The 461,373-nt window shown below is 33.8% G+C and carries 418 protein-coding genes, 6 tRNA genes, 1 pseudogene and 1 riboswitch (2 of these 426 running past the window's edge); of the genes and pseudogenes, 146 read left to right on the top strand and 279 right to left on the bottom strand.

The window, feature by feature from the left end:
- The 6 genes from cobT to ACNC7R_RS04765 all read left to right on the top strand — a co-directional run.
- On the top strand, positions 1-733 hold the 3' portion of the coding sequence (gene cobT / locus ACNC7R_RS04790) for a nicotinate-nucleotide--dimethylbenzimidazole phosphoribosyltransferase (protein WP_417939833.1). The gene continues 947 nt to the left of window position 1, outside the view; the window shows 733 of its 1,680 coding nt (coding positions 948-1,680); its start codon lies beyond the left edge, outside the window; its stop codon occupies positions 731-733.
- A gap of 136 nt (positions 734-869) precedes the next feature.
- The gene (locus ACNC7R_RS04785; protein ID WP_417939832.1) at positions 870-1,214 is read left to right on the top strand and encodes a transposase; all 345 of its coding nucleotides are present in this window, start codon (positions 870-872) and stop codon (positions 1,212-1,214) included.
- Between the two features lie 248 nt (positions 1,215-1,462).
- Positions 1,463-2,248, top strand: coding sequence for an adenosylcobinamide-GDP ribazoletransferase (locus ACNC7R_RS04780; RefSeq protein ID WP_417939831.1), 786 nt, complete (start codon positions 1,463-1,465; stop codon positions 2,246-2,248).
- Entirely contained in the window at positions 2,233-2,769 is a 537-nt protein-coding gene (gene cobC / locus ACNC7R_RS04775; protein ID WP_417939830.1) for an alpha-ribazole phosphatase, read from the top strand. Before ACNC7R_RS04780 ends, cobC begins: the two co-directional genes overlap by 16 nt.
- Positions 2,770-2,835: 66 nt before the next feature.
- Positions 2,836-3,068: riboswitch (cobalamin riboswitch) on the top strand.
- A 102-nt stretch (positions 3,069-3,170) separates the two neighbouring features.
- Positions 3,171-4,958 carry a TonB-dependent receptor plug domain-containing protein gene (locus ACNC7R_RS04770; protein ID WP_417939829.1) on the top strand — a complete coding sequence of 596 codons (1,788 nt, stop codon included), beginning with the start codon at positions 3,171-3,173 and terminating at the stop codon, positions 4,956-4,958.
- A gap of 4 nt (positions 4,959-4,962) precedes the next feature.
- Positions 4,963-6,033: a YncE family protein gene (locus ACNC7R_RS04765; protein ID WP_417939828.1), complete on the top strand. Its 1,071-nt coding sequence runs from the start codon at positions 4,963-4,965 to the stop codon at positions 6,031-6,033.
- A gap of 192 nt (positions 6,034-6,225) precedes the next feature.
- Here the strand turns inward: ACNC7R_RS04765 and ACNC7R_RS04760 are convergent, their stop codons facing one another.
- Complete coding sequence (locus ACNC7R_RS04760; RefSeq protein ID WP_417939827.1) at positions 6,226-6,534, bottom strand: GNAT family N-acetyltransferase; 309 nt, start codon at positions 6,532-6,534, stop codon at positions 6,226-6,228.
- A gap of 256 nt (positions 6,535-6,790) precedes the next feature.
- On the opposite strand from ACNC7R_RS04760, the gene ACNC7R_RS04755 reads away from it, so the two are divergent.
- Entirely contained in the window at positions 6,791-7,450 is a 660-nt protein-coding gene (locus ACNC7R_RS04755) for an alpha/beta hydrolase (RefSeq protein ID WP_417939826.1), read from the top strand.
- An 84-nt stretch (positions 7,451-7,534) separates the two neighbouring features.
- Here the strand turns inward: ACNC7R_RS04755 and ACNC7R_RS04750 are convergent, their stop codons facing one another.
- Positions 7,535-8,050: a DUF2892 domain-containing protein gene (locus ACNC7R_RS04750; protein WP_163398961.1), complete on the bottom strand. Its 516-nt coding sequence runs from the start codon at positions 8,048-8,050 to the stop codon at positions 7,535-7,537.
- A gap of 167 nt (positions 8,051-8,217) precedes the next feature.
- Here ACNC7R_RS04750 and rpmH point away from each other — a divergent pair, with 167 nt between their 5' ends.
- Both rpmH and carB read left to right on the top strand, forming a co-directional pair.
- On the top strand, positions 8,218-8,379 hold the full coding sequence (gene rpmH, locus ACNC7R_RS04745) for a 50S ribosomal protein L34 (RefSeq protein ID WP_008464848.1): 162 nt from the start codon (positions 8,218-8,220) through the stop codon (positions 8,377-8,379).
- 145 nt (positions 8,380-8,524) lie between these two features.
- Positions 8,525-11,380, top strand: coding sequence for a carbamoyl-phosphate synthase large subunit (gene carB / locus ACNC7R_RS04740; RefSeq protein WP_417939825.1), 2,856 nt, complete (start codon positions 8,525-8,527; stop codon positions 11,378-11,380).
- Between the two features lie 147 nt (positions 11,381-11,527).
- Here carB and ACNC7R_RS04735 read toward each other — a convergent pair whose 3' ends face one another.
- From ACNC7R_RS04735 to ACNC7R_RS04715, 5 genes are all read right to left on the bottom strand, one after another.
- Positions 11,528-11,785, bottom strand: coding sequence for a YiaA/YiaB family inner membrane protein (locus tag ACNC7R_RS04735; RefSeq protein ID WP_417943138.1), 258 nt, complete (start codon positions 11,783-11,785; stop codon positions 11,528-11,530).
- Between the two features lie 103 nt (positions 11,786-11,888).
- Positions 11,889-12,428, bottom strand: coding sequence for a DUF4252 domain-containing protein (locus ACNC7R_RS04730; protein WP_417939824.1), 540 nt, complete (start codon positions 12,426-12,428; stop codon positions 11,889-11,891).
- Positions 12,429-12,440: 12 nt separating this feature from the next.
- On the bottom strand, positions 12,441-12,968 hold the full coding sequence (locus ACNC7R_RS04725; protein WP_417943137.1) for a DUF4252 domain-containing protein: 528 nt from the start codon (positions 12,966-12,968) through the stop codon (positions 12,441-12,443).
- Positions 12,969-13,031: 63 nt separating this feature from the next.
- Positions 13,032-13,490: a hypothetical protein gene (locus tag ACNC7R_RS04720; protein WP_417939823.1), complete on the bottom strand. Its 459-nt coding sequence runs from the start codon at positions 13,488-13,490 to the stop codon at positions 13,032-13,034.
- The gene (locus ACNC7R_RS04715) at positions 13,477-13,986 is read right to left on the bottom strand and encodes an RNA polymerase sigma factor (RefSeq protein WP_417939822.1); all 510 of its coding nucleotides are present in this window, start codon (positions 13,984-13,986) and stop codon (positions 13,477-13,479) included. Before ACNC7R_RS04715 ends, ACNC7R_RS04720 begins: the two co-directional genes overlap by 14 nt.
- Positions 13,987-14,213: 227 nt before the next feature.
- On the opposite strand from ACNC7R_RS04715, the gene ACNC7R_RS04710 reads away from it, so the two are divergent.
- On the top strand, positions 14,214-15,677 hold the full coding sequence (locus tag ACNC7R_RS04710; RefSeq protein ID WP_417939821.1) for a S41 family peptidase: 1,464 nt from the start codon (positions 14,214-14,216) through the stop codon (positions 15,675-15,677).
- 76 nt (positions 15,678-15,753) lie between these two features.
- On the opposite strand, the gene ACNC7R_RS04705 is transcribed toward ACNC7R_RS04710, so the two are convergent.
- The 3 genes from ACNC7R_RS04705 to ACNC7R_RS04695 all read right to left on the bottom strand — a co-directional run bounded on the left by ACNC7R_RS04705 (position 15,754) and on the right by ACNC7R_RS04695 (position 19,394).
- Positions 15,754-17,388, bottom strand: a complete 1,635-nt coding sequence (locus ACNC7R_RS04705) for an ABC-F family ATP-binding cassette domain-containing protein (protein ID WP_417939820.1) — start codon at positions 17,386-17,388, stop codon at positions 15,754-15,756.
- 295 nt (positions 17,389-17,683) lie between these two features.
- Positions 17,684-18,859 carry a GlmU family protein gene (locus ACNC7R_RS04700; RefSeq protein ID WP_417939819.1) on the bottom strand — a complete coding sequence of 392 codons (1,176 nt, stop codon included), beginning with the start codon at positions 18,857-18,859 and terminating at the stop codon, positions 17,684-17,686.
- 280 nt (positions 18,860-19,139) lie between these two features.
- Positions 19,140-19,394 carry a type B 50S ribosomal protein L31 gene (locus ACNC7R_RS04695; protein WP_011921626.1) on the bottom strand — a complete coding sequence of 85 codons (255 nt, stop codon included), beginning with the start codon at positions 19,392-19,394 and terminating at the stop codon, positions 19,140-19,142.
- A 248-nt stretch (positions 19,395-19,642) separates the two neighbouring features.
- Between ACNC7R_RS04695 and ACNC7R_RS04690 the strand changes: the two genes are divergently transcribed.
- The 5 genes from ACNC7R_RS04690 to ACNC7R_RS04670 all read left to right on the top strand — a co-directional run bounded on the left by ACNC7R_RS04690 (position 19,643) and on the right by ACNC7R_RS04670 (position 25,832).
- A complete protein-coding gene (locus ACNC7R_RS04690; protein ID WP_417939818.1) occupies positions 19,643-20,158 on the top strand; it encodes a DUF4199 domain-containing protein in 516 nt (171 codons plus the stop codon).
- 2 nt (positions 20,159-20,160) lie between these two features.
- Positions 20,161-21,117: a glycosyltransferase family 2 protein gene (locus ACNC7R_RS04685; protein WP_417939817.1), complete on the top strand. Its 957-nt coding sequence runs from the start codon at positions 20,161-20,163 to the stop codon at positions 21,115-21,117.
- A 131-nt stretch (positions 21,118-21,248) separates the two neighbouring features.
- The gene (locus ACNC7R_RS04680; RefSeq protein ID WP_417939816.1) at positions 21,249-22,976 is read left to right on the top strand and encodes a phospho-sugar mutase; all 1,728 of its coding nucleotides are present in this window, start codon (positions 21,249-21,251) and stop codon (positions 22,974-22,976) included.
- 193 nt (positions 22,977-23,169) lie between these two features.
- Positions 23,170-24,999 carry an ABC transporter ATP-binding protein gene (locus tag ACNC7R_RS04675; RefSeq protein ID WP_417939815.1) on the top strand — a complete coding sequence of 610 codons (1,830 nt, stop codon included), beginning with the start codon at positions 23,170-23,172 and terminating at the stop codon, positions 24,997-24,999.
- A gap of 131 nt (positions 25,000-25,130) precedes the next feature.
- Positions 25,131-25,832, top strand: a complete 702-nt coding sequence (locus ACNC7R_RS04670; RefSeq protein WP_417939814.1) for a hypothetical protein — start codon at positions 25,131-25,133, stop codon at positions 25,830-25,832.
- Between the two features lie 156 nt (positions 25,833-25,988).
- On the opposite strand, the gene ACNC7R_RS04665 is transcribed toward ACNC7R_RS04670, so the two are convergent.
- From ACNC7R_RS04665 to ACNC7R_RS04650, 4 genes are read right to left on the bottom strand one after another with little or no spacing between them, the layout of a single operon-like run.
- Positions 25,989-26,708 (bottom strand): hypothetical protein, encoded by a 720-nt coding sequence (locus tag ACNC7R_RS04665; RefSeq protein ID WP_417939813.1) that lies wholly within the window; start codon positions 26,706-26,708, stop codon positions 25,989-25,991.
- A 30-nt stretch (positions 26,709-26,738) separates the two neighbouring features.
- Complete coding sequence (locus ACNC7R_RS04660) at positions 26,739-27,383, bottom strand: hypothetical protein (RefSeq protein ID WP_417939812.1); 645 nt, start codon at positions 27,381-27,383, stop codon at positions 26,739-26,741.
- Positions 27,380-29,845: a TonB-dependent receptor gene (locus ACNC7R_RS04655; protein ID WP_417939811.1), complete on the bottom strand. Its 2,466-nt coding sequence runs from the start codon at positions 29,843-29,845 to the stop codon at positions 27,380-27,382. The genes ACNC7R_RS04660 and ACNC7R_RS04655 overlap by 4 nt, the downstream gene beginning before the upstream one ends.
- 11 nt (positions 29,846-29,856) lie before the next feature.
- The gene (locus ACNC7R_RS04650; RefSeq protein ID WP_417939810.1) at positions 29,857-31,551 is read right to left on the bottom strand and encodes a M23 family metallopeptidase; all 1,695 of its coding nucleotides are present in this window, start codon (positions 31,549-31,551) and stop codon (positions 29,857-29,859) included.
- Between the two features lie 179 nt (positions 31,552-31,730).
- Between ACNC7R_RS04650 and ACNC7R_RS04645 the strand changes: the two genes are divergently transcribed.
- The 3 genes from ACNC7R_RS04645 (at position 31,731) to rny (ending at position 34,089) form a co-directional block, all read left to right on the top strand.
- On the top strand, positions 31,731-32,021 hold the full coding sequence (locus tag ACNC7R_RS04645) for a hypothetical protein (protein ID WP_417939809.1): 291 nt from the start codon (positions 31,731-31,733) through the stop codon (positions 32,019-32,021).
- A 5-nt stretch (positions 32,022-32,026) separates the two neighbouring features.
- Positions 32,027-32,320 (top strand): cell division protein ZapA, encoded by a 294-nt coding sequence (locus ACNC7R_RS04640; RefSeq protein WP_269237326.1) that lies wholly within the window; start codon positions 32,027-32,029, stop codon positions 32,318-32,320.
- A gap of 209 nt (positions 32,321-32,529) precedes the next feature.
- Positions 32,530-34,089 carry a ribonuclease Y gene (gene rny, locus ACNC7R_RS04635; RefSeq protein ID WP_417939808.1) on the top strand — a complete coding sequence of 520 codons (1,560 nt, stop codon included), beginning with the start codon at positions 32,530-32,532 and terminating at the stop codon, positions 34,087-34,089.
- Positions 34,090-34,179: 90 nt separating this feature from the next.
- Here rny and xerD read toward each other — a convergent pair whose 3' ends face one another.
- Both xerD and ACNC7R_RS04625 read right to left on the bottom strand, forming a co-directional pair.
- Positions 34,180-35,076: a site-specific tyrosine recombinase XerD gene (gene xerD, locus ACNC7R_RS04630; protein ID WP_417939807.1), complete on the bottom strand. Its 897-nt coding sequence runs from the start codon at positions 35,074-35,076 to the stop codon at positions 34,180-34,182.
- An 80-nt stretch (positions 35,077-35,156) separates the two neighbouring features.
- A complete protein-coding gene (locus tag ACNC7R_RS04625) occupies positions 35,157-35,663 on the bottom strand; it encodes a hypothetical protein (RefSeq protein WP_417939806.1) in 507 nt (168 codons plus the stop codon).
- 350 nt (positions 35,664-36,013) lie between these two features.
- On the opposite strand from ACNC7R_RS04625, the gene ACNC7R_RS04620 reads away from it, so the two are divergent.
- From ACNC7R_RS04620 to ACNC7R_RS04605, 4 genes are all read left to right on the top strand, one after another.
- Positions 36,014-36,571 carry a porin family protein gene (locus ACNC7R_RS04620; protein WP_417939805.1) on the top strand — a complete coding sequence of 186 codons (558 nt, stop codon included), beginning with the start codon at positions 36,014-36,016 and terminating at the stop codon, positions 36,569-36,571.
- A 130-nt stretch (positions 36,572-36,701) separates the two neighbouring features.
- The gene (gene aroQ, locus ACNC7R_RS04615) at positions 36,702-37,115 is read left to right on the top strand and encodes a type II 3-dehydroquinate dehydratase (RefSeq protein WP_269237330.1); all 414 of its coding nucleotides are present in this window, start codon (positions 36,702-36,704) and stop codon (positions 37,113-37,115) included.
- 71 nt (positions 37,116-37,186) lie between these two features.
- Positions 37,187-39,676, top strand: a complete 2,490-nt coding sequence (locus ACNC7R_RS04610) for a DUF5686 and carboxypeptidase regulatory-like domain-containing protein (RefSeq protein ID WP_417939804.1) — start codon at positions 37,187-37,189, stop codon at positions 39,674-39,676.
- Positions 39,677-39,856: 180 nt separating this feature from the next.
- Positions 39,857-40,132: a GIY-YIG nuclease family protein gene (locus ACNC7R_RS04605; protein ID WP_417943136.1), complete on the top strand. Its 276-nt coding sequence runs from the start codon at positions 39,857-39,859 to the stop codon at positions 40,130-40,132.
- A gap of 91 nt (positions 40,133-40,223) precedes the next feature.
- On the opposite strand, the gene ACNC7R_RS04600 is transcribed toward ACNC7R_RS04605, so the two are convergent.
- The 4 genes from ACNC7R_RS04600 to ACNC7R_RS04585 all read right to left on the bottom strand — a co-directional run bounded on the left by ACNC7R_RS04600 (position 40,224) and on the right by ACNC7R_RS04585 (position 43,624).
- On the bottom strand, positions 40,224-41,099 hold the full coding sequence (locus tag ACNC7R_RS04600; protein WP_417939803.1) for a cation diffusion facilitator family transporter: 876 nt from the start codon (positions 41,097-41,099) through the stop codon (positions 40,224-40,226).
- Between the two features lie 107 nt (positions 41,100-41,206).
- On the bottom strand, positions 41,207-42,520 hold the full coding sequence (gene murA, locus ACNC7R_RS04595) for a UDP-N-acetylglucosamine 1-carboxyvinyltransferase (protein WP_417939802.1): 1,314 nt from the start codon (positions 42,518-42,520) through the stop codon (positions 41,207-41,209).
- Between the two features lie 89 nt (positions 42,521-42,609).
- The gene (locus ACNC7R_RS04590) at positions 42,610-43,326 is read right to left on the bottom strand and encodes a DUF4290 domain-containing protein (protein WP_269237332.1); all 717 of its coding nucleotides are present in this window, start codon (positions 43,324-43,326) and stop codon (positions 42,610-42,612) included.
- Between the two features lies 1 nt (position 43,327).
- Positions 43,328-43,624 carry a DUF493 family protein gene (locus ACNC7R_RS04585; RefSeq protein WP_417939801.1) on the bottom strand — a complete coding sequence of 99 codons (297 nt, stop codon included), beginning with the start codon at positions 43,622-43,624 and terminating at the stop codon, positions 43,328-43,330.
- A gap of 321 nt (positions 43,625-43,945) precedes the next feature.
- Between ACNC7R_RS04585 and ACNC7R_RS04580 the strand changes: the two genes are divergently transcribed.
- The 5 genes from ACNC7R_RS04580 to ACNC7R_RS04560 all read left to right on the top strand — a co-directional run bounded on the left by ACNC7R_RS04580 (position 43,946) and on the right by ACNC7R_RS04560 (position 48,528).
- The gene (locus tag ACNC7R_RS04580; protein WP_417939800.1) at positions 43,946-44,479 is read left to right on the top strand and encodes an AAA family ATPase; all 534 of its coding nucleotides are present in this window, start codon (positions 43,946-43,948) and stop codon (positions 44,477-44,479) included.
- Positions 44,480-44,544: 65 nt separating this feature from the next.
- Positions 44,545-46,440, top strand: coding sequence for a RecQ family ATP-dependent DNA helicase (locus tag ACNC7R_RS04575; protein WP_417939799.1), 1,896 nt, complete (start codon positions 44,545-44,547; stop codon positions 46,438-46,440).
- Positions 46,440-47,387 carry a methionyl-tRNA formyltransferase gene (gene fmt / locus ACNC7R_RS04570; RefSeq protein ID WP_417939798.1) on the top strand — a complete coding sequence of 316 codons (948 nt, stop codon included), beginning with the start codon at positions 46,440-46,442 and terminating at the stop codon, positions 47,385-47,387. Before ACNC7R_RS04575 ends, fmt begins: the two co-directional genes overlap by 1 nt.
- A gap of 181 nt (positions 47,388-47,568) precedes the next feature.
- On the top strand, positions 47,569-47,841 hold the full coding sequence (locus tag ACNC7R_RS04565) for an HU family DNA-binding protein (protein WP_223681873.1): 273 nt from the start codon (positions 47,569-47,571) through the stop codon (positions 47,839-47,841).
- 126 nt (positions 47,842-47,967) lie between these two features.
- A complete protein-coding gene (locus tag ACNC7R_RS04560) occupies positions 47,968-48,528 on the top strand; it encodes a YqgE/AlgH family protein (RefSeq protein WP_223681871.1) in 561 nt (186 codons plus the stop codon).
- Here ACNC7R_RS04560 and ACNC7R_RS04555 read toward each other — a convergent pair.
- Both ACNC7R_RS04555 and ACNC7R_RS04550 read right to left on the bottom strand, forming a co-directional pair.
- Complete coding sequence (locus tag ACNC7R_RS04555; RefSeq protein WP_417939797.1) at positions 48,525-49,361, bottom strand: aminotransferase class IV; 837 nt, start codon at positions 49,359-49,361, stop codon at positions 48,525-48,527. The genes ACNC7R_RS04560 and ACNC7R_RS04555 overlap by 4 nt on opposite strands.
- 55 nt (positions 49,362-49,416) lie before the next feature.
- Positions 49,417-49,809, bottom strand: coding sequence for an START-like domain-containing protein (locus ACNC7R_RS04550; RefSeq protein WP_417939796.1), 393 nt, complete (start codon positions 49,807-49,809; stop codon positions 49,417-49,419).
- 153 nt (positions 49,810-49,962) lie between these two features.
- Here ACNC7R_RS04550 and ACNC7R_RS04545 point away from each other — a divergent pair.
- Both ACNC7R_RS04545 and ACNC7R_RS04540 read left to right on the top strand, forming a co-directional pair.
- Positions 49,963-50,036, top strand: a tRNA-Met gene (locus tag ACNC7R_RS04545).
- Positions 50,037-50,232: 196 nt separating this feature from the next.
- Positions 50,233-50,490: a hypothetical protein gene (locus tag ACNC7R_RS04540; protein ID WP_417939795.1), complete on the top strand. Its 258-nt coding sequence runs from the start codon at positions 50,233-50,235 to the stop codon at positions 50,488-50,490.
- 161 nt (positions 50,491-50,651) lie between these two features.
- Here ACNC7R_RS04540 and ACNC7R_RS04535 read toward each other — a convergent pair whose 3' ends face one another.
- From ACNC7R_RS04535 to ACNC7R_RS04485, 11 genes are all read right to left on the bottom strand, one after another.
- Positions 50,652-51,521: a substrate-binding domain-containing protein gene (locus tag ACNC7R_RS04535; protein WP_417939794.1), complete on the bottom strand. Its 870-nt coding sequence runs from the start codon at positions 51,519-51,521 to the stop codon at positions 50,652-50,654.
- A gap of 309 nt (positions 51,522-51,830) precedes the next feature.
- The gene (locus tag ACNC7R_RS04530) at positions 51,831-52,730 is read right to left on the bottom strand and encodes a carbohydrate kinase family protein (protein WP_417939793.1); all 900 of its coding nucleotides are present in this window, start codon (positions 52,728-52,730) and stop codon (positions 51,831-51,833) included.
- 131 nt (positions 52,731-52,861) lie between these two features.
- A complete protein-coding gene (locus ACNC7R_RS04525) occupies positions 52,862-53,686 on the bottom strand; it encodes a T9SS type A sorting domain-containing protein (RefSeq protein ID WP_417939792.1) in 825 nt (274 codons plus the stop codon).
- Between the two features lie 249 nt (positions 53,687-53,935).
- The gene (locus ACNC7R_RS04520) at positions 53,936-57,187 is read right to left on the bottom strand and encodes a hypothetical protein (RefSeq protein ID WP_417939791.1); all 3,252 of its coding nucleotides are present in this window, start codon (positions 57,185-57,187) and stop codon (positions 53,936-53,938) included.
- A 58-nt stretch (positions 57,188-57,245) separates the two neighbouring features.
- Positions 57,246-58,409 (bottom strand): IS4 family transposase, encoded by a 1,164-nt coding sequence (locus ACNC7R_RS04515; protein WP_417939790.1) that lies wholly within the window; start codon positions 58,407-58,409, stop codon positions 57,246-57,248.
- A 202-nt stretch (positions 58,410-58,611) separates the two neighbouring features.
- Positions 58,612-60,072 carry a right-handed parallel beta-helix repeat-containing protein gene (locus ACNC7R_RS04510; RefSeq protein ID WP_417939789.1) on the bottom strand — a complete coding sequence of 487 codons (1,461 nt, stop codon included), beginning with the start codon at positions 60,070-60,072 and terminating at the stop codon, positions 58,612-58,614.
- A 111-nt stretch (positions 60,073-60,183) separates the two neighbouring features.
- Complete coding sequence (locus ACNC7R_RS04505; RefSeq protein WP_417939788.1) at positions 60,184-61,779, bottom strand: DUF5123 domain-containing protein; 1,596 nt, start codon at positions 61,777-61,779, stop codon at positions 60,184-60,186.
- 34 nt (positions 61,780-61,813) lie between these two features.
- Positions 61,814-63,655 (bottom strand): RagB/SusD family nutrient uptake outer membrane protein, encoded by a 1,842-nt coding sequence (locus tag ACNC7R_RS04500; protein ID WP_417939787.1) that lies wholly within the window; start codon positions 63,653-63,655, stop codon positions 61,814-61,816.
- 17 nt (positions 63,656-63,672) lie between these two features.
- Positions 63,673-66,882 carry a SusC/RagA family TonB-linked outer membrane protein gene (locus tag ACNC7R_RS04495; protein ID WP_417939786.1) on the bottom strand — a complete coding sequence of 1,070 codons (3,210 nt, stop codon included), beginning with the start codon at positions 66,880-66,882 and terminating at the stop codon, positions 63,673-63,675.
- Positions 66,883-67,714: 832 nt separating this feature from the next.
- Positions 67,715-68,008 carry a hypothetical protein gene (locus tag ACNC7R_RS04490; protein WP_417939785.1) on the bottom strand — a complete coding sequence of 98 codons (294 nt, stop codon included), beginning with the start codon at positions 68,006-68,008 and terminating at the stop codon, positions 67,715-67,717.
- A 262-nt stretch (positions 68,009-68,270) separates the two neighbouring features.
- The gene (locus ACNC7R_RS04485; RefSeq protein ID WP_417939784.1) at positions 68,271-68,552 is read right to left on the bottom strand and encodes an MFS transporter; all 282 of its coding nucleotides are present in this window, start codon (positions 68,550-68,552) and stop codon (positions 68,271-68,273) included.
- A gap of 266 nt (positions 68,553-68,818) precedes the next feature.
- Here ACNC7R_RS04485 and ACNC7R_RS04480 point away from each other — a divergent pair, with 266 nt between their 5' ends.
- The 3 genes from ACNC7R_RS04480 (at position 68,819) to ACNC7R_RS04470 (ending at position 72,519) form a co-directional block, all read left to right on the top strand.
- Positions 68,819-69,379 carry a helix-turn-helix domain-containing protein gene (locus ACNC7R_RS04480; RefSeq protein ID WP_417939783.1) on the top strand — a complete coding sequence of 187 codons (561 nt, stop codon included), beginning with the start codon at positions 68,819-68,821 and terminating at the stop codon, positions 69,377-69,379.
- A 349-nt stretch (positions 69,380-69,728) separates the two neighbouring features.
- Positions 69,729-72,263, top strand: a complete 2,535-nt coding sequence (locus tag ACNC7R_RS04475) for a heavy metal translocating P-type ATPase (RefSeq protein ID WP_417939782.1) — start codon at positions 69,729-69,731, stop codon at positions 72,261-72,263.
- A 106-nt stretch (positions 72,264-72,369) separates the two neighbouring features.
- Positions 72,370-72,519, top strand: a complete 150-nt coding sequence (locus tag ACNC7R_RS04470; protein ID WP_417939781.1) for a hypothetical protein — start codon at positions 72,370-72,372, stop codon at positions 72,517-72,519.
- Positions 72,520-72,587: 68 nt separating this feature from the next.
- On the opposite strand, the gene ACNC7R_RS04465 is transcribed toward ACNC7R_RS04470, so the two are convergent.
- Positions 72,588-73,040, bottom strand: a complete 453-nt coding sequence (locus ACNC7R_RS04465) for a DUF4442 domain-containing protein (RefSeq protein ID WP_417939780.1) — start codon at positions 73,038-73,040, stop codon at positions 72,588-72,590.
- 230 nt (positions 73,041-73,270) lie between these two features.
- Between ACNC7R_RS04465 and ACNC7R_RS04460 the strand changes: the two genes are divergently transcribed.
- From ACNC7R_RS04460 to ACNC7R_RS04440, 5 genes are all read left to right on the top strand, one after another.
- On the top strand, positions 73,271-73,750 hold the full coding sequence (locus ACNC7R_RS04460) for a DUF4870 domain-containing protein (protein WP_417939779.1): 480 nt from the start codon (positions 73,271-73,273) through the stop codon (positions 73,748-73,750).
- A gap of 192 nt (positions 73,751-73,942) precedes the next feature.
- Positions 73,943-74,275: a PadR family transcriptional regulator gene (locus ACNC7R_RS04455; protein WP_417939778.1), complete on the top strand. Its 333-nt coding sequence runs from the start codon at positions 73,943-73,945 to the stop codon at positions 74,273-74,275.
- Positions 74,276-74,278: 3 nt separating this feature from the next.
- Positions 74,279-75,997 (top strand): PspC domain-containing protein, encoded by a 1,719-nt coding sequence (locus ACNC7R_RS04450; protein ID WP_417939777.1) that lies wholly within the window; start codon positions 74,279-74,281, stop codon positions 75,995-75,997.
- Between the two features lie 8 nt (positions 75,998-76,005).
- Positions 76,006-76,737 (top strand): head GIN domain-containing protein, encoded by a 732-nt coding sequence (locus ACNC7R_RS04445; RefSeq protein WP_417939776.1) that lies wholly within the window; start codon positions 76,006-76,008, stop codon positions 76,735-76,737.
- 86 nt (positions 76,738-76,823) lie between these two features.
- Positions 76,824-77,657 (top strand): GIN domain-containing protein, encoded by an 834-nt coding sequence (locus ACNC7R_RS04440; protein WP_417939775.1) that lies wholly within the window; start codon positions 76,824-76,826, stop codon positions 77,655-77,657.
- Positions 77,658-77,788: 131 nt separating this feature from the next.
- Here the strand turns inward: ACNC7R_RS04440 and trxB are convergent, their stop codons facing one another.
- The 8 genes from trxB to ACNC7R_RS04400 all read right to left on the bottom strand — a co-directional run bounded on the left by trxB (position 77,789) and on the right by ACNC7R_RS04400 (position 88,243).
- Positions 77,789-78,736: a thioredoxin-disulfide reductase gene (gene trxB, locus ACNC7R_RS04435; protein ID WP_417939774.1), complete on the bottom strand. Its 948-nt coding sequence runs from the start codon at positions 78,734-78,736 to the stop codon at positions 77,789-77,791.
- A 201-nt stretch (positions 78,737-78,937) separates the two neighbouring features.
- Positions 78,938-80,113, bottom strand: a complete 1,176-nt coding sequence (locus ACNC7R_RS04430; RefSeq protein ID WP_417939773.1) for a cation:proton antiporter — start codon at positions 80,111-80,113, stop codon at positions 78,938-78,940.
- A gap of 77 nt (positions 80,114-80,190) precedes the next feature.
- Positions 80,191-80,643, bottom strand: coding sequence for an Hsp20/alpha crystallin family protein (locus tag ACNC7R_RS04425; protein WP_417939772.1), 453 nt, complete (start codon positions 80,641-80,643; stop codon positions 80,191-80,193).
- 1,001 nt (positions 80,644-81,644) lie between these two features.
- Entirely contained in the window at positions 81,645-84,704 is a 3,060-nt protein-coding gene (locus ACNC7R_RS04420) for an efflux RND transporter permease subunit (RefSeq protein ID WP_417939771.1), read from the bottom strand.
- Between the two features lie 6 nt (positions 84,705-84,710).
- Positions 84,711-85,751 carry an efflux RND transporter periplasmic adaptor subunit gene (locus ACNC7R_RS04415; RefSeq protein WP_417939770.1) on the bottom strand — a complete coding sequence of 347 codons (1,041 nt, stop codon included), beginning with the start codon at positions 85,749-85,751 and terminating at the stop codon, positions 84,711-84,713.
- Between the two features lie 13 nt (positions 85,752-85,764).
- Positions 85,765-87,099 carry a TolC family protein gene (locus tag ACNC7R_RS04410; protein ID WP_417939769.1) on the bottom strand — a complete coding sequence of 445 codons (1,335 nt, stop codon included), beginning with the start codon at positions 87,097-87,099 and terminating at the stop codon, positions 85,765-85,767.
- A gap of 56 nt (positions 87,100-87,155) precedes the next feature.
- Positions 87,156-87,773, bottom strand: a complete 618-nt coding sequence (locus tag ACNC7R_RS04405; RefSeq protein WP_417939768.1) for a TetR/AcrR family transcriptional regulator — start codon at positions 87,771-87,773, stop codon at positions 87,156-87,158.
- A gap of 137 nt (positions 87,774-87,910) precedes the next feature.
- On the bottom strand, positions 87,911-88,243 hold the full coding sequence (locus ACNC7R_RS04400) for a winged helix-turn-helix transcriptional regulator (RefSeq protein WP_417939767.1): 333 nt from the start codon (positions 88,241-88,243) through the stop codon (positions 87,911-87,913).
- A 139-nt stretch (positions 88,244-88,382) separates the two neighbouring features.
- On the opposite strand from ACNC7R_RS04400, the gene ACNC7R_RS04395 reads away from it, so the two are divergent.
- Positions 88,383-89,282: an NmrA family NAD(P)-binding protein gene (locus ACNC7R_RS04395; protein ID WP_417939766.1), complete on the top strand. Its 900-nt coding sequence runs from the start codon at positions 88,383-88,385 to the stop codon at positions 89,280-89,282.
- 196 nt (positions 89,283-89,478) lie between these two features.
- Here ACNC7R_RS04395 and ACNC7R_RS04390 read toward each other — a convergent pair whose 3' ends face one another.
- The 5 genes from ACNC7R_RS04390 to ACNC7R_RS04370 form a co-directional block, all read right to left on the bottom strand.
- Complete coding sequence (locus tag ACNC7R_RS04390; protein WP_417939765.1) at positions 89,479-90,651, bottom strand: acetyl-CoA C-acyltransferase; 1,173 nt, start codon at positions 90,649-90,651, stop codon at positions 89,479-89,481.
- A gap of 4 nt (positions 90,652-90,655) precedes the next feature.
- Entirely contained in the window at positions 90,656-91,090 is a 435-nt protein-coding gene (locus ACNC7R_RS04385) for a PaaI family thioesterase (RefSeq protein WP_417939764.1), read from the bottom strand.
- A gap of 91 nt (positions 91,091-91,181) precedes the next feature.
- Complete coding sequence (locus ACNC7R_RS04380) at positions 91,182-91,985, bottom strand: SDR family NAD(P)-dependent oxidoreductase (protein WP_417939763.1); 804 nt, start codon at positions 91,983-91,985, stop codon at positions 91,182-91,184.
- A gap of 62 nt (positions 91,986-92,047) precedes the next feature.
- Positions 92,048-92,863 (bottom strand): SDR family NAD(P)-dependent oxidoreductase, encoded by an 816-nt coding sequence (locus ACNC7R_RS04375; RefSeq protein ID WP_417939762.1) that lies wholly within the window; start codon positions 92,861-92,863, stop codon positions 92,048-92,050.
- Between the two features lie 23 nt (positions 92,864-92,886).
- Entirely contained in the window at positions 92,887-93,843 is a 957-nt protein-coding gene (locus ACNC7R_RS04370; protein WP_417939761.1) for an alpha/beta fold hydrolase, read from the bottom strand.
- 103 nt (positions 93,844-93,946) lie between these two features.
- Between ACNC7R_RS04370 and ACNC7R_RS04365 the strand changes: the two genes are divergently transcribed.
- Positions 93,947-94,357: a winged helix-turn-helix transcriptional regulator gene (locus ACNC7R_RS04365; protein ID WP_417939760.1), complete on the top strand. Its 411-nt coding sequence runs from the start codon at positions 93,947-93,949 to the stop codon at positions 94,355-94,357.
- A gap of 91 nt (positions 94,358-94,448) precedes the next feature.
- Here the strand turns inward: ACNC7R_RS04365 and ACNC7R_RS04360 are convergent, their stop codons facing one another.
- From ACNC7R_RS04360 to ACNC7R_RS04290, 15 genes are all read right to left on the bottom strand, one after another.
- Positions 94,449-96,029, bottom strand: a complete 1,581-nt coding sequence (locus ACNC7R_RS04360; protein ID WP_417939759.1) for an NADP-dependent glyceraldehyde-3-phosphate dehydrogenase — start codon at positions 96,027-96,029, stop codon at positions 94,449-94,451.
- Between the two features lie 63 nt (positions 96,030-96,092).
- Entirely contained in the window at positions 96,093-96,860 is a 768-nt protein-coding gene (locus tag ACNC7R_RS04355) for an SDR family NAD(P)-dependent oxidoreductase (RefSeq protein ID WP_417939758.1), read from the bottom strand.
- A gap of 93 nt (positions 96,861-96,953) precedes the next feature.
- The gene (locus ACNC7R_RS04350; protein ID WP_417939757.1) at positions 96,954-97,883 is read right to left on the bottom strand and encodes a helix-turn-helix domain-containing protein; all 930 of its coding nucleotides are present in this window, start codon (positions 97,881-97,883) and stop codon (positions 96,954-96,956) included.
- A 150-nt stretch (positions 97,884-98,033) separates the two neighbouring features.
- Positions 98,034-99,092, bottom strand: a complete 1,059-nt coding sequence (locus tag ACNC7R_RS04345; protein ID WP_417939756.1) for an NAD(P)-dependent alcohol dehydrogenase — start codon at positions 99,090-99,092, stop codon at positions 98,034-98,036.
- 11 nt (positions 99,093-99,103) lie between these two features.
- Positions 99,104-100,264 (bottom strand): cupin domain-containing carboxymuconolactone decarboxylase family protein, encoded by a 1,161-nt coding sequence (locus ACNC7R_RS04340; RefSeq protein ID WP_417939755.1) that lies wholly within the window; start codon positions 100,262-100,264, stop codon positions 99,104-99,106.
- 116 nt (positions 100,265-100,380) lie between these two features.
- Positions 100,381-101,514: an NAD(P)-dependent alcohol dehydrogenase gene (locus ACNC7R_RS04335; protein ID WP_417939754.1), complete on the bottom strand. Its 1,134-nt coding sequence runs from the start codon at positions 101,512-101,514 to the stop codon at positions 100,381-100,383.
- A 481-nt stretch (positions 101,515-101,995) separates the two neighbouring features.
- On the bottom strand, positions 101,996-103,093 hold the full coding sequence (locus ACNC7R_RS04330) for an IS4 family transposase (protein ID WP_417939753.1): 1,098 nt from the start codon (positions 103,091-103,093) through the stop codon (positions 101,996-101,998).
- A gap of 103 nt (positions 103,094-103,196) precedes the next feature.
- Positions 103,197-103,427 (bottom strand): TMEM175 family protein, encoded by a 231-nt coding sequence (locus ACNC7R_RS04325; RefSeq protein ID WP_417939752.1) that lies wholly within the window; start codon positions 103,425-103,427, stop codon positions 103,197-103,199.
- Positions 103,428-103,436: 9 nt separating this feature from the next.
- Positions 103,437-104,003 (bottom strand): NAD(P)H-binding protein, encoded by a 567-nt coding sequence (locus ACNC7R_RS04320; RefSeq protein WP_417939751.1) that lies wholly within the window; start codon positions 104,001-104,003, stop codon positions 103,437-103,439.
- 72 nt (positions 104,004-104,075) lie between these two features.
- Entirely contained in the window at positions 104,076-104,489 is a 414-nt protein-coding gene (locus ACNC7R_RS04315) for a nuclear transport factor 2 family protein (RefSeq protein WP_417939750.1), read from the bottom strand.
- An 84-nt stretch (positions 104,490-104,573) separates the two neighbouring features.
- A complete protein-coding gene (locus ACNC7R_RS04310) occupies positions 104,574-106,394 on the bottom strand; it encodes a CocE/NonD family hydrolase (RefSeq protein WP_417939749.1) in 1,821 nt (606 codons plus the stop codon).
- A gap of 72 nt (positions 106,395-106,466) precedes the next feature.
- Positions 106,467-107,402 (bottom strand): aldo/keto reductase, encoded by a 936-nt coding sequence (locus tag ACNC7R_RS04305; protein ID WP_417943134.1) that lies wholly within the window; start codon positions 107,400-107,402, stop codon positions 106,467-106,469.
- 216 nt (positions 107,403-107,618) lie between these two features.
- Complete coding sequence (locus ACNC7R_RS04300) at positions 107,619-108,446, bottom strand: SDR family oxidoreductase (RefSeq protein WP_417939748.1); 828 nt, start codon at positions 108,444-108,446, stop codon at positions 107,619-107,621.
- Between the two features lie 30 nt (positions 108,447-108,476).
- On the bottom strand, positions 108,477-108,851 hold the full coding sequence (locus ACNC7R_RS04295; protein ID WP_417939747.1) for a nuclear transport factor 2 family protein: 375 nt from the start codon (positions 108,849-108,851) through the stop codon (positions 108,477-108,479).
- A gap of 77 nt (positions 108,852-108,928) precedes the next feature.
- Positions 108,929-109,912 (bottom strand): aldo/keto reductase, encoded by a 984-nt coding sequence (locus ACNC7R_RS04290; RefSeq protein WP_417939746.1) that lies wholly within the window; start codon positions 109,910-109,912, stop codon positions 108,929-108,931.
- Positions 109,913-110,207: 295 nt separating this feature from the next.
- Between ACNC7R_RS04290 and ACNC7R_RS04285 the strand changes: the two genes are divergently transcribed.
- Complete coding sequence (locus ACNC7R_RS04285) at positions 110,208-111,101, top strand: helix-turn-helix domain-containing protein (RefSeq protein ID WP_417943133.1); 894 nt, start codon at positions 110,208-110,210, stop codon at positions 111,099-111,101.
- Between the two features lie 173 nt (positions 111,102-111,274).
- Positions 111,275-112,003 (top strand): IS5 family transposase, encoded by a 729-nt coding sequence (locus tag ACNC7R_RS04280; RefSeq protein ID WP_417939745.1) that lies wholly within the window; start codon positions 111,275-111,277, stop codon positions 112,001-112,003.
- A gap of 315 nt (positions 112,004-112,318) precedes the next feature.
- Here ACNC7R_RS04280 and ACNC7R_RS04275 read toward each other — a convergent pair whose 3' ends face one another.
- The gene (locus ACNC7R_RS04275; protein WP_417939744.1) at positions 112,319-112,663 is read right to left on the bottom strand and encodes a phage integrase SAM-like domain-containing protein; all 345 of its coding nucleotides are present in this window, start codon (positions 112,661-112,663) and stop codon (positions 112,319-112,321) included.
- 33 nt (positions 112,664-112,696) lie between these two features.
- Positions 112,697-112,858 (bottom strand): Arm DNA-binding domain-containing protein, encoded by a 162-nt coding sequence (locus ACNC7R_RS04270; protein ID WP_417943132.1) that lies wholly within the window; start codon positions 112,856-112,858, stop codon positions 112,697-112,699.
- Positions 112,859-113,198: 340 nt separating this feature from the next.
- Here ACNC7R_RS04270 and ACNC7R_RS04265 point away from each other — a divergent pair, with 340 nt between their 5' ends.
- The 4 genes from ACNC7R_RS04265 to ACNC7R_RS04250 all read left to right on the top strand — a co-directional run bounded on the left by ACNC7R_RS04265 (position 113,199) and on the right by ACNC7R_RS04250 (position 115,966).
- A complete protein-coding gene (locus ACNC7R_RS04265; RefSeq protein WP_417939511.1) occupies positions 113,199-113,564 on the top strand; it encodes a transposase in 366 nt (121 codons plus the stop codon).
- Positions 113,545-114,528 (top strand): ISL3 family transposase, encoded by a 984-nt coding sequence (locus ACNC7R_RS04260; protein ID WP_417943131.1) that lies wholly within the window; start codon positions 113,545-113,547, stop codon positions 114,526-114,528. The genes ACNC7R_RS04265 and ACNC7R_RS04260 overlap by 20 nt, the downstream gene beginning before the upstream one ends.
- Before the next feature lie 108 nt (positions 114,529-114,636).
- The gene (locus tag ACNC7R_RS04255; protein ID WP_417939511.1) at positions 114,637-115,002 is read left to right on the top strand and encodes a transposase; all 366 of its coding nucleotides are present in this window, start codon (positions 114,637-114,639) and stop codon (positions 115,000-115,002) included.
- The gene (locus ACNC7R_RS04250) at positions 114,983-115,966 is read left to right on the top strand and encodes an ISL3 family transposase (protein WP_417943130.1); all 984 of its coding nucleotides are present in this window, start codon (positions 114,983-114,985) and stop codon (positions 115,964-115,966) included. Before ACNC7R_RS04255 ends, ACNC7R_RS04250 begins: the two co-directional genes overlap by 20 nt.
- Before the next feature lie 127 nt (positions 115,967-116,093).
- On the opposite strand, the gene ACNC7R_RS04245 is transcribed toward ACNC7R_RS04250, so the two are convergent.
- Positions 116,094-116,168 (bottom strand) — tRNA-Pro (locus ACNC7R_RS04245).
- Positions 116,169-116,466: 298 nt separating this feature from the next.
- On the opposite strand from ACNC7R_RS04245, the gene ACNC7R_RS04240 reads away from it, so the two are divergent.
- The 6 genes from ACNC7R_RS04240 (at position 116,467) to ACNC7R_RS04215 (ending at position 121,775) form a co-directional block, all read left to right on the top strand.
- Complete coding sequence (locus tag ACNC7R_RS04240; RefSeq protein ID WP_025571958.1) at positions 116,467-117,234, top strand: ParA family protein; 768 nt, start codon at positions 116,467-116,469, stop codon at positions 117,232-117,234.
- Positions 117,235-117,239: 5 nt separating this feature from the next.
- The gene (locus ACNC7R_RS04235) at positions 117,240-118,142 is read left to right on the top strand and encodes a ParB/RepB/Spo0J family partition protein (protein ID WP_417939743.1); all 903 of its coding nucleotides are present in this window, start codon (positions 117,240-117,242) and stop codon (positions 118,140-118,142) included.
- Complete coding sequence (locus ACNC7R_RS04230) at positions 118,142-118,705, top strand: DUF5683 domain-containing protein (RefSeq protein ID WP_417939742.1); 564 nt, start codon at positions 118,142-118,144, stop codon at positions 118,703-118,705. Before ACNC7R_RS04235 ends, ACNC7R_RS04230 begins: the two co-directional genes overlap by 1 nt.
- A 43-nt stretch (positions 118,706-118,748) precedes the next feature.
- Positions 118,749-119,456 (top strand): 4-hydroxy-tetrahydrodipicolinate reductase, encoded by a 708-nt coding sequence (dapB, locus tag ACNC7R_RS04225; RefSeq protein WP_417939741.1) that lies wholly within the window; start codon positions 118,749-118,751, stop codon positions 119,454-119,456.
- Between the two features lie 47 nt (positions 119,457-119,503).
- Positions 119,504-121,066 carry a signal peptidase I gene (gene lepB / locus ACNC7R_RS04220; protein WP_417939740.1) on the top strand — a complete coding sequence of 521 codons (1,563 nt, stop codon included), beginning with the start codon at positions 119,504-119,506 and terminating at the stop codon, positions 121,064-121,066.
- Positions 121,067-121,160: 94 nt separating this feature from the next.
- Positions 121,161-121,775: a WbqC family protein gene (locus ACNC7R_RS04215; protein ID WP_417939739.1), complete on the top strand. Its 615-nt coding sequence runs from the start codon at positions 121,161-121,163 to the stop codon at positions 121,773-121,775.
- 46 nt (positions 121,776-121,821) lie between these two features.
- Here ACNC7R_RS04215 and ACNC7R_RS04210 read toward each other — a convergent pair whose 3' ends face one another.
- The 6 genes from ACNC7R_RS04210 to ACNC7R_RS04185 all read right to left on the bottom strand — a co-directional run bounded on the left by ACNC7R_RS04210 (position 121,822) and on the right by ACNC7R_RS04185 (position 128,075).
- Positions 121,822-122,838: an endonuclease/exonuclease/phosphatase family protein gene (locus ACNC7R_RS04210; protein WP_417943129.1), complete on the bottom strand. Its 1,017-nt coding sequence runs from the start codon at positions 122,836-122,838 to the stop codon at positions 121,822-121,824.
- Positions 122,839-122,884: 46 nt separating this feature from the next.
- The gene (locus ACNC7R_RS04205) at positions 122,885-123,748 is read right to left on the bottom strand and encodes a rhomboid family intramembrane serine protease (protein WP_417939738.1); all 864 of its coding nucleotides are present in this window, start codon (positions 123,746-123,748) and stop codon (positions 122,885-122,887) included.
- 40 nt (positions 123,749-123,788) lie between these two features.
- Entirely contained in the window at positions 123,789-124,538 is a 750-nt protein-coding gene (locus tag ACNC7R_RS04200) for a rhomboid family intramembrane serine protease (RefSeq protein WP_417939737.1), read from the bottom strand.
- Positions 124,535-126,463 carry a DNA mismatch repair endonuclease MutL gene (gene mutL, locus ACNC7R_RS04195; RefSeq protein WP_417939736.1) on the bottom strand — a complete coding sequence of 643 codons (1,929 nt, stop codon included), beginning with the start codon at positions 126,461-126,463 and terminating at the stop codon, positions 124,535-124,537. The genes ACNC7R_RS04200 and mutL overlap by 4 nt, the downstream gene beginning before the upstream one ends.
- 180 nt (positions 126,464-126,643) lie before the next feature.
- Complete coding sequence (ribH, locus tag ACNC7R_RS04190) at positions 126,644-127,216, bottom strand: 6,7-dimethyl-8-ribityllumazine synthase (RefSeq protein WP_417939735.1); 573 nt, start codon at positions 127,214-127,216, stop codon at positions 126,644-126,646.
- A gap of 79 nt (positions 127,217-127,295) precedes the next feature.
- Entirely contained in the window at positions 127,296-128,075 is a 780-nt protein-coding gene (locus tag ACNC7R_RS04185) for a tetratricopeptide repeat protein (RefSeq protein WP_417939734.1), read from the bottom strand.
- A 244-nt stretch (positions 128,076-128,319) separates the two neighbouring features.
- On the opposite strand from ACNC7R_RS04185, the gene recF reads away from it, so the two are divergent.
- The 10 genes and pseudogenes from recF to ACNC7R_RS04135 all read left to right on the top strand — a co-directional run bounded on the left by recF (position 128,320) and on the right by ACNC7R_RS04135 (position 137,303).
- Positions 128,320-129,399, top strand: a complete 1,080-nt coding sequence (gene recF, locus ACNC7R_RS04180; protein ID WP_417939733.1) for a DNA replication/repair protein RecF — start codon at positions 128,320-128,322, stop codon at positions 129,397-129,399.
- Between the two features lie 45 nt (positions 129,400-129,444).
- On the top strand, positions 129,445-130,119 hold the full coding sequence (locus ACNC7R_RS04175) for a DUF2461 domain-containing protein (protein ID WP_417939732.1): 675 nt from the start codon (positions 129,445-129,447) through the stop codon (positions 130,117-130,119).
- A gap of 87 nt (positions 130,120-130,206) precedes the next feature.
- Positions 130,207-131,241: pseudogene (locus ACNC7R_RS04170) on the top strand (glycosyltransferase); the annotation flags it as partial.
- 644 nt (positions 131,242-131,885) lie between these two features.
- Positions 131,886-132,899 carry a UDP-N-acetylmuramate dehydrogenase gene (gene murB, locus ACNC7R_RS04165; RefSeq protein WP_417939731.1) on the top strand — a complete coding sequence of 338 codons (1,014 nt, stop codon included), beginning with the start codon at positions 131,886-131,888 and terminating at the stop codon, positions 132,897-132,899.
- Positions 132,900-132,943: 44 nt separating this feature from the next.
- Positions 132,944-133,402, top strand: a complete 459-nt coding sequence (locus ACNC7R_RS04160) for a GNAT family N-acetyltransferase (RefSeq protein ID WP_417939730.1) — start codon at positions 132,944-132,946, stop codon at positions 133,400-133,402.
- Between the two features lie 12 nt (positions 133,403-133,414).
- Complete coding sequence (locus ACNC7R_RS04155; protein WP_417939729.1) at positions 133,415-134,029, top strand: FMN-binding negative transcriptional regulator; 615 nt, start codon at positions 133,415-133,417, stop codon at positions 134,027-134,029.
- 82 nt (positions 134,030-134,111) lie between these two features.
- Positions 134,112-135,218: a glycosyltransferase gene (locus ACNC7R_RS04150; protein WP_417939728.1), complete on the top strand. Its 1,107-nt coding sequence runs from the start codon at positions 134,112-134,114 to the stop codon at positions 135,216-135,218.
- Positions 135,209-135,760: an RNA polymerase sigma factor gene (locus ACNC7R_RS04145; RefSeq protein WP_417939727.1), complete on the top strand. Its 552-nt coding sequence runs from the start codon at positions 135,209-135,211 to the stop codon at positions 135,758-135,760. The genes ACNC7R_RS04150 and ACNC7R_RS04145 overlap by 10 nt, the downstream gene beginning before the upstream one ends.
- 157 nt (positions 135,761-135,917) lie before the next feature.
- On the top strand, positions 135,918-136,751 hold the full coding sequence (locus tag ACNC7R_RS04140; RefSeq protein ID WP_417939726.1) for an energy transducer TonB: 834 nt from the start codon (positions 135,918-135,920) through the stop codon (positions 136,749-136,751).
- A gap of 171 nt (positions 136,752-136,922) precedes the next feature.
- Positions 136,923-137,303, top strand: coding sequence for a PH domain-containing protein (locus tag ACNC7R_RS04135; RefSeq protein ID WP_163407681.1), 381 nt, complete (start codon positions 136,923-136,925; stop codon positions 137,301-137,303).
- A 59-nt stretch (positions 137,304-137,362) separates the two neighbouring features.
- Here the strand turns inward: ACNC7R_RS04135 and ACNC7R_RS04130 are convergent, their stop codons facing one another.
- Positions 137,363-138,235, bottom strand: a complete 873-nt coding sequence (locus ACNC7R_RS04130; protein ID WP_417939725.1) for a M48 family metalloprotease — start codon at positions 138,233-138,235, stop codon at positions 137,363-137,365.
- A gap of 239 nt (positions 138,236-138,474) precedes the next feature.
- Here ACNC7R_RS04130 and lipA point away from each other — a divergent pair, with 239 nt between their 5' ends.
- From lipA to ACNC7R_RS04115, 3 genes are all read left to right on the top strand, one after another.
- Complete coding sequence (gene lipA / locus ACNC7R_RS04125; RefSeq protein ID WP_417939724.1) at positions 138,475-139,341, top strand: lipoyl synthase; 867 nt, start codon at positions 138,475-138,477, stop codon at positions 139,339-139,341.
- 61 nt (positions 139,342-139,402) lie between these two features.
- Positions 139,403-140,401: a type I glyceraldehyde-3-phosphate dehydrogenase gene (gap, locus tag ACNC7R_RS04120; RefSeq protein WP_417939723.1), complete on the top strand. Its 999-nt coding sequence runs from the start codon at positions 139,403-139,405 to the stop codon at positions 140,399-140,401.
- A gap of 26 nt (positions 140,402-140,427) precedes the next feature.
- Entirely contained in the window at positions 140,428-142,305 is a 1,878-nt protein-coding gene (locus tag ACNC7R_RS04115; protein ID WP_417939722.1) for an ATP-binding protein, read from the top strand.
- A 14-nt stretch (positions 142,306-142,319) separates the two neighbouring features.
- On the opposite strand, the gene lpxK is transcribed toward ACNC7R_RS04115, so the two are convergent.
- A complete protein-coding gene (gene lpxK / locus ACNC7R_RS04110; protein WP_417939721.1) occupies positions 142,320-143,330 on the bottom strand; it encodes a tetraacyldisaccharide 4'-kinase in 1,011 nt (336 codons plus the stop codon).
- Between the two features lie 65 nt (positions 143,331-143,395).
- Here lpxK and ACNC7R_RS04105 point away from each other — a divergent pair, with 65 nt between their 5' ends.
- The 4 genes from ACNC7R_RS04105 (at position 143,396) to rluF (ending at position 147,185) form a co-directional block, all read left to right on the top strand.
- Entirely contained in the window at positions 143,396-144,490 is a 1,095-nt protein-coding gene (locus ACNC7R_RS04105; RefSeq protein WP_417939720.1) for a Nif3-like dinuclear metal center hexameric protein, read from the top strand.
- Between the two features lie 3 nt (positions 144,491-144,493).
- Complete coding sequence (locus ACNC7R_RS04100) at positions 144,494-145,273, top strand: zinc ribbon domain-containing protein (protein WP_417939719.1); 780 nt, start codon at positions 144,494-144,496, stop codon at positions 145,271-145,273.
- 55 nt (positions 145,274-145,328) lie between these two features.
- A complete protein-coding gene (locus tag ACNC7R_RS04095) occupies positions 145,329-146,192 on the top strand; it encodes an alpha/beta fold hydrolase (RefSeq protein ID WP_417939718.1) in 864 nt (287 codons plus the stop codon).
- Positions 146,193-146,372: 180 nt separating this feature from the next.
- A complete protein-coding gene (gene rluF / locus ACNC7R_RS04090; RefSeq protein WP_417939717.1) occupies positions 146,373-147,185 on the top strand; it encodes a 23S rRNA pseudouridine(2604) synthase RluF in 813 nt (270 codons plus the stop codon).
- Between the two features lie 72 nt (positions 147,186-147,257).
- On the opposite strand, the gene ACNC7R_RS04085 is transcribed toward rluF, so the two are convergent.
- From ACNC7R_RS04085 to ACNC7R_RS04030, 12 genes are all read right to left on the bottom strand, one after another.
- The gene (locus ACNC7R_RS04085; RefSeq protein ID WP_417939716.1) at positions 147,258-148,004 is read right to left on the bottom strand and encodes a LytR/AlgR family response regulator transcription factor; all 747 of its coding nucleotides are present in this window, start codon (positions 148,002-148,004) and stop codon (positions 147,258-147,260) included.
- Positions 147,997-149,733 carry an ATP-binding protein gene (locus ACNC7R_RS04080; RefSeq protein WP_417939715.1) on the bottom strand — a complete coding sequence of 579 codons (1,737 nt, stop codon included), beginning with the start codon at positions 149,731-149,733 and terminating at the stop codon, positions 147,997-147,999. Before ACNC7R_RS04080 ends, ACNC7R_RS04085 begins: the two co-directional genes overlap by 8 nt.
- Before the next feature lie 26 nt (positions 149,734-149,759).
- Positions 149,760-150,239 (bottom strand): hypothetical protein, encoded by a 480-nt coding sequence (locus ACNC7R_RS04075; RefSeq protein WP_417939714.1) that lies wholly within the window; start codon positions 150,237-150,239, stop codon positions 149,760-149,762.
- Between the two features lie 255 nt (positions 150,240-150,494).
- A complete protein-coding gene (locus ACNC7R_RS04070) occupies positions 150,495-151,877 on the bottom strand; it encodes a DUF4173 domain-containing protein (protein WP_417939713.1) in 1,383 nt (460 codons plus the stop codon).
- Between the two features lie 143 nt (positions 151,878-152,020).
- Positions 152,021-152,311 (bottom strand): winged helix-turn-helix domain-containing protein, encoded by a 291-nt coding sequence (locus tag ACNC7R_RS04065; RefSeq protein ID WP_223679845.1) that lies wholly within the window; start codon positions 152,309-152,311, stop codon positions 152,021-152,023.
- 3 nt (positions 152,312-152,314) lie between these two features.
- Positions 152,315-152,929: a hypothetical protein gene (locus tag ACNC7R_RS04060; RefSeq protein WP_417939712.1), complete on the bottom strand. Its 615-nt coding sequence runs from the start codon at positions 152,927-152,929 to the stop codon at positions 152,315-152,317.
- A 305-nt stretch (positions 152,930-153,234) separates the two neighbouring features.
- Positions 153,235-154,116: a bifunctional 5,10-methylenetetrahydrofolate dehydrogenase/5,10-methenyltetrahydrofolate cyclohydrolase gene (locus ACNC7R_RS04055; protein ID WP_417939711.1), complete on the bottom strand. Its 882-nt coding sequence runs from the start codon at positions 154,114-154,116 to the stop codon at positions 153,235-153,237.
- Positions 154,117-154,245: 129 nt separating this feature from the next.
- Positions 154,246-155,598 carry a signal recognition particle protein gene (gene ffh / locus ACNC7R_RS04050; protein ID WP_417939710.1) on the bottom strand — a complete coding sequence of 451 codons (1,353 nt, stop codon included), beginning with the start codon at positions 155,596-155,598 and terminating at the stop codon, positions 154,246-154,248.
- A 329-nt stretch (positions 155,599-155,927) separates the two neighbouring features.
- Positions 155,928-157,610 (bottom strand): MBOAT family O-acyltransferase, encoded by a 1,683-nt coding sequence (locus tag ACNC7R_RS04045; protein WP_417939709.1) that lies wholly within the window; start codon positions 157,608-157,610, stop codon positions 155,928-155,930.
- Position 157,611: 1 nt separating this feature from the next.
- Entirely contained in the window at positions 157,612-158,943 is a 1,332-nt protein-coding gene (locus ACNC7R_RS04040; protein WP_417939708.1) for a GDSL-type esterase/lipase family protein, read from the bottom strand.
- Between the two features lie 82 nt (positions 158,944-159,025).
- A complete protein-coding gene (locus ACNC7R_RS04035; protein WP_417939707.1) occupies positions 159,026-160,498 on the bottom strand; it encodes an SGNH/GDSL hydrolase family protein in 1,473 nt (490 codons plus the stop codon).
- Between the two features lie 209 nt (positions 160,499-160,707).
- Positions 160,708-161,730, bottom strand: coding sequence for a hypothetical protein (locus ACNC7R_RS04030; protein ID WP_417939706.1), 1,023 nt, complete (start codon positions 161,728-161,730; stop codon positions 160,708-160,710).
- A 277-nt stretch (positions 161,731-162,007) separates the two neighbouring features.
- Here ACNC7R_RS04030 and ACNC7R_RS04025 point away from each other — a divergent pair, with 277 nt between their 5' ends.
- From ACNC7R_RS04025 to ACNC7R_RS03985, 9 genes are all read left to right on the top strand, one after another.
- The gene (locus tag ACNC7R_RS04025) at positions 162,008-162,523 is read left to right on the top strand and encodes an RNA polymerase sigma factor (protein WP_417939705.1); all 516 of its coding nucleotides are present in this window, start codon (positions 162,008-162,010) and stop codon (positions 162,521-162,523) included.
- A gap of 51 nt (positions 162,524-162,574) precedes the next feature.
- Positions 162,575-163,474 (top strand): FecR family protein, encoded by a 900-nt coding sequence (locus tag ACNC7R_RS04020; protein ID WP_417939704.1) that lies wholly within the window; start codon positions 162,575-162,577, stop codon positions 163,472-163,474.
- Positions 163,475-166,009 (top strand): TonB-dependent receptor, encoded by a 2,535-nt coding sequence (locus ACNC7R_RS04015; RefSeq protein WP_417939703.1) that lies wholly within the window; start codon positions 163,475-163,477, stop codon positions 166,007-166,009. It abuts the gene before it with no gap.
- Positions 166,010-166,138: 129 nt separating this feature from the next.
- Positions 166,139-166,528 carry an OB-fold protein gene (locus ACNC7R_RS04010; protein ID WP_417939702.1) on the top strand — a complete coding sequence of 130 codons (390 nt, stop codon included), beginning with the start codon at positions 166,139-166,141 and terminating at the stop codon, positions 166,526-166,528.
- 10 nt (positions 166,529-166,538) lie between these two features.
- On the top strand, positions 166,539-167,402 hold the full coding sequence (locus ACNC7R_RS04005) for a DUF5777 family beta-barrel protein (RefSeq protein WP_417939701.1): 864 nt from the start codon (positions 166,539-166,541) through the stop codon (positions 167,400-167,402).
- A gap of 35 nt (positions 167,403-167,437) precedes the next feature.
- Positions 167,438-167,788, top strand: a complete 351-nt coding sequence (locus ACNC7R_RS04000) for a hypothetical protein (RefSeq protein WP_417939700.1) — start codon at positions 167,438-167,440, stop codon at positions 167,786-167,788.
- 13 nt (positions 167,789-167,801) lie between these two features.
- Entirely contained in the window at positions 167,802-168,347 is a 546-nt protein-coding gene (locus tag ACNC7R_RS03995; RefSeq protein ID WP_417939699.1) for a YceI family protein, read from the top strand.
- 20 nt (positions 168,348-168,367) lie between these two features.
- Positions 168,368-168,883, top strand: a complete 516-nt coding sequence (locus ACNC7R_RS03990) for an ankyrin repeat domain-containing protein (protein ID WP_417939698.1) — start codon at positions 168,368-168,370, stop codon at positions 168,881-168,883.
- Positions 168,884-168,889: 6 nt separating this feature from the next.
- Positions 168,890-169,669: a T9SS type A sorting domain-containing protein gene (locus ACNC7R_RS03985; protein ID WP_417939697.1), complete on the top strand. Its 780-nt coding sequence runs from the start codon at positions 168,890-168,892 to the stop codon at positions 169,667-169,669.
- A gap of 104 nt (positions 169,670-169,773) precedes the next feature.
- Here the strand turns inward: ACNC7R_RS03985 and ACNC7R_RS03980 are convergent, their stop codons facing one another.
- The 3 genes from ACNC7R_RS03980 to ACNC7R_RS03970 all read right to left on the bottom strand — a co-directional run bounded on the left by ACNC7R_RS03980 (position 169,774) and on the right by ACNC7R_RS03970 (position 175,095).
- The gene (locus ACNC7R_RS03980; RefSeq protein ID WP_417939696.1) at positions 169,774-171,252 is read right to left on the bottom strand and encodes a hypothetical protein; all 1,479 of its coding nucleotides are present in this window, start codon (positions 171,250-171,252) and stop codon (positions 169,774-169,776) included.
- 268 nt (positions 171,253-171,520) lie between these two features.
- A complete protein-coding gene (locus ACNC7R_RS03975; protein WP_417939695.1) occupies positions 171,521-172,927 on the bottom strand; it encodes an HmuY family protein in 1,407 nt (468 codons plus the stop codon).
- A gap of 14 nt (positions 172,928-172,941) precedes the next feature.
- The gene (locus tag ACNC7R_RS03970; RefSeq protein WP_417939694.1) at positions 172,942-175,095 is read right to left on the bottom strand and encodes a TonB-dependent receptor plug domain-containing protein; all 2,154 of its coding nucleotides are present in this window, start codon (positions 175,093-175,095) and stop codon (positions 172,942-172,944) included.
- A 107-nt stretch (positions 175,096-175,202) separates the two neighbouring features.
- Here ACNC7R_RS03970 and ACNC7R_RS03965 point away from each other — a divergent pair, with 107 nt between their 5' ends.
- The gene (locus ACNC7R_RS03965) at positions 175,203-176,105 is read left to right on the top strand and encodes a DUF6607 family protein (RefSeq protein WP_417939693.1); all 903 of its coding nucleotides are present in this window, start codon (positions 175,203-175,205) and stop codon (positions 176,103-176,105) included.
- A gap of 85 nt (positions 176,106-176,190) precedes the next feature.
- On the opposite strand, the gene argS is transcribed toward ACNC7R_RS03965, so the two are convergent.
- A complete protein-coding gene (argS, locus tag ACNC7R_RS03960) occupies positions 176,191-177,969 on the bottom strand; it encodes an arginine--tRNA ligase (protein WP_417939692.1) in 1,779 nt (592 codons plus the stop codon).
- A 275-nt stretch (positions 177,970-178,244) separates the two neighbouring features.
- Here argS and ACNC7R_RS03955 point away from each other — a divergent pair, with 275 nt between their 5' ends.
- Entirely contained in the window at positions 178,245-180,650 is a 2,406-nt protein-coding gene (locus tag ACNC7R_RS03955; protein WP_417939691.1) for a TonB-dependent receptor domain-containing protein, read from the top strand.
- A gap of 84 nt (positions 180,651-180,734) precedes the next feature.
- Here ACNC7R_RS03955 and ACNC7R_RS03950 read toward each other — a convergent pair whose 3' ends face one another.
- From ACNC7R_RS03950 to ACNC7R_RS03930, 5 genes are all read right to left on the bottom strand, one after another.
- Positions 180,735-181,406 carry a copper homeostasis protein CutC gene (locus tag ACNC7R_RS03950; protein WP_417939690.1) on the bottom strand — a complete coding sequence of 224 codons (672 nt, stop codon included), beginning with the start codon at positions 181,404-181,406 and terminating at the stop codon, positions 180,735-180,737.
- Positions 181,407-181,489: 83 nt separating this feature from the next.
- On the bottom strand, positions 181,490-182,497 hold the full coding sequence (locus ACNC7R_RS03945; protein ID WP_417939689.1) for a 3-oxoacyl-ACP synthase III family protein: 1,008 nt from the start codon (positions 182,495-182,497) through the stop codon (positions 181,490-181,492).
- Positions 182,498-182,717: 220 nt separating this feature from the next.
- Positions 182,718-184,571, bottom strand: a complete 1,854-nt coding sequence (locus tag ACNC7R_RS03940; RefSeq protein ID WP_417939688.1) for a peptidase M61 — start codon at positions 184,569-184,571, stop codon at positions 182,718-182,720.
- A 97-nt stretch (positions 184,572-184,668) separates the two neighbouring features.
- Complete coding sequence (locus ACNC7R_RS03935; RefSeq protein ID WP_417939686.1) at positions 184,669-184,947, bottom strand: DUF2805 domain-containing protein; 279 nt, start codon at positions 184,945-184,947, stop codon at positions 184,669-184,671.
- 202 nt (positions 184,948-185,149) lie between these two features.
- On the bottom strand, positions 185,150-186,046 hold the full coding sequence (locus ACNC7R_RS03930) for an EamA family transporter (protein ID WP_417939685.1): 897 nt from the start codon (positions 186,044-186,046) through the stop codon (positions 185,150-185,152).
- Positions 186,047-186,226: 180 nt separating this feature from the next.
- Here ACNC7R_RS03930 and ACNC7R_RS03925 point away from each other — a divergent pair, with 180 nt between their 5' ends.
- Positions 186,227-186,946 (top strand): DUF4369 domain-containing protein, encoded by a 720-nt coding sequence (locus ACNC7R_RS03925; protein WP_417939684.1) that lies wholly within the window; start codon positions 186,227-186,229, stop codon positions 186,944-186,946.
- Between the two features lie 145 nt (positions 186,947-187,091).
- Here ACNC7R_RS03925 and polA read toward each other — a convergent pair whose 3' ends face one another.
- Entirely contained in the window at positions 187,092-189,941 is a 2,850-nt protein-coding gene (gene polA, locus ACNC7R_RS03920) for a DNA polymerase I (protein ID WP_417939683.1), read from the bottom strand.
- Between the two features lie 280 nt (positions 189,942-190,221).
- On the opposite strand from polA, the gene ACNC7R_RS03915 reads away from it, so the two are divergent.
- The 6 genes from ACNC7R_RS03915 (at position 190,222) to ACNC7R_RS03890 (ending at position 194,718) form a co-directional block, all read left to right on the top strand.
- Positions 190,222-190,431, top strand: coding sequence for a hypothetical protein (locus tag ACNC7R_RS03915; protein WP_417939682.1), 210 nt, complete (start codon positions 190,222-190,224; stop codon positions 190,429-190,431).
- 185 nt (positions 190,432-190,616) lie between these two features.
- Positions 190,617-191,291: a response regulator transcription factor gene (locus ACNC7R_RS03910; RefSeq protein WP_417939681.1), complete on the top strand. Its 675-nt coding sequence runs from the start codon at positions 190,617-190,619 to the stop codon at positions 191,289-191,291.
- 10 nt (positions 191,292-191,301) lie between these two features.
- Positions 191,302-192,618, top strand: coding sequence for a sensor histidine kinase (locus tag ACNC7R_RS03905; RefSeq protein ID WP_417939680.1), 1,317 nt, complete (start codon positions 191,302-191,304; stop codon positions 192,616-192,618).
- 112 nt (positions 192,619-192,730) lie between these two features.
- Positions 192,731-192,931: a hypothetical protein gene (locus ACNC7R_RS03900; RefSeq protein ID WP_417939679.1), complete on the top strand. Its 201-nt coding sequence runs from the start codon at positions 192,731-192,733 to the stop codon at positions 192,929-192,931.
- A 176-nt stretch (positions 192,932-193,107) separates the two neighbouring features.
- Positions 193,108-194,343 carry a metallophosphoesterase gene (locus tag ACNC7R_RS03895; protein ID WP_417939678.1) on the top strand — a complete coding sequence of 412 codons (1,236 nt, stop codon included), beginning with the start codon at positions 193,108-193,110 and terminating at the stop codon, positions 194,341-194,343.
- A 72-nt stretch (positions 194,344-194,415) separates the two neighbouring features.
- Positions 194,416-194,718: a thioredoxin family protein gene (locus ACNC7R_RS03890; protein ID WP_278011068.1), complete on the top strand. Its 303-nt coding sequence runs from the start codon at positions 194,416-194,418 to the stop codon at positions 194,716-194,718.
- Positions 194,719-194,736: 18 nt separating this feature from the next.
- On the opposite strand, the gene ACNC7R_RS03885 is transcribed toward ACNC7R_RS03890, so the two are convergent.
- Positions 194,737-195,372, bottom strand: a complete 636-nt coding sequence (locus ACNC7R_RS03885) for a polysaccharide deacetylase family protein (RefSeq protein ID WP_417939676.1) — start codon at positions 195,370-195,372, stop codon at positions 194,737-194,739.
- Positions 195,373-195,465: 93 nt separating this feature from the next.
- Positions 195,466-198,744 carry a DUF2723 domain-containing protein gene (locus tag ACNC7R_RS03880; RefSeq protein WP_417939675.1) on the bottom strand — a complete coding sequence of 1,093 codons (3,279 nt, stop codon included), beginning with the start codon at positions 198,742-198,744 and terminating at the stop codon, positions 195,466-195,468.
- A gap of 249 nt (positions 198,745-198,993) precedes the next feature.
- Here ACNC7R_RS03880 and ACNC7R_RS03875 point away from each other — a divergent pair.
- From ACNC7R_RS03875 to ACNC7R_RS03855, 5 genes are all read left to right on the top strand, one after another.
- Positions 198,994-199,064, top strand: a tRNA-Gln gene (locus tag ACNC7R_RS03875).
- Between the two features lie 168 nt (positions 199,065-199,232).
- Entirely contained in the window at positions 199,233-199,598 is a 366-nt protein-coding gene (locus ACNC7R_RS03870; RefSeq protein WP_417939674.1) for a transposase, read from the top strand.
- Positions 199,579-200,562, top strand: a complete 984-nt coding sequence (locus tag ACNC7R_RS03865) for an ISL3 family transposase (RefSeq protein ID WP_417943128.1) — start codon at positions 199,579-199,581, stop codon at positions 200,560-200,562. Before ACNC7R_RS03870 ends, ACNC7R_RS03865 begins: the two co-directional genes overlap by 20 nt.
- 92 nt (positions 200,563-200,654) lie before the next feature.
- On the top strand, positions 200,655-201,020 hold the full coding sequence (locus ACNC7R_RS03860) for a transposase (RefSeq protein WP_417939673.1): 366 nt from the start codon (positions 200,655-200,657) through the stop codon (positions 201,018-201,020).
- A complete protein-coding gene (locus ACNC7R_RS03855) occupies positions 201,001-201,984 on the top strand; it encodes an ISL3 family transposase (RefSeq protein ID WP_417943127.1) in 984 nt (327 codons plus the stop codon). Before ACNC7R_RS03860 ends, ACNC7R_RS03855 begins: the two co-directional genes overlap by 20 nt.
- A gap of 128 nt (positions 201,985-202,112) precedes the next feature.
- Here ACNC7R_RS03855 and ACNC7R_RS03850 read toward each other — a convergent pair.
- The 7 genes from ACNC7R_RS03850 to idi form a co-directional block, all read right to left on the bottom strand.
- Positions 202,113-202,186: transfer RNA gene (locus ACNC7R_RS03850), tRNA-Thr, on the bottom strand.
- A 107-nt stretch (positions 202,187-202,293) separates the two neighbouring features.
- Positions 202,294-202,367: transfer RNA gene (locus ACNC7R_RS03845), tRNA-Thr, on the bottom strand.
- Positions 202,368-202,443: 76 nt separating this feature from the next.
- Entirely contained in the window at positions 202,444-202,710 is a 267-nt protein-coding gene (locus tag ACNC7R_RS03840) for a hypothetical protein (protein WP_417939672.1), read from the bottom strand.
- 57 nt (positions 202,711-202,767) lie between these two features.
- Positions 202,768-203,736 carry a type I phosphomannose isomerase catalytic subunit gene (locus tag ACNC7R_RS03835; protein WP_417939671.1) on the bottom strand — a complete coding sequence of 323 codons (969 nt, stop codon included), beginning with the start codon at positions 203,734-203,736 and terminating at the stop codon, positions 202,768-202,770.
- A 57-nt stretch (positions 203,737-203,793) separates the two neighbouring features.
- Positions 203,794-204,252, bottom strand: a complete 459-nt coding sequence (locus tag ACNC7R_RS03830) for a peroxiredoxin (RefSeq protein ID WP_417939670.1) — start codon at positions 204,250-204,252, stop codon at positions 203,794-203,796.
- A gap of 3 nt (positions 204,253-204,255) precedes the next feature.
- Positions 204,256-204,666, bottom strand: coding sequence for a 6-pyruvoyl trahydropterin synthase family protein (locus ACNC7R_RS03825; protein ID WP_417939669.1), 411 nt, complete (start codon positions 204,664-204,666; stop codon positions 204,256-204,258).
- A gap of 20 nt (positions 204,667-204,686) precedes the next feature.
- Complete coding sequence (gene idi / locus ACNC7R_RS03820) at positions 204,687-205,214, bottom strand: isopentenyl-diphosphate Delta-isomerase (protein WP_417939667.1); 528 nt, start codon at positions 205,212-205,214, stop codon at positions 204,687-204,689.
- Positions 205,215-205,505: 291 nt separating this feature from the next.
- Here idi and msrB point away from each other — a divergent pair, with 291 nt between their 5' ends.
- Together msrB and msrA are read left to right on the top strand one after the other, a co-directional pair.
- The gene (msrB, locus tag ACNC7R_RS03815) at positions 205,506-206,066 is read left to right on the top strand and encodes a peptide-methionine (R)-S-oxide reductase MsrB (protein WP_417939666.1); all 561 of its coding nucleotides are present in this window, start codon (positions 205,506-205,508) and stop codon (positions 206,064-206,066) included.
- Positions 206,067-206,079: 13 nt separating this feature from the next.
- Positions 206,080-206,688: a peptide-methionine (S)-S-oxide reductase MsrA gene (gene msrA / locus ACNC7R_RS03810; protein WP_417939665.1), complete on the top strand. Its 609-nt coding sequence runs from the start codon at positions 206,080-206,082 to the stop codon at positions 206,686-206,688.
- Between the two features lie 77 nt (positions 206,689-206,765).
- Here msrA and ACNC7R_RS03805 read toward each other — a convergent pair whose 3' ends face one another.
- On the bottom strand, positions 206,766-207,575 hold the full coding sequence (locus tag ACNC7R_RS03805) for a polysaccharide lyase family 7 protein (protein WP_417939664.1): 810 nt from the start codon (positions 207,573-207,575) through the stop codon (positions 206,766-206,768).
- A 658-nt stretch (positions 207,576-208,233) separates the two neighbouring features.
- Complete coding sequence (locus ACNC7R_RS03800; protein WP_417939663.1) at positions 208,234-209,793, bottom strand: NAD(P)/FAD-dependent oxidoreductase; 1,560 nt, start codon at positions 209,791-209,793, stop codon at positions 208,234-208,236.
- Between the two features lie 110 nt (positions 209,794-209,903).
- On the opposite strand from ACNC7R_RS03800, the gene ACNC7R_RS03795 reads away from it, so the two are divergent.
- Entirely contained in the window at positions 209,904-210,143 is a 240-nt protein-coding gene (locus tag ACNC7R_RS03795; protein ID WP_417939662.1) for a hypothetical protein, read from the top strand.
- Between the two features lie 95 nt (positions 210,144-210,238).
- Here ACNC7R_RS03795 and recQ read toward each other — a convergent pair whose 3' ends face one another.
- The gene (gene recQ, locus ACNC7R_RS03790) at positions 210,239-212,431 is read right to left on the bottom strand and encodes a DNA helicase RecQ (protein ID WP_417939661.1); all 2,193 of its coding nucleotides are present in this window, start codon (positions 212,429-212,431) and stop codon (positions 210,239-210,241) included.
- 87 nt (positions 212,432-212,518) lie between these two features.
- Between recQ and ACNC7R_RS03785 the strand changes: the two genes are divergently transcribed.
- The 4 genes from ACNC7R_RS03785 to lptB all read left to right on the top strand — a co-directional run bounded on the left by ACNC7R_RS03785 (position 212,519) and on the right by lptB (position 215,526).
- Complete coding sequence (locus tag ACNC7R_RS03785; RefSeq protein WP_417939660.1) at positions 212,519-213,484, top strand: KpsF/GutQ family sugar-phosphate isomerase; 966 nt, start codon at positions 212,519-212,521, stop codon at positions 213,482-213,484.
- Positions 213,484-214,299, top strand: a complete 816-nt coding sequence (gene tatC, locus ACNC7R_RS03780) for a twin-arginine translocase subunit TatC (RefSeq protein ID WP_417939659.1) — start codon at positions 213,484-213,486, stop codon at positions 214,297-214,299. Before ACNC7R_RS03785 ends, tatC begins: the two co-directional genes overlap by 1 nt.
- Positions 214,292-214,642, top strand: coding sequence for a carboxymuconolactone decarboxylase family protein (locus tag ACNC7R_RS03775; protein WP_417939658.1), 351 nt, complete (start codon positions 214,292-214,294; stop codon positions 214,640-214,642). Before tatC ends, ACNC7R_RS03775 begins: the two co-directional genes overlap by 8 nt.
- Positions 214,643-214,785: 143 nt before the next feature.
- A complete protein-coding gene (gene lptB / locus ACNC7R_RS03770) occupies positions 214,786-215,526 on the top strand; it encodes an LPS export ABC transporter ATP-binding protein (RefSeq protein WP_012022391.1) in 741 nt (246 codons plus the stop codon).
- 75 nt (positions 215,527-215,601) lie between these two features.
- Here lptB and ACNC7R_RS03765 read toward each other — a convergent pair whose 3' ends face one another.
- On the bottom strand, positions 215,602-216,453 hold the full coding sequence (locus ACNC7R_RS03765) for a glycoside hydrolase family 25 protein (protein ID WP_417939655.1): 852 nt from the start codon (positions 216,451-216,453) through the stop codon (positions 215,602-215,604).
- Positions 216,454-216,462: 9 nt separating this feature from the next.
- Entirely contained in the window at positions 216,463-217,179 is a 717-nt protein-coding gene (locus ACNC7R_RS03760) for a CDP-alcohol phosphatidyltransferase family protein (protein ID WP_417939654.1), read from the bottom strand.
- Positions 217,180-217,452: 273 nt separating this feature from the next.
- Here ACNC7R_RS03760 and ACNC7R_RS03755 point away from each other — a divergent pair, with 273 nt between their 5' ends.
- A complete protein-coding gene (locus ACNC7R_RS03755) occupies positions 217,453-218,436 on the top strand; it encodes a PorV/PorQ family protein (protein WP_417943126.1) in 984 nt (327 codons plus the stop codon).
- A gap of 25 nt (positions 218,437-218,461) precedes the next feature.
- Complete coding sequence (locus ACNC7R_RS03750; protein WP_417939653.1) at positions 218,462-219,592, top strand: DUF4105 domain-containing protein; 1,131 nt, start codon at positions 218,462-218,464, stop codon at positions 219,590-219,592.
- 1 nt (position 219,593) lies between these two features.
- Here the strand turns inward: ACNC7R_RS03750 and ACNC7R_RS03745 are convergent, their stop codons facing one another.
- The 58 genes from ACNC7R_RS03745 to ACNC7R_RS03460 all read right to left on the bottom strand — a co-directional run bounded on the left by ACNC7R_RS03745 (position 219,594) and on the right by ACNC7R_RS03460 (position 282,159).
- Positions 219,594-220,988 carry a sugar transferase gene (locus ACNC7R_RS03745; protein ID WP_417939652.1) on the bottom strand — a complete coding sequence of 465 codons (1,395 nt, stop codon included), beginning with the start codon at positions 220,986-220,988 and terminating at the stop codon, positions 219,594-219,596.
- A 57-nt stretch (positions 220,989-221,045) separates the two neighbouring features.
- On the bottom strand, positions 221,046-222,413 hold the full coding sequence (locus ACNC7R_RS03740; RefSeq protein ID WP_417939651.1) for an O-antigen ligase family protein: 1,368 nt from the start codon (positions 222,411-222,413) through the stop codon (positions 221,046-221,048).
- Positions 222,392-223,468: a glycosyltransferase gene (locus ACNC7R_RS03735; protein ID WP_417939650.1), complete on the bottom strand. Its 1,077-nt coding sequence runs from the start codon at positions 223,466-223,468 to the stop codon at positions 222,392-222,394. The genes ACNC7R_RS03740 and ACNC7R_RS03735 overlap by 22 nt, the downstream gene beginning before the upstream one ends.
- Positions 223,465-224,583, bottom strand: a complete 1,119-nt coding sequence (locus ACNC7R_RS03730; RefSeq protein ID WP_417939649.1) for a glycosyltransferase — start codon at positions 224,581-224,583, stop codon at positions 223,465-223,467. The genes ACNC7R_RS03735 and ACNC7R_RS03730 overlap by 4 nt, the downstream gene beginning before the upstream one ends.
- 83 nt (positions 224,584-224,666) lie before the next feature.
- Complete coding sequence (locus tag ACNC7R_RS03725; protein ID WP_417939648.1) at positions 224,667-225,665, bottom strand: glycosyltransferase family 2 protein; 999 nt, start codon at positions 225,663-225,665, stop codon at positions 224,667-224,669.
- Positions 225,662-226,687, bottom strand: coding sequence for an exostosin domain-containing protein (locus ACNC7R_RS03720; protein WP_417939647.1), 1,026 nt, complete (start codon positions 226,685-226,687; stop codon positions 225,662-225,664). The genes ACNC7R_RS03725 and ACNC7R_RS03720 overlap by 4 nt, the downstream gene beginning before the upstream one ends.
- Positions 226,688-227,566, bottom strand: coding sequence for a hypothetical protein (locus tag ACNC7R_RS03715; RefSeq protein ID WP_417939646.1), 879 nt, complete (start codon positions 227,564-227,566; stop codon positions 226,688-226,690).
- Positions 227,567-227,656: 90 nt separating this feature from the next.
- Positions 227,657-229,195, bottom strand: coding sequence for a glycosyltransferase family 2 protein (locus tag ACNC7R_RS03710; protein ID WP_417939645.1), 1,539 nt, complete (start codon positions 229,193-229,195; stop codon positions 227,657-227,659).
- Entirely contained in the window at positions 229,195-230,352 is a 1,158-nt protein-coding gene (locus tag ACNC7R_RS03705) for a glycosyltransferase family 4 protein (protein WP_417939644.1), read from the bottom strand. Before ACNC7R_RS03705 ends, ACNC7R_RS03710 begins: the two co-directional genes overlap by 1 nt.
- Positions 230,353-230,356: 4 nt before the next feature.
- Positions 230,357-231,235: a hypothetical protein gene (locus tag ACNC7R_RS03700; RefSeq protein ID WP_417939643.1), complete on the bottom strand. Its 879-nt coding sequence runs from the start codon at positions 231,233-231,235 to the stop codon at positions 230,357-230,359.
- A gap of 71 nt (positions 231,236-231,306) precedes the next feature.
- Positions 231,307-232,740, bottom strand: coding sequence for an MBOAT family O-acyltransferase (locus tag ACNC7R_RS03695; protein ID WP_417939642.1), 1,434 nt, complete (start codon positions 232,738-232,740; stop codon positions 231,307-231,309).
- Positions 232,741-232,760: 20 nt separating this feature from the next.
- The gene (locus ACNC7R_RS03690; RefSeq protein WP_417939641.1) at positions 232,761-233,501 is read right to left on the bottom strand and encodes an FkbM family methyltransferase; all 741 of its coding nucleotides are present in this window, start codon (positions 233,499-233,501) and stop codon (positions 232,761-232,763) included.
- On the bottom strand, positions 233,488-234,903 hold the full coding sequence (locus tag ACNC7R_RS03685) for a UDP-glycosyltransferase (RefSeq protein WP_417939640.1): 1,416 nt from the start codon (positions 234,901-234,903) through the stop codon (positions 233,488-233,490). The genes ACNC7R_RS03690 and ACNC7R_RS03685 overlap by 14 nt, the downstream gene beginning before the upstream one ends.
- A 42-nt stretch (positions 234,904-234,945) precedes the next feature.
- Positions 234,946-235,767 (bottom strand): polysaccharide pyruvyl transferase family protein, encoded by an 822-nt coding sequence (locus tag ACNC7R_RS03680; RefSeq protein ID WP_417939639.1) that lies wholly within the window; start codon positions 235,765-235,767, stop codon positions 234,946-234,948.
- Between the two features lie 4 nt (positions 235,768-235,771).
- Positions 235,772-236,647: an N-acetylneuraminate synthase family protein gene (locus ACNC7R_RS03675; protein WP_417939638.1), complete on the bottom strand. Its 876-nt coding sequence runs from the start codon at positions 236,645-236,647 to the stop codon at positions 235,772-235,774.
- Positions 236,640-237,800, bottom strand: coding sequence for a cytidylyltransferase domain-containing protein (locus ACNC7R_RS03670; protein ID WP_417939637.1), 1,161 nt, complete (start codon positions 237,798-237,800; stop codon positions 236,640-236,642). The genes ACNC7R_RS03675 and ACNC7R_RS03670 overlap by 8 nt, the downstream gene beginning before the upstream one ends.
- A 54-nt stretch (positions 237,801-237,854) precedes the next feature.
- Positions 237,855-238,490 (bottom strand): hypothetical protein, encoded by a 636-nt coding sequence (locus tag ACNC7R_RS03665; protein ID WP_417939636.1) that lies wholly within the window; start codon positions 238,488-238,490, stop codon positions 237,855-237,857.
- Positions 238,459-239,616, bottom strand: a complete 1,158-nt coding sequence (locus ACNC7R_RS03660) for a glycosyltransferase (RefSeq protein ID WP_417939635.1) — start codon at positions 239,614-239,616, stop codon at positions 238,459-238,461. Before ACNC7R_RS03660 ends, ACNC7R_RS03665 begins: the two co-directional genes overlap by 32 nt.
- Positions 239,616-240,689, bottom strand: coding sequence for a glycosyltransferase family 2 protein (locus ACNC7R_RS03655; protein WP_417939634.1), 1,074 nt, complete (start codon positions 240,687-240,689; stop codon positions 239,616-239,618). The genes ACNC7R_RS03660 and ACNC7R_RS03655 overlap by 1 nt, the downstream gene beginning before the upstream one ends.
- Entirely contained in the window at positions 240,686-241,714 is a 1,029-nt protein-coding gene (locus ACNC7R_RS03650) for a hypothetical protein (protein WP_417939633.1), read from the bottom strand. Before ACNC7R_RS03650 ends, ACNC7R_RS03655 begins: the two co-directional genes overlap by 4 nt.
- A 9-nt stretch (positions 241,715-241,723) precedes the next feature.
- Complete coding sequence (locus ACNC7R_RS03645) at positions 241,724-242,617, bottom strand: glycosyltransferase (RefSeq protein ID WP_417939632.1); 894 nt, start codon at positions 242,615-242,617, stop codon at positions 241,724-241,726.
- Complete coding sequence (locus ACNC7R_RS03640) at positions 242,617-243,264, bottom strand: glycosyltransferase family 2 protein (RefSeq protein ID WP_417939631.1); 648 nt, start codon at positions 243,262-243,264, stop codon at positions 242,617-242,619. The genes ACNC7R_RS03645 and ACNC7R_RS03640 overlap by 1 nt, the downstream gene beginning before the upstream one ends.
- A 197-nt stretch (positions 243,265-243,461) precedes the next feature.
- Positions 243,462-244,469, bottom strand: coding sequence for a glycosyltransferase family 2 protein (locus ACNC7R_RS03635; protein WP_417939630.1), 1,008 nt, complete (start codon positions 244,467-244,469; stop codon positions 243,462-243,464).
- Positions 244,469-245,638 (bottom strand): glycosyltransferase, encoded by a 1,170-nt coding sequence (locus ACNC7R_RS03630; RefSeq protein ID WP_417939629.1) that lies wholly within the window; start codon positions 245,636-245,638, stop codon positions 244,469-244,471. The genes ACNC7R_RS03635 and ACNC7R_RS03630 overlap by 1 nt, the downstream gene beginning before the upstream one ends.
- On the bottom strand, positions 245,631-246,767 hold the full coding sequence (gene rffA, locus ACNC7R_RS03625) for a dTDP-4-amino-4,6-dideoxygalactose transaminase (RefSeq protein ID WP_417943125.1): 1,137 nt from the start codon (positions 246,765-246,767) through the stop codon (positions 245,631-245,633). Before rffA ends, ACNC7R_RS03630 begins: the two co-directional genes overlap by 8 nt.
- Positions 246,767-247,654, bottom strand: coding sequence for a methionyl-tRNA formyltransferase (locus ACNC7R_RS03620; protein WP_417939628.1), 888 nt, complete (start codon positions 247,652-247,654; stop codon positions 246,767-246,769). Before ACNC7R_RS03620 ends, rffA begins: the two co-directional genes overlap by 1 nt.
- The gene (locus tag ACNC7R_RS03615; protein ID WP_417939627.1) at positions 247,651-248,931 is read right to left on the bottom strand and encodes a polysaccharide ABC transporter ATP-binding protein; all 1,281 of its coding nucleotides are present in this window, start codon (positions 248,929-248,931) and stop codon (positions 247,651-247,653) included. Before ACNC7R_RS03615 ends, ACNC7R_RS03620 begins: the two co-directional genes overlap by 4 nt.
- A 64-nt stretch (positions 248,932-248,995) precedes the next feature.
- Positions 248,996-249,859 (bottom strand): ABC transporter permease, encoded by an 864-nt coding sequence (locus ACNC7R_RS03610; protein WP_417939626.1) that lies wholly within the window; start codon positions 249,857-249,859, stop codon positions 248,996-248,998.
- 105 nt (positions 249,860-249,964) lie between these two features.
- Positions 249,965-251,932: a polysaccharide biosynthesis protein gene (locus tag ACNC7R_RS03605; protein ID WP_417939625.1), complete on the bottom strand. Its 1,968-nt coding sequence runs from the start codon at positions 251,930-251,932 to the stop codon at positions 249,965-249,967.
- Between the two features lie 81 nt (positions 251,933-252,013).
- Positions 252,014-252,898, bottom strand: coding sequence for a glucose-1-phosphate thymidylyltransferase RfbA (rfbA, locus tag ACNC7R_RS03600; RefSeq protein WP_417939624.1), 885 nt, complete (start codon positions 252,896-252,898; stop codon positions 252,014-252,016).
- Between the two features lie 37 nt (positions 252,899-252,935).
- Positions 252,936-253,778 carry a dTDP-4-dehydrorhamnose reductase gene (gene rfbD, locus ACNC7R_RS03595; RefSeq protein WP_417939623.1) on the bottom strand — a complete coding sequence of 281 codons (843 nt, stop codon included), beginning with the start codon at positions 253,776-253,778 and terminating at the stop codon, positions 252,936-252,938.
- A complete protein-coding gene (gene rfbC / locus ACNC7R_RS03590; RefSeq protein WP_417939622.1) occupies positions 253,778-254,326 on the bottom strand; it encodes a dTDP-4-dehydrorhamnose 3,5-epimerase in 549 nt (182 codons plus the stop codon). The genes rfbD and rfbC overlap by 1 nt, the downstream gene beginning before the upstream one ends.
- Before the next feature lies 1 nt (position 254,327).
- Entirely contained in the window at positions 254,328-255,473 is a 1,146-nt protein-coding gene (locus tag ACNC7R_RS03585; protein WP_417939621.1) for a DegT/DnrJ/EryC1/StrS family aminotransferase, read from the bottom strand.
- Entirely contained in the window at positions 255,463-255,690 is a 228-nt protein-coding gene (locus tag ACNC7R_RS03580) for a hypothetical protein (protein ID WP_417939620.1), read from the bottom strand. The genes ACNC7R_RS03585 and ACNC7R_RS03580 overlap by 11 nt, the downstream gene beginning before the upstream one ends.
- Positions 255,687-255,890 (bottom strand): hypothetical protein, encoded by a 204-nt coding sequence (locus ACNC7R_RS03575; RefSeq protein ID WP_417939619.1) that lies wholly within the window; start codon positions 255,888-255,890, stop codon positions 255,687-255,689. Before ACNC7R_RS03575 ends, ACNC7R_RS03580 begins: the two co-directional genes overlap by 4 nt.
- A complete protein-coding gene (locus ACNC7R_RS03570) occupies positions 255,890-256,852 on the bottom strand; it encodes an MraY family glycosyltransferase (RefSeq protein WP_417939618.1) in 963 nt (320 codons plus the stop codon). Before ACNC7R_RS03570 ends, ACNC7R_RS03575 begins: the two co-directional genes overlap by 1 nt.
- A gap of 287 nt (positions 256,853-257,139) precedes the next feature.
- Entirely contained in the window at positions 257,140-258,039 is a 900-nt protein-coding gene (locus ACNC7R_RS03565) for an NAD-dependent epimerase/dehydratase family protein (protein WP_417939617.1), read from the bottom strand.
- 15 nt (positions 258,040-258,054) lie between these two features.
- Positions 258,055-258,801 (bottom strand): glycosyltransferase family 2 protein, encoded by a 747-nt coding sequence (locus tag ACNC7R_RS03560; RefSeq protein ID WP_417939616.1) that lies wholly within the window; start codon positions 258,799-258,801, stop codon positions 258,055-258,057.
- On the bottom strand, positions 258,798-259,886 hold the full coding sequence (locus tag ACNC7R_RS03555; protein WP_417939615.1) for a glycosyltransferase family 4 protein: 1,089 nt from the start codon (positions 259,884-259,886) through the stop codon (positions 258,798-258,800). Before ACNC7R_RS03555 ends, ACNC7R_RS03560 begins: the two co-directional genes overlap by 4 nt.
- A gap of 18 nt (positions 259,887-259,904) precedes the next feature.
- Positions 259,905-261,020, bottom strand: coding sequence for an EpsG family protein (locus tag ACNC7R_RS03550; RefSeq protein WP_417939614.1), 1,116 nt, complete (start codon positions 261,018-261,020; stop codon positions 259,905-259,907).
- The gene (locus ACNC7R_RS03545; RefSeq protein ID WP_417939613.1) at positions 261,020-262,078 is read right to left on the bottom strand and encodes a glycosyltransferase; all 1,059 of its coding nucleotides are present in this window, start codon (positions 262,076-262,078) and stop codon (positions 261,020-261,022) included. The genes ACNC7R_RS03550 and ACNC7R_RS03545 overlap by 1 nt, the downstream gene beginning before the upstream one ends.
- 3 nt (positions 262,079-262,081) lie before the next feature.
- On the bottom strand, positions 262,082-263,074 hold the full coding sequence (locus ACNC7R_RS03540) for a CgeB family protein (protein ID WP_417939612.1): 993 nt from the start codon (positions 263,072-263,074) through the stop codon (positions 262,082-262,084).
- Between the two features lie 18 nt (positions 263,075-263,092).
- Positions 263,093-264,172, bottom strand: coding sequence for a glycoside hydrolase family 99-like domain-containing protein (locus tag ACNC7R_RS03535; protein WP_417939611.1), 1,080 nt, complete (start codon positions 264,170-264,172; stop codon positions 263,093-263,095).
- 65 nt (positions 264,173-264,237) lie between these two features.
- Positions 264,238-265,137, bottom strand: a complete 900-nt coding sequence (locus tag ACNC7R_RS03530; RefSeq protein ID WP_417939610.1) for a glycosyltransferase family 2 protein — start codon at positions 265,135-265,137, stop codon at positions 264,238-264,240.
- A 26-nt stretch (positions 265,138-265,163) separates the two neighbouring features.
- The gene (locus ACNC7R_RS03525; protein ID WP_417939609.1) at positions 265,164-266,015 is read right to left on the bottom strand and encodes a glycosyltransferase; all 852 of its coding nucleotides are present in this window, start codon (positions 266,013-266,015) and stop codon (positions 265,164-265,166) included.
- Complete coding sequence (locus ACNC7R_RS03520; protein ID WP_417939608.1) at positions 266,008-267,291, bottom strand: oligosaccharide flippase family protein; 1,284 nt, start codon at positions 267,289-267,291, stop codon at positions 266,008-266,010. The genes ACNC7R_RS03525 and ACNC7R_RS03520 overlap by 8 nt, the downstream gene beginning before the upstream one ends.
- Before the next feature lie 143 nt (positions 267,292-267,434).
- A complete protein-coding gene (locus ACNC7R_RS03515; RefSeq protein ID WP_417939606.1) occupies positions 267,435-268,505 on the bottom strand; it encodes a lipopolysaccharide biosynthesis protein in 1,071 nt (356 codons plus the stop codon).
- Positions 268,506-268,618: 113 nt separating this feature from the next.
- The gene (locus tag ACNC7R_RS03510) at positions 268,619-271,072 is read right to left on the bottom strand and encodes an SLBB domain-containing protein (protein ID WP_417939605.1); all 2,454 of its coding nucleotides are present in this window, start codon (positions 271,070-271,072) and stop codon (positions 268,619-268,621) included.
- 39 nt (positions 271,073-271,111) lie between these two features.
- Positions 271,112-272,167, bottom strand: a complete 1,056-nt coding sequence (gene rfbB / locus ACNC7R_RS03505) for a dTDP-glucose 4,6-dehydratase (RefSeq protein WP_417939604.1) — start codon at positions 272,165-272,167, stop codon at positions 271,112-271,114.
- Entirely contained in the window at positions 272,167-273,174 is a 1,008-nt protein-coding gene (locus ACNC7R_RS03500) for a mannose-1-phosphate guanylyltransferase (RefSeq protein ID WP_417939603.1), read from the bottom strand. Before ACNC7R_RS03500 ends, rfbB begins: the two co-directional genes overlap by 1 nt.
- A 31-nt stretch (positions 273,175-273,205) precedes the next feature.
- Complete coding sequence (locus tag ACNC7R_RS03495) at positions 273,206-274,489, bottom strand: nucleotide sugar dehydrogenase (protein WP_417939602.1); 1,284 nt, start codon at positions 274,487-274,489, stop codon at positions 273,206-273,208.
- 305 nt (positions 274,490-274,794) lie between these two features.
- Complete coding sequence (locus ACNC7R_RS03490) at positions 274,795-275,262, bottom strand: UpxY family transcription antiterminator (RefSeq protein ID WP_417939601.1); 468 nt, start codon at positions 275,260-275,262, stop codon at positions 274,795-274,797.
- Positions 275,263-275,266: 4 nt separating this feature from the next.
- Positions 275,267-276,658 (bottom strand): UDP-glucose 6-dehydrogenase, encoded by a 1,392-nt coding sequence (locus tag ACNC7R_RS03485; RefSeq protein WP_417939600.1) that lies wholly within the window; start codon positions 276,656-276,658, stop codon positions 275,267-275,269.
- Between the two features lie 19 nt (positions 276,659-276,677).
- The gene (locus tag ACNC7R_RS03480) at positions 276,678-277,661 is read right to left on the bottom strand and encodes an SDR family oxidoreductase (RefSeq protein ID WP_417939599.1); all 984 of its coding nucleotides are present in this window, start codon (positions 277,659-277,661) and stop codon (positions 276,678-276,680) included.
- 13 nt (positions 277,662-277,674) lie between these two features.
- The gene (locus ACNC7R_RS03475) at positions 277,675-280,125 is read right to left on the bottom strand and encodes a polysaccharide biosynthesis tyrosine autokinase (protein WP_417939598.1); all 2,451 of its coding nucleotides are present in this window, start codon (positions 280,123-280,125) and stop codon (positions 277,675-277,677) included.
- A 14-nt stretch (positions 280,126-280,139) separates the two neighbouring features.
- Positions 280,140-280,931: a polysaccharide biosynthesis/export family protein gene (locus tag ACNC7R_RS03470; RefSeq protein ID WP_417939597.1), complete on the bottom strand. Its 792-nt coding sequence runs from the start codon at positions 280,929-280,931 to the stop codon at positions 280,140-280,142.
- A 71-nt stretch (positions 280,932-281,002) separates the two neighbouring features.
- The gene (recR, locus tag ACNC7R_RS03465) at positions 281,003-281,623 is read right to left on the bottom strand and encodes a recombination mediator RecR (RefSeq protein WP_417939596.1); all 621 of its coding nucleotides are present in this window, start codon (positions 281,621-281,623) and stop codon (positions 281,003-281,005) included.
- 170 nt (positions 281,624-281,793) lie between these two features.
- Positions 281,794-282,159, bottom strand: coding sequence for a CoA-binding protein (locus tag ACNC7R_RS03460; RefSeq protein ID WP_417939595.1), 366 nt, complete (start codon positions 282,157-282,159; stop codon positions 281,794-281,796).
- A 153-nt stretch (positions 282,160-282,312) separates the two neighbouring features.
- On the opposite strand from ACNC7R_RS03460, the gene ACNC7R_RS03455 reads away from it, so the two are divergent.
- Positions 282,313-282,942 (top strand): MarC family NAAT transporter, encoded by a 630-nt coding sequence (locus ACNC7R_RS03455; RefSeq protein WP_417939594.1) that lies wholly within the window; start codon positions 282,313-282,315, stop codon positions 282,940-282,942.
- A 90-nt stretch (positions 282,943-283,032) separates the two neighbouring features.
- On the opposite strand, the gene ctlX is transcribed toward ACNC7R_RS03455, so the two are convergent.
- The 37 genes from ctlX to rpsL all read right to left on the bottom strand — a co-directional run bounded on the left by ctlX (position 283,033) and on the right by rpsL (position 306,647).
- Complete coding sequence (gene ctlX / locus ACNC7R_RS03450) at positions 283,033-283,968, bottom strand: citrulline utilization hydrolase CtlX (protein ID WP_417939593.1); 936 nt, start codon at positions 283,966-283,968, stop codon at positions 283,033-283,035.
- Positions 283,969-284,052: 84 nt separating this feature from the next.
- Positions 284,053-284,967, bottom strand: a complete 915-nt coding sequence (locus ACNC7R_RS03445) for a dimethylarginine dimethylaminohydrolase family protein (protein ID WP_417939592.1) — start codon at positions 284,965-284,967, stop codon at positions 284,053-284,055.
- Positions 284,968-285,031: 64 nt separating this feature from the next.
- The gene (locus tag ACNC7R_RS03440) at positions 285,032-286,309 is read right to left on the bottom strand and encodes a citrate synthase (protein WP_417939591.1); all 1,278 of its coding nucleotides are present in this window, start codon (positions 286,307-286,309) and stop codon (positions 285,032-285,034) included.
- A gap of 155 nt (positions 286,310-286,464) precedes the next feature.
- A complete protein-coding gene (gene eno, locus ACNC7R_RS03435) occupies positions 286,465-287,757 on the bottom strand; it encodes a phosphopyruvate hydratase (protein ID WP_184165573.1) in 1,293 nt (430 codons plus the stop codon).
- A gap of 111 nt (positions 287,758-287,868) precedes the next feature.
- Complete coding sequence (gene carA, locus ACNC7R_RS03430; protein WP_417939590.1) at positions 287,869-288,978, bottom strand: glutamine-hydrolyzing carbamoyl-phosphate synthase small subunit; 1,110 nt, start codon at positions 288,976-288,978, stop codon at positions 287,869-287,871.
- Between the two features lie 238 nt (positions 288,979-289,216).
- Positions 289,217-289,708, bottom strand: coding sequence for a 50S ribosomal protein L17 (gene rplQ, locus ACNC7R_RS03425; RefSeq protein ID WP_417939589.1), 492 nt, complete (start codon positions 289,706-289,708; stop codon positions 289,217-289,219).
- A gap of 62 nt (positions 289,709-289,770) precedes the next feature.
- The gene (locus ACNC7R_RS03420; RefSeq protein ID WP_026109818.1) at positions 289,771-290,763 is read right to left on the bottom strand and encodes a DNA-directed RNA polymerase subunit alpha; all 993 of its coding nucleotides are present in this window, start codon (positions 290,761-290,763) and stop codon (positions 289,771-289,773) included.
- 21 nt (positions 290,764-290,784) lie between these two features.
- The gene (rpsD, locus tag ACNC7R_RS03415) at positions 290,785-291,390 is read right to left on the bottom strand and encodes a 30S ribosomal protein S4 (protein ID WP_110305597.1); all 606 of its coding nucleotides are present in this window, start codon (positions 291,388-291,390) and stop codon (positions 290,785-290,787) included.
- 91 nt (positions 291,391-291,481) lie between these two features.
- Complete coding sequence (gene rpsK, locus ACNC7R_RS03410) at positions 291,482-291,865, bottom strand: 30S ribosomal protein S11 (protein ID WP_007803677.1); 384 nt, start codon at positions 291,863-291,865, stop codon at positions 291,482-291,484.
- An 8-nt stretch (positions 291,866-291,873) separates the two neighbouring features.
- Positions 291,874-292,248: a 30S ribosomal protein S13 gene (gene rpsM / locus ACNC7R_RS03405; RefSeq protein ID WP_026727867.1), complete on the bottom strand. Its 375-nt coding sequence runs from the start codon at positions 292,246-292,248 to the stop codon at positions 291,874-291,876.
- A 2-nt stretch (positions 292,249-292,250) separates the two neighbouring features.
- A complete protein-coding gene (gene ykgO / locus ACNC7R_RS03400; RefSeq protein WP_002987490.1) occupies positions 292,251-292,367 on the bottom strand; it encodes a type B 50S ribosomal protein L36 in 117 nt (38 codons plus the stop codon).
- Between the two features lie 12 nt (positions 292,368-292,379).
- Positions 292,380-292,595 carry a translation initiation factor IF-1 gene (gene infA / locus ACNC7R_RS03395; RefSeq protein ID WP_026714631.1) on the bottom strand — a complete coding sequence of 72 codons (216 nt, stop codon included), beginning with the start codon at positions 292,593-292,595 and terminating at the stop codon, positions 292,380-292,382.
- Positions 292,596-292,602: 7 nt separating this feature from the next.
- On the bottom strand, positions 292,603-293,949 hold the full coding sequence (gene secY, locus ACNC7R_RS03390) for a preprotein translocase subunit SecY (RefSeq protein ID WP_417939588.1): 1,347 nt from the start codon (positions 293,947-293,949) through the stop codon (positions 292,603-292,605).
- 12 nt (positions 293,950-293,961) lie between these two features.
- Complete coding sequence (gene rplO / locus ACNC7R_RS03385) at positions 293,962-294,414, bottom strand: 50S ribosomal protein L15 (RefSeq protein WP_417939587.1); 453 nt, start codon at positions 294,412-294,414, stop codon at positions 293,962-293,964.
- An 11-nt stretch (positions 294,415-294,425) separates the two neighbouring features.
- Positions 294,426-294,608 carry a 50S ribosomal protein L30 gene (rpmD, locus tag ACNC7R_RS03380; RefSeq protein WP_017495010.1) on the bottom strand — a complete coding sequence of 61 codons (183 nt, stop codon included), beginning with the start codon at positions 294,606-294,608 and terminating at the stop codon, positions 294,426-294,428.
- A gap of 12 nt (positions 294,609-294,620) precedes the next feature.
- The gene (rpsE, locus tag ACNC7R_RS03375) at positions 294,621-295,145 is read right to left on the bottom strand and encodes a 30S ribosomal protein S5 (protein ID WP_085950926.1); all 525 of its coding nucleotides are present in this window, start codon (positions 295,143-295,145) and stop codon (positions 294,621-294,623) included.
- A gap of 3 nt (positions 295,146-295,148) precedes the next feature.
- On the bottom strand, positions 295,149-295,499 hold the full coding sequence (gene rplR / locus ACNC7R_RS03370) for a 50S ribosomal protein L18 (RefSeq protein WP_417939586.1): 351 nt from the start codon (positions 295,497-295,499) through the stop codon (positions 295,149-295,151).
- 11 nt (positions 295,500-295,510) lie between these two features.
- Positions 295,511-296,053, bottom strand: a complete 543-nt coding sequence (gene rplF, locus ACNC7R_RS03365) for a 50S ribosomal protein L6 (RefSeq protein ID WP_031456036.1) — start codon at positions 296,051-296,053, stop codon at positions 295,511-295,513.
- An 18-nt stretch (positions 296,054-296,071) separates the two neighbouring features.
- A complete protein-coding gene (gene rpsH / locus ACNC7R_RS03360; RefSeq protein ID WP_017495014.1) occupies positions 296,072-296,470 on the bottom strand; it encodes a 30S ribosomal protein S8 in 399 nt (132 codons plus the stop codon).
- A 104-nt stretch (positions 296,471-296,574) separates the two neighbouring features.
- Entirely contained in the window at positions 296,575-296,844 is a 270-nt protein-coding gene (gene rpsN / locus ACNC7R_RS03355; protein ID WP_223680110.1) for a 30S ribosomal protein S14, read from the bottom strand.
- Positions 296,845-296,847: 3 nt separating this feature from the next.
- A complete protein-coding gene (rplE, locus tag ACNC7R_RS03350; RefSeq protein ID WP_417939585.1) occupies positions 296,848-297,399 on the bottom strand; it encodes a 50S ribosomal protein L5 in 552 nt (183 codons plus the stop codon).
- A gap of 2 nt (positions 297,400-297,401) precedes the next feature.
- Positions 297,402-297,716, bottom strand: a complete 315-nt coding sequence (gene rplX / locus ACNC7R_RS03345) for a 50S ribosomal protein L24 (RefSeq protein WP_008464300.1) — start codon at positions 297,714-297,716, stop codon at positions 297,402-297,404.
- Positions 297,717-297,727: 11 nt separating this feature from the next.
- On the bottom strand, positions 297,728-298,096 hold the full coding sequence (gene rplN / locus ACNC7R_RS03340) for a 50S ribosomal protein L14 (RefSeq protein ID WP_007803649.1): 369 nt from the start codon (positions 298,094-298,096) through the stop codon (positions 297,728-297,730).
- Between the two features lie 2 nt (positions 298,097-298,098).
- Positions 298,099-298,359, bottom strand: a complete 261-nt coding sequence (gene rpsQ / locus ACNC7R_RS03335; RefSeq protein ID WP_008464298.1) for a 30S ribosomal protein S17 — start codon at positions 298,357-298,359, stop codon at positions 298,099-298,101.
- Between the two features lie 17 nt (positions 298,360-298,376).
- Complete coding sequence (rpmC, locus tag ACNC7R_RS03330; protein WP_026727874.1) at positions 298,377-298,568, bottom strand: 50S ribosomal protein L29; 192 nt, start codon at positions 298,566-298,568, stop codon at positions 298,377-298,379.
- A 12-nt stretch (positions 298,569-298,580) separates the two neighbouring features.
- Positions 298,581-299,006, bottom strand: a complete 426-nt coding sequence (gene rplP / locus ACNC7R_RS03325; RefSeq protein WP_017495016.1) for a 50S ribosomal protein L16 — start codon at positions 299,004-299,006, stop codon at positions 298,581-298,583.
- 19 nt (positions 299,007-299,025) lie between these two features.
- Entirely contained in the window at positions 299,026-299,784 is a 759-nt protein-coding gene (gene rpsC / locus ACNC7R_RS03320) for a 30S ribosomal protein S3 (protein ID WP_008464292.1), read from the bottom strand.
- Between the two features lie 5 nt (positions 299,785-299,789).
- Positions 299,790-300,203, bottom strand: a complete 414-nt coding sequence (gene rplV / locus ACNC7R_RS03315) for a 50S ribosomal protein L22 (RefSeq protein WP_007803631.1) — start codon at positions 300,201-300,203, stop codon at positions 299,790-299,792.
- Between the two features lie 8 nt (positions 300,204-300,211).
- Positions 300,212-300,490 (bottom strand): 30S ribosomal protein S19, encoded by a 279-nt coding sequence (rpsS, locus tag ACNC7R_RS03310; protein ID WP_008464288.1) that lies wholly within the window; start codon positions 300,488-300,490, stop codon positions 300,212-300,214.
- A gap of 6 nt (positions 300,491-300,496) precedes the next feature.
- Complete coding sequence (rplB, locus tag ACNC7R_RS03305) at positions 300,497-301,321, bottom strand: 50S ribosomal protein L2 (protein WP_008464287.1); 825 nt, start codon at positions 301,319-301,321, stop codon at positions 300,497-300,499.
- A gap of 9 nt (positions 301,322-301,330) precedes the next feature.
- Complete coding sequence (rplW, locus tag ACNC7R_RS03300; protein ID WP_012022489.1) at positions 301,331-301,621, bottom strand: 50S ribosomal protein L23; 291 nt, start codon at positions 301,619-301,621, stop codon at positions 301,331-301,333.
- A gap of 7 nt (positions 301,622-301,628) precedes the next feature.
- A complete protein-coding gene (gene rplD / locus ACNC7R_RS03295) occupies positions 301,629-302,258 on the bottom strand; it encodes a 50S ribosomal protein L4 (protein ID WP_417939584.1) in 630 nt (209 codons plus the stop codon).
- Positions 302,258-302,875, bottom strand: coding sequence for a 50S ribosomal protein L3 (gene rplC / locus ACNC7R_RS03290; protein ID WP_276382095.1), 618 nt, complete (start codon positions 302,873-302,875; stop codon positions 302,258-302,260). The genes rplD and rplC overlap by 1 nt, the downstream gene beginning before the upstream one ends.
- Positions 302,876-303,278: 403 nt before the next feature.
- Entirely contained in the window at positions 303,279-303,584 is a 306-nt protein-coding gene (rpsJ, locus tag ACNC7R_RS03285) for a 30S ribosomal protein S10 (protein WP_007803605.1), read from the bottom strand.
- A gap of 10 nt (positions 303,585-303,594) precedes the next feature.
- A complete protein-coding gene (fusA, locus tag ACNC7R_RS03280; protein ID WP_417939583.1) occupies positions 303,595-305,751 on the bottom strand; it encodes an elongation factor G in 2,157 nt (718 codons plus the stop codon).
- 11 nt (positions 305,752-305,762) lie between these two features.
- A complete protein-coding gene (gene rpsG, locus ACNC7R_RS03275) occupies positions 305,763-306,239 on the bottom strand; it encodes a 30S ribosomal protein S7 (protein ID WP_008464282.1) in 477 nt (158 codons plus the stop codon).
- 24 nt (positions 306,240-306,263) lie between these two features.
- The gene (gene rpsL, locus ACNC7R_RS03270) at positions 306,264-306,647 is read right to left on the bottom strand and encodes a 30S ribosomal protein S12 (RefSeq protein WP_007136570.1); all 384 of its coding nucleotides are present in this window, start codon (positions 306,645-306,647) and stop codon (positions 306,264-306,266) included.
- Between the two features lie 181 nt (positions 306,648-306,828).
- On the opposite strand from rpsL, the gene ACNC7R_RS03265 reads away from it, so the two are divergent.
- The 6 genes from ACNC7R_RS03265 to rlmB all read left to right on the top strand — a co-directional run bounded on the left by ACNC7R_RS03265 (position 306,829) and on the right by rlmB (position 315,280).
- Positions 306,829-308,532: a hypothetical protein gene (locus ACNC7R_RS03265; protein WP_417939582.1), complete on the top strand. Its 1,704-nt coding sequence runs from the start codon at positions 306,829-306,831 to the stop codon at positions 308,530-308,532.
- Between the two features lie 84 nt (positions 308,533-308,616).
- On the top strand, positions 308,617-311,817 hold the full coding sequence (locus ACNC7R_RS03260) for a SusC/RagA family TonB-linked outer membrane protein (protein WP_417939581.1): 3,201 nt from the start codon (positions 308,617-308,619) through the stop codon (positions 311,815-311,817).
- Between the two features lie 18 nt (positions 311,818-311,835).
- The gene (locus ACNC7R_RS03255) at positions 311,836-313,299 is read left to right on the top strand and encodes a SusD/RagB family nutrient-binding outer membrane lipoprotein (RefSeq protein ID WP_417939580.1); all 1,464 of its coding nucleotides are present in this window, start codon (positions 311,836-311,838) and stop codon (positions 313,297-313,299) included.
- Between the two features lie 12 nt (positions 313,300-313,311).
- A complete protein-coding gene (locus ACNC7R_RS03250) occupies positions 313,312-313,947 on the top strand; it encodes a DUF5011 domain-containing protein (protein ID WP_417939579.1) in 636 nt (211 codons plus the stop codon).
- Between the two features lie 11 nt (positions 313,948-313,958).
- The gene (locus ACNC7R_RS03245; RefSeq protein WP_417939578.1) at positions 313,959-314,459 is read left to right on the top strand and encodes a lipid-binding protein; all 501 of its coding nucleotides are present in this window, start codon (positions 313,959-313,961) and stop codon (positions 314,457-314,459) included.
- Between the two features lie 86 nt (positions 314,460-314,545).
- Positions 314,546-315,280, top strand: a complete 735-nt coding sequence (gene rlmB / locus ACNC7R_RS03240) for a 23S rRNA (guanosine(2251)-2'-O)-methyltransferase RlmB (RefSeq protein ID WP_417939577.1) — start codon at positions 314,546-314,548, stop codon at positions 315,278-315,280.
- Between the two features lie 73 nt (positions 315,281-315,353).
- On the opposite strand, the gene ACNC7R_RS03235 is transcribed toward rlmB, so the two are convergent.
- A complete protein-coding gene (locus tag ACNC7R_RS03235; RefSeq protein WP_417939576.1) occupies positions 315,354-316,115 on the bottom strand; it encodes a rhomboid family intramembrane serine protease in 762 nt (253 codons plus the stop codon).
- 219 nt (positions 316,116-316,334) lie between these two features.
- Here ACNC7R_RS03235 and ACNC7R_RS03230 point away from each other — a divergent pair, with 219 nt between their 5' ends.
- Positions 316,335-317,612 carry a replication-associated recombination protein A gene (locus ACNC7R_RS03230; protein ID WP_417939575.1) on the top strand — a complete coding sequence of 426 codons (1,278 nt, stop codon included), beginning with the start codon at positions 316,335-316,337 and terminating at the stop codon, positions 317,610-317,612.
- A 13-nt stretch (positions 317,613-317,625) separates the two neighbouring features.
- Here the strand turns inward: ACNC7R_RS03230 and ACNC7R_RS03225 are convergent, their stop codons facing one another.
- The 3 genes from ACNC7R_RS03225 to radC are packed head-to-tail and all read right to left on the bottom strand — an operon-like array spanning position 317,626 to position 319,754.
- Positions 317,626-318,372, bottom strand: a complete 747-nt coding sequence (locus ACNC7R_RS03225) for a hypothetical protein (RefSeq protein WP_417939574.1) — start codon at positions 318,370-318,372, stop codon at positions 317,626-317,628.
- A gap of 2 nt (positions 318,373-318,374) precedes the next feature.
- Positions 318,375-319,061 (bottom strand): YjjG family noncanonical pyrimidine nucleotidase, encoded by a 687-nt coding sequence (locus ACNC7R_RS03220; protein WP_417939573.1) that lies wholly within the window; start codon positions 319,059-319,061, stop codon positions 318,375-318,377.
- A 3-nt stretch (positions 319,062-319,064) separates the two neighbouring features.
- Positions 319,065-319,754 carry a RadC family protein gene (radC, locus tag ACNC7R_RS03215; protein WP_417939572.1) on the bottom strand — a complete coding sequence of 230 codons (690 nt, stop codon included), beginning with the start codon at positions 319,752-319,754 and terminating at the stop codon, positions 319,065-319,067.
- Positions 319,755-319,945: 191 nt separating this feature from the next.
- Here radC and ACNC7R_RS03210 point away from each other — a divergent pair, with 191 nt between their 5' ends.
- Positions 319,946-320,581, top strand: a complete 636-nt coding sequence (locus tag ACNC7R_RS03210; RefSeq protein WP_417939571.1) for a DUF1287 domain-containing protein — start codon at positions 319,946-319,948, stop codon at positions 320,579-320,581.
- A gap of 152 nt (positions 320,582-320,733) precedes the next feature.
- On the opposite strand, the gene ACNC7R_RS03205 is transcribed toward ACNC7R_RS03210, so the two are convergent.
- Positions 320,734-322,089 carry a UDP-N-acetylmuramate--L-alanine ligase gene (locus ACNC7R_RS03205; protein WP_417939570.1) on the bottom strand — a complete coding sequence of 452 codons (1,356 nt, stop codon included), beginning with the start codon at positions 322,087-322,089 and terminating at the stop codon, positions 320,734-320,736.
- Positions 322,090-322,153: 64 nt separating this feature from the next.
- A complete protein-coding gene (locus ACNC7R_RS03200; RefSeq protein WP_417939569.1) occupies positions 322,154-322,843 on the bottom strand; it encodes a tetratricopeptide repeat protein in 690 nt (229 codons plus the stop codon).
- 95 nt (positions 322,844-322,938) lie between these two features.
- Between ACNC7R_RS03200 and ACNC7R_RS03195 the strand changes: the two genes are divergently transcribed.
- Both ACNC7R_RS03195 and ACNC7R_RS03190 read left to right on the top strand, forming a co-directional pair.
- A complete protein-coding gene (locus ACNC7R_RS03195) occupies positions 322,939-329,337 on the top strand; it encodes an alpha-2-macroglobulin family protein (protein WP_417939568.1) in 6,399 nt (2,132 codons plus the stop codon).
- Between the two features lie 63 nt (positions 329,338-329,400).
- Positions 329,401-329,991 (top strand): Uma2 family endonuclease, encoded by a 591-nt coding sequence (locus ACNC7R_RS03190; RefSeq protein WP_417943124.1) that lies wholly within the window; start codon positions 329,401-329,403, stop codon positions 329,989-329,991.
- Positions 329,992-330,050: 59 nt separating this feature from the next.
- Here ACNC7R_RS03190 and ACNC7R_RS03185 read toward each other — a convergent pair whose 3' ends face one another.
- The 5 genes from ACNC7R_RS03185 to hpt all read right to left on the bottom strand — a co-directional run bounded on the left by ACNC7R_RS03185 (position 330,051) and on the right by hpt (position 336,024).
- Positions 330,051-332,195 (bottom strand): S46 family peptidase, encoded by a 2,145-nt coding sequence (locus ACNC7R_RS03185; RefSeq protein WP_417939567.1) that lies wholly within the window; start codon positions 332,193-332,195, stop codon positions 330,051-330,053.
- 179 nt (positions 332,196-332,374) lie between these two features.
- Positions 332,375-333,376: a GTPase ObgE gene (gene obgE, locus ACNC7R_RS03180; RefSeq protein ID WP_417939566.1), complete on the bottom strand. Its 1,002-nt coding sequence runs from the start codon at positions 333,374-333,376 to the stop codon at positions 332,375-332,377.
- A gap of 105 nt (positions 333,377-333,481) precedes the next feature.
- Positions 333,482-334,756 (bottom strand): hemolysin family protein, encoded by a 1,275-nt coding sequence (locus tag ACNC7R_RS03175; RefSeq protein ID WP_417939565.1) that lies wholly within the window; start codon positions 334,754-334,756, stop codon positions 333,482-333,484.
- A 92-nt stretch (positions 334,757-334,848) separates the two neighbouring features.
- Positions 334,849-335,421 (bottom strand): adenylate kinase, encoded by a 573-nt coding sequence (locus ACNC7R_RS03170; RefSeq protein ID WP_110305572.1) that lies wholly within the window; start codon positions 335,419-335,421, stop codon positions 334,849-334,851.
- 72 nt (positions 335,422-335,493) lie between these two features.
- Positions 335,494-336,024, bottom strand: a complete 531-nt coding sequence (gene hpt / locus ACNC7R_RS03165; protein ID WP_417939564.1) for a hypoxanthine phosphoribosyltransferase — start codon at positions 336,022-336,024, stop codon at positions 335,494-335,496.
- A 184-nt stretch (positions 336,025-336,208) separates the two neighbouring features.
- Between hpt and ACNC7R_RS03160 the strand changes: the two genes are divergently transcribed.
- The 18 genes from ACNC7R_RS03160 to ACNC7R_RS03075 all read left to right on the top strand — a co-directional run bounded on the left by ACNC7R_RS03160 (position 336,209) and on the right by ACNC7R_RS03075 (position 356,029).
- Positions 336,209-337,486, top strand: a complete 1,278-nt coding sequence (locus ACNC7R_RS03160) for a PQQ-dependent sugar dehydrogenase (RefSeq protein WP_417939563.1) — start codon at positions 336,209-336,211, stop codon at positions 337,484-337,486.
- A 217-nt stretch (positions 337,487-337,703) separates the two neighbouring features.
- Entirely contained in the window at positions 337,704-339,800 is a 2,097-nt protein-coding gene (locus tag ACNC7R_RS03155; protein WP_417939562.1) for a TonB-dependent receptor, read from the top strand.
- A gap of 26 nt (positions 339,801-339,826) precedes the next feature.
- Entirely contained in the window at positions 339,827-340,378 is a 552-nt protein-coding gene (locus ACNC7R_RS03150; protein ID WP_417939561.1) for a hypothetical protein, read from the top strand.
- A 53-nt stretch (positions 340,379-340,431) separates the two neighbouring features.
- Positions 340,432-341,592, top strand: a complete 1,161-nt coding sequence (locus tag ACNC7R_RS03145) for a 5-(carboxyamino)imidazole ribonucleotide synthase (protein ID WP_417939560.1) — start codon at positions 340,432-340,434, stop codon at positions 341,590-341,592.
- Positions 341,593-341,680: 88 nt separating this feature from the next.
- On the top strand, positions 341,681-342,964 hold the full coding sequence (locus ACNC7R_RS03140; RefSeq protein ID WP_417939559.1) for an AAA family ATPase: 1,284 nt from the start codon (positions 341,681-341,683) through the stop codon (positions 342,962-342,964).
- A 2-nt stretch (positions 342,965-342,966) separates the two neighbouring features.
- Positions 342,967-343,545, top strand: coding sequence for a hypothetical protein (locus ACNC7R_RS03135; protein WP_417939558.1), 579 nt, complete (start codon positions 342,967-342,969; stop codon positions 343,543-343,545).
- 75 nt (positions 343,546-343,620) lie between these two features.
- Positions 343,621-344,106, top strand: a complete 486-nt coding sequence (gene purE / locus ACNC7R_RS03130; protein WP_134150459.1) for a 5-(carboxyamino)imidazole ribonucleotide mutase — start codon at positions 343,621-343,623, stop codon at positions 344,104-344,106.
- A 151-nt stretch (positions 344,107-344,257) separates the two neighbouring features.
- Positions 344,258-344,485: a hypothetical protein gene (locus ACNC7R_RS03125; protein ID WP_110305563.1), complete on the top strand. Its 228-nt coding sequence runs from the start codon at positions 344,258-344,260 to the stop codon at positions 344,483-344,485.
- Positions 344,485-344,772, top strand: a complete 288-nt coding sequence (locus ACNC7R_RS03120) for a type II toxin-antitoxin system RelE/ParE family toxin (protein ID WP_417939557.1) — start codon at positions 344,485-344,487, stop codon at positions 344,770-344,772. The genes ACNC7R_RS03125 and ACNC7R_RS03120 overlap by 1 nt, the downstream gene beginning before the upstream one ends.
- 24 nt (positions 344,773-344,796) lie before the next feature.
- Positions 344,797-346,824 (top strand): M3 family metallopeptidase, encoded by a 2,028-nt coding sequence (locus tag ACNC7R_RS03115; protein ID WP_417939556.1) that lies wholly within the window; start codon positions 344,797-344,799, stop codon positions 346,822-346,824.
- Between the two features lie 260 nt (positions 346,825-347,084).
- Positions 347,085-350,786, top strand: a complete 3,702-nt coding sequence (locus tag ACNC7R_RS03110; protein WP_417939555.1) for an SNF2-related protein — start codon at positions 347,085-347,087, stop codon at positions 350,784-350,786.
- Positions 350,787-350,928: 142 nt separating this feature from the next.
- Positions 350,929-351,588, top strand: coding sequence for a SanA/YdcF family protein (locus tag ACNC7R_RS03105; RefSeq protein ID WP_417939554.1), 660 nt, complete (start codon positions 350,929-350,931; stop codon positions 351,586-351,588).
- Between the two features lie 173 nt (positions 351,589-351,761).
- Entirely contained in the window at positions 351,762-352,265 is a 504-nt protein-coding gene (locus ACNC7R_RS03100) for a GbsR/MarR family transcriptional regulator (RefSeq protein ID WP_417939553.1), read from the top strand.
- A 516-nt stretch (positions 352,266-352,781) separates the two neighbouring features.
- Positions 352,782-353,855 (top strand): YqjF family protein, encoded by a 1,074-nt coding sequence (locus ACNC7R_RS03095; protein WP_417939552.1) that lies wholly within the window; start codon positions 352,782-352,784, stop codon positions 353,853-353,855.
- Between the two features lie 7 nt (positions 353,856-353,862).
- Positions 353,863-354,210 carry a hypothetical protein gene (locus ACNC7R_RS03090; protein WP_417939551.1) on the top strand — a complete coding sequence of 116 codons (348 nt, stop codon included), beginning with the start codon at positions 353,863-353,865 and terminating at the stop codon, positions 354,208-354,210.
- A gap of 18 nt (positions 354,211-354,228) precedes the next feature.
- A complete protein-coding gene (locus ACNC7R_RS03085) occupies positions 354,229-354,615 on the top strand; it encodes a hypothetical protein (RefSeq protein ID WP_417939550.1) in 387 nt (128 codons plus the stop codon).
- A gap of 53 nt (positions 354,616-354,668) precedes the next feature.
- Positions 354,669-355,577 (top strand): TIGR01777 family oxidoreductase, encoded by a 909-nt coding sequence (locus tag ACNC7R_RS03080; RefSeq protein WP_417939549.1) that lies wholly within the window; start codon positions 354,669-354,671, stop codon positions 355,575-355,577.
- Positions 355,577-356,029: an SRPBCC family protein gene (locus ACNC7R_RS03075; protein WP_417939548.1), complete on the top strand. Its 453-nt coding sequence runs from the start codon at positions 355,577-355,579 to the stop codon at positions 356,027-356,029. Before ACNC7R_RS03080 ends, ACNC7R_RS03075 begins: the two co-directional genes overlap by 1 nt.
- Before the next feature lie 257 nt (positions 356,030-356,286).
- On the opposite strand, the gene ACNC7R_RS03070 is transcribed toward ACNC7R_RS03075, so the two are convergent.
- The 16 genes from ACNC7R_RS03070 to ACNC7R_RS02995 all read right to left on the bottom strand — a co-directional run bounded on the left by ACNC7R_RS03070 (position 356,287) and on the right by ACNC7R_RS02995 (position 371,960).
- Positions 356,287-357,483: a hypothetical protein gene (locus tag ACNC7R_RS03070; RefSeq protein ID WP_417939547.1), complete on the bottom strand. Its 1,197-nt coding sequence runs from the start codon at positions 357,481-357,483 to the stop codon at positions 356,287-356,289.
- Between the two features lie 12 nt (positions 357,484-357,495).
- A complete protein-coding gene (locus tag ACNC7R_RS03065; protein WP_417939546.1) occupies positions 357,496-358,407 on the bottom strand; it encodes a glycosyltransferase family 2 protein in 912 nt (303 codons plus the stop codon).
- A gap of 6 nt (positions 358,408-358,413) precedes the next feature.
- On the bottom strand, positions 358,414-359,679 hold the full coding sequence (locus ACNC7R_RS03060) for a hypothetical protein (protein ID WP_417939545.1): 1,266 nt from the start codon (positions 359,677-359,679) through the stop codon (positions 358,414-358,416).
- A 15-nt stretch (positions 359,680-359,694) separates the two neighbouring features.
- The gene (locus tag ACNC7R_RS03055) at positions 359,695-360,507 is read right to left on the bottom strand and encodes a hypothetical protein (protein ID WP_417939544.1); all 813 of its coding nucleotides are present in this window, start codon (positions 360,505-360,507) and stop codon (positions 359,695-359,697) included.
- Positions 360,508-360,733: 226 nt separating this feature from the next.
- Positions 360,734-361,699: a glycosyltransferase family 2 protein gene (locus ACNC7R_RS03050; protein WP_417939543.1), complete on the bottom strand. Its 966-nt coding sequence runs from the start codon at positions 361,697-361,699 to the stop codon at positions 360,734-360,736.
- A 117-nt stretch (positions 361,700-361,816) separates the two neighbouring features.
- Complete coding sequence (locus ACNC7R_RS03045) at positions 361,817-362,386, bottom strand: hypothetical protein (protein WP_417939542.1); 570 nt, start codon at positions 362,384-362,386, stop codon at positions 361,817-361,819.
- Entirely contained in the window at positions 362,387-363,811 is a 1,425-nt protein-coding gene (locus ACNC7R_RS03040) for a radical SAM protein (RefSeq protein WP_417939541.1), read from the bottom strand. It lies immediately after the preceding gene.
- 85 nt (positions 363,812-363,896) lie between these two features.
- Entirely contained in the window at positions 363,897-364,067 is a 171-nt protein-coding gene (locus tag ACNC7R_RS03035) for a DUF1843 domain-containing protein (protein WP_417939540.1), read from the bottom strand.
- A 105-nt stretch (positions 364,068-364,172) separates the two neighbouring features.
- Positions 364,173-364,349, bottom strand: coding sequence for a DUF1843 domain-containing protein (locus ACNC7R_RS03030; protein ID WP_417939539.1), 177 nt, complete (start codon positions 364,347-364,349; stop codon positions 364,173-364,175).
- Between the two features lie 99 nt (positions 364,350-364,448).
- Entirely contained in the window at positions 364,449-364,625 is a 177-nt protein-coding gene (locus ACNC7R_RS03025; RefSeq protein WP_417939538.1) for a DUF1843 domain-containing protein, read from the bottom strand.
- 85 nt (positions 364,626-364,710) lie between these two features.
- Complete coding sequence (locus ACNC7R_RS03020; protein WP_417939537.1) at positions 364,711-365,370, bottom strand: hypothetical protein; 660 nt, start codon at positions 365,368-365,370, stop codon at positions 364,711-364,713.
- Positions 365,371-366,138: 768 nt separating this feature from the next.
- A complete protein-coding gene (locus ACNC7R_RS03015; RefSeq protein WP_417939536.1) occupies positions 366,139-366,888 on the bottom strand; it encodes a DUF2182 domain-containing protein in 750 nt (249 codons plus the stop codon).
- Between the two features lie 15 nt (positions 366,889-366,903).
- Positions 366,904-368,766 carry a tyrosinase family protein gene (locus ACNC7R_RS03010; protein ID WP_417939535.1) on the bottom strand — a complete coding sequence of 621 codons (1,863 nt, stop codon included), beginning with the start codon at positions 368,764-368,766 and terminating at the stop codon, positions 366,904-366,906.
- A gap of 433 nt (positions 368,767-369,199) precedes the next feature.
- Positions 369,200-370,183, bottom strand: a complete 984-nt coding sequence (locus tag ACNC7R_RS03005) for a hypothetical protein (RefSeq protein ID WP_417939534.1) — start codon at positions 370,181-370,183, stop codon at positions 369,200-369,202.
- Positions 370,184-370,203: 20 nt separating this feature from the next.
- The gene (locus ACNC7R_RS03000; RefSeq protein WP_417939533.1) at positions 370,204-370,953 is read right to left on the bottom strand and encodes a glycosyltransferase family A protein; all 750 of its coding nucleotides are present in this window, start codon (positions 370,951-370,953) and stop codon (positions 370,204-370,206) included.
- Positions 370,954-371,147: 194 nt separating this feature from the next.
- The gene (locus ACNC7R_RS02995) at positions 371,148-371,960 is read right to left on the bottom strand and encodes a hypothetical protein (protein ID WP_417939532.1); all 813 of its coding nucleotides are present in this window, start codon (positions 371,958-371,960) and stop codon (positions 371,148-371,150) included.
- 219 nt (positions 371,961-372,179) lie between these two features.
- On the opposite strand from ACNC7R_RS02995, the gene gcvP reads away from it, so the two are divergent.
- The 3 genes from gcvP (at position 372,180) to ACNC7R_RS02980 (ending at position 377,929) form a co-directional block, all read left to right on the top strand.
- Entirely contained in the window at positions 372,180-375,029 is a 2,850-nt protein-coding gene (gene gcvP / locus ACNC7R_RS02990) for an aminomethyl-transferring glycine dehydrogenase (protein ID WP_417939531.1), read from the top strand.
- Positions 375,030-375,386: 357 nt separating this feature from the next.
- Positions 375,387-376,634, top strand: coding sequence for a hypothetical protein (locus ACNC7R_RS02985; protein WP_417939530.1), 1,248 nt, complete (start codon positions 375,387-375,389; stop codon positions 376,632-376,634).
- 236 nt (positions 376,635-376,870) lie between these two features.
- Positions 376,871-377,929, top strand: a complete 1,059-nt coding sequence (locus ACNC7R_RS02980; RefSeq protein ID WP_417939529.1) for a 3-oxoacyl-ACP synthase III family protein — start codon at positions 376,871-376,873, stop codon at positions 377,927-377,929.
- Positions 377,930-377,991: 62 nt separating this feature from the next.
- Here ACNC7R_RS02980 and ACNC7R_RS02975 read toward each other — a convergent pair whose 3' ends face one another.
- Positions 377,992-379,779 (bottom strand): LamG-like jellyroll fold domain-containing protein, encoded by a 1,788-nt coding sequence (locus ACNC7R_RS02975; protein ID WP_417939528.1) that lies wholly within the window; start codon positions 379,777-379,779, stop codon positions 377,992-377,994.
- 244 nt (positions 379,780-380,023) lie between these two features.
- Here ACNC7R_RS02975 and ACNC7R_RS02970 point away from each other — a divergent pair, with 244 nt between their 5' ends.
- From ACNC7R_RS02970 to ACNC7R_RS02945, 6 genes are all read left to right on the top strand, one after another.
- A complete protein-coding gene (locus ACNC7R_RS02970) occupies positions 380,024-381,871 on the top strand; it encodes a histidine kinase (protein ID WP_417939527.1) in 1,848 nt (615 codons plus the stop codon).
- Complete coding sequence (locus ACNC7R_RS02965) at positions 381,864-382,622, top strand: LytR/AlgR family response regulator transcription factor (protein WP_417939526.1); 759 nt, start codon at positions 381,864-381,866, stop codon at positions 382,620-382,622. The genes ACNC7R_RS02970 and ACNC7R_RS02965 overlap by 8 nt, the downstream gene beginning before the upstream one ends.
- Before the next feature lie 89 nt (positions 382,623-382,711).
- Positions 382,712-383,239, top strand: coding sequence for a methyltransferase domain-containing protein (locus ACNC7R_RS02960; RefSeq protein ID WP_417939525.1), 528 nt, complete (start codon positions 382,712-382,714; stop codon positions 383,237-383,239).
- A gap of 24 nt (positions 383,240-383,263) precedes the next feature.
- Entirely contained in the window at positions 383,264-384,112 is an 849-nt protein-coding gene (locus tag ACNC7R_RS02955; RefSeq protein ID WP_417939524.1) for a glycosyltransferase, read from the top strand.
- Positions 384,113-384,192: 80 nt separating this feature from the next.
- Positions 384,193-384,939 (top strand): MlaE family ABC transporter permease, encoded by a 747-nt coding sequence (locus ACNC7R_RS02950; protein ID WP_417939523.1) that lies wholly within the window; start codon positions 384,193-384,195, stop codon positions 384,937-384,939.
- Positions 384,939-385,700 (top strand): ABC transporter ATP-binding protein, encoded by a 762-nt coding sequence (locus tag ACNC7R_RS02945; protein ID WP_417939522.1) that lies wholly within the window; start codon positions 384,939-384,941, stop codon positions 385,698-385,700. Before ACNC7R_RS02950 ends, ACNC7R_RS02945 begins: the two co-directional genes overlap by 1 nt.
- A 66-nt stretch (positions 385,701-385,766) precedes the next feature.
- On the opposite strand, the gene ACNC7R_RS02940 is transcribed toward ACNC7R_RS02945, so the two are convergent.
- The 5 genes from ACNC7R_RS02940 to ACNC7R_RS02920 all read right to left on the bottom strand — a co-directional run bounded on the left by ACNC7R_RS02940 (position 385,767) and on the right by ACNC7R_RS02920 (position 389,919).
- On the bottom strand, positions 385,767-386,369 hold the full coding sequence (locus ACNC7R_RS02940) for a SprT-like domain-containing protein (protein ID WP_417939521.1): 603 nt from the start codon (positions 386,367-386,369) through the stop codon (positions 385,767-385,769).
- A gap of 36 nt (positions 386,370-386,405) precedes the next feature.
- Complete coding sequence (locus tag ACNC7R_RS02935; RefSeq protein WP_417939520.1) at positions 386,406-386,864, bottom strand: hypothetical protein; 459 nt, start codon at positions 386,862-386,864, stop codon at positions 386,406-386,408.
- A 23-nt stretch (positions 386,865-386,887) separates the two neighbouring features.
- Entirely contained in the window at positions 386,888-387,565 is a 678-nt protein-coding gene (locus ACNC7R_RS02930; protein ID WP_417939519.1) for an SDR family NAD(P)-dependent oxidoreductase, read from the bottom strand.
- A 120-nt stretch (positions 387,566-387,685) separates the two neighbouring features.
- Positions 387,686-388,657, bottom strand: a complete 972-nt coding sequence (locus ACNC7R_RS02925) for a M20/M25/M40 family metallo-hydrolase (protein ID WP_417939518.1) — start codon at positions 388,655-388,657, stop codon at positions 387,686-387,688.
- 119 nt (positions 388,658-388,776) lie between these two features.
- Positions 388,777-389,919, bottom strand: coding sequence for an acyl-CoA dehydrogenase (locus ACNC7R_RS02920; RefSeq protein WP_417939517.1), 1,143 nt, complete (start codon positions 389,917-389,919; stop codon positions 388,777-388,779).
- A gap of 442 nt (positions 389,920-390,361) precedes the next feature.
- Here ACNC7R_RS02920 and ACNC7R_RS02915 point away from each other — a divergent pair, with 442 nt between their 5' ends.
- The 3 genes from ACNC7R_RS02915 to ACNC7R_RS02905 all read left to right on the top strand — a co-directional run bounded on the left by ACNC7R_RS02915 (position 390,362) and on the right by ACNC7R_RS02905 (position 393,537).
- Entirely contained in the window at positions 390,362-390,934 is a 573-nt protein-coding gene (locus ACNC7R_RS02915; protein WP_417939516.1) for a chalcone isomerase family protein, read from the top strand.
- Positions 390,935-391,074: 140 nt separating this feature from the next.
- The gene (locus tag ACNC7R_RS02910) at positions 391,075-392,301 is read left to right on the top strand and encodes a Glu/Leu/Phe/Val dehydrogenase dimerization domain-containing protein (protein ID WP_417939515.1); all 1,227 of its coding nucleotides are present in this window, start codon (positions 391,075-391,077) and stop codon (positions 392,299-392,301) included.
- Positions 392,302-392,640: 339 nt separating this feature from the next.
- Entirely contained in the window at positions 392,641-393,537 is an 897-nt protein-coding gene (locus ACNC7R_RS02905) for an energy transducer TonB (protein ID WP_417939514.1), read from the top strand.
- 365 nt (positions 393,538-393,902) lie between these two features.
- Here the strand turns inward: ACNC7R_RS02905 and ACNC7R_RS02900 are convergent, their stop codons facing one another.
- Positions 393,903-394,298 carry an ExbD/TolR family protein gene (locus tag ACNC7R_RS02900; RefSeq protein WP_163399608.1) on the bottom strand — a complete coding sequence of 132 codons (396 nt, stop codon included), beginning with the start codon at positions 394,296-394,298 and terminating at the stop codon, positions 393,903-393,905.
- Between the two features lie 3 nt (positions 394,299-394,301).
- On the bottom strand, positions 394,302-394,997 hold the full coding sequence (locus ACNC7R_RS02895) for a MotA/TolQ/ExbB proton channel family protein (protein WP_417939513.1): 696 nt from the start codon (positions 394,995-394,997) through the stop codon (positions 394,302-394,304).
- Positions 394,998-395,125: 128 nt separating this feature from the next.
- Here ACNC7R_RS02895 and ACNC7R_RS02890 point away from each other — a divergent pair, with 128 nt between their 5' ends.
- Both ACNC7R_RS02890 and ACNC7R_RS02885 read left to right on the top strand, forming a co-directional pair.
- Positions 395,126-396,352 carry a bifunctional folylpolyglutamate synthase/dihydrofolate synthase gene (locus ACNC7R_RS02890; protein ID WP_417939512.1) on the top strand — a complete coding sequence of 409 codons (1,227 nt, stop codon included), beginning with the start codon at positions 395,126-395,128 and terminating at the stop codon, positions 396,350-396,352.
- Between the two features lie 179 nt (positions 396,353-396,531).
- Positions 396,532-396,609, top strand: a tRNA-Val gene (locus tag ACNC7R_RS02885).
- A gap of 121 nt (positions 396,610-396,730) precedes the next feature.
- On the opposite strand, the gene ACNC7R_RS02880 is transcribed toward ACNC7R_RS02885, so the two are convergent.
- Both ACNC7R_RS02880 and ACNC7R_RS02875 read right to left on the bottom strand, forming a co-directional pair.
- Positions 396,731-397,504, bottom strand: a complete 774-nt coding sequence (locus ACNC7R_RS02880; RefSeq protein ID WP_417943123.1) for an ISL3 family transposase — start codon at positions 397,502-397,504, stop codon at positions 396,731-396,733.
- A gap of 190 nt (positions 397,505-397,694) precedes the next feature.
- Positions 397,695-398,060 carry a transposase gene (locus ACNC7R_RS02875; protein WP_417939511.1) on the bottom strand — a complete coding sequence of 122 codons (366 nt, stop codon included), beginning with the start codon at positions 398,058-398,060 and terminating at the stop codon, positions 397,695-397,697.
- A gap of 60 nt (positions 398,061-398,120) precedes the next feature.
- Between ACNC7R_RS02875 and ACNC7R_RS02870 the strand changes: the two genes are divergently transcribed.
- Entirely contained in the window at positions 398,121-398,630 is a 510-nt protein-coding gene (locus ACNC7R_RS02870; protein ID WP_417939510.1) for an RDD family protein, read from the top strand.
- On the opposite strand, the gene ACNC7R_RS02865 is transcribed toward ACNC7R_RS02870, so the two are convergent.
- The gene (locus tag ACNC7R_RS02865) at positions 398,627-399,979 is read right to left on the bottom strand and encodes a glycine-rich domain-containing protein (protein ID WP_417939509.1); all 1,353 of its coding nucleotides are present in this window, start codon (positions 399,977-399,979) and stop codon (positions 398,627-398,629) included. The two genes, ACNC7R_RS02870 and ACNC7R_RS02865, sit on opposite strands and share 4 nt — an antisense overlap.
- Positions 399,980-400,099: 120 nt before the next feature.
- On the bottom strand, positions 400,100-401,176 hold the full coding sequence (locus ACNC7R_RS02860) for a calcium:proton antiporter (RefSeq protein ID WP_417939508.1): 1,077 nt from the start codon (positions 401,174-401,176) through the stop codon (positions 400,100-400,102).
- Positions 401,177-401,321: 145 nt separating this feature from the next.
- Here ACNC7R_RS02860 and ACNC7R_RS02855 point away from each other — a divergent pair, with 145 nt between their 5' ends.
- A complete protein-coding gene (locus ACNC7R_RS02855) occupies positions 401,322-401,723 on the top strand; it encodes a DoxX family protein (RefSeq protein ID WP_417939507.1) in 402 nt (133 codons plus the stop codon).
- 100 nt (positions 401,724-401,823) lie between these two features.
- On the opposite strand, the gene ACNC7R_RS02850 is transcribed toward ACNC7R_RS02855, so the two are convergent.
- From ACNC7R_RS02850 to ACNC7R_RS02820, 7 genes are all read right to left on the bottom strand, one after another.
- Entirely contained in the window at positions 401,824-402,189 is a 366-nt protein-coding gene (locus ACNC7R_RS02850; protein ID WP_417939506.1) for a hypothetical protein, read from the bottom strand.
- A 122-nt stretch (positions 402,190-402,311) separates the two neighbouring features.
- A complete protein-coding gene (locus ACNC7R_RS02845; RefSeq protein ID WP_417939505.1) occupies positions 402,312-402,695 on the bottom strand; it encodes a hypothetical protein in 384 nt (127 codons plus the stop codon).
- A 9-nt stretch (positions 402,696-402,704) separates the two neighbouring features.
- Entirely contained in the window at positions 402,705-403,244 is a 540-nt protein-coding gene (locus ACNC7R_RS02840; RefSeq protein WP_417939504.1) for a hypothetical protein, read from the bottom strand.
- A 361-nt stretch (positions 403,245-403,605) separates the two neighbouring features.
- Positions 403,606-404,889: a bile acid:sodium symporter family protein gene (locus tag ACNC7R_RS02835; RefSeq protein ID WP_417939503.1), complete on the bottom strand. Its 1,284-nt coding sequence runs from the start codon at positions 404,887-404,889 to the stop codon at positions 403,606-403,608.
- 122 nt (positions 404,890-405,011) lie between these two features.
- Positions 405,012-405,674: an aspartate/glutamate racemase family protein gene (locus tag ACNC7R_RS02830; RefSeq protein WP_417939502.1), complete on the bottom strand. Its 663-nt coding sequence runs from the start codon at positions 405,672-405,674 to the stop codon at positions 405,012-405,014.
- Entirely contained in the window at positions 405,671-407,050 is a 1,380-nt protein-coding gene (locus ACNC7R_RS02825; protein WP_417939501.1) for a four-carbon acid sugar kinase family protein, read from the bottom strand. The genes ACNC7R_RS02830 and ACNC7R_RS02825 overlap by 4 nt, the downstream gene beginning before the upstream one ends.
- A complete protein-coding gene (locus ACNC7R_RS02820) occupies positions 407,050-408,291 on the bottom strand; it encodes a ribulose-bisphosphate carboxylase large subunit family protein (RefSeq protein WP_110305482.1) in 1,242 nt (413 codons plus the stop codon). The genes ACNC7R_RS02825 and ACNC7R_RS02820 overlap by 1 nt, the downstream gene beginning before the upstream one ends.
- 381 nt (positions 408,292-408,672) lie before the next feature.
- On the opposite strand from ACNC7R_RS02820, the gene ACNC7R_RS02815 reads away from it, so the two are divergent.
- A complete protein-coding gene (locus ACNC7R_RS02815) occupies positions 408,673-409,935 on the top strand; it encodes an MFS transporter (RefSeq protein ID WP_417939500.1) in 1,263 nt (420 codons plus the stop codon).
- A 65-nt stretch (positions 409,936-410,000) separates the two neighbouring features.
- On the opposite strand, the gene ACNC7R_RS02810 is transcribed toward ACNC7R_RS02815, so the two are convergent.
- The 29 genes from ACNC7R_RS02810 to ACNC7R_RS02670 all read right to left on the bottom strand — a co-directional run.
- Entirely contained in the window at positions 410,001-410,252 is a 252-nt protein-coding gene (locus tag ACNC7R_RS02810) for a hypothetical protein (protein WP_417939499.1), read from the bottom strand.
- 57 nt (positions 410,253-410,309) lie between these two features.
- On the bottom strand, positions 410,310-411,206 hold the full coding sequence (locus ACNC7R_RS02805; RefSeq protein WP_417939498.1) for a DNA adenine methylase: 897 nt from the start codon (positions 411,204-411,206) through the stop codon (positions 410,310-410,312).
- A 76-nt stretch (positions 411,207-411,282) separates the two neighbouring features.
- Positions 411,283-412,041, bottom strand: coding sequence for an IS5 family transposase (locus ACNC7R_RS02800; RefSeq protein ID WP_417939497.1), 759 nt, complete (start codon positions 412,039-412,041; stop codon positions 411,283-411,285).
- A 53-nt stretch (positions 412,042-412,094) separates the two neighbouring features.
- Entirely contained in the window at positions 412,095-413,627 is a 1,533-nt protein-coding gene (locus tag ACNC7R_RS02795; RefSeq protein ID WP_417939496.1) for an ATP-dependent nuclease, read from the bottom strand.
- 365 nt (positions 413,628-413,992) lie between these two features.
- Entirely contained in the window at positions 413,993-414,310 is a 318-nt protein-coding gene (locus tag ACNC7R_RS02790; protein ID WP_417939495.1) for a type II toxin-antitoxin system RelE/ParE family toxin, read from the bottom strand.
- A complete protein-coding gene (locus ACNC7R_RS02785) occupies positions 414,310-414,531 on the bottom strand; it encodes a hypothetical protein (protein WP_417939494.1) in 222 nt (73 codons plus the stop codon). Before ACNC7R_RS02785 ends, ACNC7R_RS02790 begins: the two co-directional genes overlap by 1 nt.
- A gap of 207 nt (positions 414,532-414,738) precedes the next feature.
- Complete coding sequence (locus tag ACNC7R_RS02780) at positions 414,739-417,144, bottom strand: sugar-binding domain-containing protein (RefSeq protein ID WP_417939493.1); 2,406 nt, start codon at positions 417,142-417,144, stop codon at positions 414,739-414,741.
- A 159-nt stretch (positions 417,145-417,303) separates the two neighbouring features.
- On the bottom strand, positions 417,304-420,801 hold the full coding sequence (locus ACNC7R_RS02775) for a malectin domain-containing carbohydrate-binding protein (protein ID WP_417939492.1): 3,498 nt from the start codon (positions 420,799-420,801) through the stop codon (positions 417,304-417,306).
- A gap of 368 nt (positions 420,802-421,169) precedes the next feature.
- Entirely contained in the window at positions 421,170-423,896 is a 2,727-nt protein-coding gene (locus ACNC7R_RS02770; RefSeq protein ID WP_417939491.1) for a glycoside hydrolase family 20 zincin-like fold domain-containing protein, read from the bottom strand.
- A gap of 165 nt (positions 423,897-424,061) precedes the next feature.
- A complete protein-coding gene (locus tag ACNC7R_RS02765; RefSeq protein WP_417939490.1) occupies positions 424,062-424,958 on the bottom strand; it encodes a sugar phosphate isomerase/epimerase family protein in 897 nt (298 codons plus the stop codon).
- Positions 424,959-425,059: 101 nt separating this feature from the next.
- Positions 425,060-426,208 (bottom strand): sialidase family protein, encoded by a 1,149-nt coding sequence (locus tag ACNC7R_RS02760; RefSeq protein WP_417939489.1) that lies wholly within the window; start codon positions 426,206-426,208, stop codon positions 425,060-425,062.
- 128 nt (positions 426,209-426,336) lie between these two features.
- Positions 426,337-429,096, bottom strand: a complete 2,760-nt coding sequence (locus tag ACNC7R_RS02755) for a glycoside hydrolase family 78 protein (protein WP_417939488.1) — start codon at positions 429,094-429,096, stop codon at positions 426,337-426,339.
- The gene (locus ACNC7R_RS02750; protein ID WP_417939487.1) at positions 429,093-430,208 is read right to left on the bottom strand and encodes an FRG domain-containing protein; all 1,116 of its coding nucleotides are present in this window, start codon (positions 430,206-430,208) and stop codon (positions 429,093-429,095) included. The genes ACNC7R_RS02755 and ACNC7R_RS02750 overlap by 4 nt, the downstream gene beginning before the upstream one ends.
- Positions 430,209-430,224: 16 nt before the next feature.
- Positions 430,225-431,793: an MGH1-like glycoside hydrolase domain-containing protein gene (locus ACNC7R_RS02745; RefSeq protein WP_417939486.1), complete on the bottom strand. Its 1,569-nt coding sequence runs from the start codon at positions 431,791-431,793 to the stop codon at positions 430,225-430,227.
- Between the two features lie 343 nt (positions 431,794-432,136).
- A complete protein-coding gene (locus ACNC7R_RS02740) occupies positions 432,137-434,602 on the bottom strand; it encodes a glycosyl hydrolase family 95 catalytic domain-containing protein (protein ID WP_417939485.1) in 2,466 nt (821 codons plus the stop codon).
- 195 nt (positions 434,603-434,797) lie between these two features.
- A complete protein-coding gene (locus ACNC7R_RS02735; protein ID WP_417939484.1) occupies positions 434,798-436,225 on the bottom strand; it encodes an acetylxylan esterase in 1,428 nt (475 codons plus the stop codon).
- 8 nt (positions 436,226-436,233) lie between these two features.
- A complete protein-coding gene (locus ACNC7R_RS02730) occupies positions 436,234-438,891 on the bottom strand; it encodes a glycoside hydrolase family 78 protein (protein WP_417939483.1) in 2,658 nt (885 codons plus the stop codon).
- A 317-nt stretch (positions 438,892-439,208) separates the two neighbouring features.
- Positions 439,209-441,083 carry a six-hairpin glycosidase gene (locus ACNC7R_RS02725; RefSeq protein WP_417939482.1) on the bottom strand — a complete coding sequence of 625 codons (1,875 nt, stop codon included), beginning with the start codon at positions 441,081-441,083 and terminating at the stop codon, positions 439,209-439,211.
- Positions 441,084-441,151: 68 nt separating this feature from the next.
- Positions 441,152-442,069 carry a glycoside hydrolase family 43 protein gene (locus tag ACNC7R_RS02720; protein ID WP_417939481.1) on the bottom strand — a complete coding sequence of 306 codons (918 nt, stop codon included), beginning with the start codon at positions 442,067-442,069 and terminating at the stop codon, positions 441,152-441,154.
- 226 nt (positions 442,070-442,295) lie between these two features.
- On the bottom strand, positions 442,296-443,870 hold the full coding sequence (locus ACNC7R_RS02715; RefSeq protein WP_417939480.1) for a glycoside hydrolase family 28 protein: 1,575 nt from the start codon (positions 443,868-443,870) through the stop codon (positions 442,296-442,298).
- Between the two features lie 32 nt (positions 443,871-443,902).
- Positions 443,903-445,300 (bottom strand): glycoside hydrolase family 140 protein, encoded by a 1,398-nt coding sequence (locus tag ACNC7R_RS02710; RefSeq protein ID WP_417939479.1) that lies wholly within the window; start codon positions 445,298-445,300, stop codon positions 443,903-443,905.
- A gap of 79 nt (positions 445,301-445,379) precedes the next feature.
- A complete protein-coding gene (locus ACNC7R_RS02705; RefSeq protein WP_417939478.1) occupies positions 445,380-448,532 on the bottom strand; it encodes a DUF6298 domain-containing protein in 3,153 nt (1,050 codons plus the stop codon).
- 162 nt (positions 448,533-448,694) lie between these two features.
- The gene (locus ACNC7R_RS02700) at positions 448,695-450,392 is read right to left on the bottom strand and encodes a polysaccharide lyase (RefSeq protein ID WP_417939476.1); all 1,698 of its coding nucleotides are present in this window, start codon (positions 450,390-450,392) and stop codon (positions 448,695-448,697) included.
- A gap of 100 nt (positions 450,393-450,492) precedes the next feature.
- Positions 450,493-451,164 (bottom strand): DUF3826 domain-containing protein, encoded by a 672-nt coding sequence (locus ACNC7R_RS02695; protein ID WP_417939475.1) that lies wholly within the window; start codon positions 451,162-451,164, stop codon positions 450,493-450,495.
- Positions 451,165-451,242: 78 nt separating this feature from the next.
- Entirely contained in the window at positions 451,243-452,952 is a 1,710-nt protein-coding gene (locus ACNC7R_RS02690) for a pectate lyase family protein (RefSeq protein WP_417939474.1), read from the bottom strand.
- A 146-nt stretch (positions 452,953-453,098) separates the two neighbouring features.
- The gene (locus ACNC7R_RS02685) at positions 453,099-455,084 is read right to left on the bottom strand and encodes a RagB/SusD family nutrient uptake outer membrane protein (RefSeq protein WP_417939473.1); all 1,986 of its coding nucleotides are present in this window, start codon (positions 455,082-455,084) and stop codon (positions 453,099-453,101) included.
- Positions 455,085-455,102: 18 nt separating this feature from the next.
- A complete protein-coding gene (locus ACNC7R_RS02680; RefSeq protein WP_417939472.1) occupies positions 455,103-458,474 on the bottom strand; it encodes a SusC/RagA family TonB-linked outer membrane protein in 3,372 nt (1,123 codons plus the stop codon).
- Between the two features lie 679 nt (positions 458,475-459,153).
- Positions 459,154-460,146, bottom strand: coding sequence for a pectinesterase family protein (locus tag ACNC7R_RS02675; RefSeq protein WP_417939471.1), 993 nt, complete (start codon positions 460,144-460,146; stop codon positions 459,154-459,156).
- A 111-nt stretch (positions 460,147-460,257) separates the two neighbouring features.
- Positions 460,258-461,373: the 3' portion of a glycoside hydrolase family 127 protein gene (locus ACNC7R_RS02670; RefSeq protein WP_417939470.1), read on the bottom strand. The gene runs 909 nt beyond the window's last position; only the last 1,116 of its 2,025 coding nucleotides appear in the window; the start codon falls outside the window, past its right edge; its stop codon occupies positions 460,258-460,260.

Raw genomic sequence — 461,373 nt, 5'->3', positions numbered from 1 at the left:
TATTAAACTATCCATTGTAGATTCGGGAGTTAATTATGATTTCCCAACGAATGCAAACCTCATCAAGGCTAAAATAGCCAAAGGAACCCAATCTTTTTTGCATGCACCGGCAATGAGTGAAACCGAATTGCAATTGTGCTTTGAAAAAGGAAAAGCTATTGTCGAAACTATTGCTAAAACAGGTTCTAACTGCATTGGTTTTGGCGAAATGGGAATTGGAAATACCTCAACAGCTTCTGTCCTGATGAGCGTTTTAACCGGTTTTCCGATTGAAGAATGTGTTGGGAAAGGAACGGGAGTTGCTGATGAAAAATTGATTCAGAAACAAAACCTGCTAAAAAAAGCTATTGAAAATTATTCCGCCCCTTCAGAATTAATGCAGCAGCTCGCCTACTTTGGCGGTTTTGAAATCATGCAAATGGCAAGCGGAATGTTAACGGCTTACGAAAATAATATGATTATTCTCGTTGATGGTTTTATTTGCAGCGTTGCTTTTTTAATTGCTTTAAAAATGAATCCTGATATTCATAAAAATGCTGTTTTTTGCCATTGCTCTGCAGAAAAAGCACATCAAAAATTATTGGATTATTTACAGGCAAAACCAATTTTAAATTTAGATTTGCGCCTTGGAGAAGGAACCGGCTGTGCTGTTGCTTTTCCAATTTTAAAATCTGCTGAAGTTTTTTTGAACGAAATGGCGAGTTTTGAAAGTGCCGGGGTTAGCAGGAAATGAAAAACAAGTTTTAAATTCAATCCAACATTCAAAAGCAAAATCATTATATGCCTTTTATCAAATTTTATATTCATTGTGTCTGGAGTACTAAAAACAGATTTCCATTTTTAGATTCTGTTGAACTACGTCAAAAAGTTTGGCATCACATAAAGGGAATGCTTTAAGTAAAGGGATATACGTTGACTTTATCAGTGGATATTCAGATCATTGTCATTGCTTAATTTCACTAGGAAATGACCAAACAATTCAAAAAACAATACAACTATTAAAAGGCGAATCTTCCTATTGGATTAATAAAAATCAATTAACAAAAGAACGATTTGAATGGCAAGATGACTATTTTGCTGTTTCTGTTTCAGAATCCATAGTTGACAAAGTTCGCGATTATATTAAAAATCAGGAGGAACATCATAAAAAGAAAACATTTCAGGAAGAATATGATGAATTCATGATTAAATTTGGATTTCAAAAAAAAATCTAAATAAAAAATTTGGCTAAAGCCTTTCTTTGAGCCTAATTTTGTACTTCCAGATAAATCTGGAGGCAATTCAAAATAATTTCGCATATATTGCCGGATAATCAGAGGTATTAAAATTAATCCTTAATGAAATCTTATCCCAAATTAAAACAAATCAAAAATCAAATATAATTTGAATTGCCAACATCTTTAGATGTTGGAAAAATATTGACACACAAAGAAAGGCTTTAGCCAAATTACCCACATTTAAAATGAAAAAAGAACTCCATATTTTCTTTACATGTGTAATGTTTTACACCCGGATTCCATGTCCGAAAAACATCAGCCATGATCCTGAATATCTCAACAAAGCTACACGTTATTTCCCTTTCATTGGCTGGATTGTGGGAAGCATTTCTTTTCTTACTTTTTATATTTTTTCTCTTTTCCTTTCTGCTGAAACTGCGGTGATTTTAGGAATCATCTCTTCAATATTAACAACAGGAGCTTTTCACGAAGATGGCTTTGCTGACGTATGTGACGGTTTTGGCGGAGGCTGGACGAAAGAAAAAATCCTGATGATTATGAAAGACAGTGCCATTGGTGCTTATGGTGTGATTGGCTTAGTTTTACTTTTTTTATTGAAATTCAAACTGCTTTCAGAATCTGTTTTGCTTTTTTCTAATCACCCTTATTTAATTTTACTGCTGTTTGTCTCTGCACATGCATTGAGCCGTTTGGCTGCAATCTCAATTATTTTCACACATCAATATTCGCGCGATGATGCTTCGAGTAAAAGCAAGCCTATTGCAAAAAACCATAGCTGGAAAGAAATACTGGGTTCCTTTTTCTTTGGGCTGGTTCCGTTATTAGCACTCTCCTATTTTCAATATAAAATATTTTTAGCTCTAATTCCCGTTTTCCTGACTCGTTATTTTTTAGCTCGTTATTTTCAAAAATGGATTGGCGGCTATACCGGTGATTGTCTAGGTGCGACACAGCAGGTTTGCGAAGTGGTTTATTATTTAAGCATTCTTTTGATATGGAAATTTATCTAATTCGTCATACCGAAACGATCTGTAAAAAAGGCATCTGTTACGGACAATCTGATATTGATATTGCTGAACCTTTTGATACTGTTTTCGAGAACATCCTTTCACATTTACCATCAGAGGCTTTCATTTTTTCAAGTCCTTTGAAAAGATGTGCTACTTTGGCAAAATACATTCAGAACCATATAAAAACCATTTCTTACGAGGAAGACAAACGCCTGATGGAAATGAATTTTGGCGATTGGGAAATGAAAAACTGGGATAACATTCCACCCGAGCAACTTAATCCGTGGATGGAAGATTTTGTTAATATCAGAGTTTTAAATGGCGAATCTTTTGTTGATTTACATGAAAGGACAGGTAATTTCTTAGCCCAGCAAAAAACAAAAAAAATAAATTCTCCTATTATTATAGTAACCCATGCTGGTGTTATCAGGAGCTTTTTATGCCACTACTCTTCACTGCCTTTGAAAGATGCTTTTCAAAACAAAGTAGATTTTGGACAGGTCATTAAAATAGATTTCTAAAGCCCTCTTGTTTATAACTTCTTTTAAAAGATAAAACAAATTTGATTTTTACATATTTTTAACTTTATCTTTGCAGCCAATTAAGGTTGTGTTTTAATCGTCAAAACACATTAAAAGGGAATCAAGTAACTGATTTTAAATTATTTAAAATCAAAAATCTTGAGCTGTACCCGCAACTGTAAGCTTAGTTCTTTTCTAAGAATGCTTGTTGTTATCTACAAAACCACTGTCATTTTCCTGATGGGAAGGTAAACAACAAGACGCAAGCCAGGAGACCTGCCTTATTTAACAAATATCGAACTCTCGGGAAAAAGAGTGTAGAAATTATGATTTTTAAAAAACGATTTACTTGTTGCTTTCTGCTTTTGTGCCAGATTATTTCGGCGCAGCATGATTCTATTATGAAATTGAAAGAAGTTGTTGTATCCGATTTAAATCTTAAAACATATTCCAGTTCTCAATCTATTCAGGTTTTAAATGATTCCATTTTAGATAAAAATCAGCCTTCTTTAACTACATTGTTAAATTTTAATACTGTTATTTATTTTAAGGAAAATGGCTTAGGTATGACTTCATCTCCATCTTTCAGAGGAACAACTGGTGCACAAACTGCTGTAATCTGGAATGGGATAAATATCAATTCTCAATTTTTAGGTCAGGCAGATTTTAATACAATTGGCACCAGAGATTTTAATTCAATAACCGTGAAAGCAGGTGGAGGTAGCATTTTATACGGAAGTGGTGCTATTGGTGGAAGTGTCCACTTAAACAACGATTTAAGTTTCAAAAAAGATTTTTCTAATCACTTGTTTTTTAGCGGAGGCAGCTATGATACTTACAGCGCAAATTATCGTATTAATCTTTCAACAGAAAAACATAGTCTTCAGGTTAGTTTTTCCAGAAACAGTTCTGAGAATGACTTTAAATATCCGGGAACAAAAGATCAAAGGAATATTAATGGAGAATATTACAACACCAGTTTAAATACAACTTTTGGTTATAAAATCGATTCAAAAAACATCATAAAAATATATAGCCAGTTTTACGATTCAGAACGTCATTTTTCTTTAACTTCTCCAACGGCTACAAAAACAAAATATAATGATTTTAATACCCGTAACCTTTTGGAATGGGAAATTGCATTTAATCATTTTACCTCTAAATTAAGAGTAGCTCATATTGGAGAATCTTATAAATATTTTCCTGATATTGATTCTGATTTTTTTACTTATGGAAAAGTCGAAACATCAATTATAAAATATGATCTGGCTTTTGATATAAATAAGAAAATCAAACTAAATAGTATTGTTGATTACAATCGTAATAAAGGTTATGGATCAAGCATTAATAATGTAAAAAGAGAATTTGGTTCGGTCAGTTTATTATTACAACATTTCATTACAAACAAATGGGACTATTCAGCAAGCATCCGTCAGGAAATAACTGACAATTATGGGAATCCTTTTCTATTTTCCTTCGGAACCAAACATGAATTCACTGATTTTTATCGCATCAAATTCAATGCATCAAAAAATTACAGAATGCCTACTTATAACGACTTGTTTTGGGAAGGGAGCGGTAATCCTGATTTAAGACCCGAAACTTCCTATCAGGCAGAATTTGGAAATGAGTTCTTTACAAAAAACTTCTCATTATCTGTAACTGGTTATTTCAATTCGATCAAAGATTTGTTGCGATGGGTTCCTTCTCAAACCGGTGGAGATACATGGTCTCCCGAAAACACGGAAAAAGTAAGAACTTATGGTGCTGAAGTACTTTTGGAATGGAAAACAAAAATAAACAACCACAATTTTACCCTTAACGGAACCTATGCCTATACAGTTTCTGAGAGCAAACAATTGATTAAAAAGGAATTAATTTACAAACAATTAATATATGTTCCTTATCATAAACTGACAGGATCTATTTCTTATAACTGGAAAAAAATGTCTTCCTACTTCCAATATTTATACAATGGGGAAGTTTACAGTACGCCATTTAATAACCCTGCAACAAAGGTAAAAGATTACAATGTTGGCAATTTTGGAGTTGATTATGACTTTGGTAAAAAGAACAGTTACAAACTTGGATTTCAAATACAAAATATCTGTAACGAAAACTATCAACCAGTACTTGACAGACAAATGCCTGGTAGAAATTATACAATTTACATTAACCTTAACTTTTAAAATTATGAATAAATTAAACAAACTGCTTTTTTCTATCATTATTACTTCGGCTTTTTTTGTGTCGTGTAGTAGTGATGATGACAATACAACTAAAGAACCTCGAGGAAATTATGAAGGTGGATTATTTATTATAAACGAAGGAAATAATGGTAAACCAAATGGAACTATTTCATACTTATCAGAAGATCTAAAAATAGAAAACAGTGTCTTTACATTAGTGAATGCAGATAAAATTACAGGTGATACACCACAAAGCATTGGTTTTAATGAAGACTTGGCTTATATCGTTGTAAACGGATCCAATAAAATTGAAGTTGTCAACCGATACACATTTAAAAGTATCGCTACAATCACTACCGGATTAGAAAATCCAAGATTCATTGCTTTTGCAAATGGAAAAGGATATATTACAAACTGGGGAGATTCAGGCGATTCAGACGATGATTATGTAGCTGTTCTTAATCTTGTAACAAATTCTGTTACTTCTAAAATCCCTGTGGTTGAAGGTCCTGAAAAAATCATCGAAAATGATGGAAAACTTTATGTAGCTCACAAAGGAGGATGGGGACAAGGAAACTCATTGACAATAATTAATTCTGCTACTAATAATGTTGCAACAAACATTGTAGTCGGAGATATACCTAGTGCATTAGTAAAAGACAACGGGACATTATATATTTTGTGCAGTGGAAAACCATCCTATGCAGATGTCGAAACGGCTGGAAAAATCGTTAAAATTAACCTAAGCAATAATACTATAGCATCAACAATTAATTTTTCTGATTTAACACATCCTGGATTTCTGGATATTGAAAACAGTAAACTTTATTATACTGTTGGGAGAGATGTTTATTCTGCTGCTACTAGCGCTACAACCTTACCAACAACCGCAATATTTTCAGCAGAAGATGTTTCTACCACTTATGGTTTTGCAGTAAAAAATAACAAGATATATATTTCAGATGCAACAAACTATGCAGACCCAGGAGATATTTATATTTATTCTCTAACAGGAACTTTAACTAATGACTTTAGTGTTGGTATAACACCAAACGGATTTTATTTCAACAATTAAAAAGCTAATTACAATAGACTTGTAATTTCTTATATCATTATGTAAGATAAACCTATTTTTAATAACTGCTTTAAAATAAGGGATCAAAAAAATAATTACCAATTAGTTAATTTTGTTTTTTAAATTGTTTTTGAAAAAAGGCTTTCATAATTCCTGAAAGCCTTTTTACGTTTTTGTCTATAAGTTGAAATTTTAAATCCTGATTCCTGGCGGAAGCAATTCCTTATATTTTGGGTTTTTCTTAAAAAAAACAGCAATCTTGGGATGAATAGGAACTACCCTGAATTTTTTCTCTGTACTCAGTTCCATTATATTTTTAAGCATCGTATCAATTATCGGCTGGTTTTCAAAATTTTCAGGCGTATTGATTTTAGTTAAAAAAATCTTTTTTTCCTGAAATGAATACTCAACACTCAATAAGCCTTCAGGAATTGAGGCTTCAAACTGTCTTGCAAAAGTATTGTCTTTAATTCTCATTACGGTAGGTTCCATATTTATCATGTTTTGGGGTTACTAAAAAATATTAGAAAAGAACTTAAAATAATATCATGTAAATGCTTTATTAAAAGCTTTTATTATTAAAGATTGAAACACAAATATAATCATTTGATTTTCAATACAACACATTTAATTTAAATATATAAAATGATAACATCAATAATAATTTAATTATTTTACCTGATTAAGTTCTAAGATTCCTATCGTATGTAAGTAAAAAAAGAGGTAATTTTAGCATATAATTAAAACCCTCCAGAGAATGAGTAAGATTCCTGTTTATTTTATGCCTGGATTAGCTGCTAGTCCAACGATTTTCGAAAGAATCAAATTAGATGAAACCGTTTTTGAAACCTTTCTGCTGGAATGGGAAATACCAAATTTAAAAGAATCATTATCTGATTATGCCCTCCGAATCACAAAAAAGATTAAACATAAAAATCCGGTTTTAATTGGTGTTTCCTTTGGCGGAATTTTAGTCCAGGAAATGGCCAGACATATCGAAGCCCGTAAAGTAATTATAATTTCGAGCGTTAGAAGCAATACCGAATTCCCCAGAAGAATGAAAATTGGGAAAATCACAAAAGCCTACAAACTCATCCCGATGAAACTTATTTTGAATATCGAGAATCTTGCCAAATATTCTTTTGGAGAAAAAGTCAATAAACGTATCAAATTATATGAGAAGTTTTTGGCTGTCCGGGATTTGAATTATTTACAATGGGCAGTTGAATCTGTTATTTTGTGGGACAGAAGTCAAATTGATGAGAAAGTAATCCATATCCACGGGGATCAGGATGATGTTTTTCCAATAAAATATATCAGTAAATGTATTGTTGTAAAAGGCGGCACACACATTATGATTCTGAATAAATACAAATGGCTGAATGAGAATTTGCCATCTATAATATTGGAGGATTAAAGGTATAGAATAGTTATTGCGAGGAAAAAAAATCCCAAATTCATGTTTGGAATTTGGGATTTTAAATATTGTACTTCAAAGAATTTAGATTTTCTTCATCTGTTCCTTCATCATCGAGATTTGTTCCTTCAGCATTCCCTGTTTGTCTAATTTTTTAGCTTCATTTAACAAATTAGTCGCTTCCAGTTTTCTTCTGCGTGACATGGCTACTCCTGCAAGATTAAGTTTAGCAACTGCTAAATCCATATCCATTGACAAACCAAGTTCAATTGCTTTTTTGAAATGTTTTTCAGCCTGGTTGATATTAGTCTGAGACAACATAATTCCGTGTAAGTAATTAAAGTATCCCTGTTGTTTTCTTACCAATGCAGCTTCAGGATTTTTAATGTATGCAAGCCATTTTTTAGCGCCTTCAAAATCTTGTTTTCTCAGTTTAAGAAAAGCTAAAAGAATAAATTCATTTTTAAAGTATAAAAAAACCGGAATAGCAGTCAGCAAAATAAGAAAAATTCCATTCCCGATGTTGCTCTCTGTAAATTGCCAAATGCCAGCGACTACAAGAAGTCCGGCTAAAATAAGTTTAATATTTTTATGAAACATAATAGGTATATATTTGTGACTGCAAATATAGTAAAATGAATTAAAAATATTTTTATTAAAGTACTTGCCAGAAAAAAAAGTCTTTGTATATTTGCACTCGGTTTTTGAATAACGATATCAAAACCAAATAACGAGTTAATAGATACCATTTTTAAAGATACAAAGCAATGAGCAAAAGAACATTTCAACCATCGAAAAGAAAAAGAAGAAATAAGCACGGATTTATGGACAGAATGGCTTCTGCGAATGGAAGAAAAGTTCTAGCGCGTAGAAGAGCAAAAGGAAGACATAAATTAACTGTTTCTAGTGAGCCTAGACACAAAAAATAATGTTTGTACAAACATACATAAGGCGATTACTTTTTTAGTATCGCCTTTTTTTATACCTTGTCGGTAAAAATTTTCTCAACATTCTAGTTTATAGCGTACTAGAATCGTTTTTTAAAATCTTAAACAACTACTCAATACATACAAAATGCCTAAAGACACATCAATAAAATCAGTTTTAATTATCGGTTCAGGACCTATTGTTATTGGACAGGCTTGCGAATTCGATTATGCAGGATCTCAATCTGCACGCTCGATTCGTGAAGAAGGAATTGAAGTTATCCTGATAAATTCAAATCCAGCAACAATTATGACCGACCCCTCTATGGCCGATCATATTTATTTGAAACCATTAACAACAAAATCGATTATTGAAATTCTGAAGGAACACCCACAAATTGATGCTGTTTTACCAACAATGGGAGGACAAACAGCCCTAAACTTGTGTCTGGAAGCTGAAGAAAAAGGAATTTGGCAAGACTTCGGAGTACGATTAATAGGTGTTGACGTAAACGCTATTAATATTACAGAAGACAGAGAGCAGTTTAAACAGCTTTTAGAAAGAATAAATGTACCAACTGCACCCGCAAAAACAGCTACTTCGTATTTAGAAGGAAAAGAAATCGCTCAGGAATTTGGTTTCCCGCTTGTAATTCGCCCTTCGTTTACACTTGGAGGAACTGGAGCAGCTGTGGTTTACAAAAAAGAAGATTTTGATGAGCTTCTAACTAGAGGTCTTGAAGCTTCTCCAATTCACGAAGTTTTGATCGATAAAGCTTTAATGGGATGGAAAGAATACGAATTAGAACTTTTAAGAGATAAAAATGACAACGTTGTCATTATCTGTTCTATCGAAAACATGGATCCAATGGGGATCCACACTGGAGATTCAATCACGGTTGCGCCTGCAATGACATTATCTGATACAACTTTCCAAAAATTACGTGACTACGCTATCTTAATGATGAGAAGTATCGGAAACTTTGCAGGAGGATGTAACGTACAATTTGCAGTTTCGCCAGACGAAAAAGAAGATATCGTAGCCATCGAAATCAACCCTCGTGTATCTCGTTCTTCTGCTTTAGCATCAAAAGCAACTGGATATCCAATTGCAAAAATCGCTTCTAAATTAGCTTTAGGATACAACTTAGATGAATTACAAAACCAAATTACAAAATCTACATCCTCTCTTTTTGAACCAACTTTAGATTATGTAATCGTAAAAATACCACGTTGGAACTTCGATAAATTTGAAGGATCTGACAGAACTTTAGGTCTTCAGATGAAATCGGTTGGTGAGGTCATGGGAATCGGGCGTTCTTTTCAGGAAGCACTTCACAAAGCAACTCAATCTCTAGAAATTAAGAGAAATGGTTTAGGTGCTGACGGAAAAGGATATAAAAATTACGAACAAATTATCGAGAAACTAACTTATGCAAGCTGGGATCGTGTTTTTGTAATTTATGATGCCATCGCAATGGGAATTCCGCTGAGTACGATTCATGAAATTACAAGAATCGATATGTGGTTCTTAAAACAATACGAAGAGCTTTATACTTTAGAAAAAGAAATCTCAAATTACAAAGTTTCAAATCTTCCGAAAGAATTATTGCTTGAAGCCAAACAAAAAGGTTTTGCAGACAGACAATTAGCTCACATGATGAGTTGTCTGGAAAGCGAAGTTCATACTTTACGTATGGAGCAAAAAATCAACCGTGTTTTCAAACTGGTTGACACTTGTGCCGCAGAATTTAAAGCATTAACTCCTTACTACTATTCTACTTTTGAGGCTGAAATCGAAAAAGCAAACGGAGAACGTTTTGTTGACAACGAAAGTATCGTAACAGATAAAAAGAAAGTGATTGTTTTAGGTTCCGGTCCAAACAGAATTGGGCAAGGAATTGAGTTTGATTACTCTTGTGTACACGGAGTTTTGGCAGCAAAAGAATGTGGCTACGAAACGATCATGATTAACTGTAATCCTGAAACGGTTTCTACAGATTTCGATACAGCTGATAAATTATACTTTGAACCCGTTTTCTGGGAGCATATTTATGACATCATCCAACATGAAAAACCAGAAGGTGTTATTGTACAATTAGGAGGACAAACGGCATTGAAATTAGCTGAAAAACTTTCTAAATATGGTGTAAAAATCATCGGAACTAGCTTTGACGCACTTGACTTAGCAGAAGACAGAGGAAGATTCTCGGATTTATTAACGGAGTTAAACATTCCTTTCCCAAGATTCGGAATCGCTGAAACAGCTGACGAAGCTTCTAAACTTGCAGATAGCTTAGATTTCCCGCTTTTAATTCGTCCTTCTTATGTATTAGGAGGTCAGGGAATGAAAATTGTAATCAACAAAAAAGAATTAGAAGAGCACGTTATCGATTTGTTGAAAGCAATTCCAGGAAATAAATTATTGCTAGATCACTATTTAGCTGGTGCAATCGAAGCAGAGGCAGATGCCATCTGTGATGCTGATGGAAATGTTTACATCATCGGAATTATGGAGCACATTGAACCTTGCGGTGTTCACTCAGGAGATAGTAATGCAACATTGCCTCCTTTCAACTTAGGAGAGTTTGTAATGCAGCAAATTAAAGATCACACTCATAAAATTGCCAGAGCTTTAAAAACAGTAGGTCTAATCAATATTCAGTTTGCGATTAAAGATGATACCGTTTACATTATCGAGGCAAACCCAAGAGCTTCCAGAACGGTTCCGTTTATTGCAAAAGCTTACGGAGAACCTTATGTGAACTACGCTACAAAAGTAATGTTAGGACACAATAAAGTAACAGATTTTGATTTCAACCCGCAATTAAACGGTTATGCCATCAAACAACCTGTTTTCTCTTTCAGCAAATTCCCGAACGTAAACAAAGCGCTAGGACCAGAAATGAAATCAACAGGAGAAAGCATCTTGTTTATTGATGACTTAAAAGATGATCAATTCTACGAATTGTACTCCAGAAGAAAAATGTATTTGAGTAAATAATCTCAGATTCTATTATAAACAAACGAAAGGCTGTCCGAAAAAGACAGCCTTTCTTTCTTTATATTTTATCAAATTGAATTATTCGCCTTGTCCAAAATTCATGTTATCCCTAGTGTTTTTTTTGTACTAAAATAGCACCGAAAAGCGCTAATAAAAAGCAAATATATAAAACCCTTTTTCACTTGGCAAAATCGTTGCATTCGATAATCCAACAACTAAAAGAACAATTGAAAATAATGTTCCAAACCAGCAAATTCCGTAATAGACATATGTAACAGGTAAATTTTCAAGCCTGACTCTCACACTATTTTGTAGAGAAACTACAGCAAACAGACCGAACATTAAAACAGTAAAATAATAGCCTTTTTCGTTTAATAACATTTCTGCTCTTGATAGTTCAACGATAAAACCGATTGTCCATGCTCCAAAGGCTACCCAAGATGCAGCAATAAAGGCATTTGAAGTTTCTGTATCAATAGGAACTTTTTGACTCTAAGAATAAGATGTGTTATTTTTTAAGTAACTGTTTTAAAGGCTCTAATTGTTTCATGTCGATTTTTGATTTTTGCAAAACTGACATTAATGTCATGATATTATTGGGATTCATATTTTTTCCCAAAACACGCACAATAGCAAAACCGTTTTCTTTTCTGTTTGCAAAAATGACAAATTCTTCAATATTATCATCAGTACCAACAAAGCTCACTGAAGCGCCATCTTTACCAGAACCAACCTTCATCAATTCCTGATATTTAGGATTCTTCAAAAGAGATTTTACCTTGATTCTCTCTTCTTCAAATTGGGTTTGATTTTTATCATTTGCCTTAAAAGCCAGAATATTCATTTTATCAAACGAATTCAAAGCTTCGGTTTGTTCAGACGATAATTTTGTTTTATCAACATTTAAAATACTGGGTGAAACATCCAGCGCAATAAAATCTTTATTCTCCGTATTCTCTACAAAATATTTTTGCAAAGAAGGTTCAGAATCACAACTTATAAAAATCAGAAATATTAAAAGAACTGAGGTAAAAATACTAGCTTTCATATGTGTTGGATTTTATTTTTTGCCTTTAGAAGCTTTTTTTAAGTCTGCACCTCCCGGTAATTTCATTTTGTCTGTAAGTACAGCAATTTCATTTAAATCAAAGTTTCCCGTTAAGGACAACAAAACTGTATCTTCATTTTTTGCTCCATCAATAAACATAAAAAGTTCTTTTATTTTAGTGTCCGAAGTACCAGACTTAACATATATTTTTACATTTTTTCCGCTATCATTAATACGCATCAATTCTTCCAAATTTGCTGTTTTGATATATTTATCAGCTGAAAGTTTCATGTCGGCTTCAATTTTTGCATTTTTTGTGGTAAACACTTTTAAATTATCCAGCTTCTTAATGAGGTTCATGTATTGTTGGGTCTCTTTATCAGAAGGACCCACTTTAACCTTGCTCATTATGTCAAACATTTTTTTGTTTACAATGACTGAAGTCACATCATCCTGTCCGTCAAATTTATCAAAAGCACTCTGCGCATAAAAGGCATGGGTGATTAGTGTAAAAACTATGGTTATGATCAAACTTTTAATCATTCCTTTTTTACCCTCTTTTCTATATTCCTTAATCATTGATTTCATTTCTATATTTTTTAATTATTGTTTAAAAACTTTATTTTTTGATTGTTCGTATTCTTTAATGTATTGTACACTTTCAATACCTACATTAACATGGTTTGACAATAGAGCCAAAGCTTTTTGCGTTTCGGCAAAGGCTTTTTCAGGATTATCATAAGTCCCTAATTCTGATTGGGCTACAACAGGTGTTGTACTTTTTTTGCTCAAATAAAAAAAGGTTCCAATTCCGAGTAAAACAACAGCAGAAGCCGCAATTGATAACCACGCCACATTTCGTTTTTTAGTTTGTAGTGGAATTTCCTGCATTAACTTTTGTTCTTTTACCTGAGAGAAATAACCAAACATAGCTTTGTATTGCTCCAAATGCTGCGCAACATTTGAAGAAGAAAAGTATTCTTTTAATTCATTTTCTTCAGCAATAGTAGTTCCTCCCTGAAAGTATTTTTCTACTATTTTTTCTATTTTATTTAATTCCATATCTGTGTGTATTAACCATGGATTCCCGTATTTTTTTTCTCGCTCTTGAAAGTGCTACCCTAATAGCTGTTTCATTCATATTGACAATCTTAGCAATTTCATCAAACTCATATTGCTCAATATCGCGTAGTTGAATTAAGATCTGTAGCTGTTCAGGCAGTTGGCTTATTATTTTCTCAACCCATTCCAGGCTATCAGAATCTTCCAGTTTTTTATCTAATAAAGGCTCACGATCCGTAAAATTATTATGCACTATTTTAAGATTATCTGCTCTTTTAGACTTTAGCTGATCCAGACAATAATTTTTTGCCATTGTCATTGCTACTGCTTCGATACTGTTATAAGCAGATAAATTGTCTTTTTTGTTCCATAATTTCACCATTACTTCCTGAGTTGCATCTTCAGCTTCTTCAGTGCTGGTTAATAATCTTTTTGCCAGACGAAAAACTTTGTCTTTAAAAGGATTTATTAATTCTATAAATGCAACCTGGTTCATATTTCTCTATTAATGATAAGTCTTAGGCAATTCACATATCTCTATCAATATTTGACCAATTACAGTAAAAACAAACATATTGATTAGTTTCTATTATCAAGACGAGGCAGTATTATTTTTGTTACAAAGTAAGCTTAAAAAAATATTGTAAAAAAAACTGCACATTTATTATAGTTAAAACTAAAGGTACTATTTTTACGTTTATACTATATTGAAACCCCTGTTTTATGAAAAAGATATCAAGAATTTTAGTTTTATTATTTTTAACAACATTCTGCCTGCAATCTTGTGAAGATAGCGATGATGTTGCTACTCCAAAAGATCTACAAATAAATAATTTTATATGGAGAGGATTGAATGAGGTTTATTTATGGCAAGCTGATGTTCCTAATCTGGCTGACAATCGTTTTGCAAGCCAGGAGGATTTCGACTCTTTTTTAAAAGGATATTCAAAACCTGAAGATTTATTTGAGGATTTACTAAACAAGCCCGAAAGCAAATACCCTAATGGAGGCGCTATTGATCGTTTTAGCTGGATTGTGGATGATTATACCGTTTTAGAGCAGGAATTAAACGGAATTACAAAAAACTCAGGCATTGATTTCAGACTGAGTTACATCGAAGAAGGATCAGACAATTTAGTAGGGTACGTTAGGTATATAATTGCTAATTCAGACGCTTCAAAAAAAGATATAAAACGCGGAGATTTATTTACAAAAGTTAACGGCATACAGCTTACCGTTTCAAATTATCAAAAACTATTATTAGATTCAGATAGTTACACTTTAAGTTTAGCCGGATTTAATGACAGTGGTGCTATTGTTTTAAATGGAAAATCAGTATCGCTTACTAAAACTACTTTAGAAGAAAATCCAATATTAATTAATAATATAATATCATCAGGAAGCCATAAAATAGGCTATTTGATGTACAATGGCTTTTATAACGAATACGACGATGCTTTGAATCAGGCTTTTGCTCAATTAAAATCAGGCGGCGTTACAGATTTAGTTTTGGATTTAAGATATAATGGCGGAGGAGATGTTCATTCATCAACACTGTTGGCAAGTATGATTACAGGGCAATTTAAAGGACAAGTATTCTCTCAAAGACAATATAACCCAAAACAAATGGCACTTATGAATGAAGAGGATTTAGAATCATTAAAAGAAAGATTTACTAATAAAACAAATTCTGGAGCCACATTAAACAGTTTAAATTTAAACACAATATACATTATAACAACAGACAACACAGCTTCTGCTAGTGAATTGATTATAAACGGATTAAAGCCCTACGTTAATGTAATTCAAATTGGCGAAACAACTGTAGGTAAAAATGTTGGTTCCAATACGATTTATGATTCTGAAAGCCTGACAAAAACAAAAGTAAATCCGACACATAAATACGCAATGCAGCCATTGACTTTTAAAATCACAAATGCGGACAATTTTGGAGATTACACAGGAGGACTGACACCTACTTTCGCACAAGAAGAACGTGTTCGAACTTATGGTATTTTAGGAGACCCATCTGAACCTTTGCTGAATCTTGCTATCTCAAAAATTACAGGTGCAACAGCTAAAAAGCTGCAAAATGACAAAGAACCAATTCTTCCTTATTTCGCAGATTCTAAATCACTTCGCCGTTTTGGAAGAGAAATGTACATGGATAGTCCCTTAAAAAATTAGAATAAAACACACTAAAAAATAAATGCCCCAAAGTCAAACTATTGGGGCATTTTTATTTAAAAAAAAGAACCAGTTATTACTTTTCAATTTCTCTCATTGAATCCATTTTCTTATGTGCTAAGAAACCGGCAACATCTTCAAAATGTTCTTTCACACGTTTGTTTCCGAATTCGAAAACTTTAGTTGCCAATCCGTCAAGAAAATCACGATCATGAGAAACTAATATTAAAGTTCCGTCAAAATCACGAAGAGCATCTTTGATAATATCCTTGGTTTTCATATCAAGGTGATTGGAGGGCTCATCCAGAATTAACAAGTTAACAGGTTCCAATAACAATTTAATCATTGCCAGACGTGTTTTTTCACCTCCCGAAAGCACTTTTACCTTTTTGGTAATATCATCTCCCTGAAACATGAATGCCCCTAAGATGTTTTTAATTTGAGTACGAATATCACCAACTGCGATAGCATCAATAGTTTCAAAAATAGTAGCATTTTCATCCAATAAAGAAGCCTGGTTCTGAGCAAAATACCCAATTTGCGCATTATGACCGATTTCAACACTTCCGGAATCAACACCAATTTCTTTCATGATAGCTTTGATCATAGTTGACTTACCTTCACCATTTTTTCCAACAAAAGCGACTTTCTGACCTCGCTCGATTACGATATTGGCATCTTTAAACACAACATGATCACCATACGATTTAGACATTTCCTTTACAATAACCGGATATTGCCCTGAACGTGGCGCCGGCGGGAATTTTAGTCTTAATGCAGAAGTATCCACTTCATCCACTTGAACGATTTCTAATTTTTCCAGCATTTTCACACGGGACTGAACTGCATCTGTTTTAGAAAAAGTTCCTTTAAAACGTTCAATAAAAGCACGATTTTCTGCTATCATTTTTTGCTGCTCATCGTAAGCTTTCTGTTGATGAATCCTACGATCTTTTCTTAATTCTAAGTAATGAGAATACTTCGCTTTATAATCATAAATTCTTCCCATTGTAACCTCAATAGTTCTGTTTGTAATATTATCTACAAACGCTCTGTCGTGCGAAATTACCACAACAGCTTTTGCCTGAGTCAACAGGAAATCCTCTAACCATTGAATACTCTCAATATCCATGTGATTGGTAGGCTCATCCAGCAAAATTAAATCTGGCTTTCTTAAAAGAATTTTAGCCAATTCGATACGCATTCTCCATCCTCCAGAAAATTCAGAGGTCTGACGTACAAAGTCTTCACGTTCGAATCCAAGCCCTGTTAATACTTTTTCAACTTCAGCTTCGTAGTTTACTTCTTCTATAGCATAAAATTTCTCGCTTAGATCAGAAACTCTTTCGATCAATTTCATGTATTCGTCACTTTCATAATCAGTACGAACAGTCAACTGTTCATTAATATCATCAATTTCAGCTTTCATTTTAAAAACTTCACTAAAAGCTTTTGATGCTTCTTCCATAACGGTAGCACCATCTTCAGCAAGCAAATGCTGAGGCAAATAAGCAATTACAGCTTCTTTTGGCGCAGAAATATTTCCTGTAGAAGGCTTATTTACTCCTGCAATTATCTTTAAAAGTGTCGATTTCCCCGCACCATTTTTACCCATAAGGGCAATTTTATCATTTTCATTAATAGCAAAAGAAACATCGCTAAAAAGTGTAGTTCCGCCAAACTGAACTGAAACATCATTAACTGTAATCATTGAGATTTATAGATTTTAGACCGCTAAGACTTTTAATTTTCTAAGCAAGTATTTTTTTGAAGCTGCAAAGATAGATTTAATTAGAGAATGTGGCAATTAGATAATTAGATAATTTTGGAAATGTGTTAATTAGGAATTAGAAAATATATCAATTAGATAATAAGATAATTACTTTCTGCTTAAAACACAAAACCGATATTTCATAAAGTAAATATCGGTTTTAAAATCATCTAATTAATAAATTATCTAATTATCTAATTATCTAATTATCTAATTATCTAATTATCTAATTAATTTAATCTTTTCGCCATTTTTTAGTTTGCTCAAAAACATGTTCCAGAATAGCAGCTTCAGTTTCATCAAATTCAATATTTCGGCGCTCCATTACGAGTTTTGCCGTTTCAAAAGCTTTTTTAGTAACATAAGTGGTAAAGCCGGCAGCACCGCCCCATGAAAAACTAGGTACAAAATTGCGTGGAAAACCAGATCCAAAAATATTGGCACTCACTCCAACTACTGTACCGGTATTAAACATCGTATTGATACCGCATTTACTATGATCCCCCATCATCAAACCACAAAACTGAAGTCCGGTTTTAGCAAAGCCTTCTGTTTCGTAACTCCATAATTTTACTTCTTCATAGTTATTTTTCAGGTTCGAATTATTACTGTCTGCACCAATATTACACCATTCGCCTAAAACAGAATCGCCCAAAAAACCATCATGCCCTTTATTGGAATTCGCAAAAAGAACAGCGTTTTTAACTTCCCCTCCTATTCTGGATCCTGGCCCAACCGTTGTAGCTCCATACACTTTTGCATTTAGTTTAACCTGTGCATTTTCGCATAAAGCAAAAGGACCACGAATTACGGTTCCTTCCATAATTTCAGCATTCTTACCTATATATATTGGCCCGGTTGAGGCATTCAAAGTTACAAACTCGAGTTTTGCCCCTTCTTCAATAAAAATATTTTCTGGCGAAATAACATTGACACTTTTCGGAATGGGTTGTGATTTTCGATCTTCTGTCAGATATTCAAAGTCGGCACGAATGGCAGCATCATTTTTAGAGAAAATATCCCATGTATGTTCAACTGTTAAACATTCCTGATTGTAATGAATAATTTCATACGAATCAAAATCAACCTCATCCTGATTTTCAGTAGTAAAAAAAGCGATTACATCATCCCCTCTAAATATTGCCTGATTTTCCTTTAAATCAGAAATCATTTCGACAAGTGTATCATTTGGCAAATACGCCGCATTTACCATAATATTTTCCTCCATCTCCACCATTGGAAATTTCGCAGACAGATATTCTTCCGTAATTGTAGTAATAGTTGAGCCCAAACGCGCTTCCCATTTTTGACGAATCGTCATGATTCCGATTAGAATATCAGCCACAGGTCTTGTAAAAGTAAAAGGTAATAAAGCATTCCGAACGGGACCGTCAAAAAGAATGTAGTTCATAAACAATAAATTTGGTACTTGTTAAAATCTTGATTTGGTTATCAGGATCAAAGTTACAAATATTTTATTTGTGGCATTTGTACTGTAATACATATAAAATATATTTTTTACCACAAAAATTCGCAAAGGCAAAAACGCAAAGGCTCGCAAAGTAATATTATTCCGAACTTAGTAAATACAAAGTTCACAAAGCTTTATAAAAACTTTGCGAACCTTCTTAAATCTCAGCATAAAAAAAGCCTTCCGGATTGGAAGGCTTTTGTATAATTTAAAACAGCTATTATTTTTTAGCGTGTTTTGCATATTTAGTTTTGAACTTGTCAATACGTCCTGCAGTATCGATAAGTTTAGATTTACCAGTATAAAAAGGGTGAGATGTTCTTGAAATCTCCATTTTTACAACTGGATACTCAACTCCGTCAACTTCAATTGTCTCTTTTGTATCTGCAGTAGATTTAGTGATAAAAACGTCATCGTTTGACATGTCTTTAAATGCTACTAATCTGTAATTTTCCGGGTGGATTCCTTTTTTCATCTTTCTTTTTATTTATTGTTTTGGAGCATTTTTATTTTGAAGCTTTTTCATGGTTAGAAAAAGGTATAAACAATGAATACTCTTTTTGTTAAAAAATTTAATTATTTTTGAGTGTGCAAATTTACAATTCTTTTTTAATAAACAAATACTTAGCCTGCTTTTTTTTAGTTAAATTCAAAAAGCTTTTTTTATATTCGATTATAGAGGGAATTGCTATATTTGTGGATTAATTTTAAACATATAAAAATATGATTAATGAAATTATAAAGAAGAATGGGATTACATTTGGTTTAATCATAGGAATTATTGCTTGTCTATCACAAACCTTTGTATATGTTGGGGGATCGACTGTTTACAAAAGTTCTTTATTTGGCATCATTATTTGGTTATCATATTGGGGCATAAGGATATTTCAGTCCATTATAACTAAAAAACAATTAGGAAATATAATTACTTTAAAAGATTCTTTTACCACTTTATTGATATCCACAAGCATTGGAATATTTATATCAATTACATTCAATTATATCTTATACAACCATATAGCCCCTGAATTTAAACCCGAGATAAATAATTTTATGAATTCAAAACAATTAGAGCTTTTTAAAGCTATGGGGAAAACGTCATCTGAGCTAAATGAATTATTAAAAAACGATAATTTTTCTATTGGGAATCTTATTAAGGGAGGGCTTTTTTCAATTGTAGTCAGCTCAATATTCAACTTAATCGTATCAGCAATTATCAAATCTAAACCATTACAATAATAGTGAATTTATCTATACTTATACCGCTTCTCAACGAAGAGGAATCACTAAAAGAACTCTACTCATGGATTATTAAAGTGATGCAGTCCAACAATTACTCTTATGAAATCATTTTTGTGGATGACGGTAGTACAGATAATTCGTGGAATCTTATCGAAAGTTTCTCAAACGAAAACCCGAATGTAAAAGGCATTCGTTTCATGAAAAACTTCGGAAAATCGCAGGCATTACATGCCGGTTTTGCAAAGGCTCAGGGCGACGTAATCATTACAATGGATGCCGATTTGCAGGACAGCCCTGATGAAATTCCTGGATTGTATGAAATGATTACGAATCAAAAGTACGATTTGGTTTCAGGCTGGAAGAAAAAAAGATACGACTCGGTTGTGGCAAAAAACCTGCCTTCGAAATTATTTAACTGGGCCGCCAGAAAAACCTCAGGTGTTGAACTAAACGATTTTAATTGTGGTTTGAAAGCCTACAAAAATGTTGTTGTAAAAAATATCGAAGTTTCAGGCGAAATGCATCGATATATTCCCGTTTTGGCTAAAAATGCCGGATTTGGAAAAATCGGTGAAAAAGTAGTAATACACCAGGCAAGAAAATACGGCGAAACCAAATTTGGAATGGAACGTTTTATAAACGGATTCCTTGATTTGATTACCATTTGGTTTTTGTCCCGATTCGGAAAAAGACCAATGCACTTATTTGGTGCTATTGGGTCTTTAATGTTTATCATCGGATTTTTAGCTGCAGGATACATTGGTATTTCTAAATTATACCATATGTATAACGGAATGAAATATAGTCTGGTTACAAACAACCCCTGGTTTTACATTGCCCTGACTACAATGATTTTGGGAACTCAGCTTTTTTTGGCGGGATTTTTAGGCGAAATTATTCTCCGCACTAAAAGCAATGAAGCCCGATACAAAGTTGGCCGAGAGGTTAATTTTTAACGCAATGCCCTAGCCCTGATGGAAACGGCATCCTTTTGTGGTGGGGTTCACCACAAAAGATATAGTGAACAGCAGGATTAGCTCCTGAAAAATTCCTATCTTTAATTAAACAATTAAAAAATTTTAGTTACATGAATATAGCACCTAATATTTTAGACACTGTAAACGAATGGCTTACGCCAACATTTGACAAAGAAACACAAGATGCTGTTAAGGAATTAATGACCACATCTCCAAAAGAACTTGAGGAAAGTTTTTATAAAAACCTGGAGTTTGGAACCGGGGGAATGCGCGGTGTTATGGGAATTGGAAACAATCGCATTAACAAATACACGCTTGGAAAAAATACGCAGGGACTTTCTGATTACCTGCATGAAGTTTTTCCAAATCAGCCTATAAAGGTTGTTATTGCTTACGATTGCCGTCATAATAGCAATACTTTAGCAAAAGTAGTTGCAGACGTCTTTTCTGCAAACGGAATTCAGGTTTATTTGTTTTCTGATTTGCGTCCAACACCTGAACTATCTTTTGCACTTAAATATTTAGGCTGCCAATGCGGAATTGTATTGACTGCTTCGCACAATCCACCGGAATATAATGGCTATAAAGTGTACTGGCAAGACGGAGGTCAGATTGTTCCTCCTGAGGATGCTGCTATCATTAAAGCAATTGAAAGCCTAACGTACGATAAGATCAAATTTAATGCTGATGAAAGCTTGATTCACTATATTGATACCGAAATTGACAAAGCTTTTGTTAAATCATCTATCGAAAACGCCAGTTTTAATACTCCGGCTGAAGCCAAAGATAATCTGCATATTGTTTTTACTTCGTTGCACGGAACTTCTATAAAATCTATTCCCGATACTTTATCAGAAGCAGGTTATAAAAATGTTCATATTGTTCCTGAGCAGGCTATTCCTGACGGAAATTTCCCTACTGTTAAATCTCCAAATCCTGAAGAACCGGAAGCACTGACTATGGCTTTGGCTTTGGCAGACAAAACAAATTCTGATATTGTCGTAGGAACGGATCCTGACTGTGACCGCCTAGGGGTTGCTGTTCGTAATAACGATGGCAAAATGATTTTGCTAAACGGGAATCAAACCATGGTTTTGATGACTTCTTTCCTTTTGAAACAATGGAAAAAAGCAGGCAAAATCAACGGAAAACAATTTGTTGGTTCAACCATTGTCTCAACTCCAATGATTATGGAACTAGCAACAAGTTATGGCGTTGAATGTAAAGTAGGTTTAACAGGCTTTAAGTGGATTGCCAAAATGATTAAGGATTTCCCTGAACTGGAATTTATTGGTGGCGGCGAGGAAAGTTTTGGTTTTATGGTTGGTGATGCTGTTCGTGATAAAGATGCCGTTGCTGCAACCTTATTAATCTGCGAAGTTGCGGCTCAGGCAAAAGCTGCCGGAAGCTCTGTTTACAAAGAACTTTTACAGCTTTATGTAGAAAATGGTTTCTACAAAGAATATTTGGTTTCTTTAACTAAAAAAGGGATCGAAGGCCTTGAAGAAATTAATCAGATGATGATTAATTTAAGAGAAAACCCATTAAAAGAAATTAACGGTCAAAGAGTAATTATGGTTGAGGATTACCAGTCATCTGTTGCTTTGAATTTACTGACAGGTGAGGAATCTGTAATGGATATGCCAAAATCAAATGTTTTGATTTATTACACAGAAGACGGCTCAAAAATTTGTGCAAGACCAAGCGGAACAGAGCCAAAAATCAAATTCTATATCAGCGTGAATGCTGAAATAGAATCTGTTGAGGACTTTGATGAAGCTGAAAAATTCTTAGACAAGAAAATACAAAACATTATTGCAGATATGCAATTGAGTTAATATAACGAACTAAAAATAAGATTTTCATAAGCTCTGATTTGCGTTTTACCAATGCAAATCAGGGCTTTTTTTATAAAAAAAAGCAAAAAGAAATTGAAAATATCTTAATTCGATTAATTTTGTGCGGTAAAAAATCCCTGCCAAAACACTTCAATGTTATGGCTGTATAAAGAAATCAATATCAAAAGAATAAATGAGTAATTTCAAAAAAATACTACCTTTTATATACCCTTATAAAAAATATGCCTATCTAAACATTTTTTTTAATGTTTTGTATGCGCTTTTTAGTACCCTTTCGTTCATGGCATTAATACCTATGATTCAGGTTTTATTTGACAAAACAAAAAGAAACACCATCATGCCTACTTACGAGGGGATTTCACATATAAAAGAATATGGGGAAAACTACTTAAGCTATTATATTACAATGAATACTGACCAAAACAACCCCGGTTTTGTACTTTCTGTTATGGTAGCCATCATTATTTGTATTTTTTTGTTAAAAAACCTGGCTGATTATCTGGCTATGTTTTTTGTTACTTATTTACGAAACGGCGTGTTGAAGGATATGCGAAATGCGATGTATAAAAAAACACTGGAATTGCCATTAGCTTTTTTTTCTGAAAAACGAAAAGGAGATGTTATTTCAAGAATTTCTGCAGATGTAAATGAGGTTCAGACTTCTTTTTTAGCCATATTAGAGCTTATTGTAAAAGAACCTTTAACCATCATTTTCACTATCATTGCTATGCTAATCATAAGTACAAAACTAACTTTGTTTGTTTTTGTCTTCATTCCGGTTTCAGGTTATATAATTTCATTAATTGGAAAACAGCTTAAAAAGAAATCCAGTAAAGCGCAACAGGAACAAGGCACTTTTTTGTCAACCATTGAAGAAACTATTGGAGGATTAAAAGTAGTTAAAGGATATAATGCTGAAAATTATTTCAACACTATGTTTCAAAATTCAACAGAACGATTTTTTAAATTATCAAACAGCATTGGACATCGTCAGAATTTAGCTTCTCCAGCGAGTGAATTTATGGGGATCATGGTCATTACTATTTTATTATGGTACGGAGGACAAATGGTTTTGATTGAAAAAAACCTCGATGGAGCCTCATTTATTGCTTACATGGGACTTGCTTATAACATTCTTACTCCTGCAAAATCAATTTCAAAAGCCTCATATGCTGTAAAAAGAGGAAATGCTGCTGCTGACAGGGTATTGGAAATTTTAGAACAGGAAAACACAATTGCTTCCAAACCTAAAGCACTGGAAAAAACAAGTTTTGAGAACTATATCAGTGTCCAAAATATCAATTTCAAATATGAAAATGAAACAGTCCTAAAAGACTTTTCACTTGAAATCAAAAAAGGCCAGACTATTGCCCTTGTTGGGCAATCAGGAAGCGGTAAGAGCACAATTGCAAACCTGCTGACCCGCTTTTATGACGTCAACGACGGTTCTATTTCTATTGACGGCGTGAATATAAAAGAAATAAATATTCAGTCTCTCAGAAGTTTGATGGGTCTGGTTACGCAGGACAGCATTTTATTTAATGATACTATCAAAGCTAATATTGCTTTAGGAAAATTAGATGCTACAGATGACGAAATCATTGAAGCTTTAAAAATAGCCAACGCTTTTGAATTCGTAAAAGAATTACCATTAGGAATTTACACCAATATTGGCGACAGCGGAAATAAATTATCCGGCGGGCAAAAGCAACGTTTGTCTATTGCTCGTGCAGTACTTAAGAACCCACCTATTATGATTTTGGATGAAGCAACATCAGCACTAGATACCGAAAGCGAAAAATTTGTTCAGGTGGCACTTGAAAATATGATGCAGAACAGAACTTCAATTGTTATTGCTCACCGCCTTTCTACGATTCAAAAAGCTGATATAATTGTTGTAATGCAAAAAGGAAGAATTGTAGAACAGGGAACCCATGAAGCGTTAATTGCCCATAACGGCACTTACAACAAACTGGTAACAATGCAGTCTTTTGAATCTTAAGACACAACTCACAACAACCATATAAATAACACAGATTAAGGAAACATTAAAACTGATTTTAACTTCCTTAATCTGTTTTTATTTTTATAACTTTAGGTTCGTTAAAGAATAAATCATTTAATCTCAATGAAATGTATCTTAACAATCCTAACATAAAACTGCCTGACGATCCTGATACGGTTGTCTGGAAATATCTTGATTTATCTAAATTTCTTGATTTACTTCTTTCAAAAAAACTATTCATGTCACGATCTGACAAATTTGAGGATCAGTATGAAGGGACTTTTAGTGAGCCAACATATGAAGAAATCAAAAAACTCGCCATTGACAATCCTGAATTTTTAAATTATTACAAAACGCATCGGGAAAAGGTAGCTGTCAGCAGCTGGCATATCAACGAATATGAATCATTCGCAATGTGGCAGATTTTCACACAAAACAGCGAAGGATTAGCCATACAGTCCACAATTGGAAGATTGCAAAAAGCAGTGAATCAGGAGCAAAATTTTGATCAGTACATTGGCGAGGTAAATTATATCGACTACAAAAAAGAATATATTCCGTTTGACGATTCTTTTTTTCCTTTTTTGTTTAAAAGAAAAAGTTTTCAGTATGAAAGGGAAGTCCGCATTATTACAGACACTTCACAAAGCAATTTAAAACTGAATGAAGGATTAAAAATAAACGTTGACGTTAATGAATTAATAGAAAAAATATACATTCATCCAAAATCAGAAAACTGGTATAAAAAACTGGTTATAGAATTAGTAGATCGTTTAGGATTTGGATTAGAAATAGAAAAATCAGATCTGGAGAGTGATATTTTGATTTGACTTTTTTTTAGTTACTAAGACACTAAGATTCTAAGGTTCTGAGTTTTTGATCTCCTGATTATACAGGATATTTAAACATAACTTCAAAACAAAAAAAGCCCGTTAAAATAAATTATTTTTTAACGGGTCTTTCTTTGGTTCTAAAATATTAGCTTCTTAAATAGGTTTATAATTTTTCACTTCCCAGTTTTTAGAAGCCAAATCAATATAATTATAATGTAAAACATCGTTTTTATCAAACTGTCCATTTTGATTGGTATCTTCAATTGTTCTGAAATACAGACGATTTTTTGATTCAATTATACTCCAGTCTACAAGTTCCTCTAAATCTGTAGAAACTTTGGTAAAGTTTTCTCCGCTAATGTCACTCAGATAAAGCGTTTTGATATCACCTGTATCTATCTTTCCATCTTTATTGGTATCTGAATCTGTAAGGGTATATACCATAATTTTATTTTGTGTTTTATCAGCAATTGCTTTTAAATATGTCGCTGTTAAAATTAAAACAGGCTTATCAGATAACGGTCGAATAGAATCTGAATCTGTTTTTTGAAATTTCAAATTTTGCAAATAACCTGTAATTTCATACTCTCCTAAATTAGAAATAGTAAAACTCACATCATTTACAGTTGATGATCCGTAACGTGCTTTTGATCCTTTTTCGAATACACGCAAATCTCCAACCGGATGAATTAAATAATCTGTTCCTTCCATCTGAATTGGCAAATCTGCTACTTCAATTTGTGTAGAATCTGTTTTACTGACACTTACTTTGTTTGAAACATCGTAACTCACTTTTGGCTTTTGAACTTCCTCACGGCAACTGATAAATGTTGCTGCAATTGCTAAGGCTGTATATTTAAGGTACTTTTTCATCTGCAAAATTATATTCGATTATCAAATATACTATTTTTGATTGTAATTTTGGTTTTTATTGAATTTTACTAAGGTAAAGATGTTTAAAAGTATAATTCCGAAATAGCTCAGCAAGATTATCCAGTATTTTTTATAAAGCGATATAGTATATTGAAATTGCCTTTTTCTCTCCATTTCCAAAAAATATGATTTATTAGCCTCGTAATATCCGCAACTAAAATATTTTATTGGTTTCAAATTACTGGGTTTTGGCTTTGGCTTTGGACTTGCCAAAACATAAATATCATCTTTATAATATGCCCATAGAACCGCTTCTTCTTCAACTATAATATTAATAACGCTAATAAATGCATTATAATCTGAAGTTGAATCAAAATGTATTTTAGCTCCATTAATTGTATCATATTTCTTTAAAACATCCCTAACAAAAAATCTTAACTCCTTTAATTCTTTAAAATTATCTTTTTTAAATTTAAAAGTTTTATATTTTCTTAAACTTTCAATCTTATAGTTTTCAAATTCTTTTTTAGTGGAAACCGAAATAGCCAAACAGCTATCAACTTTAAAAGAGTCTGTTTTAAAAAAATAAATGACACTTATTAACGGAATCAAAACCAAAGAAATCATTCCCGGAACGTAAAAAATCTTTTTTCTTTTTTCACGTTTTTCGATCATAACCTCGCATTCAGTTTTATATTAAATACCCTAGAAGTCATATAATTTGGAATTGCGTATTGATTTTTAGAATAAGCATCACGCACCCAGGTATTGGTTATGGCATTTTGATTATTGAAAAGGTTGAATATTTCTACTCCTAATGCTAACTCTTTAAAATTCTTTAACCAACGGGTTTTGGATATGTTATTATGATCAATAAAAACTTTTGAAAAACCAACATCTGCCCTTCTGTAATCGTTCAGTCTGTTCTGATATACATAAGGATCTGAATATGATGGTGAACCGCCCGGTAAACCGGTATTATAAACTAAATTAAGATACAATTTAATACTTGGGATATTGGGCATATAATCCTGAAAAAGCATCGCAAATTTTAACCTTTGATCAGTGGGTCTGGCTATAAAACCTTTATCTTCATAATTTTCTTCCGTTTTAAGATAACCAAAACTTACCCAGGATTCAGTTCCCGGAACAAACTCCCCGTTTAGCCTGAAATCAAGCCCCTGAGCATAGGCTTTGGCATTGTTATCTGCTACGTAGCGAATTCGTACATTGTCAATTGAATAAGTATTTACATCTGATAATGATTTATAATAGACCTCAGTAACCCATTTAAAAGGACGATTCCACATTTTGAAATTATAATCGTTACTCAAAACGACATGAACTGACTGCTGGGCTTTTACATTTGGATTAACTTCTCCATTAAAATCACGAAGTTCACGATAAAATGGCGGCTGATGATACAACCCTCCGGAAAGCCTGAAAATCATATCCTTGTTCCAGTCCGGTTTTAAGGCAAATTGCACACGTGGACTAAAAACAGTCTGATTTTCACCTTCTACAGCTGCTCCTGAAACCTGCCAGCTTTGAAAACGGGCACCAACAGTATACCAGAATTGACTGGATCCCAAATCAGTCTTGTTACTCCATTGTGCATAACCTGAAAATCTGTTTATATCATTAAAATTGACAGCACGAATATTTTGGTAAGGTAAAAGCGGTCCGGTATAAGGTTCGTAAGGTTGGTTGTTTTTTGGGAAATTTAAATTAGGCCGGTTTATCGAAAATCCTGCCGAATCAATCACTTCCCACTCCACTACTCTGTCACGTATTGATTCTCTTGTAAATTTCAATCCAAATTCTAACTGGTTATTATTCTTCCATTCCTTGAAACCTTTTATTTCAATATTCGCTATCAGAGCATCGAGATCGTTACGGGCGTGATTGAGCTGGGTACCTATTCCTCTTGTAAAATCGACATCATCAGAATTGATAGTTCCGTTTTCATCTATATTTCCCAATCGGTATTGTGCCAAAATATCAAAATGCTCCTGTTCAATAGTATGAAATAGAGATCCGATTAATTTAAAAGTAAGGGTTGGAGAAGCCTTATAAGTTGTTTTTACAGCTCCAAAATAAGTATCGTACTGATCCTTTTCCTGCCCCTGATAAAAAACGGCCAGTACCAATGGCTGATCAATAGTACCAAATTTTGTTTCACGTGTTAAGGGCTGATATAAATACTTATTTTGCGAAATATTTCCCAAAAAACTTAGCTGCCATTTTTGAGAGACATCATAATTAATATTGGTCTGAATATCTGCAAATGTCGGGGTGTAGTTTGTCTGTGTATCCTGACTGTTAACCAGCAGACTATTATTGCGATAACGTACACCAGTAACTGCAGACCATTTTTTATTTTTTGAAACCGCATCAACAGAAATGCTTCCGCCAAGAAAACTCGCTTCGACTGATGCTCCAAACTGAGTTGGTTTTCTATAAGCTATATCTAAAACAGAAGATAATTTATCTCCAAATTTAGCCTGAAAACCTCCCGCTGAAAAATCTACATTTTGTACCAAATCAGTATTTGTAAAACTCAATCCTTCCTGCTGTCCGGAGCGGATTAAAAACGGACGATAGACTTCGATTTCGTTTACATAGACCAGATTTTCATCATAATTACCTCCACGAACAGCATATTGTGTACTCAGTTCATTGTTGGAGTTTACACCGGGTAATGTTTTCAGTATATTTTCGATTCCGGCATTTGCGCCTGGAACTTTTTTTATCGTAGCAGGATCAATGACTGTAATACCCTGAACACGTTTTTTATTTTTTGAAGACACAAAAACTTCTCCCATTTGCTCTTCGGAGTTATTCATAACGGGGTTAAAAACAAATGTTTCGTAAGGTTTTAAGTTTACTGTTAACGTCACCATTTTCAAAGAAATGTGTGTAAAAACCAGAACTACCTTTTTATTTGAAGGCACAAAAATATCAAAATGACCTTTAGCATTCGATTTTACAGCTTTATCTCCTAAGGTAATATTTACATCTGCAACCGGATGGCTCTCAGTGTCTAAAATAATCCCTTTCACACGGGCACTCTGAGCAGATGAATTAAAACCAATCCACAAAAAAAGGAAAACAATTATTAATTTAAAATTATTCAAACGCTTAGATTTTACTTTTGTTGACTTCTAAAAAAGTGAGTTTCAAAGATAGCAGAATTCCCTACATTATCAACTACTTCGATTTTTAAATCGTTACCCCCTTCAGCCACTATATTATCATCAAAACGATGGGTTATTTTTTTTGTTTTATTATCATATTCAAATAAAATCCAATTCCCATTTAAATAGCCATTATAAGATTTAATTCCGGATAAATTATCGCTAATTGTAAACTGAATAGCTTTAACATCACTAATCCATTTATCCTGAATAGGTTTTGCAATTTGTATTACTGGCGCAATTGTATCTAAAACCAAACCATACTGCCCCAATATTTTTGATTTCGCAGTAAAAACATCATTTTTTCTGGTAGTAGCATTATAATTTTTACTGCTACCGTTTATTCTTGCAATAAAAAGTTTGTCCCTTAAAGCTTCAGAATACGTGCTGTCCTTTATAGTAACAGTAAAATTCGAATGTACCGGAACAACATCTTCATGAATATAGATCCGATTGTTTTTTACATCAAAATTCAAATTAAAATCTTCATAAAAAGTTCCGGCAGGAAAAAAAACAGACATATTATCTTTTTCAAAATTTGAGTCTTTATTGTATCGGATACGATATTTTGATGTTATGGGCTCTTCATTTATAATTGGTGCTTCTGAATCATATTCAACTGGAACCGTGACTGAATTTATGTTACCAAAATAGTCCGATACCTCGATTCTGTAAGTCGAAGCCAGATTAGGTTCAACCGGAATAATGCCACGAAGCGAATCTGTTTTTATAATACTGAGTGCAAAAGGCGTTTTCATAAATAACTTTTGCACACGCTGTCCCGTTCTTTTATATCTTGGATAATCAATAAAAGCATTAATAAAACGCATCTCATCGAAAGAATAAGTATTAAACTGATAATTATATTTAGGATCACCATTTAAAAAACCTGTCACATTAAAAACTCCATTTTTGTTTTTTGAGACATCGTCAAAATCGACAGCATTAATTCCGAAACCAATTTTTCCATTAGCTTTTACTTTCCCTGCCAGGTATGTCCCATCTTTTTGAAGCGAAAGATTCAATAACAAAGGCTGTTTAGACTGATTTACTGTTACATTATCCATTGGATAAACAAAAACACTGGAAATAGTTGGTTTTTTATTATCTGTTATAAACTGATCAAATCCAAAAAACATAGGATTTATTACAAATTCTGTTTTTGTATCACGAAACTCAAAATGCAGATGTGGGCCTTCAGAAGAACCTGTATTTCCTGAAAGCGCAATTATTTGACCTTTGGTAACCGGGAGTTCATCCGGTTTCGGAAACATTTCAATTTCAAAGGACTTTTCCTGATAATGTGTTTTGTGAATATATTCCTGTATTGTTCCCACTGCTGTCTGCAAATGCCCATAAACCGTAGTAAAACCATTTGGATGCGTTATATAAATACATTTTCCATTCCCAAAAGTCGAAATTTTTATTCTGGACACATAACCATCAGCTACTGCATACACATTCAACCCTTCTCTTTGATTCGTTTTTAAATCGAATCCCGCATGAAAATGATTGGGTCTTAACTCCCCAAAATTACCCGATAGCTGCATCGGAATATCAAGTGGCGGGCGAAAATAATCCTTTGGATACTGAACCTGTGCAAAAACAAAACTGTAAAAAAATAAAAAAAACGAATAAAATTTCATAAGTAACATTTTTGCTAAGATAAAAATTAAGGAGGGAAAAACCGAAGGATAATACCCAAAAATACAAATCGCTGAATTTCATTAATTTGATTATTTTTAATGCAAAAAAATCGATAAAAAATTGCATTAATAAAAAGGAATATTAACTTTGTAGGATTAAGTAATGAATAGGATTTACAATGAGTGTAATTGCTGAAATAATTGATACTCTTGAATATAAAGTTGAAAAGCTTTTTGCGAAATCAAAAGCTTTAGAAAAAAACAATCAGGATCTACAATTAGAATTAAACAAGGCAGCGCAAATTATCCAGAAACAATCTGAAGAAATGGAAGCTTTGAAGAAGCAATATGAAACACTTAAGATAGCCAATTCGTTGCTCGGCAGCGACAACAACAAGAGAGAGACAAAGCTTAAAATAAATTCATTAATTCGCGAAATTGATTACTGTATTGCACAACTATCAGATTAGTAAATATGGACGGAAAGCTTAAAATTAAAGTATCAGTTGCAGACCGGGTTTATCCGTTAACGGTTGAGCCTGCTCAGGAGGAAGGCCTCAGAAGCGCTTCCAGAAAAATTGACGCTATGATTAAGCAATTCGAAGAAAATTACGCCGTTCGCGACAAACAAGACGTATTGGCTATGTGTGCCCTGCAATTTGCATCACAAGTAGAACAAAAACAAATTGATAATACTAATGATGCGCTAGAAACCATCGAAAGAATTAAAAGATTAAATTTGCTTTTAGATCAATATCTCGAAAATTAAACGTTCTTTACATAAACTAAGATACTGCCTACATTAGTTCACAATTGGTAAACTCAACACTAACAAATTAGAATGAGCAAATCGTCGCTACTATAGTATGCCATGCTTCGGCTTGGAAACTTGAACAGTGAGTTAGCTCAAAACTTGTCTTTACGAGTTTATTCAAGCAATTAATGTAGGCTTTTTTTACATATAAACCTTTAACAAACATGGACACTATAACGATCATTATTGGTATTGTAGGTATTGCAGCAGGTTTTGCAATAGCTAAAATTATCGAGAAAAGTAATATTTCTAACCTAATCAAAAACGCTAAAAAAGAAGCCGCCTCGATTTTAAAAGATGCTAATCTAGAAGCAGAAAACATTAAAAAAGATAAAATTCTTCAGGCAAAAGAAAAATTTATTGAGTTAAAAGCAGAACACGAACAAGTGATTTTGGCACGTGATAAAAAAGTTGCCGAAGTAGAAAAAAGAGTTCGCGACAAAGAGTCACAAGTTTCAAATGAATTATCTAAAGCAAAAAAAATAAACGACGAGTTCGAAGCAAAAACTCAGGAATATAATAACAAAATTGACCTTTTAGATAAAAAACAGGCTGAAGTTGACAAACTACATAAAAGCCAGTTACAGCAACTGGAAGTGATTTCAGGACTTTCTGCTGAAGAAGCAAAAGAACAATTAGTAGAAGGCTTAAAAGCTGAGGCTAAAAGTAAAGCGATGTCTCACATTCAGGAAACTATTGAAGAGGCAAAACTTACAGCTCAGCAAGAAGCTAAAAAAATCATCATTAACACCATTCAACGAGTTGGAACTGAAGAAGCAGTAGAAAATTGTGTATCTGTATTCAATATTGAGTCAGATGATGTTAAGGGTAGAATTATCGGCCGTGAAGGACGTAACATCAGAGCTTTAGAAGCTGCTACAGGAGTCGAAATCATTGTTGACGACACACCTGAAGCGATTATCCTATCGTGTTTCGACCCAGTGCGTAGAGAAATTGCTCGTTTGTCATTACACAAACTGGTAACTGACGGACGTATTCACCCGGCAAGAATTGAAGAAGTTGTTGCTAAAACAGCTAAACAAATTGATGACGAAATTATCGAAGTAGGTAAACGTACCGTTATAGACTTAGGAATTCACGGTTTACATCCTGAACTAATTAAAGTTGTAGGTAGAATGAAATATCGTTCATCTTACGGACAAAATTTACTACAACACTCCAGAGAAGTTTCTAAACTTTGCGGTATCATGGCTGCAGAATTAGGTCTAAACGTAAAATTAGCCAAAAGAGCAGGTTTACTTCACGATATTGGTAAAGTGCCGGATACTGAAAGCGATTTACCTCACGCTTTATTAGGAATGCAATGGGCTGAGAAATATGGCGAAAAAGAAGAAGTATGTAATGCTATTGGTGCTCACCACGACGAGATCGAAATGAAATCATTATTATCACCAATTATTCAGGTTTGTGATGCGATTTCAGGCGCAAGACCAGGCGCAAGACGTCAGGTTTTAGATTCCTATATCCAGCGTCTGAAAGATCTTGAAGATGTAGCTTATGGCTTCAGCGGTGTTAAAAACGCTTATGCAATTCAGGCGGGTAGAGAACTTCGTGTAATTGTAGAAAGCGAAAAAGTTTCTGATGACAATGCAGCAAATCTTTCTTTCGAAATTTCACAAAAAATCCAAACCGAAATGACTTATCCGGGTCAGGTAAAAGTGACCGTTATTCGTGAAACCAGAGCTGTAAATATTGCTAAATAAATTCACAAAAATATTTTTATAAAAAAACTTCCCAGCAACGGGAAGTTTTTTTTATCTCTGATTTCTACGTGAATCTCAAAACAAAACAAACTATCTTCTGGGATGAAAAGTATGCATTACTTCTTTCAAAAAACTTCTGTCTAAATGAACATAGATTTCTGTGGTAGTTATCGATTCATGACCAAGCATTAACTGTATCGAACGCAAATCAGCGCCATTTTCAAGTAAATGCGTAGCAAAAGAATGCCTCAAAGTATGCGGACTGATATTTTTATTCAAACCTGTTTTTACCGCCAAATCTTTTATAATAGTAAAAACCATAGCCCGGGTTAACTGACTGCCTCTACGGTTTAAAAACAAGGTATCTTCATGACCTTTTTTAATATTCAGGTGACTTCTTATTTCTTTTTGATAAATAGTGATATATTTCTGCGTTAAATCGCCAATCGGAACAAAACGTTCTTTATTGCCCTTTCCGGTAATTTTAATAAATCCTTCTTCAAAAAAAAGGTCTGAGATTTTTAAAGAAATCAATTCTGAAACACGAAGCCCGCAGCCGTACAAAGTTTCAAGCATTGCCCTATTTCTTTCGCCTTCATTTGAACTTAAATCTATCGCAGCTATCAATTTATCAATTTCTTCTACTGAAAGCGTATCCGGAAGCTTACGCCCTGTTTTTGGAGTCTCGATGAGTTCCATTGGATTGTCATTACGATAATCCTCAAAAACCAAATAATTAAAAAAACTCTTTAAGCCAGAAATAATCCTGGCCTGCGAACGTGGATTCACTTCTTTTGAAACCGAATAAATAAACTGCTGCACTATTTCATCTGAAATTTTTATTGGAGACACCTCTATTTTACTTGCTTCTAAAAAAAGACACAACCGTTCGATATCAAAACTATAATTCTCAATTGTGTTTTTAGTGAGACCTCTTTCAATTCGCAAATACGACTGATAATCTTTTATATAGGTATTCCATTTCATATTTACAAAGGAACGTAATTTTTGAGCATAAAAAAACCTTCCGGTTAGGGAAGGTTTTAAAATATAAATATTTTCTTTTATTAGAAATGTAAAGCAAATCCAATGTTGAATTGAAAAGCACTTTCGTAAAAATCATCATTTAGTGAATAATTATAACGAACACCTGGCTCAATAGAAACATTTGATCCTAAAAACCAAGCATATCCACCCTGAATTCCAAGGTAAGAAGGATTTTCCTCAGCATCTTTATAATCTACTCCATTATAAGAAAGCTCAACTGGGAATTTGTTTGCTATATAATACTTAGCGCCAACTTTGTAAGCTAAAGTAGTAAAATCATCTCCATCATCTCCATAACCTAAACCTAACTTAACAGCTAAATTATCAGCTACAAAGTAACCACCTTCTGCTCCAATATTCCAAGCTGTAGTTCCATCCTCAGAAGTCAATCCGAATTGAGTAGTTCCAACTCCATTTCCGAAACCTGTGTTAGCTTCAATTAACCATTTTCCTTTTGCTGTTTGTTCTTGTGCATTAGCAAAACCAAAAGCCATAACTGCAATGGCAGATAAAATAATTTTTTTCATTTTTTTTGATAAATTAATGATTATTTAGTAGGACAAATCTATGTTAATTATTTTCAAAAAACCTAATTATAATATCAAATAATTTATAAATAATGTTTAAAAAATCCTGTTAAAACAAACAAAAAACTAAGTGTCAAACAATTAGATTTTTAAAAATCACTAAAAACAGTGAGTCGAAAAAATTAAAAATTATTAGTAAAATTCTTTCTTAATAAACTTATTTGAAAATGTTTCTTGCTATTTTTTTAAGGCAAAAATGGAAATATTGAAACAAAATGCAACAATAATTATAAAGATTCAGAGTTTATATTACTGTTATTTTGTATATCTAAAATCTTAAAATTAACATTATGAAAAAAGTATTTTTAGCAGTCGTTTTGTTTCTTGGAACAGCTGCATCTATTCAGGCACAGTTATTAAAAATAGGAGTTAAAGCTGGGGTTAACTTTGCAAACCAGACAGGGGATGCATTTGATGCTCCAGAAGTGAGCAAAGAAGGAATCACAAGTTATCATGCTGGATTAGTAGCAGAAGTTAAATTGCTGGACAGATTTGCCCTTCAGCCAGAGCTTTTATATTCTACACAAGGAGCTACATATAAATATGCTGCTAAAGAATTTAAAAATGAATTAGGCTATTTATCTATTCCTGTAATGGCTAAATTTTATTTGAGTGATTCTTTTAGTCTTGAAGTTGGGCCACAGGCTTCTTTTTTATTGAGTGAAAAGGACAATGTAGATTTTGAGAATGCAGAAACTTTCGAATTTGGAGTGAACGCCGGATTAGGGTTTAAAATCACTGAAAACTTTTTCATTCAGGGACGTTATGGTTTAGGATTAACAGAAGCTTCAAAAAATGCTGATATCAAAAATTCAACTGTACAATTGTCTGCTGGATTTATGTTCTAATAATATCACATAGTTTTATCAAAACCGTTCTGTTAATTAGGACGGTTTTTTTATTTTTACAAAATGTGTGAGAGGGTTTCTGTAAAATGTAAAATGGATTCAAGCCACCTTAAATTAAATCAAATTATCTATGAAAATCGCTATAATCAACGGTCCAAATTTAAATCTGTTAGGAAAACGTGAACCTGAAGTTTACGGAAGCCAGACATTTGAAGATTATTTTGAAACACTGAAACAAAAATTCCCCAATATTGAACTTTCGTATTACCAAAGTAATATTGAAGGCGAACTGATTGGAAAAATTCAGGAAGTAGGTTTTACATTTGACGGAATTATTTTAAATGCCGGTGCTTATACTCATACTTCAATTGGCCTGGGCGATGCGATGAAAGCTGTAACCACTCCGGTTATTGAAGTTCACATCTCAAATACTTATGCCCGGGAAAGCTTTAGGCATCAATCGTATTTATCCGGAAATGCAAAAGGAGTTATTCTGGGTTTCGGATTAAAAAGTTACGAACTCGCTATTCAGTCATTCCTGTAAACAGTTATTTAACAAATAATTAATAAGCTCATTTTCGACTTATTTTATTTTTGTAAGAGAAACTTTTTTACATGAAAAATTATACTTTTTTTGCCTTCTTACTTTTTTCGATTTCCAATTTCGCTCAAATAAAAGGAACTATAACTGATGACAAAGGGAATCCACTGCCCTTTGTTTCTGTTTTTGAAGAGAATACGTATTCCGGAACGACATCAAATGAGCAGGGAAACTATCAATTAAACGTAAAAGAACCTGGCAAAAACAAAATCATTTTTCAGTATCTGGGTTACAAAACCCAAAAGCTTTCTGTGACTTCAGATTCAAAAACAGTAATTCTTGACGTGAAAATGACTGAAGAAAGTTTTACTTTAAATGAAGTCATTATTGATCCAAAAAACAATCCTGCAAACGCCATTATCAAAAGTGCAATTGCCAGCAAAAAGGAAAACTCAGAAAAAACTTCGAGATATACAGCCGATTTTTATTCGAAAGGAATGTTTAAAGTAAAAGACCTTCCCAAAAAAATTCTGGGGCAAAAAGTCGATCTTGGCGAAGATATGGCATCTAATTTAGATTCAACAGGCACAGGGATTTTATATCTCTCTGAAACCCTTTCTAAAGTCACTTTTGAAAAGCCGGATAAATTAAATGAAAAAATAATTGCTTCTAAAATCTCTGGAAACAACAGAGGATACAGCTACAATACCGCAGCCTTATCTACTTATGATTTTTATAATAACACATTAGATTTTGGCGTAAAACTCATCTCTCCTATTGCTGACAATGCTTTCAGTTATTATAAATACAAACTCGAAGGCACTTTTTTTGATGATAACAAGCACCAGATTAATAAAATTAAAGTAATCCCTAAACGTGATAAAGAACCTGTTTTTGAAGGTTACATTTATATTGTTGAGGACAGTTTCGCCATTTATGCCATAGACCTGGATATCAAAGGCTACCGAATGAAAAATGAGTTTACCGAAGTCATGAGTTTAAAACAAAGCTTCAGTTATAATGTCGCACATAAAATATGGGCTAAAAATGCACAGACACTTTCGTTTAACGCTGGTTTTTTTGGAACTAAATTCTCTGGAAAATTCAATTACGTTTACTCCAATTATGAGTTCCCGGATTCTTTTCAAAAGAAAACTTTCGGAAATGAAATTGTAACTTTTGAAGCCAATGCGAACAAAAAAGATAATGCATTTTGGAATGAAATACGTCCAATTCCTTTGACAATTGAAGAAAGTACTGATTATATCAAAAAAGATAGTTTACTTACAATTCGCCAATCCAGAAAATACACTGATTCAATTGATGCCAAAAACAACAAATTCAAAATTTGGGCTATTTTAATGGGCTATGATTACAAAAACACATTCAAAAAATATTCATTTGATTACAAAGGCCTGCTGAATATTGCATCTTTAAGCTTCAATACTGTTCAGGGATTTAACTTTGATTCTGGCTTTTCTTTCAGAAAATGGAATGAAGAAGAAGGAAAAAGCACCTCGATAAGCACAACTTTTAATTACGGTTTTTCAGATGAGCGTTTTCGGGTTACGGGTGAGTTTAGCCATCGTTTTAACACTATCAATTATGCCACAATTTGGGGTTCAGGGGGTGTAAAAACAATGCAGTTTAATAATTCTCTACCCATCACTAAACTTGTCAATTCCATAAGTTCTTTATTCTTTAAAGACAATTATATGAAATTGTACAATTTAGAATTTGCACAAATCAATTATGGTCAGGATATTGCGAACGGAGTTAATGTGACAGGTCAAATTGGCTACGAACAGCGAAAACCATTGTTCAACACTACTGATTATTCTTTTTTCAAAAAAGAGGACTTTTACACCTCCAATAATCCTTTAGCCCCAAATGATTACACAACTCCTGCTTTTGACACCCATCGTTTATTTAAAACACTTATCACAACCAGAATTAATTTTGGAAATAAATATATTTCAAGACCAGACGGAAGATATAATTTCAAAAATGACAAATACCCAACAGTTTATTTAGCATTTGAAAAAGCTTTTGCTGCCAGCGAAAAAAAATATGAATTTGAAAGAATCGGCGCTTCTGTTCAATATGATTTGACATTGGGAAATAAAGGAATTCTGGGAACAAATTTCAGGGCCGGAAAATTCTTCAATGCTGAAAATATTTCTTTTATAGATTACAGGCATTTTAACGGAAACCAGACTCATATTGGTACAACAGACCGCTATTTGAATGTTTTCAATCTGATGCCTTACTATTCAAACAGTACAAACGACCGTTATTTTGAAATGCACCTGGAACACAACGATATGGGATTTGTAACTAATAAAATTCCGCTAATCAATCTTTTAAAATCAACCATGAATATCGGATTTCACTCTTTGGCAATTCCGGACAGAAATCCCTATTCTGAATTTACTGTTGGTTTAGACAATTTAGGCTTTGGTAAGTTTAAATTATTCAGAGTTGATTATGTACATTCTTATCAGGGAGGTGTTCATCAAAATGGCGTTATATTTGGGCTGAAAATTTTGAATGTGTTGAATTAAGCTAATTTTAATATTGTCATTTCGACGAAGGAGAAATCACTGAGGGAGAGAAATTTTAAATTATTAATTATTTCTCATCCTAATTTTTTTCCATCTATTAGCAACAAAATCAACTCAACATTCACTAAAAACCAATTCTATGCTTAATCCAAAAGAAGGTTACATACTTCTTATGTTTATATTTTAACAAATAAAAATCGCTCAACTTTTCATATTCGAGTTACCAATAGTTTAAAACTTAGACTTCAACAACACAAATACAATATTGAAACAGGAAATAAAACTTTTGCCTCAAAATACGGTATAGAATTTCTAATTTATTATGAAAAATTTGTTTGGATTGAAGAGGCTATAGCCAGAGAAAAAGAAATAAAAAAATGGAGAAGAGATAAAAAACTATCTTTAATAAAAGAATTTAACTCTGAATTTGAATTTTTAAATCATCGTTTTGAATAATTTTTTTAACCCTTTAATCTACATTAACTAATGTTCTGCCTCAGTGACTTCTCCTTTTGTCTAAGTGACAAAAAAAACTGATCAGCTTTCGTTAACTATAATCATCCGGTTCAACATGTATCAAAACATGTCCAAGCTGAGGAATTTCGTGTCTTAAGGTATCTTTTAATTTGTGAGCCAGATCATGACCCTCTTTTACTGAAATTTTTGCCGAAACTATAGCATGCAAATCAACGTGATATTTCATACCGGCTTTACGAATAAAACATTTTTCGGTACCTAAGATTCCTTTGACTGTTAAAGCTGTAACACGAATCATTTCTACTAAATCATCGTTCAAATGTTCATCCATAATCTCACCCAAAGCCGGCCTGAAAATTTTATAGCTGTTATACAGAATAAAACAGGCTGCAAAAAGTGCTGCCCAGTCATCTGCAGACTCATATCCTTTTCCCATGAACAACGCTAATGAAATTCCGATAAAAGCTGCAACAGAAGTGATCGCATCACTACGATGATGCCAGGCATCGGCTGCTAAAGCAGTGCTGTTGGTTTGTTTACTGCGTTTCATTACCAATCGAAAAGAGTATTCTTTCCAGATAATTATTGCGCCCAAGACATATAATGTCCAGGATTTAGGCAAATCATGCGAAGTCTGGATATTGGCTATACTTTCATAACCAATAATTGTTGCTGATGTAATTAAAAACCCAACAACTAAAAATGTTATCAGCGGTTCTGCCCTGCCATGACCATAAGGATGGTTTTCATCAGCTGGTTTATTCGAATATTTAATTCCGAACAAAACCAAAAAAGACGAAAATATATCCGTAGTCGATTCTATTGCATCTGCGATCAGGGCATAGGAATTGCCAAAAAAACCTGCTAAGCCTTTAATGAGGGCCAAGCAGGTGTTTCCGGCTATACTAAAGTATGTAGCTTTTATAGCTTTTTGTTCGTTTGTCATTTAACGGACATTTATTTATTTTTTTGCCATGAATTCACAAATTAGTTTCAATATAATTCGTAAATCACTTCGCCCGTTTTCTGCCGCTCGGTCGTGGCTATTTCAATTTATGCTCTCACAATTTTTGCTCCAATTGCTCTTAAACGCTCATCGATACGCTCATAACCTCGGTCAATTTGCTCAATATTTTGAATTGTACTGGTTCCTTTTGCTGAAAGCGCTGCAATCAATAATGAAATTCCCGCACGAATATCAGGAGAAGACATAGTAGTTGCTTTTAATTGAGATTCAAAATTATGTCCCATAACCACTGCTCTGTGCGGGTCACATAACATGATTTTCGCTCCCATATCGATTAATTTATCCACAAAGAATAAACGGCTTTCAAACATTTTCTGATGAATTAAAACATCGCCTTTTGCCTGTATTGCCACAACCAAAACGATACTTAATAAGTCAGGCGTAAATCCTGGCCAGGGTGCATCGGCAATAGTTAAGATAGAACCGTCGATATCTGTTTTTACTTCATATCCGTCTTTATGAGCCGGAATGTAAATATCATCGTTACGTTTTTCAATTGTAATACCCAGTTTTCTGAAAGTATTCGGAATCAAACCTAAATTTTCCCAGCTTACATTTTTGATGGTAATTTCACTTTTTGTCATAGCTGCAAGACCAATCCAGGAACCAATTTCGATCATATCCGGTAAAATTCTGTGTTCGCAGCCTCCAAGACTTTCAACACCTTCAATCGTCAATAAGTTCGAACCCAATCCGGTGATTTTAGCTCCCATAGAGTTCAACATTTTACATAACTGCTGTAAGTAAGGCTCACAAGCAGCATTGTAAACAGTCGTTTTTCCTTTAGCCAAAACGGCAGCCATAACAATGTTTGCTGTACCTGTAACAGAAGCTTCGTCTAAAAGCATATCGGTTCCCTGAAGGCCTTCTTCCGGAGTTTCCACTCCATAGAAGTGATCCTCTCTGTTATATCTGAATTTTGCTCCAAGATTAATAAACCCTTCAAAGTGTGTATCTAATCTGCGACGACCAATTTTATCCCCTCCTGGTTTTGGAATATATCCTTTTCCGAAACGGGCTAAAAGCGGCCCAACAATCATAATAGAACCGCGAAGCGCTCCACCTTCTTTTTTGAAAGCTTCCGTTTCTAAATATCCAACATTCACTTCATCGGCCTGAAACGTTATCGAACCTGGTTCATTACGTTGGATTTTCACCCCTAAATTACCCAGCAAAGTAATTAATTTATTGATGTCTATAATATCAGGAATGTTATTAATTTTTACCTTCTCTCCTGTTAGAAGCACAGCACATAAAATTTGTAATGCCTCATTTTTTGCTCCTTGCGGAGTGATTTCTCCTTTCAGAGGAGTTCCTCCTTCGATTTTAAAAATTCCCATAGATTTCTTTTAGATTCTAAAGCTCTGATATTCTGAGGTTATGAGCTAAAATATTAGCGTTTTAGTCCCTTAGCATCTTAGCCCGCTTTTTATTTCTGATTGTTATTTTTCTGAAAAGGTTTTTTACCGCCTTTATTGTTTTTATTATTTTGAATTTTTGGCTGTCCCGGCTGAGAAATTTTATTCGACATACGTTTGTTGGTACGCATTAAATCAGTTGTATTTAAAAGCTCCTCTGTACTTTGCAATAAATTGATTTTTCCGCCTGAAAGTTCGTATAAATGTTCAAAGATTACATCATCTTTTACCGTGTCTTTGTTCCAGCTTAAAAAAGATTTTTTCATGTGATTGGCAATCACCATCACCAAAGCATTTTTCATTTCGCCCTCCTCCCACTTATTGGCAACATCAATCATATATTTAATGTTGTTTCCGTAAAATCTGTATTTTGGGAAATTTTGCGGATATTGCAAAACATCCGGTTTTAACTGTAATACATCACGTGAAGGAATTGGATATGGCGACTCAACATTTAATTTAAAATCAGACATAATAAACAACTGATCCCATAATTTATGCTGAAAATCAGGCACATCACGCAAATGCGGATTCAGACTTCCCATTACCTGAATGATGTATTTTGCCGCTTTGTTACGCGTTTCATCATCTTCAATCATAGTAGCCTGATCAATCAGTTTTTGCAAATGACGACCATATTCAGGAATTAGTAAACGCTGTCTTTCAGAATTGTATTCTAAATTAAAAACAACGTCGTTTGCATTTTCTTTTTTATATTTTTCGACCATCTTATAATGAAACTATACCTTCTATTACAGAAACTTCTTTGTACTTGCCAATTACTTCGTCAGCACTATTCATTGTTACATCTATAGAAACACTGGTAAATTTACCTGTCTTAGATTTTGTTGTTTTGATAACCGCACCCATTCTGTCAAAAGCTTTTTCAACACGCTCCACATTATCGGCTACCGAAGGCACTATAAATTTATACAAATATTCTGCAGGCCAGGTGTTAGAATTGTCCAGCTCCACTTTTAATCTTTCGTAAAATTCGGCGATGTTTTTTTCTTTATCGTTCTCCATTCGTAATTAAAAATAAAGGCAAATATACGGTTTTGGTTTTAGATATTTTAAATTGGAAAAATATATTAAAGCAGTGAGTGTTTTTGGAATAAAAAATTTTTTTTAGAAAAGTTAATTTTAAAGTTTTTGCAAAATGCAAAACCATTATTTCGTCTTAGTCCCGTCAAGACGTTATTATTTTATTCCAGGCTTTAACTATGACAGATATAGTTAAAAGAATCATCTCCCAAATTTAAAAAAATACCAAATCTTTCGGTTTCGAGAAATATTCTTTTTAATTATAAATAACTTTAGGTAAATTTGCGCTTTATTTTTAGAATAGTGCAAAAAGAAATCATAGTTCTCCTTGGCGGTCCTGGCACAGGAAAATCTACACTAATAAACGAATTAATCGCTCGTGGTTATTGCTGTTATCCTGAAATCTCAAGACAAGTAACTCTTGAAGCGCAACAACGCGGTATTGACCAATTATTTCTGGAACAGCCTTTATTGTTTAGCGAAATGCTGCTTGAAGGCCGTATTGAGCAGTTTAAAAGCGCATTGAAAGAACCAGACGATGTAGTTTTTATTGACCGCGGAATCCCGGATGTTGTTGCTTATATGGATTATATTGGTGATTCCTATCCGGAACACTTTACTAAAGCCTGCGAGGATTTCAAATATTCAAAGACATTCATTTTACCACCCTGGGAAGAAATTTACGAAAGTGATACAGAACGTTACGAGAATTTCGAACAGGCACTAAAAATACAAAAACATCTTATTGAGACTTATAAAAGATACGGTTACGATTTAATTGAAGTCCCGAAAGACACAGTTGAAAACAGAATTCTTTATATATTAGACAAAATTTAGCAGCCAGATTTAAAGTTGCAAAACTAGAAACTGATTTCTAAATTTTTAACTTTAATACTTTGGTCATGCAGGAAGCACAGGATATTCTTTTAAAATACTGGAAACACACCAGTTTCCGACCGCTACAAAAAGAAATTATCGATTCGGTTTTAGATGGTCACGATACTTTTGCACTGCTTCCTACAGGTGGGGGAAAATCGATTTGTTTTCAGGTTCCCGCAATGATGCAGCCAGGAATCTGTCTTGTTGTTTCACCTTTGATTGCACTGATGAAAGATCAGGTAGCGAATCTGCAAAAACGAGATATTAAAGCCATTGCCCTTACAGGCGGAATTCATACCGAAGAAATCATCGATCTTCTTGACAACTGCCAATATGGGAATTATAAATTTTTATACCTCTCCCCTGAACGTTTACAGTCTGACTGGATTTTGGAACGCATTAAAAACCTTCCGGTAAATTTAATTGCAATTGATGAAGCACATTGCGTTTCTCAGTGGGGACATGATTTTCGCCCTGCTTACCTGAAAATTTCAGAGCTTAAAAAACACTTCCCAAAAATTCCCTTTCTCGCTTTAACTGCTACAGCAACTCCGAGGGTTATTGAAGATATTAAAACCGAACTGGGCTTGAAGGAACCTCATTTTTACCAACAATCATTTGAAAGAAAAAATATTGCGTACATGGTTTTCGAAATCGAAGACAAATTGTACCGGGTTGAACAAATTTTAAAGAAGAATCCACAGCCCTCCATTATATATGTACGAAACAGAAAATCGTGCTTAAATATGTCAACCCAATTACAATCGTTAGGATTTCGGGCTACTTATTATCACGGTGGGCTTTCCGCTAAAGAAAAAGAGAAAAATATGCAATTGTGGATGTCAGAACAAGCTCAGGTTATTGTTGCCACAAATGCTTTTGGAATGGGAATTGACAAAGACAACGTGAAAACAGTCATCCATACACAGCTACCTGAAAACTTAGAAAATTATTACCAGGAATCCGGAAGAGCGGGACGAAATGGAGAAAAAGCTTTTTCGATTTTACTTTACAACAATTCTGACGCAAATCAGACAGAACAGCAGTTTTTAAGTGTTTTACCAGATAAGAAGTTTTTAAAAGCCATGTATATCAAACTTTGTAATTACTTTCAGATTGCTTATGGTGAAGGATTAGATGATTCTTTTTCTTTTAAATTAAATCATTTTTGCGACAAATATAATTTCCCTACATTAAAAACCTATAATTCCCTGCAGTTTTTAAATCAACAAGGAATCATTACACTTTCACAGGAGTTTTCAGAAAAGATAACGATGCAGTTTTTAATCGAATCGAAAGAAGTGATCCGGTATATAAGCCTGAATCCAAATGACGAAGAAATCATTTTAGCCATTTTGAGAACCTATCCAGGAGTTTACGAAATGAAAACACCATTTAATCTTTCGCTCATTGCAAAAAAATCACATCATACAGAAGAACAGGTTTTAGCAGTTTTAGAAAAGCTGAAAGAAAAAGACATCATCGAATACAAATCAAAAAATAATGATGCTACCATTTTATTCAATGAAGTCCGGGAAGATGATCTTACCATAAACAGGGTTTCAAAATATCTGGAAAAACAGAATCAGCTAAAAAAAGAGCAATTAATGTCTGTCCTGCATTATATAAAAGAAAACAAAACCTGTAAGAACAGATTGGTTTTAGATTATTTTGGAGAAGAAACTCTCGAAAATTGCGGCGTCTGCTCCTATTGCATTACTCAAAAAGGAAAAATTACAGAAGCCGATTCAATTGCTGATAAAATCCTGCATTTATTGAAAACAACTGCATTAACTTCGCGGGAGATTCAGAATAAAATAAAACTGGATACAAAAGATGTTTTATCCGCAATCCAGGAATTATTAGAAAACAATCATATCGTTATTTTAGCGAACAATAAATACACTCTAAAAACCTAATGGAAAAATTACGAATTATATTCATGGGAACTCCCGAATTTGCTGTTGGCATTCTGGACACCATTATTAAAAACAATTATGAAGTTGCCGGCGTTATTACTGCAGCAGACAAACCAGCTGGACGCGGACAAAAAATAAAATATTCAGCAGTAAAAGAATATGCACTGACCCACAACCTTACTTTATTACAGCCAACCAATTTAAAAGATGAAGATTTTTTAGCCGAGTTAAAAGCACTGAATGCCAATTTACAAATAGTAGTTGCTTTTAGAATGCTTCCAAAAGTAGTTTGGGAAATGCCAGAACTAGGAACTTTTAATCTTCATGCATCCTTATTACCAAATTACCGTGGCGCTGCACCGATAAACTGGGCCATCATTAATGGAGAAACAAAAACAGGTGTTACTACTTTTTTTATAGACGATAAAATTGACACTGGTGAAATGATTTTAAATTCGGAGATCGCTATTGAGCCGGAAGAAAATGCAGGACAATTACATGACCGATTAATGCTTTTAGGAAGCAAAACTGTCATTGATACCTTAAAAGTGATTGAAAACGGGAATGTTAGCACAACTATTCAGGAAGATAGCGACGATATTAAAACAGCCTATAAACTAAATAAAGAAAACTGCAAAATAGACTGGACAAAATCGGGAACAGAAATCAACAACCTGATACGCGGGTTAAGTCCATATCCTGCTTCATGGTGTTTTCTGAAAGACAAAAATGAGGAATTAAATATCAAAATATATGAAGCAAAACTCATTTTACAGCCACATTCAGAAGAAATTGGAAAATTGATTTTTGATAAAAAAGAACTTAAAGTAGCAGTTCAGGATGGTTATTTATCACTATTGAGTTTACAATTACCTGGAAAAAAGAGAATGCAGGTAGCCGATTTATTGAACGGAATCGCTTTTTCTACTGACGCAAAAGTCTATTAAAGCCAACAAAATAAGGGGGTTATACTTACATTCAGCTATGGCAATGCTTGTTTTATGAACAAATAAAACAAGTTATCAACATTTTTTACTAAATTTAAAGAAAACACTTGCAAGGAACAGATTTCCTATTAAATTTGTGTATTAACAATTTTTTTTAACCAACAATTAATAACTAATTATTATGAACAAATCAGAATTAATCGATGCTATCGCTGCTGATGCAGGAATTACAAAAGCTGCAGCGAAATTAGCTTTAGAATCTTTTTTAGGCAATGTAGGTACTACTTTGAAAAAAGGCGGAAGAATTTCATTAGTAGGATTTGGATCTTGGTCAGTATCTGCAAGAGCTGCAAGAGATGGCAGAAACCCACAAACTGGAAAAACTATCAAAATTGCTGCTAAGAATGTTGTAAAATTCAAAGCTGGAGCTGAATTAGAAGCAGCTGTAAACTAAGCAATAAAGTTCCTTACACCTATAATATAACTAAAACCCTCTTTTTGAGGGTTTTTTTTTACAATTTGACGATTTTATTGGTTTATTAAATATTTTATCAGTAAATTTAATAAAAATTGTAGCCGTATGATTTCAGAAAAATTAAAAAAAGGACACCTGCTTATTGCCGAGCCTTCAATAATTGGAGATTTATCATTTAACAGATCGGTAATTTTATTAGCAGACCATAACAAGGAAGGATCAATAGGTTTTATCATTAATAAGCCGTTAAAATACACTATTAATGACTTAATCCCTGAAATTGATGCAAATTTTAAAATATACAATGGAGGTCCTGTTGAGCAGGACAACCTGTATTTTATTCACAATATACCTGAATTAATCCCAAACAGCGTTGAAATCTCTAACGGGATTTACTGGGGTGGTGATTTTGAATCGACTAAAGACTTAATAAATGACGGATCTATTCACAAAAATAACATTCGTTTTTTCTTAGGCTATACAGGTTGGGACGAAAATCAACTTGAGAATGAAATGCAGGGTAATTCCTGGATCATAACCGATAATACTTATAAAAACAAAATTATTGGAAAATCTGCCACTCATTTTTGGAAAGAGCAAATTATGGAGCTTGGAGGTGATTACCTGATCTGGTCGAACGCACCCGAAAATCCATATCTGAATTAATTTTCAGAAATGGATTCATTAAGCTTTTGTACCAACACCTGAGCAAAATCATTTACAAACTCTTTTTTTCGGTATTTTGTTATCGATTGAATTCCGGTAATTACATTTGTCAGAAATAATTCATCCGCTTTTTGAAGGTCAAATGGTGAAATTATTTCTTCAAGTACCTCTATGCCTTGTATTTTCTTCGCTAATACTAAAATTTGTTTACGCATAATGCCATTCAAACAACCTTCCGAAACAGGCGGAGTAATCAGTTTTTTACCTGTAAGCATAAATAAATTACCCTGTAATACCTCAACAACATTTTTAGCATCATTGAGCAAAATACAATTATTCAAAGCATTCTCGTAAGCAAAAATACTTCCGGTAACATTTATCAGCTTATTAGTTGTTTTAATCGATGATAACAACTGTTTCGTTACATAAAAATCTTTATACAAATCAACTTCATACGGAGCCGTATTTAAAACATAAGTGGCGCTATCAAGAGGTGTAGCATGAATTAAATAAGAAACCATATTTGTTTTCGGCAAATAGAAGCCTCCATTGTTTCTAAAAACCGTTATTCTCGCTCTTGCCGATGCGGCGATACCCATTTCATTAACGAGATTCAAAACCTGTTCTTCAAAATACTCCATAGTGAAATCCATTGGAATTTCCATTCTCACCACACGCATAGAAGCCATCAACCTGAAATAATGATCTTCCAGAAACAAAATCCTGCCATTTACTATTTTTAGCGTTTCAAAAACACCATCACCATACAAGAATGCACGATTTTGAGTTAGTATATTTTCTTCCTGCGCAATGTTTCCGTTAAAATTGATCATAAAAAAACCCTGAATTTTGTTCAGGGCAAATATAAGGCATAAAAATAAACTTTTACTAAACAGAACCTATAAGATGTTTCAAATCTGAAATCTGATTCTCCCATAATTGTTTAGCTTCTCCAATTTCTTCTTTTTCTGCAAAATCAATCACCATTAATGACACATCTTTAGTTAATTCATCTACCAGGATATGCAATTCAAAGAAATACTCTGTGTCTTTACTGGCTTCGTCAACCCACTTAAATTTTACCTTTTCACCACTTTTTTTAGACGCCAGACGCGCTCTTTCTTGTGAGTCATTCCATATAAAGGTAAAAAACTCACCTCTTGAGTTTACATTATCAGCAAACCATTCTGACAACCCTGACGGCGTTGAAATATATTGATACAATAACTGTGGCGACGAATTGATAGGAAACTCTATTTCGTAACGTATTTTTGAATCCATGTGATACATTTAATTTTTTGGAAATATAAGAATATCTGTCCAAAAACAATGCATTTTTAAAAATATTTTTTTTTCTTGATTTTATACTTGTACGCTTTAATATTATTTCTATCTTTGCACCCGCAATCAGGAACAGATTTGGATTGCAGTCGAGGCGAGGTAGCTCAGTTGGTTAGAGCGCAGGATTCATAACCCTGAGGTCACGGGTTCAACTCCCGTCCTCGCTACAAAAGGCAAACCCTTAAACAGCAAATGTTTAAGGGTTTTTTATTATATTTTATTTAAAAGGAATACATAATTTTACTAAAGTTTACCAAAACAAATTTTAAACTTTTGATATTAGTTATTTTAAATTTGAAGAAATTAATTTTTTAAAGTTAATTACGATAACTTTGCAATATCACAAGCACATTATCAAATAATATGGATATAGTCAAATTTAAAATCACATCAAAAACGATAAAAGTAGAAGTACGCAATTCGAATAATTATGTTTTTAATTTTAATACGGCTTTGGACATTGCAAAAGAAGACCGGGATGTTTTATTAAAACTCTATAATGCTTTAGACATTCTTTTTAGAAAAGAAACACCAAGCGAAACAAAAAACTACATTTCTCCCAACCAAACCAATATACTAGACCAGATTTCTGCTGCTGATCATTTAGAACAGGAGAAATAACATTGGATCATGTAAACGCAAGACTTAGGTGAGGGAAAATTAAAAAATGATGTGTATTATATACAACATTTACCTATAATTTTCTTTTACAATTATATCCAGCGGTATAAAATGAGTTGTCTCTAAACTTTCGTGTAAAATATTTTTTTTATAGAGGTAATTTATCCCATATACCCCTGCTCTTCCGGTTTTTGGTTGATTAAAAAATCAATTATTCCGGAATTTAAGTAGGTTATATTTTCTTTTAACAGATCGTAACCTATTATTCTTATTCCTTTTATATTGTGTTTCTCTAAAAATTGCGCAACAACATAAGCACGGGAATTAGGAACAAATATGCTGCTGATATTTTTAAACATTTCCAGATTCAGCAGATTAGCATCCGGTTCTTTAATGGTAATTTCAGAGAAACTAAAATTTGTGAGTTCAGGATGGTCTTCAAAAAAAGCATAAAACCCTTTAATACGTTGCAGATAGACAGAAGTATTGTCTATTTCTTTGGCTATTTTGACTATAAGTACATTGCGCTGATTTTTTACTGCAAAACTAATAAGGCGTCCTGCTAAATAACCACTTTTAAAAGCATCCTGTCCAATATAATAATGATCTATTTTGTCCTTAATATCGGAATCTATCATTACTACCGGCTTGTTCTTCTTTTTGTATTCATCAAGAAATGCAATTGATTCTTCATGAAAAATAGGCGAAAAGAGCAATCCATCGCATTCATAATCCAATACTTCAGCTACCATTTTCTGGAATAAACCACTATCAAAATCATAAAGAAAATACTGTAGTTCGATCCCAAACTTTTTAAACTCTTCGGCCGCTTTTTCAATTCCGGTTAACTGGCTACCCCAGTATTCCAGTTTTTCGGATTTTGGTAAAAAGACCGCTATTTTACATTTCTTATTTGAGGCTAAATTACTTGCAAAAATATTCCGTTTAAATCCATGTTTTTTAATGATGGCATTTACCTTATCTATATTCTCCTGCGATACCTGACCGCGTTTATGAATAATCCTGTCCACTGTTCCGGGCGAAACATTGGCGAGTTCTGCTATTTTTTTTATTGTTATGATATTCTTTATCTTTGAGTTAAATAATTAATTTAAAGTTATAAAATTAATTTAATTATTTCGCATATCTTTTTATATGATCTTTTGTACAATTAAAAACAAAATCTATTTTTTTTCCCTTTACAATATAGCTTTCGAAAATAATGTGGATGAAGACTAGGATTATAAATAAAAGTTTGAACATTACTTTATTTTTTCTGATCTTAAACAACAAAATATTAAACCAGATTAATCACAAAAAATGGAGTTTATGCCCCTTCTTTATTCCCTTACCATCATCTTTTCAATTTCTGCTAAAGAAATGTTAGGGTTTGCACCAGGAGATGCTGCTACCAAAGCACCGACTGCGCAAGCAAAGTCAATCGCTTTTTGAGGTGTATTTCCTGTAAGTAAACAGGTAATTAATGAAGCTAAAAACGAATCGCCTGCTCCTACCGTATCCACTACCTTGACAGCATAACCTGTATTTTCATACAATGCCCCTTCCCATAACAATAATGCTCCATCCTTCCCTTTTGTTACGCAAATAGATGGTGTATGGGTCTTAGCTGCTATGAAATGAATATTCTCTTCGAGGGAGACAAAAGGAGATTGCAATGCTTTTGCAATTTCAAGAATTTCATCATCATTGAATTTGATGAAACTAGCCGCCAGCATCAACTTCTCCAAAATCTCATACGAATAATGAGGCTTTCTTAAATTGACATCAAATACTTTGTAAACTTGATTTTGTAATAATGATTCTAATGATTTACTAGATACTTCATCCCTGCAAACCAAACTTCCGTAAATTAAAACATTTGCATTCTTTACCAATTTTTGAGCATAATCGTTCATTTCAATTTTATCCCAGGCAGATGGATAATGAATATCGTAGGTGGCAGAGCCATTTTTATCCAATGTTACCTTCACCAAACCTGTAGGATATGTTTCTGATTGTGAAATTGTATTAGTATCAATTCCTAACGTTTCCACTATATGAAGTATTGCAGCTCCATCCTCATCATTTCCTACACCGCTAATCATGGAAACTTCACAGCCCAGGCTTTTCATTCGCATGGCCACATTTAATGGTGCCCCTCCAATCTTTTTTTCGTTTTCAAAAATATCCCATAGAATTTCTCCAAAGGCTACGACTTTAAGTTTTTTATTGTTGTTCATTATACATTTTTTTCTAAAATTACGATTTAATTAAAAACTTTCATTGATCGAACAATCCTTAAAATTTATTTCATAAAAAAAGGGAATAACCATTTAAATGGATATTCCCTTTTGGTATTCTTAAAACTAAATTAGTTCACTAATACTTTTGCTGTTTTTTCTCCTTCAGCTGATTTTGATTTCACTATATACAAACCATTATTTAAATTAAAACTTGTGTCAGATGCCGTTTTAAGTGATTTTACCAAAATACCACTAACACCATAAACATCTACCTGCGTATCTGATTTTACATTAGAAACAAAAACCAGTTTACCGTTTGAATAAACATTTGATGCTGCATCTGCATGGAAATCATCAACTGCTAATGCAGGAGCTGTTACAGTTGCACCAGAAACTTCAATCTTATAAAGATTATTTCCAGCATCTCCATATATGTAGATCTTACCCGCCGCAGTAACATTCGCAGTGAAAATAACATAAGCCCCATTAACAGCTGCCGCAGAACCATATACCGTTGTACCGTTGCTTACAAACATGCTACGTGTTTCATTACTATTTCCACCTCTAAACCAAACCTTCACAGTACAAGCACCACTAACGTTAAAATAATTATAACGTGAAGTAGGCAAAGCATCACCAGATGCAGCTACACTAGAACCACCTGTCTGAAAACGATTTACAAAAGTATATCCATCACTAGGAAAAGGATTGGTAGCAGTCTGTGCAACAATATTGCCATAAGTTGTAGCCGTTCCAGGAAATATAGCTAAATTTGATTTAACTGTTACTGTTCCTGCTGCAAAAGCTGCTGCTACTGGCCAATCAGTAGTTACTGGAGCCCCTCCATTAAGAACGGACGAATTGTTACCTAAATCCCAAATAGTAGTCTGAGCATTTATTGATAATACCGAGAACAGCATTGTTGTAGTTAAATAAAGTAATTTTCTTTTCATAATTAAATAGATTTAAATAATTAGTAATTGAATTATGTAATCGATTATCTAAATTAAGTTTTTTCTTTAAAAAAAAGAAACATTATTACATTTATTTGACTCATTTATAAAGAATTAAAAACAAAATCCTTTAAATCTAACAAGCTTACGAAATCGTAATAGTAACAAAAACAAAAAAAGCAAGCCTGAAAATAAATTCAATTGCTTGCTTTTTATAAGATGTAAAAAGATTTTACTTCTTCCTAAAAATTATTTTGTAATCACTTTTACCGATTTTTGACCATCTTCTGCTTTGATTGTAACAATCCAAACTCCATTTTGAAATTCAAAATCAATATCCTGAGCTGTTTTGAATGTTTTTACTTTAGCTCCTGTAATCGTGTAAATTGCTACTGATGTTTCAGACTTAACATTTGAAATGGCAATTCTATTTTTATAAGCAACAACATTCACTGCAGAAGTTGGTGTATTATCTTTTACACCTAAATTATCATTAGAAATTAATTGTGGAAAAGGATCCCAACCATCAGTACCTTTAGTGAAATTAAAAGTAGTAATAGCCGTACCGTCTGTTAAGGTTGGCACTGTCAATGTAGTAGCCCATGAGGCACGTGCTGCCTGATTATTTACTCCTGAATTCTCTATCGTTCCGTACTCATACATTTTAGGCGAAGTACCAGCCAAAGAACTATTCCAAGCAATAGGGGTTATTAAAGATTCTCCAACATTTCCTGGATAATCTGAAGTTTCAATAGTTGTGTTGTAAAAAACAGCTTCTGATGTAGTTGCCGCCCATGGACGACCAAAGAAACCTGGTTTAGCTCGGTAAACAGAGGCTGTTTCTACATTAGGAATAGCAGAGGTAACTGTACATTCATAAAACAAATACCCTCTTCCGGTGGCTTGTTGTGGTGCTGTCAAATAAGAAGCATCTCCAGCCGTATCACTCACATTCATAGCCAATTGAGTTTTATAGAAAGTGGCATTCATACCACCAAACATATAATCTACAGCCCCCATCATTACACCTTTGTAAACGGCAACTCTGGCGGTAGTACCTCCAAAGAAACTATCCTGACGCCCCACTACTCTACAATTGTTTAAAACTGTTTTATCAATTCCGTTTTTGATGGCAATTGCAGCCGCTCTTTCTACAAAAGATCGGTTTTGAACAGCTGTGTTACCGTAATTTGTTGGTCTTGTACCCTTTGTTAAACCTACAACTTCTACCAAAACATCATTGGCTTCTTTTGCCGAAATATATTGGTTGAATGAGTTTTCTATGATAACATTTTCAGCTTCAAAACCATTGGCGCTCACAATAAGGGTAGCATTCCAATAAGAGTTATTAGTGGTTCCACTTGCATTTGCATAAGGTTGCGAACCATTTTCTTTGTTTACTCTCAAAATGTCAGCATCCCATTTTTGATTGTTTTTCATACTATAATAATCATATCCTAAACCATAGTAAGAAGTAATACGAACCGCTTGTGGATCTATATCTACCCCTTTGTTAGCTAAAGCTATACTAGGTGTAGCCGAAGCATTTTTAATTGTAATGTTTGGTATAGTGATATCCAACATCTCTTCATAATTTCCTGGATCTACCGCAATAACTACTCGTTCGTTACTAGGGCGAACCATTTTACCGGCAGCCGTTAATGCGTCATTAATTGTTGCATAATTTTTTCCGGCACCAACTGTAATAGGTGATGTATAAGGAATGCTTCCACCTATTTTTATTTCTGTAAAGTAAGAAGTCAATGCAGTACCTAAAAGGGTTATGGTAACATAACCATCCGCAGCTCCCGGATAAGTATATTCTGTGTTTACAACACTAGAAGTACTTCCTGATGTATTCACTATTGCTGTTCCTCCGTCAATAGAAAAATTGGCTGCAAAATAATGAGAAACTGTTATTTTATCTCCTACTTTTACAGGTATTTGCATGGTTCCTCCTGTTTTGGCTGTTAAATCTGCCTGAGGTGAACGACTGGCAAAAGAATTGGCTGTTCCACCAAATAAAATCCCTTTGTAACCTGTAGAGGCATTGGTTACAACTCTATCGTCAAAAGACCAAACCGTAGCAGGTTTAAACGCTAATGTTTTTGAAGTTGCTGCTCCAGCAATTTTTAAATTTGAAGTCAAACCCAATTCAACTTGGTGATTATCTAAACCAGAATAATCAATACTATACGTACCTGAACGTAATGAAACCGGAGCGTTGGGAGCAAAATTATACACATATCCAGCCTCATTTAGGTTTGTAAATTTCAGCCCTAGCAAACCAATTTGCGTAGCATTTAGTCCTGTAGTGTTTATTGTAACACTGTACAAAGGCTTGGCTGTAAAAGCAACATCTGATGTTGTTGTTGCGGCAACTGTAATGGTATTAGCCAAAATCTCTGAATCATTTACACCTGTTGCACTAATTGTGTATGTTGTGTTAGCTTCTAAATCTACACTATATGCTCCAGTTGTAGTATTTATTACAGGAACAGGAATGTATATCTTACCTGTTGTAGTATAGTTCAAAACTACTTTTGTTAAATCAGAGGCACTTAATCCGGTTATGTTTCCTGAAACAGTGTATAAATCTACTTTAGCAATAGAAATGTTTTGAGTAGTTGCTGCGGCAGTAACAGTCATGTTTTCCCCGCTTGAAATAATATAGCCATTAGCACCTACTAAACTCATTTTATAAGTATATCCTATAGGCAACGAAATAGAATAAGTACCTGATGTTACAAGAGCATCTTTGGTTTTACCATTTGGATAAGTAAAACGAACCGAATATCCAGCCGGAATACCTGCTGCTGCTGTTTCGTCCATGGTTCCTGTTACGGTTGAATAGCTCGCTGGTTTTCTTAAAACTCTGTAATAACTTGCCCTAGCTGTTGAATTATCAAAACTAGAGATTTTAAATGATCCAGCTGCATTTGCCATAAACTTAGCTTCGGTAACAGCAGTAGTACTGGTAGTAAGCGGAATATTTACGGTTTGGGCATTAGTTGTGGTATTAACAACATTCAAATTAGCCGCTGCATTGTCAACTCTTGCTACAAAAGTTACTTCGTCATCCTCGTTCAAAGCCATCGTAAAAAAACGAACTGTTGAACTAGCATTTCCATTACAAAAAATACGAGCTGTGTATTTTGGCAAACCACTTACACCCAAATTTCCGGTTGCATAGCGAGTTACTGTTGAATCATTGGTATACAACCTATCGTTTGTATTGGGTTTAAAAGTAAGACCTCCGGTAAGATTAATAGGATTTGTATTGGCGTTGGTCAATACATTATTTGTACTGGCTGTACCTTGAACAACCGTAGCACTATACACATAAAAATTACTATTAATGATAGCTGGTGTGAGCAAGTTGTTGTATAAATTGGTGTCTAATGTTGCACCTCCAAAATCCCAAACATCTGTTTTTTGGGCATGAGTAAACGATACAGAAAACAGTATCGCTAAAAAAAGCAATTGTAATTTTGTTTTCATAAAAAGTGGTTAAAATGATTAGTAATTTTTTTAATTGTTTATTATCACTAGTGTCCACTTAAAATAAGTTAAAAACCAACTGGTTAGTATTATGTTCATTGATATTATTGTAATCTGATTTCATAAGTAGTTCATTTATAGATGTTTTATCGAGTAATGATGCGGATAAAATTTGTAGAATTTCGTAGGTTGAGCGATTGATTTTTAAATCTTTTGCTATTATAGAGACCAAGCAGTAAGTCACAATTGCTACATTAATTTGAATACGAACAGCATTTTCTGTTGTTCCCCAAAAGGTCTTAACTTTTAGGTGCTGTTTTATCCATTTAAAGAACAATTCTACTTGCCATCTTTGTTTGTAGAGTAGTGCAATATCTTGAGCTGATAATTCAAAATTATTGGTCAAAAAGACTAACATTTTTTTATTTTCAGTATCGAAAAATTTTACTTTTCGTATCTTTTCTGGATAATGTTTTGAGGTATAAAAACCTTCTATTTTACCGATTTGGTCATATTTAATTCCAGTGGTTTTATCAATTTTTGAAGAATACATTCTTTTAAATTTCACGTTAGATTTTGCTCTAACTACAAAATAAGCATTAGCTTTTGTAATTCGAAAAAGTCGATCATAATCAACATAAGCACGGTCAAAAATATAATAAGCAAATGGTTCATAATCTATTACATCCATTGCCTTAACATCGTGTACATTTGCTTCTGTAATGTGAATAAATACCGGGATTTGCGTGTTAATATCAAAGAGAGTGTGCAATTTTATCCCTGCTTTAGTTTTTCGAAAGTGAGCCCAGCAAAATACATTCAAGCATAGATCAATTGTTGAAGAATCAAAAGCATAAATATTGCCTTTTATTTCAAAGGTATCATTGCTTTTTTTATCTTGGGCAATCAATATTAAATGATTGGCAAACTCTTCAAATATTTTATAATTACGATTTTCATTAGCTTTGGATAAATTACTACGAGTTACATTTTTGCCAAATCCTAAATGATATGATTTTGATTGATGTGCTTCTATAACAATTATCAAATCCCTTAAACTTTCTCTTGCTGAAAGTTGACCAAAAAGCATACATAATAATTGATTCCAACAAGTAAAATGTTTGACCGATTTATTGCCAGAATATTTACTAGTTAACCTGTCAAAAACACGTTGAGGAAGAAATTCAATCAGTTGAGAAAAGACATATTTACCGTGATTCATATTCGTAATATTGATTTACGAACATAATAATCATTTCAAATCGTCACGCTCTAAAATGACTCTTAAAATACAGATTTACAATAATTTCAAAGAACTTATTTTAATTTTTAGTGGACACTAGTGGTTTATTATAATAGTCAAATATTTAAATCCGTTGGTTTTATTATGGTAAACTAATAAACCAACGGATTAATTTTATTTTCTAAAATTCAAAAGCCCCTAAATCAGGTAAAGTTCCATTAAAAGACAATCCAACATTGACTCCTTTATTGATCATATCACTATCTGCTTTTAAATGAAAGAAAGTAACATCCGGCAAACTGCCATCTGCTTTTCTTGTTCCTATTAATTGAGCGTAATCAATACTTGTAAAATCATCAGCCGTGACGGTTATTCCGTTTTGCCAGCTATTATTGGTTATATCTGTAGCAGTTGCAAGAGTAGTTCCGTACGCACCAAGAACATTGCTGTTTTTTATAATCAGTTTTGCTAAAGGATTGGTGTTGCTAAAAGAATAATTTCTGCCATTATCATAAGCCGAACAGTTATAAAGAGTCACTTCTCCTCTGTTGCTATTGTGATCAAAACCATCAGCTACATTTCCTGCAGCTATACAATTAGTGTATTTTGCATTGTGTTTTAACAGCTTATCGTCACTTCCTCCTGTTTTGAATCCGTTTCCGTCTCCGGCTCCTTTGCTTCCATCTTTCAGATAACCATTTTTAACTGCCCAGCAATTTTGGTAAGTTGTAGAAATATTATCTGTATCTCGCAGATAACCATCCCATCCATCATCCAGATTTTGCCATGCACGGCATCCTATAAATTTGTTACCAGTACCTGCATTTAATTTGCATGCAAAACCATCAGCATTTTCCATAGCAGCATCAGCATTGAAATAGGAGTCACAATTCAGAATCGTATTATTTGAAGCACCATTATCTAATTGTAATCCTGAATCTGCACATTCTGAGAAAGTCATAAATTCAATTATATTATTACTCCCTGTAATCTGCATTCCATTATCGCCGGCATTATAAATATCAATACCTTTAATGTGCCAATAATCAGCTTTCAAAACAATCCCCTGATTAGAAGAAATTTCAGCCATAGCAGAAAAATCAAATTTTGGCCTTGCTGCACCGTCTTTCGCTTTAAGCGTAATCATTTTATCAGAAGTCCCAGATATTGATAATGTAATTTTTGAAGTCATAGCATAAGTACCCCCATTTAAAACAATCGTTTCACCAGCCTTAACCTTGCTAAGCGCTGTATTTAATTCAGCCACTGTTGAAACCTCATAATTAGCAGTAGGAATAGTTGAAAAACTGGTAATAGTAATTACTTTGACAGCAGCAACAGCACCTTTATCTTTTGCTGTAGCTGTTACGGTAATAGTCCCGTTTTTCTTTGCCGTAATTAAACCTGTAGAAGAAATATCTGCTACTGTTGGATCAGAAACTTTCCATGTTACTGATTTATCTGTTGCATTATCTGGTGTTACTTTTGCTGTAAATTGCCCACTTACACCCGAAGTTATATCGGTTCCCTGAATTTCAATTTGCTGTACCAATACAGTCGAAACTCCACTTGTGTCATCATCCTTTTGGCATGAAACTAAAGTAAGTAGTGCCAACAAATTCAACATTATTATTTTTCTCATTTTTTTTCTAATTAAATAGTGTTTGTAACTACAAAAGATTGTTTATTACCAAAAAAGGCATGCAAAAACGGTTAAATTCAGCATGCCTATTTTAGTAACTACAAAATAGTTTTATTCCTGGATCCAGCGTGGATCTCCTATCTTGTTATCAATTAATGTTTGATTTTTAACAGTAAAATCTCCTGTCACTGCACTAACAAATTGAGGATCTAATGCAGTTCCTGAATTATCCGCTTTTAACGGAAGCACAGGATTTGCAAAATTTAGATTAGGTGTGTTATGGTAATTATTTTTCGAAAATTTAGGCGTCTCAGTAGTCGATTGATTTGCAAATCTTGCAATAGTTTCTGCAAATAATGAATTACGTACTGTAGTAGTATTTTTATCAAATCGAACATAAAATATTTGAGCTCCACTAGCACCAACAGTATTTGTAACTCCGTAAAAAGTACAATTTTCAACTAATACATCTGTCGTAACATTTCCAAATACACCAGGATTATTATCTGCTCTTATAAAAGCACTTCCGCCTGGAACACATTTATTAAATGTACTTTGTCTCAAAATAATCTCATCTGCAAAAGCCGCTCTAAAATCAATAAATGATCCTGACCCTGCAATTCCTACATTAGTCATAACAGAATTTTCAATAATTATTGAAGGAATACGAGCTGCAATACCTGTTCCGGCACCAATTAAAGTACGATCGTAATCATGAATTGTACAACCACTGATTAAAAGCTTACCATAATTTCCATTAGCAGTATATCTGACTACATCAACTTTACTTCCTGAAGCAGTACTTCCTAAATCCAAATCAATCAAATTAATATCATTAATAACATCATCAGAATTGGGAGCAATATTAAAGGTAACTCTTAATTTAGGCTTATTAAAATCTTTTAACCCTCTAATAGTCACAGGTTTATTCAACACAAGAGTTATTACCTGAGAAGTAAAATCTCCGTCTAATATTAAGGTTGCACCTGCTGGAGCATTGGCTACTACAGTAGCTAAATTATCCGCAGGAGTAACTGCAATACCATCTGTTATATCAATAGCGGTTTTAATTACTCTCGAACCTCTTTTTGAAATACCATTGTATAAATTTGCAGTATACGTAGTTAATGATGTTAATCCCTCAATTATTGCAATACCATTTACTTTTTCTTCAGCTGTTAAGGTATGCTTAACTGATTTTGTATCATCACTATGTTTTAATACTATTTCAGTAACACTACTATTTGGAACCCATCTTAATGTAACTTGTTTAGACAAAATATCTCCAGGCTGCACCGGCAAGAAAAGTTGTTCTGACAAAGTAGTTGCTGTAAGCACTGTCCATTTTGAATCTTCTTTTGCTCTGTTACTTACTGCTTTTACTCTAATTGAATAAGTTGTTTCTCCTTCTAAAGCTACCTGAATTGGTAATTCTGAAGCATTTACATTAATTGTTTTTAAAATGCTTGTAAACTCAGGATTCTCCGCAGCTATTTCCACTACATAATGATCTGCAAATTCACTCACAGTCCAGTCCAGTTCAATATTAGTCTGTTTTCTGATTCTGGCTGTAACACTTATTGGTGACAACTCTCTAGGCGCCCCGATATCATCTATTACTGCTTCACTGTAGCTTTCACAGCCCGAAACGATAAACAGCAACAATAGTGTTGTTATCAATCCCTTTATTATATATTTTATTTTCATAATATAAAACTTAAAATTATATTTAATTTACAAATTATTTGTACCAGCTATTACTTAACTGACCATTACTTGCAGACACAAGAACTTGCCATATTGGCCAGTATTGTTTTACATCCGGATCAACACCTACTTTATAAAGAGAATTAATCTTTTCATCGCTCAAAGAGTTCCATCCACTTAATCCTTTGTCGTCAACTAAAAGAGTATAAGTTGATCCCGGATCCAGATTCTCTCCTCTGTTTAAACCATAAACTATTAATGTTTCATTGTCTGCTGCATATTTATAATATACATCAACCGGAACATTCGCATATTCTCCGGCACGCTGTTGCAAATTAAACATCTTAGTTTTTGCTTCATCTAAATTTGTTTTCAGTAAATTCCAACGGATAAGAGATTGTTTACGCTCCATCTCTCCTGTTAACTCGTATTTATTTTCGTTCACAATAGCTTTAAACATAGCTGTTTTATCAGTCAGGGCATTAACATAAGCATCCACTTTTGTGGCATGATCAGCAGGATTAAAGGCTCTTTTGCGTATTTCTTTCAGGTAAGGTGCAGCAGCTGCAACGCCTTCAATTTCATTAGCTGCTTCAGCTGCAATTAAAAGCACTTCAGCATAACGCATATACACTTTATTAACTCCATCATCATCCTTATTTGAAACCTGACGTGTCATCCATTCAAAACGATACTTCCCAAAATACCATTTATTCATAACTCCTAACTCTTGTTTTGCTCTAGGCTTACCATCTACCTGAGTTGCTTTACCCCAGAAATAAGGTACACAAGTAACATCTCTACGGGTATCTGCCTGATCATAATCATAAAAAACAGTTGGCAAAGGCCCTGCTGAACCACCTATTCCTCCATTTCCTGCTATTTGATATTGATCAATCGCATTATGAACCACAGCAAAACTAATTAGCATTTTTCCTCTTCCTGGAGCAAAAGGGATTTCCCAAAGTGATTCTCCTCCAGCAGTTAAAACTTCGTTATTTACATTTTTCCAAAAAGTTTCAAAAGAAGGATTAAGACTTGCTTTGCCACTTTGAATAACTTCACGGGCTTCTTTTAATGCCAGGGCGTACATGTTAGCAACTGAAAGTTCCGGATCAGTACTTCTTCTAACACCGTCAGGATATTGCTGATATCCGCTTGCGACCATTGCTAAACGGGCACGAAATGCCTTGATAAATGCTTTATTTATTTCTTCTACACTGCTTGAAGCCGTTGTTTCATTTGGCCAAGGAACCAAAGTAGCAGCCTCTCCTAAGTCAGCAATAATTTGTTTGTAAATTATATCACGATTTGTTCTTGACATATATAAAGTTGCTGAAGTAACAGGCTCAAAACGACCCGGTACATCTCCATGCGCTTTTATTAAATCAGCATAGAAAATAGCACGTAAAGTTAATGCCTGCCCTAAAAGATTCCCTAATTCAGACCCTGCAACCGGATTACCAAATTCACGTAACCCTTTTATACATTTATTAGCACGCTCAATACCTCTGTACATAGATGTCCAATACTGACCACCTCCTCCACTGGCATTCTCTGCAATATTCATATTCGAATTAGTTGGAGTAGCGCTATAATTACCTAAATCAGGTTTATCATTAGAAGTTGTTCCCCCAGCATTATACCATTCTGTATCTGTGTTAAATCCGTAAAAAGGAAGATAACGACCTCTGTAAGAGTTAGTATCTCCAAAAGTAATTTTTATACCGTTTACTGCATCCCTAGCTAGCCCTGGATCAGAAAAAATTAATGCTTCGTCTAGTGTTGATTGTGCAGGTGCGTCAAGATAATCTTCGTTACAAGAACTGAAAAGACTTGCTAAAATTAATCCTGCTATTATTATTTTATGTTTCATCTTAGATAATTATTAAATTAAAAATTAAGGTTTAAACCAAAAATCAATTGTCTGCTACGAGGGTAAGCAGAATAATCTACACCTGGCGTCAAAGGCGTTGCTCTTCTTGTAGAAACCTCAGGATCTTGCCCTGAATAATTTGTAAGGATAAAGACATTAGTTCCGGTAAAGTAAAACCTCAATTTAGAAACTCCTAATTTAGAAATTAAAGCAGTTGGTGCAGTATAACCTAAAGTAAGTGTATTTAACCTTAGGAAAGAACCATCTTCAACAGCCCAATCGCTAAATACATAACTTTTCATATTAGGAGACCACATGTTTGTATTTGCATTCAGTTCTGTCAATGCAGTAGGATCAGTTACTAACTGACCTGAAACAGGGTCAATATTAGTCCATCTGTTACCTGCTGCCATCTCTGCACCCAAATTCCTATATTGTCCATTTGCACCTGCAGTAGTATACTCAATTTTATTAGCATTATAAACGTCATTTCCAACACTAAAGTTAAAAGAAGCGGAAAGATCAAAACCATAGGCATTTGCGTTTAAAACGAAACCTCCTGTGAAATCAGGATTAGCATCTCCAATTACTGTTCGGTCTGTTTCATCTACTACACCATCATTATTAAGATCTTTTAACTTCATTTTTCCTGGCTGAATTGTTCCAACCAATTCTGAAGCATTCGCGACACCTGACTTTAAAGTGTATTGCCCTGAAGCATAATCAAAATCAGACACCTCGTAACGACCATCATTTTTATATCCATACATCAAACCTATAGGAGACCCCACTTGCACTAAATAATCAGTACCAATAGCCGTTGAAGCCCAGTCTGTACGTGCTTCAAAATTGCTCATTGTACCTAAAGAGTTTATACGGTTTTTATTTACCCCAATATTAAAAGAAAAGTTTAGTCCATAATCCTTTTTTTCAAGTGCTACGACATTTAATGTTGCCTCGAAACCTGTATTCTGAACTTCTCCCATATTTCTATACTGACTTGTATAACCTGTTCCTGTTACCGGAAAATTCACTAAAAGATCTTTAGTCAAATTTTTGTAAGCTTCAAGAGAACCATTTATGCGACCTTTAAAGAAATCAAAATCCAAACCTAAATTTTGTGTAACCGTCGTTTCCCATTTCAAATCAGGATTTGCAAGTACAACTGAAGGAGCCCAATAATTTCCCTGTCCGTTAATCCATGTAGAATTACCTGCTGCATAACTCTGAACTGTTTGACCGGTTGGTATATTATTATTTCCTGCTTGACCATAACTTAGTCTAACTTTAAGTGAATTTAACCAAGAAAGGTCTTTTAAGAAACTTTCTTCAGAAATTTTCCATGCTACAGCTGCGGCTGGGAAAAAGCCCCATTTATTATCTCCCAAAAATTTGCTTGATCCATCTGCACGATACGTAGCTGTAAATAGGTAACGATCTTTATAATCATAATTTACACGTCCAAAGAAAGAAAGCAACTTGTCATCCGGAAAATAAAAATTATCTACTATACGTGGTTTACCTTGAGAAGTTAGACGAATTGACTGATCCAAATCAAAAAAGTTAGGATATCCTTCAATTGTTGAACCCACATCGTTTCTACGATAATCAATCATCTCTTCTCCAACTAATACTTTCAAATCATGATTTTTTCCAAGTATTTTTTTGAAATCATAATTAAGTGTATTTGCATTTCTAAAGCGGGTATCCTTACGATCGGTTGTAAGAAGAGAAGGTTTACCAATATTTTCAACCGAAGGATTAGTACGTGCATAATATGTTGAACGGCCATAAAAACGATAATCCAAATAACTGTAATTATCTAAGCCTAAATCCGTTTTAAACTGTAAGTTTTCAATAATTTTCCATGAAAAACTACCTAACATATTAAAATTCTTTCTTTTCTGTAAACGATCAGTGTCTGCAACAGCCACAAAAGGATACACAAGATAGCTGGAATCAGATTCATCCGGATCATCAGTAGTCAAACCAGGCATTGGAATAGGAGCATACCCTACAGAGTGTCTTAAACGTGAATCCGTTGGGTTTTCACTTTGCTCATTAGCTCCTCCACCTTCAATTTCAGTATCCGAATAACGCATAGTGAAAGAAAGATCTATTTTGTCACTAGTCTTATTATTCAATGCTAATGCAAGGTTGTTTCTTTTAAAATCAGAACCCACCATGATGGCTTTTTCATCATAACGTGCATAATTAAAATTATAATTAATCTTGTCAGATCCACCACGAATCCCTAAATCATAACTTTTTACTTCACCAGTACGTCCATAAATTTGTTTTTGCCAATTATTTCCTTTAATACCACTATACAAATCACGATCCTGCCAGTTTCCAAAATATTTTTCATAAGATTCCGTATTACCTTTCTCAAGCAAAGCATATTCATATTGCCAATTTACGAAATCTTCAGGTGAGAGAACATCAATTTCTTTAGCTAACTTTTTCATACCAAAGAAACTATTGAAGTTTACTTGAATTTTCCCATCCTTACCTTTTTTGGTAGTTACAATAATAACCCCATTAGAACCTCTTGAACCATAAATAGCAGTAGAAGAAGCATCTTTTAGAACAGTCATATTTTCAATATCAGAAGATGAAATATCTCTTAAACTATTCACAGGAAAACCATCTACTATATACAAAGGAGAAGCATCTTGTGTTAGAGAACCACCACCACGAACTCTAATTTTGATTTCAGAATCCGGCGAACCTTCAGATGAAGTTACGTTAACCCCAGCTAAACGACCTGTTAAAGCCTCAGCGACACTTGCAACCGGAGTTTTTCTCAAATCACTTCCTGATAAAGTAGCAACTGCGCCTGTCAAGTCAGACTTTTTTACAGTTCCGTATCCAACAACAACTACTTCATTTAAAGTATTTGCTTCTTCTTTCAAAATAATATTGATTTTGCTTTTACCCGCTACAGTAACAGCCTGAGTCGTAAACCCAATAAAAGAAAATTCTAGAATTGCTTTTGAACTTGAAACTTTCAATTTGTATTTACCATCGAAATCTGTAGAAACCCCATTTTTTGAACCTTTTTCTGACACATTTACACCTGGTAACGTTAAACCTGATGCATCTTTTACAACTCCTTCAACTGTTAAGTCCTGTGCACTTGCCTTGTTAGTGGTAAGTAGGCACAATAATAAAACAATTGCCAGATAGCAATTTGCTTTTATATTAAGTAACTTTTTAAAATTCATAGTTTACTGTTTAGTTTAGTTTAAATATTAATTGTTTATTAAGTTTATTTATCCCTTATGAAATTACATTTATCGACACAACATTACAGAAGGTGTTTTTTTAGTTATAAAACTATTTTTCCAATTCTTAAAAAAACCTTTGCAAAAAAGAGCAATTGACTGTTTTATATTAACAAATAAATTAACATGTAATCGATTGCACAAACATAAAAATTTTTTTTATATTAAAAATTATATCTCCTAAAAAAATCTTAAAAATAATTATTTATGGAAAATTTATCTGTTTTAAAATATGAAATTCATAATTTTAAACAACAAAAACCTTTAAAGAGGGTTTTATTATTTTCTATTAGAAGGATTTATTAAACAAAATTCAATCGATTTAAATTTGTGTGATTTTTTTTGCAATTTGAGTTAAAAATAACATTATAACTATTTTTCTTGCAAAAATTTCATTATATTAATACCAGAGTCCGCATTAGAGATTTACTACATCTGAATTCTTGTTCAAAACCAAGCACTTACTCCGATTTTTAAAATCAAAATACAAAAGTATTCCTCATTTAAAAATAGCCCGTGAGCACTTGCTTTTATTGAATAATCCAGTTTCACAACAATGTCTAATGCTGACTATGGGTTAATATTTACTTAAAGATCAATTTATTTATCAATCTTGTGAAACTTAACTTGTTTTTTAATGCTTTGTATTACCGTAAAAGTTATCATCATTCCAGTAATTGCCATCCCTACACCCACAAGGTTTGGTGTAGCAAAACTGTACGCCGCTGCTAAAGGCAAACCGCCTAAAAAAGCCCCTGAAGCATTTTCTATGTTAAAACTTACCTGTAAGTAATGCTGAAGCTATCATTTCACCATCTTTAGCCATCTTAATCATTAACATCTGAACGGGAGCCATAACCAAAAAAGAAATGGTTCCTGTTAAAAACGTAAAAATTAATGACAAGTATTGATTATAAGATAAAAAGTAAACCATAAGTAAATCAACAACCATTATACACAACAAGGCCATTACAGTTAATGCCGGCGAATATTTATCAGCTAATTTACCTCCTGCAAGATTTCCAACAACCATTCCTAAACCTACTAAAATTACTATATAAGACACATCTCTAGGTAAAACCCGCAAATATTAATTAATAAAGGAGCAATATAACTTATCCATACAAACAGAACTCCAAAACCAATTGCTGTGATCCCAATAGTTAACCATACTTCTTTTTTTTTTAAAAACTTCAATTGAGTCTTCATGTTCACACCTCCGTTTTTTTCTAAAGCATGCATCACAGAGAAATTACATTAACCAGTGTTGATCCTGCAAACATAATCGAAATTGCCTGAGCTTGCTTTCCTTTATCCACCAAACAGCTTTAGACTACCGCTCCAACCCCAAAGAAAGCACCATGTGGCAATCCGGAAAGAAATCTGGAACCAGATAAAAAGTTATAATTGGCTACAATAATTGAAAGTGCATTAAAAAGCGTTAACATCAAAACTAGAATTAAAAGCATCTTTTTGGGAGGGAAATTACGCCCTAATATGACTACTAAAGGCGCACCAATAACAACTCCAAGTACATAAGCCGAAATTAAGTATCCGCCAACCGGAATGGAAACCCTAATATCTGAAGCAATGTCGGGAAGTAATCTCATCATCACAAATTCTGTAATTCCAATAGTTAAACCTCCTAATGAGAGCGCAATAAGATTTTTTTTATTTTGATATACTATAAATCGGGGAAAATTTATACTGCAAAATTACCACCATCTAAAGCAAAACAAATTGTAAATTTGTGATATAGAATTTGCCTAAACTAAAACAGTTTAAAAGGGCTTATTCAGGATTAAGTTTGAAGAAGATAAATTTCATCTTCCCATAAAAACATTAGCATTAGTATCGGACTCATTAAATAAAAAAAATGAAATTATATATTAAAAATATGGTTTGCGGCAGATGCAAAATGGTGGTGAAAGCTGAATTGGAAAAACTCGGACTTCAGACTGTTTGGGTTGAACTTGGTGAAGTTGAATTAAAAGAAGAACCAAACGATGAGCAAAAAGAAGTCTTATTAGTCAATCTGCAAGCTTTAGGCTTTGATTTGATCGATGATAAAAAAACAAAAATCGTCGAAAAAATAAAAAACTTAATCATCGATTTAGTTCATCATAAAAACAACAATCTTAAAGTTAACATGTCTGATTATTTAGCTGAAAACTTAAATCAGGATTATAATTCACTGAGTAATTTGTTTTCGGAAATTGAAAACATCACGATTGAGAAATATTTCATCAGTCAGAAAATTGAAAAAGTAAAAGAGTTATTGATCTATAATGAGCTTTCATTAAGTGAAATTGCAGATACTCTGAACTATAGCAATGTGGCGCATTTGAGTAATCAATTCAAGAAAATCACAGGCTTTACGCCTACTTTTTTCAAACAATCAAAAGATAAAAAGCGCATTCAGATTGAGCATATATAATCTCTGCCAAAGTCGCTAAAGCCACAAAGTTTTATTTCACGCAGATTTTAAAAGATTTATGCAGCTATTAATTTGCAAATCAAATCTGCTCAATCTACAGAATCTGGGTTAAAACTTTAGAATTTTGTTGACTTATCTTTATTTAAAAAACTTTGCGCCTTTGCGAGATTAATACAAACGCTTAAAAAACTTCGCTCCTAAATCCAAAGTAATGAAAAAATCTGCTTAAATCTGCCAGATCTGCGTGAAACAAATACTTTAGTAAATCTTACAAATCATTCACAAAATTATACAAACTGAAATCGGATTTACTTCGGAAATTTGCATTGTAATACTAAAAATCAATACAATGACTCATCAATATATAATTTCAGGAATGTCCTGCAACGGATGCCGAACCAAAGTAGAAAAAACTTTGAATGAAATCGAAGGCATTGAGGCAGAAGTAACTTTGAATCCACCTACGGCGACGATTACAATGGAAAAGCATGTTCCGACAGAAAAATTTCAGGAAGTTTTAGCCGCCGCAGGCAATTATACAATTCAAATGGATTCTCCCAAAAATCACGGCGAAGTACCAAAATCCTGCTGTTCGGGCAAAAAAGAGAATCACGAACATAATCATCATAAAACAGAAACTAAAAAAGGCCACCAAAATAGTGCAAAGAGCATTTATTATTGTCCCATGCATTGTGAAGGTGACAAAACATATGATAAACCTGGAGACTGTCCGGTTTGTGGAATGGATTTAGTTCCACAAGTTGTCATAACAGCGACACAATTTACTTGTCCGATGCACTCAGAAATCGTTTCAAGCGAACCAGGCGACTGTCCAATTTGTGGAATGGATTTAGTTCCGATGCAGGCTTCTGAAAGCGAAAAAAATAAAACTTATTCTGATTTACTGATAAAAATGAAAATTGCGATTTTGTTTACGCTTCCTATTTTCATTATTTCAATGTCAGAAATGATTCCAAATAATCCGCTTTATAATATCATGTCCGTTGAAAAATGGAATTGGGTTCAGCTTTTATTTTCGATTCCGGTTTTGTTCTATGCGGGATGGATGTTTTTTATACGTGCTTATAAATCGATTGCCACCTGGAAATTAAATATGTTTACACTAATCGGAATTGGAACCAGTGTCGCTTTCTTATTTAGCATTGTCGGAATGTTGTTTCCAGATATTTTTCCTTTGGAATTCAAATCACATCATGGAACAATTCACTTGTATTTTGAAGCTGCAACTGTTATTATCACTTTAGTTTTATTAGGGCAATTATTGGAAGCCAAAGCACACGGACAAACAAACGGCGCAATAAAAGAATTATTGAAATTAGCCCCGACTGAAGCAACTTTAGTTAAAAACGGAAACGACGAAGTAATCTCAATTCACAACATTCAAAAAGGAAATTTATTACGGGTAAAACCAGGAGGAAAAATTCCGGTTGACGGAAAAATAACTTTAGGTGAAAGCACTATCGACGAATCGATGATTACGGGAGAACCAATTCCGGTAGATAAAAAAGTTGGAGACGTTGTAATATCGGGAACGATAAACGGAACAAAATCATTTGTGATGATGGCTGAAAAAGTAGGTTCAGAGACGATGCTTTCACAAATTATTCAGATGGTAAATGATGCGAGCCGTTCCCGCGCTCCAATTCAGAAATTGGCTGACCGTGTTTCAAAATATTTTGTTCCGACGGTCGTTTTTATTTCGATTTTGACATTCTTTATTTGGGCGAAATTCGGTCCCGACCCCGCTTATGTTTACGGATTGATTAACGCCATTGCGGTTTTAATTATTGCCTGTCCTTGCGCACTTGGATTAGCAACTCCAATGTCGGTTATGGTAGGTCTTGGAAAAGGTGCACAAAACGGAATCTTGATTAAAAATGCCGAGGCTTTAGAAAACATGAATAAAATGGATGTTTTGATAACTGATAAAACCGGAACAATTACCGAAGGCAAACCATCAGTTGAAAAAATCTATGCTAAAAATAATGACGAGGATTTTCTTCTTCAAAACATTGCCTCTTTAAATCAACATAGCGAACATCCTTTGGCGCAGGCCGTAGTCGATTTCGCTAAAGCAAAAAATAGTTTACTAGAAGAAGTTCATGCTTTTGAAACTATTGCAGGAAAAGGTGTTTTAGGAACTATCAAAGGAAAAAAAGTTGCTTTAGGAAACAAAAAAATGATGGATGAAATGGGTGCCTCTGTTTCTACTGATTTAGAACAAAAAGTAACTACTGAACAGAATTTAGGAAAAACTATTTCTTATATCTCAATAGAAAAAGACGTTCTAGGTTTCGTTGCCATTACAGATGCCATAAAAGAAAACAGTACAAAAGCCATTAAAGAACTAACTGATCAAGGCGTTGAAGTGATTATGCTAACAGGAGATAATCACAATACAGCAAAAGCCGTTGCCAGTCAGTTGCATTTGAGTTCTTTCAAAGCCGATTGTCTTCCGGAAGATAAGTTGAAAGAAATTGAACGTCTTCAGGCTGAAGGAAAAGTTGTGGCAATGGCCGGAGACGGAATCAATGATGCACCTGCCTTAGCGCAATCCAATATCGGAATTGCAATAGGAACAGGAACTGATGTTGCGATTGAAAGTGCTAAAATTACTTTAGTAAAAGGAGATTTGAACGGAATCGTAAAAGCTAAAAAACTCAGCCATGCTGTAATGTCAAATATTAAACAGAATTTATTTTTTGCTTTTATCTACAATACTTTGGGCGTTCCAATTGCAGCAGGAATTTTATTTCCGTTGTCAGGAATCTTACTTTCACCTATGCTGGCAGCAGTAGCTATGAGTCTAAGTTCTGTTTCGGTAATCGTAAATGCTTTGCGATTGAGAAACTTAAAATTATAATTTATGATTAAGATTACATTAACAGAGTATTTATTAGTATAAAACTAAAACTTATTATATTTGACCAAGACAAAACATTAGATAAACAACAATTAAACTAAAAAAAATGAAAAAACTATTTACCGTATTAGCAATCGCCTTGTTTACCATTAGTCTTCAGGCTCAGGAAACAAAACCAACGAAAGAAAAAGCAAAAAAAGAATCTTGCTGCAAAAAATCTGCAACAGAAAAAAAATCCTGTTGTACAAAAAAATAATACAAATTGTATTTCAACAAAAAAGACCTTAATTGAGGTCTTTTTTTTATTTAGGCTTATTTATAAAATCATTTCAAACGAACGCTCCACTCAAAATCCATTTCAGAAACCTGAACACCTTCTTCATTTGTCCCTTTGGATTTCATCCAGAACGTCTGCCCTTCTCCAGTTTCGATGGTTTTCCTGATAGCATCTGCAATTAAATGCCCGTCGTTGCAGACAAATGTAATTCTGCCCGTGGCTTTTTTGCTGAAGTTTCCTTTATTATTAGCAACGAGCATTGAAATTTTTTTCCCACTTTCCTGAATTTGTGAGATTACCAAAGCTCCGGTTGTTAATTCTGCTGCCATTGCCTGAACAGCAAAATACATCGAATTAAAAGGATTTTGATTAATCCATCTGTGTTTTACGGTTACTGTACAACTGTTTTCGTTTATATCTTTTACGCGTACTCCACAAAAGTAGGCTGAAGGTAATTTGAATAACACAAATTTATTGAGTTTAGAAACTGAAACTGCCATCTGATCTATTTTTTATGTAAAAATACAAAAAAACTATGCACGCACAATAAATTGAGTATGCTTTCTAAAAACTCCAATAAAACCAATACATGAGAATGATTTTTAACTAATTACCGTTTAAATACAAATTTCTTTTTTGTTAAAAATATGTTAATATTTGGTACTATGTAAAACATGATACTGTTTTTTAAACATATATTTGCATAAGAAATTACTATATACTTTTAATCATGGAAACATCAACACCACTCATCATGGAAAAAACATCAGAAAAGAATACAGCAGCATTTACTCATTTGAGTATCTTAAGTCAGTACATTATTCCGTTTGGAAATTATATTTTTCCGCTTATCATCTGGACGAGCTATAAAGATAAATCTGAATTTACAGATCACCACGGAAAACAGGCTTTAAACTTTCAGTTGAGCTTATTGCTTTACACTTTGATTTTAGCACTTATTGCCATTCCGATTTTTGTAGCAGTCGTTTTACAAAACATTCCAATTGAAGCATTCCTGTACAACGAAAATTTTGTAATTAGAAATTTTAACTTCGAAGGAAACATCGGGCTTCTAAGTGTCGGAATTACAGCAGTTGTTCTTTTTGGATTATTAAAATTTGTTGAATTCTTTTTAGTGATTTATGCTTCTATAAAAGCGTCAAACGGAGAATTATACCAATATCCGCTAACGATTCCTTTTATAAAGTAATCATTAAAGGTTAAAGGTTATAGCTAAACCGGGACCCTAGCCCTGACAGAAGCGGCATCCTTTTTCTGGCTTCTTTAGTCAGTAAAAGATAAAGCGGATGGCAGGAAGCAGCTCCTGAAAAAATCAATCATCAATCAAATCATCATCAATCAAAAAACGAATTGTTCAATCAAAAAAAAATGAAATGAAATTATGAACATTGAAAACACAAAAGCACAGATGCGCAAAGGTGTTCTTGAGTTTTGCATCTTATCGGTACTAAAAGAAAAAGATGCCTATACCTCTGAAATATTAGACACTTTAAAAAACGCAAAATTATTAGTTGTTGAGGGAACTGTTTACCCTCTTTTAACCAGACTAAAAAACGACGGCTTACTCCATTACAGATGGGAAGAATCGACATCGGGGCCACCAAGAAAATATTATGGATTAACCGAAATAGGACAAACATTTTTAAACGAATTAAGCGGAACCTGGACAGAATTGTCTGATGCCGTAAAACTAATCACCAATCAAAATCAATAAGTCATGAACAAAACAGTAAATATTAACTTAGGCGGTATGTTTTTTCACATCGATGAAGATGCATATTTAAAATTGACACGCTATTTTGACGCAATAAAACGATCACTTAACAACTCATCTGGTCAGGATGAAATTATCAAAGATATCGAAATGCGTGTTTCTGAACTTTTGACAGAAAAACAAAAAAGCGAAAAACATGTTGTTGGCTTAAAAGATGTTGACGAGGTGATTGCTGTAATGGGACAACCTGAAGATTACAGACTTGAAGATGAAGAAAATGTTAATCAGTCTTTTAATTATGATAACAGAAAACACAAAAAATTATACCGAGATAAAGAAAAAGGTATGATTGGTGGTGTTGCTACCGGGTTAGGACATTATTTTGGAGTTGATGCTGTATGGATTAAAATCGTGTTCTTAATATTTGTTTTTGCAGGTTTCGGAACTGGGATTTTAGCATATTTTGTATTATGGATTGTAACTCCTGAGGCGGTTACAACCTCAGAGAAACTGGAAATGACAGGAGAGCCGGTAACCATTTCTAATATCGAAAAGAAAGTTCGTGAAGAGATTGACTCATTGTCTGAAAAATTTAAAAATGCAGATTATGACAAAATGGGAAACCAGGTAAAGTCGGGAGCTGAGAGAATAAGCAGCTCATTTGGAGACTTTGTCATGACGGTTTTTAAAATCTTCGCAAAATTTTTAGGAGTCATTCTTATTATGTCCGGAGTTACTGTTTTAATATTATTACTAATTGGAATCTTCACTTTAGGAACAAATATTTTTCTTGATTTCCCTTGGGAAAACTTTATTGAAGCCGGAAATTTTACGGATTATCCTATCTGGTCATTCGGACTATTAATGTTCTTTGCTGTTGGAATTCCGTTTTTCTTTTTGACGCTTTTGGGTTTCAAACTGTTGTCACCAAATACAAAAACTATCGGAAACATTGCAAAATATACTCTGTTAGCGATTTGGATAATTGCAGTTGCCATTGCAATCAGTATTGGAATCAAACAGGCTACGGAAATTTCATACGACAATAAAACAGTAGAGAAAAAAGCAATCAATATTAGTCCGAACGATACACTATATGTAAAATTCAGATACAATGATTATTATGCCAAAGACCTTGACCATCATCATAGAGACTTTGAATTTGTACAGGATTCTGCCAACAACGCATTGATTTATTCAAATGATGTCCGATTACATGTTTTGCATACAGATGAGGCAGCCCCTTATTTACAAATCGAAAAAAGCGCCAGAGGGAACTCGTTTACGAATGCTAAAAAAAGAGCAGAAAAAATCAATTATAACATTGCCATTAAAGGAAATTATTTAATTTTGGATAATTATTTTCTTACAGACATTAAAAATAAATTCAGGGGTCAGGAAGTAGATGTGTATTTATATTTACCAGAAGGTCAGTTATTTAAACCAGATGCTTCTATACAGGATTATGACGATTCTGAAGATGATTTTTTCAACTTACACTTTAGTGGCAACTATAACTATAAAGTAGAAGGTTCTAAAATAAAATGTCTGAACTGCCCTGCTGATGAAGATGATGACAATGATGTAGAAGAAGATACTATTGCCAATGATACTGTCAAAGAAGTTTCAATTAAAATCAACGGGGAAGAAGTTTTAAATGCCAAAAAAGGAAAAGGAAAACTAACCACAGATAAAAACGGAGTTATTATCAAAATTAACTAAAAAAGACCATGATAAAAATAATCATTCATATTACGAAATTTATTATTGCAGCTATCACCGCATTATTATTTGCTTCATGCAATTTTAATATTAATTCAATTGAAGGCAGTGGAAATGTTACTACCGAAAAAAGAATTGTTCAGGGTGATTTTAAAAATGTATCTGTCAGTAATGCTATTGATTTAGTTATTGAACAATCTGATTCTACAGAAATTATTGTTGAAGCAGACGATAATATACAAAAAGAAATTACAACAAAAGTTCAAAACGGAACTTTGATCATATCATGCAAATTCAGTTCGTTTAACAACGTGACCAAAAAAGTTACTGTAAAAATGCCGGTCATTGACAAAATCGAAGCTTCGAGCGCCTCATCTGTACACAGCAAAAATGTACTTCAGGGAGAAAATATACATGTGGATGCGTCAAGTGCTTCTACAATAGATGTCAACATTGAATCCGACAATATCACTTTTGAATCCGGAAGTGGCAGTACCATAACTGCAGAAGGAAAAGCATTAAAAATAAAAACATCAGCCTCTAGCGGCTCCAGCATCAATGCAGAGAAATTATTAGCAAACGAAGTTGAAGCAGAAGCGTCAAGCGGGGCCAGCATAAGTGTGCATCCTATTTTACGATTAAAAGCAGATGCGTCAAGCGGAGCAAGCATTAATTATGATTCATCTCCTAAAACAATAGAAAAATCGGAAAATTCAGGAGGAAGCATTAGTAATGAATAAGACTATTTAAGTGTTAAATATAAAAGAAATCATTCATCAAAAGTGGATGATTTTTTTATATTTGTCAAAATCAAAATTTAGAATTAATGAAAAGAAATACAGTACTGTTTTTACTACTATTAGTTACAACTTTAACTTTTGCCCAAAAAAGAGAAAAAATAAAAGGTTCTAAAATTGTTACCACATCCATAAAAGAAATTGGTGATTTCGATGGTCTGGAAATAGATGATAATATTGAAGTCTACCTGGAAAGAGGCGAAAAAAACGAAATAAAAATTGAAGCCGATGATAATTTACATGACATTATCGGAATGGATTTAAGAGAAAAAACACTTCGTTTGTACACTTCAAAAGCGTCTACAATTTTTAAAAAATTATCAGTCCGTGTTACTTATACAAAGTCATTATCAAAAGTAATTACTAAAAATGATGCCATAGTATATGCTATTCAGGAACTTCAGTTAGATGATATAGCATTTAACAGTTTTGATTATTCTAAATTATTCCTGAATGTCAATGCTAAGAAATTCAGTTTAGTTGCTGATGATAAATCCAAATCGGAAATAAATTTAAAAGCGGATGAAGCAACTTTACAATTAAGCAAAAATTCCTCTATAAAATCTCTGGTATCAGCAATTAAATTCAAATGCGATTTATACCAGAAAGCAAACGCTGCCATTGAAGGTGCCGCTGAAAAAGGAAGTGTTCGTATAGACAACAATTCTACTTTCACAGGAAATAAATTTACTATTAAAGAAGCCAATTTTACTGCTGAAAATAATGCAACAGGAACCGTAATGGCAGAAAATTCAATTTCACTTGCCATTGGAGACAAAGCCGAAGTTTCGCTTTTGGGAAAACCAAAAATAGAACTTACACGTTTTAGTGAAGAGGCCAAATTGATTAAGAAACTTAAATAAAGGTTTCAGTTTTCAGGTTTGTAGAAATAAAAAAATCCATTCTTAATGCGAATGGATTTTTTTATTTGTGGAATTCTAGGTGAAGTTTTAACAATCAATTGAAACTTTAAAGAAAACCTGAAACCAAATTTTTATTCTTTAGAAGCCAGATAACGCTCAGCATCAAGCGCTGCCATACAACCTGTGCCAGCTGCTGTAATGGCCTGACGATACACATGGTCGGCAGCATCTCCAGCCACAAAAACACCTGCTACATTTGTTTTAGATGTTCCCGGAGTGTTTACAATATAACCTGTTTCGTCAAGGGTGATGTAATCTTTAAAGATATCTGTATTTGGTTTATGACCAATGGCTACGAAAAAACCTGTTGCAGGAATTTCAATAACTTCTCCGTTAGTTTTATTTAATGCTTTGATAGCGTGAACTACATTTCCGTCCCCTAAAACTTCAACTGTGTCATGATTCATTAAAATCTCAATATTTTCAGTTTTACGAACGCGTTCTTCCATAATTTTAGAAGCTCTGAATTTTTCGCTTCGTACCAGCATCGTCACTTTTTTACAAAGTTTTGACAAGTAATGTGCTTCTTCACAGGCAGAATCCCCTGCTCCTACAATTACGACTTCCTGATTACGATAGAAGAACCCATCACAAACCGCACAGGCAGAAACTCCTCCCCCCATATTCAGATAATGCTGTTCTGATGGCAGTCCCAGATATTTAGCAGAAGCACCAGTAGAAATAATCACGGTTTCACAGTGCAATTCTATCTTATCGTTAATCCAAACTTTATGAATATCTCCTGAAAAATCAACTTTTGTAGCCCATCCATCACGTATATCCGCCCCAAAACGTTTTGCCTGTTCCTGTAACTGGATCATCATTTCCGGACCTGTTACCCCATCAACATAACCCGGAAAGTTTTCAACTTCATTTGTCGTTGTCAACTGACCTCCAGGCTGCATTCCCTGATATAGAACCGGATTCATATTTGCCCTGGCAGCATAAATAGCAGCAGTGTAGCCTGCGGGACCAGAACCAATAATAAGGCATTTAATTTTTTCGATTGTATCTGACATAATATTATGGTTGTGTTAATAATTATGTTGCAAAAATAAGTTTTTATTGTTGGAAAATAGAATACGGTTAATCAGTTTTTATTATTCTAAAATAGAGTACTGTAAATCCGTTAAATAAAATACATTGAACAAAATTAAAGAGAATACGAACAGAGAACAAGATTACAGAATGATACTGAAGCGTAACTAACTTTTAAATTTTCAATAATTATCTCCTGATATAACAGGCAATCGATAGATTAGACGCTGTATTATTGTCAGCCAAATGCTTGAAAAAAGCATCGTGAAAGTTATAACAGAAAGCGTAATCTGATGTATGTAGCTGTCAACAAGTCCAAGTGATGCAGCGAGAGTGACCAGCACGAAGCTGAATTCACCTATTTGCGACAAAAGCCCTCCTCCATAAAGACTGTCGCGCAAGTTATTTCCGGTAACTTTAAAAAGTATGGTATTAATAAAACTGTTAATCACTAATACACTGATTGCAATCATGATAATTATACCTGCATTATTACTGACAAAGTTGATATCAAGCTGCAGCCCAATGGCAAGAAAAAAGAAAGCCATAAAAAAAACCCTGAAAGGAATTAATGACTTTCCAAGCCATCGTGTTGCTTTATCCTGACCAATTATAATTCCGCCTGCAAATGCCCCAAAGGCTGGAGACAGCCCAAACCACGAACTAAACCAAGCCATTCCAAAACAGATACAAAAACCAATAAATACCTGTAGATCATGATCGGCAATTATTTCTCTCCGCATAGGAATCTGAAAAAGCTTTTTCGTAATTGCAGCTCTCAGGAACAATAGTATTAGTACCCCGCCTATACATACTTTTACAAGCTCGAAAATAGTTATATGAGTACCCGAGAGAAAATTCAGGGATAAGATCATCGGAATAACAAGTACATCTTGTACTAACAGTACTCCACAAGTTATAATCCCCAACTGACTTTTAATTTCTCCGGTTCTTTCCAAATATTGAAAAACAATTGCCGAACTACTCAGGCTTATTACAAACGACAGCAACACTATTGTATTAAATGACCATCCAGCCTTCCCTCCTATTAAATATATACATACAAAACTCAACACAATCTGGACTAAAGCAATAAGAAAGGGTTTGTAAAAATTTTGGCTAAAGTGGCGTAAATCTAAGTCGGCACCTATAGAAAACATCAAAAGCACAATTCCTATTTCTCCTAAATCAGCCACTACTTCAGGAGCGTGAATTATATTGAAAAAATTAGCCCCAAGAAGTACACCAGATACTATATAAGCAATAAAATAAGGTTGTTTAAACCGTCTCAACAACAAAATTAGAAACAAAACTACACAGGAAAGTACAGCTATCCCTGAGAATAATTGTGACGACATAGAATAAGAATATTTATCAAAAAACAATAAAAGCCGCCCTAAAAGGGGCAGCTTTGCACAAGGGTAAAAAAACGAAATTAAGCAATTTCAATCACTCTTGGAGGTTTTTGCTTAGCCTCTTCTTTTTTTGGAATAGATAAATGGAGAAGTCCATTTTCATAACGGGCACTGATCTTGTCCTCATCGACCACGTTTTTAGGAAGTTCAAAACTTCTCTGGAACGACTGATAGCTGAATTCCCTGCGAGTAAAATTCTCCTGCTCAGTAGTGTGTTGATTTTGTTTTTCTGATGAAATAGTCAGCAGGTTACCGTCAAGTGTTACTTTGAAGTCGTTTTTGTCCAAACCAGGGGCAGCAACTTCTACTTCGTAATTATCTGAAGTTTCTTTGATGTTTACTGATGGCAACGTGGTGCTTGTAGTTGAAAAATTGTTGCTTTCCCAATTGAAAAGCTCACGGCCAAAAACGTCATCAAAAAACGTACGTGGCAAACCATTAAGCTGGTTTCCGTTTCTCTTGATAAGATTCATAACATTTTACTTTTAAATTGTTTAACAATATTTTTTTGAACATACACTGATTATCAGCGCTTCAGGTCTAAAACCAAAATTATGCCAATCAAAAAAAATGACATTTTTTCAGTTTCTGCAATACACTACGTGTTTTTGATTATATTGAATTTTTATAATTTTTTCATACAACTTTTTAAAATTTGTGACAATCGAATTTTAAATATTTTTCGAATTTTAAATTTCACAATCATTTTAGAAGCCATTATTTATACTGACAGATTTACAATATTTATCTGAAATTTTGTCAACCTTCACAATTTAAAGGTTGGTATTTTATCCTAATTAGCAATAAAAGTTTAAAAGTTCAAATTATTGTTATAAAACAAAACAAATCCTACTAATTCAACCTAACCAATTAATGAAAAAGAAAAGGCTTGAAGCAATAAGCGTTATTTTGGAATCGGAATAAGATATGAGATTGACGTTTCAGATAATATACAACAGTCGCTAGCCTTAAATATTTATCTAAATAATGTTGATTTAGAAAATGCGATAAATAAATTATATCATAATAAAACATTTGATACAGAAACTATAATAGGCACTGGGCTTAACTATTTTACTTATCACTCTTTGCGAGGATAAAAGGTGCATTCTAAATATGCACTATCCATTTTACATAATGATATCAGCATAAAATATAAACTAGCCTTAACCTCATTTACAATCGTCAAAAAACTACTTATTAAAATTGAAAAAAAATCTGTCATTATTCAACATCATATAAAAAAATTAATTTATTTTTATTAAAAATTTAACTAAAACTCTAAAACGATAGAAAACACCTTTACTTTAAATCCAATGTGATTAGTATAACTTGACCTCCTCGCAGCAAAGGGAAAGTACCTACTTCACAGGTATTCCAGAATAACCATTAGGTAGGCAATTTGACGTAACAAGATCGTTATCTGGCACATCAGTAAAGCTGTTTTCTTCATTTTTATTTTTCTAAATTATTATTAGTTGTTTTCCAGCTCTTCCAGTTTTGGCGGAATCAATTTATACATAACAGGAGTTACAATTCTAGCCAAAATGGTTGAACTTATCAAGCCACCAATTAGGACAATCGCCAATGGAGATATTTGAGGATTGGGATTCACTGCCAGCGGAATCAAACCACAGATGGCTGTGACTGATGTTAAAACTACCGGAAGAAAACGAGTTTCACCTGCAATGGCAATAGCTTCATCAATAGATTTACCTTCTTGTCTTAACTGATTGGTAAAATCAACCAAAAGAAGGGAGTTTTTGACTTGAATTCCCGACAATCCAATGAAGCCAATAATAGAAACCAATGACATTGGATTTCCTGATGCGATTAAGAATAGTACACCTCCAAGAACGCCTAACGGAATGATGGACATCACAATGATGATTCCTTTGAATGTTTTGAATTGTAATAATAAAACAGCGATGAATAAAAACGTACTCAATATAATTACAGCAAGAAAATTACCACCTAAGGAATCTCCTTCCGATTCTTTTTCACCGGAGAGTTTGTAATAATAGCCTTTTGGCATTTCAAGTTTATCCAGTTTTGGTATAATAGTTACCAATAAATCATTGGCTAAATACCCCTCTTTTGTCATCGCACTGACTTTTGAAAAACGTGATTTATTAAAATGGTTTATGGCTGTAGGCGCTGTTTCAAAAGATAGTGTTGCAATTTGATTTAGAGCAATTGGTGTTCCCTGAACATTGTTCACATATAAATTCTTCAGTGCATCAAGATTAGAAAATTTATCCCTTGGTAACGTAATGGTCACGTTTCTTGCATCACCACGATCATCTATATAATCACCAACTGTTAAACCCGCAACAGCCAGACGAATTACTTTATCAATTTCACTCGTTAGTACTCCTAATGTTCTTGCTTTTTCTTTATTAATTTTGACTTTAACATCCGTTTTATAGGTGTTTAACTCGTTATTGATGTAAACGGTTCCTTTCTCATTTCGTAAAATAGTTTGTACTTGAGAAGAGAGTTTGCGCAAAACGTTCTGGTCTTCACCAAATAATCGTACTACGATGTTGGCTTCTAATGGTGGTCCTTGTTCAAAATCTTTCACTTCGACTTTAGCATAAGGTATCGTTTTAAATTTTTCGCGCAATTCTTGTATCAGTTTAGTTTTTTCGGAAGGTTTTGCTTCCTCTTCTAATTGCACGAAAATTTGAGCAAAATCAGATTTTCTATCCTGTGGATGCACATTGTAGTAAATCTGTGGATTTCCGTGTCCCACATTGGAAGTGAAATATTCAATTTCTTTGTGGTTTTTCAATTCTTTTTCTACCAATTTTGTTACCCTGTCACTTTCCGAAATATTGGCTTGAAGCGGCATTTTTATATTGATTAAAAACATTGGTTTTTCTGAAGTTGGGAATAATTTAAATCCGGCAACAGAAAACAATCCAAAGGCAATTACACTTAAAAATATAGAAATGGCAATAGTTGTTTTTGGAAATTTTAATGCTTTAGGCATAATATCTCTGTAAGCTCTTGTTAGAATTTTTTGCAAATACTGAAGGAAAATATTCCCTTCTCCGTGTTCGTGGGTTTTTAGAAATCGGCTTCCTAAAAACGGAACCAATGTTAAAGCCACAAGCATAGAAGCCAATACACTCGTGATAACCGCCATAGGCAAACTTCTGATAAATTCACCTGCCATATCTGGTAGAAAAGCTAATGGTAAAAAGGCTATAACCAAAGTGGCTGTAGTACCCACAACAGCAATGCCAATTTGCTTTGTGCCTTTTAAAACGGCATCCATTTTAGAATGTCCTTCACGAAGCCAGCGTTCAATATTTTCGACTACAACAATACTATCATCAACTAATAATCCTAAAGCAACCACTAATCCAACAATACTCAATTGATTTAAGGAGAACCCTAAAGCATTCATTGCAATCAAACCCAAAGCCAATGATAAAGGAATAGAAATCATTACAATAAGTGAGGCTCTTCCGCCCAAAGGCAATAAAGTAATTACAACCAATAGAATTGCTAAAATAAAATCAAAACCTAAATGCCCTAAACGACTTGCTACCATATCGGCTTGGTCAAAGTTTTTTATGAGTTTGATGTTAGCTGGTAAATCTTTAGAAAAGGCATCTACTATCGGTAAATATTCTTTCTGAACATTACTAATATTTACATTGTCTTTCATTCCCGCAGTAACCAAAACGCAACGGTGTCCGTTAATTCTGGTAATATGATTTACTACTTCTGATTTATAATTTACATCAGCTACTTCTTTTAGATAGATGATTTTTCCATTGGCATTATAAACAACCGTATTGGCGACATCATCGGCATTTTTGAATTTACCACTTGTTTTTACATTGAATACTTTGGTGTCCAAATCAATACTTCCGCCAGGAATATCGGCAGCTTCACTTTGTAAACTTCCCATTACGATATTCAATGGTATTCTTAACTGCGCCAATTTCTCCAAATTCAAATCCACACGGATTTCCTGCTCCGGAATACCACTGTATTTTACATCCTTAAGATTGGTTATTTTTTCAATTTTTGTCTTTAGTTTATCCGCTTCATCACGCAGTTTTTTGTCAGAAGCATTTTCAGAAACCAAGGCTACCTGAAGAATTTTTACATCTGAAGACGAGATTTTTTCGGTTTTGATTTGGTAAATATCTTTTGGTAATTCACTGCTTTTTAGCGCGTTCATTTCGGTAGAGATTTCCTGATATTTATTATCGACATCCACTCCGTATTTGAACTTTACCTGAAAAGCAGCAACACCATCTTCTACAGTGGTTAGTATTTTTTCAATGTTTTCTAAGCCGTAAATCTTATTCTCAATAGGTTTTACCACTTGTTCTTCCATATCCTTCGGACTTGTGCCGGGATAAATAACCGTAATCAAATATTGTGGTGGATGTGTTGACGGGTCTTCTGCTCGTGGCATCGTAAATAAGGTAAGAACACCTACTACAGCGACTAACAGCGCTAGAATCAGCGTGAACTGATAATTTTTAACGGAAAAATTAGTTATTTGCATAGCCTATTATTTTATGATTTTGATAGTAGATTGTTCGTTGAGATAAGCACTATTAGAAATTACAATTTCATCCGTTTTTCGAAGACCATCTTTGATGAATACTCTGTTATTTTCAAATTTAGCAATCGTAACAGCTTGACGTTTTGCCTTGTTGTTCTCTACGATAAAGACAAAAGCATTGTTTCCATCGGCTTCAATAAGCGAGTTATAAGGAATAATGATGAAATCTTCGGCTTTATCTGCTTTAATTTGAGCTTTACCAAACATTCCGACTGCTGGTTTGTTGTTTTTCATATTCAGTTTTAGTTCCACTTGAAACGAACCTAACGACCTATCAGCAGCTTGTGATTTTCTGAAAATAGTAGCGTCAAATTCTTCATCTGGAAATCCATCAAGCGTTACTTTTGCTTTTTGACCAATAGTTACTGCTGCCCATTCTTGGTCGGTTAAACCCACTTTTAATAAATAATTGTTGTTTTTTGTGGTTTCGTTTATGGCCAAAATGGGTGAACCCGGACCAACTACTTCTCCTTCATTAGCTATTTTTGCAGTAACAAAACCGTCGGCTGTAGCATAAATTTTAGCATAACGTGCATTGAAAGCAACGGCATCTTTTTGTTTTCGGGCAATATCTAAACCTGTTTTTGTATTTTGGAGTTGCTCTAAAGTATATACGCTGTCTTTGTAAAGATTTACAGCACGATTGTAATCACGCTCGTATTTTTTTACATTCAAGTCCGATTGATTCAAGCCCGAACCGATTTCGGTTTCATCTAATGTCGCCAAAAGTTGTCCTTTTTTGAAAAACTGACCTTCATTTACATAAATTTTACGGACAACACCACCAATTTTAAAACCATAATTGGCTTGATTTTCTGTAGTTACCAAACCCGAAGCATTTATATCGCTTGTAAGAGCCAATGATTGAACCGTAGCGGTTTTTATCGAAATAACATCGGCATTTTCAAAGGGATTTTGTTCTTTTTTTTCTTCTTTACAAGCATAAAAAAAAGGGAGTACGAATAGGATAATTATTAATTTTCTCATAATTGTTTTGTTATTAGTTGTTTAAAGTAAAAGAAGCATTGGCTCTCTCTAATTCCGCATAGGCTATCCACGAATTATAAAGAGCTATATTGGTATTTAATTGAGCATTTACCCACTGATTTTGTGCGTCTAAAAGTTCGATGTAAATGGCTTGGCCTTCTTTATACAACTTGGTTATGTCCTCGTTATATTTTTTGGCCGATTCTTTTTGATTTTTATTGGCATTAAATTGTTCCAAAGCTGATTTTAGATTATTCTGTGAAATTTGAAACTGAAGCAATAATTGTTGTCTCACATTATCGGTCTGTGAACTTATTTTTTTAGCATCCTCTTCAACCTGTTTGAGTTTGTATTTATTTTTATTGCCAGAAAAAATGTTCCATTGCAAAGCAAGTCCAGCAAAATAATAGCGGGAATCTTTATTTACTTCAAAATCAAAATCCTGAAAACCAAAATCTGCAAATCCACTTAAGGTTGGAAGCCAATGTGATTGAGTGAGTTTGCCAACGGTTTCGTTTAACTCTTTTGCCTGTTTTAGTTTCTGAAGTTCTTCTCTGTTTGCTGTGTTTTCGACAACCAAATCGCTTGGTACAATTTCATTAGCATCGGTGCCGATAGGTGAGTCCAGTTTTTCGTTCAATAAAAAATTGAAGTAAGCCTGAGCATTTGTACTAGTTTGCTTTGCCGTTTCTAAATTGGCTTGGATGCGAATGACTTCATTATCACTTCGCAAAACAGCGGTGCGGTTTATTTTGTCATTTTTGAATAAAGATTGATTAACCCTTTGATTTTCCCTAACCAATTTGAGTGCATCCTCATAAATCTTAATGCCTTCAACAGATTGTAGGTATTTGTAGTACGCAATTTTTATTTCCTTTACTAATTCCCTTTTGTAGATTTCCAATTCAATAGTTTGTAAGGAAGTTTGTTGGGTTTTAATTCTCTTATTGTAGATGATTTCAAAATTCAACAATGGCATTGTAGTGTGAATTTTGGCATCATAAAAATTATCAGGGTTAATGAGAACTGACTGATTTTGTAGGGTAGGGAATGAGTTGGAGTTTGTGATTTGATTTAAGGTACTGTACACCGGATTCAGTAAATCGCCAATCGGAATATCAATAGTTCTTCCACCTTCAGCTATTGTATAATTTCCATTTAGGGTAACAGTAGGATAAAACAAGGCACGTGCTTCTTTCAAAGCATACATACTTTTATTTATGTCAAAGTTATGTTGCTTGATGACTTCGTTATTTTTTAGTCCAGCCTCAATATAGCCGTCTAGCTTACTTTGGGAATATCCTTGATATCCAAGTAAAGTGGTGATAAGAATTAGTGTTTTTTTCATTTTATATTACATTGTTTTTTAATTGAACATTGTTCATTTTATTGAACAAAAAAAAATTATAGTTTATCGATTATTTTTAAATACTCATTGTAGCCATCAAATAAGATAGTATCAGGATTACTGAATTTCACACCTTTAGTTCTTTGACGAATTTCAAGACAGCACATACCGTGTACCAAACTCCAAACCATAAAAGAAAGTGGTTCTACATTATGACCTTTAAAGTGCCCCTTATTGATGCACTCTTCTATTGTTACTTTAACGCGGTTAAATGTTGCAGCGCCTTCATTCCAATCTTCGTTTTCTGATTTTTCCAGAAATTCCATCGGAGCTTTAAGGTTGAACATCAAATCGTACATTTCTTGATTTTCTAAAGCAAATTTAATGTAAGCAAAACCCATTTTACGAAGGCGCTCCATAGGGTCTTCTATTTTGAATAATTCTTGAAAGTAGCTTCCTAGTTCTTGAAAACCAATAGAATGCAGGTCGTGCAAAATCGCAGTTTTATCTTTAAAATATACATATACAGTACCTACACTATAGTCAATTTCATCTGCAATGTTTCTAATGGTTGTTTGCTCAATCCCTTTTTCTATAAAAAGTTTTTTGGCACCTTTTAGAATAAGTGCTTTCAAAGCTTCTTTTTCTCTTGCTTTTCTGTCTGCTACACTCATAATTTTAATATTATTCGACAAAGATATGTTTTATTTTTGAACAATGTTCATTTTTTTAAAAAAATAGCAAACAAAAAAATTATAGATTTAATTTTATTGTATTTGTGCATTTTAAAAGAATCATTCTATCGAGATAGTCAAACTAAATTTTCTGAGCCGAATTCTGCTAATTTATCTACAATAGGCAGCGTTTTTAGTCCTAATTCCGTCAAAGTATACTCTACTTTTGGGGGGATTTCGGGATATACTTTTTTACTGACTAATTTGCTTTCAACTAGCATATTCAATTCTTGAATCAGCATTTTTTCGCTTATTGCAGGTATAGCTCTTTTTAATTCGCCATAACGCATTACTTTTTTGTTGATTTGATACAAAATCAACAAAGTCCATTTACCACTTAGAAGTGTTAATGAGGCTCTTACTGGACATTTTTCGTCACAAGATGAAATTATTTTTGATTTTTTTTCCATTGATATTCAACTATTCTAACCATTTTGTATGTACTTAACCACTAAGTAAGTACTTGTACAAAAGTAAGTACTTGAATACTTTTGTACAAGCAATATTTAAATATTCTAAAAGAGGAAATAATAATTAAAAGAAAATAAAATGAAAATTTTAGTATTTGGTGCTTCAGGCTCACAACAATTCAATGTAATATCTGAAGGAATGAAAAAAGGTGCGGAAGTAATTGCTGCAACAAGTTCGACAATGAGTTTTGAAAAATTAAAGCATGCTGGAGCAACGCCTATTGTGGCTAATATGAGCGATGCTAAAAAGATGCTTGAGATTACTGTGGGCATAGATGCGATTGCTTTTATGGTACCTGTTTCTTTACCAGATCCATTAAAAGGATTGGAATATGCAAAAAATGTAATTGATGCAGCCAAGTTTAATGGAATCAAGAAGATTGTATGGAATACAAGTGGTTGGTTAGCCCCTGAAAAAATAGGTATAGAGGGAGAGGATGTAAAATTAGACATTAAAAATTATCTTTTAAATAGTGGATTGAACTATGTGATAATAGAACCTACTATTTATATGGAAAACATGATGGGACCTTTTTGTGCCCCTTTTGTAAAAAATGAAAAGAAACTTGCCTATCCTACTCCTGAGGATATGCCTATTGGGTGGATAGCTTCCAGAGATGTTAGTTCGTTTGTTGTAGAAGCAATTTACAATAGTAATCTAAATGCAGAATCACTTCAAATAAGTGGTTTAGAAAACTTAAAAGGAAATGAATTGGCTGAACAATTTTCCAAAGGCTTAGGTGAAAGTGTAACATATTATACACAACCCTCTCAGGAATTTGGAGAAATATTAAAACCATTTGTAGGTGAAGCTGCTGCCGCTGGAGTTGCTTCTTTTTATGAAAGTCTTCAAAACTCAATAGAGTTCCCACCGAAATTTAATCCTAATATGAACCATATACTAGAAAAACTACCTGTGCAGATGACCTCAGTCGAACAATGGGCTAAAGAAAACAAGATGTATTTTTTGAAAGAATAACCAGCATTATTTAGGATCACCTCTTGTACTTAAATTCAGTATTTAATAAAAAAACGACAATAAATTGTCGTTTTTTTTAATTCAGCTTTATGCAAGTAAAAAGAGATTATTAAATAATCTAAGACCAAGTTAGTGTTACTGGAATGTATATTACAAATTGTATCTCTGTAAAATAACTTATAATAATTATACTTGGCTACATTTTTTCAATTACAATAGCAGAAGCTCCACCACCACCATTACAAATAGAGGCAACACCATATTTTCCATTTTCTTGATGAAGCACTGAAATTAATGTGCAAATAATTCTAGCGCCAGAAGCTCCTAAAGGGTGTCCTAATGCAACTGCTCCACCATAAACATTTACCTTATTGGCACTTATTTTTAATTCTTGAATATTTGTTAAAGCAACAGCAGCATAGGCCTCATTAATTTCAAAAAAGTCAATTTCTTCCACTGATAAATTTGCTCTCTTTAATGCTTTCGGAATTGCTAATGAAGGTGCCGTTGTAAACCATTCTGGAGCTTGAGCTGCATCTGCATATCCTACAATTTTTGCTACTGGTTTCAATCGATATTTTTCAATCGCTTCTTTTGATGCTAAAAGGATAACTGCGGCTCCATCATTCAAATTACTTGAATTTGCTGCTGTAATAGTGCCATCTTCTTGAAATACAGGTTTTAATTTTGATACTTTTTCAGGGATTATTTTAAAAATATCCTCGTCTTTATCAATAACAATATCTCCATTTTTTTGATGAATTGTTATGGGAATTATTTCATTTTTGAATTTACCTTCATCGTTAGCTTTTTTTGCTTTTGCGTAAGACTCAAGAGCATAATTATCTTGTTGTTCACGAGATAAATTATATTCTTTGGCACATAATTCGGCTGCATTACCCATGTGAAAATCATTATATACATCGGTTAAGCCATCTTTTAAAAGTCCATCAACCAAAGTTTCATGTCCAAGTTTATTTGCTTTACGCTTGTGCGCATAATGCGGAACATTACTCATGCTTTCAAACCCTCCAGTAAGGACTACATCTTCAATACCCAATTGAATTTGTTGTGCTCCCAAGATAGTTGCTTTCATTCCTGCTGCACAAACTTTGTTTACAGTTGTACAGTCAGCTTGATTTGGAATACCTCCAAAAATCGCAGCCTGTCTGGCTGGAGATTGTCCCAAATCGGCAGAAAGCACATTACCTAAATAAATAGCATCAATCGCATTGACAGGGATAGGTATACTTTCGAGTGTTGATTTAATAGCAGTAGCACCTAAATCTATTGCAGATAAGTCTGAAAAATTACCAAGAAAACCACCTATAGGAGTTCTTTTTGCTGCTATAATAAATACTTCTTTCATTTTTTTAAATTTTAATAGTACTAACAGCTAGATTTGAAGTTGCAAAAGCCAATTTTCGATCCTCACTATTACTAATCTCGGCTCTAATATTGATGATTGTTTTACCTAGCTTTACTACTTCAGTTTTCACTCTGATTATTTCACCTTCACGAGCACCACTGAAATATTCAATGTTTAAATTAATAGTTGGATAAAAATATTCCAATCCCAACACGAAGAAATTCACCCCGATACAATCATCTATCATTCCTGCCATAACACCTCCGTGTATCATACCAACGGGATTAGTCATGTCTTTTCGTACCGTGAATTCAAATTCAACTCCGCTTTCACTGGCTGCTAAAACCTTCCCTTTTAACCAATGTGCGAAGGGAGAAGGACTGCCTTCAAAAGTTTTTCCGACGTAATTTTTTAACGATTCTAACCTTGGATTTTTCATACTTTATTGATTTGTTAGATTTATTAATTTATTGAAACGACAAAAATCTACCCTTTTTAGAGTAGATTTTAAACGTATCTATAAAGACATTTTATTTTGCTTTTTCTACATTTTTAAGCATGGTTTTTTCAAACATCTTTGGGGCATAATTTTGAAGAAAAACAATTATTCCTGACATTTTTCCCACCAAATTTCTAAAAGATGGTTCTTCAGAATGAATTAGTTTCATAATAACATTTACCACCAATTTTGGATCCTCAGCATTTTTTATTCCATCATTAGTCAAAGCATTTAGTTTCTCTCGATAGCCATCATAGTTATTTATTGTTCCTTTCGAAATCAACGCATTATTTCCTAAATTCGTTTTAAACCAGGATGGTTCTACCATGCTTACTTTTATATTGAATTGGTTTAACTCAAAACGTAATGATTTAAAATAGCCTTCCACCGCATGTTTAGATGCAGAATAATAAGACAAATTTGGTGGACCTATTAAGCCAACAATAGAACTTATTGTTATGATGTGTCCGTTCTTTTGTTTTCTAAAATAGGGTAATAAAGCATTCGTTACTTTAACTGTTCCCCAAAAATTAGTTTCAAATTGCTGTTTTGCTAACTCAATTGGAGTTTCTTCGGCAACACCTGTAAGCATAAAACCTGCATTATTTACAAGCACATCAATTTTCGTAATAGTATTAAACAGTTCTGATATAAATTGATTGATCGAAGCATCGTCATCAACATTAAGTCGTACTAGTTTAAAAGGTATTTTATTTTGGTATTTTTCAGGATTTCGACTTGTACCAATGACTTGGAATCCTTTTTGATGGAGTTGATTTGCTAATAGTAAACCAAAACCTGAGGATGCTCCTGTAATTACAATGGTTTTACTCATTTTTTTCTGTTTTTAAGAGGATAAAGAACCTACAAGATGAATTGTAGGTTCTTTAAAATTAATTATCCGTGAGCAGCTTCTGATAAATCATTTACTTCTTCCCATTGTGCTATACGGTCTGCATACACTTGTTTTGCCCAAGGCAATGCTGTTTTGCCAAGAAAAATTCTTGAAGGCGGATTTTCAGCATCAATTACTTTTAAAATTGTATCAGCTGTAGCTTCAGGTACTCCATAAGGTATTGTTTGAAATTGCGCATATACAGCAGTTTTTAAATCGGCATAAGCATCGATAGGGGCGCTTGTGGCACTAGATGCTCCAGAGAAATCAGTAGTGTAACCAATTGGTTCAATCAATGTGGTATTGATACCGAACCCTTTAATTTCTCCTGCCATTGATTCTGTCATACCTTCAACCGCCCATTTAGTAGCATTGTAAAGTCCTAAAAGAGGTAGTGAGGTGATACCCAGAACACTCGAAACTTGAAGGATATGTCCAAATCCTTGATTTCTGAATATTGGAAGGATTGCTTGTGTCATCCATAGCGTACCAAAAACATTGGTGTCAAATTGGGTGCGAGCTTCTTCTTCGCTTGCTTCTTCAACTGCTCCAAACAAACCGTATCCTGCATTGTTTATTAATACATCTATAGTGCCAAAATGTTGTTGGGCTTTGCTAACTACTTCGAAGCATTGCGTTTTGTTAGTTACATCTAGTTGAAGCGGTAGTATTGCACTGCTATAAGTAGCTACTAAATCATTTAAAGATTCTGTGTTTCTTGCCGTGGCAATTACTTTATCGCCTCTTTTTAAAAATGCTTCTGCCCAAATTTTCCCGAATCCACGGGATGCTCCTGTAATTAAAATTGTTTTGCTCATTTTTTGAAATATATTTATAATTATTAATTTTTTAGAAAAGTATTAATGTAGCTAGTTGATAGTTCTGGATATTGAAACTGTGGAGCATGACCAGCTTCTGGAAAGATAATATGCTGAACAGAAGGAGATTTTTTCAATAGTGGAAACCAGTTTTCAGTAGCAAATGAAATATCATGGTCACCTGATAATACTAAAACAGGTGTTTTTAATGTTGCAAATCCTTCTCTAAAATTATCTTTATCTTCTAGGATGGCATTATTAGAAGCAAAATAACGTTGAAACAACTCTTGAGTTGCAGGTACTTTGGACCAATCAATATGTTCCATTATTCTACCCATTGAGGCCTGAGCGGCAATTCTACTTTTTTCAGATTTAGGTTCAAAGAACAGTACTACTGCATCTTCAAAATCGTTAACTGGTTTTAAAGCTCTTTCTAAAAAAACAGGCTCAAAAGGAACTTCATTTTTTCCCATTGGATTGGTACCAATTAAAACTGTTTTTAAAATACGATTTGGATTCATAAAAGTAACGTATTGCGCTACCCAACCTCCATAAGACCAACCCATAACATTGAATTTATCAATTTTTAGATTGTCTGCTAACTTAATTACTTCATTGGCGACCTCCTTAATATCTAAAGGCAAAGCCCCTTCTGAATATCCAATACCAGGATAATCGAATGTAATCACGGTATTATTTTTTGCTAATAAATCTAAAAATAAAGGATCCCAAGTATCTAAAGTTCCTCTAAAGCGATTTGTTAAGATGATTGGAGATCCAGTCCCAAATTTTCTATAGGCAATTTTTTTGCCATCAATAACTGCAAATTGAGTATTTGTAGTTACGGTTGTTTTTTTCATAATATTTTTTTTTTGTGAATAAATTGGATTGAAAAAAGTTAATGTTGCTACTAATAGTATTGCTCGTAGACTAATTTTTTGCATATTCAATGCATTTAATTTTATAAAATTTGTTTTCATTTTTGAATGTTCTAAAAATTAATATTATTTTTGCTTGCAAATTGCAAGTACAAATATAAATATATTTACTTGCATTTTGCAAGTGTTTTTTAAAAATATTTTTATGTCAAAGGTTAAAAAAAGATCTAATTGCTTAATTAGTAATTCTTTAGAGGTTTTTGGAGATAAGTGGTCGCTGTTAATTGTTCGCGATTTAATGTTTAAAAAGGAGTGTACTTATGGTGATTTTTCAAAATCAGAGGAAAAAATCGCTACTAATATATTAGCTACTAGACTGTTATCTTTGGAAGAAAATGGTATAATAAAAAAATTGAATCATCCTGAAAGTAAGGCTAAAGTCTTGTACCGACTGACTGACAAAGGAATTGATTTGTTGCCAATTATTGCTGAAATGAACTTGTGGGCTGAGAAATATTACCCTGTACCAGAGGAACGTAAAGCTATGCTGGAATTGATCCATAAAGATAAAGAGGCATTTGTAAAAACGGGTATGGAAAGGCTGAGAGAGGCTTAATTACGTATCACAACAAAACATAAAATTGAATTTTCAAAAATGTTATTTTTTTTTGAAAATTCAATTTTAAAATAGTTTATAGAAAGGGTATTTATAATATATAATCAGTATTGATAAAGTTTGATGCTCTACTATTTAATAATTCTTGTAAAATAGCATTGTTGTAATCATTGTCCTTAGAAGCAACAAAGGTTCTTATTGAGAATGATCTCAGTGCATCAAATACACTCAAGGTTCCAACCGCAGAATCTTTTCTTCCTGTGAATGGATATACATCAGGACCACGTTGGCAGGAACTATTTAAGTTAACTCTACAAACTAAATTCACCAAAGTATCAATAAGTGGAGCTAATGTTTTGATGTTTTTTCCAAAAAGACTTACTTGTTGACCATAGTTAGAATCTGCCATGTCGTTTAATGGTTCTTGGATGTCTTTGAATGTCATTATAGGAATTACGGGACCAAATTGCTCTTCATGATACACCCTCATATCTTTATTTACAGGAAATAAAACTGCAGGAAAAATATAGTTTGGATGCAATTCACCGCCTTTTTCGTTAATTACACTTGCCCCTTTAGTAACTGCATCTACTATCAGGCTTTTTATATAATTTGGTTTTTCTACCTCGGGAAGCGGTGTTAAAAAAACTCCTTTTTCCCAAGGATTGCCAAAAGATAACGCATCCACTTTTTCAGCAAAACGTTTGTTGAATTCTGATGCAATTGACTCGTGAACATAGATAACTTTTAGTGCTGTACAACGTTGACCATTAAAAGATAAAGTCCCAGCAATACACTCTGAAATGGCTAAGTCTAAATCAGCATCTGGCAAAATAATAGCTGGATTTTTAGCTTCTAAGCCAAGTACTAAACGCAGTCTGTTTTTGTTAGGATGTTGGTCTTGTAAAGCAATAGCGGATTTGCTATTTCCTATTAATGCAAGAACATCAATGATACCAGATTTCATTATTGGTGAAGCAATTTCTCGACCTCTTCCATAGATAACATTGATTACTCCTGGAGGAAAGCTATTTCTAAAAGCCTCTAGCAATGGACTAATCAATAATACGCCATGTTTGGCAGGTTTGAAAATTACTGGATTACCCATCAATAACGCTGGAATCAGCAATGAAAAAGTTTCGTTTAAAGGGTAATTATAGGGACCTAAACATAAAACAACGCCAATTGGTCCTCTTCGCACCATTGCATTTATTCCCTGTGTTTTGGAAAAACGAGCATTATTTCTATCATGCTGTTTGTAATTTTCTATAGTTTCATAAATATAATCAACCGTTCTGTCAAATTCTTTTTCCGCATCACCTAAAGATTTTCCAATTTCCCACATTAATAACTTCACAACTTCTGAACGTGTAGTTTTCATTTGCGAAACAAAGTTTTCCATACATTTAATACGTTCTACAACTTTCATAGTGGGCCATAATCCTTGTCCTTTATTGTAAGCACCTTTAGCCGCACTGATAAATTCTTCAGCATTTTCCTCAGTCATGTAAGGTATAAACCCTAACAATGTAGGTGAATAATTTTCAGATGAAGAAATAGAAGAATACACTTCAGTTGTTTTTCCTTTCCAATTTTTTAGCTCTCCATCAACTAGGTATGTATTTTGGTTAATTAATTCCTTGATTTGAAATTCTTCGGGTATAGCATTCATCTTTATTTGATTATTGATTAAAAATAATCAGTGCCAAAGTTATTGACACTGATTTTATAAGTATTAGATATGAATTCCTCCAGTAACTTCAATACGTTGTGCATTAACCCATTTAGAATCATCAGAACATAAAAATACAATTACACTTCCTATATCGTCTGGTAATCCAACTCTTCCTAGGGCAGTTATACCAGCTAGCCAATCGTTAACATCTTTATTGTCTCTGACTGCTCCGCCCCCAAAATCAGTTGCTATACCTCCGGGTGCAATCGTATTTACTCTAATTTTTCTTGGACCAAATTCTAGCGCTTGATAACGAGTTAAAGCCTCGACACCAGCTTTCATTACAGAATAAGCAGCCCAATTTTCATGAGTAAAGCGTGCTAAACCAGATGAAGTATTCACAATACTTGAACCTTCTGCCAATAGCGGTAATAATTTTTGTGTTATGAAAAATGGAGCCTTTAAGTGTGTAACCGCCATCTCATCGAAAGCTTCTTCAGTAGTTTCTTCTATTGAAGCATAGTATCCTGCTCCAGCATTATGCACTAATGCGTTTAGTTGTGTTTTACCAAATACATCACTCATCGATTTTTGAAGATCAGCAACAAAAGAATTGAACGTATTCGTTTTTCCTAAATCTAATTGAATGGAAAAAGCTTTTCTTCCTTTTGATTTAATTTCTTCAACTACTTCTTGAGCTTTACTTGCATTAGATTGATACGTAATGATTACATCAAATCCACTTGCCGCTAATTGAAGCGCAGCTTCTTTTCCCAATCCACGGCTACCACCCGTTAATAGAACTAATTTGTTTTCATTTTTTGACATTGTATTTTATTTAAAGATTACAATGCAAAGTTGCGAACAATAGAATGATAATGATTTGCAATAATCAAAGTGATAGTTGTAATAATCAAACAATTATTCTCTATAAACTACAGGAGATTTTTTGTTATGCTTTTTAAAAAAATTAGAAAAATAAGCAATCTCCTCAAAACCAAGGGTGTAAGCTATTTCAGATACATTCCATTTTGTTTGTTTTAGCAAGGCTTTTGCTTCTTGATTAATTCTACTAGCAATAATTTCGCCTGTAGTTTTGCCTGTATTTTCTTTTAAAACTCTGTTCAAATGGTTTACATGTACTCCGAGTGCTGATGCGTATTCCTTTGGTGTTTTTAATACTAAAATTTGGGTTGTATTTTCAATTGGAAATTGTCGTTCCAATAGTTCTATAAATAGCGAAGTGATTCTTGCAGAGGCCGTTTTAGTATTTTCAATAGGATTAATAGGCTTTAATTTTTGACCTTGGTGAATCAGTTCCATTAAATAATTGCGTAGTAAATCATACTTGTATTCGTAATCTGAATTGATTTCAGAGTGCATTTTATCAAAAAGCGTGTCAATCTGCGCATACTGATCTTTAGTTAGTTGAAAAACAAAATCACTTTGATTGGAGAAAATGGGCAGCAAATCGATGTCGATACCAATCTTTGACTTTGCTAGAAAATCTTTTGTAAAAACACAGAAATGACCAGATTGATTATTATCGTGTGGCGTATAATTGTATGGTATTTTGGGTGTTGCAAATAGAATACCATATTCTACTACTTCAATAGTTCTATCTGCGAATTCTACTCTATTTTTTCCGGAAATCAGACTTATTTTATAATAAGTTCTTCTATTATAGGGCATTTCGGGTTTCGCTTTAGCTATTTTATACATTTCAGCTACATTAAACACATTGAAATGTCCTATATCTTTATTAACGTTGCTACTTAAAATGTCATTCAAATCTGGATTATTGCTTCCAAATAGCTCTTCATAAAACTGTTGTATGGTAATTGAACTCATGCCTAATTTGTAAAATTCAAATATAATTAGTTTATTTTAATTAACTTATTTTAAGCACTAATTAATTATATGTTGTAAAACTGATTTTATTAAAAATCCCAAATCCTAATTTTAGAAAGGATTTGGGATATTAAATTTTAGTATTTGAGTTTATTCTTTCAAAGAAGCCATATCAATAACAAAGCGGTATCTCACATCGCTTTTCAGCATTCTTTCATACGCTTGGTTGATGTCTTGCATTTTAATAATTTCAATTTCTGAAACGATATTGTGCTCTCCGCAAAAATCTAACATTTCCTGAGTTTCGGCAATACCACCAATTACGGAACCTGCTACTGATTTTCGACCTAAAATCATAGGAACTGTATTTAAAATTGGTTCTAAACCTCCCAGATAACCAACTAATACTAAAGTTCCGCTAATATTTAGTGTTGCAACATATGGATTAACATCGTGAATATAAGGAACGGTATCAATAATTAAATCGAATTTGCCACTTACTGAAGCCATGTGGTCAGCATCTGTTGAAATAATAACGGCATCGGCACCTAATGCTAAAGCATCTTTTTCTTTATCAGGTGTTCTTGAAAATAGTGATACATGAGCTCCTAATCCTTTTGCTAGTTTTATAGCCATGTGTCCCAATCCGCCTAAACCTACGACTGCCACTTTGCTATCTTTACCTACATTCCAATGGCGCAGAGGAGACCATGTTGTTATACCTGCACAAAGTAATGGAGCAACCGCCGCTAAATCTAAATTTGCGGGTACTTTTAAAACAAAGTGCTCATCTACTACAATTTTTTCGGAATAGCCACCAAAAGTGTGTCCGCCAAGATGTTTATCAGTACCGTTATACGTTCCAGTAAATCCAGTTAAACAATATTGTTCTAGGTCTTTTTTGCAACTTTCACAGGTATGGCATGAATCTACCAAACAACCCACTCCAGCCAAATCACCCACTTTTAGTTTTGTTACTTCACTTCCCACTTTTGTAACTATACCAACAATTTCGTGTCCTGGAACAGATGGATATAATGTTCCGCCCCAATCGTTTCGGGCAGTGTGCAAATCAGAGTGACAAACTCCACAATACAGAATGTCTATTTCAATATCTTTTGCGGATACCTCTCTACGGTTAATGCTTAATTCTTTTAAATCAGCATCGTGAGCTTCTGTACCGTATGCTTTTACTTGAGTTGTTTTCATATTAATTTTAGTTATTTATAAGGTAAAATTTCATTCAAACAATTAATTGCATTTAATGTTCGAGTATAACCCACATAGGGAAGTAGCTGGGTTATGACATTGATAATCATTTGTCTGTCATTTCCAACTCTTGCATTTCCGGCTATATGTCCTTTAATTTGACTTTTTGTTCCGCCCATAGCAATTAGGAAAGAAAGCGTTACCATTTCACGCATTTTGATATCCAAACCATTTCTTGTGATATAATCTCCAAAACAATTTGCGGACAAGTATTCTTGAATGTGCAACAAATCTTTCGGTGCATTTTTATACATTTCATCGATACGGTTACCAATAATTTCTTTTTGTTTCTCCAATCCTTTTTCCATTCGGGTTTCGGGTGTAGTAGTCGATTGACTTTCCAATGGTAAAGAAATGTTTCGTTCAGTAAATATTTCATTGGTAGCATAAATAAAATCGACCACTTTGGCAATGCCTACATAAGGAACTGATTGGTACAGGACTTCTTTTATTTCAATTGGGGTTACTCCAACGTTTAGAGCGGCGTTTACGAACATTTTATATTCCGTTAGAGCCTGACTACCAATAGTGGAAGCCATAATCAGTACTACTCGGGTTTTGGTGTCCATAGCGTCGTGATGTATCACTTCATCAAAAGCAAAATTATCAAAGACGTGTATCAAATCGGGATCTGTTTGAGCGGCTTTTGAATTATAATTGGGCCACAAGGTCTCGTGGTTTTTATGAGCCGTTGCCGTGATATTTTTTGTTGGTTTTTCAGGTTTGAAACTATTGTAATCGGCATCGCTTACAGCTTGCAACCATTCGGTTTTATCCTTGTCGTGGTCGGGAACAAGGGCAATATGCCTCATTAAACTGTTGTGAGAAGCTCCGTGCCAATGCACTGCATTTTTGGGAATTTTCACCACATCCCCTTTTTTTATCAATTGAATAGGTTTGCCTTTTTCCTGATAATAGCCTATGCCTTCAATCACAAACAATATTTGTCCGCTTGTGTGGCTGTGCCAATTGGTTCTGGCTTTGGGTTCAAAGGTTACTGTTCCCATATTGATGTTGTATCCTTCCTCGGGTGTTACATTCATATTGACGAAAACTGTTCCTGTAAAGTATGCTGTTGGAGCTGCAATTCCTTTATCTGTATATGTTGTCATTTTATTTGTTTTTACTTGTGCTTTTAAACTACTGATAGACATTAAAACGAAAGCTATCAATGTGAAAAAGTATCTGTTTTTTACAACTTTCATCCTGTCCTTTTTTTTAAGTGAATTTATTTCATTGTTTTCATATCAATTACATAACGAAATTTTACTTTTCCATCCAGCACATTTTTATAGGCATTTTCAATGGCTGTAGCTGTTGCTGGAATAATTTCCACTTCAGGATAAATATTGTTGGCTACAGAATAATCCAACATTTCCTGAGTTTCTTTGATACCTCCAATTTGAGAACCAAATACTTTTCGATTGCCTTGCCAAATTAGTTTATCAATGGGAATAACAGGCATTATTGCAAAAGGAGGTAGTCCTACAATAGCCATTTGACCGTCTATTTTAAGCATTTTTAGATAAAGGTTTGGATCGTAACTAGCAGGAATTGTACTGATGATGAAATTTAAAGAATTCTCTAATCCTTTTAGTTCATCTGGGCTACTTACGTTGACATATTTCACCGCACCCAAACGAATGGCATCGGTACGTTTGTCTTCGGTAATATCAAAAACGGTAACTTCAGCACCGATTTTTACAGCATATTGAACGGCCATATGTCCCAATCCACCAAAACCTGCAACACCTACTTTATCTCCTTTTTTTACATCAGCATAATGAATGGGTGAATAGCTGGTAATCCCAGCACAAAGAAGTGGTGCCACTTTTTTTAAATCGGCTTGGGCTGGAATTTTTATTGCAAAGTTTTCGGTTAATACGATATTGTTTGAATAACCGCCTTGGGTAGTTTCGTTATTGTGAAACTGGTCTTTATCGTGATAAGTGAGTACTACTTCCTTGCAATATTGTTCTAAATCTGCTTTACAAAAGTCACATTTGCCACAAGAGTTTACCATACAGCCAACGCCTGCTAAATCACCAACTTTGAATTTAGTTACATTTTTACCCACTTTGGAAACACGCCCTGCAATTTCGTGGCCGGGAATCATCGGATATTCTTCTTTGCCCCAATCTCCGTGAACGTGGTGTAAATCGCTATGACAAATACTGGCATACAAAATGTCTATTTGAATTTCGTTATCTCCAACGGCGTGTCGTTGAAATTCAATGGGCTGGAACTTGCCATCGGCAGCCACTACGGCAAATCCATAGGACTGCACAGGTTTGTTTTGTGCAAATACACTACTGAAGAGTATTAAAACAAATACGATTATTAGACTTAATAGATTTTTCATTTTTAATGTTTTTAGAATATCAATTAATTTATAAATGCCACCAATTTGGGTTGTTTTTTGCAAAAGTTTATTATGCTATATAATATAAATATTACAAGATTCACACTGTTTAAATGGTCTTTGTGTGCTGATCAAATATGTGATTGGGTAAAAACCACGATAATGAGGTTAGTATCAAAAGGAAAAAAGCTGTTTTTGGGAATCCAATAATTGAGATAAGGATGGCTAGACAATTTAATCCAAGGCTGATATACGTTTTTTTATGTCCTTTGAATTTATTATAAAAAATAGAATCTTTTCCGTGAAGCTTACATAATTGATTCACTAAAATTAAATAGACTAGAATGCTTAAGCTAAGTAAACTGCCATAAATAGTAACAGTAACAGCTTTAAAGTCATTTTCTCCCATTGTTGCCGTTGCAAAAGGAACAAGTGAGAGAACAAAGAGGTTAAGCATATTAATCCAAAGTACCTTATTGTTTTAAGTACATGACAAAAAGCAAAACATATTGTTTTCCAAAGATTTAAATCCTGTCAAAAGAAATTTTGACAAATAATCTAATCCATACTTGAAAATACTTACTGCTCTTCTGCCATGTTTTTTTATTATTATTTTCTGGATGCATTCATCCAAATAGTCGCCAATTTTATAACACCATACAAAAGCAATCATTGTTAGAGAAAATAGTTTTTCTAATCTTTTTAAATCCGTCACATGTGTGTCTTCTATGTTAAAACCACTACTTTTTAAACCTCTAAAAAGAGTTTCAATTTGCCATCTTCGTTTATAATAAACCATTGCTTGTTCTGGTTTATTGAATGATACAATAATTAAAAATTCTATTTTTCCATCCCTAGCAATGGTCTTGCTCCCAGAAAGATAGCATTTTTGACCATGTAACTCCACAATTCTCGGATAGTGGTAAAACTCGCCTATTTTTAAATTATTGAATAACCAAAAAGCCTTAATCTCTTCCTGTTTTTGATAAGAATAAATTTTGAAATTATTTCTGATTCTAATATAATACCTAATATTGTTTTGGTTTAGAAACTCTAACCATTTATCCCCAACAAACTCTCTATCAGCTAAGAGACAATCTATACTTTGCCTCCCGAACCATTCTATGTAGGTTTTGATTAAATCAATCCTCTCTTGTATATCTGAATTTCCTCGTTTATCCAACATTTTGAACATCAATGGAAATGCAACATTTTTATAACTGACTCCCAACATTAGAATGTTGATATTTTTAGTTCCGAACTTCCAATTGGTTCTATCTAAGACCAATACCAAATCGCATCTTACCGGTAATATATTGAATATCAAAGAAGAAACTATTTTCATAGGAAAGTCAAATTCCTTCATGAATCTTTGAACCCTCCTATAAGAGCTATTTTTATTGGCGGTTGTATCAAATCCCGATGCTAACCTATCATAATTAACTGTTTTTATTTTGCATAAAGCCGTTATAAATAAACAAATGAGCTTGACCCTTGCTAAATTGAGTTTCCCTTTGAAATGACCTTGTAAAACTGAAATAAGCTCTGTATCTTTACACTCAAGACTGGTATTCTTCATTATAAAAATTATGTCGTAATAATTCTATAATGTACGAAATATCAGTCTTTTTTGCAAATTAATTAACCTGTATATTATTGATTTTTAGAAAAATATAATTTTGTCATGTACTAAACTTATTGTTAACTTTAGAGACCGTTTGAAACAAATGATGGTGGCTTGCCCAATTTAAGCCTACAAAAAGAAAACTAACGGCATAGCTAATGAATACAGGCCACATTGCCAAATAGGTTTCTAAAGTTGGGTTATGTACAGCTTTAAGTTCTAAAACCATTATGGTAATGATAATAGCATAAACGCCATCAGTAAAAGCTTCAATTCTATTTTTCTCCATTTTCATTTTTTAAGGTTTACTAATTCCTAAATTCTCGTTTACATGAATTTCTGGATTGGCCACTAACGTACCAATAAATGATGCAATACTTTTTCTTGAGATAGCTTGACCTATTTCAGGTTCTCCTTTTCGGGTCAAAACATAATCCACTTCATTGGCATTGGTAAACCAGTCAGGTCGCAAAATAGTATAATCCAGACCTGAATTTTCAATGTTATCGGATAGTTCTTTATAGGGTACTAAAACCGATTTAAGAGGCTTGTCAAAAATTCCAATCGAACTGATCGCAATAATTCTTTTCACACCATTCTCTTGCATAGCCTTAACAATATTTTTAGTCATCGCATCGAGTTGGCCAGCTAGATTAACATAAACAATGTCTTGTCCTTCAATAGCATTTTTCACATTATCGTAATACATTGCATCGCCTTGAACAATACTTGCATTTTCAATGTTTAAAATTCTTTTGGTACTACGGGCAAAAAGAGTTAATTGAACATCGTATTGTTTTTTTAATTCGTCTATTACATAAGAAGCTAAACTTCCTGTTGCACCTATGATTATTACTTTTTTCACGAGGTTTATTTTTTTTGATTAAAGATTAGTTATCCAACGATATCTGCTGAAAAGACCTTAGCTACGATTCGGTTAATCATTTTTTTGTTTTGCTGTAATCGTAAGCAACATCCACGGTTGTGAAGGATTAACTCTGGTAAATACTTCCGTGTAAGAAAGATGAAGTACCGTTTTAACGCCAGAAATCGTCAGGTCAAAAATGCCATCGCCATTAACAATGGCTGTATTGTCAGCAATCAATGCGGAACTTTTTTCTATGGTCACATTATTATGAATAAAATCCGGACTGTTTAATCGGTGCAGATATATAGTTTTATTCACAGGATCACCTGAAGTCCCCCAAACCTGTAGCTTGTCGTGGAAAACACTGCTTAGCGAATCCGTTAAACCGGCTACTTCCCATTGAAAGATTTTTGCTGATATATCTAATACACTTGCTTGGTCGGGGCTTTGGGATTTAGCATGGATGGAGAATAACGTTATCAAACTGAATACAAGTAATTTTTTCATTGTAGATTATTTGATGATAGATAAAAAGTTATTTATGGTGCATGTTTTCTTCACAGTTATTTATTTCCAACTCACTGGCAAAGTGTAAGTCCTCTGGTCAGTAACTGATTGCTGCGGAGACGGTAAGCTCTTGTCCACTGATTTGAAATGAGTATAGGGTAATAGAGGCAAATTCAAAGCAGATGGATACTTACGACTAAAATAGATTGTGTAAACCCCGCCTGGTAGTGTTTCGCTCTGTGGCTTAGTAAGTCCGCAAGGTTCGGCAGTAAACGATACAGGTCCGTTATCCGGACATACTGTTTCTGGACTTTGTGTAGTAATCTGAAGCACAAGTTTATGTCCCGGCTTCACAGCATACTGACGGGTAGCCAGTGAAATATCAAAACGATTTACCTGGTTGGGTATTAAATAAATGTCTTTGTCCAGTTTTGGCCAAGGCCAGATATAATTACCCTTTTTATCTTTCCACGTTCTTGACATGTCTAATTCACTTTGGCTACCCAAAATCGCACCAAAATTTATCCTTATTGAATCACCAGTTTGAGAAACATCATACAGACTTGCTATTAATTCAAGATTAGTATTGGAAGAACTGGCATATAACGTAACACTCATGGGACCTGCCAGTGTTATACCATCTTTAAAATATGATGTACTGAATGTTACTTTACCGTTTTTTTGTGAGGGTCTCGTCCAGTTAATTGTTTCTGTGCCGGCTATGGAAGATTTTGCTGTCGACAGATTTTGATTTGGGTTGAGATAATAAACGCTGTACTCACTTACTAAGGGGTATCTGTCGGTATTGATCCATCGCTCTGAGCCTATCTCATAAATATGTAATGGATTTTTTGTTGTTTCCATTCCTGTTTTTAATCCTTTGATCCAGGTGTCATACCATTGAACAAATATCAATGGTTCCAAACCCTGGCCGTGGCCCCAATCACCCATTATTAATTGGTATTTCGCAGAAACGGGAATGTTCTTTGGCATAGGTTTATATACAGGTATATTGTTCACTGCATTTTGAAAAGCAGCATAGGCTTGAACAGCGCCTGTTTCATTAATATCTTTCCATCCTCCCCAGAGTAATACAGGAATATTATTTTCAACAATGTTTTTTGCCCAGCGAAGCGGTAACCTGTCCTGCCAGTATCCGTCATACGCTTCTTTACCACCTGCCAGTAGACTATCATAAAAGCCTGACCAGTACGAATTGATAGATGGGTAATTACCCATAATGAAATTTGCGTTGGGCGCATAAGCGGCCAATGCTCCATTGGGCAATCCGTTCGTTGACCAGACCTGGCGAAACTGCATATCTAATCCTATACAGGCAGAGATTACCGCTTTTATTGGTGAACTTTTGTCTGTTACAGCAGCTGTTACCAGTGCAGTGGCCCCCGGATAGGAACAACCAAATAGCCCCACACTCCCGTTTGATCCTTTTAATTGTTTTCCTGCCCAATATGCCACAGTCTTACCATCCAATCCATCCCTTGAGTTAAACTGTTGTACCTCACCTTCACTACCTCCGGTGCCTCTCGGTCGTATTATCATAAAAATGTAACCATGCTTATTGAAATAAGCAATGTGTGGGGCAGGACCGTTTCTCTCAGGATAAGGAGTCATCTCAATGATAACCGGAAATTTTTGATCAGAAATCTCCCCATTGTCCATGGTCGGGTAATAAACCATTCCTTTTAGCTCCACAGCATCGTCCATTTTTATTACAATATCTACTGGCTTTGAAGAACCAAAACTGCAGTCTGTTGGAGCATAAAAACCAGTTCGGTCATCAGCACCTGTTTGAGCTGTGCTTTCGTTGATGACAGTGCTCAGTAAAAAGAAAATAATTGATGCAATGAATATTTTAGACATAACTTTTTCTGTTTGTGCTTTTATCTTATTGTATTTTTCTTGAGCGTATTGACATGTATTGAGTACAGAAGTTTACTTTGTTTGAGGGGTAGCATATCTGTCGCCTGTTATTTTAAAATTGTCGAAGAAGTCATTGATTTGTTTCAGTTCATCAGCAGATAATTCAATACTTGAACTCCATAAGTTTTCCTGTAAATGGGCTTGTTTTGTAGTGCCTGGTATCGGTACAATCCAGGGCTTTTGGGCCAACAACCAAGACAACGCCACTTGTGCAGCAGTGTAGCCTCTTTGGTTTCCAAAATCAGTGAGCATGCTAATTATGCCCCAATTGGCCACAATAGCTTCGGGTTGGTATCGGGGTAGGGTAGGACGATTGTCATTACTTGCATTATATGTAGTACGCTCGTTAATTGTTCCGGCAAGATAGGCTCTACTTAACGGACTGTATGGAACAAATCCAATACCCAATTCTTCACAAAGCGGAATCACATCCTCTAATGGTTCTCGGGTCATTAGTGAAAACTCACTTTGTATAGCCGTTAGCGGTTGAATAGCATGTGCCTTTCGGATGTTGTTTACACCAGCTTCACTCAGTCCAAAATGTTTTACTTTACCTTCTTTGATTAAGTCTTTTACAGTACCAGCAACATCTTCTATAGGAATTTTGGGGTCAACACGGTGTTGGTAAAGCAAATCTATCACGTCGGTTTTCAAGCGTTTTAATGATTGTTCTACTACAGCTCTAATGTGAGTGGGGTGACTGTTCAATCCGCCAGTCATTTTGCCATTTTGTATGTCAAATCCGAATTTAGTACATAATGTAATTTTTTTTCTAAAAGACGCTACAGCTTCACCAACTAATGGTTCGTTTGTATAAGGCCCATAAGCTTCTGCTGTGTCAAAAAAGTTTACACCCATATCATAGGCTTTCCTTATCACTGCAATGGAATTTCTTCTGTCTGGAATAAAACTACGATTAAAGCTCATCCCCATACAACCAAGCCCTATACCGTGATTGATTTTTAAGCTTTGTTGTCCTTTGCCTAGGGTTCGTTCATTTCTTTCAGGTTTTTTTTGTTCATCATCTTTCGATGAAAGAGAGGTTGCGATAGCAGGTGTTATGCCCATCATAGAGGAAGTCAACAGTGAGGCGCTAAGCACAGTACCTGATTTTAAAAAATTTCTTCGATTTTGCATAGTAAAGCTATTTTAGTTTATTATTGACTACAATGCGATCTTTCCCATTTTCATAGCTGCGATTACGCCACCATCCATTAGGAAGTCGCTTCCTGTTGTAAACCCAGAATCTGTTCCTAAAAGATAATGAGCCAATGTTGCAACTTCATCAACCGTTCCTACTCGTTTTGCAGCTGAAGCACTAATCATCGCACGGTAACCGTCGCCAATTGGAGATTCTAGCTCGTGTTTTGCTAATGCTGTCAAGATAATACCTGGACTGATGGAGTTTACCCTTGCACCTCTTTCTCCCCATTTTAAGCTTTCAGCCTGTACACGAAGTTGATTAGCTCTTTTAGAAATGCAATAAGCATAAGTAGTATTAGCGATATTTTCAGGTTGTAATACTGACAATTTAGTTAATTCGCTAGCGGGAGTAGTAGCTAGTGCAGTATCTATCTCTGCACCAAATGCAGGGATCATATAACCTGCCATGCTAGAAATATGAATACCAGCACCAGCTTCAGCAATTACTTTTCCAAATTCTTCTAAAATATATACTGTACCTACTAAATCTACTTCCAAGATTTTTTCTGTAGATGCCATGTTGGGTGATAGACCTGCTGTATTTACAACTTGTAACACATTACCCAACGAGGTTGCTTTTGACACTAATGCCTCTACTGACTCTAGCGAAGAAACATCTACTAACTGTGTTTCTACTACATAACCAGTATCTACCAACTCTTGTGCAGCCTTTGTAAGGGTGTGCTCATTAATGTCTGACAATAATACAATTTTACCAGCTCCTTCTCGTTTGGCTATCGCCATTCCTATTCCTCCTACACCGATAACGACTAAAACGTTTGATTTCATAATTTTTGTTTGTTTTAATTTAAGTTTATTTTAAAAAGTTGAAGCAACAGATTTAAGAATAATCCAAGCCCCATTGCGTTTTTCTAATTTCATTTTTTGTTGTAGCCGCCATGTATTTCTGCTTCCCCAAATTCTTGCATCAACTAAGTTGCGTACAACAACATCTGCATTGTTACTATTTAGTTTAACATTGATACTTATTTCTTTAGCTGAATAGTATTTCATACTTTCTCTTGATACCTCTCTAAACCATTCCACTTTTGGCTGTACATAACCCGTGATATGGGTGAGGGTATAATGTTCATCCAAAATATTGTTCATAGTAACTGTATCCCTTGCAATCATTAATTCTGCTAGCTCTCTTACTGTAGCAATTACATCTGCTTCATCGCTGTTGATATTCATCTGCATTGTTGATTTTTGTTGTAAAGGATTGATACATCCTAACCAATAAAATAATATGATTATTAAGTAATGCATACTTATTTTCCAACTCTTGCTTGTAAAGCAGTAGGATAACGTTCTCCGATAATTTCGATTTCCTTAAGGGCTTTGTCTATTCTATTTAATTCATCTAAGGAAAGGGTGAGATTAATTGCACCTACATTTTCTTCTAGTCTGTGGATTTTTGTTGTGCCTGGAATGGGAGCTATGAAAGGCTTCTGTGCTAATAACCAAGCTAATGCAATTTGAGCAGGTGTGGCTTTGTTTTCTGTTGCAATTACTTTTACTAAATTGACCAAAACCTGATTGGTTTTTCGATTTTCTTCAGTAAATCTTGGTACTATATTGCGAAAATCAGTTGGGTCGAATTTTGTATGTTCATTTATAGCACCTGTTAAAAAGCCTTTTCCTAAAGGACTAAAAGGTACAAAACCAATACCCAATTCTTCTAATAATGGTAAAATTTCGTTTTCAGGTTCACGCCAAAACATGGAATACTCACTTTGTAAGGCTGTTACAGGCAATACGGCATTTGCTTTTTTAATACTTTCTACGCCTGCCTCACTCATACCAAAATGCTTTACTTTACCTTCTGCAATCAAATCCTTCACTGTTCCTGCCACATCTTCCATAGGAATAGCTGGGTCAACCCGATGCTGATACAATAAATCAATTACATCTGTTTGCAAGTATTTTAATGAGTTTTCAACTACAGTTCTTATGCGGTTTGGATGGCTATCCACCCCTTTAGTGCTATCTCCATCTTTAAAACCAAATTTTGTAGCTATTACAATTTCACCTCTAAAGGGCTTCACCGCTTTACCTATAATTTTTTCATTACCACCTTGATTGTATGCTTCAGCCGTATCCAAAAAAGTGATACCCAAATCATAGGCTTTCTGGATTAATGCAATAGCATCCTTTTCGGTTTGCGGTTGTCCATAACCAAAGGTTAAACCCATACAACCGAATCCAAGTTCTGAAACTTCAAGTCCTTGTTTGCCTAATATTCTTGTTTTCATTTTTTTAATTGTTTAAAAGAATCAATGCAAATTTATTGGTAAGCAAAGCGTGTATTATTATATCAATTACTGATATTCTAACCATTATTACTGAATGTTTTTTTTGGAGAATACTTAGTATCTAAATCAGTTAATTCTATTGATGTTCAACTTAAAATTGAAATACAAAATTACTCTCGAATGAAAGGGGTTACTGTATACATATTACTGAATTCATAACCAAAATAACTGATAGTGTTTACTAAATGCAGAATGTAACTTGATAATAATTAAATTTGTTAAATCAAATTAGTAAATAATGGATATCATTCATTTCAATAATGTAGGCGATTACAATCATTTAAATAATCAAGAAACCTTACACCCACTTGTCAGCCTTATTGACCTTTCAAAAGCAAATCCTAGAAAAGGCTACAAAATGCATTTTAATTTGTATTGTATTATTTTGAAAGAAACCAAGTGTGGCGATATTAAATATGGTAATAATCATTATGATTATCAAGAGGGAACTTTAGTTTTTTTTGCACCGGGACAAGTTATCGAGGTCAATAGTCAAGAGTATTATCAACCAACAGGATTAGCTTTAGTTTTTCATCCTGATTTGTTGCATAATACCGCTCTGGGAAAACATATGGAAGAGTACAGCTTTTTCTCCTATAGTATGAGCGAGGCACTACACATGTCTGAAAAAGAAAGAAAATTAATTCTGGATTGTTTTTCAAAATTGGAATACGAATTAAATCAAGCAATTGATAAACACAGTAGAAAGTTAATTGCATCCAATATTGAGTTGCTTTTAAACTACTGTACTCGTTTTTATGACCGACAATTTATCACTAGAGAAAATAGTAATAAAGGAATTTTAGAAAAATTTGAATATTTATTAAATGGATTTTTCAATTCTGATAAGCCACAGCAAATCGGATTTCCAACAGTAGCATATTGTGCTGAACAACTTCATTTATCAGCAAACTACTTTGGAGACTTGATAAAAAAGGAAACGGGTATATCTGCCCAAGAGTTTATTCAAACAAAATTGATTGAAGTTGCAAAATCTAAAGTATTTGAATTTGATAAATCAATAAGCCAAGTAGCGTATGAATTAGGGTTTAAATATCCACAGCATTTTAATAGACTATTTAAGCAAAAAGTAGGAATGACTCCAATTGAGTTTAAAAGAATGAATTAATAAAACAACAAGTTTACAAATTAGGAAAATTGTTGTTTTACGACTAAATCCTTAAGAGCCTGTTTAAAAATGTAAAAAAAAGTCTTTATGAGTTAAAGAAACCGATTGGAATTATTCTTTTTGTGCTACCAAACTACAAATAAGATGTATCCAACCGATTTAACAGAAACTCAGTGGCAATTTATAAAAAAACATTAGAATTAGGTGATAGAAAACGTAAACACAGCTTGCGTTTCATCTGGAATGCGATCAACTACCTTATTAAGAGTGGTTGTCAGTGGCGAATGCTACCTAGTAATTTTCCAAAATGGCAGCTTGTTTATTATTACTATTCAAAATGGGCTGATTTAGATTATTTTGATTTATTACTTTCTAAGTTAAGAGAAGGAGTCCGTAGTAAAAAAGGACAAAATGCAGAACCCAGTTTAGGAATAATGGATAGCCAAAGCGTTCGTTGGGGAAATAATCGTTCTTTAAAAAGTTTTGATGGAAATAAAAAAATAAAAGGTATAAAACGACACGTTGTCGTTGATAAAAATGGCTTTTTATTAGCCATTATGGTAACGGTAGCGAGTATTCATGATAGCAAAGCAGTATTTTTATTGATCAGAACCCTAAAGGATTTACTTTGTTCTGTAAAAGTTATCCTTGCCGATGGAGGCTATAGAGGTGAAATTATAGAACAAGTTAAAAACAATTTTGGTTATATAATTCAAGTAGTTATGAGGTCGGATGATAAAAAATCAGGCTTCAAGCCTATACACAAAAGATGGGTGGTAGAGAGAACATTTGCATGGTTTGACAACGATAGAAGATTATGCAGAAATTATGAACTATTAATTGATTCTGCTGAAAACGTAGTCAAATTAGCAGCTATTAAACATTTATTGAATAAAATTTAAACAGGCTCTTAAAGATTATTGATTATTTTTTTGTAAAAATCTGATCAACTCTGAATTGAATTCTGCAAATTCTTCGATAAATAAGCCGTGACAGCTATTTTCAAATTTAACGATATATAAATTTTTAATTCCTTTTTGCATTGGTTCTGCAAAATTAAATTTTCCAATATTCAGTTTGTCGAGTACTCCTTTTTATATACTCTGTGAATACATTATAATTGAAGTCTCCATTTAGGATTGTCTGATTTTTCAAAACCACGAATTGTAATTCCTGCTACTCGACACCCTTTATCTATCAATTCCTGATATTGACATTTATGCATTGCATTGCCTTTCAATATGCTTCATGATGCCGTTGTTGTTAAGCGGCTTTTGATGATCCTTGGGAACATGATTAAAAACATAGCGTTCAAAATCCAGAATAAACTTGTACTTCAGCTGAGAAAGGAAAATATCATTCCTGTAGAGTTTCTCCCTCAGGAATGTTTTTACATACCGCTGGGTGGTATGGTAATTCTTCATGATTCCCGGAACAAGTTTATGCAGCTGCTGTTCATTATGATATTCCATCAGTGCCATTAATGTTGGAGTTGTATGGTCAGCGCCCATTACCCGGTCGCGTATCGCAGGACCGTCTATAGCAGCATCATTCAGCAGCATCTGCTGATAGGTATTTATGATTTTTGCCTTGAACTAGTTAAGAAAAATGTTGAGTTCAGTAATTTCTTTGCGGTTTCCCTTAGCCATGCCTTTTCTTTCATCCCATTCGGCTGCCTTAACGGAACGCTTGACTGAAATCTCAGTCCGTTTTCCATTTACAGTTACTCGGGCACAGATAGGAGCCGAACCTTGGATCGTGGTTTTTTAGGTCTTTAGGTAAAAGAGGATCCCGAATGTAATTCCTGCTGTTTTCATATCTCAAAAATTTAATGTTTCAGATCAATTGCACATTAAATGGGTCCCAAGAAAGCTGGATTTTCTTTTGAAAAACTGCATAATTGAAGAAGCATCAAATGTTAAAATTTGAGACAACAAACTGAAAAATATGGTATTAAAATGATTTTTGGGACCTGCAAGGTAAAAAAAGAAAAGGGGTAGCCGAATAGATCCCATTTTCTTTGATATAACGGATCATAACATATTGTTGTGGGGAAATATTAAAATCTAGATATTTGTATGTTCAATCTATCCCCCAATGCAAGATTCTTTTATCGATATCCTTAAGTTGTTATTACCTGAGATAATAGTAGACTACTTCGAACTTACTTCTTATAAAAAGAAAGATGAAACACTCCATCTGTATTTAAAAGAGATTAATTCGATACCTAAAGAATACAGAGAATCAAAATTAAGCTCAAAAGGATTCTTCGAAGAGATAACGGTTCAGGATTTTCCTATCCGTGGACACCAAGTATATCTTCACATCACTCGCAGAAGATGGCTTAATGAAGATACTCGAAAGATCGTTTTTAGAGATTGGAATTTAGTAGCAGACGGAACTCGTGTAACCCAGGAGTTTGCGTCTTTTTTAAAAGAGATCAATAGATTCCAGTCCAAATGATTGTAATACCATTGCCTCTTTCTATGGAGTTTCTGGTAGAAACCTGCAATGTCAATACAAAGATTTTCTAAGTGATTTCAAAGTTTGGGATCAAATATCACATGCTAAAAAATGGCTTCTTTTTCCACAAAATATTGGAAAGCGTTTATCAATAGACGAAACCTCACTTTCAAATGGCGAACTCTATACTATTTTAACCAACAAATCCGGTAAAGGTAGAAAAGGAACTATAGTAGCTATGATTGCAGGAACTAAAGCAGAAACAGTTATTGGCGTTATTGAAAAAATTCCTCTTAAACAGCGGAATCTAGTCAAGGAAATTACTCTGGATATGGCCGGGAATATGGGATTGATAGCTAAAAAGTGTTTTGCTAATGCTACTCGAGTTACAGACCGATTCCATGTTCAAAAGCTAGCTGCAGAAGCCCTGCAGGAAATCAGGATTAAATATCGTTGGCAAGCCATTGATCAAGAAAATGATGCTATTGAAAAAGCCAAAAAGTCAAAAGTAAATTTCGAATCTAAAACACTTTCAAATGGGGATACCCTTAAGCAATTACTAGCGAGGAGTCGCTATTTCTTGTATAAATCCAAATCGAAATGGACTCAAAATCAAATAGAACGTGCTACCTTACTATTTGAGTTATATCCTGATATTCAAAAAGGATACAATCTAACTGAAGAGCTCCGTGGCATCTTTGAGAATACAACCGATAAAATCATTGGTTTTGCAAAATTAGCCAGATGGCATGAAAAAGTAGATCAATCTGGATTTAAGTCTTTCGGTACAATCTCTCGTACAATTATGAATCATTATCAAACCATCTTAAATTATTTTGATAACAGAAGTACTAATGCTTCTTCAGAATCATTCAATGCTAAAATAAAAGCATTTAGATCAAAATTTAGAGGTGTTAGAAATATAGAATACTTCCTTTTTAGGCTAACTAATATTTATGCTTAATTTTTGCATCCCCACAGGTTTTTGCTTTGATCCGATATAACGGATCATAACATATTGTTGTGGGGAAATATTAAAATCTAGATATTTGTATGTTCAATCTATCCCCCAATGCAAGATTCTTTTATCGATATCCTTAAGTTGTTATTACCTGAGATAATAGTAGACTACTTCGAACTTACTTCTTATAAAAAGAAAGATGAAACACTCCATCTGTATTTAAAAGAGATTAATTCGATACCTAAAGAATACAGAGAATCAAAATTAAGCTCAAAAGGATTCTTCGAAGAGATAACGGTTCAGGATTTTCCTATCCGTGGACACCAAGTATATCTTCACATCACTCGCAGAAGATGGCTTAATGAAGATACTCGAAAGATCGTTTTTAGAGATTGGAATTTAGTAGCAGACGGAACTCGTGTAACCCAGGAGTTTGCGTCTTTTTTAAAAGAGATCAATAGATTCCAGTCCAAATGATTGTAATACCATTGCCTCTTTCTATGGAGTTTCTGGTAGAAACCTGCAATGTCAATACAAAGATTTTCTAAGTGATTTCAAAGTTTGGGATCAAATATCACATGCTAAAAAATGGCTTCTTTTTCCACAAAATATTGGAAAGCGTTTATCAATAGACGAAACCTCACTTTCAAATGGCGAACTCTATACTATTTTAACCAACAAATCCGGTAAAGGTAGAAAAGGAACTATAGTAGCTATGATTGCAGGAACTAAAGCAGAAACAGTTATTGGCGTTATTGAAAAAATTCCTCTTAAACAGCGGAATCTAGTCAAGGAAATTACTCTGGATATGGCCGGGAATATGGGATTGATAGCTAAAAAGTGTTTTGCTAATGCTACTCGAGTTACAGACCGATTCCATGTTCAAAAGCTAGCTGCAGAAGCCCTGCAGGAAATCAGGATTAAATATCGTTGGCAAGCCATTGATCAAGAAAATGATGCTATTGAAAAAGCCAAAAAGTCAAAAGTAAATTTCGAATCTAAAACACTTTCAAATGGGGATACCCTTAAGCAATTACTAGCGAGGAGTCGCTATTTCTTGTATAAATCCAAATCGAAATGGACTCAAAATCAAATAGAACGTGCTACCTTACTATTTGAGTTATATCCTGATATTCAAAAAGGATACAATCTAACTGAAGAGCTCCGTGGCATCTTTGAGAATACAACCGATAAAATCATTGGTTTTGCAAAATTAGCCAGATGGCATGAAAAAGTAGATCAATCTGGATTTAAGTCTTTCGGTACAATCTCTCGTACAATTATGAATCATTATCAAACCATCTTAAATTATTTTGATAACAGAAGTACTAATGCTTCTGCAGAATCATTCAATGCTAAAATAAAAGCATTTAGATCAAAATTTAGAGGTGTTAGAAATATAGAATACTTCCTTTTTAGGCTAACTAATATTTATGCTTAATTTTTGCATCCCCACAGGTTTTTGCTTTGATCCGATATAACTTGAATATTTTGGAGTTGAATAAAAAGAAAAACCCCTCAAATCCAATGATTTAAGGAGTTTTGACTGACTTTCAAAGTCTTAAAAGTCGGGGTGGCAGGATTCGAACCTGCGGCCTCCTGCTCCCAAAGCAGGCGCGATAACCGGGCTACGCTACACCCCGTAAGCGGGTGCAAATATATAACTATTTTTTACTTATCCCAAACAATTTTAGAAATAAGAAAAAATAAAATTAAAATTCACAAAAGCTACATTAATATATTAACAGGCTAAATCGGAAATCAGAACATTTTTTACCAAACAAACAATCATAATAAAGCAAAGCACGTTAGGCAACTAAACTCAAATTCTTTCAAAACACCCACCATACAAGGCTAAACAACGTTTCAAAAATGTTAACAAAATAGATTTTCAAAAACCATAAATAATTGTATTTTTACGGTTCAAAATTCAGAAAATAAATGGGCAAAATCATTGCTATTGCTAATCAAAAAGGAGGCGTTGGAAAGACTACTACATCAGTAAATCTTGCTGCCTCATTAGGTGTTTTAGAGAAAAAAGTTTTATTGATCGATGCTGATCCTCAAGCTAATGCCACATCTGGTCTTGGAATTGACGTGGAAACAGTTGAAACCGGAACTTACCAGATTCTTGAACACACTGTAACACCAAAAGAAGCCATTCTTAAATGTACAGCTCCAAATGTTGACGTAATACCTGCACACATTGATCTTGTTGCGATCGAAATTGAGCTGGTAGACAAAGAAAACCGTGAGTACATGCTTAAAAAAGCATTAGAAGAAGCCAAGAAAGAGTATGATTTTATCATTATCGACTGTGCGCCTTCTTTGGGATTATTAACCTTAAATGCTTTAACAGCTGCTGATTCTGTAGTTATTCCGATTCAGTGTGAATATTTTGCTCTTGAAGGATTAGGAAAACTACTGAACACTATTAAAAGTATTCAGAAAATCCATAATCCTGATCTGGATATTGAAGGATTATTGCTAACCATGTATGATTCAAGATTACGCTTATCAAATCAGGTGGTTGAAGAGGTTCAAAAACATTTTAACGATATGGTTTTTGAAACCGTTATTCAGCGAAATGTAAAACTAAGTGAAGCGCCAAGCTTTGGAGAAAGCATCATCAATTATGACGCAACAAGCAAAGGAGCAGTAAATTACATTAATTTAGCTCAGGAAATTATAAAGAAAAACAGCAAATAGTTTTTATGACAAAAGCAATTAAAAAACAAGCCTTAGGAAGAGGATTATCAGCATTATTAAAGGATCCGGAAAATGACATTACATCAGTAGAAGACAAAAATGCTGACAAGGTTGTTGGAAACATCATTGAGCTTGAAATAAGTGCTATCGAAATAAATCCGTTTCAGCCCAGAAGTAATTTTAATGAAGAATCTTTACGTGAATTAGCAACTTCTATTAAAGAATTAGGGGTGATCCAGCCTATTACTGTTCGAAAATTAGAATTTAATAAATATCAGTTAATTTCCGGAGAGCGCCGTTTACGTGCTTCGACTTTGATAGGCTTAACACATATTCCTGCTTACATCCGTATTGCCAATGATAATGAATCATTGGTAATGGCTTTGGTTGAAAACATTCAGCGTCACGACTTAGACCCTATTGAGATTGCACTCTCATACCAACGGTTGATAGATGAAATCCAGTTAACGCAGGAACAAATGAGTGAACGTGTGGGAAAAAAACGTTCTACCATTGCTAATTATTTACGTCTTTTAAAATTAGACCCAATTATTCAGACAGGTATCCGCGATGGCTTTATCAGCATGGGACACGGAAGAGCCATTATCAATATTGAAGACTTGGACATCCAGACCGATATTTACCAAAAAATCGTGAGCCAAAATCTATCTGTACGTGAAACTGAAACTTTAGTAAAAAATTATCACGAAGGCCTCAAACCGAAAGCTGAAGGAAAACCAAAAACAGCTTCTTCATTTGTAGTTAAAGAAACTCAAAAAAACACATTCAATGACTATTTTGGTTCAAAAGTTGATATAAAAGTTGCCGGAAACGGAAAAGGAAAAATTACAATCCCTTTTAACTCAGAAGCCGACTTTAACAGAATTATAAAATTAATAAACGGATAGTGAATAAAATTGTCCCCATAGGTCTATTGTTCTTTTTCTCAGGAACCGTCTCTTTTTTTGCTCAGGTAAAACAAGAAACGGTTTTAGTCGCTAAAGACACTTCTAAATTAGAAGAAATAGACCCGCTGAGACCAGCAAAAGCTGCCTTCTACTCGGCAATTTTACCAGGGTTAGGACAGGCATACAATAAAAAATACTGGAAAATTCCTTTGGTGTATGGCGCAATTGGCACCAGTATGTATTTTTATCTTGACAATCAAAAAAAATATCGTGAAGTAAGAAATGAATACAAAAGAAGACTAGAGGGTTATGATTCAAGCGAAAAATTTGCAAGGCTTGATGACTCCCGTCTAATTGCAGCCCAAAAATTTTATCAGCGTAATCGCGACTTATCATCATTGTTTGTTGTTGGTTTTTATGCTTTAAATATCATTGACGCTAATGTTGATGCTTCCCTGATACAATTTAATGTAAATGAAAGATTATCTATGCGTCCTGAAATATACCCTACAGATGTAACTTTTAAACCAAATATAGGACTAACCTTTAATTACAACTTTTAAATAGCTTTTTACTATCTATTTAAATAAAAAAATATACAAGAAAATGAAAATTGCACTTTTAGGATACGGAAAAATGGGTCAGGTAATCGAAAGAATTGCTCTGGAAAGAGGGCATGAAATCGTACTAAAAAAAGATGAATTCAACACCTATGACGGCCTTCCAACAGCAGATGTCGCTATAGATTTCAGTGTTCCCACAGCTGCTGTAGCTAACATTTCAAGTTGTTTTCATGCGAATGTTCCGGTAGTTTCAGGAACCACAGGCTGGTTAGAACATTATGATGAAGTAGAAGCACTTTGTAAAGAAAAACAAGGTGGTTTTATATCCAGTTCAAATTTTAGCTTAGGGGTTAACATATTTTTCGGGTTGAATGAATATTTAGCTAAAATTATGAGTCAATTTGACTCTTACAAAGTATCAATGGAAGAGATTCACCATACTCAAAAGTTAGATGCACCAAGCGGAACAGCTATTTCATTAGCAAAAGGGGTTATTGAAAACAGCACTTATGCAAATTGGACAATGGAAGATCCGAAGTCAAATGAAATTCATATTGAAGCTAAAAGAATTGGTGATGTCCCAGGGACGCATACTGTAACTTACGATTCTATAGTTGACAGCATCGAATTAAAGCATACTGCTCACAATCGTGAAGGATTTGCCCTTGGAGCTGTTATTGCCGCTGAATGGCTCGCAGGCAAAAAAGGAATCTACACAATGAAAGACGTTTTGAATCTGGAATCTAAATAAAATCCAAAAAATAATATTCTGAAATTTCAGAACTAAAATATAAAACTATGACACTTTATCTTTGGTTTGTTTTTTTCTTAGCGGTACAAGTAATCCATTTTCTAGGTACCTGGAAGTTATATCAGGCTGCAGGCCGTAAATCCTTGGAAGCAGCAATCCCAGTTTACAATTCGATTGTTTTAATGAAAATTATTGGACGCCCAACCTGGTGGACAATCCTGCTTTTCATACCCATAATCAATCTTATTATGTTCCCTGTAGTTTGGGTGGAAACTTTGAGAACATTTGGAAAAAAATCAACATTAGACACCTTTCTAGGGATTTTCACTCTGGGATTTTATATTTATTATGTCAATTATACCCAAAAATTAGAGTATAATGCAGAGAGAAAATTAACTCCTGAAAACAGAGCCGCCGACACGGTTAGCTCACTGCTTTTCGCTATAATTGTTGCAACTTTGGTACACACATATGTTGTACAGCCGTTTACAATACCAACTTCTTCATTAGAGAAATCATTATTAATTGGGGATTTCCTTTTCGTGAGCAAAGTAAACTATGGGCCTCGTGTACCCATGACCACTGTAGCTCTGCCAATGGTTCATGACTCTATTCCTTTAACAAAAAAGAAGTCTTATTTAAGCTGGCCACAATTACCTTATTTCAGGCTTCCGGCTTTAGAAAAAATAAAACGAAATGATATTGTCGTTTTTAACTGGCCGGTCGATACAGTACATTACTTCTTTGAGCCAAAAGGAAAACCTGGCGTTATAAAACCAATTGACAAGAAATCAAATTATGTCAAACGCTGTGTAGGAGTTCCTGGCGACAGTTTATCAATAAAGGACGGATTTGTTTATATCAATAACAAAAAACTGATCCTTCCTGAAAGAGCAAAACCACAATATTCATATGCTGTAGCATTAGACGGGAAAACACCTATTGATTTTGAATCTCTTTTAAAAGAGCTCAAAGTCAATCTTGTTGATGTTATGGGATTTAAGGATGAAGTAAAAAGAGACACCTTATATTTCGCAGCTTTAACGGAAGAAAGTGTTGAGCGTTTAAAAAACACTCCCGGAGTTACGAATGTAAAAAGACAAATTTCTAAAGGAAATGACAATTCCATTTTCCCTCATATCAACAAATGGAATCAGGATAATTTTGGTCCCATATATATTCCGGAAGCGGGGAAAACAGTTGCTTTAACAAATGAATCATTGCCGTTTTATAAAGACATCATCACTACTTACGAAGGCAATACTTTAGAGTTGCAGGGTTCAAAATTTTTAATAAATGGTAAACCGGCAACCACATATACTTTCAAACAAAACTATTACTGGATGATGGGTGACAATCGTCATAATTCTGAAGACAGCCGGTACTGGGGATATGTTCCTGAAAATCACATTGTAGGAAAACCGGTTTTCATTTGGATGAGCTGGGACACTAATGGAAAAGGGATCAATAAAATTCGTTGGGACAGAGTTTTTACTACTGTTGATGGCGAAGGACAGCCACAATCCTATTTCAAATACTTCCTGATTGCTTTAGCAGCATTCTTTATTGGAGAATATTTTTGGAAAAAAAGAAAAGAAAATAAAGCATAAATAAAAATAGTTATTTTAGTTTCAGGTTTCAAGTTTCAGGTTCGTATAAAACTTGAAACCTGAAACCTGAAACTTTTAAACAAAAAACAAAAACATGAATTCCTTATTACTTCCTACTTATTTTCCTTCAATTAGCCATTTTGCAGTTATGGCTCAATCTGAAAATATTACTTTTGAAATGGAAGATAATTTTCAGAAACAGACTAATAGAAACCGCACCTATATATACAGTCCAAATGGAATTCAGTTATTAAACATCCCAATTAAGCATTCCAGATCAGCACATCAAAAAACAAAAGATGTTTTGATTGAAAATGAATTTGACTGGCAAAAACAGCATTTTAAATCTTTGGAAGCAGCTTACAGAAGCTCTCCTTTTTTTGAATTTTTCGAAGATGACATACTGCCTGTATTTGAAAAAAAACATACTTTTTTGATGGATTTAAACATGGAAGTACTGGAAACAGTCACCAAATGTTTACGAATGAAATTAGAATTTGGAAAAACGACTGAATATTTTCATGAAGCAGAAAATGTTTCTGACTTTAGATACCTGGCTAATGGGAAAAAAGATCAGAATTCATTTGAAAAATACCCTCAGGTTTTCGATGACAAACATGGTTTTATAAATAATTTAAGCGTTTTGGATTTACTTTTCAATGAAGGAAAATTTGCAATGGATTATTTAAAAACACAGAAAATTATATAAAACGAGTTTAAAATTTGCGATTTGCTGACTGGAATTTAAATGAGATTTATTCCATTGAAAGCGTTGCCATGACTGGATAATGATCTGAATTTTCAAAATCAGAAAAACTTTCAAACTGTTTTACTTTCATTTTAGGATCGGTAAAAATATAGTCTATTCTGGCAGGATAATATTTAAATTTATAAGTAGCACCAAAACCTTCACCTGCTTCTTCAAAAGTATCTTTTAGCTTTCCTTTTATGTTTCGATAAACATAAGAAAAAGGACTATTATTCATATCTCCGCAAATAATAATCGGATATTTACATTGTTTGATGTTTTCTTTAAAAATCTCAGCCTGCTCCTGCTGCTGCCTGAATCCTTTACTTATTCTGGCAAGTATTCGCTGCGATTTTTTTTGATTAACATTATCAATATCATCTGAAATCTCATTTACATCAGGAGAAATTTTAATAGACTGTAAGTGCATATTATAAATCCTGATCACGTCCTTACCGCGTTTTATATCAGCATAAACCACATTATTATCCGAATTCGGAAAAATAATGTTCCCTTCATTTATAATAGGGAACTTCGAAAAAATAGCCTGCCCTGTTTTGATTTTCTTCCCATCAATAAAAATATAACGGTGCGGATATACTTTTAGATCCAGATGTGCAGAATTGGAATACTCCTGAATACACAGAATATCAGGATCTTTTTCATCTATAAATGCTTTTATATTATCAGGAATATCATCACGGTCAAGCCATTTAAAAACATTAAAAAGACGAACATTATAACTCATCACAGAAAAGTCTTTCTCACCTTTAACATATTCTTTACCTGATATTTTATAAAATTTACTAATAAATGTAATTCCTGTCAACAACACCAATCCGGACAAAATAAGACGTTTTTTAAACTGAATTCCCCAATAAATAAAGAATAACCCGTTTGCAACAAAAAAGGCCGGCATAAACAAGGTGAGCACCGATAAAAGCGGAAAGCTTTTAGGTGTCAAAAAAGGTAAAATATAGATACTAAATGTAAGAACAGTGAGTACTATATTCAAAAAGAACATTATTTTATTAAACCAGGAAAGGTTTTTCATATTATTTTGCTAAAGATTATTTTCCAGCCTTAAATAGAAACTCTTTTTCTTCCTTAGTCAGACAATCATACCCAGACTGGCTGATTTTATCTAAAATTTCATCAATTTGCTGTTGCGTTTTGTCTTTGGTAATAATCCTTGACACTTTTTTTTCTGTAGGTTTTTGATAATTTTTATGCACTTTTTTAAAAGGAGTCGAAGGGGATTTTTTGAATAGATTAGCAAAGAAATCTAATATTTTGGAAATAATAATACTCAAATCTGTTCCGTTTTGTAATAACTTTACATACATAAAACCAAAAAAGGCACCGGCTAAATGTGAGATATGCCCTCCGGTATTGTCTAAACGCAACTGCATCAGGTCTAAAACCAGGATTACGCCAGTGATGTGCCATAATTTTACATTTCCTATCAATAACAAACGAACATCCATCAATGGCTGATAGGTTGTTGCCGCAACCAAAATTGCCATAATTGCAGCAGAAGCTCCGACTATGGGTGCCGAAATATTTAAAAAATAATAGCTTAATGCGAACGCAATTCCTGCAAACACAGCCCCTAAAATATACAATCCCAGATATTGTTTTTGAGTAAAAAAGGTCAAAAACAACTGGCTTGCAAAATTCAAAACCATCATATTAAACAATAAATGCAAAAATGAAGAATGGAAAAATGCATACGTTAAAAATGTCCAGGGCTTAAATAGAAAAACACTTGGATCTGACGAAAGTGCCAACCAGTCAGGATAGGCAAATCCTCCACCTGAATATTGATAAAAAAATACTAATGAAATCAGGAAACAAGCAATATTCCAATAGATCAAACGTAGTGAAACACCTCCTATTTTATACTGTAATTTCAAATCATCCAAAATATTCATAAAGCTTCTTTTTCGTTTTATTAATTATTAAAGTTAAAAATTAATTCCAACGATTGTTATTAAACTGATTTTTTTTCCAGTACAGCATCATTAAAAAACCTGCTACTGCACCTCCAACATGTGCAAAATGAGCAATTCCTGTACCTCCGCTTCCAAAGAGAGAACTTCCTCTCAGACCTAAAAACAAATCAATAAACAAAAGTCCCGGAACAAAATATTTTGCTTTAATAGGAATTGGAATAAACATCAAAGCCAGCTCAGCATTAGGAAACATAAACGCAAAAGCAGTCAGCAATCCATAAACAGCTCCTGAAGCCCCTAAAACAGCTCCTCCATAAGCATGTACAAAATTATCCAGTTGTGAATCAGTTAATAATTCTTTCCATTTAACAGCTATGTTACCATCATTCAAAATTTGCAAAATACTCGCTTTTGAATATCCGTCTTCAATCAAAATATTCAAACTTTCCTGATAATAATAGTAATTCACCGCGAAATTTAGCAAAGCCGCTCCTAAACCACAAGAAATATAAAAAAACAAGAATTTTTTACCTCCCCAAAAATGCTCCAGCATAGAGCCAAAGGAATACAATGCAAACATGTTAAATGCTATGTGCAAAAGATTTGCATGCATAAACATATGCGTAATTGGCTGCCAAAGATTGAAATTTGGATTTTCCGGAAAGAACATAATCAGAAAATCATACGACACCGGCACTAATTGAGAACCAATAAAAAAAATAATATTAATAATGAGCAGTTGTTTTACAACAGGGGTCATATTCATCATAAGGCAAACTTTTTATCTATATCTTCCACACGCATAGTAATGAAAGTAGGTTTTTGAAAAGGTGAAATATTGGGATCTTTACAGGCAAATAATCCATTAACTAAATTATCCTGCTCTGTTTCGGTTAAATACGATCCGGTTTTAACCGCTAAACTTTTGGCCATTGATTTGGCTATTGTATCATTCTGACTATAACTGCTCGCCGGGATTCCGTCTTGTAAGTCGCTTAATAATTGTTCGATTACGAGAGAAACTTCACTTTCTGTAATATTTACAGGAATTCCTGAAATCACAACGTGATCAGATTGTGTCTCTTCAAAAACAAAACCTGTTGTTTCTAATGAAGGTTTAAGTTCTTCGATTAAAGCCATTTCATCAGAAGAATAAAACAAATTCAACGGAAACAACAATTGCTGGCTTGAAGCCTGATTTACCGTCATGTTCAGCAAAAACTGCTCATATAAAATACGCTGATGAGCCCGCTGCTGATCCACAATTACCATTCCTGATTTTATCGGCGAAACAATATATTTTTTATGTATCTGATAGGTTTTCTGACTTGCCTGTTCTACTTCGTCATCATTAAAAAGTGAAGAAGTAACTTCCTCGTTTTCAAATGTAAAAGGTGAACTTTCAATAGTTTCCGGATTTTCTGTGTCCAAACCAACATACAAGCTTTCCCAGCTTGCTGTAGGCTCTACTCTTTTGGAATAACCTGAATAAGAAGAACCAGAACCCGAAGAAGAGGAAAAAGCCCCAGAGCCGGAACTTCCTGATCCGGAAAGCGCCTTCGCATAATGCTGATTCGTTTTATCATCAGTAAAAGGATTAAAAGTTCCATCAACCTGAATTGTTGGAATTTCCACTTTTACATCTTTGTAATGATAAGGTGTATCTAAATTTGAATCTCTGTCAAAATCAAGAACCGGCGCCACATTAAACTGGCCTAAACTGTGTTTTATCGAAGCTCTCAAAATAGCATATAAAGCCTGTTCATCATCAAACTTTATTTCGGTTTTTGTTGGATGAATATTAATATCGATTGTATTTGGCGGCACTTGTAAATACAGAAAATAACTTGGCTGCGAGCCATCTTTCAAAAGTCCTTCATAAGCCGCCATAACCGCATGATGTAAATAACCACTTTTTATAAAACGATCATTTACGAAAAAAAACTGTTCTCCTCTGCTTTTCTTTGCAAATTCAGGTTTACATACAAAACCCTGAATGTTTATAATTTCAGTATCCTCATTAACCGGTACCAATTTTTCATTGGTTTTACCTGACATTATTCCAACTATGCGCTGACGATAACCAGCAGCCGGCAAATTATACATCTCGCTTCCGTTGTGATAAAAAGTAAAATGAATTTTTGGATGCGCCAAAGCTACACGCTGAAATTCATCCATAACGTGACGAAATTCAACCGTATCTGACTTTAAGAAATTACGGCGGGCAGGAATATTATAAAATAAATTTTTAACAGCAAAAGAAGTCCCCTTTGGTAAAACCGCAACTTCCTGTGACACAAACTTACTCCCTTCAATAATAATATGAGTCCCCAACTCATCCTGATCCTGTCTGGTTTTCATTTCCATATGAGCAATCGCTGCAATTGAAGCTAAAGCTTCTCCACGGAAACCTTTAGTGCATAATGAAAACAAATCCTCGGCCTGACGAATTTTTGAGGTCGCATGACGTTCAAAGCACAAACGCGCGTCAGTAACACTCATTCCTTTACCATTATCAATAACCTGAACTAGTGATTTTCCTGCATCTTTAATAATCAATTTAATATCAGTTGCATTGGCATCAACTGCATTTTCTAAAAGCTCTTTTACAACTGAAGCAGGTCTTTGCACCACCTCTCCGGCAGCAATTTGATTGGCAACATGATCAGGAAGTAACTGAATAATACTCGACATTGAAAATTTTAGATTGTAGATTAACGTTTTAAGATTTTTGATTTCAAATCTAAACCAAGGTGTACAAATTTAATGAATTTCTATTGGCTTTTAGAATTTCAAGAGTCATAAAAAAAACAAAAAACCTATACTCTTTTTTACACAGTATAGGTTTTGTAATATATAAAAAAAATGTTTTTTTTATTCGTTCTCAATTTTTCTGGGAGTATCTTCAATCTGAATCGCACCTGAAGACAGTAATGGCTGAGTAAAAGGATGCGAAATAGAAGCCTGCTGACGGATATAAGCCATCTTTATAGCGGCTATAGCAGCTTCGGTTCCTTTGTTTCCATGAACACCACCGCTTCGGTCAATAGACTGCTGCATGTTATTGTCTGTTAAAACGCAAAAGATAACCGGAATATCAGTCTGAACATTTAAATCCTTTATTCCTTGAGTAACGCCTTCGCAGACAAAATCAAAGTGTTTTGTTTCTCCCTGAATTACACATCCTATAACAATAACTGCATCAACATTTTGCGTCTGCAGCATTTTTTTTGCGCCATAAATCAGTTCAAAACTTCCCGGAACATTCCAGCTAATAATTTGCTGTGCAGGAACATCGCAGTCAATTAATGCTTCAAAAGCGCCATTGTAAAGTCCTTCGGTTACAGTGTCATTCCACTCAGAAACAACAATCCCAAATCGAAAGTCTTTCGCATTTGGGATTGTGTTTTTATCGTATTCTGATAAATTTTTATTTTCGGTAGCCATTTGTACTATTATTAGAATTTAAATTTAAGATTGCTAAAATACAAATCTAAAATATAAAATCTGAACTCAAAAAGTATAATTATTGTGCTAATCCAATCAAGGCATCAACAGAAGCTGCTTCCGGAGTTCCATCAAAGTTTTCTTTAATATCTGTGAGGTATTTCAAAGCATCTTCTTTTTGACCTAAAGCTATAGCCGTTTTACCTGCTTTTAATAAAAAACGAGGTGTTGTAAAATCATTCTTATTAGATTCAGCAGCTTTTACATAATAATCAAGAGCTTCTTTTTGGTTGTTTTTTTGAGAATAAGCATCTCCTATTGCACCTTTAGCTAAAGCACTTAAAATCATATCATCTGATTTAAATTCTCCTAGATATTTGATAGCTTCATCAAATTTACCAGTGTTTAAATAAGCCATACCTGCATAATAATTGGCTAAGTTCCCAGCATCAGTTCCTGAATATTCCTCAGCAATTTTCACAAATCCGAATTTACCTTCAGAACCATTTAAAGCTAATTTATACAATGAATCACTTGCTACACCATCAGTCGCTTTTTGGAAATTTTGCTGTGCAACAAACATTTCGTTAGCAGCTTCATCCTGCTTAGGTGCTTCAATAAATTTTTGGTACGCTAAATATCCAATAGTTAAAACAGCAATACCAGCAACAAAACCAATAATAATTTTTTGATTTTTAGCAACCCAATCCTCAGTTCTTGAAGCAGTTTCATCTAATTTCGAAAAAACGCCAGCAGTTGTACTGTCTTTTTCGTCAATTACTACCTGTGTTTCTTCAGTTACTTCTTTAACTTCTTTTTCTTTTGGTGCTTTATATCCTCTTTTATTGTAAGTAGCCATTTAAAATTAATTTAGTGAACGGCAAAAATAAAATTTTTATTGAAACTGAAGTAAAAAAAATCAATTTTATCACTATTTAAAAAAAAATATTTTGAACAATCTTAATTAATTCTGTCTTAGTTCTAAAATAATTCATTCCTAAACGCAATAAAAGCCTAATATATCGATAATTTTCGATAATTTGCACCCCAAAATATTTGCTGTTTCTAAACATCATATTTTACCTTTTACAGGTGTCTAAAAAATGTATTTAAACAAAATTTCTTTATTCAATTATAAAAATTTCTCCGAAATTAGTTTCGATTTCGACCGCAAAATCAATTGTTTTGTTGGTAAAAACGGCATTGGCAAAACTAATGTACTCGATGCTATTTACCATCTGGCTTACGGAAAAAGCTATTTTAACCCGCTGGCGATACAAAACATCAAACACGGCGAAGAGTTTTTTGTAATTGATGCCGAATTAGAAAAAAATAACAGGACAGAACAAATTGTCTGCAGTTTAAAAAAAGGACAAAAAAAGGTCTTAAAAAGAAACGGAAAAGCATATGATAAATTTTCAGATCATATCGGATTTATTCCGCTAGTCATTATTTCGCCAGCAGACCGAGATTTAATTATGGAAGGAAGCGAAACACGCCGTAAGTTTATGGACAGTGTGATTTCGCAATTAGATTCCACTTACCTGCATCAGCTAATCCAATATCAAAAGGTAATTGTGCAGCGAAATGCGCTTTTAAAATATTTTGCACTAAACCATACTTTCGACAACGACACCTTATCTATATATAATGAACATCTGGATGAATACGGAAAATCGATTTTCGAAAAACGAAAAGATTTCCTTGAACAATTTATACCTATATTTAAAGTGCATCATCATGCCATAACAGGCTCTGAGGAATCCGTACAATTGGTTTACGAAAGTCATCTATTCGAAAAAGATTTGTTAACGCTTCTGCAGGAAAATATAAATAAAGACAGAGCATTGCATTATACCAGTTCCGGAATTCATAAAGATGATTTATCTTTTGAAATTGACTCACATCCTATAAAAAAATTCGGCTCTCAGGGACAGCAAAAATCTTTTTTGATTGCCTTAAAACTGGCTCAATTTGAATTTTTAAAGAAACAAAGCGGTGTAAAACCTATTTTACTTTTTGACGATATTTTTGACAAACTCGATGAAACCCGCGTTTCTAAAATTATCGAAATGGTAAATAGCGAAACATTTGGGCAGCTTTTTATTTCAGACACTCATCCGGAAAGAACCGAAACAATTGTAAAATCGACACACCAGAGTTATAAGATATTTAATTTGTAATTTTATCAAAGAATTCAAAAATTAACTGCAATAAAAAAACAGATTATGCTAACAAAAGAGTCATTGCAATTTTTAGACGATTTAAAAAAGAACAATAACCGTGACTGGTTTCAGGATAATAAAAAACGATACGAAATTTTCAAGAAAGATTATCACCAATTAGTAAGCGATTTTCTGGATGTAATGAAACCTCTTGATCCTTCATTAGAATTATTAGAAGTTAAAAACTGTACTTTTAGAATCAATCGCGATATCCGGTTTTCTAAAGACAAATCGCCCTATAAAGCACATTTGGGTGTCTGGATGTCAGCTGGTGCGAAAGGCACTAATCGTTCCGGATATTATGTCCATATTGAAAAAGGAGCGAGTTTCATCGCTGGCGGATTTTATTCACCTGAAGCAGAAGATTTGAAAAAAGTCCGTAAAGAAATTGCCTTTTTCTATGATGATTTACAGGAAATTTTAAACGATAAAAATTTCAAAAAAGAGTTCGGGAGTTTAGACATAAATGAAAACAACTCTCTGAAAAGCATGCCTCGAGGTTATGAAAAAGATCATCCGGCAATTGAATTTCTAAAACTGAAGAGTTTTACAGCAACTCAAAAATTTGATATTTCTGAAGTAACCCAGAAAGACTTCGCTTCTAAAATGAGTAAAAAACTAATTGCTTTGAAGCCTCTTAACGAATTTATCAATCGTGCTTTAGAAACTGAGGAATAAAAAGATAAATCGTCACGAATACACGAATCAATACAAATAATATACTCAATATAAATTCGTGAATTTGTAGCGGAAAAACTTTTATAAATGAAAAGAAAAATACTTTTTCTTGGAGAATCTTATCGTGCTGATGCCATCACCTGGATGAAAGGCTTAAAAGAATTTGGTGATTTTGAAATCATTACATGGGAACTTCAGACACCAAACAGTTCCAGATTCAAACGTATTCTAGAATATTTCTTATCTCCTGTTTCTATTCGAAAAATAATCAGGAAAGAAAAACCAGACATGGTAATTGCTGAAAGAACCACAAGTTATGGCTTCTTAGCTGCGCTATCCGGATCTAAATCCATTGCTATTGCCCAGCAAGGTCGCACTGATTTATGGCCGGAAGGTTCTGTTTTATATCCTTTTAAAAAGTTTATTCAGAAATACGCCTTCAAAAAAGCGCATTTAATTCATGCCTGGGGACCTGTCATGGCAATTCACATGAAAACAACCGGCGTTGATATGAGCAAAGTTTTAATTCTTCCTAAAGGAATTGATTTATCACTTTTTACTCCTTTAACCAATAATTCGAACAAAATTGAAGCGATTGTAACACGTTCGCTTCAACCGGAATACCGACACGATTCTATCCTAAAAGCTTTCGGAATTTTAAATCAAAAAGGAATTGATTTTTCTTTGACTATTGTTGGCGATGGAACAAGATTGCAATTTTTGAAAGATTTAGCTACAGCACTTCAAATCGAAAATAAAGTAATTTTTACAGGAAGAATTCCAAATACAGAACTTCCAAAGTTACTTCAGCAATCGAATATTTACATCAGCATGCCGATTACTGAAGGCGTTTCTGCATCATTGTTTGAAGCGATGGCATGTAATTGTTATCCGGTTGTTTCTGATATTCCAGGAAATCAAAGCTGGATTACACATCGCGAAAATGGTCAATTAATTACAATTGATAACATTGAAATGCTCGCCAATGAATTGATCTGGTCTTTTGAAAATCCGGAATTACGAAATGAGGCCATTATTCGAAATAGAAAATTTGTAGAGGAGAATGCTAATTATGATATTAATATGAAGGTAATTGCGGATAGGTATCATGAGTTACTGAATTTCAATTCACCAGCAACAACAGCAGATACATACGAAACATCTGCTAATTTCATCAACAATCTAGTCTTCGAATATATCGAAACTTACACATTTCAACGTGGACAAGAGTTTGAGGAAACTAATTTACTGAACATAAACGAGTACAATAAATTAAATCAAAGAAAAATTAAGAAAAATGATTTAGATCATTTCCAAGAATTGAGAATTTCAGAATTAGAAAAATTGAGATATACACAATATATATTAGATAACGAAGGAAAACTCCACTCATCAGCTCACAAAACAAATACTTTTAAATTTGATGATCAAAACGTCGCACATCTCAAAAAAATTCTAAACATTGAAGTAATCAACAGACCTGACTGGATGTGCGGTCCAAAATATAGAGATGCAATTATTTTTTATAACAAGGAGAAAGAAATTGTATCAAGTTTAAATATATGCTTTAGTTGCCACTATATGCAAACAACAAAAAACAACTATATTAACGCCGATGAATCTGCATATAACTACTTAAAAGAATTCTTTATTGAAATCGGACACAACATAGAATAATATATATTATCACAAAAAGACATTTTAAACAAAAGTAAAATCCAAGCAAATAATTCATACTTTTGAAATCATATTAAAGCCTTTTACGCATGCAAATCCAATCCAACTTTTCTTTAAAAAACTATAATACTTTCGGCATTGAAGCCAGCGCTAAACAATTTGTTGCAGTTCATTCTATTGAGGAGCTGAAAACGATTTTATCGGCAAACAAAAACGAGAAAAAATTCATTTTAGGAGGCGGAAGCAATATGCTTTTAACCAAAGATATTGATGCTTTGGTTATCCATATCGATTTAAAAGGTAAAAAAGTAATTAAAGAAGATGATGATTTTGTCTGGGTTGAAAGTCAGGCCGGCGAAGTTTGGCATGATTTCGTACTTTATACAATTGACAATAATTTTGGAGGATTAGAAAACATGTCACTGATTCCCGGAAATGTAGGCACCACTCCAGTCCAGAATATTGGTGCTTACGGAACCGAGATTAAAGACACTTTTGTTTCCTGCGAAGCCATAAATATCGACACTCAGGAAATGAAAACTTTTACCAACGCTGAATGCAATTTCGGCTACCGTGAAAGTATTTTTAAAAATGAGGTAAAAGACCAGTATATTATTACTTCGGTTGTTTTTAGACTAACCAAACGCAATCATAAAATCAATACTTCTTACGGAGATATTTTGGCAGAATTAGCTAAAAATAATATTTCAGAACCAACTCTAAAAGATGTAAGCAATGCTGTAATTGCGATTAGAAAAAGTAAACTTCCGGATCCAAAAGAACTGGGAAACAGCGGCAGTTTCTTTAAAAATCCGATTTTACTGAAATCTGATTTTGAGCAAATCCACAAAAAATTCCCTGAAATGAAATTTTATGAAGTTTCAGAAACCGAAGTAAAAGTCCCGGCGGGATGGCTTATCGAACAAGCTGGTTTTAAAGGAAAACGTTTTGGTGACGCCGGAGTTCATAAAAACCAGGCTTTGGTTTTAGTAAATTATGGAAATGCAACCGGACAGGAAATTTTGGCAGTTTCAAAACAGGTTCAAAAAACGGTTTTTGAAACTTTTGGCATTCATATTGAAGCTGAAGTGAATGTGATTTAACTTTTTCCTGTAAAACTCATTCTCAAAAAATAACGAATTTAAACATGACCAATATTCTTTCTATACTTCCAGTTGATCCAAACGACAAAAAGGCTCTTGGCATTACAGAAGAATTATCAGCAGATTTATTTAAACGTTTTGGGAGCGACGGGAAAAGCTCTTTCACTGACTGGCAAAACAACAATCCAAAATTTTTATTTGTTGTTGCTTCTTTAAATAATGAAATTGTAGGCTGCGGAGCCTTTAGAGCAATTAATGAAAATACAGCCGAAATAAAACGAATGTATGCAAAATTTCCGCGAAGGAAAATAGGGCAGACTATTTTGAGTTATCTCGAAGAAAAAGCTAAAGATATTGGTTTTAGAAATTTGGTTTTAGAAACACGTTTAAAAAACAATGAAGCTGTGCAATTTTATCAAAAACAAGGATATAAAGTAATTCCAAATTACGGAAAATATGTAAATCGACCTGAAGCGGTTTGTTTTGGAAAATCTTTGATATAAAAAATCAAACAAATGTACACACCAGATTTATACAAAAACGAAAATCAGGAAGAAATCAGGGCTTTTTTAAAGGAAAATAGTTTTGGAATCCTAATCAATCAAACTAACGAAAAGTTATGTGCAACTCATATTCCGATAGAATTGGAACTGAATTCTGAAGGGAAAGAAATTTTGCAGGGACATATTTCAAAACTGAATCCGCAAGCAGAAGGCTTTAAAGAAAACGATCAGGTTTTGGCTGTTTTCACGGGACCACATACTTACATTTCCTCATCCTGGTACGATCATGAAAATGTACCAACATGGAATTATATAGCCGTTCATATTTATGGAAGAATTAAAATTGTAGATTATGAAACTTCTGTAAAACAGTTAAAAAAACTAGTTGATAAATACGAAGTGAACTCCGAAAATCCGGTTCGGATTGAGGATTTATCTGCCAAAACAATGCGTGAAGCAAGAGGAATATTGGGTTTTGAAATCAAAATTGAAGAAATTCAAGCCACGAAAAAACTCTCTCAAAACCGTGATAATCATAATTATAAAAACATCATTTCAGAATTAGAGAAAACCGAAAACCCTCAGGCAATTGCTGTTGCAAAAGAAATGTCAAAATACAAAAAGTAAATGGGTTTTACCATTGAAAATTAGGAATTCATAAGTACATTTGCACTCGCAAGATTCAAAAATTAAAAGACATTAAAATCAAATGCTTATACTTTTACTTTACTTTTTTATTGCTGTTGTATTCATACAAATTTTCTACTACTTAGGGATTTTCGGAAAGTTTGCTTTCGGTAAACCTCAAACCATTACGCCAAAAAAACTTCCGGTTTCTGTAATTGTCTGCGCAAAAAACGAAGAAGAAAATGTAAAAAAATATATTCCGTTACTAGCCGAACAGAATTATCCTGATTTTGAAATTGTTTTGATTGATGATGCATCCAGCGATGAAACATTAGAAGTTTTTGAACAATTTGAAGAAAAATATTCTAACATCCGATTAGTTAAAGTAAAAAATAACGAAGCTTTTTGGGGAAATAAAAAATATGCTTTAACATTAGGCATCAAAGCCTCGACAAAAGACTATTTGCTTTTTACTGATGCGGATTGTTATCCCACTTCAAAAGAATGGATTACGGCCATGAGTTCGCAATTTACAATGAATAAAACAATCGTTTTAGGATACGGAGGTTATGAAAAAACGGAGCGCTCTTTATTGAATAAAATTATTCGTTTTGAAACAGTTCTTACGGCAATGCAATATTTTTCATGGGCTAAAGCAGGACTTCCATACATGGGAGTTGGAAGAAATTTAGCCTATAAAAAAGAAGAGTTTTTTAATGTAAATGGATTTATAGATCATATCCAGATTCGTTCCGGTGATGATGACTTATTTGTAAACCAGGCAGCAAACAAAGCAAACACTACAATTGCATACATGCCTGAAAGCTTTACTTATTCTAAACCAAAGGAAACCTATAGAGACTGGTTTACCCAAAAAAGAAGACATATTGCTACAGCTAGTTACTATAAGTTTTTTGACAAAATGCAATTAGTTCTTTTTTACTGTTCCCAATTATTATTCTTCTCATTAGCTATCCCTTTATTGGCTTTTCAATTCCAATGGATAGCTGTATTGGCGTTATTGGCAACCCGATATACAATCGCTTGGATTGTAATTGGATTTTCAGCTGGAAAACTAAAAGAAAACGATTTAAAAGTCTGGTTTCCTATTGTTGAAATTATGCTTATATTCACACAAATCAATATCTTTATAACTAATCTTTTTTCAAAACCAGTAAATTGGAAATAAATTCTAAAATAGAAAAAGCAAAAGAAGGCGATCAAATCGCCTTTACTTTTTTATTAGATTTTTATTGGAATGAAGTGTACGGATTTATGCTCAGGCGTACAGAAAATGAAACTGTAGCCGAGGACATTACTATTGAAACTTTCTCAAAAGCTTTCGACAAAATCGCAACTTATAATCCGGAATTTAAATTTAATACCTGGCTAATCAGTATTGCAAAAAATGTTTATATTGATTTACTTCGCAAAAAGAAATCCAATCTCTTTATAGAAATTACTGACAACGAAGATCAGCAGGCGTACAACATCGCCGACCCTAGTCCATCTGCAGAGGATGCATTGATTAAAGAGCAAAATTTATCCCGTTTGCTTTTATGCATCAAAGAATTAAAACCCCATTATCAGGAAGTCATTCAGTTGCGCTATTTTCAGGAAATGACGTATCAGGAAATTGCACTCAAAATTAATGAGCCCTTAAGCAGTGTAAAAGTAAAATTACTCCGTGCTAAAAAATTATTAGCAGAAATTATCGAACGTAATCGATAATTTACTATCTTTAATAAAAGAATAAGGTATCAATAGTTTTATTCTTAAAAAACCAAACATTTCACATACCAAACGTTCTTTGTTTTCGTTATTAGTCAAACTAAAAACCTTTTATGCTTATGATTTAATGTTACTTAACCTTTTAAATCTAATTACTATGTCTAAATTAAGCCTTTACGAAACCAAATGGACTGATCTTGTTTTCGAGAACAAAAACAAAGAGTACGGCGCGTACCAATTACGTCAGGAGAATACCAAAACAACTGTTACTGCACTTTTTACGGCGCTATTATTGATCGCTACATTGGGAGCTATATCTGTTGTAATCAACAAATTTAGACCTGTCGATATTATAGCTGAACAGCCTACAATTTTTGATGAACCGCTAGTTCCAGTAAATATGGATCCAACAATTGTACAGCCAAAAACAGAAGAACCAACTGCTCCACCTATGCAAGAAAGCGCTCCGGCATCAACTGAAGTGCAATTAGTAAATCCTGTAGTAGTACCAACTCATGACGCTACACCAGAAGTTATCGCACCAAATACAAATAATGCTTCTACAGTAGATAACACTTCCGGAACCGGAACTGTAGTCAATGCATTACCAACAACCGGCGGTAATGGAACGGAAGGAGAAGCAACTAAGGCGATTGGTGACGGAAATTCAGTTGTAAGTACAGCCATTTTAGACAAAATGCCGGAATTCCCGGGCGGAATGGCTAAGTTCTACACTTACGTTGGAAACAACTTCAACAAACCTGAACTGGATGCTGAAAGAACATTGAGAGTATATGTTTCTTTTGTTATCGAAAAAGACGGTTCAATGACTGATATTACAGTAAAAAATGATCCAGGTTACGGATTAGGAAAAGAAGCTATACGTGTTCTGAAATCATTAAAAACAAAATGGACTCCAGGAATACTGGAAGGAAAACCAGTGCGAACAGCATATAATCTTCCGATCACGATAAAAACAGAAATGGAATAACAATACAAAAAAGCAGAATTTAGGTTCTGCTTTTTTTTGAATTAATTTTTATTAATAAAACTTCAATGGAACTACAATTCTTAATCATTGAAAAAACTCATTCATTTATTTTTAACTACTTTTACAACTGTTAAAAAAACATATTAGTTGTATAACATTAAAAAATAAAAAATGGGAATATTTTCAGCTATCCTTGGTAACGCAAGTTCAGTAAACCAGGAAGATTTAATTAAAAAATACGGACAGCTTTTGACTGATAATGAGCAATTTGAAATAGGATTCAAATTAATCCGTGACACTTTTATCTTTACAAACAAAAGATTAATTTTAGTTGACGTACAGGGAATCACAGGCAGCAAAACAGAATATAAATCAATTGCATATAAAAGCATTACAAGATTTAGTGTAGAAACTGCCGGAACTTTTGACCTTGATGCCGAATTAAAAATTTGGGTTTCCAGCGAATTACAACCAAGCATTGTGAAACAATTCAATAAATCGGTAAATGTATATGATGTTCAAAAAGTATTGGCACATCACGTTTTGGGTTAATTTTAAAATAAAAACCCGACAAATTTTAAAAACTTGTCGGGTTTGTCAATTAAAAAAAATTATTTCTTTTTAGTAGTTGCCTTTTTTGTGGTTGCCTTTTTTGTGGTTGTTTTCTTAACTGGTGCAGTATTGTCTATTTTTTGCTGCACATACGCTTTATACACACCATCTTTTTCAGCTCTTTTTTTAGCATCTTCAGCCCTTTGTTTTGAGTCCGGATGCGAACTCATCATTCTTTCCAAAAATGACGCTTCATTGCCTTCACTCATTTTGGCTAAAATTCTAAAAGCAGATTCTTCAGCATTAACATTATAACCATTTTTTTTCATAAAATTATAGGCAAACAAATCCGCTTCAGCTTCTTGTTTGCGGCTATGTTTACTATCGATCATAGCACTTCCTATTTTCCCCAGCTGACTATCCGTGATACTTGAAATTGTTGCTGACTGAGAAGAAACTCCATCTATTAAAGCTTCTTTTTGATAAGCTGCTCGCATAGCGTCTCTTGAATCATTATTAGCAACGTGACCAATTTCGTGACCAATTACAGCCAGCAGTTCATTATCATCCATAATATCCATTAGCCCTGAATACACCCGTACACTGCCGTCTGCTGTTGCAAATGCATTTACTTCTTTGAGTTTATATACTTTATAGTTTAAAGTATAACCTTCCCCGGAAGTATGTTTCCCAAAAAGCCTGTTTAATCTTAACGTGTAAGGATCATTTGCCCCCGCAACCTGATTTTCTGCATCTAATTTATCTACGGCCTCTTTAGATAATTTAGCCGCATCTGCATTTGTCAAACTAAAACTTGCCACTCCCTTTTGAACTGCTCCTATTGCTTTTTCGCCTAAATTAATCTGAGCATGCACTTTTGTAAAGCTCAAAGAAGCGAATAGAATCCCTAAAACTATCAATTTGTTTTTCATTTTTTTTAATTTAATTACAGCGCAAATATACTTAGATCTAAAAATATAAAACGGTTTATATTTATTTCTTTTAACCGTTAAACAATCACAAATACATTACATTATTAAAATTAAACCTTAATATATCCCATAAAATTAACAAATTGCCGATAATTAACCAATAAAATCGACAACATAACAATTAGTCACACCACTAACTTGTGCAACTTTGCGTATATTTGTACTTTCAATTTTAATGTATGGAAACTGTTGTCGAAAATATACCTGCCGGAAAACCTAAATGGTTAAAAGTAAAACTTCCAATTGGCCAAAAATACACTGAGCTTCGTGGTTTGGTAGATAAATATAGCTTAAATACGATCTGTACTTCAGGAAGCTGCCCTAATATGGGAGAATGCTGGGGCGAAGGAACAGCAACTTTTATGATTTTAGGAAATGTTTGCACACGTTCTTGCGGTTTTTGTGGTGTAAAAACAGGAAGACCAGAAACAGTAGACTGGGATGAACCTGAAAAAGTGGCCCGATCCATCAAAATAATGAACATTAAACATGCGGTAATCACAAGTGTGGACAGGGATGATTTAAAAGATGGCGGTTCTATTATCTGGATTGAAACCGTAAAAGCAATTCGCCGTATGAACCCAAACACAACTCTTGAAACTTTAATTCCGGATTTTCAGGGAATCGAAAGAAATCTGGACCGAATTGTAGAAGCAAATCCTGAGGTGGTTTCTCACAACATGGAAACTGTTAGACGTTTAACCCGCGAAGTACGTATTCAGGCAAAATATGACCGTAGTTTAGAAGTATTACGTTACTTAAAAGAAAAGGGGATCAACAGAACAAAATCAGGGATTATGCTGGGACTTGGTGAAACAGAAGAGGAGGTTTTTCAAACCATGACTGATTTACGCAATGCAAATGTTGATGTGGTAACTATTGGCCAATATTTACAGCCAAGCAAAAAACATTTACCTGTAAAAGAGTTTATTACTCCTGAACAATTCGCCAGATACGAACAATTTGGACTTGAACTAGGATTCCGTCATGTAGAGAGTGGCCCCCTTGTTCGTTCATCTTATAAAGCACAAAAACATATATTGTAAAAAGCTTATCCGGTTAATTCTTAATTTATTTTAACCGATTAAACATATCACAGAATAAAATTTGAAAACTAGAATTGCTATAAATGGTTTTGGAAGAATCGGCAGAAATTTATTTCGATTACTTCTAAACCATCCTGAAATTGAAGTCGTTGCAATCAATGATATTGCAGATAATAAAACAATGTCACATTTAATAAAATATGACAGTATTCATGGCGTTTTGCCTTTTGCAGTCTCATATGATGAAAAAGGGATAATTGTGGATCAAAAACATTATTTATTCTTTCATGAAAATAAAATTTCAAATTTAGACTGGAAAAGTCATACTATTGATTTTGTAATTGAATCGACGGGAAAATATAAAACCCACGAAGAATTAAATACACATCTTGAATCAGGAGCCAAAAGAGTAATTCTCTCTGCTCCGTCTGAAGTAGACACCATAAAAACTGTTGTTTTAGGAGTAAATGAAGGAATTTTGGATGGAAGTGAAAAAATTGTTTCAAACGCAAGCTGTACAACAAATAATGCGGCTCCAATGATTAAAATAATTGATGAATTGTGTGGTATTGAACAAGCTTACATTACAACAATTCACTCTTATACGACTGACCAGAGTTTACATGATCAGCCGCATAAAGATTTAAGAAGAGCAAGAGGTGCCAGCCAGTCAATTGTTCCTACTACAACAGGAGCAGCCAAGGCACTTACAAAAATCTTCCCGGATCTGCATCAAAAAATTGGCGGTTGTGGTATCCGTGTTCCGGTACCTGACGGCTCTTTAACAGACATTACGTTCAACGTAAAACGCGCTGTAACTATTGAAGAAATTAATGATGCTTTTCAAAATGCATCAAAAACATATTTAAAAAACATATTAGATTACACAGAAGATCCAATCGTATCAGTAGATGTAATAGGCAATAGAAATTCATGCTTATTTGACTCTCAACTAACTTCCGTCATTGATAAAATGGTAAAAGTGGTTGGCTGGTATGATAATGAGATAGGCTATTCATCAAGGCTTATCGATTTAATTTTGCTGATGAAAAAAACATAAGATTCCATTATAAAAAGTATTGTATTATGAGATACCTTTTTATTATTATCAGTTTTTTTTCCACCCTTTTGTATTCGCAAATTAAACCGAATACAGATATCTTTTTTCATGATGCCATATTATCCAGCCCAGATAAAAATTTGGCTGACAAATCGAATTACAAAAATTCTTATGAATATTTGAATTTCCAGAAAGCAATGTCTTTCAAATCTCAAAAAAAATACGATTTAGCTTCTAAAACACTAAAACAAATAATCAGCCGTCCGGACAACACCAAAACTTTAGCAATCAAATCAGAATCCTATTATCAACTTGGGTTAATAGAAACGCAATTAAAGAAAAGTGATTCCGCCATTTTCTACTTTAATAAGGCTCTCGATTTAAATGCAAAAACTCAAAATTTAAAACAAAAAGCCAGTATTATATTAGCAATAAGCCAGTATTATAAAAGTAAAAAGGAATACGAACGTGCATACAGCTATCTAAATGAACATTATCAAATAGAACATACTATTTTAAGAATAAATTACAGCAAATCCAATTCTGAAAAATACGCAAAAATCGATGAGATTCATCTTTTAAACAAAGAGAGAAAAATAAATGAAGAAAAAGCTCAGATTAAAACATACAGATACTCCAAATTAATCAGTATTCTGGCTATTGCACTAATATCTATCTTATCCTTACTGAGTCTCGCCCTCTACAAAAACAACGTTATCAGAAACCAGAGTAATTTACTCTTAAGAGAAAAAAACAAAGAGCTTATTCTGGCAAAAAATAAAGCCGAAGAAGCTTCAAAAGCCAGATCTGAATTTTTATCTACTGTAAGTCATGAACTCCGGACTCCATTAAACGCTATAAACGGAATTGCGCACTTATTACTTGAAGAAAATCCAAAAGAATCTCAATTAAAATATTTAGATTCGTTAAAATTCTCCGGAAATTACCTCACCACGTTTATCAATGAAATACTTGAAATCAACAAAATTGACTCAAATAAAATTGAAATAGAAAAAATCAGCTTTGACTTAAAAGCTTTACTTAGTAACATTCAGAATTCGTTAAAAGAATTAGCATCTGCAAATAACAATGATTTACTACTGGAAATAGATGATGCCATTCCTGACAATTTAATTGGCGACACAACAAAGCTTTCACAAATTATCCTGAATTTAATCAACAACGCATTAAAGTTTACCCAAAACGGAAAAGTCTCAGTTATTGCTAAACTAGATGGTCTGGAAAATGAAAAAGCAACGGTTTATTTTGAAATAACTGACACAGGAATCGGGATTCCCAAAGACAAGCATAAAAAAGTTTTTGAAAGCTTTTCGCAAGGTTCAGTAGAAGTAAATCGTAAATATGGCGGAACAGGATTAGGGCTTACTATTGTAAAAAAACTCATTCACCTTTTAGGAGGCAAAATTCATTTAGAAAGTGAAGAGGGAAAAGGTTCTACATTTAATTTTAAATTAAACTTCGATATCAGTAAAAATCCCTCAGAAAAGATTCAGGAGATTAAAAACTACAATGATGACCAGTTAAAAAACAAACTCATTTTGTTAGTTGAAGACAACAAAATCAATCAGATGATTACCCGAAAAATGCTCGAAAACAAATCTATATGTTGTGAAATACTTGATAATGGTGAGGAAGCAATCGAACTCTTAAAAACAAAAAGTTTTGATTTAGTTTTAATGGATGTCCATCTACCAGGTATAAATGGCACAACAACTACCCAATTAATCCGGGAATTCGACAAAACAACACCAATCATTGCTCTTACCGCTATTTCACTAAACGAAAACAGAGAACAGCTTTTGTCTTTCGGAATGAATGATGTTATTACAAAACCTTTTGTGCCTGATATATTTTACAATACCATTGCTCAATTCTTTGATTAACATCGATCCTGAAATTAGCCTTTCACATAATTCAAAATAGCAGCGTCAAAATTTTGCTGATGATTGATAAAAGTACTTTTTATAGGCAAATAATATAATTTCGAAATCATCCGGGCATCTTTCAATCGAACGTAATCTTTTTCAGTTGTAATGATTTTTTTGCCTTGAGCCTGATTCTGAATTTGATTTAAATCTTTTTCAGAAAAATGATGATGATCAGGAAAAGTCAGACATTCATCATTTTCGTTTTTTAGAAAATCAAAAAATGGTCTGGGCTTTGCAATTCCGGCTAAAAGCACTTTTGATTCTGATTTTATTTCCTTTACAGCAATTCTCTCTTGCTTATTATAAATTGCATCATCATAATCTATAAAAGTAAAATAAATTTGCTGCGAAATGTCTAATTTTAACTTCAAACGAATTTCTTCCTGCTTTTCATCAGACAGGTTTTTAGGGCACTTTGTAACTACAACAATATTGGCTCTTCTGGCTCCACTCCTGCTCTCACGCAAGTTTCCGGCTGGAAGCATAAAATCATCTGTATACAAATCGTCAAAAGCAGTCAGTAAGATATAAAATCCAGCTTTCACTTTTCGATGTTGATAAGCATCATCCAGTAAAATTATTTCCGGTTTGGTTTTCTGCGAAAGTAATTGTGTAATTCCATTAGTACGATTGGCATCTACCGCAACCTGAACATTGGGGAATTTTTGATAAAACTGAAAAGGTTCATCACCCAGAATTTCAGCGTTTGAATTTTCATCAGCCAAAACAAAACCTTCAGATTTTCTTTTATAGCCACGGCTTAAAGTTGCTACTTTATACTGATCAGACAACAAGCGAATCAAGTATTCAATTTGTGGCGTTTTCCCAGTTCCGCCCACACTTAAATTACCAACTGCTATAACCGGAAGATCAAACGAAGTAGATTTCAGAATTCCTTTATCAAAAAGGAAATTACGGATTGACGTTATAAATCCGTATAAAATGGAAAACGGGAAAAGTATTTTTCGAAGTAAGTTCATTTTACGAAAGTATAATTTTTTTCGTTAATTTGTTTCAGGTTTAGGCTTCAACAAAAAACTAAAAAATGAAAATAAAACAAATTATAGACGTTCTGGAACAAATGGCTCCTCTGGCTTATGCCGAAGATTTTGATAATGTGGGTCTTTTAGTCGGAAATCCGGAAACCGAAAGCACAGGAGTTTTGGTTTGCCACGATGCTTTAGAAAACGTAATCGAAGAAGCTATTGCCAAAAACTGCAATCTGGTCGTTTGTTTTCATCCGATATTATTCTCCGGAATCAAAAAAATCACAGGCAAAAACTATGTAGAACGTGCGATTTTAAAAGCTATCAAAAATGATATTGCCATTTATGCAGTTCACACCGCTTTAGACAATCATTCGCAGGGAGTAAACAAAATATTTTGTGATGCTTTAGGCTTAGTCCATACAAAGGTTTTAGTTCCGAAGCAGAATTTCATTCAAAAGTTAGTTACTTACACCACTGCGGATAATTCAGACAAAGTTAGGAACGCATTGTTTGAAGCAGGTGCAGGTACAATTGGAAATTATGACAACTGTAGCTTCAACTCTGAAGGCTTTTTTACGTTTCAGGGAAATCAAAACAGCAATCCCGTAATTGGAGAAAGAGGAAAATTACATACCGGAACCGAAATAAAAATTGAAGTTGTTTTCGAAAAACATTTACAATCCAGAATTTTAAAAGCCCTTTTTGCAAATCATATTTATGAAGAGGTAGCTTATGAAATTTATGATTTACAGAATTCGCATCAAAATATCGGGCTGGGAATGATTGGTGAACTGGAATCTGAAATGGACGAAAAAGATTTTCTTCACTTCGTAAAAGATAAAATGATTGCCGATGGTATTCGTCATTCAGCCTTTACAGGAAAAAAAATAAAGAAAGTTGCCGTTTTGGGAGGCTCAGGAAGTTTTGCCATAAAAAATGCTATTCAGGCGGGAGCAGATGCTTTTTTAACAGCCGATTTAAAATACCATCAGTTTTATGAAGCAGAAAACAAATTACTTTTAGCCGATATTGGTCATTTTGAGAGCGAACGCTATACAAAAAATTATATTGTTGATTATCTTAGAAAAAAAATCCTTAATTTTGCCATCATTTTATCAGAAGAAAATACAAATCCAGTTAAGTACTTATAGAATATGACGAATACGAAAGAATTAAGTGTTGAGGACAAGTTAAGAGCAATATACGATTTACAGCTTATTGACTCGAGAATTGACGAAATCAGAAACGTAAGAGGGGAGCTTCCATTAGAAGTAGAAGATTTAGAAGATGAAGTTGCGGGTCTGAGCACTCGTTCAGAGAAACTAAAAGGTGAACTTGAAGTGGTTGAAGAGCAAATCAAAGCAAAAAAAAATGCAATTGAGGAGCACAAAGAAGTGATTAAAAAGTACACAAAACAACAAGAATCTGTTCGTAATAACAGAGAATTTAATTCTTTGACAAAAGAAGTTGAATTTCAGGAATTAGAAATTCAATTGGCTGAGAAGCAAATAAAAGAAATGAAAGCTTCTATCGAGCACAAGAAAGAAGTTATTTCAAATCTAAAAGAAAAATTAGAAGCTAAAAGTTCACACTTAAAACATAAAAAATCTGAGTTAGATGCGATTATGGCTGAAACTCAAAAAGAAGAAATCTTCTTAACTGAGAAATCTGCTGAGTATGCTGCACAAATCGAAGACAGATTATTAGCTGCTTACAAAAGAATAAGAAGTAGTGTACGTAACGGATTAGCTGTAGTTTCTATTGAAAGAGGAGCTTCTGCAGGATCATTCTTCACAATTCCGCCACAGACTCAGGTAGAAATTGCTTCAAGAAAGAAAATCATCACTGATGAGCATTCAGGAAGAATCTTAGTTGACAGCGCACTTGCTGACGAAGAGAGAGAAAAAATGGAACAATTGTTCGCTAAAATCTAAATAAAATTGTCCCGATCAAAATCGGGACTTTTTTTTACCATAAAATTTAATGGTCTTGGGACTTAAAAAAGGAATTCGTTTTATTACATTAAAATCGGTTGGGCAATACATTAACTTCCTTAGTTACATCCGTCCGCAAAAAGCTGTCGAACTTTCATATGCGCTTTTCAGTCAGCCAAGAGATGGAAGATTACTAAAAGAAAAATTGCCTAAAATTCTGAGAAATACCGAAACAGAAACCTTTCACCACAATGAACACCATTTTCAAACCTATATCTGGAAAGGAAACGAAACCAAAATTCTGCTGGTTCATGGGTGGGAAAGCAATTCATCACGCTGGAAAAAAACACTTCCACATCTTCAAAAATCAGGAAGCACCATTATCGCACTTGATGCCCCGGCACACGGACAAAGCAGTGGTAAAGAATTTAATGTTCCTCTCTATGCCGAATTCATCAATAAAGCGGTAGAAAAATACCAGCCGGACATCATTATTGGACATTCTATTGGCGGATCAGCCTGCGTGTACCATCAATATTTATTCCCAAATACCAGTATAAATAAAATGGTCATTTTGGGAGCTCCATCAGATTTAAAAACACTGATTGACAATTATGTATCGATGCTGAGCTTAAATAACAGAATGTTTACACTATTGGAAAATCGATTTTTAACACATTTTAATTTTAAACTCGAAGATTTCTCCGGACAAAAATTTGCTTCACAATTTAATATCCCTGGTTTAATCGCTCACGATATAACTGACAAAATTGTAGCTTTTGAAGAAGGAAAAAAAATAGCCCGTAACTGGAAAAACTCTCAGTTCATCGAAACAAATGGTCTGGGCCATGGTATGCACGATGATGAATTGTATGAAAAAGTGATTGCCTTTTTATTTTCTTCGGAAGGTTCAGAGTAGTAAAGGTTCAAAGGAATGAAGGATCAAACTAGAAATTCTGCATAGAAAATCGCCAACCCTTCTCGAGTTTTGCCTGTGATTCTTCGTTCCTCAGGATGACAAGATTGTATGAAATCCAAAAATCTAAGAAGTCTAAAATCTAAAGATCTAAGAAGTCTAATTTTTGCCTACTTTTGCATTATGGAAGAAAATCTAAAACGTCTTAATAAATTTATTGGAGAAACCGGTTATTGTTCCCGTCGTGAAGCCGATAAGTTAATCGAAGAAGGGCGAGTAACTATAAACGGCGTCGTGCCTGAAATGGGAACCAAGGTATCACCAGATGACGAAGTGCGCATAGATGGTAAATTAATCGTTGAAAAACACGAAAAAATGATCTACCTGGCTTTCAACAAACCTGTTGGAATCGAATGTACAACCAATTTAGAAGTTCGGAATAATATTGTCGATTATATTAATTATCCAAAGCGTATTTTTCCAATAGGAAGATTAGATAAAGCCAGTGAAGGACTGATTTTCATGACCAATGACGGCGATATCGTAAACAAGATTTTACGTGCCCGAAACAATCATGAAAAAGAATATACTGTAACCGTAAATAAACCCATAACGGACCGTTTTATACAACGTATGGGAAACGGTGTCCCCATTTTAGATACTGTTACCAAAAAATGCAAGGTTGAGCAAATCAGTAAATACACTTTCAAAATCATTCTGACGCAAGGTTTAAATCGCCAGATTCGAAGAATGTCAGAGTATTTAGGTTATGAAGTTACAGCGTTAAAACGCATCCGGATTATCAATATTTCATTAGATGTCCCTGTTGGACGCTATAGAGATTTAACAGATGCTGAGATAAAAGAATTAAATCAGCTCATTGAGCCATCAAGCAAAACCGAAGAAGCTAGTTTCCCTAAACCGGAAACTCCCAAAAGAAGAACAGAATTTATTTCAAAACACGATCCCCGATTTAAAAAAAGAGGTGATTATTGATTCTTATAAACTAAAAAATCCTTCAGACGCTGAAGGATTTTTTACTTAAATAATTTCTGCGAAACTAAATGATTACTTCAAAATACGGAAGTTTTTCACAAAGTCCTTATACTTATCGCTAAGGGTTACTTTGTGGTTTCCTTTTAAAATGATCAAATTATCATTTACATTTATTTGTTCGATTTTACTCAGATTAACTATATAATTGCGATGCGTCTGGCAAAATTTAGCTGCATCCAGCAACTGAATAATTTTGGTTAACGATATTAAAATAACAAATTTCTCTGCATCAGTAATGATATTGCAATAACGATCTTCAACTTCTATGTACAAAATATCCTTGATTTGAACTTTCTTTAAAACCTTGTTTTTTTTGATAAAAAGAGAATCCCTGCTTATCACTGTGTTTTGATCTTCACTATGAAAAACATTGGTCTGCTCGTAAAATTTTTCAAGAGCCATTTCCAGTGCATACAAAATTTCAAGTTCATTAAAAGGTTTTAATAAGAAGCTAAAAGGTTTAGTCAATTTAGCCCTCTCAAAAATCTGACGGTCTTTAGAACTGGTTAAAAAAACAAATGGTTTTTGTCCGTCAGGCACTATGTTGATGGTTTCTGCAAAGGTAATTCCGTCTGGCTTCCCATCTAAAAAAACATCAATTACCACAATGTCGATTGTGTTTTGGTAAAAGAGTGTTAGCGCCTCCTGATGCGTTCTGGCAATACCTACAACATTATAATTATTATCAGTAAGTACTTTTGCAAGTGCATCGCTTTCGGCTGGTGTATCTTCGACAATAAGTACATTTATATTATCCATGATTTTTAAACTTTGGTAATCCTATGATGATTTTAGTTCCAACACCTTCTTCACTCTCTATATCGAGTGTTCCTTCATTTTTGCGAATCAGGCTTTTGCATAACTGCATTCCTAATCCTGTTCCTATAACATCATCGTTTTGCTTTTTCGAAAGCAAAATGGTTTCTTTTAATAATTCTTTTCTTGTTACTTCATTCATTCCTAACCCGGTGTCTTCGATGACCAGATAACAAAATTCTTCTGATGCAGGCCGGCTGTAAATAGCAATCGTTCCGTTTTCTTTAGAGAATTTAATCGCATTGTCTAAAAAGTTCCGAATGATGATTTTAAGCGAATCCAGATCAGCAAACACATAATCTGAAGCTGCAACATTAATTACAAAACTAATGTTCTTATTGAGCATCAAAGGCTTGTAATTGTACTCTACATGCTGCACAATCGAAGTCAGATGCAATGATTCACGATAAAAATATCCTTGCTGGGTTTGCATTAAAGCCCAATTAAGCAGATTATCTAATAAATTATAGGCACCGCTTGCAATTGAACTGTTTTTATGGAGTAAAACATCGAGTTCGGTATAGTTTTTACTTTCCAGATTGTCCAGAAGTTTACTATTACTCACTTTCAGTGCATTTACAGAAGAACGCAAATCATGACTGACGATTGAGAACAACTTGTCTTTGGTAGCATTAAGCTCATCCAATTCATTTTTCTGGGCTAAAATTATTTTATTGTTCCTGATTTTCTGTCTGTAAAAATAAACTCCGGTACCCAACAATACAAACAATAAAACCGAAGAAATGAGAAACCCATTTCTTTCGGCTATTTTTGCTTTATTCTCTGCAGCGAGAACGTTGACTTCTTTTTGTTTTTGTTTTATGGCAAATTTCTTTTCTACTTCTGCAATTTCCCAGACTTTATTTTGATCGTTCAAGGAATCTTTCCAGGCTTCGTATTCTTTTCTGTAAGTTAATGCTAGCGGAAAATTTTTCCTGTTCTCTTCTACTGCTGCCATATTCTTGGCTGAAGTTTTTTTTAAATCAAAGGACTTTATCTTTTTTGATAACTGATAAGCTTTTTCAAAATAAGGAATTGCCTGATTGTCTTTATATTGTATATAATACAAATTAGCAAGATCCATATAAGAACTTATTAAAAGTAATGTATCTTTTTCCTTTTCCTGCAATTTTGAACTCTTAAATAAATATTCTTCTGATTCATCAAATTTCTCTAAATGTAAATAACACAAACCGATATTATGTAAAACACTACTTTTTTTTAGATCATATAATTTTTTACTAAGCTTCTCTATAGCACTAAAATGCAATAATGCTATTTTAAATTCATTTTGTTCTAATGCAATATCTCCCAATAAAAAATTGACTTTATAATAAAACACAAATTTGGATGAAATGAGATTAAACTCTTTCTTAGCTTCTTTGAAAATTTTTTTCTCCAAGAAACTAACAGCTCTAAAATAATGGCAATAGTCTTTCAATTCATAAGCATTTCTGCTACTAATTTGTTTCATTGAATATACTAATGTAGAATCCCATTCTTTTGAAAAAAAGAAATGTTGAGCTTTTTTAAAATTAATTTCGTCTCTATATTTTAACGTCCTTTTTTTTATTTCAGATTCTAATAAATTATCTACTAACCTTTCTTGTGAAAAAAGAAATGAAGTATTGAATATGACAAATAAAGCGATAAATAAAAATCCTTTAGTCATTATCTTTCCTTTTATTATAATCTAAACTAAGCTGATCTTTGTACCGTTGTCTCAGTTCCTCTTGAAGTTTCCGGATCTATATCCCACAGAAAAGTTTGAATCGTGTTAATACTCTTAAATGCATCTTCTCCATAAGGATCTTTTTCTGCTTTAAAACCTATTTCATAAACATCAAAGTCTGTACTTATCGCATCATCTATATCATAAGTGATAAAAAATTGTAACTGGCGCTTTCCATCAAGATCTACATACCAATTTTGATAAATCATAAATTCTAATTTACCATCATTTAATTGTGTATTGTTTGACACCAAAAAGACTGCTCTAACCTGAAGTGTATCAGAATCTGTAAAAGTAGCCTGAACTATAGGAGAAAAAGGAATTTGTGTATTGTTTTCTGGAAAACTTACAGGTTTTTCGGTTAGTTTACTCTTAGTTGCTTTTTTAATGCATTTACCCGGTGGAAATACCTTTGAAGTTGGTGAATAAAGAGTAGTTTTTTCCATGTTGATAATTTTTTAGGGTTAGGTTAATAATTTTACTTCTTTGCAATTATTCAAATTAAAGATATATTAAACTGATATTATTACAAATTTCTGGTATCAAATATAACAAAGTATTTCTTAATAAGTTTCTATTAAGTGTGCTTTCAACGCTATTATTTGTTTTTTATCAATAAAAAACAAATCAAATCAATACAAAAAAATATTTTATAAAAAAAATCCTACTCAATACAGAATAGGATTTTAGTAGTTCTTTTACTATTTCTTCAAAAACTCATAATACAACGGCTTAGATAAAAATGATTTACCCTGATAAGAATGAATCTCGTATTCTCTTGCTGTCTCTTTTACCTGAACGTCTAAATTGTTCTTTAAAAAATATTCCCTCCTTGATTCATCATTAAAATTCAACCCACTTAAAAATATCGGCTCTACTCCTTTATTAACTGATATATTGTAGTTCGTAATCAGGTTTCCCCAATTGACAAAACTGCACAACAATAATAGGCCATAGCAATACCATACCATTTGATTAAAAAGGTATGCATTGGTTTTTTGTCTGACAATCTTTAAAAATGTATACCCCAAACCAATGGTCACTAAAATCAAAAACGCATATACTCCTAAACGCTTATATGTTAATCCGAAAAAAGACACGTATTCTGAATTTTTGATGATGGCGCTTACAATTAAAACGCCGTTTAGTAAAATCCATATTTTGGCTAATTTTTTAAGCATTGTGGCTTTCGCATCAAAATTAAAACCTCCTTTAAAATAAAATAAGATTACTCCCACTGCCATAAGAATTGAGAAAATAACAGCATTTACCCTCTCATGTGTATCTGAGCTCAGATTTGTTTTTTTGACAGCTTCAAAAAATTGCTCATAATTATAAGTCGCAATAAAAACAAGCAACAATATATTCAAAAGTACTAAAGTGATTTCGCCGCTTTTTCTTTCAAAATCAATATCAAGAAACGAAAAAGAACTTTGATTTTGATTTTTGACCTCATCGCTAAAGTCGTTATCCAAAAGCTGATTTTTTTCATAAAAAACTTCAGGAATCCAGTAATTCCAAAAACTGAATGAGATATAAAATCCTAAACCGCTAATGACGATAAGCTGCCAAAGGTCAAGATCTAACTCATAATCTGTAAACAAAGATGAAAAATGATTGCTTCCGAAAGAATATACGATTAAAAACAATCCCAAAAAAACAGCTGGAATGATAAAATAAGCTATCATTTTTTTTGCAAAACCATTATTTACCTTTTTTGGGGGCAGATATTGAGTAAACATAAATATTCGTCCGAATGAAGCCACTCCATTTACGAATATTAACGGAAATACCTGCAACATTTTGAGTTTCGGTTCCTGTGTTTTGAATTGCAAAAAAATAAGCGATAATGCCAAAGCCCAAAATGAAGCAAAATCCCCATACCAGGCAAAAGCATAACAAGACAATATTGTAGTTATCACCAAAACCAAATGTGACCTGTAGGTAAACCGATCCTGAAAGAAATAACAAATCAATGCCGTTAATCCTAAGCCAAAAAGTCCGAGGTTTACCCCCAACTCCTGTTTGTAAAAAAGCAGTGTAAACAGTGCACTGCTGACCAAAATAAAATGTAGTTTTTTCATATTTGTAGAATTTATTTATTAGCGGTCAAATATGTTATCTCCATATCAATTGTTTTTTCATGCACATTTATAAGGCGATCTCATATTCTATTAATTTAAAAGTACTTTGTATTTCAAAGTTTTTAGACAAAAAAATTTAGTTTTTACGATTTCATTAATTTTTCAAGATAAGATAAATGCTCTTTGAAAGCAGCACGCCCAAGAGGCGTTACCTGATAGGATGTTTTTGGTTTTTTACCAACGAATTCTTTTTTGACTTCAATATATTCTGCTTTTTCAAGTGCGGAGGAATGGCTTGCTAAATTTCCGTCTGTGATGTTCAGTATCGTTTTCATCTCAGTAAAGTCTACCCAGTCATTCACCATCAGAACGGACATTATACCCAGTCTGACACGGCTTTCAAAATCCTTATTTAGCTTATCAATGATTCCCATTGTTTATTTATATTTTTTGAACATTACTAATCCGTACAAGATATGTAAAATACCAAAACCAAATATCCAAAAAAGCAATCCGTAACCTATATAAAAAAGAGAAATACATCCCAAAATCAGTTCTGAAAAACCTAAATATTTTATATCTGAAAAAGTATATTTCTCGGCATTTATAACTGCAAGCCCGTAAAAAATCAAAGTTGAAGGAGCTACCAAACCAAAGTATCCGTGGTATAGCAAAGCGAGACAAAATATCCCTCCGGTTACAAGCGGCACTGCAAGATTAAACAGCATTTTTTTAGTCGCTGAAGTCCAGATAGGCAAATTGTATTTTCGGCTTTTTCTTATGGTAAAAAAAGCTCCGAAAGCAAATGCACAGATTAAAATTATAACGGCGATCCAAAATAACTCTGAAACCAAATTGACTGAATACAACCTGTGCTCATCATTTAAATAATCTATTCCATTAGCTTTAAATAACTGATACACGTACAATCCTCCTATCAAAGCTGACAAACCTGCAAAGACTCCTGAGAGTCCGCTTAAGGATATAAATCTTGAAGAACGTTCCATCATAGAACGAATGTGTGCTAAATCTTCCTGGTGCTTCTGATTCATAATTAAAGTACTTTGTCGTACAAAGTTATTATTTATTTTGAATTGGCAAACTAAAAATACTTATTATTTTAATCTTTCAAAATTATCTGTTTGAGAAATTAAGGAGAATAATGACCTTATGAGGTAGCGTGAGGGATAGAAATAAGCTACCGAAGTAGCATGGATAGCCCGACCCCATTTGCGAAAGGCGCACAATATGCAGTTTGTGAGGTAGCGCCTTTTGTAAATGGGGTCACGCCCAAAGCATAAAAACAACAAAACCCTCTCGTTTGAATGGGTTTCAGTCTTGATATTGTATGAAATTATTATTTTCTACTTCTAATTTTTCTGGCTAAAAGTGTATTCTTTAAAAGCATTGCAATGGTCATTGGGCCTACTCCACCCGGAACTGGTGTAATGAATGACGCTTTTTGACTTACTTCGCCAAAATCAACATCTCCTTTTATAACGTATCCTTTAGGGTTTGATGCATCTTCTACGCGGGTAATTCCAACGTCGATAACAGTCACTCCTTCTTTTACCATATCTGCTTTTAAAAACTCAGGAACTCCTAAAGCGGTAATGATAATATCGGCATTTTTGGTAAATTCTGCTAAATTTTTAGTACGGCTGTGTGTCAAAGTTACGGTTGAATCACCCGGATTCCCTTTACGGCTCATCAGAATACTCATTGGACGTCCTACGATGTGGCTTCTTCCAATAACTACTGTATGTTTTCCTGCAGTTTCAACTTTATAACGCTCTAACAACTCCATAATTCCAAATGGTGTCGCAGGAATAAAACTTTCCATTTCAAGTGCCATTCTTCCAAAGTTTGTTGGATGAAATCCATCTACATCTTTATCAGGATCAATTGCTAAAAGAATTTTTTGTTCATCGATGTGTTTTGGCAATGGCAACTGGACAATATATCCATCAATATTATCGTCTTCGTTTAGTTCTTTAATTTTAACTAATAAATCTGCCTCAGTAATATCTTCCGGTAAAGCTACCAAAGTTGAATCGAAACCAATTTGCTGGCAAGATTTTACTTTACTCCCTACGTAAGTTAAACTTGCTCCGTTATTTCCAACTATTACAGCTGCTAAGTGAGGCACTTTTCCTCCCGCTGCTTTTATCGTTTGTACTTCGGCTGCAATTTCATTTTTAATATCTTCTGATGTTTTTTTACCGTCTAGTATTTGCATTTTCTTTAGTTTCAGGTTTTAAGTTTCAGGTTTCACATCAAAGCGAAATCCTATTTATTTTTATAAAAAAAGTCTCAAATTCCAGTCTCAACAACTTGAAACCTGAAACTTGAAACTTTTAAATTATTATTATCTTGGCATTCCGCCTGGCATACCTTTCATGCCACCCATCATCTTCATCAGGTTTTTTCCGCCTGGTCCCTGCATCATCTTCATCATTTTGCTCATTTGGTCAAACTGCTTCATGAGCTGATTTACCTGCTCGATTTTAGTTCCGGAACCTTTAGCGATTCTGGCCTTTCTTTTTACATCAATGATAGCCGGCTTGCTTCTTTCTCCGGGCGTCATCGAATAAATAATCGCTTCGATGTGTTTAAAAGCGTCATCTTCAATTTCTACATCCTTCATGGCTTTTGAAGCACCTGGTATCATTCCGACCAAATCTTTCATATTCCCCATTTTCTTAACCTGTTGTATCTGAGTTAAAAAGTCGTCAAAACCAAATTCGTTTTTAGCTATTTTCTTTTGAAGTTTTCTTGCTTCCTCTTCATCAAATTGCTCCTGAGCTCTTTCTACAAGAGACACAACATCTCCCATCCCTAAAATACGCTCAGCCATACGATCTGGGTAGAAAATATCAATTGCTTCCATTTTCTCTCCTGTACCCACAAATTTGATTGGTTTGTTTACAACCGATTTGATCGAAAGCGCAGCTCCCCCACGCGTATCACCATCTAATTTTGTTAAGATAACTCCATCAAAGTTTAAGATATCGTTGAAGGCTTTTGCTGTATTAACCGCATCCTGCCCCGTCATAGAATCGACAACAAACAAGGTTTCCTGAGGCTGAATTGCTTTGTGTACACGTGCAATTTCGTCCATCATTTCCTGATCTACAGCTAAACGTCCCGCTGTATCGACGATAACAACATTTAATCCATTTGCTTTAGCATGTTTGATTGCGTTTTGAGCAATTTCTACAGGATTTTTATTTTCAGGCTCTGAGTAAACCTCAACACCTATCTGATCTCCGACAACATGAAGCTGGTTAATCGCCGCCGGACGGTAGATATCACACGCTACAAGAAGTGGTTTTTTATTTTTCTTAGTTTTTAGAAAATTGGCTAATTTTCCTGAGAAAGTCGTTTTACCAGAACCCTGAAGTCCTGACATCAAAATAACGGTTGGATTTCCTGAAAGGTTCACGCCAGCAACGTCTCCACCCATTAATTCGGTAAGTTCGTCTTTTACTAACTTCACCAATAATTGTCCCGGCTGTAAAGTTGTTAATACATCCTGACCGATTGCTTTATCTTTTACTCTGGCAGTAAAATCTTTAGCAATTTTAAAGTTAACATCGGCATCAAGTAAAGCACGACGAACTTCTTTTAAGGTATCGGCAACGTTTACTTCTGTAATTTTACCGTGTCCTTTTAATATATGGAACGCTTTATCTAACTTATCACTTAAATTATCAAACATATCATTTTCTTTATTTGAAGTGCAAAGATAATCTAATTAGATATTTCAGCCAATTTTTATTTAACTGCAATTGTGGCTAAATTTTATCGCAAAGTACATGAAGTTTTAAGCAAATAGGGCTATTTATTTTTGCTCGCAAAGCCGCAATTTCACGCAGATTTAAAAAAGATTTAAGCAGATTCACACGGATTATTATTTTAAAATCTAAAAAATTAAATCTGCCAAAATCTGCACAAAAAAATTTTTAAATCTATGGTTTTAAACAAAAAAGCGCAAAAGAATAAAACCTTTGCGCCTTTGTAACTATGTCCCTTTGTATCTTAAAAAAACTAAAACTGGAAATAAATAAATGGCTGCGAGCCTGCTACCGCTGTTGCGTAAACGATCCAATAAACGAATCCTAAGATTATGGCTTTTATCAATAATGGTGTTTTGTCGAAAACAAGTTTCATTTTATCTGTAAAAACTTCCGGTAAGAAATGCCAAACATAACCGAACAACATCAATCCGAATACATTTTTATAACCTAGTATGATTGTCTGCCAAAGTTCAGGTTCAAAGGTTAATTGACCGATATTGTTAATTACCTGCAATGCCGTTTCGAAATCCCTTGCGCGGAAGAAAATCCAACAGAAAACTACGAAATGAAATGTGATTATTATTGAAAAGAATCTCCAAAAGAAATTACGACTTTTATCTTTTTTGGATGGAAATAATTCCATGAAGATTTTATGAACTGCTAATGCTAAACCGTGCAAAGCTCCCCAAACAATGAACTGAGCTCCTGCTCCATGCCATAATCCGCCTAAAAGCATTGTAGCAAACAAGTTCAAATTGGTTACTAAAGTTTGTTTCTTTTTACTTGAAAGCAAAAATGACAAACAAAAAAGCAATATGGAGACCGAAGCAACAATCAACGGAATTATACTGGTAGTATAACTTGTGACCCCCCAAAGCAATAACCCGAAGAAAAATATACTTGGAAATAAATATCCCGCAAAAGATCCTTCACGGTTTCCTCCCATAGAAATATACAAAAAGTCTTTTAACCAGGTTGAAAGCGAAATATGCCATCTTCTCCAGAAATCGGTAATAGACACAGACTTGTAAGGCGTTCTAAAGTTGGCTGGTAATTTAAACCCAAGCAATAATGCAATACCAATTGCCATATCTGAATATCCTGAGAAATCGCAATAAATCTGAATGGCATATCCGTAAGAAGCCATTAAATTCTCAAAAGAAGTATAACTCAGAGGCGTATCAAAAACGCGATCGACGAAGTTTACCGATATGTAATTTGAGATAACCGTTTTCTTAATCAATCCGCCAATAATCAAAAACAAAGCATTGTTTACATCTTGTTTTGTCAGATTCAGTTTTTCATAAATCTGTGGCAGGAAATCTTTTGCACGAACAATTGGTCCGGCAACTAACTGCGGAAAAAACGAAACGAAAAATAAATATTCGATGTAGTTTTTAGTAGGTTTAATTTCTTCTCTATAAATCTCGATAATATAACTCATTGACTGAAATGTATAGAACGAAATTCCGACAGGAAGGAAAATATCATGAAGCTTGTAATTACCTTGAAACATATCATTGAAAGTCACAATCATAAAATTCATGTACTTGAAATAACCTAATAATCCTAAATTTAGAATCACACTTATTACAAGATATATTTTTTTGGTACTGTCTTTGGTTGCTTTGAAAATAATCTGACTCAATCCGTAATCCACAACAGATGAAAGCAGCAACAGTAAAAAGTAAATACCACTCGACTTGTAGTAAAAGAAAAGTGAAAAAAGAATAACGTAGGTTAATCTCAAATAAAATGTTTTGCGTAAAAAAGCATACACAAAATAAAAAACCAGAAATAATCCTAAGAATAAACCGGTGTTAAATAATAACTTTTGATCAGGATCGTAAACAAACCATCCTTTTACCTGCTCTGTTGTAATTGCACCAAAATTTTGAATGAACCAATTATTAATGCTATCTATTGTTGTCAATTTACTTCTTTAAATTAAAATTATCGTATGCTTTTAAAAACGCCTCAATAAACAAGCTCCCTTGTTTTTCATATCCTTTTTTAGAATAATGAACCCAGTCTCTACCAATTAATCCCTGCGCTTTTAATTGTCTTATTCCTTTTAAACCGCCAAATTCATCGTATAAATCCCAGACGGCAAAACCATCTTTCTCTGCAATATCATTTATATGCTGTGCATATTCGCCCACATAATTATTCGGTTTTCCTCCTCTGAATAAAGAAGGCGGCGGTGTCATAACGATTATCGGAACATTTATATTCTGACTTTTCAGGTTTTTAATAAACTGACGCAATCCCTGAATATAATCTGAAGCTTCGAGTTTATCGAAACTTTCATTTGTTCCTAATGAGAAAATTAAAAGATCGGGATGCAATGCGTTTAACTGTTCAAAGAATAAAGGATACTTATTGTAATCTGAAAATTTGGCACCGTTTACTCCGATTCCGCTATAAATTAGCCCCGAAGCATTTTTCTCTAAAACCAGTCCGCTTAATTCATAATCTTTTGCTTCTTTCTCCGGAATTAAATAAATTTTATCTAAGGCTTTTTCTGATTTATAATAATGACAAAAAGCATCTGATTCAAGAGTTAAAGGAACAAACTCTGATGTTTTTATATTTTTTGGACGTGTCTGATTTGTTGGAATTTTCAGTACTCTGCCTGCACGAATATTATTTGATTTCAGCTGATTGGCTTTTTTAATTTCGGCTACAGAAACGTTGTATTTATTTGCAATTATCGATATTGCTTCTCCTTTTTTGATTTTATGAGTAATTACTCTTCGCTCTGTGGTCTCAATAAATTTGGTTTGAGAAGAAGAAGCCAAATCAAACATATTTTGGTTCTTTGGAGTTATAATCTGAATGGTATTGAACTTGTACGAAGAATCTTTTATACTCATTTCGATAACAAATCCTCCGGTGTCTCTCCAAAGCCCAATTCCACTTAAACCAACGGGATAACTTTTAGCCGGATAAATATTTCGATAACTGCTCCAGACTCTGTTACAGCGAAAACGCTCATTATAAGATCCATTTGTTTTGGCCAATTGATATGGAAAAACAAATCCACGACCAGCATTGCCAAATTTCTGCTGTAGAATCTTTCTGATTTTGTTGGTCATCAAATCGCCCTGAATATGCGAATCACCAATATGTACAATATTTATTTTTTGATTCTTTTCGCTTTCATTCTCACTCAGTTTCTTAAAAACACTTTCTAATACTCTTGCATTATAAATATGGTTTCCTTCATAAATTCCACCACTTAGCGTATCTTTTTTGCTAGTCATATTTTTAGTTATTGAAAGTGAGTCGGATTTGTGCTGATTATCATTTGTTGAGAAAAAAAGACAACAAAAGAAAATAATAAGTTTATTCATTTACGCTGTCATTTTTCACAGATGCGGAATCTGCTTTGGAGTTTCTAATCACTTTTGGCTTTACACTCAAATCACGCTTTTCACGTAAAGCTTTATATTGTTCGTATCCTTTATTTAACTGATTATAGAGCAAATTACCAATTGCTTTTGCTCCACGCTGATTAAAATGCGTATAATCTTTATTGGCTCTGGCCGGCGATTCATCAACCCATTTTACCATTGATCCGTCACCTCCCATGAGCGCATATAAATTTACAAAACCTGATTCAGTTTCAAGAGCATATTTCTTTTGTGATTTCATCAAAGGAACAACCGCAGAATCGGTTTTCATTTCCAAATCGTACTTCGTTGACTTATCCGCTGTCGAAACAATCAAAATAGAAACTCCTGGGAAAGACTCCTTTATTTTATTTACTGCCTTTGTCATTCCTCTTTCGTACCATGAGTAATTTTTGGTTCCATAATTCAGTACATTGGTTCCGTAATGCAAAATAATCAAATCGTATTTAAGATTATTATTAAAAGCCTGCATCACATTCGCATTAAATATTGAAAGTGGCAATCCTGAATTTCCTCTTTGCGAAAAATTATCTACGTGAACACCGCTTCCGTTATCAAAATTAAATCCGAAAATCGGAATTGAATCTGCATGAACAAAATTTGCTTTAAAAGATTTTATGCTTCCTGAAGTAACTTTTAGAGTGTTTACCAAATTAGACGGGTTCAGGTTTTTTCGAAGTGTGTCTTTTCCAATAATAAAATTCACATTTCCTTTTTTAGACGATCTTCCGTAAAATAAAGTTGGATTGTCTAAAGTTGTCGAATATTTATTGGTCCCAGCCTCATATTGTACCCAGGTCGCGTTGTTTTTATCATTTGCAAAAAACACATGACCGTTTACACCAAATGGGCTGGCTGGTCTTTTGACATTCAGGTAAGATTGTGTTTTCCAGTTTTTAGAATAAGTAGATTTTACAGAACCACGATATGCAGCCGACTCCGAAGATATCGAAACAAAACCAACTCCATGTCCTCCAAAGCGCTCCTGATAATTGTTACGAACGTCCTGCACGATCAAATCGCCATCTGTCATTGAATCGCCATAATAAGCAATCCTTACATTTTGCCCTGGATTTTTCTCTAACTGATATAATTTTTCGTAAAACGAAATCAGATATTGATACCCTTTATATTCATCAAAACTTTCAGATGGAAATTCGATGCCTTCAATATTTTCATAAACGATTTTTTCTCCTTCAGCATCAGTTCCATTGATACTATCGTTTACACTTAAAGAATCTTTAGCTACGGCTTCTAAAAGCAAACTATCTATAAGAACGTTTTTAGAGTTCATTTTACTTTCAGAAAAAATTTTGTCCGGCAAAACTTGTTTAAATCCAACGAAAGCAACAACAGCAATAGCAAAAATGGCAAAAGACTGAAAAAAATATGGTTTTGTATTCACTTATTTATTATAAACTTGAAGGTTGAAATTAACAGAAATAATCAGATAAAAATTCCTGTTAATTGTGTTTTTAAAAATTGCTGTGCAAAGATAGAATTAAACATTAATTAAAAATTATTTTTAAACAATAATGTATAAACTAAAAAGAAACCATCTCTACACTGATATGATTCCCCTTTTTCAACGTTCAAAACAACCGTTTTTGATAATTAATTCTTTTCAAAATACAGATATCGAGTGTTTTTAGTGTCACTTAAGTCACGAAAATGTATTTTAGAATTATTAAACTCAAACAATTTCCACGTACAGTCCAGTTTATGAAGCAAATCTGAACTAAAGCTTATTTTAAAATCCCTCACACCGTTTACAACTTTAGTTTCCCACTGCCCGGTTTCCGAAGCACCTGCTTTTGTCGCAACCACAGATTTATCATTTTTAAAAACAAAACTATATCCACTATATATGGATGCTTTTTCTGTTTTATCATAAAAATAGAATATATTCCATGATCCATTTGTTATAACTTCTGTAAAATCCAAAACAGTCGTATTGTTATCCGGACAATTATCAATTGCATCCTTTATAGCATCCTCGAATTGAGCATTATTCGAAATTGTTTTTGTCTGATTATTATAATCTGTTATTGAAATGGGATAACGCAATGAAATATACTGACTGGCTTTCAGATTCTTAATAAACTCAAAAAAAGCCTGATCACTGGTTATAGAAACAGAACTTGCTTCCTGATTGTAAGTATTATAAATATTAATGGATATGGGATACTGGATATTTAGCCCATTTATTTTGGACAAAAGATCCGGATAAAGATTCCAATAATCAATTAATGTATCAAAATCGGATTGATTTGGAATTAGTTTTTCGATATAATTATAGTACACCATTGTAACCGGGAAACTGATTTTTACAATATCGTCATCAGTCGTATTTGCGTTGATATTGTTGGTTACTTTTTGATAATCAGCCGTTGTATTTATGGCAATAGCTTCATTATTAACTGTTACAGTGTAGGGCAGTTTTATAGTGCAATAACTTGAACCGTCAATTATATTATCCTGAACCGTTTTTACCATTGCTACCCTTTGCAGATAAGATGTAAGGGCTGAAGTGTTGGTAACTGTCTGGCCATTTTGATTTTGTTCGTCTATTTCGCTTTGACAAGAGAAAAAGAATGAACAGGTAAATACTAATAAATATTTATGGAAGCGTAACATATTAACATTTTTACAAAGGTAATAATTTAAGAATCTGTTTTATCTAAATTGCCTTTCAGGTATGCGTAATTGAGCTTTTTTATTACATAAGTAATCCTTTTTTTACAAGGAAGATTCATGTCTAAAATTAAAACATCACCACACTAAAAATAGTCTTTAGAAGAATGTATAATTCGGTCTGATTATACCTAAATAGAAACAATTTACTTTGCTTTTACCCTACTTGAGCCAAAAACAAATACTTTTGTAACTTCCAAATTGAAAGATTTTACTACTAATGTCAAAATTAAACCAATCAAATACTTGTGACGAAATTATATTTTCGTCTTTTTTTAAGAGCCATATCAAAGCCCTTCGTAATTTTCTTTTTTACAAATATGGTAATAAAGATCAGACTGAAGATATAGCTCAGGAAGCGTTTATAAAACTTTGGCAAAATTGTGCTGCTGTACCGATTGAAAAGGCAAAATCGTATATTTATACAATTGCAAATAATAGCACGTTAAATGAAATTGCACATCAAAAAGTAGTTCTGAAATATGAAAAAAACTTCACTGGTTTAGACAACACTAACGAAAGCCCGGAATTTATTTTGGAAGAAAAGCAATTCCAGGAAAAACTTTTAAAAGCGATTGAAAATTTAAATGAAAAACAGCGCGTGGCTTTTTTGATGCACCGAATAGATAAAAAAAAATATAGTGAAATTGCCGAAATTTTAGATATAAGTGTAAAAGCAGTAGAAAAGCGCATCCACTTGGCTTTGTTAAACTTGCGCAAAGAAATTGATATATAAAGTAGGGCAAATACAATTCTAATTGTTTTAATGATATAATTTCCAAATACAATGAAAAAAAATCGCTTATTGGCCAAATGGCTCAACGATGATTTAACAGAAGATGAATTAGCAGAATTTGAAGCGAGTCCTGATTTCAAAAAATACCAAAAAATCAAAAACTATACACAACATCTGGAAGTTGGCGATTTTGATGGAGATGCAATGCTGTCAAATATTCTTCAGCAGAAGAAAACAACTCCAAAAGTAACTCCATTATATAAATCCTGGATATTCCGCGCGGCGGCTATTTTTGTTCTGGCTCTTGGAGTTGCCTTTGCGGTAAAGAATTTTGTTCCGGATACTGAAACTGCCCGTTTTGGAGAAACAAACACTTTTTTGCTACCTGATAATTCTGAAGTAGTACTGAATTCTGGTTCTGAAATAAACTATAAAAAATGGAACTGGAACAATAAACGACGACTTGAACTAAAAGGAGAAGCTTATTTCAGAGTATCTAAAGGCAGGCGTTTTGAGGTTCAGACCAATCTTGGAAAAGTATCTGTTTTAGGAACTCAGTTTAATGTAAAAGCCAGAAAAAACAGGTTTGATGTAACGTGCTATGAAGGTCGTGTAAAAGTAAATTATGCAAATATCCAACTCATTTTAATCCAGGGCGAAAGCGTAACTTTTGAAAATGGAAGGCAATTCAGAACCTCCATCAATTCCTCTAAGCCTGAATGGATGGATAGTCAGATTTTATTTAATAAAGAGAATATCAAAACTTTACTGGACGAAGTTCAAAGGCAATACAATATCACAATCGTATTAAACACCAAAGATACAACTTCCCTGTTTACCGGAAAATTGCCAGATAACGATCTTGATACGGCATTACAAATTATAAGTACAACCTACCATTTACAGGCTAGAAAAGTATCTGAAAACAAAATAATTTTTGACGAAAAATAGATGTTGGGCCCCAAACGATTTCATTTTTCGTTTTTCTTATTTTTTCTTGTCCTGAACCTTTTCGCTCAGGGCAAAGGGAAAACTACATCTTTAAAAAAGATAATAATTGATATTGAAAATCAGCATCATGTAAACTTTAATTACACTGAAAACAATGTATTTGGTTTAGAGTTAATACCTCCTAAAAAGTCACTTTCATTAGAACAAAAACTACAATATCTCACAGAAAGAACCAGCTTATCTTTTGAAAATTTAGGCGATAAGTATATTAACATTTATAGAGATCATAATCAAACGGAGATAATCTGCGGGTATGTTTTTTCTAATATTGATAAAAAACCTATTGAAGGTGCTAATATTCATTTTAATACTAGTACACACGCCACAACAGACTCAAATGGATATTTTGAATTTGAGAAAGGATCTAAGAATGTTTTCTCTATTAGTCACGTTGGATATACCCCTAAAAAAGTTTCAACAGCAAACATCAATTCTAAAGACTGCCTCAGCATCATTTTAGAATCAGAAGTAACAGAACTCGAAGAAATTAAAACCAATCCTATACTTGCTTCTGGAATTTCTAAAAACAGCAATAGCTCTTTTGAAATTAAACCTAAAAAGTTTGGTATCCTGCCTGGACTCATCGAACCTGATGCCCTGCAGACCATGCAGCAAATCCCAGGGGTAAACAGTCTGGATGAAAGCGTTTCAAGTATCAATGTTCGGGGAGGTACACATGACCAGAATTTATTTTTATGGAATGGAATAAGAATGTTTCAAACGGGACATTTTTTTGGTTTAATATCAGTCTTTAATCCCAATCTGGCGCATACTATTTCTATCTATAAAAACGGAAGTTCTCCTTTCTATGGTGAAAGTGTTTCTAGCGTGGTGGCTATTTCTTCTACACCTGAGACAGCAGAAAAAAACTCTTTTAGCGCAGGAATCAACATGATTAATGCTGATATTTATGCAAAATATAATCTTTCAAAAAAAAGTTATGTAGAAATTTCAGGGCGAAAATCGATCACTGATTTTGTAGAAACCCCAACCTATAAAGAATATTTTTATAAAGTATTCCAAAACACTACTATTACTGATTTTGCTCAAAATCAAAATATCAACTATAAAAGTGATAAAGAATTCGATTTCTATGATGCTACTCTTAAATACCTTCAAAAAATAGGGCTAAAGGATGAAATACTATTAGATCTGATTACGATACAAGATAACTTAAAGGTGTTTCAGAGTGCTGAGTCGTACGACATAGTTAAGTCTGAAAACAATATTTTACGTCAGCAAAACTTTGGTGGAAACCTGTCCTGGAAAAGAAACTGGAATAACTTCAATACGTCCAAAATTAATATTTACAACTCTTCGTATGAGCTTCTTGCTAATCAAATAACGACTAATGGAGACCAAATCGTAATTCAGGAAAATACTGTTGCAAATAATGGCATTAATGTAGAAAACAACCATACCCTAAATTCAAAATTTAGTTTTAATAATGGATACCAGTTTAATGAAATTGGTGTTATTAATTTAGAGCATGTGAGCAATCCTGACTTTTACCGTAAAATTAAAGAAGTTTTAAGAACTCATGCCCTAATTTTGGAAGGGAAATACAATGATACCATTTCCAGAGTAATTCTTAATGCCGGACTACGACTAAATTATATTGAAAAATTCAAAAAATACATTCCGGAACCCCGAATTCAATTTAATTATGGCTTGAACAAAAATTTAAATATCGAATTACTCGGCGAAATTAAAAGTCAAAACTCCCAGCAAATTATTGATTTGCAAAAAGATTATTTTGGTATCGAAAAAAGACGATGGATTATTTCAAACAATTCATCAATTCCAATTCAGAAAAGCAGGCAGCTCTCATTAAGTCTATTCTATAAAAAAAATAACTGGCTGCTGGATATTGAGAATTTTTATAAAAAAGTAAGCGGAATTACAAGTGCCAGCCAGGGTTTTCAGAATCAGCTGGAATTTGTACGCATAACCGGCGATTATGAAATTGTGGGCACAGAAATTCTGATTCAGAAAAAGATGAATCATTTTTTAACCTGGCTTAGTTACACGTACAACAATAATAATTATCATTTTGAAAATTCTGAATACCAAAGTTTTCCTAATAACTTCGAATTAAAACATACTCTATCATGGGCCGGAATTTATGAAAAAAACAATTTTAAAATTGCTTTGGGAACAAAATGGTCTTCAGGCAGACCTAAAACATCTCCAGACTTTAGTAAAATTGACCTTTCAAACCCTGTTTTAGTTTATAATACCCCTAACAATACAAATTTGAATTTTTTTTCACAAGTTAACCTTTCCTCGACCTATAAGTGGGAAACCACTAACGGCATTGTATGTAAATTAGGAATATCTATCCTAAACATTCTAAACAGAAAAAATGAAACTAGTGAATATTACAGAATGAGTCCGCTATCAAATTCTATCGAAGAGGTCGAAACATCCTCACTAGAAAGAACTCCAAACCTGAGCTTTAGAATTTCATTTTAATTCCCGCAGCCCCTAATAATAAAACAGTTCTGTTTTTTTTCATCCTTTTTCTACAAAAACAACTATTCTTTGGTAGGGTAATCTTTATCAAGACTGTTTTAGTATTGAATCTATTTAAAACGAAAAAAAATGAAGAAAAAAATAATCCTTGCAACTTTAGCAATAACTGCATTAGGAGCATTTGGTTATTACTATGTCTGGTATGGAGGAGCCAGAAATGTTTCGGCCGAAGAAGCTGCTTTTAGTGTTTCATCAAAAAATATCATTGCTGAATTTGATTCTGACATTGAAAAATCAAACACAAAATATCTCGAAAAAGCAATAGCTATTAAAGGGACTGTCAGCAAAACCAGCCCAAAACAAATCATTATAGACCATACTATTGTTTGTGATTTAAAAGAATCTGATCCGGCAATTAAAGAAGGGCAGCCTTTAACCCTAAAAGGAAGAGTTGTAGGATATGATGACTTAATGGGCGAATTAAAATTAGACCAGTGTTCAGTAGTTAATAACGATTAATAAAATTAAAATGAGGAATTTTTTAGGCTTTATGCTTGTGTTTTTTTTAACGGGAAATCTATTTGCCCAGGACGATTTACTAAATCAGTTAGACACTATTAAATCAGACGAAAAACAAATAGAAATAGCCGCTTTCAAAGGTCTGCAGATAGCGAATATGCAATCTACAAAACTACCTGCAAGAGGGGAATGGTATATGCTTGTTTCACACCGTTTTGGCGATTTATCAGAAGGATTCAATAATTTCTTTGGTTTAGATAATGCTCTTACAAAGTTTGGAGGAATCTATGGTGTAACAAGCTGGTTAAGTTTTGGTGCTACACGTCATACCTACAATAAAATCTATGAAGTTACAGCCAAATATAAAATGGCCAATCAGGAAGTAAACGGATTTCCTGTTACAATTGTAGGATATAACACAATGGATATCAATAGTGCACTGGGAAAAAAACTATATCCGAACATACAGTTTTCTGACCGTCTGGCTTTTACAACTCAATTGTTAGTTTCCAGAAAAGTAAACGAAAAATTATCCGTCGAATTGGGACTTATTAATGTCTATAAAAATCTATATGATGATTCGATTGAACAGCAAAATGTATTTTCGGCAGCAGGAGGATTACGATATAAAATTGCCAAAAGAATGAGCGTTAATCTTGAATACGCCGCACGTGTAATCACTGAAGAAAAAGCTACAGACCCTTATCATAATCCGCTTACCGTTGGCTTAGACATAGAAACCGGAGGACATATTTTTCAACTTGTATTCTCAAACAGCCAGCCTATGAATGATGTTGCGGTATTTTCAACTGCCTCAGGAGACTGGAATAAAGGAAAGGTTTATTTTGGATTTAATATGTACAGATCCTTTTAAAACAACAAGTATTTAAGTTAAAACATTATCTCAATATGAAAAAGAATATATTAATAATACTATTTGCCTGTGCTGCATTTTTTGTTTCATGCACACCGAGAACTTACGAAGAAATTTCAGAAACAGAGACAAATACTATACCTACTTACACAGCAAACGTTGGCCCGGTCATACAAGCAAATTGTGTGGGCTGTCACTCAGCAGGAGGCCAGTTTCCAACTTTACAGACTTACGAGCAGGTAAAAGATGCTACTCAAAACGGCGATCTAATTTGCAGAATTGACCAAACTCAGTCATGCGGAAATGTAATGCCAAGATCAGGCTCTATGCCAAGACAAACTATTGATATGATTATACTTTGGCAAAAAGAAGGTTACAAAAATTAAAATACATTATAAAATGAAAGAAATAATAATATCTGCATTGTTTTTATTGGCGGGAAACGTAGTTTTTTCGCAAAAGATGATCACCAGAACCGGAGAGGTAAAATTTGAAGCATCAATGCCTGCTTTTGAAGAGGTAGCAGCTACTACTAAAACAACTTCCTGTATTCTGGAAAAAAGTACAGGTGACTTTGTAGCTCTGACCCTTATAAAATCATTCAAATTCAAATCACCTTTAATGGAAGAACATTTTAATGAAAATTATATGGAATCCTCCCAATTTCCAAAAGCTACTTTTAAAGGAAAGGTTTTAAATTTTGATGCCAAAAAATTGTCTGCTTCAAAAACGTCTTACGACTTAGAAGGTGATTTAACCATTCATGGTGTTACCAAAAAAATAAAAACCAAAATCAACCTTACCTTAAACGGAGCCAAAATTCTTGCATCCAGTGCCATTTCGGTTAAACCGCAAGATTATAAAATTGAAATTCCAAGCCTGGTGAAAGGAAAAATCGCTGAAAATGTAAAAGTTACAATGAATTTCGTTCTTGAACCAAATTAATTAAACAACTGCTTTTTACTATGAAAAAACTATTCGTATTGACTGCTTTATTATGCTTTTATATCGCTACAGCACAAGAAAAAAATGTCTTTGATATTGCCCGAAGCGGAACTTTAACAGAGATTCAAAACCTCAACAAATCAAACCCCGATTTAATCAATTCGCTTAACGAAAGCAAAACAAGTCCGTTGATTCTGGCTTGTTACAGAGGAAATATTGAAGTTGCCAAATTTCTGATAGAAAATGTAAAGGATATTAACTACAACTCAGACATGGGAACGGCTCTAATGGCGGCAACCTATAAAAACCAGCCACAATTAGTAAAATTATTGTTAGAGAAAAAAGCAAATCCAAATGCAACAGATGCAAACGGAATCACAGCATTGTCACTAGCAGTTCAATTCAAGAATACTGAATTAGTAAAATTGCTTTTAGCATATAAAGCTGATAAAACAATTAAAGATAATCAAGGAAAAACAGCATTTGAATATGCTGTTTTTTCTCAAAATGAACCCATCATTAACCTTTTAAAATAATAGATTATGAAAAAAATTACTCTTTTAACTCTTTTAGCAATTGGTATAAGCAGTTTTGCCCAGCAAAAATCTACCGGAGATGTTACTTTTGGAACTAGCGGTATAACCGCAAATCTAACCTTAAACAATACTACTCAAAAAGCAACATTAAAACTTATAGGTCCCTCTGACAGATGGTTTGGATTGGAATTTGGAAGTTTTGCCACTGGTGAAGGTATGGGTGATGGACACGATTTAGTATATGCTAACGGGACAACATTGGTTGATGCCAGACAAACCGGATTAGGTGATCCTCCAAGTACGGATGCCTCTCAAGGCTGGACAGTAACATCAAATACGGTAACCTCAGGAATCAGAACTATAATCGCAGAACGAAATTTTTCAACCGGAGACGCAAATGATTACACCTTCAATTATGCTAACACTTCTATTGATTTTGTCTGGGCTAAAAGAAGTAATGCAGGTTATATAATGGGAAATCACGGAGGAAATCGAGGATACGCTATAGATACTGCTTTATCTACTACTCTAGGAGTAGATGATTTCAGTTTAAAAACATCTTCAATTTCACCAAATCCCTCAAACGGAAATTTTACCATTGAAACCAAAACAGGTTTAGATCAAATAAACGTATATTCTTTAACAGGTACACTTGTTGAGAGTATTGAAGTAAAAGACAAATCGAATACTATTGAAGTATCATTGAAAAACCAGCAATCGGGAGTTTATTTAATAGAATTGCAAAACGATCAGGAAAAAACCTGGAAAAAAATAATTATCAAATAGTTATTCTTTTCATAGTATTTGTAATAAAAAAGAGGTTAGAAAAAAATCCTAACCTCTCCAAAAAAAATAAAAAAAACCAAGTTATTAACTAATTGAAAATACTTTTATCTATATATAAATTTTCCAGATTTGACTTCATTATTGTCTGATAAGATTTTATAGAAATAAATTCCTTTTGAATAATTGGATGGAATATTCCAATTTACGATCTGATTTGGAATAACACGTCCTTTAAAAACAGATTTTGTATCTGGCAGGCTTTCTGAATAAATAATAATTTCTATATCTTTCTCTGTAGAAAAAGTGGTTATGAAATTTATTGATTCTGATGTTGGATTTGGGTATACTGTTAGATCTGCTGAATTAGTTTGCATTCTTTCAGATACTTGCTTTCCAGCATCAAACAATACAATTGTATTACTATAAGAAACCTTGTTACCTGAAATTACTTTTCTATACATCTTACTAGTAAAAACTGCATGAGTTGGAATAGGACAATCTTTTTCCCTTCCAACGTCTGAAACCTCACTTATAACTTTACCATCATATTCTTGATAAAAATTATATTCATATCTAAAACTTCCTGTACCACCAGTTGGTAAGCTTCCTAAAATGATATCCCCAGATCTTGTAATAACATTATTTTCTATAGGCAGAGTAGGAAAAACTCTAATAACCTTACTGTCAGAGTATTTATTTCCCGACTTTACCTCTCTAAAAATGTAAACTTCAGAACCTGGATTTTCCGCAAAACCATATATAGAATTCGGAATACTCAAATCTTTAGTATTTTCTTGCATCAATTCCCACCCCACATCATTAACAAGGTAAACATACCAGCTATAAGTAAATGAACCTATTCCGCCTGTAGGTGTACTTCCTTGTATTTCTGAGCCTGATAAAGTAATTATATTATTACCTATTGGTGTATTAGGCAATATGGTAACTGTTATTTCATTACTTGTATTAGTAAGTGTGCCAAATAATGATGTAACGATTCTTCTATATGATATTTTAGAAACCGAAACATTTACAGGTTGAAAAGTAACACCTGTCGCTCCTGATATATTTGTCCATGAACCTGCACTCCCAATCCTTTGCTGCCATATATAAGTATATAATCCATCTCCACCATTTGGAGCTGGACCATTTATAGAACCTACAGGATCTCCTTCGTAAACTGTTTGATTTCCTATAATATAGTTACTAGTTATTAATGGAACCGTTTTTACAGGCACACTTGTTCCTAAAATGGGACTATTATTTACCGGTGAAAATTGTGCATATATAGATCCTGTACCAGAAGGAAAATGGCTGGATTTTAGCTCTATTGTGCATTGTTTGCTCACAGATCCTGATATAGCATTTTGACCATAGAAAATTGACACATGTTGTATGTTTGTACTACTATTTAATTTACTATATACTGACAAGGTTCCCCCTTGTATTAGTGCAAAACCAGGATTATTGATTCCTAAATTAAACGTTACAGAAACAGTGCCTCCCTCAGCAATCTGAATTGGTGATCCACTTGCTATTGTAATACCATTATTTGTATACTTTAAATTGGTTATTGAAATCATTTGTGGGGTTTGAGAATAGCCAGAAATAGCAAACAGCCCCATTAATAATGCAAAAATTGATAATCGTAATTTTATTTTCATAATATGATTGATTAAACATTAAAAATTATTCTCATCTGGTTTAAAATTTTATTTTAGACTTCTATTTATGAAACGAAAACTTAAAATAAAATTCAAAGTATAACAAAGTAAATTTCTTCATATTAAAATTAATTATTGATTAAAAAATAACCTCGAATAATAATATCCGAGGTTAATAAAAATTATATTATTTCAAGATAGCGTATTGGAATGTCGGATACCCTCTTTCACCTGCTGCGTTTACACCAGCCGTAAATCTCACTTTATAAACATTTCCTGCCGGATCTTTAACCACATAGAAACGATCTGATCTCGCATTAAATGAAGAAACTGGGTTACCATTTGCATCTGTTGCTCCTGATGCTACAGTTCCTCTCCAGTTTGAACCAATATTTCTTTGATCATCTGTAAATTTAGCATTGTCAACATTTGCTAATGCGAAAGCATCATATGTAAAAGCTGTCGTAAGAACCTGATATGCTTTGGTACCACCCTTAACATTATTTAAAATGAAATCAGCAAAATTATAAGGAGCTGAACCTGCTGTATTAGTAAAACTTGTAAAACTAATATCCCATTGTGTTTTTTGAGGCTCTACACTAACTATTTTCTTATCTAATAAACTTAAAAAAGTAAAGTTATAAGCTGGATTTTTTGAAACAATAATTTCCTCGTGAGTTGTAGCTTCAATATTAGCATACTGCACTTTATAATCATTACCACTTCTTAAAATTCTAACTTTTTTCCATCCTCTCGAAGGTCCTGTACCTGTACCTTCAGATCCAACTTCAGGATCAACTGTTCCAGGATTACTTCCCATATTGATTACATATACTTTGTTATCAGCATCTGTTGCAGATATTTCCGCAATAGCTGTTTTAGTAAGATCTCCTGCAGGATCATCAATTTGAGTTAAACTTCCATGACCATTAACAAGCATAGTCGCATCTTCTGCCTGAACTTCATCAATATTTATACTAGTAGTTTGCTTAGCAGTCATTCTCACAGTGTGATTTATTATCACTCTAAAATCAGTTCCAGAGTAGAATCCTAAATCCCAGGAAACTCTAGGAACAACAGTCATTTTTTCGCTGCTTAAATCAACAAAAACTTGATTTGGTTCTGTTGGACCTCCAACTTCAGGAGCTAATGCACTGCCTAAAGAAGCTGTCTCATTAAAGTTCACCTGAATCGATTTATTCTCAGAAATTACAGAATTAATAGTTACACTACTAATAGTGAAAACCACGTTTTTAACCTCACCTTCGATAGCTTCTTTCAATTTCTTGAAAGTAAAACTTACAGAAGAAACATTTTTATCAAAAGGTACTACAACAGTTTTTGATGCTATCGCTGGAGTAGTGCTAAAATCTGTACCATTTGCTACTGCAGTTTCGGTAACAGTCAAAGTTAATGACCCTGCTGATGCAGTTGGTAACGCAAACTTAATTTCTATTGGAGTTGTTTCAGCAGATAAATTTACTGACGTTGCCGCAAAAGCTACTGCATTGACCTGCACTGCTTCATCATCACTATTACAGGCTGTAAACGCAAGTAATACAAAAGAAATTATTAGAATAAAGTTTTTTTTCATGGTAATGTAATTGATTAATTAAAATTTAGATTATACGAAAGTTTTAAGAAGTAAGATCGGCCGTAACCCAGCATTTCAGGGGTTGTTCCGCCACCGTGTACACCTCCACTTGCATCACCTCCATTTTGTACAGATTGCAAATTGGTAACATCAAACAGGTTTCGGGCTCCGACAGTAACTTCAAATTGATTTTTAAAGAATGTTTTTCGAACAGAAGCATCCATCCAGCTAAATGACTTAAGTTCTTCTAAAAAGAAACCTGCTTTTCCATCACTATCAGTTCCTGCTGTATATTGCTGCTGCTTTCCATTGTATTTGTAAAAAACAGCTAACAAAGTATTCCATTTTGGAATATTATAAGATATGCTTGAATTTAATCTGAATGAGTAAAAGAATTTATAATCAGATACTAAGTTTTGTGCTGCCAAATCAATTCTTCTGGAGATTCCAACCACAGCAGCCCCTAGCATTACATTCCAATTTTTATAATTAAATTGTTCTACTGTTGAAATGTTCCACATTTTATATCTGTTAATGTTTAAATATTTATAATGCAGAGGATTTACTTGTGTTGCAACGAAATCTATCCTATCATCAACATCCAGATAAGTTACAGCTAAGTTGTTCGAGATCTGAGTACCAGAATCAAAAGTACAAGCTCTTTTTAAGCTGACTTCATAAGAAGTACTTGTTTCAGGAATTAAATCCGAATTTCCCTGCATGTTATGATTTGAGTCTACAAAATAAGTATACAACTCATCAAAGTTTGGAGTACGATAAGATTTACCGAAAGAAGCTCTCGCTTCCAGTCCTTTATCAAAAAGATATCTTAAACCTAAAGAACTTGCATATTGATTATCAAAAGCACTTTGAAAAGAAAATCGAAGCCCTGGACGAATTGAGAACTTATTATTTACAGCAATTTCGGCAACCGAAAAAACATCATAATTTTCCAATCTCTTTCTAATATTTACACCTTGCTGATTATCATCTCTAAAAGCTCCAACTGAAGAATCATAAAATCCATTCTCGTTTGTAATTTCATAACCAAGCTGAAAGTCTACCTTTTCATTATCAAAGAAATTACTAAGTGTACCTGTTGAATAAAAAACCTCTTTTGATTGATAAGTGAATCTTTTGTTATCTATCTCTTGTTTTGTATCTATATGATAAACAAAATTCTCTAAATCACGCTCCTGTTTCTGCTGCGAAGCAGAAACATTATACTTTAACTTTGAAAAAAGATTTCCATTGGCATTCAAATGATGATAATAACGATTGGTTATATATCTTTTATCTCTCGAAAAATACGTGTCTGCAAATGGATAATTGTCTTGTATATTTACAACTGGATTATAGTAATGAACATCTTCACCGTAATAATCAAATTTGTAAAAAATTCTAAAAGCATCTTTTTGGTAACCCAAAATGGCATTTCCTACCAATTGTTCTTTCGGAAGCTGAGTATATCCTCTAAGTCCATCATTTTTATCATAATCTTTTCCTAGCATATTATCATAATAACCAGCCATTACATTACGATTCCCTCCAATGTTTACAAACCAATTTTCATTAAAATTATGACCAATTTTAGCTGATTGAATATGACGACCTTTATCAAAAAATGCAAACTCATTTCCAACTGTTTCTTCCTGAACAGTCGCGCCGATCTGCCACTTATATCCACCTCCTTTTTTAGTAATAATATTTAAAATACCGCTTACGGCATTTGCGCCATGAGTTACTCCCATAGATCCTTCGATAATTTCGATACGCTCTACATCATCAAGGTTTACTTGCGTTAAATCAACATTAGTTCCCATTCCTGTATCACTTACTAAAGGTATATTGTCAACCAAAATCTTAAAATATTGTGCATCTAATCCAAACATTGAAACCTTAGAACGTCCATCATTACCATTGGATGTAACACTAATGTTTAAATACTGATTTAAGACATCTGCCAAATTATTCGCAGCCAACTGTTTAATATTTTCTTTAGAAATCACACGGACATTAAAAACAGATTTCTTTATGTACTGAGGCTCAAACTGACCAGTAACAACAACTTCGGATAATTTTTCCTGCGATACAATAGTATCTTTTTGCTGAGCAAAAGAATAAGTAGAAAAAAGGAAAGCAGCAAAAAAGGTAATTTTAATTTTCATTATTTTTATTAAGTCTTAATAACTTGTGCAAATATATAATTATTTTTATTTATTCTAAATAAAGTTTATATATTTGCGAAAAAATTTAAACCATAATAAAAACAATTATGATCACAAAAAGCCTTTATTTTTCAGCCATTATGGCTTTAACTTTTAGTTCAGGTTTCAGCCAAGACAAAAAACAGCAGGACATTAAGTCTATAAAATCGATGTGTGGCTGTTATGAAGTGAAATTTAACTTCACAGAAACTTTCTCTTATCCAAAAGATTCTCTTAGCTATAAACCCTCTGAAACAAAGCACGAGTCGGCGCTGGAATGGGTAGAATTAGTAGAAGACACTCCAAATAAAATCTCAATGCAGCATTTATTAATTGTAAGTGACGATATGATCATTAAACACTGGAGACAAGACTGGCTGTATGAAAACACCGATTTATATCTTTTCAATAAAAACACATCATGGAAGTATAAAAAACTGGATAAAAAAGCTGTTAAAGGGCAATGGACTCAAAAAGTATATCAGGTAGATGACAGTCCAAGATATGAAGGAACTGCAACCTGGGTACATGTTGACGGCCAGGACTATTGGACAAATGTAACGGATGCTCCTCTTCCAAGAAGAGAACATACAAAACGTAATGATTATAACGTATTAAAAAGAAGAAACATTCATGAAATCACCTCCACAGGTTGGAACCATGAGCAGGATAACCAAAAGCTAATAAGAGACGACAGCGGAAAAGATGTTGTATTAGCAGAAGAAAAAGGAATGGACGTTTATACTAAAGTCCCGGATAGTAAATGTATGGCTGCTCAAAAATGGTGGAAGGAAAACAATGCGCTTTGGAAAAATGTACGCGACAAATGGCAGACTCTTTTTGACAGACACCAGGATTTAAACTTAGAAGCCAAAGTAGAGAAAAAAACGCTTTATTCTCTTTTATTCGATTTGAAACCAGATGCTGCAAAATCAGAAACTGATACTATCATCCAAAAGTTTGTAAAATAAATATTTTGTTTTAGTTGTTAAAAGAGCCGATAGCTTCATGAAACTATCGGCTCTTTTTATTATGCTTTTTTTTTGATGTAAGCTCTTACATTCTCTCCGGAACTTCAATTCCTAATAGCTCAAAAGCAGATTTAATAACCTCACCCACTTTTTGCGAAAGCTGTACTCTGAAAATCTTTTTAATCAAATCGACCTCTCCCAAGATATGTACCGACTGATAGAATGAATTATATTCTTTTACTAAATCATAGGTATAATTCGCAATCAAAGCCGGGCTATGGTTTTGTGCCGCATTTTGAATGATTTCCGGGAAAAGCTGAATTAATTTTACCAGTTCTTTTTCTTTTTCGTGCAATTCTTGAATGGTAGTTGTAGCAGAAAAATCAAAATCGGCTTTGCGGATAATAGATTGAATTCTGGCATACGTATATTGAATAAACGGACCTGTATTACCAGCGAAATCAACAGATTCTTCCGGATTGAACAAAATACGCTTTTTAGGATCTACTTTTAAAATGTAATATTTTAATGCACCAAGACCAATTGTTTTGTACAATTTAGCCTTTTCTTCAGCAGAGTAACCATCTAGTTTTCCTAAATCTTCAGAGATTTGTTTGGCTGTTGCTGTCATATCCTGCATCAGATCATCAGCATCTACCACAGTTCCCTCACGGCTTTTCATTTTTCCGGATGGTAAATCAACCATTCCGTATGACAAATGATATAAGCTTGAAGCCCAGTCAAAACCTAACTTTTTTAGAATTAAAAATAATACTTTAAAATGATAATCCTGCTCGTTTCCAACGGTATAAACCATTCCGCCAACGTCAGGCATATCTTTTACACGCTGAATTGCAGTCCCGATATCCTGTGTCATATAAACGGCAGTGCCATCAGAGCGCAATACGATTTTACGATCCAAACCTTCATCTGTCAAATCAATCCAGACTGAACCATCAGGATCTTTTTCAAAAACACCTTTGTCAAGCCCAACCTGAACCACATCTTTTCCTAATAAATACGTATTACTTTCGTAGTAATATTGATCAAAATTAACTCCAAGATTGGTATAAGTGGTAGCAAAACCGTCATACACCCATTGGTTCATCATTTTCCAGAGGGCAATTACTTTTTCGTCTCCGGCTTCCCATTTTTTAAGCATATCCTGCGCCTCAACTATAATGGGGGCTTGTTTTTTTGCTTCTTCTTCCGTTTTGCCAGTTTCTATTAATTGACTGATCTCGGTTTTATAAGCTTTATCAAACTCCACATAATATTTACCAACCAATTTATCTCCTTTTAAGCCTGAAGATTCTGGAGTTTCTCCGTTTCCGAATTTTTCCCAGGCCAGCATCGATTTACAGATATGGATTCCACGGTCGTTGATAATTTGTGTTTTATATACTTTTTTACCCGAAGCTTTCAGAATTTCAGCAACAGAATACCCTAACAGATTGTTACGTACGTGACCTAAATGTAAAGGTTTATTGGTGTTTGGCGAAGAATACTCCACCATGATCGCTTTCTCTTCAGGATTTGGAGTTACATAACCAAACTTGGTATTGTCTCGTATCTCATTAAAGAAATTCAGATAATAACGATCCGCAATTACGATATTAAGGAAACCAGAAACAACATTAAATCTTGCAACTTCGGCCACATTTTTAACAAGATAATCTCCAATTTTATTTCCTAATTCGGCAGGATTGCTTTTAGTCAATTTCAATAAAGGAAAAATCACCATAGTAATATCGCCTTCAAACTCTTTTCGTGTAGCCTGAAATTCGATTTTATCGACAGTAACATCAAATAATGCCTGAATGGCATTTTGTATAGAAGGAGTAAGAATTTGTGATAATGACATGTAAACTTTTTTTAAGGTGAGCAAATATACTGCTTATTCATCAATTTGAGAAAACGAAAAACATATTAAATAGTAGAAAAGAATTAGAAATTCTTAAAAAATCAAGAGTCTAAAGTATCAAAAAAACAAAACACTAATAGCTTATAAAACAGAGCCTCAAAATAAATTTTAGCTTTTTTCTGTAAAAACATTGTAACAATTCATTCATAAAAGGGTCTTATTAACAAATTTGAACACAATCATCAATCAAATCAAAATAATCAATTAAACTACTTATGAAATTAAAATTTTTATTGTTCGCATTACTGGGAATCATTGCAACAACACATGCTCAGAATACGGGAACGGTATCCGGTAAAATCATTGAAAAATCGAATAAGGCGTCTATTTCTTATGCTACAGTTTCGATTAAAGACAACGGAAAAGTCGTTTCCGGAGTGAATACAGACGACAATGGGGATTTTTCGATTAAAAACCTTGCCCTAAAAAGTTACACAATCGAAATACAGTATATTGGTTTCAGGAAATATATCGGATCTGTAATTTTGAGTGAAAACAAAAAAACGGCTACCGTAAATGTATCGCTTGAAGAAGAAGCAACGCAGCTAAAAGGCGTAAATATTGTTGCGGAACGTTCTACAATTGAGCAGAAAATCGATCGTAAAGTAATCAATGTTGGGAAAGATTTAACCACAGCAGGGGCTTCGGCATCTGACATCATGAATAATATTCCGTCTGTGAATGTAGATCAGGACGGAAAGCTTTCGCTTCGCGGAAATGACAATGTACGTGTATTAATTGACGGACGTCCTTCTAATATTGATCCAGCGCAATTATTAAAACAAATTCCATCGACTTCTATCAAAAAAATTGAATTGATTACCAATCCAAGTGCGAAATACAACCCTGAGGGAATGTCGGGAATCATCAATATTATTTTACACAAAAATGCCAATACTGGTTTCAACGGAAGCTATAGTGGTGGGATCACTTTTGGAAAAACAGCTAAATACAATCAGTCACTAGATTTAAATTACAAAACCGGAAAAGTAAATTTCTTTGGAAACGGCGGAACGAATTTCGGAACTTATTTCAATGATGGTTACATTACCAAAGCAGATAAAACTATTATTCAGGATTTGAAAATCTCTAATGATAATGATTCATACTTGTACAAAATTGGAATGGATTATTTAATTGATGACCATAACACTTTATCTTTTTACACCACACAAAACAAAGCAACGGGACTCGGATTAATCGACACTGATATTGATTACTTTAATTCCCCTGAAGGAATTGACAATATCTTTCAGAAAGCAAGATATCAAGGTCCTAACAACACTGGAAATTACAATTTAGCTTACAAACACATCTTTAAAAAAGAAGGTCACACTTTAGACTTTGAAGGAAATTATAGTGATACCAAAGAAACTCAGAATTCGACTTTTGATACAGAAACTTCAAAAACAGATAACACATCGAATAAAATAGTTTATGATGACTTCATTAACGATAAAAGAAAACTAAGCACTTTAAACGTTGATTATGTAAATCCATTAAATGGAAAAACCACACTTGAAGCTGGTGCAGAAGCCAGAATAACCAGAACAGAGAACAAGTATAATACAAGCAATCCATTTGCTCCATTAGCCGCTTCTAATTATACTTATGACACTGATATTTATTCAGCTTATGTAACTTTTGGTCAGAAATTCAGCAAACTTAGTTATCAATTAGGTGCCCGTTTTGAAAGTTATAAGGTAGCTGCAAATTTAAATGATGGCTTAGAAAAGTTTGATGATGACTATATTACCCTTTATCCTTCAGCTTATCTAACCTATAATCTGAATGATAAAAACACTTTTCAGTTGAGTTATAGCCGTCGTGTTGACCGACCAAGTTTAGAACAGACAAAACCTATTCGTGAATTTTCTACTCCGTTGGTTACTTCATTTGGAAATCCTGAGTTAAGACCTCAGTTTACTAATTCTGTTGAAGTAAATTATACTAAAACCTTCGAAAAAGGCAGTTTTACTACAGGAGTATTCTTTAGAAGTATCAATGATCCGATTAGTAGAATTTTAGAATCAGACGAATCAGATCCAAATAAACAAATTATGACTTTTACCAACTATGATCATAATAGTTCATATGGATTTGAAGTTTCTTTCAACTATAAAATCACAAAATGGTGGGATATTCAGCCTTCTGTGGATTTCTCAAGCATTAACCAAAAAGGAGTTGTATCGAAATATTATCCTGGAGAAAACATTAGTAAACCAGAGGAAAGAACAGTTACTGTTGCAGCATTCAATGGACGCATGAACTCAAACTTTAAGGCAAATAAACGTTTAAGCTTTTTATTGTTCGGTTTTTACAGAGGTGCCGTTGAAGGAGTACAAAATGACAGCCGTGAAATGTACAAAATAGATATGGGTTCTCGATATACATTATTAGACAGCAAAATGAATATCAGCTTACGTTTTAATGATGTTTTCAATACAATGAAATATGCTTTTGATACTCAATATCCTTATCCCCAATCAGGACAGTTTACCTGGGAAAGTCAAACAGTTTATCTGGGTGTAACTTATAACTTTGGTGGCGCAAAAATCAAAAACTTACAACGTAAACAAAGAGATGACAATACCAGTAAAGATGCTGGTGGAATGTTTTAAACGTTTTTTTTTTAATATTTATAATTACTTGTAGAAAAAAAGACCTGAAGTTTGCCAGCTTCAGGTCTTTTTATGAACTCATTTTTATAAAAAATTTCGAATTTCTTTTACTTCTTCGGGATTTGCTGTTTCTGTATCATCAGTAATAGCTGATGAATGATAAAAAGTAGGTTCTAATCTATCCTGCAATAGTTTAATATTTGAAGATCGTAACCCGCCGCCAGGCATAATTTCAATTCTGTTATTGGCTAATTTTTGAATTTTCTCTAAATTAAAAATTCCCTCTTCAACATTTAATTGCTGTCCGGAAGTTAAAATGGTTTTAAAACCACAATCTATGACGTCTTCTAAAGCCTGCTCAACATTTTTAACAACATCAAAAGCCCGATGAAAAGTACACGGAAGCGGGCTGGCCAAACTAACTAATTCAAGATTTTTCTTTTTATTGATTGTGCCATCTTCATTTAAAATTCCAAAAACAAAACCATCAACTCCTAACTTTTTAAACTGTTTTATATCCTGTTTCATTTCGGCAATTTCCTCATTCGTATAAAAAAAATCTCCACCTCTGGGTCTTATGATCACATGCATTTTTATGGACAGCTTTTCACGAACCTTAACCGTTAAAATATAATTTGGGGTTGTGCCTCCAAACTTCATATTTTCGCACAATTCGATTCGGTCAGCGCCATTATCCTGTGCAATCAATGCTGATTCATAATTAAAGCAGGCTATTTCGAGTTGACTTTTTTTCATAATACAAAACAAATTGAATTAACCAAATATAAAAAAACCTGCTTCAAAGCAAAACAGGTTTTATATCATTTACAGGAATTAATTTACCATTTGATAATGGCACTTGCCCAGGTAAATCCACTTCCAAAGGCTGCCAAAACAACAGTGTCTCCGGACTTAATTTTCCCCTGCTCCCATGCCTCTGTTAAAGCAATTGGAATAGATGCTGCAGTTGTATTACCGTATTTCTGGATATTATTATGAACCTGATCATCAGATAATTTGAATTTATTCTGAATGAATTGTGAGATTCTTAAATTCGCCTGATGCGGAATCAGCATATCAATATCCGACACCTGCAAACCATTTGCTTCTAAGCCTTCATTAATAACTTCTGCAAAACGCACAACTGCATTTTTAAATACAAATTGTCCATTCATATACGGATAATAACTCTCATCATTAGGATCATTATCTGCAATAATATCCGTTACCCAGCGTGCTCCCATTCCTGGTGCCTGCAAAGCAAGTTCCTCGGCATGCTGTCCTTCAGAATGCAAGTGAGTTGATAAAATTCCTTTTGTTAAATCTTCTTCACGGCTTAGAACTGCTGCTCCTGCCCCATCACCAAAAATTACCGAAACCCCGCGCCCGCGTGTGGTCATGTCCAATCCTGTAGAATGCACTTCGGAACCAATTACTAAAATATTTTTATACATTCCGGTTTTAATGTATTGATCTGCAACAGAAATAGCATACACAAAACCTGAACATTGATTTCTAACGTCTAATGCCCCTACAGTTCGTAATCCCAAATCACGCTGTACTAAAACTCCGGGTCCCGGAAAATAGTAATCAGGGCTTAATGTTGCAAAAACTACAAAATCGATATCTTCTTTGGCTACACCGGAACGTTCAATTGCTATCTCAGCCGCTTTCACTCCCATTGAAGTTGTAGTGTCTTCGCCACGAATAATATGTCTTCTTTCCTGAATTCCGGTCCGCTCCTGAATCCACTCATCATTGGTATCCATAATCTTAGACAAATCATCGTTTGTCACCACATTTGAAGGAACATAATATCCTAATCCCGCAATTTTTGAATGATACATACTCTCTTTTTTATTAGTTAAAAACTGGATTGCAAATTTAAGTATACTTTAAAACATTACTATACAAATTACCATTTTTTTCGCAATTGACAATTTTCAATGTCTTAAAAAACATTTTATTTCAAATTAGTTCTTTTTCAGAAAACTGTTTACTCAAGTAAACAAAACAAAAAACCCCTAAAAAGTAAACAATTTAGGGGCTTCCTTATAATTTATTTTCCTATCCTTTTAGCCAGGCATTTTTAAGTTTTTCTTTTGAAGCATCTGTAGCTTTAAACGTTTCACTTTCTTCATAAGGCAATTTTACTGTACCTTTTATTGTTTTATCAGCACCAGCTCTTTTTATCTGAACCGTAATCGGATCATTTTCTTTCCAGTTTTCACTCTCACCAATTAAGTCATATATATTATCTAAAGAATATGGCTTAGTATTTATTGACAAAATAATATCTCCTGGTTTTAGATCCAGATTTGTAAAAAACGGATTTAACTCAACATCTGGACGAACGCTTATTTGTTTTGTTTTTGAATCAACTCCTATGTAAGGCACCTGACCTTTTATAAAAACTGAACCCGCTTTTTTCTCAGATGACTTTGTTACACCTACTTTAGCTAAGTATTGATCATACGGAATAGGAGTTGTTCCGGCAACATGCATTTTCAGGAACTCCCCAACTTCAGGGTAAGTCAATTTTGTAACTTTATCAAAAAGTTCATTGTCGTTAAATGGTTTTTCAACTCCATACTCTTCAGATAGTTTATGCATCAGATCAAGAATACCTCTCTCCCCATTGCTCTTTTCCCTGATGATAATATCGATACACATTCCGATTAATGCTCCTTTCTGATAAACATTCAAATATTGATCTTTGTAAGGCTGTTCCAGTACATTTTTACTCATCACTGTAAATGACATCGTATCGTTTAAACTTTTTGCCTGTTCGATTTTATCGGCAATACGGCTATAAAATTCAGCCTCATCAATTAAGCCCTGATTAATCTGAAAAAGATTGGCGAAATATTCCGTTACTCCTTCATACATCCATAAATGTTCAGACATTTTTGGAGCATTATAATCAAAATACTGAATTTCCTTAGAGTGAATAGTTAATGGAGTTACAATATGAAAAAATTCGTGCGAAACAACATCTTTCATTGACTCAACCAACTTCTCTTTCGGCATCGATTCAGGCAAAACAACTGTAGTGACTGTTGGATGTTCTAAAGCCCCGAAACCGTGGGCATCATCTTTTGCCATACTTGACAAATACAATAAAACAGTATATTTTTTAGTAGCATTTACTTTCCCCAAAAAGTTTTTTTGTGCCGTCATCATTGTTTTCATTTCCGGAGTAATACTTTCTGCAGTAAATTTTCCGGTTGGAGAATAAACCGCAATCAGAATATCCATTCCGTTAACATTGAATGTTGTATAATCAGGCTTAGAATACATAATCGGATTCTCAACCAAAACGGCGTAACGAGATGTTGTAAAAACGTCACTTGTTTTGCTTGCATCTTCATCAGTCATTGAAGTTGCCCCCCAAAGTGTTTCAGGATGTGTGATGGTAACTTTATAAGGGATATCCAGTTTATCTTGAAAATAGCCAACAAAACCATGGGTATTAACCACAAAGTTAACTCCTGCATTTATGTTTGTCCCCGCTGGAGAGAACACATCATCATTACCAAAACCAGTTCCTTTTTCAGTATCAAAAGTATCGCCAACCCAGTAGGTAATTGTTTTCAATTTTTTTGCGTTAGAAATTGACCACGAATTATCATCAATCCTTTTTACATTTAGCGCATTGCCTTTGACATCAAAAGCTTTAAAATCATCTGAATATTTTCCGTAATTATCTGTAGAATAAGTTCCCGGAACTGTTTTAGGTATACTGTAAATGACTTCATCCGTTTTTATCTGAGGTGCCGTCACTGTAACCAAAACTTTATCTTCTTTTACATCCGTAAGATTAATATTTACAGCAACGTTTTCCTTCGCTGCACTTGACGTTCCTGTTTTACAGCTCCATAAAGTAACTGCAAGCGCTAATGTGCAAATTATTTTTTTCATTTATTAAAAGTTTAATTTTTATATGAGTCTTACAAATCATAAAACTGTTACAGTAAAGATATAAATAAAAAAACTCCTGTAATTCAGGAGTTTTTATTTAGTCTAATTTATTTTTTATATAGTATTTCCCGTCCAGATCTTCATCAAAATCATCTATTTTAAGTGGTTTTGGCTTTGGTTTATTTGCGATTGCCTTCTTTTTCCACATCTCGAATTTTTCAAGAGGCATTTTCTTTTTCATTATTTCCAGAACTTCTTTTTCTGACAATCCAAATTCTTTTTTTATAATCTCGAATGGATTTCTCTCTTCTAATGCCAACGAAACAAGCTTTTCTGTTTGTTCCCAATTCAATTCTTTGCGGTTACTCTTTTTCATCACGTGAAAATTAATTCAAACTAGAGGTTAATGATTAATAGATTGATTTTTAAATTATGTATCAATATTAATAAAAAAAATAATTAGTTGATCAGATTGGATATTTTTTTTTAATTGTTGTTAGCATTTTTTTACACTATACTAATTTTTAGCAGCAAATTTGCAAAATTTATAGTGTCTCATTTTATCCCTATACGCATTATTAGCTTTTCTTTTTGAAATTGACATTCATTATGATAATAGCCATAATAATCAGAATGATTCCAATCCATTGTAAAAAAAACACTTTTTCATTTAATAATACAAATGCCATCATAACAGAGACAGGAAGCTCAAGTGCCGAAACAATGCTTCCTAAACCAATTCCAGTCAATGGAAAACCTGCGTTCATGAGCATCGGTGGGATTATAGTACCAAAAAGAGAAAGCACAATACCCCACTTTAGAAAAATTGAAAAGTTAAAGGGGGTGATTTGTGTTGCAAATGCAAAAGAAAAAACAATAACAGCACCACCTAAAAGCATATATAAACTTCTTTGCGCCGAAGAAATTTCAAGAGCAATACGGTTAGCAGTAAACATTGTGGTAGTAAATGATGCAGCTGCAAGGATGCCCCAACCAATTCCTCTCCAGTCTAACTCAATACTATTATTAAGGATATTAGTTGCCAGCAAAGTGCCGATCAAAACAATAAAAACAGCAATTATTTTTTGAACTGAAGGAAGTTTCTTTTCTAAAATCATTTCGAGTAAAACACCCATCCAGACCGTTTGCATTAATAAAACAATACCAATAGAAACCGGAATATATTTTACAGCCAGATAATAAAACAAACTCGTCATTCCCAGCGAAGTTCCAGCCAGCATTAAATTAAAAATATTTTTCGATGTAGCTCTTACTACTCTTTTTTTATATTTTAACTTTTGAAAAGCATTAATCAGCAAAATACCTGTAATACCTAATATAAATTGAGATGTAGTGACTTCTGCGGTAGTAAAACCTTCTTCATAAGCCATTTTTACAAAGGTAGCCAGCATACCGTAACTTGTAGCCCCTAAAGCAACCAGAAAAACTCCTTTGAGAACATTTTTTTGTGACATTCCTTTTTTGATTTTAAAAAATTTAGCCCGCAAAGATAATACTTAGTTTTTAGCCCAATGTTAAAATTGAGAAAGGCAGAATTTAACTTTAAGAATCTGTTGGTTTATTTCTGAAAAATTAAACCTTGAATCTCTTCCATTTAAAAAATTTCTTTATTTTGCACCCAAATCGACAAAACAATGAAAAAATCAATTATTGCAATTATTGCAATTGGCTTATTAGCTGCCTCATGTAACAAAAAAGAAGCAACAGACGGTCTGCATCTTACAGGGAATATAAAAGGATTAAAAGAGGGAAAATTATACATTCAAAGATATAATGACACAGCTTTAGTGGCTATTGACAGTATTAAAATTGATGGAAATTCTGCTTTTGAGACTACCATAAAACTAGAATCCCCAGAGATGCTTTATTTATTTCTTGATCGTGGAGTTACTAATTCATTAGACAATAATATTATATTTTTTGCAGAACCGGGGAACATAAATATCGATGCAAATCTTGATAACTTTATCAATGGTGCCAAAATTACCGGATCAAAAAATCATGAATTGTATGAAGAATATCAAAAAGTAAACTCTCGTTTTAAAGATGAAAGTCTTTCATTAATTGAAGCTAAATTCAAAGCTTTAAAAAGACACGATCAAAAAGCGGTTGACAGCATTATAGCAAGAGGAGATTCAAACATTAAACGAAAATATTTATTTGCCACTAACTTTGCAATTAACAACAAAGATCATGAAATAGCACCCTATATAGCTTTAGCAGAAATTTACGACATCAATGTTAAATTTTTAGATACTATTCAAAAATCTATGACGCCTAAAGTTGCAAATTCTTTATATGGTAAGAAACTAACCAAGTATGTAAATGAAATTAAAAAAGAGGAAAAGAAATAATTTGAATCTTAAACCCAAAAAACCTGAATATTTTCAGCCTCTTTTAGCTTTCCGTTTTCGTTTTGATCCGAATTAATATCGAAAAAACAAAGCGTCCCAACTTGATTTCGGGACGCTTTGTTTTTTTTTATGGATAGGCATCTTTTTAATGCGCTTCTAACCAATCTTTACCTAATCCAAGTTCAACTTCTAATGGTACAGCCATTTTAAAAGCGTTTTCCATTTCGTGTTTGATCATAGGCTGGATTTTTTCTAATTCTTCATTATGCACATCGAATACAAGCTCATCATGTACCTGAAGTAACATTTTCGATTTCCAGTTTTCTTCTTTAAGTTTTTTATGAATGTTAATCATTGCAATTTTAATAACGTCAGCAGCACTTCCCTGAATTGGAGCGTTAACAGCATTTCGTTCTGCAGCACTTCTAACAACCGCATTTGCTGAGTTAATATCTTTTAAATAACGGCGACGTCCTAAAATCGTTTGCACATAGCCATTTTCACGTGCGAATTCAACCTGATCTGAAATGTATGATTTTAACTTAGGATACGTATTGTAATAGGCTTCAATCAAAGCAGCACTTTCACTTCTTGATAACGAAGTCTGGTTGCTCAATCCGAAAGCAGAAACACCATAGATAATGCCGAAATTCACCGTTTTGGCATTACTCCTTTGTTCACGTGAAACTTCGTCTAAAGAGACATTAAAAACTTTGGCTGCGGTCGATTTGTGAATATCTTCTCCGTCCTGAAAGGCTTTGATCATGTTTTCTTCACCACTTAATGCCGCAATAATTCGCAGTTCTATTTGAGAATAATCGGCAGAGATTAAAGTATGGTTCTCGTCACGCGCCACAAAAGCTTTACGAATCTGACGTCCTCTTTCGGTACGAATTGGAATATTTTGCAAGTTCGGATTATTCGAACTTAAACGGCCAGTCGCAGCAACCGTCTGCATATAATCGGTATGAACGCGTAATGTTTTTTTATCTACTTGTTCCGGTAAAGCCAAGATATAAGTGCTTTGCAGTTTTACCATTTGACGCCAGTCTAAAATGTCCTTTACGATTGGATTGTCATTTGATAAATATGTTAGTATTTCTTCACCAGTTGCATATTGACCTGTTTTAGTTTTCTTTTGTTTTGCGCCGCCAATTTTAAGCTTGTCAAATAAAATATCTCCTAATTGTTTTGGAGAAGCCAGATTGAATTTCTCTCCGGCAGTTTCGTATATTTTTTCTTCTAAAGATTTGATCTCAACATCCATTTCTTTAGACATTTGTTTTAAAAACGCTACATCCAGGCGAATACCTTCGGTTTCCATATCAGCCAAGACGCTAACTAACGGAATTTCGATTTCATCAAATAACTTCTTCGTTTCAGTTTTGTCTAATTCGGTGGTGAAGATTTCTTTTAATTGTAAAGTTACATCAGCATCTTCGGCAGCGTATTCTTTAATATCTTCTAAAGGAACATCACGCATGGAAAGCTGATTTTTCCCTTTTTTACCAATTAAAGTCTCAATAGATTTTGGAGAATATTTCAAATACGTTTCGGCTAAAATATCCATATTATGACGCATATCCGGATTGATCAGATAATGCGCAATCATGGTGTCAAAAAGTTTTCCTTTTACGGTAACGCCATATCTGGAAAGAATTTTTAAATCGTATTTTAAATTTTGTCCAATTTTCTCAATGTTTTCATTTTCAAAAAACGGAACAAATTTATTAACTAATGCCTGAGCTTCTTGCTGATTTTCCGGAAACGGTACATAAAAAGCTTTTCCTTTTTCGTAGGAGAAAGACATCCCCACAAGTTCTGCGTGCAAAGCGTCAATTCCTGTGGTTTCTGTATCAAAACAAACCGAAGTCTGCTTTTCTAAATTTTGTAAAAGCAGTTTAATTCCTAAATCACCCTGAACCGTCTGATACGAATGTTCGGTATTTTCTAAAGTATTGTAAAATGAATTTCTTGCAGCTTCGGCACTTTCGTCTAGAGTTGTTCCCCCGCCTCCAAAAAGATCAAACTGGTCTTCGTTTTTTGGCTGCGGCTTTTTGTATAATTTGGCGTTAGAAGAACTGTTATGGTTCAATTCATTTCCACCTCCAACTTTAAATAAATTATCAAATTGCTCCGCCATTCTTCTAAACTCTAGTTCCTGAAAAATAGCATCTGTTTTTTCGATGTCTGGACGTGAAAGTTCGTAATCTTCTTCATTAAAAGTAACATCGCAATCACACATAATTGCGGCCAGTTTTTTAGATAAAATACCTTTTTCTTTGTTGGCTTCGATGTTTTCTTTCATTTTGCCTTTCAGCTTATCTGTGTTAGCCAAAAGATTTTCCATTGAACCAAATTCTTTCAGGAACTTTTTAGCCGTAACTTCGCCAACTCCTGGTAATCCTGGAATATTATCGACAGCATCGCCCATCATTCCAAGGAAATCGATTACCTGTTCTGGTCTTTCGACTTCAAATTTGGCAAGAACTTCAGGAATTCCCCAAATTTCGATTCCGTTACCCATACGGGCAGGTTTGTACATGAAAATATTTTCAGAAACCAATTGTGCAAAATCCTTATCAGGAGTTACCATATAAACCTTATAATTTTGTTTTTCGGCTTGTTTGGCAATTGTTCCAATTAAATCATCGGCTTCGCAGCCTGCAAGTTCAATAATCGGAATATGCATCGCTTTTAATAATTCCTGAATATAAGGAACAGCAATTTTAATTGCTTCGGGAGTTTCGTCGCGGTTAGCTTTATATTCGGCAAACATTTCTGTTCTGGCATGACTTCCTTCTTTATCGAAAGCAACAGCCAAATGATCTGGTTTTTCTCTTTTAATAACATCCAACAACGAATTCATAAAACCCATAATTGCAGATGTATCCATTCCTTTTGAGTTGATTCTCGGGTTTTTTATAAAGGCATAATATCCACGAAAAATTAGCGCATAAGCATCTAGAAGAAAAAGACGTTTTTGAGTTGACATATAAAAAATATTAGTCTGTAAAAATAAACAATTGGGTTTTCATAAAATTAGACTAACAACATTTTTTTTCACCATATAAGTTATATAAATCCATTTTATCAATGTGAGTAGTTGTGTGCCGTGATATGATGCTGTTAAAACCTATATGTTTCAAAATCTGCAAAAAGTTAATATCGAGTTAAATTCTCTTGTTAGGTGATTTCTTCATTTTGGCTTCATTTTTCGAACCTAATTTTGACGTATAAATTAAAAGGTTATTAATTCTTAAATCTTAGAAATCATGAGAAATTTAGTAATGTTATTAGTAGCAGTTTTAGGAACAAGTGTAATGGTTCATGCATTTCCTGCAAAAAACGAAAAAGAAATTCCGGCTAAAGAAGTAAAAGCGACAAAAAATCCTAAACACAAAACTTCTAAAAAAGCAAAAACAGAAAAAGCGGAAAATAAAGCAGAAGCTCCCAAAACTGAAACCGCAAAAATTAAAAAATAATAATTGTTTTCGTTTTGCTTTCAGGCGATTGTATTAAAGGCAAAACAGGAATAATGATTATGAGAATGCGATTGGAGAAGCTGATGAAGAAATTTGTCAGCTTTTTTATTCGTTAAAATTTTCAATAATGCGCAGCTTCACTTTTGATAATTGGTTAATTTTAATTGCGCTTAACTAACAGGCTTATGAATATTTTGATTGTTGAGGATAATAAGGAACTTGCAGCAGAAGTGTATGATTTCCTGTGTAAGTCAGGTTATATCTGTAAAATTACAAATAATTGCGCCGATGCTCTGGAAGAATTTAACTCTAGTGATTATGATGCGATGCTTTTAGATCTGGGACTTCCGGATGGAGATGGTTTTGAGGTTTTGAAAGAAGTCAGGAAAACAAAGTCGAAAATGGCAGTTATTGTGTTGACAGCACGTGGGGAACTAGACGATCGAATTAACGGACTTCATCTTGGGGCAGATGATTATTTAACAAAACCTTTTGCCCTGACAGAATTGGCGGCGAGAATATTTGCTGTAATTCGAAGAATTCACGGTTTTACATTAAACAATTTAGGTATTCACGGATTTTTATTACAGCTTCAGGATTACAAGGTTACTTTTAACGAAGTTTCGATAAATCTGACCAAAAAAGAATTTGATATTTTTCAATATTTGGTTTTGAATAAAAACAGGGTTATTACCCGTCTCCAATTGACTGAACATATTTGGGGAGATATATTAGAAATAAATTCAGATTCTAATTTTATAGATGTTCATGTTCGAAATCTTCGAAAAAAACTCGACAAACATACTGCTATCGACTGGTTTGAAACAGTTCGCAATGTTGGTTATCGTATAAATGAGTAAATAGATCCTTGTGAAAATAAAACATCAATTAGCCATTTTTAATGCACTGACAAGATTGTTAGTGATTTTAGTTTTATGGCTAATGCTGCCTATTTTAGTTGAAAATGTTCTATATCGGCACATTAATAATGGTCTGATAGAAAAAAAGAAAAAATTCATTGAACATTTAAACCAACAGGAGATAAATGATTTTATTGAAAATGAAGGAGATTCAACAGAAACATATTCACAATTTTCAACACTTCACAGCGAATTTTTAGTTCTTTCAAAAGTACCGGTCAGGTTTCGTCATAAAGAAACCATTTTTAAAAATGAATACAGGATTATTGAAGGAGAAGAAAATGAATACCGAATTCTGCAATATCATTTTGCTTACGGAAATCAGGGGTATCAGCTGGAAATTGGAAGTAGTCTGGGCGAAGTAAATGATCTTACCTTTATTATCAGGTTTTTTATTATAATTGTCTTGGTTATCATCCTTTTGGTGACTTTTTTGGCTGATACGGTTTATATCGAATATCTGCTCAAGCCTTTTTACAAGATTATTGACACAAAAATAAGGTGGGTTAATGAGCCGGAAGCTTTTGATCATACTCCAATAAATGCCAAATCAAAAGATTTTAAAGAACTGGATCTCGTTCTGAATCAAATGATGAACCGGATTGCAGATGTATTTAAAAAAGAGAAACAGTTTATCTCAAATGTTTCGCATGAGCTTTTAACTCCGATTGCTTTATTAAAAAATAAGCTGGAGAACCTTTTGCAAAATGAGTCGTTGGATGATAATGCAATTGATAAAATTGCAGCTTCCCTAAGAACTTTGGACATGCTGAAGAAAATCATAAACAATTTGCTGCTGATTTCAAGAATTGAAAATCATCAGTACGAATCAAATGAAAGGATTAATTTTCAGCACATAATAAATGAATTGCAGGAAGATCTTCAGGATCGGATTGAGGATAAGAGAATTCGGTTTACTAATGAAACAAAACATGATTTTGTCTTTACAGGAAACAAAACATTAATGCATATACTGATTTATAATCTGGTTACCAATGCCATAAAATATAATAAACCTGATGGCGAAATTATAGTTTCAGATGGTTTTTTACAAAATCGATATTTCATTTCAATTACTGATTCCGGTATTGGGTTAAACGAATCTCAGATTGAAAACATTTTTAACCGTTTTACAAGAGTAAGTTCTGAACAGGAAGGACAGGGTTTAGGACTGGCTATTGCAAAAAGTATAGCGGTCTTTCATCATATTGAAATAAAAGTTTCTTCTGTTGTAAATGAAGGTACAGTCTTTACTTTGTTGTTTTAAATATAATTTAAAGTTAATTTTTTCTATGAAGCTTAAACTTCATTTTGTCTTCATTTACCAATTCTATCTTTGAATCAAATAAATGAAATTATACAAATTAAAAACTACGATCATGAAAAAATTAGTAATGTTAGCAGTATTTCTTTTAGGAACGGCTGCAATGGTAAATGCGCAGACAACTCCCGCTCAGGCAACAGCTTCAAAAGAAGTTAAGGCTGTTAAGCACGACAAAAAAGGGCATAAAAAAGCAAAAGCAGACAAAAAAGCAGAAACAGATGCAGCTAAACCGGAAGTTGCAAAAGTTCAAAAGTAAACTTCAAAAGTTTGTCCATCGAACTTCGTTGTAGATTATAAAAAGGTTTTAAAAAAAATTTTAGCGAAAGCTGATGGAGTAATTCATCAGCTTTTTGTAGTTTGTTGAGTTAAAATTTTGATAATAGAAAGTATTAAAATTTTCATTCTTTGTTACTTTGTTTAAAACTATAAATAATGATTCTTCGTTTTATAATTCTGTGTGCTCTTTTTTTACTTATTGAGTTCTATTCTTACCAGGCATTTCGTACTTTGATTAAATTGAGATGGGTGTTAATAGCTTATCTGGTTATTAGTATTTTGCTTTTAGTTTTTATCGTTTATTCTTTTACGCAGTTTGATCGTTCTGTTGGACAAACCAAATATACCATGTTTACAATGGGACTAATGCTGATGGTTTATGTTCCAAAAATTGTGATTACCCTTATTTTGTTCGGAGAAGATATTTTTAGGATTGGAACCAGCATTTTAAACTATTTTATGTACAATGTGCCAAGAAAAGAAATGATGCCTGAAAGAAGGAAATTTGTGAGTCAATTGGCATTAGGATTAGCAGCTGTTCCGTTTCTATCTTTAATTTATGGGATTTTTGAAGGAAAATATAACTTCAAAGTATTTAAGCAAACCATATTTTTTCCTGATCTTCCTGATGCCTTTGATGGTTTTAAAATCACACAGATTTCAGATGTGCACAGCGGTAGTTTTGATAACGCCGAGAAGATAAATTATGCCATTGATCTTATTAATGCACAAGACTCGGATATGATTTTGTTTACAGGCGATATTGTCAATACACATGCTAAAGAAATGGATGCGTGGTTAAGTACTTTTAACAGAATTAAAGAGTATAAATACGGGAAATTTTCTATCTTAGGTAACCATGATTATGGTGAATATGTTACCTGGCCTTCTCAAAAGGAAAAAGATGAAAATTTTAAGGCAATCAAGAATTTGTATCGGCAAATTGGTTTTAAATTGATGCTTAACGAACACACTTATATCCAAAAAGGAAAAGATAAAATAGCTTTAATTGGAGTAGAGAACTGGGGAGTGAATTTTAAGAAAGCAGGGGATCTCGATAAAGCATCTGAGCATGTTGATCAGAATGATTTTAAAATTTTAATGAGTCACGACCCAAGTCATTGGGATGCAGAAATAAAAAACCATCCTAAGAATTTTCATTTAACATTGTCAGGACATACTCATGGAATGCAGTTTGGCATTGAGATTCCGGGATATTTTAAATGGAGTTTAGCGCAGTATATTTACAAGCAATGGGCGGGGCTATATGAAAGTTTAGGGAGGTATATTTATGTGAACAGAGGATTTGGCTTTCATGCCTATCCTGGAAGGGTCGGAATTATGCCTGAAATCACGGTTATTGAACTAAAAAAGGGTAACAATGTGGCTTAATTCGGTAAAAATGCTACATTTGTATAATGGTAATCTCTTTTAGTAGATTTAAAAATTTAAATTTTTGGTTTTATGTCAAAATTTGGAGAACTAATAAACGCACAGGTTCCTGTGTTAATCGATTTCTATACAGACTGGAATGAATCGTCAGTTTCTATGCATCCTGTTATTAAGGATGTTGCAGCTGCACTTGGTGATAAAGCTAAGGTGATCAAGATTGATGTAGATAAAAATCAGGAACTGGCAGAAGCTTTACGAATTAAAGGTCTTCCTACGTTGATGATTTACAAAGAAGGTCAGATGATCTGGAGACAGTCAGGAGAACTGGATGCTAATACTATCATTGGACTTGTTCAGGATCAGTTCGGTTCATAGATTTTATCATCAGCGAGTTTAGCTAACAACATCAAATACAAATCCATTTTCTTTTAGAAAGCTCAAAGTTTTGGGCAGCGCAAATTTTAAATTTTGCGATGCTTTTATACTGTCATGAAAAACAATTACACTTCCTGATTTTACATTTTTTGTTACATTTTCGAGACATTTTTGTGGCGTAATGCTCTGATCAAAATCAGCACTTAAAACATCCCACATTACTATTTTATAGCCTAGATTTCTTAATATTTTAGATTGTGCTTTTTTGATTTTTCCATAAGGTGGGCGAAATAATAAACTGCTGAGTTTTTTGCCCGCTAATACAGTGGCACAATTTTTTACATTTTCAATATAATCGTTTGTTTTACTTTTCCAGCCATTTGCATGGTTCATGGTGTGGTTTCCTATTGAATGTCCTTCTGCAATTAATTTTTCAAATAAAGAAGTATGCGCATTAATGTTTTTCCCTATGCAGAAAAAGGTTGCCTTTGCATCAAATTTCTTCAATTCTGACAAAACCCAGTCTGTAACCTCAGGAGTTGGGCCATCATCAAACGTAAGGTATATTTTCTTTTCTGTATTTGGAATATCCCAACAGTATTTAGAAAATATCCTTTTAATGAATGAATTTGTTTTGACCCAGTAAAAGCTCATTTTGACACAATTTAAAGATATGTAAAATTAAAAAAATGCGGTACTATTTAACTAATAGCACCGCATTTTTTTAATTAGTATATTTTTTGTATATTATTCTTTTTCTCTTCCAAAACGCTCGAATACATTAACATAAGTATTAAAAATCTTTTTGTGGTTGTTATAAAAAGCCAGATCTTTGTTTGCTTTCATAACCTGAAGAAGGCTTCTGTAACGTTCAATATCTGTTATGATATCAATAGCCAGATCAGACTGGTCGCTTCCACTTAAAGTTGCATAATAATTAAGGTTCTCTTTATATTTCAGAACTAATTTATTTAGTAATTCCTGGGCTTTTTCTTTTTCTCTAACTTTATAATAACCAGTTGCAAAAGGTTCAACTAAAGAATAATATCCGTATTTATCCAATGGCATTTTTGTCATTGCCAAGTTGATGATATCTTTAGCCTTATCTGTTTTTCCTTCAGCGATAAGCTGATTCATTAAACGGGAAAGGTTTGTACGATAAGTGATACTGTTTCTTCTGGTTTCAGGATCATGATAAATGTTGCCGTTGCTATTGCCCCAGTCCCATTTTGTCACAATATTATACATTTTATCTGCATCAATTTGTCCCATATCCATTGGACCTCCGTCTTTAGAAGGTGTATTTTTAATTGGAACTAATTTATAAACCATTCCGTCTAATTGAAGATAATCTTTTAGCCATAAATAATCTTCATCATCAAAAGCTCCTCCGCTAAAATAAATAGGTCTTTTCCAGTTGTTGTTGGCTAAGATATCCAGCATCATCAAACGATTTTTATATAATGCACTTCCTTTGATGTCGATATCCATGTATGGGACGATAGAATCATTGTACTTAGGGTTCACCACTTTATTTTTGATAATGGTGTTTTTGTCAATATTGAGCCTAATTTTATTCGTAGGATAAAAATGAATTGTTTGACCATTTTGCAAACTAACAGTTGATTTAGGATGTTTAATGAAGGTAATAAAATCATTAATATCCCAACGTGTTTCTACTTTTGGAATGTGGGCTACATAATCTAATTTATCCCCAACATACTGGTCATGTGTGAATGATATAGACAATGGTTTGGATTCATATGCTTTAGCTTTCATCTGATCAATATACCAGTCAGTCATGAAAAGGCTGGTATTTACAATTTTTACGTCAGTACGAATGCCTTCAATTTCCTGAGCATACCATAACGGAAATGTATCGTTGTCTCCAATAGTAAATAAAATAGCGTCCTTATCACATGAAGTCAGATACGCTTTTGCCATAGCAACAGCTGTATATTTATTTGATCTGTCGTGGTCATCCCAATTTTGAGAAGCCATTAAAACAGGAGCAGCTAATAGGCTTCCGGCAATAATAACCGGGCCTGCAATTTTAGGCGCTAAGTATTTTTGAATAGTTTCGTATAAAGAATAAACTCCGAAGCCGATCCAGATTGCAAAAACATAAAAGGAACCAACTAAAGCATAATCTCTTTCACGAGGTTCAAAAGGTCTTTCGTTTAGGTAAATTTTAAGCGCAATTCCAGTAAATAAAAACAGCACCAAAAGCACATAAAAACTTTTTAAATCCTTGTTTGCATGGTACATAAGGCCAATAAGTCCTAAAATGAAAGGTAAGAAATAGTAAACGTTTCTTCCTTTATTATTTAAAACATCTGAAGGTAAATTATCCTGAGATCCTAAATGTAATGAGTCTAAAGGCTTAATTCCACTGATCCAGTTGCCATCTAAATTATCATATTTGCCCTGAACATCACTTTGGCGCCCTACGAAATTCCACATCAGGTATCTCCAGTACATATATCCAAATTGATATTCAAACATAAAACTAAAATTATCAACATTTGACGGTTTTTCAATGATTAAATAGTCGCTGTAGCTTCTTAAGAATTTCACGTAACCTTCATTGTCAATTTGTTTTTGAGCATAAGCCTGTCTGAATTCATGCACTGTTTTTTCAACTTCATTACGCAATTGCGCAATGGCTTTATTGTATTCTTCTTCACTTAACTGACTTGCATCAATCCCGTATTTCCCCAAATCATCTTCATAAGGGTAATTTGGATTTATTTTGAACTGAGGCGGATTTGTAAAATTAATATAATTCTGAATGTGTCCGTTCTCTGTACTCCACATTCTAGGCAGAATTGTTTTTTGATTATCGTCACTATTTTGTTCTGCATTTTTATAATTGTTGGTAATGATATACTTACCCGTTTTATAATCTCTTTCGTAGTTTGGCTTTTTATCCAAATACGGTGTTTTTGCGTCTAATCCGGCAAAAACTTCGGTGTATTGAGGACCATAGAACAATGGGTTTACACCATACTGTTCACGATTATAGTACGCTAAAACTTCTGTAGCATCAGACGGTTTGTTTTCGTTGATCACTGTATTAGCGTTAGCACGTACTGGCAGCATTATCCAAGTAGAAAAACCGATTAATATAAATAAAACACACAAAATAATAGTATTGTAGAAAATCAATCCTTTTTGTTTAGTGTATTTTAATCCAAAATAAAAAAAGGCAATAAAAAGCAGGGCAACAAAAATAGTCCCTGAATTAAAAGGCAACCCCATACTGTTTACCATGAAAACCTCTGTTTTTCCAAAGAAAGCCATGGTTAGAGGAAGAAGTAGTTTAAAAATAAACAACAAAATAGCAATCACTACAACATTCCCAATAATAAAATTCTTTATGGTTACTTTCTCGTAATGTTTAAAGAAATAAAGAAAACCAATAGCAGGGATAGTTAACAGTGCCATAAAATGCACTCCAAATGAAAGACCAATAACAAGAGAAATAATAAGTAGCCATTTGTTTCCTTTTGGCTTATCCATATCTTGCTCCCAACGCAATCCAAGCCAAAAGAGTAATGCAATTAACAATGAGGCCATCGCATAAACTTCGGCTTCAACAGCATTAAACCAAAAACTGTCTGAAAAAGTATAGGCTAAAGCACCAACAAAAGAGCTTCCTAAAATTACAATTGAATTATTTGAGTCAATTTCTGCAAAACGTGCTACAATTTTTTTCAAAATCATAGTAGATGACCAAAACATGAATAAAATAGTAAAAGCACTTGAAAAAACAGACATCATGTTAACCATTAAAGCAACGTGTTCCTTGTCGATTGCAAACATAGCAAAAAAGGCTCCCATCATTTGAAATAAAGGTGCACCTGGAGGATGACCGACTTCAAGTTTAGCAGCTGTTGCAATATATTCGCCACAATCCCAGAAGCTCATAGTAGGTTCAACAGTTAGTGTATAGGTAATTAAAGCGATTGCAAATGCAAACCAACCAATAATTGTATTCCATTTATTGAAATTGAATTGTGCCATATTCAGGTTTTAAATTTTGTATGTTTTCTATTTTACAAAGAAAATGTTTTTTTGTGTAAAGAAACGACCATTAACAAAAAATTCTACAAAAGTATTCGATACCAATAACACATTGTCTATGAAATATTTACAACAAAACAGAGCATTTAAAAGAAAAAAAGTGATAAAAAAAGTGATTTTTTTTATCAAAAAGTTTGCGCAAACTAAAAAAAGCTTTAAATTTGCACTCGCTTAACCGCACTACTTTATTGGTCTATGGTGTAATGGTAACACTACGGTTTTTGGTGCCGTCTTTCTAGGTTCGAGTCCTAGTAGACCAACAAGTAAAACAAATCCTGCAAGTTTAAAACCTGCAGGATTTTCTTTTTTTAGCCACCATCAAAAATACCAAAACTCAAAATAATCAAAAAGAGGATCACAAGGATCACAACATATTGTTGTGGGGAAATATTAAAATCTAGATATTTGTATGTTCAATCTATCCCCCAATGCAAGATTCTTTTATCGATATCCTTAAGTTGTTATTACCTGAGATAATAGTAGACTACTTCGAACTTACTTCTTATAAAAAGAAAGATGAAACACTCCATCTGTATTTAAAAGAGATTAATTCGATGCCTAAAGAATACAGAGAATCAAAATTAAGCTCAAAAGGATTCTTCGAAGAGATAACGGTTCAGGATTTTCCTATCCGTGGACACCAAGTATATCTTCACATCACTCGCAGAAGATGGCTTAATGAAGATACTCGAAAGATCGTTTTTAGAGATTGGAATTTAGTAGCAGACGGAACTCGTATAACCCAGGAGTTTGCGTCTTTTTTAAAAGAGATCAATAGATTCCAGTCCAAATGATTGTAATACCATTGCCTCTTTCTATGGAGTTTCTGGTAGAAACCTGCAATGTCAATACAAAGATTTTCTAAGTGATTTCAAAGTTTGGGATCAAATATCACATGCTAAAAAATGGCTTCTTTTTCCACAAAATATTGGAAAGCGTTTATCAATAGACGAAACCTCACTTTCAAATGGCGAACTCTATACTATTTTAACCAACAAATCCGGTAAAGGTAGAAAAGGAACTATAGTGGCTATGATTGCAGGAACTAAAGCAGAAACAGTTATTGGTGTTATTGAAAAAATTCCTCTTAAACAGCGGAATCTAGTCAAGGAAATTACTCAGGATATGGCCGGGAATATGGGATTGATAGCTAAAAAGTGTTTTGCTAATGCTACTCGAGTTACAGACCGATTCCATGTTCAAAAGCTAGCTGCAGAAGCCCTGCAGGAAATCAGGATTAAATATCGTTGGCAAGCCATTGATCAAGAAAATGATGCTATTGAAAAAGCCAAAAAGTCAAAAGTAAATTTCGAATCTAAAACACTTTCAAATGGGGATACCCTTAAGCAATTACTAGCGAGGAGTCGCTATTTCTTGTATAAATCCAAATCGAAATGGACTCAAAATCAAATAGAACGTGCTGCCTTACTATTTGAGTTATATCCTGATATTCAAAAAGGATACAATCTAACTCAAGAGCTCCGTGGCATCTTTGAGAATACAACCGATAAAATCATTGGTTTTGCAAAATTAGCCAGATGGCATGAAAAAGTAGATCAATCTGGATTTAAGTCTTTCGGTACAATCTCTCGTACAATTATGAATCATTATCAAACCATCTTAAATTATTTTGATAACAGAAGTACTAATGCTTCTGCAGAATCATTCAATGCTAAAATAAAAGCATTTAGATCAAAATTTAGAGGTGTTAGAAATATAGAATACTTCCTTTTTAGGCTAACTAATATTTATGCTTAATTTTTGCATCCCCACAGGTTTTTGCGGATCATAACATATTGTTGTGGGGAAATATTAAAATCTAGATATTTGTATGTTCAATCTATCCCCCAATGCAAGATTCTTTTATCGATATCCTTAAGTTGTTATTACCTGAGATAATAGTAGACTACTTCGAACTTACTTCTTATAAAAAGAAAGATGAAACACTCCATCTGTATTTAAAAGAGATTAATTCGATACCTAAAGAATACAGAGAATCAAAATTAAGCTCAAAAGGATTCTTCGAAGAGATAACGGTTCAGGATTTTCCTATCCGTGGACACCAAGTATATCTTCACATCACTCGCAGAAGATGGCTTAATGAAGATACTCGAAAGATCTTTTTTAGAGATTGGAATTTAGTAGCAGACGGAACTCGTGTAACCCAGGAGTTTGCGTCTTTTTTAAAAGAGATCAATAGATTCCAGTCCAAATGATTGTAATACCATTGCCTCTTTCTATGGAGTTTCTGGTAGAAACCTGCAATGTCAATACAAAGATTTTCTAAGTGATTTCAAAGTTTGGGATCAAATATCACATGCTAAAAAATGGCTTCTTTTTCCACAAAATATTGGAAAGCGTTTATCAATAGACGAAACCTCACTTTCAAATGGCGAACTCTATACTATTTTAACCAACAAATCCGGTAAAGGTAGAAAAGGAACTATAGTAGCTATGATTGCAGGAACTAAAGCAGAAACAGTTATTGGCGTTATTGAAAAAATTCCTCTTAAACAGCGGAATCTAGTCAAGGAAATTACTCAGGATATGGCCGGGAATATGGGATTGATAGCTAAAAAGTGTTTTGCTAATGCTACTCGAGTTACAGACCGATTCCATGTTCAAAAGCTAGCTGCAGAAGCCCTGCAGGAAATCAGGATTAAATATCGTTGGCAAGCCATTGATCAAGAAAATTATGCTATTGAAAAAGCCAAAAAGTCAAAAGTAAATTTCGAATCTAAAACACTTTCAAATGGGGATACCCTTAAGCAATTACTAGCGAGGAGTCGCTATTTCTTGTATAAATCCAAATCGAAATGGACTCAAAATCAAATAGAACGTGCTGCCTTACTATTTGAGTTATATCCTGATATTCAAAAAGGATACAATCTAACTCAAGAGCTCCGTGGCATCTTTGAGAATACAACCGATAAAATCATTGGTTTTGCAAAATTAGCCAGATGGCATGAAAAAGTAGATCAATCTGGATTTAAGTCTTTCGGTACAATCTCTCGTACAATTATGAATCATTATCAAACCATCTTAAATTATTTTGATAACAGAAGTACTAATGCTTCTGCAGAATCATTCAATGCTAAAATAAAAGCATTTAGATCAAAATTTAGAGGTGTTAGAAATATAGAATACTTCCTTTTTAGGCTAACTAATATTTATGCTTAATTTTTGCATCCCCACAGGTTTTTGCTTTGATCCGTTTTTGCTTTGATCCGTTTTTGCTTTGATCCAAGGTTTTGAGATTGATCCGATAAAGCATAAAAAAACCACCACAAATTGTGATGGTTTTTCTGAGCCGATAGAGGGACTCGAACCCACGACCTGCTGATTACAAATCAGCTGCTCTAGCCAGCTGAGCTACATCGGCCTATTTAACGGGTGCAAAGATAAAATTGTTTTTTACATTTCCAAAATAAATTTAACACCTCTCTCTATTAATACAAAAACCACCACAGTTGTGATGGTTTTTTTCTGAGCCGATAGAGGGACTCGAACCCACGACCTGCTGATTACAAATCAGCTGCTCTAGCCAGCTGAGCTACATCGGCCTCATTACGGGTGCAAATATAAAGCGGTTTTTGGTTTTGCCAAAATAAATCTGCACTTTTTTATACTTTTTTTCGCTTATAACGCGTTGATTTTTTCAATCAATTGATTAGCAGTTTGTTCTAATTCAATATTGATTTGTTTAAAGTGCGCTTTTTTATTTTCAACATTTTTTGCGTTCACTTTTGTAATCAAAGTATCGAATGCAGCTATAGCCTCATCGATTAAAGCATTCGTTTCCGGAGTTGGATTTCCCGTTGTAGACATCTCAAACAAATAAACTGCTTCAATAATATCTCCTAATACGAAATTGATGTCTTTCTTTAAATTCTTAACGTTTGCCATTTTTATTATAATTTTAATTTGCGTCTGCAAAAGTACATATTATCTTTAGAATATATGTTAAGAAATGTAAATTTCTAAAATTGAAGCATTTCCACTCATAACAAAGGATTTTATCTCAGCAGGAACCAAAACAGTATCCCCTTTTTTATAGGAACATTGAAAACCATCGTATTCAATTTCAAAACTACCTTCAATACACATATAAACCGTAAAGGTTTCCCCAGATTTAGCCACTTCTATTTCATCTTCTAACGGAATAAAATTAGTTGTAAAATAAGGACAATCAACTACTACATTTGAAACATTGGTTTTTCTGTTGTATTTTTTCTGCGTATCAACTTTACCATAGTTAATTGCATCAAGCGCAAGATCCACATGCAATTCCCTTGTATTACCCTGAGCATCCTTACGGTCAAAATCATACAAACGATATGTTATATCAGATGTCTGCTGAATTTCTGCAACAACAAGTCCTGCTCCAATTGCATGAACAGTTCCGGTTTCTAAAAAGAAAACATCTCCTGCTTTTACTTTTACATCATCAAGAATAGAAACTAAAGTATTGTCATGTAAATGTTTCAAATATTCTTCTTTACTTGAATTTTCTTTAAAACCAACAATAATTCTGGAATCTGTATCAGCCTGCATTACGTACCACATTTCGGTTTTTCCGAATGAGTTATGGCGTTCTTTTGCTAATTTATCGTTTGGATGAACCTGAATCGAAAGGTCTTCTCTTGCATCAAGATATTTAAAAAGCAAAGGAAATTGCTTCCCGAAACGCTTATAAACAGCCGTTCCCAAGATTTCTTCTGGCATATCATTAATAAGATTCATTAGAGATTTTCCTTTCAATACCCCATTCGTAACAACACTAACATCACCTTCTACAGTTGACAATTCCCAGCTTTCACCAGTGATTTTCGAAACAATCGGTTTATTAAGTACAGTTTTTAGTTTTTCACCTCCCCAGATTCTTTCTTTTAAAATAGGTTCAAATTGTAGCGGGTATGTTTGTGGTTTCATAATTTTTCCTTTTTGGCTATATATATCTTATGTTAATATTCTATCTGATTACTATTTTTATAACACTAATTCTTTTATTGTATCGAGGGCTTTCGGAATATGACTTGCTGCATTTATACTATCGAAAATCAAAATAACAACACCGTTTCTATCAATAACATATGTTACCCTTCCCGGAAGGAGTCCGAACAAGTTATTTTTAACTCCAAAAAGATGCCTTAATTTCTTATCCTGATCCGACAATAATATAAAAGGCAATTCGTGTTTTTTAGCAAACTTATGATGCGATTTTACACTGTCACTGCTTATCCCAATTACCTCAGCGCCCAAATCCTTAAAATCTTCATATTGATCCCTAAAACTACATGCCTCGGTAGTACATCCCGGCGTATTATCTTTTGGGTAAAAATAGATCACCAGAGGCTTTCGACCCAAAACACTTTGGCTTTCAAAAACTTCTCCATGACTATCTTTTGCAGTAAAATTCGGAACTATATCTCCTATTTTTAATGACATTCTTTATTCTCCTTTATAAGTTACAAAATTACGTTCTGTTTCATTCAATACGATTTCTAAATCAAAATCGGACTGAATCCTTTTTCTAATTTTATTCCATATCACAACAGCAATATTTTCTGCAGTTGGATTCAAATCCTGAAACTCCGGAACATCCAGATTCAGGTTTTTGTGATCAAACGGGACTTCTACTTCTTCACGTATAATATCAGCTAATATTTTCACATCTAAAACAAAGCCAGTTTCCGGGTCAATTTCTCCTGTAACACTTACTGTTAAACCATAATTATGACCATGAAAATTGGGATTGTTACATTTTCCAAAAACTTCATCGTTTTTTTCAAACGTCCAGTCTTTCCTATACAATCGATGTGCAGCATTAAAATGTGCTTTTCTTGATATGGTTACTTTCATTAGGTTACGGTTAGCAGGTTTTAAATCTTATGATCTTCCAAATAATGATAAAATTCATCAAAAATTATTTTAAACCAAACAGTATAAATTTGGGGGTGTTTTTCAATATCCTCTTTTATATCCTCAATTTTCATCCATTTCCAATCCTCTACTTCTTCTAAATTAATGTCCGGATTTTCATTGTAATAGCCAATCATCACGTGATCAAGCTCATGTTCGGTCAGTCCATTATCAAAAGGTGCCTTGTATATAAAATGAAACAACTCTTTTAATTCGGTTTTAAAACCCATTTCTTCAAATAGTCGTCTTCTTCCCGCTTCGATATTTGACTCTCCTTCACGCTGATGGCTGCAACATGTATTGGTCCACAGCAAAGGGGAATGATATTTTTGATGTGCACGCTGCTGCAGCATAATTTCATTTTTACTGTTTAAAATAAAAACTGAGAAAGCGCGATGTAAAGCTGCTTTTTCATGCGCTTCTAATTTTGGCATCAAGCCAATCTGCTCATCATTTTGATTAACTAATATTACGTTTTCTTCTATCATAGGAAATGTTGATATACAAAAATACGAAAAAAGAATTGGTTGGAAAATCTCAGAAAAGATTGTGAAAAGTTTAACTGATACAAAATTTTGCATTTATTTCATTATCAACAAACTGTAGTATATAAATTTTAAAAAAAGCCTTAAAATAAGACAACAAAACCATAGAGTACATTTCTTCGTAAATAATATAAAGTTAAAACATACTTAAAAAAAACTCAATTATAAACTTATTATCATTTTCATTCAAAACCTAGTTGTACATTTGAATAAAAACTTAAAGCATTCAAACTAATGAAAACAAGAACGCAATTTTTCAGGCTTTGTTTTTTAATTCTGACATTTATTTTTCAGGCTTGTGGACAATCATTAAAAAAAACAAATACTGAAACTTCAGCCTCCACTATGAAAAACAAAATAGATAAACCGGGAAATCCTTATTATTCTAATACAGATTCTACCAAACTAAATATAACGGATAGCCAATGGAAAAAAGTACTTCCAGAAGATGTTTATGCAGTAATGCGTGAAGCAGATACAGAAAGACCTTTTACAGGAAAATACTGGAATACTGATAAAAAAGGGACTTATTACTGTGCTTCATGTGGAAACAAACTCTTCAGATCAGGTGCCAAGTTTGCAAGCAACTGCGGATGGCCAAGTTTTTTCGAACAAGACAATAAAAAAAGTATTGTTTATAAGAATGATAATTCTTTAGGCATGGAAAGAATCGAAGCCCTTTGCGGAAGATGTAACGGGCATTTAGGCCATTTATTTGATGATGGCCCGGCACCAACAGGAAAACGCTACTGTATGAATTCGATTGCATTGGATTTTATTCCGGATAACCAATAACACCTATTTATTCATGAAAAAGACACTCTTAATCTGTTTCTTTATTTTCTCTTTAAATGGATTCTCTCAAAAAAAAACACCTGAAATTGAAACCATTACACTTGGCGGAGGATGTTATTGGTGTGTCGAAGCTGTTTATGAAAATCTAAACGGAGTAAAATCTGTTGTTTCTGGTTATACAGGAGGAAAAACAGTCAATCCCACTTATGAAGAAGTCTGTACGGGTAAAACCGGTCACGCTGAAGTAGTACAAATTACTTATGATAAAAATATAACAAACATTAATGAAATCTTCAAGGTTTTCTTTACTGTTCACGATCCTACTACATTGAACAGACAAGGTGCTGACACAGGAACCCAATATCGTTCTGCAATTTTTTACACAAATGAAGAGCAAAAAAAGGCGGCTCAAAACATTATCACTGAACTTAGTAAGGCAAAAGTTTATGACAGCCACATTGTAACCAAAATAGAACCGCTTACAAAATTTTATAAAGCCGAAAATTACCATCAGAATTATTTTGCCAACAACAAAAATCAACCCTATTGTAAAATGGTGATTCAGCCTAAAATCGAAAAGTTTGAAAAAGTTTTTAAGGACAAACTAAAAAAGAAACCTTAAGAAACGGTTATATATTACCAACAAAAAAGTCTGTGCCAAATAACACAGACTTTTTCATATTTATTGTTTAGATTTTCTTAGTGAGCAACATCTAATGAGTAAAATTTCACATTTGCGAATGCTCCTGTTTGATCTCCCTGAAGATTACATCCAACAGTAAAATAATTATCAAATGAATTCCATAATTTATAATCACCACCTGAATATACTTTTTTCTCACCATTTACACTAACCTCCATCTTTCCATCACTAATTTCAATCTGGAAACTGAATTTATCAAAATCAACTTTATTTTTAAAAGTATAACCGTCATCATCAATCCACGAGTCTTCTTTTAACACATCAAGCCCTGTAATAGACGGATCTGCTAATCTTTTTGATCTCAATTTCACATATCCATTATCCCAAAAAACTTTTAAGATTGACGGAGCAGATTTATCTTTGGCTCCAATTTGATTCACCTGATCTTCTTTTAATCTTCCACCAATCTGAGCAAATATAACGCGAGGGTATTCATCGTTTTTTTTAGAAATCTCTCCCATTTTAATCGAAGCCTTTAATTTTGCACCTTGCCTAAAAGACCAACCTGCATCGCCTCCAAACGAATTTTGCTCTTTTAAATCTGTTTTATTAAAAGATCTTTTCGATTTTATAGAAGGATAAACATAAAAAACTAAAGATCTATCGGTCAAATCATTGAACATAAATTTAGTGATTTCAACATTTTCAGAATAATCCAAAAGTTTTGGTGCTTTGTATGTTGTTACCGTACCTTCCGGAATTGTTAACTTCCATAAAGTTAAATCTATTTTTGGCGCTTTTTGGGCATGAATTATAAAAGTAGTACTTGCGTATAACAATAAAATATAAGTTCTAATTTTTTTCATTTTTTTGCTTTTTTTGGATTAAATAATTTTGTAAAATCAATTTCTAAATACTCGCGAGCAAAAAATGTTCCAAAAAAGTCAATCTTTTTCGTTCAATAATTATACTTCAAGAATACTGTTGTAATCGATTGCATAAAAATAGATTTTTTTTTCAATTTCCTTACTTTTTTTCTATTATATTTTCTATTTCTCAAAAAAATAACACTAAAAAAAGAAATTAGTGCAAATTTAAACCGAATTAAACAACAATTATTAAAAAATAAAAAAACAATATATAGAATTATTGAAAATTATATAAAAATAAATTTAACAATTTATAAAAAACACTTAGGTTTTTTTTTATAAAACATAAGATTATCAAGTATTTAGACACAAAAAAAATGAATAACAAAAACCTATTTACACTGAATAACAAATAGAGCTGAAATTAAAAATGTAACAAATACTCATTTTACAACGAAAAAATTGACACTTATTACATTTTAATCATAACATACAGTATATAAAATATCTGTCTCACCAATAAATACGTTCTTATTGATGAATTATATTCGAAATTACTATTGAATTTATAATTTGGGTATAAAAATTGGATTTACCCTGGTTAAAATAACCACAATAAAGATGTTGTAATCTTTCCGACAAAACATCCTGAAAATTATTTCAAAGATCTAGCAATCATCAAAGCGCATTTTTCTCCATCGATCGCAGCTGAAATAATTCCTCCTGCATAACCTGCACCTTCTCCACAGGGATACAATCCTTTAATTTGCATATGTTCATAAGTATCGGGATCTCTTGGAATTCTGACCGGAGATGAAGTTCTGCTTTCAGGAGCATGGAGAACTGCTTCATTTGTTAAATAACCGCGCATTGATTTTCCGAATTCCTTAAAACCCTGACGCATAATCTGAGTCAGAAATCCAGGAAACACCTGCCCCATTTCTACCGAAGTAGTACCAGGAACGTAGGATGTTTTTGGAATATCTGTTGAAACTTTGCCTTGTGTAAAATCAATCATTCTTTGCGCAGGAACTTTTTGAGTTTCCCCAGCAAGATGCCATGCCTTTTGTTCGATACTTTTTTGAAATTCCATCCCAGCCAGTGCACCGAATTTAGCAAAAGGCTTAAAATCTTCTAATTTTAATTCGACCACTATTCCTGAATTGGCAGTTGACTGATCACGTTTAGATGGAGACCACCCGTTTGTAACTACCTCACCTTCACTAGTTGCACATGGTGCAATTACACCACCCGGGCACATACAAAATGAATACATCCCACGACCGTTTATCTGTTTCACTATAGAATATGGAGCTGGAGGCAAGTGGTCTCCGCGATAATCACAGCTATATTGAATTTTATCTATTAATTGTTGAGAATGTTCAGCACGCACACCCAAAGCAAAAGGTTTAGCTTCTATGAAAATCTTTTTTTTATCTAATAATTGAAAAATATCACGTGCTGAATGCCCCGTTGCTAAGATCAATTTATTTGCAAGAATCTTGTCTCCATTTTGAGTCACGACACCTTCTACTTGATTGTTTTTCACTAAAATATCCGTTACTCTGGTCTCAAACAAAACCTGACCTCCAAATTCAATTATTTTATTGCGAATATCTTCAATTATTTTAGGTAATTTATTGGTTCCTATATGAGGATGCGCTTCTACTAAAATATCTTTAGAAGCTCCAAATGCAACCAAAAGCTCTAAAATACGGGTTACATCACCACGCTTTTTAGAACGCGTATATAACTTCCCATCAGAGTAGGTTCCTGCACCTCCTTCGCCAAAACAGTAATTAGAATCTTCGTTTACTATATGCTCCCGATTAATTGCTTTTAGGTCACGTCGGCGTCCGCGCACGTCTTTTCCACGTTCCAGCACAATCGGCTTCAGACCTAATTCAACTAATTGCAAAGCTGCAAAAAGTCCTGCGGGACCAGCACCAACAACAATTACTTCCTGTGCATTTGAAACATCTTTATATATAGGAAGTTCTATTTTAGTCTCCTGAAAAGTTTCTCCTTTTAAATAGATAACTACTTTTAAATTGATTTTTATTGTTTTTTGACGCGCATCAATTGAACGCTTCAGAATCGAAACATGCTGAATTTCCTGAGAAGAAACTTTTATTTGTTTAGACAAATAGTCTTTCAACAATAATTCATTTGCTGCTATCTCTGGAGTTACCTGAAGTAAAAGTTCTCTTGGCATTGTATTTATCTATTGGATTAGCTTTTCTATTTATGAAAAGAACATGCAAAAATAACATTTTGAACTGAGACTTTGTACCTTTGTCTCATTGAAACTTCGCACCTATAATAATGTCAAGAAAAATAAAATTAATTTGGGATTTTCGTGGTCAGGCATCTGCTAAAACGGCTGAACATCACGAAATTCATTTGAAAGAATATATTACAATTGAAAAACTCCCGTTGAATATTACGGGATTTAAAATCATAAGCGATATGCATGCGGTTGCTTTTATGGTGGTAACTGACGAAAATATGATCCAGGTAAGAGATGCTTTAAAACCACATCGGGGGGAAGTTTATATGGAATAAAATCCCAAAAAAGCAGGATACTAAAAATAAAAAACCAAATTCCAGACCTTCAACAGATTGGAATTTGGTTTTTGAAAATTTGGAATTATTTATTTTTAATTCGCTACTTCACTAATAAACTTAATCCTCATTAATCGCAATTCGTCAATATCGTAATCACCATCAAATTCTTTTAAGGCATCTTCAATTTTGTCGGACTCTGATTCCATGAAATAATCGTGAATTTCTTCCTGCTGATCATCATCAAGCATATCATCAATCCAATATTTGATATTTAATTTGGTTCCCGAATAAACAATTTGTTCCATTTCCTTTATCAATGCATCCATCGTTAATCCTTTTGCGGAAGCAATATCGCTTAATGGCAACTTTCTGTCGATATTCTGAATGATGTATAATTTATTAGCAGAATTAACGCCTGTCGATTTTACAACCAAATCGTCCGGACGGATAATATCGTTATCTTCAACATATCTGCTTATTAATGCAACAAATTCTGCTCCGTATTTTTTTGCTTTCCCTTCACCAACTCCATGAATATTATACAACTCCTGTAATGTAACTGGATATTTCAGAGCCATATCCTCTAAGGAAGGATCCTGAAAAACGACAAAAGGAGGTACTCCGAGTTTTTTGGCTACTTTTTTTCGAAGCTCTTTTAACATACCTGTCAAAACCTCATCTGCAGTCCCGGATGATTTTGATGCTGCAACAATAGATTCATCATCGGCTTCACTGTATTCATGATCTTCAGACATCATAAATGAAACAGGATTTTTGATAAAGTCCAAGCCTTCCTGCGTTATTTTTATAACACCATATGTTTCAATATCTTTTGACAAATAACCAGACACTAAAACCTGTCGTAATAACGCCATCCAGTATTTTTCATCATGATCTGAACCGGAGCCAAAAAAAGTTTGCGTATCTGTTTTATGAGCCTTAATAACTGCATTAATACGACCTATTAAAGTAAATACGATTTCTTTTGACTTATATATATGTTTGGTATCACGAACAACTTCCAACAATTTAACAACCTGATCTTTTGCTTCAATTTTGTTTTTAGGATTCCGTACATTATCATCCATATCTGCCCCGTCTCCATCATCCGGGAATTCTTCACCAAAATAATGTAAGAGGAATTTTCTTCTTGACATTGATGTCTCAGCATACGCCACCACTTCCTGCAATAAAGCAAAACCTATTTCCTGTTCTGCTACAGGTTTGCCTGACATAAATTTTTCCAGCTTTTCTACATCTTTAAAAGAATAATAAGCCAAGCAATGCCCTTCACCTCCGTCACGTCCTGCACGACCGGTTTCCTGATAATAACTTTCAAGTGATTTTGGAATGTCATGGTGAATTACAAAACGAACATCGGGCTTATCAATACCCATTCCGAAGGCAATTGTAGCTACGACTACTTCTACATCCTCCATCAAAAACATGTCCTGATGTTTAGCACGTGTTTTCGCATCAAGACCTGCGTGATACGGAACAGCGCTAATTCCATTAACCTGCAAAACTTCAGCAATAGTTTCTACCTTTTTACGGCTCAGACAATAAATAATTCCGGATTTCCCTTTATGCTGTTTGATAAAACGGATAATATCCGATTCAATATTTTTAGTTTTAGTACGAACTTCGTAATACAAATTCGGTCTATTGAATGATGCTTTAAAAGTATTAGCATCAGCCATATCCAGATTTTTCAGAATATCTTCCTGAACTTTTGGTGTGGCAGTAGCGGTAAGTCCAATAATGGGTACTTTGCCCAATTGTTTAATAATGTTCCTAAGATTTCTGTATTCCGGTCTGAAATCATGCCCCCATTCTGAAATACAATGTGCTTCATCAATTGCTACAAATGAAATCGGCACACTCTGCAAAAAAGATACATATTCTTCTTTTGTCAGCGATTCTGGTGCAACATATAAAAGTTTAGTTAAACCTGACGTGATATCCGTTTTAACCTGGGCAATTTCTGTTTTTGTCAGCGATGAATTTAGTACATGAGCGATTCCATTTTCAGAGGAAAGACTTCTGATGGCATCTACCTGATTCTTCATTAAAGCAATTAAAGGAGAAACAACAATCGCTGTCCCTTCCTTAATCAGAGCGGGCAATTGATAACAAAGAGACTTTCCACCACCTGTAGGCATAATTACAAAAGTATTCTTCTCATCTAAAATACTTCTAATGACCTGCTCCTGCAAGCCTTTAAATTGGCTAAAGCCGAAATACTTCTTTAATTCTTTATGTATTTCAATTTCGTTTGAACTCATTCTTTATATTAATGGATATTTTGTATAAATTTGCAACACATAAAGATACGAATTTCTTTCACACTCACAAATTTTAACTTTCCTGATTTGATTACAAAAGAAAATATTTTAGCTATCGCAAAAAAAACAATTCTCTCTGAAAGTGAAGCAATTACTAAGCTAATTGATTTTCTGGACGAAAATTTTTACCAGGCCGTTCAACGCATATACGAAACAAAAGGCCGATTAATCGTTACCGGAATTGGAAAAAGTGCCATCATTGCACAAAAAATGGTTGCCACTTTCAATTCAACCGGAACACCTTCAATGTTTCTCCACGCTTCTGAAGCCATTCATGGAGACTTAGGAATGATTCAAAATAACGACATCATTATTTGTATCTCAAAAAGTGGAAACAGTCCGGAAATAAAAGTATTAGTCCCTTTATTAAAACGTTTTGGAAACACTTTGATTGGAATGACAGGTAATACAACATCTTTTTTAAGCAAAGGATCTGATTATGTTTTAAATACGACTGTTGAGATGGAAGCATGCCCCATCAATCTGGCTCCGACAAACAGTACAACAGCTCAGCTTGTAATGGGCGATGCTCTTGCAGTCTGCCTGATGGAAATGCGTGACTTTAAACCAGAAGATTTTGCTGTTTATCATCCTGGCGGAGCTTTAGGGAAAAAATTATTACTCCGTGTAAAAGACATGATCGAACATTCATTAAAACCTACAGTTTCTCCTGAAACATCCGTTAAAAAAGTAATTTTTGAAATTTCTGAAAAAAGACTGGGTGTAACAGCAGTAGTAGAAAATGAAAAAATAGTTGGAATCATTACCGATGGGGATATCAGAAGAATGCTGAATAACCGTGACAGTATTGCAGATTTAACCGCAAAAGATATTATGAGCAAAAATCCAAAATTAGTTTCATCTGAAACCATGGCAGTTGATGCACTAAATATTTTAGAAGATTTCTCCATAACCCAGCTGATTGTTGCTGATAACGGAGAATATAAAGGAGTTTTACATTTACATGATATTTTAAAAGAAGGAATTATATAATGGCAAAGAAAAACCTTGGCGAGATGTCTTTTTTAGACCATCTCGAAGAATTAAGATGGCTCTTGGTCAGAAGTACAATTGCTGTTCTTGTAATGGCTTTTGTCACTTATTTTTTTAGTGATTATTTATTTGATGAAATAATCCTTGGGCCAACAAGACCTACCTTTTTTACTTACGTATGGTTTTGCGATTTATCCCACCAATTAGGTTTCGCAGACAGCATTTGCATTACTGAACTGAATTTTATTATTCAAAACACTGAAATGGAAGGACAGGTCAATATTTTTGTATGGATGTGTATTTTGGTAGGCTTCATTTTAGGTTTTCCTTACATTTTATGGGAGCTTTGGAAATTTATCAGCCCCGCTTTGTATGAGAAAGAAAGAAAAAATGCTAAAGTGTTTATTTTTACTTCTTCTCTCCTGTTTTTTTTAGGCGTAATTTTTGGGTATTTTATTGTAATTCCTATGTCTGTGAATTTTGTTGCAACATTCTCAGTTAGTGATATAGTAAAAAATCAATTTACCCTTGATTCTTATATGGGAATGGTAAAAACAAGTGTTCTGGCAGGTGGTTTGTTTTTTGAACTGCCAATTATCATTTATTTTTTAACAAAATTAGGCCTCGTAACTCCTATTTTTTTAAGAAAATACTGGAAATATGCCGTAATTCTCATCCTGGTCATAGCAGCCATTGTAACACCTCCGGATGTGGTAAGTCAGACAATTGTAGCGATACCAATGTTGGTTATCTATGAAGTGAGCATCCTGATTTCAAAGATTGTTTATAAAAATAAAGAAAAAGAAAATGTCTGATATCATTCAAGAATTTAACGACTATCGTTCTAAAATGAACGAAAAATTACTCGCTGACAACAACAAGATCGTAAAGCGAATTTTTAATCTTGACACTAATGCTTATGCACAAGGCGCTTTGGATGTAAAAACAAAAGAACTTCTGGGTTTAGTGGCTTCAGCAGTTTTACGCTGTGACGATTGTGTAAAATATCATTTAGAAACCAGCTATAAAGAAGGTGTTACGAAAGAAGAAATGATGGAAGCTATGGGAATCGCAACTCTGGTTGGAGGAACAATCGTAATTCCGCATTTAAGAAGAGCTTACGAATTCTGGGAAGCGCTTGAAGAAGCTGGAAAGTAATTAGAAAATGTGTCAATTCATCAATTAGATAATTCTACATGTTGTGTTAATTGATTTAATTGATTACTTTATTTTACTTTATTTTGCCCAGTCGAGATACAATTATCTCATTATCTAATTGCCATATTATCTAATTGAAAAAAATGAAGCTAAGAGCCGATAATTTAATCAAAACCTATAAAGGAAGAAGTGTTGTAAAAGGAATTTCTGTTGAAGTAAATCAGGGAGAAATTGTTGGGCTTTTAGGACCAAATGGTGCTGGAAAAACCACCTCTTTTTACATGATTGTAGGATTGGTAAAACCAAATCAGGGAAATATTTACTTAGATGATTTAAATATTACTGATTATCCGATGTACAAACGTGCACAGCAGGGAATTGGTTATCTGGCGCAGGAGGCATCTGTTTTTAGAAAGCTAAGTATTGAAGACAACATACTGAGTGTTTTACAATTAACAAAACTTTCCAAAGAAGCTCAGATTGCTAAGATGGAAAGTTTAATTGAAGAATTCAGTTTAGAACATATTCGAACTAACCGGGGCGATTTACTTTCCGGAGGAGAACGTCGTCGTACCGAAATTGCACGTGCACTGGCCACAGATCCAAAATTTATTTTATTAGATGAGCCTTTCGCAGGAGTTGACCCGGTTGCTGTAGAAGATATTCAGCGAATTGTAGCACAGCTAAAAAATAAAAATATCGGAATTTTAATTACGGATCACAACGTTCAGGAAACCCTCGCAATTACTGACAAAACCTATCTAATGTTTGAAGGAGGAATCCTGAAAGCAGGAGTTCCGGAAGAATTGGTTGAAGACGAAATGGTACGCCGTGTTTATCTTGGACAAAATTTTGAATTACGTAAAAAGAAACTGGAGTTTTAAAAAAGTAAAATGTGAGAAGTAAAAAAACAGACATTTCACTTCTCACATTTATTTACATTTTATAAAAAGAAAAAACTAATCAACTGTAATAAACTGCAATTGTTGTAAATCTCCGTTATAAATATTTATATCTACAGTACGATCAATTCCGGGTACGGTGGCTTTTTCTGTGAACTGCCAGAACAGCCAGTCATCTTCAATTTTTTCTCTATAGAAATTATAATTGGCAATCCAAAACAGATATTCCCCAAATTCATCTTTCAAAAAATCTGAATAGTATCGCTCTCCGGTATAAATTATTGGACGAACTTTATAATGATTTTCTACTTTTAAAAGCCAGCGTTTCAATCCTTTTTTCAAACTATCCAAGGATTGGCTTTTTGGTAATTTTTCGATATCCAGAACCGGAGGCAAATCTCCTTTTTCCAGCTTTACTGTCTCAATAAATAGATTGGCCTGCTCAATAGAGTTTTCATTTGGCCTGTAATAATGATAAGCTCCTCTAATCATTTTATTCTTTTTGGCTCCAATCCAATTTCGTTTAAACTGAAAATCTTTTCTGTCTTTTCCAACAGTAGCTCTTATAAAAACAAAATCAAGCGGATACTTTTGTTCTAAGGTATCAACATAGGACCAGCTTATTTTGCCCTGATATTCGGATACATCCAAACCAATTGATTTACCTTCATGCTTTGCCAGCACCTGAAAATTACGAATATCTGATAAACGCTTATCTTCAACCTCTTTTTCAGACATTTTGTTGCTTTTAAAACCTAAATAATAGGCTAATCCTCTTCGATAATGATAGATTACTGCAACAAAAAGTATTGCGAAAACGGAGAAAGAAATAAAACGTAATATCTTGCTAAAAACGGATCTGCCAGTTTTTCTGGAAGTCGTTTTACGATAAGTGGTTTTTCTGGACATCCGGGTAAACTACTTTTTCAAAAATTTATTATTTATGACTGATAACAATACATAAAAAATGATGATTACAGGAAGTGCACAAAATTGAAGCAGGAAAAGTAACACAAGAGAAATAGTTAAAAATATAACTTGCAGCACATTGTCTTTGAAAGTAAACTTTTTAATCTTCAAAGCAAAAAGTGGGATTTCAGCATTCAAAACATAAGCACTACACAGCACAATAGCCAGCAAAACCCAATGATTCGTTAAGACTTCGAATAACATGAAAGAATCTGAATAGTCTATTACCAAAGGCAGACTCAAAATAAAAAGTGCATTTGCAGGCGTTGGCAAGCCAATAAAAGAATCTGTCTGGCGAGTATCAATATTAAAATTAGCTAATCGGTAACAAGAACCCAAAGTAACGATAAATCCTAAAAACGGAATAAAAGCTGAAGCGATTATATCATTCGGATTAGCACTTTTAACAAACAAGCTGTACATAACATATCCTGGTACTACTCCACTTGTTACCATATCTGCCAAAGAATCCAATTGTAATCCCAATGGGCTGGATACTTTAAACAATCTTGCAAAAAATCCATCAAAAAAGTCAAAAAATATACCCAGACAAACCATATAAAAAGCCATTTCAAAATTTTGTTGAGAGACAAAAACTACGGCAATACAGCCACAGAAGAGATTAATTAGTGTAATTAAATTAGGAATGTGCTTTTTAATGTTCATCTTTTATATTTTTTGAAGATTGAGGAGCAAATTTAGCATAATAAGTGATTCTTATAAGCGTTTTTAATAGAGTTTTTTCTTCTGACAGATGACTTTTGTATTATTTATCAAAAGGAAGAAATAAGCTCAGTAAAAAATTATATTTTTGGTAAAAATTTAAACAAGCTTAGGTTTGAAAAAATAAATACGTTGAAAAAAATCTTAGTATTTTTATTGTTTTGGAATTGCACTTCACATTATGCACAAACGGTTCGGAAATATTCGAATGAGTTTATGAATATTGGTGTTGATGCCGCTGCCCTGGCAATGTCAAGTGCTGTCGTAGCTTCAACAAATGATGTCAATTCTGTGTATTGGAATCCTGCTGGACTGACAAATCTCGAAGACCATCAAATTTCGTTAATGCATGCCAATTACTTTGCAAACATTGCGCAATATGATTATATCGGATATGCAAGCCCGATTGATGACAGGAGCGCCTGGGGAATCTCGATGATTCGGTTTGGAGTAGATGACATTATGGACACTACGCAATTAATCGACAATCAGGGAAATATAGATTACAACCGTATAAGTTTGTTCTCTACTGCTGATTATGGTTTTACATTTTCATATGCCAGAAAATTACCAATTGAAGGATTTGAGTACGGTGTAAATGCCAAAATAATCAGACGTGTAATTGGAAAATTTGCCAATTCCTGGGGGTTTGGATTTGATTTTGGTCTTCAGTTTGAAAGAAACGACTGGAAATTCGGATTGATGTTGCGGGATATTACGACTACTTACAATGTTTGGAATATTGACGAAGAAGAATACAAAAAAATCTCAGATGCTATTCCCGGTGAAAATCAGGAATTACCAGAAAGTACTGAAATTACATTGCCAAAAGCACAATTAGGCGTTTCAAAAAAGTTTGAATTTCATAATGACACAAGTCTTTTGGTTGCCACAAATTTAAATATGCGTTTTGAACAAACCAACGATATCATTTCATCGAATATTGTAAGTATTGATCCCGCAGTTGGATTTGAATTTGGCTACACAGAACTCGTTTTTTTAAGAGCAGGAGCAGGAAATTTTCAAAATGTCACGCAATTAGACAATTCCGAAAAATTAAATTTTCAGCCTAATATCGGACTTGGTTTTAAATATAAAGGAATTCAGGTTGATTATGCACTGACTGATTTAGGAAATCAAAGTACAGCTCTTTACTCTAATATTTTTTCACTTAAAGTAGATTTAGGAATCTTCAGATAAGATTTATTATTAAAAAAATCCAGCCATGAGAGGTTTTACATTTCAAAAAATAATATTGTTATTACTGATGTTCAATTTTAGTTTTGGACAAAGTTTACCCTTATCAAAAGAAGCACATGTAAGTGTATTAACTTGTGGTCTTGGCAACGAATCGTATTCTTTTTTTGGACATACTGCTATACGCGTTACTGATCCTGCAAACAATATTGATGCTGTATATAATTATGGTGCTTTTGATTTTAGGACTCCTAATTTTGTCGCTAAATTTGCAAAAGGTGATTTACAATATTTTGTAATTGCGCATTCTTTCGCCGATTTTATAAACGAATATAATGATGAGAAAAGAAGCATTTATGAACAAGAACTGCTTATCCCACAAGAGGCAAAACAAAAACTTTTTGATAATTTAAACACTACCCTGCTTTCGGAAGATCGTTATTATACTTATAAGTTTATTGATAAAAACTGCACTTCTATGGTAGTAGATATCATCAATAAAACATTAAATAAAGAGGTAATTACAAAAAAAGGAGATACTGAAAAAACGTACAGAAGCATCTTGTTCCCTTACTTTGATGGCCATTTTTACGAGAAACTAGGAACGAGCATCATATTTGGAACTAAAGTAGATCAGTCAGGTACTAAAATTTTCCTGCCATTTGAATTAAAAAAAAGTTTAGAAAAAACAACTTTTCAAGATCATGCTTTTGTGAGTACAAGTAAAACACTCTTACGTTTTAAAAAAGAAACACCAGTTTCCTGGTGGAATAATATTTACAGCTATATTATTTTGCTAGGTTTTGTTATTCTAATTAACAAAAGATTTATTGATAAAATCTATTTATTTATTTTATCCTTAATGGGCATCTTTTTTGTTTCGATGGGATTTTATTCTTTCCATCATGAATTGGCTATGAACTATAATGTTCTTTTATTTAGCCCGTTATTATTGCTGCTAATTGTTTTTTCAGCGATTAACAACAAGAGATGGACTTATAAATTTGCTGTATTTCATTTAGTCGTATTACTTATTTATGCGCTTTTTATAATTAACAAAGCTCACTTTTTTATTGTTCTGCCATTGATTATCACAAGTGGGGTTGTTTTGGCAAGAGTAGCCATAAGAAATAAAAAAAGAATACCCATAATAATCTAGTTTATTGCCCTCTGTAAAACAAAACCGTTGTTATTGTTTTAAAAGTAATACTCAAATCGAGAAAGACACTTCGATGCTTAATATAGTATAAATCATATTGAAGTTTAATCAGGCTTTCTTCTATAGACTCCCCATATGAATAATTTACTTGGGCCCAGCCGGTAAGTCCTGGTTTAATTACATGACGGGTTTCATAAAATGGCATTATCTCAGCAATTTCCTTAACAAAAAAGGGTCTTTCAGGTCTTGGACCGATAATAGCCATATCTCCTTTTAAAACATTTATAAATTGCGGAAATTCATCAATTCTGGTTTTGCGCATAAATTTACCGAATGGCGTAATTCTTTTATCATTTGATTTTGCAAAAACAGCTCCATCGCTTTCCGAATTTTCAACCATTGTCCTGAACTTATAAATTTGGAATATTCTTCCGTTTTTACCTACACGTTCCTGTGTATAAAACAAGGATCCTTTATTCCAAAATATATTCGCAATAAAAATCAATGGTATAAAAAAAGTGCAAAGAAATAAGCCTGTTAAGGAAAAAACAAATTCAATAAAACTTACTAACAATAAGTAAAGCTTATTATTATTACTACGGCTAAAGGGGAAAAAACGATAAAAATCCCTCGCAATATACTGAACCGGGATCCGTTGTGTTTTGCTTTCATAAACCTGGGTATATTCCCTAATGATATTTCCTGATTCCAGCAAATGAAGTAAATGCTGGTAAAGATCTGCTGTGATACCCTCCGTTTTTTGTGAAGCTATAATAATTTCGGAGATATTATTTTTATTCACAAAAGCCAGTAGATCATCCTTTTCAATTTCTTTTATATAGCTTGTGGAGAAATCCTGATCAACTAAAATATCTGAATTTACAAATCCAATAATTTTATAATGCGGATCTACGTTTTCTAATCCTAAAACAAGTTCATCTACCTGGTGTTTATTACAAATTAAAATTACGTTTTGCGAAAACCGATGAGTCGCTAAAAAGAAAACATAAAAAAATCGCCAAAGCAATAAAGCCCCCAGAATCGTAAAATAAAAAATAAGAATCACCAAACGCTTTTTTGGAAGTTCAGGCGACAAAATAGGCGTAAACAAATATACTAAAGTGGCTGTTGTTACCGTTAAGATGACGCTTTTGAGAACCTGAAACTGGTTGCTGGCTATTTGAAGATTATACATCTCAAAGATTGCACCGAAAACACTCAGATAAACAATATACAGAATTGGTCTTTTATAATTTGACCCATCCAGATTGAAATATGGATAATAAAAAAGCTTATCCATTAAATAGAGAGCAAACAAAACAAAAACTATATCAACAAGCCTAAGGAGTACCTTTCTTTCTGAAATTTCAAAATGCATTCTTTTATTCGTTTGCATATTCATTTGATTTACAAGCTTTTTAATTTGGAGCAAATGTATTATAAAAAATAAAATTTAATCGACCGAATTTTCTGCTTTTTCAGGAATTTTAACCTGAACTAAAAGAAGTGATAATGCATATACAAAAGCCGGAGCTGCAAGACGCATAGCTGCATGATTAATAGTTAAAAGCCAAAAAGCCAAAAAAGGTAATGCTAATATATTTTGACGGTTATTCAAAAATAAAATTAGAGGCGTTAAAAGTAAAATTAATAACCCAAGCAAACCAAGTGAACCATGTTCTGCCAGCATTCTGGTAAGTTCATTGTGTGATGCCGCTACAATTCCGGTTTTTTTTGCCCTGATTTCTTTGTTTCTTCCCACTCCGACTCCTAAAAAAGGGTTTTCTAAAAACATTTTAAGTTCAGATTCCATAAGCGTTTCCCTGCCAGTCAGTTGACTTTTCTTTTCCCTTCCCAAAGCATCCTTATTAGCATAACGTTTATTAATCAAACCACTGGTTTGCAGCGAACTGTACCCCCACACACCCATTCCAGCTAAAAATGAAAATATTATTATTAATCCTATCTTGGGTTTTATATTAGAATTAGCCAGAAAGAACAATACTATTATAAATAAAAAAATCATTACCACTGCCGTTATTACACCCCCTCTGGAAAAAGTAACGATTCCACGAAAAGCAAAAATTAAAATAAAGCTTGCATTTATTAATTGTAGTAATTTACTTTTGGAATTTAGGAGTAGTTGCACAAAAAAAACAAAAATCCCCAAACCCAAAACAGTAGAAACCTGATTGGGTCCAAATCCGCCAGATGTTTCAAAATTAGATTGTGTACCTGTAACTACATCCTTAACACTTGGAGTATATAAAAACAAGTAAATCACTACAGAAATAAGAGGCAGACAAAATGCTGTAATGACTCCCTTTAAACGATCAAATGTTATTTCACGTTTGTAACAATAGATTGCAGAAATCCCTAAACAAACTGGACCTGATATGTTAAAAGCAATAGCTTTTCGGATATTCGTTTCAAAGCTAAGTGAAATAAATGACAGAATAATCGACGGAATCAATAATAGCAAAAAGAACCAATATATCAGACTATTTCTTGAAATTCCTGAATAAAGCATTCCTAAAAACATATAGATTATGATCGTATATTTACCAAATTCATTAAAGATACCTCCTCCTGTCATTCTTAAAAGCACCTCAATACTTACCACATATGCCGACATAACGAGTGCTTCATTATTTCGGTTTCTATTTTTTGAAATATAATAAAATCCAAATGCAAAAAGAAAAACAGTTAGTACAGTCGAAACAATAGGCAAAACGTATAATAATATGCCAATAAGGGCATGAATTAGCAATAAATAAATGTAAGATAGAGCATCTCTTTTCATTTTAACTGACTTAGCCATTTTAAATATTTATTCATTACTTTATCAGCTGTAAAATCAGCCTGAATGACTTGATAAAGCATATTTCCAAAATGAATTCTCAAAATTTCATTATTAATTAATTCTTTCAATGATTTATAAAACAAATCAGGTTGATTGGAATCAACTATAAAACCGTTTTTTCCATGTTGAACAATCATGGGTACTTCACCTACCCAGGTTACAACAACAGCTTTTTTATACCATCCATATTCTAAAAGTGCCACCGGGAGACCTTCAGATTTTGATGTTAAAACAGCAATATCAGCTTGTGCTAATATTGCAGCGATGTCTTGTCTGGAGCCATATATGAAAACATTATCTCCTAGATTAAAATCAGAGATTTTTTTCTTTATTTCTTTCGAATAGTCATCTTCAAAATCTTTCCCGATTAAATGGAATGTCCATTCTGGATGAGAGTTCCTGACTTTTTTTGCCACTTCCAATAATAAGAAATGATCCTTATCTTCCCTAAGATTTGCCAGAGATACAATCCGTTTTCCCTGAATTCCTTTTAAAACAGTATTTCCAGAATCCTGATTGACATTTGAAGGAAAATTCGGTAAATAAATAACATTTTTAGCACGCATTTCTTTTTCAGTCCACTCCTTTAACTTTTGATTTACTGCTATAATATTATTAAAAAATGGGAGAACGAGTCTTAAAACTAATAATTTTCTTGTAGGCATAAACTTAATACCTCCATAATGAAGATGCCAAATCAACTTAACAGAAGGTAGTGTTATTTTTAATAAAAAAGCTAAGAAAAAAGAAGTGCTGTGAGCATGAATATAAGAAACTTTATGTTTCACAACAAAAGATCGTAATAGGAAAAGTGCCTTAAAATCAAGCTGTTTTTTTTTCTCTAAAAACAAATAAGATACATTCGGATTTATTTCCTCCTTTAGAATACCTTCTTTGCGGGTCGAAACTAAGCCTGAAAACTGAATTTCATCCGCTAAAACGTTTGCATAATTTACAGCCATGCGCTCAGCTCCGCCAGCATCAAGTGAATCTATAATTTGGATAATTCTCATTTTACTATAAGTTTTTTAATCTCATCTTCGAAAACCTCAAGGGTGAATTGCTTTGACCATTGGCTTGCCAGTTTACTTTTAATTATAAAATCGCTTTCATTATTAATGATATTTTCAATTTTTGCTACATCTTTATCAAGTTCCATTTCAAGCAAAAGTCCTCTATTTTCATTATCTAACATAAAAGGAACACAAGAAACCTTTGTCGAAATTGGCACACAACCCCAAAACATTCCTTCAGCAATAGCTTTTGGCCAGCCTTCACTTTTTGAAGGCAAAATCACAAAATGACTGTTTTGGTAAGCCTTTTTTACTATTTCCTTATTTTGATTTCCATGCAATACAATAATTTCTTGTAATCCATTAGATGCAAGGTAATCCTCTACTATTTTCCGTTCTGATCCTTCTCCGTACAATTCCAAAATCACATTATGCCCTTTTCTAAATAATATCTCAACTAATTGTATCGCATATAAAGGATTTTTCCCTGATGACAATGTTCCTACAAAAACAAAATGTATTTTTTCTTTTAAATTCAAGGTCTTAATTGGAAATTTTTCCTGTTCTGAATAGGTAGCCGTAAAAAATGGTTTTATATTCCTTGTGCTTCCGTCCCATTCACCATAAACCAAGACCTGCATATTTTGTGTTAAAAACGTATTATTTAGTATCCATTTTTGCAGGCGATAACTCCACGGCTGTTTTGATTTCGGATCCCAATTACCTGCATATTTTGCGGTTTTGGGTTTATCGGGAAATAAAATCTGGACAAAACATCCCAATAAGCCTATATTCCCTGGGCAGCGTAAATGTATATGATCACCTTCTTTCATTGCCTTGAAAATTTGCCAGCCTATTTTAGGTATTTTTACAATTGCATTGCAAATCGATTTGAAGCCCAGTAAATTAATGTTTTCAATCTTCAAAAACTTAATTTTTCTATGATTGTAAGCACTATCAATTTCTGTATTACTCACCTGAATAAGAGGTGCGACAATAATTAATTCATCAATATATTTTGACCAGACATTCATCTCGCGAACATAGGGAGCATAACCAAAATATTGGCTCTGTTTCTCTATATGATTGACATGAGTGATAATTGTAAATTTCATTAGTTTTTAACTAAATTATTTTTTTTATGATAGCCAAAAAGATTCTATTTATAATTTCATTTTGGTGCCATTCTGAATTAATTTTAATTCCATTTGGGTTTATTAAAAAGTAAACTCCACCATCCAGCCATCCTTCCTAATACTTCTGATAAAGCTGCTTTTCTATCACTGCCTTTAATGCTATTTGTAAATCTAATCAACATCAGCAAAATGATTATAGAATGCCATTTATAACTATCAATAAGTGTAGGATTTGGATTTTTTACCCGCCAAACATACCATCCGTTTCTTACTACCATTTTTCCATACTTAAAATGCTTAGGGCGTCCGGAAGGATTGTGGAAATGTCTTAACTGCACATTTGAATTGATTACATTCTTCCCGAATTGCAAGGCTCTAATACTAAAATCAGCATCCTCATACAAACCATAACCTTCAAAATAAGATGAAAACTGAATTTGATCCACTACATCTTTTCTAAAAGCCATGGACATTCCAATTAACAAATCTACTTCATGGATTTTGTTATTTAAAGGGAAACCACAAGTACGTCCATGTGAGTAATTTGGCATTTTACCAGGCCCCAGATTAGATTGTAATCCTAAATAATTACGTACCACATTACGTTGTCCCTCTTTATAAACAAACCCATCAAAAAAATAATACTTTTTTGAGTTATACTTTTTGCCCTGTTCTATTGGTTTCCATTTGTTTTCATTGATAGCCACTCCTCCTACCCCAGATATATTTGAGTCCGATTTAAACGTTTTGATTAATTCTTCAAAATAGCCTGTCTCCAAAATGGTGTCATCATCTAAAAAACAAACTATTTCTGCATTATCAGACACTCGTTCAATGCCATAATTCCTTTGTTTTGTCAAACCTCTGTTTTCTGGAGGAACAGCAAAATAGCGTAATTTGCTGAATCTTTTCTCTTTTAGCATTAATTCTGTTTTAGTATCTGATGATCCATCAATAACTAAAATTTCATCAGGATACAGGCTCTGTTTTTCAACCGACTCCAATAAAGAAAGCAGTGGCTTTAAACGCATATAGGTGCATATGATTAATGAAAATGTCATTTGAACTTAATTTTGCTGCTTAAATGGATAAAATAATCTATTCTGTTTAATTTTTCTAATATTAGTTTTCTATTATTTCTCTGCATCTCCTGAAGTTCAAAATCTGTTTTTGAAGCATGAAAAGTTATTAAATCTTCAACGATTAATTTTTCTGAAACTATTAAACAGTGACTTTTCCAATCAATTTCATCGGCCAAAGGCAGCCTTACATCAGTATCAACCAAAACAGGAATTCTTCCCATTATTAAAGTTTCATAAAACCGAACTGAAAAATTTCCGTTGCCTCGAAGACAAAATGTGTATAGATTATTCTGGATGTTTTCAAAGAACTCCAGTGTTGTTTGTTCTTTTGAAGCATTTGTATTTCGTGCTCCTGCCCTATATTTATTTCTAAGAATGAAATTACTCTGTATTTTCTCTTCTTTTGCCATTCTATTTAATAATAAATATCTCCTCCTTGGCGCAGGAAAAAAAGAATGATAATCTTCCCTGTTTCCAGAGCACAAATTAACAAGGTTTCTTTTAATGTGTAATGCAAATTCTTTACTCCTTTTTAAAAACGATCCATTTGCATTTCCAACAAAACCAATCGTTGGTTTTTCTCCTTTTGAAAGTGTTAGAAAATCATTTTTTAAAATATTCTTATATGGATCACTTACAAAACAAGGCATAACAAAGGTAGAAGAGTCTAATTTTGAATTAAAACCTCCAAACCTAAAAGTAAAAACATTTGATTTTTTTAAACTTAAACCTAAATCACCTGCCGCATATACCCAGATTGGAATTTGATATTCTGATACGTTTTCAATCCAGGTTTGCAGGAAATTATCTTTATCAGCTTTTAAAAAAGAAACAATATCAACCGGAAACACTGCAATATCAGCTTCAGAAAGCGAATCTGCCAAAACAAAACCAGAATTGGTTTTCTCATTAGGCAAATACACCATGTCAAATAAAAGCGGAAAGATTTTTTTCCTGTTATCAGCTTTTAAAAAATTACTATCTGTATATATTTTCAGCATTTAATCTGTTATCTTTTTAAATGGTTTATTCCCTAAAATAGAAGCATATTTAGAAAAAGCACTATTATACATCTTATCTGTTTGTATTAAAACAACATTATCACTTTGAGCTATAAAATAAAAATCAATAAATGTTTTAGCATGATAATCACTATTTCTATTGTTATTTTCTAAATGTTTTGGCAAACCATTTAAGGTTTTATAAACCGTATTTTGTTTTATATGTTGTAAAAAATATTCACTATCAGATACTATATAGATAACCCCATCAGCGTATAGTTTTGCTTCATTATCAATACAATTTACAACTTTGCCAATCAACAGTTTTTTTTCATTTTCATTCAACACTAATTTTGTTGTATCTGCAAAATCTCCCATTAACGTTGTAAAACGAGTATGAAAAACTATTCGGGATTCAATAGTATTCAACATAAGTTTATTATTCAGGTAAACCGAAGTTTTAAATAAAGCGTTATAATTATTTCTCCAAATCTCTTCCAATTCTTCTTTGTTTTTGTGAGGATACAGCACAGACAAATAATCAACGTTTGCATATACGAAAAATATTTTTGCTTTAGACTTTCTGATTAATTCCAAGGGATTGGCATTAAAATTATTCATCAAATATAAAATTCGAGATGAGAACAAAGAATATTTTAACTCCTCCTCTTTTATATTCCAATTAACAGCATTAGGTTCTAAAAAATCTGTCAGTTTAAATGGATGGTTAAATAAAATTTTAAACTCAAAACCTAAAATTTTGGATATTTCATAAAAAGAAATAATTCCTTTTAATCTGTCTACTAATCCGCCATGAGGTACCTTGCCATCAAAACAAACAACAATTTTTTTTCTCTCTGGTTTATCTGAAAAGCTCATTTTTTTTATATAGTACTTATATAAAATTAAATACTTATAAACTTCAGCTATTTTTTTTTTAATTGCTCTCACAAGTTAACCCTCATGCTGTTAGAGATTTTCTAATTGCTTACTCCACTTCAAACTCACACCCCATTTCAAATTAAGTGATTTGTATATACCTCTCCATTTAGAAAAAGGCTCTTTTTTCATAACTTTAAAGAAAAGTATGAATTTATAACCTTTAATTTGTTCTTGGGTCATGTATTTTTGTTTAACATACATAATTGTTGGAGACGGTTTTGGTTGATTTATTTCGTTATCCCATTCAAATTTTGGTTTAATCCTAAATCCTCCAAAAGGTGCTTTTAAGTGTATAATAGCTGGTTCGGGAAAATAAATAATATCAAAACCTTCATGACGCAACTGTAAACCAAAATCCGAATCTTCTCCATAACCAAATTCCAAAGCCATTGAAAATGAAACATTTTTTAAACAGCTTGATTTGACAAAACTATTTCCTGAGCCAAATATACCTGATTGATGAATTGTTTTAAAAACAAGTTTTTCATTCTTTTGAATGTACGAAGTAGTTGCAGCAAATACTCCGTATTGTTCAATTTTACAAAAAATATCATTTAATAAATTTGAATCAAATCCATTATCATCATCATTTAAGAAAACCCATTCGCTTGTAACCTGGCGTAACGCTAAATTCCTTGCATTACATGCTCCTGACTGATGTGTAAATGTATGTTTAATTATAAAAGGCCATTCTTCTTTCCATAAATAATCCAACTCACTAACACTTTCTTCAACTGGGTTCTGCTCAATAATGATAACATTTTGTGGTAAATGCGTTTGTTTTGCCAAATCTTTTAAAACATCATATAAATATTCTTTTCTTCCAATGGTAGGAATGATGACGTCAATTGTTTTTTTATCTATCACTTTCAGCTTTGACTGAACCAAGATTTCTGATAAATCAATACCAATCTTTTTTAAGTTTTTAAATCTTAAAGAAAGTAATAATGGCATGAACATTAACCTTTTTTCAAAAAATAAAAAATTAAGAAATAATATAAATGTCCAACGAGTACGATAATGCTGCTTCACAAACTTAAATAAATCAAAGCTACTAGCTTGCTGAACTGGAATAGTTACCTCATTATCTAAAATAAGTTTAGGTTCGGAGTAACATAATAAGCCTTTTAGACAGCCATTCTTTGCCACACTATTTAAAAAGTAATTAAAATTTTGATTTACATTAACTTTGTTGATGAATTTTGATAATACTGAAGCATGTATCCCACCTGCATCGCTACTCATAAGCCAGGTTGGATAAGATACCCTTCTGTTGATTTTAAGGAACACCGATTCTTCAATATAACCAATCGATTCAGGTAAATAATCTTTAAATTTATTGACATTAAAAGATGCCATAATTTTATTATGGTGAAATATTTTTTCAAAAGATGCGGTATTCAAATATTCTTTTAATTCAATATGACACCAAACCAACCATTCAGATGAAAATTTCTCAGCAAGTATGAATAAGGTCTTGGATATATTTGGGCTTTCAAATGGTATTTCTATACCATCTTTTATTACACTAATTAGTTTATTGTTGTGATGATAGATTATAATCATTATCTCTGATTTGTTGTTATAATCTTAGAATAAAATTCCATATTTAATTTTACCTGTTTTTCCATGTCAAAATTATCCTCTACTCTTAATCTTGCTTTCTTGCCCATATCATTTGTAAGATCTTTATTTTTTAACAACTCAACAATTCGGTCTGAATACAGATTATGATTTGAAGGATGAACCAAAAAACCACTTTCTTCATCAACAATCAATTCCTGAGCCCAGCCTATATTACTATTAACAACGGGTTTCTGCAATGCCATAGATTCAATTGTTACCATACCGAAAGTTTCCGCAAAAGTAGGAAAAACACAAACATGAGCTTTTTTAATATATTCCTGAACTTGCTGATAAGGTATTTTGCCCAAATAAGAAACAGCATCCAAATCTCCGCTATCTAATTCTTGTTTCAAAAGCTCCCAGGTTGATTTAGAATTTGTCTGAACATCATAAGAATCACTCCCAATTAAAACCATCTTTGCGTCTGGAAACTCAGACCTGACTTTCTTAAAAATAAAAGGCAATTCCAGCACTCCTTTTTTTCGAATAATAGTCCCTATGTATAAAATCAGCCCATTCTGATAGACCAATGGATTAGTATTTTGAAAATCAATCAGTTTCAATCCTGAATGAATTGTTTTTACTGTTTTATTTCTAATCTGAAAAAGTTTTTTTGACAATTCGCCGGCAAAATAAGTAGGTGCAATAAATGCTGTAGCTTTGCCAATTGCTAATTTTTCAAACCAAAAATTTTTAAATTTTTGCCTTCGTTTTTCTAAATGGCAAAAATAAGTGTCGCTTCCGTGAAAACGAATTATCAACGGTGCTTTCAGTTTCATAAACGCTGTAATTCCTGTCCAGTCAGGAGCTTCAATTAAATCGACAGCATCAGAAACAATGTATTTATTAAGGTAATTTTGAATATATTTTCGGTGTAAGAACCAACCTAAGAATTTATAGTTTTGATTTTTTATCAAGTGTATTTTCACGCTATCTTCTTCGAAAACAGCATCTTCTTTTTGTCCATAAACAAAAACAGAAACTTGTACTTCTGTTGTGACTAAAACATCCACCAGATTTTTAATACTTGTACCAATTCCAGCAGCATGCTCTACAAGTTCATGTGGATATTCAGGAGTTAAAAAAGCAATATGCATGTTTTCATTTCTTAAAAAAATCTTTTAAAATTCTTGCGGTGAATAACCTTGCGCCAGCATCATTCATATGCCCGCAGGAAGAGAAATATTTATTCTCTACAACCACATTCTCATAATTATGAATTTCGGGATACGCTTTTTTTACTTTATCGAAGTAATTCATACCAGCAACATTTTCACACATTGGAGTCATTATTGCAATAAATTTAATATTGTTTGCTTTGCAAGTGTTTTTAATTTCTTCATAGTATTTGTTATGAGGCAAAGGATTAAGATTTACAATATTATTTTTCATATTGCCTTTTGTATTTCCTAAAGAATAGTAGCCTCCATCTTCTAACAATTTTGATTTTTTGTGAATCATACTAAAAAACATCTCTCTAATTCCAATTTTTGTTTCGTACTTAATATAACGATAAAATGGGATATAATACAACTCATTAAAATCTGTTTCGTTTTCAAAATGCTTTCTCACAATTTCTGAACTATGTATATAAGGTAAATACTTCGCAGAGACGCCTTCTGACTGATGTTCGTTTGATAGATTCAAATCAGATTCTAAGATCAGTGTTTTAATTTTATAATTACGCTCGATCATCAGCTTCAAGATTAAAGATGCTTCAAACAAATGTCCGCCACTCATTCCGTAATTATATGTTTTTAGCCCCTTTTGTTCAAACATTGTGCTAACAAAGTGATTATTTGCCCTTGATGATCCCAGAATTACTACATCATAATTTCTGTTTTTAGAATTGTAAACAAAGTCAATTTTATTACGTTTATCAGATGCTAAATAAACACTAGTATAAAAATAATCTAATAGTACTGCTGATAGCAGCGTCATAAATCCTATTTTTATAATAAATCCTAAAAACTTTTTCATCTCTTTAATTCATTATTTTTTTAAACACGCTATACTTCATATCACCCAACAAGGAATTAGAAAGATAAATCCTAAAACTGAAAATATATAAACTCTTTATAATCTGAAAAGGTGCCGAAAGCTATTATTGCAAATATTGCCAAAGCAACTTTTAGAAAACTTCTTTTTCCTGAAATGGGTTCTGTTTTATTACGATTGTTCCATTCCACCAAAACAAATAATGCGATCATTAAGAGCAATTCATAATTATAACGTTCATTAGCTAAATACTGAAAACTAAAATCACCGTTTAAAAGTATCCGTTTCAAATACAAAACAGCATCCGTTATGGTTTTTGCCCTAAAGAACACCCAAGCGACACAAGTAATCAAAAAGGTAGAAAAAACACTTAGTAATGTTTTTACAGAATCAAAATCCCATCTTAATTCTATCACTCCCATATTATCTCTGTTGCTGTTTGATAAAAGCAAAGGCAAAAAATAAAATGCGTTTATAAAACCCCAAGCAATGTATGTCCAATTGGCTCCATGCCAGAAACCACTTACCACAAAAATGATAAAAGTATTTCTGATTTTCATCCATAATCCGCCTTTGCTTCCACCTAGAGGAATATACAAATAATCGCGAAACCAAGATGAAAGCGAAATATGCCAGCGGCGCCAGAACTCAGCAATATCTCTTGAAAAATAAGGATAATTAAAATTACGCAATAAATCTAATCCAAATAATTTGGAAACCCCTAATGCAATATCTGAATAGCCTGAAAAGTCACCATAAATCTGAAATGCGAAATAAATTGCGCCCAAAATAAGCGAAAAGGAATTCATTGAAGGATAATGATCAAAAATTGCATTAGCATAAGTAGCACAAGTATCGGCAATGACTACTTTTTTCACCAATCCCCAAATGATTTGGTAAATTCCCTCTTTTGCTTTTTCAAAATCAAACTCTCTTTTTACTTTAACCTGAGGAAGTAAATGCGTCGCTCTTTCGATTGGACCGGCAACAAGAAGCGGAAAATAACTTACAAACAATGAATAATCTACAAAATTATATTCTGCTTTAATTCTTTTGTAATAGATATCAATTACATAGGACAGTCCATGAAAAGTGTAGAATGAAATTCCAACTGGAAGAATCACATTTAGCAGAAATGGACTTACTTTAAATCCAAAAGAAGTGAACATTTCTGCAAAAGAAGACGCGAAGAAATTATAGTATTTAAAAATTCCTAAAAACCCTAAGTTTACTGAAATACTGAGCCAGAACCAAAAATTTCTTCCTTTTTCGGAGTTACTTTTTTCGATTTGAACTCCGGTAAAATAATCCAGAAATGTAGAGAAAACTAATAAAAATAAGAATCTCCAGTCCCAGCAGGAATAGAAATAGTAACTGGCAACGATTAATAAAGTATTTTGCGTGCTTTTATTTTTATTAAAAACAAACCAATAAAGAAAAAAGACTATCGGAAGAAAAACAGCAAAAGTTATAGAGTTGAAAAACATATTTTTTTAAATCGTCAATTTTATAGTTTTATATCCGGACTTACAAACACTGCATCACCGTATATTAACTGCCCCTGGTGTGATATACTCATATTATATAAGGAATAAAGATAATATCCTTTTGAGTGGAGATAAGTGCTTATATCATGAAAAAGTGGTTGCTTATCATATAATTCTACAAATTCAACCTCAATAAAGATTAAATCAATCTTTCTACTCTCTAAAGCTTTTTCGGCACCTTTTAGCACCATTAGATCTGCTCCCTGAACATCTATTTTAAGTATATTAATTTTTTCAATTTTTTCAACCTGACAATAATTATCAATTGTATTTGTCGAGACAATTATTTTCGCATTCGTATCATAAATACTTGTCCCCTTATCCTCACTTTTTGCCGATTCAAGCAAAGAATTCGTTAACAGTGAATTATTTACATAAAAAGAAGCCTCTCCAATGTTCGAAGAAAGCGCTGCATTTGATAATTTTACATCGTTCCTCCCTGCATATTTTTTTTGAAGTCCAGCATATATCCCTGGAGTTGGCTCAAATGAAAAAATTGTGCTTTTAGGAAATGCTTTTTTATAGCGTTCAATACTCCTGCCATCAAAAGCCCCAACATCAAATATTATTTGATTTTCAACTTTGTTAAATAATTTATTTTTTATTAAAAAGGGATCATTCCACTTAAAAGCGTAATAAACATATGGTGTGATTCCAATTTTCGCTAATCCTTTAACAATAGCTTTTCTAATTTTTTTCATTATGTTTTTTACTTAAAATAGCTTCAATATTTTCCCAAATTTTTTCGGAAGCACCGGCAGGATTTTTTCCAACAACAATCTCGTACCATTTTTTACCGTCAGGTACATTCGACAGCTTTTTATCCAAAATTTGTTTAACCTGATCTTCTAAATCTCGTTTATCTTTACAAAATATAGCTGCATTCTGGTTAGGCATACTTCTAAAATGGACATATTTATAATTTTGTCCAATATCCCGAATTCCTTTTTTTAATTGTGGCTGTTCATAATTAAAATAAATGCAGGGCTTTTCATGTGCCACAAAATCAAAAACTGTAGACGAACAAACATTTGTAACAAATTCTGAATGGGCACAAATATTATGCAATAACGCCAGATCTTCTTTGGTCGGTAAAATTTCATTCCAGTTTTTACCTACAGATTTCCATAAAGGATCAATAACGGTAATGACATCTTTATTGGCTTCTATAACAGGATCATATCTTGATGTAATATCCACAGGACATTTACGATATATAATTCCCAGATTTTCGCCTTTTGTATTTAAATTCCGAACTGCTTTTGCCAGATCTTCAAGATAATACTGGTCTAAAGGAGAAGTAGTTTCATCATCGCCTGAAAAACAAATATATCTTTTGGAAATATCCAGTTTGTGCTGATTAAAAAAGTCTTCCCGGTTCATAAATAAACCGGTATCGTAATGAGGCTCGAATTGAGGAGTACCTGTCACGAAAACCTGTGATTCTTTTACGAACGGATAATATTTTAAAACCTCTTCTTTCATCAAATCACTCCACACAAAATAAAAATCAGGCTCAACCACCTGCATCGCTTTGGGTACATTATCCCATGAATAGACAAAAGCCACCACCGGAATACCAAGATCTTTCGCTGCCAATAATGCACTAATGGATTGTGTAGCTCTTTGTGTGGTACAAAAAACTAAATCTGGTTTATGTTTCTCTAATTGTGCTTTGCAATATTGATATTTAGTAGTAGAACGTTCCAGTGCATTGATACGTTTTCTGATTCTCAAGATTCCGCTTTCTGACGAATTGAGACCAATAGATAGCCTTATGTAAAAAGTCTGTAAAGTGTTCTTTAAGCCATTATAACTAAAGGGGAATTTGTAGGTTTCATACACTTTATCACTGAATTTTTTTTGAGAAACATTAAGTTCGATATGTTTTCTTATTCTGGAATAGATAGGTGTTAAGAAATGAGTTTTATGATTTTCGATTTTAACTTCATCATATCCCAACTGATCTTTTAAAGAAAAAACAGTATTATTCCAATAAACGATTTGATATCCTTTTTCTTCACCTATTTCCTTAAATTTGGTAAAAGCAAAATTGCGAAGCCCTACACCATCGGGAAAAAAAACAAAAACCTTTTTACTCATATTAAATTATGGTATTTGTTAAACCAAATTTCATTTCTTAAACTAATTCTTAAAGGGACAAACTTCCATCAACCCCTTTTTCAGGAATTTTAGAACCTCCTTATCAGGCAAATTGGCATATTTCACAAATAAATCTTCGAGTTCATTTTCTGAAAATTCATTTATTTGTACTGCCGGATTGTAGTAAGCAAGTTGTACGGATTCAAAATAATCCTGATATTTGATATCATCACCAAAAACTTTATCTGAAAATTTCTGCCATACAGCCGGAATACCATAAGTATGCGCAATGATGATTCCATGCAATGAAGAGGAGATGATTTTTTCACATTCCAAAAATTCAATTGTTTTGGACTCTACGTCATTAGTCATCATGTCAATAATTTTGATATGATTTTGCCTCTGAAACCAGTTTTGAATTACTTCATAATCCTTGTAATGAGGGACGATACCATACTTGTATTTTTTATCCACTTGTGGGTTAATATAATCTGGGAGCAGCAATGCAGGATCGCCATATACCTCAGGCACATCATAGCCCATGCGCAACAAATATTTTCGTGTTTGAGGACCTCTCACAGCCAGAAAAACAGCATTTTTAATTTTAGAATCCTTACTGATAATTCCGCTTCCCCAAACAATACATTTATAGTTTACATTTGTCAAAATACTCCCAATCGTGACATAAATTGGAGATAACCAATCCAGAACTGAAAACTTTTTAGGCCAGGCAAAAACCACTTTTTTACCGGATATTTTCTCTACTAGATATTTTCCAAGCAGATCACCGTAATTTTCTTTGGATTTCCCCTGAATAATTTTTTCATTCCACCAAAAAAGCCGGATTTTATTTGAAAAAAACATCAGTTTATACTTTTTTATTTTTCAACTTATCCCTCTGAACCTGTTCAATTGGCAACACATCTGATGACTTAAAAGTTAAAGCGTGGTAAACTGCCTGTAAATCACGTGACAATTTTCGCAATCCCATCGGTTCAAGTGAAGCAGCATGATCTGTTCCTTTCCATGTTCTGTCAAGTGTATAGTGCCTCTCGATTATATGTGCTCCAAGCGTATAAGCTGCAATATCAACGGCAATTCCTAAATGATGACCGGAAAAACCAATGTGTTTTACCTGACTTCCATATTTTTGTTTTAATAAATTGATATCCAGCAAGCAAACATCTTCAAACGGAACAGGGTATCCTGATGTGCAGTTGTATAATACCAAGTCTTGATTTCTGCCTTTTCCTGCAAAATAATTTACCAGAATATCTGTTTCATCTTTGGTAGTCATTCCCGTTGAAATATGTATTTCTCCAGAATAATTCTCGCATAACCACCCCAGCATCTCAAAGTTATTGTTGCAGGCAGAAGGAATTTTGATAAACTCTGGGTCTAGGGATGTTATTTCTTTTGCTGAGGTCAGATCCCAAACTGAAGTTGAGTAGGTAATCCCTATTTCTTCACAATATTCTTTTAACTCTTTGTGTTGTTCCACATTAAATTCCAAAAATTCCCTGTGTTCACCATAAGTGTTCCCGTATGAATTTGCTGGATTTGGATGAGGAGCTGAATATTGTTCTTCGGTAAGAAGCTCTTTATTGTTACGCTTCTGGAATTTAACTGCATTTGCATTTCCGAAAATTTTAGCAATTTTGATTAATTCCTTAGCTATTTCCATCTCACCTCTATGATTACAGCCAATCTCGGCAATAACATAAGGTTTTTTATAATCATTCATAACGTTTATTGTACTTTAATAAAATTTCACAAGTTTCTCTTATTGCTCCATCACCGGAAATATTAGTCAAAATATAATCTGCATTGGCTTTCACTGAATCTAATGCATCAGCTGGTGTAAATGACCAGCCAACACTACAAATGTTTGCCAGATCATTTACATCATCTCCCACGTAAGCAACGGCACCAAAACTACTGTTTCTGTCTAAAAGAAATTGTTTTAAAAATGAAAATTTATCCTTTACTCCTAAAAAAACATGTTTTATATGTAATTTCTTCATTCGCTGTGCAACTAAATCAGATTTTTCAGATGTCAAAACAATAACTTCTACATTATTCTGCCTTAAAATTTCCAATCCCATACCGTCGCGCATGTTGAATTTTTTTGCCATTTCACCATCAGCATTATAATAAACGCCTCCATCTGTAAAAACTCCGTCAACATCGAGTACCAAATAATCAATCCTCTGATGAACTTTCTTTCTTTTCTGACGATCAGTCAACAGGATTTCTACAATATTCCAATCCGTTAAACTATCGATTTCTACCAACGATTCTTCGTGCATTTTTACCAGACCTATACTTCCGCTTACTCTGTTTTGCGATGTTTGAAATGCTTCTTTGGTTGTTACATATACTGCTCCGTTTTCAATCAGCAAACCATTAAAATCCTGACGACGGGGTCTTTTGAAAACATCATAATTTTGAGGAGTACCATCAGCATTCCAGATAAAACGATGCGTATTTACAACAGTTAATGCTGAAGTTTTTTTATTTTGCAGAATTTCATTCAAGCAAGCATTAATATCTTCTGCCGTTGTCATTGGTGATGTTGCCTGCAATAAACATAATAAATCAAAATTATACTTTACAGCTCCGGCAAATTCAATCAAAACACTTTCTGTTGATGCAATATCAGTAGCATTTTTATCATTTCGCAAAAACGTCTTCACTTTTGAAGTCCAAAAATATTCTCTTTTAATGTAATCTATAATTTCATGATCGTCTGTAACAACATATACCTCATCAAGTTCAGAAAAAATTGCTTCGGTTAAAACCCATGAGAAAAGCGGACGACCTAGCATTTTTTTTTTATTCTTTCCTGGAATTCCTTTTGAGTTTTTACGTAATGGGATTATGGCGGTTTTTTTCATAATTTATTATTTAAAAAGAAGATCCTTTATGTTTTCAGATTAATACTAGTTTTGCTATTCTGAAATATTTGATTTTTTTAATAGATTAAAAATTGACTGCTTTCTCCATTCAGTATAATCTTTAACTTCAAAATCATGTTTCTTAAAAATTTGAATCAATTCATCATATGTAAAATCACTTAACCAGCCATTTTTTTGTCTTGTCACTTTTATAATATCTGCACAGCAGTAAGACAATACAATTTGCTTTATATTTGAATCAAGTTGTTTAAAAATACGATCAATATCATAAACGTATTCCAAAACACCGCTAAATACGATGGTATTGTACCCTGATAAATCTATAGAAAGAGTCTCATTAAGGTCGCAAACAATTGTTTCGTCAAATCTTTGAATTATATCTGTAGGCGTATATTTTGAATAATTTTTTAAATAATTTTTCAAAAACATATTTCCCGCTCCAAATTCTATTATGAAAGCATCAGGAAGAATATAATCTCCTAATATTTTTGTTCTTTCATCCCAGTCAGTATATAGTTCTTCATTTATACTCCATCTTTCAATATCCGTTTTTTTCTGTGCCTTTAATTCAGCTATTATTTCTAATCTATTATCAGAATCATTATTTTTATTTTTAGGCTTTAAAAAACTTTTTATTTTATTTATGGATCTTCTCAGCAATTTCTTCATATATATTTAAAATCTTTTCTCTCGTTTTTATTCTGTCATATTTATTTCTAACGTTTTCCTTATTAAATAACAAAGCGTCAGCGATCATTTTTTTATCATTTAAAGATCTAATAATCAGTTTTTTAATACCATACACATCGTTAGGATTATTGATTAACAAACCGTTTATACCATTTTCAATAATTTCTTCGGTCACATTACCCGGATTGGATTGGATTGGAAAAGCTCCCATTCCCATCGCTTCAATTAATGCATTTGGAATCCCGTCTGAAAGACTGTTAGCAATATAGATATAAGTCTTACCCATTAAACTTATTAAATAATCATTAGAAATAAAGTTGCTCTTAAGATGTAACGTAAGTTTTAAATTCTTAAGCTTAATATTTTCAGCAATGTACTTTCTTATTGTTTCGTCTGCTCCAAAAATAATTACCTCATACTCTTTCAATAAAGATATCAGCTCATCATCAAATGCTTTTATAATATTAATTCCTCTTCCTATTTCGTCATTGTATCCTTTAATTAAAATAATCTTTCTTTCATTAAAAGCTTCTATTTCATTTTTACAAAAATCGACTCCACCATTTCCCGGCAAAACACCTAAAAAACTGTTTTTAAAACCTTTCAATACAGCAAATTTGTAATCACGCTTACAGTCGGTAATTAGATAATCAATTCTTTTAAAACATTCTCTTAATAAAACTTCATCAATCCCAATTTCACTTGAATAAAAAATATCACTCCCCCATGAAGAAAAAGTCCATTTTAAATTTTTGTGCCTGTTCATTACATCTAATATAGGCAAACAGGACAATTGTAAAGCAAAACTATGTACAAGATCTGGCTGAATCTCTTTTAGGCAGGATTCAAAAACAGATGAAGTATTATTTTCATTATGCTTTTGAATCATATTATAAACAAAAGGGAACTTATTTTTAATAAATGTCCTTCCACGAAAATCCCATCTTAATTTCCAATTTGTTTTTTGAGATACCCAGTTTAACTTTTCATTTTCTCCCCCCATGCCCGTGATATCGAACCAATATACTTCGTGACCAGCATTTTCTAACTGGCTTGTCCATCTGAAAAAATGGAGTGACGGAATGGAAACCATTAAAATTTTCATTATTGAAAATAAATTTTAAGCTGAATTACATTTTGCTTTTGATCGAATGAATATCGGTATGGCAAATTTCTATAGTGTATAGCAATTTCCTGCAAAATGAGATCATTTACATTTTTTAAAGATAAATATGTCTTATATTTTTTATGCAAAATTCTCTTTATGAATTGTTTTGTTTTATTACGAAACAAGGTGTCTTTTATCGTAATTGAAACCACTTTATCCTCAAGATTATTAAATTGTGCCAATATTGCATTTACTTTTAAAATGTCAGGTTCAGTAAAAATTTCAAAATCTGGTTTATTTGCCAATCTTTCATATTCATTAAAATCTGGCAAAATCCCCCAGGGAGTACTAATATTTGCTTTCGTTTGTCTGCTCATTTGGGCAATTTGCACATAAGAATGATTTATTCTTTCCAGATTAAAATGATAAGGATCTTTACTTAACGTAGATCGATATTTTTTTGGATGCCATTGGTGCTTAAGAAGAATTTCTTTGTTATAAAACTCAACATCAATTCCAAGATTTTGTAAACGAACATGCACATCTGTATCTTCGGCTCCCCAACCATGATAAAATTCATTATAACCATTTATTTCTTTTAATAGTTTGGTTGGACACAATGTCATTCCCGTCACTTCTTTTTGCGAAACAAAATCCACCTCGGCATTATGAAACTCTTTTAGAAACAGGGTTTCATTTTTACTTAAAAACCCAACCTTAAAATAAATTACTTTATTTTCACTTTTAAGCTCATATAATTTCTTTACGAAATCAGGATGGAAAATCATATCCATATCCCCAACAAAGAAATAGGGTGTATTGCACTTCTGTAAAACAATATTAATAGCTCTGCACTTATTCCACAATTGTCCTGAAACCGGACAATTTATAAAATTAATCTTTTGATATTTGGCAATTACTTTTTCTAATTCTGACAGATACTCATCATTCGATCCGTAATCGACAAAAAATAACTCGAAATGATTATTTGATTGCTGCCCCAGAGAATCTAAACAATTCTTCACAATTTTTAGATCCCGATTGCGGTTGGTTAAAACTATTGATATCAACTTATAAAATTTTTAATTTGTTCGCTGGTCAGTCCTTTATACTTCAAAACAAGCTTGGAAAAGCTTTTTATGCGAAACAATTTTCGAAAAAACTTTTCTGTTATAAAATATTCTAACTTACTTTTTTTGAGTTTAGGAAGATACTCATAATTGATTATGTTTTTTTCAATTGAATTTAAATTATTAAATTTATTTTCCATCCAATTCTCAATCTTATTTCCCATATGATAAGCGAAGTTATCGTAAGTAGCTAATCGATAACCTCCCATTTTTATAACTGGCAAATCGGTATAAAACAGTTCACTATTGCCTCCTAATTGAAAAATTGTATTTTCTTTAGGCATACAATTAAACACTTCTCGTTTATAAGTAACTACAAAATGAGAACAGCCCAAAACTGCTATTGTTTTATTTTTTCCCTCTAAAGTTGCAATTACATCTTTGTATTTAATATCCAGCCATCTCCAACCAATACTTTTAGCAAATTCTGTCATGGCTTTCGGATTCTTAACAGGTCTGAAATACAATTTCTTAGAAAATAAATTCCTGAACCATATATTACATGTAAGCCTTAAATGTGTTCTGAAAACTGGAACCGGACTTACAGATCCTGCTTTCGGAAAAGATTTATAGACTTCTAAAACTGCTTCTTCCCATCCATTATCAAATAAAACATCAGCATCTGTAATTGTTATTAATCTCTCGTTTGTTGTTCGTACTGCTTTTAGAATACTATTTATTTTTCCTATGGCTTCTGTTTCAATGATCAATTCATCAATATATCCTTCTTCCTGTAATTGAAATAATTTCTTATTTACAGTACCAGAACACCCATTGCTTATAACGGAAATTTGAATATTAGAAATTGAAGTTTTACGGACAGAAATCAAGCAATAAGTAAAAATGGTAAAAGCATCTTTATAATAACCTTTTTCTTCAGGAATATATAAAGGAATTATGACCCTGTGACTGGATTTAGGTTCAGATAACAGAACATCTTTCGCTAAATTTTCTCCTTTTCTCATTTAAAAAAATTAATACCTCCTCTTCGTATTTAAAAAAATTTGTTTAATGAACAATAAATATTCTTTGAGCTTTATTTCATGAATATATATATTAGAAATCTTTAAAAAAAACACATACTTTTTTTTATTATTTAGATAGCATTTTTTTAGTCTAAAATATAACTCTTTTAGCTCTTCTTCTGTAAAATTTGCTTTTTTGTTTTTTATCAGATAATAATAAAACTGAAATTGGGCTTGCAATTTTAATTTTTCATTTAAATTGCTTCCAGAAATACTAAATTGAGAAACACGTATATAAACTATTGAATCGTTTATTGAAAAAATAGCTCCAAAATTCGAAAATTCAAAAACTGCCAGTACATCTGAATACCATGCCAAAGGAAAGTTTTTAAATCCTGTTTTTAAAACTTCTTTTTTTTTAAAAATATATTCACTCAATGAGCTTCTCTTCTTGGTAAATAAAAAATCAATAGCTTTCTCTATTTCCAGATGTTTACAGACCTCTGAAATAGTCTCTGAAGTTTCATTTATTTTTTGAGAAGCAAATCGAACAACATTAATTTCTTTTTCCTCTATTACATACAAATTTTTATAAAACTCTTCTACGACATTACTTTCTAATACATCGTCATCTCCTAAAATCATAATCCATTCTTCATTTCCTAAGAAAGAAATACATCGTTCCCATTGCTGTGTTAATGAAAAACCTCCAAGATTAGTCTCAAACCGATGATATACAAAATCAACCTTTTCTTTATATTTTTCCAATAAATCTAAAGGAGATTCTGGACTTGCATCATCCCCGATAAAAACTTTGAAACGTTTATCTGTTTGATTAGTTAATGATATCAAAGTTTCTTTGAAGAAAGCGAGTTTATAATAAGGTATTATTATAGCAAGCATCAATTATACATTTTTTTTATTATTTCGCCGTTTTCATTAATTCTCCATGAACTTGAATCATTGCAACTTTCAAAATAAAACCTTTGTTCTTTTGTCAGATTATTATTATCTAAATACCATCCTCCATGTCTTGCCGTATATGGATATCTCATCCTTATGGCTTTATAAAAACTTTTATTATTATATTCATATTTTGGCCTATAAAGAGCAAATGTTGTATCAATATCTGCAATAAAATTGTTTGTTTTGTCTTTTTTCTGATAAAATTTAGACTCCCAATTTATAATTTTGAATTTATTTATATTTGTTTCCGGGATATCGTCAATTTTCAAACTAAATCCTACCTTAGTAAAGTTATAATTTTGATCCAGTTTCTTTTTAAAAACTTTCAAAAAATCTCCCGGACATTCCTCAATAGGATTAATATCGGGATCTGTTACTACATGATATCCTTTGGAATATTTATCAAATAATTCCCTCTGCTTCCAAAATACAAGATGTCCGAAATTTTTATCTAACTTATGTATTGTAACATTTTTTTCTATTTCATTAAAATAGTTTAGTAAAGGAGGAAATGTTGAATGATTATCTATGATAACAATATTAGTATAATCATGCTTTGTTAAAAATTCAATTAGTTTTTTCAAATAAAAAAACTGATTAAAACTTATAATAATAATCGGAATCGTTTTATAGTTTTTATTTTGTTCTCTGATTGTTTTGTCAAAAGAATTCCAAAAAAGCTGAAATTTTATTTTAAGTAGATGAAAAACTTCTTTTGCAATTGGTATTAATTTAAAATAATCTAATAATTTCAATATAAAAGTCTTCATTTGATTATAACTTAAAAAAAGCATTTAATTATATATTTTGTACTATCCTTTAGACCTAAATATAGAAAGATTCTTGGATAAGTTGTAATAATTCTTAACAGATTTAATAAACTGTAACTTTCTTTTTTTTGACTAAATTGTTTCCATATGGAAATTTTTTCTTGGTTTATAAAATCTAAAAAATATTTTGAATCATATGTATTTATATAACTATTCTCTATCATTAAACGATCATACAAAATCAATTTTTGAATAAGTACTTTAACCCACTTTTGGCTTTCGATTAATACAAATTTATCAAAATCTATTTTCAGAGAAGGCATAACTTTTTGTAGCATTCTGATTTTTATCTGGTCAGAAATCTTTATTTGCTTTTCTCTTCTAAGTATTGAAACCTGCAAAGGATGAACTCTATAATGCAATAAAACCTCACCAATATTTGAAAGTTTTCCCAAGAAAGCCAAACGTGACCATAAATCATAATCCTCTGCTGGTTCCTTTGTTGAATCATAACTGATTTTATTTTGCTCTAAAATAAATTTACGAATCATAACAGTTGGATGCGCAATATAACATCCGGAAATTAACTTTACTTTAATTTCATCATGAAAAAGAGGGTGTTCGCAAACTTTCTCGGTACCTATTATTTTATATAAAGTCCCACATAATATTACATCTTGATTCTGATCTAAAAAAGCAATTTGTTTTTCAAACCTTTTAGGCAAACTTATATCATCACCGTCCATTCTGGCTATATATTCTCCCTTTGCAATGGCTAACCCATAATTGAGACTATTAGTTAAACCGGTATTTAATGACTTTTCAATTAACTTAATCCTTTTATCATTATACATTTTTATTTTATCAACAGTGCTATCTGTAGACGCATCATCAATAATCAAAAACTCAAAGTCATCAAAAGTTTGATTCAAAATGCTTTCAATCGATTCTCTGATATATAATTCGCAATTATATACCGGCATCAATACGGTTATTTTAGGATTTTTATGATTATACATTATTCATCTAAAAATATTTTTTCAACTGTTTTTATATTTTTAAAAATATCACGATTATTAAAAACATCTTTAAATTGTTTATTTGAAATTGATTCAGCAACTTTTCGATTATACAAAACCTTTTTACTAGCTTCTACAAATGCTATTAAATCTTTGTAATGAGGATAAATAAAATCTCCTTCTAATTGATTTATATGCTCATTTTCTCCCACAAAAAAATCCCAAAATAGCTGAGGCGTCGCTGTAAGACAAACTTCTAAAGCTGCATAACCTGCAGGTAAATTATTATAACCCTGAAACCAAACCATATCTAATTTTTCATCAAGAATAGTCTTTTTCATATCAGACTGATGACCTCTAAAATAAACTTTACCATTCAAATTTAAATTATTGATGTAGCGATCATATTCAGCGTCCTTACTACTTCCAACACCAAATACATGCAACTCTATATTCAAATTTTGGCTCAATAAAACCTGATATGCATACAAAAACGGATCTAAGGGTTTATCTTTATGAAGTCTTGTAAATATGCCTATTCTTTTAACTGTATTGTTTTCCCGAAACTCCCATTTTTTATTCTCACCAGACACTGCTAATGATAATGGCATATATTGATATTTATAATTCACAAAACCTTCAAATTCGTATTCAATTTGTTTTGAATTATTAAAAACTCCAAAAAAAAGATATTGATTATTTTTATTAAAATTCCTATAATTTTCAGACTGAAATCGAAAACTCATAACAAAAATTATAATTTTCTTAAAATAATCAAAAGGTATTATTGGTGATAAATATTGATACACATATTCTCCCATAAAAACTACCTGATCAAATTCATTAAATAAGGCTGCCAAATTTTCACTGTTTTTCGTCTTATTCTTTTTATTTAATGAGTTTATTAATAACTTATTCAATATTTTATATCCTAACCCTTTATTGAATTGTCTAATAAAATCTTTTAAAAAGAAAATTTGAGAGCCTAATTGTAGGTGTTTCTCATAAAAAAAATCAGGCAAATCTGGCCTAGTATTTAGCCCTATTAAACTTAATATTGCTATTTCGAATTTTTCTTTTTTTAATGCAGAGTCTAACTCATACATTTCACGTTGTGCTCCATTATGATAAAAATCAGACACCACAAACAATATCTTTTTCTTACTCATTTTTAATGGTATCTATAATTAAAGCCACATTTTCATTTGACAATTCATAATAAAATGGTAATCTCAGCAACTTATCTGAATAATGGTCACTCCAAATTAAATCTTCTCTCTTATATTTATCTTTATAATAAGGACTTTTATGCAAACTCAAATAATGGAATACAGCTTGAATTTCTTTGTCTTTTAAACGAGCAATACAATCATTTCTCTTTTCTAAAGATTTAAATACTAGGTAAAACATATGCGCATTATTTGTAGCATAATTTGGTATTTGAGGCAACTTAAAACTACAATTAACTACAGATTCATTTAGACCGTCATGATACTGGTTCCAAATTAATTTTCGTTTTTCTTGTATCTCATTTAAGTGCTCTATTTGAGCCCAGAGAAAAGCCGCAATAACTTCGGATGGTAAAAATGAGGAGCCAATATCAACCCAGCCGTATTTATCTATTTCACCCCTGAAAAAAGCAGAACGATTTGTTCCTTTCTCCCAAATAATTTCGGCGCGATTTATAAATTGTTTATCATTAATTACAAGCATCCCCCCCTCACCTGAAATTATATTTTTGGTTTCATGAAAAGAAAAAGTTGCTAAATGTCCAATTGAACCCAAAGCTTTCTTTATTCCATCCTTACCTATATAAAAACTATCTATAGACTGAGCAGCATCTTCAATAACAAATAAATCGTATCTTTTGGCGATTTCCATAATAGGATCCATATCACATGCAATACCTGCATAATGTACTGGAACTATAGCTCTTGTTTTAGAGGTAATTAAAGATTCTAGTATACTAATGTCAATATTTGGGTTTTGTGGATTCGAATCAGCAAAAATAATTTTAGCTCCTCGGAGTACAAAAGCATTTGCAGTAGAAACAAATGTGTAAGATGGCATTATTACTTCATCTCCTGGCTCAATATTAATTAAAATTGCTGCCATTTCTAATGCATCTGTACAGGAGGTCGTGAGCAAACATTTTCGAAAACCATATTTTTGCTCAAAAAATTGTTGACACATTTGTGTGTACTTCCCATTACCTGATATTTTACCAGAAGCCACTGCATCGGTAATATATTTAGTTTCATTGCCTGTTAAATATGGCTTATTGAATGAGATATTCATCATAGCCTTACTCTTAGTAAATTAAAATTAACCATATTTTGTGTATTGCGATAAACCGCTTTCTCAATTCTAATCATTCCTTTACCACAAACCACTAATGGTTTATTATCTATTATTTCAAATATTTTTCCTGGAATTCTATTAATAATTTTTAGGTCTTGTTGTTCAGAAACCTCTAAAACACTTATTTCATGATCATTATAAACTACAAAAGCAGAATTATAAGGAAACCCAACTGCGTCTACAAATCTTCGAATCCTTTTTGAACTTTCATGCCAATTAATTTTGTAGTCATCATTGTTTCGCCATAGACTGTATGTAGCATCTTTTTCTTTCTGGACTCTTTGTACAAATTCTTTATTAACATAGGCAACTATTGTTTTATATAGCAACTGAGAATATAATTGGCTTACTAAATCTATTGCTTCTTCAATTTTAATTGGATATTTAATTTTTATGCTTTCTTGTCCAACAATATTTCCTGAATCCATTTTTTCATTTGCGAGTAAAGCAGTAACTCCTATTTCATTTTCTCCTTCAATTAAGCAAGTAACTAAAGGATTGAATCCCCTGTACTTGGGCAATAATGAATCATGAAAAACAATAATTTTATCCAAATTTTCTTTAATTAACCATCTCCATCCAATAGCAAAAATCAAATTAACATCAGTAAACTGCCTATTATCAAATAACTTTTTTTCAATAAATAAAATATCATTTTCGGAACATAAGAAAGAAATATCTTGAAAATAATCCTGAACTATTGAATTATCTTTTGAGCCTACAACATATTTAATTTTAAAAGGTCCTTTATTTCTCAATAAAAACTCAAGACTTTTAAAACCTTTTTTTCCCATCATAAAGAAACCAATATTTACATCATTCATTTTTCAATAATTTGTAATTTCTCCCATTGCAATTTTGGCCTAATAAATCCATTAACTTTTCCTAAATAACCTGATTCTCTTTTAACATCTTTGACTTCAAAAGTTAACAATTCAGTATCACTAAATAATTCAGTCATTTCATTAGTATGAAAGTAAACGTATATCTGATAAACATCATTATTTAAAAAATCATTGGGAATTTTGCATATTACTTCAGTAACAGCTCCAATACCGCAATCGAATTTACTTAAACTACCGAATACAACATCCCCTTTTATAGTCAATAAATCAAAACCAATAGAAATTATATTCTTATTAGTTTGATTTACAATTTTCATTCGAATATCTATTGCAGAAGTCACGTCAATAACTTCATTTTTATCTAAAGCTGAGGCATTCTCAATTGAAGCATAAAGAATTTTGATATTTTCATTTCCCTTCGCCTCCTCAATATTATTATAATTGATTGTTCTTTCAGAAAAAGAACTGCTCTTTAAATAGTTAGAAATTACTTTAGTCGGACTCCCATTTCCACAGATTTTCCCATGTTCCATACTTATAACACGAGTACAAAGTGTTTCAATAGCTGCCATGTTATGACTCACAAACAAAACCGTTCTCCCTTCACTTTTCGAAATGTCCTGCATTTTACCAATCGCCTTTTTTTGAAATTCGGCATCCCCAACCGCTAATACCTCATCAATCACCAAAATTTCAGGCTCCAAAAAAGCAGCTACTGCAAATGCCAAACGTACGGTCATTCCACTGCTGTATCTTTTTACCGGAGTATCAATGTAACGCTCGCAACCTGAAAACTCAATAATTTCATCTAATTTTGAAGCAATTTCCTTTTTGGTCATTCCTAAAATAGCACCATTCAGAAAAATATTTTCACGTCCGGTCATTTCTCCGTTGAATCCTGTACCGACTTCTAAAAGCGAAGCAATTCGGCCACGTGATTTAATGCTTCCGGTAGTAGGTGCGGTTACTTTCGATAGAATTTTTAAAAGTGTTGATTTTCCTGCTCCGTTTTTGCCAATAATTCCGAGTACTTCTCCACGTTCAACATCAAAATTGATATCCTGTAATGCCCAGACATAATCTGAAGTTCCTTTGGTAGAACGATCATTAGTCTCCCCCACTTTTAAATAAGGGTTTTCTTTACCCCTTATTTTATGCCACCAACGATTAAAATCATGGCTTAAAGTGCCAGTGCCAACTTGTCCTAAACGATATTGTTTGGAAATATTTTCGGCTTTTAATATAATGTCTCTCACAGTTAGAAATTAAAAAAGTTGGATTTAAAAATTCTATTCTCGCTAATATTGTATTTTGTAATTGTTATACCGTATCGATAAAACTTTTCTCTGTCCGATTAAAAATCAAAAGCCCAATAAAAAATAAGGCAATGGTAACCAACAATGTATAACTTAATCCTAAAACCGAGATTTCTCCGACATTTAACAACATATAACGTGAAGTTTCGATAATGTATGCCAATGGATTATACTCTACTAGCCAGCCAAACTTCGGCAATTTGTCTTTTATCAGAGCCATTGGATATACTACAGCCGACAAATACATTAATAATGATATTCCAAAAGTAATTAAATGACTAAAATCACGATATTTAGTAACCATAGATGAGATTAGCATTCCTAATCCTAATCCTAAAATACCCATTACTGCAATTAGAATTGGAAAAAATAAAACAGAAGTATTCAGTTTTAAATTATATCCCTGAAAGTAATAAAAAACATAAAATGCTATAAAGATTATAAACTGAATTCCAAATTTAACTAAATTAGAAATTACAATTGAGAGTGGTGTGATAATTCTAGGAAAATAGACTTTCCCAAAAATGCTTGCATTGGCTTTAAATGTATCTGATGTACCTGTAAGGCATGCAGTAAAATAATTCCAAACTGTAATTCCTGCCAAGTTAAATAAAAATGGAGGTATTGTACCTGTGTTAATTCCAGCTACATTATTAAAAATGATGGTAAATGTCACAGATGTAAATAATGGCTGTATCAAATACCACAGCGGTCCTAAGACTGTTTGTTTATAAACTGTAATAACATCTCGTTTTACAAACAAAAATAGCAAATCCCTGTATTGCCAAATTTCCTTAAAATTTAGAGAGAAAAAATTATTTTTGGGCGTTATTTCAAACAGCCAGTCTTTATTGTCTGTATTATTCATTTATTAAATTAACAGGATTTTACCTGTTCTTAAAAAGATTAAAAAAGCAAAAAAGGCGCTTTTCTCACAAAAACACCTCTTTAGTATATAAATTAAACAAAACTTTTATTTATCCAAAACTTCAAAAGTAGAGTTCATACTTTTAAATTCAGGAACAATTTTTTTCATTTTACTTACTATCTCATCATTACTATAAAAACTCGAAATTTCAATAAGTTCTTCTATTTCAACATGCAAATTTTTATACTCATCCTGGATTTCCTGCGCTATCATGATTTTATTATGATAGGTAGGCAATGTTTTCGAAGTATCATTTAGCAATTCTTCATATAATTTTTCACCTGGCCTAAGCCCAACAATTTTTATTTTTATATCTTTTTCAGGAATAAAGCCGGCTAATTTAATCATTTTTTTAGCTAAGTCAATAATCCTTACGGGTTTTCCCATATCAAATATGTAAATTTCTCCACCATTGCCCATTGCTCCTGCCTCTAAAACTAACTGACAAGCTTCAGGTATAGTCATAAAATAACGAATAATATCCTGATGGGTAATGGTTACCGGACCTCCTTCTGCAATTTGTTTTGTAAACAGAGGTACTACTGAACCATTAGAACCTAAAACATTTCCAAAACGGGTTGTAATAAACTTAGTTTTGCATTCTGGCTGTTCTTTTTGATTTTTTAAAAATAAGGACTGTACATATTTTTCGGCAATGCGTTTACTGGCTCCCATGACGTTGCTAGGATTTACAGCTTTATCTGTAGAAACCATTACAAATTTCTTTACATTATACTTACAAGACAAATCTGCTAAATTTTTTGTACCCTTAACATTTGTGAGTATTGCCTGAGAGGGGTTTTCTTCCATCAACGGAACATGTTTATAAGCTGCGGCATGAAAAACAACCTGTGGCCTGAAATCTGCAAAAACTTTCTCTAAAGCCTTTTTACTTTTAATATCTGCAATAACAGCTCTGATTTTAGTCTGAGAGTCTAGCGAAAGTGTTTCTAAACATAAATTATGTAAAGGAGTCTCTGCATGGTCTAAAATCAGTATCGTTTTGGGATTAAATCCTAAAACCTGTCTTACAATTTCACTCCCAATGGAACCTGCAGCACCTGTAATGAGTATAACCTTATCCTTTAGTTGTTTAGATATTGATTTACTGTCCAACACAATTGGTTTTCTTTCTAATAAATCTTCAATCTGAATAGTCTTAACTTTTTGAGAAATTTCTTTTTGGTTTTCCCAGTCAGAAATTAACGGCACCGTGTATACCCTGTAATTGAACTCTAAACATTGGTCAACAATAATTAACTGTTCATCTTTCGTTAAACTTTTGTCTGCAATAATAACAGCTTCAGCGGCCACTGACCGCATCAAAGCAGGTAATTTCTTCTTTTGAATCAGAATAGGTAAATCCAACATTCTTTTAGATGCATTCTGGCTGTTTTTATCTACAAAGCCAACAATCTTAAATCTTGAAGGAGTTTCAAATTTTAATGCATTTGCTACAGAAATTGCGTTAGCATCTGTTCCATAAATAACTGTCCGAATTAATTTTGAATCAGTTTTTTCAGAAAAATAAATTTCAAAAGTCTGTTTTACAATTACTCTATATAAAAATAACCCACAAAAAGACAGTACTAAATTTATAAAAAGTGCTGTGTTTAAAAATGCCTTATACCCAAAGTATAATTCAAAAACTAAATTAAAAACCAAAAAGAAAATTAAAACTGACATTTGAGAAAACAACAGCTTTATTGCATCTATATAGGAAGAGTGCCTGATTATTCCTGAATATGTTCTAAATAGCCAGAAAAAAAATATATTAACAATAATAAGACTTGATACAAAATAAAAATTATATGACGTTACAACATAACCTATGGCTGTCCCTTCAAACAACATATAAGTAAATGTAAATGAAAATAAAAGAACCATTATATCAATGGCTACAATAATCCATCTTGGCAGATAACTAAGATTATTAATGTTTGCTTTAATACTTCTTGGAGAGAATTTATTATACAACAAAGCAGATATTTTATTTGGTTTATCTGTATTCAAGTTCTTTTTATTTAAAATTGAAAACTCTGCACACTTACAAATGTAATAATTAATGATTCTAAAAAAATATTCTTTTTAAAATTAAAATCTGCCTCCTTTTTTCTTTTGCTTTAATAATTCTACCAGATAAGATCCATAACCGGATTTCACCAAGGGCACTGCAAGTTCCTGTAACTGCTGATCTGAAATAAAACCTTGTCTCCAGGCAATTTCTTCAATGCAGCCTACTTTTAAACCTTGTCGTTCTTCTAAAACCTGAACAAATTGTCCGGCCTGCATTAAGCTGTTAAACGTCCCTGTATCCAGCCAGGCTGTTCCTCTGCTTAAGATCCCTACTTTTAACAACCCTTTTTCTAAATAGACCTTATTAACATCGGTAATTTCATATTCACCTCTAGCACTTGGCTGGATACTTTTAGCAATTTCGACAACTGAATTATCATAAAAATATAATCCCGGGACCGCATAACTTGATTTAGGTTCTGCAGGTTTTTCTTCAATCGAAACAGCATTTAGGTTTTCATCAAATTCTACTACTCCGTATCTTTCGGGATCAGAAACATGATATGCAAAAACAACACCTCCGTTGGGTCTTGTATTTGATTTTAAAAGTTCCTGCATATTAGAACCAAAAAAAATGTTATCGCCTAATATTAAAGCTACATCATCAGTACCTATAAATTCTTCTCCGATTACAAAAGCCTGAGCCAAACCATTTGGAACGGGCTGTTCTGCATAGCTAAATTTACAGCCCAGATCTAAACCATCTCCTAACAGTTTTTTAAAATTAGGTAAGTCGTGAGGTGTAGAAATAATTAATATTTCATTTATCCCGGACATCATTAGTGTTGACAATGGATAATAAATCATAGGTTTATCATACACTGGCATCATTTGCTTGCTCATAGCCAGCGTCAATGGATGTAAACGGGTGCCGGAACCTCCCGCAAGTATAATTCCTTTCATAAACTAGTTATTTATATTACTAAATCGTAATTCTAATTTAAAACATCTTCTTTAAACTTTCTTTATAATAGGGAACATCCAAATTATAAATTGCTTTTATTTTTTTCTTATCCAATAATGAAAATTCAGGACGTTTTGCCGGAGTAGGATATGATGCAGATGGAATTCCTCCTAGGTTACAATCATAATTTCCAAATTCTTTGATACTCAACGCAAATTCATACCAGCTTATTTCACCCTCATTCGAATAATGATAGATTCCGGGCAACCATTTTTCAGCTTCCAGAATAAACATCATCACTTTTGCCAAATCTCCTGCGTAAGTGGGAGAACCAATCTGATCATTTACTACATTAACTGTATCCCTCTCCTTCATAAGCCGCTGCATTGTTTTAACAAAATTATTTCCAAATTTACTGTAAACCCAGGAAGTCCTGATAACAATAGATTCAGGATTTTCTTTTAAACAAGCTGCCTCACCCGCTAATTTACTAGCACCATAGCTATTTATTGGATTGGTTTGCGACTCTTCATCTAACGCTACTGAGGAAGTACCATCAAATACATAATCTGTAGAAATATGGATCAATTTTACATTATTGTCTTTTGCATATTTTGCTATTAATTCTACTGCTAAATGATTTATTGTAAAAGCCATTTCTTTTTCAGATTCGGCCTTATCAACGGCTGTATAAGCGCCACAATTAAAAATCACATCCGGTTTTATTCCATTCAATTGACTTTTCAGTAAATCCAGATTATCTAAAGTGATCTGAGTTCTGTCTGCAAAGATCCATTCATACTGAGAATAATCTATCGAAAGTTCTGAAAGTTCTGACCCTAATTGTCCGTTGGCTCCTGTTACTAAAATTTTTTTCATTAAAACAGACTATTACAATTTTCGATAAAAGGCAAAACCTGATCTTTTTCAGATAAAATGGCATCTTTTAAATCCATCCCCCAATCAATATTTAAAGAAGGATCATCAAATTTGATTCCGCCTTCTGAAGCTTTGTTATAAAACTGGTCGCATTTATACATCACAGAAGCTGTTTCACTGAGAACAGAAAACCCATGAGCAAATCCCTGAGGCACCAGCAATTGCTTTTTATTTTCTGCAGAAAGCAGAATGCTAAATGATTTTCCGTAAGTTGGAGAATTTTTTCTTAAATCTACCGCCACATCTATGATTTCGCCTTCCAGAACTCTAACCAGCTTAGTTTGTGCAAAAGGCGGGTTTTGATAATGTACTCCACGCAAAGTCCCTTTTTTAGAAAAAGATTGATTATCCTGAACAAACTCAATGTTTATTCCTAAACTTTCAAATTTTGTCTTACTATACGCTTCAAAAAAATAACCTCTCTCATCGCCAAAAACTGTTGGTTCAACTATTAATAAATCTTTTATAAATGTTTCTTCAATTTTCATTTTAACTATTATAATTATTCAAGAAGTTATGAATTACCCCTTTTATTCTTTCTTTTTCCTGTTCTGTCAGATGAGAACCAGAAGGGAGACACAGCCCTTTTTTAAATAAATTTTCAGCTACATTACCGCCGTAATAGGGATAACCTAAAAAAAGCGGCTGTAAATGCATGGGTTTCCAAATAGGCCGGCATTCAATATTGGCATTTTCAAACGCAAGCCTTAAAGTTTCCCGGTTTATATTTTTATTCTCATCAATTAAAATTGTACTTAACCAATAATTCGAAAAAAAATCATCATTGATTGTCTGGAATACTTCTATTTCTTTGACACCATTAAAGATTTCCCTGTAAAAGTGATTCATCTCCATTCTGGAGTCTATATTTTTATCCAAAATCTCCATCTGACCAAGTCCGACTCCTGCACAAATATTACTCATCCTGTAGTTATACCCTATTTCACTATGCTGATAATGCACCGCCTCATCTTTTGATTGGGTTGCATAAAAAATGGCTTTCTCTTTTGCTTGTTTTGATTTCGAAATTAAAGCCCCACCTCCTGATGTGGTTATGATTTTATTACCATTAAAAGACAAAACACCAAATGTCCCAAATGTCCCGCATTTCTTGCCTCTGTAAGAACTTCCTAAAGCCTCTGCACTATCCTCAATAACGGGAATTTCATATCTTTCAGCAATTGCATGGATTTCATCAACTTTATATGGAGTACCATACAAATGAACAGCTATAATGGCTTTAGGTTTTTTTCCTTTTTCAATTCTTTCGCAAATTGCTTTTTGAAGATTCTCAGGACACATATTCCAGGTTTCGGGCTCACTGTCTACAAATACCGGAATTGCTCTTTGATATAAAATTGGATTAGCCGATGCCGAAAACGTTAAACTTTGACAAATTACTTCATCACCAATTCCAACTCCTAATGAAACTAAAGCTAAATGAATTGCAGATGTTCCTGAGTTTAGTGCTGTTACATGCGAGTCCGCACCAAGATAATTTTCTAAAACTTCTTCAAAATCATTTACATTTGGCCCTCCCGAAGTAATCCAGTTATCATCAAATGCCTTCTGGATATACTGTTTTTCAAAACCGCTTTGTTTTGAGAGTGATAAAAAAATTCGTTTATTCTTCATTAATTTTCCAATAATCTGAAGTATAACGAACATCATCATCTTTAACAGATGCCAATGGCAAAGTAGAAAATGACATTAATTTTGACCCTGTTTCTAAAGATTCAATTGCATTTGCATAACCTGCAGGGATATGTAGAATTTTACTTTCGTCAGTATTCATCATTATAGTTTCAACTTGTAAATCTTTTGAAGGATTTTCCCAGTTATCAATTTTCACAAAGTGAATTTTGAAACACCATTAATGCAATAAAAATTTTTAGCATCTAGTTTATATCCCTGCCATGCACGGATTGGTTTTTCGTCAGAATTACTGATGATGTAAAATCTTTCGATATCCTTAAAACTAAAATCATTTACATAAGAAATAGTCCCTCTGTGATCGGAAAAATTTCCTCCTTGAATTACTTTAACCTCCATTAATTTAATTTTAAATCACTTTTTTTCAATAAATGAAATTTTAAGGTATATACCAAAAGTAAAGGAAGAACAACAATTGCAAAAATTAATACATCCTGAATTTTATGATATAAAAACACAACTAAAACCGAAACCAGTATTTGTGCTAATGCATAATACATTGAAACTAATCTGTGTTGAATTTTATATTCATTGCTTAAAACCTGGTAAAGATGCAAACGATGAGCTTCAAAAATATTCTGCTTTAAATATAACCTGTGTAAAATTGTACAACCAGCATCTGCTCCATAAACTGCGAAAAATAAAATCCAGATTACCGAATTTGTGATTAAAATAAGTTTCAAAACCAAATAAATGATCCAAAAAGCGATTGCTATACTACCAACATCTCCTGCAAAACATTTAGCTTTTTTTCTAAAATTGAAAAAAAGGAAAACCAAGCTCGCAATCATAGCGTATTTTATAAAATTGCCATCAGTAAACAACTGAATGTTTTTGTTTACATATAACAACGATCCCATTACTACCAAAGTATATAAACCTGTAATACCATTTATACCGTCCATGAAGTTATAAATATTTATGAACCCAATAGCGGCAATGTATACCAAGAGAATTACAAAAAACGGAAAACTATCAAAAATTCCTAAATCATAAAAAACTAATGTAATAGCCAAAAAGTGAATCAAAATTCGGATTTTATTTGACAAACTCTGAATATCATCCCAAAAACTGACTAAACTAACTAATGTAATTCCTGTAAAGAAAAAATAGTTGTTTTGTATATGCTGTACAAAATAAATCAATGCAGAGAACCAAAAAATAATCCCGCCTCCTCGTAAAGTAACTTCAATGTGTGAACTTCTTTCATTTGGCCTATCTATAATATTGAAATGATTTGCTGCTTTGAAATATAGTAATATTAAAATCATTAATAATATTCCCAATATTGTGTTTTCCATTATTTATTTTCAAAACTTATAACATTAATAGCCAAATACTTAAATTTATTTTTTTTAAACATTACTCATCTATAGAAACTAATTTCAACTTTATTTATTGAATTTGCCACATTTATTTTAATTGCTCTAAAATAAGGAATTAAATAAAAACAGCAAATGAACTCAGCAAATCGTTTTTTTCTTTACTAATGTAAAGTGAAACATTTCGGCATAAAACAAAATAAAAAACATATTGATCTTCGTTTGTATCTTTTGAAACTAATTTTTTTGAATTAAAAAAACTCAATTTAAAAATTATTATTCTTTAAATAATCTAAAACAGATTGAGGATTCCAATCTAAAACTTTTCTAGCTTTAGAATCATCAAAAGTCAAATCAGAAGTTATTTTTTTTATTTTAGAAGAATTAACAGGAGCTTTATCACCTAATATATCACCTATATACCCAATTAGTTTCATAATAAATAATGGTAAGCTCAGAGGTGTTTTCTTTTTTTTCTGTTTCGCAATAGCATTACCCAATTCTTTAAAATCAGGATGAACACCATCGGTTAGATTATATATTCCGCCAATAGAAGCAACTACAGGAACAATAGAGGCAACATCTTGTGCAAGGAGCATACTTTTTCTAGCCCTTCCATAATCAATATTAAAGTAATAGCCTCTTTCTATTGCTTTTAGCATAGCTCCAAAATTACCCGGTGCATCTTTACCTATTAATAATGGTAAACGTAAGACTGTACAAATAACATCATTTTTCTTGCACCAGTCTATCACAAATTTTTCTGCTTTAATTTTACTTAAACCATATGAATCTCTTGCTTCTAATGGAAAATCTTCATTTATAGCTCTTCCAAATTCAAGTCCATAAACAGATACAGAACTTATAAAAATAAATTCCTTAGGCAAGCCTACTCTTTCTAATCCTTTCAATAAGTTTTCAGTTCCCAAAACATTTATTTCATAAAACTCTTTTTTTTGTTTTTCTGTTTTAGGAACACTATGTGCCTTCCCTGCAGCATGAATTACAAGATCAAAAGGTTCATCAAAATATGGAATTTGTCGGTCTAAAGAAAAATTATAATCACAACCAAATCTTGAAAGCTTAAAAAGATTATACTTTTCACTTAATTGTTTAATTATTGATTTTCCTAAAAAACCGTTGGCTCCTGTTAGCAGTAAATTCATTCGTTTTTGATCAATTTAAAAAAACTGTAACAGACGTATTATAATTCGTAAAGGCATTAATCTTATTGGCACTTTCAGTCCATTGTTATTCCAGGCTTTTAAAACTTCTTTATTTTGATTTACAATGTTTGTAAAGCTCTCATTTGTTGCTCCTCCTAATCTCATTTTTACAACTAAACGTCCAATATATTTTATGCTAAAACTATTCTTTTTTAACATTCTTAACATTAACTCATAATCGGCTGCCAATTTATATTTTAAATCAAACGAGCCTACTTTTTCATAAACCTCTCTTTTAACAAAAAGTGTTGGGTGAGGAGGAACATTACCGTCTTCAAAAAACCTATTATAATATTGTTTGGATTTCCAGTTTCGCACAACTTCATTAATATCATCACGCTTTACATAAACTAAGTCGCCATACAATATATCTAATTCCGGATCATTGTTAAATTGTTCCGCAACATCTTTAATAACTTCTGAATCTTGATATAAATCATCTGAATTAAGAATTCCAATTACGTCTCCAGTAGCGACAGTTATACCTTTATTCATGGCGTCGTAAATACCTTTATCTGGTTCTGAAATAAAATAGCCTAATTTTTCTTTATATTCATTTATAAGATTGACGGTATTATCTTTAGAGTCACCATCAATGATTATATATTCAATATTTTTATATGTTTGACCAAGAACAGAATTAATTGCGACATTTATAGTTTTCTCATTATTGTACACAACCGTAATTATAGAAATTTTCATATTTTATAAAGTTCATGATAGAATTCTTTGGTTTCCTGATAAGTATTTTGCCATGTGAATTTTTTTGATTTTTCGATACCTAATTCTATTGTTTCTGTTCTTAAACCGGAATTCGTAAATAATTCTTTTATCTTTTCTGATATTTTTTGTGATGATGGGTTATTTAGAGCAAAATAATCATTCCCAATTACCTCTGGAATTGACGATGTATTAGTCGCAATTACAGGACATCCTGCCTGTTGAGCTTCTAAAACTGGTATCCCAAATCCTTCATATAATGAAGGATAAAGCAAACAATGAGCGTTATTATAATAATAATTTAAATCATCTCCACTAACATTTAAAAGATGGAGGTACTGTTCTTCTCCCAATTTATGTTTAACAATAGTACGCTCTTTATCTGTTAAATTTCCTCCTCCAATAATCAACAAATTTATTTTCAATAAAGAGCATGCGTCTACCGCAATATCAAAATTTTTATATGACGCTTTCCTGTCACCAATAAATATTGCATAACTATAATTATCAAACGAATGTTTTTTTTCAAAAGCTACACTATCTGATATTTTTTTAAAAACTTCATCCACTCCATTATAAATAACACGGATCTTAGTTTCATCTATATGAGGTAAAAACTTAAGCAAGTCTCTTTTCGTACTTTGAGAAATACAAATTATTCCCTCAGAGCCATTGATTGCTGTTTTTTTTTGCAGCGAATGTACTTTTTTAGTAAATCCTTTAAAAAAATATTCATAAGTAAAATCATGAACTGTAGTAATATTAATAGTGTTTGTACCTTTTTCTAATCTATAATAAGAAGAATGAAACAAATGTTTTTCATTGTTCTTTGCCATTAAATTCATATAACGTTTTAAAAATAAAAAATAGGAATTTCTTTTATCGATTAATTCTTCATTTAAAGATAATTGTTTTCTAAAAAAATTTGATTCTGAATTATCATACTCCAAAAATTGGCAATTAAAGTCACTATCATTAATTAATCTGTTCAAATGTTGTTGCCAAACTACAGAAATGCCTCCTGATTTCTGTAAAGAAAAAATTATGTTATCGAGTAATATATCCATTGAATCTATTGAACTAAACTAATACCTTTCTCTAGTAAAATCAACATTATAAAATAAGCTCTTATATGGATTGAATAATTGAGGGTATGCTGCTATGGATTGAAATAAGAATATTATTGAAATTAGCAACAAGATAATATATATAAAAACTTTATCTAACTTCTTATAAAAAATCAAAAACTGGCATGAAATCAGAAAACTCTCCATTATATTAAAATACAAAGAGCCTCTGCTTACAAGAATTAACAATGAATTTGCAAATAAAAAATAGACTGCCATCCCAAAAATATAGCCATTATACAGTACTTTATAATAAGTAAGTTTTTTTGTCAAAAAAGAATAATTATAAGTAAAAATGGCGATAAAAAACAATCTCTTTATTAAACCAAAAATACTTAAACCAGCCTCTGCAATATCATCTTTAGCACCTTCAGTATAAGCTGCAGTTTTGGAAGCAGCTAACTCTCCAAAAAAACCTCCAAATTTTGAAAATAAAGAAAATGGCAAACTTGTCTTTCCAATGACTAATGAAACAATCAATACCAAAACTATCGTTATTGTTTTGAAATTTCTATTCAGGAAATAATAAATTGCGAATAAAAATGCTGTGGTATGGAACAAGCAGGCAAAACCTATGGTTGCAAAAAACTGAATTGCTTTTCTTTGAAAAACAAATTTCAAAGACCAAAGACAGATAACTATAGCCAACAATTGTCGGTTAGCACCAACCATACCCAGATTGGTAGCGTAAAAAAAGATTATCGATACAAAAAAATACGGACTATATTTTTTTGCAGTTGTAAAAATAGCCCAATAGAATATAAGAGCATGAATGAACAAAAAAACACTATAGTTATCAAACAGTATTTTAATAAAAAAAACAAAAGTGCCATATCCAATTTCATAACCAAGTAAAGTGTTTATAAGAACAATACTGTACTCATCTGTATTTTGAAAGTTCTCTAAATATTGCCACCAATCTGATCCAGTCTCCCACCTTAATCCAATTTGAATTACTATTATTGAATATAGAAAATATATGAGCCAATTCCTTTGTGTATTTGTTAGATTAACTCTCAGATCTAAAAAACCAAGCACAAAAATGATAAATAATGTTACTATATAAACTTCCATTAAAGTAGCTTCATATATAATTCATCCATTTTTTTCAATACAATTTTATTTGAAAACTTATCATTATAATATGCTCTAAAATGAATATTATCATGTGTTGTTGCAAAATTTATCTTAGATATTATGCTATCAACAGTATTTTCAAAAAGATATTCTTCAAAAATTATAACCTCTGGAATTGCACAAACATTAGAAGCAATTACTGGCTTATCAAATAAATACCCTTCAATAATAGGTAATCCAAAACCCTCACCATAAGCTGCAGGAACGAGAATGACATCACTATCTTTATAATATTGTATTAAATCATTATCATCAACATAACCTAAAAGATAAATATTTTCTAATTTCATTCTCTTTATTTCATCCCTGTAAAAATCCAATAAAGGCCCTTTTCCTGCAACTAAAAACTCTATTTTTTCAGTTTTCAGTTTTTTGGCTACCCCAATAATTAAATTAATTAAGGCTCTTTCTTCAATACTTCTAACTGCAAAAACCTTTATGACATTTGGATTAAACTTTTTTAGACCAATAGAAATATTATCTCCTTTAAATGTTTCAAAATGAGAAGTATTCGAAATTATACTATAGTTTTTATTCCACTGATACAAACTCTTTTTTTTAGTATATTCAGAAATAAAATGGACGTAACTACAACGTAAATAAAGTATTTTTTCTAAAAACCAAAACACAATATTTAACTTATGTTTTGTAGCAGTCATTAAATAATACAAAGCATCATGAACGGTAAATAAATTACTTTGATACAAACTCATAATACTCATTAATGGGTTATGTGAATGAATAAAAATCTTTTTATGCTTTTTCTTTAACTTACACAAAAGTATATTTAAACCAATATACCAAAAGGCATTTTTTCGAATACCAATACATATCAATGAATCATAGTGATACACCTTTGTTTGTGTATCCCAGTGAATATAATAATTAATACTAAACCGACTCGCTAAGGATTGAAAATGAATTACATTCTCAACACCACGTTTATGAATCCGCATATTATTATAACCTAAAAATAACATAGCCGATTTAGCCATTTTTTACAAAAATTGTAACATTTGATTGATTCTGTGCTCGTAGGTATGATTTAACAAAAAGTGATTATATTGCTCTAAAGCTAGTTCATGCCTTATATTTGGCTTATCCAAATAATACTGTACTAAATCTATAGCTTCCCCTATACTTTTATAAGTAAATTTTTCGACATTAATTTTAGAATATTCTTGTAGTACTGTTTTATAATCACATATTTGAAATCCGCCAATGCCAGCAATTTCAAAAAATTTTACATTAGCAGATTCTACTTCTGCATAATGAAAATTATTAAATACAATTTTTGCCCCATACAGAACTTCAGCTTTCCTATTTCCTGTAATATATTCGTTTTGAAATTTCGAACTTATGTCATGTTTTGCAAAACGCCTATCAGGAGTACCAAACAAGGTTAAATCAATGCCTGTCTTCAATAATTTTTCCATCATATTAGCACGATAAGGATACATCGTACCAAAAGCAACCACATCAATATTTATATTCTTTTCATATGTTTTACGATCTCCACTAGGCATTTTATGTACGCGAGGATTAAAGGCTTCCGGCAAATAAAAGGTAGGCAATCCCATTTTATTCTTCATAAAATCAACTATAAACCGGTCTTTTGTAAAATAAGCATCATAAGCTGATGCAAAAATTTGTTGATATTCAAAAGTTGTTAAAGCGTCTGGATTAACATGAACAACTTGTACAGCTGGCAAAGCTTCTTTAATTAACTTAATACAAATTGGATGAATAAAACGATAAGTACAAACGATTAATTCGGGCTCAGAATCGATAATTAATTTTGCTACTTTCTTGAAGAGATACTCGTCATAAAACTTTAAAAATTTTGTTGCAAAATAATTATATTTATAAGGAATTGCAATAACATCCTTTATATCTATATGATTAACTGTATGACCTATAAAAGTAAATGAATCGTTAAGATGATACTCTAAACTATCGAAATCTTTACTACCAAATAGTGTAATTTTCATGTTTCAAATTAATTAAATTTACTTAACAATTTGTCTTTTAAGAACTTCAAGATATTTTGTTCCCCATTTCAGGTCTGGCTCCATATAATTCCCTTCTGCCCATTCATTCCATGATTTTAAAAAAACAATATTTTTATTACTTGATTTATGCTTTACTCTTTCTAATACTTCTTTAACATGTAATTCGAATAATTCTGGAGTTGAATTATGATATACAAGACCTTCTTTACCACTACGGGGCGTATGATCCCATCCGGGTATTATCGTAGGAAAAACACCGTTATTTTCATCTTCAATGTTGGTAAATGACGGATAAACTTCTGAATATTGAAAAACATTAGGTATTTTCAATAATAATCGTTTAGAATATCTTTTTAATTTCGACAACAAAACCAATCTCTTTTTTTTATATGCAAAAAGTCTATTAATATTAACAGCGTCGAATCCAAGAGAAATAATTTCTTTAAACTTGTTATAGTCGTCAAAATTGGATACAAAATAAATACCTTCCAATCCATTTTCTAATGCTAATTTACGCCACAATGCAATAAATACTTTTATTTCTGAAAAAGATAAAGGCTGATAGATAAAAAATAAGGGTTTACCATCTACAGTAATATACCTAGTATCTTTAAAAGCCGGTAATACTTCATAAAAATGGGCAGTATAATCTGCTTCTCCAGGATATAGCTGTTCAATCAATACATTCCTGTTCTTTAAGCCATGCGAAAAACCTTTCCACGTTTCATTAGCCCACGCCAAACAAAATGGAAAATCGGGTTCACCTAAAGCCAACACTTCATTAAACGGACGCTCAAGTAAACGCTTGCCATTGCCAAACCAATAATGCCAATAGCAAAAACCTTCTATACCGTGTTCCCGCGCCATATCAGCCTGTGCTTTGCGGGTTTCAGGAACACGTAAATCATAATATCCTAAATCAGCTGGTACTCGAGGCTGATAGTGTCCTTTGAAGAACTGTTTTGCTTTTCCAACATTAGTCCATTCAGTAAATCCTTTCCCCCACCAGATATCGTTCTCTGGTATTGGATGAAATTGAGGCAAATAAAATGCTATTACTCTTGCTTTTGTTTCCATTAATTGAAATAGTGACTGATCTGAATAGATCTATTTAAATTTATTAATAAAACTAAATAAGTGGCTTAATAAGATTTAATATTTTTTAAAACGAAATTAAAATTTTCTTTTAAAGTATAATTTCTGTTAAAAATCCGAATTACATTCATAATAATATCAAAGAAAACATGTAGAAGATACATTTTTGTATCATTTTTTTTAAAGTAATAATTTCGACTAACCTGATTGATTATACGCTTAAAATTTGAATATTTCCTTTCATTTATGCTTCCTCCTTCAAGATGTATTATTTTTGTTGATGTTATTATATAACATTGGAAACCCATTTTTCTAAGTCTATACTGTAAATCTGTTTCTTCGTAATACATGAAAAACCTCTCATCAAAACCTTTTAAATTTTTATATGTAGTTCTTTTTAACATTAAATCCGCACCACTTACAAAACCAACTTCAAAAAAAGGTGTATTAAAATCATAAATATCTATTAGTTCAAAAGATGTTTTGAATAATTTGTTTTTGAATGAATAATAATACTTTTTAATATCGTTAATCACTAAAGGAAAACTTCCTGCTGAGTTACAAACATTTAATTCTAAATCAACAAGTTTACAGCCTATTGCGCCAATATTTAACTTATTCTCATTATTAGTAAAAAATTGATATAAATCAAAAACTGAATTTTCAATTAATAATGTGTCCGAATTTAACAAAAAAATGAAATCACCCTTTGCAACATCCACCCCTCGATTATTACCTTTTCCAAAACCTAAATTTTCATTTGCAGCAACAAGTACAACATTAGCAAAATCTTCCTGTAACATCTCCACAGAACCATCAGTGGAACCATTATCAACTACAATTATTTCATATACCAAGTTAAAAGTATGTTGTATGACACTATTAATGCAATTAGATAAAAGAAGTTTAGTATTGTAATTAACGATTATAATAGAAACTTGGATCACTGAAAAATAGATTTTTATTTATATTTTTATCGAAAATTTAGGTAAATTATATAGAGGTTAATTTTAATGAAATTAAAAAAACCAACATTTTTATAATACTTACAAATCAAACTCAATGTATTAGGAAATTCAATTTGATTTGATTTTTTATATGATAATAGAAATTTCAAATTATCATATTCTATTGTTTTACTTTTTTTAATATTATTTGTATAAATTGGTAAGATTTCATTATAGTTTTCATTAACTTTCAAAATATCCTGAAACCAATTGATGTCAGGTGTTCCTAATGAAAGATGTTCGACTTTTATAAGATGAGAAACTACTACTTTATAATTTTGTCCCACTGCTAGAGAAATATCTAAATCATAACCGTGATATCCTTTTAAGAGAGACTCATTAAACAAAATTTTAGAAACAATTTCTTTTTTAGTTACCATAAAGAAACCATCAATAGTAGCAACTTCAGTTGTACATGTTATATTAATATTAATAGATTTCAGATTCGGATCTTTAAAATTTGACTGAATAAAATTGTATGCCAAAAATTTATCTCTTTCTGTGTACCAACCACTTGGTACACAACTTTTAACCTTACAACCTGCAAGTCCAATTAAACCAATTTTTTCATCAGAGTTAAATATATTTTTAATTTCTTTCCCCCAATTCAAACTCTTAAAAATAACATCTTCGTGACTAAACAAAATTATAGTGAAATTAGCCTTTGAAGCCCCTAAATTATATGCTTCACAAATTCCCATCAAATTAGGGTTATCAATTTTTATAATCTCATATTCAACACCTATAGTATCTTCAACACTACAACAAAATTGCTCGAAAAAATTAGATCTATAAGATGAAACTACAATACTAATCATACAATAACTTCTTTTTGACCTTGACTGAACTGATATACATACTTACAAATAGATAAAATTCAGTAATTAGCAATGAAAAGGAAACACCATACACACCAAAGAATTTCCCAAGTGGATATATCAGAAATGAATTAATTGCAGCAGCACCGATAATATTATATAAAAAAGTTTTATCACGATTCAGATTTAAAAGAGTCTGTGTTCCATATAAATTATTTAAAAAAACAAATAATGGTATAGTACACATTATTCTAATTAATACAGCTATTTCCGGCAAAGCTTTCCCAAATAAAAATGACGAAATAAAATTGGATAAAATAAAAATGACTATAATAATCACAATATATACCACCGTTCCTAAAACAGCTATTTTTTTAATATAATTAAATGCTACTTTATAATCTTCTCTGAATAACTTACTAAAATATGGAAAAAGAGCAGACACAATAGGAACCTGAAGAGCAGACATTACTTTTATCACTTTATCTGCTGATGAGAAAAGACCTACAGCTGTATTTCCCAAAATCAATCCCAAAATCAATACATTTATATTTGAAAAAAAAGTTATTTTAACCTGAGATAAAAAAACAAATTTACCGCTATCATATTGTTTTAATACGGAGATAAAAGAAGTCTTTTTGATTCTAATTTTGTGTACTCTCACCACATAAATTAACGATAAAACAGAGGTAACGAAAGCGCCAATAAATGTAATAGCAGGCACTATCCAAAAATCATTTTCTTCTCTTACAAAAACAAAAATCATTATTGTAAAAAAAAACTTTGAAATTATATTGGAAATTGTAATGAATTTTAATTTTTGAATGCCTTGAAAGTACCAGGTAGGCGATATATTCAGTAATACAATAGTCCCAAAACTAAGAAGATAAACATGAGCATTTTTTTCAACAGCAGGAATCATTAATATCAACAAAATCAGCATAATTGCTGAAAGTAGTATTAAATAGTTTTTTGCAGTAAAAACGGCATTAAATATACTTTCAATAACCTCTTTGTCATCCACATTTTGTGAAATCTCTTTTGTCGCCGTAAGATTGAATCCATAATTAATAAATATTCCAAAGTAACCGATTACAGCACTAACAAATGCTAATAGTCCAACATTTTCTACACCAATAATTCTAATAAGATAAGGAACTGTTAAAAGTGGTAAAATCATCTCAAGTCCCTGAACAATTGATAATGAAACAAAATTTCTTAGCAATTGTTTAGCTAATTTGCCCTTGATATTAATTGACTTATATTTAAGTTGCATTCTTTATCATACCTCTTATATTACCATTATTTTTTTTTTATAATTAATTTTTAATAATGTTTCAAAAAAGAAACTTTTAAATTTCAAAAAAGTATTATTTCTCAAAAATAAGTTAAAATAAGAATTGTTATTATTAGGTTACTTTATTTAAAAATCCTTCTTAGAACTAAAACTAAAGCCACTAAAAATCCTCCAAAAAAACCTCCAATTATTAAACCTTTTGCCTTACCAAAACGTTCCTTTGGCAATGGTAAAATAGGGCGATCAATTACTTGTATAAGAGGAGTCTCCCGACGCAAAGTAACTTTTGCTAATTCAGTTTGCTTAACAAGTTCCGTTAAGATGGCAGTATTTGCCTGAACATCTACCTGTCTTCTTGCTGACGGAACTCTACGGATATTAAGAGCTGGATTTAAATTAAATGTATTATCATTAGCTAAAGCAACTCCGGTAATAGCACTATTAAGTTCCATACGGATAGAGTCTGTTTGACGTTGCAAAATTGCCATATTCATTCTCGATTTTTTACTTTTTGTCTCTACATAAAATCGCCCTACCCGTTTAGCTAAAGATTCACAAAAATATTTTGCAAAAAGTTCATTGAGAGAAGTAACATCAATATTTATAATTGAAATCTTTTTGTCTTTTTGCCCGACAGATAAACTTTTTGATAAATTTTCATACATTTTCCCCATAATACTATCCTGAATACGCGTATATAGTTTTCGGTTTGCATTTGGCAAAAATTCTAAACTTTTTAATTTCGGATTATCTTTCCAGTTCTTACGCCAATTATTGTTCTGAATATACATTTCTGCTAAAGAAATAACTTTTCCATTTACCGTGATTGGAGTTAATAATGTTTGCTCCACCATTGTACGGGATTTAAATAATTCGTTCAAATTTGACCCGGAAAATATACTTCCTCCACCTCCACCTAGATCAATTCCAAAAGAGCTGGCAAAACCTAAGGCTCCCCCTAATCCGCCAACAGATTTTTCATCTTCCAATGCAAATGTCAAAGTCGCAGTATAAATTGGTTTTTTAAAAGAAGAATACGCTAATCCCACCCCGCCGCCAATTAATCCGGCCAGCACAATAACTCTCCATTCAAACAGCAAATAAACATACCACTCCTTTGCTTTTTCCAATAATTCCTTTAAGGATATTTCGTCATTAAGATTTTTTTCGTTCATTCTTTGTATAAGTTTCATTTCTCAATGATTATCAACCATTACATTTATTTATGTTTCTTGTTTTCCTAATTACTGACTTGAATTCTTAATAAAGCCCATCGTTTAAAAACACATCATTTTCAGGCAAACCTTTACTTAAATGCTGTTACAATTAATAAGGCTAAACTAGTTAATACACTACCGATACTTACCCATTCTCCAGTACTCATCTTCTTTGTTTCCGGCTTTTCAGGAACTACAATCTGGGAATCCGGTGTTACTTTAGGATATGATCTAAAGAATAAAAAAGACCCTGTCACTGCAGCTTTCCCGTTAGGATAAATAATATAAGCTTTTTTCTTCCATCCTTTATTATCAACACCCCCAACTGCATTTATATAATATCTAAACCCTTTGCCATTTCGATAAGGGATTTCGGAATTAAGTAAAACGCTTCCCGTAACTTTAACCCCTTCATTCAATATCGAAATTTCTATTTCATCATCTGGAAATAAAGTCACATTAGAATAGTGGTCTTTATCTTTCATAATTTTTTTCCAATCTACAGGAATGGTAACATATTTCAACTCCTCTTTTAATTTTTTTGCAAGATCTCCCTTTAAGGTATCATTTTTAGCCAGGTTCAGATCAACTCTTTCTATTTGATCAATTTGTTCTTGCTTAATAGGTCTTTTAATTTTCATCCCTTCTAAATTAGCAACAGAAGTTAATCCACCAGCGCGCATCACTATATTGTAAACAGATTCTTTTTTGTTTGCTAATACATATTTACCCGGATAAGAAACTGCCCCACTAATTGTGACCATTTGTGGTTTTTCATAAACTGCCATTCTTCGAATATTAATAACATCAAAAGGTTTTAAAGCAAAGTTTTTAATCTGTTCATTATTATCCGCAGTAATTTCTAATTCTACCAGCTCTATACGTTTTGGATTAGCATCGTCAATTTCGTCAGATTTAATCATTCTGGCTATTTCTACTCTTTTTGAAGCAGAACCTGTTAGGCCTCCAACCTGATCTACTAAACCATTTAATGTCAAATTATCATAAAATGGATATTCGCCTGGATTTTTAACTTCGCCATCAATGGTAACTTTATATTCTTCTCTAAAGTCTAAAATGGAATATACTGTTACTTCGTCTTCTCTTTTTAATTCGATATTGGCATTTAAATCCCCGGCTAAAGCTTTTTCTAAATTTACATTTACTATTTCAGTTGTTAAATCCGATTTTAAACGAATAATTCTAGCCCTTTTAGTATATGCATCTTCTTTAAGCCCTTCAGCTCTGGCTATTAGATCAGAAATTCTCATTCCTGCATTATACGAATAATAATCCGGTCTAAAGACAGCTCCTTCTATTTTTATACGATTTTCGAACCTATTTAGAATTTTCGTAATTCTGAATACGTCTCCTGATTTCGGTATGTATCTAGAAAATTCGCTTTGATTAATATCATGAACCTTAAATTCTTTTCCTGTTTTTTGCAAAACATTTACTGAGGCTGTGTAGGCATACTCATTGAAACCGGAAGTAAAACTCAATAAATCAGTAAATGTTTCTCCCTTTTTCATTTCGAATATACCTGGACGTTTAACTTCGCCTTCAACTACAACTCTCTGGCTATATGTAGGAATTCTTATTACATCATTATCTTTCAGACTTACATTATCTGATTGATCACCTTTGACTAAAAACTTATAGATATCAATGTTTTTATAAACCTTATTATTTCGGATCAATTCGATATTTCTATAACTTCCATTTTTACCTGGACCACCAGCTAAATGCAATGCATTATAAACAGAAGCGAGAGAGGAAATAGAGTAATTACCAGGTTGCTTACCTCCAACGATGGTCACTTTAATAGTTCTTATATCACTTAAACTGACACTTACCTGAGATTGTCCGGATCGAACCGTACTATAAACCCTTGCAATTGCAGCTTTTATTTTTTGTGAGGCAGCTTCAATTGACATTCCTGTTACTACAATTTGTCCAACATTCTGAATTGTAATTTTACCTTCAAAATTTACTGGTACAGTATCATCAAATTGCTGAACACCATAAACGCTTACTTCCAATTTATCACCCGGGCCCAGAACATAATTGACTGGTGTTGCCATTTTTAAATCTGGCTCGAAATTTAAAGTCGGATTATCAAATAGTTCTGATCCGAAAATCAAAGCATTTAATGAATCTTTGTTTTTTTCGTTTTTGATTTTTTCCTGATTTCTTCCAAACTCCGAATTTTTATCCTGATCCTTTAATTTATCATTATTTTTTATGTCCTTGCTATTTTTATCCTTATCTCCAGAGTTTTTTTTCTCATATGCTGTAATTCGAGTTCTTAACTTATCAAATTCAGTCTGACTCATCCCCTTTGACAAAGCCATAGGTTCTACCTCATTAATCGTAGCATTATTAGCCTTTAATTGAGAAATTACCTTAGCTATTTCGTCATCAGACAAATAATCTACTCTTACTGTGCTTAAATCTTTTGACTTGATTATATCCTGAGCATTTGCATTACAGGACAATAGTAAGACAAAAAACAGGGCAAGAACGTATGTTAGGTTTTTCATATTTAAATAATAATTAAACTTAAGTATTGTTTAAAAATTCTATTTTGTTTGTGAATATTGTTTTTTATAATACTCTTTATAGGAACCAGAAGTCACATTTTTTAACCATTCTTCGTTATCCAAATACCAATTAATAGTTCTTTCCAAACCTTCTTCGAAAGTCACAGAGGGTTTCCACCCAAGTTCTTTATTAATTTTAGAAGCGTCAATTGCATAACGGAGATCATGACCCGGCCTATCTTTTACATAAGTAATCAATTCTTGAGATTTACCCTTTTCCCTTCCTAATTTTTCATCCATAATCTGGCATAATAATTTAACCAAATCAATGTTTTTCCACTCATTAAAACCTCCAATATTGTAAGTTTCGTGATTTTTTCCTTCATGAAAAACCAAGTCAATTGCAATGGCGTGATCTTCAACAAAGAGCCAGTCACGAGTATAATTCCCATCCCCATAAACGGGCAATGGTTTATTATGAATAATATTATTGATAAAAAGAGGAATTAGTTTTTCAGGGAAGTGATAGGCCCCATAATTATTAGAACAGTTTGTTAAAACATAAGGCAAGCCATATGTTTCTCCATAAGCCCTTACAAAATGATCTGAACTTGCCTTTGAAGCAGAATATGGAGAGTTAGGATCATACGCAGTAGTTTCTGTAAAAAGACCTTCGTTGCCTAAGGAGCCATAAACTTCATCTGTACTGATATGATAAAATCTCTTCCCATCAAAATTATCTTTCCATTGCTTTTTAGCAGCATTAAGAAGATTCATTGTCCCGATAACATTTGTTTTGACAAATGCCAATGGATCTTCGATTGATCTGTCAACATGAGACTCTGCAGCCAAGTGCAGTACGCCTTCAAAATTATGAATTGAAAAAAGTTCGTTAATAAAAACTTCATCAACAATATCACCTTTTATAAAATTATAATTAGGTTTATTTTCTATGTCTTTAATATTTTCAAGATTCCCTGCGTAAGTTAAAGCATCTAAATTGTAAATTTGATATTCCGGATATCTATTTACAAAACGTCTGACTACGTGTGAACCTATAAAGCCAGCACCTCCCGTTATAAGAATTTTTTTCATTAATTTAATAATTCTGAGTTTTGCTTTTCTAGTGCACTATAGATATCTTTTACATCCTGAGAGTTTTCTTTTTGCAGAATCAAATTAGCTGTTTCTGTATAAACAAAAATTGTATTCTTTAATCCCAGAAAAGTGGTATGTTTATCACATCCAATAACCATATTCCCATTTTTATCAACAAAATGTCCTTTTGAAACCAGATAATCATAAACTGATTCAAACGAACCTAAATCTGACCAGGAGAAGGATGCCGGAACAACTTTAATTTTTTTACTGCGTTCCATGACAGCATAATCTATACTAATAGATGGGATTTCTAAAGATGCCTCTAAATCTAAAAAACCTTCTTTACTTGATTCCCAAACTATTTTGGATTTTTCATAGACTTCAGGCTGAAATTGTTTTAATTCATCCAAAAGCACGCTAGCTTTAAAACAGAACATACCGCTATTCCATAAAAAATTACCTTTTGCAATAAATTCTTTAGCCGTTGTTTCATTTGGTTTTTCCCTGAATGAAATCACTTTATCCTCTTTAGATTCTATATATCCGTAACCCGTTTCTGGTTTAGTCGGAATGATACCAAAAGTTACAATAAAACCTTCCTTAGCCTTTAAAATTGCCTGATTTATAGCATTAGAATAATCCTCCATTTTATCAATAATATGATCTGAAGGAGTAACTATTAATATATCATCCGGATTCGAGGCAAAAGCTGCAAATGCAATGGCTGCGGCAGTATTTCTGGGAGTAGCTTCAACAATATTGATATATGATGTTTTAGATTTTCCCATTACCTTACCGCTCAAATGATGATTATCAGCATTTCCAACGACCATTACTTTATTTGCTAAATAACTATTTCGTTCAACAGTCATTTCAAATAAAGATTTTCCTTCAAATATTTCCAAATATTGTTTAGGCTGGCTTTTACGAGAAAGAGGCCATAATCTGCTACCCACACCTCCGGTTAGAATAACATGTGTAATTAAATTATTTTCGTCCATTTTTATCATAATTAAAAAAAAGAGTTGAAAACTATAATCTATTATCTGCTATAGTTCCTAAAACTCCTTTTACATCATATACTAAACTATTTGTTTTTTGAATTTCCAGAAAATTTAACTTTAAAAATTCTGAATGTGCAACTCCTAGAACTATAGCATCAAATTTGTCTTTTGGCAAAACATTGGTAGTTATTAGTCCATATTCTTTTTCAACCTCTTCGGTATTTGCTAAGGGATCATAAATTGTAACCGAAATTCCATATTCTTTTAACGCTCTTATAACATCAACAATTTTAGTATTTCGAACATCAGGGCAATTCTCTTTAAAAGTAATTCCTAACATCAAAAGGTGAGCATGATTTACTGAAATCCCTTTTTTAATCATTAATTTTACTACCTGAGATGCTATATATTCGCCCATACTGTCATTTAAACGGCGTCCTGCCAGAATTATTTCAGGATGATATCCAAACTCCTGCGCACGCTGAGCTAAATAATATGGGTCAACACCTATGCAATGCCCCCCAACTAAACCGGGTTTAAAGGGAAGAAAATTCCATTTAGTTGCCGCCGCTGCTAATACCTCTTGCGTATCAATATTCATTAAGTTAAATATTTTAGCAAGTTCATTAACAAAGGCAATGTTAATATCACGCTGAGAATTTTCAATAACCTTAGCTGCCTCTGCCACTTTTATCGTTGGGGCAAGGTAGGTACCTGCCGTAATAACCGATTTATAAAGTCTATCAACTTTCAAACCTGTTTCAGAAGTAGATCCTGATGTAATTTTCAGAATTTTCTCTACCGTGTGTTCTTTATCCCCAGGATTAATTCTTTCGGGAGAATATCCCGCAAAAAAATCTACATTAAATTTTAACCCGGATATTTTTTCCAAAACAGGCACACATTGCTCCTCTGTCACTCCTGGATAAACAGTAGATTCATAAATCACAATATCTCCAGACTTTAATACCTTACCTACTGTCTGACTCGCTTTATAAAGTGGAGTCAAATCAGGCCGATTATTCTTATCAACTGGTGTTGGAACTGTTATTATAAAATAGTTACAATCAGCAATAGTAGCTATATCTGAAGTACAATATAGCCCTTTTTCATCATTTGGCGTACTAATCAATACACTTTTTAAAACAGTATCTTCAACTTCTAATGTAGTGTCGATGCCTTCATTTAAACTTACAACCCTAGATTGATTAATATCAAAGCCCACTACCGGATATTTAGTAGCAAATAAACGAGCCAAAGGCAAACCTACATAACCTAATCCAATAACGGCTATTTTAACGTTATTATTCATATTTTTCTTCGATTTCGTTTATCACATTGCACAGCTTCGCAATTCAAAGTCACATTTTTGACATGAATATGGAAAATTCAAATTTCAGCAAATATAGTATAATAAGTCAATTTTATCAACCATCAAAAATTCTTATACTCAAGCTAATAATAAAACAAACTTTAAAAGCCTATTAGCCAACAAATAATAAAAAAAAGCAAAAAACCACAAAATTCAGTGATCTTTTGCTTTTTTAAATTTTTCTCTGTTTTATAAGTATTAATAATAGAAATGAGTGAGCAAAGATGAATATATAAATCATTTACTCATGCTGTATACTTCATTTTTAAAATACAACCTAAAGATTCCAAGACAACAATACAATGCGTATTTGTAACCTCCTGAACAATTGCATTTTGACTACTAAAAACACCTGTTTCTAACTTTACTTTATCTCCCTTTTTGTAAGGTACGACAGAAACATTTGAAATATTGGTATTGGAAAGGCTTTGTTTGATCGTTAGAATTTCTTCATTCCTAACAACCGCCGCTTTACCTAACCAAAATAAATAACGAACAACACCTGCAACCTGAAAAACAGAATTTCGATCTATGTCCGCCAATTTAACAAAAACATACGAATTAAAAAGAGGAACTTCAATTTTTTTCTTCCTGTCAGACCATTGTTTTATTTGAGTAACCAATGGACAATAGCATTCTATACCTAGCTCATTTAATTTTTCAGCTACTTTTTTCTCCCATTTAGGTTTCGTATAAACCACATACCAATTCATATTTTTAAGAGCCTATTGCATTGTAAACAAATCCTATTGACTTTAATTCTTTTACATTCAAAATATTTCTTCCGTCAAAAATAAAAGCTGGTTTTTTCATCGAATCATATATTCTTTGCCAGTCATATTTAATAAATTCGTCCCATTCGGTAAGAATTGCAATTGCATGTGCATCCCTGCATGCTTCATAAGGATCTTCAAATGTTAGAATAGCATCTGCATTTTCTGAAGATTTTCTTGTATCTAAATAATCTAAATCACTTAAAATTTTATTTTTTGGAACCTTTGGATCATAAACTGAGATTTTAGCCTGTTCATTAATCAAATCATCGGCAACATATATTGCAGCTGATTCACGAGTATCATTTGTATCTTTTTTAAATGCCCAGCCTAAAAAAGTTATCTTTTTATCCGCTACAGTGTTGTATAAAGTCTGAACAATTTTATTTGAAAATCTTCTCTTTTGATAATCATTCATAATAATCACCTGCTCCCAGTAATCAGCAACTTCGTTTAATCCATAAGATTTTGCAATATAAACTAAATTCAGAATATCTTTTTGAAAACAAGAACCTCCGAATCCTACTGAAGCTTTTAAAAATCTAGCACCAATACGACTATCCATACCAATAGCACGAGCCACTTCATTTACATCTGCACCTGTCTTCTCACAAACTTCAGACATTGCATTGATTGATGAAATACGTTGAGCTAAAAAAGCATTTGCTGTAAGTTTAGACAATTCAGATGACCAAACATTAGTAGTTAAAATTTTATCCCTGCTTACCCAATTTGCATAAACATCAACTAAAGCATTAATCGCAACATGTCCTTCCGGAGTGGAATCCCCTCCTATTAGAATTCTATCAGGACTTAATAAATCAGTAACAGCAGTTCCCTCAGCTAAAAATTCAGGATTAGAGAGAATCTGAAATTGTACACCATTACCAGTATTGTCCAGAATACTTTTTATGGCCTCTGCAGTACGAACAGGCAAAGTTGATTTTTCTACTACTATTTTATTATTTTTAGAAACTCTGGCTATTTGTCTTGCACATAATTCTATAAATTTCAGATCAGCGGCCATCCCTTTACCTTTTCCATAAGTTTTGGTTGGTGTATTCACTGATATAAAAATAACCTCTGCTTCATCAATAGCCTTATCTACATCGGTAGAAAAAAAGAGATTTCTACCTCTCGCTTCAGCCACAACTTCGGAAAGCCCTGGCTCATAAATTGGAATATTCTCTGTATTTGGATCATTCCAGTCTTTAATCCTTTGTTCATTTAAATCTACAACAGTTACTTTAATATGTGGGCATTTTTGTGCAATTACCGCCATAGTTGGACCTCCTACATAACCTGCTCCGATGCAACAAATTTTTGTTATTTTCATATTTTAAATTATAAACTTCTTATTTTAAATTATCCCAATACCATCTAACCGCTTCTTTTAATCCCTCTTCCAATGAATATTCAGGTTTATATCCTAAAATCGTTTTTGCTTTTTTTATACTTGCTAACGAATGCGGAATATCTCCAACCCGGTTTTCACCATAAATAATTGGCACATCTGCAATTTTGGAATCAAATTCCGCTAAATATTTTTTCAAAAACCGAATTAAATCGTTCAAAGTATTTCTCTCTCCAAATGCCGTATTATATACAGTATTAATTGCTTCGGGGTTATTAGACGAAATTGCCAAAGCATTCATCTGAATTACATTATCAATATAAGTAAAATCACGGGAGTAATTTCCATCACCATTAACAACAGGACTCTGGTGATTAATCAATTGCATCACAAATTTAGGAATAACCGCTGCATATGCCCCTTTTGGATCTTGTCTTCTTCCAAAAACATTAAAATATCGCAAACCTATTGTCTCTAATCCATACGTTTTACTGAAAACTTCTGCATATAATTCATTAACATATTTAGTTACAGCATAAGGAGACAATGGCTTCCCGATTACACTTTCTACTTTAGGCATTTCTTCAGAATCTCCATAAGTAGAAGAACTTGCAGCATAGACAAACCGTTTCACTTTTTCATCACGTGCAGCAAGCAACATATTTAGAAAACCCGAAACATTTACTTCATTAGTAGTAATAGGATCGTTTATTGATCTTGGTACAGAACCCAATGCTGCCTGATGCAGTACATAATCTACTCCCTGAACTGCTAAATAACAATCAGATATATTTCTTATATCGCCCTCAATTAACTTAAAATTCGGATTTGTCATAAAATTATTTAGGTTATGACGATGTCCGGTCGAAAAGTTATCTAAGCAAATTACACTTTGTCCTAAATTTAAAAAATATTCACATAGATTAGAACCAATAAAACCAGCTCCTCCAGTTATTAAAATAGTATTTTTAATGTTTTCTCCCATCTATTTTAAATCATTATTTTTTAAATATTTTGAAAATATTTTTAATAAATCCTGTTTCCTTTTCCTCTTCATGATATCCATTTGAATAGGTTCCATAACTACCATAGTACCCATAACCATAGGCCGCCCCATATTTAGCCTTGTTTTCAAAACCATTCAAAACAATACTAACATTACTTAGTTCACCTCCTTTAACGCGGTTATTTAATAATGTAATCATTTCTTTTTTCGAATAATTTTGCCTAACAACATACAGTGTCACATCACTATACTGCATCAATTCTAATGCATCAGAAACAAGTCCAACAGGAGGCGTATCAAGTATTATATAATCGTATGTTTTTTTAAGTTCATCGATTAATTCGCCCATTACTTCACTTATAATTAACTCTGAAGGATTAGGAGGAATTGGTCCTGAAAGAATAACGTCAAGATAAGGAATCTGAGTTTTATTTACTATTTCATTGAGCGTTTTCTGCTTTATCAAATAATTCACAACCCCATATTGATTCACCAAACTGAATTCGTCTGCCAATCTGGGCTTTCTTAAATCCATTCCTATAATCACTGTTTTTTTCTCACTAAGTGCAAAAACAGTTGCAATGTTAATTGAGCAGAATGTCTTTCCTTCCCCACTGATTGAAGAAGTAAGCATTAATGTTTTTGCTCCGTCTAATTGCCTCTTTTTATACAAAAACTGCAGAGAGGAACGAATACCTCTAAACGATTCTGATAATGCCGATTTGGGTTTCTTGAAAACTGCTAAACTGGTATTTTCTTTATTGACACCAACAACCCCAATTAACGGAATATTGGTTTGACTGTTAATATCATCCGTATTTTGAATTGTATTATTAATAAAAAAAAGCAGAAAAACAATAATTAAGGGTATCAGTATACCTAAAAATAAAGCTAACACATAATTCACAGAAGTTTTCGGACCAATCAAACCTCCACCAATATCCTTCGCACTATCTATAAAATGTATATCGGATAAATTAGATGCTTTTACAATCTCAGCTTCATTTCTTTTTTGAAGAAACGTAGCGTAAATATTATCACTTAAATCATATTTTCTTTTGATTTTCAACAATTCTTGCTGTTCTTCAGGAAGTTTTTTAATGGTACTCTCCGCTTCGCTAATTTTATTGTTGACCAATGATAAATCATATTGTAAAGACGACTTTGCTGTAGCTATGTTTTCAAGTAAAACATTTTTCACCGCTATCATTTGATTGTCAAAATCTTTAAAAATCTTATCACTTTTTACAGCATAAGACATTTCAGATCGCTGAGCAGACAATGCGATAAGTTTGGAAACGTTTGTAATAATATTAGGATCTTCAATTCCTGCAACAGAAGGTGCAGGCAACTTTGAATAATCAGTACTGTTTTTCAAATATGCCTTTAAAGAATTGTAGTATGCGATTTTACGAGTTACCGCATCTCTTTCGACATCAAAATCTAGTATTTTCTTAGTGACCTTTTCTCCGCCTTCTTCTATCTCATATATATTTTTATCTTTTCTGAAAGATTTAAGCTCATTTCCCGTTTCTTTTAATTGAGACTCCATTGTAACAAGAGTACTATCTATAAAACTTATGGTGTTGGTAGCAAACTGATTCTTACTATCTAACTGGTTTTTTATCAGCATTTTAACAGTAGAGTTTAAATATTCAACCATTCTTGCTTTATTTGTTCCCTGTAATGATAGTTCCAGAATTGAACCAGCCTTCTCATCTGCTTCAACATTAATTGCTCTATATCTTGAAACAGTGGCATCAAAATCATTAAACTTTATAAAATATTCATTTCCTGTATAAAAACCAGGATTATCATTTATTTCCAGCTTCCAGTTTAAAAATGGTAACACAACATGTTCCCCAACTTTATACTTTTTCACAAATTCAACAGGCTGTACTGCTGTATTACTATAACTATTATCAGAATATTTAAATATTGATACCGAATTATTCTCAAACGGAATACTGATTTTATATTCGTTTGGACTCAAAAACTTAATACTGATTAAAGTACCAGCTAGTTGCGGTTTTGTTTTATCAATGTCAACGTAAAAAGGAACAGCACCGTATACATCAACCATATTATACTCTCCTTTTTGAAGATAATCAATATAGTACTGCAATTTATCTACTACTAATTCGTTATGAGATCTTGATTGAAGAATAGTAGAAATACCATTGACCTGATCTGAAATACCACCCCAGTTAAAAACCAAACTTGTATTAGAAGTAAAAAAAGGATTACTTTCTTCTTTAATCGAAATTAAAGTTTTCATACTGTAAATCTTTTCTTTTCGAATATTAACCTGGTAAGCTATCGTAAAGGCAATAATTAAACTCACAAGAAACAATTTCCAATAGCCGAAAATTTTGAGTAAAAAACCCTTAAAATCAAAACTTTGATGATTTTCGAAAATGGAAAAATCTTTTATATCTAACATCTTTTGGGTTTAGTTTAATTTTTGATAATCAAATATACCGTTGTAGCCAATGATAATAAGGTTATTATTGTACCTATTGACTGAATACCGGTCTGCCCTGTTCCCCAAGTTTTTTGCTTCAATGGTTTTACATACACATAATCATTGGGTTGCAAGTAGTAATAGGGTGATTTCATTACATTCATATCTGTAAGATCTATATCATTCATTTGTACACCAGTAGGTGTCTGACGTATTACGGTTACCGATTTGCGATTACCAACAGTCGTAATATCTCCTGCATTTGCAATTGCCTCCATAATAGTTACATGCTCCTGAAACAATGTTTTAGTACCTGTACTTCCTACTTCACCATTTATGGTATATCGGAAACCAGCTAATTTGACTGTAACAAAAATATTTGCCTCTGCTTTAAAGTATTCTTCAAGTAGCTTTTTTTCAATTTTAACCCGAACTTCTTCAAGTGTGTATCCAATTACGTTTATTTCTCCTAAAATTGGCATTCTTATATTTCCATGATCATCAACAGTAAACCCGTTAAAATATAATTGTGACTCGGACTTACCTCCGCTACCATTTTCATTTTCAGAAGCTTTAAAAATACCAACTAACTTAGGATCTATTGCTTTAATATCTACACTCAAAACATCGTTAACCTGCAATCTATAAGGTTTTGATTCAACTGCAGAAACAGTATTATCATTTACAGAAGTCCCTTTATCCTGCAAATACACTAAATCTTTTACGGGAATACATGATGTAAAAAGGGTAGTAATTAGTAATAAATAAAAACAGTTTTTTGTCATTTTTAAAATTTTATAAGCAAATATAACTATTCCTGTAATCATCAGGAAATCTTAATTGACTTGTAATTCATCTAATTGTTTTTGAATGTTTTTTCGAAAGGTATACGTTGTAAGATACTTCGCCCAAGCGTAACTTCATCAGCATATTCTAATTCATCTCCTACTGAAATTCCTCTTGCTATTGTAGAAATTATAATATCAGAATCAGCGATTTGTTTATAAATATAAAAATTTGTGGTATCTCCTTCCATAGTAGAACTTAGAGCAAAAATAATTTCAACCACTTTACCCAATTTCACCTTTTCAACAAGTGTAGTTATATTCAACTGACTGGGTCCAACTCCTTCAATTGGAGAAATCTTACCTCCTAAAACATGATAAATCCCTTTATATTGCCCTGTGTTTTCAATAGCCATTACATCCCTGATATCTTCAACAACACAAATAGTCTGATGATTTCTTACTGAATTGGCACAAATTTCACAAACTTTTGTATCTGAAATATTATGACAATTTTCGCAAAATTTAATATCCTCTCGCATATTTAATAATGCCTGAGACAAAAAAACGGTTTGCTCTTTTGGCTGTTTTAACAGATGAAGAACCAAACGCAAGGCCGTACGCTTACCTATCCCTGGCAATTGAGACATTTCGCCGACTGCTTTTTCTATTAATTTTGATGAAAATTCCATAAAAACAAAGGTAATGCTTTAAACCATTAAGTGTTTTTAAAACTTTAATACTCGTAAAGGCAAAAAGTTCTGGTTAACAATATTTCTAGCCCTGATGGAAACGGCATCCTTTTGTGCTGGGGTTCGGCGCAAAAGATATAGTGTACAGCAGGAAATAGCTTCTAAAAAAACTAATATTGATTTGTTGCTAATAACACTAATGTACAGGCAACTTCGACTTTGATATTGTTAAGTTCAAGTAGTTGATACAACTCAGGATTTTCAGTGCCCGGATTAAAAATCACCCTTTTAGGCTTAGCTTCCACAATATAATTATAGTAATCACGCTGACGAACCGGATTTAAATACAAAGTGACTGTATCTATATTTGTAACAGGAATCGCCTTTGTATGGATTTTTACTCCCGCAACTTCACCGCTATTTTGACCTATTGCCAAAACAGTATGTTGTTTTTGAATAAGCATATTAATTGCTTTAAAAGCATAACGCTCCGGTTTTGTTGTAGCACCGAGAACCAAAGTTTTTTTATTTTTCATTATCGCTAAATATATTGCAAAAGTAATCAAAAAGGCTCAATTTATCGCTTGTTATTCATTTAGAGAAACGAACAATAAAAAACAATATCCTAACATCATTTTCGAGTAAAATCTGAAAAATTAATTACTTTTACTTTACCAACTAAACACATTATGGATTTATTCATTTATTTATTTGCCGCCCTTTTCTCTGTATTAAATCCAATTGGAACCGTTCCTATCTTTGTAGGACTCACTCATGATGACACTGACATTGAAAGATCCCGAATTTCGTTATGGACAGCTATTAATGTTTTCATCATTTTAATAGTCTCTTTTTTTATTGGGCAATATGTACTGACTTTTTTCGGAATCAGTATTGATGCTCTTCGTATTGCGGGCGGGCTGGTGATTTTAAATTCAGGTTTCTCATTGTTATCCGGAAAAATCAGCAAGAAAAGAGGAATCAATAAAAAGATTGAAAACGATGCTCAAAAGAGAAATGATATTGCATTGACGCCATTAGCAATTCCGATGCTGGCAGGACCAGGATCTATTTCCTTATTAATTGCTTTTTACCAGGAACACCATGAAATTGAAGAAATAATCATTTCAAGTTTGGCAATTTTTGCAATCTCTATTGCAATTTTTATTATCCTAAAGAGCGCACACTATCTTGCACGAATTTTAGGGGCTTCAGGTATTGTTGCTATTTCCAGAATAATTGGTTTTATAGTAATTGCCATAGGAATTCAATACATAGTTAGTTCTATAATTAATATCATAAAAGGAAATCTGATGTAAATCTTCCAGATATATCTATATAAAAATTCCAAATTCCATACTTTATGATCAGTTATTGGAATTTGGAATTTCTTTATTTAAAAGTTTAAATTAACTTCTTGGCAAAAAAACTTCAGCCATCATACACCTTGCGCTCCCACCTCCACAAGCTTCAATCGTATCCAAGCATGAAGTTAAAATTTCGGCATGACTTTCTAATTGCGTAATTTGTTTTTCTGACAAACTCTGGTATGCAGATGTACTCATAACAATATATATTTTGTCATTCTTACCTCGTACTTCCAGCATATTACCTGCAAAGTTATTGAGTTGCGCTTCGGTAATTAAAATAATATCTTTTTTATCAGCTTTTAAATTCTCTAAAACCATTTTGCGCTCTTTTTTATCATCAATGCTATCTGCACAAATGACTGCAAAAGTTTCACCTATACACATCATTACATTGGTATGATAGATGAGTTTTCGTTCTACATTTACCGTTTGAAAAGCTTCAAAAATCACCGGAGCATAGTCAAAATCTTCACAGAACTCGATAAATAGTTCTTCATCTGCACGTGGTGACAACGCACAATATGCTTTCCCGTTAGCTCTGTCTAATATTATACTTCCTGTTCCTTCCAGAAAAACACCATCTTCTTCAGCAGATGTATAATCCATGATATCGGTAATCTCGAAACCTTTTTCTTCTAAAACGTCCAAAATATCTTCCCGACGTTCCTGACGTCGATTCTCAGCAAACATTGGGTATAATGCTACTTCTCCATTTTCATGAAAAGAAACCCAGTTGTTTGGAAAAACACTATCCGGGGTATCTGTTTCTAATGTATCTTCGATAACAGTCACATCTACTCCTACAGATCTGAGCTTTTCTACAAAAGCATCAAACTCCTGTTGTGCTTTTGCATTTACTGTACTTGGCAAAAGTCCGTCTAATACTTTTTGATAATAATTATTTACAGCAGTTTGTTCATTCATTCTGAATGCAACTGGGCGAATCATCACTATTGCATTAGTTATTTGTTTCATAATTTTTTATTTTTTTTTCAAACTTAACGTTTCGGATTCACAACAGAAAACCTACAACAGAAGGCTTAAAACTTGAAACTATTTTCAGTCTCTAATCAATGGCAAAGTTGAACATCTAAGCAATCCTTCCTGCTTTGCTATTTCAGCATACGGTATTTCTTCAACTATAAAACCTTTAGCCCTCAACCAATTGTTTAATCTTGTAAAATTCTTCTCGGAAACCACAACGTTTTCATCTATTGAAAACACATTAGAAAACATATTATACATTTCATTTCTTTCAATATGAAATAAATTTTCTTTACCAAAAAGCTTTACCAAATACGTATAGTCAGCTTCTTCACGAAAACCTCTCTTATAAATAATTCCTTTATCTTTTCCAACTGGTTGAAAACAGCAATCTAAATGTAAAGCATTATCACGTGCTTCAATTTTAGATTTAACCAGATCAAACTCTTTTACAATTTTATCCGGGAACAAATTTTTAATATAATTCACACCGTGCATATTGGTTCTTGCAGTTATGTAATCTTTATAATCACTGCCTTTATAGGTACCAATAAAAATATGATTATTCCAAAGCATAACATCTCCGCCCTCAATATGAACTTCCTCTGGCGGACGAACCACCTTAAAGGGATCTATTTCATCAATTACATACTGAATTGCATCAAGTTCTCGCTCTCTGTCAGGCAAAATGTTTGATTTAATAAAAATATCATCAATTACAAAACCTATATCTCTGGCAAAAATTTGATTATAATTCTCAATAATTTTCGGACGATAAACTTTTACTCCATATTTTTGAAAAACATTATCAAAAGCTTCCATTTCAATAACCATATCCTTTTCAAGAGGATAGGTTCCTGCTTTAATATGTTCCAATGATTTAGGATCATAAGCTTCCTCGATTGAAGGAGTTGGGCCATTATGAACAGCAGAACCCAAAACCACAGCACGCAATCTTGAAGTTTCGTTCTTAATATTTAATTGCAACATAATTATTAGATTTTGTTGCAAATATAAAAAAAAGCTCCACAGTTATGTGAAGCCTTCAATATGATTATTTATTCGATTTAAACTCTCTCAATGGGTGACCTATATAAATTTGTCTTGGTCTTCCAATTGGCTCTTTGTTTTCACGCATTTCTTTCCATTGCGCTATCCATCCTGGCAACCTTCCAATTGCAAACATAACTGTAAACATATCTGTTGGAATTCCTAATGCTCTGTAAATAATTCCAGAGTAGAAATCAACATTTGGATATAAATTTCTTGATTTGAAATAATCATCTTCAAGCGCAGCCGTTTCTAATTTTCTTGCAATATCTAAAATCGGATCCTCAACTCCTAACGTTTCTAATACCTCTTTTGCAGCTTTTTTAATAATTTTAGCTCTTGGGTCGAAATTTTTGTAAACCCTGTGACCGAATCCCATTAAACGAAATGGATCATTTTTGTCTTTTGCTTTCGCCAAGAACTTATCTGTATCACCACCGTCTTTATTAATTTCTTCCAACATTTCAAGAACTGCCTGATTTGCACCTCCATGAAGAGGGCCCCAAAGAGCAGAAACTCCTGCTGAAACCGAGGCAAACAAACCTGCATGTGAAGAACCTACCATTCTTACTGTTGATGTAGAACAGTTTTGCTCATGATCTGCATGAAGAATAAATAGTTTATCTAAAGCATTAACAATTATAGGATTTGCTTCATAAGGCTCCGTAGGGAGTTTAAACATTAATTGCATAAAACTCTCCACATATCCTTTTGTATTGTCGTAGTAATTTAATGGATATCCCATTGATTTTCTATAAGTCCAAGTAGCAATTACAAGAAATTTAGCCATTGTTTTACAAATAGCTTCATACATTTCTTTTTCATTATCAACATTAACTGCTTTAGGGTTGAATGCAGTTAAGGCACTCGTTAACGCAGATAAAACACCCATTGGATGAGCTGTTTTTGGAAAACCATCAATGATATTTTTCATCTCTTCATTTACTAAAGAATGTTTTTTAATATCATTTTCAAATTGCTCTAATTCTTTAGCTGTTGGTAGCTCTCCGAAAATCAAAAGATAAGAAACCTCTAAGAAACTTGCTTTCTCGGCAAGATCTTCGATTGAATATCCTCTGTAACGTAAAATCCCTAATTCTCCATCCAGAAAAGTAATTTCACTTTTGCAGGAGCCAGAATTTTTATAACCAGGATCAATAGTAATAATACCTGTTAAATCACGTAATTTGTTAATATCGATAGCGGATTCATTTTCGCTTCCTGTTATTACCGGAAGTTCAATTTTCTTACCATCTACTTCTAATGTAGCTATTTTTGACATAATATATCGGAAATAATTCTTTAAAATAATAATTTATCAAATCTAAGGAATTTAAGACTAATTAAAAAAGGAATAATGCTATGAATTTGTTAAAACCCCAAAAAAAAACCACTCGTTTTCACGAATGGTTTAATTCTACAATATAAGTCTTACAATTATTTGATCTTAAAAGCATTTAACCCAGGAAAATAAGCGGTACTTCCTAATTCCTCTTCAATTCTTAATAGCTGATTGTATTTTGCCATACGATCTGAACGAGAAGCAGAACCAGTTTTAATTTGACCACAGTTTAAAGCTACAGCTAAATCTGCAATAGTATTATCTTCAGTTTCTCCTGAACGGTGTGACATTACTGAAGTATAGCCAGCATTTTTTGCCATGTTTACAGCAGCAATAGTTTCAGTTAAAGTACCAATTTGGTTTACTTTAACTAATATAGAGTTAGCAATTCCTTTTTCTATACCTGTTGACAAACGGGCAACATTAGTAACGAACAAATCATCACCTACTAATTGTACTTTATCTCCAATTTTTTCAGTTAGAGCTTTCCATCCATCCCAGTCATCTTCGTACATACCGTCTTCAATAGAAATAATTGGATATTTAGCCGCAAGTTCAGCTAAATATTCAGCTTGTTCAGCAGAAGTTCTGATTTTTCCAGTCTCTCCTTCAAATTTAGTATAATCATATTTCCCGTTTACATAAAACTCAGAAGCTGCACAGTCAAGAGCAATCATAATCTCGTCTCCAAAAGTATATCCTGCTTTTTCAACCGCAAGTTTGATTGTATCCAATGCATCTTCAGTACCCCCGGCTAAATTTGGAGCAAAACCTCCCTCGTCACCTACAGCTGTACTTAAACCTCTATCGTGTAAAACTTTTTTCAAGCTGTGGAAGATTTCAGTTCCCATTTGCATAGCATGTGTAAAAGAAGTTGCTTTTACCGGGAAAATCATAAACTCCTGGAATGCAATAGGCGCATCAGAATGAGATCCACCATTGATGATGTTCATCATCGGAACAGGTAATGTATTAGCAGAAACTCCACCTACATATCTGTACAATGGCAATCCAAGTTCGTTAGCAGCTGCTTTAGCAGCAGCCAAAGAAACTCCTAAAATTGCATTAGCTCCTAATTTAGATTTATTTGGCGTTCCATCTAAATCGATCATTAATTGATCGATAGTGTTTTGTTCAAAAACAGAAGTTCCAACTAACTCTTCAGCAATAACAGTATTTACATTATTCACTGCATTCAAGACTCCTTTTCCAAGATAAGCTTTACCTCCGTCACGTAATTCAACAGCTTCATGCTCTCCAGTTGATGCTCCAGACGGAACAGCAGCTCTACCTAAAACTCCGTTTTCAGTTACTACATCAACCTCGATAGTAGGATTCCCTCTGGAATCAAGAATTTGTCTTGCGTGAACTTTAATTATAATACTCATTATTTTTGTTTTTTATTAATAAATTATATATATTTTTCGAAATTATAAAAATATTTAATACTATAAACTAATTTTAAACATTAAACATTTTTATTTATTAACTACATCGTTTTAGACCCGACTCCTTTTAATATTCTCTACAAATTGGTCAAACAAATATGACGAGTCATGCGGTCCCGGGCTAGCTTCTGGATGATACTGTACTGAAAAACAATTCTTATTTTTCATCCTCATTCCAGCAACCGTATCATCATTAAGATGTATATGAGTAAGCTCAAGTTCAGGATGTTCCTCCAAAGCTTCTCTTTTTACAGCAAATCCATGATTTTGAGAAGTTATCTCACCCTTTCCGGTAAGTAAATTTTTTACGGGATGATTAATTCCTCTGTGACCTCCAAACATCTTATAAGTCTTAACACCATTTGCTAGTGCAATTACCTGATGCCCTAAACAAATACCAAACAAAGGTTTGTCATCAGCAATTATTCTCTTCGCTACTTCAATTGCTCCAAAAAGAGGATCCGGGTCTCCAGGACCATTCGACAAGAAATAACCATCAGGATTAAATGCTGTCAAATCTTCATACGTTGAATCGTATGGAAAAACTTTAATATAGCAATCTCTCTTAGCAAGATTTCTCAATATATTCTTTTTTATCCCCAAGTCTAATGCTGAAATTTTGTAGGTAGCTTTTTCATCACCTATAAAGTAAGGTTCTTTCGTTGAGACTTTAGAAGCCAGCTCCAAACCTTCCATATCAGGAACAGTAGCCAATTCTTTCTTTAACTCCTCAATAGAAGTCCCATCCGTACAAATAACTGCATTCATGGCACCATTCTCACGAATGTAACTCACCAAAGCACGAGTATCAACATCAGAAATACAAATCAGATTTTGTTTTGTAAAATAATCCTCAAGACTTCCTGAAGCTCCTGTTCGGGAATAATTAAAACTAAAATTTTTACAAACCAAACCTGCTATTTTAACGCTTTCAGATTCAACTTCTAAATCATTTACACCATAATTACCTATATGCGGATTAGTAGTCACCATGATTTGTCCAAAATATGAAGGATCTGTAAAAATCTCCTGATATCCTGTCATTCCTGTATTAAAACAAACTTCACCAAAAGTTTTACCGCTAATACCGATAGATTTACCATGAAAAATAGTTCCGTCACTTAGTAATAAAATGGCGCTTTGTCGAGTTGTGTATTTCATTGTTTACTTTGTATTATTATAATCGTATACTGAATTTTAAAAACTCAGATGTAACTAGATATTTTGCAAATTTACTTTTTTAAAAGAGCGCTGACAAGATTTTTCAAAAATTTCATTCATATAAATAAAACCTAGTCAATTAAAAAAGTTAAATCCTGTTCTCAAAAAAAATCAAAAAAAAAGGATAAACTAAAAAATTAGCTTATCCTTGATTTCTATAGAATCATTATTTTCATAACTATTCAGAAGCTTCAGTAGTCGTTTCTGATTCAGCTGTCGGAGCTTCAGGAGTTGCCTCCTCAGCTTTTTTAGCCTTACCACCACGACGGCTTTTTGCTTTTTTAACTTCTTTTTTACCACCATTGTAAAGTTCATTGAAATCTACAAGTTCGATCATTGCCATATCAGCATTATCCCCTAAACGATTTCCAACTTTAATGATACGAGTGTATCCTCCTGGACGGTCTCCAACTTTAGCAGCTACATCTCTGAACAAATCTGTTACAGCGTATTTACTACGTAAGTAAGCAAAAACAATACGACGATTGTGAGTCGTATCCTCTTTTGATTTTGTGATTAAAGGCTCAACGAATTGTTTAAGCGCTTTAGCTTTAGCAACTGTAGTATTAATACGTTTGTGCTCTATAAGAGAACAAGCCATATTAGCCAACATAGCTTTTCTATGCCCTGTCTGTCTGCTTAAGTGGTTAATTTTTTTTCCGTGTCTCATGACGTGTTTTTTTTATCCTCATCTTGCTACAATCCACTATGGAGAGCAAAATATGAAGTAAATTATTCTTTATCTAATTTGTATTTAGCTAAATCCATTCCAAAAGTTAAATTCTTCACTGCAACAAGTTCATCAAGTTCAGTTAAAGATTTTTTACCAAAATTACGGAATTTCATTAGGTCATTTTTATTGAAAGATACTAAATCACCAAGTGTATCAACTTCAGCCGCTTTCAAGCAATTTAATGCTCTCACAGATAAATCCATATCAACAAGCTTAGTTTTAAGCAATTGTCTCATATGCAATGACTCTTCATCATACGATTCTGTTTGTGCAATTTCGTCAGCCTCAAGTGTAATTCTTTCGTCAGAAAACAACATGAAATGATGAATTAAAACTTTAGCAGCTTCAGTAAGAGCATCTTTAGGATTAATAGACCCATCAGTTTTGATTTCAAAAACTAATTTTTCATAATCTGTTTTTTGCTCTACACGGAAATTTTCGATTGCATATTTTACATTTTTTACCGGAGTAAAAATAGAATCTGTAAAAATTGTTCCAATTGCAGCATTCTGTTTTTTGTTCTCTTCAGCAGGAACGTATCCTCTACCTTTTTCGATAGTTAAATCGAAGTTCAATTTGATTTTAGAATCTAAATTACAGATCACAAGGTCTGGATTCAAAACTTGAAAACCTGAAATAAATTTTTGAAAATCACCAGCCGTTAATTGATCTTTCCCTGAAACAGAAATTGTAACTGCTTCATTATCGATATCTTCAATCTGACGTTTAAAACGTACTTGTTTTAGATTAAGGATAATTTCGGTAACATCTTCAACAACACCTGAAATAGTAGAAAACTCATGATCTACACCTTCGATACGAACAGATGTAATTGCATAACCTTCTAACGCTGAAAGCAAAACTCTTCTAAGTGCATTACCAACTGTCAATCCGTAACCAGGTTCTAAAGGTCTAAACTCAAATTTACCTTCAAAATCAGTTGAATCGATCATGATAACTTTATCGGGCTTTTGAAAATTAAATATTGCCATAAATTTCGACTAAGTCAATTATTATTTGTTGTACAACTCTACGATTAATTGTTCTTTAATGTTTTCTGGAATTTGAAGTCTCGCAGGTACAGAAACAAAAGTTCCCTCTTTAAGTTCATTGTTCCAGGTAATCCATTCATAAACATGACTTGAATTTGATAAAGAACGTTCGATAGCTTCTAACGATTTAGATTTTTCACGAACTGCAACTTTATCACCAGGCTTTAGGTGGTAAGAAGGAATATTTACAACTTCACCATTAACAGTAATGTGTCTATGAGAAACTAATTGTCTAGCACCTCTTCTAGATGGAGCAATACCCATTCTAAAAACAACATTATCTAATCTTGCTTCACATAATTGTAAAAGAACCTCACCAGTAACACCCTTAGTAGCTGATGCTTTTTTGAATAAACCTCTGAATTGTTTTTCTAAAATTCCATAAGAATATTTAGCTTTTTGCTTTTCCATTAACTGAACAGCATACTCAGATTTTTTACCTCTTTTTTTAGCCATCCCGTGTTGTCCAGGAGGATAGTTTCTTTTTTCGAAAGATTTATCATCTCCGAAGATTGCCTCGCCAAATTTACGAGCAATTCTAGTTTTAGGACCAGTATATCTTGCCATTTCTAAAAATTAATTTAAGATAGAGATTATGAATTCAGGTCATATCCTTCGATAATCGTTTATTCTATCTTGTTATACTTAAATAATATTATTAAACTCTTCGTCTTTTTGGAGGACGACATCCGTTGTGAGGCATTGGAGTAACATCGATAATCTCAGTAACTTCAATTCCTCCGTTATGAATAGAACGAATAGCAGACTCACGTCCGTTTCCTGGTCCTTTTACATAAACTTTAACTTTTTTAAGTCCAGCCTCAAGAGCGACTTTACTACAATCTTCTGCTGCCATTTGAGCTGCATACGGAGTATTCTTTTTAGAACCTCTGAATCCCATTTTACCAGCTGAAGACCAAGAAATAACTTCACCTTTCTTGTTTGTCAAAGAAATAATAATATTGTTGAAAGTGGCAGAAATATGAGCCTCACCCGTTGATTCAACGATAACTTTACGTTTTTTTGCAGTTGCTTTAGCCATATTACTTATTATTTAGTTGCTTTTTTCTTGTTAGCAACAGTTTTTCTTTTACCTTTTCTTGTTCTAGAGTTATTTTTAGTTCTTTGTCCTCTTAATGGAAGACCAGATCTGTGACGGATTCCTCTATAACAACCAATATCCATTAAACGCTTGATGTTCAAAGAAATCTCAGAACGCAATTCTCCTTCAATTTTGTAAAATGAAACGGCATCACGAATTGCTCCGATCTCGTCATCATTCCAATCTTGAACTTTTTTATCTTGGCTAACCTGAGCTTTTTCTAAAATCTCAATAGCTCTACTTTTTCCTAATCCGAAAATATAGGTAAGTGCAATAACACCTCTTTTGTTCTTTGGGATATCTACCCCTGCTATTCTTGCCATAATTATCCTTGTCTTTGTTTAAATCTAGGATTCTTTTTGTTTATTACGTACAGTCTCCCTTTTCTACGCACGATAATGCACTCGGCACTTCTCTTTTTTACTGATGCTCTAACTTTCATAGTAATTATCCTTTAATATCGATAAGTAATTCTTGCTTTTGACAAATCATAAGGACTCATTTCCAGTTTCACTTTATCACCAGGTAATAATTTGATGTAATGCATACGCATTTTACCAGAAATATGAGCAATTACAACATGTCCATTTTCTAACTCTACACGGAACATCGCATTTGATAATGCTTCAATGATTGATCCGTCTTGTTCTATTGCTGATTGTTTTGCCATAAATATATTAAGCTACTGCTTTTCTATTTTTACCAGTCTTCATTAAACCATCATAATGCTTGTTTAACAAGTATGAATTGATTTGCTGAATAGTATCTATTGCAACACCAACCATAATTATTAAAGAGGTACCTCCAAAAAACATTGCCCAAGATTGTTGTACATCCATAACACTTACAACAATAGCTGGAAACACAGCAATTAGAGCAAGAAATAAAGATCCTGGGAAAGTTATTAAAGACATCACCTTATCAAGAAAGTCTGAAGTTTCAGCACCTGGTCTTACACCCGGAATAAAACCACCACTTCTTTTTAAATCATCGGCCATTTTGTTAGTAGGTACTGTGATCGCAGTATAGAAGAATGTGAATACAATAATTAAAGTTGCAAAAACAAAATTATACCAAAACCCAAACATATTACTAAATGTTCCAACAATTGATTGTGATGTATCTGATTTAGATAGTCCAGCTACAGCGGCAGGAATAAACATAATTGCCTGAGCAAAAATGATTGGCATAACCCCTGAAGCATTAAGCTTAAGCGGAATCCATTGCCTGTTACCAACAGCCAAATCCTGTTCATAGTCCCCAGTTGTTGTACGACGAGCATATTGAACCGGAATTCTACGTACAGCCATCGTTAATAACACACAAGAAATAATAACCAGTAACCAAACTATAATTTCAATAACCAATAACATCGGACCTCCATTGTTATTAGTAACTCTGGTTGTAAATTCTTGTATGAAAGCTTGTGGTAAACGAGCCAGTATACCAACCATAATTAATAATGAAATTCCATTTCCAATACCTTTATCAGTAATTTTTTCACCAAGCCACATAGCAAATATTGTACCTGTAACCAAGATAATAACAGAAGAAAACAAAAACTCAGGTGAGTTAAATCCTAACAAAAATGCATTACTAGGAAGTGTTCTGTATAAATTATAGATATAAGTCGGACCTTGAACCAAAGTAATAGCAATAGTTAACCAACGGGTAATTTGATTAATCTTTTTTCTACCGCTTTCCCCATCATTTTGAAGTTTTTGCAAATATGGAATCGCAATTCCCATTAACTGAACAACAATAGAAGCAGAAATGTAAGGCATAATCCCTAAAGCAAAAACTGAAGCTTTAGAGAAAGCGCCTCCGGTGAACATGTCTAAGATAGACCCTAAACCATTTTTTGTTTGTCCCGCTAAACCAGTTAGTTGAGTTGCATCAATTCCCGGAAGCGTAACATGTGCTCCAAAACGATATACTAAAAGCAATCCTAATGTAATTAAGATTCTGTTTTTCAGTTCTTCGATTTTCCAAACATTACTTATTGATTCAATAAATTTCTTCATACAATAGAAAAATTATATTGTTACAGCCTCTCCTCCAGCAGCTTCAATAGCAGCTTTTGCAGTAGCAGTAAATTTGTGAGCAGTTACTTTTAATTTTGCTTTCAACTCTCCTCTACCTAAAATCTTAACAATTTCATTTTTGGTAGCCAAACGGTTTGCTACGAAATCTGTCATTGAAACAGAATCAGTAATAACACCATTATCTACTAATAATTGAAGCGTATCTAAATTAACACCTTCGTATTCTTTACGGTTGATGTTTTTGAAACCAAACTTAGGCACACGTCTTTGAAGTGGCATTTGACCTCCTTCAAAACCAATCTTTTTAGAATAACCAGAACGAGATTTTGCTCCTTTATGACCTCTTGCAGAAGTACCACCTTTTCCAGAACCTTCTCCTCTACCTAATCTTTTATTTTGATTGTGTGTTGACCCTTCAGCTGGTTGTAAGTTACTTAAATTCATAACAGTATTTGTTATTTAGCTTCTTCAACAGAAACTAAGTGTTTAACTTTGTTTATCATCCCAAGGATAGCAGGATTTGAATCATGCTCTACAACTTGTCCCATTTTACGTAGACCCAAAGCTTCTAAACCTCTCTTTTGAGAAAGAGGACAGTTGATTTTGCTTCGAACTTGTTTTACTAATAATTTAGCCATAATTTCCTTGAATTAACCTTTAAAAACTTTTTCTAAAGAAACACCTCTTTGTTTTGCAACAGTATGAGCGCTTCTCATTTGCAATAAAGCATCAAAAGTTGCTTTAACTACGTTATGAGGATTTGATGATCCCTGAGATTTTGACAATACATCGTGAATACCTACTGACTCAAGAACTGAACGAACAGCTCCTCCAGCAATAACTCCTGTACCATGAGATGCAGGAATTAAAAATACACGTGCACCTCCAAATTTACCTTTTTGTTCGTGAGGAACAGATTGACCGTTCAAAGGAATTTTTACTAAATTTTTCTTAGCATCTTCTACTGCTTTTGCAATTGCTTCAGAAACATCTTTAGATTTTCCTAATCCATGACCAACTACTCCGTTTTCATCACCTACAACTACAATAGCAGAAAAACCGAAAGCTCTACCTCCTTTTGTAACCTTAGTAACACGATTAACACTAACTAGACGATCTTTAAGTTCAAGACCACTAGGTTTTACCAATTCTACATTTTTGTATTTAGACATAATATATTAGAATTTAAGTCCAGCGGCTCTTGCGCCTTCTGCTAATGATTTAATACGACCGTGATATAAATAACCACCTCTGTCAAAAGTGATGGTATCAATCCCGGCTTTTAACGCTTTTTCAGCAACTAGTTTTCCAACTGCAACCGCTACTTCAACGTTAGTACCTTTTCCTATTTCTTTTTCTCTTGAAGATGCAGCTAATAAAGTAACTCCATTTACATCATCAATAAGTTGAGCGTAAATTTCCTTATTACTTCTAAATACAGATAATCTAGGATTAGTAGCTGTACCACTAATCGATTTTCTAATTCTGAATCTAATTCTCTGTCTTCTATCAGATTTTGTTAATGACATAATCTTATTTTTTAAGCTGATTTACCTGCTTTTCTTCTTAATACTTCACCCACAAATTTAACACCTTTTCCTTTGTACGGTTCAGGCTTACGGAAACCTCTGATTTTCGCAGCAACCTGTCCTAAAAGTTGTTTATCAAATGATGTTAATTTTACGATAGGGTTTTTTCCTTTTTCAGATATTGTTTCTACTACTACCTCAGGAGCAACTTCCAAAACAATATTGTGAGAATATCCAAGAGCTAAATCTAACTTTTGACCTTGATTTGAAGCTCTGTAACCAACTCCAACTAATTCAAGTTCTTTTGTAAAACCTTCAGATACTCCAACAATCATGTTACTGATTAATGATCTATACAATCCGTGTTTTGCTCTTTGGTCTTTATGATCAGACGATCTTTCAACTAATGCTTGATCGCCTTCAACTGTTACAGTTACGTCCGAAAACTCCTGAGTCAGTTGACCTTTCTTTCCTTTTACTGTAATAATACCGTCTTTAACTTCTACAGTTACGCCAGCAGGGATTACAATTGGGCTTTTACCTATTCTTGACATCTTATTTAGTCTTTAAAATTAGTATACGTAACAAATTACTTCACCACCTACATTTAATTGTTTCGCTTGTTTTCCAGTCATAAGACCTTTCGAAGTTGAAACAATCGCAATTCCTAATCCGTTAAGGATTCTTGGTAATTTGGCAGCACCTGCGTATTTACGTAAACCAGGTTTACTAATTCTTTGGATATCTTTAATTACAGGCTCTTTAGTATCTTTATCATACTTCAAAGCAATTTTGATTGAACCCTGAACAGAGTTGTCTTCAAATTTGTAACTTAAGATATAACCTTGATCAAATAAGATCTTAGTTATTTCTTTCTTTAGATTAGAAGCCGGAATTTCAACAACTTTGTGGTTTGCAGCCACAGCGTTACGAACTCTAGTCAAATAATCTGCAATAGGATCTGTATACATATGTATTTGATTGCGATTATGGTTTTCGGGAGACACTCGTCTCCCGAACCTTTAATCAATTAAAATTATTTTTTGGTTTGCAAAAGTAATAACTTATTGCGAGATTACCAAGACGCTTTTTTAACTCCAGGAATTAACCCATTATTAGCCATCTCACGAAAAGTAACACGAGAGATCCCAAATTGACGAATATAACCTCTTGGTCTACCTGTTAATTTACAACGATTGTGCAAACGAACTGGTGAAGCATTCTTAGGTAATTTCTGTAAAGCTTCAAAATCTCCAGCCTCTTTCAAAGCTTTTCTTTTCTCAGCGTACTTAGCTACCGTTTTCTCTCTTTTCACCTCACGGGCTTTCATTGATTCTTTAGCCATGTCTTAATTCTTTTTAAAAGGTAAACCTAATTCAGCCAATAATGACTTTGCTTCTTTGTCAGTTTTTGCAGTAGTAACAAAAGTAATGTCCATTCCCGAAATTTTATTTACTTTATCAATATCAATTTCAGGAAAAATGATTTGCTCTAAAACTCCAAGATTGTAATTACCCCTACCATCAAAACCTGTAGCTTTAATACCGCTAAAATCTCTAACACGTGGCAGAGCAGAAGTTACAAGTCTGTCTAAAAACTCATACATTCTTTCTCCACGCAAAGTAACTTTTGCTCCAATAGGCATCCCTTTTCTCAATTTAAACGACGCAACGTCTTTCTTTGAAATTGTAGATACTGCTTTTTGTCCAGTGATCTTAGTTAACTCATCAACTGCATAGTCAATAAGTTTTTTATCAGATACAGCTGCACCAACTCCACGGCTCAAAACGATTTTTTCAAGTTTAGGAACTTGCATTACGTTTTTATATCCGAACTCTTCTGTAAGAGCAGAGATTACTCTACTCTTATATTCTTCTTTTAGTCTAGGTGTATATGCCATTACTATAGTACTTGATTAGATTTTTTTGAAAATCTTACTTTCTTATCTCCTTCTACTCTTATACCTACTCTAGTTGTCTCCTTAGTTTTAGGATCGATTAGAGCAATGTTAGAAATCTGAATAGAAGCTTCTTTCTTAACGATACCACCTTGAGGGTTTTTAGCACTTGGTTTAGTATGTTTTGAAACCAAGTTTACACCTTCAACGATCGCTTTGTTTTTTTCACGGTAAACACGTAAAACTTTACCTTCAGCACCTTTATGGTCTCCAGCAATAACTCTTACGATATCTCCTGATTTTATTTTTAGCTTTATCATCTTAAAACGAATTAAAGCACTTCTGGTGCTAATGATACAATTTTCATGAATTGTTTTTCACGAAGTTCTCTTGCTACCGGACCAAAAACACGAGTTCCTCTCATTTCCCCTGCTGCATTCAAAAGAACACATGCATTATCATCGAAACGGATATAAGAACCATCAGCTCTTCTCACTTCTTTTTTAGTACGTACAACAACTGCAGTTGAAACAGCTCCTTTTTTCACGTTTCCGTTTGGAGTTGCATCTTTGATAGAAACTACAATTTTGTCACCAACAGAGGCATATCTTCTTTTAGTACCTCCTAAAACACGAATAGTTAAAACTTCTTTAGCTCCCGTGTTATCTGCTACTTTTAGTCTTGATTCTTGTTGTACCATAATTATTTAGCTCTTTCTAAGATTTCAACTAATCTCCAACATTTTGTTTTACTTAAAGGACGCGTTTCGCTGATTCTTACAGTATCTCCAATGTTACAGTCGTTTTTTTCGTCGTGTGCAACATATTTCTTAGTTTTCAACACGAACTTACCGTATAATGGGTGTTTTACTTTTCTTACTTCAGAAATAACGATAGATTTATCCATCTTATTTGAAGTAACAACACCTATTCTTTCTTTTCTTAAATTTCTTTTTTCTTCCATCTTTCAGCAGAATACAATTATTGTAACTCTCTTTTAGTTAACTCTGTAGCCAATCTTGCAACTGTTCTTCTAACACTTCTTATTTGAAGTGGGTTAGCAATTGGAGAAATAGCATGAGCCATTTTTAGGTCAGCATATAGTTTCTTAGTTTGACTAAGTTTCTCTTGCAACTCCGCTGCAGAAAGATCTTTTATTTCTGATTGTTTCATAATAAATATAAATTATGCTTCGAAATCTCTAGCAACGACGAACTTAGTTTTTACTGGAAGTTTTTGAGCTGCAAGACGTAAAGCCTCTTTTGCAACTGACAATGGAACCCCTCCAACTTCAAACATAATTCTTCCTGGTTTAACAACAGCAGCCCAATACTCAACTGCTCCTTTACCTTTACCCATACGTACTTCAAGAGGCTTCTTAGTAATAGGTTTGTCTGGGAAAATTTTAATCCATAATTGTCCTTCTCTCTTCATGTAACGAGTTGCTGCAATACGGGCAGCTTCGATTTGACGAGAAGTCAAGAACATTCCATCTTCATGTACAGATTTAATTCCAAACATTCCATTTGAAAGTTCATGCCCTCTTTGAGAATTACCTTTCATTTTACCTTTTTGTACCTTACGGTATTTTGTTCTTTTAGGCTGTAACATTTTTCTTTAGTTTAAAAATTTACTTTCTTTTACGAGCATCTGGTTTACCGCCTTTGTTAAAGTTAGATTTGCCTCTAGGAGCATCCCCACCTTTACCACCACCTGTACCAGATTGTTTTTTGTCCATTCCAGCAAGCGGAGAAAGCTCTCTCTTACCGTAAACTTCACCTTTCATGATCCATACTTTGATACCCATTCTACCATAAGTAGTATGAGCTTCAGCCAAAGCATAGTCAATGTCAGCTCTGAAAGTTGATAGAGGAATTCTACCTTCTTTGAAACCTTCTGAACGCGCCATCTCAGCTCCATTTAAACGACCAGAAATCAAAACTTTGATACCTTCAGCGTTCATACGCATAGAAGCAGCAATAGCCATTTTGATTGCACGTCTGTAAGAAATACGGCTTTCGATTTGACGAGCGATACTTGTCGCCACAAGATAAGCATCTAACTCAGGTCTTTTAATTTCAAAGATGTTTATCTGAACCTCTTTGTCAGTAACTTTCTTAAGTTCTTCTTTTAACTTGTCTACCTCTTGCCCACCTTTTCCGATAATGATACCAGGTCTAGCAGTAGTGATAGTAACGGTTACAAGTTTCAAAGTTCTCTCGATGATTACTTTTGATACACTAGCTTTTGATAAACGAGCATGGATATACTTTCTGATTTTATGATCCTCGGCAAGTTTATCACCGTAATCATTTCCACCATACCAGTTTGAGTCCCATCCTCTGATGATACCAAGTCTATTTCCAATTGGATTTGTCTTTTGTCCCATGCTGCTTAAGAATTGCTTTGTGTGTTATTGATAGCTCCAAGCACGATAGTTACGTGATTAGAACGTTTTCTTATTCTGTGTGCACGACCTTGTGGAGCTGGACGAAGTCTTTTTAACATCATTCCACCATCTACTCTGATCTCTTTAACAAATAATCCAGCCTCTTCTAAATTACCTTCACTATTTTTTTGCTCCCAGTTATTGATTGCAGATAATAATAGTTTTTCTAATTTTCTAGAAGCTTCTTTAGAACTGAATCTTAAGATGTTAAGTGCTCTTTCTACCTTCTGACCTCTTACCAAGTCCGCTACTAAGCGCATTTTTCTAGGTGAAGTAGGGCAGTTATTCAATTTTGCGAAAGCGATAGACTTATTAGCCTCTTTTCTCGCATCTGCTGTTTCTCTTTTACGAACTCCCATTGCTTCTTTTATTTTTTACCTTTATTTTTTGCTCCAGCATGACCTCTAAAAGATCTAGTTGGCGAAAACTCTCCTAATTTGTGACCTACCATGTTTTCTGTTACGTAAACTGGTACAAATTGACGACCGTTATGAACTGCAATAGTTTGTCCAACGAAATCTGGAGTAATCATTGAAGCTCTAGACCAAGTCTTAACAACTGCATTTTTACCACTCTCTACGTTTTCCTGAACTTTCTTGTCTAATTTATAATGAACGAAAGGTCCTTTTTTTAATGAACGTGCCATATCTTATTATTTCTTTCTACGTTCTACGATATACTTGTTACTCGGGTTTTTCTTAGAACGAGTTCTGTAACCTTTAGCTGGCAATCCGTTTCTTGAACGTGGATGCCCTCCAGATGAACGTCCTTCACCACCTCCCATTGGGTGATCAACAGGGTTCATTGCTACTGGTCTAGTTCTAGGTCTTCTTCCTAACCATCTTGTTCTACCTGCTTTACCAGACACAACTAATTGGTGGTCAGAATTAGAAACAGCTCCAATTGTAGCCGAACAAGTTAACAAGATTAATCTTGTTTCACCAGATGGCATTTTAATTGTTGCATATTTCCCGTCTCTTGCCATTAACTGAGCAAAAGTTCCAGCTGAACGAGCAATAACAGCTCCTTGTCCTGGACGCAACTCAATACAAGATATAACAGTTCCAAGAGGAATTCTGCTTAAAGGTAAAGTATTACCAATCTCAGGTTGGGATTCTGGACCAGAAACTAATTTCTGACCAACTTTCAATCCATTCTGAGCGATAATATAAGTTTTCTCTCCATCAGCATAAGCTAATAAAGCAATAAATGCAGTACGATTTGGATCGTATTCGATTGATTTCACTGTAGCTGGAATTCCATCTTTAGTTCTTTTGAAATCAATAATACGATATCTCTGCTTGTGACCACCACCCGTATAACGCATGGTCATCTTTCCTTGACTATTTCTACCTCCAGAGTTTTTTATCGGCGCTATCAAAGAGCGTTCCGGCTTATCAGTTGTAATGGCGTCATAACCATTCACAACTCTAAATCGCTGACCTGGGGTAATAGGTTTTAATTTTCTTACTGACATTTTTCTATCTTAGATATTGTTGTAAAAATCTATTGTTTCTCCTTCTTGTACTTGTACAATTGCTTTTTTAATAGCATTTGTCTTTCCACTGATTAAACCACTTTTAGTGTATTTAGTAGATCTGTCTGGTCTCACATTCATTGTGTTAACAGAAACAATAGTTACTCCATAAGCAGCCTCAACAGCTTTCTTAATTTGAACTTTGTTTGCTTTTTTGTCAACAACAAATCCGAAACGGTTAAGAACTTCACTTTCTTTGGTTACTTTTTCAGTTACTATAGGTCTAATTATGATACTCATACTCCTATTATTTACTTAAATTTTCTTCAATTAACTCTAAAGAACCCTCCAAAAGCACTAAATTATTAGTGTTTAATATGGCGTAAGTGCTTAATTCTGAGCTAGTTACGACATTAGAAGCCTTTAAATTGCGTGACGACAAATATACATTTTTATTTGACTCACCCAATACAAATAGAGATTTTTTATTTTCTAACCCTAAAGCTTTCAAAACGTTAATGAAATTTTTAGTGTTTGGCACTTCAAAATTAAAGTCTTCAAGAACGATAATGTTCGACTCTTTTGCTTTGATTGAGAAAGCTGATTTTCTAGCCAATCTCTTTAAGCTTTTATTCAATTTGAATGAATAACTTCTTGGTCTTGGCCCGAAAACTGTTCCTCCACCTTTAAATAAAGGGTTTTTAACACTTCCCGCACGAGCAGTACCCGTACCTTTTTGTTTTTTAATCTTACGCGTACTTCCAGTTACTTCAGCTCTTTCTTTAGCTTTATGAGTACCCTGTCTTTGATTAGCAAGATATTGCTTAACATCAAGATATACTGCGTGATTGTTTGGTTCAATTGCGAATACTGAATCAGAAAGTTGAACTTTTCTACCAGTATCTTTTCCGTTGAAATCTAATACTTTTACTTCCATTACTTCTGAATGATTACGTAAGAGTTTTTGTGACCAGGAATACATCCTTTAACAACAAGTAAGTTCTTTTCAGCAACTACTTTTAAAACTCTAAGGTTTTGAACTTTTACATTATCTCCTCCCATTCTTCCAGCCATACGCATTCCTTTGAATACTCTAGATGGATAAGAAGAAGCTCCTACAGAACCTGGCGCTCTTAAACGGTTGTGCTGACCATGAGTAGCTTGTCCAACCCCACCAAAACCGTGACGCTTAACAACACCTTGGAAACCTTTACCTTTAGATACACCTTGTACATCTACAAATTCTCCTTCTTCAAAAATAGAAACATCGATAAGATCTCCTAATTTTTGTTCAGTTGCAAATTCTTTGAATTCAACGACTTTTTTCTTAGCAACAGTTCCAGCTTTTTTAAAGTGACCTAAAGCCGCTTTAGTAGAATGTTTCTCGTTTTTGTCATCGAAACCAAGTTGCAACGCTTCATACCCGTCAACCTCGTTGGTTCTGACTTGGGTAACAACACACGGCCCAGCTTCGATTACTGTACAAGGAATGTTTTTCCCGTTTTCATCGAAAATACTAGTCATGCCGATTTTTTTACCAATTAACCCAGACATAAATATTAATTATTAATTACTAAAATTCCCTTCAATTTGAAAATAACAGAAATTTTCAAACAGGGAGTGCAAAAGTAGTTATTAAAAATGAATATACCAAACAGTTACAAAAATTAAATCGCTCATTATCAAAATCCAAGCTTCAAATCAACCATCAAAGCACTTTCATGTACTAAAAATTTATCTCTTTATTTTCAACTCTAAAAAACCTATCCGCTTAATGATTAATTAATCAAAACAAAACAAAAACGTTCGCACGGCCTTAAAACAAAGGGATTTAAAAACCATCCCCACCAATACAAACTTAAAATCAATTGCAAAAACTAAATACATAATAATATTCTACAACAAAAAAAAGCGAGACATTTCTGACTCGCTTTTTGTATATAAAATTTAATAAAAATTATACTTTAATCTCTACCTCAACCCCACTTGGCAATTCAAGTTTCATTAAAGCATCAATAGTTTTAGATGAAGATGAATAAATATCAATCAATCTCTTGTATGACATTACTTCAAATTGCTCTCTCGCTTTTTTATTTACGTGCGGAGAACGCAATACAGTGAAAAGTTTTTTGTGAGTTGGCAACGGAATAGGACCTGTTACAACCGCTCCAGTAGTTTTTACTGTTTTTACGATCTTTTCAGCAGATTTATCTACCAACATGTGATCGTAAGATTTTAGTTTTATTCTGATTTTTTGACTCATTTTCTTAAAATTAAGCGTTACCTTTTGCTTTTTTGATTACCTCTTCTGAAATGTTAGAAGGTGTTTCTGCATAATGAGAAAACTCCATTGTAGATGTTGCTCTACCAGATGATAATGTTCTTAATGTAGTAACATAACCAAACATCTCAGCCAATGGCACATCTGCCTTAATAGTTTTCGCTCCGTTTCTATCACCCATATCATTTACCTGACCTCTACGACGGTTCAAGTCACCTACAATATCACCCATGTTTTCTTCTGGAGTAATAACTTCGATTTTCATGATTGGCTCTAAGATAACAGCCCCAGCAGCTTTACCAGATTCCTTATAACCCATTCTTGCAGCTAATTCAAAAGAAAGAGCATCAGAATCCACAGGGTGGAAAGATCCATCTAATAAAGTAACTTTCAAACTATCCACAGCATACCCAGCTAAAGGTCCAGTTTTCATAGCTTCACGGAAACCTTTTTCAACTGCAGGAATATACTCCTTAGGAACGTTACCTCCTTTTACTTCATTCACAAACTGTAATCCAACAGGAACTTTTCCATCAACTTCATCAGCAGGCTCGATTCTAAATACGATATCACCGAATTTACCACGACCCCCAGATTGTTTTTTGTAAGTCTCTCTATGTTGAGCAGATCTTGTAAACGCTTCTTTATATTCAACTTGAGGTTCACCTTGATTTACCTCTACTTTAAACTCACGTTTCATACGATCAACTAAGATATCTAAGTGAAGCTCACCCATACCAGAGATAATCGTTTGACCTGAAGCCTCGTCAGTTCTAACTGTAAATGTTGGATCTTCTTCAGCCAATTTAGCTAAAGCCATACCCATTTTATCAACGTCAGCTTTAGTTTTAGGTTCAATAGCAATACCAATTACAGGATCCGGAAACTTCATAGATTCTAAAATAATTGGATGCTTCTCATCAGAAAGAGTATCTCCAGTTTTAATATCTTTAAAACCTACAGCAGCTCCAATATCTCCAGCCTCAATAAACTCGATTGGATTTTGCTTGTTAGCATGCATTTGGTAGATACGAGAAATTCTTTCTTTATTACCAGAACGAGTATTTAAAACATAAGACCCAGCATCTAAACGTCCAGAATATGCACGGAAGAAAGCTAAACGCCCTACGAATGGATCAGTAGCAATTTTAAATGCTAAAGCAGCGAATGGCTCTTTTACATCTGGTCTACGCAAAATTTTCTTTTGATCCTCTTCTAATAAATCAGCATCATCAGGATGAATCCCTTCAATACCTTCTTTATCCAATGGAGATGGCAAATACTTACAAACAGCATCTAACATAAATTGAACTCCTTTATTTTTGAAAGAAGAACCTGCAAGCATTGGAATGATTGCCATATCAATAGTAGCAGCTCTTAAAGCGTTATTGATTTCTTCTTCTGTAATAGAGTTCTCATCCTCCATGTATTTATCCAAAAGATTTTCATCATAAGTTGCAATCTCTTCGATAAGAATAGAACGATAATGCTTCACATCATCGACCATATCAGCAGGTATATCAACGATATCAAAAGTAGCCCCTTGAGTCTCATCATGCCATACTATAGCTTGATTTTTAACCAAGTCAACTATACCTTTAAAATCAGCTTCATCTCCGATAGGCAGAGTAATTGCAACCGCATTCGATTTCAACATATCTTTAACCTGTCCGCATACATTTAAAAAGTTTGCACCTTGACGATCCATTTTGTTTACGAATCCCATACGAGGAACTCTGTATTGATCTGCAAGTCTCCAGTTAGTTTCTGATTGCGGCTCAACACCATCCACAGCACTAAATAAGAAAACCAAACCATCAAGTACACGCAAAGATCGATTTACTTCTACAGTAAAGTCAACGTGTCCAGGAGTATCAATAATATTAAAGTGGTAAGGTAATGATTCTGGAAGCACTTTACCTTGCTCAGTTGGAAAGTTCCAAGTACAAGTTGTAGCAGCAGAAGTAATTGTAATACCTCTTTCTTGCTCTTGCGCCATCCAGTCCATTGTTGCAGCACCATCGTGCACCTCACCAATTTTATGTGATTTTCCAGTATAAAAAAGAATACGCTCAGTTGTTGTTGTCTTACCAGCATCAATATGAGCAGCAATCCCGATATTTCTTGTATATTTTAAATCTCTAGCCATTTCTTTACGAATTAAAATCTAAAGTGAGAGAATGCTTTATTAGCTTCTGCCATTTTGTGAGTATCCATTCTTTTCTTAACTGCAGCACCTTCTTCTTTAGCAGCAGCTAAACACTCAGCAGCTAAACGTTGCGCCATAGATTTTTCATTTCTTCTTCTTGAATAAAGTATTAACCACTTCATTGCCATAGAAATTTTTCTGTCTGGACGAATCTGCATTGGAATTTGGAATGTTGCTCCACCAACTCTACGGCTACGTACTTCTACGTGAGGCATAACGTTTGTTAAAGCATCTTTCCAGATCTCTAATGAAGTCTTCTCATCATTTTGCTTTTTAGTTTCGATGATATCAATAGCATCATAAAATACTTTAAAAGCTGTAGATTTCTTACCATCCCACATTAAGTTATTCACAAAACGTGTTACTAATTGGTCATTAAACCTTGGATCCGGTAAAAGTGGTCTTTTCTTTGCCGCTCTTTTTCTCATGTCTTTTTCTTAAAAGTTTTTAAATTACTTTTTTGCTTCTTTTGGGCGTTTAGCACCGTACTTAGATCTTCTTTGCGTTCTTCCTGCAACACCTGACGTATCAAGCGCTCCACGAACGATGTGATATCTAACACCTGGTAAATCTTTTACCCTTCCACCTCGCACTAATACTATCGAGTGCTCTTGCAGATTGTGTCCTTCTCCAGGGATGTAAGCATTCACTTCATTACCATTTGTCAAACGTACACGCGCAACTTTACGCATTGCAGAGTTTGGTTTTTTTGGTGTAGTAGTGTAAACACGCGTACAAACCCCTCTTCTTTGAGGACAAGAATCTAAAGCAACCGATTTACTCTTCTTAGTGATCTGAGTTCTTCCTGTTCTTACTAATTGTTGAATTGTTGGCATAATTAATACTAAAAATTAATATGATATTAAATTCCCGCTTTTTACGGGGATGCAAATGTATAAAATAAATTCCACTAAACAAATGTTAAATCATTAATTTTCAATAACATTATTTAATCTTATGTTTTTCAAAACAATCTATAGATATTTGCAAAACCTTAAACTAATGAACTAATTGCTTTTGAAACAGTTATTCCAAATATTTCTTTTTTGCTTTATAAGCTTTTCCTGTTACGGACAAATTTTCAGCTTAAAAATCAAAGGCATAAATGAAGCAGAAAATACTATTATAGATTCCCTGAATTACATTCAAAAACATCCAAATGTTAAATCCGCTACTAATGAAGCTATTTTCGTTGTAGAAAAACTTAACAAAAAAGGTTATTTAGACATAAAAACTCTTGGAAACAGTAAAATAAATGACTCCATTTACACCTATAAATTATCACTTGGAGACAAAATAAAATATACCTATATATATATAGGAAGAAATAATTCATTTTTCAACCCTTTTGAAACAAAAAATGACACTATAATAATTCCTTACGAAGAGACCGAAAATTATATAAATCAAAAAATTATCGAAGCAGAAAAACAAGGATTTCCTTTAAGTAAGATGAAACTGGAAAACATCAGAAGAAAGAATTCGATAATTTATGCCGACTTAAATTTTAATTCGGAAAAAAAACGTAATGTAAATTCCATTATTACAAATTACACAAATAACAATCGAAAGGATTTTCTCCCAAAAGGACATCTCAAACAACTTAACAAAAAATACATCAACAAAACTTTTAATCAAAATACCATCAAAGAACTTTATAACGATATAAATAATTTTGGCTTTATAGAACAGCCAAAATATCCCGAAATATTATTCACAAAAGATTCAACCAAAGTTTACATTTATCTTGAAAAAAGAAAAGCAAATACATTTGATGGCTATATTGGTTTTTCAAACGATGAAAACAGAAAAATATCCCTAAACGGCTATCTTGATATTACCCTAGAAAATACGCTCCTTGCCGGTGAAAGATTTTCATTATATTGGAAAAGTGATGGAAAACAACAAAAAACTTTCAATACAAAATTAGAAATACCATACATTTTCAAATCATCACTCGGAATTAAAGCACAGTTAAGCATATTCAAACAAGACAGCACATTTCAAAACACAAAAACCGCAATTGACTTAGGTTATTACATAAATTACAATTCAAAATTTTACATTGGTTACCAATCCACAGAATCAAGTGATATTCAAAACATAAACAACAGAACCGTTAGCGATTTCAAAAGCTCTTTTACAACTTCAACCTTTGACTACACAAAAACAGATCCTCTTAATAATTTGTTATCAAAAAAAGCAAATGTTAACTTAATATTTGCTTTTGGAAAGAGAGATACGAATAACCAACCTGAAACAGTTGTCTCCAGCAGGCAATTTTACACAAATTTAAACTTCTCTTATAACTTCGAACTAAATGAAAAAAATTTCATTAACATAAATTCACAAAATTTTTATCTTAAAAGTAAAAGCTACATTGTTAATGAACTATTCCGTTTTGGCGGCATGTATTCAATTAGAGGATTTTTAGAGAACAGCTTACAAGGAAACCTCTTTGCTTCTATTCTTACAGAATACAGATATATAGTTTCAAAAAATTTATATCTAAATTCAATTCTGGATTATGCAATATACCAAGACTTAACCAGAATTAACAATCCCACTAAAATAGATAAATTAACGGGAATCGGCGCCGGGACAACCATTTTCACAAAGAACGGAATTGTAAAGATAAACGCTACAAATAACCTCCAAAATAACGGGAATTTAAAATTATATAACACTATCATAAACATATGTTATAATGTTAAATTTTGATGTTTACTGAAAAAAGATTTTTATTTATTAGGATAGTTAACAAATTATTAAGAGTTTTGCGATACTAATTCAAAATATTTAAAAATGAAACTAAAGTTCAATGGATTTTTAGTGCTTTTGCTAGCACTAGTTGCGCAAATCACATTTGCGCAAGAGAGAGCTGTTTCAGGAATGGTTTCCGACAATGCAGGAATGCCTTTACCAGGTGTAAGCATTTTAGTTAAAGGAACAAAATCCGGAACACAAACTGATTTTGATGGTAAATTTTCCATTAAAGCATCCCCAAACCAAGTTTTGGTATTTAGCTACATTGGAATGAAAACCCAAGAAGTAGCAGCAACTTCAACTGCAATTAACGTAAAATTAGCAGATGCGGGTGCACAAGAACTGGAAGGTGTTGTAGTAACAGCTTTTGGTATTAAAAGAGAAAAAAAATCTCTTGGTTACGCAACTACAACTTTAAAAGCAGACCAACTTACTCAGGTAGTAAACACCAACCCTTTTGAAACACTTTCTGGAAAAATTGCAGGGGTAGATATTACTGCACCAGCACAACCAGGAGCTGCAACTAAAGTGGTTATTCGTGGCTTAAACAGTATTACAAACAACACTGGACCACTTTATGTTGTTGACGGAACTCCAATTAATAATACTTCAACTGGAACTGGAAATAATGATGTAGCTACTTCTACAAGATCATATGACTCTGGTAACGGTATAAGTGATATTGACCCAAATAATATTGAGAGCATGACCGTCCTTAAAGGAGCAGCAGCATCTGCCTTATATGGTTCAAGAGCTGGTGGCGGTGTAATCATTATTACAACTAAAAAAGGAAAAGCTAACTCAGGTATTAAAATAGACATGTTAGCTTCAACAGAATTTAGTGAAGTTGCAAGAGTTCCACACTTACAAAACCAATTTGGACAAGGATGGAATGGACTTGGATTTTCAGGAGCTAACACATACAGTAATGAAAATGGTTCATGGGGACCAGCATTCAACGGAGAAGTAAGACCATGGGGAACTGTTTATAACAATACTCAACAAATCAAACCTTACGTTGGATTAAATGACAACATCAGAGACTTTTACGATATCGGTGCGTTATCTACACAGTCTGTTACGCTTAGCGGTGGTGGAGATACTTCAGACTTCTCTTTAGTATTCTCAAATGTAAACAGTGACGGGGTGGTACCAACAGAAGCTGATTTATACAAAAAACAATCCTTAGGTTTTAATGGTGGTTTAAAGGGGAAAAAATTCACTTTAAGAACATCATTAAACTATGTCTATAAAGACCAAGCTATTGTTAATACAGGTCAAGGAGAGGATTCAGGTCAAGGTGCAACATTACAGCAAGATTTATTGCAAATCCCAAGAGATATTAGTGTAGTAGATTTAAGTGACTACAAAAACAATGTCTTTAACACACCAGATTATTATTTTACTCCTTATGCAACAAACCCATATTTCTCAATTAACGAGAATAGCACAAAAGTATACGGACACAATCTTTTTGGAAACGTTAATTTAAGCTACAAACTAACAGATAAACTTACTGCTTCATGGCAAATTGGTGGTAACATTAGAACAGAAAGACTTAAGAGTTACGGTGCAATAGTAAATTATTCAGTCGGTAGTCCACAAGCAATCGCAGGTGCTAACGCTGTTGTAGGTGGAGTTACAGAATCAAGATCAGAATTTAGTGAATTTGACACGTACTTTAACCTTAATTACAACACTAACTTAAGCGAAGACTGGAGCTTAAATCTTTTAGGAGGTTTCAACTACAATAAAAGAGAGTCTGATATATTAAAAAACTCAATTACAAATTTAGGTCTATCAGGCTTCTACGAGCTTTCAAACTCAGCCTTAAGACCGGTAATTGAGCAATCAAACACCTTAAGAAGAACAGGAGCAGTTTATGCATCTGCTGAGTTTTCATTTAAAAACAGATATTTCGCTACAGTAACAGGTAGATACGATATTACATCGACTCTACCGCCTACAGAAAATTCATACTTTTACCCATCCTTATCATTAGGTGCAATTGCCATTGACAATGGAAATACTTTCCTTAAACTAAGAGGAGCTGTTTCAAATATTGCAAATGATACCAGAGTATATACAACTGAAGATTCTTACATCTCAGGTTCTGCTAACGCTAACTTCGGTATAATTGCATCACCGGTTGGTGGTATAAGTTTCTTCGAAGCTTCAGGAAGACTTGGTAATCCAGATTTAAAACCAGAGAGTACCTTAGAATATGAAATTGGAGCTGAGGGATCATTCTTCAAGAACAGAATCAGCTATGATATTGCATTGTATCATAAAACAACTAGTGACCTTATTGTAGACTTACCATTGGATCCTTCAACCGGATATACTATAAAAGCAATAAATGCCGGCGATGTAGAAAATAAAGGTATTGAACTTTCTGTAACCGGTAGTCCAATTAAAAACAAAGATTTTTCATGGAACATTACTTACACATTCACTAAAAACCTGAATGAAGTAACTGAATTAAATACAGGAGGAAATTATATTGATTTAACAAGTGCATATGGTGTAACTATGAGAGCCACTAAAGGCGATGCTATTGGTAGTTTCTATTCATTAGTTCCTAAAACAAATGATGCAGGTCAATATATTGTAAATGCTTCTACCGGAATGTACGAAATAAGTGATGACATCCAAAAAGTTGGAAATGCACAACGTGATTTTGTTATGGGATTACAAAACTCTTTCAAATACAAAAACTTTAATCTGGCATTCTCATTAGATTGGAAACAAGGTGGTGATTTCTATTCTTACACAAAAAGATTATCACATTTCACAGGAAATGGAATAGAAACAGCTTATAATGATAGAAATTCTTTTATCATACCAAATTCTGTTAATGAAAACATTGACCCAGTAACACAAGAAGTTACTTATACTGAAAACACAACACCTCTTACATTTAGTACTGTAACTAATTTTTACAATACACAAAACAACCCTGGTATAGAGAAAACACACGTAATTGACAAAACTTTTGTTAGATTAAGAGAGGTTAATTTAAATTATGATTTCCCTTCTACTCTTACTAAAAACATGGGATTCAACAAAATCACTGTGGGTATTTACGGAAGAAATCTTTTCATGTGGACTCCTGGAGAAAATCCATATGTAGATCCTGAAGTTGGAACTTTCGGAACAGGAAAATTCTCTGATTTTGGAGAATTTGGAGCAAATCCATCACAAAGATCAGTAGGTGGAGTTTTAAAATTATCATTCTAAAAATATAATTCATAGAAAATGAAAAAGATAGCAACATTAATAACAGCGCTTTTTTTGTTAGTGTCATGTGATGAATCATTTGACATTAATAGAGATCCGGATTCATTGCCTCCTAATCAAGCTAATAGCACTATTTTACCAGCAGGTATTGCTGGTTTAGCAGGTGCACAAGGATCATATTATGCACTTATAGGAGGGTTTTGGTCCCAATTCTGGACACAGAACACTACTTCAAACCAATACAAAGACATTGATCAATACAGCCTTGGAACTAATGATTTCCAAACTGCCTGGACCGCAATGTACGATGCTTTAAACGACATAAGAGTTGTAAAAAAACAGGCTGAAACTGAAGGAAACTGGAATTACTATTTAATTGCTACTGTACTTGAAGTTGAAGCTTCACAAATTATGACAGATTTATACGATGCTATTCCATATGCAGAAGCAAACAATCCAAATATTTTACAGCCTAAATTCAATTCAGGAAAAGAGACTTATGATTTAATGATAGCTGATTTAAAATTAGCCTTATCTAAGGACTTAAGTACATCTGTAGGAACTCCTCCAGGAAAAGATGATTTTATCTTTAATGGCACAATGTCAAACTGGACAAAATTTGGTAACTCATTGTTATTAAAATTACACCTTAGATTAACACAAGTTGATCCTACATTAGCTGAATCAGGTATTAAAACATTAATTAATTCTGGGGCTCAATTCTTAGATGTTGATGCTGCAATGACTCAGTTTGAAGATGCTATAGACAGAAGTAATCCTTTGTATGAGACTGACAGAAGAAAGTTAAATACAACTTTAAACTTAAGAGCAAGTAAAACTTTATACCTTTATTTGCAGGCAAATGGTGATCCTCGTCTGAACAAATATTATGGAGCGGGAGTACCTAATAATCAAGGGGATTTCGAGAATGGCGCCACTGGACTTTCATTAGTAACTCTATATGCAAAAACTCCTTTATATTTTATGAGTGCAGAGGAAAGCTATTTCCTACAAGCCGAAGCTCTTGTTAGATATTATGGAGGTGTAGGAGCCAAAGAAAAATACGATTTGGGGGTAGCTGAAAACTTCAAGAAATACGATAACACTACTTCTGTCGCTCCTATTACTGGTCCTGTTGGAAGCCCTGCTGCTTTGTTAGCCACTGGGGGAAAATATGCATTCCCAACAACAGGAACTGCTGCTCAAATCGAAGCAATTATTACTCAAAAATGGATTGCAAGTTTCCCTGGAAACGGTTACGAATCTTTCTTAGAACAAAACAGAACTGGCTACCCTAGAGAATCTGCACTTCCTCAATCAGACGAAGATTACATCCCAGGACAATTTGCAGTATCTGTTGAAAATGTAACGAGTGGTGTATTTCCAAGAAGACTTGTTTTACCAAATACAGTAAAAACAAGAAATCCAAATGCGCCAACAATTTCAAAAATAACTACTCCAGTTTGGTGGGATATTAACTAAAAAACTTAAACAATGAAAAAAATATTTTTATCCCTAATAATAGTTTCAGGACTTTTGTTAACTTCATGTGATGGAGATTCAACAGATAATGTTTCAAAAGTTACTGCTTATGCTAACCTGCATATGAATGGAGATGCTGTTGTTGTTCTTACTCAAGGACAAACATATGCTGAAGCCGGAGTAGAAGCTGATGCAGATGGAGTAGCTCTTGAAGTGAAGCTTAACGGAACAGTTGACACAAGTAAACCTGGTGTTTATAAAATTAGATACTCAGCTACAAATAGCGATGGTTTTCCTGCATCCTTAACCCGTACTGTAATCATTTTAAGTGATCAACCTAGCACAATTGATTTATCTGGCACCTTTTTTAGAAATGGCAATCCAAATAATGTTACAAAACTTGGAGACAGAAAATACATTTGTGACAATGCAACCGGATATACTCCTGGAAATGAAAACAACATAACTTTGACATTTTACAACATTGATGACAAACAAGTATATGCTCCTTACCAAGAAAACACTTCTGAAACAGGCATTACCGCAGAAAGTAATATAGGAACAATTACTGACCAAAATAACTGGAAATGGTCAATTATAGCATCAGCATTCTTCGGTACTGCTGATAGAGTATTTAAACGTAATTAAAATTATTAAGAATGAAAAAAATTAAACAAAATATAGCACGCTTACTTGTAGCGGTATTTGTCCTTACATCTTTTATAGCTTGTGACGAAGTTGGCGATACAGATCCAGGAGGAACTTCTGTAGAATCTATGGCAGGTGACTGGTACGTACAAACATTAGTTAATGGTGCAGTGGTAATTGATTATAAACTTATTTCTACTTACAATACATCAGCAAATGATGGAAAAGAAATGTGGATTGATGACCAAGGTCATATATGGGATTTTAAAGTAAAATCTCCTGTAACTCTTAGTTCATCTTCATTTGCAGGAAGTAATTTAGCAAGTAGTGTTGATGGATATAATATTAATGTGAATATCACAGAAGGGAAGATCACTAAAAAAGGTGCCACTTCTACTGGAGGTCACACCGTTGATGGTATCTCTTTTAAAGCTGAATTCTCAGATGATCCTGGAACCATTTATGAAATAAAAGGTTACAAAAGAACTGGCTTCTCTGAAGACGAACATTAAAAAAAAATATAAATAACATTTTATTTTAACCACCCTGTCAATTCAGGGTGGTTTTTTTATAGAAACATATTACCTATATTTGTTACATGGAAAAAGAACATCAAATATTTGGCATTAGAGCCATTATAGAAGCCATTCAGGCAGGGAAAGAAGTAGACAAAGTATTCATCCAAAAAGAAATTTCGGGTGAATTAATGAAAGATCTAATGAAAGTGATGAAACGCGCTAACATTAACTTCTCTTATGTTCCTGTAGAAAAACTAAACCGCTTAACACCAAATAATCACCAGGGAGCTGTTGCTACGATATCCCCTATTGGATTTATTGAATTAGAACATCTGGTTGAATCGACAATTGAATCCGGTTCGAAACCTTTGTTTTTAATATTAGACCAAATTTCTGATGCAAGAAATTTTGGAGCCATAATAAGAACTGCAGAATGCACTGGCGTAAATGGAATTATTGTTCAAAAAGCTGGATCTGCCCCTGTAAACGGAGATACTGTTAAAACTTCGGCAGGAGCTGTATTTAATGTACCAATCTGCAAAGTCGAACATATTAAAGACGCTATTTTCTATTTACAAGGTTCTGGAATTAAAACGGTAGCAGCTACTGAAAAAACAGATCAAAATATTTATGATTTAGAACTGAATGAACCTGTTGCTATCATCATGGGATCTGAAGACAGAGGAATTAATCCTTCTGTTCTTAAAATTGTTGATGAAAAAGCAAAATTACCTATGTTTGGCACTATTGGATCGCTTAATGTTTCTGTAGCCTGTGGTGCATTTTTATATGAAACTGTTCGTCAAAGAAGCTAAAATAACAGTCTATAATAAGTACTAAAAAACACTTCTAATCGAAGTGTTTTTTTTTTATGCTTAACTATATCTACTAATCTGTTTTATCTTCTGATTTAGTTATGATATAATTTACCGAAATATCGGAATTGAAATAAGTAGAAATAATTTCAGGTTCTTCATCAGGTCTCTCTATATTGATAAAATTTCCGTTTTCGTCAAAGTGTTTCATAAAGGGATCCTGATCGGGATCAAAATCAGGTCTTTGCCAATCATAGACAATTGGTTTTGCATACTCAGGAGTTTTATAAAATAATGTCATAGCAAATCCTGTTATAAAACCTGCCAAATGACCTTCCCAGGAAATATTTTGATCAACATCTGGAAAAACATACCAAATCATCCCGCCATACAATAAAATCACAGCAAATGACAAGGCTACTAAACGATAATACCTAGTCTGGATGCCTTTAAAGAATATAAAGCTTACCAGAACATAAATCAGTCCACTAGCCCCAATGTGATAATTTTCACGGCCAATAAGCCAGGTAATCAAACCCGAAAATAAAATTCCATAACCAATAACACCTAAAGACTGCTTCGGGTAAAAAAACTGCAAGGCCGGTAACAATACGATAAGCGGAATAGAGTTATTATAAAGATGATTTAAATTTTCATGAATAAACGGACTAAATAAAACACCCTGTAAGCCGGAGAAATCAAGGGGATATATTCCGTTTTGGTAAAAGTCAAAATCAAACCGGATCTGGATCCAATAGATAATCCAAAGTAAAAGAACAAAAAATACCGGAAGACCAATAACAGCGGTAGAAAATTTAAAGTGGCTATCGTTCATGTTTTTTATTGAGTTTAATAAACTTCCATCAAAAAACTATCCAATTGCAATTTCCTGATAATTTGTCAGCAAAACAGAAATATCTCAATCTACAATTCATAGCCCTGATGGAAACGGCATCCTTTTTCCTGCTGCTGCCAGCAGGGAAAAGATATAGTGGACAGCAGGAATTAGCTCCAAAAAAATGAGAAATAAAATTGAAACTCGTAATTTTACAAAATGGAAGCACCTTTAGCAGAACGCATTCGACCACAGCAATTAGAAGACTACATTAGTCAAAGTCATCTGGTTGGACCAAACGGATCCTTAACGCAACAAATTTCGAAAGGAATTATTCCGTCACTTATTTTCTGGGGACCACCCGGAACAGGAAAGACCACGCTGGCTCAAATTATTGCACAAGAATCCAAGCGCCCTTTTTATATACTAAGCGCAATTAATTCTGGTGTGAAAGATATTCGTGATGTAATTGAAAAAGCAAAACAAAGCGGTGGACTATTCACAGCTAAAAATCCGATTTTGTTTATTGATGAGATCCATCGTTTTAGCAAATCACAACAGGATTCCCTTTTGGCTGCTGTTGAAAAAGGATGGGTAACCTTAATTGGAGCAACTACTGAGAACCCAAGTTTTGAGGTTATTCCCGCATTATTATCGCGTTGTCAGGTTTATATTTTAAATGCTTTTACAAAAACTGACCTGGAAGCGTTGTTGCATCGTGCCATGAAAACGGATGCTGAATTAGCTGCCAAAAATATTGTTCTAAAAGAAACAGAAGCGCTTTTAAGATTATCTGGTGGAGATGGACGAAAATTATTAAATATTTTTGAGCTGGTTGTTAACGCTTCTGCCAGCAGTGAAATTATCATTACAAACGACAGGGTTTTGGAACTGGTGCAGCAAAATACAGTTTTGTATGACAAGACGGGAGAACAACACTATGACATTGTTTCTGCCTTTATAAAATCAATTCGTGGAAGCGATCCAAATGGCGCTGTTTATTGGCTCGCCCGAATGATCGAAGGAGGTGAAGATGTTAAATTTATTGCCCGGAGAATGCTGATTTTATCCAGTGAAGATATTGGAAATGCTAACCCAACAGCTTTTATAATGGCAAACAATACTTTTCAGGCGGTTTCGACTATCGGTTATCCTGAAAGCCGTATTATATTAAGCCAATGTGCCATCTATCTTGCTACATCGCCAAAAAGCAATGCTTCATATATGGCTATTGGAAATGCCCAGCAATTAGTTAAACAGACCGGAGATCTGCCTGTTCCGATTCATTTACGGAATGCACCGACAAAATTAATGAAAGAACTGGGTTATGGTGAAGATTACAAATACTCACATGATTATGCCAATAACTTTGCCGACCAGGAATTTTTACCTGATGCTATAAAAGAAACGGTTCTTTACAATCCCGGGAGCAATTCAAGAGAGAACAGCAACCGAGAGTTTTTAAAGAACCGCTGGAAAGATAAATATGGTTATTAAACCAAATTATATTTTAGAATTTAACTGAAACTTTTTCAGAAATCAATTTATCATTTTGATAATATTCAAAAAACCATTGATTGTCTTTTGCATTCAAGCTTCCCTGAATACCCTCTTTTATGGCTATGAAAGAATCAGGGCGGGATGTTTTAAGCAGCTTCATAACTACTTTTGGCGTTTTATCAATTAACTGATAGCCGTTTTCTGTTGGCTGTGCATATAGTAAATTTGGATCTGAAACATCTGCAACAGGAGCAGAAACTGAAGTTACAGCTACAGCAGGAGCAGCAGTAACCGCTGCTGTTGATGCAACACCAGAAGCTGTTATTGCTGTTTTGCCACTATATTTATAATGTAAGCCATATATAGATAGGAAAGCCATATCCAATGATTCACGATAGGCAGCCTCATATTCTTTCTCTTTGCTTTTTCCCGTTTCAGAAGTATAAACTACTTTCCCATAACAGTCTTTAAACTCTACAAAAAGTTTTGTAACCAGGAAAGCATTATCTCTTTTTACATCTGCATATAAAAGATCACATCTATTGAGCAATTCTGCTGGAAGCTGATCATTCTCATAAAAGGCCTGAAATCCTGCCTTTATTAGATTTGCCTTTGTCATAGTTGATAATCGATAAGGATTAATGCCTTTTGCAAAATCAAATTTAATAGGGACAATAACAGCTTTGAAATCATTAATTGACTGCGAAAAACCAATGAATGACGTGAATAGAATAAATACTAAAAATTTAATTTTCATAATTATAAATATTTTTTGAGTTCTAATAAATTATTTATTTGTTTTATATTTTCAGGAGCTGCCACCTTTTTATCATTAAAAAAAATAGCATCCAGACCGGCATTTAAAGCACCATTAACATCAGCATCCAGACAATCACCGATCATGATACAATTTTCTTTTGAGGCTTTTGCCAGATTAACAGCATAATCAAAGATAATACTATTTGGCTTTTTTACACCAGCCATCTCAGAATTTGTAATAGTATTAAAATAGCCTGAAATAGCAGCATTATTAATTTTTTTATCCTGAACTCCTGCAAAACCATTCGTTATAATATGCAGCTTATATTTTGGTTTCAGATACTCCAAAATTTCAATTGCCCCTTTAAAAAGATGATTGTTATCTGTTAAAAATTCAATATAATCATTTGCAATCTGGTTAATATCTTCATCAGAAATAATAAAACCCAAAGCATCAAAGGAGTGTTTAAGTCTATTATAACGCAATTCCTGATGTGTAATTTTGTCGTTCTGATATAATTTCCAACATGCCTGATTTACAGGAATATATTTTTGAATAAAATCCTGACAATTGATTTCAGGAAATTTACAGTCAAAAATTCGTTCAAAAGCCAACTGCGAATTTCTGTCAAAGTCCCAAAGTGTGTGATCTAAATCAAAAAAGACATCGGTAATATTTTTACTCATAACTCATAAAATTCCTTCATCTGCAAAACTATAATATTTTGTTTCAGTTATAATAAGATGATCCAAAACTTTAACATCTAAACTATCCCCAGCCTGCTTTATTTTTCTAGTGATTTGCTTATCAGCATCACTAGGAATTAAACCTCCGGAAGGATGATTATGGCACAAAATTAAGCCTGTCGCTCCATTTTCTAAAGCCACTTTAAAGACTAAACGTATATCTACAATTGTTCCTGAAATACCACCTTTACTCAATTGAGACTTCAAAATTACCTTATTGGAATTATTCAGAAAAAGGACCCAGAATTCTTCGTGTGGAAGTTCGCCAATAATAGGCTGCATGATTTCAAAAACAATTTTACTGGAAGTAATTTTTGTTAATTCTACTGCATCCTCCGCTCTTCGGCGTCTTCCCAATTCCAGAGCAGCAATAATTGCAATCGCCTTAGCCTCGCCTATTCCTTTAAAATTAGTTAGTTGTCCCAGAGACATCTTACCTAAAGAATTCAACGTATCTGCACTAGCTAAAATTCTTTTACTTAAATCAACTGCCGACTCATTTCGGCTTCCTGAACCAATTAAAATTGCAATTAATTCGGCATCACTCAAAGCATTTTTGCCTTTCAGCATTAATTTTTCGCGTGGGCGGTCATCTTCTGACCAATTTGTAATAGGGAAATGTACTGATTCCATTGGCGTATATTAAATATTGTTTTTTACAGGTGAATTATTCGACTGATTCCGGACACTCTCACAAAAGCATCCAAATTCAAGTATTATACAAAATTATTGGTAAACTCATCAGAATAAATTTTCTAAAAATAAGAAAAATCATTCATTAAAAGTCATGTCTCCTTTAAAATCATTAATTTCAAATAAAAAACATGAAAAACAGGTACGTAACATTAACCCTCTTATTATTATTCTCGTGTGTTCAAAAAGAAAACATAATAACATTTTCTACTAATCCTGAGATACAGACTAATAGCTTTGAACAAAAATTATCTGAAGCAGCACTTTCGATAATGGATCCATCTATAAAATATGATCCCTCCTATTTGGCTATAAAATATCCAAACGGCGATGTCCCGGAAGGGAAAGGAGTCTGCACGGATGTAATAATCAGAGCATATCGCAAGCTGGGAATCGATTTACAAAAAGAAGTAAATGAAGATATGCTTGAAAATTTTTCTAAATATCCAAACTTAAAAAAATGGGGAATGAGTAAAACAGATCCGAATATAGATCACAGGAGAGTACCTAATTTAGAGGTTTTCTTTGAAAGAAAAGGAATGAAATTACCTGTATCTGAAAATGGAAAAGATTATAAAACAGGGGAAATTGTGACGTGGATGATTCATAACAAACTCCCTCATATCGGCATCGTTACCGCTAAAAAGTCAGATGGTGGTAACCGCAATCTAATTGTTCATAATGTTGGAGGCGGACAAGTTTTGGAAGACTGTTTGTTTGCTTATAAAATTGTGGGACACTTTAAATACAAAGGGGATTCAGATTAGAAAATTAGAAAATTTGTCAATCAGATAATTTAAAAAAATGCCAGCTGAAAACAATTCTCACATGATCTAATTTGCTGAGTTATCATTCTAAGCAAAAAAAAGTGCCAACTGGAAAACAATTGACACATTATCTAAATTTTCTAATTGATTTATTATTCAATCAATCCTTTAACTTCATCAAAATTTAAACCTCCATAATTACCAGAGCTCATCAAAAGCAAAGCTGAATTGTCCAGATTTAAATTGAACAGATATTCTTTGAATTCAGCTGGATTCGTATAAATAACCAAATCTTCTCTATTAAAAGAATTGGCGATCTGTTCGTAAGTCACTTCTTCGAGTTGTTTAATTTTGACCGCATCGGGTGAATAGAACACAACAGCTACATCAGCATGCTCTAATGCCCCCTGATATTCCTTCAAAAATTCGGCATTTAAACTACTGTAGGTATGTAATTCTAAGCATGCTACCAGAGTTCTGTTTGGATATTGTTCTTTTACCGCTTTTGTAGTTGCGGCTACTTTACTTGGCGAGTGTGCAAAATCTTTATAAGCCACCTTTCCTTTTCCTTCGGCGATTTTTTCTAACCGCTTTGAAGCGCCTTTAAAACTGGCAATCGCTTCATAAAAATCGGCTTCGTCAACCCCCATATTTTGGCAAATCCATTTAGCTCCTGCAAGATTATTTAAATTATGCGCCCCGAAAACTTCGATTGGCATATCGCCTTCTGGAGTTTTTAATAATGTTACGCCATCATTCACAGAATATTCAGGAGTATGATAAGGTAATTTGCGAATTGGATTTGTTGCAGCTTCTGAAACACGTTTTACTTCCGGATCATTTTCGTTGTAAACCAAAATTCCACCATTTGTAATTTTAGAAATGAAAATTTCAAATTGTTCTACATAATTTTCATAGGTTGGAAAAACATTTATATGATCCCAGGCAATTCCGGAAATCAAAGCAATATTGGGCTGATATAAATGAAACTTAGGACGACGGTCAATTGGAGAAGATAAGTACTCATCTCCTTCCAAAACCATAAAATCATTTTCTTCTGTAAGATGCACCATCGTATCAAAGCCTTCCAGTTGTGCACCCACCATATAATCTACTGCAATATTATGGTAGTGCATCACATGCAGAATCATTGAAGTAATGGTTGTTTTTCCGTGAGAGCCTCCAATTACAACACGGGTTTTGTTTTTTGATTGTTCATATAAAAATTCCGGATAAGAATAAATTTTCAATCCTAGTTCCTGCGCTTTAAGCAATTCCGGATTGTCTGCTTTTGCATGCATCCCTAAAATTACAGCTTCAATATCTGAGGTAATTTTTTCAGGAAACCATCCCATTTCTGCAGGAAGAATTCCTTTTTTTTCTAATCTTGATTTTGAAGGTTCAAAAATTGCATCATCGCTTCCTGTAACCTGATATCCTTTGTTATGTAATGCTAAAGCTAAATTGTGCATGGCACTTCCGCCTATGGCGATGAAATGTGTTTTCATTTAAAATTTCAATTTTTAAGTTCTAAACTCCAGATATTCTTAGAATTCAGTATTTGAGATTTAATTATTTTGAGTCAAATTTTCTTTTTAATTCCTGAGCTTTTTTAGGCTCTTTTAATTTGTTCAAATATAAATTATATAATTTTTGAAATGTAACTTTTGAATTGCCAATTTCATGTGCTTTTATATAATTTTTTTCTGCCGAATCGTATCTTTTGAAATACTCATCAATTCTTCCTTTGGACAAATATCCGTCGACAGGTGATAATTTTGTGAGCTCATTAGAATATTTCAGCGCTTTCGATTCGCTTCCTCCCACTATTCCGGGCAATTGCAAATACAGTTCTATTAATGCCCAGCGTGCTGGGAGATGTTTAGGATTTAAAACAATCGTTTTCTCAAATGAGGATTTGATGTCATCTACCATTCCAAAAGCCTTAAATTTATTCACTTCTAAGGCACGCATTCCAAGGCAGCCTCCATATTTATAAAAATATTCAGCCTCAGTAGGTTTTAACTGTTTTAATTTTTTGTAGTAGGATGCTGTTTTTTCCCAATGTTTTTCCTCTGCAGAAATATCGGCTAATCGCTCCAGAGTCTTACTATCATTTGGATAATATTTTAAGTTTTCTTCAAACAGAGCTTCCGCCTCCTTATATTTTTTAGCATGAAATAACTTCTCCCCTTTTTCAAAATTGGATTGTGACCATAAAATAAATGGAATCAAAAAGAAAAAAATTATTAACTGTCTCATATATCAAAAATAACGAAATATAGAATCGATTATTGACTTTTACACATAAATTAGTAATTTGTACGAAAATTATTTAATGCCTTTAAACTCACTTTATGAAAAATATACTATTTGCTTTCCTGCTTTTTTCCGCAACATTATTTGCACAACAAAATGATAAAAAATGGGCAAAAGCGATCACTTACGAAAATGAAGGCAAAATCAAGTCTGCAAATGAAGTAGTTGCGAAAATTTATAAAAAAGCAGTTGCCAAAAAAGATGAAGTACAAATGATAAAATGCTTTTTTTATCAGTCTAAGTATATTCAGATACTTGAGGAGAATGCACAAAATAAAATTATAACTAATCTTAAAACAGATATTAATCGTGTTTCCATTCCATCAAAAGCGATTCTGAATCTAATTTATGCCAAATACCTGAAAGATTATCTAAATTACGGCGAGCCATATGCAGTTGACAGCACAGCTGTTGTAGTTGATTATGCTGCTGCAGTTGTGGATAGTGCAGCAGCGTTGATCGACGAGGCTGTTGCCCAAATTGATACAACTGCAGTAGTTATTGATACTGCTTATGCCTCCATAGACTCTGTAGCTGTTCCCCAATCAGATTATATACCAACGAAAATGATATCAGAAAATGATGTGATAGCGGCTTTTGAAAAAACATTAGAAAATGAAGCAATTTTAAAAGCTACTCCGTTGATTAATTACAAAGCTGTTTTCGATTTTCTTGTTTTAGAAAAGTTCAAAAAAGAAAATTTATATAATTATTTACTTCAGGAAAATATTGATTTTTATACTGAACAAATACAGCGCTGGACAATTCAGGAAATTGATTTTATCAATCAAAGAAACTACCTCTTAGGCAATTCTGAATTATTCTTAAACCTTAACCTGGATCTTGTAAAAGAAGGGAATGCTAAAAAAGTTTTATCATTGTATAAAAAAAAAGAAGCAAATGATCCATCAATTGAGAATCAATTTAAACGTGCTAAATTTTGCTATAATTATTTGCTTAAATCCGATGAAAATTTCAATACCTTTTTAGATCAGCTTGAAAAAGAAACTCAGGATAAAAACCTTATTCAAGATATAAAACTGCAAAAAGCAGAGATCCTGATTGAAAAAGCGTCTAAAGAATTGTATCCAAACAATAATATTGAAGCTCTGAAAATAATCGATGAGATTATAAAAATCGATGATGATTCAAATGCTTCAAAGCTTGCTTCCTTAAAAAAAAGAGAAATTATTTCAAAACTTCTGTCTGTAAAACTTCAAAAGAATAGTTATCAAAATGAAAATACCAGAGCATATATTAATTATAAAAATGTAAATCAATTTACAATTTCTTTTTACAAAATTGATTTATCTAGAATGATCCAATTTTACCAATTATCTGAATCCAAGAAAGATAGTCTGGTTAATTTAATTATTCAAAAACAAAGCAAAATAAACTCGAAAACCTATAATTTAATTGATCAAAAAGATTATTTCAATCATTCGACCGAAGTATTATTACCAAAATTAGACATCGGGAATTATTTAGTATATTTCGAGAGCGATTCGGATACTAAAGATCAAAAAGCGTCTGGTTATGAAATAATTACAACTTCGAACATTTCAGTACTCGCTTCTAAAAAAGATCAAACTGAAACGTATCAGGTTTTAGATCGAAAAAGCGGAAAGCCTCTCGAAAATGTTACTGTAGAGTTTTCTGACAAGATTTCCAAAACGGATGTTAACGGGCAAGCATCCTTTCAGATTATGAGTAATGATTACAATTACAAACCAATTAAATTTTCGCATGCGAATGACAGTATTATTATTCATAAAAATTATATTCCGTATACGCCGAATTACAAAATTACTAGTAATGAAAAAACAAATACAAAAGTTGAGTTTTACTTAGATCGCGCTATTTACAGACCTGGTCAAACTGTTTATTTTAAAGGAATTGCTTTCCAGAAAGATAAAACTAAAACAAGTATCAAGGCTAACACTTTATATAAAATTATAGTAAATGATGCAAACTATCAAAACATAAAAGAATTTGAATTAAAATCAAATGAATTTGGTTCTTTCTCAGGAGAGTTTGTATTGCCAAAAACAGGAAGAACAGGTAATTATCATATTAAAGCGCAAAAACCGGATGACATACAAGAAAATGATATAGCTTCTTGGAATAATGCTATTTTTGAAAACTCCGCACATTATTTTACCGTTGAAGAATACAAACGTCCAAAATTCGAAGTGACTTTTGAACCTAAAAAAGAAAGCTTTCAGCTTAATCAGTCTGTTAAGATAAAAGGAAATGCAACAGCTTTTGCCGGAAGCAACGTCTCTGATGCTATTGTAAAATATACCGTAAAAAGATTTACGAGTTATTTTAGAAATTATTTTGGTAATGAAGAAAATGAAACCTTAGCTGCAGGAGAAACAAAAACTGATGCCTCAGGAAAATTTATTATTGATTTTACAGCCTTGCCTTCGAAAAACAATATAAAAGAAAAATTACCCATTTTTAATTACGTAATTGAAGCCACGATTACAGATATAAACGGCGAAACACATTCGGCACAAACTACAGTAAAAATTGGCCATCATGATTTAATATTAAATGCCCAAATTCCAGATCAAATTGAGACCAAAAATAAAAATGAAATTATACTAAGCAGCACCAATTTAAATGGAGAATTTTTGGCTACCAAAGGCGAAGTCAAATTGTATTTTTTAAGTTCTTTTTCAAATAAATTCAAGCCCAGAATTTTTGACAAACCTGAAATTGAAATAATCTCAAAACAGGATTTTGAAAAATTATTCCCGCATGAAATTTCAAATGAGACCGCTACAAAAGCTTCAGAAACTTTATTGTTTTCAAAAAAAATCGATACTCAAAAAGACAAAAAATTAGTTCTGGATTTCATCTCTAATTATAAATCCGGGAATTATAAAATCGTATTTTCTGCTAAAGACAGTTTTAATAATCCTATTGAAACGACATCAAACTTTAGTATTAAACAAAGTAAAGAGAAATTCAATCCTAATAAATTATTTACTACTGAGCAGCTAAACAATGATGCAAAAAAAGATGGATATGTTCTTGTAAAATTATCATCTGTAATCCCTGAATTATTTATTATCGCTCATGGAAACTATGAAAGTAAAGTTTACTTTGAGGATGTCATCCATTTACAAAACCACGAGACAACGGTTAAAATTCCATTAAAAAGTGAATTCGAAAAACAACTAAAATTAGGATTCGAATGTGTTTTTGAAAATGAAACTTTCACAAATCAAATCGACATTATTCTTAAAACCACTGAGCCTAAACTAGAATGGATTGTTGAAAGTTTTCGAAGTAAAATACAACCGGGAACTTCAGAAAACTGGTCTTTCAAATTAAACGGTCTTAAAACCAAAACCGAAGCTGAAATTCTTGCATCTATGTATGACAGCTCTTTAGATCAATTTTCTGTAAAAGACTGGAATCTTTTAAATCTTAATCGGTACAATTCTAATTATGCTAATTTCAAAACCAAATTAGGGTTTGATAATACTTACACAACTGTGGAAAATTTAAATGAAATGTATCCACAAATTAATTTTAGTGATGAAGAAACAAGATTAAAATGGTTTGGCTTTGACTTTTACAACAGCAGATACACAGACCTTGGCATCACTATTACCGAATTAAAGGATAAAAAAATAGGAAGTGAAACAATTAAAGGAGATGCTGACGCCGCATTTGCTCCCGAAGAATCTGTTGGAGCTGGAGCTATAAATGAAATAAGGCTTGATGCTGCAGCGTTTAAAACAAAAGTAGATCAGGTAAAATTTGTAAAACCTGTTTTTGTCAATTCAAAAGACAGCCTGAATCCTGAATATTATTTTAGATCAAGTAAAATAAAATTTATACCAGGAAAAAAAATTATCAGCGGTCTTACTAATCTGGTTATTGATGAATCTGTATTATATATTATTGATGGAACAATAGCGACTGTTGAAGAATTTAAAAAACTAAATCCAGTAGATATTTTAGATATAGCAATTGTAAAAGATGAAGAGGCAAAAGCCAGTTACGGAGTTAAAGGTGAACATGGCGTCGTTATTATTACAACAAAAAAATCTCTGGAAGAATTAACTCAGGTAAAAGCCCGAAAAAATCTGTCTGAAACCGCATTCTTCCTTCCTAATTTAAAAACAGATTCTAAAGGAAAAGTGAGTTTCAATTTTACTTCGCCTGAAGCTCTGACTGCATGGAAATTGCGTTTATTGGCGCATAATAAAGATGCGGTTTCCGGTTATTTGGAAAAAAGTGTAGTGACACAAAAAGAACTCATGGTTTTACCAAATTTACCACGATTTTTTAGGGAAAGAGATACGATTGTTATTAGTGCCAAAATTTCGAATATTACTGCTGAAGCCAAAACCGGAATTTCAGTTTTACAATTCTTTGACGCTACCAGCATGCAGCCCATTGATGTCAAAATGCTGAATGCTGATAATATAAAAAACTTTACAATTCCTGCCTACGGAAACACAACGGTAAACTGGAAGATCACAATTCCGGAAGGTTTACAGGGTGTTCAGTACAAAATCCTAGCAAAATCTGGTAATTTCTCTGACGGGGAAGAAAACATACTTCCGGTTTTGACCAACAATATGCTCGTTACAGAAAGTATTCCGATTTGGGTTCGTGAGAATGCTACCAAAGAATACACATTTGCGAATTTAAAAAACAATACTTCTACAACTTTAAGAAACCATCAGTTTACTTTAGAATACACTTCAAACCCAACCTGGATTGCGATTCAGTCATTACCTTATTTAATGGAATATGAACACGAATGTGCTGAGCAGACTTTTGCACGATTTTATGCAAATGCATTGGCTTCTGAAATTATTTCGAGTAATCCTAAAATCGCAACTGTTTTTGAAGACTGGAGAAAAAATGGAAAACTGAATTCTAAATTAGAAGAAAACGAAGAATTAAAATCAATTATTCTGGCAGAAACACCATGGCTGAATGATGCATCTCAAAGCGAAGACGAAAAGAAAAAGAATCTGGCTCTTTTATTTGACTTGGGAAAAATGAAAACATCGCATGAAGCTACTTTTGAAAAATTAAAAAAGAAACAAAAAAGTTCCGGAGGTTTCCCATGGTTTGAAGGTGGCGATGAAAGCGAATATATCACCAGACATATTTTGGCAGGTTTAGGACACTTGTCAAAACTAAGCAAAGACGAAAAAAACACTTCTAAAATTGCTGAAATTACCAAAATCGGAATTCCGTATCTGGATCAAAAGTTTTTAGAATATCATAAAACAAGAGTCCGTAATCTTAAAAAAGAGAATAAATTAATTTGGCTTAATCCGTATTCTGATTTGCATTATCTCTATACCAGAAGCTTTTATTTAGAGAGTTATCCACTTTCAGATACTTTAAAAAAAGTAACTAAACGCTATTTCGAAAGAGCAAAAGAAGAATGGCTTACTTATTCTATTTATGAAAAAAGTTTAACAGCATTGGCTTTACATCGTTTTGGAGAAAAAGAAACTGCCAAAAAAATTATCGAAAGTCTAAAAGAAACTGCCTCCAATAACGAAGACTGGGGTATGTACTGGATTGCCAATAAAGCAGGATGGTACTGGTATCAGGCTCCAATTGAAACTCAGGCGTTATTGATTGAGGCTTTCGCCGAAGTGAATCACGACACCAAATCTGTGGATGCAATGAAAGTCTGGTTACTAAAAAACAAACAAACCAAAAACTGGCCAACAACAAAATCAACTACCGAAGCAATTTATGCATTACTGCTGCAGGGAACCGACTGGCTTTCTGTAAAAGATAATACCGTAATAAAATTAGGAGATGAAAAAATCATGACCAAAAAATTAGCCGAAAATGAAAAAGAAGCTGCAACTGGTTATATTAAAATGAACTGGAAAGCTGAAGAGGTGAAAAAAGAAATGGCTTCGGTAAAAATTGAAAACAAATCTAAAGTTCCAGGATTTGGAGGTCTTTACTGGCAGTATTTTGAAGATCTGGATAAAATAAAAAATAACTCCGGAGCGGTTTTATCTGTTGCCAAAGAATTATATCTTAAGAAAAACACTTTGAAAGGTGATGAATTAGAAAGAATTACAACTAAAAATCCTTTAAAAACAGGTGATTTGGTAACGATACGATTAGTTATTACTACCAAAGAAGATGTAGAATATATTCATTTGAAAGACATGCGTGCTTCTTGTTTTGAGCCTGTAAATGTACTCTCACAATATCAGTACAAAGATCGATTGGGTTATTATATGAGTACCAAAGATGCTGCAACACATTTCTTTTTTAATCAAATAAACAAAGGAACTTATGTTTTAGAATATGACATCAGAGTAAATAACAGTGGAGAATTCTCTAATGGAATTACAACTATTCAAAGTATGTATGCCCCTGAATTTGCAAGTCATACTAAAGGAATCAGACTAAAGGTTAATTAATAAGACTTTGTGAATCTCTAAATTAAAACTCTAAAATTAGCTACATTTGTATTAAATAGAATTATTATGGTAACAGATATTAATCAATTAGATTTTAACAAAACGTATTCTTATGCCGATTATCTTACCTGGAGATTTCAGGAAAGACTTGAAATCTTTAAAGGAAAAATTTCAAAAATGAGTCCTGCTCCAAGCACTTCTCATCAAAAAATAGCGGGAAATCTGCATGGAATTTTATGGAATAGTTTTAAAAATCGTCCTTGTAATTTATTTAATGCTCCATTTGATGTTCGACTGCTAAATAAAAAAAAATCAACAAATGACAATGAAATTCTCACTGTAGTTCAACCTGATATATGTATAATTTGTGATGAAAATAAATTAGACAAAAGAGGTGCATTCGGTGCACCAGATTTAGTAATAGAAATACTCTCACCGGGTAACTCGAAGAAGGAACTAAAATATAAATTTGATTTGTATGAAGAAGCAGGAGTTTTAGAATACTGGATTGTAAATCCCGAAGACAAAACCTTTTTAATTTATGTTCTTAGAGATAATGAATTTATCGGTTTACATCCGTTAATTGAAGAAGATAAAATAAAAAGTCCGTTATTTCCTCAATTAGACTTTATACTTGAAGAAGTATTTGCTTAAAATAAAAAACCCGACAGATTTGAAATTTGTCGGGTTTAATTTTTAAAACTAAATTGAGACTATTTTGTAATCGTCAATTCGTCGATAATGTTTTTAGCTCCGGCGTATTTGTCAATAATCCAAAGCACATAACGAATATCTACGTTGATTGTTCTTTGTAATTTAGAGTCGAAAATTACGTCACCAGCCATCGCTTCGATGTTTCCGTCAAAAGCGATTCCGATTAATTCTCCTTTTCCATTAAGAACCGGCGAACCAGAGTTCCCTCCTGTAATATCGTTATCTGTAAGAAAGTTGATTGGCATATAACCTGCCTTATCAGCATACTGCCCGTAATCTTTTGCTTTGTTCAATTCTAATAAACGAGCCGGTAAGTCAAATTCCTGATCTCCTGCTTTATACTTTTTCACCATACTTTCCATTGTAGTATAATTGTTTATTTTAGCATCGTTACGAGGATCTGCAGGTAAAGCACGAACTTTTCCGTAAGTTAATCTTAAAGTTGAGTTTGCATCCGGATATTTAATTGCATTAAGTTTTGACTCTCTTAGTCCTTCTACCAATAAACGGTAAGCGGTTGCAAAACCATCATCTGATTTTGCCTGATCATCTGATTTATTACGGTATTTTGTGAGTAAATCATTAGAGATTATATACAAAGGATCTAGTGGAAGCGCAGCCGGTTTTGGGCTTGCTAAATATTCTAAAACTTTCTCTTTAGATGCAAAAAAACTGTTTTCAGTTGCTTTTGCTATATCAGCAGTAAAATCACCATTATTAGCCGCTTTCATTTTAGCGATTTGTGGAGCTAATCCATATTCCGCGGCTTTAGAGGCATATAAATTTAACTGTGCAGTTAAAACCCCTTTCTCTAAAGGAGCATAAAATTCGCCATAAATATCCTCAACCATTGTGTTGATTTTTGGCAGCATTTCTGCTTTTTTTGCATCATTTTCTTTAGAGTACGCAATTAGTGCATTTCCTAAATTTGCAGGTGCTGTAGCAAGAGCTGAAGTACGCAAAAGCTGAATCAGGTAATTATCGTGCGTCGCTTTTAAATTTGTTTCTCTGTAATAATCATTTATTGTAGGAATTACATTCTCATACTTTTCTTTATTAGCAGGCTTACTTGCCCAGTCGTAGAATTTATCTTCCTGAGCTGTCTTTACATCTACAGTTCCTGCTTTTGTTAAAGCGTCAATCATTCCCTGACGGTTTTTCCAGTAATTGGCTGTGGAAGCATATTTTGAAGCGTACTGTAAACGAACAGTGGCATCTTTATCCATATACTTTTTCATTACATCCATTCCGGTTTTTGCACCTTCGACCCATGCAGGATAAGCATATTTTATGTTTTGCTCAATTCCGCCAGCAGGCATCCAACGGTTTGTTCTTCCCGGATAACCTAAAATCATGGCGAAATCATTTTCTTTTACTCCTTTAATACTTACGGGTAAATAATGTTTCGGCTGTAATGGCACATTGTCTTTAGAATATTCTGCAGGATTACCATCTTTGTCGGCATACACTCTGAACATTGAGAAATCACCTGTTTGACGAGGCCACTCCCAGTTATCCGTATCTCCGCCAAATTTACCCACGCTTTCAGGCGGTGTTCCTACTAAACGAACATCTTTATAATCCTGATAAACGAAATAATAATATTCATTTCCCTGAAAGAAAGGACGAACAGAAACCGTATATTTTCCGCCTTCATTATTTTCTTTTTCAATTAAAGCAATTTCCTGCTGAATGATTTTGTTTCTTTCCGTTTCTGTCATTGCAGGATTTACTTTTGACAAAATTCTTTTTGAAACATCATCCATACGTACGAAGAAACGAACGTACAAGGATTTTGGTTTCAGCTCGGCGCTTTTTTCTTTTGCCCAGAAACCGTCTTTCAGATAATTTTGTTCCGCAGTTGAAAGTTCTGCAATGGCGTCATAACCGCAGTGGTGATTGGTTAAAACCAAACCGTTTTTAGAAACGATTTCAGCAGTACAGCCTCCGTTAAACTGCACAATGGCATCTTTTAAACTGTGGTGATTAATACTGTAGATTTCTTCGGCTGTTAGCTGCAGACCCATTTTCTGCATGTCTCTATGATTCAATCTTTCGATAAACATTAAGAACCACATTCCTTCATCGGCTCTTACAGGAAATGCCATCAGGCACATCGTTAAAAATAAGACTATTCTTTTCATCATAATATTTGAATTAGTATTGCGAAGATAATTCATTTCACAATCATAATACTCAATTTACATTGAAAATGAAATTTAGGAATCTTATTTTATTATTATTTTGCGAATTTAACATTCTCAAAAAAACAAAAAAGGTGTCCTGAAAAAACAGCACACCTTTGAAAAAACTTATTATCTTTTTACTCGTTAAGCATTTTCCACAGCCTATCTTTCAAATCAGTCAAACCTTGCTGTGCAACAGATGAAATAAACATATACGGAACATCTTTGAAGGACACATCCAATTCGGCTTTTAATTCGGTTTTTAATTCATCGTCCAGCATGTCGCATTTTGAGATGACCAAAAGACGTTCTTTATCCAGCATTTCAGGATTGTATTTCGTTAATTCGTTCACCAGAATATCATATTCGGCTCGAATATCCGGCGTATCAACCGGAACTAGAAACAACAAAGTTGAGTTACGTTCGATATGTCGCAGGAAATAATGTCCTAACCCTTTTCCTTCTGCAGCCCCTTCAATAATTCCCGGAATATCAGCAATTACAAAAGACTGAAAATCTCTGTACGCTACAATTCCTAAATTTGGTTTTAAAGTTGTAAACGGATAATCGGCAATTTTTGGTTTTGCTGAGGTTAATACAGACAATAAAGTAGATTTTCCTGCATTTGGAAAACCAACCAATCCAACGTCTGCTAAAACTTTTAGTTCCAGAATAACGTCCATTTCTAAACCTGGCAAACCAGGCTGTGCATAACGAGGCGTTTGGTTCGTCGAGCTTCTAAAATGCCAGTTTCCTAGACCTCCCTTTCCTCCTTTTGCCAGAATCTTTTTTTCGCCATGTTCTGTAACTTCAAAAAGTGTTTCTCCGGTTTCCTTGTCTTTTACAACAGTACCAAGCGGCACCTCAATGATTTTATCTTCTCCGTCTGCACCAGTACTTCTGTCAGAACCACCGTCTCCACCGTGTCCTGCTTTAATATGGCGGGCAAATTTTAAATGAAATAATGTCCAGAGACCTTTATTGCCCACTAAATATACGTGTCCACCACGTCCTCCGTCACCTCCGTCAGGTCCTCCTTTTTCAATAAATTTCTCCCTATGTAAATGCGTAGATCCCTTTCCTCCTTTTCCGGAAGAAACGTATATCTTAACGTAATCTACAAAATTTCCTTCTGTCATTTTTTCTTATTTATGTTTAGTTTCAGATTTCATCTTCCAAGTTTCAAGTTATGCAGTACGCTAACCTGAAACTTGAAACATTTTAAACTTGAAACAAAATTCTCTCTACTCTTTTAATGCTTTTACAAGGACTTTATCAATCTTTACGCCGTCCATGTCGACAACTTCTAATACAAATTTTTGCCAAATTAACTTTTCCCCTTCTTTTGGAATATGTGATAGCTCAGTCATAATCATTCCGCTTACGGTGTTTACTTCGTAATCGTTTGTTAATTCGTCTAATTCGAAATACGTTAAGAAATCGTGTAATGAATAATGTCCGTCAACCAGCCATGAGCCATCTTCTCTTTCTATGAGCTGAAATTCGTCTTTGTAAAATTCAGATGCGTCACCAACCAGAGCTTCAAGGATATCATTTAGGGTAATCATTCCCTGAAAGACGCCATATTCATCAGAAACTAATGCATAATGAACACCCGTTTTCTTGAAATTTTCCAAAGCTTTGTAAGCAGTGGTTTGTTCCATTAAATAAGGCGCTTCTGTCATTATAGTAGCCAGATCAAAATTATCTTTTTCGATATTGGCAAAAATATTTTTTAAGGTTACAACCCCAACAATATCATCATAATTATCCTTGTAAACCGGATAAACTGCATGCAAATCCTGAACTACCAGTTCTTTAACTTTAGCTTTGTCTTCTTTTAAAGGGAGCATATCTACTGACTTACGGTGTGTCATTAACGAGCTTACTTTACGGTCTCCAATATGAAAAACACGCTCCACAATATCCTGTTCAATTTCCTGAACTTCCCCTACTTCGGTTCCTTCTTTGATGATGGCTTTAATTTCTTCCTCAGTAACTTTTCCGTCAGCAGTTGGTTTTATCTGAAGAACATTCAGTAAAAAATCTGTTGACGAGGTAAGCAGCCAGATAAAAGGTGCTGTAATGATTGAAATTACTTTCATTGGCATGGCTACCATTTTGGCAATTGATTCAGGATAATTTAAACCAATTCGTTTTGGAAGTAATTCACCTAAAACCAATGAAAAGAAAGTTAAAACAACAACCACAATTCCAACCGCAACTGAATGCGCGTAAGGTTTTAAAACTTCGAATCCGCTAACAAAGATTTCGACATCCATTGTGATTTTATCCCCTGAATAAATACCTGTCAAAATTCCGATTAAGGTAATTCCGATTTGTACGGTTGATAAAAATTTGTTTGGAGAATTGGCTAAGTCGAGTGCCGTTTTAGCGCTTTTGTTTCCTTTTTTTGCAGCAGTTTCAAGTCTGTTTTTTCTTGCCGAAATCAATGCGATTTCTGACATCGAGAAAACTCCGTTTAATAGTATCAGAAAAAATATTATTAGTATTTCCATTTTTAAGTTAAAAGTTAAAAGTCAAAAGTTAAATGTTTTGAGTATTTCAAATTTCCTCCTAACATTTAACTTTTAACTTCAAAACAGATTTATTACAAATTATCTATAACTGACGTTAATCTTTCTGTAATTTCTTCAATAGTTCCGATACCGTTTACGGCATGAAATTTATTCTGCTCTTTGTAATATCCAATTAACGGAGCTGTTTTTTCATTGTATTCCTGATATCTCACACGAATTTTGTCTTCATCCTGATCATCAGCTCTACCACTTGTTTTTCCTCTTTCAAGCAAACGTGCTACTAAAATTTCGTCATCAGCTTCTAAAGCAATTGTAGCGGTAACTTCTGAACCAATTGTTGGCAAAAATTTATCTAAAGCCTCAGCCTGATTGATTGTTCTTGGATATCCATCAAATAAAAACCCTGCTGTATCAGGATGTTTTTTCACTTCATCAATTAACATTGCAGTTGTTACTTCGCAAGGAACCAACTCTCCATTGTCCATAAAAACCCTTGCTTTTTTACCTAGTTCAGTATCATTTTTTAAATTAAAACGAAAAATATCTCCTGTTGAAAGGTGTGTTAAATTGTATTTTTCTTTTAAAAATTCTGCCTGAGTTCCTTTTCCTGCTCCCGGCTTTCCAAATAAAACGATGTTAATCATAATGAATGTAATTGTTGTGACTCCTTATTTTCAAGAAGTTTAAAATGAATATATAGTTGTGTTTGTTTAAAATTATTCTGCTAACTTATAGATTTCCGGTAAATTTCTTCCTAAACCATTATAGTCTAAACCGTAGCCTACAATGAATTTGTTTGGAATCCTGATTCCGACATAATCTATTTTGATATCTTTTTTATATGCTTCCGGTTTAAAGAACAAAGTTGCAATTTTAAAATGCTTTACATTTTGCTCCTTAAACTTCTGTTTTAACTCTTCGATTGTGTTTCCTGTATCAATAATGTCTTCGATGATAACCACTGTTCTTCCTGAAAGATCCTGATCGATTCCGATTAATTCTTTAACCGAGTTGGTACTTTGTGTACCTTCATACGATGCCATTTTAATGAATGAAACTTCGCAGGGGCTCTTATATTTTTTCAAAAAGTCTGCCACAACCATAAAAGCACCGTTCAGAACACCAACAAAAATGGGGGTATCATCTCCAAAATCATCTTCTACCTGTGCCACTATTTTAGATAAAGCAAAATCAATTTCTTTAGCTGAAATAAACGGAACAAATTGTTTATCGTGAAGTTGTATCATTATTTTTGTTCTTTAAAATAATGGACAAAGATACAGAATTACTACCAAAGTGTAAGTATCAAAATTTTATAGCAATAGTACTTTTTTTAAAATGTTAAATATCAGTTAATATTTACAAAATTTTTGAAGTAACTCTTTCATAATCATTAAATTGTTGTTTGACTAATATTTAATCAAAATCACCATGAAAATCACCATACAATTATTATCTGTATCCTTATTAACTGCAATAACAGCCTGCAACGGGCAGGTAAAAAAAGAAGAAAAAGAAGCTCTGGCCAAACAGCCTGCCAATGTTGTAAAAACAGCTATTGGAAATATTACACTTCCTCCTCCTTATGCAACAGAATCTAAATCTAAAAACAGTAAAGTAATAGGCTGGCCGGAAGGAAAAACACCAAAAGCACCGGAAGGATTTACGGTTACAAAGTTTGCTGATGGATTTGAGAATCCACGTTGGTCTTACATTGGGCCAAATAATGACATTTTTGTTGTTGAAAGTGGTACAAGAGCAAGCAAAAACCAAATTATAGTTTTACGGGACAAAGATAAAGACGGCGTTTTTGAAACCCGCGAAATCTTTTTGAAAGACCTCAACAGACCTTTGGGAATGCTTATCCTGAAAGACTTTTTTTATGTGGCCAATACCGACGGACTTTACCGCTATCCCTATAAAAACGCTCCATTGAAATTAGAAACCAAGGGAGTCAAAATTGTGGAACTCCCAGCTGGTGGATACAACAATCACTGGACCAGAAGCCTGCTAGCCAACCCTGAAGGAACCAAAATTTATATTGGTGTGGGTTCAGGAAGCAATGTGGGAGAAAACGGAATGGATAAAGAAATTCGACGCGCAGCCATTTTAGAAATCAATCCTGACGGAACCGGAGAAAAAATTTATGCTGAAGGCCTTAGAAACCCTATGGGAATGGACTGGAATCCTGCTAATAAAAAAGAACTCTGGACCGCAGTGAATGAGCGCGATGAACTGGGTGATGATTTGGTTCCGGATTATATTACAAGTGTAAAAAGAGGTGGGTTTTACGGATGGCCCTATTCTTATTTTGGAAATATTCCTGATCCGAGATTAAAAGGCGAGCGAAAAGACTTAGTCGAAAAAGCAATTGTTCCTGATGTTCCGGTTGGTGCACATACTGCCTCTTTGGGATTGGCTTTTTATACGAAAAATGCTTTTCCGGCGAAATATAAAAACGGGGCTTTCGTAGGACAACACGGTTCCTGGAATCGTTCTGTAATTTCCGGTTATAAAGTGCTGTTTGTTCCTTTTAAAGACGGAAAACCATCCGGAAAACCGGAAGATTTTTTAACCGGATTTATTTCCGACGCTGATAAAGCCGAAGTTTACGGACGTCCGGTTGCAGTAACCGTTATGAATGACGGATCCCTTTTGGTGAATGATGACAGCGGGAATACAATTTGGAAAGTGACAGCTAATAAGTAAATTCCAATCTCATAATTATCGGGATAAATTCCAAACTTTACGCTGATTTTTAAACACATAGAAACATAGTATTTCCTGAACTTCAAAAAAGGCGTTTCACTTGTTTTAAAACACATAACTATTGTGCGTTTTTTGCACATGAAACGACTTTATACACAAACCAAAGCTATGTCTCTATGTGTTTAAAAATTAAGCTCTAAAACTAAACTATCCTTTTATGCTTTTTAAAAAATATTGTTTTTTTCTTCTTGTTCTAATTGTTTCTCAAAACATATTTGCTCAAGAAGAAAAAGGCAAATCTATTACTACTGTTAAACCGGAAAAACTGGAAGAAGTTATTATCAGTTCCTTTCATATTAATGACAGCCTGCAAAATGCTCCGGCTTCTATTGGTATTTTATCCAAAAAAGAACTAACACAAAATAACGCTACTGATATCACGAATGTGGTAAATACAATTCCGGGTGTTTTTATACAGTCTTCCAATTTTACTACAACCCGAATTTCGATTCGCGGGATTGGAGCCAGAACGCCTTACGGAACCAATAAAATCAGGGCCTTTTACGGCAGTATTCCGCTGACTTCGGGAAACAGCGAAACGGTGATTGATGATATTGATTTAGAAAACCTGAACCAGATTGAGATTATTAAAGGACCGCTTTCTAGTATCTACGGAGCAGGGTTAGGCGGAGCGATTTTGATCTCACCGCAGCTTTCAAAAAATAATGACCAAACGGCCACTGTAAGCTCTGTATTTGGTTCTTTTGGATTATTGAAAAACAGTTTGAATTATAGTCTGAGTGAAAAAAAATCAAGTATAAATTTAAGTTATCATAATCTGAAATCCGATGGCTGGCGTCAAAACAGCACCTATAATCGTGAAGGAATTACCATTGCCGGAGAATTATTCCGAACACAAAACAGTAAACTTACTTATTTCTCTAATTATACCTATCTGAAAGGTTATATTCCGAGTTCTATTAATAAAGAGGCTTACGACAATAATCCACAATCAGGAGCTTCAACCTGGGTTGCTTCAAGAGGATTTAAAGAATACAAATCGACTTTGGCAGGACTAGCTTATGATTTCAAAATCAATGATCATTTGAATAATTCGACTTCTGTTTTTATCAATTACAAAGACAGCAATGAACCACGTCCTTTTGATGTGTTACGTCAATATACTTTTGCAACCGGAGCAAGAACTCAGTTTTCCGGAGCTTTCAAAATTGGTAAACTGAAAAATCAATTTATTTTCGGAATGGAATATTTTACCGATAAGTACAACGGAAATACTTTTGAAAATCTATACAAACAGAACAACGGGCAAGGCAGTTTGCAAGGAAATCAATTGACTGAAACCGATCAGAAGAGGCATTTTTATAATATTTTTTCGCAAATCAGATCGTTACTTTCTGAAAAATTTGAGCTTCAATTTGGTTTAAATTACAATGAAACGAATTTTGAACTGACTAACTTTCTTCCTCAAAAAACGGCAAATGAAAAATACAGTTATGATGGAATTTTTTCGCCACAGCTTTCTTTATTATTCAAACCAAATCAACAGCAAACACTATACTTTTCAGCAAGCCGTGGATTTTCACTTCCTGCGACAGAAGAAACACTGACAAGTGAAGGAAAAATCAACACCAACATTAAACCTGAAAACGGTTACAATTTTGAAGTTGGCGGAAAATTTTACTTTTTCAACAAAAAACTTTATACCGAATTTGCAGTATATCGAATGGAAATTAAAGATTTACTGGTGGCGAAAAGAATTGGCGATGATCAGTATGAAGGTGTAAATGCCGGAAAAACACTGCATGAAGGAATTGAAATTACATTGAAACACAATTGGCAAATCAGTTCATTTTTAAACCTGAACTCGTACATTGGAGGTTCTGTTGGAAAATATGAGTTCAAAGAATTTGTAGATAATGGAAATGATTATTCCGGAAATAAATTAACCGGAGTTCCATTCAATAAAATTAATGCCGGCCTGATTTTCTATACCCGATTAGGACTTTATCTGAATGCAGATTATCAATTTGTAGATAAAATTCCGATGAACGATTCGAACACTGCTTTTTCAGATTCTTATAGTATTGTAAACTTAAAAACAGGATATCGTTTTGAAATTCTGCCAAATCTAAATACCAATTTTGCCTTTGGCATCAACAATGTGACCAATGAAAAATATGCTTCTTTAATTTTACCAAATGCACTTCAGGTCGGGACTTCATCGCCGAGATATTATTATCCAGGACTTCCTGTAAATTACTACGGAACTGTATCCTTAAATTATTTATTTTAGGAGCTGAATCAAATTAAACTTAAAAAATGCTTTCTGAACTACAGGAAAAACTGGATTATGTAAATGCTTACAGGGAAAATCGGCTAATAGCTGCACAGGAAATTTTAGAAAATCCTGCACTTTTCAGTGAATTAGTTTCAATCTGTTTTACGCCTTCAGACAAAAACAATCATAAAGCCTGCTGGATTTTAGAATTTGTTTCTTACGAAGAATTACTTTGGCTGCAGCCGCATCTTGATTTTTTCTGTACGAACTTGAAAATTTTAAAAGACGAAAGTTCACTTCGTCCAATTGCAAAAGTCGTTCAGCTTTTAATCAAATCACATTATCAAAAAGACGAAAATAAAATCTGTTTATCCGAAGAAAATCTTCAGGACTGCATAGAAACGAGTTTTGACTGGCTGATTAATGATGTAAAAGTTGCTACAAAAGCCTATTCGATTAGGACTCTATACCTTTTGGGCAAGTATTATGACTGGATTCATCCTGAACTAAAAGTTATTCTTGATAAAGATTTTGGAGATCATTCCGCAGCATACAAGGCGGTTGCTAAAGAAGTTTTGAAGAAAATAAAATAGTGTTTTTTCGCAATTCAATCCTTTAAAGTATCTTTGCAAAAACATAACGCAAAATGAATTATTTTTCTTCTGATTTTAAATTAGGAATATTAGGCGGCGGACAATTGGGCAAAATGCTTTTGTTCGACACCAGAAAATTTGACATACAAACTTACGTTTTAGATCCAAGTGACGAAGCACCGAGTAAAATTGCCTGCAACAAATTTTTTCAGGGCGATTTAATGGATTATGAAACGGTTTACAACTTCGGGAAACAAGTTGATGTTTTGACTTTCGAAATCGAATTGGTAAATCTGGAAGCCTTAACGCAATTAGAAAACGAAGGCTTAAAAGTATATCCCTCTCCTAAAACCTTAAAAGGAATTCAGAATAAAGGAATCCAAAAGCAATTTTACGCAGCTAATAATATCCCAACTGCTCCTTTTGAACGATTTGAGAATCTTGAAAATCTAAAATCAACAATCGTTAATCAACAATCTAAAATCAATTTACCTTTCGTATGGAAATGTACGGAGTTTGGTTATGATGGAAATGGCGTAAAAGTGATTCGTCAGATTTCAGATTTAGATACGCTTCCAAATGTGGAATGTATTTCAGAAACTATGGTTCCTTTTAAAAACGAACTGGCGGTAATTGTATGCAGAAATCCGTCAGGAGAAATGAAAACCTATCCGGTTGTTGAAATGGAATTCCATCCGGAAGCCAATCAGGTTGAATACGTAATCTGTCCAGCAAGAATAGATGAAAAAGTTGCCGAAAAAGCCAGAGCAATTGCTTTACAAGTTTCGGAGAATTTTAATCACGTTGGCCTTCTGGCTGTTGAAATGTTCCAGACTCAGGACGATGAAATTTTGGTAAACGAAGTTGCTCCACGTCCGCACAATTCCGGTCATTATTCTATTGAAGCCAGTTATACTTCACAATTCGAAAATCATTTACGCGCTATTTTAGATCTTCCGTTAGGAAATACAGACAGCAAAGTGGCCGGAATCATGGTAAATTTAGTCGGTGCTGAAGGATTTTCTGGAAATGTAGTCTATGAAAACATCGAAACCATTTTAGGATGGAACGGCGTTACACCACATATTTACGGTAAAAAACAAACGCGCCCTTTCAGAAAAATGGGCCACGTTACGATTGTAAATGAAAATATGCAGGAAGCGAGAAGGATTGCTGAGGAAGTTAAGAATACTATTAAAGTGATTAGTAACTAGTCCCTAGTGATTAGTCCCTAGTAGTTAGTAAATAGTACTTAGTCAGTTTACCTATGATTTTTTAATTAGCTTTGTAAAAATTGAATTCATGAAAATCTCAAAATTACATATCGATCAGTTTAGACATCTGGAAAATCTGGATTTTGATTTTACATATCCTGAAGATTTTCATATTGAAGAAAAAAGAGGGAAGCCTTTAGATAAAATATGTTTTATTGGACAAAGTGCTGCTGGGAAGACTGGTTTATTGGAATTGATTAATTCAAGTATCGATGCTTTTTTTGATTTAAGAATTATAAATGATAATCAAATAGCAGATATAGGAGTTTTCGCTCCATATAAAATTGAATTAGATTTTGAAGCAAATTCAATACAATACAAACAAAAAGGATCTTCTATAGAAATCAATAATAAAAAATACACCCTCGAACAACGTCATAGTGGGGGAATTATTGGTGATGTAATAAATTATAAGAATAAATTATTCTATTTTACAGCATCAATTTTATCTAAACAAAACATCAAACTTTTTGAAGAAGAAACAGTTATATTAATAGAACGATATAAAAGCTTAAAAGAAAAGATAAAAGAAAATTTCTATTTTAGATTAACATTTGATGATAAAGTTGAAGATGCTGTTTGGATTGGATTATTGGAAGACAATATAAATTACCTTCAAAAATTTTTACAATTCGCATCTGAATTAATTAATAGCGGTAAGATACTGGACGGTTCTTCTCAAGTAAAAGTTGAGAACTGGAAAAGCAATAACATTAATCCATTAATAGAATTTTCTGAAAAATTCAACAACATTTTAGAAAAAATAAATTTGGAGGTAGATTTAGTAAACACAACAAACATAACACCTTTACATCATAAAATATCAGGAGAAAATATCCCAATTCAAAACACAAGCACTGGAACAAAACAACTTCTTTTAACTGCTTTACTCCTTTTCAAACTTGACACAAAAGATTCAATAATTTTAATCGACGAACCCGAAAGATCATTATATCCAGACATGCAAATGGATTTGATGGATCACTATAAAAATCTTGCGCCAGAAGCACAATTTATTGTCGCAACACATTCCCCTTTTATTGCAGCTTCATTTGAACCAGAAGAAAGGTTTATTTTATATTTTGACAATGAAGGTAAAGTTGCTGTTCGCAGAGGAAGTTCTCCAATTGGAGACGATCCAAATGACATGCTTTACAATGATTTTGGCATTAATTATATAAATAAATATGGGCAAGAAAAATATCAGGAATATTTAGAATTAAAACAAAAAATTTACTTCGAAACCGACCCAAAAAAGAAAGAAGAAATTTCAGAACAGTTAGAAAAATTAGGCGATGAATACAATTTCTAAATATGAGAAGAGTTTTTAAAAATCCAAATTCAGAGATTGTCGTTCAAAAAATAGTTTATAAAAAAGGTAGCAATAAAAAATTAGCTACGATTCTTCTAAAAGAACAAAAAAGCTTTTGCGCTTATACAGAAGAATATATTGGAGTTAATGATGCTGTCGACATAGAACATTTTAATCCTAATCTAAAATATTTAGAAGCAGATTCATATGAAAACTGGTTTATGGTAAAACACAAACCTAACAATCTTAAAACTACCAATTGGATCGAACCAATTCTTTATCCAATTGATGAAAATTTTGAAAATAGATTAATATACAATGATGGCTATTTTCTGCACAAGCCAGAAGATATTGAAGCAAAAAACTTAATTGATCTTTTAAATTTGAATGATGAAATTTTTGTAAAAAACAGAAAAAGATTTATTCAAAGAAGAAAAGAAAGAATTGTTGAAAAAGGAATTACCCCTTTTGATTATTTTACTGAGAAAATAGAACATGAAATAGATTCCTTAAAATATCTAAGAGCAATCCAAGAAGAATTTGATATAGATATTTGGAACATGATTCCAGAAATAGAATAATAATTTTCAGTCTCGGTATTAAGTCTCAGCAAAACTTGAAACCTGAAACTTGAAACAAACAAAACAAAAACACAAATGAGCAAAGTAGCCATTATAATGGGAAGCATCTCAGACATGCCAGTTATGCAGGATGCAATCGACATATTAAAACAATTTAATGTAGAAGTTGAAGTAGATATCGTTTCGGCACACAGAACGCCGGAAAAATTATTCGATTTCAGTAAAAATGCACATACCCGCGGGATTTCGGTAATTATTGCCGGAGCGGGGGGTGCGGCACATTTACCAGGAATGGTGGCTTCTATGTCCCCGCTTCCAGTAATTGGAGTTCCGGTAAAATCAAGCAATTCGATTGACGGCTGGGATTCGGTTTTATCAATTCTGCAAATGCCGGGTGGAGTTCCAGTTGCGACTGTCGCACTAAATGGTGCAAAAAATGCCGGAATTTTAGCAGCACAAATTATCGGAAGCCATGACAAAAAAGTTTTGGATACGATTATTGCTTACAAAGAAGAGTTGAAAGCTGCGGTTAATAAAGCGGCTGAAGGTTTGAAGAAGTAATTTCACAGAGAGACACAAAAGTTACACAGAGAGACACAAAGATTTTTGTGCGTCTTTGTGTTTTTTTCTTTGTGAAACTTTGTGAAATAAACTTAACGAATCATTATTATTCTTTTTTGAAAGAAAAACTTAACTTTGAGAAAAAAGCAAAATGAACATTCAAACTTCTAAAATAGAATTGGCTAAAATTGTTTTAGACATTGATAATCCTGATTTGATTCAGGAAATTGTTGATTTTATTCAATCCAAAGAAAATCTTTCGGAAGAACAGAAAACTAAGATTAACGAAGCTATTTATTCTTTAGAAAACAATGAAGGGATTGATCATGATGTGGTAATGGAAGAAACCAGAAATCGCTATTCAAAATACTTTAAATAATGAATGTAATCTGGGCTCCACAAGCTAAAAAAGACTTTTGGAACAATATCGATTATCTGGAAGCTGAATGGTCTGAAAAAGTTGCTTTTAATTTCATTGAAAAAGCAAATACCATAATTACTCTTTTACAAAATGACAATTTTTTATTTATTAAAACGAATTACAAAAGCGTCTATAAAATTGTCATTACAAAACACATTTCACTTTTTTACCGTATCGAAAACAACAATCTGGAATTACTTCGTTTTTGGAATAATTTTCAAAATCTGGAGAAATTCAAACTATGATTTCTAATTAAATTATATTTTAAAATGAGCGTATTAACACAATACTTCAACACCAAACATAATACTGCGCCTTTTTCGCAAATTAAAATCGAAGATTATTTTCCGGCTTTTCAGGAAGGAATTGCTTTGGCGAAAGCCGAAATTGATAGCATCGTAAATAATCAGGAAGCACCAACTTTTGAGAATACTATTCTGGCAATGGAATTTTCGGGTGAGATTCTGGATCGTCTTTCGAGTATTTTCTTCAATTTGAATTCGGCGGAAACGAATGACGAAATGCAGAAAATTGCTCAGGAAGTTTCGCCTTTATTAGCTGAATTCGGAAATGATATTACACTAAATGCGGAATTATTCGCCAAAATAAAAGCAGTTTACAATCAAAAGGAAAGTCTGAACCTCAACCCAGAACAAACTACGCTTTTAGACAAAAAATACAAAAGTTTCTCCAGAAACGGAGCTAATCTTGCCGAAGATAAAAAAGACCGCTTACGCGAAATAGACAAAGAATTATCGAAATTGAGTTTGCAGTTTGGCGAAAATGTTTTGGCCGAAACCAACAACTTCGAATTGCATTTAACGGATGAGAAAGATTTATCAGGTTTACCAGAAGGGACAATCGAAGCTGCTAGATTATTAGCCAAAAATCAGGAAAAAGAAGGCTGGATTTTTACTTTAGACTATCCAAGTTATGTTCCGTTTTTGACTTATGCCGACAATCGTGAACTGCGTAAAAAAATGGCGATTGCTTTTGGCGCAAAAGGTTTTCAAAAGAACGAATTCAACAATGAGGAAAATGTTCTGAAAATTGCCAAACTTCGTCATGAAAGAGCCAATTTATTAGGGTATAAAACACATGCTCATTTTGTTTTGGAAGAAAGAATGGCCGAAAGTCCAGAGAAAGTTTTTTCTTTTTTAAATGATTTATTGGCAAAAGCAAAACCTGCCGCTCAAAAAGAATTTACTGAATTAACTGCTTTTGCGAAAGAACTAGACGGAATCGAACAATTAGAAAAATGGGACGGCGCATATTATTCTGAAAAATTAAAACAACAGCTTTTCAATTTGGATGATGAAAAACTAAAACCGTATTTTCAGTTAGAAAAAGTTTTAGAAGGTGCTTTTACCGTTGCCAAAAAATTGTACGGTTTAACATTTACCGAAGTTTTTGATATCGATAAATACCACGAAGAAGTTACCACTTATGAAGTAAGAGATGCTGACAACAATTTGGTTTCGATTTTCTATGCTGATTTCTTCCCTAGAAAAGGAAAAAGAAACGGTGCGTGGATGACTTCATTCAAATCGCAATATGTAAAAGACGGCGTAAACGAAAGACCGCATATTTCGAACGTTTGTAACTTTACAAAACCAACCGAAACAAAACCTTCGTTATTAACTTTTAACGAAGTAACCACTTTATTCCACGAATTCGGGCACGGATTACACGGAATGCTGGCTAACACAACATATCCGAGTTTATCCGGAACTTCTGTCTTCTGGGATTTCGTAGAATTACCAAGTCAGATTATGGAGAATTGGTGTTATGAGCCAGAAGCTTTGGCTTTGTTTGCCAATCACTATGAAACCGGAGAAATTATTCCGATTGAGTATGTTGAGAAAATTAAGGAAAGTGCCAGTTTTCAGGAAGGTTTGGCAACTTTACGTCAGTTAAGTTTTGGATTATTGGATATGGCATGGCACGGACAAGATCCAACCAATATTACAGATTTAAAAGCTTTCGAAACAGAGCAGTTTGCCAACACGCAATTATATCCGGATGTAAAAGAAAATTCAATGAGTACCTCTTTTTCACATATTTTCCAGGGCGGCTATTCTTCTGGATATTATAGCTACAAATGGGCGGAAGTTCTGGATGCTGATGCTTTTGAATATTTTCAGGAAAACGGCATTTTCAATGAAGAAATAGCGAAAAAATTCAAAGACAATGTGCTTTCCAAAGGAGGAACAGAACATCCGATGACTTTATACAAACGTTTCAGAGGTCAGGAACCAAAACCGGAAGCTTTGTTGAAAAGAGCTGGATTGTTGTAGAAATTAGATGATTGATTAACGATTTTTGATTTCAGTTTTTTAAGAGTCTGACCGAAAAACAGAACCCATTTTCACCTCTGTATGTCGATAAGAATTTAATAAAAATTGTATCCATAACAATCTTTTGTCAAAATATTACCAGTAAAACCCTGAAAATCCCAAATGTTTTTCAGGGTTTTACTTTTCGAACTGCCTTCTCTTTTTAAAATAACTTTCTAAAAAGCTAATCTTTCTATACATTCGACAAAACAAGAATTAGAATGGATATCAAATTAATAAAAAAATACATCAGAGCAAATAGCAATCCTAACTCCAGAAGTAATTCGAATTATGTATATCCGGTAGTCATTCAATATTCTCCGAATAAATTTGAATTTGAATGCGAAGGCAGTTATGGCGAAAGTTACCTAATTACAATCAAAATAGAAAACAATAACGTAAACACTTCTTGTTCCTGCCCATACAAAAAAACATATTCCGGTATTTGTAAACATGTTATTGCCTCTCTAAAAATAATTATTGAAGATCATAATAGTGAGATTCCAATCTCAACCGCAAAAGAAGAAAAAACCTATACGTTGTTTGAGGAACTTCCTGTTGTTCCAAAACTCAAAACCAACCAGACCAGATTACAAGACGGCATTATCACACTAAACACTATTAATAGTTTGACAGTTGCTCCAAGATACCATGGCTACAGTTATGATGAATATAAAATAACCGCTGTATCCCAAACCGAAGTAAACACGCAAACTACCGGATGGAACAATTCAAAACAACTATTTAAATACGACTCTGAAACCGAAATTCTAGAATTTGAATGTACGTGTAACAAAACCAAAAAAGTTTGCGAACATATAGGCAAAGCGCTAGAGGAAATCACGGCTGTTTTTGGCGAAAATTTGTTTGCTAAAAACTATATCGAAGAAAAAACAAAAGAAGCAATCGCTAAATATGGTTTCACAACGGATGACGACTACAATAGTATTTTTAGTTTTAAACTAACTACCAAAGGATTTCAAGCCAATGCCAAAACCAAGAACATTACAACCGATTCCAAGGATTACTCCAGAATATTCAAAAATGAAGAAATAGACACCACTATAAATTTACCTTTCATAGAAAATAAGGAAACTGATTTTGGTTTAGGTGTTTGTTTTGAATTTGAGCGAAAAAAATTCATTCAGTTATTTCTTTTTCAGGCTAAATACAACAAAGCCAAAACCGATTTTTCTTCCTCAATCACACTAATAAATCATTATAATTTTGAAGATGCCTTGACGATTTACAGTTCAGAGGAAGAGCAAACTCTGATCGTAAAAACAATGCAAATCAATACAGCATTATCAAGATTTAGAACTACCAAAGACGTCAATTATTTAAAAATTGCCATTACCTCTAATCAAAAACTTTTAGAGGTTTTACAGCACAATTTTAGCTATACTTATGACCGTAGCAAAAATCTAGTCCGCAAAAACTTAATGCCTTGCGTTTATGAGAATAAAGCGATAAAATTATTTTTTACAATAAGCGAAACTCCTTACTTCTACACACTAAAAGCTAAAGTTTCGCTAAACGACAAGAACTACAATTTAGATGCTGCTGCCATACAAATATCGCCTTTATTTATTTTTGCAGATGACGTGATTGTACCTATAAATGATGCTAAACTTTCGTTATACCTGAATCATTTCAGAGATTATGCGGAAATTAATTATCTAAAAAAAGACACCCCTGATTTTTTTGAAAAAATTGTAAAACCGTTGTCTAAAAAATTTGAAATTCAATCGGCAATTTTCAAAAAAAGTAAAGTAAAAACTGAAGAAACAACTCTCGAAAAGCACGTTTACATTACTGATTTTGAAGGTCAACATATTGTTTTCAAGCCTGCCGTGCAGTACCCAAATCAACTGATTTCTGTTTTTTCAAATGAAATGCTCATTCAGGAATCAAAGAACGATACTAACAAGAAAAACATTTTATACCACGAGAGAAATCAGTCTTTTGAGGATAATTTTATTGAAGAATTCCGGAAATTGCATCCTGCATTTGCTGAGCAGGGCGAACTCTTTTTTCTTACACCGGAACAGTTAATGGAGAACTACTGGATGTTGCATGCCACCGATAGAATGCAGCAACAGGAAATGAAAGTTTTTGGAGCCAATAACCTGAAATCGTTCAAATTTAACATCAACAAACCTGTTATCAAAATTGGTTTAAAATCGGATACTGACTGGTTTGATCTGGAAATTGACATTAGTTTTGGCAACCAAAAAGTAGGTTTAAAAGAACTTCAAAAAGCATTTTTAAAACGAAGTAATTATGTGCCACTTGACGACGGAACACTTGGAATACTGCCAGAAGAATGGATGAAAAAATTCTCCAATTATTTTAGGGCTGGAGAAATTAAGAAAGATGGCATCAAACTTTCTAATTATCAATTTGGAATAATTGATGAATTGTTTGAAGAAATGGAGAAAAAACCTCCGTTTCTGATCGAATTGTTAGAAAAAAAGAAGCGTTTACAAAACATTTCTAACATAGAAGAAGTTCCGATTCCAAAAGGTATCAAAGCCAAATTAAGAGATTATCAGCACCACGGGTTAAATTGGCTTACCTTTTTGGACAAAAACCAATTGGGTGGTTGCTTGGCAGATGATATGGGATTAGGAAAAACATTGCAAGCCATCACATTTTTGCAATATTTGAAAGAGAAAGACAAAAAATGTCTGCCATCATTAATTATTGCACCCACTTCTTTGATTTTTAATTGGAAAAACGAAATTGCTAAATTTTGCCCATCACTAAAAATGCTGGCTTTTGTAGGTTCTAATCGAATGGAAAACAAAGACGATTTCTCTAAATATGATCTAATTATTTCTACTTATGGCTCATTATTGAATGATGTGGAATTTATGAAAGACTTCAAATTTAATTATATTATTCTGGACGAAAGCCAGGCTATTAAAAACCCAAATTCCAAACGATACAAAGCCGTTCGTTTATTGAATTCGTATAATCGACTAGTACTGACCGGTACGCCAATCGAAAACAACACCTTCGATTTATATGCTCAGATGAACTTTATCAATCCGGGATTATTGGGTAATATGACTCATTTTAAAACCGAATTTTCAGATGCGATTGACAAAGAAAAAAATCACGAAGCCTCGCATTTGTTAAGTAAAATGATCAATCCTTTCTTATTACGAAGAACCAAAGAGCAAGTGGCAAAAGAACTTCCGGAGAAAACGGAAAGCATTATTTATTGTGAAATGGGCAACGAACAGCGAAAGGTTTATGATAGTTTTAAAAACAAATACCGTGATTACCTCATCAATAAAATAGACGAAAACGGAGTCGAAAATGCTCAAATGTATATTTTGGAAGGATTGACTAAATTGAGACAAATATGCAATTCGCCTGCCTTAATTTCGGACGAGGAAGATTATGGAAATCAATCTGTTAAAATGGATTTATTACTTGAAAACATCAAAGAAAAAACAGGAAATCATAAAATATTAGTTTTTTCGCAATTTGTAAAAATGCTTCAACTCATTAAAACACGATTAGACGAAGAACAAATTTATTACGAATATCTCGACGGTCAAACGACCAATAGAGAAGAAAAAGTCAATAATTTTCAGAATAATACTGATGTTCGGGTATTTTTAATTAGCCTAAAAGCCGGAGGAACCGGACTTAATTTAACCGAAGCCGATTATGTTTTCCTGGTAGATCCGTGGTGGAATCCTGCTGTCGAAAACCAAGCTATTGACCGCTGTTACCGCATTGGACAAAAACAAAAAGTAATGGCATACCGAATGATTTGCAAAGACACTATCGAGGAAAAAATAGCGTTGCTACAAGGTAAAAAGAAAGCGGTTGCTACCAGTATTATCACTGTCGATGAAGAGAAAAAATCATTTGATTTGGATCAGGTAAAGTCATTTTTCTCTTAGAGCCTGTTTAAATTTTATTATACTTTTAAAAAGCAGAAACCGAAGCCGCAATACTTCAGTTTTTAAATTGAAACTATAAAGTAAATTTCACTTACATTCATAGCATTTTCTTTTAAACTTTAATCTTACAAAAAATATCATTTTGAAAAAATATTTTAAAATAACTCTTTATCTCACATTTTTTGGGTTGATTGCGATTGTTTCAGTAAATTATTATGTAACGTCGACAACCAAAAAAAATATTTATAATTCACTTCGAAGGTTTCCTAAAAATGATGTCGGAATTATTTTTGGTGCCGGAATTAAAGGAGACCAGCCGAGTAAATATTTAAAAGACAGACTTGATACCGGGATCTTATTGTACAAATCAAAACGAATCAATAAAATTTTGCTTTCGGGAGATAACGGCAGTGAAGAATATGATGAACTAACGGTAATGAAAAATTACTGTTTTAGACACGGAGTTGATACAACTAAAATATTCATTGATTATGCCGGCTTTGATACTTACTCGACAATGTATCGTGCCCAACATATTTTCAAAATAAGAAAAGCGACTTTAATATCTCAGAAATATCATTTAAACAGGGCAATTTACATCGGAGAGGGACTTGGTATAAAATGTGCAGGTTACTCTGCAAATTCAGGCGAATATAAAGGTTATAAGTATGTTTGTTTTAGGGAATATCTTTCAACTTTCAAATCCTTTTTTGATATTTTACGAAATCGTGAACCCCATTTTTTAGGAAACCCTATCCCTATTAATGGCCCTTCAAATTATTCTAAAGAGGATAAACGATAAAAAAGCACCGGAGTAAAATAAAAATACTTTGGTGCTTTTTTGTTTTATTCAAAGCGGTTTTATTCTTTATCATAAACTCGTTTGTTACTTTTCCAACAGTTAACTTTTTTTGTACAACAAAATAACTTTCAATTATTTTTGAAAGTTTAAAAACTTTTACTTACATTTGAAGTATGGAATTCAAAGAAGCAAAAAATAAGTTTGTACAAACCTGGGGAGCATTAGGTTCTCAATGGGGCATTAATAAAACCATGGCACAGATTCATGCATTATTAATGATTTCGAACGAAGCTGTTTCGATGGAAGACATTATGGACGAATTGCAGATTTCCAGAGGAAATGCCAGTATGAACCTTCGTGCTTTAATGGATTGGGGAATTGTGTATAAAGAATATAAAGCAGGAGAACGAAAAGAGTTCTTTACAGCCGAAAAAGATTTGGATGAATTAGCAGTTAAAATTTCAAGAGAAAGAAGCAAAAGAGAAATCAAACCTGCTCTTAAAATCTTAAAAGAAGTTTCGACTATTGAGGCAAAAGATTCTGCTGAGGAAAAACACTTTGTAGACCAGACTTCTAAATTGTATGATTTTGTTTTGAAAGCCGATAATATACTGGACAAAATGACCGAATTTAATGAAAACTGGCTAGGTCGTCTGGTTATGAAAATCATGAAATAAAAAAATTTAACCAAAACTTTCATTTTTTTCTGAAAGTTTAAAATAATCAATAAGTATGAAAACTATAAAAAAGTTAAATAATTTCGCTCTCATAATATGTTTTCTATTCTACTTAACATGTTACTTACGATTTGTCGGACAAACATTTATTACTGTGGTACGAGCAATTACAGCAATCTATCTAACTATTAAAATCTTTTCTAAAATAAATGATGACATCATTAAAAACCAAATAAAAACATACTGGATGATAATCATTTCTAATGCAGTTATATTATTTTCATTCTTCCATGAAATAATGTGGAATGATACTTTACAAATTGTCTTTATAACCATAATTCCAAATGTTACTACCATTTATTTTTTCAGAATACTGATTAAATACGAAAACTTACAATTTTCCAGGTAAAAATTAGTCCGACTATTTGGCCCTTAAAATTATAAATACCTTTTCAACCTGAAAAAAATCAAATCAAAGCAAACTCTCTTTTTCTAAAAGTTTAAAATAAATAAGCCATGACATTTAGCACACTACACAAAATCAATAAAATATTTTACTTTACCACACTAGCGTTATACCTTTTTGTTTATTTCGGTATGCTGTTTCAAATTATTCTGGGAATAGTACAATTAATAATAGGATTTACTCTTCTTGTAAGAAGGGATGAATTAAGTAAAACTAAAAAAACAAAACTCATTATTTACTGGATCTTGGTAATAATGGCCTTCTTCTTAATTTTAATCAGTTCCAAATTTAAATATGTTGTAGGTAATTTATTTTTCGTTTTTGTGCTCCCAATGGCAATTGCAACTTACTTCTATTTTTTCACAGCAAATATTAACTCTGAATCATTTCTGGAAGCAGAATGGGAAAATCTAGCTTTATTTAATTATGAGATTAATAAAGAAATTTTAGAAAAATATGTTCCCGCCGGAACAGAAATAGATACTTGGAACAACAACTGTTACGTAAGTTTAGTTGGTTTTATGTTCAAAAATACAAAAGTTGTAGGTGTAAAATTCCCTTTTCATGTCAATTTTGAAGAAGTTAATTTGAGATTCTATGTAAAACATTTTGAGAATGGTGAATGGAAACGCGGAGTTGTTTTTATCAAGGAAATTGTTCCGAAAAAAGCAATCACTTTTATTGCTAATACATTGTATCAGGAACATTATGAAACTCAAGAAATGAGACATGAAGTTGTAGAAAATGTGGAGACAAAAACTTTTATATATGAATGGAAAAATGATAAAAACTGGAATACAATTCATTTAGAAACTAGAAAAGATTTTAAAGAAATTGAGGTAGATTCTGAAGCTGAGTTTATTACAGAACATTATTTCGGATATACAAAAATCAATCAAAAAACCACTTTTGAATACGAAGTAATACATCCCAGATGGGAACAGCTTGACGTTTTAAAGCATCATGTTGATATTGATTTTGAAAACACATACGGAACCGATTTTGGATTTCTTCAGGCTCAAAAACCAACCTCTGTATTTCTGGCAAAAGGTTCAAAAATCACAGTAAAGAATAAACGAAAACTGGAATTTTTAAATGTATTAGAACACGAAATGTTAATCTGAAATTATTATGAACCTCAACATCATCGCCTACGCCATTTACCTCAGCATTACAATATTTATTATCCTGAGAGTTGGAAAAATCTGCTACAAAAACGGCAATATTTATGTCGCAGAACTGATTCCAAATCATGCTGACATCTGTCAAAAAATCAATCAGGTTTTGCTTTTAGGCTATTACCTTTTAAATATTGGTTATTGTGCCATGACATTGATTTCCTGGCAAAAAATAATATCTCTCACGCAATTAACCGAAATCATCTGTTTCAAAACGGCTGTCATTATTTTTATTATATCAGTATTGCATTATCTCAATATTATAATTATAACAAAGTACATTCATAAACTCATTAAATAACAACTAAAATCAAATATCATGGAAACTACAAAAATTTTAATCGGTTACAGTATTTATTTACCAATTGCATTATTCCTTACCTATTATGTTTCTAAAACACTTTTCAAAAATGGTAAAATATTCATGCTGGATATTTTTAAAGGCCGTGAAGATATAGCCGATGCAACGAACAAACTTTTTGAAACCGGTTTTTATCTTTTAAATATTGGTTTTGCACTTATGATTCTTCAAATGAATATTTACGAAAACAGCTATCAGGAATTGATTGAACGATTAAGCTACAAAATAGGTGGATTTTCTATATATCTTGGCTTCATGTTATTCTTTAATTTGTATTTCTTTTTTAGAGGAAAAAGAAAAGCAAAAGAAGCACAGCAGGAAGAAAGATTGGTTTTTAAAGCTTAAATTTATAATGAACCTGACGGGTTGTACAATCTGTCAGGTTAAATATCAAAAAAATGAAAAAACTCATTATCGCAGCCGGAACAGGTTTTTTAGGACAGGTTTTGGTAAATCATTTTAAAAATCAATTTGATGAAATCGTAATTCTGACCCGGGGAAACTCAAAAAAAATTGACGGAATCAAGCATGTAAACTGGAATGCCAGAACTTTTTCAGGTTGGGAAAAGGAACTGGAAAATACAACAGTTTTAATCAACCTAGCAGGAAAATCGGTGGATTGCCGTTATACCAAAGAAAATAAAAAAGAAATTCTATTATCCCGAATTGAAAGCACAAAAATTTTAAACAAGGCGGTTTTAAATTGCAAAAATCCGCCGAAACACTGGCTGAATTCATCAACGGCAACAATCTACCGTTTTTCGTTAGACAAAGAAATGGATGAAAGAGACGGTGAAATCGGAAATGACTTTTCTATCAATGTGGCGCTTTCCTGGGAAAAAGCATTCTTTAAAACCGAAACGCCAAATACTTTAAAAACCGCTTTGCGAACTTCAATAGTGTTAGGAAAAAAAGAAGGTGCATTTATTCCGTTGAAGAATTTGGCAAAGTTGGGTTTGGGAGGAAAACAAGGAAAAGGAAATCAATTTGTAAGCTGGATTCACGAAGAGGATTTTGCAAGAGCAGTTGCTTTTATTATTGAAAAAGAAATGACCGGCGTTGTAAATGTAGTTTCACCAAAACCAATTCGGAATGCTAATTTTATGCATAAGCTTCGAAAAGCGATTGGTTTTCCATTCGGAATACCTGTAAACACATTTTTACTAAAAATTGGTTCATTCATCATTAGAACAGAAGCTGAATTGGTTTTAAAAAGCAGAAATGTGATTCCGAAAAGACTTTTGGAAAATGGGTTTGAATTTAAGTTTAGAACTATTGAAACAGCTCTTCAAAATTTATTGCGTTAATGACAACCATAAACCTCACAACAAAAATAAACGCATCAAAAAAAACTGTTTTTGATGTTTCAAGAAATATCGACATTCATCAACAATCTGCCAGTAAGTCAAATGAAAAAGCAATTGCAGGCATAACTTCAGGATTGATAAATTTAAACGAAACCGTAACCTGGCGCGGAAAGCATTTTGGTTTCTGTCTCACTCATAAAAGCCGAATTACAGCAATGGATTTTTATGACTATTTTGTGGATGAGATGCAAGAAGGAAAATTTAAAACCTTCAGGCACGAGCATTTTTTTGAAGAAAAAAACGGAGTCACCATAATGACAGATCAACTGCAATATGAAACTCCGTTTAGCATTATCGGAAAATTATTCGATGCTTTATTTTTAAAAAAACATCTGATTGGTTTTCTAATAGTAAGAAATAAAATGCTCAAAAAAACAGCAGAAAACCAGTAGACCAATTTTAAAATACTTATTTTAATCAATAGGAACTTTAAATTTTCCCCCAAAAAAAAGTAGTCCATCATTGATTATTTTGGTAAAGCACGAATACATTCTTAAGGCTTCAGAATACTGTTGCCTGTATTAACAATTTCTTTTTTTAAAAATAAGATAAACATAATCGCTAAAAATAAAAAATGTTATGAAACAAGAAATTTGATCCACCAAACAGACATTCCCTGGCATAAAAATAAAAATCCTTTTTGAAACTTTTATCTTCTATCCCATAAAACTGGTGTTTTTGTAGTATTGGGATCTATATATAAATCAGCTGCTGTAACTAACAAAACCTCAACTTCCATAAAACGTTCATTATAATTTAATAGCCGTTTTAATGCTGCACATTTTTCCTGAAGAAAATCCTGCATTTGGTTTTTGGATACATTTTGTACAATTAACATCCGAATGATTTCCTTAAAGTTTTCATCAGTTGACAATTGAATCTGAAAAGTTGTGGATCCATTTGTAAGCGAAATGAATTCATCTAAATCATAGTGTTGTTCTCCTATTATAAAAGATTTTGTCTCTCTCGATTTTAACTCCAAAAAAGATTTTCCCTGTACATTAACCCATCTTCCCAAATCGCCAATTGCGTATCTAAAAACAGGAAATCTTTTGCGAAAAGTATTCGTTACCGCAATGGTGCCATATCCGTTTGTATCTGGATTCAAAATTTCGACTATAATTCCGTTAATTACTGAAAATAATGATGGATTTTTAGTACAATTTGACCATGCCCAAATTCCTGTTTCGGCTGAACCATACATTGAATAAATTTGTTTAAATCCGAATGTCCTCTGCAGAAATTGTTCGATATTAGGTCGTAGAAATTCGCCCGCGTAAAACAAATTTTGTATCTGCAGTTTTTTGTTATTTTCTTCTAAAAACTGAGCAAAACATAACAATTTTGAAGGAGTCCCTAGTATAAAATCTGGCTGAAAGTAACGAGCAGCCTGCTCCATATCCTGATAACCTGCATGTGCGCTCAATGCTAATGTAGTAGCTTGACATTTTTCTAAAATATCATCCATAATAGCAGCTGTCCGGTACATATCTGAATAGCCAAAAATATTTAAAGCCACTGTTTTAGGAGTAAAAAAATTGTGAGCACTCAAATCGGCAGCCATGGCAAAGCGTTGATTTTGATTTTCTTGTATGTCTACCGGAAAGACCAAAGGGCTTTGAGTACTTCCGCCAGAGCGCACCAAATAAACTCCCGTCTTTTGTTCGTGAAGCTTAAACTTTGTTTTTAAAATTGGCATTAATTCTTTTTTGCTCAACAAGGGAGCGTCTGCAGCAGAATCATATCCTTTATAAAATTCACTATACAAAGGATTATTTTTGGCTAATAGAAAATAATCCTGTAAAAAGGCGTTCTGTGTTTTTTTAGCAATACTGGATGGATACATCGTTAGTGTTTTTTATTTCCTTTTTTTGAAATAATAATAGCTTTTGATTAAAAGAGGAGCGTGATGTAAGACAAACAACGCTTTTTGTTTCCAGGACGGTAACCGCTCCATGGCATGTTCTAACCAGCGTTGCGACAGCATTCCTATTAAATATTGATCGTACAGATTAGAACTTTTCTCATACCGCTTTATCGAAACCGGAATTTCAATTTCTTTCCAGCTTGCATAACTAATTCGGGACAGACTTCCTTCAACTTCTCTTACCTCAATGCATGCTTTATTGAGCAATCCTACAACAGCTTCTTTTTTCATGTTTTTGAGCACACGGTACCAAAAATCAATGCCTTCATTTAAAGCAGCATTTTCATTGTAACGAATATCATCTAAATATTTTTTTCGTATAACCACATTACTTCCTACACCCATTATAAAATCTGGCGCACTGATTGTATGCAGCACATTGGGTATTAAATACAATTGATCCGAAAGTAAAGTCAATTCGTTTGCAAAAGATTTGACATTGGGCAAATAATAATTGGAGGGAAGCAATAAAATTCCCAAGATTAAAACATCTATGTTATTTTCCTCCATGATTGCACCCGCCTCCCTTAAACCAGAAGGTGTGTAACAATCATCTGCATCCAAAAAACTGATTAGCTCTCCCGTGGCTTTTTCGATCCCTAAATTTCTTGCATTGCCCGGGCCTTTATTTTCATTCAATTCAATAATTTGAATCTCCGTTTGCAAAAACTGTGGTGCAAAAAACGATACTGAATCTTTGAGATTATTGAGACTTTTATCAGTACTGGCATCATCTACAATGATAATTTGTGATGGTTTTTTTTCCTGAAATGCCAGTGAGCGTATGGTGTCATAAATGTAGTTTTCTTTGTTGTAAAGGGGTATAACAATTGTATGTTTCATATTTTTCTACTCTAATAATGGATAAATTAAAGCTCTCTCCTGATACACATTTACCACCGATTCATCTGAACCACGAAATACCCCAGTACCATACATTTTATCCTCTTTGCATAATAACATGCCTACCAGATGAATCTGACGATGGTTTTCGGTATCAGTAAATTCTTTTTGCTCAACAAAGTGCTGTACAACATATTTGTTCCAGTTTTCCCGTATAATCAATTCCCATTCCTTCTCAGTACACTCCTTTTTAACATAGGCACCAATCCCTCTCCCTCCACTATTCAATTTCAGGATCAAATTCTCTTTACCATATATAAAACGGTCACAACCATCAGGATCTTGAATAACAAAAGTCGGAATAAGGTATTTTTTTAAGAGAAAATATTCCTCCTCGCTCAGGTAATCAGTCATTATCTGAGCATCATACATTACCGCTAAAACCCGTTTATCATGTATTAAAATTAAGGTACGGATATCATTAAAATAAGTATTTTCTTCGATCAATTTATCGAGTACCTCCGGGTTTATTTTTTTTAATTCTTCACGATCCATTTCTAAAATGAATTGAGAAACTGGCGCTCCATTGACTATAATCGAATCATTTGAAACCGTTAATTCCTGAGGTTTCACAGAAATTAATTCGATTCCCAACTTTGCTAATTCTCTTTTAAGATAAAAGATCTCTGTTCCTTTCTCATCATCATGAACGACAGCTACTTTTTTATAAGGAGCGAATCGATGGTATAAATCGCCCACTATATTCTTTAAATCTTTATTGCAAACAGTCGCTGGCTCTTTATCTAAATTTATCTGATCACCGATTAATTTTAAATAATAACTAATCATCCAGCCGTTTAGCGGATATCGTGCACCAATCTCACAAATTTTTGCCTGATCATTGATGTCATATAAAAAATCAGGGCGATAAAAGCCCTGATTGTATTGTTTGTGACTGTTTTTTTTTAATAAAGCTTCTAAGTCTTGGTCTAATTGATAATAGTCTCGAATCCTGTCATCCTCAAAATAATTAAGAACAATTACCTTACATGCTTTACTTAAAATAGAACACAGGCGATTCATTTGCTGGCAGTAATCTGAAGATAATAACACCGAAGAGTTGGCAAAAGAGCTTCTGCTTAACCTGCTCTCCTCTTGAAAGTATTCAGAAAACAATTCGTCCCATTTTTTCTGGTTTTCAGCATGATTTTGCTTTAGCCGAATCTTTGGAATCATGATTTTAGATTTCGCTTCTTTCTTTGTGATCGTCATTGCCAGGATAATAAATTAAAAACTAAGTTCTTCCATTTCCATGATATCCTCCATTACCGCTGATTTTTTTTCTAAATAATCTTTAATAATTGGTTCGAGATCATATGTTTCAACATCAATATTCATTGCTTTGGCATAATAAAAAACAGCATTAACAGCAAAAAAGAAATGATTTTTTTCAGTTGGCCCACAGTGTACACTTATCCATGCCAGTGTTTTTTCGCATTCCTCTTCAGAGAAATTGTAATCGTTTATTAACCACGATGTGAATTTTGGAAGTATAAACTCTACTTCTCCATGTGTATAAATTTCGTGTACCAAAGTTGTCAATAAAGCGATCATGATATCTTTATTTCGCAACGAATTTTGATCTTTCCATGCTTTAAAATCGCAAGCACTTTGATTTAAATACCTGCGTGAAAGCCAATCATCATCTGTACAAATTGTAGTTGCCATAGTATAAAACATCTGAGAGTGTAAAATTCTGCCCACTACAGCGAGATCTTCATCTACAATTCTGTTTAAACTTGTGATAGCATGCAAAAGTGCTTTTTCGTCAGCAACAGGTTGATTTTTATGCACCAGCATGGTCATACGGTTGCTAATTCCAGCCACAGTCATGGCACTGTTATTCGTTTGGCTCCAACTATGAAAAAACCGTTGTAAGTGTTCTTTCTCCTGAACTTTCGATGTCAACTGAGTAAAGCTCTTTTCGATTTTTGAAAATGCTTCCAGTTGATTAGGCAAGATTTTTAATAGTTGATGCTTTAAATGTGATTCTTCCATTCCTTGAAGAACCGGAAGAATGATTGAGCTTAAATTGTTCATAATTATTTATTTTTAACAGGTTAATTTTGACTGCACGAAGTAGTTTGATTTAAAAACGATCAAAAGCACTGGAAAAGAAGATTTTCTAATTCTTTTTATAGTAAACCTACTTTATAAAAAACAACGAGAAATACAAAATGTCACAAATCCATTAATTTTGGGTATGAAACAATAATTTAATGCAATAAGAAAAATGAGACTTCCAGCATAAAAGTTTACTGCTTTGCTAAAAAAATATAAGGTTAGTGTCCTTTAAAATGTCCTTTTTTATAAAATTTCTTTTCAATTTACATAATAATGCCCGTTGCCAGATTTTTTTATGTTTGTAAACAAATACTACTTTATGTTTTACAGTACTCAGGTTATTCATAGCGTGTCTAAACCATCGTAAACTTAGCATTCCGGCTAATTGCAAATCAAACTCATTGGTACTTTTCACATAACGACTTACCGTTGGAGGAACCTTTAATTCATTCCAATGGTTATATTTCTTTCTTGAAAGACTTCCCTGGACTTCTGTTACCCTGATATAACTTCCGGTTAAGAATCCTATTTTGGCCATTTTATTTTCAACTACTGATTTTAAAACTCTATACCAAAAATCGACTCCTTCATTTAACAAAGAGTCTGTTTCATAACGGTGTGCGCCTATATATTTACGAAAAACAACAACATTACTGCCACGCCCCATAAAAAAATAAGGTGAACTAACTGCAAACAAAGGATTGTACAAGAGATACAATTCATTATTCACAGGTCGTAGGTGTTTTTTTATTTTTTTTGTTTCAGGGTAGTTTATCCCGGAGGGATGAAGTTTAATTCCGGCAACCAGAAAATGAATTTGTTTCTCATGCATATAATGTGCAGCAGTAGCAATAAATTCTTTTTCATAATAATCATCTGCATCCAGAAAACTGATAAGATCTCCAGTAGCTTCTTCCATTCCTCTGTTTCTGGCATTTCCAGGCCCTGAATTGATTTTTAATACAATGAATTTAATTTTAGTCTTAGCAAAAGCTGCCTGATATGTTAAAAAACATTTTTTTGCAACCATCAAACTGGCATCCGTACTTGCATCGTCAACTATAATTATTTCTTTGGGCTTTTTGCTTTGAAAAGCAAGAGAAGTAATTGCTTTTGGAACATATTTTTCTTTATTAAATAATGGAATAACCACTGTATAACTCAACATAATCCTGAACTATTCTTTATAATTAACTGCACGATAAAAGGCATAAAACACTATCATTAAACTCGAAATACTAAGAAATCAACAAAAAAGGAAAATTTCTGTCTGATTATGCTTGTTCTATTTTGAGCGATAGTATTTAATTTTTCTGATTACATCAATATCTTTATGATGATATTGCTCTAACCAAATCGCTTCATCGAAGAAGCTGCAACGTGATTCAGCAATTACAATAATCGATTTGGTTAATGAAATCTGATGTAACTTTTTCAACAACTCTTCATATTGAAAATCAAAAAGAGGATTATAGAGATAAAAAACATTCCCATCCGCAATGTCCGTTTTTAAAATATCACCACAAATTGCTTTAGCATTTGGCAACTGCTCTTTTTCAATTAGATCTGCACAGACCTGATGTCGCTCCTGTAGAATTTCGATTCCTTTAAACTGCGCTTCAGGATATTTTATAGCACCGTACAAAATAATGTTTCCGTAGCCAGAACCCAAATCATAAAATACGGTTTTACTTGTTATTTGAATAGAGTCAAAAAGTTCGAAAAGGAAGCTGGAAGAACCATATCTGAAGGAATTAAGTCCATGTTGAATTGTAATATCGGAAAGGCTTAATTCGTTTTCAATATCCTCAGCATATTGATCAATTTCAGTTTGAATTTTTGTAAAAGCTTCCATTTATTTCATCATTAATAGTTCTAGTTTTTCTAAAGAAAGGACTGCTTTCTTCATTTTTTGAGCATATTCTTCATTTATTTTCTGAATATCAGCGTTGCAAAAACTACAGGTGGTTTCTTCTTCATAGACATAATTATCGCAGCCATTACACAATTTAAGTGCTTTTGGAATTCTGGGAGTTCTGTCTGAATCAGCTGAAACAACTACTGGCACAGCATCATTAGGTGATTGTATGGCTACTATTTCTCCTTTTTCATTTTCTACGACAATTTCAAAAAGACCAATATCAAAAGAAAGTCCGGGAGCTTCTTGCGTTTTTCTTATACGTTCATGAAGTCCTTTCTTTTTTAGTTCTAAAGCCCGATAGTGACAAAATGGATTATTACCTCTCTTACCAAACAAGACATGACTTGTCCAGGTGCAGCCTGCCAGACAAGAAGACTCGTAATAGCAGCCTTTGCAGCCTCCCCATAATTCTTCTTTATTTCTATATCGTGAAAAAACCATTTCTTCGCTATATTTCCAGATATCTTCCAGCTTCATATCTTTTACGTTTCCTCCAGTGTATTCATTAGTTGGTAAAGACGGGCAACCTTTAATTTTGCCATCAGCTTCAATACCTATTCCGGTGTGTCCGGCGGAGCAGCCTGTGTAATATTTTTCATTACCCTGTCTCCAGATATGTTCGTAAGGTCCAAAATAGCCTATATTATTTCCTGCCTGAATTAAAACATTATTGGCCAAAGCTTTTCTGTATATTACAATAAGGTTCTCATAAAAATCTATTAATTCGTAAGGCTGCAGTATTAATTCTTCCGAATTATCGACCGCATTTCCCATTGCAACAGCCAGTTGTATTTGCCAATTTTTGACATTGTTTTCTATGAGGACATCCAGAAGTTCATCTAATTCATTTTTACTGCTTTTTGTAATTACAGTATTTACACTGGAAGGTATATTGTGTTTTTTTAGTAATTGCAGACAGTTAATTGCATGTTCAAAAGAATCTCTTCTACCTCTAATTTTATTGTGTGTTTCGGGCATTCCATCAATAGAAACCCCAATATTTCTTATTCCGGCTTTTTTGGCATCCATAATTCGCTCTTCGGTTAGATTATATGCCCCGGACTGCATCGAACATTCAATTCCGCTTTGATTTATTCTTTCGATAATTTCAAGCCAGTCTTTTCTCAAAAAAGCTTCTCCACCAATAATGGTAATTTCTCTTGTGCCAAGACGCTTAAGGCTGTCAATAACACCAAAACATTGTTCTGTAGTCAATTCGCCAGGTCTTACTTTTCCGGCTCTGGATCCGCAATGCGAGCATTTTAAATTACATGCTAAAGTAATTTCCCAAACTACATGTACAGGGGTAGCCGTTGCATAATCGTCTCTTACTCTATATCGTGTTGAAGTTTTTTCCATCTTACATCGTTATTTAAAGTTCTAATTAATTATTTAAAAAAGCGGTTTAAAAAGTCTTACTTTACAAACCGCTTTCCAATTTAGATTACTTTTTCAGTGCTTCAATTGCGTCAAGCAGTTCAAGCAATGCTGCGCTTAAATCTTGTTGTTCTTTTACAGTTTGTTTAGCCTGAGCGGCTACTGCAATCATTTTTTCTAAATCGTTTGAAGCTATCGCCTCTCTAATTCCTGCTGCATAAAGCATAATTGCTCCCATAATAGTAATGTTTATAGTTAGTTATTCCTACTCTTGAGGTTTTTCGGTTACACCCTTGTTTTTCTGTACAAGTCAGTTAGATAATTAGGTTGGTTTAGACACCTTTTATTTTTTGCCTTTGAGCGAATCAATCGCTTCTAACAATTCTAACAAAGCAGCGCTTAAATCTCCTTGTTCTCTTATCGTTTGCTTTGCTTGCTCTGCAACAGCTTCCATTTTTGCTATATCATTAGAGGCAATAGCTTCTCTAATTGCTACTCCATACATTGGCATTACTCCCATAACTATTCTGTTTTTATAATTAGTCCTACTCTTAAGGTTTTTCGGTTACACCCTTGCTTTTCTATTCAGGTCAGTTGATTTGTGAATCGCTGATACCTTTTACTTTTTCTTTTTTAATGATTCTATCTCTTCTAGTAATTCCAGCAAAGCCACATGAATATCTCCCTGCCCCTTTACTATTTGTTTTGTTTGCTCTGCAATGGCTTCCATTTTAGCCAGATCGTTTGAAGCTATAGCTTCTCTGATCGCTACCCCATAAGGCATCATTACTCCCATAATTTTATATTTTAAGTTATTACTGAATTATTTGCATTTACTTTTACAGATAAATAATCGCTTTTATCTGTTTCTGTTTTAATATTTAGAACCGAAACTCTTGTAAAAAAAGTGCGGGTTCGTTAGGACTTACACAGGTTAAATTGCCCATCGTGAAAGTTTTGCCTTCCTTATTTTTTGCAGTAATCATAATGTTTTTCATTCCGGCTCTTAATGTACCGAATCGCTTACCACCGGTTACTTCAATTCCCATTTCGTGAGGTGTACCTGTTTTGGTGGCGATCAAATTCCCGGAACCATTTTCAATAAGCATGATCTCTCCAATAGCTGGTGGCGGAAATAATTGAGAAACTGTGATATCTGTAAGAGCGCCGAGCGTAATATAATCTGGCTCTGAGATACTTCCCATATTAATAGCTTCAGAATCTTGTTTATTGAATGTGATAGTTCTTCCAAACTCTGGCTGGCTGCTATTATTAGTACAATACATCCATGGTGTCGTGAAAGTAGTGCCATCTTCTGTTTCTCCTATTGCTACATATCTTTGATGTATCACAAGTTTCGTTTCCTGACTTTGTGAGTCCAGATTAAGATTGTAAAATACGGACATCAAAAGTGTACCTACTGCATAAGTTCCCGTAGCGCCTTCAATAACTGGAGGAATAACAGGTCCAATACCTCCACCATGCCAATCTACATAAGGATATACATTTACATTTTTAACTTTTACTGGTATAGGTTGCATAATAATTAGTTTTTATCCTACTCATAAGGCTTTTCAGGTTCGCCTTCGCTTTTACACTGTGCGAAACAGTTCGTTTTTTTAGTGGGTTCTGCTCCACTGTAGATTTTTTTGTCCCAAACAAACATTTCTCTACATGTTTTTATGAATTATGTACTTTTCTTTTAAAGAAATGCATCAGAAACAAATGCAGAAAATAAATTTTGATAACTTTATTTTCTGTAGTAAAATTACATCAGAAACAAAGTCAGAAATAAAAAAATGGTATAGAAAGGAGATTTTGACGTATGAAAACCTAAAAAGATATAACAAAATCTTTTTAAACACCTAAACAACTAATTATCAATACATAAAATTCAAAAATAATTTAAAAAACATCTTATAAAGAAGGGAAGAAATCTGCAAAATTTATTATTTAAGCAGTGTTGAAATTATCCAACTTGTATTTATTCCTGGATTTAAATACTCCCGTAAAATTCTTTTTTTACTGCCTCATTATATTCTATTTTATTTGGGGACTATTCGTTTTTCACTGTATCTGATTAGAATCATTTTTATTGATTAATTCTTCATTATTTATATCCTTAAATGATACATGTGAATTATTAAAAAAAAAGAACCGTACTGTTTTTGGAGGGAGAAAACGAACAATAATTATAAAGCGAAATCCTCCATGAATTAATATGACACTAACAAGTGAATATTAATTCATGGAGGAAGTCCTAATTGAAGTTGCTATCTATAATGCAGATTACAGGTGTGTTACTACTATCAAAAGTTCATCAGCCTGATTTTTGTTTGTACAACAATGATTTTTAATAATTTGATTCGGGGAACAAAAAGCCACTTAGGGAATCTAGGATATTCCAGATGCTCACTAATCATAACAAAAGTTACAATTAGCATTGCTAAATCGTGTCCTTTTGGTAAAAGCATAGGAAATAACATCAAAGCCCATCCGGAACCAATACACCAAACACCATGTGTTACCCCAAAAAAGAAAGAATCGCGAAAAGCCTTCCATCCAAATGCTGACAGAATTCGATGATTATGACCGAGGTTTAAAAATCGCTGCTTAATTGGTGAAACCTCCCATATTACTACAATAACAAACAATACTAATGCAGGAATATAAGATCCGGGCAATAAAAGGTTAACTCCCATTATGATTTCTATCATAAATACGCCAATGAACATCCATCCTATCAGATAACCTAACACAAACAGTAAAGAACACAAGAATCGATAACGTTTAAAACTCTGTTGGTAAATAAACTGAATGGGCAGAATTAATTTAGGAAGCATCATTGCAATCACCATAAGCGCCCAGCCAATTAATTGAGATGAAAAAAGCTTCATCTGAAGCAACATTTGAAATGATGTAGCAGTGGGACAAGAAGCAAAGACATGACAGTATTTCATTGCCATAATATGACCTGGATTTACCAAAAGTAGTGTCCATACCAAAATGCTAATAATGGCTATACTAACTGCAATACGCTTATTTTGTGAAAGTTCCATATCCCTTTTTTTGACTTATTGTCCTGAACGGTAAATTCCTATTCGTTCTACTGTAATTTCATTCCCATCAAGAGGAGCATCTTTACTTTTTATTTGGACATCTAGTGAATTAATATCAAGAGCACTATCAAGATGCAATTCGTCAATAACATTTGTGATATTGAACTTAAAAGTAAGTCCTGCACCGCCATGAACAGTATTTTCCATCGAGGCACTAAGCACTCCAAAAAGAGAAACAGACTTGATAAATTTTTGATTTACATAAAGGGAAAGAAAATTAGAGTCTTCGCCCCCTTTTACTCCTTCCAGCTGCAGATACACCTCATCAGGAGCATTAGAAACAGAAGCTTTTAAAAAACTGTTTTTTACTGATTTCAATGCCGTTTTATCCAATTGAACAGTAGTTTTGGTTTCTTTATCCTTTAAAATAATTGAACCACTACTTGCTCCTACTAACTCTTTATTTTGTTTATTAGCCATCTTAAGTCCTGTTTCTAAATTTGTTACCCCAATTTTATTTAATCTAAGAGATAAATTCTGTTTTAAAGAACTCGGTTGAATAGTGTCATAAGAAGTTAAAGAGAGATCACTATAGGTATAAGAATAATATGTTCCGTTATACTTCAAATCATTTGTAGACTGAACATCCGCAGGTGTATAATACCAGGCAGTACCATTTGCATCCAATGGCATAGCAAATTGTGAATTACCATTTGCTGTTGGTCCAACCAGCCAGTCTGCTTGTGTAGGATTACTATTTTTTCCGGTTACATTCCAGGCATCCCACATACGGTCAATATTTGAATGATGTAAGAAAAATATTGGATCGAGAGCTGCTGTTGCAGGCACTCCCATCAAACCTATTTGTCTTAGCGCATTTCGCCCGCCTACCATACCGTGAACGAAATTATGGGGATTCTGCTCAAGATCGCCAGTTTCTGAACCACTATGCGAAAATCCAGTTTCTCCCCCGCCATAAAAGTAGCCATTTAGATCGCCTGGCCCAAGCGTTGAAGGAGCAGATCCTTCACTATAAATAGTATCCCATTGACATTGATCATTTGCAGAATTCTCTCCATTACCTACCTGTACACCAGTTCCATAACGCTCAGGTACATATAACGGATTTGATGTGTTATCTGGTAAAACAGTAACTGTAAATGCTGGAGGAATATTAGATTCGGTATAGATCTTAGACTGGCTTAGATAATTCCAATAAGGCAATGACCAATCCGAAGGCCCTTGTAATTCAGATATAATGGCACGAAGAATATTTTCGAGTGCAACCAAATATCCCCTGTGCCAGGGAGGAAAAAACCAGGTACCGTGCTGACATTGATCCCAAAAAATACTTGTTAATGTAGCTGATGGAAGTGTATTTAAATTTGCAGTAGCTCCTATGTATTTAATATTGACCCAGTTTAGATATTGGTATGGCTTTGAATATAACGATTTTGGCAGTAATAATTCTCCGTGAATTGCAGCATAAAACCACCAGCTTGTAGGGTCACTTACAGGGCGGGACTGCATTACCTGAACGGCTTTTGCATACCAATAAAGATCAGTATAATTACCGGACTTATCTATAAATTGCCCTCCATTGTTGTCGTCCCAAGCGTTTTTTCTTAAATAAACTAATTGCTTCCATGTAGTACCATTATCCCAATTTATCTCGGCATTGTTACTTGACAGCGTTCCGGTTTTATTTCCCCCATCATCTGTAAAGTTTACAGTAATTACCGATGGATTAGAAGCGTTTACAGTGCCTTGAAAAGGGCCACGGCCGTTACTGTAAGTTACACTAATGCCGGTCTTAGATCCGGTAATTGTGATTAACACATTTTGTTGATCTACCCACTTTCTGATAAATGAATTCATGATTTAAGGATTTAATTATTTGTCTTACTCATAAGGCTTTTCAGATGCCACCTTCGCATTTTACTGTGCGAAACAGTTCCCTTTTTTTTAGTGATTTTAGTCTTTTTTTTCGTTCTTGAGAAACACTTCTCAACAAACATTTTTTTATGACTAAAAGTCAGCTCATTTCAGGTTTTGACAAAAAATTAATTAAAACAAAACCTGAGGATAAAAGATACTGGATTTTATTTTCTGTAGTAAAACTACCTAAACAATTAACGTGTCGGATAAAAAAAGGGTATGAGACGGGGATTTTTACGCATGAAAAGCATAAAAATTAAGAAGAGACTGTTTTTTTTTTTAAAACACTCATTATCAAAGCAAAAATATAGTTTCGGTATTTTTGAATAAATTAAAAAACGATAGAAAACAGGTTATATATACGATGCCATTGTTATTGAACCATATTGCCCTTTGAATAAAAAGGGAAATTGTCAACAGTAATTTCCTGCTTCAGTAACGCAATATCCAGGCTGCCATCATCCTCTGTTAGTATGTAATTTGGTTCAGGCAAATACCGTAACTGAAGGTGAGGATGATACACTGTTTTTCTACCTTTGCGGAAATACGCACACATTACCGAAAAGCTACTATTGGAACAAACCAGAATATCGGCTTCAACAAAAGATTTAAAGATGGAATGTATTTGATCGTAATTTTTTTCTTCGCGATCAGAGCCAATTATTACTCTGGTATGTTTTCTCTTATCAAAACGTTCTAAAATATCCTCTGAATTTTGTTTTTCGGTGTAGATATTAAAACAAACATTACCAACACCATACGCCTTTTCGATATGCAAAATGATGTTTTCGTAATAATCCATATCAAACATATACCTTACTGCAAATGGGCTTGTAAAGTGCTGCGGAAATTTTTCTCTGTCATAATCTGTTCCTCTATTAATATGCACAGCAACTTCTACAGGCGATTTGAATTTATTTATTTTTAAAGAGTGGAGTTCATTGAAGTTCTGAGATACTTCTTGTTGAATTTCGGCAAAAATATTTCGAGTGGTTCTTCCCTCCAGATACCAGGGTATCGTTTGAAACGGATGAATTCGCAAAGCATTTTCTAAGATTACCAGTGTGTCATTATTTGTCTGCGGCAAAGCTTTTTCAAAATATTGCAATAATTCTTCATAATCATCAATTCCGCACCATAAAGGACCTTCAACCCTTACTATATTTTTATATTTCAATTTACGATCTGCTCTTTCTACAACCGGATATTTAAATCCAAGTCCAAAATAATCCAAATATTCGTAAGGAGTATGTACATAATTTAAGTTAAATAAGCGACCAATAGTAAGACCGCCCAAAGCATCTTTCAGTTGATGACCGTGATTTCCTCCTGAAGTAAATTCTATTGTAAAGTCCATTTTATAATTTTTATGAAATTTTATTTTATGATTCTTTTTACTGATTTTGCCAATTCAAACATATTGTCCACATGAGCTTCTCCTTCTAAATACTCGTAACCATGCTTTTTTATCCGACTGATTTCACTCATTCGATTGACATATACTTTATGTTTTTTGCATACATAATCTTTACCCAGATATTTATAATGCAACAGTTTCAATTCAACTCCTGAATCTGTATTTGTATTTTCATAAAAAACAGGATTACATAAATGGGCACCGGGCCTGTAGTTAATTTCTTTTATTCTTTTGGGGTCAAAAATGATCTGTTTATCAAACCTTTCAGATCGCACTCCACGCTTGACCTGCTCTGTTATCCCTTTTTTATAGTCGGCTGGAAACTCATGACTCATCATATTGTATCCCATTACAGCAGGCAGAATTATATTTTGCTTTTTGGCCTGTGCTAACTTTTCTAATAAATTTTCATCATATAAAAATTCATCCATATCACAAACAATGACATAATCTGCGGTACTTCCTTTCCAGCAATTATTTTTTGATGCTGTCAGTTTATCTTCTACGAATTCATTCCCTGAATCCAGATATTTGAATATTACATTTTCATAAGTACTGGCTAACTGCATCGAGTCATCTGTACTCTGATTATCAATTATAGTAATCTTACTACAGAATTTAGAGTAATAATTTAAAGTATGCCGGATCATCTTTTCCTCATTAAAACAAAGCACATAAAGTTCAATAGAAATAGTGTCGTTTTGAGTCATAATTATCCTGAGTTACTTTTATGGTTTCAATTACCAAAATATCTGAACCAACAACTTAGAAGAAATCTTCCAACCTGGGTTTAAATACTTTTTTTATTCTAAAGTCAAACCTATGACAGAAACCTAAACACAAAAGAAAAAATGCCACAAGAAAAAGATTCCTTGTCATAAGAAGATCAAAACAGTCATAAAAATCACAAAAAAATAATCATCAGCCACCAAAGAATGGGTACACTTTCAACCCAAAAAGAAGTATAATATTTGGAACGATCTGGATTTGCAAATGCAATAAAAAGCATCAACATGATAACCATAATAAGATTTATTACGGCATCACGATAATTAAATGTGGAAATAAAAATTTCTAAAAACCAAAACGGAATCAGTAATAAAAAGCCTAAAAGTTTAGTTCTTTTTACTCCGATTGTCTGCGGAACGGTTTGTAAATGCGGATCATCATTCGCTAAATCAATAATTTCAAAAACTAAAATCAGTACAAAAACCAGAACAAAACGTTGAATGCACTTGATGAAGAAATCTGTTGTAAACGGAATTTCGGCATTTATTAAAGGCAGAACTAAAGTAGCCCCAACCCAGCAAAGTGCAACAATATAAATTTTCACGCCTGCCCAGTTTCGGGCATTTCTACGATTAGGGAAAAATGGCAGGGTATAAAGTGCCGTTATCAAAAAAATAACTACTGAAACTATTTGCGAAATTCTTTTCAAATGAAAAAAATAATAACCGACCAAAAGGAGCGAAATAAAACTAAAAACAGTAATCATTTTTAGTTGAGTACCCATTGGATTTTTCTTGACACGAACAAGCGAATCATATTTTACGAAATTATATCCTACAATTGTTCCGAAAAAAACAAACAAAGCCATCGCTTCATCATACTGAATATGAAACACATGAAAGGTGATATGAACCAGAGCGTAACACGACAAAGCCACGTGAATACTGCCGTTTAAATAAAAATCGAATATCTGTTTCAGTAGTTTCATCCCTCAAATCTAATCAATTGTTAACAAACCCTCAAATTGGTTGAAAAATTCATAAAAATTGAAGTTAAAAATCCCCATTAAATTATTAATAATACTTAATTTTGCGCCACAAAAAAACAACACATTTACTATAAAATGTAATAAACTGTGTATAGATTTCTTTCAAAGCGAAAATATACGCCGAAAATTACATTCTCTTAAAATTACAGAAAGTCACAAATGAGAACAGATGCTTTTGCTTTAAGACACATTGGTCCAGCAGAAAATGACCTTGAACACATGTTCAGAACAATTGGTGTAAACAACATGGACCAATTACTTTATGAAACATTTCCTGATGGAATTCGGCTAAAAAATGATTTAACTCTTGATCCTGCAATGACCGAATATGAGTATGCTGCTCATATCATGGAATTAGGCAAAAAAAATAAAGTTTTCAAATCATATATCGGTTTAGGATATCACCCAACCATTGTACCTGCACCAATTCAGAGAAATATTTTCGAAAATCCGGGATGGTACACAGCTTATACGCCTTATCAGGCTGAAATTGCCCAGGGACGTTTAGAAGCAATCCTAAATTTCCAGACTACGGTTATCGAATTGACAGGTATGGAAATTGCAAACGCTTCTTTACTTGACGAAGGAACCGCTGCTGCGGAAGCGATGGCGTTGTTGTTTGATGTTCGTACACGCGACCAAAAGAAAAACAACGTAAACAAATTCTTTGTTTCTGAAGAAATTTTACCACAAACTTTATCTGTACTTCAAACACGATCCACTCCAATCGGAATTGAATTAGTGGTTGGAAACCACGAAACGTTTGACTTCTCTAACGAATTCTTCGGTGCAATTCTTCAGTATCCAGGAAAATACGGACAGGTAAACGATTATTCTAAATTTATCGCTAAAGCAAAAGAAAACGAAATAAAAGTGGCTGTTGCTGCAGATATCTTATCTTTAGCAACCTTAACTTCTCCAGGAGAAATGGGAGCAGCTGTTGTGGTTGGTACGACGCAGCGTTTTGGTGTTCCAATGGGATATGGAGGACCTCATGCTGCTTACTTCGCTACTAAAGAAGAATACAAACGTTCTATGCCGGGACGTATCATTGGAGTTTCTATTGATGCTAACGGAAACCGTGCTTTACGTATGGCTTTAGGAACGCGTGAACAGCATATCAAACGTGAAAAAGCAACTTCAAATATTTGTACCGCTCAGGTTTTATTAGCCGTTATGGCCGGAATGTACGCGGTTTACCACGGACCTAAAGGATTAAAATACATTGCAAACAAAGTACACGCATCTGCAGTTACCACTGCCGAAGCTTTAAATAAATTAGGCGTTTATCAAACCAACACCGCTTTCTTCGACACTATTTTAGTGAAAGCGGATGCTCAAAAAGTAAAAGCGGTTGCAGAAAGAAACGAAGTAAATTTCTTCTATGCTGATGCTGACACGATTTCTATTTCGTTAAACGAAACCACTTCTATTGCAGACATCAACCAAATCGTTGCCATTTTTGCTGAAGCGTTAGGTAAAGAAACGGTTTCTGTTGCTGAATTAACTAACGCAAGTCAATTGCCGGCTTCATTAGAAAGAACTTCTGCTTTCTTAACGCATGATGTTTTCAATAACTATCATTCAGAAAGTCAGTTGATGCGTTATATCAAAAAATTAGAGCGCAAAGATTTGTCCTTAAATCACTCGATGATTTCATTAGGCTCTTGTACAATGAAGTTAAACGCAGCTTCAGAAATGCTCCCATTGTCAATGCCAAACTGGAACAGCATTCACCCATTCGCTCCAATTGAACAAGCAGAAGGTTACATCACCATGCTTAAAAAACTGGAAGAACAATTAAATGTAATCACAGGATTTGCCGGCACTACTTTACAGCCTAACTCTGGTGCTCAGGGAGAATATGCAGGTTTAATGGCGATTCGCGCTTATCATATTTCCCGTGGCGAAGGCCACCGTAATGTATGTTTGATTCCTTCATCAGCTCACGGAACAAACCCTGCTTCTGCAGCTATGGCCGGAATGAAAATCATCGTTACCAAAACCACTCCGGAAGGCAATATTGACGTTGAAGATTTAAGAGATAAAGCAATTGAACACAAAGATGATTTATCTTGTTTAATGGTAACCTATCCTTCTACACACGGAGTTTACGAATCTACTATTATCGATATTACAAAATTAATCCACGAAAACGGCGGATTAGTATATATGGACGGTGCCAACATGAACGCACAAGTTGGATTAACAAATCCTGCTACAATTGGCGCTGACGTTTGTCACTTAAACTTACACAAAACTTTCGCTATTCCTCACGGAGGCGGCGGACCTGGGGTTGGACCAATTTGTGTGAATGAAAAATTAGTTCCGTTTTTACCAACAAACCCAATCTTAAATGTGGGCGGAGAACAGGCGATTACGGCTATTTCATCAGCTCCTTACGGATCAGCCTTAGTATGTTTAATCTCTTACGGATACATCACCATGATGGGCGCTGAGGGATTAAAAAGTGCTACCGAACATGCTATTCTAAATGCGAACTACATGAAAGCACGTTTCGAAGGTCATTATCCAATTCTTTATACAGGAGAATGCGGAAGAGCGGCTCACGAAATGATTTTAGATTGCCGTGCATTTAAAGAAAACGGAATTGAAGTGGGTGATATCGCAAAACGTTTAATGGATTACGGTTTCCACGCTCCAACGGTTTCTTTCCCGGTTGCAGGAACTTTAATGATCGAGCCTACAGAATCTGAAGATTTAGCCGAATTAGACCGTTTCTGTGATGCGCTTATCTCAATCAGAAAAGAAATTGAAACCGCTACAGCAGAGGATAAAAATAATGTATTGAAAAATGCCCCGCATACTTTAGCAATGCTTACAGCCGATACCTGGGATTTTCCATACACCAGAGAAAAAGCAGCTTACCCATTAGATTACATAGCTGAAAATAAATTCTGGCCATCTGTTCGTCGTGTTGATGACGCTTACGGTGACAGAAATTTAGTTTGTTCTTGTGCTCCTATTGAAGCTTACCTGGAGAATTAAAAATAACTCCATTTTAAATAATAAAAATTTAAAAATCCCTTATATTCAGAGGCTGTCCTTTTCGGACAGCCTTTTTTATGCAGCAAATTCTCTCTGATAAAATTGGCTTTTACTGAAAACACTCATTTATAGTTATTTCAGCACTAATACCAATCAATCCCTTTTTCTTATTTCTAGCTACAATCGGTTGTTAAATTTTTAGTATTTTAATAATATCTAATAGGTTTACTCAATGAAATATAATAGCTAATACATTAATAATTAAAAATTTACAATTAAATATTTTACTATTTTTCTCACAATCGGTTGTTTTTTATTATTATATTAGCTAAATATTTAACCTCAAAAACCATTATTATGAAAAAAAGAATCGCATCTTTATTATTAATTAGTGTTTTAACATTTACGAGCTGTTCAAAAGATGAAGAGTCAGCAGTAATTGAAAACACAACGACAGAAAAGGACACAAAACCTACCAATCTTACTGGAAAAGTAAGTGCTAATGCTACTATTGAACCCTCTAGTGTCCAGCAATACATTAGAGGATTTGGCGGAGCCAACATCAGAGGCTGGGTAGCTGATTTAACTGCAAGTCAAAAAGTTAAAGCTTTCTCAACCACTGACGGTTTAGGACTAAGTGTCCTTAGAGTCAGAATTTCTCCAAACAGTTCTGACTGGACAGCTGAAAAAGCAACAATTGACGCAGCTAAATCCTACGGAGCAACCATCATAGCGTCTTCATGGACAGCACCAGCTTCAATGAAAGACAATAACAATCTTGTGGCAGGAAAACTAAAAACGAGTTCTTATGCTGCCTATGCACAACACCTTAAAAACTTCAATACAACTGTAGGAGGAGTTGCAGCAATTAGCCCAATAAATGAACCCAACATTAATGTAAGCTATGAATCAATGGAACTGACAGCTTCAGAAGTGGCTAATTTTGTTGCCGCTCAAGGGGAGAACTGCGGTACTCAAATAATGGCCCCAGAACCTTTTAATATGAATACAACTTATATTAACACCTATCTGAGCAATACAACAGCCAAAAACAAAACCAGTTATATTGCTGGTCATATATACGGCGCAAATCCAACTTATGTAAATTTTGGTAAAGAAGTCTGGATGACAGAGCATATTACAGACACAAACGACTCTAATATTTGGACAGGTGCTATGAACACCGCTAAAGAAATACACAAGTGCATGGTTGCAGGTTACAGTATGTACACGTGGTGGTATATAAGAAGAAGCTATGGTCTGCTTGATGAAAACGGCAACATAACAAAACGCGGTTACGCAATGGCGCATTTCTCCAGATGGATTCGCCCTGGATTTAATAAAGTTAACTGTACTGCAAATCCTTCATCAGGTGTTTATATTACGGCATACAAAAAAGACAATAAATTAGTTATTGTAGCTATAAATGATAATTCCGAAATAACGTATCAGCCTTTTAGTTACAGCAATATATCCATAACTGGGTTTAATCGCTATCAGACAACCAGTTCTTCTAATTTAGCTGCTAGTAACATTGCTGTTTCTGGTGGTAACTTTGGAATCAATTTGCCTGCATCAAGTATTACAACTTTGGTTTCTTACTAGTCTTTTCCAATTTACCTAAAAACATTAATGCCCCGATGAATTTGGGGCATTTTTATTATTTCAAATACTTTGATACTAAGTTTTAAAATTTCCTCAAAACTCTATTTTCATTAAAAAATAGACAGTATTCTTCTAAAAAAATTACTATTTGATAATTATATGCATGCATAATAATTTTTATAGCTGTCCTATTGTATTTATTTATACATTAGCTAAAATTTTGGAAAAAAGAACTAATGAAAATAAAAATAATAGGTATCGGAAGTTATATTCCGCAAAAAGAAGTTAAGAATACCGATTTTGACAAACATGTTTTTTTAAATGAAGATGGTACTCCTTTTGGATATCCAAACGAAACTGTAATAAGAAAATTTAAAGGTATTACCGGAATCGAAAACCGTCGTTATGCCGAAGATCAGCATATAACTTCAGATTTAGCCTTTTTTGCAGCCGAAAAAGCAATTGCAAATGCTAATATTGACAAAGAGACTTTAGATTATATCATTTTTGCGCACAACTTTGGTGATGTAAAATCCGGAACTGTGCAGTCAGATATGATTCCGAGTTTAGCTACCCGTGTGAAACATAAACTGGACATCAAAAACCCAAAATGTGTGGCTTATGATATTCTTTTCGGCTGTCCGGGATGGATTGAAGGTGTATTGCAGGCCAATGCTTTCATCAAATCCGGAATGGCAAAAAGAGTTTTGGTTATTGGCGCAGAAACCCTTTCAAGAGTGGTTGACGATCATGACCGTGATTCGATGATTTATTCAGACGGTGCCGGAGCTTCAATTTTAGAAGCCTCAAATGACGAAGCAGGATTATTATCTTACGAAAGTGCCACTTTTGCAAATGATGAAGCCAACTTTCTTTTCTTCGGTAAATCATACAATCCTGATCTGGATCCGGATATAAAATACATCAAAATGTATGGGCGTAAAATTTACGAATTTGCATTAAGCAATGTCCCGTGTGCCATGAAAGACTGTCTGGATAAAAGCGGAATTGCTATCGATGAGGTCAAAAAAATCCTTATCCATCAGGCAAACGAAAAAATGGACGAAGCCATCATTGCCCGTTTTTATAAACTATACGACAAAACACCACCAAAAGACATCATGCCTATGAGTATTCATGATTTAGGAAACAGCAGTGTTGCCACCGTACCTACTTTATACGATCTGTTAATTCAGGGAAAAATAGAAAACCATGAAATCAAAAAAGGCGATGTTGTTATTTTTGCTTCAGTTGGAGCAGGAATGAACATTAATGCATTTGTTTATAGATATTAAAACCTAAATCCCTTTTAAAACAATCGTTTCAAAAGGGATTTTAATTTGATGGGAATTCTTCTTTATTGTTTTATAATCTTTTTAGTTACAATTCCATTCTCTTTATCCTGAATTCTTACCATATAAATCCCTGAAGCTAAATCAGAAACATTAATCTGTTTTTGATTAGACACTTGAATCTTTCGCCCTTGCATATTATAAATTTCAACTGATTTTAATTCTGTATCACTCTCTATGTTTAATACATCATCTACAGGGTTGGGATATAAGCCAACCGTTAGATTGTTTTGAATAAAATCTTGAGAAGACAAGGTGTTGGTGGTGTACAAACTGGTTACATCAGCCTGGGTTAATGCGTAGTTATAAATTTTTAAATCGTCAATGGCACCGTCAAATCCATAAATAGAACTGCCTGTTATTCCTAACTTAAAAACATCAGAACTATTTAATGTGTTCATTATAAAATTCATACTTGTTGAAATTAACACTCCATCTTTATAAATTCTGGATTGTTTTCCATCATAAGTACAAACATAATGATACCAAGTTGAATTATTATTTGTTGTAGTAACAGTATTTGATCCATTCACAAATACAGCATTTGTTGCCCCATAATAAAATGCGCTCCAATTGTTTGGGTTAGCTGCATTATATACTCCATAATTAAAAATTAAATTTCGTGTGCTCATTGTTTCTGTTTTTGCCCAAAATGAAATAGTTCTTGGTAAACGTTCATAAGGTAAATTTGCAATAGTCGCTGTTGTTTCTGCGCCATTAGCTATTCTAAGTGCAGAATTGGGGTTTCCGTTTCTATCGGCTGTATAAGTTATACCAGCAGAAGAAGAAAAAGGCGAATTTGAATTTATGTTGTTAAGTGTGTTATCAAAAGTATATTCTGCTATTGTTTGTGGCAGAGGATGAGTAGTAAAGTAAAAAAAACCCACAAAAGTACTTCCATAGCTATTTGTAGCATTTATCCCTAACTCATAAGTAGTATTTGGAGTTAGCCCAGTCAAAGTTACACTACCGGGTACGTTATTTGTACCAGTAGCCGACACCCCAGTTTCTTCTAATTGTACTATACCACCTGCAAAAGTCTGTACTACAGATGTAGTGTTGCTACCATTTGCATTTAAAAGATAATTAATTGTTATTGATGTTTGAGTAGCACTAGAACTAGTGCTTATATAAGATATCAAAGGATATACATTTGTTGTTGTAAAAGTACCTACTGGTTGGCTAGTAGTGGTTCCGTTTGCATTGACAGCTTCAACTACATAATAATATTGTGTATTATTAGACAAGCCCGTTAATGCAATATTGGCATTTGTGTTTGCAGAACCTGTTGCAGAAATACCTGTAACTTGATTGGTCATTGTCGCTGCAGATAAACCATACTTTATAACAGATGCTGTATTAAATCCCTGAGCATTTAAAGTATAATTAATTGTTGCTCCATTGTATGAAATACCTGTGGAAGACACATTAGAAATTATTGGAGTTAAAGGTAATGTGGTGAAAGAACCTATGGCAGAATTGGTATAAACCCCAAAGGCGTAAGCCCTGAATCTAAAATAATAAGTTGTATTTGGTAAAAGTCCCGTAATATTTCTAACATGGTTATAAGTACCCGCAAAAGTATTTTGACTATCTAAATTTGTAGCACTATCCACACCCGCAGATGTTGTGGCAATTTGATACGACACTAGATAGGTATTGTTCAGGCTCATAAAAACATTTAGGTTTGCCGTTGTGGCTTCAACCGATGAAGCATAGGGCGTGTTGAAAGTGGCTTGTGCGTTTGCAAAACTGCAAATCATAAACATAAAAAAGAGTAGACGTGTTTTCATAATAAATTTGGTTTTATAATTATATCCCAAAACTATTTCAATTAAAACAAGAAAAAACCGCCAGCTTGAGAACTGTCGTTTTGAGTTTGAGAACCACATTTTTATATTACATATTTCCTGTATTTTTACAAAAATAAAATGCTGTAACAGTTTTGCCTTCCGAAAATAAATCATAAAGTAGGTATGGTATTGTGAAACTCGTTATCAGACCACTGAAAAAAATCATATTGCACAACATTCATTTATGAAAAAAGCTCTAATTCTCGTATTTTTTACGAATATCTTACTATCGCAATCAACAGTAAACAAAAATCCGAACGATACATTATCGGTAGATGCTTTTGGTAAAAAAATTGAGCTTGCATCAAACATAGATTCGATAAAGAAGTGGAATGACTACTTATTGAAAATTATTAGAAAAAGACAAAAAATTCAAAATTTGCAATCAAAAATAAAGGACTATTATGAATGTTCTGAATTTCTATGTTTGATTACCGATGCTTACTATCATTATGAAAAAGGCAATAATCAGCAAGGCATTCAAAACTACTTTTATATATTGAAGCATGCAAATGATAAAAAATATCCTAAAATAGTTGGCTTTGCCTGTTCAGAAATAGGATCTTCCTTTTACATCGAAAAAGAATTTGAAAAAGCGATGTTTTATTTTAAAAAAGCACTCTCTATATTCATCAAAGAAAATGACCCCTATCAATTAGGAACTATTTACAGAAATTTAGGGAAGTGTTATACAAAGAACAACTCACACAAATTAGCCTTAGAATTTTTTAAGAAATCACTTCATTATTTTTCAAAAACAGATAACCAGGATGAAATAGCCGACTCCAATAGAAATCTTTATGAAGCATACAAGACTTTAAATAATAAAACCAAAGCACTTCCGTTTTTATTACAATCTATAAAAATTTACAATCAAACTGGCAATAAATACGATCTAGCGTTGCCGTTGTACAATTTATATGAGTCGAGTGAAGAAAAAGATTTACCTAAAAGAAACAAATTACTGGCTCTTGCCTATGAGACTGCCGTTGAGGCGAACAATCTAAAATATATTTCATCAATAGGAGCTAAATTATATCCGATACTAAAAAATGAAAAAAGGTACAAAGAAGCTTTAACAGTAGCTGAAAGTATAGCAAAAGCCAATGACTCGATAAACAAACAAGGAAACCAAAATGCTATTCTGAAGGCCAATTTTAGATACGAGACCGAGAAAAAACAAAACCATATCACTTCTTTGCAAAAAGACAACAAAATTGCCAATTTGGAAAACAAACGACAAAAATCAATCGTTTTATCGCTATCGATTTTTATATTTTCGCTATTGATTTTCGGCTATTTTATTTTCAACCGATTTAAAATAAAAAAGCAAAACGAACTTTTGAAACTGCGACTCCTCGAAGCTGAAAAAACAATATTGGCCGAAAAAAAAGCATCACAAAGCGAACTCAAAGCACTGAAATCACAAATGAATCCGCATTTTTTTTTCAATGCGCTCAATACTATTCAATCCTATATAGCTACAAACGAAACCGAAGAAGCCACCGATTATTTGAACAAATTCTCGAAACTCACTCGAATGATTCTCGAAATGACCGATAAAAACTGGATTAGTATTGACGAAGAAATAAAAATGCAAAACCTGTATTTGAATCTGCAAAAAATCAGACTATCCGATTTTAATTTCCAAATCAATATAAAAAACAGCCACATTCACAATGTAACGATTCCCACTATGCTCTTGCAACCCTATATTGAAAATGCAGTTATTCACGGATTAGCCCATAAAAAAGGAATGAAAAATTTATGGGTTAATTTCGAAATCAACCCCCAAAACCAATTGGAAATTACGATAAAAGACAATGGAATTGGACTCACCAAAGCCAACGAAATCAATCAGAAAAATACTAGCAAAAATACTTCGTTTGCTACAAAAGCTACACTGGAGCGATTAGAAATCATCAACCGAAATGATTTAAAAATTGAAATCGAAACCAACGAATTGTTCGACAGCAACGAAAATTCCGAAGGAACTGAAATAAAAATCACAATGGATTTGCACTATGAATAAATACAAAACCATCATCATCGAAGACGAAAAAAGAGCCCAAATATTGTTGCAAAACATCTTGGAAAAACATTTTCCAAATATAGAAATAGTGGCTGTAGCTGACGATTTGCCTTCTGGAGTAAAATCCATCTACAAATACCAACCCGATTTTATTTTCCTGGATATTGAAATGCCTAATTTCAGCGGATTGGAAATATTGGATTTCTTCAATGAAAAAGACGTTAATTTCTCCATCATTTTTACCACGGCTTATAATCATTATGCGATTGAAGCATTAAAAATTTCGGCAGTTGATTATTTACTAAAACCCTTAAACAAAGAAGATATTGAAGAAGCTTTGGAACGTTTTGAAAGAAAAAAGGCCTACAATCAAGAATCTTTTTCGAGCTTGAAAAGCATTATCTCCGATAAAAAAATCAACAAAATTGCAGTCCCCGAAGGCAATCAACTTCATTTCATAAAACCCGAAAATATCGTTTACATCAAGGCGGACAATTCCTATTCGGAACTTTATCTGGAAAACGGAAAAAAAATGATTGTGAGCCGTTCTATAAAAAAATTTGAAGACGGACTGAAAAATAATCCGTGTTTTTGCCGCATTCACAAATCCTATTTACTCAATACCGATTTTGTAGAGAAGTATGACAAATCCAATGGTGGCTGGATAACCCTTTCAAACAAAAAAGAACTTCCAATTTCCTCTGAAAAAACCGATGCTTTTTTAAGTTTAATCAATAAAATATCACGATAAATTTGATTTCAAAAAGACACTAAAACTTTGTACATTTACAACCTAATTAAACTATAGAACGAAAAACCTTTTCGTTCCGCTCAATCAATATGTACGAAAAAACGTTTCCAAATAAAAGATTCAAACTTACCCTGGAGTTTTTACAAAAACACATCAAAACATCTGAAAGTATTCTGGATTTAGGGGTTGAAAATCCGTTTTCAAAAATCATGAAAGAAGCCGGTTTTTCAGTTAAAAATACCACTGGTGAAGATTTAGACCTGAATCAGGAAAGTCTCAAAAATAACAAGACAGACGTGGTAACAGCTTTCGAAATTTTCGAACATTTACTAAATCCGTTTACCATTTTAAACGAAATCCAATCAGATAAACTTTTGATTTCGATTCCGATGCGTTTGTGGTTTTCACCAGCCTATCGTTCTAAAACAGATATGTGGGACAGACATTATCACGAATTTGAAGACTGGCAACTGGACTGGCTTCTGGAAAAAACCGGCTGGAAAATCATCGACAGACAAAAATGGACCAACCCGGTTAAAAAATTTGGTTTAAGACCTTTTTTACGCAGTTTTACAAACAGATATTATATTGTGTACGCAGAAAAAATTCATAATTAATAATTTACAATTGATAATTATTTTATGAAATATTACATCGTCATTCCCGCACACAACGAACAGGACTTAATCGGCCTGACTTTGCAATCCCTGGTTTCACAAACCATTTTACCTTCAAAAATTGTGGTTGTTAATGACAATTCAACTGATAAAACAGAAGAAGTGGTTTTGGGTTTCGCAAAAGAAAATCCGTTTATTTCTGTTGTCAACAAAACTTCAGATGCAATTCACATGCCCGGAAGCAAAGTAATTCAGGCTTTCCAGAGAGGTTTTGAAACTTTAGATTCTGAGTATGAAATCATTGTAAAAATAGACGGTGATTTGATTTTTCCTCCTAATTATTTCGAAACCATTATTAAACATTTCAACTCAGATCCAAAAGTCGGAATGGCAGGCGGGTTTTGTTATATCGAAAAAAACGGCGGCTGGATTTTAGAAAATTTAACCGACAAAGATCATATTCGCGGAGCTTTAAAAGCATACCGTAAAGAAACCTTCAATCAGATTGGAGGATTACGTCCTGCAATGGGCTGGGACACGGTAGATGAATTATTGTGTAAATATTACGACTGGAAAATTGTCACAGACGGATCTTTACATGTAAAACACCTGAAACCAACAGGCGCCAATTACAACAAAACAGCCCGTTATAAACAAGGCGAAGCTTTTTATACTTTAGGTTATGGCTTTTGGATTACAGCCATTGCTTCTGCAAAACTGGCAATGATGAAGAAAAAACCTTTTCTTTTTCTGGATTACATCAGAGGTTTCTGGAAGGCAAAAAAAGCCAATACCCCTTTATTGGTTACACCTGAACAGGCTAAATTTATAAGAAAGTATCGTTTTCAAAAAATGAAACAAAAGTTAATTTGATTGCCAAAGCAACCGAAAAAGGAAAAGTCATAACCCAAAACTCATAACTTCTTTTTACCTTAGCCAATATTTGTAAAACTATGATGTTAATTCGTTATTTATCCCAGGTAGGGAAATATTTTTTAATGCTGAAAGAAATTTTCAACAAACAGACCAAATGGTCTGTAATGAAAAAATTAATTTTCAAGGAAATCGACGATTTAATAATTGACTCCCTCGGAATCGTTTGTTTTATCTCTTTCTTTATTGGCGGGGTTGTAGCTATTCAGACTGCTTTAAACTTAACTAATCCTTTAATTCCAAAATATTTAATTGGTTTTGCCACACGTCAGTCTGTAATTCTGGAATTTGCACCTACTTTTATTTCAGTAATTATGGCCGGAAAAATGGGCTCTTATATTACTTCAAGTATTGGAACTATGCGCGTAACCGAGCAAATTGATGCTCTGGAAGTTATGGGGGTAAATTCTTTAAATTATCTTATTTTTCCAAAAATAATAGCTTTATTAATGTACCCGTTTGTAATTGGAGTCAGCATGTTCTTAGGCATTTTTGGCGGATGGCTTGCTTGTGCTTATGGCGGATTTTCTACAAGCCAGGATTTTATCCAGGGCGCTCAAATGGAATTTATCCCTTTTCACATTACATATGCTTTTATTAAGACTTTGATTTTTGCCATGTTATTGGCTACAATTCCGTCTTTTCATGGTTATTACATGAAAGGTGGTGCATTAGAAGTTGGTAAAGCAAGTACGGTATCATTTGTATGGACATCAGTTTGTATCATTCTTCTAAATTATATATTAACCCAATTATTATTAGGATAATGATAGAAGTAAAAAACATAGAAAAATCATTTGGAGACAGCAAAGTTTTAAAAGGTGTTTCGACAGTTTTTGAGACTGGTAAAACCAACTTAATCATTGGACAGAGTGGTTCAGGAAAAACAGTTTTGTTAAAAACGTTATTAGGAATTCATGCTCCGGATTCAGGAACAATTGAATTTGACGGAAGAGTCTATTCTGATTTAGATAAGGATGAAAAACGTGAATTAAGAACCGAAATCGGAATGGTTTTTCAGGGAAGTGCTTTATTCGATTCGATGACCGTAGAGGAAAACGTTGCGTTTCCGTTAAGAATGTTCACAAACAATAATAAAGCTCTAATCAAAGAGCGTGTTGATTTTGTTTTAGAAAGAGTAAACTTAGTTGATGCCCACAGAAAACTGCCATCTGAAATTTCAGGAGGTATGCAAAAACGTGTAGCTATTGCACGAGCAATCGTAAACAATCCCAAATATTTGTTTTGTGATGAGCCAAACTCTGGTCTTGATCCGAATACTTCAACTCTAATTGATAATTTGATTCAGGAAATTACAAAAGAATATAATATTACAACTGTGATTAACACCCACGATATGAACTCGGTTATGGAAATCGGAGAAAATATTGTTTTCTTAAAAAAAGGGCTAAAAGCATGGCAGGGAACCAAAGAAGAAATCTTTACAACCGAAAATGAGGCAGTTGTTAAATTTGTTTATTCTTCCAATTTATTCAAAAAGGTAAGAGAAGCTTATTTGAAAGGGTAAAATTTTTAAGGTACAATATTTAAAATCCCAAACTCCAAACTTGAAAAAAATGGATTTTGGGATTCTTTATTTAATATTAATCAACTCCACTTCTGCATTTGGATTAAAAAGATACAATTTTCCGGTACTCATTTCGAGACATTCAAAACGTTTTGTCCGTACAGCAATTTTCTTGAATATTTTGCCGTTTTTAATTCGGAAGACACTTCCGTACGGAATCTCAAAAACATAATTTTTGTCATTTTGTGCATCATACTGCTTCAAAGCCAACGACAATGTTGTATCAGTATCACTGCTTGCCGAAGGATTTTTAAAATGTCTTGCTAACAAAGGCAAAATTTGAGCCGGGAATATTTCCGGTCTTATAAATGGTACCATCAAACGCTGAAATGTCAATTTCCATTCATTCCCATGAGGCTTAATATTCCGTCCAAACTTTTCAAAAGCTACTAAATGTGCAATTTCATGAATCAGCGTAATCAAAAATCGATATTTATTTAAACTTGCATTGACTGTTATTTCATGCTTGCCGCTTGGTCCTCTCCTGTAATCACCATGACGCGTCTGGCGTTCGTTTACGATTTTAAGATGCACCTGATTGGCAACGATCAAATCGAAAACGGGCTTTACGGCATGTTCGGGTATATATTTGGCTAATGTTTCGCTCAATTTAGGTTACAATGTTATATGTAAAAAAGTTAGAAGTTAGTTATCATTAGATACTTTTATATCTTTTAATTCTATTCTTTTTTCTTTTAAAAATTTAGTTATACTATCATTATTTTCAATTGGTAATAAAGTTTTAGCAATTTTAAGTGCAAATAGAGAGTCTTTTTCTATTCTACATTCGATATAAACATTATAAGTTCCAATTCCTCCTTGTTCATAAACTAATCTCCATTGATCATTTTTCTTAGATAATAACTTTAGTTGTCTTGTTGGAATACTTTCATCAGAAATATTATCTGTTGCTTCGTAAGCTTCGTCTTTGTCAGCAATTTTTTCATCACCATTTATTGCCTTTAAAACTTGAAAAAATTGTTTCGGAATAGAATCTTTTGAATCGTATTCAATCCAATTTTGGTTACTCAGCACAATATTTTTCTCTTCATATTTGCAAGAAAAAAAAATTAGAACAAGTGAGATGATTATTATTTTATTCATTTATTTTTTGTGGTCTGAGATAATTACGGATTGGTTGAAGAAACTTCTAATACCTTTCCATTAAAGTACTTATTCCCATTAAGCGTAAAATCATAAATATAAGTTGCCATTCCTTCTGCAGAAATGGGTGCCTGATAACCCGGGAAAGCTTCGTTCAGCATTTCCGTCTGAACAGAACCTAAAGCCAAAACATTAAATGAAATCCCTTTTTCTTTGTATTCCTCTGCCAATAATTCTGTTAAGGTACCAACAGCTCCTTTACTTGAACTGTAAGCTGCTAATCCTGCAAACTTAAGACTGCCTCGTACTCCGCCAATTGAACTGATGGTAACGACATGGCTTCCTTTTTCCAGATATGGCAAACAAATCCGGGTCAGATTAGCTACAGCAAAAACATTCACTTTGTAAATACTTTCAAAATCAGCCTGAGTGGTTTCCTCAAAAGGTTTCAAAAGCAAAGCACCTGCGTTATGCACCACAGCATCTATTTTTTTCCATGTCGAAGAAAGAAAATCGCTTACAATATCGAGTTGTGATTCATCTGCGAGATCAACCGAAAGGCAGGTAACATTTTGGTGTTCTAAAAGAGCCTGTGGAATTTTTCTGGAAATCGCTAACACATTATGTCCTGCATTTGCGAACTGCAAAGCCAGTTCATAACCAATTCCTCTTGAAGTTCCTGTAATTATAATATTTTTCATACGAAGATGCTGTTTTCTTTTTAATGGAATATGGTATCGCCATTCTTTTATTACTATTTTATCATTGGAAGAATGGCGATTTCATGCCGCAAAAATAATCAAATCTTAGAAAAGGAATCCTTATTTTGTCATTGTTATTTCTTGCATTGGAGTTGTTGTTATTTGTGTAACCGCCGGCAAAAATTCCTGTATAAATTTAGTGATATGCGGAATATTCATCAGCTGAAATTCATCTGACGGATGATGATAAAATTCGAAATTCTCAAAATCAAAAGTACTTATGGACTGACACGGTTTTTTGAATGCTTCATAAAAAGAATAATTATCAGAACGGTAAAAAAGTTCATATTCGGCTTCTTTTGGAAGAAAGCCAATTGTATTCTTTCCGGTGTACTGATTAATCCTTTCGGCCATATTTGATTTATCAAAACCTGTTATGTAAGCAAGATAATCACGTTTCATGGGTACACCCACCATCTCAATATTGAGCTGGGCATATAAATTAAAATCTTTCTTTTTAAGTTTTTGCACTAAACTTTTAGAACCTAACAACCCTTTTTCTTCTCCGGCAAAAAACACAAACAGAATGCTCCTTTTATTCGATTTTATCTTTGCAAAATATTTAGCCATTTCTGCAACTACGGTTACTCCGGAAGCATCATCGTTCGCACCGTTATTAATCATATCACCCTGCTTGTTTTTAAGCACACCAATATGATCATAATGTGCACTTAAAACGACAAATTCTTTTTTGAGTTCCGGATCGCTTCCTTCTAAATATCCCACAATATTATAGGCCGGCGACTTAAAATTCGTAAGCGTATCACGATACGTACTGAAATAAGGCTTTACGTTGTTGTTCTTAAAAAAATTCTCTAGAAAAACGGCTGCTTTTTCAATACCGTTCGTTCCTGTCTCTCTTCCTTCGAGTTCATCAGAAGAAAGATATTTTAAAAAATCTGAGACCTCATTCTGCTGAACTATATAATTGGTTTCAACAGCTGTTTCTTTGGAAACTTTTTCTCCAACTGATGAAAGAGTAGATTTGCAGCCTAATAAAATTAATGAAACAAGAATGTATATATTTTTCATAAAAAAAGAAATTAGATTAGTGTCGTTAAGGCAAAACTTCTGACTGTTAAAAAATAATCATAAAAAAACCTCTCAAATCTAAAAAATCCGAAAGGGTTAATAATTATAAAAAAAAACCGCTATTGTGCAATAACGGATCTTGAAATCACAATTTTCTGAATCTCTGAAGTTCCTTCGTAAATCTGAGTGATTTTCGCATCACGCATCATACGCTCTACATGGTATTCTTTTACATAACCATTCCCACCGTGAATCTGAACTGCTTCTACGGCTGTATCCATTGCTACCTGCGAAGCAAATAATTTAGCCATCGCACCGCTTACATCATAATTCTTATGCTGGTCTTTGTCCCAGGCTGCTTTCATACACAAATGGCGTGCAGCTTCAATGTTAACTGCCATATCTGCCAGTTTAAAAGCAATCGCCTGATGATTGCAGATTTCGGTACCAAAAGCTTTACGCTCTTTGGAATATTTTAAAGCCAGCTCATAAGCCCCTGAAGCGATTCCCAAAGCCTGAGAAGCGATTCCGATACGGCCTCCGGCAAGGGTTTTCATGGCAAATTTAAATCCGAATCCGTCTTCACCGATTCTGTTTTCTTTCGGAACCTTAACATCGCTGAACATTAATGAATGTGTATCTGAGCCACGAATCCCCATTTTTTGCTCTTTTGGTCCAACCGAAAACCCCGGCATATCTTTGGTCATAATCAGGACATTTATTCCTTTATGCTTTAATTCAGGATGCGTTTGTGCAATAACTAAATAAACAGAAGCCGTATTCCCGTTTGTAATCCAGTTTTTTGTACCATTTACCAGATAGTGATCCCCCATATCGATAGCAGTTGTTTTTTGCGAAGTGGCGTCACTACCTGCTTCTGGCTCGCTCAAGCAAAATGCCCCATGAATTTCTCCTGAAGCCAGACCTGGCAAATATTTTTGTTTTTGCTCCTCGGTTCCAAATTCCTGTAATCCCCAGCAAACTAAAGAATTATTTACAGACATCACTACCGAAGCCGATGCATCAACTTTAGAAATTTCTTCCATCGCAATTACATACGAAATTGTATCCAGCCCGCTGCCTCCGTATTTTGGATCAACCATCATCCCCATGAACCCTAACTCACCCATCTTTTTTATCTGTTCGGCCGGAAAAATTTGCTTTTCATCTCTTTCAATTACACCAGGCAAAAGCTCATTTTGAGCAAAATCTCTTGCAGCCTGTTGAATCATTAAATGCTCTTCTGTTAGATTAAAATCCATAATAGTGGTTCTTTAGTTGTTAAAAATGCTTTCGTTATCCTTAAAAGAAAAGAAGCTTTCCAAAGATAAATTTTAAATACCAAATAACAATGCATGCATAGTATTTTAAGTTTTAATCCGAAAAAACTATAACGTTTTCGTTTTAACTCTAAACTAAAACTAATAAAATCTGAATATTACAATATATTATTCAAAAGTTAAGCATAAAGTTATAGATAACAAAAGTTAAAACATAGCCCTTTACAGATTTCCCACACCATAGTTACTACATAGTAAATCAACGATAAAATTACTCTTACTAATTTGATTTTTAATTCAGTATGTTTTAGAAACCACAGAAAATATCATAAAAACTTATCGTTTAAAACACTATTTTTTTGCAGATTAGCAGTATTTTTGTAAAAAACAAAAACACTAAAAAAACAATTATTTAAGAAAGACTATGAAAAAGATTTTACTAATACTCACGATTTTTTTATGCCTACCATTATCTCTATCCGCGCAATCTCATATTGATATAAACGGCGTTACTGTTCCACGAAAAATTGAGGTTTTGAATAAAACTTTGCAACTTAATGGGGCTGGCGGTAGATCAAAAATGTGGATGGAGGTATATGTACAGGCTTTGTATCTGTCACAATTAACACAGGATGCTCAATTTATTATGGAGAGCGATACCGACATGGCTATCAGAATCGAAATTACTTCATCTATGGTTTCTGCCAACAAATTAGGCAAAGCAATGGATACAGGATTTGAAAAATCTGCAGCAGATAAGCTTCAGGCATTAAAACCAAGGATTGAGCAGCTAAAAACACTTTTAAGTGATAAGATTACAGAAAAAGATGTTTTTATATTAGCGTATAATCCTTTGGATCAAACTATAAATGTTTTCAAAAACGAATCATTAAAAGGAAAAATTCCAGGGTTTGATTTCAAAAAAGCATTGTTCGGAATCTGGCTATCAGACAAACCCGTTGACGAAACGTTAAAGAAAAACTTATTGGGGCAATAATGACCTGATTTCTAGAATTTTTAAAGCCGAAGACAAATAGTTTTCGGCTTTCTTTTTTTCAATAATAAAATTGACACAAAATACATTATTCGCATTATTCTATTTTATACATTTACAAAAACTAAACATACTTTAACGAAATGAAAGATTTATTGCAACAATTCGAAAATAAAGACCCTGAAATTGTTTTCAACTGGAAAGATTCCGAAACAGAAGCCGAAGGCTGGACGGTCATTAATTCACTTCGAGGAGGAGCTGCCGGAGGCGGTACCAGAATGAGAAAAGGCCTTGACATGAACGAGGTTTTATCATTAGCAAAAACAATGGAAGTAAAATTCTCAGTCTCAGGTCCTGCAATTGGAGGCGCTAAATCCGGAATTAATTTTGACCCGAACGATCCGCGTAAAAAAGGCGTTTTGCAGCGCTGGTATAAAGCCGTTTCTCCTTTATTAAAAAGCTATTACGGAACCGGTGGTGATTTAAATGTTGATGAAATTCATGAAGTGATTCCGATGACGGAAGAGTGTGGCGTATGGCATCCGCAGGAAGGCGTTTTTAACGGACACTTTAAACCAACAGAAGCTGATAAAATCAACCGAATTGGTCAATTACGCCAAGGCGTTATAAAAGTGATCGAAAATCCTAAGTTCTCTCCTGATGTAACCCGAAAATATACCGTAGCAGATATGATTACCGGTTTCGGCGTTGCTGAAGCTGTTCGTCATTTTTACGCAACTTACGGCGGTGATATCAAAGGCAAAAAGGCAATTGTACAAGGATTTGGGAATGTGGGTTCAGCCGCTGCTTTTTATTTAGCTGAAATGGGTGCGAAAGTAATTGGTATCATTGACCGTGACGGAGGTTTAATCAAAGAAGAAGGTTTTACTTTTGAAGAAATCAGAACTTTGTTTTTAAATAAAGACGGAAACAAATTAATCGCCGATAATATGATTCCGTTTGAAGAAATCAATTCAAAAATCTGGACGATTGGCGCTGAAATTTTCACGCCTTGTGCCGCTTCGAGACTGGTAACTCAAACACAAATAGAAAATTTAATTGCAAATGGTCTGGAAGTCATTTCATGCGGAGCAAATGTTCCTTTTGCAGATAAGGAAATTTTCTTCGGATCGATTATGGAAGAAGTAGACCGAAAAGTAAGTTTGATCCCTGATTTTATTTCGAATTGTGGAATGGCGAGGGTTTTTGCTTATTTTATGGAGAAAAAAGTTCAAATGACTGATGAAGCGATCTTTAATGATACTTCAGAAATTATTAAAAATGCGATTGTAAAGGCTCATGCTTTAAATCCGTCAAAAACCAATATCAGTGCAACTGCTTTCGAGATTGCATTGAAACAGTTAGTGTAATTTCTTTATACTATAATTTTAAACGGGCCAAAATAATTTGGCTCGTTTTTTTTGCCACAGATTAGTTTGATTAAAAAGATTTTTAAAAATTCTAACTGAAGTTTCACGCAGATTTTAAACAGATTTAAGCAAATTCAGGCAGATTTAACTTTTACAATTATTGATCAAAAAATCAAAAAAAATAAATCTACTGAAATCTGCTAAATCTGCGTGCAAAAAAACTTGTGCCCTTTTCGTAGACCTTAGCGACCTTTCGGTTAAATTTTCCACTTACACTCTCAACAATTTTTACTACTTTTAAGCGTTTTTATTAAATACAATTACAAATTCAGAATCAAAATGACTTCTACCGATTCTTCAGATAAAAAGAAATCATTATTAATCTCTACAGCTATATATGCAGTATTATTGCTGTTGCTTTTTTTTATACGTTTCTGGCCACCTTATAATCCTGAAAATAATGTAGCACTTGCTGAAGGTGGCGGTGGTGTAACTGTAAATTTTGGAGACAGTGATTTGGGCTCTGGTGCGAATTATAAAAGTGAAGTTCTGGATGTAAAGAACAATGTTAAAGCGGCTCCGGCAAAAGCAACTCCCGAAGAAGAGGCAATCATTACTCAGGAAAACACAACCGCAGATAACGATGTTGTTATTCCAACAAAAGAAAAGCCTAAAAAGCCTGTTCCGGTAGAAAAACCGGTTACAAAACCTGTTCCTGAAAAACCTAAAGTATCGAATTCTACCAATGATGCGTTATCGAGTATTTTAAAAGGTTCAAACAAAGGCGGGGACGGCGATGATAAAGTAGCAGGAAACAAAGGAAAAGCAAACGGTAGCCTAAGTTCTGGCGGTTATTATGGAAGCGGTGGTTCCGGTGGAGGAACAGGCGGAGGCAACGGAACCGGAAATGGTATTGGAACCGGAAGCGGTTACGGAGCGGGAAGCGGAGGAGGTTCCGGTGGCGGATCGGGATATTCTTTAGGAAACCGAAAAGCCTTATCTAAACCAGCTCCAAAATATACCTGTGACGAGGCAGGAAAAGTAGTCGTTGAAGTCACAGTAGATCAAAGCGGAAGAACAATTAGTGCTATACCTGGAATTAAAGGAACAACCAATTTAGCCAGATGTTTATTAGATCAGGCAAAAATTGCTGCGATGAATACCAAATGGGATGCTGATAGCAATGCTCCTGCGAAACAAGTAGGTAAGATTATTTATAATTTTAGTTTGAATTAGAACACGGATTTCACTAATTTGCACAAATAAAAAAGGCTTTCTGAAAATGATTGGAGAGCCTTTTTTATGTTTTTTTGTCATTTCGACGAAGGAGAAATCACACTCGTAGTTCGACAAAGATTGGAGATTTACTTTGCGGAGTTTCTTGTGTGATTTCTCCTCTGTCGAAATGACAAGATTGTGGTATTTTCCCACGCGTGAGGGATTACTTCACTTAATCTTTATTTTCATCCGAGTTCAGTGAACTTCGTTTGCAGCAAACTACCAAAGTAGTGCGAATAGCCCGACCTGAATAAAAAAATGGCCGAATCAACATCCTGCTGATTAGCCCATTTTTTTATTGTGGTCACGCCCAAATGATTCTTTTACTTCGGACTAGTAGCAATTACAAATTTCAGATTGTTCTTCACTCCTATCTGCAATACATCAACCAAATCCTGCACCTGAAGATTAAACGGAATGCGAACAACAACGGTTTGTTCCTTGTTATCTCCAATTTTAGACATCAGGCTGGTTTCTAATTCTTCAAAAGCAACCGGCTGTTTATCGATGTAGAATTTTTTATCTTCGGTAACTGATAAGCTGATGAGCTGTTTATTTGTTTTTTCGTTTGATTTTGCTTTTGGCAATGTCATTTTAATCACATTCGGATTTGCAAGCGTTGAAATAATCAGGAAAAACAACAGCAGGAAAAACATAATATCACTTAACGAAGAAGTCGCCACCTCAGCATGAAATCTTCTTTTTCTCTTGATTGACATAGCTTATGCTCTTTGGATTATATTGACAAATTCTAATATTTGCTTTTGGATTTTCAAGGCAAAATCATCAATTTTACCATTCAGTATATGGTATCCACTGTAAGCTATAATACCTACAATAAGCCCTGCTCCACTACTGATCATTTTTTCGTATAAACCACCGGAAATGTTTCCGATACTGATGTTTTCTGTTACCGAAATGCTGTAAAAAATCTTGATTACACCCGAAATGGTTCCAACAAATCCAAGTGTTGGTGCAACACCTGCAATAAGACCAAGATGCCCTAAACGGCTTTCCATTTCGCCAATCTCAATATCAGCAGCACGATCCATATTCGATTCGATTTCTGCAATTGGACGCCCGATAACCAAAACGCCTTCTTTTAAAATATTTCCAGATGCCGTATTGCTTCTTTCTACAATAGATCGGGCCAGTTCAATATTTCCGGCATGCAGTTTATCTCCCACATCCTGCATTAAACGGTTGTCTATTTTGGATGCCTTTGCAATGTATAAATAACGCTCAATGATAACGTAAATGGTATAAAACAATAAAATTGCAATTGGGATCAGAAATACACCTCCTTTTAAAATAAATCCTAAAACTGAAATTTCTGTAGTGGGTGCAACTTGTTCGATAACTACGTTAGATGCGGCGTTTGCGATGGTATCTGTTTGTAATTGAATGAAGCTAAACATATATTAATTCTGGTTTATAATAATTAATTCTAAAAAATATTTGAAATTTGCAATAAAGATAATTTTCACTCTACTATTAAACTAATAAAATCGAAAATTATTTCAATTAACCGCTATTTTATTCGAAAATGAACTATCAGGAAACTACGAATTGGATGTTTAATCAATTGCCCATGTATCAGCTTCAGGGAGCTTCAGCGTACAAAGAAGATTTAACCAATATCAGACTGCTGGCGGCGCATTTGGGTAATCCGCAGAATAGTTTAAAATGTATTCATGTGGGAGGAACCAACGGTAAAGGTTCTACTTCGCATATGCTGGCTTCGGTTTTGCAGGAAACGGGATATAAAGTTGGCTTGTACACTTCACCACACCTGAAAGATTTTAGAGAAAGGATTAAAATAAACGGAAAAGAAATTCCGGAAGATTTTGTGATTGAATTTATTGCAAAACACAAAGATTTCTTTGAAGCAAACGATATGAGTTTTTTCGAAATGACGGTGGGTCTGGCATTTGATTATTTCGATTCTGAAAAAGTTGACATTGCCGTTATAGAAGTTGGTTTAGGCGGAAGACTGGATGCTACGAATATCATAACACCTCTGATTTCGGTAATTACCAATATTGGTTTAGATCATACCCAGTTTTTAGGAAACACACTGGAGGCTATTGCTGGAGAAAAAGCCGGGATTATCAAACCAAACATCCCGGTGGTTATTGGCGAATATACAGATGAAACCAAGCCTGTTTTTTTAACTAAAGCCGAAGAAAACAACGCTCCGATTTCTTTCGCATCAGACTTAATTGATCAGATTTACTTATCTGACCTAATTGGCGATTATCAGTTTCACAATAAAAAAACAGTTCAGCAGGCAATTTCTATTTTAAATAATCAGACTGATTTTAAAATTTCGACCGAACAATTGAAAGAAGGTTTATTGCATGTTGTCAAAAATACAGGTCTGCAGGGAAGATGGCAGCAACTGGGCGAAAATCCTAAAATCATCTGCGACACAGCACATAACAAACATGGGCTGACAGTTGTTATGAACCAGCTTCAAAATGAAAAGTATGAAAAACTGCATATTGTTTTGGGTGTTGTGAATGATAAAGACTTGGATGCTATTCTGCCCTTATTCCCAAAGGAGGCACAGTATTATTTCTGCAGCCCAAATTCGTCAAGAGGTTTTCCTGCGGAAACCTTAAAAAATGCAGCGAAGAAATTTGGCTTAGAAGGCGAAAAATACGATTCGGTTGCAATCGCTTTCTCGGAAGCAAAGAAAAATGCTACCGAAAATCATTTTATTTATGTGGGAGGAAGCACTTTTGTAGTTGCTGAACTGCCTTTGAATTAAAAAAAGTTCTTTTTTGTCTAAAAAGTTTAGAAAAACACTTTTAATAACAAATTCATAAACAAGGAGATAAAATTTATTTTAAAAAAAGTTTTATTTTTTAATTGATTTTCTTTGCACAACTCAAAAACTACCGTATATTTGCACTCGCAATCACAAAATGATAGCAACCTAGTAAAATAGGGCGATTAGCTCAGCTGGTTCAGAGCACCTCGTTTACACCGAGGGGGTCGGGGGTTCGAACCCCTCATCGCCCACCAAAAACTCCTTAAGAAATTAAGGAGTTTTTTTTATGCCGTTTTCATTTAGCTCTAAAATGGGATCAAAGCGGATCAAAGCAAAAACCTGGGATCAAAGCAAAAACCTGTGGGGATGCAAAAATTAAGCATAAATATTAGTTAGCCTAAAAAGGAAGTATTCTATATTTCTAACACCTCTAAATTTTGATCTAAATGCTTTTATTTTAGCATTGAATGATTCTGCAGAAGCATTAGTACTTCTGTTATCAAAATAATTTAAGATGGTTTGATAATGATTCATAATTGTACGAGAGATTGTACCGAAAGACTTAAATCCAGATTGATCTACTTTTTCATGCCATCTGGCTAATTTTGCAAAACCAATGATTTTATCGGTTGTATTCTCAAAGATGCCACGGAGCTCTTGAGTTAGATTGTATCCTTTTTGAATATCAGGATATAACTCAAATAGTAAGGCAGCACGTTCTATTTGATTTTGAGTCCATTTCGATTTGGATTTATACAAGAAATAGCGACTCCTCGCTAGTAATTGCTTAAGGGTATCCCCATTTGAAAGTGTTTTAGATTCGAAATTGACTTTTAACTTTTTGGCTTTTTCAATAGCATCATTTTCTTGATCAATGGCTTGCCAACGATATTTAATCCTGATTTCCTGCAGGGCTTCTGCAGCTAGCTTTTGAACATGGAATCGGTCTGTAACTCGAGTAGCATTAGCAAAACACTTTTTAGCTATCAATCCCATATTCCCGGCCATATCCAGAGTAATTTCCTTGACTAGATTCCGCTGTTTAAGAGGAATTTTTTCAATAACACCAATAACTGTTTCTGCTTTAGTTCCTGCAATCATAGCCACTATAGTTCCTTTTCTACCTTTACCGGATTTGTTGGTTAAAATAGTATAGAGTTCGCCATTTGAAAGTGAGGTTTCGTCTATTGATAAACGCTTTCCAATATTTTGTGGAAAAAGAAGCCATTTTTTAGCATGTGATATTTGATCCCAAACTTTGAAATCACTTAGAAAATCTTTGTATTGACATTGCAGGTTTCTACCAGAAACTCCATAGAAAGAGGCAATGGTATTGCAATCATTTGGACTGGAATCTATTGATCTCTTTTAAAAAAGACGCAAACTCCTGGGTTACACGAGTTCCGTCTGCTACTAAATTCCAATCTCTAAAAACGATCTTTCGAGTATCTTCATTAAGCCATCTTCTGCGAGTGATGTGAAGATATACTTGGTGTCCACGGATAGGAAAATCCTGAACCGTTATCTCTTCGAAGAATCCTTTTGAGCTTAATTTTGATTCTCTGTATTCTTTAGGTATCGAATTAATCTCTTTTAAATACAGATGGAGTGTTTCATCTTTCTTTTTATAAGAAGTAAGTTCGAAGTAGTCTACTATTATCTCAGGTAATAACAACTTAAGGATATCGATAAAAGAATCTTGCATTGGGGGATAGATTGAACATACAAATATCTGGATTTTAATATTTCCCCACAACAATATGTTATGATCTTTGATATATCGGCAAACATAGCTGAATTTAAGATTCAAACAGAAAAAGAAAATATAGAACGCGAAAAACAGGATTTAGCACAAAAACAAAAATCAAAGGAGATAAATAAAAATATTGCAAGAACAACTTTGCGGGGTATAAATTTTTTAGTGGATTTATTTGTTGTTATAGTTTTGTATCTTTTTACCATTTTTATAATAAAAAATACAACCAATATTATAAGCCCAAGAGAAATTATTTTAATAAACAGAACGACACTTTTTTGCGTTTTTATCTTTTACTTTATAATTGCCGAAACTATTTTTCAAAAAACTATCGGAAAACTATTGACCAAAACCAAGGTGATAGACTTACAAGGCGGAAAACCAAATTTTCTAAAAATAACTACAAGGACATTCAGTCGATTAATTCCATTAGACGGAATTTCTTATCTGTATACAATTAATGGCTTTCACGACAAAATAGCTAAAACAGTTGTAGTTACCGATAAATACCCAAATTAATCCCCACCACAGCCTCCACAGGAACTGCCGCAAGAGCTCCCACACGAACTTCCACAGGATGATCCTCCATCAGAGCCTGAATTTCTGTCCACATACCCCGTTAACGGAACAAAAGAACTCGCTAATATTATATTACCATATAGAAAATAGTTCCATTGCCAGTCTTTTTCAGTTTCGGTATTTATCTTATCCTCTTTGAAAGATTGCGGAATTGTCTTGCTAAACAGGTAATTTATTATTTTATTTAAATAAAAATTGGAGATTATTACGAAGGCAAAAAATACAAAAACGAGGAAAGTTACTGGCTTATCCCTTGAAATTCCGGAAATAAGCCGGCTAAAACCGATGCTTAAAATGAGTCCCAAAATCAGCATCGCAATATTTACGATCTGTATAAATTGTTTAGAATCAGTGATTTTTTGTCTAATCATGCCAACTGCTTTTTCAATCTGCCCAAATATTGGTTTTTGTGCTATTATTTTACACAATTGTGGATAATGCATTGGCTCATATTCTTTCATGATTTCAATAACACAATTTTCGTATTTATCACCGGTTAAATTTTCATCAATCAGATTTAATCTGTTATTCCCTAAAACCTCAATTTTCTTATTCGTGATTAAATTATTTACAACACCATGAATAACAAATTTCAACTTATTATTTTGAAGAAAAACAAGTTCAAAAGGGGTAAGATTTCCTAAAATTGGATTTGATTTTATATTTTCATAAAATGACTTGAAGGCAGTTTTTACAAAACGCATCAGCAAAACAATTACAGCCACAAACAATAAAATATAAAAGATCAAAAAATCAGGATTCTGGATTTCTATTAAAACCGGTTTGATAAGGCAATAAATGGGAAAAATAAGAACTGTAAATAATCCTAAAAATACTTTTTTAAGTCTGCCAATCTCAATCCTGCTATTCTCCAGATTGAAAGAATCCATTTCATTTGAATATTCCCAAATTTCTTTTGGCTGCTTTCCGAAATTCTGTTCATACAATTCCTTTGTCCTTTCTTTCGCTTTATGGAATTTTTCTGCCTCTGATCGATTGTGAGTTGACGGAATATGCTCAATTCTTTTAGACAGAAGAGTACAGAAATCAGAATAGGAAGTGGTAAAAATTAAGTGCTGGTGCCAGACAACATCTACAATTTCTGATGGCGAAACCATTTCATTGGCTACAGCTGCGAGATACATGAATTTTTTATATTCGATAATGGCTGTTTTCGCAAAATAAATTGTCCATTTATTTTCAAATGCGAGCCTTGTCAAAAATCCATATTCGTCGTTCGGATTATCTAATTCAAACTTTAAAACTTCTTCCCAAAGTATTGCATTCATCAATATTATGTGTTTTTCTATCTGCTAATATATAATTAATTTTACTACAAAAATAAATTACTTATTGCATAGAAATTCATTAAACAATACTTTCAAAAAACAGTTTCTAATTTTGCATCATCACGGATATATCATCAAAAATATAAAAGCAAACAGATTTACCAGAAGAACTACTCCGTAAACAATATTCGATTTTCCTTTGCTCAATGACAACATTACAGTAAATACCGACAATGCCAACAAAACAATAGATTTAATATCAAGTCCGAGAATAATTGGCATATCCATCATAATGCAAACTGCAGCAACACTTGGAATAGTTAATCCGATACTTGCCAGAGCAGAACCCAAAGCTAGATTTAAACTCGTTTGCAATCTGTTTTTTCTTGCCGCTATGATAGCTGCAATTGCTTCTGGAAGCAAAATTATGGCAGCAATAACAACTCCTACCAATGCTTTTGGCAAACTATAACTCACAATAATACTTTCAATTGTTGGGGATAATGTTTTTGCCAATAAGACCACGATTCCTAAGCTTATTAAAAGAAAAACAAGACTTGTGTAAAACGTCTTGTTATTGATTATAACAGGCTTGGCCATGGTTTCATTTTCATCATCTCCAATAGTTAGGAAATACTGCCTATATCTTGTCGTTTGCGCAAATAGAAAAGAGCCATAAATAACAAGGCAGGCTCCCGAGGCAAAAACAAGTTGCGGCATGGAATAATAAGAACCATGCACACTTTCAGTAAACGTTGGAAAGACTAATGTAAATACAATAATAGATACAAGTGAAACCAAACCAATGGTTACAGAAGAAGTAGAAAAATTTTGTTCGTAATGCTTAAGACCGCCAATAAAAAGGCATAATCCAATGATGCCATTTAGAATAAGCATTGTCGCAGCATAGACAGTATCTCTTGCTAACGATGCTGCTTCGGATCCTTCAGACAGCATCAAAGAAACAATAATGGAGACTTCAATAACTGTTATCGAAATAGCCAAAATAATAGTCCCATAAGGCTCTCCCACTCTTTCCGCTATTATTTCAGAATGGTGTACGGCAGACATAACACTAAGAATAAGCAAGATACTTGCTACAATTTGAAAAAAGCTGCTCCCATCAACAAGTCCGCTAAAAAAAAGAATCCACGATATTATCGGAATGATGATTGTCCACTGAAGTAATTGTTTCATTTCGTATATTTTTAATATTCAATTGTATGATCTAATCCGTTTTTTGTGTTCCCCCAATATAAGACTTTTATTTTTAAATCATGCTGCCATCATAAGGACAAATTCGATATATTTGATTCTATTAACAATCTAATGAGTAAAAAATATGAAAAAAAACAACGATTTAGGATTATTGATTCTCCGTATCACAATTAGCGTTTTAATGTTCTTGCATGGTATTTCGAAATTTGGAGGAAGTTTAGAATTCATTAAATCGATGCTTACTGAAAAAGGCATTCCTGAGTTTATTGCATATGGGGTATTGGTAGGAGAAATACTGGCGCCTATCGCTATTTTAATTGGTTTCAGAACCAGAATTGCAGCTGCAATATATGCTTTCAATTGTTTGGTTGCCATTTTGATTGCCCACAGTTCTGAACTATTTTCTATGGGAGAACACGGAGGATGGGCTTTAGAATTACTTGGTCTTTATTTATTTGGTGCCCTGACTTTATTCTTTACAGGAGCAGGCAACATTGCGGTTTCAAAAAGCAGTCAATGGGATTAATACTATTACTTAAATAATATTTTATAAAGTGCATAAATTACAAAACCTCCTAAGTCATTGATTTAGGAGGTTTTCTTTTAAGATTTGTAATTTAGTTCTTTTACATCTTATCGAGCGTTATTTTCATTTCTTTACTTTCTAATATGAGTTTATCACCTGTAATGGTGCTTTCACATGGATAAGGCGTTCCTGTTTCATCTTTGATGACCAGACTCTTTCCCCCTTTTGTTAAAGCATAAGTACCATCTGTTATTTCACTCTGTAAAAAACCTGTCACGTGACCATCTTTTGTGAAGGTTAACTTTCCATTAGCCAAAATTTCAGTTTTTACAGAATCAGAGAGCGGCATCTTTGCTTCTACTGCGGTAATTTTCCAGGAGTTCACCAGTTTATTACGCCCGTTGCATGAAACCATTAATACGGCTAATAATACAATACCATAAATAAATAGGTTAGATTTTTTCATGATTTTAGATTTATAGGTTAAACAGCAAACAAGTTACAAAAAAAACAAATCCAAAATATTTAAAATCAACTATTTACTATAAAAACAAAACGCAAGATCTTTTTTTAAAGAACAACTAAGCTTCAATTAAACTTAAAAATATCTTCATATTTCAGATAACTTTTCCTGCTTATAACATATAAGGGTGTTCCATTTTCATCCTTGATTAGGCCTACACTTTCATCATCTGATTTAGGGAAATTAATCTGGTATCTTCTTCCGTCAGACAATTGGATTCCGTAAGTAGAAACTGCGTTTTCAATTTGTACAGAATTCTGACTATACTCCAATTTTTCTTTTTTGCCGGAACTTTTCCTAACCGTAAAATCTTTTGCATTAAAGAACAATTCAAATTTTTCACCTTTGGCATCTGTTGCTTTCCAGTAACCGCGATAGGTATCTGAACCACTGCATGCTGTTAAAATCACGGCTAAAATTCCAAACAGGGCTATACTAATTTTCTTCATCGAATTTGTTTAATTATCCTGGTTTAAGGACTGTATACTTTTTATTCTTATTCCAAAAAAACAATCATCCATGCAGCCTTTTGGTACATAGCCGCAAGTAGAAATCAGTCCATTGTTTTTTGATTCAAAATATACTGCAACATCTTTCTTTTTAATAAGCCATTCTTTTTCTGCCATGTTATAGATTTGATCTAATGTCAAAGCATCTGAAGCACCTGAATTTTCATGACTGTTTATTTGATTTTCTTCTTCAGTCCATTCTAATGGAATGTTATCCGGAATATTTTCAGTATTTCCAATATATTTAAAATGGCGCTGGATTACTTTTCCGTTTGATACAGTTATTGTAGTTTCCCAGCTATAATCCAGAAAAACACTACCTTCCGCCACTATATACTTATAGGAGTTATTTGACGATGCTTTGAAATCCAGCCACGTTTTTTGGCTTTTTTGGAAATCATTCTGATAGTTTAATTCATCGTCTGATGAGCAGGAAAACACGAAACAACTGATTAGTACTAGTGCAATACAGTAAATTTTGGTTTTCATAATTTTGAGGTTATAGTTCACATAGATAGATGATAATCAAAGTATTTAGTTGCGTTGTTTTGGTAAATTATCTGCTTAAAAGTTACAAATCATAATATTTAGAAACAACAATAACAACACTCAAATCTATATCTAAATCAAGAATATGTTTTTATTTTATTAAAATTCTAAATTTTGTTTCAACCCAAATTTTCTCCTGAAAACCAATCATCATAAGGGATGGAATGGCATCCTTTTGTTTCCTTCTTTAGGAAACAAAAGATATAATGGACAGCCTCCCGATAGCTATCGGGACAAGCTATATGCCCAAATTATAAAAATGAATTAAAAAAACGCCATCTCAAATAGCGCTTTTGATTTTCTAATGTGTATCGAGAGTAGTTTCATCTTCGGGATTGCCTATTTTTCGCCAGTAGTTAGCCAATAGCGAGCCGGAAACATTCATCCAGGGACTAAATACTGCTGACGCAAGGCCAACTGTTGCCAATTTGCCCATGGAGCCGGCAAGTCCCGAAGCCATTCCGCCGTTTTGAAGACCAACTTCGAAAGCGATGGTCTGGCTGCTTTTTTTGTCGAGACCGCTTAACCTGCTGAGCCAATACCCAAAAAAATAGCCTGCTCCGTTGTGCAGAACTGAAGCCAGGAAAAGCAAAAATCCGATCTGAATAAGATTATCTCTTCCGGCAGCCGTCGTGACCAATGTAAAATAAATGATTCCGAACATTGAGAAATACGGCATAATTGCATCAATTTTTGGATAAATTTTATACAATAAATGATACAACACCCCTACAACAAAAGCGCCACAAATGAAATTTACGATTTCTAAAACATGAGCTAATGCAGTGTCTTCGACTATAGCTAATGAACCCTGAAGGAAGATAACAACAACCAGCCAAATCGTCGAAATTATAATCAAAACATATATTCTTCTTTTTGCGACAGTTCCATAGTTTTTCAGAATATCGTGAATCATGGCTGCAGCCAAAGGGACAAGCACAATTTTGATAATTTCCATCATCATATTGAAAAAATGCACCTCAACCAGAGTTCCTGCAAAAATTTTCATCAAAAACGGTGTCATTATTGGTGCTGCCAAAGTTGACATTGCCGTTACTGTTACAGACAAAACAAGATTCCCTTTAGCGATATAGGTCATCACATTTGAAGCCAGTCCACTGCTGCAAGAACCGATCAGAATAATTCCGGCAGCGATTTCGGGTTCAAAAGCAAAGGTTTTGGCGATTACAAAACCCATAACAGGCATGATGGTAAAATGCCCCAGCAAACCAATCAAAACACCTTTGCCCGATTTTCGGATACCAGTAAAATCTTCGATACTCATCTGAGTTCCCATTCCGAACATTACGAGCTGAATGATAATCAGAATAAGCCATTTGTTTCGCATATCGAAACTGCCTACATGGAGAAAAAAATCAGGATAAATCAATCCTGCACAAACTGCTGTAATAATCCAAAAAGTATATTGATAACCGCTTATTATTTTCACATGTCCTGCTCCAATGGCAATACTTGAAAATCCAAGGATTAAACCTAATTTCCAGATGATTTCCGTTTGCTGCAGCCAGCCAAAACCGGCGACAATAAAAAATATCGGGGCAGCCCAAAGAAAATATTTTCGCATACAATAATTATTAAAATGTTATTAGCAAACCATATACGTGATAGAAGTTCATTTAAGTAAATTGAAAACGAGACCAAATATCATTTAAATAAAACTAATATAGAACTTATATGGTTATAAAATTAAAAATAAAGTTCTGCCAGTTTTTTCATGGCAATGGCCGGACTTGCCAAAATAGGTATCCGTTTTTCTTCGGCGCTTAAACCATCTACTACTCTTGCCATTGAAGCCTGCGCCAAAACGATTACATCAACTTCCTTCATTAATTCTTTTAGTGCGTTAGCTACCATTTCGTCATGTTTTTCAGTGTCTCCACTCATTAGTGCTTCAAAAGCACCCACACATAATTTAGAGGAAATCGCTACACTTTTGCCTGCCAGTTCAGCCCTTCTTCTCACCAGGTCGCTGGTTGGCTCTAATGTAGTTGGCAAAGTAGCAATCACACCTATTTTATTACTAATCTGTACTGCTTCATCCGCCATTGCCTGATCTACACGAATTACCGGAACGTTACTCAATGTTGCAGCGGTTTCAATCGCTACACCAATAGACGAGCAGGTTACCAAAATTACATCCGCACCTGCAGATTCGGCAAGTTTAACGTGGCTCACCACTCTGGAAGCCGTATTGGGCATTAATTTTCCTTTTTTGATTACATCTTTTATCAGACTGTCATCGACTATGTTGAATGTTTCAATTCCCTCTAAAAACTCATTGCTTAATTGCTGAAACAACGGAACCAATGTTGCTGATGTATGTACGAAACCTAAAACTTTTGTGCTCATAATTTTTCTCCTTTTAATACTTTTATAAAATAATCGGCGGTACCTACTTGTCCACCTTTAAAATTCATTTCTATTCTATTAACCCATTCATTGTCCGAAACGGCCTTGCAAAGCGGTGCTCCGGGAGCTATTGGCGCAATCATTTCCAATGCCAGAATATCCAGTTCGGATGCGGCGTAACTGGATGTGTCCCCACCTGCAAAAAGGATTCTTTTTATTTTGACAGCCTTTAGCACTTCTTTGGTTATTTTTCCTAAAACGCTTCCGTAAACCGTACTGCATTGTTTCTGAATATTATTTGCTGAAACTCCTTTCGCTGTAAAATACGTTTCGGTTTCTCGAATACGTTGATCGTTTGGACCTGTACTTGTATGCAAAATGGTGCTTTTACCCTGATTGAAATTCTCAATAATTTGAGCAACCGTATTTTTTATAATTGCTTCCTGATTCTGAATATCGACAGCCTTACTTTCTAATGGAATTTCGACAAATCCATTTTTGAGGGCATATTCAATTTGGCTGGATGTTACCGGAGAACAGCTTCCCGATAAAACGAGTATGGGCGAAACCTCTCCCGGAGATTCAAATACTATTTCTTTTCCTATAATTTTTTCGTCCTTCCAATCTAATCCCAAAGCCATTTCGATTCCGGATGAACCTACTGAAAACAATGTTTTGTCAGTTGTCAATTGGTTAAAAACACTTCCAATGGTTTTGAGATGTTCCAAATTGAAACCGTCAAAAAACAGAATTTCGGCATTGTTGCTTTCTACCGCTTCGAGAACTGCTGATGTGCCTTTTTCGATTGTTGTTAAATTGACAAGATTGATGGATTTCTCCGTTTGTTTTGCCAGATGCAAAGTCAAATCGCCTTCCAAAGCGGGTGTAACAGGATGTTTGCTCATGGATGGATGTCGGTCGATACGATAAATTTCGCCGTTTCCGATCGTTCCCATTCGGGCAAACAGATTTCCGAAAACACAAAATCTCCCTAAATGTGGTGCTGATGGTGAAACCAAAACCGTTTTCTGATTGAAAACTTCGCTTCCGATTTCGATTGCTTTTCCGATGTTTCCTACGTGTGGTGCCGAATCGAAAGTGGAACAGACTTTATAATGAAAGTGATTTGGGGCAAAACTTTTCAGATTCTCAAAAGCACTATAAAGTTCTGTTTCCATTTCCGACGGTGACATCGATCGGCTTTTTCCGGCCAGACCTATGGCCTGAATTCCCGGAAAGCGATCCAGGTCTTTTTGTTCCGGTTTTCGAAGAAAGAGAACGGTTTTCACTCCGGCCAGCGTCAGGAATTCCAGGGCATCCGTAGAGCCTGTGAAGTCGTCGCCATAATAGACCAATAGCAATTTATCGTTCTTCATTATTTCGAAAATTTCTTTACCGACTCGGCAAATTCCGGATATTTCAAAGCCGTTTCTTCCACAGACAAACCGTCAACGGCTCCTGTCCAGGCTTGCTGTAATGCATTTACTCCGGCTTTTGGGCCCATTGGATGTGCCAAAATTCCGCCACCTGCCATATACAGCAAATCGGTGGTTTGGGTTCTTCGGTAGGTTTCTACGGCTTGTCCGCCCCATTGCCCCGAAGACACTACAGGTAATATTTTGTATCCGCCTAAAAAGGGTTTCAAACAGGATTTTATCGAGGTTACCACCGAATCATCCGATTCCCAAAATTTATTCTGGATTCCGTTAACGTGCAGTTGATCGACTCCTGCCAGACGTTGAATTTTTTGATAAGCCGGAAATTCAATTCCCAACAACGGATGTCGGTTCAGCATTCCCCAGCCGTTTCTGTGTCCGTGAATCACGAGTTCGCCCTGATCACAGATTTTCTTTGTTCCGGAAAGTCCCACACTGTTAATGCTGATCATCGCACAGCTTCCTTTTTCCTTTTTAATCAAATCGTATTTTCGTTGCATTTCGTCAATTTCATCACTGATATTGAACGCATACATTACCTTTTTACCTGTTTTTTGTTCGTTGTCACGAATCACTTTCATAATCGCTTTTACCCTTTCATCAAAGGGCGAATTAGCAGCAGACCCCATCAATTCGTCATCTTTGATAAAATCGATTCCGGCATCAATCAGGGATTTTACCAAAGTAGCGGTTTCCTCCACACTCATTCCGATGCTCGGTTTTATAATGGTTCCAATCATCGGCCTGTCGGTTACGCCACAGGATAATTTCGAGCCTTTGATTCCGAATTTTGGTCCTTTGAAATGATTTTGAAAAGAATCCGGCACTTCAAAATCCATTAGTTTTAAACCCGTAAATTGCGTGATTTCATATAAATTCCCTTGTAAAGTGCTAATCAAAACCGGCAGATTATAACCAAAGTTTTCAATCGACCAACTTACTTTTACTCTTGCTTTCTGGTATTTTTTTCCGGGAATACTTCCTCCTGGAATGGACGGTTCGTCTGCCAAATCCAATAACTGAATATCCTCAACACGTGCTGCAAAACGTTTTTTCAATTCTTCGGTTTCGCCCGGCACAGACACAAAAGTTCCCGAGGACTGCTCACCCGCCAAAACCGCTGAAGCCTGTTCTACATCATAAGGGGTTTCGATAAGATATTCTGCAAAAACTCTTTCCATTCTAATCTAATTTTTTTAAGAAATTCTAAATAAATGAATTTATAGGGAGTAAGTGTCCTGCTGTGTACTGTATTAAGGATTTATTTTGAAGATAAGTGAATAACCTGAATCCGATTTTTAATTTCAGGAGCAGAAAGATGAGGCACTATCAGTGAGCATTGTCCCGCTCTTCGTTACAAATCTTGTATGCCGAACCCCGGCACACAAGGGTTTCCACTGCGATCGGGGCTAGAAAACAACATTTTGCCTTTTTGTAATGATTCAAAAAAACAAAACAAGCAAGAATCAAATAGTAAACATCACAAACAAATCAAATGGAAAAACAATTCTTTCCTGTTGCGTTTGAATTCGTATATTCGGCCTTTATTTTGAAAAAAGAAAATGATTGCAAAATTGAATGAAAAAAAATCCTATCCATGGATTGTTGTGGGATTGTTGTGGTTTGTTGCTTTATTGAATTATTTAGACAGACAAATGCTTTCCACTATGAAGTCAGCCATGATGGATGACATTCCTGAATTGGCTAAAGCTGAAAATTTTGGTCTCCTAATGGCTATTTTCCTTTGGATCTATGCGCTTATGAGCCCTGTTTCCGGAATTATAGCGGATCGGTTTAACCGAAAAAGAATCATCATAGGAAGTCTTTTTATATGGTCTGGAGTTACCATGGCGATGGGTTATGCCACCACTTTCAATCAGATTTATATTTTGCGTGGCATTATGGGTTTTAGTGAAGCTTTTTATATTCCGGCAGCATTATCCTTAATTGCAGATTACCATCAGGAAAAAACACGCTCTTTTGCTATTGCCATTCATACCACCGGAATTTATTTAGGACAGGCACTGGGCGGTTTTGGAGCTACTGTTTCTAAGCATTTTTCCTGGCATTTCAGCTTTCACTCGGTAGGCTTACTTGGTGTACTTTACAGTTTAGTGCTGCTCTTTTTTCTGCAGGAAAAGAAAACGTATTTTTTTGATCCTGCAAAAAAGTCATCTACAATCTCTGAATTCAGACAGATGTTTAAAGGATTGGGAATGTTATTTGGTAATATTTCCTTTTGGGTTTTACTCTTTTATTTCGCTTCACCCAGTTTACCGGGCTGGGCGGCCAAAAACTGGTTACCCACCTTATTTACCGAAACGTTACATTTAGATATGGCTCTGGCAGGACCCATTGCAACGGTTACCATTTCGATGTCTTCCTTTTTTGGCGTTTTAATTGGTGGTGCCATTTCAGACAGATGGGTGATGAAACATCTTAAAGGAAGAATTTACACCAGCGCTATCGGATTGTTCCTTACCATTCCGGCATTGTTTTTATTTGGCTACTGCTGCGACACAGCAGCTATTGTTTTTGGTGCTATTCTTTTTGGCCTTGGATTCGGAATATACGACACCAACAATATGCCTATTCTTTGTCAGTTTGTTGCGCCTCGCTACCGTGCTACCGGATATGGAATTATGAATTTTGTCGGTATTTCAGCTGGGGCTGTGATCACCGAGTTTTTAGGAAAAGCCGCTGATAATGGTGGAATGCGGCACGTTTTTGTACTGCTGTTATTTGTAGTTGTGAGTGCTATCGTTTTACAATTGGTTAGTTTGCATCCAAAGACTATTGATATGACAGAGGGGGATGAGGTTTGAGGGTATAAGTACCTAAGAACTGCTCAGTGATTTTTGACGAATTGCAGTTTCAGTCCAAAATATACTTAACTGAGCCATTCTGAATCACGTTTGCTCAGTTCTGATTCAGAAATGAATTTCCCAAATTGAATATCTTCTTCACTCATTAATAACATTTCTATTTGTTCTAATGATAAAGAAATAATTTCTTCAGGTTGTGTTGTATTAAAAATAATATTTATTGTTTTATCAAGTTGATCACGTTTTTCTGTTCCGATTTCTCCGTAATGTTTCGTTTTAAATTGGTCGAGTGTTTTGATATTATTTTTAGATTTCATACAATTCTCTTATTATTTTAGTTCCTTTTTCAATTTCGTTATTAAAAAACATATATATCATAGCAAAATATTATCAAAAACTATTCTCGTGGGAGATTTTAAATACGTTAATGAATTTTCGAAATCAAGATTACCTGAAAATATAACAATTTCATTTCCAACTTTATTAGATGTAGATTGAGATATATTGAACATGTAGATAGAATAATCTTGATAAAGATTTTTTATAAAATCATTATTGTCATATGACAAAATAAAGTCTTTATCAAACGAAAAGAGAAATTCAAAAAGTTCTTTATGATCCTTTTCTTTATAAAAATTAAGATATAATTCAGAACCTTTTTTAAAATAAGGCGGATCTAAATATATAAATACTGATTCTAAGTTTTCAAGAGTTCTTAAAAAATCTAATGCATCTAAATTAGTGAAATTAATTACGTCACGTTTTGATGCAATCAATTTGATTTTATCAATTAACTTAGTTTTATTAAATCTTGCATCAATCTTATATTTTCCATCTTGACTTTTTCCCCCAATAACTCCTCCTTTAATTACCCCTGAAATATTACATCTGTTTAAAAAAAAAGTTGCTTTTGCTATTTCTAATTGAGCGTATTCTGAAGGATTAATAAGAACTTGTTTGTAATGAAACCAATTTTCCATATCAATTGTTAAGTTCTGAATCCAATCACAAAATTCATCTGTTTGATTTAATATTGTTGTCCAAAAAGAATAAATAAAATAATCAAAGTCATTCAAATAAATCTCATTCACAACTTCTTCGAAGAGAAGTTTTAAAGCAAGTCCACAACCTCCTGCATAAGGCTCAGCATAAATAGTATTTGTATAGCCATTTTCTTTAATTAGATTAGAAACAAAAGGAAACAAAGTATTCTTCCCTCCTGGGTATCTGAGCGGTGAATAAAAAAAGCTTTTTTTTTGAATCTCCAACAAAGTTTTATTTTTTAAATTTCTCTACAAATTTATCAAATTCAATTATAAATTCTTCGTAAATAGTTTTAGAGCCTGTTTAAATTTTATTCAATAAATGTTTAATAGCTGCTAATTTGACTACGTTTTCAGCAGAATCAATTAATAGTTCATAATTTCTGCATAATCTTCTATCGTTGTCAAACCATGCAAATGTTCTCTCTACCACCCATCTTTTGTGTGTAGGCTTGAAGCCTGATTTTTTATCATCCGACCTCATAACTACTTGAATTATATAGCCAAAATTGTTTTTAATTTGTTCTATAATTTCACCTCTATAGCCTCCATCGGCAAGGATAACTTTTACAGAACAAAGTAAATCCTTTAGGGTTCTGATCAATAAAAATACTGCTTTGCTATCATGAATACTCGCTACCGTTACCATAATGGCTAATAAAAAGCCATTTTTATCAACGACAACGTGTCGTTTTATACCTTTTATTTTTTTATTTCCATCAAAACTTTTTAAAGAACGATTATTTCCCCAACGAACGCTTTGGCTATCCATTATTCCTAAACTGGGTTCTGCATTTTGTCCTTTTTTACTACGGACTCCTTCTCTTAACTTCGAAAGCAATAAATCAAAATAATCTAAATCTGCCCATTTTGAATAGTAATAATAAACAAGCTGCCATTTTGGAAAATTACTAGGTAGCATTCGCCACTGACAACCACTCTTAATAAGGTAGTTGATCGCATTCCAGATGAAACGCAAGCTGTGTTTACGTTTTCTATCACCTAATTCTAATGTTTTTTTTATAAATTGCCACTGAGTTTCTGTTAAATCGGTTGGATACATCTTATTTGTAGTTTGGTAGCACAAAAAGAATAATTCCAATCGGTTTCTTTAACTCATAAAGACTTTTTTTTTACATTTTTAAACAGGCTCTTATTCTTTTGAATCCAAATATTTATAATTCTACTACAACTATTGTTACTTCCCCAATAATCTTTTTGCTTATTAAACCATGTTTTTGCTTTTTGTCTATCTACTCGGATATCAGTGATTGAGAATTCATGAAAACATAATTGCTTAGTATAATCTTGAAATAAATTGTTCCAAATTGGAGATGCTTCTGATTCTTCATAAAGCATTTCAGCAAGTAATCTTTCCGGAGAATTATTTCCAGGTAATAGTAGTATATTTTTAAAATTTTTTATAACTTTTATATTGTTAGGTTCATTTCTAACATCACCGTCTAAACAAATTATACTTTGAGGAAAATTAAATCCCGGAATTTTTTTTCTAACAAGTTCTATATAGTTAGAACATCCCATTGTACATTGAAGAAAATTTAATTGTGCTTTTTTTGCTTTAATTAGACCTTTAAAAAAAATCTCTCCTTCTTTGTCTTCTGTAAAAGTATTGATTTTTGTATCCTCCTTTTTAGTGGATAAACTCACATTTAATCTATTTTGTATAAAATTAAATGAAGGACTGTCAATGACCTTTATTTTTGTATCAAACTTTTGAAGATAAATAACCTTGATTAATTTTGCTTGTTTAGGCTCTTGCTGAATTGAGCAAGCTGTTTCTAATAAATTTAAAGAGTGTGTGGTAAAAATGATTTGTATACTGTATTTAGAAGAAAATTTTCGTAAGTACTCTAATAATTTTATTTGGGAAGCTGGATATAAAGTAGTGTCAATTTCATCAATGACAAGAATTCCTTTTGAATACTCAGTAGGATATTTTTCTTTTAATCTTTTAAAAGATAAGATTGCTAAAAGTATTTTCCCAAGATTATCCTGACCTGCGGAATTCATATTCCAGTCATAATACTTCGTATTAACTCCTATTGTATTTTTTTGTTTACTCTCTAAATAATTAAACTCATCTATTTCTAAATCTGGAATTATTAAAATTTTGTTATGCCATTCGTTTAAAAGTTTAATTTCGTCAACTGTTAAGAAAATATTATTACTTTGAGCCAATGCATTATCTTCACCAATAGGAAATAATCTTGATAGACTAAGATATATTACAGGATATTGTAAATAGCCAGAACCTTTTGAGCGATCTCCTTTTTTCCAAAATCTAATTTCTTGTGTTTTAGCGTCTCTTACAATGCTTTCAACAGTAAACTCTGGATTTTCAGAATCATTTGTAGACAATGTCCATGAATGAGTTTTAGGTTTATCAAAAGATTTTGATAATTTAAATTTTTCAGAAAATGAAGATTTGTAATTTCCTCCGCATAATGGTTTTTCATTAGAAAGAGGGTTTGTTTTATCTGTTATTGAAAAAGGTTGACTCAATAAGCCTAAAATTGTAGTTTTTTGAGTTCCATTTTGTCCAGCAATAAGTGTGATACTTTCGCCGAGTTCAAATTCAATATCTTCAAAACCTCTAAATTTTTCAACATGTATTTTACTTATTAGCATACTTAGTTTTTATATTGATTTAATAAATATTTGTCTACAACCTATTATCAAAATTTAATTAAAAAAAATTACTAAGGAGAGTGTTTTTGATTATATGCAAACATTTTAATTTACGAATATAACGCAATTTTTATTACAAATAAACAAACCTAAAAATAACCCTAAATTTCCTTATGAAACTACTCTCCGTATAAGGGATGGAAATGGCATCCTTTTCTTTTCCTTCTTTAGGAAAAAAAAAGATATAATGGACAGCCTCCCGATAGCCATCGGGACAAGCATACCCAAATAATAAAAATCAGATGAAAGTTGTTTTCAATAAAAAAGGCTGTCCTTTCAGACAACCTTAGAATTATTTTAGATATTTATTTTGTTCTTTTAATTTTTGCCAGATTCTGTCTGGTGTCAAAAACATCGGCAATCATTATTAGTTTTTGTTTAGAATCTATGGTGTAAATGATTTTATAATTCTCGCAAATCAAATATCGATATTCATTTTCTCTGTCGAGCAATAATTCTTCCACTTGGGTAATCTCAGGATGCGAAAGAATTTTATTGGGTTCCAGAATGATTTTCTCAATTATATTTTTTGCGACTTGTAAACTTGCATTCTCAATATAATATTCAAAAATTTTGTCTAATTCAGTTTCTGCAAAATCGAACCAAATAATTTTAAATTTCATTATTTATATTTTGATAAAAGCTCATCACTAGTCTTGAATTTACCATTTTTAAAGTCATTTTCGGATTGATCAATTCTTGAATTTAACTCCGCAACAGACATCGGTTCGGCTTTCTTTTGCATTTTCTTTTTCAGCAAATTTTCGAACTGAGACACTAATTCTTCACTTTGAAGTTTTAGAAACTCCTGTACAAATTCAATTTTTCTAGTTTGCAAATCCATGGCATCATATTTTATTCAAAAATACAAAATTATTTTCCTGAAATACTTAGAGCCTGTTTAGATTTTATCTAATTGCTTTTTACGGCTTATTTTCCGTTATATTTCGTTAAATTTACTCAAAAATAAGTCTATTATTCTTTCAAAATTTGCCTCATCTATCGAAAAATAATCTCATAAAATCTAAATATTTAAATTTTAAACAGGCTCTTAATCTACTTTTATTTCTATCGCTGAGCCAGTAATTCCATTTCCTGTAAAAGCTTTTAACTGAATATCTTTTTTCTTTCCGTTCGACTGAATAATCGCAATGCATTTACCATTAAACAATTTACAAGAATTCGCTTTAAAAGAATCTAAATTCGCCTGATAGCCGTTATCAACACCCACTAATTTTCCTCCATCTGTCACTTCAAAATTGATTAGGTCATTAGCATTTGGCAGAAGATTTCCGTCTTTATCAACAATAGAAACGGTTACGTAAACCAAATCGTAAGTATCGTTTTTGATGGCAGTTTTATTGGCTTTCAAATCAATTTTGGAAGCTGCTCCGGCAGTGTGGATTTCTTTTTCCAACACTACTTTTCCGTCTTTTCTGGAAATGGCTTTTATCGTTCCGGGTTCGTATTTTACTCGCCAGGAGATATGCAGATCGTCATTTTGTCTGGATTTTTTGCCCAATGATTTTCCGTTGAGGAACAATTCTACTTCATCGGCATTGTTGTAATACGCCCAAACATCGACTTCCTGATCTTTTTGCCAGTTCCAGTGCGGGAAAAGATGCAACACGGGTTTAGTCGTCCATTCACTTTGGTACATATAATACACATCTTTTGGAAGTCCCGCCAAATCGATAATCCCGAAATAAGAACTTCTTGCCGGATACGGATACGGATCGGGCTCGCCAATATAATCGAATCCTGTCCAGATGAAAGTGCCCGCTATGAAATCCTGTTTTTTGATGGTTTTCCAGTTTTCTTCATGCGTAGCACCCCAATAGGATTTCACCTGATCGTAAGCCGAAACCGTCCAGTCTGCATTGCCGTCAAATGCAGCGCCGTGTTTAGTCGGCCATGCTTTAATTCCGTCAGGAAAATCATAATGACCACGGGTTTCGAGTGCCGAAACACTTTCGGAAGCTATTATTTTCTGCCCATTAAATTTGACTGGAAAATCTTTATAATCTTCGTGTTTGTAATTGAATCCCAATAAATCCAAAGCACCCGACTGGTAAATGAAATTTTTCTCGATTACATTTTCGGTTAAAGCCGAAGTAACGGGACGGGTCTTGTCGAGCGATTTTACAATTTGAGCCAGTTCTCTGGTAATCGCAATTCCGGTACTGTCAAATTGTTCACGTATTTCGTTTCCGATGCTCCACATCATCACCGATGGATAGTTGCGGTCGCGTTTGATAAAATCTTCCAAGTCCTGTTTATGCCACACATCCCAGTCTTTGTGGTAATCGTTGGTCACTTTTTTCTTTTTCCAGACATCGGTAAACTCATCCTGAACGATAAAACCCATTTCGTCACACAGTTGCATCATTTCCAATGAGTGCGGATTGTGTGCCATTCGGATGGCATTACAACCCATTTCTTTCAGTAAGGTCAGTTTTCTGCGAAGGGCGTGAATGTTTTCTACCGCTCCCAAAGCGCCGTTGTCGTGATGCAGGCAAACACCTAATATTTTAGTAGGAACACCGTTTAACGAAAATCCTTTTTCAGCATCAAAATTAAAATAGCGGAAACCAAGCGGAGTTTCGTAATTGTCGATTAGTTTCGATTTCTCATAAATTTTGGTTATGACTTTGTACAAATACGGATTTTCGGTATTCCATAATTTTGGCTGATTCAAAGCCAGATTGTGAATCTTTTTTGCCGATGTTTTGGCTCCTATTTTTTCTGTAGAAGTGGTATTCGCAACTTCAACATTGTCAGCATTGACGATAGAAGTCACAAGTTTGAATTCTTTTTCGGAAGCATTTTCGTTATCGATATCCACTTCCAGATGAATGGTTGCTTTGTCTTTGGAAACTTCAGGTGTGGTTACATACGTTCCCCATTTCGCCACATGCAATTTCTCCGAAGCCACCAATCGCACGTTTCTATAAATTCCCGAACCCGTGTACCATCTGGAATTGGGCTGTGCATCGTTATCAACTTTTACAGCGATGATATTCTGCTTTCCGAAATTCAAAAATTGTGATAATTCATAAGCGAAAGAAATATAACCGTTCGGTCTCATCCCTAAAGAATGGCCATTTATGAATACTTCGCTGTTTTTGAAAACACCGTCAAATTCAACTGAAACGGTTTTGTTTTTCCAATTCGCAGGAACGGTAAATGTTTTGCGGTACCAGCCTTTTCCAGCCGGCAAAAATCCCTGTGCCTGTTTTGTTTTACTGTCTTTATCGAAAGCCCCTTCAATACTCCAATCGTGAGGCAATTGCAGAGTTCTCCAATCCGAAGCATTGAAATTAGCATTTACCGCTTCTGGATAATCTCCCAATTTGAAGTTCCAGTTTTTGTTGAAATCTTCGACAATTCTGGCTTGTTTTTGTGCGAAAACTGACACCGAAAACAATAAGGCAATTGTAATTTTTTTTAAAATCATATTCTTTAGGTTTCTCTCGCAAAGGCGCAGAGACGCAGAGAAATTTAAACCATATAAGTAATATAAGATAATTTAAGTTTGCCTTACTTGAACTTATATTACTTATATGGTTAAGAAAAAACTTTGCGCTTTTGCGACTTTGCGAGATTAATTTTTTATTTACTGAAATTCAAAATTATCCAACATTAATCCCTTCAAATCATCACCTTCCAATGTTATTTTATACGTTCCTGCATTGATGTAACCACCGGAAGTTGTATTCAGGACTTTCCATTTTTCTGTTGCGGATGGAAACTCGATGGTGTCATTTCGCATCATAATTCCGTAGGCATCCTCCATTTTGAATTTGACTTTTAACGGGACTTCATTTTGGTTCATAAAACGAAAACGCATCAGGTAAATTCCTGCAACTCCGGGTTTTACTTCAAACTGAATGCTGTTGTTTGTTTTTTCCTTGAATTCGATATAATCCGCTTTTTTGAAATTTCCTTTTTCGATTCCGGTTCCGGTTGTTTTAGCGGTTTCGGCTTCCAAAAGCACCACGGGTCTTGAATCGTCTTTTTCGCCCATATCGTAAGTTGGAACGACTACAATTGTACTATTTTCAAAACCAACTTTTTCTCCTTTTTTAACTTTTTTATGGAAAACCGAAAATTCCACTTTATCTGAATTTTTAGCTGTTTCTGTCAATCTTTTGTAACCCGAAATAGAATCTTTTGATTGGGTAAACAAATAGATTTCTGAATCTTCTTTGGTTGTGAATGAACCAGAAACTTTAGAATTAGATGACAATTGCAAATAATCGGCAGCAAATAATTCAGAAGGTAATTTTATAAAAACCACATCAGAATCTGAATATTGTGTAGAATTGATATCTAACCATGAACCTATTTTGGTTTCTGAATTACCAACAACATTTTGAATATTTCGAGGCGATGCCGAGACTCCTTTTATTGTTTTATCTTTAGTTGCAATCGCAATCGCTGAAATGATCGCCTGACTCGCTTTTACATTTGGGAATGAAATAATGATTTTTCCATTTATACTTTTTACAGCGAACGTTTTCTTTAATGCCGAATCGTGTCCGACTTCAGACCAAATATCCAAATCTTTCAAAACTACATTGTCATTAATGGCTACGTCAAACAAACGCCATCCTTTGCAATCCAATCCGCCACCGGTTCCGTACCAGGGTTCTGTGAAATACAATTCTACCAAATATTCTCCATCGGGAGCTGGGAATTCGTAACGCAATTTGTCGATTCCGTATCTGAAAGTTTGAAATAATTTCCAGTCTTTTGTTCCTGAAATGGGATCGAAAGTGCTTCTTTGGCTGGCATAAAAATCAGGCAATTGTTTGAAATTATCCGTCCAAGACAAAGAACCCCAGGTGTTTTCTCCGCTTTTGTGAACGTCTGCCTGCCATAAATTCCCGAAAGAATCGGTGATCTCGCTTCCGCCACTGTTGACTCTGTAAATGTAATTGTAATTTTTTTGAGGCTGTAAAAGCGTTTCTTTTTTAGTTTCTAATGTGTTGAAATTTGGTGCTTTTGGCAAACTGTTCAATACGATATAATCTTTGGCAACTGCTTTTCCGTTTACGTATCCTACGGCATACAAAACGTTATATTGAATATTGACATTATTCCATTGAAAATGCTGTCCCAATCCCGGATTTTTCAATTTTCCGAAAGATGATTTATTGATATCATTGAACAATTCTACCTCATCACAATTCGAATACACATCGATTCCGTTTTTGATTCCCGGTGCATCCCAACGATTCGGCCAGGTGTGCGAAACGATATACACCATCGGATTGGTTTTGTTCGAAACATAATTGGCGCGGTACATATAATAGGCATCCAGAGGTTCGCCCCAAATACTGAAAAGTCCTTTGTAATTGACTGGTCCAACTTTATCTATATCACGAAATCCTTCACCGTTTTGCACGCGTCCCGGATTTTCGTGCGAAGCAAAAAGCCAATTGAATTGCCCTGCGATTTTATCTTTTACCGATTCGGCTTCGCGGACTTTGATCTCCATTAATTGGGAGAAACGATTTTCGCTCAAAATTCCTTTTTGATCGAATTCACCTTCGGTGTGGAGATCGTGTGAACGCCAGGCTCCATATTCTCCGTTTAATAATTGCGTACTCATTTCGACATCATAATTAAACGGATCGCCACCATAGGTTCCCGACCAGTTTTGTACTACATTCCAATCGGTTCCTTCACCTCCGTTGCAGGTGGTTACGATGCGTTGCGAAGCTGACATTGGATCCATTTCGCGGATGATTTGGGTACATTCTTCGGCAAATGCTGCCGGAATGGTGCTTTCGTTTTGCAATCCCCACATTACGACAGACGCATTATTTCGGCGTTCTTTGATCCATTCGCGTAATAAAGTTTTGAAATTCTCTTTGAATTCGGGTGTGTCATACCAAATATGTGCGGAGAACTGACTCCAGAACAGGATTCCATTTTCATCCAGCTCTTTTTGGTATTCTAAATTATGAGGCTGGTGCGCTTCGCGGAAAGCATTAAAACCGCCCGCTTTAATCTGTTCGACTCTGGAATGGATTTGCTCCTTCGAAAACGAATGACTGTTTCCAATTAAGTGTTCGTATTCGCAGGTTCCGTTAACAAATAAAGGCTCATCATTAATATAAAAACGGTTGTCTTTTCCGTCACGACTCACCGGCCAGCTTACCCAACGGATTCCGTATGGTGTTTTTAGTTCGTCTATTTTTTTCCCGTTTTCAAAAATTGCAGTCACCAATTGATATAAATACGGATTGCTTGGCGACCATAAATAGGGTTTTGAAATCTCTGGAAGTGTTTGTGCTATTTGTTTTGTTTCCCCTGAAGTGTTTTTGATATCAGTTTTTACACTAACCACTTTCTTTCCGTTTTGATCAAAAAGCGTGTTTTCGATAGTTAGGTTTCGGTTTGAAGTTCCGTAGTTTTTGATTTCGGTCGTAATATTCAGAACAGCTTTTTCTTTGGAAGTGGTTTTGTCATTCCAAATATGAACGCCGAAAGGTTCTATGCGAACTTCATCTGTAATGACTAAAGTTACAGGTCTGAAAATACCCATTGGCTGAGAGCCTTCTGAAAATCCCCATTCTCCGGAACAACCGCCACAAACCCAAGGCAAGTCGGCAATGAAGGATGGATGCGATGCTTTGACAATTATATCATTTTCTTTTTCGAAAGAAATAGCTTTTGTAATATCGACCGTAAATGTGGTTCTCCCGCCTTTGTGTTCGCCCACTTTTTGTCCGTTTACCCAAACTGTAGCATAGGAACTAACTCCTTCAAAAAAAAGGAATAGTCTTTTAGAACTGTCTTTTTTGTCTAATTGCAGTGTTTTATGATACCAGGCGGTCCCGTGTAAATTGCCGTGCTTGGTTCTTAGAAAACCGTAATACTGATCCCAGTTGTGGGGTACGTTTACTTTTTGCCATTGTGCATTGACTTTTGGATTTTGCACAAAAGTTTCTTCCTTTTCCGGAAGCTGGTTCAAAACAATGGTTTCCCAGGAGGAATTCAGCGAAACTTCTTTACGAAACTTCGCCTTCTCCTTGCTGCTTTGACTCCATGCAAAGCAAGCACCTACAAAAAAACAAAAAATAAAAAAAACTATTTTCTTCATACTTTTTAACCCTTTTTTTACCATATAAGTGATATAAGGTCATTTAAGTTTCATTGCTGAAATTATTCTTTACTATCCTGCAAGGTTTCTAAAACCTTGTAGGTTTGCTTTTAATCTAAATACCTACAAGGTCAAAAAAGACCTTGCAGGAAATAAATATCTTATCAACTCTGGTTTGCGTGAGGGATAGAGGCGGTATCCTTTTATGTAGCGGTAGCGAAATAAAAGATAAAGTCGAAAGCCCGACCCGTAGGGACACGCCCAAAATATCATCAAAATATTTTTTATTTCTCACGCAGATTTAGCAGATATTGCAGATTTAATTTGATCTGTTAAATCAGCAAAATCTGCGTGAAATATTTTTTCTTTTAATAAAACAACCAGTCTACCGCACCTTTTTCGCCTTCGTCGATGTAACCGACATCACGGGTTGTAATGGTTTGATCAGCGTCGATAAAGCCTAAAATCAGAACTCTTCCTTTGCCTAAATCAAGTTTGTTTTCACCAGGCTGGAAGGTGTAGGTGTGAATGTTGATTCTTGGTAATTCTTTTAAATTCATGGCACTTGCCAAAATAACCTCAGCTTGTCCATGTGCATTTCCGGCTGCATCGGTTTCTAAACTTGGCGGGAATAAAAATCTTTTCTGATCGGAATTGAAATACCCTACCACCAGTTTTACGGCTTTGGTGTTTTTGAATTTCAGGTGTGTTCCGTTTTCGTTTTGTGCAGTTTCCTCAAATGCAATTCCTTTTAAGTTTTGCAGTTCCGGAGCTATTTTTGTCAGTTCCGAAATTGGCGTTCCGTACACTTTTGTTCCGTTTTTGACTGGGTAAGTTCCTTTGCTTTCACTTAGTAAAGTTACCTCAGCGGTTTTCCACGGCTTGCCTTCTTTGGTTACGATTTTACCATCTTTGGATGATTTTAAAAGATCGAGATTTCGCTTGAAATTCGCCAATTCTCTTTCGTAATGTGGCAATAATTCGGCCCAGGTTTTGTTGTTTCCATCGTCTCCGCCAATTGGGATTCGGCGTTGTGCGGTCTGCATACTGTTGGCATACAAGTAATGATTTTTGGTTAGATTTACCAATAATTCGTAATGTTTGATGCTCTCTTCAAGATGCGGAAGCGCTTTATCCAGGTCTGAAATTTCGTTGGAATAGCTATAACGCAAGACCAAAATCGCAGCTTTTACTTTCTCCGAAAAGAAATCGGCGAAGGCTTTGTAAGCGTGCATATCGTTTTTAAGACGCAGGAATTCTTCTTTGTCTTTCGTAACTTTTGGTTCTGCTTTGTCGATGGCTTCAACAGCCAGTTTTCCGTGTTGCGTAATTTCGGCAATAATTTGCGTCGGCAATTCGCCTACGTGTGGTTCTTTGTTCCATTCTTTTTTGGCGTATTCCAAAAGCAATTCGCCAACTGGTCCGCACGATTCGTGGAATCCAGGGTAAACTCTCCATTTAGCTGGATTTACCAATTGACTTTCGAACATTCCTAATAACAAAGTCTGACGATTTCCTTCGGTGATTCCGAAACGTCTCAAGGTTTTTGGGGCAATTTCTCCGGCTTCTTCATAAGCTTTCAGAATATTGTTAGCACCTTCGGTATCGGTTCCGAATTTATCTGCCAATTGCTTGTCCCAATATTGAATTTCAGCCGTTCTGTCTCTCTTGCTTTCCCATGCATATCTCGCCCAGGCTTTGTACCAAATCCAGTCACGATCCATTTCCAGTAATCGTTTATCGGTTTTATCAGCCGTGTAAGGCCAGTCCCAATAAGATGCCTGTGGATATAAGTGAAGCGCGTTGGCACCGTGAGCGGTGTGCATCGCTTTAACCGTTTTGTGAATAAAGTCAGGTGAACCGTATCTAAATGGTTCTAAGTTTGCCAAAATATGTACGTTTGAAATGTGAACCGAATTCAGCGAACTCAATTTTTTGTGAATTTCTCCCCAAGGTCCGCGTGGTGTATAAGTCGTCAGGGACTCGCCATTGTATTTGTGCATCGTGTATAAATTTTTATACAACGGAAGCGATTTTTCCATTACCAACGGTGCATCCGTATCGTGCGCACGAAGGATAATTGGCGGTTCCTGTGTTTTTCCTAAAGCTTTTAATCCGTCCTGAACGCCCGGAATAATCGTTTTGGTAAACCATTCTACGTCATCTTCAACCGTATTAATGGCTTCACCCAAACAAACCAACAATCCTACATTTGGATATTTTTCGATAAAAGCGGTGATTGATTTTTTAGTGTAATCGGCAATTTCTGGTGTGATTGGACGTGAACGATCCTGTGTTTTAATGTTGTAATGCTCAGCAAATGGCTTGGAAACAAGAATATTATAAAACATCTGAATCACCCAGATTCCCCTTTTATTCGCTTCTACAGTCAGATAATTATAAATTTCTTCGTTCTTTTTGAAATCTTCTTCGCTTACTTCCACAGCAAAAGGATAATCTTTTAGTTTTACCAACGAAGCAAATGGATGTCCGTTCCATAAATACAGGGAATTTAGTCGGTTTTCGACCATCATATCCAGGTACTTTGTCCATAGTTTTTTGTCGTAAAACCATGGAAAAGATTCGGGCGTGTATGGATATTCGTAAACGTCTCTTCCCGGAAGATAAACCGGTTTTTGTACTCCGATACAAGATCCTCTCAAGACCATTTCGGGACTGTCTTCGATATTGATTTCGGATGGAATTTCGCCTGAAGTTTTGATTCGGTCTGCCAATTCCAAGGCGCCATACAAAGCTCCGGTTGCATCGGTTCCTTCAATGAAAATTGTGTTTTTTTTCGTGCGGATTTGAAAGCCTTCTTTCTTGGTTAACTGGCTGTCGTCTATTTTATCGGTTTTGGTGTTTTGTTTCCAAAAATCAGTTCCTTTTTCGCCAATGACAATTACTTTGTCTTTTGATTTTTTAGGTACTTTGTCTGTAAAAACTACTTTAAGTCCTTTTGCTGATACTGTTTCTGATAGTTTTTCGGCTCCATATTGTGCTCTAGGTGCTTTCGCATCACGAACGATGGTGATGTTTTGCGCAGATGCAAAAGTGACACTTAATCCTAAAAAAAGTAAACTTAGATATTTCATTGTATTGTTATTTTTTTGACCACAAATTGCGCAAATTTTCGCAAATTATAATCGTATTTGTTTTGTCACAGATTAAAAAATCTGTTAAGAATCTGCTTGAATCTTTTTAAATCTGCGTGCTAATTTTTCTCACACAGATTCTGCAGATTTAGCAGTTTTTTTATTTTAATTCTGAAAAATTTTCTTCAAGTAAGCAACGTTGGCTCCGTAATTGGCTTTTACGTTATGTACCTGCGTAACATCGCGTGAACGTTCTACGATTAACCAGCCGCTCCATTTCATTTCGTCCAGTGCCTTTTTGATTTTTGGCATATCGACATTGGTATTATTTTCCAGCCAGACACCATCTGTTGTCGAAGCGTGAATCTGAGCTAGGTGTTTTTTGCCTAGAATCTTTAATTCGGTTGCGATATCTCTTCCGTTATCTACGGCATTCGCAAAGTTGAAAGAACTTTTAATGTGTTTACAGCCAATTTCTTCCAATAGTTTATTCTCTTCAGTCGCATTCAGTGAAGTTTCAATAGCAATTACGCCACCTATTTTACCAACTTGTTTTCCAGCCCATTTTAATCTTTCGATAATGATCGGACGTAATTCTGGATTTTTAGTCAAATCGCTTTCGGTACCCAAAGGCAGATAAGCGACTTTCACCTTCATATTTTTCATCGCTGCCACACAATCGTTAATCATGAGATTAATCGAATCTCTTTTTGCAAAGGATTGCGCATAGAATCCGGACATGGCGATGGAACTGATTCCGACACCCGTTTCTTTGGATTTATCCAGGAATTTTTGTCTTTCAATCGGATCGCCTAATTTGCTGTCGAAGGTTGGTCTTTTCCCCAAACCGCCCATATCGAGTTCGATTCCGTCTGCTTTTATTTCGCTGGCCAAACCAAAAGCACCGAGTTTTTGTCTTTTTAAAATCATCCAGTCGCAAACTGCCACTTTGTAGCGTTGCTTTTTTGATGATTGAGCAGAAACTTCGCTGTTGAATGTTCCTGCAAAAACAATTGTCAGAACTACCACAGTAGCTTTAATGAAACTTATATTATTCTTCATAATTATTTTTTTTACCATATAAGACATATAAGAGACATATAAGTTAGCTTATTTAGAAAAAGCTTAAATGAAACTTATATGACTTATATGGTTTAAACTATTTACTCTTCTTCCGCCTTAACAGCTTTCACTTCAACACCTTCTTGTCCAGGCCAGATTCCGTTTTTGATTGGAATTGCTTTTAATTTACTTGGATCAACTTTTACATATTTCAGTTTTTGTCTTCTCCAGGTATACACGATATGCACCATTCCGTCTGAACTTTGAATGATAGAAGGATAAGAATACTGGCTGATTTTTGAATCTTCCAAAACCAAAGCCGCATTCCAATTGATCCCGTCATCAGAGATAGAAAGATTTAAAGGTGTTCTTGGTCCTTTGGTTTCATTCCCCGGAGGCAGCACATGGTTGTAAACTAATAAATGTTTTCCGTTTTTAAGCGTTACAGCATCAGTTCCTGAGTTATTGTTTGGCAATCCAATCAATTCTAAATCCGACCAGGTTTTTCCGTTGTCTTTTGAAAATGTGCTGAAAATGGCTCTGTTTTTCGTTCTTCCAATTGCCTGAATACTCCCGTCTTTATGGAACAAAATACTTGGCTGAATAGCATTAATCTTTTGTTTACCTCTTGAAATGGTATCGCCCAGAACCCAGGTTTTTCCAAAATCCGGAGTGGATTCCATACGCAAATGCCAGCCATTTCCTTCTGTACTTGAAGGAAGCAATAAGGTTCCGTTGCTCAATAAAACCGGTTTATTTTTGATGGGTCCCAGAAAATCTTTACTTGGCATATCAATTTTATCAGACCAGGTTTTTCCGCCATCAGCAGAAGTTCTGTAAACGCCCCACCATTCAGATGGCTTTGGTCCGATTTTATAAAACAACATCAAGTCGCCACCCGGAATTTGGTACAAAACCGGATTCCACGTTGGAAATCTTGTTCCGTCTGGCATCACACCATCGGCTACCTTAATAGGATCGCCCCATTTATCGCTTCCTTTTGGTTTTATAGCTGAATAAATACACACATCAGGATGTCTTTCGTGGCTTCCACCAAACCAGGCCGAAACCAAATCTCCATTGGTTGCTTCCACAATGGTTACGGAATGGCAAGACGGATAAGGTGCTTTCTCATAAATGAATTCATCTACTAAAATCCCTTCTTTCCATGTCTTTTTTTGCAAAGCAGATTTACAGCTTCCCAAAAGCAGCAGTCCCAAAAAGGCTATAGATATGTGTTTGAGTTTCATTATTTATTTTTTAAATATTTATGATATTTATTTTCAATGCATTATGCAATATTCAAATGCAAAAATTTATTAAGTGTAAAAATAACACTAAATAATCAGATAAGCATCCTGTACTGTCCCGAATTATGCTATTGAAGCTTTAGATTTACTGTATAACAACCCGATTCTAAAGTCACGACTATGTTGTTGTTTTCTGTTTTATAAGAAGAAGAAAATTGAGACAGTTTTTGCTTGTTTACCGTTACCGAAGTACCATTCGTTGTTGGCAAATATACCACAGCCGATGAATTGGCGGGAATGGTAATTTTCCATTCTAAAGTTTTTTTGGTTTTCTTCCAATCACTTTTAATTAATCCGTAAATCGATTCGTAAGATGCATTTACATACGTCAATCCCGCATTGAAATCCGGTTTCATAATGATTTGTTTGAAACCCGGAGTTTCAGGATTACTCTTGATGCCTGCCATATTTTCGTAGTACCAGATTAGTAAATCACCCAAAAGCATTACGTGATTTTGTGAATTCATTGATGGGTCTGCAGTATTTCCGTTCCATAATTCCCAAATCGTTGTGGCACCGTTTTCGACCATAAAACCCCAGCTTGGATACGTTTTATTTGAGGCTAATTTGAAAGCCAAATCGCCTCTTCCGAAATTCGTCAACGTACGCATCAAAAATTGTGTTCCGATAACTCCTGTGCTAATATGACCGTTTTTAGTTACCTCCACTTCATGAACCATATTTTGAAAAACCTTATCGATTAGGTTTTCAGGAACCAGACCAAAAGCCAAAGGCAATACGTTTGCTGTTACCGTATTATTGGCGTAGTAGTTTTTCTCCGTATTTAAAAATTTGGCGTTGAATGCTTTTTTGATTCTTGCTGTCAAATCATCATAATGAGTAATATCAGATTCTGCATTTGCGATTTTAGCAAACTTTTTCATTATGCCCAAAAGCTGATAATAAAACGCACTCGACAGCAATTGTCCATCGGTTAAACGCGCTGGATCTTTGGAACGAATCAATTCCAATGATTCCGGCGGAACACACCAATCGCCGTATTTGTCCTTGTCCATTAAATCATCTTTCAGATAATTTTCTTCCATATACACCATCCATTTTTTCATAGACGGGTATTGTTTTTTAATCACTTCTTTATCCCCAAATTGTTGGTACAGCATATCGCCCACAGTAATATACGTCCCTGGCCAGGTCACATTATCACCATAATAACGCCAAAATGCCGGTGCCACATCTGGCAATCCTCCATCCTGGGTTTGGGAGTATTTAATATCATCAAGCCATTTGGCATACAAAGTCTGGTTGTCGAATAAAAAACTTTCGCCATAAGCACCCGTTGTTCTATCTCCCAACCAAGGCTGACGCTCGTTGCGCTGTGGACAGTCAATTGGCATTCCTTTGTAATTTCCGCTGATTCCCCACCACGCATTTTTGAAAATCTGGTTCATCGTCGCATTCGAAGATTCGAAAGTTCCGGTCGTTTTGATATCGTCATAGACCACTTTCCCAACGAAATTATCCAAAGTAGGTTTGGTCGGAAAACCCGAAATTTCTACAAATCGAAAACCATGAAATGTAAAACGAGGTTCCCAGATTTCTTCGCCTTCACCTTTTAAAGTATAAACATCCGTAGTTTTTGCATCACGCAAATTGGCAATATACAGCGAACCATCCCCTTGTAAAGATTCGGCAAACTTCATCGTGATCTGGTCACCGCTTTTGCCTTTTACTTTCAGTTGCAACCAGCCTACCATATTCTGACCCATATCCAAAATATATGTTCCTTTGGCAGTCGCTTTGATCGAAATTGGTTTTACCTCGCCCATTATTTTCATATTCGGCGTCATTTGCGCTTCATAAAAACCGCCCGGTTCCTGCACGTATCTGGCATTTATCCAAGATTTATCATCAAAATTGGTCGTAGCCCAACCTTTCATTTCCTTGCGGGCATCGTATTCTTCGCCGTCATATTCGTTGTTCGACAAAATTGGTCCGTCGGTAGTTAATTTCCAACTGTCGTCTGTTCGGATGATGTCTTTAGTTCCATCGGTATATTCGACAAACAATTGCAAAGCCATTTTCGGGAAACCAAAAGATTTGATTTTATACGGCTTGTAATCTTGACGCATCGCAAAAAAACGTCCGTTTCCTAAAATCGTTCCCAACATATTTTTGCCTTCTTTCAGTTGCGAAGTCACATCAAAAACATTGTATTTTACGTTTTTGGTGTAATCCGTCGGAACGGGTGCCAAAACCTGATCGCCAATTTTATTTCCGTTAATGTACAGCTCATACAAGCCCATTCCCATAATATATACCTTGGCGGATTTGACTTGTTTTTTCAGATTGATTTCTTTTCGCAAATAACGCGCGGATAATCTCGAATACTGGGAAACACTATCGTCTTTCGACAATTTTTCATAGCCAATCCAGCGTGTCGATTTCCAGTCGGCATACGTTAAAATCCCAATACTGAAATGGGCCATTGTAGCCGATTTGATTTCACCTTTATTGGTAAAAACGGTTACTTTCCAAAACGCATTTTGTCGGTCTCCCAACTTTTTTCCGTTGTAGATAATATTAACCGATTCGTTGCTTGTTACTTTTCCGCTATCCCATAAATCGGCTTTGTTCGCATTCAGGTTTTCCAAAGTCGAAGCGACCGTAATTTGATAGGCCATTTGTTTTACATCATTCACATCCGACTTTATCTGCCAGCTCAAACGAGGCTGAACGACATCAATTCCTTCCGGATTGTTCAGCATTTCACATTGCAGATTGGTAACACTGATTTTGTTTTGGGCTTGCGCCAAAGAAAAACAGAGTGATGCAATGAGGATTAAGGTATGTAGAAATGATTTTTTCATAATTTTATTTTTTGCCACAGATTTAAAAGCTTCTCTTGGATTAAAGAAAATAAACTTTTACTATTTGTCGATATGGTGACATTAATAGATTTATTTTCAACTTCCTTGTATATTTTCCAAACTAATTCTGATTGATTTGGATAAATATCTTTTTTATCAATATTAATTAGTTCTTTTATTTGAGGTATTAGCTCTTTTTTAATATCATAACTAACCATTATATTTTTATCAAGTCTTTTTTGAAACTCTCTATTTTTTTCTAAATTCTCCTGATATTCATCATTAATTTCTCTAGCTTGCGGAGTATCTAACTCATCCCAAGGGGAATGTTGATATTGAGTAGCTATTATAAAAAATTTCTTTAACGCTTCTTCAAGAGGAAGTAAATCATAACTATTATTTATAAAAAGTCCATCTTGAGCAACTATACGGATATTGTTATAAGTATTATAAATATCAAGAAAATTCTCATTATGTTCAATTAAAAAAACTTCTAAAATATTTATATCAAACATCTTATCAAAATGCTCAATCAAAGAATCATAATCATAATCATCACCTTCCTCACTGTAGGACTCAAACATTTCAGTTGATAATTGTTTATATTTTTTAAAACTTTCAAAAACTTTATCAATACTGATTAAATCTAAATTAGTTTTATCTAAATAGAACAAACTAAATCTATCGAGCAATTCATCATTTTTACATTCATATTTAGCTATATCAAAATCTTCAATTGCAAAATATAATGCTTTTTTTATATCTAATGTAAAATCGATATAAGGAGTAGGTGCTCCATAATGTTGCAAATAACTCCAAAAAGATAATTTTGAAGGAGCGATTTTAAAAAGTTCAAAATATTTTTTTATTAACGGCTCTCTTCTAACTCTTGAGATATAATTACTTATACTAAAATTATCTACATTGTTTAAAATATTTTGTCTTTGTAAAGAAGTATATATTTTATACGTAGCACTACTTATTCCTCTATAAATCCCTTTAGATTCTCTATGAGAATTAAAAAACAAATTAAATTCGTCAATTGTATTAATCTGAATTATTTGAAAATGTTCTTTTTTTTCTTGTAATGTCTTGTAAACAGGTAGTTGCATAAATATCTCATTATTTTTATTCGGACACTAATTTCTCCAATTTTTCTGAAAACCCAATTTCTTTTCCGTTTTTATAAATCCTAAACCCTTTTCCTTTACCATATTTCTCTCCTGTTTTATCCCAAAGAATCGTGATAATATTTCCGTGATACAACACATTGTCCAGACAAAACCAATCCCATTTATCCTGTGGAATCAACGGATTCACCTCAATTTTTTCATCCGCTCTTGGGCGTAAACCAACTAATCCCGTAATCATCAAATCGTTAAAAGTCGAATGATTGTAATAACGGCTTCTTTCTTTGTCGCCCATCAGCCAATAGCCTGTCTTTTCGTCCAGATATTCTCCAATGTATGGCTTTCCACGGTAATATTGCGACTGCACATACAAATCCATTTGTTTGAAATAATCGGTTTTGGCAACGAAAGTCTGATTGTAATTATTCAAAACATTCGCCAAAGCCGTCAAAGTCTGTGAACTTGCGAAAGGCCAAATCGCACCATCCCATTCGCAGGTTCCGGTTCCGTGGGTTCTAAAACGCGGACTTCTGCGCTCTGCTGTTGTCAAACCAAAAGGTGCCGAAAACCCTTTTTCATCCTTAATCTGTTCCCAGGCTTTTTCGAAACCTTTGTCTTTTTGTGGCAGATTAAAATACCACGGAATAAATCCAATCGCTTCTCTTACTTGTGCCAGCGTATCTTTTTCGGTAAACGTTTCAAAAAATTCACTTTTCGTATTCCATAATTTTGTTTCCACTAATTGTTGCAAAACCTCGGCTTTGGCTTTAAATTTAGCCTCCACTTCTTTGTCGCCTTTCATCGATGCCATTTTCGAAATCGCTACGGCATTTCCAAACATATAACTGTTAATCGTCGGTCTTGCATTTTGTACTTTTCGCCCACCACTCAACGATTCTTCCATTCCGTCTTTTACATCGTGTTGCCAAAACAAACCATCTTTGCGCTGACGGTCTTTTTCCCAAACCGCATAATCCGTCACCATATCCGGGTACATATCCAACAAGAATTTTTCATCCTTATTCACCAAATAACGATTGTACAACGCATCAGCCGTCCAACTACTGAATTTATACAATTTGTTCATCGGTTTTCCTTCATTGCCTCGGTACCAAATTTTCACATCCTGCTCAATGTACTGCGGATCATGCACCCAGCGGAATTCATTGATGTGATGCCCAACTGCACAGGCAATCAAATTGTATTTATCGGCATACGAACGATCTACTAAAAACTCTGTAATTGCGAAACCTAGTGGCGTTTTCTTGATGTGTTTTCGAGCCGTCCACCAACGATAATAATAAATCTCCTCAAAATTCTGCTGTGGACATTCAAACAACGGAACATTCTTTTCCATCCACGTCCAAGCGCTGTCATTCGGAATCGCAAATTTCAAATTCTCGTCCTCCATCGTATTGAAATAATCCACATAATGCTTAAAATTATCCGCTTTCAAAACAACAGAAGTTCCTTTTTTAGATTGCCCCGCACCCGATTTACAACCGCTGTTCAAAGCCGAAATCAGAATAACAAAAGCAATTATTTTGTATTTAAAATTTGTAACCATTTTAATCTATTTTTAGTTCACCATATAAGTCATATAAGTTCATTAAAGCTAAACTTACATTTTATTATATCCCTTATATGGTTTAATAATTTAATTTTTGGGGCGTGTCCCTTCAGATTGCTTCGTCGTTCCTCCTCGCAACTTCGGGTCGTGCTGTACGTTCCCGCTTTTTTTTGTTCGGCGAAAAAGCCTCTCACAAAAAGAGCTCCACTGCCATCACTCACGCGGACTAACAATCACGTTTTGTCATTGCGAGGAACGAAGCAATCTCACTATCCTAAGCAAACTCAGTAAATCATTGGAACGGATAAAGCAAATGTGATTGCTTCGTTCCTCGCAATGACTAATTCGCAGAAAAACTATAAGTCTGCCCCGCTTTCATCACCACATCATATTCATTGTACTTTGGCAATTGCACTTTAGGCAATTTCGCTTCTTTAGAAATAATCGGCTTCTTCACTTCCACCTCATAAAACAACGGATTCGGATTTTTACCTTTTGCTTTTTTAAATGCAATTCCTTTGTCTGCTTTCAAAGTGTTTTCCAATTTCAATCGGCAGTTTCCTCCTAATTTTGAGTACACTTTCAAAGTCGAAACTTTATTGTTTTTCCAGGTCATATCAATTACAAATCCGCCACGAGTTACCAAACCTTTGATGCTTCCGACTTTCCAGACCGTTGGCAACGCCGGCAATAAATGAATCGCATCTTCCTGACTCTGCATCAGCATTTCGGCTATTCCGGCAGTACAGCCGAAGTTACCGTCAATCTGAAACGGTTGGTGAGCATCAAGCATATTGGGGTAGGTTCCGCCCCCTTTTCTTTGGTCAGCGGTTACTAAATGCAATTGATCCTGAATCAGTTTATAAGCGTGATTTCCGTCTAATAATCTGGCCCATAAATTCACTTTCCAGCCCATTGACCAGCCTGTTGATTCGTCGGTTCTGTAAATCAGCGATTGTTTGGCTCCTTCAAATAATTCCGGTGTTTTGATTGGCGAAATCTGATTACTCGGAAACAAGCCGTACAAATGCGAAACGTGTCGGTGATTATCTTTCGGGTTGTCCCAATCGTCCTGCCATTCCTGCAACTGATTGTGTTTACCGATTTTCATCGGTGGCATTTTTGCCAATGCTTCACTTAATTTTTTAGTGTAGTTTTCATCAGGAGCCACCAGATTCGAAGCTTTAATCACATTCGAAAACAAATCAAAAACCAACTGATTGTCCATCGTAGTTCCCGAAGCAATAGTCGATTTTCCGGTTCCTCCAGCGTGTGTGTTTTCAGGAGAACTTGACGGCACCACCACCAAATATCCTGTGTTTGGATCGGTAATCATAAAATCCAAAAAGAAATCCGCTGCTCCTTTGATTACAGGATAAATTTCTTTTAAATAATTGAGATCGCCTGTGTACAAATAGCGTTCCCACAAATCCTGCGAAACCCAGGCACCTCCAGTCATCCACATTCCAGACGCGGCTGAATCTACCGGAGCGGTTACGCGCCAAATATCAGTGTTATGATGCAAGACCCAGCCGTTGGCATTGTACATTGTCTTTGCTGTTACCGCTCCCGTAACGCTCAACTCTTTTGCCATTTGGATAAAAGGCTCGTGCATTTCGGTAAGGTTTGTTACTTCTGCCGGCCAGTAATTCATTTCGGCATTAATGTTGGTTGTGTATTTAGAATCCCAGGGCGGCATTACCATATCGTTCCAGATTCCCTGCAAATTAGCTGGCTGACCGCCTGGCTGTGAACTTGAAATCAATAAATAGCGTCCAAACTGAAAATACAAACTTGCCAATTGCGGATCGAATTGCGTCTTGAAATCACGAATTCTTTCGTTCGTTGGTTTTTTGATGGCATCGTTTGAACCTAAATCCAATGCCACTCTGTTGAAGAATTTTTGATAATAGGCAACGTGTGCATTTTTGATAGTTTCAAAATCTTTTGAAATCGCTTGTGCCAAAAACGATTTGCTTTTCGCCACTTCGTCTTCGGTAATGTCCTGATAGTTTTTGAAATTGGTTGCTATCGAAATATAAAGCGTTACCTCATCGGCTTTATTGATACTAAGGATTCCGTTGCTGGCCGAAACTTCTCCGCCTTTATTTTTGGCTTCCAGTCTGCCCTGAAATTTTACTTTTCCTTTTACGTTTTCGAAATTGGTTCCAACTCCCGAAAGGATAATTTGGTTTCCTTCAGTCGACGGAACGGTTTTGTCAATCGGGCTATTCATAAAAACATTCGCCGTAATCTGCCCCGGCTGACTCGCTGACAATTTCACGACAATCACCTGATCCGAAAACGAGGTCAGTATTTCTCTGGTAAATTCTACTCCATTTACGGTGTATTTTACTTTTGCCGTAGCGTTTTCGATATCCAAATCGCGGTAATAATTGGTGTATTTTTGATGTCCCGGAAACGAAATATAAACGCTTCCAAAAGTCTGGTACGGCATTCCGTCATTGGTTTGCGACATAATATCTCGGGTCGCCAAATCCTGTGCTTCGTCAAATTTTCCTTCGAAAACTAATTGTCTTACTTTTGGCAACGCCTCAATTGACTTGGTGTGTGCGTTGCTGTTTGGCGAACCTGCCCAAATGGTTTCTTCGTTCAACTGCAAACGCTCCACAGCAGGATCGCCAAAAACCATTGCGCCCAAACGGCCGTTACCCAAAGGCAAAGCTTCGTTCCAGATGGTTGCGGGTTTGTCATACCACAATTTTAGTTCGGTTTTGTTTTGCGCTGTTGTGGCTAGTGAAACAATCCCGAAACAGAGGACTGTAATTTTACTTCTTAAATTCATATTTTATATTTTTGGACACGAATTGCACGAATTAACACGAATTCGTTTGTGTTGAAAATTTCAGGAATTCCTGCAAGGTTTCCAAAACCTTGTAGGTATGTTTCTTTTAACCGAATACCTACAAGGTCAAAAAAGACCTTGCAGGATAACAAAAATCAATTCGTGCTAATTTGTGAAATTCGTGGCTATTCTTTTTTACTTCTTAACCTCGTAAACCTTCAGATTTTTTTCTCCGAACATTTCATATAATTTGTTGATGTCTTTCAAGGCATTTTTAGGCAAATTTTCGGCTTTGTTGCCAAAAACATATAACTTGTCGTAAGCCTCAATCACACAAGTCGATTCGTCGATTTCGCCTTTTTCGTTCTTCACTTTGTTCAGATCCAGACCTAAATATTTCGCCATAAACGGGTACAGCGCCATACGTTTTGAAACGCCAAAATCGTGACCTTCTTTCGCAAAATGAGCATTTTCTACCAAATCTTTCTTGCCGTACAACTCGTAAGTTCTTTGAATAAAAGGGAATTCCAATTCGGGAACTGCGAGCGTCCAGTCTTTTCCGTCGGACACAATCAACTGTGGTTTTGGCGCCATCATTGCAGAGATTTCGGCATTGTTGGTTCCGTTGCCACAAAGATGGATTCCGCGACCGCTCTCGCACGGACAACCGCCCGAAAAATGCGAGGAAACCATCACCACGGGAGCCGAAACCGTGATTCGATCGTCTAAAGCTGCCAAAAACATCGTGTGCGAACCTCCGCCGGAACCGCCGGTAACGCCAACCCGCGAAACATCGGCATTTTTTATGGTGGCCAAATAATCCAATAATCGGATACCGCTCAGGACCTGAACGGTTGAGGCGATGCTGTTTCGGTGCGTTTCTTCTGGAAATTGCAATAAGGATTCGCCCCAGGCAAATAAATCGTAACTTACGACAATAGCACCCATTTTGGCCATTATGGCACAACGGTACTGCTCGTCTTTTCTATATCTACCATCGCCGAAATGCCCGTCGGGCGTCAAGATAATTGCTGATTTTTTGTTTAACGGATACGGTTTGTAAATCGATCCTGTTGTGTAAACTCCCGGAAGAATTTCAAGTGCAATGTTCTCAACGCTGTAATCTTTGTAAATTCTTTTTGGGGTTAAAAGTGGTTTAGACTTTGGTGTTGGGGGCGCCTTGTCTAAACCAAATGACGTAATCATACATGCTTTTAACTCCTTTTTTCGTTTTTCCCAGTCAGTGGTATTGGAATACAAAGTGGTCAGATAATTCAATCTCTCTTTTCCTTTATCAACAGAAACTTTATGATTTTCATATTTACGAATGATGTAACTTTCGTCTGGCTGTTTGAAATACATGAGCTCAAACGGCGCCAGAATATTGGTTAGCGAAATTGAAAGGTTTCCCGGCTCAATACGCCAATCGGCATAATCGAGTTCTTTGCCTTTCAATAGTCCACGGTCATCATTTATGGTCACATTAAAAATGCTTCCTATTTTTTGAAGTGTTTCCGAAACTGGCTTTCTAAAATTGGTGTCTGATGTGCATTGTGCATTTGCAAGTACCAGTCCGAATACTGAAATCAGAAAAGTGAATAATATTTTTTTAATTGTTGTCATTTTAAATCTTATATTTTGGATTCTATTGTATATTTTCCAGAGCCTAATTTTAAATTGTTAACCGGTTTTCCATTAACTTTTATTTCCTTAGCTGCAGCAACCGGCAGTTTTATAGTGGCTGATGTATTCGCAGGAATTTCCACTTTGAGGATAAATTTTCCGCCTTTCTTTTCCCATGCCGAAGCAATTTTTCCGTAAATCGACTGGTATTCTGCTTGGGCGAAAGTCATATCGCCCACAACTTCCGGTCGAATGAAGAAATGTTTGAATCCAGGATTTTCAGCATCGGGAACAATTCCGGCAAGGCTTTGATAAAACCATTCTTCGATTTGCCCCATCATAAAATGATTCCAAGAATTTCCTTTGCGCGGATCCCATTGCTCGGTGAGAGTTGTTAGTCCAAATTTTATCTGAAAACCATACCCCGGTGCATCATAATGATTGTTCATTTTGTACATCAATTCATTTTCACCGTTTTGTGCCAATGCCTGAAACAAGTAGCGGTTTCCGACATCGCCAGTTGTCAGTCGGTCGCCTTTGGCTTTAATGTCGGCTACTAAATTCTGCATGACTGCCTGTTTGTAATGCGGTTCTACAATATCCATAAAAACCGGAACGGCGTTGCTAAACTGACTGCTGGTTCCGTATTGTTTGGTTTCGGGATTGAAAAATTCTTTGTTGAAAGCGTTCTTGATATCCAACGTCAACTTTTCATACTTTGCAATGTCTTCTGTTTTGTTTAATAATTTGGAAGCTTTTGCCAATAAACTCGCTCCGTAAAAATAATGAGAAGTGGCCGAAAGTGCAATCGGGCTGTTTTTAGAATAACCCGCCGGATGCGTTCCGTAATCGTACCAATCTCCCAATCCGTGCGAGACAATATGATTATTGGCTTTGGTTGCTAAATAATCTACATATTTTTTCATCACAGGATAATATTTTTCGATCAACGAAGCATCGCCATAATATTCGTAATACATCCAGGGCAAAATTACGCCCGTCACGCCCCATTCTGGAGAATCGGTGAAATCACCTCCAAAAACTACATATTCAGGAACGATCGTCGGTATTAAACCATTATCTCGTTGCGAATCCGAAATGTTTTGCATTGTTGCCGGAATAAAACTTTCCAGATTGTAATTGAACATCAAGCCTGGACCGTTCAAATGAATTTCTTCTATCCAGCCTAATTTTTCACGTTGCGGACAATCGGTGAAAATGCTTTGAAAATTACTCTTTATGGCGTTATTGATCAACAAATGGGTTTTATTGAAAATGTCATTGGAACATTCAAAGGTTCCCGCTTCACCAGCCGAATTATAAATGAAATTCGATTTCAAATCTACTAATGTCGGCAGGTTGTCATTCTTGGTTTCTTTGTAATTGATGTTCTCTATCTGAACGTATTGAAAACCATAATAACTAAATTTCGGCTGCCACTCTTCAACCCCCTCACCTTTAAGCATATAGTCGTAATAATAGGGTTTTCCTGTTCTTCCCTGACTCACAGTTCCGTCTTCATTGAGGCTTTCGCCTACCCAGACACGAACGGTCTGTCCTTTTTTTCCTTTTACTTTTATGGTCGTAAATCCGGATAGATTCTGTCCCATATTAAAAATATAAAAGTTAGGCTTCAGCTCTTTGGCTTCCTTAACTTCGTATCGCTTTTGAACAGTAACTGGTGTCGTCGTCTGAGGTCTTAAAATGCCTTTTGGTGCTTCCTGAGTAACTACTTTTTTCCAATTTATATCGTTGAAACCTCTACCGTTCCAGCCTTTTTGTTCTAAATTAGCATTGTAATCTTCTCCTCCAAAAATACTGTTGTAGGTAATCGGGCTTTTGCTGTATTTCCAACTTCCATCGGATTTAACGATTTCCTCTGAACCGTCTTTGTAGGTGATTTTCATTTTGAAAAACAAAGTCGGCGGGCCAAAACTCAAGTAAAACTTCGAATATCTTTCAGCCAAAGTATTGTACATTCCGTTTCCTAAAAGTACTCCAATTACATTTTCGCCTTTTTTTAGTTCTTCAGCGGATAATTCATAAGTGTTGAAATTGACCGTTTTGTCGTAATCTGTCCATAAAGGAGCAAACTCGCTGTTGCCGATTTTCTTTCCGTTGATGGTTAATTCATAATGTCCCAAACCTGAAATGTAAACCACGGCTTCTTTTATTTCTTTTTTTACTTCGAAAGGCTTACGCAACATAATACTTCTGCGTGACAACGAATCGGAAGCATTGATTAATGAGGCTTTTTTCTCTTTGTTGAAAGTGGCGGTGTGGTAATTTCTTCCTTCCGGTAAATGACTGTCGGCTTTGGTAATCGCACCAATCCAGACTGGATTCAAATCTGATGCTAAAGGTGACATTCTAAACGAAGCTGTTTTACTCCAATTGGATGCCTTGCCTTTTTGATTCCACACTTTGACTTTCCAAAAATATTTGGTTTCGCTTTTTAGGGGAGTTCCACTGTAAGTAATTTGAAGATTTTTCTCTGAATTTACTCTTCCGCTGTTCCAGATATCTCCGTTGTCTTTTTTTAGATTTTCTTCCGAAGAGGAAACCAAAATCTGATAACCTATTTGTGAGGCATAAAATTCTTTTGAAACCAACTGCCAGCTTAATCTTGGCTGGTTAGTATTTACTGCCAATGGATTTTCTGTCATTTCACATCTCAAATGCACAGCAGAAATTTGTCCATTCGAAATGAATGATATTAGAAGACAAATTAAAAAAAATATGTTTTTTATATACTTCATATTTATTTTTTTGCTCGCAGATTTTGCAGATTGAGCAGATTTTATTTTTTTATTTTTTTTTTAAAAGTATTCAAACAGTTTATTACCATGCCAAAGCCTCTTTTTGTCATTCCGAGGAACGAGGAATCTCCGCTTGCTATTCCGCACTGTTGAGCTTCTTACGGAGATTCCTCCGCCGTCGGATGACAATATTGTGTAAAACCTATTAGTCTTAATCCTTACTATTACAATTTCTTTGTAACTACCGACTCAATATTAAAAACCGCTTCGGGAATTAATTTTCCTGTATCCGGTAAATCGGTGAAATCCGGTGTATCTGGTTCTGTGTCGGCATTTGGTGTGTAACGCTGATCGCCTGTGCGGAACATAATACGTGAAATACCATCGACCGGAGCGTAGAATATTTTGTTGGTTTCTTTGCCGTCATTCACTTTGATAGTGTACGAACGGGAAGTTACATCCAGTTTAACTGTAATCGTATAGTCTTTTCCGGCTTCGTATTTTCCAATTCCGCCGTGACGTGCTCCGTGTTTCACTTTTATTTCGCCATCTTTATCAAAAACTATTCGAATTGCAGGCAAACCTTGTTTGTTTTGAAATTCCACCTGCAATAATCCGTGGTTATTTTGTTCTGGTTTTACGATGAAAGTTGCTTCCATTTTTTGTGCAAACGGAATCACACGCTCGGCACGGGAATAGTCAAAAAAATCCTGGTCTCTTAAGGTTAGCCATTTTTTGCCGTCTGTTTTCTTCTCAATCTTTGTGGAAGCCCATGCTAAATCGTAGGTATTCCACCATTTTAATTCTTCACCGTTTGGCAAATCATTGAAAACATCGTTGGCGTTTTCTTTGACTTCGCTGGTTACGGGAACGGGTACAGATGCCACCCAAATATCTTCTTTGTTGAGGCTGTAACTTACCCAAAGTTTTCCGTCTGGCGGAGTTCCGTTTCCTTCAAGGATTCCGCGAACGTATTGGGGTCCGGCAGATTTGTAGTTTCCTCCGTAACGCATCGGACTTACTTCGCCGTGAACCAAGAATAAATCTTTATAATTCAATCCGTCATCACTGGTGGAAATTGCCAATGGCCAACGGTATTCCGAAGGGTTATAAACGGTTGCATAACGGTTATCCGAGGTTTTTTGTCCCCATATTTTAGCATTGCTGTTCACAAATCCTGGTGCTCTTACCGGAGTATATTCCCAGGTTTTACCTTCATCTTTACTTAGGGATGTCAAAGCAAATTTCCATAAACCGACTATGTTTCCGTTTGGCAAATGGTAATAATTGAAAGCTTTGTATTGTTTTTTTAATGGAATCAATTCGTCATCACGATCGGCTTCTTCTACCCATTGTTGCATTAACAATGGTTTGGATAATAATTCGTTACAAGCTTTGATGAATTTCTTGTCTTTGCTTTTAGTATAAAATGGAAAGGTTGTTGGCAATGGATTTCCGGTTTTGTTGTATCGGATAAAATAAATGGGACCATAGGTTCCGTCTTTGTAGATTTCACGAACTACACGACCAATTCCTTTTCCGTCATTCGGGTCGTCTTTTTTGTCTAAGGCAACTCCATAATAACCGGTTGCCAGTAATCTGTTGTCGGATGAAACATAGAATCCCATTCGCTGGTGCATAATGGCATCGATGTTTTTGGCAACGCCTTCTACTCCCTCTTTTTTGAATCCATCTGGAACATGATAAATTGGAAAAAGAACGGCTGGTTTTGTCCAGTTCACCCCATCTTTGGAGGTCATTATAAAAGTCTGACTCGGCGGAATGTGTTCTCCGGATGGGTCGCTCAAATAATGCAGGTAAAAGGTATTGTTCCAATACGCCATCATGGACTGGTGATTGTACGTCCAGCCAAAACCATCTGCTTTTTCCGGATGTTCTCTGCTGGCACGCATAATCTGCGTAGCGTGAACGCCAACCGCCGGACTCAATTGCCCGTGGTGGTAATCGATATTGGAAAGTGTTTTGCCTGTATATCGTATCGTGTCTTGTTGGGCTTGCACCGAATTAACTGCGACACAGCTCAACAAAAGGCTTGTTGCTGTTACGATATTGGTTTTTATGTTTTTAAGTGCAATCATTGTTTTTATTTTGATAACTCCTGAGACCTAACAGGTTTTGAAAACCTGTTAGATCTGTTGAAGATAAATTATTTCTTTTCAATTAATCCTTTTAGAAGTTCTTCGGAAATTGTTGTAATGGTTCCGTGTTTGTGTCCTTCTGGCAATTTTATTTTGGAGGAAACATCTTCAAACTTCACAAAATCTGATGTGCATAAGGCTTTGTAATTTTTAGATCCGTAATTATCATAATACAGCAACCAGTTTTTACCCACTTTTACAACCGTTGGCCCTTCTGATAAATATTCGGTCAAAGGCTTTGATCTTTTTTCGAATGGGCCTAAAGGCGATTTTCCAAAAGCTACTTCTATGTTTCGCATGGGTCTGGTGTTGTCTTTCAGCACCAGAACATAATCTTTCTTCCCTTTTTTGACAATCACACAATCGATGACGCTAAAGCCTGGATCATAGTATAATTTGGCATCCGAAAAGGTTTTGAAATCTTTAGTTGTTACGTAATACATTCGGTGGTTGTTTTTCTCGTCTTCTACTCCTTTTTCGAATCGGAATGGGATTGTGGATGCCCAGATGATAATGTATTCTTTTTTGACATCATCGTAAAAGATTTCGGGCGCCCACACGTTTACGACTTCGGGTTCGTGTTTCATTACCGGAATGTATTGTTGTTCCGACCAATGAATTAAATCTTTTGAACTGGCGTATCCAAAACCGTTTCCGCCTTTCCAGTCGGTTGTCCAAACCATGTGATAAGTTCCGTCTGCGCCTTTTGTGATGGAGGGATCACGCATTATTTTGCTGGCTCCAATTTCAGGTTTTAGGAATGATCCTTGAAGGCCTTTCCAGTTGTAGCCGTCTTCGCTGTAAGCCAGATACAAACCTTCCGTAGCAGGTTCACGAAAAGAAGTGAAAAGAAAAATTTCTTTCTTTTTTTGGGAATAGCTGACAGCGAAAAGTGAAAATGTTAATATGACGAATATTTTTTTCATTGTTGTGTTTTTCTCCTGCAAGGTTTTGAAAACCTTGTAGATGTTCCATATTTTTTTACCACAAATTGCGCAAATTTTAATTATCCAAAATTGATATATTGTATCATTTTTTAACACACAGAAACATAGATTTTGTTTGTCTAAAAAGGCGTTTCACTTTTTATAAAAACACAGAACTCTGTGAATACATACAAGATCAAAAAAGACCTTGCAGGAGATCCGTGCATTATTCTAAGATTGCTTTTTTATTCAGGTCTTTTCCTTTTTTCACAACTGTAGTCACATTGTTGAACACGTTATTTTTAAGGAAGATATTTTGGGTGTCTTTTCCATTGGCTTCGATGAAAATATCGGTGGCGTTGAACGGAAAATTGTTGTTGATCATCATATTCGAAGCATTGTCGATTTTGATAACCGGGATTCCTTTAATCGGCGTTGAAGAACCTACATTGTCCAAAATCAGGTTTTTTGAATCACTGATTTTGAAAGAAGACCCCACTGTTGCATTGACTTTTACATCGTGAAATTCTACGTCGGTCGCCGTATTTATCGTGAAACCTTCCTTGCCGTCCATATTGATGTTCGAGAACGTGATGTTCTGGATTGGCATTTCAACGATTCCGCGAACGAATCCGGCTTTGTTGACGTTTCCGCCCGTAACGTTGCTGATGTGGATGTTTCTGAAAATCGGCGTGCGCTCTGTAACGGGCTCTACAGGATTGTCTTTGTCGTAGAAAAGATCCAGAATTATGGCTTCTTCCTTGATGTTTTTCATTACGATGTTATCGACGCGAATGTCTTCTACAACTCCTCCACGACCACGAGCGGCTTTGATGCGGATTCCACGATCGGTTCCGTCGAAAACGCAATTTGAAATCGTTATTTTTTTGATTCCGCCTGACATTTCGCTTCCGATAACGACACCTCCGTGACCGCTTAACATGGTACAGTTGGTGATGGTTACGTTTTCGGTTGCTTTTCCGTATTTACGACCGTCTGCATCGCGCCCTGATTTGATAGTGATACAGTCGTCGCCCACGCTGATGTGGCAATTCGAAATGTGAACGTTGGTACAGGACGAAGGGTTTATTCCGTCTGTGTTTGGCGAATGCGGATTAAAAATAGAGATTCCGGTTACGGTTACGTTATCACAGAATTCAGGATTTATCGTCCAGAAAGGTGAATTTTTGAAGGTTACGCCTTCGATTAAAATGTTTTTGCAATTGTAAGCCTGAAAAAAAGAAGGTCTGAAAAAGTGTTTGTCAATCGTTCTTTTATAGTAAGGCTCGTATACGATTCCTTTGTTTTGCTCGGTCCACATTTTTTGGTATTTGGTTTCCGGAATTGGACCTTTGGCGGTTTCGATTCGGTACACTTCATTCCACCACGCTTTACCTTGTCCGTCTATTACGCCTCTACCTGTGATGGTGATGTTTTCGACATCTTTGGCATAGAACAATGGCGAGAAAGACTGCATCACTATTCCTTCATAACGCATTTCTACGTACGGAAGGTAGTCATCGAAATTCTCTGAAAATTTTAAAAGTGCACCTGAATCCAAATAGATGGTGATGTTGCTTTTTAGTTTTAAAGCGCCTGTTAAATATTCTCCGGCTGGAAAAAAGATGGTTCCGCCTCCATTTTTAGATGCTTTTTCGATAGCGTTTTGAATGGCTTCGGTGCATTTTATGCCTTTGTTGTTTCCGCCTTCGTTTAGGATATTCAGCCAGCCGTCATTTGCGAAAGCGGTGTTTAGTCCTGTGATGAAGAAGAGTAGTATTATGATATTTTTGATTTTCATAGTGTGTTATTTTAGCACGCAGATTTAGCAGATTATTTCTTTGATGTTAGAATTAAAACCCAGTCGTTTCCGTCTTCTTTTTTGCCGGAAGGCTGAAATTCTTTGGTTCCTTTGTTTTCAAAAACACCAATTTTTGTTTTTTTTCCGTTTCTTGGGTTGTACCACGTTCCGGTTACTTGATCACCTGAAATTTTACCCATATTCACAGTGATTTTTCTTCCATTATAGGTATAAATCAAAGCATAATCATTTCCTCTTGTTGCCACCTGATAATCGTATTTTTCTCCCTGATTAGCAACCAATGACTGATCCGGAACTCTTTCTAAATATGGAAACTCCAACATCAGGTTTTTAATGTGTACCATTTGTTTCGCTCCTGGTGCATTGATGGCTGAAGTCCATAATTCTTGGTTCCCATAGGCTGGTTTATCGCCTTTTCTGAAAATCTGCATTACGGCATTATGTCCATAAGTATACCCTGCTCCACCTGCAAAAACCGACCAGTATCCGTAACGTCTTACATCATTCGCGGTCCATTTTGGTTGTAAAGTGTCGTGGAGACCATGTGGAATTCCTTCGTAAGATGGTTCTCCGTCTAATGTTGGTTTGGTTGGTTTTAAATCCCAGTCTCTGTGAACGAATTTGTAATTATCTTCTTTGAAAGGTTTCACCGAATCCTGATCGTATCTTCTGTGACCGGACTGGAACATATTGAAATCTAACCAGCTTGCATTATGAAAATTCTCTGATGAATCGGTTCTTCCGAATGGGTGAAAAGTCACTAATTGGTCTGGGTTACTTGTTTTTAAAATACTTCCGAGTGCGTTCCAAATGTCCTGAAATTTGTCTCCATAGGTATCGCCACCGTTAAGCCAAATCACATTGGTTTTGTTTTTATATCTGTTGGCTAAAAACTTGGCGTATTTTTCAACATCCGCTTTCGTTACTTTACTTTTAGCACTACTAATATTAGTTCCCCAAACCGGAACCATTGCTAAATAGATTCCGTTTTTTTGTGCTACTTCCAACGTGTAATCTATGTGATCCCAGTAATCGTATTCGGGAGCATCTTTTGGATCGTTGCCCGGTGACGTAATTTGCTGGGATAGATTATCATTCATTAAGGCCTGATCGCCATAAGCATTTACAGCATTCACATTATGCAAAACCATTACCTGAACAACATTGAATCCTTTTGCTTTTCGGTCCTGAAGATATTTTTCTACACCTTTTCTGTCCAGTTTTCCGAATGTCAACCAGCCCGTATCGCCTAGCCAGAAAAATGGCTTACCGTCTTCGGTAACAAAATAGTGCTTATTTTCCGAAACTTTGATTTTTGGTAAAGGTTTTGATTTGGCAGATTGAGAAAATCCGCTTTGTGTCGTCAACAGAAAGCTTATGCTCAGGGCGAATAAGTATTTCAGGTTCATTTTATTTTATTTTGAATTGTGTTTTATCTTTTCTCGCAGATTTTGTAGATTTTAATCTGTGTAAACTTTAAATCTGCGGCTAATTTTTCTTTATTACAAACAGTACTTTTTCTTTGATTTCAGCTTGTGGAATTATGACTTGTTTTCCTCCGCTGATATTTGCTTTTTTTGTAATATTCCCATTTGATGCATTAATTTCATACACTTCGAAAGTTCCTTTATGATTGGATAAATCGATTGAAACATCCTGATTGGTTTTCAGATAAAAAAGATAAGAATTCCCTTTGTTTTCAAGACTCCAGAGCTTATCTGAGAAAGTAGTTCCTTCTGCAAACTTCATACCAGTAAGGGCAGAATTAAAGGCAGAAAGTTCAATTTTTGGAACATTTGCCAAAGAGGCTCCTCCCATTAATGCCGGCCAGCCAAATCGTGGTGCTCCCATTGTGGAATACAACACTGCCTTTTCCGGATATTTTTCACGGTATTCACGAACGGAGCGGTACACCTGCTCATCTGTTTCTTTTCCGGTTTTCATTTTACGGGCGTGCTGGCGTGGTGCTAAATTCTTTCCGCCTTCTGGAGCATACAGCGTTCCGTCTTCTTTATAATACCAATATCTGATATCAATTACATCAACGGTTTTGGCTCTTACTTCATCATTTAAAATAGCATCCTGAACGTCTTTTGTGGCACTTAAAGCGATTTTGGATTCGTTTTTATTCGACTTTTCGTAATTGGCTATCACATCAATCCAAAATTGCATAAAGCTCAATGGCCCTGTATATTCCGCACTTGTGAACTGCAGAACATTGGCGTTGTCTTTGAAGTTTTCAATATTTTTTTCTATGAATGCTACGTGCAGTTTACGGATGTCGGCATTTTTTACATCATAAAATTGTTCGGCAAGGAAAATCCTTTTGTCACCTGCATAAGGCGGTGGTTCCGGCAATCCGGTTGTATTGATATTATTGGCCGGACGCCATGGTGAACTCGACCAGTGCGCTCCTGCTTCTAAAATATTATGCTGGAAATAGGCTTGGTTTAAAAGTATCTTATTTTTTTGTCCAGCTAATTCTGCAAAAGTTTTTAATCGGTTCCAATAAAAGGCATTGTATCGGGTCAAATCGTATTTGCTCAGATGATCCCAGGCAATTCCCTGCCCGCTTCTGTCAAAAGGCTGTTCGTAGAATGGCGCCCAGACATCGGCATCAATTCTTCTAATACGCTCGTGATCGGCCATTCTTTGCTCGTACCACAATCCGTAATTATGGTCGATTGCCGATTTATTATTTTCGACTAAATAATTTACGGTTTCCTCCAAGTTATCAGTATAACCAACTCCATAATGTCCCGGAACAAATCTTGTAATATGTGGTCTTGATTTGGCAATTTCAGATTCACGCAAACTGCCTCTCCACCAAGGTACATCAACAACTTCTCCTGTAATTACGCCTTTTGAAGTGGCTAAAAATCCATTAGTTATGGTTATTTTATCGATATTGGTATTTGTAACTATATCTGATTTTACTTCGTCAATTCGTTTTGCTTTCGCATAATCAATTGCGATAGGATTTCTGGTTGATGCTTTGCTAATAAAATCTTTTAAGGTTTCGTTTAATTTATAAGCTTCGGCTGTTAATTCTTTTGCCTGTTCCAATGTCGGACTTGAAGAAGGTTCTGTGCCTAAATCCATTATTTGGGGATCCATAGGCAATTTACCCAAACGTTGTTCTAGCAAAGCATAAAATAAACTTCTTGGACTGATGTGATTGTTTACGTCTTTCCAGTGTCCGTTTCCTGCCCATTGCGCCCATACTCCAAATGCCCAGTTATTGGCTGTTGGCGGACTGTAATTTTCTATTTTGGATGCCGAAGTTTCCCAGATAACGCTGTTGGCAACATTCCAGCCTAAACCTCTTCCGTCCTGCTCTTTGTTCTTGAAACTGATCGCATTTCCATCAATCAGTGAAACATCAAAAAGGATTCCGGTTGCCCAGCTTCCGACAGATCCGCTGAAACTGTATGGCAGATGTGATTCGCACTGCAAAAAGACGTTTGGTCCTGCAGTTGCATAACCTCCAACAACAAAATCATTGTATCCAAATTCAGAATAGCATCTTTGAAATAAAGTCTGCTGTCCTTCTGTATAAAATGTGTTCCTTCTGTGTGCAGCGATTTCTGAAACTGGGTTGAGCGACAGACAATCTTCGACTGTAATTCTTTTGGCTGTTTTTAAAACCGAAACGGCACTACCTGAAAATTGTTCAAAATTGACTTGTCGTACCCAAACATCTTCAGCATTTTGAACAGAAATTCCTGTCCATCGGTGCTGTTCATCTTTGGGATTTGTCGTGTCAAATTCTGATTTCAAGATCATGTTTTCTACACCAACGTTATTAATTCGGCCTGACCAAATGTAATTTTCAACAGTTGATTTTGATAATTCTTCCTCCAATGCATTCGTTAAAGGTGCATCAATCGTAATTTTATTTCCCTCAACAGCTATAATTTCCCTGTCGGCACGAATTACGAAATCATCTGCTTTCCAGCCTATCCATCCACTTTCTCCGCCAAAATCATTCATTGACAAAAGGTCAATCCAGTTTTTTGTAATGGGTGTATTGATTAGGATGCGATCTCCTTTTTTAAAGGTATTAGCATTTTTTACCATTAAAACAGTCGCTCCAAGTGGGGTGCAATTAGTCGCTAATTCTGTCGTTTTTTTAAAAAGACGGTTATCGATTCCGCTGATATTGACAATCGCTTTTCTGTTGATTGTGGTTCCCAAAAGTACTGTTCCGTTATTTTCTGAACCGCTCCCTCTCAGTACAATTCCACTTTCTTTAATATTGATTTCGCCTGAAACTTTGAAGATTCCTTTGTCTAAAAGTATCGTTCCTTTAAAACCAGTTGCATCGGATTTGAATTTAGCAACATAATCTATCGCTGACTGAATTGTTTTTGTAGCATCTCCATCGATATGCGGAACAAAAACTTTGATTACTACATTTGGAATCGCAGCCGAAGAAGCTTTATACCCTGCATACGAAAAATCCGGAATCTGATTTCCTTTTGCATCAGCGATGCGTTCCAGTTTTCCCTCTTTGGATTTTGTAATATCGGGAAATGTGTTTTGTGCGTTGGTAATATTGGCACTAAAGAAAATAACAAAACAGGATAAAACGAGTAAATCCTGTTTTGTTATGATATTTTTGAGTTGATTCAAATTCACTTTAAAATATTATTTGAATGAGTTTATTTTTGATTGAACCTCAACGCTCTCTTTGTCATTCCGACGAAGGAGGAATCTTCAGTAGTTGCTCACGTTGCGGAGATTCCTCCTTCGTCGGAATGACAATATTATATAAAACCTTTCTGATTTAAATTTAAAATTTTACTGTAATAAAACTTTCGACAAAGTATCCTTATTATTTTCAGGTTTTGTCCAATCTGTTTTTTGAGTTGGATCGATTCCGTTGAAATATTTTTCAATATTAGTATAACCGTCACCGTTTGAATCTTTGTTCGCATCTGATGCATCATTTGGATTCAACCCAAATTTCTTTTCCCACGCATCCGGTATGCCATCACCGTCTGAATCTTTATAGGCTTTTCCTTTGTATTCCGGATAACCGCCCACCTGGTCAGGATGTGTTATAATTCCTTTTTTGTATGAATCGGCAGGTAATCTTCTTTTGATAAATGCTGCGCCAATTGTATTTTCCAGACCCTCTCTTACTTCTATTTTTCCAGTGCGAACCTGTTTGATCACTCTTTCGTCAACTGCATCACGTTTAGGCAAAGTTGCGCCTGCATTTTCCAGAACAAAATCATAAGCCTGTTCCGCTTTCATAATAGAAATTGGTGGCATTCTAAAAGCTTTATCTTGTTTAATTTGTGCCAAAAAGTCTTTGGTAACTTCAGACGATAAATCCTCTAATTGCACTCCTCCGTTCCAGTTATCAGCTGATACCTCAGGTGATCCCATAATAAAGTTTCCGTCAACAAAAGCTTTTCCATACTGTTTTGGACTGATATAACCTGATTCTGGTTTGATAATCCGGTAGCGAATCGGCTGATCAGTAGGCGTGATAGGTCCTGGTTTGAAATAATTATTGATAATGTTGTATTGCGAACGGTAATCACCTCCATCAAGGGTACGATTCCACCAGTTGAAAACCACATTATTTACAAAGTTAAAACTTCCATACATTCCAACGGAGGCATTTCTCGAAATATTATCGGCCCACAAATTACGGATAAACATACTATTTAAACCACCGATAGTGCTACCGAAAGCATGATTGTAAGTATCCAGACCTTCTGATGAAATGGTATTCTGAATGGTCACATTCACAGCCGGCAGTTTTTCTAATTTAGATTTTTCATTCACCTGAAACTGGTGGCGGTATAACGAAATATTTTCATCTAATCCCCAGCTCATTGAGCAGTGATCGATAATTACATTTCCTATTACGTTTCCTCCCAAAGCATCGTCACGACGCGTGACTTCGGTTTCTCCGCGGCGAAAACGCATGTAACGAATGATGATATCGTGCGTATCCAATAAAACAGATTCTCCTGCAACGCAAATTCCGTCACCCGGTGCAGTTTGGCCCGCAATTGTAATGTAAGGGGCACGAACGGTAATTGGTTTTTTAAGACGAATGATTCCGGAAACGTTAAATACTACAGTACGGGCTCCAACCGCTTCAAGTGCTTCACGAAAAGTTCCTTTTCCGCTGTCTTCTAAACTTGTAACGACAAATATTTTACCGCCCCGACCACCTGGTGTCTGAGCTCCGCCTCCCATAGCACCGGGAAAAGCAGGAATATCAGCGTGAACTAAATCGGTTGGTAATGATGCCCAAGGCACATAAGGGCGACCCAGTGATGCCTCGTCTTTGATGATCTGTTCATTGGCTTTCCAAATCTGATCCAGACGTTCACTTTCAGCCTTCATCATGGCATCGGTTTTTTCCTGTAGGGGTTTTGGAATATCAGGATACTGAGCATAAGCTGATGAAACGATCGAACAGAATGAAAGTGCTATTATTGTTCTAAGAGTCGTCTTTTGAAAATTGTTTTGCATCATCATTAGTATGAAGTTTGTAATTAGAAGAGTTTGACACTGTAATTCATACAAAGTTTAACTTGTAACTTTAAAAATTAAACCTGTCAAAAAATAGCCGCTATTCTTTCTTTTTATCCTTTTCTTTTTCTGCAATACGTTTATTCCAGCCTTCTCTCTCTTTGGTTAAATCATACCCTTCTTTAGACAAGTAATTATTGATTCTTCCTTTATATTTACCAAACCAGGCATGCTTTTCTTTTGATGAACCACCATCCATGGCGTGTTCTCTTGCTTCAACCAAAGCATCATAAATGTATTTTTTTTGAGCTGCTGTCAAGGTAGGTATCATATCATTATACGCTGTTACCGTAATGGGAAGCACGCCATACGTCATACCGTCTTTTACCTCAGTAATTTTTGCTTCGTTTAACTGTGTTTTTAATTTTTTAAGATAAGCTTTGTGCAGTTTATCAATTGCTTTATCTGCATCTGCTTTTAGTTTATCAATCTTCTCGTTTTGTTTTTCTTTAGTTAAAGCACTGTCGTCTTTTACTTTTTTAACTGCAGTATCTCTTTCGTCCTGAATTTTGCTCAAATCACGAAACTGCTGTGCAATGATATTGGTTACAGCTGTTTCTTTTTGTTTGTCATTTAAAGCTAATTTCTCAACAATCTTAGCCGCTCTTTCATTGGTAACCTTTACATATTCCGGGTCTGCATACTGTTGTGCACTTAGTTTGCAAAAAGCAAAAAGCAAAAACAATATTCCTAATTTCTTAATTGATGTCATTTTATTTATTTTTTAGTCTAAAGTCAAAGGTCATAAAGTCGAAGGTTTATCTCAAATTTTATGACCTAACTTCACTTTTTATTTTAAGTCTAACAAAGGTCTTACCAAAGTTTCTTTATTATTTGCTAAATCTGTCCAGTCTACTTTGATCGTCGGATCTACCCCGTTGATGTAATCTTCGATATTCGTATATCCATCTGCGTTTAAATCTCCTTTTGCATCAGAAGGATCTTTCGGATCTAGCCCGTATTTTTTCTCCCAGGCATCCGGCATACCGTCTTTGTCTGTATCAACATACGGCTTACCTTTATATTCTGGATAGCCTCCTACTTGTGAAATATCTGTAATGATTCCTTGTTTATACGAATCCTTCGGCAAACGACGGTGTTCAAATTGGTAGAAATCCTTCTTCTCTAATCCTTTTGCATATTCCGGAACTCCTGTTTTTACTGTTCGTACGATTCTTTCATCCACTTTATCCCTGATAGGCAAAGTTGCCCCCACATTTTTAAGAACAAATTCATAAGCCTCATCTGCTTTCATGAAAGGACGGAACCATGGCATTGGGAAAGGTTTGTCGCTTTTCATTTTATCAAAATACGTTTTAGCTTCATCAAAACCCATTAATTCTCCTTTTTTGTTCTCCAGTTGTACACCACCGTCCCAGTTGTCTTTGGTTACTTTTTCGTTGCCATTCACTATGTTTCCATTTATATACGCTCTTCCAAAAACCATGTAAGGCAATTTGCTCCTGCCAGATTCCGGTTTTAAGATTCTGTAGCTAATTGGTTCATTTAAGTTCGTTACAGGTCCCGGTTTGTAAAAATTGTTAATGATATTGTAGTTTGCGGTATAGTCACCACCATCTGTTGACCTGTTGTACCAGTTGAAAACAACATTGTTTACAAAATTGAAAATTCCGTTCCAGCCGATAGAAGGGTTTCTACCTGCATTGTTAGCCCACATATTTCTCATAAAAGAGCAGTTTTCTCCACCTAAAGTACTTCCGAAAGCATGGTTATAGGTATCCAAAGCTTCTCCGAATAAACTATTCTGAATAGTAATGTTTACCGTACCCACTTTAACTTCCGGATAACCGGCACCAGGATTATACATGTGACGGTACATAGACATATTTTCATCTAATCCCCAGGTTGCAGAAACGTGATCGATCATGATATTTCCAACAGGGTTTCCTCCAATAGCATCATCACGGCGGCCCACAAAAGTTTCTCCCCTACGGAAACGCATATGTCTGATAATTACATCGTGTGTATCAATCCAGGTAGATTCTCCTGCAACGCAAATTCCGTCACCAGGAGCAGTTTGTCCCGCAATAGTGATATAAGGCGCACGAATTATTAATGGACTTTTAAGTCTGATAATTCCTGATACATTGAAAACTACTATTCTGGCTCCGCCTTTTTCGCACGCTTCACGTAAAGTTCCGGGTCCGCGGTCTTCTAAGCTTGTTACCACATAAACATTTCCGCCACGTCCTCCAAAAGTGTACATACCTCCTCCTTCAGCTCCTGGAAAAGCAGGTATAGACGCCTGTGGTAAATCTGTTGGTCTTGATGCCCATGGAATAAAAGGCTTGCCGTGTTTCGCTTCTTCTTCAATTACAACTAATGCTTTTTCCCATGCTTCGTCTGAAAGTCTGTTAGCCTCAGCGATAATAGCGTCCTGCTGTGCTTTTATTTCAGGGCTGATTTTTGGGTATTGAGCAAAACATTTCATGCTTCCCAAAAGCAAAAGAGGTAATACAAATAATGCTGAATTTTTCATGTTAATTTTAATTTGGTAATTCGATTTAAACAAATCACCTGTATCTTTTTGAAGGAATACAGGTGAAAAGTCTCATTTCAATGTTAACTTTTTATTAAGATATTATGAAAAATGCCTGATATGTTCAGGCATTTTTATTTTATAAATTATTCTTGGTAAATGAAGGTTCCTCCTGAAGCTGAAGCACCATTCCATCCAAGGGTTTGTATTAACCATGGGTTTAAAGCTAAAATATCTTGTTTAAGTCCCATTATATAATAGTTTGGTTTAAAATCAATATTAGCTGGTTGTTTATTAATATTATCCATTGGTTCAACCAATTCTGTGCGAACTAAATTATTTGTGTAGAAAGCTTCTAAAGCTGCTATTTGAGTCTGGAAATCTGATTTATCAGGATCTACAGAGATATCTGCACGTGCATTTAATAAAGGATCAGTCGTAGACCCAGAAGGTGTTTTAGTTTTATACTGTAAATAATATCCTGTACGTTGTGTGCCGTTAATAGTAGGAATACCAAGTTTTATATTTGTATTATCCTGATTTATAGAATTATCATCACTATATAACATCCAACGCTGAACATCCCAGTAACGTTTTCCTTCATATGCTAACTCTACACGACGCTCGTATAGACAAGCTTCAATTGCGGCATATTTATCTGTTAAAGTTCCTATACCATAGTTATTAGCAGATGATATCCCAACTCGCTTTCTAATTTGGGTTAAATAAGCAAGCGTATTTGGTATATCCCCTTTTGCGGCATAACATTCTGCGATATTTAACAATAACTCTGCATAACGGTATTCAAAAATATCAGTTCCGGAATATTGAAAAGAAGAAGCATTACTAGCAGTAGGATTTGACATTTTTCTAACAAAAGCAGGGCTATTTTCATTATTATTACCGCTAAAAAAAACTTTATCTTTAGTATCTAGCCATCGATAAGCCCATACAGTCGGTTGAGCCGTAGTTGTTGTGCTTGAATTTGTATAAGGCCAGTAACTTCCGGAAAAAGCAAAAGTTCTGTAAAAACGAGGGTCACGATTTTTAAAGAATAAAAACTCATTATAATTATTAGCAGCAGTAGGTCTTGAGCCATTTGCCATCGGAAACAAATCAATCATTTCTTTTGGTGCTTCTATAGCACCGCGACCTCCCTGGCTAATCAAACGCAGACTTTGTTCCCATCCATTATTTACAGCAGCTCCAGTATTTACACTAGATAGTAACTGCACCACAATAGCTTCTTTGCAAAATGCATTATCAACTAAAAACATGTCCTGCCATTGTTTTGCTGTAGTACCAAATAAACCAAAACCATCAGCAGTTAATTGAGTTTCAGCAGCCAATCCTGCTGCTAAAGCTGCGTCCCAACGCTCCGTAGAGCTATCCCAGTTTTTATTAAACAGAGGGCTGGCATATGTTAATAAAACTCTTGCTTTTTGAGCTAAAGCAGCCCCTCTTGTAAATCGACCATAATTTGCTGCATCCCATGTAGGAGGTAATAAAGTGGATGCCATATCTAAGTCAGCAACTATTTGAGCAACAACTTCAGATACCTTAGCACGTGGTAGTTTAATAGTCACGTCATCAATATCAGAATCCTGCGTATTTGTTACTATAGGTACACCACCATATACTCTCATCAAATCAAAATACTGAATCGCACGCAAATAATAAACCTGCCCTTTAAATTTTTTTCTAAAAGCTTCATCTAAATTTGCACCAAGAACATCAATTTTTTCTAAGAAAGCATTACACTCACGTATTCTGGTATAAGGATTATTGGTTATTTTATCCTCAATTCTTGCACCGTAATATGCATCCCCATCAGATGCATTTACGTAAGATAATGTAGGATTAATCAAACTTTGCATCCCGCCAATTTCTTCAGTAATTCTTGAACGACTGTCATTATACAGTCCTACAACAGATTTTAATGGTGAATTATATCCCTGGAAATAATCATAATACATGTTATTTACATACCATTCAACTTTATCGGCGCTTTCGTAAAAAGTATCATCATCATTTCCGTATTGTTTTTTTTCTTCTAAGAAATTATCACTACATGAAACACTCACTACAACAAGCGTTGCCAATGCAATAAGTAAGTTTATTTTATTTTTCATAATTAACACTAGTTAAAATTAGAATGCAACATTTAAGTTAACTGCCCAAGTTCGTAATGTTGGGTAAGCAGTAAGTGAATCATCATACATATTACGATAATGATTAGGATAAGGATTATACAAATCCCATAAATTCTGTCCTGTTACTCCAATAGTAAGACTTGAGATATTTAAATTTTTCAAGACCTCTGTAGGCAAACCATAGCCTATCGTTAGATTTCTGACAGTGCAACGGAAAGTATCCAGCATCCAAAAATCTGATGGAGCACCAGCTCCCCCTCCTGGTACATTACCATCCGGGTCATTAAGATAGCCCATGTTTGGATATTTCCCATCGACATTATCTTCTGCATACATATCATTCCAAAAAGTTTCATGAGACCACATATTGTGAGTTGAAGCAGTTAATTGTTTAACACGATCTATCATACGGATACCTCCCCACGAAGTTGCAATTTGTGTACGAGCGTAAAAACCTTTGTATTTTACTCCTAAATTAGTTGTAAACCCGTAAGTTCTGCTTGAGTTAACTAATTTAGCATAATCATTATTGTGTTCAATTCTTCCGTCTGGCCCTGCCTGAGTACCATCAGTTGAATTATACTGACCTCCGATATCCTGATATGCTAACTGCCCTTTTGCTAAACCTGACATTGTTGAAACTCCCATAAAATTTGGCGTTGTTCCTGCTGCAGTAGCACGTTCTGTTAAATAATTCCAATAGTTCTGTATATCTTGGTCAGTTCTCAGGATACCATCACCAGTTGAAGTTTGTTTCCATGTTTTGAAACCCCATGAAGGGAAAAAGAGTGATCTTCCTTCCATTGTCTGGTTATTAGAAGGATGCAATAATGCCTGATCAAAATATCTCTTAATTTCATTATCAGAAAAACCAAAATTCACACCCACACTATATTCCAAATTATTTTTGATTTTATCGTTCCAGTTCAAGCCAACTTCTGCACCCCATGCATCAACAGCCGCATAATTCTGTTCGGCAAAACCACCGCCAATAGTAACAGGAATTCCAATTGCCGCAGATGTTTTCGTTAGCATTTCTGTATTCCTGTCAAAATAGAAATCATACGTCATCTGTAATCTGTTTTTTAAGACATTAACATCGAACCCTAAATTGTGTTTAATCGTAGTATCCCAACCTACATTACGATTCGGTTCAACTCTAGGTGTAAGACCATTCGTCAAACTACCTCCATTAGAACCAAATTGCCAGCCTTTATCTGTATTAATATCATATAATTTTTGCCATCTCCAAGCAGTTACATTATCTTTTCCTGTTTTACCAATAGAGTAACGAATTTTAAAGAAATCAACACCCGGTAGCGCTTCTGTAAACCAATCTTCTTTTGATGCAATCCATCCTACTTGCGCAGAAGGGAAGAATCCCCAATAATTTTCTGGAGCAAACTTTGTAGATGCATCACTCCTAAAAATTAACGTAAGTAAATACTTAGATTTATACGCGTAATTGACACGCCCTAAATAAGACAATGTACCACCTTCTGCTCTTTCAGATAAAGAATGCGCCGGAATCAATGTTCCCGCAGTATGATGCGTTCCTGCATAATAAGAAGGAGTATTTTCATAATATAAACGTGTCTTTTTAGAATCACTTTCAGAACGCTCCATAGCAAACATTGCCCCTATTTCATGATTACCAAAAGTTCTGTCATAATTCACAAAGAAGTTTGACTGCACACTAGTGCTTAAGGTATTGTCATAAAGAACTCTGGCATTTCTTGTATTAGTATCAATACTGTAATCTGAATCAGATGCTGCACTTGCAAGGTGGTTACCCTCTGTCTCATAATTTTTAATTCTCGCCAAGGTATAAGGTAACTGGACTTGCTCTGAATTATCAGAATACTGAATTCTGGCGTAAGATCCTTTTACAGATAAACCTTTTACAAAAGGTACTTTATAATTTAAAGACAAGTTTACGTTGTATGAAAAGTCCTCATTTACAGATTTTGACCCGTTCGCTAAGGTTGCAAAGTAATTCCAGCCTGCAATATTATTATTAGTATTTGCACTTTGCAAGTTTCGATCTGAACGTGGAATTGGAGACATAAAATAGGTTTTATCATTAACTGTAGTTTCCCAAGGAACATATTGCGGCATATGCAACAATATTGAATAGTCAGCTTGTTCCCCACCAGCAGAAGCACCAAAACTACTATCATTAAGAGTAACTGATTTGGTATATGATTTTTCAACTCTGCCAGTATTGGCAGCAACAGTAGCTGCAAAATCTAAAGAACTTGAAATTTTAGCTGTTACACCTGTACGGAAAGTCCATTTACTATAATCCTGGTTTCCCAGGTTTGCTCCCTGATCCAAATAAGTAGCACCGGCAAAGTAGGTTGCTTTTTCTGTACCTCCACTTATATTAAAAGCATGTTTTATCTGTGTAGCCGGTTTCCAGGCTTTATCCAGCCAGTTATAATCTAACCCCTTCATTTCTTCTAATTCAGCTTGAGAATAAAGGCTTTGGCCAGTTCTTGTTAAATTTCTGGCCGTCATAAAACGATTAGAAAAAACACCAAATTCATAAGCATTCATCACTTTACCGTGACTAACCGCATCGTTAATAGCAAATTGTTGCTGATATGAAAATTTGGTCGCCCCAACTTTACCTCTTTTAGTTTTAACTACAACAGCCCCCTGAGAAGCACGAGAACCATAAATAGCAGCGGAAGCGTCCTTTAAAACTGTAATACTTTCTATTTCTGTTGGATCCAAACGATTAAATGTCTCCAAAGTTGGCTGCCCTGTAGCAGGATCAACCTGTACCATATCATCTATTACAATTAATGGTGTTGTATAACCTCCATCTTTAGAAAAACTAAAAGTCTGACGAATTTCTAAAGAAGCCGCTTGTCCTGGTCGTCCAGATCCACCATTAACAGATAATCCAGGAACCAAGCCTCTTAATGCTTCTGATAAGTTTGTCACTGGTAAATCCTGAACATTTTCAGGTTTAATTGTAGCAATAGCACCAGTAATATTATTTCTCTTCTGTTTTCCATATGCCACAACTACAATATCATCCAATACATTAGAATCTTCCTGCATTTTTGTATCAAGATTAGTACGCCCATTTAATGGAATCTCTATTTTTTTCATTCCAATAAACGAAAAAACTAATGTAGCACCAGGCCTTACACTAATTTCATACTTTCCGTCAAATCCCGTTGTTACGGAATTTTTTGATGACTTTTCTGTTACGTTAACTCCAGGCAGCAATAACCCTGTATTGTCTGTAACAGTCCCTGTAATCTTAATTTTACTGCTTACATTTTGGGCATAAGTGATAATGCTCATCAATGTAAACAAAATAAAACTACATCTTTTGATAAGTGTTTGTTTCATAAACTTTTGATTTAGTTAGATTAATAGTTAGGTTTTAGTTTAGTGTATAAATACATTCCTAAATTAAAAAAAAAGCGACATTTAAAAGGTTCTTTTAAATGTTTGCCTATTTTAAACGTTAAAAACACATTTATACTTGGTTTCAAAAATATAAGGATTGAAAATTACAACTGTCCTGTAGCATCCTGCTAAAAAATAATCATCAAAAAAAAATAAGTAAAAAAAGTATATTCTTAAAAAAATGTAAGACTAAATAGTGTTACATCAAAAAAAAGGAGAAAAATTTAAAAAAAGTAAAACGAAAGCAATTAAAACAAGAAAAAACACCTTAAATTGAAGCTATTTCAAAAAAAATCGTTAAATTAAAATATATCCTTAATCTAATTTTTTTACTAAAAACATTGTAAGAAATCGATTTCTTTAAATTAAAATTCTTACAAAAAACACAAATGATCCTAATTAAAAAAAAATTAAAAAAAAATTAAAATTTACTTCAAGAGTAGTAAATTCTTATTAATACGAAAAAGATATTCTGGCCTTTAAGTGTTTAACATAACAACATATTTTGGCAACTCGATTATCTGATGGCAAGATTTGAGAATACAACAAAACAATTGTTTTATATCTAAGTTTGTTTTTACCTTAATTATTTAATTATCAATAACATAACACAATTGATCTATAATTTAGGATTCCAGTGCTCTAATACATTATCCATGGTGTATTTTTTGAGATCTGATTTTTTCAACTGATGTGACCATATTACCCTTTTAGAAAGATCTTTAGCGCCTTCCCCTTTACTTCCTAATTCGGCGTAATAAACTGTTTTTTCCTTGTCTGGAAAATTCTTATCTCCTTTCCAGGGATTCCAGCCTTCAGGTAGTATGTGTGAACCTAACTCTGTATTGATAAATACCGTTTTCGCAAAAGGTCTCCACGGACGCCCCAGAAAAACCTTGTCCACTGTACTGTCTTTCGCAGTAAGCTTGCAATCTACAAATACAAATCCGTATGTATCTTGCTGGGTTGTTGATGCCGCAGTCACATAAGAATTGCTTAAACTTTCAATAGTACAATTATAAAAGTATGCTGTTGCTGCACCAAAAATAAAATCGGTTGTACCATTGATATAGCAGTTTTCAAAATAATTTCGGGTTCTGCCTTTTGCTAAATACAAAGTATCCTGATTTCCTAAAATGGAGCAGTTTTTTACAGAAACCCTGTCACCTTCAGTATGGAGAGCCACTGCCTGACCTACTTTACCAGCGGTATTTTCTATAGTCATATTTTCTACCGAACAATCATTTCCCTGAACTAACAAAGTATAAGACGTATACGTACTAAATTTTGTATCTCCCGTAACGTCAATTCCTCTAAAGGGTTTTCCAGAAAAATCATTGTATGAAATAAGCGTCTTTTCTCTGTCTGAACCTTTTAACGTAATATTTCTTTTGAAAGCCGGAATCACTACCTTTTCATTATAAATACCCGGTTTAATTGTAATGATAACTCGTTTTTCTGCGTGATCCCTTACTTTATTAATCGCCTCCTGAATGGTTTTAAAATCTCCGGAACCGTCCTGGGCAACGGTTAATTCGAACCGGTTATCAGTTGTTTGTGCAAATGAAAGGGCATATACTAATGCCATAAATAAGGTAACGATGTGTTTCATAGTCAATTGGTTTTAAAACAGACAAGTCATATAAGGTATCAAAGTTGGGAAATTATTTTTTCTCTTGCTTATGAATCCTTATATGACTTATATGGTAAAATTGAAATTATTTTAATGAGAAAGCCATACCGACATTTCGCCTTTGCCGTGATTTCCCCACGCAAAATACGGAATTAATTTTACAGTAAACTCTTTCCCATTTTTTGCAGAAATGGGTTTGTACAGCTTTTTATCCCAGGAAGTATCATTATTAATGGATGAACTGGCCGTTATAGATACCAATTGTCTATCTCTAATTTTGACAAAATCTGTCGTGAATTTAGAATTGACATCCAAAACCACTTCGTTAATACTTGTATTCGCAGGAAGCTGATCAGATTCTAAGCAGTAAACAATCGGACCTCTTTTTACAGCAACCTGATTTTTCACTTCTTCTACCAATGGATTTGCCTGCATCAATTCGACCGGCATTGGGATATTCAATTCGATAACATCTCCTTTTTTCCATTGTTGTGCTAATTTTTGGTAGGATCCTGAAGTTACAGCCTCATTTATATTTTTTCCATTAACTGATATCGTTGCGCCCTGGCTCCAACCCGGAATTCTCAATAAGAAAGCGTAAATATCTTTCGGCGCTTTTACGATTTTCAACGTAACTTTTCCATCCCACGGATAATTGGTTTGTTGTTCAATTTCAATTTTTTCTCCGGAAAGCGTAATTGAATTCAAATTGTTACTTCCGTATAAGTTCACATACAAACCTTCTTTCGAAAAGTTATAAGCATAATTGCTCACCTCAGCAATTGTTCTGGTTACGTTTGGCGCACAGCAGTTTGACAAAGCGATATAACCTTCACGTTCTTTGCTCCATCTTTGTTTGAAAGGCAAATCTTTAGAAACATTCAGCGGATTGTTATAAAAGAATTCCTTCCCTTCCAGACTGATTCCTGATAATACACTATTATATAATGCCAATTCTACAATATCCGCATATTTGGCATCACCTGTAATCTGAAGCATTCTCCAGTTCCATAACACGTTTCCAATATTAGCACAGGTTTCCGTATGAGCCGTTGCATTTGGCAGTTGAAAAGGTCTTCCATAGGCCTGATGAATTTTCTGAACATCTGTTGGATTATAAGAAGTTCCGTCTGGCGAAACCCCGTCATATAAAGAACCGCAGGCTCCTGTGATGTACATTTTTCGATACGTTACATCATCCCAAAT

The sequence above is a fragment of the Flavobacterium adiutor genome (assembly GCF_048282555.1).
GTDB lineage: Bacteria > Bacteroidota > Bacteroidia > Flavobacteriales > Flavobacteriaceae > Flavobacterium.
Note: the sequence above shows the minus strand (reverse complement) of the source record. Positions and strands in the feature narration are given on the sequence as shown.

Excerpts from the sequence above, each read along its gene's own strand:
- ACNC7R_RS04780 (WP_417939831.1), top strand. The coding sequence starts at position 1,463 with ATGAAAAAAGAACTCCATATTTTCTTTACATGTGTAATGTTTTACACC.
- cobC (WP_417939830.1), top strand. The coding sequence starts at position 2,233 with ATGGAAATTTATCTAATTCGTCATACCGAAACGATCTGTAAAAAAGGC.
- ACNC7R_RS04770 (WP_417939829.1), top strand. The coding sequence starts at position 3,171 with ATGAAATTGAAAGAAGTTGTTGTATCCGATTTAAATCTTAAAACATAT.
- ACNC7R_RS04765 (WP_417939828.1), top strand. The coding sequence starts at position 4,963 with ATGAATAAATTAAACAAACTGCTTTTTTCTATCATTATTACTTCGGCT.
- ACNC7R_RS04760 (WP_417939827.1), bottom strand. The coding sequence starts at position 6,534 with ATGATAAATATGGAACCTACCGTAATGAGAATTAAAGACAATACTTTT.
- ACNC7R_RS04755 (WP_417939826.1), top strand. The coding sequence starts at position 6,791 with ATGAGTAAGATTCCTGTTTATTTTATGCCTGGATTAGCTGCTAGTCCA.
- ACNC7R_RS04750 (WP_163398961.1), bottom strand. The coding sequence starts at position 8,050 with ATGTTTCATAAAAATATTAAACTTATTTTAGCCGGACTTCTTGTAGTC.
- rpmH (WP_008464848.1), top strand. The coding sequence starts at position 8,218 with ATGAGCAAAAGAACATTTCAACCATCGAAAAGAAAAAGAAGAAATAAG.
- carB (WP_417939825.1), top strand. The coding sequence starts at position 8,525 with ATGCCTAAAGACACATCAATAAAATCAGTTTTAATTATCGGTTCAGGA.
- ACNC7R_RS04730 (WP_417939824.1), bottom strand. The coding sequence starts at position 12,428 with ATGAAAGCTAGTATTTTTACCTCAGTTCTTTTAATATTTCTGATTTTT.
- ACNC7R_RS04720 (WP_417939823.1), bottom strand. The coding sequence starts at position 13,490 with ATGGAATTAAATAAAATAGAAAAAATAGTAGAAAAATACTTTCAGGGA.
- ACNC7R_RS04715 (WP_417939822.1), bottom strand. The coding sequence starts at position 13,986 with ATGAACCAGGTTGCATTTATAGAATTAATAAATCCTTTTAAAGACAAA.
- ACNC7R_RS04710 (WP_417939821.1), top strand. The coding sequence starts at position 14,214 with ATGAAAAAGATATCAAGAATTTTAGTTTTATTATTTTTAACAACATTC.
- ACNC7R_RS04705 (WP_417939820.1), bottom strand. The coding sequence starts at position 17,388 with ATGATTACAGTTAATGATGTTTCAGTTCAGTTTGGCGGAACTACACTT.
- ACNC7R_RS04700 (WP_417939819.1), bottom strand. The coding sequence starts at position 18,859 with ATGAACTACATTCTTTTTGACGGTCCCGTTCGGAATGCTTTATTACCT.
- ACNC7R_RS04695 (WP_011921626.1), bottom strand. The coding sequence starts at position 19,394 with ATGAAAAAAGGAATCCACCCGGAAAATTACAGATTAGTAGCATTTAAA.
- ACNC7R_RS04690 (WP_417939818.1), top strand. The coding sequence starts at position 19,643 with ATGATTAATGAAATTATAAAGAAGAATGGGATTACATTTGGTTTAATC.
- ACNC7R_RS04680 (WP_417939816.1), top strand. The coding sequence starts at position 21,249 with ATGAATATAGCACCTAATATTTTAGACACTGTAAACGAATGGCTTACG.
- ACNC7R_RS04675 (WP_417939815.1), top strand. The coding sequence starts at position 23,170 with ATGAGTAATTTCAAAAAAATACTACCTTTTATATACCCTTATAAAAAA.
- ACNC7R_RS04670 (WP_417939814.1), top strand. The coding sequence starts at position 25,131 with ATGTATCTTAACAATCCTAACATAAAACTGCCTGACGATCCTGATACG.
- ACNC7R_RS04665 (WP_417939813.1), bottom strand. The coding sequence starts at position 26,708 with ATGAAAAAGTACCTTAAATATACAGCCTTAGCAATTGCAGCAACATTT.
- ACNC7R_RS04660 (WP_417939812.1), bottom strand. The coding sequence starts at position 27,383 with ATGATCGAAAAACGTGAAAAAAGAAAAAAGATTTTTTACGTTCCGGGA.
- ACNC7R_RS04650 (WP_417939810.1), bottom strand. The coding sequence starts at position 31,551 with ATGAAATTTTATTCGTTTTTTTTATTTTTTTACAGTTTTGTTTTTGCA.
- ACNC7R_RS04645 (WP_417939809.1), top strand. The coding sequence starts at position 31,731 with ATGAGTGTAATTGCTGAAATAATTGATACTCTTGAATATAAAGTTGAA.
- ACNC7R_RS04640 (WP_269237326.1), top strand. The coding sequence starts at position 32,027 with ATGGACGGAAAGCTTAAAATTAAAGTATCAGTTGCAGACCGGGTTTAT.
- rny (WP_417939808.1), top strand. The coding sequence starts at position 32,530 with ATGGACACTATAACGATCATTATTGGTATTGTAGGTATTGCAGCAGGT.
- xerD (WP_417939807.1), bottom strand. The coding sequence starts at position 35,076 with ATGAAATGGAATACCTATATAAAAGATTATCAGTCGTATTTGCGAATT.
- ACNC7R_RS04625 (WP_417939806.1), bottom strand. The coding sequence starts at position 35,663 with ATGAAAAAAATTATTTTATCTGCCATTGCAGTTATGGCTTTTGGTTTT.
- ACNC7R_RS04620 (WP_417939805.1), top strand. The coding sequence starts at position 36,014 with ATGAAAAAAGTATTTTTAGCAGTCGTTTTGTTTCTTGGAACAGCTGCA.
- aroQ (WP_269237330.1), top strand. The coding sequence starts at position 36,702 with ATGAAAATCGCTATAATCAACGGTCCAAATTTAAATCTGTTAGGAAAA.
- ACNC7R_RS04610 (WP_417939804.1), top strand. The coding sequence starts at position 37,187 with ATGAAAAATTATACTTTTTTTGCCTTCTTACTTTTTTCGATTTCCAAT.
- ACNC7R_RS04600 (WP_417939803.1), bottom strand. The coding sequence starts at position 41,099 with ATGACAAACGAACAAAAAGCTATAAAAGCTACATACTTTAGTATAGCC.
- murA (WP_417939802.1), bottom strand. The coding sequence starts at position 42,520 with ATGGGAATTTTTAAAATCGAAGGAGGAACTCCTCTGAAAGGAGAAATC.
- ACNC7R_RS04590 (WP_269237332.1), bottom strand. The coding sequence starts at position 43,326 with ATGGTCGAAAAATATAAAAAAGAAAATGCAAACGACGTTGTTTTTAAT.
- ACNC7R_RS04585 (WP_417939801.1), bottom strand. The coding sequence starts at position 43,624 with ATGGAGAACGATAAAGAAAAAAACATCGCCGAATTTTACGAAAGATTA.
- ACNC7R_RS04575 (WP_417939799.1), top strand. The coding sequence starts at position 44,545 with ATGCAGGAAGCACAGGATATTCTTTTAAAATACTGGAAACACACCAGT.
- fmt (WP_417939798.1), top strand. The coding sequence starts at position 46,440 with ATGGAAAAATTACGAATTATATTCATGGGAACTCCCGAATTTGCTGTT.
- ACNC7R_RS04565 (WP_223681873.1), top strand. The coding sequence starts at position 47,569 with ATGAACAAATCAGAATTAATCGATGCTATCGCTGCTGATGCAGGAATT.
- ACNC7R_RS04560 (WP_223681871.1), top strand. The coding sequence starts at position 47,968 with ATGATTTCAGAAAAATTAAAAAAAGGACACCTGCTTATTGCCGAGCCT.
- ACNC7R_RS04555 (WP_417939797.1), bottom strand. The coding sequence starts at position 49,361 with ATGATCAATTTTAACGGAAACATTGCGCAGGAAGAAAATATACTAACT.
- ACNC7R_RS04550 (WP_417939796.1), bottom strand. The coding sequence starts at position 49,809 with ATGGATTCAAAAATACGTTACGAAATAGAGTTTCCTATCAATTCGTCG.
- ACNC7R_RS04540 (WP_417939795.1), top strand. The coding sequence starts at position 50,233 with ATGGATATAGTCAAATTTAAAATCACATCAAAAACGATAAAAGTAGAA.
- ACNC7R_RS04530 (WP_417939793.1), bottom strand. The coding sequence starts at position 52,730 with ATGAACAACAATAAAAAACTTAAAGTCGTAGCCTTTGGAGAAATTCTA.
- ACNC7R_RS04525 (WP_417939792.1), bottom strand. The coding sequence starts at position 53,686 with ATGAAAAGAAAATTACTTTATTTAACTACAACAATGCTGTTCTCGGTA.
- ACNC7R_RS04520 (WP_417939791.1), bottom strand. The coding sequence starts at position 57,187 with ATGAAAACAAAATTACAATTGCTTTTTTTAGCGATACTGTTTTCTGTA.
- ACNC7R_RS04515 (WP_417939790.1), bottom strand. The coding sequence starts at position 58,409 with ATGAATCACGGTAAATATGTCTTTTCTCAACTGATTGAATTTCTTCCT.
- ACNC7R_RS04510 (WP_417939789.1), bottom strand. The coding sequence starts at position 60,072 with ATGAGAAAAATAATAATGTTGAATTTGTTGGCACTACTTACTTTAGTT.
- ACNC7R_RS04505 (WP_417939788.1), bottom strand. The coding sequence starts at position 61,779 with ATGAAAATAAAATATATAATAAAGGGATTGATAACAACACTATTGTTG.
- ACNC7R_RS04500 (WP_417939787.1), bottom strand. The coding sequence starts at position 63,655 with ATGAAACATAAAATAATAATAGCAGGATTAATTTTAGCAAGTCTTTTC.
- ACNC7R_RS04495 (WP_417939786.1), bottom strand. The coding sequence starts at position 66,882 with ATGAATTTTAAAAAGTTACTTAATATAAAAGCAAATTGCTATCTGGCA.
- ACNC7R_RS04485 (WP_417939784.1), bottom strand. The coding sequence starts at position 68,552 with ATGAGATTACTTCCCGACATTGCTTCAGATATTAGGGTTTCCATTCCG.
- ACNC7R_RS04480 (WP_417939783.1), top strand. The coding sequence starts at position 68,819 with ATGAAATTATATATTAAAAATATGGTTTGCGGCAGATGCAAAATGGTG.
- ACNC7R_RS04475 (WP_417939782.1), top strand. The coding sequence starts at position 69,729 with ATGACTCATCAATATATAATTTCAGGAATGTCCTGCAACGGATGCCGA.
- ACNC7R_RS04470 (WP_417939781.1), top strand. The coding sequence starts at position 72,370 with ATGAAAAAACTATTTACCGTATTAGCAATCGCCTTGTTTACCATTAGT.
- ACNC7R_RS04465 (WP_417939780.1), bottom strand. The coding sequence starts at position 73,040 with ATGGCAGTTTCAGTTTCTAAACTCAATAAATTTGTGTTATTCAAATTA.
- ACNC7R_RS04460 (WP_417939779.1), top strand. The coding sequence starts at position 73,271 with ATGGAAACATCAACACCACTCATCATGGAAAAAACATCAGAAAAGAAT.
- ACNC7R_RS04455 (WP_417939778.1), top strand. The coding sequence starts at position 73,943 with ATGAACATTGAAAACACAAAAGCACAGATGCGCAAAGGTGTTCTTGAG.
- ACNC7R_RS04450 (WP_417939777.1), top strand. The coding sequence starts at position 74,279 with ATGAACAAAACAGTAAATATTAACTTAGGCGGTATGTTTTTTCACATC.
- ACNC7R_RS04445 (WP_417939776.1), top strand. The coding sequence starts at position 76,006 with ATGATAAAAATAATCATTCATATTACGAAATTTATTATTGCAGCTATC.
- ACNC7R_RS04440 (WP_417939775.1), top strand. The coding sequence starts at position 76,824 with ATGAAAAGAAATACAGTACTGTTTTTACTACTATTAGTTACAACTTTA.
- trxB (WP_417939774.1), bottom strand. The coding sequence starts at position 78,736 with ATGTCAGATACAATCGAAAAAATTAAATGCCTTATTATTGGTTCTGGT.
- ACNC7R_RS04430 (WP_417939773.1), bottom strand. The coding sequence starts at position 80,113 with ATGTCGTCACAATTATTCTCAGGGATAGCTGTACTTTCCTGTGTAGTT.
- ACNC7R_RS04425 (WP_417939772.1), bottom strand. The coding sequence starts at position 80,643 with ATGAATCTTATCAAGAGAAACGGAAACCAGCTTAATGGTTTGCCACGT.
- ACNC7R_RS04420 (WP_417939771.1), bottom strand. The coding sequence starts at position 84,704 with ATGCAAATAACTAATTTTTCCGTTAAAAATTATCAGTTCACGCTGATT.
- ACNC7R_RS04415 (WP_417939770.1), bottom strand. The coding sequence starts at position 85,751 with ATGAGAAAATTAATAATTATCCTATTCGTACTCCCTTTTTTTTATGCT.
- ACNC7R_RS04410 (WP_417939769.1), bottom strand. The coding sequence starts at position 87,099 with ATGAAAAAAACACTAATTCTTATCACCACTTTACTTGGATATCAAGGA.
- ACNC7R_RS04405 (WP_417939768.1), bottom strand. The coding sequence starts at position 87,773 with ATGAGTGTAGCAGACAGAAAAGCAAGAGAAAAAGAAGCTTTGAAAGCA.
- ACNC7R_RS04400 (WP_417939767.1), bottom strand. The coding sequence starts at position 88,243 with ATGGAAAAAAAATCAAAAATAATTTCATCTTGTGACGAAAAATGTCCA.
- ACNC7R_RS04395 (WP_417939766.1), top strand. The coding sequence starts at position 88,383 with ATGAAAATTTTAGTATTTGGTGCTTCAGGCTCACAACAATTCAATGTA.
- ACNC7R_RS04390 (WP_417939765.1), bottom strand. The coding sequence starts at position 90,651 with ATGAAAGAAGTATTTATTATAGCAGCAAAAAGAACTCCTATAGGTGGT.
- ACNC7R_RS04385 (WP_417939764.1), bottom strand. The coding sequence starts at position 91,090 with ATGAAAAATCCAAGGTTAGAATCGTTAAAAAATTACGTCGGAAAAACT.
- ACNC7R_RS04380 (WP_417939763.1), bottom strand. The coding sequence starts at position 91,985 with ATGAGTAAAACCATTGTAATTACAGGAGCATCCTCAGGTTTTGGTTTA.
- ACNC7R_RS04375 (WP_417939762.1), bottom strand. The coding sequence starts at position 92,863 with ATGAGCAAAACAATTTTAATTACAGGAGCATCCCGTGGATTCGGGAAA.
- ACNC7R_RS04370 (WP_417939761.1), bottom strand. The coding sequence starts at position 93,843 with ATGAAAACAAATTTTATAAAATTAAATGCATTGAATATGCAAAAAATT.
- ACNC7R_RS04365 (WP_417939760.1), top strand. The coding sequence starts at position 93,947 with ATGTCAAAGGTTAAAAAAAGATCTAATTGCTTAATTAGTAATTCTTTA.
- ACNC7R_RS04360 (WP_417939759.1), bottom strand. The coding sequence starts at position 96,029 with ATGAATGCTATACCCGAAGAATTTCAAATCAAGGAATTAATTAACCAA.
- ACNC7R_RS04355 (WP_417939758.1), bottom strand. The coding sequence starts at position 96,860 with ATGTCAAAAAATGAAAACAAATTAGTTCTATTAACGGGTGGTAGCCGT.
- ACNC7R_RS04350 (WP_417939757.1), bottom strand. The coding sequence starts at position 97,883 with ATGAGTTCAATTACCATACAACAGTTTTATGAAGAGCTATTTGGAAGC.
- ACNC7R_RS04345 (WP_417939756.1), bottom strand. The coding sequence starts at position 99,092 with ATGAAAACAACTCAAGTAAAAGCATACGGTACAGAAGCTCACGATGCT.
- ACNC7R_RS04340 (WP_417939755.1), bottom strand. The coding sequence starts at position 100,264 with ATGACAACATATACAGATAAAGGAATTGCAGCTCCAACAGCATACTTT.
- ACNC7R_RS04335 (WP_417939754.1), bottom strand. The coding sequence starts at position 101,514 with ATGAAAAATCTATTAAGTCTAATAATCGTATTTGTTTTAATACTCTTC.
- ACNC7R_RS04330 (WP_417939753.1), bottom strand. The coding sequence starts at position 103,093 with ATGAAGAATACCAGTCTTGAGTGTAAAGATACAGAGCTTATTTCAGTT.
- ACNC7R_RS04325 (WP_417939752.1), bottom strand. The coding sequence starts at position 103,427 with ATGGAGAAAAATAGAATTGAAGCTTTTACTGATGGCGTTTATGCTATT.
- ACNC7R_RS04310 (WP_417939749.1), bottom strand. The coding sequence starts at position 106,394 with ATGTCTAAAATATTCATTGCATCAATTATTTTCTTTTTACTGAGCACT.
- ACNC7R_RS04300 (WP_417939748.1), bottom strand. The coding sequence starts at position 108,446 with ATGAAATCAAACGTTTTAGTCGTTATCGGTGTAGGAGGAATAGGAATG.
- ACNC7R_RS04295 (WP_417939747.1), bottom strand. The coding sequence starts at position 108,851 with ATGAATATCAACAGCGATGAAGCAGATGTAATTGCTACAGTAAGAGAG.
- ACNC7R_RS04290 (WP_417939746.1), bottom strand. The coding sequence starts at position 109,912 with ATGAAAACAAGAATATTAGGCAAACAAGGACTTGAAGTTTCAGAACTT.
- ACNC7R_RS04275 (WP_417939744.1), bottom strand. The coding sequence starts at position 112,663 with ATGCTGCTGAATGATGCTGCTATAGACGGTCCTGCGATACGCGACCGG.
- ACNC7R_RS04265 (WP_417939511.1), top strand. The coding sequence starts at position 113,199 with ATGCAAGATTCTTTTATCGATATCCTTAAGTTGTTATTACCTGAGATA.
- ACNC7R_RS04255 (WP_417939511.1), top strand. The coding sequence starts at position 114,637 with ATGCAAGATTCTTTTATCGATATCCTTAAGTTGTTATTACCTGAGATA.
- ACNC7R_RS04240 (WP_025571958.1), top strand. The coding sequence starts at position 116,467 with ATGGGCAAAATCATTGCTATTGCTAATCAAAAAGGAGGCGTTGGAAAG.
- ACNC7R_RS04235 (WP_417939743.1), top strand. The coding sequence starts at position 117,240 with ATGACAAAAGCAATTAAAAAACAAGCCTTAGGAAGAGGATTATCAGCA.
- dapB (WP_417939741.1), top strand. The coding sequence starts at position 118,749 with ATGAAAATTGCACTTTTAGGATACGGAAAAATGGGTCAGGTAATCGAA.
- lepB (WP_417939740.1), top strand. The coding sequence starts at position 119,504 with ATGACACTTTATCTTTGGTTTGTTTTTTTCTTAGCGGTACAAGTAATC.
- ACNC7R_RS04215 (WP_417939739.1), top strand. The coding sequence starts at position 121,161 with ATGAATTCCTTATTACTTCCTACTTATTTTCCTTCAATTAGCCATTTT.
- ACNC7R_RS04210 (WP_417943129.1), bottom strand. The coding sequence starts at position 122,838 with ATGTTCTTTTTGAATATAGTACTCACTGTTCTTACATTTAGTATCTAT.
- ACNC7R_RS04205 (WP_417939738.1), bottom strand. The coding sequence starts at position 123,748 with ATGAATATTTTGGATGATTTGAAATTACAGTATAAAATAGGAGGTGTT.
- ACNC7R_RS04200 (WP_417939737.1), bottom strand. The coding sequence starts at position 124,538 with ATGATGAATATGACCCCTGTTGTAAAACAACTGCTCATTATTAATATT.
- mutL (WP_417939736.1), bottom strand. The coding sequence starts at position 126,463 with ATGTCGAGTATTATTCAGTTACTTCCTGATCATGTTGCCAATCAAATT.
- ribH (WP_417939735.1), bottom strand. The coding sequence starts at position 127,216 with ATGGCTACCGAAAATAAAAATTTATCAGAATACGATAAAAACACAATC.
- ACNC7R_RS04185 (WP_417939734.1), bottom strand. The coding sequence starts at position 128,075 with ATGGCTACTTACAATAAAAGAGGATATAAAGCACCAAAAGAAAAAGAA.
- recF (WP_417939733.1), top strand. The coding sequence starts at position 128,320 with ATGTATTTAAACAAAATTTCTTTATTCAATTATAAAAATTTCTCCGAA.
- ACNC7R_RS04175 (WP_417939732.1), top strand. The coding sequence starts at position 129,445 with ATGCTAACAAAAGAGTCATTGCAATTTTTAGACGATTTAAAAAAGAAC.
- murB (WP_417939731.1), top strand. The coding sequence starts at position 131,886 with ATGCAAATCCAATCCAACTTTTCTTTAAAAAACTATAATACTTTCGGC.
- ACNC7R_RS04160 (WP_417939730.1), top strand. The coding sequence starts at position 132,944 with ATGACCAATATTCTTTCTATACTTCCAGTTGATCCAAACGACAAAAAG.
- ACNC7R_RS04155 (WP_417939729.1), top strand. The coding sequence starts at position 133,415 with ATGTACACACCAGATTTATACAAAAACGAAAATCAGGAAGAAATCAGG.
- ACNC7R_RS04150 (WP_417939728.1), top strand. The coding sequence starts at position 134,112 with ATGCTTATACTTTTACTTTACTTTTTTATTGCTGTTGTATTCATACAA.
- ACNC7R_RS04140 (WP_417939726.1), top strand. The coding sequence starts at position 135,918 with ATGTCTAAATTAAGCCTTTACGAAACCAAATGGACTGATCTTGTTTTC.
- ACNC7R_RS04135 (WP_163407681.1), top strand. The coding sequence starts at position 136,923 with ATGGGAATATTTTCAGCTATCCTTGGTAACGCAAGTTCAGTAAACCAG.
- ACNC7R_RS04130 (WP_417939725.1), bottom strand. The coding sequence starts at position 138,235 with ATGAAAAACAAATTGATAGTTTTAGGGATTCTATTCGCTTCTTTGAGC.
- lipA (WP_417939724.1), top strand. The coding sequence starts at position 138,475 with ATGGAAACTGTTGTCGAAAATATACCTGCCGGAAAACCTAAATGGTTA.
- ACNC7R_RS04115 (WP_417939722.1), top strand. The coding sequence starts at position 140,428 with ATGAGATACCTTTTTATTATTATCAGTTTTTTTTCCACCCTTTTGTAT.
- lpxK (WP_417939721.1), bottom strand. The coding sequence starts at position 143,330 with ATGAACTTACTTCGAAAAATACTTTTCCCGTTTTCCATTTTATACGGA.
- ACNC7R_RS04105 (WP_417939720.1), top strand. The coding sequence starts at position 143,396 with ATGAAAATAAAACAAATTATAGACGTTCTGGAACAAATGGCTCCTCTG.
- ACNC7R_RS04100 (WP_417939719.1), top strand. The coding sequence starts at position 144,494 with ATGACGAATACGAAAGAATTAAGTGTTGAGGACAAGTTAAGAGCAATA.
- rluF (WP_417939717.1), top strand. The coding sequence starts at position 146,373 with ATGGAAGAAAATCTAAAACGTCTTAATAAATTTATTGGAGAAACCGGT.
- ACNC7R_RS04085 (WP_417939716.1), bottom strand. The coding sequence starts at position 148,004 with ATGGATAATATAAATGTACTTATTGTCGAAGATACACCAGCCGAAAGC.
- ACNC7R_RS04080 (WP_417939715.1), bottom strand. The coding sequence starts at position 149,733 with ATGACTAAAGGATTTTTATTTATCGCTTTATTTGTCATATTCAATACT.
- ACNC7R_RS04075 (WP_417939714.1), bottom strand. The coding sequence starts at position 150,239 with ATGGAAAAAACTACTCTTTATTCACCAACTTCAAAGGTATTTCCACCG.
- ACNC7R_RS04070 (WP_417939713.1), bottom strand. The coding sequence starts at position 151,877 with ATGAAAAAACTACATTTTATTTTGGTCAGCAGTGCACTGTTTACACTG.
- ACNC7R_RS04065 (WP_223679845.1), bottom strand. The coding sequence starts at position 152,311 with ATGGGAATCATTGATAAGCTAAATAAGGATTTTGAAAGCCGTGTCAGA.
- ACNC7R_RS04060 (WP_417939712.1), bottom strand. The coding sequence starts at position 152,929 with ATGAATCAGAAGCACCAGGAAGATTTAGCACACATTCGTTCTATGATG.
- ACNC7R_RS04055 (WP_417939711.1), bottom strand. The coding sequence starts at position 154,116 with ATGCAAATACTAGACGGTAAAAAAACATCAGAAGATATTAAAAATGAA.
- ffh (WP_417939710.1), bottom strand. The coding sequence starts at position 155,598 with ATGTTTGATAATTTAAGTGATAAGTTAGATAAAGCGTTCCATATATTA.
- ACNC7R_RS04040 (WP_417939708.1), bottom strand. The coding sequence starts at position 158,943 with ATGACTAGCAAAAAAGATACGCTAAGTGGTGGAATTTATGAAGGAAAC.
- ACNC7R_RS04030 (WP_417939706.1), bottom strand. The coding sequence starts at position 161,730 with ATGTTACGCTTCCATAAATATTTATTAGTATTTACCTGTTCATTCTTT.
- ACNC7R_RS04025 (WP_417939705.1), top strand. The coding sequence starts at position 162,008 with ATGTCAAAATTAAACCAATCAAATACTTGTGACGAAATTATATTTTCG.
- ACNC7R_RS04020 (WP_417939704.1), top strand. The coding sequence starts at position 162,575 with ATGAAAAAAAATCGCTTATTGGCCAAATGGCTCAACGATGATTTAACA.
- ACNC7R_RS04015 (WP_417939703.1), top strand. The coding sequence starts at position 163,475 with ATGTTGGGCCCCAAACGATTTCATTTTTCGTTTTTCTTATTTTTTCTT.
- ACNC7R_RS04010 (WP_417939702.1), top strand. The coding sequence starts at position 166,139 with ATGAAGAAAAAAATAATCCTTGCAACTTTAGCAATAACTGCATTAGGA.
- ACNC7R_RS04005 (WP_417939701.1), top strand. The coding sequence starts at position 166,539 with ATGAGGAATTTTTTAGGCTTTATGCTTGTGTTTTTTTTAACGGGAAAT.
- ACNC7R_RS04000 (WP_417939700.1), top strand. The coding sequence starts at position 167,438 with ATGAAAAAGAATATATTAATAATACTATTTGCCTGTGCTGCATTTTTT.
- ACNC7R_RS03995 (WP_417939699.1), top strand. The coding sequence starts at position 167,802 with ATGAAAGAAATAATAATATCTGCATTGTTTTTATTGGCGGGAAACGTA.
- ACNC7R_RS03990 (WP_417939698.1), top strand. The coding sequence starts at position 168,368 with ATGAAAAAACTATTCGTATTGACTGCTTTATTATGCTTTTATATCGCT.
- ACNC7R_RS03985 (WP_417939697.1), top strand. The coding sequence starts at position 168,890 with ATGAAAAAAATTACTCTTTTAACTCTTTTAGCAATTGGTATAAGCAGT.
- ACNC7R_RS03980 (WP_417939696.1), bottom strand. The coding sequence starts at position 171,252 with ATGATTTCAATAACCAATTTAAAGTATACAAATAATGGTATTACAATA.
- ACNC7R_RS03975 (WP_417939695.1), bottom strand. The coding sequence starts at position 172,927 with ATGAAAAAAAACTTTATTCTAATAATTTCTTTTGTATTACTTGCGTTT.
- ACNC7R_RS03970 (WP_417939694.1), bottom strand. The coding sequence starts at position 175,095 with ATGAAAATTAAAATTACCTTTTTTGCTGCTTTCCTTTTTTCTACTTAT.
- ACNC7R_RS03965 (WP_417939693.1), top strand. The coding sequence starts at position 175,203 with ATGATCACAAAAAGCCTTTATTTTTCAGCCATTATGGCTTTAACTTTT.
- argS (WP_417939692.1), bottom strand. The coding sequence starts at position 177,969 with ATGTCATTATCACAAATTCTTACTCCTTCTATACAAAATGCCATTCAG.
- ACNC7R_RS03955 (WP_417939691.1), top strand. The coding sequence starts at position 178,245 with ATGAAATTAAAATTTTTATTGTTCGCATTACTGGGAATCATTGCAACA.
- ACNC7R_RS03950 (WP_417939690.1), bottom strand. The coding sequence starts at position 181,406 with ATGAAAAAAAGTCAACTCGAAATAGCCTGCTTTAATTATGAATCAGCA.
- ACNC7R_RS03945 (WP_417939689.1), bottom strand. The coding sequence starts at position 182,497 with ATGTATCATTCAAAAATTGCGGGATTAGGATATTATGTTCCTTCAAAT.
- ACNC7R_RS03940 (WP_417939688.1), bottom strand. The coding sequence starts at position 184,571 with ATGAAAAAAATAATTTGCACATTAGCGCTTGCAGTTACTTTATGGAGC.
- ACNC7R_RS03935 (WP_417939686.1), bottom strand. The coding sequence starts at position 184,947 with ATGAAAAAGAGTAACCGCAAAGAATTGAATTGGGAACAAACAGAAAAG.
- ACNC7R_RS03930 (WP_417939685.1), bottom strand. The coding sequence starts at position 186,046 with ATGTCACAAAAAAATGTTCTCAAAGGAGTTTTTCTGGTTGCTTTAGGG.
- ACNC7R_RS03925 (WP_417939684.1), top strand. The coding sequence starts at position 186,227 with ATGAAAAAATCAATTATTGCAATTATTGCAATTGGCTTATTAGCTGCC.
- polA (WP_417939683.1), bottom strand. The coding sequence starts at position 189,941 with ATGTCAACTCAAAAACGTCTTTTTCTTCTAGATGCTTATGCGCTAATT.
- ACNC7R_RS03915 (WP_417939682.1), top strand. The coding sequence starts at position 190,222 with ATGAGAAATTTAGTAATGTTATTAGTAGCAGTTTTAGGAACAAGTGTA.
- ACNC7R_RS03910 (WP_417939681.1), top strand. The coding sequence starts at position 190,617 with ATGAATATTTTGATTGTTGAGGATAATAAGGAACTTGCAGCAGAAGTG.
- ACNC7R_RS03900 (WP_417939679.1), top strand. The coding sequence starts at position 192,731 with ATGAAAAAATTAGTAATGTTAGCAGTATTTCTTTTAGGAACGGCTGCA.
- ACNC7R_RS03895 (WP_417939678.1), top strand. The coding sequence starts at position 193,108 with ATGATTCTTCGTTTTATAATTCTGTGTGCTCTTTTTTTACTTATTGAG.
- ACNC7R_RS03890 (WP_278011068.1), top strand. The coding sequence starts at position 194,416 with ATGTCAAAATTTGGAGAACTAATAAACGCACAGGTTCCTGTGTTAATC.
- ACNC7R_RS03885 (WP_417939676.1), bottom strand. The coding sequence starts at position 195,372 with ATGAGCTTTTACTGGGTCAAAACAAATTCATTCATTAAAAGGATATTT.
- ACNC7R_RS03880 (WP_417939675.1), bottom strand. The coding sequence starts at position 198,744 with ATGGCACAATTCAATTTCAATAAATGGAATACAATTATTGGTTGGTTT.
- ACNC7R_RS03870 (WP_417939674.1), top strand. The coding sequence starts at position 199,233 with ATGCAAGATTCTTTTATCGATATCCTTAAGTTGTTATTACCTGAGATA.
- ACNC7R_RS03860 (WP_417939673.1), top strand. The coding sequence starts at position 200,655 with ATGCAAGATTCTTTTATCGATATCCTTAAGTTGTTATTACCTGAGATA.
- ACNC7R_RS03840 (WP_417939672.1), bottom strand. The coding sequence starts at position 202,710 with ATGGCAAACGTTAAGAATTTAAAGAAAGACATCAATTTCGTATTAGGA.
- ACNC7R_RS03835 (WP_417939671.1), bottom strand. The coding sequence starts at position 203,736 with ATGAAACCACAAACATACCCGCTACAATTTGAACCTATTTTAAAAGAA.
- ACNC7R_RS03830 (WP_417939670.1), bottom strand. The coding sequence starts at position 204,252 with ATGTCATTAAAAATAGGAGATATAGTTCCGAATTTTACTGCAAAAGAT.
- ACNC7R_RS03825 (WP_417939669.1), bottom strand. The coding sequence starts at position 204,666 with ATGAAAGTAACCATATCAAGAAAAGCACATTTTAATGCTGCACATCGA.
- idi (WP_417939667.1), bottom strand. The coding sequence starts at position 205,214 with ATGATAGAAGAAAACGTAATATTAGTTAATCAAAATGATGAGCAGATT.
- msrB (WP_417939666.1), top strand. The coding sequence starts at position 205,506 with ATGAAAACAAGAACGCAATTTTTCAGGCTTTGTTTTTTAATTCTGACA.
- msrA (WP_417939665.1), top strand. The coding sequence starts at position 206,080 with ATGAAAAAGACACTCTTAATCTGTTTCTTTATTTTCTCTTTAAATGGA.
- ACNC7R_RS03805 (WP_417939664.1), bottom strand. The coding sequence starts at position 207,575 with ATGAAAAAAATTAGAACTTATATTTTATTGTTATACGCAAGTACTACT.
- ACNC7R_RS03800 (WP_417939663.1), bottom strand. The coding sequence starts at position 209,793 with ATGCCAAGAGAACTTTTACTTCAGGTAACTCCAGAGATAGCAGCAAAT.
- ACNC7R_RS03795 (WP_417939662.1), top strand. The coding sequence starts at position 209,904 with ATGTCAAGAAAAATAAAATTAATTTGGGATTTTCGTGGTCAGGCATCT.
- recQ (WP_417939661.1), bottom strand. The coding sequence starts at position 212,431 with ATGAGTTCAAACGAAATTGAAATACATAAAGAATTAAAGAAGTATTTC.
- tatC (WP_417939659.1), top strand. The coding sequence starts at position 213,484 with ATGGCAAAGAAAAACCTTGGCGAGATGTCTTTTTTAGACCATCTCGAA.
- ACNC7R_RS03775 (WP_417939658.1), top strand. The coding sequence starts at position 214,292 with ATGTCTGATATCATTCAAGAATTTAACGACTATCGTTCTAAAATGAAC.
- lptB (WP_012022391.1), top strand. The coding sequence starts at position 214,786 with ATGAAGCTAAGAGCCGATAATTTAATCAAAACCTATAAAGGAAGAAGT.
- ACNC7R_RS03765 (WP_417939655.1), bottom strand. The coding sequence starts at position 216,453 with ATGTCCAGAAAAACCACTTATCGTAAAACGACTTCCAGAAAAACTGGC.
- ACNC7R_RS03760 (WP_417939654.1), bottom strand. The coding sequence starts at position 217,179 with ATGAACATTAAAAAGCACATTCCTAATTTAATTACACTAATTAATCTC.
- ACNC7R_RS03755 (WP_417943126.1), top strand. The coding sequence starts at position 217,453 with ATGAATATTGGTGTTGATGCCGCTGCCCTGGCAATGTCAAGTGCTGTC.
- ACNC7R_RS03750 (WP_417939653.1), top strand. The coding sequence starts at position 218,462 with ATGAGAGGTTTTACATTTCAAAAAATAATATTGTTATTACTGATGTTC.
- ACNC7R_RS03745 (WP_417939652.1), bottom strand. The coding sequence starts at position 220,988 with ATGCAAACGAATAAAAGAATGCATTTTGAAATTTCAGAAAGAAAGGTA.
- ACNC7R_RS03740 (WP_417939651.1), bottom strand. The coding sequence starts at position 222,413 with ATGGCTAAGTCAGTTAAAATGAAAAGAGATGCTCTATCTTACATTTAT.
- ACNC7R_RS03735 (WP_417939650.1), bottom strand. The coding sequence starts at position 223,468 with ATGAGAATTATCCAAATTATAGATTCACTTGATGCTGGCGGAGCTGAG.
- ACNC7R_RS03730 (WP_417939649.1), bottom strand. The coding sequence starts at position 224,583 with ATGAAATTTACAATTATCACTCATGTCAATCATATAGAGAAACAGAGC.
- ACNC7R_RS03725 (WP_417939648.1), bottom strand. The coding sequence starts at position 225,665 with ATGACATTTTCATTAATCATATGCACCTATATGCGTTTAAAGCCACTG.
- ACNC7R_RS03720 (WP_417939647.1), bottom strand. The coding sequence starts at position 226,687 with ATGCTGAAAATATATACAGATAGTAATTTTTTAAAAGCTGATAACAGG.
- ACNC7R_RS03715 (WP_417939646.1), bottom strand. The coding sequence starts at position 227,566 with ATGAGCTTTTCAGATAAACCAGAGAGAAAAAAAATTGTTGTTTGTTTT.
- ACNC7R_RS03710 (WP_417939645.1), bottom strand. The coding sequence starts at position 229,195 with ATGATTATAATCTATCATCACAACAATAAACTAATTAGTGTAATAAAA.
- ACNC7R_RS03705 (WP_417939644.1), bottom strand. The coding sequence starts at position 230,352 with ATGCATATTGCTTTTTTAACTCCTGAATATCCACATGAACTTGTAGAG.
- ACNC7R_RS03700 (WP_417939643.1), bottom strand. The coding sequence starts at position 231,235 with ATGAAAAAGTTTTTAGGATTTATTATAAAAATAGGATTTATGACGCTG.
- ACNC7R_RS03695 (WP_417939642.1), bottom strand. The coding sequence starts at position 232,740 with ATGTTTTTCAACTCTATAACTTTTGCTGTTTTTCTTCCGATAGTCTTT.
- ACNC7R_RS03690 (WP_417939641.1), bottom strand. The coding sequence starts at position 233,501 with ATGAAAAAAATTAGAAAAGCTATTGTTAAAGGATTAGCGAAAATTGGA.
- ACNC7R_RS03685 (WP_417939640.1), bottom strand. The coding sequence starts at position 234,903 with ATGAGTAAAAAGGTTTTTGTTTTTTTTCCCGATGGTGTAGGGCTTCGC.
- ACNC7R_RS03680 (WP_417939639.1), bottom strand. The coding sequence starts at position 235,767 with ATGTTTTTTTCAAATAAAATCCGGCTTTTTTGGTGGAATGAAAAAATT.
- ACNC7R_RS03675 (WP_417939638.1), bottom strand. The coding sequence starts at position 236,647 with ATGAATGATTATAAAAAACCTTATGTTATTGCCGAGATTGGCTGTAAT.
- ACNC7R_RS03670 (WP_417939637.1), bottom strand. The coding sequence starts at position 237,800 with ATGAAAAAAACCGCCATAATCCCATTACGTAAAAACTCAAAAGGAATT.
- ACNC7R_RS03665 (WP_417939636.1), bottom strand. The coding sequence starts at position 238,490 with ATGAAGAAATTGCTGAGAAGATCCATAAATAAAATAAAAAGTTTTTTA.
- ACNC7R_RS03660 (WP_417939635.1), bottom strand. The coding sequence starts at position 239,616 with ATGAAAATTTTAATGGTTTCCATTCCGTCACTCCATTTTTTCAGATGG.
- ACNC7R_RS03650 (WP_417939633.1), bottom strand. The coding sequence starts at position 241,714 with ATGAGAAAAGGAGAAAATTTAGCGAAAGATGTTCTGTTATCTGAACCT.
- ACNC7R_RS03645 (WP_417939632.1), bottom strand. The coding sequence starts at position 242,617 with ATGCTTGCTATAATAATACCTTATTATAAACTCGCTTTCTTCAAAGAA.
- ACNC7R_RS03635 (WP_417939630.1), bottom strand. The coding sequence starts at position 244,469 with ATGTATAATCATAAAAATCCTAAAATAACCGTATTGATGCCGGTATAT.
- ACNC7R_RS03630 (WP_417939629.1), bottom strand. The coding sequence starts at position 245,638 with ATGAGTAAGAAAAAGATATTGTTTGTGGTGTCTGATTTTTATCATAAT.
- rffA (WP_417943125.1), bottom strand. The coding sequence starts at position 246,767 with ATGAATATCTCATTCAATAAGCCATATTTAACAGGCAATGAAACTAAA.
- ACNC7R_RS03620 (WP_417939628.1), bottom strand. The coding sequence starts at position 247,654 with ATGAATGATGTAAATATTGGTTTCTTTATGATGGGAAAAAAAGGTTTT.
- ACNC7R_RS03610 (WP_417939626.1), bottom strand. The coding sequence starts at position 249,859 with ATGAATAATACAGACAATAAAGACTGGCTGTTTGAAATAACGCCCAAA.
- rfbA (WP_417939624.1), bottom strand. The coding sequence starts at position 252,898 with ATGAAAGGAATTATACTTGCGGGAGGTTCCGGCACCCGTTTACATCCA.
- rfbD (WP_417939623.1), bottom strand. The coding sequence starts at position 253,778 with ATGAAAAAAATTTTAGTAACAGGAGCCAACGGACAATTAGGGTCAGAA.
- rfbC (WP_417939622.1), bottom strand. The coding sequence starts at position 254,326 with ATGAAAATTGAAGAAACATTTATAAAAGATTTATTAATAGTTGAACCA.
- ACNC7R_RS03585 (WP_417939621.1), bottom strand. The coding sequence starts at position 255,473 with ATGAAGAATAAACGAATTTTTTTATCACTCTCAAAACAAAGCGGTTTT.
- ACNC7R_RS03575 (WP_417939619.1), bottom strand. The coding sequence starts at position 255,890 with ATGGAGGTTAAAGTAATTCAAGGAGGAAATTTTTCCGATCACAGAGGG.
- ACNC7R_RS03570 (WP_417939618.1), bottom strand. The coding sequence starts at position 256,852 with ATGGAAAACACAATATTGGGAATATTATTAATGATTTTAATATTACTA.
- ACNC7R_RS03565 (WP_417939617.1), bottom strand. The coding sequence starts at position 258,039 with ATGAATTTACTGCTAACAGGAGCCAACGGTTTTTTAGGAAAATCAATA.
- ACNC7R_RS03560 (WP_417939616.1), bottom strand. The coding sequence starts at position 258,801 with ATGAAAATTTCTATAATTACGGTTGTGTACAATAATGAGAAAACTATA.
- ACNC7R_RS03555 (WP_417939615.1), bottom strand. The coding sequence starts at position 259,886 with ATGGATATATTACTCGATAACATAATTTTTTCTTTACAGAAATCAGGA.
- ACNC7R_RS03550 (WP_417939614.1), bottom strand. The coding sequence starts at position 261,020 with ATGGAAGTTTATATAGTAACATTATTTATCATTTTTGTGCTTGGTTTT.
- ACNC7R_RS03545 (WP_417939613.1), bottom strand. The coding sequence starts at position 262,078 with ATGGCTAAATCGGCTATGTTATTTTTAGGTTATAATAATATGCGGATT.
- ACNC7R_RS03540 (WP_417939612.1), bottom strand. The coding sequence starts at position 263,074 with ATGAAAATTACACTATTTGGTAGTAAAGATTTCGATAGTTTAGAGTAT.
- ACNC7R_RS03535 (WP_417939611.1), bottom strand. The coding sequence starts at position 264,172 with ATGGAAACAAAAGCAAGAGTAATAGCATTTTATTTGCCTCAATTTCAT.
- ACNC7R_RS03525 (WP_417939609.1), bottom strand. The coding sequence starts at position 266,015 with ATGATTAGTATTGTAGTTTCATCTTATAGATCTAATTTTTTCGAGCAA.
- ACNC7R_RS03520 (WP_417939608.1), bottom strand. The coding sequence starts at position 267,291 with ATGCAACTTAAATATAAGTCAATTAATATCAAGGGCAAATTAGCTAAA.
- ACNC7R_RS03515 (WP_417939606.1), bottom strand. The coding sequence starts at position 268,505 with ATGAAACTTATACAAAGAATGAACGAAAAAAATCTTAATGACGAAATA.
- ACNC7R_RS03510 (WP_417939605.1), bottom strand. The coding sequence starts at position 271,072 with ATGAAAAACCTAACATACGTTCTTGCCCTGTTTTTTGTCTTACTATTG.
- rfbB (WP_417939604.1), bottom strand. The coding sequence starts at position 272,167 with ATGAAAAAAATTCTTATAACGGGAGGTGCTGGCTTTATAGGTTCACAC.
- ACNC7R_RS03500 (WP_417939603.1), bottom strand. The coding sequence starts at position 273,174 with ATGGACGAAAATAATTTAATTACACATGTTATTCTAACCGGAGGTGTG.
- ACNC7R_RS03495 (WP_417939602.1), bottom strand. The coding sequence starts at position 274,489 with ATGAATAATAACGTTAAAATAGCCGTTATTGGATTAGGTTATGTAGGT.
- ACNC7R_RS03490 (WP_417939601.1), bottom strand. The coding sequence starts at position 275,262 with ATGAATTGGTATGTGGTTTATACGAAACCTAAATGGGAGAAAAAAGTA.
- ACNC7R_RS03485 (WP_417939600.1), bottom strand. The coding sequence starts at position 276,658 with ATGAAAATAACAAAAATTTGTTGCATCGGAGCAGGTTATGTAGGAGGT.
- ACNC7R_RS03480 (WP_417939599.1), bottom strand. The coding sequence starts at position 277,661 with ATGGGAGAAAACATTAAAAATACTATTTTAATAACTGGAGGAGCTGGT.
- ACNC7R_RS03475 (WP_417939598.1), bottom strand. The coding sequence starts at position 280,125 with ATGTTAGATATAAAAGATTTTTCCATTTTCGAAAATCATCAAAGTTTT.
- ACNC7R_RS03470 (WP_417939597.1), bottom strand. The coding sequence starts at position 280,931 with ATGACAAAAAACTGTTTTTATTTATTACTAATTACTACCCTTTTTACA.
- recR (WP_417939596.1), bottom strand. The coding sequence starts at position 281,623 with ATGGAATTTTCATCAAAATTAATAGAAAAAGCAGTCGGCGAAATGTCT.
- ACNC7R_RS03460 (WP_417939595.1), bottom strand. The coding sequence starts at position 282,159 with ATGAAAAATAAAAAAACTTTGGTTCTCGGTGCTACAACAAAACCGGAG.
- ACNC7R_RS03455 (WP_417939594.1), top strand. The coding sequence starts at position 282,313 with ATGGATTTATTCATTTATTTATTTGCCGCCCTTTTCTCTGTATTAAAT.
- ctlX (WP_417939593.1), bottom strand. The coding sequence starts at position 283,968 with ATGAAACAAATAACTAATGCAATAGTGATGATTCGCCCAGTTGCATTC.
- ACNC7R_RS03445 (WP_417939592.1), bottom strand. The coding sequence starts at position 284,967 with ATGTTGCAATTAAATATTAAGAACGAAACTTCAAGATTGCGTGCTGTG.
- ACNC7R_RS03440 (WP_417939591.1), bottom strand. The coding sequence starts at position 286,309 with ATGTCAAAAATAGCTACATTAGAAGTAGATGGTAAGAAAATTGAACTT.
- eno (WP_184165573.1), bottom strand. The coding sequence starts at position 287,757 with ATGAGTATTATAATTAAAGTTCACGCAAGACAAATTCTTGATTCCAGA.
- carA (WP_417939590.1), bottom strand. The coding sequence starts at position 288,978 with ATGAAATACACAACTCGACAAAGCGCCATTTTATTACTAAGTGACGGA.
- rplQ (WP_417939589.1), bottom strand. The coding sequence starts at position 289,708 with ATGAGACACGGAAAAAAAATTAACCACTTAAGCAGACAGACAGGGCAT.
- ACNC7R_RS03420 (WP_026109818.1), bottom strand. The coding sequence starts at position 290,763 with ATGGCAATATTTAATTTTCAAAAGCCCGATAAAGTTATCATGATCGAT.
- rpsD (WP_110305597.1), bottom strand. The coding sequence starts at position 291,390 with ATGGCAAGATATACTGGTCCTAAAACTAGAATTGCTCGTAAATTTGGC.
- rpsK (WP_007803677.1), bottom strand. The coding sequence starts at position 291,865 with ATGGCTAAAGCAACTGCAAAAAAACGTAAAGTTATCGTTGAATCAACG.
- rpsM (WP_026727867.1), bottom strand. The coding sequence starts at position 292,248 with ATGGCAAGAATAGCAGGGGTAGATATCCCAAAGAACAAAAGAGGTGTT.
- ykgO (WP_002987490.1), bottom strand. The coding sequence starts at position 292,367 with ATGAAAGTTAGAGCATCAGTAAAAAAGAGAAGTGCCGAGTGCATTATC.
- infA (WP_026714631.1), bottom strand. The coding sequence starts at position 292,595 with ATGGCAAAACAATCAGCAATAGAACAAGACGGATCAATCATTGAAGCA.
- secY (WP_417939588.1), bottom strand. The coding sequence starts at position 293,949 with ATGAAGAAATTTATTGAATCAATAAGTAATGTTTGGAAAATCGAAGAA.
- rplO (WP_417939587.1), bottom strand. The coding sequence starts at position 294,414 with ATGAATTTAAGTAACTTACAACCAGCTGAAGGGTCAACACACAATCAA.
- rpmD (WP_017495010.1), bottom strand. The coding sequence starts at position 294,608 with ATGGCTAAATTATTAGTAAAACAAGTTCGAAGCAAAATCAACTGTCCT.
- rplR (WP_417939586.1), bottom strand. The coding sequence starts at position 295,499 with ATGTCATTAACAAAATCTGATAGAAGACAGAGAATTAGATTCAGAATT.
- rplF (WP_031456036.1), bottom strand. The coding sequence starts at position 296,053 with ATGTCAAGAATAGGTAAAAGCCCAATTGTAATCCCTGCTGGCGTAACT.
- rpsH (WP_017495014.1), bottom strand. The coding sequence starts at position 296,470 with ATGTATACAGATCCTATTGCAGATTATTTGACTAGAGTTCGTAACGCT.
- rpsN (WP_223680110.1), bottom strand. The coding sequence starts at position 296,844 with ATGGCTAAAGAATCAATGAAAGCCCGTGAGGTGAAAAGAGAGAAAACG.
- rplE (WP_417939585.1), bottom strand. The coding sequence starts at position 297,399 with ATGGCATATACACCTAGACTAAAAGAAGAATATAAGAGTAGAGTAATC.
- rplX (WP_008464300.1), bottom strand. The coding sequence starts at position 297,716 with ATGATAAAGCTAAAAATAAAATCAGGAGATATCGTAAGAGTTATTGCT.
- rplN (WP_007803649.1), bottom strand. The coding sequence starts at position 298,096 with ATGGTACAACAAGAATCAAGACTAAAAGTAGCAGATAACACGGGAGCT.
- rpsQ (WP_008464298.1), bottom strand. The coding sequence starts at position 298,359 with ATGGAAGAAAAAAGAAATTTAAGAAAAGAAAGAATAGGTGTTGTTACT.
- rpmC (WP_026727874.1), bottom strand. The coding sequence starts at position 298,568 with ATGAAACAATCAGAAATAAAAGATCTTTCTGCAGCGGAGTTGCAAGAG.
- rplP (WP_017495016.1), bottom strand. The coding sequence starts at position 299,006 with ATGTTACAGCCTAAAAGAACAAAATACCGTAAGGTACAAAAAGGTAAA.
- rpsC (WP_008464292.1), bottom strand. The coding sequence starts at position 299,784 with ATGGGACAAAAGACAAATCCAATTGGAAATAGACTTGGTATCATCAGA.
- rplV (WP_007803631.1), bottom strand. The coding sequence starts at position 300,203 with ATGGGAGTTCGTAAAAGAGAAACAGCAGATGCGAGAAAAGAGGCTAAT.
- rpsS (WP_008464288.1), bottom strand. The coding sequence starts at position 300,490 with ATGGCACGTTCATTAAAAAAAGGACCTTTCGTTCATTATAAATTAGAC.
- rplB (WP_008464287.1), bottom strand. The coding sequence starts at position 301,321 with ATGTCAGTAAGAAAATTAAAACCTATTACCCCAGGTCAGCGATTTAGA.
- rplW (WP_012022489.1), bottom strand. The coding sequence starts at position 301,621 with ATGAGTATCATAATTAGACCTATAGTAACTGAAAAAGTAACCAAAGAA.
- rplD (WP_417939584.1), bottom strand. The coding sequence starts at position 302,258 with ATGGAAGTAAAAGTATTAGATTTCAACGGAAAAGATACTGGTAGAAAA.
- rplC (WP_276382095.1), bottom strand. The coding sequence starts at position 302,875 with ATGTCTGGGTTAATTGGTAAAAAAATCGGCATGACTAGTATTTTCGAT.
- rpsJ (WP_007803605.1), bottom strand. The coding sequence starts at position 303,584 with ATGAGTCAAAAAATCAGAATAAAACTAAAATCTTACGATCACATGTTG.
- fusA (WP_417939583.1), bottom strand. The coding sequence starts at position 305,751 with ATGGCTAGAGATTTAAAATATACAAGAAATATCGGGATTGCTGCTCAT.
- rpsG (WP_008464282.1), bottom strand. The coding sequence starts at position 306,239 with ATGAGAAAAAGAGCGGCAAAGAAAAGACCACTTTTACCGGATCCAAGG.
- rpsL (WP_007136570.1), bottom strand. The coding sequence starts at position 306,647 with ATGCCAACAATTCAACAATTAGTAAGAACAGGAAGAACTCAGATCACT.
- ACNC7R_RS03260 (WP_417939581.1), top strand. The coding sequence starts at position 308,617 with ATGAAACTAAAGTTCAATGGATTTTTAGTGCTTTTGCTAGCACTAGTT.
- ACNC7R_RS03255 (WP_417939580.1), top strand. The coding sequence starts at position 311,836 with ATGAAAAAGATAGCAACATTAATAACAGCGCTTTTTTTGTTAGTGTCA.
- ACNC7R_RS03250 (WP_417939579.1), top strand. The coding sequence starts at position 313,312 with ATGAAAAAAATATTTTTATCCCTAATAATAGTTTCAGGACTTTTGTTA.
- ACNC7R_RS03245 (WP_417939578.1), top strand. The coding sequence starts at position 313,959 with ATGAAAAAAATTAAACAAAATATAGCACGCTTACTTGTAGCGGTATTT.
- rlmB (WP_417939577.1), top strand. The coding sequence starts at position 314,546 with ATGGAAAAAGAACATCAAATATTTGGCATTAGAGCCATTATAGAAGCC.
- ACNC7R_RS03235 (WP_417939576.1), bottom strand. The coding sequence starts at position 316,115 with ATGAACGATAGCCACTTTAAATTTTCTACCGCTGTTATTGGTCTTCCG.
- ACNC7R_RS03230 (WP_417939575.1), top strand. The coding sequence starts at position 316,335 with ATGGAAGCACCTTTAGCAGAACGCATTCGACCACAGCAATTAGAAGAC.
- ACNC7R_RS03225 (WP_417939574.1), bottom strand. The coding sequence starts at position 318,372 with ATGAAAATTAAATTTTTAGTATTTATTCTATTCACGTCATTCATTGGT.
- ACNC7R_RS03220 (WP_417939573.1), bottom strand. The coding sequence starts at position 319,061 with ATGAGTAAAAATATTACCGATGTCTTTTTTGATTTAGATCACACACTT.
- radC (WP_417939572.1), bottom strand. The coding sequence starts at position 319,754 with ATGGAATCAGTACATTTCCCTATTACAAATTGGTCAGAAGATGACCGC.
- ACNC7R_RS03210 (WP_417939571.1), top strand. The coding sequence starts at position 319,946 with ATGAAAAACAGGTACGTAACATTAACCCTCTTATTATTATTCTCGTGT.
- ACNC7R_RS03205 (WP_417939570.1), bottom strand. The coding sequence starts at position 322,089 with ATGAAAACACATTTCATCGCCATAGGCGGAAGTGCCATGCACAATTTA.
- ACNC7R_RS03200 (WP_417939569.1), bottom strand. The coding sequence starts at position 322,843 with ATGAGACAGTTAATAATTTTTTTCTTTTTGATTCCATTTATTTTATGG.
- ACNC7R_RS03195 (WP_417939568.1), top strand. The coding sequence starts at position 322,939 with ATGAAAAATATACTATTTGCTTTCCTGCTTTTTTCCGCAACATTATTT.
- ACNC7R_RS03185 (WP_417939567.1), bottom strand. The coding sequence starts at position 332,195 with ATGAAAAGAATAGTCTTATTTTTAACGATGTGCCTGATGGCATTTCCT.
- obgE (WP_417939566.1), bottom strand. The coding sequence starts at position 333,376 with ATGACAGAAGGAAATTTTGTAGATTACGTTAAGATATACGTTTCTTCC.
- ACNC7R_RS03175 (WP_417939565.1), bottom strand. The coding sequence starts at position 334,756 with ATGGAAATACTAATAATATTTTTTCTGATACTATTAAACGGAGTTTTC.
- ACNC7R_RS03170 (WP_110305572.1), bottom strand. The coding sequence starts at position 335,421 with ATGATTAACATCGTTTTATTTGGAAAGCCGGGAGCAGGAAAAGGAACT.
- hpt (WP_417939564.1), bottom strand. The coding sequence starts at position 336,024 with ATGATACAACTTCACGATAAACAATTTGTTCCGTTTATTTCAGCTAAA.
- ACNC7R_RS03160 (WP_417939563.1), top strand. The coding sequence starts at position 336,209 with ATGAAAATCACCATACAATTATTATCTGTATCCTTATTAACTGCAATA.
- ACNC7R_RS03155 (WP_417939562.1), top strand. The coding sequence starts at position 337,704 with ATGCTTTTTAAAAAATATTGTTTTTTTCTTCTTGTTCTAATTGTTTCT.
- ACNC7R_RS03150 (WP_417939561.1), top strand. The coding sequence starts at position 339,827 with ATGCTTTCTGAACTACAGGAAAAACTGGATTATGTAAATGCTTACAGG.
- ACNC7R_RS03145 (WP_417939560.1), top strand. The coding sequence starts at position 340,432 with ATGAATTATTTTTCTTCTGATTTTAAATTAGGAATATTAGGCGGCGGA.
- ACNC7R_RS03140 (WP_417939559.1), top strand. The coding sequence starts at position 341,681 with ATGAAAATCTCAAAATTACATATCGATCAGTTTAGACATCTGGAAAAT.
- ACNC7R_RS03135 (WP_417939558.1), top strand. The coding sequence starts at position 342,967 with ATGAGAAGAGTTTTTAAAAATCCAAATTCAGAGATTGTCGTTCAAAAA.
- purE (WP_134150459.1), top strand. The coding sequence starts at position 343,621 with ATGAGCAAAGTAGCCATTATAATGGGAAGCATCTCAGACATGCCAGTT.
- ACNC7R_RS03125 (WP_110305563.1), top strand. The coding sequence starts at position 344,258 with ATGAACATTCAAACTTCTAAAATAGAATTGGCTAAAATTGTTTTAGAC.
- ACNC7R_RS03120 (WP_417939557.1), top strand. The coding sequence starts at position 344,485 with ATGAATGTAATCTGGGCTCCACAAGCTAAAAAAGACTTTTGGAACAAT.
- ACNC7R_RS03115 (WP_417939556.1), top strand. The coding sequence starts at position 344,797 with ATGAGCGTATTAACACAATACTTCAACACCAAACATAATACTGCGCCT.
- ACNC7R_RS03110 (WP_417939555.1), top strand. The coding sequence starts at position 347,085 with ATGGATATCAAATTAATAAAAAAATACATCAGAGCAAATAGCAATCCT.
- ACNC7R_RS03100 (WP_417939553.1), top strand. The coding sequence starts at position 351,762 with ATGGAATTCAAAGAAGCAAAAAATAAGTTTGTACAAACCTGGGGAGCA.
- ACNC7R_RS03095 (WP_417939552.1), top strand. The coding sequence starts at position 352,782 with ATGACATTTAGCACACTACACAAAATCAATAAAATATTTTACTTTACC.
- ACNC7R_RS03090 (WP_417939551.1), top strand. The coding sequence starts at position 353,863 with ATGAACCTCAACATCATCGCCTACGCCATTTACCTCAGCATTACAATA.
- ACNC7R_RS03085 (WP_417939550.1), top strand. The coding sequence starts at position 354,229 with ATGGAAACTACAAAAATTTTAATCGGTTACAGTATTTATTTACCAATT.
- ACNC7R_RS03080 (WP_417939549.1), top strand. The coding sequence starts at position 354,669 with ATGAAAAAACTCATTATCGCAGCCGGAACAGGTTTTTTAGGACAGGTT.
- ACNC7R_RS03075 (WP_417939548.1), top strand. The coding sequence starts at position 355,577 with ATGACAACCATAAACCTCACAACAAAAATAAACGCATCAAAAAAAACT.
- ACNC7R_RS03070 (WP_417939547.1), bottom strand. The coding sequence starts at position 357,483 with ATGTATCCATCCAGTATTGCTAAAAAAACACAGAACGCCTTTTTACAG.
- ACNC7R_RS03065 (WP_417939546.1), bottom strand. The coding sequence starts at position 358,407 with ATGAAACATACAATTGTTATACCCCTTTACAACAAAGAAAACTACATT.
- ACNC7R_RS03060 (WP_417939545.1), bottom strand. The coding sequence starts at position 359,679 with ATGACGATCACAAAGAAAGAAGCGAAATCTAAAATCATGATTCCAAAG.
- ACNC7R_RS03055 (WP_417939544.1), bottom strand. The coding sequence starts at position 360,507 with ATGAACAATTTAAGCTCAATCATTCTTCCGGTTCTTCAAGGAATGGAA.
- ACNC7R_RS03050 (WP_417939543.1), bottom strand. The coding sequence starts at position 361,699 with ATGTTGAGTTATACAGTGGTTATTCCATTATTTAATAAAGAAAAATAT.
- ACNC7R_RS03045 (WP_417939542.1), bottom strand. The coding sequence starts at position 362,386 with ATGGAAGCTTTTACAAAAATTCAAACTGAAATTGATCAATATGCTGAG.
- ACNC7R_RS03040 (WP_417939541.1), bottom strand. The coding sequence starts at position 363,811 with ATGGAAAAAACTTCAACACGATATAGAGTAAGAGACGATTATGCAACG.
- ACNC7R_RS03035 (WP_417939540.1), bottom strand. The coding sequence starts at position 364,067 with ATGGGAGCAATTATGCTTTATGCAGCAGGAATTAGAGAGGCGATAGCT.
- ACNC7R_RS03030 (WP_417939539.1), bottom strand. The coding sequence starts at position 364,349 with ATGGGAGTAATGCCAATGTATGGAGTAGCAATTAGAGAAGCTATTGCC.
- ACNC7R_RS03025 (WP_417939538.1), bottom strand. The coding sequence starts at position 364,625 with ATGGGAGTAATGATGCCTTATGGGGTAGCGATCAGAGAAGCTATAGCT.
- ACNC7R_RS03020 (WP_417939537.1), bottom strand. The coding sequence starts at position 365,370 with ATGCAACCTATACCAGTAAAAGTTAAAAATGTAAATGTATATCCTTAT.
- ACNC7R_RS03015 (WP_417939536.1), bottom strand. The coding sequence starts at position 366,888 with ATGGAACTTTCACAAAATAAGCGTATTGCAGTTAGTATAGCCATTATT.
- ACNC7R_RS03010 (WP_417939535.1), bottom strand. The coding sequence starts at position 368,766 with ATGAATTCATTTATCAGAAAGTGGGTAGATCAACAAAATGTGTTAATC.
- ACNC7R_RS03005 (WP_417939534.1), bottom strand. The coding sequence starts at position 370,183 with ATGGACTTTACAATAGAATTTACTTCAGGAGGAAATCACGGTCATCAA.
- ACNC7R_RS03000 (WP_417939533.1), bottom strand. The coding sequence starts at position 370,953 with ATGACTCAAAACGACACTATTTCTATTGAACTTTATGTGCTTTGTTTT.
- ACNC7R_RS02995 (WP_417939532.1), bottom strand. The coding sequence starts at position 371,960 with ATGAAACTACTGAAACAGATATTCGATTTTTATTTAAACGGCAGTATT.
- gcvP (WP_417939531.1), top strand. The coding sequence starts at position 372,180 with ATGAGAACAGATGCTTTTGCTTTAAGACACATTGGTCCAGCAGAAAAT.
- ACNC7R_RS02985 (WP_417939530.1), top strand. The coding sequence starts at position 375,387 with ATGAAAAAAAGAATCGCATCTTTATTATTAATTAGTGTTTTAACATTT.
- ACNC7R_RS02980 (WP_417939529.1), top strand. The coding sequence starts at position 376,871 with ATGAAAATAAAAATAATAGGTATCGGAAGTTATATTCCGCAAAAAGAA.
- ACNC7R_RS02975 (WP_417939528.1), bottom strand. The coding sequence starts at position 379,779 with ATGAAAACACGTCTACTCTTTTTTATGTTTATGATTTGCAGTTTTGCA.
- ACNC7R_RS02970 (WP_417939527.1), top strand. The coding sequence starts at position 380,024 with ATGAAAAAAGCTCTAATTCTCGTATTTTTTACGAATATCTTACTATCG.
- ACNC7R_RS02965 (WP_417939526.1), top strand. The coding sequence starts at position 381,864 with ATGAATAAATACAAAACCATCATCATCGAAGACGAAAAAAGAGCCCAA.
- ACNC7R_RS02960 (WP_417939525.1), top strand. The coding sequence starts at position 382,712 with ATGTACGAAAAAACGTTTCCAAATAAAAGATTCAAACTTACCCTGGAG.
- ACNC7R_RS02955 (WP_417939524.1), top strand. The coding sequence starts at position 383,264 with ATGAAATATTACATCGTCATTCCCGCACACAACGAACAGGACTTAATC.
- ACNC7R_RS02950 (WP_417939523.1), top strand. The coding sequence starts at position 384,193 with ATGATGTTAATTCGTTATTTATCCCAGGTAGGGAAATATTTTTTAATG.
- ACNC7R_RS02945 (WP_417939522.1), top strand. The coding sequence starts at position 384,939 with ATGATAGAAGTAAAAAACATAGAAAAATCATTTGGAGACAGCAAAGTT.
- ACNC7R_RS02935 (WP_417939520.1), bottom strand. The coding sequence starts at position 386,864 with ATGAATAAAATAATAATCATCTCACTTGTTCTAATTTTTTTTTCTTGC.
- ACNC7R_RS02930 (WP_417939519.1), bottom strand. The coding sequence starts at position 387,565 with ATGAAAAATATTATAATTACAGGAACTTCAAGAGGAATTGGTTATGAA.
- ACNC7R_RS02925 (WP_417939518.1), bottom strand. The coding sequence starts at position 388,657 with ATGAAAAATATATACATTCTTGTTTCATTAATTTTATTAGGCTGCAAA.
- ACNC7R_RS02920 (WP_417939517.1), bottom strand. The coding sequence starts at position 389,919 with ATGGATTTTAATCTAACAGAAGAGCATTTAATGATTCAACAGGCTGCA.
- ACNC7R_RS02915 (WP_417939516.1), top strand. The coding sequence starts at position 390,362 with ATGAAAAAGATTTTACTAATACTCACGATTTTTTTATGCCTACCATTA.
- ACNC7R_RS02910 (WP_417939515.1), top strand. The coding sequence starts at position 391,075 with ATGAAAGATTTATTGCAACAATTCGAAAATAAAGACCCTGAAATTGTT.
- ACNC7R_RS02905 (WP_417939514.1), top strand. The coding sequence starts at position 392,641 with ATGACTTCTACCGATTCTTCAGATAAAAAGAAATCATTATTAATCTCT.
- ACNC7R_RS02900 (WP_163399608.1), bottom strand. The coding sequence starts at position 394,298 with ATGTCAATCAAGAGAAAAAGAAGATTTCATGCTGAGGTGGCGACTTCT.
- ACNC7R_RS02895 (WP_417939513.1), bottom strand. The coding sequence starts at position 394,997 with ATGTTTAGCTTCATTCAATTACAAACAGATACCATCGCAAACGCCGCA.
- ACNC7R_RS02890 (WP_417939512.1), top strand. The coding sequence starts at position 395,126 with ATGAACTATCAGGAAACTACGAATTGGATGTTTAATCAATTGCCCATG.
- ACNC7R_RS02875 (WP_417939511.1), bottom strand. The coding sequence starts at position 398,060 with ATGCAAGATTCTTTTATCGATATCCTTAAGTTGTTATTACCTGAGATA.
- ACNC7R_RS02870 (WP_417939510.1), top strand. The coding sequence starts at position 398,121 with ATGATCTTTGATATATCGGCAAACATAGCTGAATTTAAGATTCAAACA.
- ACNC7R_RS02865 (WP_417939509.1), bottom strand. The coding sequence starts at position 399,979 with ATGAATGCAATACTTTGGGAAGAAGTTTTAAAGTTTGAATTAGATAAT.
- ACNC7R_RS02860 (WP_417939508.1), bottom strand. The coding sequence starts at position 401,176 with ATGAAACAATTACTTCAGTGGACAATCATCATTCCGATAATATCGTGG.
- ACNC7R_RS02855 (WP_417939507.1), top strand. The coding sequence starts at position 401,322 with ATGAAAAAAAACAACGATTTAGGATTATTGATTCTCCGTATCACAATT.
- ACNC7R_RS02850 (WP_417939506.1), bottom strand. The coding sequence starts at position 402,189 with ATGAAAAAATCTAACCTATTTATTTATGGTATTGTATTATTAGCCGTA.
- ACNC7R_RS02845 (WP_417939505.1), bottom strand. The coding sequence starts at position 402,695 with ATGAAGAAAATTAGTATAGCCCTGTTTGGAATTTTAGCCGTGATTTTA.
- ACNC7R_RS02840 (WP_417939504.1), bottom strand. The coding sequence starts at position 403,244 with ATGAAAACCAAAATTTACTGTATTGCACTAGTACTAATCAGTTGTTTC.
- ACNC7R_RS02835 (WP_417939503.1), bottom strand. The coding sequence starts at position 404,889 with ATGCGAAAATATTTTCTTTGGGCTGCCCCGATATTTTTTATTGTCGCC.
- ACNC7R_RS02830 (WP_417939502.1), bottom strand. The coding sequence starts at position 405,674 with ATGAGCACAAAAGTTTTAGGTTTCGTACATACATCAGCAACATTGGTT.
- ACNC7R_RS02825 (WP_417939501.1), bottom strand. The coding sequence starts at position 407,050 with ATGAAGAACGATAAATTGCTATTGGTCTATTATGGCGACGACTTCACA.
- ACNC7R_RS02820 (WP_110305482.1), bottom strand. The coding sequence starts at position 408,291 with ATGGAAAGAGTTTTTGCAGAATATCTTATCGAAACCCCTTATGATGTA.
- ACNC7R_RS02815 (WP_417939500.1), top strand. The coding sequence starts at position 408,673 with ATGATTGCAAAATTGAATGAAAAAAAATCCTATCCATGGATTGTTGTG.
- ACNC7R_RS02810 (WP_417939499.1), bottom strand. The coding sequence starts at position 410,252 with ATGAAATCTAAAAATAATATCAAAACACTCGACCAATTTAAAACGAAA.
- ACNC7R_RS02800 (WP_417939497.1), bottom strand. The coding sequence starts at position 412,041 with ATGTATCCAACCGATTTAACAGAAACTCAGTGGCAATTTATAAAAAAA.
- ACNC7R_RS02795 (WP_417939496.1), bottom strand. The coding sequence starts at position 413,627 with ATGCTAATAAGTAAAATACATGTTGAAAAATTTAGAGGTTTTGAAGAT.
- ACNC7R_RS02790 (WP_417939495.1), bottom strand. The coding sequence starts at position 414,310 with ATGAAATTTAAAATTATTTGGTTCGATTTTGCAGAAACTGAATTAGAC.
- ACNC7R_RS02785 (WP_417939494.1), bottom strand. The coding sequence starts at position 414,531 with ATGGATTTGCAAACTAGAAAAATTGAATTTGTACAGGAGTTTCTAAAA.
- ACNC7R_RS02780 (WP_417939493.1), bottom strand. The coding sequence starts at position 417,144 with ATGATTTTAAAAAAAATTACAATTGCCTTATTGTTTTCGGTGTCAGTT.
- ACNC7R_RS02775 (WP_417939492.1), bottom strand. The coding sequence starts at position 420,801 with ATGAAGAAAATAGTTTTTTTTATTTTTTGTTTTTTTGTAGGTGCTTGC.
- ACNC7R_RS02770 (WP_417939491.1), bottom strand. The coding sequence starts at position 423,896 with ATGAAATATCTAAGTTTACTTTTTTTAGGATTAAGTGTCACTTTTGCA.
- ACNC7R_RS02765 (WP_417939490.1), bottom strand. The coding sequence starts at position 424,958 with ATGAAGAATAATATAAGTTTCATTAAAGCTACTGTGGTAGTTCTGACA.
- ACNC7R_RS02760 (WP_417939489.1), bottom strand. The coding sequence starts at position 426,208 with ATGAAACTCAAACACATATCTATAGCCTTTTTGGGACTGCTGCTTTTG.
- ACNC7R_RS02755 (WP_417939488.1), bottom strand. The coding sequence starts at position 429,096 with ATGAAAAAATCATTTCTACATACCTTAATCCTCATTGCATCACTCTGT.
- ACNC7R_RS02750 (WP_417939487.1), bottom strand. The coding sequence starts at position 430,208 with ATGCAACTACCTGTTTACAAGACATTACAAGAAAAAAAAGAACATTTT.
- ACNC7R_RS02745 (WP_417939486.1), bottom strand. The coding sequence starts at position 431,793 with ATGGTTACAAATTTTAAATACAAAATAATTGCTTTTGTTATTCTGATT.
- ACNC7R_RS02740 (WP_417939485.1), bottom strand. The coding sequence starts at position 434,602 with ATGAATTTAAGAAGTAAAATTACAGTCCTCTGTTTCGGGATTGTTTCA.
- ACNC7R_RS02735 (WP_417939484.1), bottom strand. The coding sequence starts at position 436,225 with ATGACAACAATTAAAAAAATATTATTCACTTTTCTGATTTCAGTATTC.
- ACNC7R_RS02730 (WP_417939483.1), bottom strand. The coding sequence starts at position 438,891 with ATGACAGAAAATCCATTGGCAGTAAATACTAACCAGCCAAGATTAAGC.
- ACNC7R_RS02725 (WP_417939482.1), bottom strand. The coding sequence starts at position 441,083 with ATGATTGCACTTAAAAACATAAAAACCAATATCGTAACAGCAACAAGC.
- ACNC7R_RS02720 (WP_417939481.1), bottom strand. The coding sequence starts at position 442,069 with ATGAAAAAAATATTCGTCATATTAACATTTTCACTTTTCGCTGTCAGC.
- ACNC7R_RS02715 (WP_417939480.1), bottom strand. The coding sequence starts at position 443,870 with ATGAAAATCAAAAATATCATAATACTACTCTTCTTCATCACAGGACTA.
- ACNC7R_RS02710 (WP_417939479.1), bottom strand. The coding sequence starts at position 445,300 with ATGAACCTGAAATACTTATTCGCCCTGAGCATAAGCTTTCTGTTGACG.
- ACNC7R_RS02700 (WP_417939476.1), bottom strand. The coding sequence starts at position 450,392 with ATGCAAAACAATTTTCAAAAGACGACTCTTAGAACAATAATAGCACTT.
- ACNC7R_RS02695 (WP_417939475.1), bottom strand. The coding sequence starts at position 451,164 with ATGACATCAATTAAGAAATTAGGAATATTGTTTTTGCTTTTTGCTTTT.
- ACNC7R_RS02690 (WP_417939474.1), bottom strand. The coding sequence starts at position 452,952 with ATGAAAAATTCAGCATTATTTGTATTACCTCTTTTGCTTTTGGGAAGC.
- ACNC7R_RS02685 (WP_417939473.1), bottom strand. The coding sequence starts at position 455,084 with ATGAAAAATAAAATAAACTTACTTATTGCATTGGCAACGCTTGTTGTA.
- ACNC7R_RS02680 (WP_417939472.1), bottom strand. The coding sequence starts at position 458,474 with ATGAAACAAACACTTATCAAAAGATGTAGTTTTATTTTGTTTACATTG.
- ACNC7R_RS02675 (WP_417939471.1), bottom strand. The coding sequence starts at position 460,146 with ATGAAACACATCGTTACCTTATTTATGGCATTAGTATATGCCCTTTCA.